This is a genomic window from Mycobacterium pseudoshottsii JCM 15466 (assembly GCF_003584745.1).
GTDB lineage: Bacteria > Actinomycetota > Actinomycetes > Mycobacteriales > Mycobacteriaceae > Mycobacterium > Mycobacterium marinum.
Genome location: NZ_AP018410.1, coordinates 3,226,824 through 3,688,196, shown reverse-complemented (window position 1 = coordinate 3,688,196; position 461,373 = coordinate 3,226,824). Strand labels below are relative to the sequence as shown.

Sequence of the window (461,373 nt, the reverse complement as noted above, 5' to 3'; positions counted from 1 at the left end):
CTCGACATCCTCATCGCCGGGAAACCATGGCTCCAACTCGGTGGGGATGGTGTTGACGTAATCCGTTGAGGTCAATGACGGGATGGCGACGCGTTGTTCGCCCGCCCGCTCGAGCAGTCGCAGCATCAAATAGCGCGCCCGCGCCGGTCCGGAGTGCTCCAAGAGTGCGTCGAATGACTCCAGCCATTCCGAAGTTTCCTCGGGGTCAATATCGGGCAGGTAGGACGCCACGCCTTCGCGAATGACCCGAACGCGGTCGGGTTCGCTTGCGCTGCTTGAGGTTTTGGCAAGATCGTGGCGGACGAACTCGGTGGTCAAACTTCCGCTCCTGTAGTCGGCGGGCTATCGGGTGGGGTGATCGTCTTCCTATCGTGCCGCACCGACGTTTCGAGTAGATAGCCGCCGTCCGGTCGATGCCGTGAGATGGCTCCGATGGCCGCTGTGACAACGAATTGGATGCGTTGAAGCCAGTCCGAGCCCCGACCCGGTAACGTCACTAGCCGTGCTCATCGGATGGCGTGCCGTTCCTCGCCGGCACGGGGGGGCTTTCTCTGGTTCGCGCGCCCGGCGAGGTGCCCAGGCACTCGGTTGCATCGCGGTGCTGCTGATGGGCATCGTGGGATGCACCAGCGTCACCGACGGCACGGCCACCCCGGACACCAAGGTGGCTCCGGCCTACCGCTCATCGGTATCGCTGTCGATTTCGGCCTCCGCGGCGACTTCGAGCGTGCGCGAGTCCCAGCGGCAACAGTCGCTGACCACCAAGGCGATTCGCACCTCGTGCGAAACCCTCGCCACCACCAGCAAGGAAGCCATCGACAAGGTGAACGAGTTCGTCGGCGCGTTCAATGCCGGACGCAGCACCGGCCCGACCGAAGGCCCGGCCATCGAAGCGCTCAACAACAGCGCTTCTTCGGTTTCCAGCGCACTCAACGAGGCGCTGTCACCGGATATGCGCGACGCGTTCAACGCCTACACGGACGCGGCGCGTTCGGTGGCCAACGCGATCGGCACGCATGCGCCGACGGGGGAGTTCAACAGAAGAGTCGATCAGCTCAACGGCACTAAGACCAAGGCTTTGAAGCTTTGCATGGCTTCCTACTGAGGTAGCCGTATTGGTTCGATCATGTTTGTGCGACGATAGTGCGAATCGCACTTTGTGTGAAGGAAAAGGGAGGTTCCACGGTGGTCGCGGCGGATCACGCCCCGAGCTACGCTCGCAAACTGGACATCCAACGAGACCAAGTCGTCCAGGAGTGGGGCTGGGACGAAGATACCGACGATGAGATCCGCGCTGCCGTCGAGGAAGCCTGCGGCAGCGAAATGCTCGATGAAGACACCGATGAGGTGGTCGACGTCGTGCTGCTGTGGTGGCGAGACAGCGACGGGGATCTGGTCGACACTCTGATGGACGCAATCAGCCCGCTTGCCGAGGATGGCGTGATCTGGGTGCTGACACCCAAGACCGGCCAGCCCGGCCACGTGCTGCCGGCCGACATCGCGGAGGCGGCCCCCACCGCGGGGCTGATGCCGACGTCGTCGGTCAACCTGGGTAACTGGGCTGCCAGTCGGCTGGTCCAGCCCAAGTCGCGGGCCGGGAAGCGCTGATGCTTGAAGTCGGAGCCACCGCTCCGGACTTCACGCTGCGCGACCAGAATCAGCAGCCGGTCACGCTCAGCGACTACCGCGGCGCCAAGAACGTGCTGCTGGTGTTCTTCCCGCTGGCCTTCACCGGGATCTGTCAGGGCGAGTTGGACCAGATACGTGACCATCTGCCGCAGTTCGAGAACGACGACACCGCGGCGGTCGCGATTTCGGTGGGGCCACCACCCACCCACAAGATCTGGGCCACCCAAAGCGGATTCACCTTCCCGGTGCTGTCGGATTTCTGGCCGCACGGCGCGGTCAGCCAGGCCTACGGTGTGTTCAACGACACAGCCGGCATCTCCAACCGCGGGACTTTCGTGGTCGACCGGGCGGGGATCATTCGGTTCGCCGAGATGAAGCAGCCCGGTGAGGCCCGCGATCAGCGGCTGTGGACGGATGCGTTGGCGGCATTACAGGCCTGAGCGGGCCAAGATTTTTGGGTGTTGACGTCTCGGGCGTGTAGCCTGCGGCGTGCATAGGGCGCGTAGCTCAGTGGTAGAGCTCTGGTTTTACACACCAGCGGTCGGCGGTTCGATACCGTCCGCGCCCACCAAGTTCGTTCAGCGGGGGATCGCACCGGGTTTGGCCGTTGGCCGGCCCGTCGTACCCGTGGGTGCACCATCGGCCACCGGATTCCTCGGCGCGCCAACCTCGGCGGCCAGGGCACTCAGTTCGGCCGCCAGTTCGTCGGCGAGGTGCCAGACGTCGGGCAGCAATTCGCGATCGGCGGTGAGCCCGAAGTCAAGCCGGTCCTGGTAGCTGAGCAGGGTGATGCTCAGGCCCATCCCGTCGAGCAGGACGTTCACCGGGTGTTGGGACACCACCCGGGCTCCCGCGCAGTACAGCGGGTCCGGCGATCCCGGGATGTTCGAGATCGTCACGTTGAATGGCGGCCTTATCCAACCCGAGCCGGTGGTCATCGAGATCACCCGGGCGGCCCGGGTCAGCAGCGCCGGGGGAACGGTGTGGTTCGCCTCGGTGAGCAGCTTGGCGGGGATGGCGCGGTGCCGTTCCTTGGCCGCCCGCATGACCTGGTGGGCGGAGATCAGTCGGGCGCGGGCATCGGCCTGGTCGGTGGGAATCGGCACGATCATCGAGGAGATCTGGTTGCCGTACTGTCGCTCGCCGGTGCGCACCGACACCGGCACCATGGCAACCAGGGGAGTCGCTACGTCGTCGCCCCGAGCGATCATGCGTCGCCGTAAGGCCCCGGCGCACACGGCGACCACGACATCGTTGACGGTTGCGCCGGGCACGGCGAACTTGGCGGCCTTGATCTGGTCTAGCGGCAACGACCCGAATGCGAATCGCCGTTGTGCCGAAATCCTGCCGCCGAAGGAGACTTTCGGGGCAGCGGCCCGAGGGTGCTGCAGATTGCGACCGTCTTTGTTGCGGGTGGCGAGCCGTTCGGCGCGGTCGGCGACTTTGGCGATCACGGCGGCACCGGGCAGGTGGCGCATGGTGGGGAGTTGATCGATATGGCGCAGCATGGGCGGCAGACCCCGCACCATTCGCGCGGGCTGAACGGGCAACGAGGCGAGCGCGCGCGCCAGCAGCCCGGCGTCACTGGGTGCGTCGCCGATCGCGGTGCCGGTCGGGGGTTTTTCGAGCTCCGGCCCGGCGTCCGGGAAGGGAACGGTGTCCAGCAGCGCGCCCAGCAACTCCATGCCCGAGACCCCGTCGATCACGCTGTGGTGCAACTTGGTCACCAGCGCGACGCGGTCGCCGGCCAGGCCGTGGATCACGTGGAGTTCCCACAGCGGTCGAGCCCGATCCAGCGGCCTCGACGCGATATCGGCGACGGCCCGGCCGAGTTGTTCGTCATCCCCGGGTGCGGGGAGCGCGCTTTCCCAGAGATGCGAATCCAGATCGAATGTGTCGTCCTGCACCAGCACGGGATAGTCGATGCCGAACGGGACCTCACGCACCCGCCAGCGCAACGGCGGCATCAGGTCGATGCGCTGGGCCAACAGGCCGCGGATCCGCTGCCCGTCCAGTCGCAGGCCATCCGTGGTGGTGGCCTCGACGATGGTGAGCTGACAGACGTGAGAATGGTTGCGGCCGTCCTCCATCGCGAAGAATTGGGCATCAACGCTGCTGAGCCGTCTCATTTGCGGCCTCCTCGGGGCTTGCGCACGCTCTGCTCGAGCACAGCGAGTTCCGCGCCGAACGCATCGGCGAGGCGGTCCAGGTCCTTGACCAGATAGCGGTCACCCACCAAGCCGATTTCCAAACGATCGGTGTAGCTGAAGACCGTGACGTTCAGGCCTAGGCTGTCGCTGATCGTGGACACCGGGTAGTGCTCGCAAACCCGTCGGCCCGCGCAGTAGAGCGGCGACCGGGGGCCCGGCACATTGGAGATGACGAGGTTGGCGACCGGAGAGAGCGCGTCGCTGGCCGCGACGGCCGTCATCGCGTGCATCGCCGGCCCGAACAGCACCGGCGGGACCAGATCATTGGCATCGCGCATCAACGAGGCCGGCACCGCCTCATTGCGGCGTTTGGCCGCACGCAGCTCCTTGCGGCACCGCTGCAGGCGAATCGCCGGATCGGTCACGTCGGTCGGCAATGCCGCCAGCATGGTGCCCACCTTGTTGCCATACGTTCCGAACTCGGCTTCGGCGCGAACCGACACCGGGATCGCCGCCACCAGCGGCTGTTCGGGAAGTTCACCGCGATCGGCGAGCCAGCGGCGCAGGGCACCGGCGCACAGGGTGACGACGACATCGTTGACCGTCGCCTCGAAGTGGGTCTTGATCTCCTTGACGTCCTCGAGCGGCAAGCTGGTCAGCGCCACCCGCCGATGCGGGGAGATCTTGCCGTTGAAACCCAGTCTGGGCGCGGTCACCGTCGCGGGGCTGGGTGCCGATGGCCCCCTGCGGATGGGTGCTTGGGCTCGTCGCATCGCGCTCCCCACCGCCGCCACGCCGGGTATCGAGCGCAGGGTTGCGATCTGATCCAAATGGGTCAGCGTGCGCCGAGCCGCGCCCGCGGACTGCCATTGGCGGCGTGGCATGCCCACGATGGTGCGCGCCAACATCCCGAGTTGGCCGGGCTCTTTCTCAGGTCGGTACCGCGGGGCCGGTGGCAGCACCCGCCCCTGCGGCGTGGTGTCGAACATTACGTTGAGCACCTCCCCGCCCGACATCCCGTCCACCGCGGCATGGTGCAGCTTGGTCAGCAGTGCGACCTTGTCGTCTTGCAGACCCTGGATCAGATACACCTCCCACAGCGGGCGGGAGCGGTCCATCGGATGGGCCGACAGCCGAGCGACCAACGTCTCGAGTGCGGCCCGGTTGCCCGGGGCCACCACCGCCGTCTCGCGGACGTGGAAGTCGAGGTCCACCTCGCCTTCCACCCACCACGGGTGGCCCAGATCGAGCGGAACGGTGGCCAGCCGCCAGCGCAGCGGGGGCAGTAGGTGCAGGCGGTCGGCCAACAGTTCGGCGATGTCCGCCCGGGTGAGTTCCTTACCGGACTCATCGGTGCGGTCCATGACCGCCAGGCTGGACACATTGGTGACGGTTCGACCATCTTCGGCGGCAAGAAACATGCTGTCGAGACTGGTGAGGGCGCGCATTTTGTCGGAGCTTTCTCGGGAGAGGGGACGGGGTGTTCAGCGCGTCGGGTCGAGCAGGATCTTCGCGTCGTGCGGGTTGTTCCGGAGCCGCTCGAAGGCGTCGGCGACGCCTTCTAACGCGACGGTCCCGGTCAGCAGCGGGGCCACGTCGAAATCGCCGACGGCCAGGTGTGCGAAGGTCTGCGCGAACTCGTCGAGCGTGTAGTACAGCGAGAAGCAGATGTCGAGTTCCTTGGCGATGCATTGGGCGGGCTCGAAGTGATCCGAGCTCATGTTGATGCCCGCCACGCCGATCCGGGTGCCGGGCGGGACACCGGCGATGAGCTGCTGGATCAGGCCGGGGACGCCGACGCATTCGAACGCGACGGTGGGACGAAGCGGCAACTGTCCGAACACGGTGTGCGCGGGTGCCATTCGTGCCGGGTCGTCGGTGACTGCGGCCGCCATGAAGGCCTCGAACGGGGAGTTCTCGTTCGGGTCGAGGACCACGTCGGCACCGAGTTGTGCTGCCAGGGACCGCCTTTCGGGAGAGAAGTCCGACGCGACGATGGGGCCGACGCCTTTCATCTTGAGCACCGCGATGACGGCGAGCCCGATCGGTCCGCGCCCGACCACCAGGGCGACGTCGTCGGTGGTGGTGTCGACGCGGGCCACCGTGCGGTAGGCCACCGCCAGTGGTTCGGTCAGTGCGGCGACCTCGGTCGGCACGTGATCGGGCACCTCGATCAGCAGTGGTTCGGACAGCAGCATGCGCTCGCTGTAGCCGCCGGGTGCCTCAGGGCCGGCGAAGCCCAGGGTCACCTTCTGCTCGCGGAGCAGAAACGGTGCCGAGACCACGCGGCGGCCGACCGGGATGCGTTGGTCGGTGTCGGGTCCGTAGGCCGCAATGCGGCCTACGAACTCGTGTCCGAATACCACCGGACGGCTGAGATCCATCATGTCGAATCCACCCGCGGCCTGGGTGGCCGCGTTGAATTCCGGGCCGTGGGCCGCGCAGTGCGGGTCCGATCCGCAGATGCCACAGGCCAGCACATCGACCAGCACCTCGCCGGGGTCGGGCACCGGCTCGGGCACCTCGGCGACCTGCAGCTGGGAGTCCTGCATCAAAACCGCACGCATCACGCACCACCCGCGGTGATGCCGGCGGCGCCGCCACCGATGTAGGTGATCGGACCGAGCCCCTGCGCCTCGGCGAGTTGACCGGTCAAGTGCGCAATCAGGGCCGCGTCCAGGATGGAGTGGAACTGGCCGTCGTCGGTGAAGTTGACGTTGGCGCCGCTGACCCGGAACAGGACCACGGTGTCTTCGGTGTTGGTTGCCGGGCAGGCGAGCGTGTGCACCGAGGAGCCGGGCTCGAACAGGTAGGAGCCGGCGGTCTGCGGCTGGTCGGCGTATTCCATGTAGTGCCAGGAGCCGCTGATGGTCCAGGCGTCGACGGTGCCGGTGTGGTAGTGCAGCTGGATCCGCGCACCGGGCGCGAACGTCGCCAGCACCACCCACTCGCCGTTCTCGATGTCCAGGCGCAGCGGCTTGAAGTGCACGCCGTCACCGAGGGCATCCCGAACCAGCGGAATGTCGTTGGCGTTGACGGTGAGCAGCTCACCCTGGGGCAGAGCTACCAGCGGCAGCGGTGCGCCGGTGGCGGTGGCAGCCGGAGCGGGGGCGGTCATGAGGGTCATGGTGGAGCCTTTCGGGAGTGTTGGGCTTGATGACTCCAACTGTGCCCGCCAGGAGACCCCAAATCTTGACGCCAGGGGACAAGTGCTTGACAGCAAGGGACATATCGGTGATCCGGGGCACATCCGCCCGGCAGCCTGATCAGCGTGGGTTCGCGCGCCGATCGAGATTGGGGTTGCTAGCCCAGCCCGTCGTTTCCGTCTGCGCCGAGCAGAATTCCGCCGGTGCCGCCGGCGCCGGGGCTGCCGGCGGGTGCGCCGGTGTCATCGGTGCCGCCGTTGCCGCCGTTGCCGCCGTTGCCGATCAGCACGGCGTCGCCGCCGGCCCCGCCGTCACCGCCGGTGCCTGTGCCGGTGCCGCCGACGTTGCCTTGGCCGCCTTGGCCGCCGGCGCCGCCGCCACCCGACAGCTGTCCGGCGGCGCCGCCCGCCCCGCCGGCGCCGCCGTCATCGCGCTGGGCAATTCCGCCGGTGCCCCCGGCGCCGCCATCGCCTAGCCAGCCGGCGTCACCGCCACGCCCGCCGGCACCGCCGGGGCCGCTCACGCCGAACCCGCCGGCGCCACCGGCTCCGGCGCCCGAGAGCAGCAGCCCGGCGCTTCCACCGTGACCTCCGTCCCCGGCGCTGGCGCTCCCAAATCCGCCCGTGCCGCCGATGCCGCCGCTGCCGAACAGCAATCCGGCATTCCCACCGGCCCCACCCGCTCCGCCGTGAGCTTGGCTATAAGGGCCAGGCCCGCCGGTGCCGCCGGCCCCACCCGGCCCGCCGAGCAGCCCGGCATCGCCACCGGCCCCACCGGCACCACCAGCCTCAGAATTACCTATTGTCATTCCGCCGGCGCCGCCGTGGCCCCCGCCGGCGCCGACCAGCCCGGACAACAGCCCACCGCTCCCGCCTGTGCCGCCGGCCCCGCCGAACGCAGAACCTAGGTAAGTGCCGACACCGCCGGCGCCGCCGTTCCCTCCGGCCCCGAACAGCCCGCCGGCACCACCTGTCCCACCGGCCCCGCCCGCGGCCCCAATTGCGGTGCTGTGGCCGCCGATACCGCCGGCACCGCCGTCACCGGAGAACCAGCCACCGGCTCCACCGGCTCCGCCATCACCTCCGGTGCCGCCGGTGCCCCAGAGCCCGGCGGCCCCACCAGCCCCGCCGTCCCCGCCGGCCAGGCCGGAGCCGCCGGCTCCGCCGTCACCGAGCAGCCATCCGCCGGGCGTGCCGTCGGCGCCGCTGCCGGTGGCGCCGGGGGTGCCGTTGCCGATCAGGGGGCGTCCGGTCAGTGCTTGGGCGGGTGTGTTGATCGCGGCCAGTGCCTGCTGCTGGGCGACGTGGATGGGTGAGGTGCTGGTGGGGGCGTTGTAGCCGTCCAAGCCCAGTAGCAGTCCGCTCATGCCGCCCGCGCCGGTGGCGCCGACGGTGGCGCCGGTACCACCCATGCCGCCGTTGCCGCCGTTGCCGATCAGCACCGCGTTACCACCGGTCCCGCCGGCACCGCCGCCGGTGGCGCCTTGTGCGCCGGTGCCGCCGGCGCCGCCGTTGCCGATCAGCAGCCCGGCGGTGCTGCCGTCGCCACCGTCACCTCCGCGACCGACCATGCTGCTTCCGCCGGTGCCGCCGGTGCCGCCGGTGCCGCCGGTGCCGCCGTTACCCAGCCAGCCGCCGGTACCGCCGGTACCGCCGGTCCCGCCGTCAGCTCCGGGACCGGACCTGCTGAATCCGCCGGTGCCGCCGGTACCGCCGTTGGAGAACAGCAGCCCCGCATCGCCGCCAGCCCCACCCGCACCCCCTATGGAGCCGGACCCGCCGTCGCCGCCGGCGCCCCCGCTGCCGAACAACCACCCGCCAGCACCACCGGGCCCACCCGCGCCCCCGGTGCCAAGGGCGTTGGTTCCGCCGTCGCCGCCGGCCCCGCCCGGCCCGCCCAGCAACCCGGCATGACCACCGGCCCCACCTGCGCCTCCGGCGCCGCCGCCAGACCCGCCGGTGCCGCCATGGCCGCCACCGGCACCGACCAGCCCGGACAACAATCCACCCGCTCCACCGGCCCCACCGGCACCCCCGGTGGAAACTGAATGTGTCGTCCCGCCGGCGCCGCCGACCCCCCGCCCCCCAGAAGTCCGCCGGTCCCGCCGGCCCCCCGACCCCACCCGTTCCGGGGGCTAAAATCCCGCTGAATCCGCCGGCTCCGCCGGCGCCACCGGTGCCCAGCAGCCAGCCGCCGGCCCCGCCCGCACCCCCGGCCCCAGCAACTCCGCTGCTGGTACTGCCGCCGGCCCCGCCGGCGCCGCCGGAGCCCCACAACCCGGCCGCCCCACCGGCCCCGCCGGCCTTACCGGGCGCACCCGAGCCGCCCGCACCACCGTCGCCGAGCAGCCAGCCGCCCGGGGCGCCGGCGGCCCCGGTGCCCGGTGCGCCGTTGCCGATCAACGGGCGCCCGGTAAGCGCCAGCACGGGTGCGTTGATCGCCCCTAGCAGATCCTGGGGCACCACTTGGGCCGGGTTGGCCAACGCCGCTGCGGCGGCGGACTCGGCGCCTGCATACGAGGTCGCCCCGGCGGCCAGGGCCCGTGCGAATTGCCGTTGAAAAACCTGGGCTTGGGCACTGGCGGCCTGGTAGGCCTGGGCATGCCCGGAGAACACCGCCGCGATCGCCGCCGACACCTCGTCCTCTGCGGCGGCCAGGATGTTCACGGTTGGGGCTGCCGCGCCCGCGGTGGCCTGACCCAGTGCCGAGCCGATTCCGGCCAGCTCGGTTGCCGCAGCCTCCACCAGTTCGGGTACTGCGATCACCAACGACATTCGAAACCTCCAGAAGATCATCACAATCCGGTGTGCGCTTCGACGACCACCATGAGCCGGGCACCGTCACCGTAACTTCAGGCGATATACCGCGTCGCGGTTATGGCCAAAGTTCTTTGCTTACTTGCTGATTGCGTGTGGTGACGCGCCTGGTGGATGACCATTTCGTGCACTGCCGGCCGGTGATCATGTGCATCGGATATGCAGATGCTATGTGGTTAAACCTGTTTGGCACGCCGCTAGGGTCGTGCGGACAGGCCCGGCGTGAATTGTCCTGATCTGCATTGAGATTGCTCGAATTCGTAACGTGAGCACCGAGCGGTGATCGTGGCCGGACCGCCCACGGTGAATCCCGGCGCGGCTCGAGTGGCTCGGCCGCGCCGGGATCTACGGTTCGGGTCTGGCGGGAGAACTGCTGGGTGTCAGGCCTCCTTGGTGGTGTGGCCGGCGGCGCCGCCGCCGATGTAGTTGATCGGTCCGAGGTTTTGCTCTTCGGCCTTCAGTTGGGTCACGTGGGCGATCAGGGCGGCGTCGAGGATGGAGTCGAACTGGCCGTCGTCGGTGAAGTTGATGTTGGCGCCTTGCACGCGGACCAGGAAGACGGTGTCTTCGGTGTTGGTGGTGGGGGTGACGAAGGTGTGCACCGACGAGCCCGGCTCGTAGAGGTAGGAGCCGGCGGTTTGCAGCTGGTCGGGGTACTCGAGGTAGTGCCAGCAGCCGGAGAGCGTGTAGACCTCGGCGGTGCCGGTGTGGTAGTGCAGCGGCACGGTGGCGCCGGGTTCGAAGGTGGCCAGTACCAGCCATTCGCCGTTCTCGATGTCCAGGCGCAGGGGTTTGAAGTGCACGCCGGGGCCGAGGGCGTCGTGCAACAGGGGTACGTCGTGTTCGTTGACGGTCAGCAGTTCGCCCTGCGGCAGGGCCACCAGGGGCAACGGGGCGCCAGTTGCGGTGGTCGCCGGTGCGGGTGCGGTCGCCAGGGTCATGGTGGGGTCCTTTCGGGATATGGCGGGGCTGTCGACTCCAACCGTGCCTGCGGCGCTCCCTGATGTCTTGACGGTAAGGGACAAACGCTTGACCGTAAGGGACGTTCGGCGATCGGAAGCCCGCGGCGGAACCCGCACGCCTGGCCTAGGGGTGGGGTGTTTGCGGCCGCCGGGCATCGCCGTGGTGCCGGTGGTGATCCGCGGGTTTTCGATGGCCGTGCTCGGCGCCTCATCGCTGGGTGGCAGGTGCCTCGATCGCATGTGCGTCCCCTCGGGTCAAGTAGGTGTCCCTTGCTGTCAATACATCGACGGCCCGGACGGGCAGGCTAAGGGCTAACAACAACGTCCACAGCGAATGGAAACCCATCGTGAGCACCGACCAATCTGCGCGTCCCGCACCGTTTTTCGCCCAGCGCAAGATCTTCATCACCGGAGCCAACGGCTTCATCGGCGCAAACCTCGCGGCCCGGCTACGCCAGCTCGGCGCGAGGGTGACCGGCGTCGACCTGGTCGCAGATCCCGCCAACGGAATCATCGCCGGCAGCACTGCCGACCCGGCCGCTTGGGCATCGGCACTGGACGGCGTCGACGCGGTCGTGCACCTGGCGGCGTTGGTGAGCACCGTGGTTGCGGTCGAAACCGCTTGGGACGTCAACGTGCTCGGGACCAAGAAGGTCATCGACGCTGCGGTCGACGCGGGGGTGCGCCGGTTCGTGCACCTGAGCTCGATCGCCGCGTACGGGTGGGATTTTCCCGACCACGTGACCGAGGATTACCCGACCAGGGTGACCGCCGGCCTGAGCACTTACGTCGACACCAAGACCAACTCCGAGTTGGTCGCGCTCGCCAACGCCAACCGCGGCATGGAGATGGTGGTCGTGCGTCCCGCCGACGTCTACGGCCCCGGCTCGGTGTGGATCCGCGAGCCGATCGCGATGGCCAAGGCCAACCAGCTGATTTTGCCGGAACGGGGCTCCGGCGTGTTCGACGTGATCTACATCGACAACTTCGTCGACGCCATGGTGCTGGTCCTGGCCACCGAGGGCATCGCCGGGGAGGTTTTCAACCTCGGCGAGGAGCTGGCGGTTAGCTGCCAGGAGTACTTCGGCGAGGTCGCGTCCTGGACCGGCGCAAAGGTCCGCTCGGTGCCGATCCGGATCGGTGCACCGGCTCTGGGAGCCATCGGCCGCATCCAGCGTCGACTCGGTATGAGCAGCGAACTCGGCCCGGCCCTGCTGCACATGCTCAACCGCCGCTATGTCGTCTCCAACGACAAGGCCCGTGACCGCTTGGGATTCAAGCCGGTCGTCTCCTATCACGAGGGGATGGCCCGATCCAAAGAATGGGCCCGCCATGAGGGCCTCATTTGAGATCCGAGCCTAGGCACCAACGGATTCCACGAAAGACACGAAAGAAAGGAACGCGCAGAATGAGCCCCATCGACGCCGCCCGCGTCTACCGGATGATGGTGCGGATGCGTCTGGCCGAAGAGGCCCTGGTCGAGGCGTGGCAGGAGGGGCTGGTTCCCGGCGAATACCACTCCGCCATCGGCGAAGAGGGCATCGTCGCCGGCATCCTCACCCAGCTATTCGAATTCGACACCCTGGCGTTGGACCACCGCAACACCGCGCCGTTGGTGGGTCGGGGCATCGACCTGCAGGCCCTGATGCTCGAAGTGCTGGGCTCCGGCCAGGGCATCGCCAGCGGCATGGCGGGGCACATGCACATCTTCGACCCCGATCTGCGCGCCGGAGCTGACGGCATCGTCGGTGCCGCCGGCCCGCTGGCTGTCGGACATGCGATCGCGCACACCCGGCTGCACCCGGGCAGCGTCGCGATCGCCTTCCACGGGGAGGCCGCGATGAGCCAGGGAATGCTGATGGTGGCCTACAACATGGCCGTGGCGTGGAACCTGCCCGTGGTGTTCGTCTGCAAAGACAACAAATGGGGCATCACGACCTACTCCAAGGACCAGACCGGTGCCGACCCGATCAGCCGAGCACGCGGCTTTGGACTCGAGGTCGCCAGCGCCGCCGGACACAAGGTCGCCGACGTGCATGCAGCGGCGGGGCGGCTCATCGAGCGTGCCCGCTCCGGCAACGGATCCGGCTTCCTCTACGTCACCTGCCACCGGCCCGGCGGCCACTTCGAAGGCGATCCGCTGGTCGGCCTGCTGCGTGCCCCCCGCAAGCAGCTGTCGGTCTGGGTGCCGGAGCTGCGTTCCGGGCTGACCGCCACCGAAAGCGGTTCGCGCACAGACAAACTGCGCGCCATGGCCGGCATCGGCAAGCGCGCCGCGCGGTTCGCCTACGACGTGGGCCGCACTGCCGGCAAGGATCCCGTCCGCCGGGGCCGGTCCTTGATCAGCGCGGACGCCGCAACCGCCATCGAAGCCCAGGAGCGAGCCGAGGTGCTCGCCGCCATGACCGAAGCACGCGCCCGCGTCGGCAAGCGGGCCGGCTTCGGCATCAAGACAGGAGCAGACCGATGACCATCATGCGCTACGACGAGGCCGTCGACCACGCACTCGGGCAGGCGATGGCCGCCGATCCGCGGGTGCTCACCTGGGGCGAAGACGTCCAGATCCTGCGCCGGGTGCTGCTGAGTCGATTCGGACCCGACCGGGTGCGCGACACCCCGATCTCCGAACAGGCGTTCATGTACGCCGGAGTCGGTGCGGCGATGGCAGGGCTGCGTCCGGTCGTCGAGCTGTACATGATCGACTTCGGCACCGTCGGCTGGTCCGCGATCATCAACGCGGGCTCGAAGTTCAAGGACTTCTCCGGTGGCCGCTGGAACGTGCCCATGGTGCTACGGGCCGGGGTCGGCGGCTGGTACGCCGACGGCGGCGAGCACGAGCAGACGCTGTGGGGCACCCTGGCGTCCTACCCGTCGACCGAGGTCGTCGTGCCCTCCACGCCGGCCGACGCGGCGGGCCTGATGCTGTCGGCCGTGCGCAGCGACGAGTTCACCGTTTTCCTCACCCCCAAGCTGCTCGATCAGCAGATCCTGGACTACCTCGGTGGTGACCAGCGGTCCACGGTCGACCTGACCGACGTGCAGCCCGCAGCCGGTGTCCGCGGCGAGGTGCCCGACCGGGTCGAGCCGATTCCGTTCGGCCAGGCGGCAATTCGACGCGACGGGTCAGACCTGACGCTGGTGTCGGTGGGCGTCGGCGTGCATCGCTGCCTCGAGGCGGCCGAGCGACTGTCCGCCGACGGCATCGAGGCCACCGTGCTGGACCTGCGCACCCTGGCCCCACTGGACAAGGAGGCCATCGTCGAGCACGTGAGCCGGACCGGCCGGGTGGTCGTCGCCGACGAGGACTACGTTCGCGGCGGGCTCACCGGCGAGGTCGCCGCGCTGCTGCTGGAAGCCGGGACCAGCGCCCGTTACGCGCGGGTGGCGGTCGAGCAGACCATCCCATTCGCGCCACACCTGGAGTACGCCGTCCTGCCCAACGCGGAACGGATCATCGCCGCCGCCAAGTCATTAGCCTGAGGACCCCGAGATGACCACCACCCTTCCCCTTGTCCAGATCGCGCTCAGCGTTCGCGACATCCAGCACTCCCAGCGCTGGTACCGCGACATCTTCGGCCTCACCGAGGCCGGCGGTACCCACATGTTCATCCCGGCGCTGGGCTCCGAGGACGTCCAGGGCGTGCCGGGCGCCACCAGCGTGTGCTGGTGGCTGCTGGACGGCAAACCCGGCTTCCAGCTGGAGCTGTTCGAGTTTTCCAAGCCGCACCCGCGTCCGATTCCGCAGGACTGGCGCCCGTGCGACATCGGCTACACGATGCTCGGCTTCCACGTCACCGACTTCGACGCGACGCTGGGGAATCTCACTCGCCGCCGCGTGCCCCCGCTCACCGAGCCCATGGGGGAGCCCGGTTCTCGCCGGGTCTGTGTCAAGGATCCCGATGGAACCCTGCTGGAGATCCTGGAGGCGGACCCTGTGGTTGCCGGCATGGCGGCGCGCCCCACCGGATCGCCGGCGGTCGCCCGCTTCGCCACCCTGTCGGTGCCGGACCTGGCCGAGGCGCGGCGAACCTGGGTGGACGTGATGGGGCTGCCCGAAGTCGACTACCGGCTGCACTACCCCGAGCACGAGCAGCTGTGGGGCTTGGCCGGGGCAGATCGCGAATCCTTCGTGGTGCGCGCCGGTGACAGCCTGCTCGAGGTGGTGCAGTACCTCGACCCGGTCGGCAAGCCATGGCCGGCCGGCTACCACATCAGCGACATCGGCATCCTCAACGTCGCGCTGGGACCTCAGGACCGGGCGAGCCTCGACGCGCTCGTCGCCAAGGGGCAGCACCACGGGATACACCCGAACAGCACCAAGTCCACCCTGCTGGACCGCTGGTGGCATGCCAGCTATGTCAATGATCCGATGGGCTTCTCGATCGAGCTGCTGTTTCATGGGAGCAAGGGGCATCGGCACCGCGCCGACCCGTTCAACCTGATCGAACTCGGCTTCACCGAAAAAGAACCACCCGTTACCCGGGCCCGCGCGGTCGCCCGCTGTGCGGCGTCGCCCGAACAGGTGTGGACGGTGTTGGCCGACCACGAGCCCATGGCCCAGTGGACTCCGTTCCAGCGCTCCGAGGTGCTCAGCACCGGCGATACCGACGGTGTCGGCCTGGTCCGGCGGCTCAGCGGCGGCCCGGCCGGGATGTCGGTGGTCGAGCGGGTGGTCGCCGCCGAGGCGCCTTACCGCTTCGAATACCGCGCCAAGGGGGCGCCCGGTCTGAACCGCTACCACGCGTTCGTCACCGTCGAGCCGGACTCCTCCGGAGGCTGCACGATCACCTGGGAGGCGCAGTACCGTTCCCAGCTGCCCGGCTCGACGTTGATCACCACCAGGATGCTGCGCATTCTGGTCCGCGGGCTGGCCCGCCGGGCCGAGCGGACCGGTGCCCGGATAACCGCGTAGTCGATTTCGCGGTCGATCCGCTGGGGCCATCGGGCCTTGACGGCGGGGAACGGATGCTTGACTGTAAAGGACGTGTCGGTGATCCGTGGCACCGCGTTGACCGGTTATCCGGCGCTGGTGAGCGAACTCGGGGCGGATCCCGAGGCGCTGCTCGCCCGCGCTGGCGTGAAGCGGTCCGATGTCGGCCGATTCGACGCATTTATCACCTATCTGGCGCTGATCCACGCGGTCGAATCCGCTGCGGCAGTGACGAAAACACCTGACTTCGGCCGTCGGCTGGCCGAACGCCAAGGCATCGAGATCCTGGGGCCGGTCGGGGTGGCGGCGCGGACCTCGAAATCGGTTGCCGAGGCACTCGACACTTTCGAGCACTACCTCGCCGCCTACAGCCCCGCGATCGCCGCGACGATGAGCCGCGAGCCCGGCGGTGAAGCCTCATTCCTGGAGTTCAAGATCCTGATCGCGCACCCGCCGGCGCACCCACAGACCACCGAGTTGTCGCTGGGAGTCATGTTGCGGGTGCTGCGCTTTCTGCTGGGTGCTGGGTATGCGCCCACCGTGGTCGACCTTCCGCACCCGGCGCTGACCCCGCGGGAAGACTACCTGCGCTACTTCGCGTGCACACCTCGCTTCGGGTCGCACAGGGGCGGATTCCGGTTGCCGAGCGAGGACCTGCAGCGCCCCCTGGTCAGAGACGAGCTGGCGCATCGTGTCGTGCTCGAATATCTCGACACCGTCATCGACCGGCAACGGCCGACAATGGCCTCCTCGATTCGAGAACTGATCCGCCAGCTGTTGCCGACCGGCGCGGCGACGGTTCCGGTGATTGCCGACCAGTTTCGGCTGCACCCCAAGGCATTACGGCGCCGACTCGCCGCCGAGGGGACGAACTTCAACGCGGTTGTCGACGACGTTCGGCGGGAGGTGACCGAACGCTACTTGCGCGACAGCGACATGACGCTCACGCATCTGGCCCGGCAACTGGGTTATGCGGAGCAAAGCGTGCTCTCCCGGTCGTGTCAACGGTGGTTCGGTGCGAGCCAGGCGTCGCTGAGGGCGCAGTGGCAACGGACCGCATCGCCGATCACGCTGCAGTCCACCCGCTGATCGTCCGTTGCGGTCAAAGTCATGTCCTTTGCTGTCAAGACACCGGTGAATTCGGTGAGCATGCTGGTTTGAGACGACCACACCCACAACGAATGGAATCGCAATGAGCGAACACGAATTCGACCGTCCCGCGCCCTCGCTGTCCGGTCGCACGATCTTCATCACCGGAGCCAACGGCTTCATCGGCCGCGCCATGGCGGCCCGGTTCCGCGCCCTCGGCGCCGTGGTACGCGGTGTCGATCTGGCGGCCGATCCGGCAGGGGACGTGGTCGCAGGTGACATCACGCGTCCCGAGACCTGGGCGGCGGGGCCGACGGGGCTGGAGGGGGCGGACACCGTGATCCACACCGCCGCGCTGCTGGGGGCGGCGTTCCCGCTGAAACAGGCCTGGCACGTCAACGTCCTGGGCACCAGCCGGGTGCTGCGCGCGGCGATCGACGCCGGGGTCCGCCGGTTCGTGCACTTTTCCTCGGTGGCGGCCTACGGCTTCGAGTTCCCCGACGGTGCGGATGAGACCTATCCCGTGCATGTCAACGGCGACGTCTACACCGACACCAAGGTGAACTCCGAGGCGGTCGTGCTGGCCGCGCACGGCGCCGGCGAGATTGATGTCACCGTGATCCGGCCTGGCGATGTCTGGGGTCCCGGCTCGGTGTGGGTCCGTTCGCCGATCGCCGAGATGCGCAAGAGGACCGGCTTTCCGCTGCCCAACGGCGGAAACGGCATCTTCTCCCCGGTGTACATCGACAACTTCGTCGACGGCATGGTGCTCGCCGTGTCATCCGATGACGCGGTGGGCCAGATTTTCAACATCACCGACGGCAAAGGTGTGCGGTGCGCCGATTTCTTCGGCCGGATGGCGAGCATGAGTGACGGCACGATCCACACGCTGCCGATCCGGGTGGCCGCACCGGCCGCCGAACTCCTCGGCTCGCTGCTGCGCCGTTTGGGCCAGAAAACCGATCTGTCGGCCGGAACGATGTGGCTGGTCAATCGGCCCGGCGCCTATTCGATCGAGAAGGCCCAGAAGATGCTGGGCTACCAACCGCGGGTTTCGATCGAGGAGGGGATGGCCCGCGTCCACGAGTGGGCACGGGCCGAACGTCTCATCTGAGCGCCGGCGCCAGCACCGCGCAACGGACCCCAATGCCTCCGATGGTCCCCGTGACAAGGCAATACGGTGACTGACAGCACACTCGGGGTGGGTTTCGTTGTCGCTGGCGAGCCGGTTGTGGCAGTCTCTGGGGCGTGGATGAGCGACCTGGGACTCAGAGCGACAGCGCGTCGGCGGGAAAGACGGCGCCGCCTGTGCGGCCGCTCTCGTCAGACCAGCAGCCGGCGACCAAGGCAGACTTGTACGCCGCGGTCGATGCGATGCGCGCCGATATGCGTGAACTGCTAGAACAGATCAGCACCCTGATCAAGGAAGCAAATCAGAAATAGGCCGCCCGGCCAGGCGGCATGATGAACGGGTGAGGCCGTTTCGCATCGATGTTCCCGAAGACGTTATCGATGACCTGAAAGCCCGTCTGGCGCGCACCCGTTGGCCGGAGGCCGAGTGTGCCGACGATTGGAGCCAGGGCATCCCGCTGAGCTACACGCGGGACTTGGCCGCCTACTGGGCCAACGAGTACGACTGGCGGGCGCGCGAGGCCGCGCTGAACCGCTTCGACCAGTTCATCACCGAAATCGATGGCCTGGATCTGCATTTCATCCATCAACGCTCCCCGCACGAGGACGCGTTTCCGCTGCTGATCACCCATGGCTGGCCCGGCTCGGTGGTGGAGTTCCACAAGGTGATCGAGCCGCTGGCCAACCCCACCGCCCATGGCGGGCGCGCCGAAGACGCCTTCCACGTCGTCTGCCCGTCCCTTCCCGGATACGGATTTTCCGGCAAGCCGAGCAGCACAGGCTGGGGAGTGGACAGGATCGCGCGGGCCTGGGAAACGCTGATGCAGAACCTGGGCTATCAGCGATACGGCGCCCAGGGCGGCGACTGGGGCGCCGCGGTCACCACCCAGATCGGCCGAAACGGCGGGCGCTGTGTGGCCATTCATCTCAATATGCCGATCGCCATGCCCACGCGTACAGCGCTGACCAACCCGACCGCGGCAGAACAAGAGGTGCTGGCAGCGTTGGCGTACCACCGGAAATGGGGAACCGGCTACTTCAAACAACAGTCCACCCGACCCCAGACCGTGGGCTACGGCCTGACCGATTCCCCGGTGGGACAACTGGCTTGGATCGTGGAGAAGTTCTGGGCATGGATGGACTGCGCGGGAAACCCGGAGAACATCCTCACCCGCGACGAGCTACTGGACAACGTCATGATGTATTGGGTAAACGCCGCCGCGGCGTCGTCGGCCCGCTTCTACTGGGAGAGTTTCAAGGTCTGGGGGCAGACCGAGCGGGTCGAACTGCCCACCGGTGTGGCGTCGTTTCCCAAGGAGGTGCTGCGTGCACCGCGCGCCTGGTGTGAACCGAACTACAACATCACCCACTGGACGACGATGCCGCGCGGTGGTCACTTCGCCGCGTTCGAACAGCCGGAATTGTTCGTCGGAGACGTCCGTGCGTTCTTCGCCACGGTGCGCTGACGCGACCGCGGCACAACCGGGCCGGCTGCGTGAAAAAGTTGTGCGCTAGCCGGGCAGGTTGCACCGGGGGCGTGGCAGGCTAGGGGACATGCATCTGGTTGACGGTCAGCGGGATCCGGCCGCAAGCTTTCCCTTGGCCCTTGGCCCTTGGCCCTTGGCCCTTGGCCCTTGGCCCTTGGCCCTTGGCCCTTGGCCCTTGGCCCTTGGCCCTTGGCCCTTGGCCCTTGGCCCTTGGCCCTTGGCCCTTGGCCCTTGGCCCTTGGCCCAGGCCGTCGACGACCAAGCCGAACGCCGGCGGGCCAATCGTGCGGTCGCCGTCAGCGCGGCCGGGCTGGGGTTGACAGGTCTGATCGAACTGGCGATAGCCCTGGTGTCCGGCTCGGTGGCCTTGCTCGGCGACGCACTGCACAACCTGTCCGATGTCTCCACGAGTCTGGTTGTGTTCGTTGGGTTTCGGAGCTCGCGCAAGTCGGCGAGCGAGCGCTACCCGTACGGTTTGGAGCGGGCCGAGGATCTCGCCGGGATTGGTGTGGCGCTGGTGATCTGGGCCAGCGCCGCGGTTGCCGGGACCGAAAGCGTCGGCAAGTTGTTGCGGCACGGCTCAACCCAGCATGTGGGCTGGGGGATCGCCGCCGCGGCGGTTGGCATTGTCGGCAATCAGCTGGTGGCCCGTTACAAGCTCGTTGTCGGGCGCCGGATTCAGTCATCAACGATGATCGCCGATGCGAAGCATTCCTGGCTGGACGCGCTGTCCTCGGCGGGCGCGCTGCTGGGATTGTGTGGTGTCGCGATGGGGTGGGGATGGGCCGACGGGGTTGCCGGGCTTGCGGTGACGGGATTCATCTGCCATGTGGGTTGGGAGGTGAGCTCCGAGATCGGGCATCGCCTGCTCGATGGGGTAGACCCGGGCGTGGTGGACACCGCCGAAGCGGTCGCCGCCGCCATACCGGGAGTCGTTCACGCGCACGCGCGGGCCCGCTGGACCGGACGCACGCTACGCGTGGAGGTCGAGGGCTGGGTGGACCCCGCCATGTCGGTGGCCGACGCGGACGACATCGGCCGGCGGGTCGCCGACCAGCTTGGGGCCAGGTTGCCGCAGATGCGCAGTTTCAGCTGGGCCGCACGCGGTGTGCCGCTCGGCTAGCACCGCCGGTCGGCCTCGATCTAGACGACGCGCCACCCGCGGCGGGCGCGAAACCGCATATCCCACAGGTAAAGCTGATAGATCAAGATCCACGCCCGATGGGGGATGAGCCGGTCGGCCAGCCGTAGGGCGGCCAACAGCCACTCGAATCGGCTCTGCTGGGATTGCGACCAGTCCAACCGCATCATCGCGCGAAACTCCGGCGCCAAGAACCCCGTCGTCGCGAACAGGTTGAACGGCCCCGCCAGCGCCCGCAGCGGCCACGGCAGAAACGCCATCGAAGCCACCCCTCGGAGGTGTTCGCGCACCGGTGGGTCGATGTGCAGCTCATCGAGTGAGCGCTTCCAGTACTCGTCGAAGGCGATCCGGTCCGGCGGCCACATGCGCTCCGGCACTTGAAGGGTGGTGCCCAGCCGTTTGGCGTCGAGGTAGACCGAGTCGGCGGCGCCGTCATCGAGCGGTCCGTGCAGGAATTCGTGTTGCTCGACGAAGTAGCGGTACAAGCAGGCGGCCACCCACAGCTGCAATTTGGGATCGAAGGCGTTATAGGACACCGGACTCGACGAGGTGGACCGGACTTGCCGGTGTACCGAGTCCACCGCAGCGCGGATCAACGCGCGGTCGGACTCCGACCCGATGGTGGCAACCGCCAGGTAGGTGCCGGTGGTGCGGGCGCGCTTGAACGGATGCTTGTAGACGTTGCCGCTGTCCACCGGACTCTCCAGCACGCCATACCCGACGCCGGGCAACGACAGCTGCATGATCACGTTGGCGGCGGGCAGCAACAGCGCGGCCGGGTTCAACAGGTCGGCGACCCGGGTCGCGGGACGCTTCATCGGGATTCCTGACCCATGAGGATGAGTAGACCACGCGCCGGGGGGTGCCGTCATGGACTAGCCGAACGCGCGGGCCCGGTGGCCACCGGACGGCCATGTGAGACGCTGCCTGAGTGGTTGCGTCGGCACGGCAGGCCCGGACGGTCGGTGTCCTGGTGGGCTATCTGGCCGACCTGGTGCTGGGCGACCCACAGCGAGGTCATCCGGTCGCGGTGTTCGGGCGGCTGGCCGCGGGGTTGGAGCGGGCCAGCTATCGCGATACCAGGGCCGCCGGCGCGGTGTACGTTGGCGTGCTGGTTGGCGGGGTGGGCCTGCTGGGTGCGGTCTTGGGGCGCCCGGCCGGCAGGCCGTGGTCGGTCGCGGCGACGGCGATGGCGACCTGGGTATCGCTGGGCGGAACCTCGCTGGTGCGCACTGGCCGGGAAATGGCCGAGCTGTTGGACCGCGGCGACCTCGATGCCGCCCGGCGGTTGCTGCCGTCGCTGTGTGGTCGCGATCCGGCCCAGCTGGACGTGCCGGATTTGACCCGCGCGGCCCTGGAATCGGTTGCCGAGAACACTTCCGACGCGCAGGTGGCGCCGCTGCTGTGGGCGGCGGTCGGCGGCGTGCCGGCGGTACTGGTATATCGCGCCGTCAACACCCTGGATGCGATGATCGGCTACCGCTCGCCGCGCTACCTGCGATTCGGTTGGGCCGCAGCGCGGCTGGATGATCTGGCCAACTACTTCGGGGCCCGCGTGACCGCGGGGCTGGTGGTGCTGTGCGCGCCGCTGGTCGGTGGGTCAGCGCTGGGCGCGGTGCGGGCCTGGCGGCGCGACGCGGCGCGGCACCCCAGCCCCAACGCCGGGGTGGTCGAGGCCGCTTTTGCCGGGGCGCTCCGGGTGCGTCTGGGCGGGCCCACCCGGTACCACTTTGAGCTGCAGATTCGCCCCACCCTCGGGGACGGCGGTCAACCCACGGTCGATGACCTGCGCCGCGCCGTGACGTTGTCGCGGGCCGTGCAGGCCGCCGCGGCAGTGGGCGCCGGGCTCTTTGTCTACCGCCGGCGGCCGTAGCGGTCGGCGAGCTTTTGCTCGATGGTCATCGGTGTGTCCGCGGGCGGCGCATCCTCGCGGGCGCGTGTTTCGCGCCGGCGGGCCCGCAGTTCGGCGTAGGCGAAGTAGCCGAGTCCGATTGGCGCCAGAATGCCGAAGGCGATCCACTGGATGCCGTATGACAAGAACGGTCCGGAATCCAGATGCGGCAAGCCGATCAGACCGAGCCCGCCTGGTTGGTTTTCGACCAACTGCAGATAGGAGCCGGCCAACGGCACTCCGGTCAACGTGGAGATCTGCTTGGCGTTGATCGAGTACACCTGCTCGAAGCCGTCTCGGGAGAACGGCTCCTTGCCCGCCATGGTGGGCTCGAAGTCGCGCAGCCGTGCCGTGATGGTCAGGGTCTGGTCCGGGGCGCGGGGGATAGGCGGCACGTGCGAGCCCGGTTCGGGGCGGACGTACCCGCGGTCGACGAGGACGGTGGGTCCGCCGTCGACGGCGAACGGGGTCAGTACCTCAAACGCCTGGTCTCCGTCGACCACCCGCAGCCGGGCCAGCACCTGCACATCGGACAGATAGTGTCCGGTCGCCGTCACGCTGCGCCACTGCGCCTCGGGAGCTGACGAATCTTGCTGTGGCAGTAATGTTTTGACCGGAACCGCCGGCGAACTCAGGGCATGGTTGATCTGGCGGTTCTCCCGCGACGTCTTGGTGTTCTTTCCCAGCTGCCACGGCGCGAGCACCGTGAAGCACAGGTAGGTGAACGCGATGACCACCAGGGCCAGCGCTATCCACCCGGGCCGCAGCAGAAACGCCAGGCGTCGCATCACACCTTGCCGTCCTGCGCCAACTGTTCGTCCACCCAATCGTGCAAACCGGGCAGGGCGGCCTCGATGACGACGAGGACCTCCTCGAAGTCGTCATGGCCCCCGTAGTAGGGGTCCTCGACATCGAGAACGTAGGCCCCCGACTGTGGGTCAAACGAACGCAACATCCGCAGCCTGCTCTCCTCCACGCCGAGCTGACGCAACTGCCGGGCGTGGTTGCGCCCCAGCGCGATGACCAGATCCGCCTCCAGGTGGTCCGTGCCGACCTGGGCGGCGCAGTGATCGGTGGGGTAGCCGTGGGAGTGCAGCACCTGCCTTGCCCGTTCGTCGGCCCGATTGCCGACGTGCCAGTTGCCGGTGCCGGCGCTGGTCACCCGCACCGCCTCGCCCAGCCCGCGTTCCCGCAGCTGGTGGGCGAACATCTTCTCGGCCATCGGCGAGCGACAGATGTTGCCGGTACACACGAAAGTGACGTGCAGCGTTGAGTCAGACACCTAACGCCTCCCGCAATTCGTCGACCGTGCCGGCATGCAGGGCGGCGCCGCTGTGGGTACCGGCGGCGAAGTCGGCCTTTCCGTAACCCCAGCCAACCACGACCGTGTCGATGCCATGGGCGGCCGCGCCCTCCACATCGTGGCTGCGGTCACCGACCATGAGCACCCGTTCGGGCAGCGGGTGCAGCTGGGCCAGCGCGTGGGCGAGCACCTCGGTCTTGCTGCGGCGTGCGCCGTCGCCGGTCGCGCCGGCGATCACCTCGAAATGCGCGTCGAGCCCGAAATGGGCGAGTACCCGCCGCGCCGTTGGCTCCAGCTTGCAGGTGGCCACCGCCAGCCGAACCCCGGCGGCACGCAGGTCGGCCAGCAACGGCGCGATCCCGTCGAACAGGGTGTTCATCGCCCAACCACGGGCACCGTATTCGGCCCGGAAGGCGGCGATCGCGTCCTCGACGCGGTCGCCGAGCTCCATGGCGTGAAAGGTGTCGTCCATCGGCGGGCCGACGATCTGGGCGACCAGGTCGCCGTCGGGAACGGCGGCACCGATGTGGTTGAGTGCGTGGCGGAAGCTGGCCACAATCCCGTGGGCCGAGTCGGTCAAGGTGCCGTCGAGATCGAAGATCACCAGCTGCGGCGTCCTCTCCGGGCACCGGGTGTCCTGCGGTGTGGCGCCGGGGTCAGCCGGTGAATCGGCTGCAATCGAACCTGTCACCACTCCATTGTCGTTGATGCGGCGGTCGGCGGGGTCGGCAGGAGCTGGCGAGACCGGCTTGAGCAGCCGAGTTTGGTCGGACCCGGCCGGTGCCCGGGACTCGCGGCCGCGCGGGTAGCCGTGTGCCAGGCAGGGGCGTAGTGCTCCGGATGCCTGGTTCTGTCACCGGCGCACTAGTGTTTTCTAGGTGGCGAGTCTGGACACGAGCCCGCTGGCGGCGGCGCGTTATCACGGGGATCAGGCCGCCACGCCCGGCATGCTGGATTTCGCCGTGAATGTCCGCCACCCGCACCCGCCGCACTGGCTGGTCGAACTGCTGGCGCAGCGGCTGACCACGCTGGCACGCTATCCCAGCATCGAGGACACCCAGCGCGCGCAGGATGCGGCGGCGCTGCGTCACCGCCGAACCCGCGCGGAGGTGCTGCCGCTGGCCGGGGCCGCCGAGGGTTTTGCCCTGTTGAGTAACCTGCGTCCGGTTCGGGCAGCAATCATCGCGCCGTCATTCACCGAGCCGGCCGCGGCCCTGAGCGCCGCGGGGATCCCGGTGCACCATGTGGTGCTGGCGCCGCCGTTCCGCCTGGATGAAGCCGCGGTCCCCGACGATGCCGACCTGGTCGTCGTCGGCAATCCGACCAACCCGACCTCGGTGTTGCACAGTCGCGAGCAGCTGCTGGCATTGCGCAGGCCGGGCCGGATCCTGGTGGTCGACGAGGCGTTCGCGGACGCTGTTCCCGGCGAGCCGCAGTCGCTGGCCGGCGACTGCCTGCCCGACGTGCTGGTGCTGCGCAGCCTGACCAAGACGTGGTCACTGGCGGGTCTGCGGGTGGGGTACGCCCTTGGCACGCCGGACCTGCTGGACCGGCTGACCCGGATGCGGGCCCACTGGCCGGTGGGCACCCTGCCGTTGACGGCCATCGCGGCCTGCTGCACGCCCGAAGCGGTGGCCGAGGCCGCCGCCGATGCTCGACTGCTGCTGGCAGCGCGGGCCGAGATGGTCAGCGGCCTCGGTTCGGTTGGTGCCAGCGTGGTCGATGGCTGCGCACCGTTTGTCTTGTTCAGCGTCCCCGATGCCGATGAGCTCCGCAAACGGCTGCATCAGCGCGGAATCGCGATCCGCCGCTGCGACACCTTCGTCGGCTTGGACGACGGGTATCTGCGCGCGGCGGTGCGGCCCGAATGGCCGCAGCTGGTCGATGCCATCGCCGAAGTCAGGCAGGCCGGCCGCAGCGGGAGGCGACGATGAGCGTTCGGCTCGCTGACGTTATCGAAGTGCTCGACGGCGCATATCCGCCGCGTCTTGCCGAGTCCTGGGACTCGGTCGGCCTGGTGTGTGGAGATCCCGGGGAGCCGGTGGAATCGGTGACGGTCGCGGTGGACGCCACACCGGCGGTTGTCGATGAGGTTCCGGAGCGCGGGTTGCTGCTGGCCCATCACCCGTTGCTGTTGCGCGGGGTCGATACGGTGGCCGCCAATACCGCCAAGGGTGCGCTAATCCACCGTTTGATCCGGACGGGTCGCTCGCTGTTCACCGCGCACACCAACGCCGACTCGGCATCGCCGGGGATGTCCGACGCGCTGGCCCAAGCGCTGGGACTGACCGTCGAATCCGTGCTCGCCCGGTCGCCAAGCGTGGCCGAGCTGGACAAGTGGGTTATCTACGTGCCGCGCGAGCACACAGAACCCGTGCAGGCGGCGATCTTTGACGCTGGCGCCGGACATATCGGTGACTACTCGCATTGCAGCTGGAGCGTTACGGGCATCGGGCAGTTCCTCCCGCTGGACGGCGCGTCACCGGCGATCGGCAGCGTCGGCACCGTCGAACGAGTCACCGAGGACCGGGTCGAGGTCATCGCACCCGCGCGCGCCCGTGCCGCCGTGCTGTCGGCCATGCGAGCCGCGCACCCGTACGAAGAGCCGGCATTCGACATTCTTGCGCTGGTGACACCACCGGCCGACGTCGGGTTGGGGCGCATCGGCACGCTGGACCGGCCGCAAACCTTGCGCGACTTCGTCTCTCGCGTCGGCGCCGTGCTACCGCAGACGTCCTGGGGAGTGCGCGCGGCGGGGGACCCCGAGATGCTGGTGACGCGGGTGGCGGTGTGCGGTGGCGCCGGCGATTCACTACTGGGCGCGGCGGCCGCGGCGGACGTCCAGGCCTACCTCACCGCAGATCTGCGCCACCATCCTGCCGACGAACATCGCCGCGCCTCCGCGGTCGCGTTGATCGACGTCGCGCATTGGGCAAGCGAGTTCCCTTGGTGCGGCCAGGCGGCCGAGGTACTGCGGTCCCATTTCGGTGAGGCGCTGCCGGTGCGGGTATGCCCGTTGCGTACCGACCCGTGGAACGTTGCAGCAAGCCGCGAGAACGACAGCTGAGAATAGGACCGGGAGATCAGACATGAAGGCCGAAGCGGCACAGCAGCGTTCGCTATTGGAGTTGGCGAAGCTCGATACTGAGCTGTCACGGATCGCCCATCGGTCCACCCATCTGCCCGAGGGGTCCGCTTTCGAGCAGGTTCGGGTTCAGCACGAGGCGGTCAGTGACCGACTCGCTGCGGTGCGAATCGCGTTGGAGGACTTGGACGCCCAGGTTTCACGCCTAGAAGACGAGATCGACGCGGTACGTAAGCGTGAAGACCGGGACCGGTCATTGCTCACCTCGGGGGCTGTGGATGCCAAGCAATTGGCTGACCTGCAGCACGAGCTGGAGACCCTGGAACGCCGCCAGGCCAGTCTGGAAGATTCGCTGTTGGAGGTGATGGAGCGCCGCGAGGAGTTGCAGGCGCAACAGAACACCGAGATTGCGGCGCTCGAAGTCCTGCAAGCCGAACTGACCGCTGCCCAGCAGTCCGTCGATGCCGCCCTGGCCGAACTCGACCAATCCCGTCAAGAACATTCATCGCGACGCGACACGCTGGCCGCATCGTTGAATCCCGATCTTGCCGCGCTCTACGAACGGCGGCGGGCCGGCGGCGGGCCAGGCGCGGGGCAGTTGCAGGGCCACCGTTGCGGTGCCTGCCGTATTGAGATCGGCCGCAGCGAATTGGCTCGTATCTCGGCGGCCGCCGAGGACGAGGTGGTTCGGTGTCCGGAATGCGCCGCGATCCTCTTACGGATCAAGGGACCCGAGCTGTGAAAGTCATCATCGAAGCTGATGGTGGATCGCGTGGTAACCCGGGGCCGGCCGGATACGGCGCAGTGGTGTGGACCGCGGACCGTTCGACCGTGTTGGCGGAGAGCAAACAGGCGATCGGCCGCGCCACCAACAACGTCGCTGAATACCGCGGTCTGATAGCCGGTTTGGACGACGCCGTCAAGCTGGGTGCCACCGAAGTGTCGGTCCTGATGGATTCCAAACTGGTGGTCGAGCAGATGTGCGGGCGCTGGAAGGTCAAGCACCCGGACCTGGTGGAACTGCACGGGCAGGCGCGCGAGCTGGCAGGGCAATTCCGCCGGATCAGCTACGCGTGGATTCCGCGGGCCCGCAATGCGCATGCCGACCGGCTGGCCAACGAAGCGATGGACGCCGCGGTTCGCACCAATCGGCGTGGCGAACCCGGTACCGTGGCGGTGGCCGCCGTCGCCGACCCCGCCAACACGGCGCCTGTCCAAACCCCGGCAGCTCCCGGATGGACCGGTAGACGCGATACGGCCACCAGGCTGCTGCTGCTGCGACATGGTCAGACCGAGCTGTCGGTGCAACGCCGCTATTCCGGGCGCGGCAACCCGGCGCTCAACGAAGTCGGTTGGCGCCAAGCCGGTTTGGCCGCCCGCTACATCGCGCACCGCGGCGGAATTGCTGCGGTGGTGTCCTCGCCTTTGCAGCGTGCCTACGATACGGCGACGACGGCGGCCCGAGCCCTCGGACTGGACGTGACGGTGGACGAAGACCTGGTCGAAACGGACTTCGGGGACTGGGAAGGCATGACTTTCGCGGAGGCCGCCAACCGCGACCCCGACCTGCACCATCGTTGGCTCAACGACACCAGCATCACGCCGCCGGGCGGTGAGAGCTTCGATGAAGTGCTGCGGCGGGTTCGGCGCGGACGCGACCGGATGATCTCCCGGTATGAAGGCACGACCGTGCTGGTGGTCTCACACGTCACGCCCATCAAGATGTTGCTGCGACTCGCGCTCGATGTCGGCTCCGAGGTCCTCTACCGGCTGCATCTTGATCTGGCGTCGCTGAGCATCGCCGAGTTCTATGCCGACGGCGCGTCGTCGGTGCGGCTGGTCAACCAGACCGGCTACCTGTAGCAGCGCCGCCGTCAACGATCGGGCCAGGCGGCTGGGTTCGACGGCGTCTGTTGGCCGCGATTTTGCGTAGCGGGTAGCGTATGTTCCGCGGACGAGTTGGCTGGGCGGCCGCGGCTCGGGTTGGGCTCGTGTTGTCACGAGTTCAGCGCCGAATCGAGGAAAGTCCGGACTTCACAGAGCTGGGTGATTGCTAACAGCAATCCGAGGTGACTCGCGGGAAAGTGCCACAGAAAACAGACCGCCACCCTCGCGGTGGTAAGGGTGAAACGGTGCGGTAAGAGCGCACCAGCACCCCGGGTGACCGGGGTGGCTAGGCAAACCCCACCCGAAGCAAGGTCAAGAAGGCCGTACCGTAGGTGCGGCCGCGCAGGCGTTTGAGGGCTGCTCGCCCGAGTCTGCGGGTAGGCCGCTCGAGGTACCCGGCAACGGTGTGCCCAGATGGATGGTCGCCGCCGCGCCGCCGCTGGTTCAGCCGCGGCGGTGTGGAACAGAATCCGGCTTACAGGCCAACTCGTCCGCCTTACGTTTACGACCTGCATATTCAGCTAGCCGGAGCCGCCTCCGTCCGCAGCAGATCCGAGTACCGAATGAATTGCGTCCCGCGTCCGGTTGTCGGAATCGGGCCGCAGGCGGCTGTAGGCGGGACTGTGGGACGGAGTTTGCTGATCCGGCGATGTGCACCGCTGGTCGCCAAGAAGGTCGGCGGCGACGACGGGCGCCGGTGCCTTGGGGGGCAAGCTTCGGTGGGTTGCCTTTCGCTGGTTTGCCGTTGGTTAATTAGCCTCACGAGTTAGTGACTTAGGTCCTTAAGAGCATGGGGCTTCTGTCACCGGACCGTGGATTTGCTGCGATCATCGGAATGGGCGGGCGTAGCGTCTCGGAAAAGTCGGAGAAGGCCGAAAATTGTTTCCTTCGGACTTGGGCCGCCCGGTCGTGATGGGGATTGACGAGTGTCAGCTTTTGTTTATGCCGCACCCGAGGAGTTAGCTGCAGCGTCTTCCAGCTTGAGCAGCCTGGGGTCGTCGATCAGGGAGGCGCATGCGGCGTCGGCGGGCTTGACGACATCGATTGCGGCGGCGGCTGAGGATGAAGTGTCGGCGGCGGTCGCAAAGTTGTTTGGTGGTTACGCCCAGCAGTTTCAGGCGCTGGGCGCGCAGGCGTCGCTGTTTCATGACCAGTTCGTGCAGGCGCTGAATGGCGGTGGGTTCTTGTACAGGGCTCCGGCGTTGTTGATTAGCAGGCTTGTGAGCTGGGGAATTGTGGATTGAGGAGGTCTAGGCGGCGGTTGGCGGTCAAAGCGGTGATCCGGCAGGCTTCGGCGATGTTGTCGGCGCCGTTGAGGCGGTGCAGATTGATCGCGGTGTTGCGTAGCGTTGCTAGGACCTGTGCGCCGTTTCCGGTATGTGCCCTTTGACGGTCTTCGTCGAAGGTGACGTCGCGTATCCAGTGCAGGCTGTTCTCGATTCCCCAGTGTTGACGCATCCAGGTCATGATCGCGGTAGGGCGGGCGTGCTCGAACGGCAGGCTGCAGATGGCATAGACTACCTCCACGCTGCGCTGGTCGGTGGCGGTGATCAAGCGTTCACGAGTGATCCGGATGATTTGTTTTGCGTAGGGGAAGCCGATTCCTCGTGCAGCGGTGATGATTTGCAGGGTGCGGGTCTCGACACGGCCGTGGCCGCGGGAGTCGTCGGTAGCGGCTGTGGGCACCTCGGCCCAGGGCAGCGCGGTGATACGCGCAAGTATTTTGGCTTGGTTGGACTTGACGATCATCAGGTAGTGCGACTTCAAGGTGGCGCAGATCAACTTCGCGGTGACGACCTGGGTATGCATCGCATCCACGGTGACCAGCCACCGCAAGCTACCCGGCAGCAGCGTGAGCAGGGCGCGTACGCAGGGAATTTCATTGCTTTTCTCGGCGACAGCGAGTTGACCGAGCACCAATCGGGCACGGTGGGCGAACACCGACACGAGATGCGTGGCTGTCGCTTTGGCGCGTAAAGCACCACGCAGCATCTTGCCGTCCAACGCGATCGGCACCAATCCACTGGGGTCGCTGCTGGCCACGTGTGCAGTGAAGTAACTGCCCATCCTGGCGTTGAGGTCGGCGGGGTCTAGCCGAGACAAAACAGCGCGGAAGGTCTTCTCACTGGGCCGCCGGAACCGGACCCCTAATTGGGCCAACACATCATCGGGAGCGGTGGCCGCCCATGTGGCAAAACCAGCATAGCCGCGCATCCCCGCGGCAGTGGCCAGAACCGCGATCGCCAACAAAGCCATCAGCGAATACCTCCGACCGCGTGGGCCCCTCGGGTCTGGCACCGAGGCCAACACATCGAGAAACTCCGATCCGATGAGCTCGCTGCGCTCACCAGGACTCCAGCGGTCGAACACCTCTGGAACCGACGACACACGCAATACTGAAACGGTAGGCACGGGCAACTCCAGACCAACGACGAACAGTAACCAACTCGATCGTTCTCCAGATAGCCCGTGCCTACACTCCGGCCCCAATAGCGCGGCACCAAAGATCATCAACCCAGCTCACAAGCCTGCTAATCAACAACGCCGGAGCCCTGGGTTCTTGTATGCGGCCACCGAGGCCACCAGCGCGTCGCCGCTGCAAGCGGCAGCCGCTGCGGCCGTGGGGGTGCAAGACGCCATCAATGCGCCGTTCCTGCAGTTCACCGGGCGCCCGTTGGTTGGGCCGGGTACCGATGGGGCGCCGGGCACCGGGCAGGCCGGTGGGCCCGGTGGATGGTTGTGGGGCGATGGCGGCGATGGCGGATCGGGCACGCCGGGTACGGCCACCAGCCCGGCCGGTGGCGCGGGCGGGGCCGGTGGGTCGGCGTTCCTGTTCGGCTCCGGCGGTCACGGTGGATCCGGCGGGACCGCCTATGCGGGCAGCGGCGCGGTCGGCGGGACCGGAGGCAACGGTGGTGCCGGTGGGCTGATTTTCGGCGGCGGCGGGGCCGGCGGTGTCGGCGGGCTGGGTGCGGCCGGTTCAGCCACCGCGGCGCCCGGCATGGGTGGTCACGGCGGGGCCGGTGGGGCCGGCGGCACCAACCACGCCAGCGGCGGCCGCGGAGGCGACGCCACCATCAGCACCAGCGGGGGCGGCACCATCACCGGCGGCACGGCGACCGGCGGCGTCGGGGGTGCGGGCACCACCGGCGGCAGCGGCGGCGGCGGCGGTAGCGGCGCCCTATTTGCCAACGGTGCCGGCAGCTCCGCCAGCGGCAGCGCCATCGGAGGCTATGGGGGCGTGGGCACCACCGGCGGCCTCGGCGGCGTTGGCGGCTACGCCCAGGTCAGTGCTTCTAACGGCGGCACCGCCACGGGCACGGTCAGCGGCGGCTACGGGGGTGCGGGCACCACCGGCGGCCACGGCGGAGGCGGCGGCAACGCCTTCCTCCGGGCTTACGGCGCGGGCAGCTCCGCCAGCGGCATCTCCATCGGCGGCGCCGGGGGCGCGGGCACCGCCGGCGGCTACGGCGGCAGCGGAAACTACGCCTCGATCAGAGGTTATAGCGGCGCCACCGTCACTGACGGCACGGCCACCGGCGGCGGCGGTGGCGCGGGCACCGGCGGCCGCGGCGGCTTAGGAGGCAGCGCCACCCTGTTTGCCAACGGGGCGGGCAGCTCCGTCGCCACTGGCGCCGCCACCGGCGGGGTCGGCGGGGCCGGCTCCACCGGCGGCATCGGCGGCGCCGGAAACATCGCCCGAATCACGGCCATCGGGGGCGGCACCGTCACTAGCAGCGCCACCAACGGCGGGGCCGGCGGTGACGGCATCACCGACGGCATCGGCGGCAACGGCGGGGGATCCACCTTCACCGCAAACACCGGCGGCACCATCGACACCCGCACCGGCACTGGCGGCAACGGCGGTAGCGGCACCGGCCTGGGCAACACCGGCGGCAACGGCGGGGCCGCCGACCTCACAGCTCCCCCCGACTGGATGGGAGTGGACCTTTTCGGTACGCCCGGCGCGAATGTGCCGTGACAGTTCGCCGCTGATCGAAACGCCACCACGGCCTGGTCGAGATGGCTGGGAGAGAGCAAACCTCACACGACCGTCAGCCCGGCCGGAATCCTCTCCGGGTCGCGCCAGAAGGCGTCGTGGGTGAAGCGGTTGAACAGATCCGGCGGTAGCAACGTGTCGCGCGGTTCGGCCGTGACCGTGGGGCGCACGGTGTGCAACCCCGGTGTCCCGGCGCGCTCGTCGAACTCGGTGACGTCGTACTCGACATGGCCGAAATCGTGCTCGAACACCGGCTCACCCAGAAACGCGTAGATGGCCTGCATCGCCTTGGCCGGGTCGGTGCTCAGGGTTTCGTACTGCAGCAACAGAAGTCGATCTCGTTGCGCGCCGTAGCACGCCTGCCGCAGGGCATCGTAGGGACCGCCGACCATGCCGTCGGGCGCCACCACACTTGTGGCGCGGCTAAACACCGTGCCGCCGGCGCTGTAGTTGAAAATCGACGACGGGCTAAAGACGTTGTGTTGAATCAACCGCTCGATGCTGTCCACCACCCACTGCAGTTCACGCACGCAGGCAATCACTTTCGCATCGGGAAACAGCCGCGCAATCGCGGGCATCCACGCACACCAGCCGCGGTTGGTGTCAAAGATCACCTCGGCGGTGCAGTCCGCATAGAAGTCGTTGAACAACCCGCGCAGGATGCGCTCGCGCTTGGCGTCATCGATGAACACCGAAAACTCGTTGCGCCCACTCATTTAGTCGAGCAGGGCGCCGAACAGGCCGGCCAGCGGACCCGACATTCCGGCCTGGAACCGCGGGTTTTGCCGCAGCAACGCGGCCAGCAACGTCGAACCCGAACGCGGCAGACCGGAGATGAAATGAATGGCTTTCACGGAACACCCCCGACTTGGCTTCCGCACCATGACCTGCCCTGCGGACGTCTACCTCGTGTGATGCCGTCATGCTAACCGATCGCAAATTCCTTTCGTTGGATGATCGCGCATGAACGCGGCCGCCCGCCATGAGCCAGGCTCATCAAGATCGGTCTGCGGGAACACGGGGGCTGGGCCGGCGGAGGTTCTGGCTTCGGTGGGTGATGTTGCGCCGTCGCGGTGATGGTTGCGGTGGTGCTGGCCGCGGATTCAGAACCCGTGCCGCACGATTCAGTACCGCACCGACGTAATCCCCATCGCGCAGCCCGGCTTCGCCGGTCGCGATGCCCATCGGTGCCGGCAGCTCCAGCGCCCGCTGGGCAGCCACCGCCGACGTGATCGAGACGCCGGGATTGTCGGCCGACTCTGCGACAGCCGCGCGCGAGCTGGCGCTGATCCGTGGCGGTGCCACACCCGGCAGCTTCACCGTGACGCGGCCAGCTGTGCCCGCCTGATGACCAACGTGTTGGGCCTGCTCGCACTACTGGCCTTCGCTTTGTTCGTCGGAGCCCTGATGCTGCGCGTGGGATGGCGTTTGACTTGCCCACCCGCGCTCAGCGTCGGGTCTTGCGTACCGACTTGTCGAGCCGGTGCAGGGCGGCGTCGAGCCGCTGCCGGCAACCCTCGGCCAGATCGCTCTCCCGCTGATACAGCAGACCGTAGGTAAAGGTGTCCTGGCCCGCGGCGTGCGCCGCATCGGTCTCGTGGAGCAGGTGCTCTCGGCTGACCACGCTGTCCTGGTGATCGCCGAGCAGCGTCTGGATGGCCTTGGCCTGGCTGGAGACCTGGACGGCTCCGGTGGCCGCGGCGGTGTAGCGCAGCCTCTTGGCGCGCTTGCGGATTCGGTGCAGCGCCTCGTTGGGGCCGAGGTGGGCACCCGCGTCCACGGCGGCAGACTCGGCCGGCGAACTTGGCGCCTTGGCGGCCGCCTTGGCGAGTTTGGCGGCCTTGCGGACCCGTCGGTAGGCCGCCTCGATACTCGGGGGTGGGGCCGGCTCAGCCCCCGCGGCGGCGGTGTCGGCCGGATACGCGGCCGCGATGGCGTCGAGGGCATCGAGCAGGCGGAAGTAGCGCTTGGACCGCATGGCCACCAGCGACCGCCGCAGCCCGGCGTGGTAGCGGTGCCGGGCCCCGTCGACCAGACGCTCGTAGACGGGTCCGCGCACCAGCGTCGGGTCTAGCCTCTCCAGGGCATGCTGGTAGCGCTGGCCAAGCACCTCGGCATCACGGGCCACCCCCAGCACGGCGGCGAGTTCGCGCAGCTCGTCGAGAACCCACGCCTTGTCGGCCAATCCGAACGAATCCTGCGAATCCGCGAGCAGGCTGCGAATCTTGCGCGTGGTTACCCGCATCTGATGGACGGAATCGTCGACGTCGGCGCGCACGGCGCGATCCCACACCAGCAGCTCCGCAACGTAGCGGGCCACCGCGCGGTGCACCGGATCCGCCGGTTCGGGCCGGCCCGCCCACGGCGAGGTCGAACCCAGCACCCGAGCCAGCTTGGAGCCGTGCCCAGCCGGTGCCGCTCCGGTGTCAAGCAGCCGGTTGCTCAGCCGGTCCAGCAGTTCGCGACTGACGCTCTGGCTCGGGTCCGAAAGCTCCAGCTCCCACTCGCGCCACTGTTGTTGCGCCGGTTCGGCATCCGGACCGGCACCAGCCGACCAGGCGGTGACGTGGTCATCGCAGAACTCCGCGAGCGGTGCTCCGTCAACGCCGTATAAGAACTGGCTCGCGCGCTGTGTGCTGATGCGCGCGACCGGCTGCAGCGGGCGATCACGCACGATCGCCAACACCACATCGAGCAGCTCCGCCGGAACGCGGTGTTGGGTCGGCGCCCCCAAGGACCCGGATGTGTCCGGCTCCGTGATCGGCGCATGCAGCTCGGTGCGGGCGTCACCACCGGCCGGCAGCTTGAGATGCCAGCCGGCGTCGGAGCCACCGGTGCGCCGCCGCAGGGTGATCCGATTGCTCGCGAGGTCCTGGTCTGCGGTGTCGAAATACACCGCATCCAGCGCCTGGACCGGCTTCCTTTCCACACGAGCCACCGCCGCAATGCCTTCGAACGAGGGCGATACCGTCGACTCGACGACGTCGAACTTGCGCTCGACCTCCAAGTGACGCGCCGTCTTCGGCGCCTTTACAGGCATTTTCGCCTCCGGTCAGGCCACAGATCCGCGGACATGAAATCGTGGATAGGCATCATAGAGTGCCACACCGAGGTGACGCGTGAGCCTCAAGGTTCGGTTGCCGACGCCACACACCATTCGGTTCCTGCGCCGGCCCGAAAGCACCTATCGTGTGCGATGCGGGCCGTCCCGGCGGCCTTCGGTTACTTGATGAAGGAGTCGTTCATGGTGTTGTTCGGTGCTGCCAGATCGCGCCTGGTCGCCGGTGGGATCGTTGCCGGCGCGATGTTCCTGGGCGCAGCCGGCTTCGCGTCCGCGGTCGCCGGGGCAGATCCGGATGATCCCGCTCCCGTTCCCGCACCGGCACCGCCGAACTGCACGGCGGCGGACCTGGCCGGGGTGTCTGCCGGGGTTGCCGCAGCGACTTCGGTGTACCTGTTCAGCCATCCCGAGGTCAACGACTACTTCACCGGTCTGCGAGGTCAGCCTCGCGACGACATCCGTGACCAACTGCAGCAGTACATGGACGCCAACCCCGGCGTACACGCCGAGCTACAGGGCATTCGCCAGCCGCTGACCGACTTTCGGGATCGGTGTCAGCAGTAGGGGAGAATCAGAAGCAGTGCTCCTCGGCGGGAAATACGCCACCGGCCACGTCTTGCGCGTATTGCACCGCGGCGCGGCGTAATTCGCCGCCGACATCCGCGTAGCGCTTGACGAATCGGGGGGCCTTGCCGCTGCTGAGGCCGGCCATGTCCTGCCAAACCAGGACCTGGCCGTCGCAGCTCGGGCCGGCGCCGATTCCGATGGTCGGGATGGTGAGCTTGCCGGTGATCTGGGTGGCCAATTCCGCGGGCACCATTTCCATCACCACCGAGAATGCCCCGGCTTCGGCGACGGCGATCGCGTCGGCGATCGTTTGTTCCGCGGCGTCACCGCGGCCCTGCACCCGGAACCCGCCCAAGGTGTTTACGCTCTGTGGGGTGAAGCCGATGTGGGCCATCACCGGGATGCCCGCCGCGGTCAGGCACGCGATCTGCTCGGCCACCCGCTCGCCGCCCTCGAGCTTGACGGCATGGGCACCGGCTTCCTTCATGAATCGGGTGGCCGCCGCCAGCGCGGCCGAAGGTCCGGACTCGTAGCTGCCGAACGGCAGGTCGGCGACGACCAACGCGTGCGGGGCGCCGCGCACCACACCGCGCACGAGGGGAATCAGCTCATCAATCGAGATCGGCACCGTGGTGTCGTAGCCGTACACGACGTTGGCGGCGGAGTCGCCGACCAATAGAACCGGGATGCCTGCGTCGTCGAAGGCCCGCGCGGTCGAGTAGTCATAGACCGTGAGCATGGCCCACTTGTGGCCTTCGGCTTTCCATTTCTGCAGGTGGTGGGTTCGCACCTTGGTCCGCGGCGCGCTGGCCGCGGAAGGCGACGACTCACCGGCGGGCACCGGCGGGCACGCGCCATAGACATTTTGCTCAGACTGCTCAGAGATCTGCTCAGACATCATTGCCCCTAGCTGTTGGTCGGGTAGATCCTCGTGGCCCTCAGCACAAGCTGATATCCGGGTCCCCGGGTTCATCTGACCTGGCTAGTCTGCCATTTCTTACGCACGGATGCACTGTGAGCCCGCGCACGGCCTACCCATTGGCGGAATGCAGCGGCTTAGTGGCCTCGACGCCAGCTTCTTGTACCTGGAAACCTCGAATCAGCCGATGCACGTCTGCTCGATCATGGAGCTGGACACGTCGACGATGCCCGGCGGCTACACGTTCGACCGGCTGCAGGACGCGTTGGCACTGCGGATCAAGGCGATGCCGGAATTCCGCGAAAAGCTGGCCAACAGCGCACTGAACCTCGATCACCCGGTATGGGTGGACGACGAGGACTTCCAGCTGCATCGGCATCTGCACCGTATCGGCCTGCCCCCACCGGGGGGCCGGGCCGAGCTCTCCCAAATCTGCGGTCACATCGCCTCACTGCCGTTGGACCGCAGCCGCCCGCTCTGGGAGATGTGGGTGATCGAAGGAGTGGCAGGCACCGACTGCCACCACGACGGGCGCCTGGCGGTCCTGACCAAGGTGCACCATGCCGCGGTCGACGGCGTGACCGGTGCCAACCTGATGTCGCAGCTGTGCACCACCGAAGCCGACGCTCCCGCCCCGGATCCGGTCGACGGGGTCGGCGGTGCCACCGATTGGCAGATCGCCGCCGGGGGCCTGCTCAGGTTCGCCACCCGGCCGTTGCAGCTGGCCAATGTGGTGCCCGAAACGGTGTCCTCGGTGGTGTCCACCCTGCTGCGGGCGCGCGAAGGCCTGACCATGGCGCGTCCATTCACCGCGCCGCGCACGGTGTTCAACGCCCGCGTCAGCGGCCGGCGCGCCGTTGCCTACGCGGAGCTGGATCTCGAGGACATCAAGGCGCTGAAGAATCACTTCGGCGTCAAGGTCAACGACGTGGTGATGGGGCTGGTCTCCGGCGTGCTGCGCAATTACCTGGCGGACCGGGACGCACTGCCCACGTCGTCGTTGGTGGTGCCGGTGCCGGTGTCGGTGCACGGCAAGTCCGACCGTCCCGGCCGTAACCAGGTATCGGCGATGTTTTCCAGCCTGCACACCGAGATCGCCGATCCGGCCGAGCGGCTGAACGCCATCGCGCACGGCAATACGGTTGCCAAGGGCCACAGTTCGGCGATCGGCGCCACGCTGCTTCAGGACTGGTCGCAATTTGCCGCGCCGGCGGTCTTCGGCGCCGCCATGCGTGTCTATGCAAGCAGCCGGCTGACCGAAAGCCTGCCCGTGCACAACCTGGTGGTCTCCAATGTGCCGGGCCCGCAGCTGCCCCTGTACATGCTGGGATGTGAGGTCAAGGCGATGTACCCGCTGGGGCCCATCTTCCACGGTTCGGGCCTCAACGTCACGGTGATGTCGCTGAACGGCAAACTCGACGTCGGGCTGGTGGCCTGCCCGGAGCTGCTTCCGGATTTGTGGCAAATGGCCGACGAATTCGCCACCGTAATGGAAGAACTGCTGGCCGAGACCGGATGACGGGCGCGGTGACGGTGGTTAACCAGCATTTACCGTGTTCTCTGGCACCATAGGTTGCCATGTTCCTGTCTCGCCGCGACAAGCTCGCGCGAATGCTGCTGATATGGACCGCGATCGCCAGCGTGGCGCTCGTCCTGACCGGCTGCATCCGCGTCGTTGGCGGGCACGCCCGCATGGCCGAGCCGAAGCTCGGCCAGCCGATCCAGTGGTCACCGTGCCGCAGCTCCAATCCGAACGTGAAGATTCCCGGCGGAGCGCTGTGCGGCAAACTCGCCGTGCCGGTCGACTACCGCCAACCCCGCGGCGATGTCGCGGCGCTGGCGTTGATTCGCTTTCCGGCCACGGGCGACAAAATCGGTTCCTTGGTGATCAACCCCGGCGGGCCCGGTGAATCCGGCATCGAGGCAGCGCTCGGCGTCTTCCAGACGTTGCCCAAGCGCGTCCACGAGCGCTTCGACCTGGTTGGATTCGACCCACGCGGAGTGGCGTCCTCGCGTCCCGCGTTGTGGTGCAACTCCGACGCGGACAACGACCGATTGCGCGCGGAGCCGCAGGTCGACTACAGCGAGGCCGGCGTCGCGCGGATGGAGGAGGAAACCAAGCAGTTCGTTGCCCGCTGTGTCGGCAAGATGGGCAAGAACTTCCTGGAAAACGTCGGCACGGTCAACGTGGCACGGGACCTCGATGCCATCCGCGCGGCGCTCGGCGATGACAAGCTGACCTACCTCGGCTACTCCTACGGCACCCGGATCGGTTCGGCGTATGCCGAGGCCTACCCGCACCGGTTGCGGGCGATGATCCTCGACGGTGCGGTCGACCCGAATGCCGATCCCATAGAGGCGGACCTGCGGCAGGCCAAGGGGTTTCAGGAAGCGTTCAACGACTATGCCGCCGACTGCGCCGAGAACGACAGCTGCCCATTGGGCACCGACCCGGCCAAGGCCGTCGCCGTCTACCACAGCCTGGTCGACAAGCTCGTCGACCCGAACAACCTGCAGGTGAGCAGGCCGGCTCGGACCAAGGACCCGCGCGGGCTCAGCTACAGCGACGCCATCGTGGGCTCCATCATGGCGCTGTATTCGCCCAACCTGTGGCAGCACCTGACCGACGGTCTCACCGAGCTGACCGAGGATCGTGGTGACACCCTGCTGGCCCTGGCCGACATGTACATGCGTCGCGACTCGCACGGCCACTACACCAACGCCACCGACGCGCGTGTGGCGATCAACTGTGTTGACCAGCCACCCATCACCGATCGCGCCAAGATCGTGGACGAAGACCGCCGCTCGCGCGAGATCGCGCCGTTCATGAGCTACGGGAAGTTCACTGGCCACGCCCCCCTTGGCACCTGCGCGTTCTGGCCGGTCCCTCCGACCAGCAAGCCCCACGCGGTGTCGGTGCCGGGCTTGGTGCCGACCGTGATCGTGTCCACCACCCACGACCCGGCCACGCCGTACAAGGCCGGGGTGGATCTGGCGAACCAGCTGCATGGTTCGTTGCTCACTTTCGCCGGAACCCAGCACACGGTGGTGTTCCAGGGCGACAGCTGCATCGACGACTACGTCACGGCTTATCTGATCGGCGGCACCACGCCACCGCGCGGCGCGAAGTGCTAGGCGTGCGATAACACCGGGTAACCAGCTCCGCGCCGGACGCCGCGGTTAGGGACTATTGGCCCTAGGGCGGTGCAGCGCCGGCCCGGAATACTTGGGCGGCTTGTCCAAAGCTATTCGGTCACCGTTGCCTTTGGAGCTGATCAATGACCACCGAAGCGCCGCCTGCCCACGATCTCGAAGCCCGCCGGCCATTTCCGCCGCGAATGGGGCCCAAAGGCAGCCTGATCTACAAGATCATCACCACCACCGACCACAAGATGATCGGCATCATGTACATGGTCGCCTGCTTCATCTTCTTCTTCATCGGCGGCTTGATGGCGTTGCTGATGCGCGCGGAGCTCGCCACACCGGGGCTACAGTTCCTGTCCAACGAGCAGTACAACCAGCTGTTCACCATGCACGGCACCGCCAGCTGCTGTTCTACGCGACCCCGGTGGTGTTCGGATTCGCCAATCTGGTTCTGCCCTTGCAGATCGGCGCACCCGACGTAGCCTTCCCGCGGCTCAACGCATTGTCGTTCTGGCTCTTTGTCTTTGGCGCGTTGATCGCCTTGAGCGGATTCATCGTGCCCGGAGGCGCCGCCGACTTCGGGTGGACCGCTTACACGCCACTGTCCAACGCCGCTCACAGTCCCGGTGTGGGGCCGGACCTTTGGATTCTGGGCCTGGCGGTCGGTGGACTGGGCACCATCCTCGGGGGAGTCAACATGCTGACCACCGTGGTGTGCCTGCGTGCTCCGGGAATGACGATGTTCCGGATGCCGATCTTCACCTGGAACATCATGGTCACGAGCTTGCTTGTGCTGATGATCTTCCCGCTGTTGACCGCGGCGCTGTTCGGTTTGGCCGCCGACCGTCACCTCGGCGCCCACATCTACGACCCCGCCAACGGTGGGGTCATTCTGTTTCAGCACCTGTTCTGGTTCTTCGGGCACCCCGAGGTGTATGTCATCGCACTGCCGTTCTTCGGGATCGTGTCCGAGGTGATCCCGGTGTTCAGTCGCAAGCCGATCTTCGGTTATACGACGCTGGTCTACGCGACACTGTCGATTGCGGCACTGCCCGTGGCGGTTTGGGCCCACCACATGTTCGCCACCGGGGCCGTGCTGCTGCCCTTCTTTTCGTTCATGACGTTTCTGATCGCGGTGCCGACCGGTCTGAAATTCTTCAACTGGATCGGCACCATGTGGCGGGGTCAGCTGACGTTCGAATCACCGATGCTGTTCTCGCTGGGATTCCTGGTCACCTTCCTGGCCGGCGGGCTGACCGGCGTGTTGCTGGCCAGCCCGCCGCTGGACTTTCACGTCAGCGACACCTATTTCGTGGTTGCCCATTTCCATTACGCGCTGTTCGGCACCATCGTGTTCGCCACCTATGCGGGCATCTATTTCTGGTTCCCCAAGATGACCGGGCGCCTGCTCGACGAGCGGCTGGCCAAGTTTCACTTCTGGCTGACCTTCCTCGGGTTCCACGCCACCTTCTTGGTCCAGCACTGGCTGGGCAATTCGGGGATGCCGCGTCGGTATGCGGACTACCTGCCCACCGACGGCTTCCAGACGCTCAACGTCATCTCCACGATCGGAGCATTCACCCTCGGTGTCTCGGTGCTGCCGTTTGTATGGAATGTGTTCAAGAGCTGGCGCTTTGGCGAACCGGTGCTGCTCGACGATCCGTGGGGACACGGCAACTCGCTGGAATGGGCCACCAGTTGCCCTCCGCCTCGGCACAATTTCACCGAGCTGCCCCGAATTCGTTCGGAGCGACCGGCGTTCGAGCTGCACTACCCGCACATGGTGAAACGTCTTCGGGCCGAGGCCCACGTCGGTCGTCACGAAATCGAGACCGACACTTCAGAACTGGCGGGTAGTCCGACGTAGTGAGATACGAGACCAAGGCGTAACCATTTCGCGGCGCCACGGGTATCCGTGGGTGAGACGATGTCCGCCATGTTGCGCCTGAGAACGCTGAGCTCGGCGCTGCTGTCTTTTGGGCTGGTGCTCTGCGGCGCGTTGCCGACCACGCTGGCTGTGGCGGGCGCGATACCGGAACCCGATGTCGGTCAGACCCAGAGCCCGGGCATACCTATAGCAGCGCCGCAGCAGAACTGGGGCTCCTGTGGGCCGTTCATCGATAACGTCAGTGAGATTCCAACCGCACGGTGCACCACCGTAGGGGTCCCGATCGACTACGACAAACCCGGTGGGGCACAGGCCAAACTGGCCGTGATCCGGGTTCCCGCGACGGGCCAGCGAATCGGTGCGCTGCTGATCAACCCCGGCGGGCCCGGAGCGTCCGCGGTCGACATGGTCGCCGGTATGGCACCCGAGCTGAGGGGCACCGAGATCGCCCGCCATTTCGACCTGGTGGGATTCGACCCTAGGGGAGTGGGCCACTCCACTCCCGCGCTGCGGTGTCGCACTGACGCCGAATTCGACGTGTTCCGGCGTGACCCGATGGTGGACTACAGCCAGGCCGGCGTGGCTCACATCGAGCAGGTGTACCGAGAGTTGGCCCAACACTGTGCTGACCGGATGGGCCTGGGCTTCTTGGCCAACGTCGGCACCGCGGCCACCGCACGCGACATGGACATGATCCGCCGGGCGCTGGGCGACGATCAGCTCAACTACCTGGGCTACAGCTACGGTACCGAGTTAGGCACCGCCTACCTCGAACGGTTCGGTTCCCACGTCCGGGCGATGGTGCTCGACGGCGCCATCGATCCGATGGCCGGGCCGATCGACGAAAACGCCAAACAGTTGGCGGGATTCCAGACCGCCTTCAATGACTACGCCGCCGACTGTGCTCGCTCACCGGCGTGCCCGCTGGGCACCGACCCGGCCCAATGGGTCAACCGGTACCACGCTCTGGTCTATCCACTGGTCAGCCAGCCGGCAAAGACCTCAGACCCGCGCGGCCTCAGCTACGCCGACGCCACCACGGGCACGATCAATGCGCTCTATGCGCCGCAGCGCTGGAAGTATCTGACCAGCGGTTTGCTCGGCCTGCAGCGGGGTACCGACGCCGGTGACCTGCTGTTGCTGGCCGACGACTACGACGGCCGTGACCGCGCGGGGCGCTACAACAACGGCCAGGACGCGTTCAACGCGATCCGCTGCGTGGACGCGCCGACACCGACGGATGCCGCTTCGTGGGTCTCGGCCGACCAACAGTTCCGTCAGGCCGCTCCCTTCCTCAGTTACGGGCAGTTCACCGGGTTGGCCCCGCGTGATCTGTGTGCGTTGTGGCCGGTGCCGGCGACGTCGGTGCCACATGCGGCCTCGCCCGCGGCGCCGGGCAAGGCTGTCGTGGTGTCCACCACCCATGACCCGGCCACGCCATATCAGGCCGGCGTTGACCTGGCCCGGCAGTTGGGTGCTCCGCTGATCACTTACGACGGGACTCAGCACACCGCCGTATTCGACGGCAACGACTGTGTTGACGGCGCGGTGGTGCGGTATTTGCTCAACTTGACGCCGCCGCCGGCCAATTTGCGCTGCGGGTCCTAGCCGGTCGCGCGCTCGCCCGGGCACTCCGCAACGTGCCTGGCCGGGCATCGGTAACACGCATTTAACACATCTTGCATACTGTTCGAGTCATGGATCGGCAGAAGGAATTCGTCCTCCGCACACTGGAAGAGCGTGACATCCGCTTCGTCCGGCTTTGGTTCACCGACGTGCTTGGTTTTCTCAAGTCGGTTGCGATCGCACCTGCCGAACTCGAAGGCGCCTTTGAGGAAGGCATCGGCTTCGACGGATCGTCGATCGAGGGCTTTGCCCGGGTCTCGGAATCCGACACAGTGGCGCACCCGGATCCGTCCACCTTCCAGGTGCTGCCCTGGGTCACCGACGCCGGCCATCACCATTCGGCTCGGATCTTCTGCGACATCACCATGCCGGACGGCTCGCCGTCGTGGGCCGATCCGCGCCACGTGCTGCGGCGTCAGCTGACCAAGGCCAACGAACTCGGCTTCTCCTGCTACGTACATCCCGAGATCGAATTCTTCTTGCTCAACCCCGGCCCCGAGGACGGGACGGAACCGGTGCCGATCGACAACGCCGGCTATTTCGACCAGGCGGTGCATGTATCGGCGTCGAAGTTCCGCCGGCACGCGATCGACGCCCTGGAGTTCATGGGAATCTCGGTGGAATTCAGCCATCACGAAGGCGCGCCGGGCCAGCAGGAAATCGATCTGCGGTTCGCTGACGCGCTCTCGATGGCCGACAACGTGATGACCTTCCGCTACGTCATCAAGGAAGTGGCGCTGGAAGAGGGCGTGCGCGCCACGTTCATGCCCAAGCCGTTTGGCCAGCACGCCGGTTCGGCGATGCACACCCACATGAGCCTGTTCGAGGGTGACGTCAACGCGTTCCACAGCCCCGACGATCCGCTGCAGCTGTCGGAGGTGGGCAAGTCGTTCATCGCCGGGATCCTCGAGCACGCCTCTGAGATCAGCGCGGTGACCAACCAATGGGTCAACTCCTACAAGCGGCTCATCCTGGGCGGTGAAGCGCCGACCGCCGCCTCCTGGGGGGCGGCCAACCGCTCCGCGCTGGTGCGCGTGCCGATGTACACGCCGCACAAGACCTCGTCGCGGCGGATCGAGGTGCGCAGCCCCGACTCCGCGTGCAATCCGTATCTCGCGTTCGCCGTGCTGCTGGCCGCCGGGCTGCGCGGGGTGGAGAAGGGCTACGTGCTAGGCCCGCAGGCCGAGGACAACGTGTGGGACCTGACGCCCGAAGAGCGCCGCACCATGGGCTACCGCGAGCTGCCGACGAGCCTGGACAGCGCGCTGCGCGCGATGGAATCCTCCGAGCTGGTCGCGGAGGCATTGGGGGAGCATGTTTTTGACTTCTTCCTGCGCAACAAGCGTCGTGAATGGGCCACCTACCGCAGTCACGTCACCCCATACGAACTGAGCACATACCTGTCGCTGTAGCCGCGGGGCGCGGTGAAATCAATCTGATGGACCAGACGGTCCGATCAGTGGTCGGCTTGCGCTACCGTCATGAACGTGACGAAGCCCGCGACGCAGCGACCAAAGCTGCCCAGCGTCGGCCGTCTGGGATTGGTGGATGCTCTGGCCGGGGCGCGCCTGGCGGAGCTGGGTTGGACCGAACACGATGACCAGGCGCATGTGGATCTGCTCTGGTCGTTATCACGCGCACCGGACGCCGACGCTGCCCTGAAGGTCTTGGTACGGCTCGCCGAGAACCCCGACACCGGATGGGACGAGCTGAACGCGGCGCTGCTCAACGAACGCAGCCTGCGCGGGCGACTGTTCGCCGTGCTGGGTTCCTCGCTGTCGCTGGGGGACCACCTGGTCGCCAATCCGCAGTCGTGGAAGTTGCTCAGGGGCAAGGTCGCACTGCCATCACACGCGGCGCTGCTCGAGTCGTTCGTGGATCTGGCCGAGGAGGTGGCCGCGGCGCCGGCCTCGGCCGTACATCGATTGCGCGCCCTGCACCGTGACCACGTTCTGGTGCTGGCCGGGCTGGACCTGGCGGCGACGGTCGAAGACGAACCGGTGCTGCCGTTCACCGTGGTGGCCGCGCACCTGGCCGATATCGCCGACGCCGCGCTGGCGGCGGCTTTGCGGCTGGCCGAAAAGACGGTGTGCCGCGACCGCACACCACCGCGACTGGCGGTCATCGCGATGGGCAAATGCGGCGCCCGCGAACTGAATTACGTCAGCGATGTCGACGTCATCTTTGTGGCCGAGCGCGCCGACCCGATCAGCATCCGCGTCGCCGGCGAGATGATGCGGGTGGCGTCATCGACGTTCTTCGAAGTGGATGCCGGACTGCGCCCGGAGGGCCGCAGCGGCGAGTTGGTCCGCACCGTCGAATCGCACATCGCCTACTACCAGCGTTGGGCCAAGACCTGGGAGTTCCAGGCACTGCTGAAAGCCCGGGCGGCGGTCGGCGACGCGGAACTGGGCCAGCGCTACCTGGCCGCGCTGATGCCGATGGTGTGGACCGCCTGTGAACGTGACGACTTCGTGGCCGAGGTGCAGGCCATGCGCCGCCGGGTGGAACAGCTGGTGCCCGCCGATATCCGCGGGCGCGAGCTCAAGCTGGGGACCGGCGGGCTGCGCGACGTGGAATTCGTCGCGCAACTGCTGCAGCTCGTGCATGGCCGCAGCGACGAGTCGCTGCATGTCGCCTCTACCGTGGACGCGCTGTCGGCGCTCGGCGAAGGCGGCTACATCGGGCGCGAGGACGCGGCGAACATGATCGCCTCCTACGAATTCCTGCGCCTGCTCGAGCATCGCCTGCAGCTGCAGCGACTCAAACGCACCCACCTGCTCCCCGAATTCGACGACGAAGAGGCGGTGCGCTGGCTGGCGCGGGCGGCTCACATCCGGCCCGACGGCCGTCACGACGCGGCCGGGATGCTGCGCGAGGAACTCAAGCATCAGAACGTGCGAGTGTCGCGGCTGCACGCGAAGCTCTTCTATCAGCCGCTGCTGGAGTCGATTGCCCCGGCCGGGCTGGAAATCGCCGGGCGGGGCATGACGTCGGAGGCGGCTGAGCGCCAGCTGGCGGCGCTGGGCTACGAGGGCCCGCAGACCGCGTTGAAGCATATGGCGGCGCTGGTCAATCACAGCGGCCGGCGCGCGCGCGTGCAGTCGGTGCTGTTGCCCAGGCTGTTGGACTGGCTGTCCTATGCCCCAGACCCCGACGGCGGGCTGTTGGCCTACCGCCGGCTCAGCGAGGCGCTGGCCCCGCAAAGCTGGTATCTGTCGACCCTGCGCGACAAGCCGACCGTGGGTAGGCGGCTGATGCACGTGCTGGGCACCTCGGCTTTCGTGCCAGATCTTTTGATGCGCGCACCCGAGGTGATTCAGAACTACGGTGACGGCCGGACCGGACCCAAGCTGCTCGAGACGGAGCCCGCGGCGGTTGCCCGGGCACTGATCGCCTCGGCGGGCCGATACTCCGATCCGTTGCGCGCCATCGCCGCCGCCCGCACGCTACGACGCCGCGAGCTCGCCCGCATCGGTTCCGCGGACCTGCTGGGCCTGCTCGAAGTCGCCGAGGTGTGCCGTGCGCTGACCTCGGTGTGGGTGGCGGTCCTGCAATCCGCGCTGGAGGCGATGATCCGGGCCAACACCCCCGAGGGGGGACGGCCCCTGGCCCGCATCGCGGTCATCGGCATGGGCAGACTGGGCGGCTCCGAACTGAGCTACGGATCAGATGCCGATGTCATGTACGTCTGTGAACCGGCCAGCGGTGTGACCGATGCGCAGGCGGTGAAATGGTCCACCGCGGTGGCCGAGCAGGTTCGAGCAAAACTGGGCACCCCCAGCGTCGATCCACCGCTGGAGGTGGATGCCAACCTTCGGCCGGAAGGCCGCAACGGTCCACTGGTTCGCACGTTGGCGTCCTATGAGGCCTACTACGCACAGTGGGCGCAGGCCTGGGAGATTCAGGCGTTACTGCGCGCGCACGCGGTCGCCGGCGATGCGGAGCTGGGCCAGCGGTTCTTGCTGCTGGTAGACCACACCCGCTATCCGCCCGACGGCGTCTCCGCCGAGGCGGTGCATGAAATCCGCCGCATCAAGGCGCGGGTCGAGTCCGAACGGCTGCCGCGCGGCGCCGACCCCAATACGCACACCAAGCTGGGCCGCGGCGGGCTGGTCGACATCGAATGGACCGTGCAGCTGCTGCAACTGCAAAACGCGCACGAGATCGAGGCCTTGCACAACACCTCGACGCTGGAATCACTGGATGCGATAGCCGAGGCGAAACTGGTCGCCGAGGACGAGGTGAAGCTGCTGCGGCAGGCTTGGTTGACTGCGACCCGGGCGCGCAACGCCTTGGTGCTGGTGCGTGGCAAGCCCACCGACCAGCTGCCGGGACCGGGACGTCAGCTCAACGCGGTGGCGGTGGCCGCCGGCTGGCACAACGACGACGGTGGCGAGTTCCTGGACAACTATCTGCGGGTAACCCGGCGCGCGAAAGCCGTCGTGCGCAAGGTGTTCGGAAGTTAGGGGCTGGTCCGGGTTGGGCGCCGCGTTCGAGGGCTCGAGCGACGACGCTGAGCTGGATCGGGTCGAGGCGACCTACGCACCCCTGGCCGAGGCCGTGCGCGATCTCATCGACGCCACCATCCAAACCCGGGCAGACGAAGAGGGGATCCTGCAAGCGAGGGCCGTGATCGAGGCGGTGACACAATCGCTGCGCCGCGAGCAGAGCCGGCCCTGCGAGGTCAGCTACCGCGGTGACGCGCGCCCGATTCCGCTGGCAAATGCGGTAATCGGCCAGTGCAATCCGATAGCACCGCCGGTGGTTGTCCATCACGATCCCGACGCCGCAGACGGCCGGTGCTGGGCCGAGTTCGTGCTGGGCGCGGCCTACGAGGGTCCGCCCGGCCTGGTGCACGGCGGGGTGTGCGCACTGGTGCTGGATCATCTGCTTGGCGAGGCGGCCAGCCAGGGACGGACCCAGCCCCTGTTCACCGGCACCATCACGGTGAAATACCTGCGCGGCACCCCACTGGGGCCGCTGCGCTGCGAAGCCTGGGTGGACCGGACCGAAGGGGTCAAAGCCTTTGCGCGCGGATTTCTGTCCGACGCCGAGGGAGTCACGGCGCAGGCCGAGGGGGTCTTCATCAAACCGGCTTGGGCGCGGGAGGTCCCGTGAAGTTCTACGTCAGCAGCGCCTTCCTCAACACCCCGGAGATCATCGAGATCGCCAAGGCCGCCGACGAGCTGGGCTATGACGGCATCGGGATCCCGGACCACGTGGTCAACCTGGAGACCTTGCAGACCCCCTACCCCTATACCAAGGACGGGCAGCGGCGATGGCAGCCGTTCACCGACTGGCCCGACCCCTGGGTCCTCGTGGGTGCGCTTGCGCAGGTGACGCGGCGGCTGAAGTTCGTCACCACCGTGTACATTCCCGCGATGCGCAACCCCTATTCGGCGGCGAAAGCCATTGGCACTGCCGCACTTCTGGCGTCGGGACGGGTCGAGCTGGGCGTCGGCGTCGGCTGGTGCGCCGAGGAATTCGCTCTGATGGGGGAGCAGTTCGCGGCCCGCGGCAAACGTACCGACGAAATGCTCGCCCTGATGAAGCGGCTGTGGGAACCGGGCTGGACGGAATTCGAGGGTCGGTTCTACCAAACTCCGCGCCTGGAGATGCAGCCAACTCCGCCGCCCATTCCGATCTACGTCGGGGGGCTCAGCGACATCGCATTGCGCCGCGCCGCCCGCTACGACGGCTGGATCGGAGACTTGATCAAGACCGAACGGGCCATCGAGGCGGTGGGCAGGTTACGCGAACTGCGTGCCGAAAACGGCTTGCCGGTAGATGATTTCACCATCCTGACGCCGCTGACCGATGCCTTCACCCCCGCCGACTACCAGCGTGCCGAGGATGCCGGCATCACCGGGATCATCACCATGCCGTGGATGTTCTACACCGGGCCGGACGCCGGGTTGGACGCGAAGATCGACGGCATGGCGCGATTCCGCAAGGACCTTTCGCTCGACGGCTAGCCCTGGCGCGGACGGCCAATCCGGCTTTTTGGGTCGGTCGCCGGTCAGGGCAGCCCAGCCACCCCATCCGAGCCGAACACCGCGCCGCCGGCGCCACCCGTGCCGCCGGCGGCCGGCGTCGCGCTGAATCCGCCGTTGCCGCCGTTCCCACCACTGCCGACCAGCCGGGCGTCGCCGCCGCCGGCGCCACCGCTTCCGCCGTCACCGATCAAAGCCGCGTTGCCGCCGTTGCCGCCATTGCCACCGTCGCCGGTGTTGCCGCCCAGGCCGCCCTGGCCCCCCGCGCCGCCGGCCCCCAGCAGCAACCCGGCGCCGCCACCGTCGCCGCCGGCCCCGCCGTTGTTGCCGTCGGCGCTGACGATTAGCCCGCCCTGGCCACCGTCGCCGCCGGCCCCGCCATTGCCGACCAGCCCGGCGCTGCCGCCATTGCCGCCGGCCCCGCCGTTGCTGCTAACGATTACGGTATCGAGAAAGCTGGTTCCGTCGGCCCCGCCGCTGCCACCGGCTCCGGCATCTCCGAACAGACGCCCGCCGTTGCCGCCGGCCCCACCGGAGCCGCCGTCGTTGATGGCGCCGGCCCCGCCGCCGCCGGAGCCGCCGCTGCCGAACAGCCAGGCGTCGCCGCCGGCCCCGCCGGAGCCGCCTCGTCCACCAGCGCCGAACCCGCCGTTGCCGCTGTCACCGGCCGCGCCGAAGAGCAACCCGCCGGTACCGCCGATGCCGCCGGTACCGCCGCTGGCGAACCCGCTGGCCCCGCCAGCGCCGCCCGCTCCACCGTCACCGAGCAGTTCGGCGGAGCCCCCGGTCCCGCCGGTGCCACCGGCCCCGCCGGCGGTGATGGGGCCACTGAACCCGCCGTTACCCCCGACCCCGCCGTTGCCGTAGAGCCTGCCGCCCTGGCCACCGGCGCCGCCGTGGCCACCGACCCCAGAGTTCCCGACGGCGTTGCCACCGGTGCCGCCGCTGCCACCATTGCCGATCAGCCCGGCCCCGCCGCCGTCGCCGCCGGCCCCGCCTTCGCCGAACCCGCCCACACCGCCCTGGCCCCCGACGCCGCCGGTTCCGGAGATCAGGCCCGCGTTGCCGGCGGCGCCACCGGCCCCGCCGACCCCAAAGAAGCCGGTGCCGCCCAGACCGCCGTCGCCGCCGACACCGAACAGTCCGGCGTTGCCGCCGTCACCGCCTTGCCCGCCCAGGGGGCCATCGCCGAATCCGCCGGTGCCGCCGGTTCCGCCGGTGCCGATCAGCCAGCCGCCGGCCCCGCCGGCCCCGCCGGCCCCACCGATACCGTCGTTGTCCACGCCCATGCCGGTGCCAGTACCGCCGGCTCCGCCGCCACCACCGTGCCCGTAGAGTCCGGCGTTTCCGCCGGCACCACCTGCACCGCCGAAACCGGACAACCCGGTTCCGCCATTGCCACCGGCCCCGCCGGCGGAAATCGACAGGGCACCGGCGCTACCGCCGTCCCCGCCCAAACCACCGATACCGGAGGTCCCCGATCCACCCGCCCCGCCGGCACCGCCGGCCCCGAACAACAACCCGCCGACCCCGCCGGCACCACCGGCACCCCCGTTGAGGCCACCGGAGCCGCCCGGACCGCCGGCGCCACCGTTGCCGAAGAGCCCGGCCCGCCCACCGGCTCCACCGTCTTGACCGCCAGCGCCGGACCCACCGGCTCCGCCGCTGCCGAACAATATTCCGCCGTCGCCGCCGGGTGCCCCGGTTCCTGGAGCGCCATTGCTGCCGTTGCCGATCAGCGGCCGCCCAAACAACGCCTGCGCGGGTGCGTTGACTGCGGCAGGCATGCTCTTGAGCAGGGACGCAGCGGTGAGATCGGTAGTTGTGTAGCTGGCCGCAGCCGCGTTGACGGTCTGCACAAACCGGTCATGAAACGCCGTCGTCTGCTGGCTGATCGACTGATATCCCAAGCCGTGCGAATTGATCAGTGCGGTGATCGCAGCCGACACCGCATCGGCGCCGGGCTGGATGACTTCGGTGGTCGCGAGGATCGCATTGGCGTTGGCGGCGTTGATCGTCACGCCGATATTCGCCAAATTCCTTGCCGCCGAGGCAAACTCTTCTGGTGCCGCAATGACATACGACATGTGCCCCCCCGGTTCGGTTAGGAACAGTCAGAATTCAGCAAGCCAGAGTCGACGAGCCGTGCTGAGCAGAGCCTAATCGATGGCGTGGATCCGCAAGCGCGATTGCCGGCTGTCGCCGGCCCTTGCGACGCACGTCTCGCGAGGGTGGCACCGCGCGACTCCGGCGCGAAAAACAGACAACCCGCTTGGCGACCGGTGAGGGCCGCCAAGCGGGTTGCTGTACCCGGTGTGTGTTACACGACTTGGAAGCGCGCTAGACGTCTCTAGCAGTCGTAGTAGAGCGCGAACTCGTACGGGTGCGGCCGCAGGTTGACCGGCTCGATCTCGTTCTCGCGCTTGAAGCTGATCCACGTCTCGATCAGGTCGGGGGTGAATACGCCACCCTCCGTGAGGTATTCGTGGTCAGCCTCGAGCCGGTCGATCACCGCAGCCAGCTGGGTCGGGGCCTGCGGGATGTTTGCGGCTTCCTCCGGCGGCAGCTCGTAGAGGTCCTTGTCGACCGGCGCCTGCGGCTCGATCTTGTTCTTGATGCCGTCCAGGCCGGCCATCAACATCGCCGCGAACGCCAGGTACGGGTTGCCCGACGAGTCGGGGCAGCGGAACTCGAGGCGCTTGGCCTTCGGGTTGCTGCCGGTGATCGGGATACGCACACAGGCCGAGCGGTTGCGCTGGCTGTAGACCAGGTTGATCGGGGCCTCGTAGCCGGGCACCAGCCGCTTGTAGGAGTTCACCGTGGGGTTGGTGAAGGCCAGCAGCGAAGGCGCGTGGTGCAACAGGCCACCGATGTAGTGGCGAGCCGTGTCCGACAGGCCGGCGTACCCGGTCTCGTCGTACATCATCGGGGTGCCGTCCTTCCACAGCGACTGGTGGGTGTGCATACCCGATCCGTTGTCACCGAAGAGCGGCTTGGGCATGAAGGTCACGGTCTTGCCGGCCTGCCATGCGGTCTGCTTGACGATGTACTTGTAGAGCTGCATGTCGTCCGCGGCGTGCAGCAGCGTGTTGAACTTGTAGTTGATCTCGGCCTGCCCGCCGGTGCCCACCTCGTGGTGACCCTTTTCCAGGCTGAAGCCGGCGTTGATCAGGTTGGTCAGCATCTTGTCGCGCAGGTCGACGTAGTGGTCGACCGGCGCCACCGGGAAGTACCCGCCCTTGGGGCGGACCTTGTAGCCGAGGTTGGGGCCGCCGTCGGCTTCGTTGGCTGCGCCGGTGTTCCACCACCCGGAGATGGCGTCCACCTCGTAGAACGACCCGTTGGTGCGCGAGTCGAAGGCCACCGAGTCGAAAATGTAGAACTCGGCCTCGGCGCCGAAGTAGGCGGTGTCGGCGATGCCGGTGCTGATCAGGTAGTTCTCGGCCTTGCGGGCGACGTTGCGCGGGTCGCGGGAGTAGGGCTCAAGGGTGAACGGGTCATGCACAAAGAAGTTCAGGTTCAGCGTCTTGGCTTCGCGGAACTGGTCGATGATCGCGGTATCGGGGTCCGGGAGCAGGAGCATGTCGGACTCGTGGATCGACTGGAATCCGCGGATCGAGGAGCCGTCGAAGGCCAGGCCCTCCTCGAAAACGGCCTCATCGAAGAAGGAGATCGGAATCGTGAAGTGCTGCATGACACCGGGCAGATCGCAGAACCGCACATCGACAAACTCGACGCCGTCGTCTTTGGCGAGTTTGAAGACGTCGTCGGGCGTCTTATCCGTCACTGAGTGCTCCTTTGCTTAGGTGATTCGCGGCCGACGCTATGGAGGTGTTGTTGCCCGCCAGTCAACCCCGTGTTGCGCGGACGTTACGCGACCATCAGCCCCGGCAACAGCCCCCGGCTTCTGGCCGAGTCCTATTGTGAAGCCATGGCCCGCAAGATCGTAACTGGTCTGTCGATGACAATATCCCCGCCAGCCGTCGGCCGGCTCGCTGGGAAGCACAACCATGCGAGCGGACCGGGCCGATGACCACAGAATCGTCCACCAGCTATCCGGGTAAGACGCTCGGGTTCCCGAGAACCGGGCCGGGATCGCTTGCTGGAACGGGGCGCCGGCTGGCGGCGCTGTGCGTCGACTGGCTGCTGGCCTACGGTCTGGCCCTGCTGGGCGTGGGAGTCGGTGCCTGGCCCCAGGCGATGTTGTCGACGGTGGTCCTGGTGATCTGGCTGTTGATGGGTGTATTGGCGGTACGCCTGTTCGGATTCACGCCAGGCCAGTTGATGCTCGGTCTGGCGGTGGTGAGGCTGGATGGGCGGATGCCCGTCGGGGTCGGCCGTCTGGCCGGACGCGGACTGCTGATCGCCCTGGTGGTCCCGCCGCTGTTCACCGATGCCGATGGGCGCGGGATCCACGACCGGCTGACGGCCACGGCGGTGGTGCGGCGCTGAGACCGCGCCCCGGTCCGTGGCGGTCTGGCCCGGGCAGAGCGTGTGCGCAGCTACCTGCGGCGCACCGAGCGCTGGACACCGCGCATCTTGCCGGCGTTGGGCAACGGCCCCTTCGGCAGCGCGCCGGCGCCGGCCCGTGACCCCAGCGCGGCCAGTCGCGACTCCAGCGAGTCCAGCTGCTTGACCGTGATGTTGGCCGGAAGGCGGGTGAGGTGGCGTTCCAACTTGGCCAACGGAATTTCGCCGTCGCCGTTGCCCACGATGATGTCGTAGATCGGTACCTCGCCGACCAGGCGAGCGGTGCGCTTCTTCTCCTGTGCCAGCAGCGGTTTGACCCGGGCCGCGGATCCCTCGCCGACCAGAATCACGCCGGGCCGGCCCAGCACCCGATGTACGGCGTCAAAGTGGCCGGTCGCGGCGACCCCGGGGCTCACGCGCCACTTGCCGCGCAGGTTCTCCAACGCCCAGGCGGCCGCACCGGTCTGGCCTTCAGCTTTGCTGTAGACCGCCCGTTGAGCGCGGCGGCCGAAAATGATGAACGCCACCAGACCGCCCAGCAGCAAGCCGAACGGGATCATCGTGATCATGGTGAGCCCGCCGGCCCACACCCCGACCGCCACCGAGATGCCCACGATCAGGACGAAAGCCCCGATGATGTAGGGCAGCAGTCGCTTGTCTTCCTTGCGCTGCAGGTTGAACGCCTGCCAAAGCTGGGTGCGGCGTTCCCGGGCGGCGGCCTTACGGGCCGCCTTTGCCTCGGCCTTGGCGGCCTTGTTTTCAGCGGAATTTCGGGATCTGGCCATAGTTGTCAAGAATACGTAGGCACTGGCTAGCCTGAGTTCGAGGCTCCCGAGGTGTTGCGGGACCGGGCCTGCTCGTAGAGCCGGCCCGCCCGGTAGGACGAGCGCACCAGCGGACCGGCCAACACCCCGGCGAAGCCCAGCCCCTCGGCGTACTGGGCGAACTCGACGAACTCCTCGGGCCGTACCCAGCGCTCGACCGGGTGGTGGCGCGGCGACGGGCGCAGATATTGGGTGATGGTGATGATGTCGCAGCCGGCATCATGCAGATCGACCAGCGCGGTGCGCACCTCCTCAGGGGTTTCCCCCATACCAAGAATGAGGTTGCTCTTGGTCACCAGGCCGAACTGGCGGGCCGCGGTAAGCACGTCCAGGCTGCGCTGATAGGTGAAGGCGGGCCGGATCCGTTTGAAAACCCGTGGCACGGTTTCGACGTTGTGCGCCAATACCTCCGGGCGGGCCTCGAAGACTTCGCCAAGCTGATCAGCTTTGCCGTTGAAGTCCGGGATCAGCAGCTCGACGCCGGTGGACGGGTTGAGCTCCTTGATGGCGCGCACGGTCTCCGCGTAGAGCCAGGCGCCGCCGTCGGGCAGGTCGTCGCGCGCCACGCCGGTGACGGTGGCGTAGCGCAAGCCCATGGTGTGCACACTCTCGGCGACGCGGCGCGGCTCGTCGCGATCCAGCGGGGCCGGTTTTCCGGTGTCGATCTGGCAGAAGTCACAACGTCGGGTGCACTGGTCCCCGCCGATCAAAAACGTGGCTTCCCGGTCTTCCCAGCATTCGAAGATGTTCGGGCAGCCGGCCTCTTCACACACCGTGTGCAGGCCCTCGCGCCGAACCAGGTTTTTCAGCTCGGTGTATTCGGGCCCCATGCGGGCGCGGGTGCGGATCCACGGGGGTTTGCGTTCGATAGGGGTCTGCGCGTTGCGCACTTCCAGGCGCAGCAGCTTGCGGCCCTGCGGAGCCGCAGCGCCGGCGGCACCGGGCTCCGGAGCGACATTCACGTTGATGATGCTACGCGGGCGCCCGGGTGGTCGCGGACCGGCAGGGCTCCGTCCAACGCATTGCAGACGGCGTCGGCGACCGCGCCGCGGACCTCCTCGACGCCAACGGTGCGGCCAAGCTCGGCCGACAGCGAGGTCACCCCGGCATCGGAGATGCCACACGGCACGATCGCGGTGAACGCGGCCAAGTCGCAATCGCAGTTCAGCGCGAAGCCGTGCAGCGTTGTCGCCCGTGACACCCGGACACCGATGGCGGCGATCTTGCGCTCCGGGCGCCCGGATCCGGCCGGTATCCACACCCCGGACCTGCCCTCGACCCGTCTGGTCTCCAAACCCAAGTCGAGACACGCCTTGATCAGCGATTCTTCGAGGCGCCGAACGTAATTGACCACGTCGAGTGGCTGGGCCAAACCGATGATCGGATAGCCGACCAGCTGGCCTGGGCCATGCCAGGTGATCTTTCCGCCGCGGTCTGTGTCTACGACATCTATCGCCTCGTCCCCGGCAGCGCCCGCAAAGACGGGGCCGGGCCGTTCGTGCGGCTCGGTCCGTCGTCCGGCGGTGTAGACCGCGGGGTGTTGCAGCAGCAGCAACGTGTCGGGGCCGCCGGCGACGCGGGCGTCGGCCAGGTCGCGTTGCATCTGCCAGGCGGTCTGGTAATCGACGCTGCCAAGTTGGCGCACGTCGATTCCAGCCGTGCTGGAGCGGATTGACCCGGTCACAGATGCGACGTTACCCGTAGCAGCCGGTCACCCGCGGGCGTGGTGTGCCAGGTCCCGGCCCTGGCTGTCGACCGTCTTGAGAATCCTTTCAGAATCCGCCAGGGCGCGCCGCTGACGCTGTGGTTGACCGCACCACTGGATGCATCGGAAGGACGCCGCAGTGATCGCTGCCCAACCCGGACCGGGCGTGCCAGCCAGCGATACGGCGCTGCGGCGCCTGGTCAGCCACGCCGCGCGGCGCAGTTCTACCGCGACCACCGCGCTGAGGCTGGTGCGGCGGTGCGTCGCTGGTAATCCCCGCCTTTTGGCGGCGGTCACCGCGGTGCAGCTGGTCGGCACCCTGGCGGCGTTGTACTTGCCGGCCGTCGACGCCAGGATCATCGACCGCGGCATCGCCCAGGGGGACACCGCCACAATCATCAGGCTGGGGGCGGTGATGCTGGCCGCCGGCGGAATTCAGCTGCTCTGCTCGGTGGCCGCGGTCTACCTCGGCTCGCTGGTCAGCATGGGGTTCGGGCGTGCCCTGCGCCGGGAGCTGTTTGACCGGGTGACCGGTTGGTCGATGCTCGAGGTGTCCAGGTTCGGAGCCTCCTCGCTGCTGACGCGCACCACCACCGACGTACAAACGATCGAGTCGACGCTGCAGCAGTACATCACGACGCTGATCGCAACCGTGATAACCGGCATCGGCGGGGTCGTGATGGCGGCGCACGAAGACGCCGCCCTGTCCTGGGTGCTGTTGGTGGCGGTTCCGGTGTTGGCGGCGCTCACCTCATGGATCATGTCGCACCTGATCGCCCACGAGCGCGGCCTGCAGAAACTCTTCGATCGAATGAACCAGGTTGTACGCGAACAGCTTTCGGGCATCCGGGTGGTCCGCGCCTGCGCTCGCGACGGGTTCGAACGGGGCCGGTTCGGCCAAGTCAGCGCCAGCTACTCGCGGACCGCGCTGGCCGCCGATCGGTGGCAGGCCCTGCTGGCGCCGGTTGCCACCCTGGTGATCAGCTTGTCCAGCGTTGCGCTGGTCTGGTTCGGCGCGACGGCCATCGACGCCGGCCAGATGCGGGTGGGGCAGCTACTCGCTTTCATGCTGTATGCGATGCAGATCTTGGCCGCGGCGTCGATGCTGTCGAAAATACTGGCCAACATGCCGGCGGCGGCCGCCAGTTTTGAGCGGATCAATGAGGTGCTATCGACCGACGCCGGCCTGGCCTCGACACCGGCCCGAGCCGACCATGGTGGGGGCGCGCCCGCCCGCAATGATGCCGTCATCGGATTGCACAACGTGAGTTTCGGCTATCCCGACGCGGACCGGGCCGTGCTGCGTGACGTGTCGTTCACCGCCGCGCCGGGCAGTGTGACGGCGATTGTCGGCGCCACCGGTTCGGGCAAGTCGACGATGATCTCACTGCTCACCGGGCTCTATGACGTTACCGGTGGATCGGTACGGGTGAACGGAGTCGACGTGCGCGACTGCGATCCCGAACAGCTGCGCTCGATCGCGGTGGTCCCTCAGGGCGGATACTTGTTCGCCGGGTCGGTTGCCGACAATCTGCGCTACGGCAAGCCCGACGCCACGAACGCCGAGATGTGGGAGGCGTTACGCATCGCGGCCGCCGACGGATTCGTGGCCGCCCACCCCGACGGCCTGCAGATGCCGGTTGCGCAGGGCGGTGTCAATCTCTCCGGTGGCCAGCGACAGCGGCTGGCCATCGCCCGCGCCGTCATCCGCCGGCCCTCGGTGTATCTGCTCGACGATGCCTTCTCGGCGCTGGATGTGCGCACTCAGCGCGATGTGTGGGCCGCACTGCGCGCCAGTTGCCCCGACGCGGCGGTCATCACGGTGTCGCAGCGAGTTGACGCGGCGGCCGAAGCGGACCAGGTGATTTTCCTGCACGGCGGCTCGGCCACCGGCTCACGCGCCCCAATGGACGCCCACGAGTCGCTGCTGGCCGATTGCCCGCGCTACGCCGAGTTCGTCGCGGCCCAGGCCCCGGCATAACCCGGACACGTCCCTGAACCGTCTTGAACCGGCCTGAACCGGTGTCGAGCCGGTCCAAGGGGATCTGCCACGCGAAACCCGGCGTCTCAAGAATGCATGCAGAAGCCGACAAGGGACACGTTCGACGCTGGTGGCGGCGATAAGCGAATTCGGTCATCGAGCTGGGGAGGGACGTGACAGTGATCGGCCACCAACATTGGCCCCGGTTCCGGCGGGGGTGTGCCGCCGTACCGGCACGGCGCGCCGGGACCGCCGCACTTCTGTGCAAACGGCTGCTGGCCAGTCGGGGCCTGATGGCCGCCGTCGTCGTGCTGGCCATCGCGGGCGCCGCGATCGATGTGATTGCGCCACGGCTGCTCGGGCACGCCACCGATCTGCTGTTCGCCGGGATGATGGGTCGTCAGCTGCCCGCCGGCACGACCAAGGAGCAGGCGGTGTCGGCGGCATACGCGCGGGGCGACGGCACCGTCGCGCACCTGTTGTCCACGATGGACGTGGTGCCGGGCGTGGGTATCGACTTCACCGCCATCGCCCACACCCTGCTGGTGGCCGCGGCCCTGTTCTGCGTTTCCGCATTGCTGGTCTCGGTCCAAGCCCAGCTGCTGAAGATCGCAATCCAGAAAATGATGGAGCGCCTGCGCACCGAGCTCGAGGAGAAGCTGCACCGGCTCCCACTGTCCTATGTCGACGCGCACCGGCACGGCGAGCTGCTCAGCCGGGTCACCAACGACATCGATACCGTTCAGATGGCTCTGAAGCAGACCGCGAGCGCGCTGCCCACCACGGTGCTGACCGTGCTGGCGGTACTGGTGATGATGGTGACCATTTCCCCGCTCCTGGCGGTGCTCACGATGGTCACCGTGCCGATATCGGTGCTGGCGAGTCGCTTCCTCCTGCAGCGCTCCAAGCAACTACGGGTGGCCCGGGCCGCCGATATCGGTCGGCTCAACGCGGCGGTCGAAGAGATCTACAGCGGGCTTGCCGTGGTCCAGGCTTTCGGCCATCAGACACCCGTGCGCGAACAATTTGCGCAGATCAACGACGATGTCTACCGCACCAGCTCGGGTGCGCAGTTCATCTCGGGGCTGATCTCTCCGGCCACCACGTTCGTCGGCAATCTGGGCTACCTGGTGGTGGCGGTGGTGGGCGCACTGTAGGTGACGTCGGGCAGCCTCAGCCTCGGCACCATCGAGGCATTCATCCAGTACGTGCGCCAGTTCAACCAGCCGGTGACCGACGTCGCGACCAGGTACGACGTGTTGCAGGCCGGGTTTGCTTCCGCGGAAAGGGTTTTCGAGCTGCTCGATGCGCCTGAACAGCAAGACGACCCGGGCCTCGAGTTGCCCGCAGTCGGTGCTGGGGGTGGCCGGGTCGAATTCGACCAGGTCAACTTTGGCTACCAGCCGGGCAGGCCGGTGCTCGAGGATCTGTCCCTGGTGGCCGAGGCGGGCAAGACGGTCGCGATCGTTGGGCCCACCGGGGCGGGCAAGAGCACGCTGGTGAATCTGTTGATGCGGTTCCACGAGGTGGACTCCGGACGGATCCTGATCGATGGAGTGGACATCGGCACCGTCGACCGCGATTCGCTGCGCTCTCGGATCGGCATGGTCCTGCAGGACACCTGGCTGCTGGCCGGCACCATCGCCGAAAACATCGGCTACGGACGTCCCGAAGCCAGCCGCGAGGAGATCATCGCGGCGGCCAAGGCGGCACATCTGGACGAGTTCGTCTGTGGCATGCGTGACGGCTACGACACCTGGGTGAGCGAGGACGGCGGCAACCTCAGCGCCGGCGAAAAGCAGCTGATCACCATCGCTCGGGCATTTCTGGCGGGTCCGCAATTTCTCATCCTCGACGAGGCCACCAGTTCGGTCGACCCGGGCACCGAGGCCCTGATTCAGCAAGCGATGATCGAACTTCGGCGTGGCCGAACCTGTTTCGTTATCGCCCACCGTCTGTCGACGATCCGCGACGCCGACGCGATCCTCGTCATGGAGGCAGGGCGGGTCGTCGAACAGGGGACTCACCGACAGCTGGTGGCCCGGCGCGGCAGCTACTTTCAGATGATGCAGGCCGCCGGCATGTGCGTGGCGCCTCGGCCGGGACGGGCCGACGATGGCGGTGCACCGTGTTGCGACGGTGGGCGTCGGCACCCCCGGTCCCAGGTGAGCGAGGCGCATCACCGGCCGGTGAACATACCCCGGACCGCCCTGGGCCCCGGATTGCGTCGCGCACCAAGACGTCACATGTTCTGATCGGCGATTCCGTCAGGTGCCGAACGTGATTCGGCGCGGCAGGAATTCGGCGGACCGCGTGGGTAGTTGATGTGCTGTCACAACACCGGGCTACAGCGATACCCTGCGTGTAATGAGCTTCATCGAAACTGTCAGTCGGATAGGCATGGCCATCGACGGCATGGGCGTCGCGGTGATCATGCTGGGCGCGGTGGTCTCATCGGGGCTCTTCGTCGCCCACCTGCCGCGCAGGCCGGACCGCGCCTATCGGGAGTTCCGGCAAAATCTCGGGCGATCCATCCTGATCGGCCTGGAGCTGCTGGTGGCCGGCGACATCATCAACACGATCCTGGTGACTCCCAACGGGGAAAGCGTTGCCGCGCTAGCCGGTGTCGTGGCGATCAGGACCTTTCTGAGCATCTCGCTCACCGTCGAGATGACGGGTCGATGGCCCTGGCGGCAGCCGACGGTGTCACCGGAGACCACCGCCGCTGGGGGCCAACTCGACGCGGCTGCCGACAGCTAGCCAGCACGCCGGCGTGGCTGCCCGCTATCGTTGGCTGCCGGCCAGCAGCTTTTCGCAGTCCACCGAACGCATCTCCATCATCAGCGCCATGTTCTGCTGTGGGTCCACCGGCGCATCGATGATGTGGACACCGCCGGCCGCGGCGGCCTGATCGAGCACCTCGCGGAACCGGGCTGGATCATCCAACCGGTGACCCGTCGCCCCGTAACTGTGGGCGAAGCCGACAAAATCCGGATTGGTGAAGTCCACCCCGTACCTGCCGAAGCCATCGGACATCTGCTTGAGGGCGATCATGCCCAGACCATTGTCGTTGAACACGACGATGATCAGATCCAGCCCGAGGCGAACCGCCGTTTCCAGGTCTTGACTGTTCATGGCGAATCCGCCGTCACCGGTCACCACCACCACCTTGCGATCGGGATGAACCAGCTTGGCGGCGATCGCGGCGGGCAGGCTGATGCCCATGGACCCCAGCGCATGGTCGATCAGCATCGTGTTGGGCTGGCGCGCGTTGAAGTTGCGGGTCGCCCACATCATGTGGATGCCGTTGTCGAGCGACAGAATGTCATCGTCGGCCATGAAGTCACGCAGCGTGGCGATCAGGTACCCCTGTTTGGCCGGGAAAGACGTGTCGGTCGAGGCGCGTTTGATGCTGTCCTGCATCGCCTTTGCGAGTCGGTGGAAGCCAACGTGGTCCCACGCCGGATTGGGGCAGAGTTGCTCGGTCAGCCGGTGCAGCGCGTCTGCCATGTCGCCGACGACCTGCGCCTGTGGGAAGTAGCTGTTGTCGCCCTGGGCGGCGAACGGATTGAGGTGGATGACCGTGCGCCCGTCGTAGGGTTGCATGAAGAAGGTCGGCTTCTCCAGGACGTCGTGACCAACGTTGAGAATGACATCCGCCGTCGTGATGGCGCAGTTGGGATAGTCACCCGGCATGATCGAACAACTGAGATAGCGTGGATCGTCCTCGTTGGCGACGCCCTTGCCCATCATGGTTGCCACGAAGGGGATCTGGGTCTTCTCGATGAGCGCGCGCACCGCCGCCGCCACCGCGGGCCGATTGGCGCGGGTGCCGCCGCCGACCATGATCAGCGGCCGGCGGGCGTCACGGATCAACCGGGCCGCGGTCTCAATGCTGTCCTGCGTGGCTACCGGAATGTCGCCGTGCCAGCATGGGACCAGTGGCCCGAGTTCGGTTTCTCTGGCCACGTCGTCGGGAAGTTCCAGGTGCGCGGGCCCCTGACGCTCACCCAGCGCCGACATCATCGCCTGGCGCAGCAACGATCCGGCCATTGGTCCGGACGGGATCTTGGCGGCGAACTTGGTGATGGGCCGCATCACATCGACGACGTCGACAATTTGATACTGCCCCATGCGGTTGTCGCGCGCCGCCTTTTGGCCGGTGATGACGAGCATGGGCATGGCCGTCAGATAGGCGTGGGCCACCGGGGTGGTCAGGTTCATCGCGCCCGCGCCAAGTGTTGACATCGCGACAGCCAGCTTGCCGGTGAGGCGCCCATAGGCGGCGGCCGCAAAGCCCGCCGCCTGCTCGTGGCGGAACAGGATGAACTTGATCCGCCCGTCGTTGCGCAGCGCCTCCATGAAATGCAGGTTCTCATCGCCCGGGATCCCGAACACGTACTCCACGCCCTCGGCCGCAAGCGCCGCGACGATCTGTTCGCTGGTGTTCGACGGCGCCATCAGAGTTCACCGCTGCCCTGACGCAGCACCGTCTCGGGATCTTCGGATTTCAGGCTTTCCTTGACCTGGTCCATCTTCTTCATGATGTTGTGTGTCTTGGTCAGGATTGCCTCGGCCTGATCGCCGGGGATCACCACGGCCGTCGAACCCTTGGCGAAGATCACATCGCCGGGAACCACGGTGACGCCGCCGATCGCTACCGGAACGTCGGCCAGGTAGGGCTGGATCTCGTTACCGCCCCCGCGCGCCGTTTCCCCGTGACAGTAGGTCGCGAAGTTGTAGGTGCTCAGCTCCTCGAAATCACGCAGCATGCCGTCAGCGAGAATGCCTGCCATGCCGAGGTTTTCGACCCGACTGAGCTTGGTGCCGCCGCCGAGTGAAGTCTGGTGGTAGCCGTTGGATGCCATCACCAGCACGGCGCCGGCAGGGTCATGTTTGGCGACGGCACGGTAGATCGCCGGACCGAGGCTGTGCTTCTCCGGGTCCATCAGGTCCTTGCGTACCGGCAGAAAGGAAATGGTGACCGCGGGGCCGACGAGCACTCGGTCCGGGTCTGGGCTGTCAAGTTCGATGATGTGGGCGCGATGCGCATAGGTCATCATCATGGCGTCGACGACGTCGGCGACCCCGAGGCCATCCACCAGTTCGGTCAGCTGCATGACTTCGTCCTACCCTTCTATTCGAAAGCGGCTATTCGGTGGGCATCATGTTCAGCAATAGGCTCACCACCGGAATCATCCGCCCCATCGCGTTGGGGACCAGGTTTTCCAGCGAATCCTTCACTGCTGCCGCGATTTCGGGGTCAGGCGGCTCGGTCGGCCCGAGTGCACCACTGACCGTGACCCCCCGGCGTCGGCCGTCGGCGAGCACCGCGTCGATCGCCGTCAGCAGTGACCCGTCATCGTGCAGCGGGCGCAACGCGGCGTAGTAGAGCACCAAGAAGCCTGGCCAGTGCGCCAGGTTTCGCGGCAGGCTGACCTGCACGTCTTTGGCCTTGCCGCGGGCGCCGATCAAGTTGACCGTGCGCACCATCTCGGCCACGTGTGAGGGCATCTGATCGAAATTCAACCTCGTCGGGGCGGGCGTGCCGGCGCCGTGCCGCGGCGGTTGCTGGGCCGGGGGAGCGGCCGGTTGGCCTTGTCCGTCCAATCGCGCCATGATGGCCGAAAAGGAAACGATGTTGAGCGGATTGCCGCGGTCGTAGCCGATCAGCGCGGCACGGATCGCCGACTCACCCTCAGCGTTGATGCCCACCGACCGCAGGGCGGCCCGGCTGAACCGGGGGACTGTCGGCAGATCCTGCGCCTCGCGCAAGGCGTCCGCCTGCCCGTACACCGCGCCGTTGGTGTAGAGCGGTTTCATCGTTTCCCAGGTTCAGCGCAACCCACCCGGAATGGACGCGATGTTGCGCCAGATCAGATTGACGAATGACATTCCAAGCGTCTCGCGGATGTCCGCGTAGAGCTCGGCAATTTCACCCGTCGCCTCGGCCTCGCCGACGCTTGGAACCGGATCTCCGGACGGCTGCATGGCAAATTCCCTTATCTCCCAGGGATAGAAGATCAGTCCGGCATGTTCGCACGCATGTAGTCGATCGCAAGCTTCATCGCAGCTATCTTGACCTTGTTGCGTTCCATCATCTGTGCGTTCAGCTGCGCGATGTTGACGGAATATGGGTTCTCCCGCAACAGCTTTGCCGCGAGAAGCAGATTGGTGGCGGTCAGCTCGGCATTGCGGCGCACATAGGGCGACAGCTCGCCGCCGGCCTCGATATAGCTCGCGCCCGGACCTGCGTCACCGACCCAATACAGATCGGTGTTGGGTGGCACCGTCGCCCCGAAGTGCAGCAGGTTACCGAAAGTGTTGGCCACACAATCGTGGCTGCCGTCCTCATTGCCCGTCACCACGATGCCGGCCACCGACCCGTAGAGCGGGAACTGCCCGGTTTTTTCGCACATCACCGTCTTCGTGGTGCCGTCGAGGCGCTCGATCACTCGCTGCATGACCGACGATCGCACACCCATCCAGATCGGCATGGCGGGCACGATGATGTTGGCACGCTTGACCTTTTCCAGGATCAGCGGCCACTCGTCGCCGTCCCCCTCGTCATTGCCGACTCCCGGCTTGACGTCGTAGTCGACGACTCGGACTATCTCGGTCTCGATGTCGGGCTCGTGGGCCTTGAGCCGGTCGATAAGCAGATTGCACAATGCTTCGGTATTCGATACTTCCGGGCCCTTTTTCAGGGTGCAGTTCAGAAAGAGCGCGTAGAGCGGCCCTTCCTTTTTCATCTCGTGGAAAATCGAGGATGCCACGCGCGTCTCCGTTTGTTCATTTAGCTGGCCACAGGGATGCGTACCGAGAGCGAAGATTACACGATTTGGGGCGTTGCAGGGCCGTCGTCAACCAATTAAATTTTTGGCGCACCGCAACGATGATGCCCCGTGGTCCACCGGGAAGTGAGGCCCCCGGCGGGCGGGTGCGGACCAACTCCATCTGGGTCGGCCGCGCGCCGCGGCGCTGCCGGTCGCAGCAGTCAAAGCCGTTGGACCATAGCGTGATTAGAACTCCGTTCTGGAGCACATCCATCAGTGGATGCTCGGCGCTGCGGCGTGATCGCCCGGCCGGCGAACCGCTCACCGATGCCAGCGCACTTTGGAGATGGCGAACGGTCCGCCCCTCGGTGGTCCGGACAAATCCCGCCCAGGCTGGATCCCCCGCACCGAGGCGGCTGGATTGAACGACGTTTCACCGTCAGTTGACGGCCGGGACCACAATCGCGGGGTGACCGTGGCAGTCGGCGAGATCCGCGAACCCGGTCACCGCACAGCGGGGGCCACGCTACAACGTTGAATCCCGACCGAGGCGGTCGAACTCGGCCAGCAACGCGTCGAAGTTGGCCGGCCGCACCTCTACCGACTCATCTCGCGTGGTTGCGGCGATTCGGATAGTGCGCCGGATCTGGTCCACATAGACGCGGCACGCCTGGCACCCTCTGGTGTGCTGTTCGAACCGGTCCAGGTCAGACTCGTCGAGCGCATCCTCGAGATAGTCGGTCACCAGAGCCACCGCGTCCGAGCAGGTAATACGTAGTTCGTTGGAGATGAAGTCGCCATCAGTGGTCATGGAAATACTCCTCCAGTATTGCGCGCAGGGCGGTGCGGCCACGGTGCAGCAGGACCCGCTGATTGACCGCTGAAATGCCCAATGCCTCAAAGGTTTCCTCGCTCGACCACCCCTCGAGATCGCGCATCGCTACCACCTCGCGTTGAGCGCCGGGCAGCTTCTGCAGCGCTTCGACTACCACGGAGCGAACCTCTGCCGACAACAGTCTCTGCTCGGGCAGTAGGTCCCATCGGACCGGCACATCACGCCAATGGTTGGGTCCTAGTTCGGGATCGATCAGCCGCTCGGGATCGACGGATGGACGTGGGTCGACCTCGGGTCCGGCGTTCGCGAAGGGCACCGTATTGGCTTCCTTACGGGCCAGCGTGTGCACCTGGTTGAGCACGACCCGGAACATCCAGGTTCGAATGCTGGCCCGACCTTCGAACTTGCCGATGGAGCGCACCGCCGAGACCCACGCGTTCTGGACCGCGTCCTCGGCTGTCGCCCGCGATACATAGATGCTGGCCAGCCTGACCAGCGGTGCGTGAAGTGTTTCGACCAGGGCGCGAAACGATTGCCCGTCGCCGGCCTGCAAAGCAGCGATCAGATCGCTTTCGGTTGCCCATCGATCATCGACGATGGTTCGTTTGGGTACCGTCACTGGTGTCGAATCCTCACTCCGCCGACAGAACCTTGCGCCTGCGGTGTAACGCCGCAGGGGTTGTCGGTGTCCAAGCAGTACCCGTCGTGCTTGCGGCGGCGGGCCGGAAACAAATCGACACCTATGGAGGAATAGTGAGCACTCTGCCCCTCGTGACTGAGGCCGACGCAACACCCGAACAGGCGACAGCGCTTGCGGCGGTGAAGCAAGCGTTGGGTTCGGTCCCCAATCTGACTCGCGCGATGGCCAATAGCCCCGCACTTCTGCATGGCTATCTCGGGCTTGCCGGAAGCCTCGATGGCGGCACTTTGCCCAGGTCCACCCGTGAGCGCCTGGCAATTGCCATCGCCCAGTCCAATACCTGCTCGTACTGCTTGTCGGCGCATACCTACACCGGACAGAGACTGGCGGGTCTGGGCGCCGAGCAGGCGGCGGCAGCACGCAAGGGCGACGCGGACGACCCAAAGGTGGCGGCCATTCTCGCGTTCGCCGTGGCGGTCAATGAGCAGCGCGGCCGGATCGATGAGTCCGAGCTTGCCGCGGTGCGTCATGCTGGAGTCAGCGACGCCGAGATCGCCGAGGTCCTCGGTCATGTGGCGCTTAACGTGTTGACCAACTACTTCAACAACGTTGCGGGCACCGAGATCGATTTTCCGCGGGTGTTGGCGTAGTTGATTGGGCGGCTTGGCGGTAGCCCGCCCTGTTGGTGGGTTCCGCCGAGCGTGCTCGCGGTGTTCGGAGTTGTGCTAGATCTGGTCGCGGTGGGCTGTGGCGTGGCTCAACGCTTCACCAATTATGTTGTGGTGGAACTGATGACGACGTCGACATCGGCGAGTGCGTCACGATCGAACTCGCCGCTCTCGGGGCTCCAGTGCAGCTCTTCGGAATTGGCTGGTGCTCGGTGGACGATCCGAAGCACGCGGTGATCGGCCACGCGTAGTGCCGCTGCCAACGCCGAGCCGATCAAGCCGGACGAACCCGTAATGGCGGCAACGGCTTTGCCCACGCTCTCGGAGCCCCAGGTTGGCCTCGAAAGCTCCCTTTGGCAGGCGGTGCTGTCCTTGGACCGAAGCCGATGAGGAGTTGTCTCGTCGACGATCTCCGCCTCGGGCAGTGTCGCCAGTCAGGTCACGCGCAGCGACGGGAGCGAGCATCGTGATGTGTTCGGTGATTTCGGTTTTGAGGCCAGCAATCTCGGTGGTCAGCATCCGCTACGGGTGGCCGATGAGTCGGGCTGACATCGTCGCTGGCCCGGGGCCGGACACCGGCAGAAACGGATACGCTTTGATCCCATCGGCGGGCGGCTTGGAAGTTTGGTAACGAGGATTCTTTGGCGAATCCGTAGTATCATAAAACTCCTGAATGCACTGCCATAGTAGACACCGGATAATCGAGTTGTCTGATTAGCGTTGTGGCAACGTATTCATTAGTTGCCGGAAATTGTCGGATTAAGCGATGGCGTGGAAGCCGGGCTTGATGATGGAGGACGCGTCGATTGCCACGCAAGCGTAGCGCGGCAATCGATCGAAGATTTGAGTTGTGTTGGATTTGTCGGTGCGACGCTGGGCGTTGGTGGCTTGTCCGCGGCCAGTGCTATCGGAATGGTCGCCTCGGCAACGATGATTGGGGCGGGATTGTCTAATATCGACAGTGGTGAATTGGACGAGCGGCAGCTCGCAGATTGGTTGATTGGAAAAGTCGGCCTGTACCTCAACATGTCTCCGGGCTCGGTTGACGTTGATCTTCCGTTGCCTGAATGTGGAATTGACTCGGCTATGAGTCTGTCTTTATGTGCTGATCTTCAGCGTGAGCACGGTATCGAGGCAGATGCGACCATCGTCTGAGACTATCCGACGATCCGTGCGATGGCTGCGCATCTGATATCCGGCGAATTTTGACACAGATCGCGAGGTGCGTGGACGCATCCTAGGCCCGCTGAAGAAATCGTGGCTACTCCGAGGTTCAGGGCCGTTACTAAGAGTGAATATTTGGGAAAGTTGTTGTGCGGGCAAGCCGTGCTGGGTTTTGTCGCGGGAGAGTGAAGTTGCGCTCGTATGGTTTGTTGCGATTGCGGGTGTGTGAGTGTCGGGTTCTGAATGGTGGTGTCGCTTTCGGGAGTGTAGTGGTGTTTCTGTTGCTCGTTAGATTGGGCTGGCCGGTGTTGCGTCCACCGATCGGATCCGCCGGGTAAGCGGTGGGGTGGGGAATCGCGCGTTATGTGGCGATGCGGCCTGTGTCGATAACGTTTGCCGAGTAAAGGAGTTTTTGTCTTGAGTAGTAGGTTGGTCCGTGAAATTGGTGCCGCTGCCGAGTCTTCCCCGAACGCTCTTTATGTCGGTTCGGTCGATGCTCCCCGAGAGATAACTTTGCGTGCGGTTGAGGAACAGGCCCATGGCATGTCAAACAGTTTGGCAGCCAGGGGGATTGGTTGTGGCGACACCGTCGCGGTGCTGGCGGCGGAGGCCTGCGATGTGGCGCCGCTGGCTCAGGCACTGTGGCTTCGTGGTGCCGCACTGACAATGCTGCAGCAGCCGACTCCGCGGAGTGATCTCGCGGTGTGGATCGCCGATACCGTACGTGCATGCCGGATGCTAGGTGCCGCGCTGGTGGTCGTGGGTGATCCGTTTGAGATGGCCGCGGATGCTCTGGCCGCGGAGGGACTCCTTGTCTGCGCTGTGGGCTCCTTGCGTGGCACGGGTCCAGCCGCTGTTGTGGATACCAACGACAACGACATCGCGATGCGCCAACTCACCTCGGGATCGACCGGGATCCCGAAGGCGGTGGAAATCAGCCACGGCAATCTTGTCGCGAACATCGACGCGTCATGTCAGGCAGTCGGTATCACCGTCGATACGGTGATGGCCAGCTGGCTACCGCTGTGTCACGACATGGGGATGGTCGGGTTCATCTGCATACCGATGAAAACGGGAAACACGGTGGTGGTGATCCGAACTGACGAGTTCCTGCGCAGACCCATCGTCTGGGCCGAGATGCTGAGCAAGTTCCGGGCCAATGTCACCGCCGGGCCCAACTTCGCGTATTCGGTGTTGGCGCGCGTGCTCGAACGGGCCGACCCAGAATCGATCAATCTGTCGGCCCTTCGCGTGGCGGTCAACGGAGCTGAGCCGATCGATCACCGTGATCTGGAGAACTTGGCGACCGTGGGGGCGCGGTTCGGTATGGGTTCGGGCGTGCCAACGCCATTCTATGGGCTAGCGGAAGCCGCGCTAACGGTTTCGGCTGGTGCATTCGGCGCGCCGGCCGTCGTGGATTACGTTTCCCGGCAGCGTCTTTCGGAAGATCATTTCGCAAAACCTGTCGCCGCAGATGCCCAGGGCGCGCAACCTGTGGTTTGCGTTGGGCTGCCCATTCCCGACATGCAAATCCGCATCACCAGAGATGGGCAGCTGCAAGACGCCAGAAAGGTAGGCGTCATCGAACTCTGCAGTCCCTCGATCGGTAAGCGCTACGTCACCGTGGACGGCACCATACCGTTGGTCGACGACGCGGGCTGGTTTGATACGGGAGATCTCGGCTATCTCGATGAGCTGGGACGGCTTTATGTCTGCGGTCGTGCCAAGGACATGATCGTGCTGGCTGGCCGAAATCTCTATCCCCACGACATCGAACGTGCCGCCGCAAGTGTCGAGGGCGTACGCAAAGGATGCGTAGCGGCCCTGCGGCTGGACACCGATCGCGAAGGTTTCGCGGTACTGGCCGAAGTCTACGATCGGTTCGACGAATCTGAGCTGACCCAACTGCGACGAGCGATCGCAGCGCGCGTCAGCAGTCACGTCGGTCATGCGCCGCGTGAGGTGCGGTTGCTGGCTCCGGGTAGCTTGCCGAAGACGACGTCGGGCAAGCTGCGTCGGGAAGGCGCGCGCGCACTGATGTAACGGCAGCTGTCGCGGCTGGTGCCGCCAGGTGTATGCGCACAACGGCGCGTGGGCATCACGTCCGGATGCGTCGGTAGTGAGGGGCGGCCGGTGGCTCGGCAAGCTTGCCGGGGCAGACCGGCTCCGCTGAACTCTTCTTGGGTGATTTGTGTGTGTCAGTGGAGGAAGTTTTTGAGGTGGTTGGTGTAGGTGGGGGTGTGGTTGGGGTGGAGGACAGGGCTCCGGCGTTGTTGATTAGCAGGCTTGTGAGCTGGGGAATTGTGGATTGAGGAGGTCTAGGCGGCGGTTGGCGGTCAAAGCGGTGATCCGGCAGGCTTCGGCGATGTTGTCGGCGCCGTTGAGGCGGTGCAGATTGATCGCGGTGTTGCGTAGCGTTGCTAGGACCTGTGCGCCGTTTCCGGTATGTGCCCTTTGACGGTCTTCGTCGAAGGTGACGTCGCGTATCCAGTGCAGGCTGTTCTCGATTCCCCAGTGTTGACGCATCCAGGTCATGATCGCGGTAGGGCGGGCGTGCTCGAACGGCAGGCTGCAGATGGCATAGACCACCTCCACGCTGCGCTGGTCGGTGGCGGTGATCAAGCGTTCACGAGTGATCCGGATGATTTGTTTTGCGTAGGGGAAGCCGATTCCTCGTGCAGCGGTGATGATTTGCAGGGTGCGGGTCTCGACACGGCCGTGGCCGCGGGAGTCGTCGGTAGCGGCTGCGGGCACCTCGGCCCAGGGCAGCGCGGTGATACGCGCAAATATTTTGGCTTGGTTGGACTTGACGATCATCAGGTAGTGCGACTTCAAGGTGGCGCAGATCAACTTCGCGGTGACAACCTGGGTATGCATCGCATCCACGGTGACCAGCCACCGCAAGCTACCCGGCAGCAGCGTGAGCAGGGCACGTACGCAGGGAATTTCATTGCTTTTCTCGGCGACAGCGAGTTGACCGAGCACCAATCGGGCACGGTGGGCGAACACCGACACGAGATGCGTGGCTGTCGCTTTGGCGCGTAAAGCACCACGCAGCATCTTGCCGTCCAACGCGATCGGCACCAATCCACTGGGGTCGCTGCTAGCCACGTGTGCAGTGAAGTAACTGCCCATCCTGGCGTTGAGGTCGGCGGGGTCTAGCCGAGACAAAACAGCGCGGAAGGTCTTCTCACTGGGCCGCCGGAACCGGACCCCTAATTGGGCCAACACATCATCGGGAGCGGTGGCCGCCCATGTGGCAAAACCAGCATAGCCGCGCATCCCCGCGGCAGTGGCCAGAACCGCGATCGCCAACAAAGCCACCAGCGAATACCTCCGACCGCGTGGGCCCCTCGGGTCTGGCACCGAGGCCAACACATCGAGAAACTCCGATCCGATGAGCTCGCTGCGCTCACCAGGACTCCAGCGGTCGAACACCTCTGGAACCGACGACACACGCAATACTGAAACGGTAGGCACGGGCAACTCCAGACCAACGACGAACAGTAACCAACTCGATCGTTCTCCAGATAGCCCGTGCCTACACTCCGGCCCCAATAGCGCGGCACCAAAGATCATCAACCCAGCTCACAAGCCTGCTAATCAACAACGCCGGAGCCCTGCCGGGTATCCAGGCGCAGGCGATAGTAGCGACAATAATACTTGTGGGGGCGGCGATCTCTGCGGATGTCGAAAATGACGTCTTTATCAGATTCCGTTCGCTTCCAATATCTAATTCCGCGCCGTTGATCGCGCGCGGCCTGGTCTCGCTGCTCTACGCGGCGATCGTATACATTCTGATCGGTATTAGTGGCATGCTCATTGGGTGGCGGATGCACGGCAGCCTGGCCGATGCTGTGCTGGCTTTCGTGCTGGTACTAGTTTTCGGTGTCGGGTTTATGTGGCTGGGCATGGTGGTTGGCTTGATGGTCAGGACTGTGGAGGTAGTTGGTGCTGCGGTGTTCTTGATAACGCTGCCAATTATTTCCATATCGGGCTGCTTTGTGCCAACACAGCCTATGCCGCACGCGCTGCGCGTGATTGCCGAATGGAATCCGCTCTCATCCTTGGCGCTGGCATTGCGCAAGCTCACCATCGATGAGCCAATGGCGCCGCCAAGCGCGCAATTGCCACTGCATCATCCGGCATTGTCCACGCTGATCTATTCGATAGTTCTGACCGCACTATTGGCCCCTATCGCCATTCGCGCCTATATCCGCCGCACTTCCCTTTAGCCCTGCTGTTGAGCTGGTTGTGTGTCTTCGGCATGACGCGCAGGGGCCGATCGGTCCGTTTGCGCAGTAGTCGGTGGGGCGACTTGGCGCCTGGCCCGCCCTGGTGGCGGGTTCCGCCGAGCATGCTCGCGGTGTCCGGAGTTGTGCTAGATCTGGTCGCGGCGTGCTGTGGCGTAACTCAACGCTTCACCAATTGTGTTGTGGTGAAACTGGAAACCGGCTTGCTCGAGTGCGGTGGGGATGGCGCGTTGGCCTATCAGCAGGCCTTCGTCGGCGAACTCGCCGAGGGCGGCGCGCGCCGCGAAACCGGGCAGCATCAACGGGGTTGGGCGGTTTAACGCGCGTCCGAAGGCGGTGGTGAATTCGGCATTGGTTACCGGCGCGGGCCCAGCCATGTTGACCGGGCCTGACAACGTCGGGTTGGAGATGGCGAACAGCAGCGCGCGCACCTCGTCTTCGAGGCTGATCCATGCCATGTACTGGCGGCCGTTGCCCAGCCGGGCGCCGAGTCCCACTGAGAACGCCGGGCGCAACGGGCGTAGGGTGCCTCCCGTCGGGGCCAGCACCAGGCCGGTGCGCGCCAATACGACCCGGGTGCCGGCGTATTGGGCGGGTAGCGTGGCGGCTTCCCAGTCCACGCACAGCTGGGCGAGAAATCCCATTCCGGCTGGGTCGTTTTCGTCGACCACCCGGTCGCGGGTGTCCCCGTAGTAGCCCACCGCGCTGGCGTTGATCAAGGTGGGCACGCCGGCGTCGGCGACGGCGCTGGAGAGCACTTCGGTGGGTGTGATCCGGCTATCGCGCAGGCTCTGTTTGAAGGCGCCTGACCAGCGGCGGCGGCCGATGCCGACGCCACACAGGTTGATGACGACGTCGACATCGGTGAGTGCGTCGGGATCGAACTCGCCGCTTTCGGGGTTCCAGTGCAGCTCTTCGGAATTGGCCGGAGTTCGGCGCACGATCCGAAGCACGCGGTGATCGGCCGCGCGTAGTGCCGCTGCCAACGCCGAGCCGATCAATCCAGACGAACCCGCTATGGCGACAACGGCTTTGCCCACGCTCTCAGAGCCCCAGGTCGGCCTCGAAAGCTCCCTCTTCGAGGCGGTGCTTGATGGTGGTGAGGAAACGTCCCGCATCAGCACCATCGACCAGGCGGTGATCGTAGGTCAGCGGGTGGTAGCACACGGAGCGGACGCCGATCGATTCGTTGCCGGTGTCGTCGACGACCACTCGCGGTCGTTTCACGATCGCCCCGGTACCCAACATGGCGGCCTGCGGCGGCACTAGAATCGGGGTATCGAACAAGGCGCCCTGGCTGCCGATGTTGGTGATGGTAAAGGTGCCGCCGGACAACTCGTCGGGCTTGAGGTTGCCCGATCGAGCGCGGGCGGCGATGTCGGCGATCGCCCGTGCCAGCCCGGCCAACGACAGATCGCCGGCGTTGTGGATCACGGGGGAGAGCAGGCCCTGGTCGGTGTCGACGGCGAACCCGAGGTGCTCGGCGTCGTAGTAGGTGATCTCCTTGGTTTCCTCGTTGTAGCTGGCGTTGATGTTCGGGTGGATCTTGAGGGCGTCGATCACGGCACGGGCGATGAACGGCAAGAAGGTCAGGTTCACACCCTCCCGCTCGGCAAAGGACCCCTTGGCCCGGGCCCGCAGCGCCACGATCCTGGTCATGTCGACCTCATGGGTCTGAGTGAGCTGCGCGGTTGCCTGCAGGGATTCGCGGGTCTTGATCGCGGTGATCTGCCGAATCCGGCTGGCCTTCTGCTTGGTGCCCCGCAGGTGTGCCAGCGCCGCGGCCGCAGCCGGGGCTGCCGCCTTCGAAGGCGAGGCGGGAGCCGAAGCCTGAGCAGCCGCTGGCTTGGCCTCTAGTCGCTCTTTCTTCTTCTCGGCAGCGGCCAATACGTCTTGCTTGCGGATGCGATCGCCGACACCGGTGCCGGTCACCGAGTCGAGGTCGATGTTGTTCTCCTCGGCCAGTTTTCGGACCAGGGGAGTCACGTAGGGGGTGCCGTCGCCCGCACTTGGTGCCGGGGCGGCCGCGGGCTGCGGCGTTGCCGCGGGCGCAGGCTTGGGCTCGGGAGCTGCCTTGGGCTCGGGAGCCGCCTTGGGCTCGGGAGCCGCCTTGGGCTCGGGCGCGGCCTTGGGCTCAGGAGCGGCCTTGGTTTCGGGGGCCGCCTCGGGGGCGGGGGCCGGCTTGGACTCGGGCGGTGCGGCGGCCGCAGATCCGGAGCCGATCCGTGCCAACTCGCCGCCGACCTGGACGACGTCGTCCTCCTCGGCGGTGATGCTGAGCAGGACGCCGGCCACCGGTGACGGGATCTCGGTGTCCACCTTGTCGGTAGACACCTCCACCAGCGCTTCATCGACCTGAACCGAATCCCCGACCTTCTTCAGCCAGCGAGTTACGGTGCCCTCCGCCACCGACTCGCCCAGTTCGGGCATTAGCACCGGGGTCGCGTCGCCACCAGCAGCCGACGAGCCTCCGGATTGGGGTTTGGCTTCGGGTTGCGGCTCGGGCTCGGCCTCCGGTTCGGGCTGAGCCGCCGCGGCGGGCTCGGCCTCGGGCTCCGGTTGGGACGGCGCATCGCCGCCGCCACTCTCGGCCGCATCGCCGATGATGGCGAGCTCACCGCCGACCTCGACCGTGTCGTCCTCCTTGGCGACGATCTTGGTCAGCACGCCGGCGGCCGGCGAGGGAATTTCGGTGTCGACCTTGTCGGTAGAAACCTCAACCAGTGGCTCGTCGATCTCGACGGTGTCGCCCTCCTGCTTGAGCCACCGGGTGACGGTTCCCTCGGTGACGCTCTCACCGAGTGCCGGCATCTGGACTGAGAAGGCCATCGTTTTTGACTCCTAGATCGGTCGTCGGTAGGCATAGGCCGACCTCTGGCTTACCACACAGTCGTGCACCAGGTACGGAACCCAAGTTGATCTCGAAACCTATCCTGTCACTGTCGCTTGGTCGGCTCGCACCCAGGGCGTGGCGCTTGGCCCGCGGGGCTTGTGTATGGCGCTTGCTACGGTGTGGCGACTGATTGGCATAACAAGTCGCAGGTGGGCGGAGGTCCGATGCCGGCAACAAAACAAGCACCCCAGCAGTTCGTCGACAGCGCTGGTGGCGTGCGGATCGCTGTCTATGAAGAGGGCAACCCCGACGGCCCGACGGTGGTGCTCGTGCACGGTTTTCCCGACTCTCACGTGTTGTGGGACGGGGTCGTTCCGCGTTTGGCCGAACGGTTCCGGATTCTGCGCTATGACAATCGCGGTGTCGGCCTGTCGTCGGCCCCCAAGGCCGTTTCTGCCTACACCACAGCGTGTTTGGCCGACGACTTCGCCGCCGTCATCGAAGCGCTCAGCCCCGGCCAGCCGGTACACGTACTGGGTCACGACTGGGGTTCGGTGGCGATTTGGGACTACTTGACCCGCTCCGGCGCGGCCGATCGGGTCGCGTCGTTCACGTCGGTGTCCGGCCCGAGCCAGGACCAGCTGGTCAACTACATATTCGGCGGTCTGCGCCAGCCGTGGCGGCCAAAAACCTTTGCTCGCGCACTCACCCAGGCGCTGCGGTTGAGCTACATGGCGCTGTTCTCGGTGCCGGTGTTGGCCCCGCTGGTGTTGCGGGCGACGCTGTCGCGTGCCTCGGTTCGGCGCAACATGGTCGACAACCTTCCCCTCGACCAGATTCACCATTCCGACAACTTGGCCAGCGATGCCGCCAACTCGGTGAAGACCTATCCGGCTAACTACTTTCGGGCCTTTTCTCGGCAGTCGCGCACACGCGGCGTGCCGGTCATCGACGTGCCGGTGCAACTCATCGTCAACACCAAGGACCCCTACGTGCGGCCCTACGGGTACGACGAAACCGCGCGCTGGGTGCCGCGGTTGTGGCGCCGCGACATCAAAGCAGGTCATTTTTCGCCGATGTCGCATCCGCAGGTGATGGCGGCAGCGGTGCACGACTTCGCCGACCTGGTTGACGGCAAGCCGCCGAGCCGCGCTCTGCTGCGGGCCCAGGTTGGCCGTCCCCGCAAGTACTTCGGTGACACCCTGGTGGCGGTCACCGGGGCGGGCAGCGGAATTGGCCGGGAAACCGCCCTCGCGTTCGCGCGCGAGGGCGCCGAAGTTGTGCTCAGCGACATCGACGAGGCCACCGTGAAGGACACCGCCGCCGAAATCGCCGCGCGCGGTGGTGTTGCCCACCCCTATGTGCTCGATGTATCCGACACCGAGGCGGTCGAGGCGTTCGCGGATCAGGTCAGCGCCACGCACGGGCTGCCCGATATCGTCGTCAACAACGCCGGCGTCGGCCAGGCGGGGAGGTTCTTGGACACTCCCGCAGAGCAGTTCGACCGGGTGCTCGACGTCAACCTGGGTGGTGTGGTCAACGGCTGCCGAGCCTTTGGTCAGCGTCTGGTTGAGCGCGGTACCGGAGGCCACATCGTCAATGTGTCGTCGATGGCCGCATACGCCCCGCTGCAGTCATTGAGCGCCTACTGCACCTCAAAGGCGGCGACGTTCATGTTCTCGGACTGTCTGCGTGCCGAACTCGATGCGGCCGATGTCGGCCTGACCACCATCTGTCCCGGCGTCATCAACACCAATATCGTCAACACCACCCGCTTCGACGCGCCGCCCGGCAAAGGCGGCGACCAACTGGACGGCCGGCGTGGACAGATCGACAAGATGTTTGCGCTACGCAGCTATGGGCCGGACAAGGTCGCCAAAGCGATTGTGTCCGCCGTCAAGAAGAACAAGCCGATCCGGCCGGTAGCTCCGGAGGCCTACGCGCTCTACGGCATCTCCCGAGTGCTGCCCCCGGCGCTGCGAAGCACCGCACGCATGCGGGTCATCTGACGCGTCAGACGCTCGCCGCTGCACCTTCGGACCGCCGCGCGAGCACCGCGCCGGCTATTCCGCCGGCCCCGATGACCGCCAGCGGTATCGCCCACATGCCCCTGCTGGACACCGCCGACTGACATTGCGCGACGACGTCGGTGTGCGGGATGACCTGGTTGGGGATCGGTATGTTGGCGCCATTGCTGTTGTTTGCGTCCCCGCTGCGGACAGGTCAGCCACCAGGCCGCTGCCGCAAGACACGGAGCCGCCGTCGCCCTTGGATGCCGTCACCGGCACCAACAGCCCAATCGCGCCAGCCACCAAGAGCACGGCGGCTACGGCGATGATCAACCGTCGCACAGTCACAGTCCGGCCATGGGCCGCAGTATCGCCGTCGGTGACCGGACTAACCGCTGTGCTCCTTGGCTAAACCGGCGGTATTTGCGGTGGCAGGAGTTTCGCGATCTTCGCGCTGCGGGTTCAGCCGTTAGCCGCGATGTCCTCGAGCACCGCGAACATGGTGCGGGTCGGCACGCCGGTGGCTCCCTTGGGCGTGTAGCCCCAGGCGCTACCGGTGTTGTACGCCGGGCCGGCCACATCGATATGTGCCCAGTCCACCGCATCGGCGACGAACTCCCGCAAGAACACCCCAGCGACCAACATGCCGGCAAAGCGCTGCCCACTGACATTGGCCAGGTCGGCCACCGTGGATTTCAGGTCGTCCTTGAGTTCGTCCGGCAGCGGCATGGGCCAACCGTTCTCACCCACCTGTTGGGAGATCGCCGCGACCCGGTCGCGGAACTCGTCGCTGCCCATGACTCCGGGGATACGCGCACCCAAGGCCACGGTCTGGGCTCCGGTCAACGTCGAGGTCTCGATCAGATAGTCCGGGTTGTCCTCACACGCCCGAACGATGGCATCGGCCAGGATCAGCCGGCCCTCCGCGTCGGTGTTGAGCACCTCGACCGTGGTTCCGCCGTACTGCGTCAGCACGTCGCCGGGCCGCTGTGCCGTGGCCGAAGGCATGTTTTCGGCGATCGGCACCGTGGCGATCACGTCGATCGGCAACTCCAGCTGGGCCGCCAGCGCGACGGTCGCGATCACCGCGGCCGCGCCACCCATGTCCGAGGTCATGTAATGCATCGACGCGGCCGGCTTGATCGAGATCCCGCCGGTATCAAAGGTCACTCCCTTGCCGACCAGGGCGACCTTCTTGGCCCGTCTGGGGTTCTTGGCCAGCCGCGATCCCCGGTGGGTCAACCGCACCAGCCGCGGCGGGCGGGACGAGCCCTGACCGACACCGACCAGCCCGCCGTATCCGGCTTTTTGCAGTGCCTTCTCGTCGAGCACTTGGACTTCGAGTCCGACCGACTCGCCCAGAACTTTGGCCCGTCGCGCCAACTCGGCGGGATAGAGGTGGCTGGGCGGCGTGTTCACCAGGTCGCGGGCGGTGGCGACGGCGGTTGCCACGGCTGCACCGTGCGCGCAGTGCTTCCGGGCGTCTTTGGCCGTCGTCAGCACGGTGATCTTGTGCAGCCCGGCATCTTTGGGTGCCGTCTTGGCGCTACGGAAGGCGCTGAACCGATAGCTGCCCAGGATCAGACCCTCGACGGCCGCGGCGCAGACACCGTCGCCGGGCAAGTCCGCCAACGTGGTCACCACTGCCTTCGCAGTGCCGAGCGCACGCGCGGCAGCGCCGGCGGCACGACGCACCGCGTCCGGTGTCCACTCATAGCGGGGTTTGCCCAGGCCCACCGTCAGCACGCTGCTCACCGGAAGCGACGACACCACGAGCCGGTGCACCTGGTCACTGGCGCCGGTAGCGTCCAGGGCCCGCAGGCCCGCCTCGATCTCGGCGATCGCATCCGCGCTCAGGAATGGCTCCGCGGAGGCGACGACGGCGCCTGGCCGCTCGCCGGACTGCTCATCGTCGCCGGTCGAGACGACCGGCACGATCAGCACGGATGAACTCACACCACGCTTCGGCAACGAGGTGGCGACATGGACGGTGGGGATTTGGTCACCCGATTCGGCGGTCACGGGCAATCACCCTAGTCGCCGCAGCGCGGGCCTGCTTGCCCACCGTCTGGTCGATCGGCGCTGCCTTGCAGTTCGAATGCATTCACCGGGTCGTCAAATCCCTTGAGCGTCAATGGGCCCTGGGGGATCGTGGGCCAATCCGGCAGTTGGTCATGCAACGCCGCATCGGCGAGGACTTGTCCCGGCGCCGCGGCCGCCACCAGACGCGCGGCCAAGTTGACCGGCGTGCCGAAGTAGTCCCCGTTGATGGCCAGTGCGGTGCCGTAGGCAAGTCCGGCCCGCACCTGCAATCCTTCTTCGCGTGCTCTGGGGTGGTGGACCAGGTCGACCGCCGCCTGCGCGAGCCGTTGTGGTGTCGAACTAACCCACATCACCGCGTCACCGATGAACTTCACCACCCGGCCCCCGTCGGCGTGCACCACGTCGGCTACGGCCGCGCCAAACTCGTTGAGCAGGCCCTGTAGCTCCGTCGGCGTCAGCGTTTGGGTCAATACCGTGAAGCTCGACAGATCGGCAAAACCGATGCCGCACACCACGCTGGCCGATGCATCACGAGTGACGCCTTCGAAGTGAGTCCGGGCGCTGGTCAGGTGATGGCGGTGCACGATGTCGGTCAGGGTGCCGATGCGGGGGACAAACTCGGCGACCGCGCGGTAGGCCTGCGCCGTGGCCAGTTCGTCATTGGTGTACGTCATTTGGATGTCCGGTGTCCCCGCGCGGATCATCGTCGATTCGGCCTAGGCCAGCCGGGCCATGGCCGCGCCGAGCACCCGCAACAGCCCGAACGCGCCGTCCTCACCCACCACCGATTTCACGGCGAGCCAGGTTGCCAGCGCATCGACGTCGGCCTGGCTCAGGGTGGGTACGTCGGGACCGGCGACGGTGAGACCTAGCAGGGCCCAGATGTGAGCGATGTCGTCGGCAGATAGCCCGAGTTGCTCGCCGGCGGCCGTCAGGGTGTAGATCGGGGGGCCTGGCCATTGCAGGACATCGCCGGCGAGGCCGAATAGCCGTCCCCGCCGTTCGGCCTCGGCCATTTCCTCGAGGGTGAAGCCAAGGTCATCGAGGTACTTGATCAGATCGGCCCGCTCCCGGGGGTTAGCGATTCCGGCAGCTTCGAGCGCCTCGAAGTCGAGGGGGTCGGGAGAACCGGACACCTGCCCAAGTGTGCCAGCAGCCGGACCGATTAGGGTGAGACGCCGTGAGTGACGCGCCAGAGTTGATGCAGGGACCGTTGGAAGACCGCCACCGCGCGCTGGGCGCAAGCTTCGTCGAATTCGGCGGCTGGCTGATGCCGGTGTCCTACGCCGGGACGGTCAGCGAGCACAATGCCACCCGCAACGCCGCCGGCTTGTTCGACGTCAGCCACCTCGGTAAGGCACTGGTTCGCGGGCCGGGTGCGGCGGAGTTCGTCAACTCCGCGCTTACCAACGATCTACGCCGCATCGGGCCGGGCAAGGCGCAATACACCTTGTGCTGCAACGAATCCGGTGGCGTGATTGACGACTTGATCGCCTACTACGTTGCCGACGACGAAATCTTCCTGGTGCCCAACGCCGCCAACACCGCCGCGGTGGTCGCAGCCTTGCAGGCGGCGGCGCCGAGCGGTTTGACCATCACCGACCTGCATCGCTCCTACGCGGTGCTGGCGGTGCAGGGGCCGCGTTCGACCGAGGTGCTGGCCGCGCTCGGCCTGCCCACTGAGATGGATTACATGGGCTATGCCGACTCGTCGTACAACGGGGTATCGGTTCGGGTCTGCCGCACCGGGTACACCGGCGAGCACGGCTATGAGCTGCTACCGCCGTGGGAGTCCGCCGGCGTGGTCTTCGACGCCCTGGCGGCCGCCGTTTCCGAAGTGGGCGGCGAGCCGGCCGGCCTGGGCGCGCGCGACACGCTGCGCACCGAAATGGGCTACCCCCTGCACGGGCATGAACTGTCGCTCGACATTTCGCCGTTGCAGGCCCGATGTGGGTGGGCGATCGGCTGGAAGAAGGACGCGTTCTTTGGCCGGGAAGCGTTGTTGGCGGAGAAAGCGGCCGGCCCGCGCCGCTTGCTCCGGGGGTTGCGTATGGTCGGCCGCGGTGTGTTGCGTCCGGGCCTGACGGTGCTCAACGGCTCCACCCCGGTCGGGGTCACCACATCGGGGACATTCTCGCCAACCTTGCAGATCGGTATCGCGCTTGCGCTGATTGACACCGACGCGGGTGTGGAAGACGGCCAGCAAATCACCGTCGACGTGCGAGGCCGTGCCGTCGAGTGCGAAGTGGCGCGTCCGCCCTTCGTCGAGGCCAAGACGCGGTAGGGCGCCCAATCACGTGGCAAAAACCAGTTGGCACAGCGATATACAATCGTGGCCATGACCAGGGGGTCCCAACAGTTCACCGTGACGCGCGCGACAACTCCGGCCACCGAGGCTGAGCGCGTATCAATTCTGGCTGACCCCGGCTTCGGCCGCTATCACACCGACCACATGGTGTCGATCGATTTCGACGAGGGTGTGGGCTGGCACAATCCGCGGGTCATCGGCTACGGCCCGATCGAGTTGGACCCGTCGGCGATCGTGTTGCACTACGCGCAGGAAGTTTTCGAAGGTCTCAAGGCCTATCGCTGGGCGGACGGCTCGATTGTGTCGTTTCGGGCCTGGGCCAATGCGGCGCGCTTGCGCTCCTCGGCCCGGCGGATGGCGATTCCCGAGCTGCCCGAAGAGCTGTTCATCGAATCGCTGACCCAACTCATCGCCGTCGATAACGTCTGGGTGTCGCCGGCCGGTGGCGAGGAGGCGCTCTACCTGCGGCCATTCATCATCGCCACCGAGCCGGGACTCGGGGTGCGCCCGGCCAAGCAGTACCGGTACCTGTTGATCGCCTCGCCGGCCGGCGCGTACTTCAAGGGCGGTATCAATCCGGTCAGTGTCTGGGTGTCGACCGACTACGTGCGTGCTTGCCCCGGAGGAACCGGCGCCGCCAAGTTCGGCGGCAACTACGCCGCGTCGCTGCTGGCTCAGGCCGAAGCCACCGAGAACGGTTGCGACCAGGTGGTGTGGCTGGATTCCGTGGAACGGCGCTACGTCGAGGAGATGGGTGGGATGAACATCTTCTTCGTGCTCGGCAAGGGGGGGTCGGCCAGACTGGTAACCCCAGAGCTATCCGGCTCGCTGCTGCCCGGCATCACCCGGGATTCGTTGCTGCAGTTGGCGCTTGACGCCGGATTCGCGGTGGAGGAGCGCAAGATCGACATCGCCGAGTGGCAGAAGAAGGCGGCGGCAGGCGAGATCACCGAGGTTTTCGCGTGCGGTACCGCAGCCGTGATCACCCCGGTCTCGCGGGTGAAGTACGGCGACGGCGAGTTCACCATCGCCGACGGTCAACCTGGCGAGGTGACGATGGCGTTGCGTGACACGTTGACCGGGATCCAGCGGGGTACTTTTGCCGACACCCACGGCTGGATGTCGCGGCTAAGTTAGAACTGTTGCGAGGTTGCCGGGCTCGGGCCGGTGCGCGCTGGCGTGGCAGCCCGGCCGGATCGGGGATGGCGCGGGCCGGCGATGTGCCCGGCGCAGGCTTGGGTACCGGCCGCGGCGGTCTGCCGCCGTGTGGCGGGTCAGTGCCAGACCCAGCCCCGGAGCGGTGCCGGTGACCAAGCGGTGTGCACCCCGCCTGGCCCGACTCAGCCGGCGCATCGGGGCCTTCTCGACGAGCTGACTCTGCGCTTCGATCGTTTGGCTTAGTCCCGGGGCGCGCAGGCTGGCGACGGCGGCGATGATGGCCAAGGTCAGCGAGACGAGGACTGGGCCGATGGTTGCGTGCCGCTGCGCGAGTTCACCCAGTACGGCTCCCAGCAGCGTGGACACCACCGCGGCCAAGGTCGCTCCAAAGCAGATCAGCGTCGCGCGGTGTTGTTCGGGAGCAAACATGCTGATCCACGAAATGGAGGCCGCGACCACGGTTTGGGCAGCGACGGTCGCCAGGAGGAACGCCGTGCCGTATGCCCACATCTGGGTCCACTGGCCGCACAGCTCGGCGACGATGCACACCAACGCGGCGGCGATGCTGAACAGTGAGCTACCCAACAGCATGCCGCGCACGCCGAACCGGCGGTTCACCGCTCGCCACAGCAGCGAACCGATAACCAACGCGATGCTCGAAAGGATCACCAGGACGTGCAGGCTGCCGCTCGACTGGGCGGCGCGCAGGCTGAAGAACGTGGTACCCAGGCTGATGGGAGCGAACAACAGATAGGTGGTCGCATACCGACGGAACCATGGCTCGCGGCGGGCGATCTCGAAGCCCTGACGGTAGATATCGCGCAGCGGCAACCGGACGGTGGGTGCGCTGGACGCTGACCGCATCGGACCGACGAACAGCGCCGCAACGCCGGCGACAATCATGCTCGCGGCACCCAGCCAGAGCAGATCGTGGTAGCGCGCCATCTCGTCACCGTGGGCCAGTCTCGGCACAATCACCAACGTGACGCCGGTGGCCAACAGCGATCCGAAGGCCCCTTGGGTGAGCAGTAGCTCGCCGCGGCGCAACACGGACAACTTGTTGGAGATCATGTCGGTGTAGGCGACACCGGAAACCCCGGCGACGACACCGCTGGCGGTCGCGGTCACGAAGAAAACCGCGGCGACCAGCGCGCCGGTCCAGGGAACTGCGGCGTTGGCCAGGATCAGGGTTGCGGCACTCGCCGATATCGCGGCCATCAGCAAGTGCCGGTACTGGCCGAAGCGCTGCAAAATCAACGGGGAGACCGAGTTGCCCAGAATCGCGCCGATGCTGAATGCCGGAAACAACAGCCCGGCCACCCAAGTAAGTCCCTGATGCGCACAAATGACCGGCAGAACCACGGCGCCGCTGCCCATCTGCATCCCCGCCGAGTAGAAGCTACCCTGGGTTACCAGTCGTCCGAACGGGGTTCTGGGGTTCGAGCCGACCAGCCGTGATGCGGTCATGTCAAGAGGCTTTACGTCCGCGTGATCCAAAATAGGGTCCACTAATCGGACATTAATCAGATATTGCCGGTGCAATCCCGTGTCCACCGATCGGAGGAATCTCCATTAGTCCTGCGGACCGGCTCAAAAAATGCTGGTTGGTCGGAATCTGACCAACCCAACTTGGCACCAATCTAGCGTTTTCAGCTTCTACAAACGTACCAGAGCCGCCAACACCACGGCAGTCACCGTGGTGGCTAGCTCAATCGCGCAACCCAGCACGTCGCCGGTGATGCCGCCGAACCGTCGGACACAATGCCTGATCAGCAGGGTGCCGGCGCAGACCGCGGCCACCACCGCGGCAGGGCCCTGCCATGGCCGCGGAGCCGCGGCCAGCGAAGCGAACAGCAGCACAGCAAGCCACGCCACCAGCACCGATATGGGCTGGGTGCCGGCGACCCGAGAGCCCAAGCTACTGCCCGCGGCCGCCGGTACCGACCGCCGGCAGCCCAGTACCGCGGTGACCCGGCCGGCAAAGACCGCCACGGCGATGCCCGCGATTCCGCGGCTGCCTGCCGCGCTCAGTGTCGAAAACGCCGACCCCTGCACGGCAATGACCAACACGACCGCGGCCACCCCGAACGGTCCGGTCGAACCGTCGCGCATGACGGCCAAGGCCCGTTGTGGTGGCCCGTAGCAGCCGAGCCCGTCAGCCGTGTCGGCGACGGCGTCGATGTGCAGACCGCGGGTGGCCAGCAGTAGCACCGCCACCGCGAGCAGTCCGGGCAGCGGGCTGACCGGGCCGAACACCAGCGATGCGGACCACGTGACGCCGGCGGCAAGTCCGCCCAGCACGACGCCGACAACCGGCAGTGCCGTCATCGCCCCGCGCCCCATCGGTGCGGCGACCGAGGCAGGGACGGGTATGACCGTGCCAAAGGAGAGAGCTGTTGCCAGCGAACGAATCACGATTCAGGTGGCTCGGTGGCGCCGGCGTCGTCGCACGCCGTGGACACCCCGGCTTCGGCGAAGGTCGCCATCGATGACAGCGCTGCCACGGCGGCGCGCAGCACCGGTAGGGCAACGGTGGCGCCGGTGCCTTCGCCCAACCGCATTCGCAGATCCACCACTGGGTCCAGCGCCAGCGCCGTCAGTGCCAGCTGATGGCCGGGTTCGGTGGAGCGGTGGCCGGCTTGCCACCATTGCCGGGCGCCGGGGGCCAGGCGTTCGGCGACCAGCGCTGCCGCGGTGACTGCCATGCCGTCGAGCAGCAGCGGGGTACGCCGGACCGCGGCCTGCGCGCAGAAGCCCGCCATGGCGGCCAGGTCCGCGCCGCCGCAGCAGCGCAGCAACGCGACGGGGTCAGGCAACACTCGCGCGGACCGAAACAGCGCATCGCGTACCGCTGCGGTCTTGCGTGACCAGGTCGCATCGTCGACTCCGGTTCCGAAGCCGACCACGGCAACCGGCTCGGTGTTGGTCAGCGCCGCCACCAGGACCGCGGCCGGGGTGGTGTTACCGATTCCCATGTCACCGGCGATCAGCAGGTCGGCGCCAGCGTCGACCTCGGCATCGGCGATCTGCTGACCGGCCGCGATCGCGGCGGCGGTCTGGTCGTCGGTCAATGCGTCCTCGGTGGCGATATCACCACTGCCGCGCCGCACCTTGTGGGCGCCGATCTGCTCCGAGAGCGCTTCCGCGTCGACAGCCAGATCCACCACCCGTACCGTGGCGCCCGCGACGTCGGCAAGCGCGTTGATGGCGGCTCCGCCACCGTCGATATTGGCGACCATCTGGGCGGTGACATCCGGGGGATAGGCCGACACCCCGGACCGGGTGACACCGTGGTCACCGGCGAATACCACCACGCGGGCGCGCTGGAACTGCCGCGGCGGGCACTGGCCCTGGCACGAGGCGACCCACGCAGACAGGTCCTCGAGCCGCCCCAGCGCACCCCGCGGCTTGGTCAGCGCGTCCTGGCGAGCCCGCGCTGCCGCCTCGGCGAGGGCGTCGGGTGCTGAGATCGGTGCGAACCCGATCATGCGCGCGACGGTTTGATCGGGACGGCTTGGCCGGCCACCACCAGCACCACGCGGTCACACAGTGCCGCCATTCGCTGGTTGAGGGTGCCCAACTCGTCGGCGAACCGGCGCCCGGATGCGGTCGCCGGCACCACGGTCAGCCCCACTTCCGGGCTGACCAGGACCAGCGTCGATCCGAATTCGCCGACGGCGGCCAGCATGTCGTCGATGGTGTCTTGCAGGGCGGCCGGTGGGGAGCCGCCCTCCCAGGCGCGGTGGCTGTCCATGGCGCTGGTCAACCACGTACCGAGATCGTCGACGAGAGTGGGCGTGTCCGGCACTTGCCGCAATTGGGTCGTGATGTCGTCAGTTTCGACCGTTGACCAGTGTCCGGGCCGGCGATCGCGGTGCCTGGCGACGCGCTGATCCCAGTCCTGCGATGCGGCTGAGTCGGAGTCGGTGGCCGGTCCGGAGGCCAGATAACGGACCGGCTGTTCGGGCGTAAGCGAGTCCGCAATGGTCTCCTCTGCCCAGCGGGACTTGCCCGACCTGATCCCACCGAGAACCAGTGTGCGCATGAGTGGTCAAACAGCTTTCCGGTGAGTACTAATCGACACTGGCGCCGCGCTCGACCTTGGGCCGGGGCGCCCGCATCCTGCGCATTTGAGACGCGCGGCCGGCCGCGTACAGGCCCAGCTTCCAACGGCCTTCGGTGTTGTTCGGGAACTTGACGTCGACCAGGTTGCTGACTTTGCGGGCCAAAATGATGCCGTCAATGGTCATCAGCGCCATCAGCACCAGCATTGCCGGCGACATGTAAAGCTGCAGCTGCGGGACGGCGAACATGGCGAAGAGCAGCGCCAGCGCAGACGGCATGAACAGACCGAGCAGGTTGCGCCGGGCATCCACCACATCGCGGACGTACCGGCGTACCGGCCCTTGATCGCGGGGCAACAGGTATGCCTCGTCGCCGGCCATCATGCGCTCCCGGCGTTCGGCCATCCGGGCCCGGCCGGCCGCCTTTTCCGCCTTGCGCTCCTCGCGACTGAGTTTGGGCCGGGCCAGCTTCTTACGCCGGGCCCGCGCCTCTGCGCTGGTCATAGGCGCCGGAACGACCGGGCCCTTCTTGGATCGCGTGGCGTCGTTGCGTTTCGGTGTGGGCCGGCCCTTGGGGCCGGTCGTCTTCGGTCCGCGAGAAGTTGCCGATGATGAGGTATCCCCGGAGTTCGCCGCCGACTCGTCGGCGTGGTCGGATGCGACCGAAATGTCGGCGCCTTCGTCATGGTCTTTCTTGCGGCCCAGCAGCTTCACAACCGACAGGTTACTTCGCGAGAGCCCAGTCCCCGGAATTGTGCCGGTGTTACCCAGCGCCGGTGTAGCGGTTGGCCCTACTCTTGCTTGTGATGAACGGCTCCCTCGCCTCGGATGCTGCCGCCGATGGCCTCGGGCCCGGCCGGATCCAGCTGCCCGCGATGCGGGTCCTGGTGGCCCCGGACTGCTATGGCGAAAGCCTGTCGGCTGTTGAAGCCGCGGCGGTCATTGCCACCGGCTGGACCCGCTCACGACCCAATGACTCCTTTATCGTGGCCCCACAATCCGACGGTGGTCCGGGGTTCATCGATGTGCTGCGCAGCCGGCTGGGTGGCGTCCGGAAGCTGCAGGTGTCCGGGCCACTGGACACCGCGGTCAGTGCGGAGTGGGTGTTTGAGCGATCTTCGGCGACCGCCTACCTGGAATGCGCCCAAGCCTGTGGTCTCTCGTTGCTGGGTGGTCCGCCGTCGCCCGAAACCGCGTTGGCGGCCCACAGCCGCGGAGTGGGCCAGCTCATTGATGCGGCGCTGGCCGCGGGAGCGCGGCGCATCGTGGTGGGGTTGGGCGGCAGCGCGTGCACCGACGGTGGCCACGGCATGATTACCGAGCTCGGCGGCCTGGATGCGGCCCGTGATCGGCTGGTCGGAATAGAGCTGATTGCCGCCTCTGACGCCGAGTACCCGCTGTTGGGCCCGTGGGGTTCGGCAAGGGTGTTCTCGCCGCAGAAGGGTGCTGACGCGGCCACCATCAGCGTGCTGGAGGGGCGCCTGGCGGCATGGGCGGTTGAGCTGGACGCGGCGGCCGGACGCGCGGTCAGTGCCGAGCCAGGGGCCGGGGCCGCCGGAGGAATCGGGGCGGGGCTACTTGCACTGCGGGGTCGATGCGAGTCCGGAGCCGCGATCATCGCTGAGCTAACGCATCTTGCCGACGACCTCGCCGACGCCGAGCTCATCGTCACCGGGGAGGGGCGGTTTGACGAACAATCGCTGCACGGAAAGGTGGTCGGTGAGATTGCTGCCGCGGCGCGGCCGCTGGGCATTCCGGTGATCGTGCTGGCGGGACAGGTGGACCTGGACAAATCCACGATCCGCCTGGCCGGGATCATGTCCGCGTTGTCCATCGCCGACTATGCGGGTTCGGTACGCCTGGCACTGGCTGACGCGGCGAACCAGCTGATGGGTTTGTCATCTGAGGTTGCCGCACGACTCGGGAATCGGGGACCTGCGGGGTACCGTTAATAGGACTGGGCTTCCCCCTGTGGCAGACCCCGGTTGGATTTCAGCCGGGCGGGCCCACCCAACGACGAAGCATGTAGGAGAAGCAATGACCGTGCAGAACGAGTCGGACGCAAAGACCCACGGCGTAATCCTGACCGAGGCTGCCGCCGCCAAGGCAAAATCCCTGCTCGACCAGGAGGGACGTGACGACCTGTCGCTGCGGATCGCGGTGCAGCCGGGCGGGTGCGCGGGCTTGCGCTACAACCTTTTCTTCGATGATCGGGCCCTCGACGGCGACCTGACCGCGGAGTTCGGTGGCGTGACCTTGACGGTGGACCGGATGAGCGCGCCCTACGTCGAAGGTGCGTTGATCGACTTCGTGGACACCATCGAGAAGCAGGGCTTCACCATCGACAACCCCAACGCCACCGGGTCCTGCGCCTGCGGGGATTCCTTTAACTGAGCAGCTAGTCGCACCTGACCGGGCCGCCGCTGCGGCCCGGTCAGTACTGCCCGGCAGTGCGCAGCACGTACGAGCACACCATGATCTGGCCACGCTGAAAGAGCAGCTGTGCGATGCCTTGTACCTGGCCCTTGGGCGGGCCACCGGTGGCCGGCGTCACCTGCATCGTGAACAGCACCTGTGCCTGATACTGCGACCAATAGACGATCTTGTCGATCGACGTCACGTCGGCCTGGGAGAACTGCTTGCGAAAGGCGTCACTGCTGAGTTTGGCCAGCGCCTGATCGGAGCGCTTGTCCTTGACCCCGTTGTAGATCCCGCACAAGGCGTTACGGACGATGACATCAACGTCGCGGTGTTCGAGGGCGTTCAGGTAGCCCTGAATCGCGGTCTTGGCTGCGCCTTCGGACAACGTGCCGCTGCTGTTGGTCCCGTTGGTGCGAACCCCGTAGACAATCGTCGCGGTGAGCGCACCCACCAGCGCCAGCGCCAGCAACGTGCCGATCAGCAGCCGTTTGGGACGTCGATTCCGGTATCCGCCCGGCGCCGGGGGCAGGCCTGGGTAGCTAACCGGCAGTCGCGGCGGGCCATCGGCTGGCGGAACACCGAATGCCGGTTCGGCGCCGCCCAGGTCATGGGGGTACTCAAGGGGCTCGTTGGGCCCGTTCTCCGGGTATGGCATCGGTCCCTCCGTGCTGACGGCGGGGTTCGACGGGTGCGGACCGGCCATCGTGGTTCTCCTACGGTGGTGGACGGGACGACAGGCGGGGCTGCCGCGAGCGCGGGATTCCGGCAAAGCCGATGAGCTCCCTAGGCAGGCTAGCGCAATACTTGCCGACGGCTTTCGACGCGACGGGGCGGGTCCCGACGCCGATAATTGTGAGAGGCTAGACGACCTCGCGTGAATAGGACGGAGATTTTGTGACGATTGCGGTAACCGGTTCGATTGCGACCGACCATCTGATGCGGTTCCCAGGCCATTTTTCCGAACAGCTGCTGCCCGAGCATCTGCACAAGGTGTCACTCAGCTTCCTCGTCGACGACCTTGTCGTGCACCGCGGCGGGGTGGCCGGAAATATGGCTTTTGCCATCGGTGTGCTCGGAGGTGACGTGGCGCTGGTCGGCGCCGCAGGCGCCGACTTCGCCGATTATCGCGATTGGCTCAAAGCCCACGGCGTCAACTGCGACCATGTGCCGATCTCGCAGACCGCGCACACGGCCCGATTTACCTGCACCACCGATGTCGACATGGCGCAGATCGCGTCGTTCTACCCGGGCGCCATGTCTGAGGCGCGCAACATCAAGCTCGCCGACGTGGTATCGGCCGTCGGTACCCCGGAGCTGGTGATTGTTGGCGCCAACGACCCCGAGGCGATGTTCTTGCACACCGAGGAATGCCGCCAGCTAGGACTGGCATTCGCCGCCGACCCCTCGCAGCAGCTGGCACGGCTGTCGGGCGATGAGATCAAACGGCTCATCAACGGTGCCACCTATTTGTTCACCAACGACTACGAGTGGGACCTGCTGTTGTCCAAGACCGGCTGGTCCGAGGCCGACGTGATGGCCCAGATCGGCTTGCGAGTGACGACACTGGGCCCCAAGGGCGTGGATCTGGTGGAGCCCGACGGCACCAGCATTCACGTTGGCGTCGTCCCCGAAACCAGCCAGACCGACCCCACCGGCGTCGGTGACGCGTTCCGCGCGGGCTTCTTGACCGGCCGCAGCGCGGGTTTGAACCTGGAGCGCGCCGCGCAGTTGGGTTCGCTGGTGGCCGTTCTGGTGCTGGAATCCACCGGCACCCAGGAATGGCAGTGGGACCGCCAGGTCGCGACCGCCCGGCTGGCCGAGGCCTACGGTGACGACGCCGCCAACGAGATCACTGCTGTCCTGGCTTAGCGCCGCGAGGAGCTAGAGCTCGACCGGATACTGGGGCTCGCTGATCTGTGGTGTGATGCTGCGCTCGATGAAGATCGCGTGCCACAGCATGAAGATCAGCAGGGTCCACAGCCGGCGGCTGTGATCGCTGGCGCCGGTGCGGTGCTCGTCGAGCATCCGGTTGACCGCTGCCAGGTCGATCAGGTGACCCGCCTGCGACGTGGCCACCATCGCATAGGCCCACTCCAACAGTTCGCCGGCGCGCAACCAGTGCCGGATCGGGACTGGGAACCCGAGCTTGGGTCGGTGCAGCACATGTGCCGGGACAATCGGCTCCAATGCGCGCCGTAGCGCGTACTTGGTGGTGGTGCGGGTGATTTTGGCCTGCAGCGGCAATCGGGCGGCGACGGCGAACACCTCGGGATCCAGGAATGGCACCCGCAGTTCGAGCGAATTGGCCATCGTCATCTTGTCGGCCTTCACCAGAATGTCGCCGCGTAGCCAAGTGAACAGATCGATGTGCTGCATTCTGGCTACCGGGTCCCAGCCCGCTGACCCGGCGTAGACCGCAGCGGTCACATCGGTGTGTGTCCACTGCGGCCGGAATCCGGGCAGCACGTCTTGCAGTTGGGCGTCGGAGAAGCTTCGGGCGTTGCCGTAGTAGCGCTCCTCGAGCGTCAGCGAGCCGCGATGGAGCAGGCTTTTTCCGCGCATACCCTCGGGCAGGGGTTTGGAGACCTTACCCATCGACCGTCGCAGCGGTCGGGGTAGATAGTCGAAGGGTTTCAGCGAGAGCGGCTCGCGGTAGATCGTGTATCCGCCAAACAGCTCGTCGGCGCCCTCCCCGGAGAGCACCACCTTGACGTGCTTGCGGGCCTCGCGGGCTACGAAGAACAGTGGTACCAGCGCCGGGTCGGCGACCGGCTCGTCGAGATACCAGACAATTTCGGGCAATGCGGCCACAAATTCCTCCGCGCTGACCACCTTGGCGATGTGGCGGGCGCCGATGGCTTCGGCCGAGGCCACCGCCACGTCGAGCTCGGAAAAACCCTCGCGTTCGAAGCCGGTGGTAAAGGTGATCAGCCGCGGATTGTGCCGGATGGCCAGCGCCGCGATGGCCGTGGAGTCGATCCCGCCTGACAGAAACGAACCGACAGTGACGTCGGCGCGCATGTGTTTGGCCACCGAGTCCTCTAGCACCGCGGTGATCTCGTCGTAGCGCGCCCGCTCGGTGGCGCTGGTGATCGGTGTGGCGGCAAACCGCGGCACAAAGTAACGGGTGACTACGGGGTTGCACCCGGGCCGGATGCGCGCGTAGCAGCCCGATTCGAGCCGTCGGACTCCGCGATGCAGTGTCTCGGGTTCGGGGACGTACTGCAGGACTGTGTAGTGCTGTAGCGCCCGGTGGTCGATTTCAGTGTCGAATCCCACCAAGTCGACCAGGCCCAGTAGACACTTCTTCTCACTAGCCAGCGCGGTGCCGCCCGGTCCGGTCGCCATGAACAGCGGTTTGATGCCGAACGGATCGCGGGCACAGAACAGTTCGCGGGTGACCGTGTCCCACAGCGCGAAGGCGAACATGCCGCGGAGTCGCCGCAGCACGTCGGCACCCCAGTGGTGGTAACCGGCGACGATGGCCTCACCATCACCATCGGTGGCGAAGGTGGCGCCGTGCTCGGCACGCAGTTCCTCGCGTAGTTCGAGGTAGTTGTAGATCTCGCCGTTGAACACCAAGACATAGCGGTCAGGAGCTTCGGGTGGCCCCCATCGCAGCGGTTGGTGCGAATGCTCGATGTCGATGATGGACAACCGGTTGAATCCGAAGACCACCGAACCGTCGGCATCGGGGTCTGCCCAGGTGCCGGGCTCGTCGGGGCCGCGGTGGCGCATCAGGTGCGACGCGCCCGCGATTGCGCTGTCGGCTCGCGCGGCCAGCGCGGCTTGGTCGGCCTGGGCGAGTTGAGTATCGGTGCCTTGCGTCTCGGCAGCGCCGGCCGGGGCCGCAACGAAGGCCAGCAGTCCACACACGGCGCCCCAGTATGCCGCAATTGGCGAAGCTTGTGGGGGTCGAGCCCGGCGGGTCGCCATCTGCGGGTGGCGGGCCCGGATGGTTGCCGCCCATTCACGGTGCCCGACGCGCACCCACGCGGGCGGTCTCGCGTGGAGTCCTCGCTCGGCCACCGGTGCCGCGCGCCGGGGCCGGTGGCGTCGGCCACTCGCCGCGCCCATGCGCGTCCACCGTGGCAAACACAGGTTTCGACCCGGTTGGAGCACAGCGCGCCGGACGAGTTTTGGCCCGCATCGTCGCCCGCGCGAGCGGCGTGGTCTACGCTGCGTAGTATTCGAATCCGAGTGAGCCGACGAATTCCGCCAGACGCGGCGTCCAGCACCGGTCGGCCCAGCTTGTGATACAGGAGGCGCAACGTGACACCTCGCGAGCCAGGTCGTTCGCAAAGCTTGTCGCCGTGCAATTCTCAGAGCAATTCCGTTGGTCGCAGCGGTGCCGCGCGGCGGATCGCTCGGCTAGCGGGGCTGGCCGGCGCGCTGGGTTTGCTGGCCGTCACCCTGAGCGGTTGCAGCTGGTCTGAAGCGCTGGCCCTGGGCTGGCCTGAGGGCATCACACCGGAGGCACACGTCAACCGGGAGCTGTGGGTCGGCGCGGTGATCGCCTCCCTGGTGGTCGGTGTCATTGTGTGGGGCCTGATCTTCTGGTCGGCCACCTTCCACCGGAAGAAGAAGACCGACACCGACTTCCCGCGCCAGTTCGGCTACAACATGCCGCTGGAGCTGGTTCTCACGGTCACGCCGTTCCTCATCATCTCGGTGCTGTTCTACTTCACCGTTGTGGTGCAGGAAAAGATGCTGCACCACAACGGTGACCCCGAGGTTGTTGTCGACGTCACGGCGTTCCAGTGGAACTGGAAGTTCGGCTACCAAAAGGTCGACTTCCACGACCACACCCTGACCTACGACGGTGCCGATGAGGCGCGTAATCGTGCCATGGAATCCAAGCCGGAAGGCAAGGACGAGCACGGCGAGGAACTGGTCGGGCCGGTGGCCGGACGTAACACCGAGGACCGCACCTACCTGAACTTCGACAAGGTCGAAACGCTGGGAACCACGTCCGAGATTCCGGTTCTGGTGTTGCCCGCCGGCAAGCGGATCGAATTCCAGCTCAACTCGGCCGACGTGATCCACGCTTTCTGGGTGCCGGAATTCCTGTTCAAGCGCGACGTGATGCCCAACCCGGCCGCCAATAATTCGGTCAACAGGTTCCAGGTCGAGCAGATCACCAAGACCGGAGCGTTCGTCGGGCACTGCGCCGAAATGTGTGGCACCTACCACTCGATGATGAATTTCGAAGTCCGCGTTGTGGCCGCTAACGATTTCAAGGCCTACTTGCAGCAGCGTATTGCCGGAAAGACCAATGCCGAGGCGCTGCAGGCGATCAACCAGCCACCGCTGGCGATTACCACCCACCCGTTCGAGACCCGGCGCGGCCAACAGGCCCCGATGCCCGTAGGTTAGGACACTCAATGCACATTGAAGCCAGGCTGTTTGAGTTCGTTGCCGCGTTCTTCGTCGTCACGGCGGTGCTGTACGGTGTCGTGACCTCCATATTCGCTACCGGTGGGGTCGAGTGGGCCGGCACCACGGCGCTGGCGCTGACCGGTGGAATGGCCTTGATCGTGGCCACCTTCTTCCGCTTCGTGGCTCGCCGGCTCGATACCCGGCCTGAGGACTACGAGGGCGCTGAAATCAGCGATGGGGCAGGGGAATTGGGTTTCTTCAGCCCGCACAGCTGGTGGCCGATCATGGTGGCTTTGTCCGGTTCGGTGGCCGCAACCGGCATCGCATTGTGGCTTCCGTGGCTGATCGTCGCCGGCGTGGTGTTCATCCTGGGATCGGCGGCCGGTCTGGTCTTCGAGTACTACGTGGGTCCTGAGAAGCACTGACTCGAGCCGGGAAGGTCACAATCAGAGCATCAGTTGATCAGTGGCCAGTTAGCCAAGACTTCTGTGAGCTACCCGGTTGGGTAGGGTTTTGATGCACAGTGAGAATGCACCGAGCGGGCGTGCACAGATGCAGCTGCGGAGCACCGCGCTTTGGTGAGTCAGTTTGGACAGGGTAGGCAAACATGAGCGGGCCGAATCCGCCGGGATGGGAACCTGACGAACCCGACCCAGCTGGCGATTCCAGCGCTGAACTGGAACCCTTTGGCGACACCGACGATGAGCCAGACGACGCTCTTGCAGGCGGCGAACTCGAACCCGTCAGCGAGAGCGGCCAGATTGAGCCGGTAGACTCCGCGCAGGAATCGGAAGCGTATTCACGGGCCTATTCGGCGCCGGAGTCCGAGCAATTCATCAGCGGGGCCTACCTGCCGGCAGATCTCAGTCTTTACGACTATGACGGCTACGACGACTCGCTCGACGAAGAGGATGAGCCAAGCACGCCACGCTGGCCCTGGGTGGTTGGGGTGGCGGCGATAATGGCCGCCATAGCGCTGGTGGCATCGGTGTCGCTGCTGGTGACGCGCACCGATTCCACGAAGCTCGCCAATCCCGCAACCACGTCATCGGTACCGCCGGTACAGGACGAAATCACGACGACCAAGCCGCCGCCCCCTCCGCCTCCTCCGCCGCCACCGCCTAGTACCGAGATTCCGACAGCGACGGAGACGCAGACAGTGACGGTGACACCTCCACCCCCGCCGCCTCCGCCTCCGGAGACCTCTGCGGCGCCGCCACCGGCGGCTACTACTCCGACGACACCGGCGGCTGCGCCGCCCCCCACCACGACGACTCCTGCGGGGCCGCGGCAAGTTACCTATTCGGTGACCGGTACCAAGGCACCCGGTGACATCATTTCGGTGACTTATGTGGACGCTTCAGGCCGGCGAAGGACCCAGCACAACGTGTATATCCCCTGGTCGATGACCGTCACTCCGATTTCGCAGTCCGATGTGGGCTCTGTGGAGGCCTCCAGCCTGTTCCGGGTGAGCAGGCTCAACTGCTCGATCACCACCAGTGACGGGACGGTGCTGTCGTCCAACAGCAACGACGGACCGCAGACGAGCTGCTGATGCTCGGTAAATACTCCGCGTACCGGCGTGGACCGGAAGGCGTTGTCGCTCCCGAAGTCGTCGACCGAATTCTCATCGGGGCGTGTGCGGCGGTCTGGCTGGCGCTGGTGGGCGTAGGTGTGGCCGCCGTGGTCGCGTTGGCCGATCTTGGCCGGGGCGTACAGAAGATATCGAAGGACTCGCACAGCAGTTGGGTGTTGTACGCGGTCATCGTAGTCTCGGCATTGATCATCGTCGGGGCGGTCCCGATGCTGTTGCGGGCGCGACGGATGGCCGAGACTGGACCGCTGGTGACCTCGGTGCCATTGCGTAGAACGGGCGGGCAGCCGTTGCGGACGGCCAACGCCACGATGCGAGCCGCCGACCGTAGCGCGCGTCGGGATCACGCAAATGGGCGCCCGGAGGGCACGGAGTGGTCTAGCGAGGCGGTGGACCGCGTTTGGTTGCGTGGCACCGTGGCCCTGGTCGGGACGATAGGGATTGCTTTGATTGCCGTTGGCGCAGCGACCAATCTGATGGCGGTCGGTCACGACGGTGCGTCCTGGGTCGCCTACGGGCTGGCTGGGATCGTGACCGCAGGAATGCCGGCGATCGAGTGGTTCTACGTGCGCCAGTTGCGTCGCGTCTCGGTCAAATAGATCTCGGCCGGATAGGTCTCGGTCAGGCACCAGCCGGCGACTTCCCCGGCGTTCGTCCCTATGGCTGTCGTGGTTCAGACGCCTGAGATGCCTCGGATGCCGGGTGGGGGAGGGGAGAGGTGTTGGCTATCTCGACCGGTGCTGGTGTAGCGCAGTCGGGGACCGGCTGAGGGCACGAATTCCCCACGGACGAGCGATGGTTGGCGGATGGCCTACTCGCGGTCCGGGCCAGCGAGTGCCGGTGGCCATGATGGGGTCATTGGGTTCAATCGGTTCTGTGGGTTTATTGGGAAACCCACTTGGCGCCGCCCCAACGGCCACCTAGCGCGACGCCATAGAACCAAGTAGCAGGGCCCAAAGACGCCAATAGGCCGGCTCCCGAAAGCGGGTCGAGGTGACTCCGCTTGGGGGACCGGGCCTGGCCAGTGGTTGCTACCCGTCGAGGCTAGTGATCGCCCTCGCCGTTGGACGTCTCGTTGAGGCTGTCCTGGTATTCGCGCAACGCTGTCAGAGCACGGTGTTCGGCGGCGTGACCCGCCTCGCGCAGTGCCGCGTCCTCCGATGCCGGATCGGCGGTCAGGAAGCTACCGCTACCCGGCGATCCCGCCGAGCCCAGCTTGTTCATTCGCTTGGGCAATGGAGCGCCCTGGTAGTCCAGCGGAAGCGGATGACCATGCTCGTCGACCGGACCGAGCGGCTGGTGCAGTTCGATGTAGGCACCGTGCGGCAGTCGCTTGATGATGCCGGTCTCAATACCGTGCTCGAGCACCGCACGGTCGCTGCGCTGCAGTCCGATGGACCACCGGTAGCTGATGAAGTAGACGAACGGCGGAAGAATCACCATGCCGATACGTCCGATCCACGTCGTTGCGTTCAACGAGATGTGGAACTTCAGCGCGATGATGTCGTTCATCGCCGCCAGCGTGAGCAGCATGTAGAACGAGATCGCCATCGCTCCGACTGCGGTACGAACCGGAGCGTCACGCGGCCGCTGCAGCAGGTTGTGGTGCGCGTAGTCGCCGGTAAACCGCTTCTCCAGGAAGGGGTAGACGATCAGGAGCATGAAAATGAGACCCATGATCAGAGCGACCCACACCGGTGCCGGAATGGTGTGGTGCCAGAAGTAGAACTCCCATGGCGGCCAGATACGGGCCAGGCCTTCGGTCCACATCATGTAGAAGTCGGGCTGCGACCCTGCCGAGACGTGGGCCGGCTTGTAGGGGCCCAGATTCCAGATCGGGTTGATCTGCAGCAGACCGCCCATCAAACCCAGCACACCGGTGATGGCCGCGAAGAACGCACCAGACTTGACCGCGAACACGGGCATCACTCGGACACCGACGACGTTGTGCTCGGTGCGGCCCGGGCCGGGGAACTGGGTGTGCTTCTGGAACCACACCAAGGCCATGTGCATCCCGATCAGCGCCAGGATGATTCCCGGCAGCAACAGGATGTGCAGGGGGTACATGCGCGGGATGATGTAGCCCGCCGCGGTGCAGTCGTCGCCCACACCACCGCAGGGGAAATCGCCGCCGAACAACGCCCAGTGCAGCCAGGTGCCGATCACCGGCATCCCCAGCGTGATCGAGGAGAGCGCGGCCCGCAAACCGATGCCGGAGAGCAAGTCGTCAGGCAGTGAGTAGCCGAAGTATCCCTCGAACATGGCCAGGATCAGCAGCAACGAACCGATGATCCAGTTGGCCTCACGTGGCCGCCGGAATGCGCCCGTGAAGAAAATACGTGCCAAGTGCACCATGATCGCCGCGGCGAACATCAGTGCCGCCCAGTGGTGTACCTGGCGGACGAACAAGCCGCCACGCACCTCGAAGGAGATGTCGAGTGTCGACGCGTAGGCCTTCGACATCTCCACGCCGCGCAACGGCTGGTAGACGCCGTTGTAGGTGACGTCCATCATGGACGGATCGAAGAACAGCGTCAGGTACACGCCGGTGATCAGCAGCACGATGAAGCTGTACAGCGCGACCTCGCCGAGCAGGAACGACCAGTGCGTCGGGAAGACTTTGTTGAACTGTCTGCGCAGCGCTGCAGCGGGGTGGTAGCGCGTATCAATGTCCTCGGCCTGGCGGGCTAGGACATCACCGATCTTCGGCGGACTGAGTTTCGGGCTCATGATGTTGTGCGCTCCCAGAATGCCGGTCCAACGGGGTCGATGAAGTCGCCGTTGGCGACCAAATATCCCTCGGTGTCGATTGTGATAGGCAACTGTGCCAGCGCACGCGCGGCCGGGCCGAATATCGGCTTGGCGAAATGCAGCGCGTCGAACTGGGATTGGTGACACGGGCACAGAATTCGGTAGGACTGCTGCTCATACAGCGAAGACGGGCAGCCCAGGTGAGAGCAGACCTTGGTGAAGGCGAAGAGTTCTCCGAAGTTGAAGCTTTCTTGGCCTTGGCGCTTCACCACGCGGTGCATGTCGGTGGGCTTGATCCGAATCAGCATCACGGGGTTGCGGACGCCCATTGAGATCCGTTGCAGCTTTTCGTGGGATTCGACGGTGGTGCCGTCGCCGTCGGACTCCCGCCAGGGAAACACCGTCTCCATCCCGCCGGCGTCCAAGTCCTCGGGGCGCACCTTGGTGTACGGAGGCCCGTCACCGAGTCCGGTGGCTCGCGCCAGATAGATCGTCTCGCCGTGGAAACGCGGGGTCCAGCCCGAGGTCCACAGCACGGCCTTCTTGCCGTCAGCGGTGGGGACCACCGGCTTCCACGGGTTCTTGATGAGGCCGCCGGCAAACGCAACCAAGGTGCCGAGCCCGAACGCGCCCAGACCCACGCCCAACGACGCGCCGACCATCTTGCGCCGTCCGATCGTGGAGGCTTCGAAGGCGTCGGCGAGGTTGGCCACCACCGTCTTGCGGTCTACCTCGCGGGAGGCGCCGTCATGGCGATCTTGGATGGTGATCTCTTCGGGGATAAAGCGTTTCTGGAAAAGCACCGCGCCGATCGCGATCGCCAGTACGGACATCCCGAAGGTCAACCCGTACAGCGGGGTGGCAAGGGAGTAGAGCAGGTTGCCCTTGTCTCCGCTCGGCTTGTACTCCCACGGCCAGAAGAGGAAGACCAGCAGCAGCGCCAGGCCGAAGAACCCACCCAGCAAAAGCCAGAGGGCCACGCCGCGCTCCGCGCGCTTCTCCGCCTTGGTGCCCTCTACCGGCCAGCGAGGTTCCTTGTGGGCGATGCGCACGCCGTCGATGCTGCCGCCCAGCTCCAGCAGTTCTTGCTGGGACATTTCGGCCAGCGCGGCCTCGTCGGGCTCGCGCGAGACGCCGGTTTCCGTTGAGCCGTCGCTCATGATCGCGCCCCAATCCACAGTGCCAGCCCAATGGCGGCGACCATACCGATGATCCATATCGCCATGCCCTCAGGTGCGGGACCGAATCCACCGAGTCCGTAGCCGCCGGGCTGCCGCTCCTCGGCGGCGTTGCGAACGTAGGCGATGATGTCCTTCTTCGCGTCGAATGACAGCTGACGGTCGGAGAACTTCGGCATGTTCTGCGGACCCGTCAGCATCGCGGTGAGGATCTGCTGCTCGTTGGCGGGCCCCAGATCCGGCGCGAACTTGCCGGAGGACAGCGCCCCGCCCTTGCCCGTGAAGTTGTGGCAGGAGGTGCAGTTGAGGCGGAACAGATCACCGCCGCGGCCCAGATCATCTCCGCGCAGCGACTTCATCGCGAGGCTGCCGTCGGGGTTGCGCACCACGGTGGGGCCACCGCCGTTGGCTTGCACGAACGCGCCAAGAGCGTCGGTTTGTGCCTCATCGAAAATCGGCTCTTTGCGCTGTGCCTGCGCTTCGCCGCGCATGGCTGGCATCCGGCCCGTCGATACCTGGAAGTAGACGGCGGCCTCGCCGACTCCGATCAAGCTGGGGCCGTGGTCGGGCACGCCTTGCAGGTTGGCGCCGTGGCAAGACACACATGAGGTGTCGAACAACTGCTTGCCGGTGCGAAGCAGTGCGGCGGAAGACTCGTCGGCGACGGCTACCTGCGGGGCGGGTGTGAGTACGGCCGCCACGCCGCCAGCGATGGTCAGGGCTATCAACAGCAGCAGCCCACCCGATAACCGGCGATGAAGACGCCGTCGTGCGCGACTAGTTCGCTGTTCTGATCGGTGACTACGCGGGCCGCGCAGCGCCCCGACGAGTCGCCGGGCAACCGGCTCACTGCCACCGGATCGGGTGAATCCCAGTTTCTTCAACTGAGCTCTCCTGTTCGTTTCCTGATCGTGCCTGTTTGGGGGCTGCCAGCTGTTATCGAATGAAATAGATAACGGTGAACAGCGCGATCCACACGATGTCGACGAAGTGCCAGTAGTAGGAGACGACGATGCTGGCGGTTGCCTGGGCCGGGGTGAACTTACTCATCCCGGTCCGCACCAGCAGGAATATGAACGCGATCAGACCGCCCGTGACGTGTAGCCCGTGGAAGCCAGTGGCCAGATAGAACACGCTTCCGTAGGCGCTGCCGGGGATGGTCGTCCCATGAGTCACCAGGTGGTAGTACTCGTAGCCCTGGCCCAGGACAAAGAACAGACCCATCAGGAAGGTGATCACATACCAGCGGCGTAGCCCAAACACGTCGCCGCGCTCGGCCGCGAACACCCCCATCTGGCAGGTGAACGACGACGCGATTAGCACCAACGTCACCGGCACGGCCTGATAGAGATTCAGCTCCGTGGGCGGTGGCGGCCACTTCCCGCCGGCTTGCGAGCGCGCGGTGAAGTACATAGCGAACAACCCAGCAAAGAACATCAGCTCGCTGGAAAGCCACACTATGGTGCCGACACTGACCATGTTGGGTCGGTTCAGCGAATGCACGCGCGACGTGATGGCAGTACCCGAGGTCCCTACAGCACTCGTCACATCCGCAAGTATGACGCTTTGTAGTTGTCGAACTCTACCCGGGGCTGAAATTCGCTTCCGAGAGTCGCGTCGGCGCTGCGTTTGCGCCGGTCGCGGCCAACCGGTGGGCGGGCGATAGGAGGTAGTCGGACGCATGGGACTATCGGGCGCGTGGTGCTGTCATCCGAAGCTTCATCCGCGGCCGACCACTCGGCGGCCGCACCCATACCGACGTCCTCGTGGCCGCAGCTGCTCGGCCGGCTAACGGAGGGCAAGCATTTGGAGCCGGGTCAGGCGGGCTGGGCCATGGAGCAGATCATGAGCGGCAACGCGCGGCCCGCCCAGGTCGCCGCTTTCGCCGTCGCCATGAAGATGAAGGTTCCCACCGCGGGCGAGGTCGGCGAGCTGGCCGACGTGATGCTCGCCTACGCGCGTCCGATGCCGGCCGACTTGATCCGCGACGACACCGTCGACATCGTCGGCACCGGTGGCGACGGGGTCAACACGGTGAACCTGTCCACTATGGCGTCCATCGTGGTCGCCGCCGCGGGTGTGCCGGTGGTCAAGCATGGCAACCGAGCCGCCTCGTCGTTGGCCGGCGGCGCGGACACCCTGGAGGCCCTTGGGGTGCGCATAGACCTGGGGCCCGATCAGGTCGCGCGCAGCCTCAACGAGATCGGGATCGGGTTCTGTTTCGCGCCGCAGTTTCATCCGTCCTATCGGCAAGCATCGGTGGTTCGCCGTGAAATCGGGGTGCCCACCGTGTTCAATCTCCTTGGCCCGCTGACTAATCCGGCGCGGCCGCGGGCCGGATTGATTGGCTGTGCTTTCGCCGATCTCGCCGAGATCATGGCCGGTGTGTTCGCCACGCGTGGGTCCAGTGTGCTGGTGGTGCATGGCGACGACGGGCTCGACGAGCTGACTACGACTACGACGAGCACGATCTGGCGTGTCCAGGCGGGAACGGTCGACAAGTTGACTTTCGACCCGGGAGATTTCGGGTTCGCGCGTGCTGAACTGAGCCAGCTACTCGGCGGAGACCCGCAGGCCAACGCGGCCGAGGCGCGCGCTGTCTTGGGCGGTGCAGCCGGGCCTGTCCGGGACGCGGTGGTGCTCAATGCGGCTGGTGCGATCGTTGCTCATGCCGGGCTATCCAGCCGCGCTGAATGGCTGCCCGCCTGGCAGGACGGGCTGCAACGCGCCGCGGTGGCTATCGACAGCGGTGCGGCCGAGCAATTGCTCGCGCGATGGGTGCGGTTCAGCCAGCACGTCTGATTGCCGGCCGCCATCCGGGCGACCACGCGGATTTCCTTGGCTAACCTGCTCTGCGGCCAGCCGCGCCGAACGCGCCGCAGCCGCCCATGCCGCCCACGGTCCGGCTGATCTCAGCGGCGAAGTCCAGCCGGCGGACTCCGCACGGTCGGCGGTGTGCTCAGCGCCGGTGACTCGCACGATCCGCACTCCCGGGGTCGCCAGCCAGCGGGCAATCAGCGCGGTCTCTTCTACCAGCGCGCCGCCGAGTGGCGCCGGTGCCGGCAAGATCGTTTGCGCTCCGGCGTGGAGGGCGTCGACCACCGGCATCGGCGGTGTCCCACGTCGGGAATTACCGGCGGCGGCGAGCTGGCCGTGGCGGATCACCGCGAACTGGTAGCCGCCGCAGCCATCGGGAGCGGCCGCGACCAGCTCGGGCAGGGCTACCAGCGCGCGCAGTCGTTGGCCACGCCAGAGCACTTCGACAGCTGTGGCGATGTGGTCGCGCAGCCGTGCCGCGCTCTCATAGCGGTGCCGCTCGGCCAGGTCGCTGACTTGGTGCACGGCCGCGGTCAGTGCGGTGTTATCCACTCCCTCGATCAAGTCGGCCGCACGCTTGGCCGCGTCGGCGTACCCCTCGGCGGTGACGTTGCGCGCGGCGGGGCAGGCCGACACCTCCAACTCTGGGCAAGCCGGACCATGCAGTGCCGAGCGGGCCAGCCGCTTGGTGCAGGTTCTGACACCGGTGAAGCGCGCCAGCAGGGCCGCCGTTTCTGTCGCGTCGGTGCGCGACCGAAACGGGCCGACAACGCGGTCATGCCGGGGAGCACGAACTACCGATAGGCGGGGAAACGCCTCGTCGGTGAGCGTCACCCACCACCAACGGTGCGGGAACCTCGATCGACGGTTGTACGGCGGTGCATGCGCGGCAAGCATCCGCAGTTCACGGACTCCGGCCTCGAGGGCATGTGCGCGCTCGACATGGTCGACGGCGCCGGCCAGGGCGACCATCTCCTTCATCCGGCCCCGAGAATCGGCGCCGTTGAAGTACTGACTGACCCGGCGGCGCAAGTCGACGGCGGTGCCCACATAGAGGACTTCGCCCGATGGCCCTCGGAACAGATAGATCCCCGGGCGGTGCGGCAGCCGGTCGGCGAGCACTCGCTTGCGACGCTGTGCCGGCGTCACGCCCGGTAGGTATGCACGCAGCTCGGCGTAGGAATGCACGCCCTGGTTGCCCACCCGCTCAATCAGGGCATGCAACACCTCGACAGTGGCGCGCGCGTCGTCGAGGGCGCGGTGTGTGGGTTGGGTGGCGACGGAAAACAAGCGCGCCAAAGCGGCCAACCGCACGCTGGGTGCTTCTTCGCGGCTGAGCACTCGGCGAGCCAGCCGGACCGTGCACACCACCTTCGATCCCGGCCGCGCGATGTCGCAGCGCCCTGCGGCCGCCCGCAGGAACCCGATATCGAACCCGGCGTTGTGGGCGACCAGGACCGAGTTGCCGACGAACTCGAAGAACATCGGCAAGACGGGGTCGATCGTCGGGGCATCACACAGCATGGCCGTGGTGATTCCGGTCAATCGCACGATCTGGGGTGGGATGCTGCGTTGCGGGTCGACCAGGGTCGCGAATTCGCCCAGGATCACGCCACCACGTACCTTGACGGCCCCGATCTCGGTGATGGCGTCCGGCGGCGATGCTTCAGTGCCCGTCGCTCGTCCGCCGGTGGTCTCCAGGTCCACGACCACGAAGGTGGTTTCGCGCAGCGACACGTCGTCTGCCTGGGCGGCCGCCGGGTCAGTGAGGTCGGTGCCCGGTAAGGCGATGTCCGCAAAGGCGGCCGGATCGAGCCCGGTGAGACTCAGCTGAGTTCCACCCGTCGCACCCATGGCCGTGACGTTAGGCACTCGCACCGACATTCGCCGGTTCCCACGCGGCGCGCGCAGACACTCGCACCGGCTGTCAGGGAGTGCTGCCGGATCTCGGCAGGACCAGATCTGTCGGTGGCGCCGGTTAGCGTTCGGCTCAGTTGACAGTGAGCGCAAGACACTACCGAGAGGACCGACCCCAAATGGCACACACCAGCGGAACCGACAGCAAAAGCGGTGCGGGGGCCGAACCGGGCGATCCGGTGGTGATTGATTGTGATGACTGCGCGGTCCGCGGGCCCGCGTGCCGCGACTGTGTAGTCAGCGTCTTGCTCGGGGTCCCCGACGAGTTGATGTACGACGAACGCGTGGCGCTGGAAGCCCTCGCGGATGCCGGGCTGGCGCCAAGGTTACGGCTGGTCCCAATCCGCCGTAACCGAGCGACTGGCGTCGCGTAGAAGTTATGTATGGTGGTGATCGCGCAAAGACGCGCTCCCACATGAAAACTACAGAAATCTTGCTATTTTCTTAACTCTCCCGTTTGGACAAACGCCGATATCATTTCGTAACCTATTTGAGACCTAAACCGGCTCGACGGCACATCGCAGATGGCAGTTTAAGGAAGCAAAATCTTGAGGCTCGACTGTAGGCAATTGACTGCGCGCGTTATCCGGCGGTCCGCCATCGGTTCGTTAGCGAGCTTCACCGCGTTGTCCGGCTTCGTCGCCGCGGGTGCGATGGCGGACCAGGCTGAGGACGCGCTGGCAAAGCTAAACGAGCTATCTCGGCAGGCGGAACAAACCACCGAAGCGATGCACAGCGCAGAGCTCGACTTGGGCGCGAAGCTGGCGGCTCAGCAGGCCGCTGAAAACAAGCTCACTGACGACCAGGCCGCGCTGGACGCCGCCAAGGGGCAGCTGGCCTCGTTCCAGACCGCGGTCAACAAGGTCGCCGCGGCCGCTTACATGGGTGGTCGCGCCAACGGTATGGACACGATTCTGACGGCTCCGTCCCCGCAGCTGCTGATCGACGGCCTGTCGATGCAGCGCGTGATGGCGCACCAGATGGCCACCCAGATGTCGGGTTTCCGGACCGCCAGGGAGCAGGCCGCCAAGGCTGAGCAGGCCTCCGAGAAGTCGGCCGCCGATGCCAAGTCCGCCGCCGAACAAGCTGCGGCCGTGCGGGCAAATCTGCAGCACAAGCAGAGCCAGCTGCAGGTCCAGATCGCGGTCGTCAAGTCGCAGTACCTGGCATTGACTCCGGACCAGCGCACCGCGCTCGCCGATCCAGGACAGGTTCCCGCCGGATTGCCAGGTGCCCCCGGGCCGGCGCCGGAGGGCACACCGCCAGGTGGACCGCCGCCAGCGGGCGCACCGGTGCCGGGTGAGGCCCCGCCGCCCGGTGGAGTGTCCGCGATGCCGTTCACGCCGCCAGACGGTGCCGGCGGCGACCGCGCGGCCGTGGTGCAGGCGGCGCTAACCCAAGTTGGGACGCCCTACGCGTGGGGCGGTGCCGCTCCAGGTGGGTTCGACTGCTCCGGGTTGGTCATGTGGGCCTTCCAGCAAGCCGGCATCGCGCTACCTCACTCCAGCCAGGCGCTGGCCCATGGAGGTCAACCGGTATCGCTGTCGGACCTGCAGCCAGGCGACGTCCTGACCTTCTACTCCGACGCGTCACATGCCGGCATCTACATCGGTGACGGACTGATGGTCCATTCGTCCACCTACGGTGTACCGGTGCGGGTGGTGCCGATGAATTCCTCGGGACCGATCTACGACGCGCGCCGCTACTGACGGCTCTGCCACGGTGCTGCGGCATCGATCCCGATGGTTTTCGATTGCGCTGGCGTGCATATTTGTCATCGAGTTGGTAACGGCTGCCGCCGTAACGCGTCATCCGGATAGTGCGCCACAGCGGTCACTAGCGTCTGCTGAGGATCCTGGCCCGCCGACGGTTGTCATCGGAGATCGGACCGTGCGGCTGATCAACCTCGGCGGCGCGAACTCCGACCTACTGTTGTCGCGCGTCGGGGCGGACATCCGCGGCGCGGTCAATGCGGTGGTGGCCTTCTGGGGCACCGACTGGGCCCGCGAAATCTCGGTGGTGGCCGCCGGTTCAGACGAACAATTCCGAACGGCGGCGGGCGGCGGTACGGCGTCCCAATGGGCTGACATCGCGGCGGTGACTGGGCCGAGCGCTTCGATCCTGGCAGCCGGGCGGTGGCTGGCCAACGAATTGTGTTCGCACCAGGCGCGGTCAAGATGAGCGCCACGGCGCTGCGAATAGTGCTGACCCACGAGCTTTTTCACTACGCGGCCCGCGTTGACACGGCACTTGACGCGCCGCGGTGGTTGACCGAGGGGGTGGCCGATTTCGTCGCGCGGCCGACCACTTCCCAGCCGGCTGAGGCCCCACCCGCAGCTCTGCCGTCAGACGACGACCTCGACATTCCCGGGCCGGCGCGCTCGCGAGCGTATGACCGAGCATGGTGGTTTACCCGATTTGTGGCCGACACCTATGGCACCACCAAGTTGCGCGACCTCTACCTGGCCGCCTGCGGTCCAGGGCATTCGGACTTGCCGCGAGCCGCGCTCGAGGTGCTCGGCACGGATGCTGTCGGGCTGCTCGCCGGCTGGCAGCAATGGATGAGCGTCTCGTCCTGATTCGAGCACGATCCAACGCGTGGCAAAGACCGCTGGATAGTCCACATCGTGGCCAGGCTAGATTGGCCCTGGTGAGTCGGGTCCTGCTGGTAACTAACGACTTTCCGCCCCGTCGCGGCGGCATCCAGTCATATCTGAGCGAGTTCGTCGGTCGCCTCGTTGAGGCCGGGTCGCATTCCATAACGGTCTATGCACCGCAATGGAAGGGTGCGCAGGGGTATGACGACGTGGCCCGGGCCGCGGGCTATCGGGTGGTACGCCATCCCAGCACGCTGATGCTGCCCGTTCCGACAGTCGACAGCCGGATGCGCCGGCTGATCGCCCAGCACGACATCGATACCGTGTGGTTCGGTGCGGCCGCACCGTTGGCTCTGCTGGCGCCGCGTGCGAGGCAGGCTGGTGCGACCCGGGTGCTGGCCAGCACGCATGGTCACGAGGTGGGTTGGTCGATGCTTCCCGTCGCGCGGTCGGTACTGCGTCGAATCGGGGACACCACTGACATTGTGACCTTCGTCAGTCGCTACACGCGCTCGCGATTCGCGCCGGCCTTCGGGCCCGCGGCTTCATCGGAATACTTGCCGCCCGGAGTCGACACCGACCGGTTTCGGCCGGACCCGGCCGCCCGCGCCGAACTTCGCAAGCGCTACCAGCTGGGGGAGCGGCCCACCGTGGTGTGTGTGTCGCGGCTGGTGCCGCGCAAGGGCCAGGACACCCTGATCAAGGCGCTACCCGCGATCCGCCGGAGGGTCGACGGGGCGGCGCTGGTAATCGTCGGAGGCGGCCCCTATCTGGAGACGTTGCGCAAGCTGGCGCGGGACTGCGAGGTGGATGAGCATGTGACGTTCATCGGCGGCGTGCCGGGCGAGGAGCTGCCGACCCATCACGCGATGGCCGACGTGTTCGCGATGCCGTGCCGCACTCGGGGCTCTGGTATGGACGTTGAGGGCTTGGGCATCGTCTTTCTCGAGGCGTCCGCCAGCGGCGTGCCGGTCATTGCGGGTGAATCTGGTGGAGCGCCGGAAACGGTGCAGTACAACAAGACCGGGCTGGTGGTCGACGGCAACTCGGTGGACAAGGTCGCCGGCGCGGTCATCGAGGTGTTGGCCGATCGCGACCGGGCGGCCCGGATGGGTGACGCCGGCCGGCAGTGGGTGACGTCTCAGTGGCGCTGGGACACGTTGGCGGCCCGCCTCGCCGAGCTTCTGCGCGGCGACGATGCCGGCCGGTGAGGCCGGAGGAGGAGTCGGGCGATTGGGGTGGTGCGCGGCGACGATGCCGGCCGGTGAGGCCGGAGGAGGAGTCGGGCGATTGGGGTGGTGCGCGGCGACGATGCCGGCCGGTGAGGCCGGAGGAGGAGTCGGGCGATCCGCTCATGCGCGCCGCCGGCGGAGCCGCCGGCGGCGCGTTGGACTAATCCTTGGTGTAGATCGCCTCGATCTCGACGGAGAACTTTTCGGCGACCACGTTGCGCTTGACCTTCATCGTTGGCGTCAACTCGCCGGTGTCCTCGGTGAAATCGACGTGCAGAATTCGGAATTTGCGGATCGATTCGGCGTGGGACACCGCCAAGTTGGCCTCCTTGACGGCCGCATCCACCTCCGCAACCAGGTCGGGGTCCTCGGCCAGGTCGCGCACCGCCGCATGGTCGGCCTTGCTGTTGCGTTGCTTCCAACCGCCGAACGCCTCGGGATCGATGGTGATCAGTGCGCCGATGAACGGCTTGGCGTCCCCGACCACCATCGCCTGGCTGATCAGCGGGTGCGCCCGTAGCTGATCCTCTAGCACCGCGGGGGCGACGTTCTTACCGCCCGCGGTGACGATGAGCTCCTTCTTGCGGCCGGTGATGCTCAGGAAGCCGTCGTCGTCAATTGCGCCGAGGTCGCCGGTCCGGAACCAGCCGTCGGTGAATGCCTCGTCGGTGGCCTGTTCGTTGCGCCAGTAGCCGCTGAACACCACGCCGCCGCGTACCAATAACTCGCCGTCGTCGGCGATTCGCAAACTGTTGCCGGGCACCAGTTTTCCGACCGTCCCGATTTTGAGAGCGTCAATCTGGTTGACCGTGACGGCCGCGCTGGTCTCGGTCAGTCCGTAGCCCTCGTAGATGGTTAGGCCGACCCCGCGATAGAAGTGACCAAGTCGTGCGCCCAACGGTGCCCCACCGGAGACCGCCGCGTGGCAGTCGCCGCCAAGCGCCGCGCGCAGCTTGTGGTACACGAGCCGGTCGAACAGCGCATGCTTGGCGCGCAACAGCAACCCCGGGCGGCCGTCATCCCAGGCTCGACTCCAATCGACCGCCGTCTGCGCGGCGAGCTTGAAGATCGCCCCCTTGCCGTCGTTGGAGGCATTCTGTTCCGCGGTGTTGTAGACCTTCTCGAAAACCCGCGGTACCGAAACCACAACGGTGGGTTTGAACACCGCAAACAGTGGCAGCAGATTCTTGATGTCGCTGGTGAATCCGACGGTCACCTTGCTGGCGAAGGCCGACAAGGTAAGCGCCCGGGCCAGCACGTGGGCCAGTGGCAAGAAGACCAGCAGCCGTTGCCCGGGGGTCAGCAGCGTGGGTAGGCACTCCTGCGTGCCGCGAATCTCGTGAAGCAGGTTGGAGTGGGTGAGTTGGCAGCCCTTCGGCCGCCCGGTGGTGCCCGAGGTGTAGATCAGGGTTGCCGGATCCGAGGAGCGCAGCGCATCGAGTCGCGCCGTCAGCTCTGCCCGGTCAACCGACCCGCCCTCCTCGGCGAGCTGCTCGAGCGCCTTGGGACCCGAACCGTTGATAACCAGGACGCGGCGCAGGGCGGGCAGGTCACCGGTCAGCTCTGCGATCATTGCGGCATGCGCGTCAGTCTCAGCGAACGCCAGCACGGCTTCTGAATTCTGCAGCACCCAGCGCACCTGCTCGGCAGACGATGTCTCGTAGATGGGCACGGTGACAGCGCCCACCGCCAGGATCGCCAGATCCAGGATCGCCCACTCGTAGCAAGTGGCCGAGAAAATGGACACCCGGTCACCGGCCTGGACTCCGAGTGCGATCAAACCCAATGCTGCAGAACGAATGTGCCGGGCCGCCTCGGCGCAGGTGATATCGGTCCAGATATCGTCGATCTGGCGCTGATAGATGATGTGGTCGGGATCATCGCGCTCGTGCTCGAAAACTATGGCCGCGACGTTGTCGCGCTCGTCGACGGAAAAACGGGCGGGGACACTGTACTGACGCACTTCGTTTCGACCTCGCTACACCTGTTGTGGCGTTGATTGCCATTTTGCGGGCGGACTGCCTGCTCACAGCCTAATCGCAGCATTCGCGCAGCATGGAGGCGCCTGGTTGGCACCTGGTTCGGATTCTCACTGCGATTGCCCGCGCGCGGGTTCCGCACCTGCGGGGTGGTGCCAGCCCCCCTCAGGTGGGTGTGTGAAGCTGTGGCCATGAACAGCATCCAGATCGCGGATGAGACGTATATCGCCGCGGATGGCGCACGGGTCGGAGCCGCGGTCGCGGATCGATCAAGCTGGAGCCGGTGGTGGCCCGATCTGTGGCTGCAAGTCACCGAGGACCGCGCCGACAAGGGAATCAGGTGGGCGGTTACCGGGGCCTTGACCGGCACGATGGAGATCTGGCTCGAGCCGTCGTTGGACGGGGTCGTGCTGCACTATTTCCTGCATGCTGAACCCACTGGAGTGACGGCTTGGGAGTTGGCCCGGATGAAGCTGGCGAAAATGACGCATCAGCGCCGGGTGGCGGGCAAGAAGATGGCGTTCGAGGTGAAAACGACGTTGGAGCAGACACGCCCGATCGGAGTTTCTCCGGTAATTTAGCCGGGTCAAGGTAGCGCTTCGGGGAGTACCGTTTCTGCCGGAAGGCCGTGTCCCCGGGAAAAAACATCGAGTGCGGGGGCAGAGAAAGGTGGTCAGGTGGCGGACAAGACGACGCAGACGATTTACATCGATGCGGAGCCGGGTGAGGTGATGAAAGCGATCGCTGACATCGAGGCCTACCCCGAATGGATCTCCGAGTACAAGGAAGTCGAAATCCTCGAGGCCGATGACGACGGCTATCCGATGTTGGCCCGGATGTTGATGGACGCCACCATCTTCAAGGACACCCTGATCATGGCCTATGAGTGGCCGGCAGACCGTCAATCGCTTAGCTGGACCCTGCAGTCCAGCTCGCTGCTGAAGGCCCTTGAAGGTTCGTATCACTTGGCGCCCAAAGGCTCTGGTACTGACGTTACCTACGAGTTGTCGGTTGATCTGGCCATTCCGATGATCGGAATGCTCAAGCGCAAGGCTGAGCGCAGGCTGATCGACGGAGCCCTGAAAGATCTGAAGAAACGAGTTGAGGGCTGAGTGATCCTGTTGCGCCCACCCCGGCTCAGATCAGTCTCTTCGTAGGCAAAGGCGGGGTAGGAAAATCCACTTTGGCGGCCGCCACCGCGGTTTGTGACGCCACTGCTGGTCAGCGGGTGTTGGTGGTATCCACCGATCAGGCGCACTCGCTGGGTGATGTGCTGGGCATTGCGGTTGCGCCGACGGGCTCCGGCGAGCCGGTTCGTGTTTTTGCTGATCTCGAGACCGGTCAGGTCGACACCGGCGGGGGGTTCTTGGACGCCCTAGCGCTGGACACCCTGGCGTTGCTCGAAGACCGCTGGCGAGACGTTGTCGATGCCCTCAATGGGCGATTTCCGGATTCGGAGTTGGGCAGCATTGCTCCCGAGGAGCTCTCCGCGCTGCCCGGAGTCCAGGAAGTGCTCGGTCTGCACGCGGTCGGTGAGCTCGCGGCCAGTGGACGTTGGGACCGCATCGTGGTCGACTGCGCCTCGACCGCGGACGCCCTGCGGATGTTGACCCTCCCCGCCACCTTCTCCCTGTACGTCGAGCGCGCGTGGCCGCGGCATCGCCGGCTCAGTCTCGCTATCGAAGATGGCCGCTCGGCCGCGCTGGTGGAGCTGCTGGAGCGAACCAGTGCCAGCGTCGATCGACTCAGCACTTTGCTGACGGATGGTTCTCTGGTCGGCGCGCATCTGGTGCTGACTCCTGAGCGGGTGGTCGCAGCGGAGGCGACGCGCACGCTGGGATCGTTGGCCCTGATGGGCGTCCGCGTCGAGGAATTACTCGTCAATCAGGTTCTGGTGCGGGACGAGGCATACGAGTACCGCAGTCTGCCCGACCACCCCGCCTTCTACTGGTATGCCGAACGCATCTCCGAGCAGCGTGCCGTTCTCGAGGAACTCGACGCCACCATTGGCGATGTGGCGCTGGTGCTGGTTGCGCATGCGGCCGGCGAGCCGATCGGACCCAAGGCCCTCGGTGGGCTGCTTGATGGCGCCCGCCGGCGCCGCGGAAGCGCGCCGCCGGGGCCGCTGCGTCCGATTGTTGACCTCGAGTCCGGGTCCGGCCTTGGGTCGGTATATCGTCTGCGGCTAGCGTTGCCCCAGCTCGATCCCGGTTCGTTGACACTGGGCCGAGCTGATGACGACCTGATCATCAGTGCCGGCGGCATGCGGCGCAGGGTGCGGTTGGCCTCCGTATTGCGGAGGTGCATCGTGCTGGACGCGCGCCTGTCTGGCGGTGAGCTGACCGTTCGATTTCGACCAGATCCGGAGGTGTGGCCGACGTGACTGGGCCCCATACCGAAGTTGGTCCTGAACTGCGCAAACTCGCCCAGGCGATCCTCGATGGCGTAGATCCTGCACTGCGCGCCGCGGCCGCCATGGCATCGGGCGGAGCGACCGGCAAGTGCCAACAGGTGTGGTGCCCGCTGTGTGCGCTCGCTGCGCTGGTCAATGGTGAGCAGCACCCGTTGACGACGGTTATCGCCGAACACAGTGTGGCGTTGCTCAACGTGATTCGCGCCATAGTCGACGACATCGACCGATCGGCGAAACCGCCGCCGGATGGTCCGCCCGGCGGGGGCCTCAGCAGTGAGAGCGCCCCCGAAAACGGGTCGGCGAACGCCGATGCGAAGACGCGCTACCAGGCGATCCCGATTACTCTGCAAGAGTAAGCGACCAACCTACGGAGGTGGTCGTACCTATCGCCGATGGGTACAGTTGGCGCAGACATCATTCCGATGCGGGTGAGAGGGAGGGCCATGTGGTACTACCTATTCAAGTACATCTTCATGGGCTGGCTCTTCACCCTGCTGGGGCGGCCGAAAGTCGAAGGGCTGGAACACATCCCGAGCTCCGGGCCGGCTATTCTCGCCAGTAATCACCTCGCTGTGGCCGACAGTTTCTACCTGCCATTGGTCGTGCGTCGTCGGATCACCTTCCTGGCGAAGGCCGAATACTTCACCGGTACCGGCGTGAAAGGCTGGATCAACCGCTGGTTCTACAGCGTCTCCGGGCAGGTGCCGATCGACCGCACCAATTCCGACGCGGCACAGGCCGCACTCGAAACCGCCGCAGGACTGCTGCGCCAGGGCAAGCTGCTGGGCATGTACCCAGAAGGCACCCGCTCGCCCGACGGTCGCCTCTACAAAGGCAAGACGGGCCTGGCTCGGCTGGCGCTGCACACCGGAGTTCCGGTCATCCCGGTGGCGATGATCGGCACCAATGTCGTCAACCCGCCGGGACGCAAGATGTTGCGCTTCGGCCGCGTCATCGTTCGTTTCGGTAAGCCGATGGATTTCTCGCGGTTCGAGGGTCTGGCCGGCAACCACTTCATCGAGCGGGCCGTCACCGACGAGGTGATGTACGAGCTGATGGGGCTCTCGGGCCAGGAGTACGTCGACATCTACGCCGCCAGCATCAAGAACGGCGGCAAGGGGGATGACGACGGGTCCGGCGACGCGGTACGGATTCCCGAAACCGCCGCCGGATAATCAGCGCGCGGCCGGGGCCGGGGTTCGGTCCGGCTCCGCCGGACGCTGCATTGTCATCCGGGTGGTGACCGTCAGTCCGGCCACGACGATCACGGCCAACGCCCACCACACGTAGGACATGCCGGCCAGCTGACGCCACCAGGCCGCGGTGGCCTCGCGGTGTTTGGGCAGCAAATCGATCGGTGACCAGCGCATCAGCGCCAATCCGGCAATGGTGACCACCGCCAGCGCGACGTTGCGCCGCCGCCAGGCCAGCACCCCGGTCACGACCACCGCCGGCAACATCCAAACCCAATGATGCGACCACGACACTGGGGAAACCACCAGGCCGAACAAGGCGACACAGATCACCGCAAGGCTTGGCTCTTCGGCCCGCAGGACCCGCCGCATCGCCCAGACGGTCACCGCGAGTACCCCTAAAGACAGCAACACCCACAGCAGGTGGCTCGCATGCTCGCCGATCGGTAGGCGGGCGAGTGCGCCCGCAATGTTCTGGTCGGTGTTGAGCGCCGCGGAACCGATCCGGTCGGTGTGCAGCAAGGTGTCGGTCCAGTACTCCCATGAGTCGTGCCAGGCCAGCGCGAAACCGGCCAGCGTGGCGACCACGAAAGACGCCACCGCCGTCAGCGCCGCCCGGTTGTCGCGGCGCAGCAGGAAGTAGAGCAGGAACACGGCCGGAGTCAGCTTCAGGGCGATCCCCAAGCCGAGCAACAGCCCCCGGGGCCGCGGTGTGCGACGCGGGAAGCAGTCGAGTATCACCAAGGTCATCAGCACGGCATTGATCTGGCCAAAAGCGAAGTTGGAACTGATCGGCTCCAGCCAGAGCGAGGCCGGGGCCACGATGATGACCGCCAACCACAACCGGCGCAGCCACGCGGGTCCGGGCAGCTGCTCCGAGTTGGGCCACACATCCAGAGCGGTAAGCACCACCACCGTCGACGCGCTCAGCACCACCAACGTCAAGAATGTGATCGCCACACTGGCCGCCGGCATGTGTAACCAGGCAAACGGGCTGAACACCACCGCCGACAGCGGAGGGTAGGTGAACGGCAGGTCCAGTCCGATTGGTGTGTGGAACTTCACGTCGCCGCTGTAGAGCGGGCGCCCGTCCAACCAGGCCTGACCGCCCATCTGATAGATGTCGATGTCGATGCGGTATGGGATGTGCCCGAACAACCGCCAGACCACGCATCCCAGTGCCGCGGCCGCTACCAGCCACAGCAGGTACCAAACCGAGACCCGCCCGAGTCGACTGCCCACGTCGGGCGACCTCAATGTACTCATTTCCCCGACAGCCTAATCGTTACCGGACGGCCGGACACCGCTGCAGCGAGGCTGCCGACCTGCATTCGTCGGTGGGCGTAACTTTTTTGTGGTGTTCTATTGGCTGCAGCATGACATTGTCGACCGCGGCCGATTGCCGCTTTTGTGCTGCCTGGTTGCCTTCATCCTGACGTTTTTTGTGACCCGCACCTTCGTGCGCGTCATCCGCGGGCGCCCAGACGATGGCCCGCTGCCCAGGTGGTGGCAGCCCCGCAATGTGCACCTCGGGTCGGTGCATGTCCACCATGTGACATTCGGGGTGGTGCTGGTGATGATCTCGGGGCTGACCTTGGTGACGCTGGCTGTCAACGGACGCGAGCCCGAACTCAGCGTGGCGGCAACTTTTTTTTGGGATCGGCGCGGCACTGGTGCTCGACGAGTATGCGTTGATCCTGCATCTGTCCGACGTCTATTGGGAGGAAGACGGCCGTACCTCGGTGGACGCGGTTTTTGCGGCGGTAGCGGTGGCGGGTCTGCTGACCCTGGGTTTGCATCCCCTGATGTTCTTCCCGACGATCTGGTCCGGTAGCGATTCGGTGCTCCCGCGTGCGGTGGTGGTCGGCGGATTGGTGCTCACGCTGCCGCTGGCAACGGTGGTGCTGATCAAGGGCAAGGTGTGGACCGGGTTGCTCGGCATGTTCATCGTGGTGTTGCTGGTCATCGGTGCAATCCGGCTGTCGCGGCCGCATGCCCCTTGGGCCCGGTGGCGCTATACCGCGAAACCGGACAAGATGCGGCGAGCGTTGCAGCGCGAGCGCACCTTGCGCCGCCCGGTGGTGCGGGCCAAGCTCTGGTTGCAGTGTGCGATCGCCGGCACCCCTCGGCTGCCCGACGAGCGCGCCGTCGAGGCGCAGTTGGATCGCGACGTTCACCCCGCGCCGCCACCCGAGGGCACCGAGCCGATATTGACCTCCGTATAGGCTGCGGCGATGCGGTACTTCTATGACACCGAGTTCATCGAGGATGGCCGCACCATCGAACTGGTCTCGATCGGCGTGGTCGCCGAGGACGGCCGTGAGTACTACGCCGTTTCCACGGAATTCGATCCGGAACGGGCTGGAAGTTGGGTTCGTGCCCATGTTCTGACCAAACTGCCGTCACCCGCCTCGCAGGTGTGGCGTTCGCGCCGCCAGATCCGCCTGGACCTGGAGGAGTTCCTCGGTGTGGACAGCGGCGAGCAGATCGAACTATGGGCCTGGGTCGGGGCCTACGATCATGTCGCGCTGTGTCAGTTGTGGGGTCCGATGCCGGGCCTGCCGAAGGCGATACCGCGTTTCACCCGGGAATTGCGGCAGCTGTGGGAGGATCGCGGCAGCCCGCGGCTACCCCCGCGGTCCCGAGATGCCCACGACGCGCTGGTCGATGCCCGTGATCAATTGCGAAGGTTTTTGATCATCACCGACCGCTAGCAACGTTCGGCCCATCAGCCCGCAACAATGCCCAGTTACCATGTACCGATGAACTGGACCGTCGATATTCCGATTGACCAGCTGCCGTCGTTGCCGCCGTTGTCTGATGAGTTGCGGGCACGGTTGGATGCTGCGTTGGCTAAGCCAGCTGCTCAGCAGCCCAGCTGGCCGGTCGATCAGGCGACGGCGATGCGTAAGGTGCTCGAGAGTGTGCCGCCGGTGACGGTGCCTTCGGAGATCATCCGGTTGCAGGAGCAGCTGGCGCAGGTCGCTTGTGGTGAGGCGTTTTTGCTGCAGGGTGGGGATTGCGCGGAGACGTTTACCGATAACACCGAGCCGCATATCAGGGGCAATGTGCGCACGCTGTTGCAGATGGCGGTGGTGCTGACCTATGGCTCGAGCATGCCGGTGGTCAAGGTTGCTCGGATTGCGGGGCAGTACGCCAAGCCGCGCTCGGCCGATACTGATGCGTTGGGGTTGAAGTCCTACCGCGGTGACATGATCAATGGTTTTCCGCCCGATGCTGCTGCCCGCGAGCATGATCCGTCGCGGCTGGTGCGTGCCTACGCCAATGCCAGTGCGGCGATGAACTTGGTGCGGGCGTTGACGTCGTCGGGGTTGGCGTCGCTGCATTTGGTTCATGATTGGAACCGCGAGTTTGTGCGGACCTCGCCGGCGGGGGCGCGCTATGAGGCGCTGGCCAACGAGATCGATCGGGGCCTGCGGTTTATGAGTGCCTGTGGGGTGGCCGACCGTAATCTGCAGACCGCTGAGATCTACGCCAGTCATGAGGCTTTGGTGCTCGATTATGAGCGGGCGATGTTGCGGTTGGGTGAGGGGGAAAACGGTGAGCCGCAGTTGTATGACTTGTCCGCCCATACCGTGTGGATCGGTGAGCGGACCCGTCAACTCGATGGCGCCCACGTTGCTTTTGCGGAGGTGATCGCCAATCCGATCGGGGTCAAGATCGGCCCGACGATGACTCCGGAGCTGGCTGTCGAGTATGTCGAGCGGCTGGATCCGCATAACAAGGCGGGCCGGCTGACGCTGGTGAGTCGGTTGGGGAACAACAAGGTCCGTGATCTGCTGCCGCCGATCGTGGAGAAGGTCCAGGCCGCCGGTCACCAGGTGATCTGGCAGTGCGATCCGATGCACGGCAACACCCACGAGTCATCCACCGGCTACAAAACCCGCCACTTTGACCGCATCGTCGATGAGGTACAGGGATTCTTCGAGGTCCATCGCGGCCTGGGAACCCACCCGGGTGGTATCCACGTCGAGATCACCGGCGAGAACGTCACCGAATGCCTGGGCGGCGCGCAAGACATCTCCCACTCCGACCTATCCGGGCGCTACGAGACCGCCTGCGACCCACGACTGAACACCCAACAATCACTGGAACTGGCCTTCCTGGTCGCCGAAATGCTGCGCGACTAACCGCCGTTGGCGGTGGGCTTTCCGATGGGATGACCGCTGCTGACCGTCCGAATTTCGGACGGTCAGCCCGCGGCGCTGGGGTCGGTTACCCGGGTCCGGCCCGCGCCTGTTCGTGACCAGGCGCGGGCAGGATTGCGACGCTCCCGGATCGTCGCCCCGGTCGGGGGCGGTCCGGTGGTGGCGCAGCGCGTGCTACTTGTGAGCGCCCACATCACCCGCGCTGCCCGACGCCGCGGCCAGCAGCGTGATACCGGCGGCCATTCCCCCACCGAAACCGATGCACAGGATATTGCCGTGCAGCTCGGGGTACGCGTGGTGCAGGGTGATGGGGATCGATGCCGAACCGGTGTTGCCGAATCGGTCGATGGTTTGGTGGCATGTGGCGTTACGCAGGTCCAGTAGCGAGTAGATCTCATCGAGCATGCGTCCATTGGCTTGGTGCATCACCACGTGGTCGATGTCCTCCACAGCGAGGTGGTGTCGCGCCAAGAATTTGCGGACTTGCTCCGGGACCGTGGTGGTGACGAAGTCGCGGACGCCTCGACCGTCCATGTGGAAGTAGTGCTGTCCCGCGTCGAGAGTGGCCGTGGTCAGGGGCTGGCGGCTGCCGCCGCCGGGCACCCCGATCAGGTTGATGTGCTGGGTGAAGGTGTGCAGTTCGGTGTCGACGATGCGCAGGTGCCTCGAGCTGGCTGTGGCGGGTCCGACCACCACAGCACCGGCGCCGTCGCCGAACAGGCAGACCGTTTTTCGGTCGGTGGGGTCAAGGATGCGTGAGTAGACGTCTGCTCCGATGACCAGCACGTGGATGCTGTCACGTTGGGCCAGCGCGTGTGCGGTGTTGATGGCGAACAGGAACCCGCTACACACCGCATTGGTGTCGAAGGCGTATGCGCTGTTGGCGTGCAGCGCATTTTGGACAAAGGCGGCCGTGGGTGGCTGGGGTTGGTCGGGTGTGGAGGTCGAGACGATGATCGCTCCGAGCTGCCCGGCGTTGATTGCGGTGTTGGCGAGGGCCTGTTCGGCGGCCTGGACGGCCAGATCCGAGGTGGCCTGCTCCGGGTCGGCCCAGCGTCGGGTCCGGATCGCAGTTCGGGCGAATATCCAGGCATCGTCGATGCCGGCGCTGGCACCTGCCTGGTTGTTGGTGACGACGCGCGGCGGTACGAATGCGGCGGTGCCTAGTATGCCCACTGTGGGCGGTAAGGGCACAGATTCCTCTGGGGGAGAGGGCATTTGCGCGAGCGCGCAACCACAGCAGCATTCGGGACGGTGCTCCATGATCTCCTCCAGGAAATTGTTGTGGAAGTTATTGCGAGATCAGTGTCGAATGGGTGACCGTTGACAGCGTGTGGATGGCGCTGGCCCGGTCACCGTGGATGCAGTTGTGGTCGAGTTGAAGTGGCGGTCTTGGATTTTGGTGTTGTCCTGCTGACGACCGCGGCCAAGACGCCGGCCGTGAACTACCTGGCTGAACCAACGGTCGCCAGTTTCTTTTCGCTCACGGCCGCGCCTTGTCGTGTGCTGATGTTCGCCGCAGCCCCTGGGCGCTGATGCGAGTCCTAGGTTCGCAAGTCCCCGAATACTTCCTTTTCGCGCTCCATGTCGATGGCGCGCGATGCGTAGCGTGCGGTCTCCAATGACCACGCCACGTTGCCGGTTATCCAGTTGCTGCAGGTATCCAGCATGGAGATCACGCCTTGTTGATCTTCGGTTGGCAAGCGTGGGATGAGGCGGGTGTGGATGAGCTGTTTGGTTTGATCGAAGCGCGCGATCTCCTCGTGCAGGTACTGACTGACCCGGTCGGCTGCTTGCGCAGTCGTGAGATCATCCTGAGACTGCAGGACGGCGACGTAGTTGCACAGGTCGCCCAGACTGAGCTCTTTGGGCGCGGAGTAGAGGTCGTTGCTCCAGGACACGATGTTGTTGGCGGCTTCGCGAGCGGCCCGTATGTATGGGTGCACCAACAGCGACTCCGATAGGGCACGTCTAGCGGCGGCTTCGCCGAGGTCGAGCGTGATGAATACTGCGCTGGAGATCAGCCGGTGGGCTCGATATGACTGTTCGTCGAGCGCAATGCGTGATGCGTTGATCAGGGCATGGCTTCGGTAGGAGTTGACGTAATCGACCATGTCGTTGGCCAGTCGTCTGCACCAGTACGCCGGCATGCCCTGGGTAGTCCGCTCCCAAAGATCCTCCAACGCCACCACATAGGGCCTGACTACTGGGCTCGGGGGTGCTGAGGGCAGCCCGGTGTAGACGGTGTTGGTGGCCGCCGCCGTCGCAATGGCAAAGTCCTGATCGCAGCCGTCTATCGATTCATCGAAAACGTCGTCGAAGGCAAAGAGCCAACCGATCCAGTCCGCCATCAGATCAAGCTGCGCACCGGTTGCCGCCGGATAGGTCCATGCCGCCAGGCGATGCTGCGCGAGTGCATCGAAGGCGTCACCGTTGGGGCCGTCGAGGACGATGCCTGTGGCACGAGACCATGTCTTCAGGTGTTCCCCTGCTTTGTCGACATCGGGGCTGATTGTCGCCTCGGTACCCAAGTCGACCTGGGGGAAGTCAATAACGTTCACTTGGAGTCCATTTCCGTTGCGCTACTGGGAATTTCCGCCGCTGATTGAACAGGCTCGTCCTCAATGGATTCTCAACGGATCTTGAACCGTGGCGGAGTGTCTCGCCGCGAAAGGAGTGTGATCAAGCTGGGCAGCTTGATGTTTCGGCGTCGCAAGGTGTGATGTGAATGGAGAGCCCGTCGGGCGTGTGTGATCGGGGCCGGGCGAGCGGCAGAGCGGAGTTAAGTCCCTGCAAGAGCGACATCTTCACGAAGTCTCGCACTCTCATCGCCGCCCGCGTCGCATCCTGAATATGGGTACCAAAACGCACTTGCCTGCGGGTTCCGCCCCGCGGCCGCGATGGCCGCATCTGGGGCGGCTGGCATGCGTCCCGGGGGAGGCGAGCGGCGCCGCGCGTCGGTCTCAAGCGACTCACCCAGACATCTATTACGTACACGTTAAATCCAGATCGCACTTGGATATTCGGTTGATCCCTACCGGATCGACATGCTTCTGCGGCCCAACGAGCGCCGCAGGTCAGCTCATTGAGAAGTTGTTGAGGCCGGTACCGGACACTGCCCGTCACCGCTTGTGGTTCGCGGACAGGTTTCTTCTGATGTGAGGAGTTGGTCGATGTCGTTGGGCATGGTCAATGTTGCCAATGCGACCCCGAACGCAGCTCGGGCGCTGCTGAAAAATGCTCGGCAACAGTGCGATCCGGTCTTGCGGACAGCAGTGGGGTGGTTGAGTGAGCCGTTGGCCAAGATGGCCGGATATCACCTCGGCTGGTGGGACGTCAATGGGGTGCCGGTAGATGGTTCGTCTGGCAAGTCGATTCGGGCGGCGTTGGCGTTTGGGGCGGCGTCGGCGTGTGGTGATGCGCGTGCCGCAGCTCCTGTGGCGGCGGCGGTGGAGTTGATGCACAACTTCTCGTTGGTTCATGACGACGTGATGGATCGCGATGCCACTCGCCGGGGTAGGGCGACGGTATGGGCGGTGTGGGGTGAGACCAATGCGATTGTTCTCGGAGATGCGTTGCACGCGTTGGCCGGCCGTGTGTTGGTTGAGATGTTGGAGCCTGAGGTTGCGGCGAACGCCGTTATGAGGTTGGAATCCTCGTGTGTGATTTTGTGCGATGGCCAGTTCGAAGATTGTGACTTTGAGACACGCGAGTCGGTGAGCGTTGATGGCTATCTGGAAATGGCGGCCGGCAAGACGGCGGGATTGATGGGTTGTGCCTGTGCGTTGGGGGCGTTGGCCGCGAATGCGGATCCTGCCACGGTGACGGCGATGCATCAGTTCGGTTTCCAACTGGGCTTGGCGTTCCAGATCGTCGATGATGTGATGGGTCTCTGGGGAGATCCGAATGTCACCGGTAAGCCGGTCGGTAGTGATCTGGCCCGCCGCAAGAAGACTTTTCCGGTGGTCGCCGCCTTGGGCTCTGGTACGGAGGCGGCGGCTAGCTTGGCGCAGCTTTATGGGGCTGAAGAGCCGATGTCAGCCGATGAAGTGCGGCAGGCGATCGACTTGGTGGAGACCGCGGGGGGCCGCAAGGCCGCCGAGCGGCAGGCCGATGAATGCATCGGTGCCGCGCTGGCGGCACTACCTGACTCCGCGCGATCAGAAGATCTGATTGCGTTGACGCAATTGGTCATTGCCCGCGACCGGTGACTTCTTACACCGAGCCGAAATGAAATCAGAACGGCCCGAGAGGCCCCCTTGCTGCACTTCTTGGTTGTCGGGTAAGCGGCCAACAGTTCAGTAGCGGTTGACGATTTGGTAGGCCGCGACGATGCGGTGATGGGGAACTGCTTCCGGGGATTTGCCGGACCACGCTGAAAGGACTGCTTGAAATGCCGGAGATCATGTTGGAGTTGGTTGATGCCGGTGGCGTCACGCAGGGTGTGGCGGAGAAGATCGCTGCGCATGAAGCGCCGGGGCTGCTACATCGCGCGTTCTCGGTGTTCCTATTTGATGACTCCGGGCGAATGGCACTGCAGCGCCGTGCCGTGGGCAAGTATCACTGGCCAGGAGTCCTGTCGAACGCGTGTTGCGGACACCCGTTTCCTGGGGAGAGCCCGCGGGTGGCCGCGCAGCGCCGAGTGCGCGAAGAGCTCGGGCTCGACGTCGAACTCGTACCGGCAGGGACGGTGACGTATCGCCACGCCGATGCGCAGACGGGTCTGGTCGAGCATGAGTTCAACCACCTGTACGTGGGGCGAATCTCGGGTCCGCCACAACCGGACCCCGACGAGGTCTCGGAAGTGCGCATGGTGACCGCGGCCGAACTGGCCCAGCTGCTCGAAGCGGATAGTTTCTCCGGTTGGTTCCTCACCGTATTAGGCGCCGCCCGAGTCGCTTTCGCCCAGTTCACGCAAGAGATCTACTAGCGATAGGGCAACAAGTGAGTCATCCCGCGATGAAGGCACGTTCGAGATCGGGTGTGGGAACGGCGACCGGGAAAGCGATCGTCCTAGGCGAGCACCTGGTGGTGCATGGGGCGGCCGCACTGGCCATTCCGATCCCAATATTGGTCGAGACGGCCACCGCACACCGGGGCCCGGCACCAACCCCGGTCCGGCAGCCAACGGTGGGGTCGATGGGTCTGGACATGGCGTCGCTGATCTCAGACTTCGCTGAACGGTTCGACGTGCCAGCCGCAGTCGCGTCGGGCGTGGTTGTCGAGGTGTCGCACGTCGTGCCATGCGGGCGTAGGTTGGGGTCGAGCGCGGCGGTGGTGCGAGCGGTGGTGCTGGCGCTTGCGGACCTGTTTGAGTGTGAGCCGTCTGCGGCGCAGGTTTATGAGCTGGTTCAGTCCAGGGGGCGAACCGCGCACGGCACACCCAGTGGGGTGGATGCGGCCGCTACCGGCGCTGACGGGCCCATTGTGTTCCACCGGGGGGCTGTCCGACCGGTGAGCCCGGCGCCGGTAGGGGTGTTTGTGGTGGCTGACAGCGGCGAGATCAGCGCGACCAAAGACTCCGTCGCTGAGGTCGCGGCAATCTTGACTGCCGACAGAGACGGCTTGGCTCGTCGGGACTGGCTCGTCGAGCAACTCGATGCTCTGGTCGGTCGCGCGGCCATCGACATGCAGCAAGGCGATCTCACCGCACTCGGGGCAGCGATGGCTCGCAACCACGACCTGCTCCGCGGGCTGAACCTGTCAACGCCGCGGCTGGAGGGTCTCATCGAGGCGGCCAACACCAGTGGCGCAATGGGCGCCAAACTCACTGGCAGCGGTCGCGGCGGATGCGCGCTCGCACTTGCCCGCGATTGGGTCCACGCGCAAGTCATCGGTGAGGCAATGCTCAAGGCCGGCGCGGTGGCTACCTGGGCTGTCGCGCTCGACTCCTTCGCCGGACGGCTCACCGCGAGCGCATCGGGTCGCGAGGTTGCGCCGTGAGCACAGCAGCGGCGACCGCGGTCGCTCATCCCAACATCGCGCTGATCAAGTACTGGGGCAAGCGCGACGAAGAGTTCATGCTTCCGATGACCTCGAGCCTGTCGATGACCCTGGATATCTTCCCGACTACGACCACCGTCGAGGTCGGGCCCACCGGCGGTGGAGTTGGTCCGGATATCGTGATGATGGCCTGGAAGCCGGCGCCGGAGGCTTTTTCGACCCGAGTTACCGAATTCTTGGATCTGCTCCGAGTGCGGGTGAAGTCGCGGGCCCCGGCGATCGTTGATACCCACAATGCGGGGCCCACCGGAGCTGGGTTGGCCTCATCGGCGAGTGGCTTCGCCGCGCTGGCCGCCGCTGCGTGTGCGGCCTACGGGTTGGACACCGATGTCCGGGAACTGTCCCGGCTAGCGCGTCGTGGTTCAGGCTCGGCGAGTCGTTCGGTGTTCGGCGGGTTCTCGGTGTGGCACGCCGGTGCCGCGATTGGAGCCGACGGTGATGCCCAATCCTATGCCGAGCCAATCGATGTCGCGCTTGATCTAGCGCTGGTGGTCGTTGCGGTCGAGGCCGGGGCCAAGCAGATCTCGAGCCGGGCGGCAATGAGCCAGACCGTCAAGACTTCTCCGCTGTATCGAGCCTGGGCTGACGCCAGCGGTGATGACCTGCACGCGATGCAGGCCGCGCTTGCCGCCGGCGACTTGCACGGCGCCGGTGCGATCGCCGAGGCCAACGCGATGGGCATGCACGCCACCATGCTGGCCGCCCGGCCCGCTGTTCGATACATCAGTGCGGCCTCGCTACAGGTAATCGACCGGGTCGTCGCGATGCGCGGCGACGGCATCGCGGCCTACCTGACGATGGACGCCGGTCCCAACGTGAAGGTGCTCTGCTCGCGCGATGATGCGGCACTTATCGCGGCCTCACTGAAGGAGCTGAGTCAGGTCCAGACGGTGGTGGTGGCCCATCCGGGGCCCGGGGTGGCTCTTGTAGAGAAGGCCACGCGGTGAACAGCATCCGAAAAGCACCGGGCAAACTGGTCATTTTGGGCGAGTTCGCGGTCGTCGAGCCTGGCTGTGGCGCGCTGGTCGCTGCGATGGACCGCTATGTCACTGTCCAGGCCGCGGATCTGGGCATCGGTGGCGGGGTCGCCGTCAGTAGCGAGCTGATAGCTGGCACTGTGGATTTGGATTCTGACCGGTCCGTCGCGGCCCGGCAGCTGCCGCATATCGCATCCGCGGTGGCCATCGCGCGCCAGTGGCTGGACTGCCCGGACCGCGGCGTCGGACTGACGATCACCTCGCAGCTGCATGAGCGTGGCGTGAAGCTGGGCCTAGGTTCCAGTGGGGCTGTCACCGTGGCGGTTGTCGATGCGGTTACCGCCGCATGGGGCGCCCCGGTAGACCGGACGACCTTATTCCGGCTTGCGTTGATCGCGACCGCGCGCCTGACGACCTCTGGCTCCGGTGTTGACGTGGCTGCGGCGGTGTTCGGCGGCTGGCTGTCCTACCGCTCCCCGGATCGCCAAGCCATCGTCGAACTCGCCGCCGCGGACCTGCATTCGGCGGTTCACGCCGAATGGCCCGGCCACGTCATCGCCGCGGTCGCGCCGCCGCCTGAACGTCTGCTCGTCGGGTGGACGGGCGCTCCCGCGGCCACCACGGCCCAGATCGGCAGGCTGGCATCCGGCGACCGAACCCGCGACGAGATTGTGCGCCGGTTCCGCGAGTCTTCCGAAGAATGTGTCGACGCCGCCATTGGCCTGCTGACACCTGCGACGGCCTCCTGCTGCGGGTCTGCGCCCGCTGGCGCGGGACTCGGCGAGCATGTGCGTCAGTTCCGGAATCTGCTGTGCGAGTTGGACCGCGCTACTGCAATGGGCATCTTTACCGAGCGGCTCAACGCGCTGTGCGCCGCAGCAGAAACCAGCGGCGCGGCCGCTAAACCCTCCGGTGCTGGAGGTGGCGACTGCGGGATTGCATTGGCAGGAAGCTCCGTCGATGTGGCCGGGCTTGGCCGTAGCTGGCTGCACGCGGGCATCCGCCCCCTCGACGTCGACGTAGCCCCACCAACGGTGAACGCCGCCGATATTGCTCTTCCAACAACAACATCCTTCTAACAGCCCGAAAGAGGTAACCACAAATGACCACACAACAGGAGCAGCTCTCGGTGCATGTGTCCCCCTACGCTGGGTGGGGCCCATCAAGATCTCGGGCAGCGAAGGGCAATTCAGCGCCCATGCACCGTTGGCCACCTATGAATCACCGGTATGGCCGTCCGTTGGCCGCGGGGCCAAACTGTCCCGTCTGACCGAAAACGGCATTGTCACAACCCTGATCGACGAGAAGATGACCAGGTCGATCCTGCTGATCGCCCCCGATGCCGCCGTCGCAAACAACACCGCGCGCCAACTGCAGACCGAATTCGCAGAGCTAGCAGCGGTTGTCGGACAAACAAGCCGCTTCGCCGAGTTGATCGGGATGCACCCGCAGATCACCGCGAACCTACTGTTCATTCGATTCGAGTTCCGCACCGGCGACGCCAGCGGCCACAACATGGCCACACTAGCGGCCGATCACCTGATCGCACATATCCTGACCCGCTATCCGCAGATGGAATACGGATCGATCTCGGGCAATTGTGCTGCGACAAAAAGCCGACCGCGATCAACGGCATCCTAGGCCGCGGAAAAAAACGTGGTCACCGAGATCGTGATTCCCCGCGACCTCGTCGAACAGCACCTGCACACCAGCGCGGCAGCGATCACCGCGCTCAACATCCGCAAGAAACTCATCGGCACCCTGCAAGCCGGTACCATCCGATCGGCCAACGCGCACTACGCCAACATGCTGCTGGCCTTCTACCTCGCCACCGGCCAAGACGCCGCCAACATCATCGCAGGCTCCCAAGGTGTAACACACGCCGAGGACCGCGACGGCGATCTGTACTTCTCCTGCACCATTCCCAACCTGATCGCCGGCACCGTAGGCAACGGTAAAGACCTGGACTTCGTCACCGACAACCTCGCCCAGCTGGGATGCCGCGAACAACGGCCCCCCGGCGCCAACGCACGCCGGCTCGCCGTAATCTGCGCGGCCACCGTGCTGTGCGGCGAACTGTCACTCATGGCCGCCCAAACCAACCCAGGCGAACTCATGCGCGCGCACACCACATACGAACGCAAACCATCGACGGCCTAACAACAGACAACCCCAAAACCGCAACACCGGAAAGGAACATCCATCATGGTCTCGATCGGAATTCACGACCTATCAATAGCCACTGCGCATTACGTACTCGACCACGCAACCCTGGCCGAACACCACGGCGTGGACGTGAACAAATACCTCATCGGTCTGGGCCAACAGCAGATGAGCATCGTCGCACCAGATGAGGACATCGTCACTTTGGCCGCCGCGGCCGCCGACCCGATCATCAAACGGCATGGCAGCCAAAAGATCCGGACAATAGTCATCGGTACCGAGACCGGCGTCGATCAGTCCAAATCGGCGGGAATCTGGGTGAGCTCCCTGCTCGGCCTACCCTCGAGCGCCCGCGTACTCGAAGTCAAGCAAGCTTGCTACGGGGCGACGGGTGCTCTGCAACTCGCGCTGGCACTCGTACACCGCGACCCGACCCAGCAGGTGTTGGTCATCGCAGCCGATGTGGCCCGCTACGACCTCGACAGCCCGGGCGAGCCCACTCAGGGCGCAGCGGCCGCGGCGATGCTGGTTTCGACAGACCCCGCGCTGCTGCGGCTGGAGGAGCCCACCGGAATCTATACCGCCGACATCATGGACTTCTGGAGACCGAACTATCGCAGCACCGCGTTGGTCGACGGAAAGGCCTCGGTCACCGCATATATGGAGGCGGCATCGGGCGCGTGGAAAGACTACACCGAACGCGGCGGTAGACCCTTCGGCGAATTCGCGGCTTTCTGCTACCACCAACCGTTCACGAAAATGGCGTACAAGGCACACAAACAACTGGCCGCAGAAGCCGGTGAAGATGCCAGCGACGCCGCGGTCCAGGCGGCGGTCGGCAACACCGTCGAGTACAACCGGCGGATCGGCAACAGCTACACCGCATCGTTGTATCTGGCCCTCGCGGCGCTGCTGGATCAAGCGGACGACCTCTCAGATCAGCCGATAGCGATGCTGAGCTACGGATCAGGTTGTGTAGCCGAACTATTCGCCGGAACCGTCACTCCCGGATATCAGCAACATCTACGCACCGATCAGCACCGCGCAGCGCTGGAAACGCGAATCCCGCTGAGCTATGAGCACTATCGCAGACTGCACAACCTCACGCTGCCCACCAACGGCAACCACCACAGCCTGCCGGTGGAAACCTCCCGCCCGTTCCGGCTGACAGCGATCTCCGAGCACAAACGGATGTACGGCGCAGTCTGATGTGAGGAGGTGGTCGATGTCGCTCGGCATGGCCGATGTTCCAGATGCGCCACCGGATGCGGGTCGGATACTGCTGGCGCGGGCTCGGCGCGAGTGCGATCCGGTAATGCGGGTAGCCGTGGGCTGGTTGGCTGAGCCGTTGGCAACCATGGCCGGGTATCACTTGGGCTGGTGGGATGTCAACGGATCCGGGACGGGTGGTTGGTCAGGGCGGGCGACGCGGGCCGCTTTGGTGGTCGGGGCAGCCGCCGCTTGCGGTGACGCGAGTGCGGCGGCTCCGGTGGCGGCGGCGGTGGAGTTGATGCACAATTTCTCGCTGGTTCACGACGACGTGATGGATCGCGATGTCACTCGCCGCGGCAGGGCGACGGTATGGACGGTCTGGGGAGAAACCAGCGCGATCATGTTCGGAGATGCGCTACACGTCTTGTGTAGTCGCGTATTGGCCGAGATGTTGGCGCCCGAGGTTGCCATGACCGCGATCGCGACGTTGGAGTCGTCGTTTCTGGGTTTGCGTGTCGGCCAGGTCGATGATGGTGACTTCGAGACGCCCAAGCGGGTAACGGTCGACGGGTACTTGCGGATGGCAGCCGGGAAGACCGCGGGATTGATGGGGTGTGCCTGTGAGCTGGGGGCGCTGACCGCGGGTGCGGATCCGTTGACGGTATTGGCGATGCGGTAGTTAGGCTACCACCTGGGCCTGGCCTTTCAGATCCTCGACGACATCGTCGGCATTTGGGGAGATCCATCTGTCACCGGCAAGCCGGTCGGCAGCGATCTGGCCCGCCGCAAGAAGACTCTGCCGGTGATTGCGGCGTTGGAGTCCGGCTCCTCGGCGGCGCTCAAACTGGCTGAGCTGTATCGGTCTACGGAGCCGATGACGGCCAATGATGTGGCGTGGGCGAGTGAACTGATCGAAGCCGCAGGGGGGGCAAGGCAGCTCGGCGGCATGCCGATGAACTCATGGATGCCGCCCTTGCCGCGTTGCCTGACCAGCTAGGCTCGGCTGATCTGATCTGATCTGATCTGATCTGATCTGATCGGCTTGGCGCAACTGGTGATCGGTCGCGATAGGTGATCAGGCGGTGCTGGGTGGTCAGCGGATCGCCGGCGTAGGAAACTCGCTCAGTGGTGTTGCGCGACTACAGCAGTCCGCTCAAGTTGCTGCCGATCGTCCACGCCGCGGCCGCAACCATCCCGGTGATTGCCAGCACCACCGCTACCCAGATCAGCACGGTGCGACGGGCATGCTGTCGTGCCCAGGCAAATTCGTTCAGGGAGATTCCGGCGAACTGCCCTGACACCGGCTCGTATTCATACTCGTCGGATTCGTCATCGAAGTCGGAGCCGGGGGGCTCGTTGTGATTCTCGGGTTCTCGGGGGAGCTCGCGCGTCGGCTGGCGGCCGTGCGGAGAGGCCGAGACTTGCTCGGAGGCCTCGAAGGGCCGGTGTTGGTTGACTCGGCTGTGCTGCAGCGCCGCCGACCGGTGCTGTGCCGAGTTGCGCGGTGCCGGCACCCGGAATTCGGGCAGCGCCAGCTCCTCCACGATTGCGTCCAGATCGGCCGCCATCTCGATCGCGTCGGCGTACCGTTCACTCGGGTCACGGGCGGTAGCGCACGCCACAAATTCATCGAACTGTGTTGGAACGCCCGTGATCACAGCGCTGGCGGGCGGCACGTCATGATCGAGTCGTTGATACGCGATGGACAACGCCGTGTCACCGGTGAACGGCGTAGCGCCGGTGAGCAGTTCGTAGGTGAGGATGCCGGCGGAGTAGACGTCACTACGGGGGCCGGCGTTGCCGTCGCGGACCTGCTCCGGGGACAGATAGGCTGCGGTGCCCAAAATGACGCTGGTGGAGGTGATCCCAGCCGCTGCGACGGCACGGACCAGCCCGAAGTCCGCGATTTTCACGTCACCGTCATCGGAGATCAGGATGTTCTCCGGCTTGACGTCGCGGTGGACCAAGCCGGCTCGGTGCGCGGTCGCCAGTCCACCAAGCACCGGGCGCAGCACCGCCGCGACGGCATGGGGCGGCATCGGGCCACGTTCGCTCAGCAGCTCCCGCAGGGTGCCGCCTTCGATGAGCTCCATCACCAGAAATGGATGCCGCGCATCTAAGCCCTGGTCGTAGACGGCGATCAAGCCGGGGTTCTTCAGCCGGGCGACCGTGCGGGCCTCGAGCTGAAAGCGGGTGAGGAATTGCTGATCGCCCGCATAGCGGGAGTCCATCACCTTCAGTGCGACCGGGCGATCGAGGCGAACGTCCAGGCCGCGGTAGACCGTCGAGGTTCCGCCGCTGGCGATCCTGGCCCCGACCAGGTAACGGCCATCCAACAGCGCGCCGTCCAATTGGTCCCCAATCCCGGCTTCAATTCGGCCCCGATGCGGGCCGACACGGTCTGCGAAGGAGCCGGGGAATTCAGCTCGAGCCACTGAGCCATCCTAGGTTGCGCCGCGAATCGCAGGGCGCAACGTAGCCGCAACGCGCACACCCGCCAGCTTGCCAGGTTCTACACTGGCGCGGTGGGCAGTATTCCGGCCGGCGACGACGTCCTGGACCCCGACGAACCAACCTATGACCTGTCTCGGGTCGCCGAACTTCTCGGCGTTCCGGTCAGCAAGGTGCATCAGCAGTTGCGCGAAGGCCACCTTGTCGCGGTGCGGCGCGAGGGGGGTGTGGTCGTGCCGCAGGTCTTTTTCACCAGCTCAGGTCAGGTGGTCAAGAGCTTGCCAGGGTTGTTGACGATCCTGCATGACGGCGGATACCACGACACCGAGATCATCCGGTGGTTGTTTACGCCGGACCCGTCGTTGACCGTCACACGCGACGGCTCACGCGACGCGGTGAGCAACGCGCGCCCCGTCGACGCGCTCCATGCTCACCAGGCTCGTGAAGTCGTCCGCCGCGCGCAGGCCATGGCCTACTAAGAAGGCTCGATCCAGGCCGTCTGAGGCTCGCTGAGCCCTACTGAGGGTCCTTGGTGCCCATATCGAGGGGCGCCGCGGGCTCGTCGGCCGGTGTCTCGCCAGGCCGGGTGCGCAGGTCGGGCGCGCGGTAGAGCGCGTACCACGCGGCCAGTGCGCAGCCTGTGGCGATCCAGAAGTGCAGCCAGGAGTACATCCCGTGTGATCCGTCGGGCTTAAAGATCACCATGATCCAGGTCGAAATCCCGGCGATGGCCGCCATCGATCGCCGGGACTGCGCCAGCGGCGCCGCGACGGCCAGTGGCCAGGAGTAATACCAAGGCAGGGCGGCTGGTACGAACAGCACCACGATGAGCATCGACCACGCGATGCCGGTCAATGCGGCCCGGTCGTCGCGCCGGAACCGCCACCACAGCAGCGGGAGCGATACGGCGATGATCGCGATTCCGATGAGTCGGGTGACGTGCAGCAAGGTGTAGAAGTCGAGCGTGAAGAAGTTCCTGCCCAGGGCATGGATCAGGTTGGCCGCCCCGGTCGGCAGGGTCAGCCAGTTGATGATCTTGACCGAACCGGCCAGCGCAGTGAGCCACCCGAGCCCCACCCGGGCCACCGCGGACAACACCGAGAACACGGCAAGAAAAACCAGTAGCGAGGCGGCGGCGGCCACCAGGAAGGCATGAGCCGGCCGATACCCCCGGCGCTCGTGTAGATGGCGCATCCATACCCAGAACAGGAAGGGCAGTGCCAGCCCGGCCGTCGCCTTGACCGCGACGGCGACCGTGATCAGCGCGATACCCGCAACATGGTGGCGTTGCAGGGTTAATGCGATACCGGCGGCCATCAGGCCCACCATCAGCATCTCGTTGTGCACCCCGCCCATCAGATGAATCAGGACCAATGGGTTGAGAACACAGATCCACATTGCGGTTGGGCTGTCGGCCCCGAGATGGTGAGCCAGGCGCGGGGTCGCCCAGATCAGTAGGGCCAACCCGGGCAGCATGCACAAACGCAGCAGCATGGTTCCTGCGACAACGTTGTTGCCGACGATCATGGTGACGACCTTTGCCACAAGGATGAATGCCGGACCGTACGGTGCGGTCGTGATCGTCCAGATCGGACTCACGTCGTTGAGCAGCGAATTCGCGTTGGCAACCGGGCCGACGGCGTAGGGGTCCAGGCCGTCGCGGAGCAGTGCCCCCTGGGCGAGGTAGGAGTAGGTGTCCCGGCTGAAGATGGGCACCGAAAGCAACAGGGGCGCCAACCAGAACGCCGTGGTGGCCCGAATGGTGAACTCGCTGGCTTGGCCGGCGAGGACCCCTCGCCCCAATCGCAGCCAGGCGATCAGCATGAGACCAACGCCCAGCCACAAAACGATCGATGACAGCACCAGCCCGTGACCGAAGCGCAGCCAGGACATGTGGATGGATTCCAGCAGTGGATCGTGCTGGCGGATGCTGCCCGCTCCCAGCCCGCCGACGGTGATCAGCACCGCACCCAGCAGCCCCAGCCGCGCAGGCCCGGCCTGGGGGGAGGACGCAAACTCTCGAATCCGCGAAAGGCGTTGCCTAACAGACATTTTTGTCACAGAGAGGGCTTCCGGAGTGGGTGTTGGACTTGTCATTGGTTCAGGCCGACCGGTCCGTGGCCGTCCGGGCCAGCGCGGACAAGCCGGCTTTGGCGCTGGCATTGATGGGTATGGACTCGAGTGTGGCAAGTGCGCGCCGGGTGAGCCCGGCGATCCGGTTCTCGGCGGCCGCAAGGGCCCCGACCCGCACGATCACCTCGCGCAGCTCGCCCACCTGCGAGTCGGTGAGCTCACTGCCGACCGCGGACCGCAACAAGTTGGCGGCCTTCGGGTCCGACCTGTCCGCCAGCGCGGCCGCCTCGGCGATCAACACCGTGCGCTTTCCCGACCTCAGGTCGTCGCCGGATGGCTTTCCCGTCACTGCCGGGTCGCCGAACACCCCCAGCACGTCGTCGCGCAGCTGAAACGCGACTCCGAGATCGGTTCCGAACTGGTGGAACGCCTCCTGGACATCGGGCCGGTCGGCGGCCGCGGCCGCCCCCAGCTGCAACGGCCTCGAGACCGTGTAGCAGGCGGTTTTGAAGGTTGCGACAGTCATTGCCGACGTAATGGAATCGGCCGCGCTGGCTTCGGCCACGATGTCAAGGTATTGCCCGCCCAGCACCTCGGTGCGGATATCCGACCAGACGCGCTGGACCCGCCGTTGCGCGTCGGGTGACAGGCTTGACTGGGAAACCCGCGAAATGATGTCGTCGGCCCAGGCCTGTGCCACATCGCCGATCAGGATCGCTGCCGAGATCCCGAATTGCTGTGCTGGGCCGAGCCAGTTCCGGTCCCGGTGTAGCGCCGCGAAGTGTATGTGGGCCGTTGGCCGGCCGCGCCGCGTTGACGAGGCGTCGATGACGTCGTCATGTATCAACGCCCAGGCATGTAGCAGCTCCAGCGCAGAAAACAACAACAGTAGATCCGGGTCGGGATCTTCGGTTGTCACGGCCTGCCAGCCCCGATAAGCGAAAATCGGCCTTAGCCGCTTGCCCCCGGAGAGCACGAACTCTTCCAGCCATGCGGTCAAGGCGCCGTAGTCGTCGCCGATGTAGGCCGCCTGGCTGCGACGATCACGCAAGTACAGTCGCAGTTGGTCGGTGATGGCGCCGGCCAGCTCTTCGGTTGCCGATGCGTCGACGCTCAGCGCGGCGCCCCTTTCTGCTCGGCTTGTCTCTGGCCCGACAGTGTATTAGGCCACAGCGCAGGCGGCGGGTGTTGGTCTTTTAGGGTTGCGGCGCGGGTTGACCCCACAAGTTGCTTCGCCTAACTGACTAACCCACACCTATGCTGTTGGAAGTGACCTGGGTTTTGCGGCTCCGCGCGACCCGGATCCCCTGTGCGCGGTGTGGCGCCGCCTGGCAACGGGCAGAGAATAATCGTCAAAACAAAGGGGAGCTGTGTGACCCTACGCACGATCGCGCTTGAGCTGGTGCCGCCCAATGTCGATGGCGGCAAGGAACGGGCATTGGAAGATGCGCGCAAAGTGGTGCAGTACTCGGCGGACTTCGGGCTGGACGGCCGTCTGCGGCACGTGATGATCCCCGGGATGATCGCCGAAGACGACGATCGGCCGGTGCCGATGCAGCAGAAGCTCGACGTGCTCGACTTCTGGCAGATCATCAAACCCGAAATGCCGGGGATCAACGGCTTGTGTACGCAAGTAACCGCGTTTACCGACGAAGCGGCCCTGCGTCGCCGGCTGGTGGATTTGTCTGACGCCGGTATGGAGGGCGTGGTCTTTGTCGGCGTGCCGCGCACCATGAACGACGGGGAAGGCTCCGGGGTTGCACCCACCGACGCGTTGTCGATTTATCGTGACTTGCTGCCCAACCGCGGTGTGATCGTGATTCCCACCCGAGACGGCGAACAGGGCCGGCTCAATTTCAAGTGCAACCAGGGCGCCACCTACGGCATGACCCAGCTGCTGTATTCGGACGCCATCGTCAAGTTCCTCACCGAATTTGCCGACAGCACCGACCACCGGCCCGAGCTGCTGCTCTCGTTTGGCTTCATCCCGAAAGTCGAAAGCCGCGTCGGCCTGATCAACTGGCTGATCCAGGATCCCGGCAACCCTGCGGTGGCCGCGGAACAGGAGTTCGTCAAGCGCCTGGCCGCGAGCGAACCTGCTCAGAAGCGCCAGCTCATGGTCGACCTGTACAAGCGGATAATGGACGGCGTCGTCGGTCTGGGCTTCCCGCTCAGCATCCATTTCGAGGCGACCTACGGGGTGTCTCCGGCCGCTTTCCAGACCTTCGCGGAAATGCTCGCCTACTGGGCGCCCGACACACACGGCTAGCCCGTTCGGCGGCACCGGGCCCCGGCGGCGTCGAGTCGAGCGCGCTTAGCTTGGCGGCTGATCGCCGGGGGCTGTGAATCGCGGGGAGCGGTCCCGGCTGACCCAAGCCAGCGCCGCCACCACCCCGGCGGCGGCGAACGACGCGATGGCGAGCCAGATGCCTGCCGCGGTGAAGGACCGGGTGTTGGGATCGGTGTAGCGCGCCTGAGCGTTCATGGTGCTGACCACACCCGGCTTGAGTTTCCACTGCACCACTTCGGGCTCGATGCGATCGCCGTTGGTGGACGTCACGGTGCCAGGGAACGCAACGGTCAGCTCGACCTCGGCATCGGCATCGGTCACCGACGTCAGATCGACGCGGCCCTCGAGAATCACCATGTTGCCGTTGCGGCGCAGCGACAGGTTCACTCCGGCGGCGTCGGGATTCATGTTGGCCAGCTGAGGCAGTTCGGCGAAGGTGAGATCGGAGAACACCGCCTGCGATCCCACGTAGCCGTCGCTGTCGTAGTTGGAGACCGCGACCTTCTGGCTGAACGCGACGTTGTCGCTGTCCAGCTGGGGCCCGGTGTCCTTGTTGTTCTTCGGTTTTGCCGCCGCGATGATCTCCCCGGACACCAGGTCCTCGGGCGAGATGGTGATCGACGCTCGGACCCGCAGGCACCCGGTGGCAAGCGGCACCAGCATCAATAGCATTGCGATTGCCAGCAACCGCCGTCGTCGGGCGCGCAACGCTGGGGCAGCTGGGGCTGAAAGTGTCGGAGAGCTGGCACGCACCTGGTCATCGTGCCAGACCCGGTGGGTTGGTACGGCAACCTGTCCGCCGGTTCGGGTGCCGCCGGGGCCTACAGGGGAAGCGCGCGGCCCAGGATTGCGAATGCGCGCGGATCGCCGGCGAAGTAATAGCCGCGGAGGATGTCGGTGAATCCCAGCCGCCGATACAGCCGCCACGCTCGATTGTCCTCGCCATTGCTTTCCGGAGTGGAGAGCAAGACGCTCTCCTCGCCGCGGCCGGCCAGAAGCCGACGGGTGAGCGCCTCTCCGATGCCCCGGCCTTGGGCGTTCGGATGGATATGCAACTCCGTTAGCTCGAAGTAGCTGCTCATCACCCGAGCGATCGCGTGCATCGGAAAACCGCGGCGTTGCAGGCCCAAAACGACCTGCTGTTGCCACCATTGACCGGGTGCTCCGGGATAGCCGTAGGCCACCCCGACCATCGGAGCGTTGGCCAGATCTGCGGCCGGCAACTCGTGGTTGGGATCGGCGCCAATGATGTCGGGGAGCTGCGTTGATGGCTGTGTTTGCGGTACGTCAACCGCGGCCACCGCCTTCCAGCCGCTGCGTCGGACGTGTTCCAGCCACATGGCAGCGCGCTGGTTTTCGGTGCCTCTGGGGTAACGCATCGCGTCGACGTAGACCGTCAAGGCCTCCCTGAGGCGGCGCTCCATCTCGTCCGGCGGCAGATCAATGACGAAGATCGTCAACGCGGGCTGCCCTCCTCGTGGTTGTTTGGTGCGATGCTTCAGCACCAGTATCTGACCACGCGCCAGTAGCTCAGCGAGCGGTTGGATGGTGATCGACCCGGAGTCGACGGGGCAATTGTGATGGGTTGCATCGCAGCGGTACTCCCACCCATTCGTGCGCATTGATGACGCCAGGATAGAATCGCCGGCGAACCAGTGGTACCGCACGGATTCAGCTCGTATCATCTGAGTTAGTTGCCCGCACAACGGGCATTTGCTATCGGTAGTTACGTGACAGCTGTCGGCAAGGAGGGACGAATGCCACTCTCCGATCATGAGCAGCGGATGCTCGAGCAGATCGAGAGCGCTCTCTACGCCGAAGACCCCAAATTCGCCTCGAGCGTCCGTGGCGGGGGTTTCCGTGCACCGACAGCGCGCCGGCGGTTACAGGGCGCGGCGTTGTTCGTCATCGGTCTGGCGATGCTGGTCTCCGGTGTGGCGTTCAAGGCCACGATGATCGGAAGCTTCCCGATTTTGAGTGTGTTCGGCTTCGTCGTCATGTTTGGCGGCGTGGTGTTCGCCATTTCTGGCCCGCGGTTGTCGGGTCGGGTGGATCACTCCCGGCCGGCGTCTGGCACATCGCGTCAGCGCCGCGGCAAGGGGTCGGGCGGCTCGTTCACCAGTCGTATGGAGGATCGGTTCCGCCGCCGTTTCGACGAGTAGGCGAATATCTGAACAAGGCGGGGCGGCCCACGGCCGCCCCTTTTTTGTGCCGCGGTGCGCTGGGCTGCCCGGTGCGGGTTTGCCCTTTTCCCCGTGCGCACCCACGAACTGGGCAATTACGGCGGATAGTCCGTACCGATCCCCATCTGTGACCGATCGGCGTGTCGCATATGCCCCACTTGGCCCCACTTGGCGCCCATTCTCGGCCTGGATGCCTCTGAAATGCGGCTTTGTCACTCCTTAGACCCTCTACATGGGGGGTGGTGGCGGTAGGGCTTCATCCCGAAGTGGCAGATCAGTGGAAAAACATGGGCGCGAAACCCTGGCAATGGGGCGAAGTGGGGGATTGTGGGGTATGGTGGCTGAAGTGTTTGGGTGAGCAGAGTGACTCTGGCTGGAGGTGGCCTAGTGTTTCTCGGCACCTACACGCCCAAACTCGATGACAAGGGGCGGCTAACGCTGCCGGCCAAGTTTCGCGACGCATTGGCAGGGGGGTTGATGGTCACCAAGAGCCAAGATCACAGCCTTGCTGTCTACCCCCGGTCGGAGTTCGAGCAATTGGCTCGCCGGGCCAGCAAGGCGCCGCGCAGCAACCCCGAAGCGCGAGCCTTCCTGCGTAACCTCGCCGCCGGCACCGATGAACAGCATCCCGACAGCCAGGGCCGCATCACGTTGTCGGCCGACCACCGCCGCTATGCGGGCCTCACCAAGGACTGCGTGGTGATCGGAGCGGTTGACTATCTCGAAATCTGGGATGCGCAGGCCTGGCACGAGTACCAGCAACTCCATGAAGAGAACTTCTCCGCGGCCAGCGATGAAGCACTCGGCGACATTTTCTGAGGTGCATGTCCGTGCACCGTGGTCTCTGCCCGAACCGACCCTGGCGTACTTCCCCAACGCCAGGTTCGTGCCTTCGGACAGGGACCTCGGCGCAGGGGCATTGCGCCTGGTAGGCGAGGATTGCCCGGCCCCAACCAGGGGAGGTGTCGCGGTGGCTGACGGCCCGACGGAACCCGGCTTCAATGACTTTCACCATGTGCCCGTGCTGGCGCAACGCTGCGTCGAACTGCTCAGGCCCGCGCTGACTCGCCACCACGCGGACGGGTCGGAGGCGGTTCTGGTCGACGCCACTATCGGCGCGGGTGGACACGCGGAGCGGTTCTTGACGGAGCTGCCGGGTTTGCGACTGATCGGGCTCGACCGTGATCCCAGTGCCCTCGAGATCGTCCGGACTCGATTGGCGCGCTTCGCCGACCGGGTCACGCTGGTGCACACGCGCTACGACGGTCTGGCCTCGGCGTTGACCGAACTGGGTTATGGCGCAGCGCAATCGATCGACGGCGCGCTATTCGACCTGGGCGTCTCGTCGATGCAGCTCGACCAGGCCGAACGAGGCTTCGCCTATTCCAAGGACGCCCCGCTGGACATGCGAATGAATCCGCAGTCAGCGCTGTCGGCGGCCGACATCATCAATACCTACGACGAGGCGGCACTGGCCGATATCCTGCACCGCTACGGCGAGGAGCGGTTCGCGCGCCGCATCGCGGCCCGCATCATCCGCAGGCGCGCCGACAGGCCGTTCACCACCACCGCGGAACTCGTTGCTCTTCTCTACGAGGCGATTCCGGCTGCGGCGCGGCGTACCGGCGGACATCCGGCCAAGCGCACGTTCCAGGCGCTGCGAATTGCGGTCAACGACGAGCTGGGCTCCTTGCGTAGTGCCGTCCCCGCCGCAATGGACGCGCTTGCTGTTGGCGGGCGGATTGTCGTCATGGCCTACCAATCTCTGGAGGACCGGATCGTCAAGCGGGTGTTCGCCGACGCGGTCGCCTCGCGCACACCGGTGGACCTTCCGGTTGAACTTCCCGGCCATGGGCCGCGATTCCGCTCGTTGACCCACGGCGCCGAACGCGCGGATGCGGCCGAGGTGGAACACAACCCGCGCAGCGCGCCCGTGCGATTGCGGGCGTTGCAACGGCTTGAGCTCGAGGCACTACCGCGACAAGGAACCGGGAAGGGCGAGTCATGAAGGCGAAGCGCGAGGCTCGGGTGCCTGGAAAACGCCAAAGCGGCGATCGTGGCGGCGGACGCGACGGTTCGGTCGCCCGTACCACCAGGCGCACACCGGCTGACGCGTCGCGCCGTGGTCGGGCCGGAAAGAAGAAGGCGCCCAACCGGGAGGCGCGGATCCCGATGTCGGGACCGCAGACCACACCCATGCCGCGGCCCGCGGAGCGCCCGGCGCGGCCGAAGAACACCGGGCAAGCCGAAGCGCGGGCCAAGGCTCGGAAAGCCAAGGCACCCAAGGTCGTCCGGCCCAAGCTGACGGAGCGGATGGCGGTCCGGCTGGCCTCGATGGACCTGCGTCCCCACGCACTGCTCAGCAGGGTTCCGTTTGTGGTGTTGGTGATCGGCTCGCTCGGGGTGGGGCTGGGGCTCACCTTGTGGCTGTCCACCGACGCGGCCGAGCGTTCGTATCAGCTCAGCCATGCTCGGGAGCGAACCCGGATGCTGCAGCAGCAGAAGGAATCGCTGGAACGCGATGTGCGCGAGGCGGAATCCGCGCCCGCGTTGGCTGAAGCGGCCCGCAAACAGGGCATGATCCCCACCCGGGACACCGCCCATCTGGTTCAGGCTCCGGACGGAAACTGGGTGGTGGTGGGTACCCCGAAGCCGGCTGATGGTGTACCCCCGCCACCGCTGAACAGCAAGCTGTCCGAAGAAGGTCCTCCGGCGCCTCCGAAGCCGGCCGCGTTGCCGCCCGAGGTTCCGGTGCGGGTGATGCCGGGTCCCGACGATCCGGCGTTGCTGCCCAGAACGGGACCGCAACTGTTGCCGCGCACTCCAGACGGTTCGTCGACCCTTGGCGCCGGCACCAACCACCTACCGGGCCAGCCCCCGATCGAGATTCCGGGGCAGGTACCCGGGGCGCCGGGGCCGGTGCCGCTTCCCGGCCAGTTGCCTGGCGTTGCGGGTCCGGTCACCGGGCCGGGCCAGTTGCCAGGACCGGCGGCCGGGGCGGTCCAAGTTCCCCCGGCTCCGGTCGTGTTGCCCGCACCAGTGCCCGCTCAGGTGCCCGCTGAGGTGCCGGTACCGGTGCCAGCGGTCACGGCGCCGCCCGTCGCGGTCGTCCCCGTGGCCCCGCAGACCCCACTGGCTGCGCCGGCGCCGGGGACGGCCGGGCTTCCGGTGGCTCCTCAGGCGGCGGTACCGGCGCCGGTGCCAGCGCTTCCGGCTCCGGCTAGCGGTATACAGCCCGGTCCAGCCGCTGCTGCGGCGCCAGGGGTGTCACGGTGAGCCGCGGCGAATCGCGGCAGGCTCGTCCGTCGCAGTCCTCGCGGTCACGGCGGGTCTCGGGCAAGGCGCATAGCGCCCACGAACCGCGCCAGCCCAGGTCGTCCGGTAAGACGCGGGCCGACCGCTCGCCCAAGCAGGTTCGTGAACCGAAGCGACTGCCCCAAGCCAAACAGGCCAAGAAGACCCGTCCGGCGGCGCGCACTGAGGTCGGCCCGCCCGGCCGGTCGGCACGGGAGCGGCGCACCCGCCAGGCGGTGGAAGTTGCCAGCCGCGGTGCTTCATTCGTGTTTCGGCACCGAGCCGGAAACGCGGTGATCTTGGTGCTGATGCTGGTGGCGGCGACCCAGCTGTTCGTTCTGCAGGTATCAAATGCCGAGGACCTGCGTGCGCAGGCGGCTGGTCAGCTGAAGGTCACCGACGTCGAAGCCGCGTTGCGCGGCTCCATCGTCGACCGGCACAACGATCGGCTCGCCTTCACCATCGAGGCACGTGCGCTGACATTCCAGCCGAAGCGGATTCGCAAGCAGCTGGAGGAGGCCAAGCTGAAGTCTCCGGCTGCGCCCGACCCCCAGCAGCGGCTGAAGGACATCGCGAAGGACGTTGCGGGCAAGCTGAACAACAAGCCCGATGCGCCCACCCTGCTCAAGAAGCTGCAGAGCAACGAGTCGTTCGTGTACCTGGCACGCGCCGTCGATCCGGTTATCGCCAGCGCGATCACCGACAAGTATCCCGAAGTCGGTTCGGAGCGCCAGGATCTGCGCCAATACCCGGGTGGATCGTTGGCGGCCAATATCGTGGGCGGCATCGACTGGGACGGCCATGGTTTGCTCGGCCTGGAGGACTCGCTTGACGCGGTGCTGGCCGGCACCGACGGGTCGGTGACCTACGACCGGGGATCGGACGGCGTCGTCATCCCCGGCAGCTATCGCAACCGGCACAAAGCGGTGCACGGGTCCACCGTCCAGCTGACCCTGGACAACGACATCCAGTTCTACGTGCAGCAACAGGTGCAGCAGGCGAAGAACTTGTCCGGAGCCCGCAACGCCTCGGCGGTGGTCCTGGACGCCCAGACCGGCGAAGTCCTTGCCATGGCCAACGACAACACCTTCGACCCGTCTCAAGACATCGGCCGCCAGGGCGACCGCCAACTCGGCAATCTGGTGGTGTCATCGCCTTTTGAGCCGGGTTCGGTAAACAAGATCATCGCCGCGGCCTCGGTCATCGAGTACGGGCTGAGCACCCCCGACGAAGTGCTACAGGTGCCCGGCACGATCCAAATGGGCGGCGTTACCGTGCACGACGCCTGGGGCCACGGTGTCATGCCCTACACCACGACCGGGGTGTTCGGGAAGTCTTCGAACGTGGGCACCCTGATGCTCGCGCAGCGGGTCGGCCCGGAACGTTTTTACGACATGGTCGGCAAGTTCGGTCTGGGCCAGCGCACCGGTGTCGGATTGCCCGGCGAAAGCGCCGGCCTGGTGCCGCCGCTCGACCAGTGGTCGGGCAGCACGTTCGCGAACCTGCCGATCGGCCAAGGGCTTTCGATGACACTGCTGCAAATGGCCGGCATGTACCAGGCGATTGCCAACGACGGGGCGCGGATACCGCCGCGGATCATCAAGGCGACCATCGCCGCCGACGGAACGCGTACCGAAGAGCCACGGCCCGAGGGCATCAGGGTGGTGTCGGCGCAGACCGCTCAAACCGTGCGCGAGATGCTGCGCGCGGTCGTCCAGCGCGACCCGATGGGCTATCAGCAGGGCACCGGAACCGCCGCCGCGGTGCCGGGCTACCAGATGGCGGGCAAGACCGGAACCGCGCAGCAGATCAACCCGGCATGTGGTTGCTATTTCGACAACGTGTACTGGATCACCTTCGCGGGACTGGCCACCGTCGACAATCCTCGCTACGTCATCGGCCTGATGCTGGACAACCCGGAACGCAACTCCGATGGAACCGCCGGTCACTCGTCGGCGCCGCTGTTCCACAACATCGCTGCGTGGCTGATGCAGCGCGAGAACGTGCCGCTGTCCGCGGACCCGGGGCCGCCCCTGCTGCTGCAGGCCACCTAGGAACCTGCTGCCGAGACCCACCACTGAACCAGCGCAACGCCTAGGTGCGCCGGCTCGTGTCGCGACCGCTAGGGAGAATGCTGGCCGCCATGCCTCACTGGAATCAGTCAAATATCTGAAACTGCGGTTTACATTCGGCATTGAATGTAAAGTTTTGGCAATCGGGAATTGCGTGATGTCAGAACTCGGTCGACCTGTCCATCCGGGTCGCCCGCTAACCGGCATCGGACTTGCGTGAGGGGATTTAGCGATGTCTTTCGTGTCGGTAACTCAGGAGGCACTGGCCGCGGCTGCGTCGGATGTTGGGGTGATCGGGTCGAGCCTGCAGGCGGCCAATATGTCGGTGGCGGCCCCGACGGCCGGGGTGTTGGCAGCGGGTGCTGATGAGGTGTTGGTGGCGATGGCGGCGTTGTTTTCCGGTCATGGACAGGCTTATCAGACGCTCAGCGCTCAGGCGAATGCGTTTCATGCCCGGTTTTTGCAGGCGTTGACCAATGCGGGGGGCGCGTATGCGGCCGCGGAGGTGGCCAACCTATCGCCGTTGCAGGGTGTTGAGCAGGGTGTGTTGGGGGTGGTCAATGCGCCCGCGGAAGCGTTGTTGGGGCGCCCACTGATCGGTGATGGGGCGGCGGGAACCGCGGCCAGCCCTAATGGTGGGGCTGGGGGGTTGTTGTACGGCAATGGTGGGGCCGGCTACAGCTACACCAGCGGCGCCACCGCTGAGGCAGGTGGTAACGGGGGCGCGGCGGGGTTGATCGGCAATGGCGGGGCTGGAGGCAGTGGCTGGGCCGGAGGAGCTGGGGGTGCCGGGGGCAACGGTGGATGGCTCTACGGCAACGGTGGGGCCGGCGGGCTAGGCGGGGCCGCCGCTGGGGACTACACAGCGGGCGGGGTTGGTGGTGCGGGTGGCAACGCTGGGCTGTGGGGTGACGGCGGAGCCGGCGGCAACGGCGGCGCTACCTATGATTACGATCAGAATTTCTCTCGACTGGGGGCACTCGAGGGGGCCGGTGGTAACGGCGGGCATGGTGGGCTGCTTTTCGGCAATGGCGGCGGCGGTGGCGACGCCGGGGCAAATAATAAATTCGTTACGGCTCAGGCCACGCCGAACGGCGCTGCCGGAGGGTACGGGGGAAATGCCGGGCTGTGGGGCAATGGCGGGGCCGGCGGCGACGGTGGCTTCGGCGGTACCGCAACAGTAATCGGGGACGGCGGGACCGGCGGAAACGGCGGGGCCGGCGGAAACGGCGGGTTGTTGTCCGGCGACGGCGGGGCCGGTGGGGTCGGCGGCACCGGGGGCATCCAGATCTACAGCGGCGGCGGCATCGGCGGAAAAGGTGGCGGCGGCGGGGCAGCCGGGTTGATCGGCGATGGCGGGGCCGGCGGGGCGGGCGGCAACGGAGGGGACGGTACTGGCGCTGGTGGCCTGGGCGGCAACGGTGCCAGCGCCGATTGGATCGGTAACGGCGGGTCCGGCGGCGCCGGCGGGTCCGGCGGACTCGGTGCACATGCCGGTGCCGGCGGGAATGGCGGGTCGTTGTACGGCAATGGCGGGTCCGGAGGGGCTGGCGGAACCGGCGCTAGCGGTGCCGGCGGCAACGGTGGTGGCGGCGGAGCAGCCGGGATGATGGGTGATGGCGGGGCCGGCGGCGACGGTGGCAACGCCGATTGGCTCGGTAACGGCGGGGCCGGCGGAACCGGCGGGTTCGGCCTACCGCCAGCGACCGGCGGTTTCGGCGGGCGAGGCGGTCGACTATTCGGCTCGCCCGGCGCCCAGGGCTGACGTGCGCTGATGTGCCTGTCGGCGGCTTGCCGGTGCTGATTGCGCCGCCGCCGTCTGCTGCTGGTTGGCTTTCATGTGGCCTAGCCGCTGTTTATCGGGGTGTCGTGCGCCTCAGTAGGTAGCGCCCAGGAACCGGCGTGAGCGCGATTGTCGGCCCCGCCCCGCCGGGTTGCGGCCGATCACGAGCTGTTCGTCGCGGTGCTTGACCTAGGCTCGGGCTCCGGCGGTCGGGAACGGCGGGCCAGATGTCCGCTGTGAGCTGGGCTGTCACTGCGGGTCAACCCAGAGTTGGGCAGCCGGCGCGGCGCCGGGTGGGTACGGCACCGCGTCGTTACCGGGCGCGACTGGGTAGGGTGTCATGGCCGACCGGTTTCTCCCGGTGTCGGCCGTCGGACGGAGGTGGTGAGCGAGGTGGAGTCGGTGTTGCGCCCCAGCGCCGGCCCAGGTGTGCCGCTGGCTGAGCTGGCAGTTCAAGTCGGAGCGGTGCTCGCCGATGGCCCACATCGAGCCGCGGCCGTCCCGGACACGCTGATCACGGGCATGACGCTGCGCGCTCAGGCGGTGCAGCCAGGCGATCTGTTCGCGGCGCTGGCAGGATCTGCCACCCACGGGGCACGCCATGCCGCCGACGCGATCGAGCGCGGTGCCGTCGCGGTGCTCACCGACCCTGCCGGGGTGACGGCGATATCCGCGCTGGGTTGTGTGCCCGGCACCGTGCCGGTACTCGTCCATCCCGCGCCCCGCGGCGTACTGGGTGAGGCCGCCGCGCTGGTGTACGGACACCCGTCCGACCGGCTGACCGTTGTCGGTATCACCGGAACGTCGGGTAAGACCACCACGACCTATCTGGTGGAGGCCGGTTTACGGGCCGCCGGGCGGGTCGCCGGCCTGATCGGCACCATCGGCATCCGCATCGATGGCGCCGACATACCCAGCACCCTGACCACCCCCGAAGCGCCCGCCCTGCAGGCAATGCTGGCGGCGATGGTCGAACGCGGGGTGGACACGGTGGTAATGGAGGTGTCCAGTCACGCGCTGACCCTGGGCCGGGTGGATGGCATCCGGTTCGCGGTCGGCGGCTTCACCAATCTGTCGCGCGATCATCTCGATTTTCACCCCACGATGGCTGACTACTTCGAAGCCAAGGCATTGCTGTTCGATCCTGCCTCGGCGCTGCGTGGCCACAGCGTGGTCGTCTGCATTGATGACGAGGCCGGTCGTGCGATGGCCGATAGAGCCGGTGTCGCCATCACCGTCAGCGCCACAGGTCAGCCGGCGCACTGGCGCGCAACCGATGTGGCCCCGGTGGGGGCCGGAGGGCAAGAATTCACCGCGCTCGATCCTGCCGGCGTGGGGCATCGGGTGCGCATTGGGTTGCCCGGACACTACAACGTGTCCAATTGCCTACTGGCGCTGGCGATTCTGGATGCTGTCGGGGTCTCGCCGGAGCAGGCTGCGCCAGGGTTGCGGGAAACCCGGGTGCCTGGGCGCCTGGAACAGGTGGACCGCGGTCAGGACTTCCTGGCGCTGGTGGACTACGCGCACAAACCCGGCGCGCTGCGGGAGGTGCTGAGCACCCTGCGGAATCCGCAGCGCCGGCTGGCGGTGGTCTTCGGGGCAGGCGGTGATCGTGACCCTGGCAAGCGTGGACCGATGGGGCGCATCGCCGCGGAGCTGGCCGATTTGGTCGTTGTGACCGACGACAATCCTCGTGGTGAGGATCCCGGGGCAATTCGACGCACGATTGTGGCCGGGGCGGCCGAAAGCGGCGGGGCGGCGCAGGTGGTTGAGATTGCCGACCGAGGTGAGGCGATTGGCTACGCGGTCGACTGGGCGCGCACCGGTGACGTGGTGCTGATTGCGGGTAAGGGGCATGAAACCGGGCAGCGTGGCGGCGCAGAAGTGCGTCCGTTCGACGACCGGGTGGAGCTGGCCCGAGCCTTAGAGGCGCTGGAGTCCTGCACATGATCGACTACACCGTCGCCGAGATCGCCGAGATTGTCGGGGGGACGCTGGTCGACATCTCGCCGCAAGAGGCTGAGCAACGGCGGGTCACCGGGACCGTGGAGTTCGATTCGCGGGCGGTCGGCCCGGGCGGATTGTTTCTGGCTCTGCCCGGCGCGCGTGCCGACGGACACGATCACGCGGCGGCGGCGGTCGCGGCCGGTGCCGTCGCCGTGCTCGCCGCCCGCCCCGTCGGGGTCCCGGCGATCGTGGTTTCACCCGAACCGGACTCGACCGCCGACGCGTTGACCGGGGTGCTCGAGCACGACGCCGACGGGTCGGGTGCGGCCGTGCTGGCCGCCCTGGCCAAGTTGGCCAAGGCGGTGGCCGCGGAGCTGGTGGCCGGCGGACTGACCATCATCGGGATCACCGGGTCGTCGGGCAAGACATCGACCAAGGATCTGGTGGCCGCGGTGCTCAAACCTTTGGGCGAGGTCGTCGCACCACCCGGGTCCTTCAACAACGAACTCGGGCATCCCTGGACCGTGCTGCGTGCCACCCGCAGCACCGACTACCTGATTCTGGAGATGTCGGCACGCCATCCCGGCAATATCGCCGCGCTGGCACGGGTGGCACCACCGGCCATTGGGGTGGTGCTCAACGTCGGCACCGCACACCTGGGGGAGTTCGGTTCACGCGAGATCATTGCCCAAACCAAATCTGAGCTGCCGCAAGCCGTCCCGGCATCCGGGGTGGTCATCCTCAACGCGGATGACCCGGCTGTGGCGGCCATGGCCGAGGTGACTGCCGCCCGGGTGGTTCGGGTGGGTAGAGCCACCGCCACCGGAGCCGGCTGGGCCGGTCCCGGTGATGTCTGGGCGGGACCGGTCTCGCTGGATCGGCTGGCCCGGCCGCAGTTCACCATGCACGCCGGTGACGCCGCGGCCCAGGTACGACTCGGGGTGTACGGGGACCACCAGGTCTCCAACGCGTTGTGCGCCGGCGCGGTGGCCCTCGAATGCGGCGCGAGCGTGTCGCAGGTGGCGGCCGCACTCGCCGAGGCGGGGCCCGTGTCGCGGCACCGGATGCAGGTGAGCACCCGGCCGGACGGGGTGACGGTGATCGATGACGCTTACAACGCCAACCCGGATTCCATGCGCGCCGGGCTGCAGGCGCTGGCGTGGATCGCCCGCGGTGAGGCGGAGTCGACCGCCGCGAGTCAGCCTGGTGTCCGGCCTCAAAGTCGGCGCAGTTGGGCAGTGCTGGGCGAGATGGCTGAGCTCGGCGCGGACGCGATAACCGAGCACGATCACATCGGCAGGCTCGCCGTGCGCTTAGATGTGTCTCGACTCGTTGTCGTGGGAACTGGGAGGTCGATGAGCGCCATGTACCACGGAGCGGTCATGGAGGGTTCGTGGGGCACGGAGGCGGTCAGCGTCCCGGACCGCGACGCTGCCCTGGCATTGTTGCGCGCGGAGATCCAACCCGGAGATGTCGTCCTGATCAAGGCCTCGAACTCGGCCGGCCTGGGTGAGCTGGCCGACGCGCTGGCTTGCGCAGACGCAGGCTGTCAAGACCGCGGGAGTGCGCACTCATGAGACAGATCATGATCGCCGTCGCCATCGCGGTGGCGGTTTCCATCCTGCTGACACCGGCCTTGATCCGGCTGTTCACCAAGCAGGGATTTGGTCACCAGATCCGTGAGGACGGCCCACCGAGCCACCACAGCAAACGCGGAACACCGTCGATGGGTGGAGTCGCGATTCTGGCCGGCATCTGGGCGGGCTACTTCGGTACCCACCTCGCCGGCCTGGCTTTTGACGGCGAAGGAATCACCGCATCGGGTCTGCTGGTGCTGGGCCTGGCGACATCGCTGGGCGGCGTCGGATTCCTCGACGACATGATCAAACTCCGCAGGTCGCGCAACCTGGGGCTGAACAAGACGGCCAAGACGGTGGGGCAGATCACCTCCGCCGTGCTGTTCGCGGTGCTGGTGTTGCAGTTCCGCAATCCGGCCGGGTTGGCGCCGGCCAGCGCCGAACTGTCCTATGTGCGCGAGATCGCCACCGTCACCTTGACGCCGGCGTTGTTCGTGCTGTTCTGTGTGCTCGTTGTCAGCGCCTGGTCGAATGCGGTCAACTTCACCGACGGGCTCGATGGGCTGGCTGCTGGGTGCATGGCGATGGTCACCGGCGCCTACGTGTTGATCACCTTCTGGCAAGACCACAACGCCTGTGTCACGGCACCCGGGCTGGGCTGCTACAACGTGCGTGATCCGCTGGACCTGACGCTCATTGCCGCCGCGACCGCCGGTGCCTGCATCGGCTTTCTGTGGTGGAATGCCGCTCCCGCCAAGATCTTCATGGGCGATACCGGATCCCTCGCGCTGGGCGGCATCATCGCCGGACTCTCGGTAACCAGCCGCACCGAGATCCTGGCGGTGGTGTTGGGGGCGCTGTTCGTCGCAGAAATCACATCGGTGGTGCTGCAGATCCTGACCTTCCGCACCACCGGGCGCCGAGTATTCCGAATGGCGCCGTTCCACCATCACTTCGAGCTGGCCGGGTGGGCCGAAACCACGGTGATCATTCGTTTCTGGCTGCTCACCGCCATCACCTGTGGTCTGGGCGTGGCCCTGTTCTACGGTGAATGGCTGGCCGCGATCGGTGCCTGACATGCTGGACCCGCTGGTGCCGGGCGCACCGGTGCTGGTCGCCGGCGCCCGGGTGACCGGCCGCGCGGTGCTGGCCGCACTGACCCGCTTCGGTGCGATACCAACGATGTGTGATGACGATCCGGCGATGCTGCGTCCCTTCGCCGAGAGCGGGGTCGCCACCGTGGACCCGTCGGTCGCCGTGCAGCAGCTGGCGCAGCCCGAACCCAGCCCGGAATCAAGATATGCCCTGGTAGTTACCAGTCCCGGTTTCCAGCCGAGCACGCCCGTGCTGGCCGCGGCGGCGGCCGCCGGCGTGCCCATCTGGGGCGATGTGGAGCTGGCCTGGAGATTGGATGCCGCGGGCTGCTACGGACCGCCGCGTCGCTGGCTGGTGGTGACCGGGACAAACGGCAAGACCACTACGACCTCGATGCTGCACGCCATGCTGGTGGCCGGCCAACACCGCAGCGTTCTGTGCGGAAACATCGGCAGCCCGGTGCTGGACGTGCTCGAGGAGCCCGCGGACCTGTTGGCCGTGGAGTTGTCGAGCTTCCAGTTGCGTTGGGCGCCATCGCTGCGGCCCGAGGCCGGCGTGGTCCTCAACATCGCCGAAGATCACCTCGACTGGCACGGCACGATGGCGGCCTACACCGAAGCCAAGGCGCGGGTGCTTACCGGTCGGGTGGCGGTGGTAGGGCTCGACGACAGCCGCGCGGCCGCGCTGCGCGACACCGCGCCGGCTCCGGTACGCGTCGGCTTCCGAATCGGTACGCCGGCGGTCGGAGAGTTGGGCCTGCGCGACGGGCATCTCGTCGACCGGGCTTTCTCCGACGATCTGGTGCTGTTGCCGGCCTCCTCTATCCCGGTGCCGGGACCGGTGGGAGTCCTCGACACCCTGGCCGCGGCCGCATTGGCTCGCGCGGTCGGGGTGTCGGCCGATGCGATCGCCGACGCGGTCGCCTCGTTTCAGGTTGGCCGGCACCGCAGCGAAGTTGTGGAGGTCGTTGACGGCATCACCTACGTCGACGACTCCAAGGCCACCAACCCGCACGCTGCCGAGGCATCGGTACTGGCCTATCCACGGGTGGTGTGGGTGGCTGGCGGACTGCTCAAGGGCGCATCCGTGGACGCGGAGGTGGCCCGGATGGCGTCGCGGCTGGTCGGGGCGGTGCTCATCGGCCAAGATCGCGCAGAGGTTGCCGAGGCGTTATCACGACACGCGCCCGATGTCCCCGTTGTCCAGGTTGTGACAAGCGAGGATGCTGATATGGGTGAGGCGTGTGGTGCTTCTGTTACAAAAGTTGACGATGTTGGGGGTTCCCTCGGCGCTCGCGTGATGCGTGCCGCGGTGGCGGCGGCTCGCAATATGGCCAGGTCCGGCGACACGGTGCTGCTGGCACCGGCCGGCGCCTCATTTGACCAGTTCACCAGCTATGGCGATCGCGGCGACGCCTTCGCGGCGGCCGTGCGCGCCGCGGTCCGGTAGGCGGGAGTGGCCAGCGCTCTGACCCGGCTGTTACGCCGGGGCAAGACCGATACCGAGAATGCCGACCTGCAGGTCGACACGGACCCGGAGGTAGCGGATTCGGCTGACTCCGCTGCCGAGCAGCCGGTAGCCGCTGACGCGAGCGACAAGGCCGCGAAGGGGCAAACCAACTCCGAGGAGCGGGGTCCGCGCACCCGTTTCGGTGCCTGGCTGGGTCGGCCTATGACGTCGTTTCACCTGATCATCGCCGTTGCTGCATTGCTGACCACCCTCGGACTGATCATGGTGCTGTCGGCCTCGGGGGTGCGGTCCTATGACGACGACGGATCGGCATGGGTGATCTTCGGCAAGCAGGTCCTGTGGACGGGGGTAGGCCTGGTCGGTTGCTACGTCGGTCTGCGCATGTCGGTGAGCTTTTTGCGGCGCATCGCGTTCTCCGGCTTTGCCTTCACCATCGTGCTGTTGGTGCTGGTGCTGATCCCGGGAATCGGCAAGGAAGCCAACGGCTCTCGGGGATGGTTCGTGGTGGCCGGCTTCTCGATGCAGCCCTCTGAGCTGACCAAGATGGCATTCGCCGTCTGGGGTGCGCACCTGCTGGCGACCCGCCGCATGGAGCGGGCATCCCTGCGCGAGATGCTGATTCCGCTGGTCCCGGCAGCGGTGATCGCGCTGGCCCTGATCGTGGCTCAGCCCGACCTCGGGCAGACGGTATCGATGGGCATCATCTTGCTGGGCCTGCTCTGGTACGCGGGCTTGCCGCTGCGCGTTTTCATGAGCTCATTTGCGGCCGTTGTTGTCTCGGCGGGGGTGCTAGCGATGACCGCGGGTTATCGGTCGGACCGAGTGCGCTCCTGGCTCGACCCCGACAACGATCCCCAAGACTCGGGCTACCAGGCGCGGCAGGCGAAGTTTGCGCTGGCCCACGGCGGCATCTTCGGTGACGGTCTGGGCCAGGGCGTGGCCAAATGGAACTACCTGCCCAACGCCCACAACGACTTCATCTTCGCGATCATCGGCGAGGAGCTGGGCCTGGTCGGAGCGCTGGGACTGCTCGGCCTGTTCGGGCTGTTCGCCTATACCGGAATGCGGATAGCACGCCGCTCGGCCGATCCGTTTCTGCGGTTGTTGACCGCCACCGTGACGCTGTGGGTGTTGGGCCAGGCGTTCATCAACATCGGCTACGTGATCGGCCTGTTGCCGGTCACCGGGTTGCAGCTGCCGCTGATTTCGGCCGGCGGGACATCGACGGCCACCACCCTTGCGATGATCGGCATCATCGCCAACGCGGCACGACACGAGCCGGAGGCGGTTGCCGCGTTACGGGCGGGCCGCGACGATAGAGTGAATCGGATGCTGCGGCTCCCGCTACCCAAGCCGTATGCGCCCACCCGCCTCGAGGTGTTCCGCGACCGTAAGCGCGTGCAGCCACCAGCTGCCCGGCCACCGGCCAAGCAGGCGGCGGCGCGGAAGGCTCCCAAGGCGGCGACTCGGCTCGCCGAGGAGCCGCTGCGGCCAGCGTTGCCCCGCAGACCAGATCGGTCGGGCGCTCGGTCCGGGCAGCAGGGGGCTGTGCAGCGCTACGCCGGTCAGCGTCATAGTGGGCGGGTTCGTGCATTGGAAGGTCAGCGTTACGGGTGAATGACACGGTCAGGGAGCCGGCTGGCGGGCTCGGGGTAAATCACGGTCCTGCGTTGTCGGTTGTGCTCGCCGGTGGCGGCACCGCGGGCCATGTGGAGCCCGCGATGGCCGTGGCCGATGCGCTCAGCGTCCTGGAACCGAATGTCAGAATCACCGCTTTGGGAACATCGCGCGGTCTGGAAACCAGGTTGGTGCCCGCGCGCGGTTATCACCTCGAGCTGATTACGCCAGTGCCGCTGCCGCGCAAACCCAGCGGCGACCTGGCCCGGCTTCCTCCCCGGGTGTGGCGAGCCGTCCGGGAGACCAGGGCGGTGCTCGACTTGGTCGATGCCGACGTCGTCATCGGATTCGGTGGCTACGTCGCGCTGCCCGCTTACCTGGCCGCCCGCGGCATCCCCGGGTTACGGCGCCGGATCCCGGTCGTGATTCATGAAGCCAACGCCAGGGCAGGGCTGGCCAACCGGGTCGGTCTACGGACCGCGGACCGGGTGCTCTCGGCGGTCCCGGATTCGGGGCTACGGGGTGCCGAGGTAGTCGGGGTGCCGGTCCGGGCAGCGATCACCGCCCTTGACCGCATGGCTCTGCGAGCGGAAGCGCGGGCTCACTTCGGCTTCGCCGACGACGCCCGGGTGTTGCTGGTGTTCGGCGGATCGCAGGGCGCGGTGTCACTCAACAAGGCGGTTTCTGCCGCTGCCGCCGAGCTGGCCGCGTCGGATGTTTCGGTGCTGCACGCGCACGGGCCAAAAAACGTCCTAGAGCTCCTAGCGCCACGTACCCCCGGCCAAGATGACCCGCCTTACGTCGCGGTGCCCTATCTGGACCGGATGGACCTCGCCTACGCCGCTGCTGACCTGGTGATATGCCGTTCCGGTGCGATGACGGTAGCCGAGGTATCGGCCGTCGGACTGCCGGCGATCTACGTTCCGCTGCCGATCGGCAACGGCGAGCAGCGGCTCAATGCGCTCCCGGTGGTCAACGCCGGCGGCGGCATGGTGGTTGCCGATGCCGATCTCACGCCGGCGCTGGTAGCTCGCGAAGTGACCGGCCTGCTCACCGACCCGCCGCGACTGGCGGCGATGACGGCGGCCGCCGCGCAGGTCGGACACCGCGACGCGGCGGCGCAGGTGGCTCAGGCGGCATTGGACATCGCGCGTCTGGCTCCGTCACGGCGACGAGCTGTCGGAGGGCGACGATGACCGCCGAGCAATTGCCGCCCGAACTGCAACGGGTGCACATGGTCGGCATCGGGGGAGCGGGGATGTCGGGCATCGCCCGCATCCTGCTCGACCGCGGTGGTTTGGTGTCGGGCTCTGACGCCAAGGAATCGCGGGGTGTGCACGCGTTGCGGGCACGCGGCGCGCTGATCCGGATCGGGCACGACGCGTCCGCACTGGACTTGCTGCCGGGTGGTGTTACGTCGGTCATCACCACCCACGCCGCCATCCCCAAGACCAATCCGGAGCTGGTCGAAGCCCGCCGCCGCGGCGTACCGGTAATGCTGCGACCGGTTGTGTTGGCCAAGCTGATGGACGGGCGCACCACCGTGATGGTGACCGGCACACACGGCAAGACCACCACGACCTCGATGGTCATCGTTGCGTTGCAGCATTGTGGCCGCGACCCCTCCTTCGCGGTGGGCGGTGAACTCGGTGAGGCCGGCACCAACGCCCACCACGGCAGCGGCGACTACTTTGTCGCCGAAGCCGACGAAAGTGACGGCTCGCTGTTGGAATACACCCCCCACGTCGCCGTGGTGACCAACATCGAGGCCGATCACCTGGACTTCTATGGCAGCACCGAGGCTTATGTCGGGGTGTTCGACGCTTTCGTGGAGCGACTCGCCCCCGGCGGAGCGCTGGTGGTCTGTGCCGATGACCCGGGCTCGGCGGCGCTGGCCGAACGCTCCGCCGAGCTGGGCATTCGGGTGCTGCGCTACGGATCGGCCGGACATGCCGGGGCCGCGTTGGCCGCGACGTTGGTGTCGTGGGAACAGCGGGGCACCGGAGCGGTTGCGCAGATCCAGCTGGCAGGCGAGGCAGACCCACGCTCGATGCGGCTTTCGGTGCCCGGGCGGCACATGGCGCTCAATGCCCTGGGTGCGCTGCTGGCAGCGATCGAGGTCGGCGCCCCGGTCGGCGAGGTGCTCGACGGCCTGGCCGGTTTCGAGGGGGTGCGTCGGCGATTCGAACTGGTCGGGACGGCGGAATCGGTGCGGGTTTTCGACGACTACGCGCACCATCCGACCGAGGTCAGGGCGACCCTGGAGGCGGTCCGCTCGGTGGTTCGCCAAAGTGGCAGCGGGCGTCTACTGGTGGTATTTCAGCCACATCTATATTCCCGGACAAAGGCTTTCGCCGCCGAGTTCGGCAGCGCTCTGGATGCCGCTGATGAGGTGTTCGTGCTCGACGTCTACGCCGCGCGCGAGCAACCGCTGACTGGGATCAGCGGAGCCAGTGTCGCCGAGCATGTCACCGTGCCGGTCCGCTATCTGCGTGACTTTTCTGCGGTGGCGGAGGTGGTGGCCGCGGCCGCGGGACCGGGCGACGTCGTTGTCACCATGGGTGCCGGAGATGTCACCCTGCTCGGACCGGAGATCGTGGCCGCGCTGCGGATGCGAGCCGATCGCAGTGAACCCGGACGGCCAGGAGTGTTGCAGTGACCGAAGCTAGCGACGGCCGATCGACCGACGTGGTCGCCGACGACCTGGACGACGAGCGCGAACCGGCCACCGTACCGATCGCCATCGATTCTCAGGAGCCGCAGGAGGCCGCGGACCAAGCCGAGGATCAGGACGAATTCGAGGGACCACGCCGTCGCGCCCGTCGTGAACGCGCCGAACGCCGTGCCGCCGAGGCTCGCGCGATCGCGATCGAGGAGGCTCGGCGCGACGCCAAGCGGCGCGCTCGCGGCCACGTCGCCAAGGAACCTCAGCCGGTCGCTCGTGGCGTCGTTCGCGGCTTGAAAATGCTGCTGGCCACCGTGGCCTTGGTGGTGGTGGGTGTGGGGTTGGGGCTGGTGCTCTACTTCACCCCGGCGATGTCGGCTCGCGATGTCGTTGTCACGGGGGTCGGCACGGTGACCCGCGAGGAAGTGCTCGGCGCGGCGAGTGTGCCGACCGGGACCCCGTTACTGCAGATCAACACCAAAGATGTCGCCGACCGAGTAGCGACGATCCGTCGGGTGGCCAGTGCGCGGGTGCAGCGCCAATACCCATCGGCGCTCCGGATCACCATTGTGGAGCGGGTGCCGCTGGTGGTGAAGGATTTCCCGGACGGCCCGCACCTGTTCGACCGCGACGGGGTGGATTTTGCGACCGGTCCGCCGCCACCCGCGCTGCCCTACCTCGACGTCGATGATCCGGGGCCGACCGATCCCGCCACGCTGGCTGCGTTGGAGGTATTGACCGCGCTGCGTCCCGAGGTCGCCGGCCAAGTGGGCCGGATCGCTGCTCCGTCTGTGTCATCGATCACTCTGACGCTCGCCGACGGGCGAGTGGTGATCTGGGGGGCCACCGATCGTGCCGAGGAGAAGGCGGAGAAGCTAGCGGCGTTATTGACGCAGCCAGGGCGGACCTACGACGTGTCCAGCCCCGATCTGCCGACCGTGAAGTAGTCCGCAACCCGCCGCGAGAGCCCGACCCGATTCGCATTCGGCGCCCGACCTGACGCCGCGCTCAGCGGTAGGGCACAAAAAAATGCGCATGACGCGTCGGCGCGCCTGCACGGCTAGTTCCCGTCGTACCCATACGGTTCTGGTTACGCGGAACTACTTGACATAACTCTAACTCTATGGTTGAGGTTGAGGGTTTTGCAAGCAGACACACCGCAGGAGAACTGAGCCCGTCAGGGAGGAAGACGAATGATGACCCCCCCGCATAACTACTTGGCTGTCATCAAGGTCGTTGGTATCGGTGGTGGCGGCGTCAACGCTGTCAACCGCATGATCGAACAGGGCCTCAAAGGCGTGGAGTTCATCGCGATCAACACCGACGCGCAGGCGTTGTTGATGAGCGATGCCGATGTCAAGCTCGACGTCGGCCGTGACTCGACCCGGGGACTCGGCGCCGGTGCCGACCCAGAGGTCGGACGCCGAGCCGCCGAAGACGCCAAGGATGAAATCGAGGAGCTGCTACGCGGCGCCGACATGGTGTTCGTCACCGCCGGCGAAGGTGGTGGCACCGGCACCGGCGGTGCGCCCGTGGTGGCCAGCATCGCGCGCAAGCTTGGTGCTTTGACCGTAGGCGTGGTGACCCGGCCGTTCTCCTTCGAGGGCAAGCGCCGCAGCAACCAGGCGGAGAACGGTATAGCGGCTTTGCGGGAAAGCTGCGACACCCTCATCGTGATCCCCAATGACCGGCTGCTGCAGATGGGTGACGCCGCCGTATCCCTGATGGACGCGTTCCGTAGCGCCGACGAGGTGCTGCTCAACGGTGTGCAGGGCATCACCGACCTGATCACCACGCCAGGCCTGATCAACGTCGACTTCGCCGACGTCAAGGGCATCATGTCTGGTGCCGGTACCGCACTGATGGGCATCGGGTCGGCCCGCGGCGATGGTCGATCACTCAAAGCCGCCGAAATTGCCATCAATTCGCCGCTGTTGGAAGCGTCGATGGAGGGCGCCCAGGGCGTGCTGATGTCGATTGCCGGTGGCAGCGACCTGGGCCTGTTCGAGATCAACGAGGCGGCGTCATTGGTACAGGATGCCGCCCACCCAGACGCCAACATCATCTTCGGAACCGTCATCGACGATTCGCTGGGCGACGAGGTGCGGGTGACCGTGATCGCAGCGGGCTTCGACGCCAGTGGACCGGGCCGCAAGCCCGTGGCGGGCGCGACCGGCGCCGCACCCGGGGAGACCGGGGGCGCGCATCGGATCGAGTCGGCCAAGGCGGGCAAGCTCAGCTCGACGTTGTTCGAGCCGGTCGACGCGGTCAGCGTGCCGCTGCATACCAATGGTGCGACGTTGAGCATTGGCGGCGATGACGACGACGTCGATGTGCCACCCTTCATGCGCCGTTGAGGGTCTCAATTTGCTTGCCAGAACGCGACAAACCGGCCGCGGCCGGACCGCGCCGCAACCTGGTCGGCAGTCGAATCCGGATACTGGTGGGGTGAGCGTTCGAATCCGCCGGGTGACTACCACTCGGAAGGGCGGTGTGTCCAAGCCGCCTTTCGACTCCTTCAACCTCGGTGACCACGTCGGTGATGACCCGGCCTCCGTGGCGGCCAACCGAGCCCGGCTGGCCGCCACCATCGGTATGCCCACCGAACGAGTGGTGTGGATGAACCAGGTCCACGGTGACCGGGTTGAGGTGGTCGACGCGCCGCGCGACAACGCTTTCGATGACACCGACGCGTTGGTGACCAAGGTTCCCGGCCTGGCGTTGGCGGTGCTGACCGCCGACTGCGTGCCGGTGTTGATGGCCGACGCGCGGGCGGGCGTCACCGCGGCCGTCCATGCCGGCCGGGTGGGCGCACAGCGCGGCATCGTGGCGCGCACGGTGGAGGCCATGCAGGCGCTGGGCGCGCAGCCCGGTGACATTTCGGCATTCCTGGGTCCGGCGGCCAGCGGGCGCAACTACGAAGTTCCCGCGGCGATGGCCGACGAGGTCGAGGCGGCGTTGCCGGGCAGCCGGACCACCAGTGCCGCCGGGACGGCCGCGCTGGACCTGCGCGCCGGAATTGCCCGCCAGCTGGGGGACTTGGGTGTGAAGTCCATCGATGTCGACCCCCGTTGCACGGTGGCGGACCCGACCCTTTTCAGCCATCGACGCGGTGCGCCCACGGGGCGGCTGGCGTCGCTGGTGTGGATGGAATGACCGCGATGGTCGTGGACATTTCAGCGCAAGGGGAGCGTCAGTCAGAACTGACGCACGCGTTGGCGGTGGTGCGGTCGCGACTCGCCGCGGCCGCCGAGGCGGCGGGGCGCAAGGTCAGTGAAATCGAGCTGCTGCCGATTACCAAGTTCTTCCCGGCGACCGATGTTGCCATCTTGGCGCGACTGGGTTGCCGAGCCGTGGGGGAGTCGAGGGACCAGGAGGCTTCGGCAAAGGTCGCCGAGCTGGCCCGGATGTTTTCCGCTCCCATGCGGTCGGGATCGCGGGGGATTCAGTGGCACATGGTGGGCCAGATTCAGCGGAACAAGGTGCGTTCGCTAGCAAACTGGGCACACACCGCACACTCGATCGACACCCCCCAACTGGTGACAGCGCTGGACCGAGCGATAACCACGGCGATAGCCGATCGTCGGCGCGGCAATCCGTTGCGCGTGTATGTCCAAGTGAGCCTTGACGGCGACGTCTCCCGCGGCGGTGTCGACATGACCGACCCCGGTGCGGTGGACCGGATCTGCGCCCAGGTCAGCGATTCGCAGAGCCTCGAGCTGATCGGTTTGATGGGTGTTCCGCCCCGCGATTGGGGCCAGGAAAAGGCCTTTGAGCGGCTGCAATCCGAACACAGTCGAGTGCTCGAGTCGTTCCCTACGGCGGTGCGACTTTCCGCCGGTATGTCCGATGACCTCGAGATCGCCGTGAAACATGGATCGACGTGTGTGCGTGTCGGTACCGCGCTATTGGGTTCGCGGCGGTTACGGTCACCGTGAAAAGTCACTGTAGTCACACCTTCATCACAGACAACAAATATCCCAGGGCTAGAAGGGGTCAGCGATGAGCACTCTGCACAAGGTCAAGGCCTACTTCGGTATGGCTCCGATGGAGGATTACGACGACGAGTATTACGACGACCGCGGGCCTTCCCGCGGCTATTCGCGTCCTCGAGTCGAGGATGATTACGGTCGTTATGAAGGGCGCGATTTCGAAGACCCGCGCCGCGATCCTCGTGCCGGTATGCGCGCCGATTTGCGAGGCGAGCCGGCCGACTATCCACCGCCGGGCGGCTATCGGGGTGGATACCCTGATGAAGCGCGATTCCAGCCGCGCGAGTTCGACCGGGCCGATATGGCCCGGCCGCGCTTCGGGTCGTGGTTGCGCAACCCCACCCGCGGCTCGCTGGCGATGGACCCGCGCCGGATGGCGATGATGTTCGAGGAAGGTCATCCGTTGTCGAAGATCACCACACTGCGCCCCAAGGATTACAGCGAGGCACGCACCATCGGTGAGCGGTTCCGCGACGGCACGCCGGTGATCATGGACTTGGTGTCGATGGACAACGCCGACGCCAAGCGGCTGGTCGACTTCGCGGCCGGTTTGGCCTTCGCGCTGCGCGGATCGTTCGACAAGGTTGCCACCAAGGTCTTCCTGCTCTCGCCCGCAGACGTGGACGTAACCCCGGAGGAGCGTCGTCGGATCGCCGAAACCGGCTTCTACGCTTACCAATAGACAAATCTGCTGCTGTTCAGCCCGGCAGGTCGCAGCTCGGCCTGACGGGCTGTCCGCTCGTCGGGGCCGGCTGCGGTGAACCTATGCGATGTGTGCCGTTGGGCTGGTCGGTAGGCTTGCGCTTGCCGACCGCACGGGCGGCGTCCTCGTATCCGAATCGGTAAGGTCAGGCTCTCGTTGGTGCTGTTTTTCCAGATTCTCGGGTTTGCGCTGTTCATCTTCTGGCTGCTGCTCATCGCTCGGGTTGTCGTCGAGTTCATTCGTTCGTTCAGTCGTGACTGGCGCCCCACCGGTTTCACGGTGGTGATCCTCGAGATCATCATGTCGATCACCGATCCTCCGGTGAAGCTGCTGCGCCGGCTGATCCCGCAACTGACCATCGGCGCGGTGCGCTTCGATCTCTCCATCATGGTGCTGCTGCTGGTGGCCTTCATCGGGATGCAGCTGGCATTCGGTGCCGCCGCCTGAGTGGCCCCGCCGCCATTTGGACTTAGTTGAGAGACGGTTCGGCCACGATTTGGCGACAAGTTTGGCCGGCATGATTTTCAAATCTAAGGAATGTGATTTATTTGCCTGAGAGTTTGAAATTGGTCCTTATTTATTAGTCCAATCGGCAACCGCCGAGTCTGGTGTGACAGGATGGACGGCAGTTGAGCGACTGCTGCCAGTTCGTTCTACACTATCCAGATCGTTTGACCGTCCAGGAACTTGAGGGGACAAACAATGCCGCTTACACCTGCCGACGTCCACAATGTGGCGTTCAGTAAGCCGCCTATCGGCAAGCGCGGGTACAACGAAGATGAGGTCGACGCCTTCCTTGACCTGGTGGAGAACGAGCTCACTCGACTGATCGAAGAGAATTCGGATCTGCGTCAACGGATCGCTGAGCTGGACCAGGAGCTGGCCGCGGGTGCTGGCGGCGGGGCTGCTGTGACCGCTCAGCCCACCCAAGCCATGCCCGTGTACGAGCCGGAGCCCGAGCCGGCAAAGCCCGCTGCGCCTGTGGCCTCGGCGGCAACCAACGAGGAACAGGCCATGAAGGCGGCCCGGGTGCTGAGCCTGGCGCAAGACACCGCCGACCGCCTCACCAGCACAGCTAAGGCCGAATCGGACAAGATGCTGTCCGACGCCCGCGCCAACGCCGACCAAATCCTCAGCGAGGCCCGGCACACGGCCGAGACAACGGTCACCGAAGCCCGGCAGCGCGCCGATGGGATGCTCGCGGATGCGCAGGCCCGGTCGGAGAGCCAGTTGCGGCAGGCCCAGGAGAAGGCGGACGCCCTGCAGGCCGATGCCGAGCGCAAGCACTCCGAGATCATGGGCGCCATCAACCAGCAGCGCACCGTGCTGGAAGGCCGCCTCGAGCAACTGCGGACATTCGAACGCGAATACCGGACCCGTCTCAAGACCTACCTGGAGTCCCAGCTCGAGGAACTCGGTCAGCGCGGATCGGCCGCGCCGGTCGATTCGAGCGCGGACGCCGGCGGGTTCGAGCAATTCAACCGGGGCAACAACTAGCCGGGACACGGGCCGGGCTGGCCGGCTGGCGCGCAAACCCTGGTAGGTTTTGGCAGTCGCTGCCCGCCGGCCGGAGGATGACCGATGCTGATCATTGCCCTCGTTTTAGCCCTCATTGGGCTCGTTGCGCTGGTGTTCGCGGTGGTCACCAGCAATCAGCTGGTGGCGTGGGTGTGCATCGGCGCCAGTGCACTGGGTGTGGTTTTGCTGATCGTTGACGCCCTCAGGGAGCGTCAGCAACGTGAGGCGGCCAGCAAAGACCAGGATGAGGCCGAACAGCCAGCCGATGCCGACGGCGAGGCCGACTACGTCGAATACCCTGACGATGACGCCGAGGCGGAACCGGCCGCCGAAGATGTCGAGGACGTCGAAGAGGGCTCCGAGGACACCGAGGGCCAAGAGCACGCAGAGGGCACAGACGCGGGCTCCGATACTGCGGAAGAATCGACGGTGTCCGCCGACGCTAAGCGTGACGACAGCGCCGAATAGCGCGCCATGCCGTGGCTCGAGCCCGATCTTGTTGGCTAGCGCGGCTTATTGGCTCGGATTGAGCCTGTCCGACTACCTCGAGAAGCTGATGCTGTTGTCGCGAACCTGAACTGCGACACGGGTCGAGACCTGGCGGATCGGTACCTGATCGTCGTCCGTGCTGGGGTTGACTCACTCCGATATCGGGGCGGTGGGCTAGGGGTCGAGTTGGGCGGGGGCTACTCGGCACCTGGCGGCTTTGGCTCCGGTGTGCAGGCGTCGGTCCCATGCGGCGATGATCAGGCCTGGGGCGGGGACAGGGGGATTTAACCGACGTAGTGGCCGCTGAGCCGACAGACATTTTGGTGTCGCGGCGGCATTTGTGGAACAAACGTATTCGTGACCGGTGAGCCCGAAACGATTGTCAATTCACTGAGGAGTCAGATTGCAGCGGACGGTCCTTGGAGGGAAGATTCATCGCGCCACCGTCACACAGGCCGACTTAAACTACGTTGGATCGATCACTCTCGACGCCGACCTCATGGCGGCATCCGGGATTGTTGAAGGCGAACAGGTCCACGTCCTCGACATCACCAACGGAGCGCGACTGGTCACCTACGCGATCGCGGGTCCTGGGGGTTCCGGTGTCGTCGGAATAAATGGCGCGACAGCACATCTTATTGCGCCGGGCGATCTGGTCATCATCATGTCGTACCTCATCGTTGGCGAAGAGGAGCGTTGTGGCCATTCGGCGAAGGTGGTGCACGTCGACGCGGTCAACAGCATTGTTGGACTGAGGTCCGATCCGGCGCAGCCCGTCCCCGGCGCTCAGGGCTCCGGCGTTGTTGATTAGCAGGCTTGTGAGCTGGGGAATTGTGGATTGAGGAGGTCTAGGCGGCGGTTGGCGGTCAAAGCGGTGATCCGGCAGGCTTCGGCGATGTTGTCGGCGCCGTTGAGGCGGTGCAGATTGATCGCGGTGTTGCGTAGCGTTGCTAGGACCTGTGCGCCGTTTCCGGTATGTGCCCCAGGGCTCCGGCGTTGTTGATTAGCAGGCTTGTGAGCTGGGTTGATGATCTTTGGTGCCGCGCTATTGGGGCCGGAGTGTAGGCACGGGCTATCTGGAGAACGATCGAGTTGGTTACTGTTCGTCGTTGGTCTGGAGTTGCCCGTGCCTACCGTTTCAGTATTGCGTGTGTCGTCGGTTCCAGAGGTGTTCGACCGCTGGAGTCCTGGTGAGCGCAGCGAGCTCATCGGATCGGAGTTTCTCGATGTGTTGGCCTCGGTGCCAGACCCGAGGGGCCCACGCGGTCGGAGGTATTCGCTGGTGGCTTTGTTGGCGATTGCGGTTCTGGCCACTGCCGCGGGGATGCGCGGCTATGCTGGTTTTGCCACATGGGCGGCCACCGCTCCCGATGATGTGTTGGCCCAATTAGGGGTCCGGTTCCGGCGGCCCAGTGAGAAGACCTTCCGCGCTGTTTTGTCTCGGCTAGACCCCGCCGACCTCAACGCCAGGATGGGCAGTTACTTCACTGCACACGTGGCCAGCAGCGACCCCAGTGGATTGGTGCCGATCGCGTTGGACGGCAAGATGCTGCGTGGTGCTTTACGCGCCAAAGCGACAGCCACGCATCTCGTGTCGGTGTTCGCCCACCGTGCCCGATTGGTGCTCGGTCAACTCGCTGTCGCCGAGAAAAGCAATGAAATTCCCTGCGTACGCGCCCTGCTCACGCTGCTGCCGGGTAGCTTGCGGTGGCTGGTCACCGTGGATGCGATGCATACCCAGGTCGTCACCGCGAAGTTGATCTGCGCCACCTTGAAGTCGCACTACCTGATGATCGTCAAGTCCAACCAAGCCAAAATATTTGCGCGTATCACCGCGCTGCCCTGGGCCGAGGTGCCCGCAGCCGCTACCGACGACTCCCGCGGCCACGGCCGTGTCGAGACCCGCACCCTGCAAATCATCACCGCTGCACGAGGAATCGGCTTCCCCTACGCAAAACAAATCATCCGGATCACTCGTGAACGCTTGATCACCGCCACCGACCAGCGCAGCGTGGAGGTGGTCTATGCCATCTGCAGCCTGCCGTTCGAGCACGCCCGCCCTACCGCGATCATGACCTGGATGCGTCAACACTGGGGAATCGAGAACAGCCTGCACTGGATACGCGACGTCACCTTCGACGAAGACCGTCAAAGGGCACATACCCAGGGCTCCGGCGTTGTTGATTAGCAGGCTTGTGAGCTGGGTTGATGATCTTTGGTGCCGCGCTATTGGGGCCGGAGTGTAGGCACGGGCTATCTGGAGAACGATCGAGTTGGTTACTGTTCGTCGTTGGTCTGGAGTTGCCCGTGCCTACCGTTTCAGTATTGCGTGTGTCGTCGGTTCCAGAGGTGTTCGACCGCTGGAGTCCTGGTGAGCGCAGCGAGCTCATCGGATCGGAGTTTCTCGATGTGTTGGCCTCGGTGCCAGACCCGAGGGGCCCACGCGGTCGGAGGTATTCGCTGGTGGCTTTGTTGGCGATCGCGGTTCTGGCCACTGCCGCGGGGATGCGCGGCTATGCTGGTTTTGCCACATGGGCGGCCACCGCTCCCGATGATGTGTTGGCCCAATTAGGGGTCCGGTTCCGGCGGCCCAGTGAGAAGACCTTCCGCGCTGTTTTGTCTCGGCTAGACCCCGCCGACCTCAACGCCAGGATGGGCAGTTACTTCACTGCACACGTGGCCAGCAGCGACCCCAGTGGATTGGTGCCGATCGCGTTGGACGGCAAGATGCTGCGTGGTGCTTTACGCGCCAAAGCGACAGCCACGCATCTCGTGTCGGTGTTCGCCCACCGTGCCCGATTGGTGCTCGGTCAACTCGCTGTCGCCGAGAAAAGCAATGAAATTCCCTGCGTACGTGCCCTGCTCACGCTGCTGCCGGGTAGCTTGCGGTGGCTGGTCACCGTGGATGCGATGCATACCCAGGTCGTCACCGCGAAGTTGATCTGCGCCACCTTGAAGTCGCACTACCTGATGATCGTCAAGTCCAACCAAGCCAAAATATTTGCGCGTATCACCGCGCTGCCCTGGGCCGAGGTGCCCGCAGCCGCTACCGACGACTCCCGCGGCCACGGCCGTGTCGAGACCCGCACCCTGCAAATCATCACCGCTGCACGAGGAATCGGCTTCCCCTACGCAAAACAAATCATCCGGATCACTCGTGAACGCTTGATCACCGCCACCGACCAGCGCAGCGTGGAGGTGGTCTATGCCATCTGCAGCCTGCCGTTCGAGCACGCCCGCCCTACCGCGATCATGACCTGGATGCGTCAACACTGGGGAATCGAGAACAGCCTGCACTGGATACGCGACGTCACCTTCGACGAAGACCGTCAAAGGGCACATACCGGAAACGGCGCACAGGTCCTAGCAACGCTACGCAACACCGCGATCAATCTGCACCGCCTCAACGGCGCCGACAACATCGCCGAAGCCTGCCGGATCACCGCTTTGACCGCCAACCGCCGCCTAGACCTCCTCAATCCACAATTCCCCAGCTCACAAGCCTGCTAATCAACAACGCAGGAGCCCTGGGGGGTGTACTGAGATCGTCACCGTTCTGAAACGAGCGTGGTTGCCGCTGGTGCTGGCGGTGGTGTTTGCCGTCGGTGGTTTCGCGGTGTCGCGGGTTCGCGGGATGTTCGGCTCGCAGCAGCTGCCGACCTACGCTGATAGCACGCCCGCGGGTAGCGTCAGCAGCTCGGGCCCCAAGCGCGTGCGATACGAGATCTTCGGCGCACCAGGCACCATCGCCGACATCAACTACATGGACCCGGCCGGCGAAGCTCAGCAGCTCAACGACGTCGCACTGCCCTGGTCGATTGAGGTCGAAACGGACGCACCGTCGATGGTGGCCAACATCATCGCGCAGGGAAACAGCGATTTCCTCGGCTGCCGTATCTCGTCTGACGGCGAGGTCAAGGATGAACGGACCTCCAGCGCCGTGAGTGCATACGTGTATTGCATTGCGAAGTCCGCGTGACCACCCGGGTGTTTCGCCCATCGTCGCGAGAGGTGCGCACCGAGCCCGCATTGCTGGCGCGCTGGATCCGTCGCCTGGCGATCCCGATCATGTTGGGTTGGCTGGCGATCATCGTCCTCATCAACATCCTGGTTCCTTCGCTTCAACAAGTCGCGGCCGATAACTCGGTGTCGATGAATCCCGCCGGCGCCCCGTCACTGCAGGCGATAAAGGAGATGGGCCGGGTGTTCGGCGAGTCCAGGTCCGACAGCGTCGCGCTGATCCTCCTGGAGGGTCGACAACCGCTGGGGGCCGATGCTCACGAGTACGACGACGACCTGGTGACGCGACTGCGGGCCGATACCGCCCACGTCCAAAATGTCCAGGACTTCTGGGGTGATCCGCTGACCGAAGGCAGCGCTCAGAGCCCGGACGGCAAGGCCGCCTACCTTCAGCTGTACCTCTCCGGGAACATCGGCGACACACTGGCCAACGAGTCGGTCGGGGCGGTGTGGGCGGCTGTGGATGCGCGCCCGCCGCCGCCCGGTGTGAAGGTGTATGTCACCGGTCCGGCGGCACTGCAGGCGGACCTGATCCACTCTGCTGAACGCACGGTCAGAACGATCAAGATTGCTACGTTCACGGTGATCATCGTGCTGATGTTGTTCTTCTTCCGTTCGGCCCCAACCGTTCTGGTGCTGCTCGGTGTGGTCGGTATTCAGCTGTCGGCGGCGACCGGTGTCGCCGCCGTGATCGGCTATCTCGGGGTCGTCGAGCTGTCAACGTTTGCGGTCAACCTCGTGGTCGCCATGGCTATCGCGACCGGGACCGACTACGCGATCTTTTTGATCGGCCGCTACCAGGAAGCGCGCGCCGCGGGGGTCGACCGCGAATCGGCGTACTACGAGATGTGGCACGGCACTGCGCACGTTGTGTTGGCTTCGGGGCTGACGATCGCCGGCGCCGCGTTGTGTATGAGCCTGACCCGAATGCCGTATTTGCAGAGCCTCGGCGTGCCGACCGCAGTAGCCATGCTGGTGGCCTTGAGTGTTGCGTTGACCCTGGGCCCGGCTGCGGTCACCGTCGCCAGTCGGTTCGGCCTGCTGGAGCCCAAGCGTGCCATACGAATTCGCTTCTGGCGTCGCATCGGAACCGCGGTGGTGCGGTGGCCCGCACCGATTCTGCTCGCGTCACTGGCGGCGGCCCTGGTCGGACTGATAGCACTGCCGTTCTACCAACCCAGCTACAACGATCGCCGATACATCCCCGGCGACATCGAGGCCAATGCGGGCTATGCGGCCGCCGAGCAGCACTTCTCGGCGGCCCGGATGAATCCTGAGGTTCTGCTGGTTGAGGCCGACCACGACCTGCGCAACCCGGCTGACTTCTTGGTGATCGACAAGCTCGCCAAAGCCATTTTCCGCGTGCCAGGTGTTGCGCGGGTGCAGGCGATCACCCGGCCGGATGGTGCACCGATCCAGCACACCTCGATACCCTTCATGATGAGTATGCAGGGCGTCGGTGTACAACAGAACATGAAGTTGATGTTTGACCGCATCGACGATATGAAAGCTCAGGCCGAGTCGTTGGGCAACACGGTGGCGATCATGAAGCGGATGCAGGCTTCGATGTCCCGAATGGCCGGAGTGGGCGACGGTCTCGTCGTCGACATGGATGACATGCAGACCGCCGTTCGCGACGCGCGGGACAGTTTGGCGGATTTCGAGGATTTCTTCCGACCGATCCGCAACTACTTCCACTGGGAGCCGCACTGCTTCGACATCCCGGTGTGCTGGGCTCTGCGGTCGGTGTCCGATTCCGTCGACGGGATCGACGCGATGACCGACCAGATGGATCGGATGATCAAGGGTATGACCGACTTGAACGCCCTGATACCGGAGATGATCGCGCAGTTCCCCCCCCCATGATCGCAACCATGGAGAGCATGCAGCAGATGATGCTGACGATGCACAGCACCATGTCCGGCATGTACCGCCAGATGGACAAATTGAGCCACGGCGCAGCCGAAATGGGTAAGGCTTTCGACGCGGCGCGCAACGACGACTCCTTCTACCTGCCGTCTGAGGTCTTCGACAATCCCGACTTCCGGCGCGCGATGGATCTGTTCATCTCGCCGGACGGCAAGTCGTTGCGGATGATCATCTCGCACCGCGGTGATCCGGCGTCGGCAGAAGGGATATCGCGGGTGGATCCGATCAAATTGGCGGCGATCGAGGCGCTCAAGGGAACCCCGCTGGAGAATGCCAAGGTGTCACTGGGCGGAACTGCCTCGGTCTACCACGACCTGTCGGAAGGTACTCGATACGATCTTGTAATCGCGGTGATCGCCACGGTCTGCCTGATTTTCGCGATCATGCTGTTGATCACGAGGAGTCTGGTCGCCGCGATGGTGATCGTGGGCACGGTGCTGCTATCGCTGGGCGCATCCGTTGGACTCTCGGTTCTACTGTGGCAGTACATCGTGGGTCTGCCGCTGCAGTGGATGGTGATGTCGATGGCTGTCATCATCCTGTTGGCGGTCGGCGCGGACTACAACCTGATGATGGTGGCCAGGTTCAAAGAGGAGATTCCGGCCGGGCTGAAGACGGGGATCATCCGCGCGATGGGTGGAGCAGGCAGTGTAGTGACGGCGGCAGGTCTGGTATTCGCCTTTACGATGACTTCGATGGTGGTCAGTGATCTGCGCACCATCGGTCAGATCGGGACGTTCATCGGGCTCGGCCTGCTGTTTGACACGCTGATCGTGCGGTCGTTCATGGTGCCCTCCATCGCGGCGCTGCTCGGCCGGTGGTTCTGGTGGCCGATCAATGTACGGACCCGACCCGCTCGGGCACGGCCGGTGCGGCCGCAAGCCTGATCCGATAATGGAGGCCGAATCATATGGCGGACTGGCTAGTTCGATAATCGGCCCATACGTGCGCCGCACCCCGATTGATCCCTCTGTGCGAACGCGTAGTGGTGTCCATGTCGTCAGGGACTACCGGAAAAAGCTCGGTGAAGTACCGAACACGGATACAATGTGCTGCGGAAGCTTGCATAACGCCAACTACGACACGCACATCAGCCGAGCCGGACCGGCCACTCGGCGCTGGCTGGTCTGAACGCAATTTTCGAGTTGAAGTAGCGAGAAATGGGGGATGGAAGCACCGTGAGCGTCAATCCATTCGACGACGAGAACGGCACCTTCTTCGTCGTGGTTAACGACGAGGAACAACACAGCCTGTGGCCAGTCTTCGCTGAGGTGCCGGCGGGCTGGCGGGTGGTCTTCGGTGAGGCAGCGCGCGCTGCGTGTCTGGACTACGTGGAACAGAACTGGCCCGATATCCGGCCGAAGAGTCTGCGCGAGCGGTTAGCTCAGGACCGGCCCGTTGAAGCGTAAGTCATCGGGTCCGCGCCGGTCGGATGGATATTGGTGAGCGCGCCCTTCCGCTGACGCGGGGCGGCTGGATATTTGGCTTGCGCATCTACACGACGATCGTTGACCCGCGGCGCGTGCGCCTTGGCCGCGCCCGCCGCGGTCAGCACCTCGCGCTCCTGGTGATAGCCGTTGCGCACCACCAGGCGGTGGCCGTCTCGTCGAGTTGGTCGGCGAACCGGGCTGCGTAGGCGGCGACCTCGGCCTGCAGTACGGCGGTCAGCATCGGCCGAGCACCGTCGCGGACGATCTCATCGAGCAACGACCGATGATCGGCGGCCATGTCGTTGGCCTCCGCGGCATCGTGATCTGTGGTGAGCACGGGCGTAACTTCCCAACCAGCGCGCCAACGTCGTTCTTGATCAGAGTTTCTGGACTTTCAGATCATCCACGGGAGGGTGCGCCCACTTTCACGCCCCCTCACCAAAGCTCATGTCGGGTAGTCCTGGCGCATTGGTGCGCCGGGGCTGGCCAGGTCCTCCCACCCGGTTTCCCATCCCGTCTGCCCGAGCTTCAAATAACCAGGTGTCATCAAGGGGGGCACTCACGTTCGCCCGTCCGGCCCTCCCCTCCTGGTCGCTCCTCCGGATGGAAACGGAGGCCCTTAGGTTCCTTCCCTGAGCTTCGCACCAGGCAGGACCAGTCGACGCACGTCAGAGCGGGGATCGGTCACGAACACCAACCGAGAACTACGCGACCGGCACCACCGACCTCCTACTCGCGAGTTCACTCACACACACGACATCGCTTCGCACGCACAGGTTCTGATCATTGCTCATGGCATCGCCCAGGACGACCATTGCTGATTTCTGTAGGCATGTTGAAGCGCGAATGCCGGAATTACTGCGACATCAGCGGTTTCCGGCGCGCGCTGTCGAAAACAGCTGGCCTGACCCCGATTGGGATCCATGGCTTATGAGAGCCTTGCAGCAGCCCACGCTGTGGGCAGGAAGGTTCGACAAGATCATGGCAACGAGGAAGCGGCATAGCACCGGCGATGACCTCATCGACGAACTCGACCGCATCGCCGCCCAGCGCGGCACCTACCCGGCCGTACTCTGATGCGACAACGGACCCGAATTAGCCTGTGCAGCAATGGCCGACTGGGCCAACGAACATGTCGGCCTGCACTTCATCCCACCCGGTGAGCCCTGGCGAAACGGCTACGTCGAATCATTCAACTCCCGCATCCGTGACGAATGCCTCAACATCAATAACTTCTGGTCCCTGCCCTAGGCCCGCGTGGTCATCAGCGACTGGAAACACGACTAGAACCGACACCGCCGCCGCTCAGCCCTGGGATACCAAGCCCCCGCCGACTACGCTGCCACCTGTACACACCAATGAACGACTCTCGTTCTCCGTGGACCAATTCATGGGGTCCGGTCACAGCGCTTACCGCGGCGACCCGGCGCGGCAGAACCGAGTGGTTCTCAATTTCCGCACGTCGGCATTCGATCGAGACTTTGATCGGCGCTTCGGAATCGGCGGCTTTTACCACCTCCGGCCTCGCAGGCCGGTTTGGGATGTATTCGAGCGTTTTCATGTCTGGTGTCTGCCATACTTTCTGCCTATGGCCTTCAGTCCCGCCCACCGCCTCCTCGCCCGCTTGGGAAGCACCTCGATCTACAAGAGAGTTTGGCGGTACTGGTACCCGTTGATGACGCGCGGGCTCGGTGCCGACAAAATTGCATTCCTCAATTGGGCCTATGAGGAAGATCCGCCGATAGACCTGACGTTGGAGGTATCCGACGAGCCCAACCGAGACCACATCAACATGTACCACCGCACGGCCACCCACGTGGAGCTGAGCGGCAAACGGGTCTTGGAGGTCAGTTGCGGCCACGGCGGCGGAGCCTCCTACCTCACGCGCACCCTGCATCCGGCCTCCTACACGGGGCTGGACTTGAACCGGGCCGGCATCAAGCTGTGCCAGCGACGACACAACCTCCCTGGTTTGGATTTCGTGCGGGGCGACGCCGAAAACCTGCCCTTCGAGGACGAATCCTTCGACGTGGTACTCAATGTCGAAGCCTCGCATTGCTACCCGCACTTTAGTCGTTTCCTCGCCGAGGTAGTGCGCGTCCTGCGCCCGGGAGGATATCCCCTGTACACCGACCTGCGCCCTAGCAATGAGATCGCCGAATGGGAGGCTGACCTGGCCGGCAGCCCGCTGCGGCAACTCTCGCAACGGGAAATCAATGCGGAGGTGGTGCGCGGTATAGAGAAGGATTCACACACGTCACGGGTGCTGGTCGATCGCAATCTGCCAGCCTTCCTGCGTTTCGCGGACCGCGCGGTAGGTAGGCAGCTGTCCCGCTACCTGGAAGGCGGGGAACTCTCGTACCGGATGTACTGCTTCACTAAGGATTTCGCGGCGTCCCGATGAACCCAGCTGAGCGCGAGTTCGGCATTGTCGTATACGGCGCCACCGGCTTCTCCGGTACGTTGACCGCCGAACGCCTCGCCCAGAGCGGGTCGGCGCACGGATGTCCCGGCCGGCCGCTCTAGTGAACGGCTGCGGGCTACGCGAGAGACGTTGTGCTCGATTTCGGCTCTGCCGATGGCGATGAGCTGGTGGCGTGGGAGTTTGACCATGCCGGCCCCACCAGCCCCGGCGACCGCACCCTCATTTACGCCGCTGCCCTGCAACGCATCCATACCCGCCGCGTAGGCCTGGTGGAAGCCCGTCGCCAAAGCCCCAGCCAACAGACAGATCCGCCCAACGGCGGCGATGGCTGACAATTCCCGAGCAGCGGGTGCTAGCACCGATTGTGACAGTCGAATCGACGCATCGGCCGTGTCGAACGGAGGTGTTGAAATGGTTGTACCCGAGAACTATTGCCTTCCGCAGGACGCCGACCGTGCGCTGATGCAGGTCATACTGGCTGTACGGGACCGGATGCTTGGATCAGCGAGGGGAGTGGCGTGAGTCGGAGGTTCGCCTTCTACGGCCGAGTGAGCACGGAGGACGCTCAAGCCCCAGAGGCGAGTCGAATCTGGCAGAAACGGCGGGCCATCGACCTGATCACTCCGCATGGCGGGGTCCTCATCGGTGATTACTTCGATGTGGGACAAAGCCGTTCGCTGCCGTGGAAGCGGAGGCCCGAAGCGTCGTGTCTCCAAGTTGTCGTGATCCGGGAGGTTGTTAACGGCGTGCTGCTTGAAAGTGGGAGGGCCTCCTGACGGGGTGGATGTGTCTGCATGCACCCGTAGGAGGTCCTTGTGTCTCACGCTAACGCTCGTACCAATGTGTTCGCTGGTCAGTTGATCGTTCGTGAAGACGAGGTGACTGCGCGACTTGATGAATGGATCGCCACCTTGGCCAATCCGGAAGACCTCGCCGCGGGCAGGACGTCGACCCGGCAGCCGGTACTGGCTACGCCGGCATGCAACGCCAGCTTCGCGAGGCGAATGCCCAGGTTGCTGCTTTGGTTACCGCCGTGGAGTCTGGCGTGGCCGTGGAGGACTTGACCGCCGCATTGCATCGCCGCACCGCCGAGCGTGACGAGCTGAAGGCCCGTCTTGAGCAAGTGGAGCGGCCCCGTGTCATGTCCGCCGCACAGATCAGCGAATTAGTCGAGGAACTGGGTGGGCTGTCAGCCGTGCTCGGTGCCGCGACCGGGGCGGAACGCGCATAGGTGTAGGCAAGCCTAGGTTTGCGTCTTTGACTACGACCCCTACCTGGGGCGGGTCAAGGCGACGGCCGACTTGAGTCGTGTCGTCGGATGTGTCCGAGGGGGGACTTGAACCCCCACGCCCATTAGTAGGGCACTAGCACCTCAAGCTAGCGCGTCTGCCATTCCGCCACTCGGACAAACCAACCGCATCGGTCGGCAGCTAAGGCTATCGGATGGGTGCGGCTGGACCCAACTTGGCCGGACGTCGGCCCGTTGGTGGGGTTGCGGCAACCTGAATGTGCGGGCGGCGTCAGCGGCTGGGCCGAGGGTGGTAGGAAAGGTGACTGTGACCCAAAAGAATGGGGAGACCGGGACTTCAACCGACTCGCGCGATGACGTTGCCGAGGTTGTCAGCAGATTGATTCGGTTCGACACCACCAACACCGGCGAACCTGAGACCACCAAGGGCGAGGCGGAGTGCGCCCGCTGGGTAGCCGAACAACTCGCAGAGGTCGGGTACCAGACCGAATACGTGGAGTCCGGTGCACCGGGCCGGGGCAACGTGTTCGCTCGCCTTCGGGGCGCGGACAGCTCCCGGGGCGCCTTGCTGATCCACGGCCATCTGGACGTGGTGCCGGCCGAGGCCGCCGATTGGAGCGTGCACCCGTTTTCCGGCGCGATCGAAGACGGTTATGTCTGGGGCCGCGGCGCGGTCGACATGAAGGACATGGTCGGGATGATGATCGTGGTTGCCCGGCACTTCCGCCGAGCCGGGATCGTGCCACCTCGCGACCTGGTTTTTGCCTTCCTCGCCGACGAGGAGCACGGTGGCCACTTCGGTGCGCACTGGCTCGTCGATAACCGCCCAGATCTATTCGACGGTGTCACCGAGGCGGTCGGCGAGGTTGGCGGCTTTTCCCTGACCGTCCCGCGCCGGGACGGGGGTGAACGCCGGCTGTACCTGGTCGAGACCGCCGAAAAGGGAATCCTGTGGATGCGCTTGACGGCCCAGGGGAGGGCGGGCCACGGCTCCATGGTGCACGACCACAACGCAGTCACCACGGTCGCCGAGGCGGTAGCCCGGCTGGGCCGTCACCAGTTTCCGCTCGTGATCACCGACACCGTCGCCCAGTTTCTCCACGCGGTGAGCGAGGAGACCGGGCTCGAACTCGATCCCGACTCACCGGACCTGGAAGGGACTCTGGACAAACTCGGCCCGATCGCTCGCATGCTCAAGGCGGTGCTGCGCGATACCGCGAATCCGACCATGCTCAAAGCCGGGTACAAGGCGAACGTCATCCCGGCGACGGCGGAGGCGGTGGTGGACTGTCGCGTCCTGCCAGGCCGTCAGGCGGCATTCGAGGCCGAAGTCGACGAGCTGATCGGCCCCGATGTGAGCCGGGAGTGGATAAGCGAGTTGGCGTCTTATGAGACCAGCTTTGACGGGGACCTTGTCGATGCCATGAATGCCGCGGTGCTGTCGGTCGATCCCGACGGCCGAACGGTTCCCTACATGCTGTCCGGTGGGACCGATGCGAAAGCCTTCGCTCGCTTGGATATTCGCTGCTTTGGCTTCAGCCCGCTGCGGTTGCCGCCGGAACTGGATTTCGCCGCGCTGTTCCACGGTGTCGATGAGCGGGTGCCCATCGACGCGCTCAGGTTCGGCACCGAGGTACTGACACACTTCCTGACACACTGCTAGTCGGAAAGCGCAGGAGAGGACTGACCATGACATCGCCAGACCCGTACGACGCGCTACCCAAACTGCCTTCATTCAGCCTGACCTCGGCTTCGATCACCGACGGGCAGCCGCTTGCCACACCACAAGTCAGCGGAATCATGGGAGCGGGCGGGGAGGATGTCAGCCCGCAACTGAGCTGGTCGGGATTCCCCGAAGGGACGCGCAGCTTCGCGGTCACCGTCTATGACCCCGATGCCCCCACCCTGTCCGGGTTCTGGCATTGGGCGGTGGCCAACCTGCCCGCCGACGTCACCGAATTGCCTGCCGGGGCCGGCGACGGCCGCGAACTACCGGGGGGTGCGCTCGCCCTGGTCAACGACGCGGGCATGCGGCGCTACATCGGCGCCGCGCCGCCAGCCGGGCACGGTGTGCACCGCTACTACGTCGCGGTGCATGCGGTCGACGTCGACAAGCTCGAACTCAGCGAGGACGCCAGCCCTGCTTTCCTGGGGTTCAACCTGTTCCAGCACGCAATCGCGCGCGCGGTCATCCACGGGACCTACGAACAGACATAGCCGTCACGGCCCGCGCGGGCACGGCGGTTTCGGGTCGGGTAGACCACGCCGTCCTTGATCCGGCCGCCTGATCGGCATGAATGCCGGTGTGGCAGTTCTGTCGGTGTGCGCCGATAGTATTCGAACATGCATTCGAATGGATGTTCGGATCGGGAGTCGGTGGTCGCGACGCTGGACCGGCTCGGTCGTGCGGTCGATGCGTTGGTTGAGGTGTCGTTCGAGGCGTTGACCACTCCGGAGCGGTTGCGGGTGTTGGAGCGGTTGGAGGTGGTGGCGCGTCGGTTGCCGGCGGCCCAGTATGCGTTGCTCAACCAGCTTGATGAGCAGGCTGGTGAGGCGGAGTTGGGTGGGCGACTGGCGGCGGTGGTGGCCAGTCGGTTGCGGATCACCCGCAGCGAGGCGGGTCGCCGGGTGGCTGAGGCTGCCGAGGTGGGGCCGCGGCGCGCGTTGAGCGGTCAGCCGGTGGGGCCGGTGTTGACGGCCACGGCCGTGGCTTTGCGGCAGGGGGTCGTGGGGGAGGGTCACGTCCGGGTGATTCGTGACTTCTTTCGGCAGCTACCTGCTGGCGTCGACGTGGGGACCCGGGACAGGGCCGAGGCTCATCTGGCGAAGCTGGCTACCCAGTTTCGTCCTGATCAGTTGGCCAGGTTGGCCGGGCGGTTGATGGATTGCCTCAATCCTGATGGTCGCCATAGCGATGAGGACCGGGCGCGGCGGCGTGGTCTGAGCCTGGGTAGGCAGGGGTTGGACGGGATGTCGCGCATTAGCGGGTGGCTGACCCCGGAGGCGCGCGCTGGGTTGGAGGCGGTGTGGGCCAAGCTGGCCGCACCGGGGATGTGTAACCCCGAGGACGAGGCCGCGGTGGTGGATGGGCCGGTGTCGCGCGACGCCGCTGATCGTGACAGTCGCAGTGTGAGTCAACGTCAACATGACGGGTTCAATGCGGCGTTGCGGGCGGTGTTGGCGTCGGGAGAGCTGGGGCAGCATAACGGGTTGCCGGCGTCGATCATCGTGTCGACCACGCTGAAGGAGTTGGAGGCCGCCGCGGGCAGGGGGCTGACCGGTGGGGGCACGTTGCTGCCGATGTCGGATGTGATCCGGTTGGCTCGTCACGCGCATCACTATCTGGCGGTGTTTGATCGGGGTGAGGCGATCGGGCTCTATCACGCCAAACGGTTGGCCACACCGGGGCAGCGGATCGTTCTTTACGCCAAAGATCGCGGTTGCACCCGCCCGGGCTGTGACGTGGCGGGCTATCAGTGCGAGGTGCATCATGTCGCCGCATGGGCCATCAGCGGGCGCACCGATATCAACCAACTCACCCTGGCCTGCGGCCCGGATCACAAATTGCTCGAGCAAGGCTGGCGCACCCGCAAGAACGCTCACGGCGATACCGAATGGCTCCCACCGCCGCACCTCGACCACGGACAGCCAAGAACCAACAGCTACCACCACCCGGAAAAACTGCTCCGCGACAGCGCCGACGATGACGACGAGGGTCACGGGGCGGCGTAAGCCTGTCGCTCCTAACTGGGCGGACGTCCCCGCTCGGCGGCGTTGGAGCCGACCGCTTCGTGCAGTGAGCCGAAACCGCCCTGGTGCAGCCGGCGGGCGATGCCGTCGTGAATGTGCTTGGACCACAGGCCCCCGCCGTAGATGAAGCCGGTATAGCCCTGCAGCAACGATGCACCGGCGGTAATTCGGTCCCAGGCATCCTCGGCGGTTTCGATGCCGCCCACACTGATCAGGGTCAGTCGATCGCCGACGCGCTGATAGAGCCGGCGCAACACCTCGAGTGAGCGCTCTGCCACCGGCGGCCCGGAAATGCCGCCCGCGCCGAGTTGGCCGACGCCAGGGGTCAGCAACCCATCGCGCGACACGGTGGTGTTGGTCGCAACGATGCCGGCCAGGCCAAGCTCGACGGCCAAGTCGGCGACCTCGTCGACGTCGGAATCGGAGAGGTCGGGCGCAATCTTCACCAGTACCGGTGTCGACGTTTCGGCCAGCACGGCGGCCAGGATGGGCCGTAGTGACTCCACCGCCTGCAAATCCCGCAATCCCGGTGTGTTCGGGGAGCTGACGTTGACCACCAGGTAGGACGCCAGCGGGCCGACCAGTCTGGCGCTGGCCCGGTAATCGTCAACCGCCTGGTCGGCCGGGGTGGTCTTGGTCTTGCCGATGTTGACCCCGACGGGTACTTCGGGATGGTGGCGGGCCAGCCGGATTGCGAGTGCGCCCGCGCCGTGGTTGTTGAATCCCATCCGGTTGAGCAGCGCTAGGTCCTCGGGCAACCGGAACAGCCGTGGGGCCGGGTTACCGGGCTGCGGGTGCGCGGTGACCGTGCCGACTTCGGCATAGCCGAAGCCCATCGCGGCCCAGGTGTCCAGTCCGGTGCCGTCCTTGTCGAACCCCGCGGCCAGTCCGAGCGGGCCGGGAAATCGCACCCCAAACACGGTAGAAGCCAGCACCGGGTCGGTCGGGCCCAGCCATCGCGTCAACATCCGCCGTACCGGTGTGGCCGCGGTGGCACCGCGCAGCACGGCAAAAACCAACTTGTGCACCCGCTCGGGCGGCAGCAGGAACAGCAGCCTACGCAGCAAGCAGTACATTCGAGACCCGTCCTGGTGCGGGTTGGCCACCGTCACAGTTCCGACTGGTCGGGCATCGGGCTATCCAGACGAGACTTCTTGCGACGCAACAACACACGTCTGCTGCCGTCGGTGTAGAGGCGCACCAGGGTCAGCTCCCAGCCGCGATACTCGGCCTCGATGGACAGCCGGGTGGATGCGCTGAGCCTGGTCACTTCCGGCGGCAGGCGCAGTGGCGCCCACTCATACTCGTCCGACATGTCGGTGGCCCAGCCGGCGGGCAACTGGCCCCGCCGCGACACGGAACTGCTGGTCAAGGGACACCTGCCGCATGCTCGATGACCTGTACCCCAGCGCCTGACCCGGACACGACGAATAAGGTGCCTGACGCTTCGTCAAAGGCCAACGAGTTGGGTTGCTGCACGGTTGGGTAACGCACCTTTTCCACGGGTATTCCGGTGCTGAGATCGTAACCAATAACGAGGTTCGCCGCGGTCTGGGACACCCAGGCCAGTTGATTCGACCCCGCTAGCCCGTACGGGTCCTGTGGCACCGGGTAGGCCTGGCGCAGGATCAGCGGGTCAACGCCATACACCAGCAATTGGCCGCCACGGGTATCTGCGACCAGCACTCGCCCCAGCGAGTCGGCGGCCATGGTGGTCGCCCCCTCACCGGCGCGTAGTGCCTGTTCGGCGCGCCCGTCGGCGTCGATCGTCGTCACCGAAGTCTGTCCGCGGTCCAACACGACGGCTGTGTTTCCTTGCGTAACGACCGCATCGACGCGGGCGAAGATCTTGATCAGGCTGAGGACCTGGGCGGTGCCGGCGGAGGCGGGGGTTTGCGGTGAGGCCAGGGTGTACAGGGCGCCGTCGGCGGTGCCCAAAACCAGCTTCCCGTCCATCCGGCGTGCGATCGCGGTGAATTCGGTGTCTGCCGAATCGGCCACGTTGACCTGCGATACGCCCCCACTGGGCAGGTCCACCACGAAGTAGCCGCCACGGGCAGACGCGTAGGCCTTGCCGTGGCCGTCACCGGTCAACCCGGTTGCGGGCCCGGGAAGTGTGATTGGTCGAGCTGGGGTTTGCTCCTGAGCGAACACGCTGATGCTGGCCGGCGCCGATGCGTCCGAACCCGGGCTCAGAACGGCCAACCTGCCGGAGTCGACGTCATACACCGCCGCCTGCGGATGCCCGCCCAGCGGCCGAACCACACCTGCCGGAGGCTGAGAAATCGGCGGAGACACGGCCGGCCGCGCGGGCTCGATCGTGGGCGGCGCCGATTGCGGCGGGCCCGAAGAACAGCCCGTCAACAGGGTCAGCAGGGTCAGCAAAATGACTGGTGCGTAAAAATAGCGCTGAAGTGGTTTTCTATGATTTCGCAGCAACGTCTACCCTCTGAATGTCGGCCATGGACTCGAAAATTTAAGGAACGTTGTCGCATCCAATCTCGTCATGTTGCCCACGGAAAGTATTTCTGACGAGGTATTGTCTGGGCATGACCGTCGCTGCTGACCGGCATACCGCAGACAAAGGGTTTGCGATCGAAGACATGTTGACGGGCATTTTCGCCAGTGGGTACGGGCAAGTCGGAGATGGCCACAGTTTCTCCTTCCGCATCGAACACCGCTCGCTCGTTGTCGAAATTTACCGACCCCGTCTGACCGGGCCGGTTCCGCAGGCCGAAGACGTCGTCGCACGGTCGGTCCGCGGCTTGGTCGATATCGACCTCACCGACGAGCGCAGCCTGGCGGCGGCGGTGCGTGATTCTGTCACGCATGCCCTGCCTGCGTCGCACTAGTCACATCTCATAACGGGCTCTCGCACCAGGTACGGTCGTCGTCGTGTCTGCAGTTGCGGCGATGTCCTGGTGGCAAGTCATCTCGTTGGCTGTCGTGCAGGGTCTGACCGAATTCTTGCCGGTTTCCTCATCGGGACACCTGGCAGTGGTGTCGCGGGTTTTCTTCAGCGACGATGCCGGTGCTTCTTTCACTGCGGTCACCCAGCTGGGCACCGAAGCCGCCGTACTGGTCTACTTCGCCCGCGACATCGTGCGCATCCTGCGGGCCTGGTTCGACGGTCTGGTGGTTAAGTCGCATCGCAACGCGGACTATCGCCTTGGCTGGTACGTCATCATCGGAACCATCCCAATCTGTGTGTTGGGGCTGCTGTTCAAGGACGAGATTCGGTCGGGCGTGCGAAACCTGTGGGTGGTGGCCACGGCGCTGGTGGTGTTCTCTGGGGTAATCGCGCTTGCCGAATACCTGGGCCGCCAGAGCCGTCACGTCGAACAGCTCACCTGGCGCGATGGCCTGGTGGTCGGGGTTGCCCAGACCCTGGCGCTGGTTCCTGGGTTTTCTCGGTCCGGCTCGACCATCAGCGCCGGCCTGTTTCTAGGGCTAGACCGTGAGTTGGCCGCCCGGTTCGGCTTCCTGCTCGCCATACCGGCGGTGTTCGCGTCCGGGTTGTTCTCCCTGCCCGATGCCTTCCACCCCGCGACGGAGGGCATGAGCGCTACCGGTCCGCAGCTATTGGTGGCCACCCTCATCGCTTTTGTGGTCGGCCTCGCCGCGGTGTCATGGTTCTTGCGGTTTCTGCTGCGCCACAGCATGTATTGGTTCGTCGGCTACCGGGTGGCGGTTGGCGTGGTAGTGCTGATTCTGCTGGCTACCGGTACGGTCGCGGCGACATGACCGTCATCCTGTTGCGCCACGGCCGGTCCACTTCGAACACCGCAGGCATTCTGGCCGGTCGTTCCGAGGGGGTCGACCTTGACGACAAAGGGCGCCAGCAGGCCTCGGGGCTGATCGACCGGATCGGCGATCTGCCGGTCCGTGCGGTGGTGTCCTCCCCGCTACTGAGGTGCCGCACCACCGTCGAGCCGCTGGCCGATGCGCTGTGTCTGGAGCCGCTGGTCGAAGAGCGACTCGCCGAAGTGGACTACGGGGACTGGACCGGCCGCAAGATCGCTGAGCTGGTCAACGAGCCGCTGTGGCGAGTGGTCCAGGCGCACCCCAGTGCCGCGGTGTTCCCGGGCGGCGAGGGTTTGGCGCAGGTGCAGGCGCGGGCGGTGGCCGCCGTTCGCGAACACGATCGACGGCTGGCCGAGAAGTATGGGGGCGATGCGCTCTGGCTGGCGTGTACCCATGGCGACGTCATCAAAGCGGTGGTGGCCGATGCCTACGGTATGCACCTGGATAGCTTCCAGCGAGTGACCGCCGACCCCGCATCGGCGAGCGTGATCCGCTACACCCAGCTGCGGCCGTTCGTGCTGCATGTCAACCACACCGGTGCGCGGCTGTCCGCAGGACTGCGCGCGGGCCTTCCCCCGAAGGCGGCGCCGGACAAGCCAGACGAAGAGCCCGACAAGGTTCAGACTGAGTCAGTCGGTGGCGTGCCGTCCGGAGACGCGGTGGTCGGCGGCTCGACCGACTAGGGGAGCGGTCCCCACCGCTGTGGTTTAGCGGTGCGGACCCCCTGCGAATCCCACGACAACGCCATCTGCACGGTATTTTGGAGGTGCCATGGCCCGCGCAATTCACGTATTCCGTACACCCGACCGATTCGTGGCCGGGACTGTTGGTCAGCCCGGAAATCGCACGTTCTACATCCAGGCGGTGCACGACAAACGAGTCGTGTCGGTGATCTTGGAGAAGCAGCAGGTCGCGGTCCTCGCCGAGCGCATCGGCGCGTTGTTGCTCGAGGTCAACCGCAGGTTCGGCACACCGGTTCCCCCGGAACCCGCCGAGGTTGACGATCTAAATCCGCTGATCATGCCGGTGGACGCCGAATTTCGGGTCGGGACCATGGGGTTGGGCTGGGACTCGGAAGCCCAGACCGTGGTCGTCGAATTGTTGGCGGTCACCGACGCGGAGTTCGACGCTTCGGTGGTGCTCGATGACACCGACGAGGGTCCCGACGCGGTGCGGGTCTTCCTGACGCCGGAGTCGGCGCGGCAGTTCGCCACCCGGTCCAACCGGGTCATCTCGGCGGGGCGCCCGCCGTGTCCGCTCTGCGACGAGCCGCTGGACCCCGAGGGACATATTTGTGCGCGCACCAATGGCTATCGGCGCGACGTGTTGCTCGGGTCCAGCGATGACCCCGAGGAATGACGAACGCGAGGTAGTGCGGGACGGCGAGCTGACGGTCCTCGGACGTATTCGTTCGGCCAGCAACGCCACTTTCCTGTGCGAATCCACCCTCGGCGACAACACCGTGCACTGCGTCTACAAGCCGGTTTCGGGTGAACAGCCGCTATGGGACTTTCCCGATGGCACCCTGGCCGGCCGCGAACTCAGCGCATATCACGTTTCGGCCCAGTTGGGCTGGAACATCGTGCCCTACACCGTGATTCGAGACGGACCCGCCGGGCCCGGGATGCTGCAGCTGCGGGTACAGCAACCCGGTGACGCGGTAGGCACCGATCCCCGGCCCGGGCCCGACCTGGTCGACCTGTTTCCCTGCGGCAAGCCGCAACCGGGTTACCTGCCGGTCCTTCGCGCGTACGACTACTCCGGCGACGAGGTCATCCTGATGCACGCCGACGATGTCCGGTTGCGGCGGATGGCGGTGTTCGACGTCCTGATCAACAATGCCGACCGCAAAGGCGGGCACATCCTCTGTGGCGTCGACGACCGGGTGTACGGGGTCGACCACGGCGTGAGCATGCATGTCCAGGACAAGCTACGGACAGTGCTGTGGGGCTGGGCGGGCAAGCCGATCGACGATCAGACCCTGCAGAAGGTTGCCGGGCTCATCGATGATCTGCGTGGGAAGCTGGGCGAGACGCTGGCGGGCTTGATCACCCATGCCGAGATTGTCGCTCTGGGCAGGCGGGCGGAGATGTTGCTGGACAATCCCGTGATGCCTGGACCGGACCGCCACCGCCCAATACCGTGGCCGGCCTTCTAGAAGGTTGTCGCGAGTCCGATCCGGCGCGTTTGACCGTTCCTGATCGCCGTTGTGGGTGCGACGTGTTTGGTCCGGCATGAGCGCGCGTGCCAACTCGGCGATACTTGTGCGGTGAGCCACCCGCCCGCGCGCCACCTGACCGATGCGGAGCTGGCTGCCGACCTCGCGGTGGACGCTGGGAAATTGCTGCTGGCCGTGCGGGAAGAGGTTGGTTTCGACCATCCATGGGCGCTTGGTGACGCCGGTGACTTCCAGGCGAACTCCCTGCTGCTACGGCGGCTACGGGCGGAGCGGCCCGGTGACGCGGTGCTCAGTGAGGAAGCTCACGACGACCTGGTGCGGCTGAAGTCTGATCGGGTGTGGATCATCGATCCGCTGGACGGCACCCGCGAGTTCTCCACGCGTGGCCGGGACGACTGGGCGGTTCATGTCGCGTTGTGGCAGCGTCGCGCCAACGGCAGGCCCGAGATCACCGATGCTGCCGTGTCACTGCCGGCCCGCGGCAACATCGTTTTCCGCGGCGACACGGTGACCGCCGACGCCGCACCGGTCGGGGTGCCGGATGTCATTCGGGTGGCGGTCAGCACCACCCGTCCGCCGGCAATCCTCTATCATGTCAGTCGGACGCTGGCCATCCAACCAGTCGCCATTGGTTCGGCCGGTGCCAAGGCGATGGCCCTCATCGAGGGCAAAGCCGATGCCTATCTGCACGCCGGAGGCCAATGGGAATGGGACTCGGCGGCGCCGGCCGGCGTGGTGATGGCCGCCGGCATGCACGCATCCCGATTGGATGGGTCGCCGCTTCGGTACAACCAGCTGGACCCCTACCTGCCCGATTTCGTGATGTGTCGCCCCGAGCTGGCGCCTGTGCTGCTCGATGCCATCCGGCAGGTGTGGCGGTAAAACCGCTACCGGTTGGATCGGCCCCGTCCTACCGACCTAGTCGACGCCGCCAGTCTCTGGCCGACAGCATTCTGACCACCTTCTCCGCGAAGCTGCCCTTCTTGCGGCTATAGGGGTACCAGAGCAACTCCTTTTTCATCGCGACCCGCTCAGCGACGATGCTCTTGGGGTGGCAGTACTTGCGGATGCCTTCGGCGCCGCCGGAGCGGGTGCCCAACCCCGACTCCTTCCAGCCGGCCATCGGAACCCCAATTTGAAAGATGCCGGTGATCACATTGTTGATGTTCACGGTGCCGGTATTCAGGCGCCGGGCAATGTCAATTGCCTTTGCTTTGTCGCGTGTCCAGACGCTGCCGGACAACCCGAATCGGCAATCGTTGGCTTTCTCGATCGCCTCCGCAACGTCGCGCACCTTCATCACCGGCAAGGTCGGGCCGAATGTCTCCTCACGCATGCAGTCCATGTCATGGTCGACATCGACCAGCACCGTCGGTTCGTAGAACAACCCTTCCCCGCCGGGATCACGCGTTTTGCCGCCGATGAGAACCTTCGCGCCCTTGCAGACCGCGTCGTCGACGTGTCGAGACACGATCTCGAGTTGTTGCGCGGTAGTCATCGAGCCTATTTCGCACGAATAGTCATGCCCGGCATCCATGCCCTGACGCAGCTGCGCTGTCCTGGCCACCAATTTGCTCACGAACGTGTCAAATACCGGGGCCTCGACATAGCTCCGTTCCACCGAAATGCAGACTTGGCCGGTGTAGGCGAATCCGCCCCAAACCGCGCCGTCGACCGCCCTGTCGATGTCGGCGTCCGCGCAGACGATCATCGCGTCTTTGCCGCCAAGTTCCAGCCCGCACGGGATCAACCGTTCGGCCGCGGCGACGGCGATCCGGCGCCCGGTGCCCACCGAACCGGTGAACATCACGTAATCAACGACGTCGACGAGGGCCGCACCGGTTTCTCCGAAACCGAAGACCACGTCGAGCACGTCCGGTGCACCGATCTGCTTCCACCCCTCCACCGCGTGCTGCCAGGCCAATGGTGTGAATTCCGAGGGCTTGGACAGCACGGCGCATCCGGCCAACAGGGCGGCGGGAACGTCGAGCAGCGGTACCGACAACGGACCGTTCCACGGGGTGATGACGCCGACCAGGGGATAAGGCTCGTAGACAATGGTCAGCTTCTTGGCCGCGTTGGCTGCGCCGTATGGGCGCACCGGCTGGTCGGCCAAAAACTCTGCGGCGTTGTCGATCCAGTAGTTGATGACCTGCACGGTGGCGATCTCGATACCCGCGTCACCCCAGGACTTGCCCGTTTCCAGCTGCAGCGGCGTCAGCAGATCATCGCGGTGGTCGAGCATCCAGTCGCGCCATCTGCCCAGCCAGCACGCGCGGCCGGACACACCCAATCGCTGCCACTCGGGTTGTGCGGCCCGTAGCCGTGCCGCCGCCGCCGCAACGCCATCGACCGTTGTGACTGGGACGGTTCCGACGATCTCGCCGGTGGCCGGACATTTGACCACCACTTCATCGCGGGTGTCGGCTTCGGCCGGGTTTGCCTGATTTGTCGTATCCATCATCACTGCCACCGCCTTTGCCGCCGGCGCCAACCGGAGCTGTTCGTACGGTACCCAGGGCTCCGGCGTTGTTGATTAGCAGGCTTGTGAGCTGGGTTGATGATCTTTGGTGCCGCGCTATTGGGGCCGGAGTGTAGGCACGGGCTATCTGGAGAACGATCGAGTTGGTTACTGTTCGTCGTTGGTCTGGAGTTGCCCGTGCCTACCGTTTCAGTATTGCGTGTGTCGTCGGTTCCAGAGGTGTTCGACCGCTGGAGTCCTGGTGAGCGCAGCGAGCTCATCGGATCGGAGTTTCTCGATGTGTTGGCCTCGGTGCCAGACCCGAGGGGCCCACGCGGTCGGAGGTATTCGCTGGTGGCTTTGTTGGCGATCGCGGTTCTGGCCACTGCCGCGGGGATGCGCGGCTATGCTGGTTTTGCCACATGGGCGGCCACCGCTCCCGATGATGTGTTGGCCCAATTAGGGGTCCGGTTCCGGCGGCCCAGTGAGAAGACCTTCCGCGCTGTTTTGTCTCGGCTAGACCCCGCCGACCTCAACGCCAGGATGGGCAGTTACTTCACTGCACACGTGGCCAGCAGCGACCCCAGTGGATTGGTGCCGATCGCGTTGGACGGCAAGATGCTGCGTGGTGCTTTACGCGCCAAAGCGACAGCCACGCATCTCGTGTCGGTGTTCGCCCACCGTGCCCGATTGGTGCTCGGTCAACTCGCTGTCGCCGAGAAAAGCAATGAAATTCCCTGCGTACGTGCCCTGCTCACGCTGCTGCCGGGTAGCTTGCGGTGGCTGGTCACCGTGGATGCGATGCATACCCAGGTCGTCACCGCGAAGTTGATCTGCGCCACCTTGAAGTCGCACTACCTGATGATCGTCAAGTCCAACCAAGCCAAAATATTTGCGCGTATCACCGCGCTGCCCTGGGCCGAGGTGCCCACAGCCGCTACCGACGACTCCCGCGGCCACGGCCGTGTCGAGACCCGCACCCCGCAAATCATCACCGCTGCACGAGGAATCGGCTTCCCCTACGCAAAACAAATCATCCGGATCACTCGTGAACGCTTGATCACCGCCACCGACCAGCGCAGCGTGGAGGTGGTCTATGCCATCTGCAGCCTGCCGTTCGAGCACGCCCGCCCTACCGCGATCATGACCTGGATGCGTCAACACTGGGGAATCGAGAACAGCCTGCACTGGATACGCGACGTCACCTTCGACGAAGACCGTCAAAGGGCACATACCGGAAACGGCGCACAGGTCCTAGCAACGCTACGCAACACCGCGATCAATCTGCACCGCCTCAACGGCGCCGACAACATCGCCGAAGCCTGCCGGATCACCGCTTTGACCGCCAACCGCCGCCTAGACCTCCTCAATCCACAATTCCCCAGCTCACAAGCCTGCTAATCAACAACGCCGGAGCCCTGCCCCTACAGTGGCGTGAAAAACCCGGTCGACCAAGCCGACAATCTATCACCAACTATCGGACAAATTCGCCCGCATCTCCACTCGAGGAATAAATAAACAAAGGATGAATTTCTACCTTTCCAACGAACCCGTCACCCCAGCGAGAAATTCATCACCGGGTTAATTGATCCTTGGGCCACTTCGGATTTAGGCTGCGTCTTTGACGCCGTTTTGATACTGTCGACTGGCTGGCGGATCGTCATCGATTTCACGCGCGAACCGCGCGAACCCGATGCAGCCAGGGCGTGGGAAATCGTTGCCTTTTGAGAAGTATTTTCGCGGATAAGACAACTCTCAGTGAATTTACCAGAGCATGAATAACAATTTTCGAACTGATCGGGGCTGCGAAAGCAACCCGTGCCGTACAAGGTGTCTCGCGATGGAGCCCTGCGGGGCCGATGCACGCGCCACTGCGACGCAGCTGGGCCCGACTCAAGACAACTATCCCGACCGGCTCGACTGGCCGACCATCCGAATTGCGGGCGTGTGCCTGATAGCCGCGATCATGGCGAACCTCGACATCAGCATCGTCACCGTCGCGCAACGCACCTTCACCGTGGCATTCCATTCCACCCAGGCCACTGTCGCCTGGACTGTGGCCGGCTACATGCTTGGAATGGCCACCGCTACGCCAATGACAGGGTGGGCGGCCGACCGATTGGGCGCCAAACGGCTGTTCATGGGCGCGGTTGCGACGTTCACGCTCGGCTCAATGCTGTGTGCGAGCGCCCCGAACATTGGGCTACTGATCATATTTCGCGTGGTGCAGGGTATCGGTGGGGGCGTGCTGGGGCCGCTGGTCCTTGCCATCGTGACCCACCAGGCGGGACCAAGGCGGCTCGGCCGCCTGCTCGCGGTAGGGGCCATTCCCATGCTGACTGCCCCGATGTTGGGACCGATTCTGGGTGGTTGGCTGATCGACTCGTACGGCTGGCAATGGATTTTTCTGATCAACGTGCCGGCCGGCCTGTTGGCATTCGGCCTTGTCGCGATCCTCGTCCCGGAGGATCCACCGAAACCATCCGAACGCTTCGACTTCATCGGCGTGCTACTGCTGTTGCCCGGCATCGCGATGCTCTTGTTGGGAGTATCAGCAATCCCAGGGTCGGGCACGGTAACCGATCACCGCGTGTGGGTACCGGCGATCAGCGGTGCGGTGTTGATTACCGCGTTCGCCCTGCACGCCTGGTATCGAACGGATCACCCGCTAATCGATCTGCGGTTGTTTACCGACCGAGTGGTCCGGCTGGCCAACCTGGCGCTGCTGTTGTACGTCGCCGGGGCGGCGGATGCCAGCCTGTTACTGCCGAGCTACTTTCAGCAACTGCTACACCAGACTCCAATGCGGTCCGGGCTGATGATGGTCCCTATCGGATTCGGAGCCATGCTGACCATGCCGCTTACCGGCGCCTTCATGGACAGCCGCGGTCCACGCAAGGTGGTGCTGATCGGACTCACTCTGATTGCCACCGGAACGGGCACATTCGTCTTCGGAGTCGCCAACGAGGCAGATTATCTGCCCACGCTGCTGGCCGGCCTGACCGTCGCCGGTATGGGCTTGGGCTGCACCGGACTGCTGCTCGCCGCGTCGGTAATGCGAGTCCTGGCCCCGCATCAGATCGCCCGCGGATCGGCGCTGATCAGCGTCAATCAGCAGATATCCGGCTCGATAGGTGCGGCACTGATGTCGATGATCCTGACCAACCAGTTCTGCCGGAGCCACACCATCTCGACAGCAAACAACATGGCGGTGTTGCGCGAGAACGCCGAGCGCCACGTCGTGCCGATTGCCCCCTCGGCGGTACCGGCGCGAGCGGTTGGCCCCGATTTTTTGGTCGAGTTGCAGCATGACCTTTCGCATGCCTACACGCTGACGTTCGCGGTGGCGGCCGTCCTGGGGGCGCTGGCGTATTTTCCCGCAGCGTTCCTACCGGCAAAGCCAACAACGATTGCGCCAGGAGAGGTCGATGTCCCGGGGTGAAACCCGCTGTGCCCCATCCCGCTGCGCTGATGATCGCCGCTAGACCAGCGGCGCCATCTCCTGCAACATCGCGGGAACGAGTTCGCTGACCGTGGGGTGGATATGCATCGTTCGTGACAACGTGGTGTAGGGCGCTTTGGCCGACATCACGTCGAGGATCGCGTGAATGGCTTCGTCACCGCCCACGCCAAAGATCGTCGCTCCCAGGATCTCGTCGGTGTCCGCGTCGACGACCACCTTCATGAAGCCTTGCGTCTCACCCTTTTCCACGGCCCTACCGACCCTGGTCATCGGCCGCTTTCCGACCAGCAGCTTGCGCCCGGTCGCCTGGGCCTGAGCAACACTCATCCCGGCCCGCCCCAGCGGCGGGTCGATGTAGAGGGCGTAGGTGGTGATGCGATCGCTGACCCGGCGTGGGTCGTCATCGAGCAGATTGGCCGCAACGATCTCGAAATCGTTGTACGACGTGTGAGTGAAGGCGCCCTTGCCGTTGCAGTCGCCCATCGCCCAGATGTGGTCGACGCTGGTCTTGAGCTGGTCGTCCACCACGATGTAGCCGCGGGCGTCGGTCTGCACCCCGGCGGCCTCCAGCCCCAGGTCATCGGTGTTGGGCCGACGCCCCACCGCCAGCAATAGATGGCTGCCCGCAATGGGGGCCGCGCCCGCGCAGGGAGTCAGCTCGAAGCCGCCAACGCTACTGTCGCGCTTAGTGATTCGCACGTCGTCGGCACCAACGACAACGTTGACGCCTTCGGCCTCCAGGATCTCTCGGATGGTGGCCGAGACGTCCTCGTCCTCGCGGGAAGCCAGCCTCGGTCCCCGCTCGACGACGGTGACCGGAGCACCGAAACGACGGTACATCTGGGCGAACTCCAGCGCGATATAGCTGCCGCCGACGATGACCAAATGCTCTGGCAGCGTGTCGAGTTCGAGGATGGACACGTTGGTCAGGAAATCGATGTCGGCAAGCCCCGGGATGTTCGGAGCCACCGCGCGGCCACCGACGTTGAGGAATATCCGGTCCGCACTCAACAGGTCGTCACCGACCCGCAGGGTGTGCGGATCCTCGAATCTGGCGTGCCCGCGGAACACGGTGCAGCCGTTCATGCCGTCCAGCCAATGCTCGACACCCTTACGGTCGGCGAGCATGATGCCGTCTTTGCGTGCCTTGACTTTGGCCATGTCCACGCTGATGGGGCCGGGCCGGTACCGACACCGTATTCGGCGCCACGGCGGGCCAATTGCGCGGCGTGCGCACTGGCGACCAGCGTCTTGGTCGGGATACACCCGGAGTTCACGCAGGTACCGCCGACATGCTTGCGCTCCACGATCGCAACGCGCTCGCCCGCGGCGGTCAGCCGACCCACTAATGGCGGGCCGGCCTGGCCTGCACCGACGACTATCGCGTCGTAATGCTGTGTCACAGGGCGGCCACTGTCGCAACGATGGCAAAACCACCCAGGACAGCGATCGAATCCTCCAGCAGTGCGATGGGCAGATCGTGGCCGCCGCGCGCGGCCACCAACTTGGTGCACGCCTGGTAGCCACCCAGGGTGCCCAGGACGGCGCCGATGATTCCTGCCCCGAGCCCGCCCCACCGATAACCCCACGCCGTGCCGATGACTGCACCGGCGAAGGCACCCAAGATGATTCGAACCGCGAACACCGGTGGCGCGGTGCGCGGTGGGGTCTTGGGGAGCTTGTCGTTGACCAGCTCGCCAACCGCGAGGACCGACAGGATGACGACCGTGATGAGGTTGCCCACCCAGGACGCCCATGTTCCATGAAGATTGATCCAGCTCAAGAACGCGGCCCAGGAGACCACGGCTGGAGCCGTCATCGACCTCAGGCCAGCGACAACGCCGATGAGCAGAGCCAGCAGCAGAACAACAAAGTGCGTCACAACGATCCCTCCTGGGACAGACGAACAGCCTGGCGACGTGAAGGGGAATGCCCATGCAACTAGCGGGCAATCGGCCCTAGCGGGACGCTAACACAGCAACGCCCCATAGCACATGCTCAGAACCGACAGAACCTGATATCGGAAGCCAGAATGGCTTTGGCCCCGATGGCGGCAAGTTCGTCCATGGTGCCGTTGACATCGCGGCGCGGCACCAATGCCCGCACTGCAACCCATTCCGGGTCGGCGAGTGGGGCGATGGTCGGCGACTCCAGGCCAGGGGTGATCAAGGTGGCCTTGTCCAGCACCGCGCGCGGGCAGTCGTAGTCCAGCATCAGGTATTGCTGGCCGAAGACCACGCCTTGCACCCTGGCGACCAGCTGATCGCGGGCCTCGACCTGGGCGGCGCCGTCGCGGCCGTTCCCCTCGATCAGCACCGCCTCCGAGTCACACAGCGGCTCACCGAATGCGACGAGATTGTGCAACCGCAGGGTGCGGCCCGAGCCCACCACATCGGCAATGGCATCGGCCACACCCAGCTGCACGGAGATTTCCACCGCCCCGTCGAGTCTGATCACCGTTGCTTCAATACCCTTGGCGGCCAGATCCTTTCTGACCAGATTCGGATACGCGGTGGCGATCCGCTTGCCAGCGAGATCGGCCATCGTCCAATCTCGCTGGGCGGGGCCGGCGTAGCGGAAACTCGACGACCCGAATCCCAGCGCCAAGCGCTCGCGCACCTGCGCATCGGAATCGTGGACCAGATCACGTCCGGTGATCCCGAAGTCGAGCTGTCCCGAGCCGACGTAGATGGCGATGTCTTTGGGTCGCAGGAAGAAGAACTCGACGTTATTCGCCGGGTCGATGACCGTCAGGTCTTTTGGATCGGTGCGCCGCCGGTAGCCGGCTTCCGCCAGAATCTCCGTGGCCGGTTCGCTCAGGGCGCCCTTGTTGGGAACCGCCACCCGCAACATGCTCACAGCTTCCGGTACACCTCGTCGAGAGACACTCCGCGCGAAATCATCAACACCTGGGCCCAGTACAGCAACTGGCTGATCTCCTCGGCCAGCGCCTCGTTGGATTCATGCTCGGCGGCCAGCCAGACTTCGCCGGCTTCCTCCAGAACCTTCTTACCCAAGGTATGCACCCCGGCATCCAGCGCCGCCACCGTGGCGCTGCCGGGCGGCCGCGTGCGGGCGCGGTCACCGAGTTCGGCGAACAGATCCTCGAAGGTCTTCACGGCCAGCGATTGTTTCATGCCTCACCAGGCAAAGTCACGGCGGTTTCACCTGGCGGCCGAGTTACCCCATCAGTGGCATGCCCACCGTCGGCCACTTTGACCACCTGGTGCTGCCGCAGCCCAGCCGCCGGCTTGCTCAGACAACACCCGGCGCGCCGCCACCACCGCCGGTACCGCCGCCGCCGCCGGTCTGGCCGGTCGGGGGATCGCCGTCGTCACCATCGCCGCCGACGCCGCCTGGGGCGCCGCCAGTGCTGGTCGAGCTGGCGCCGCCGCCACCGCCGTCAGCACCGCCGCCACCCTTACCGCCGATGCCGCCGAAGCTGTCGATGGCATCGCCACCTGCGCCGCCTTGACCACCGCCGCCGCCCATACCGCCGGTCCCGACGACTCCGTCACCGCCGCCGCCCATACCGCCCTCGCCGCCGGCGCCGCCGGCGCTGGGCTCGGCGTTTTCGGTGTCGTCCCCGCCGGTGATGCCCTGGCCGCCGGCACCCCCTTGTCCGCCGTTGCCGCCGACGCCACCGCCGCCGCCGAGCGAGTGGCCGACGGGCTCGGTATTGCCGTCACCGCCGGATCCGTCATTACCGCCGGCACCGCCGTCACCGCCGGGCCCGAGCGTGCCGATGCCACCGTCGCCTCCGGCGCCGCCGTCACCGCCATCACCCGCGTCGTTGGTCTGAGCTGCGGCACCCCCTGTCCCGCCTTTGCCGGCGGATCCACCGTTACCGCCGTCGCCACCGGTGGTGCCCTGCCCGCCCTTACCGCCGGCACCGCCGTCACCGCCGCGGCTCCCGACTGCACCATTTGCGGCGTCGCTGCTGCCGGCATTGCCGCCCATCCCGCCGTGACCGCCGGCCCCCCGACGCCGTTTGTACCGTTGCCGCCGTCCCCACCGACACCGCCGGCTCCACCGGTCCCGCCTCCCCGCCCTGAATTGGCCACAGCATTCCTGCCCTCGCCCCCGTCGCCACCGTTGCCGGCAGCACCACCGGTGTCCCCGTCACCCCCGTCGCCCCCGCGACCACCGGCCCCGCCGCCGCCACCAGCTTTGCCGTCGCCGTAGGCGCCGTGACCGCCGTCCCCGCCGTCGCCACCCGGACCACCGGCACCGCCAGCCCCGCCGCTGCCGCCCAAGTAACCCGACTCACAGTCGAGCACCCCATCCGCACCCCGAATACCATCACCGCCACGACCACCGTTACCGCCACCGCCGCCGACGCCATCAGAACCCGACAAGATCCCGGTGCCGCCCACGCCACCAGCACCACCTGCACCGCCGTTGCCGCCCGCGGTGCCCGACTCACCATCGCCGACCCCGTCGGCGCCACGAGCTCCGTTGCCGCCGATCCCGCCGTGGCCGCCATCGCCGCCCACCGCGAACAGTCCGCCGCAGCCACCCGATCCCCCGGTCCCACCGGCGCCGCCGTCTAGCGCGGCCGGGCTACCCACGACACCATCGCCGCCCGTCCCGCCGCTCCCGCCGAAACCGCCGCGCCCGAACAGTCCCGCACTGCCGCCGCCGCCGGTGCCGCCGGATCCGCCTGGCGTTCCCTCGCCGCCGTGCCCACCGTCGCCACCGCTTCCGACCAGTGACAGCGTCCCTGCGCCACCCCCCTGGCCGCCCACTGCACCCAGTCCACCGGCCCCACTGGACCCGCCGTTGCCGAACAGCAGCCCGCCGGTCCCGCCTGCGCCTCCCGCCGCGAGTGCCCCACCGGCACCACCGATGCCACCGTTACCGACCAATCCGGCAGATCCGCCGGCACCGCCGGCAACCCCGGCGCTTGCGCTGTTGTCGTAGCCGTTGCCCCCGTTGCCGTAGAGCAATCCCCCGGCACCTCCGTTGGGGGCCGATGCGGTGCCGTCAGCGCCGTCACCGATCAGCGGGCGGCCGAGCAGCGTCTGGCTGGGCAGGTTGATCAGGTCAAGCAGCTGCTCCAGCGGTGACGCGCTGGCGGCCTCGGCGAGCGAATAAGACGCACCACCGGCGGCGAGGGCTCGAACGAATTGGTCGTGATACGCCGCCACCTGGACGCTGAGCGATTGATATTGCTGGGCGTGGCTGGAAAACAGCGCCGCTATGGCGGCCGAGACCTCATCGGCAGCGGCGGGCCAAAGCGCGGTGGTCGGAACCGCGGCAGCCGCATTGACCGTGCTGACAATCGAGCCGACGCCGCGCAGTTCCGTTGCCGCCGCCGCCAACTCGTCCGGGCCACCGATAAGTACCACATCGCTACGTCACCCACTCATCGCGCAACATTTGTCGAGCACTCGGCAAACTAACCACTCACACGGTCGTCTACGACTACCATTTCCATCGGCAACTTTTAGAGCTTTCCCTGGCGCTCATAGAACTTTCAAATATGTCCCACAAATATTTCCGCAAGCGGCAATATTCAACCGCGGTCGAATACCCGGGCAGCGCCCCCTTGGAGAGGGGACTTCAGCCAACCCGACCCGAGGCGCGCGGCGACCCCGCCCAAACCGGGCAAGCCAACTGACCCCCCCTCGACCGGGGCGCGCCAACGCCGACCACACCCCAACCCGCGCCAGCCCCCCTGGCCACATTAGGCCAACCTAGGATAGGTTAGCCTAACTTTATTCTGTGATGGAGGAGGCGGCTCATGACCTTCCCGATCTGGTTCGCGCTTCCCCCTGAGGTGCATTCGACCCTGCTCTCCACCGGCCCGGGCCCCAGCGCACTGTGGTCCGCGGCGGCAGCATGGCGGGCCCTCGCCACGCAATACACCGACATTTCGGACGAACTCACCCAGCTGCTCGCGGCCGTGCGGGCCGGTTCCTGGGACGGGCCGACGGCCGAGCGATTTGTTGCGGCGCACCAACCGTTTCTCGACTGGCTGGCCCAGGCCGCCGCGGTAGCCAACGCAGCGGCCACCGCCCACGAATCCGCGGCCGCCGGATACACCTCGGCCTTGGCGGCCATGCCCACCCTCGCCGAGCTGGCCACCAACCATGCGGTGCACGGCGCATTGGTGGCCACCAACTTCTTCGGGATCAACACCATCCCGATCGCGTTCAACGAATCCGACTACATGCGGATGTGGGTCCAGGCCGCCATCACCATGACCGGCTATCAGGCTGTCAGCCAACATAGCGTGACGGCGACGCCCCGGACTTCGCCCGCACCCCAGATCATGACGGCCGATGCCGCCCCCGCCGCGACTAGCTCCATGCCCGATCCCGTGAAAATCATCCTCCAAGCGCTTCAGGGCTTCCTGAATTTCCTGCGCAACCTGGCAGCCGAGACGCTCTCGGGGCCGTTGGAGAAATTCGTTGTCCACGTTCTGGACTCATTCATCTCGTTCGCGTCCGGGTCGGTTTTCAAGTTCGTCGCATACGCGGTGCTAGACCCGATGATCTACTTCGGCCCTTTCACCCCGGCAATCAGTCCGCTCGGGCTACCGGCCGTGACTGTAGGGCTGGCCGGGCTTGCCGGCATCAGCACCCCACCACAAACGGCGCCGCCCCTGCCCGACGTTGCACAGTCCGCACCCCCGAACCATCAGATCTCACCCGCGACCACCGGCGTCGCCGTTGCCGGCGTTAGCAGCGGCGCTACCGTTGCCGGGTCGACTCCCACTGCGCACGCGGCCGCCGCACCATCGGGCCCCTCCTCCGCTGGACCCGTTGCCGCCCAGAGCTTTTACGCCGTCCTCGGCCCCGACGGCGGCGGCCACACTCCGACGACAAACGGCAAAGCGCTTGCCGGTGCCACCGCCGACGCCGTGGCACCGGCCGCCAGACTGCCCGGCGACCAGGCCCGAGCCGCCTCCCGCAGAGCCCGGACGGCACAAAACGCCTACGCCAGTACCGCTATGAATTCCTTGACGCCGACGGATACCCGACCACAGTGGACCCACCAGCAGCGGAGCCAAGCGCCGTCAGCGAACACGGCGCGAATGCGTCTGAATTTTCCCGAGAAATCTCCAAAACAATTGCTGGACAACCGGATAGGCTCACCGCGGGCAGGGAAACCAGATTCGCCGAAACCACAACGCTACCCATGCTGCCACGCACCTGGACCGACGCCGACCCCTGCTAGACATTGAAGTACTTCGCATCATGGTGGTACAGCACAAAGGCGTCCGTCGACTGCTCGGGGTGCAACTGCAGTTCTTCGGACAAGGTCACGCCGATGCGTTCGGGCTCCAGCAGCTTCATCATCTTGGCGCGATCCTCCGGATCGGGGCAGGCGCCGTAGCCGAAGGCGAAGCGGGCACCTCGATAGCCGAGCTTGAAGTTGTCCTCGCCGTGCCTTTCTCCGAGAGGTCCCTGATCTCGTCGGCGATGTCGTAGTCGCCGAGGTTGGACAGGTTGCAGCTGAAGGTGTTGGTCTCTACCGCGTCGGCACCGGACTCGAATTAGTTCCGGTGGATGGTTTCCAGCACGTCAGGGCGGGTTTCGTTGAGGATCTCGCTGCAGCACGAGGAGATCAGTGTCGCAAGGGGGCCTGCCAGCGGCAGTCACACACAGCAAACATAGTGGCGCTATGCAATTCCCTCAGCCGTTGACAGCGACCGACCGATTGCGCCCGCGATATCCGGCCGGTCAGGAGGCATGCGCTCAGCTAACCCACTCGAGGCCTTAGGCTGACCAGATGACCCCGTCCGATGCCAGCCGAGAGCTGCCTGAACTACACAAGACCGTGGTTGTGGCGGCGTTTGAGGGCTGGAACGACGCGGGCGACGCCGCCAGCGACGCGGTCGGACACCTTGCCGCCATCTGGAACGCGACTCCCATCGTGGAGATCGACGACGAGGCCTACTACGACTATCAGGTGAATCGGCCGGTCATCCGACAGATCGACGGGGTTACCCGGGAGCTGGAGTGGCCAGCGATGCGGATCTCGCACTGCCGCCCACCCGACAGTGACCGCGATGTCGTATTGATGTGCGGGTTGGAACCCAACATGCGCTGGCGCACATTTTGTGCGGAGCTGCTGGCGATCATCGAGAAACTCAACGTCGACACCGTCGTGATCCTCGGGGCCTTGCTGGCCGATACGCCGCATGCCCGCCCGGTCCCGGTATCGGGCGCGGCCTACTCGGCCGAGTCGGCGCGGGTCTTCGGTCTGGAAGAAACGCGCTACGAGGGCCCCACCGGCATTGCGGGAGTGTTTCAGTACGCGTGTGTGGCGGCCGGGATCCCGGCGGTGACGTTCTGGGCGGCGGTGCCGCACTACGTATCGCACCCGCCGAACCCCAAGGCCACGGTGGCGCTGTTACGCCGCGTCGAGGACGTGCTCGACATCGAGGTACCGCTGTCGAGCCTGCCCGCCCAAGCCGAGGTGTGGGAGCAAGAGATCACCGAGATGACCTCTGATGACGACGAGCTGGCCGAGTACGTGCAGACGCTGGAGAAGCACGGCGATGAAGCGGTCGAAATGAACGACGCGCTGGGCAAGATCGACGGGGACGCACTGGCCGCCGAATTCGAGCGCTATCTGCGGCGCCGCCGGCCAGGTTTTGGACTCTAGCCCGCCGAGCTCTCGCCGGTCTGTCCCAGGCAGCGCCGCTGCGGCAAACCTAGTTGGACGCAATCGGGCTGTCGGAGTCTGACATCCCTTGGCGCAGCATGGCTATGACGGCGGTGGGCTCACCGGCCAAAGTTGTCTCAACGAATCGGTTGATCAGCGGGCGCCAGGTGAAGCGCAGCCCGGCGCGGCGAATCGAGAGCTGTGAGGACGACGGCGACAGCATCCAGCCGGAGACCGCGCGCGCGCTTTCCTGCTTCTCCTCGACCGTCGGACGCCAAAGCCGCTCGTAGAAGTCCAGCGCGCGCTCCACCGATGACGTTCTGCGCAGCTGCTCGGACAGCACGTATGCGCCGGCCAGCGCCAGCGAGGCACCCGGCCCGGTCAGCGGCGAGACCGCCGAGCACGCGTCGCCGACCAGGACCACACGGTTGGTGCTCCAGCGCGGCATCTCGACCTGTGCAACCTGCCCGAAGTAGATGTCCCCCGATGGCGGACATCTCTCGAGCACCTCGGGCACCAGCCAGCCCATGCCCGCAAATCGGTCCCGTAGCGCCGCACGGGCGTCGGGAGGCGGTTCGGGATCGGCAGCGCGATAGGCCGCAAAGACCGCCGTCTGGCCATTGCGCAGGGCGTAGAGACCCAGTTGCCGGTCGACGGTGTCGGTGATGACGACGTGATCGCCGGCCTTGTCGTCCATGTCAGAGGCGTCGAAGACGAAGGCCGCGAAATGAAAGCCCAGGTAGCGCAGATATTGCGCTTCGGCGCCGAACGCCAGTGCCCGCACCGTGGAGTGGATCCCGTCGGCGCCGACCAGTAGATCGACATCGAGGCGCGCACCGTCGTCCAGGGTCACCACCGCGCGATCGTCGCCGTGCGTCACCTCCGACACCGAGGTACCGAACCGCAGGTCGACATTGGTCGGAAGGTTGTCCAGGAGGACCTTGTGCAGATCGGTTCGGGTTATCCGGCACAGCCTGTCTTCGAGTGCCTTGGCGATGCGCCCGTAGGGCAGACCGGCCCGACGTCGGCCCAGCTCATCGACCAGGCCGGTGTCACCGATGGGATAGGAGACGTCTCGAATCGCGTCCAGGATGCCAATCGCATCGGCCGCCTCGTATCCAGCTCCGAACAGGTCGATCATGGCGCCCTGATTCGGCGGACCGGGTGAGCGCTCCACGAGCACGACCTCGGCACCCAGCGCCGACATCCGCTCCGCCAGTGCCAGCCCCGCGATGCCGGCGCCGCAAACAGCCACCCTCAGGGCGTCACCGACTTCCTTCTGCGCAGCCCGCGGCTACGGCTTTTCCAAGCCCTGGTTGTAGGCACTGGTGGAGCGCCCGAGCGCCGCCACCTCAGCGTCCATCTTGGGCAGTAGCTCGGCTGTGGCCTTACGGACGGGCAGTTCACCCAGCGGCGTGGAGAGCGCTGGCTTGAGCCAGCGGAACAGTCCCACCCAATCCGGGCAGTAGATACGGGTCTTGCGACCTTCGATGCCCTTGATGAAGGCGGCCGCGCACTTGTTCACCGAGGTGGTCTTGTTCAATGGCCAGGGCAGCCTGGACAGCAGCTCAGCAAACGCGGGCAGGTCGCCCTTGGTGTCACGAACCAAAGCGGTGTCGATCCACGACATGTGCGCCGACCCGACGCTGACGCCACGGTCTGCGACTTCCAGTCGAAGCGCGTTGGCGAAGATCTCGACCGCGGCCTTCGACGCGTTGTAAGGCGCCAGCCCGGGAGATGCCGCGTAGGCGGCCAGCGAAGAGACGATCAGCACGTAGCCGCGGCGTTCGATGACCGCCGGCAAGGTGGCACGCACGGTGTGAAAGACACCCATAACGTTGACGTCGAGCACCCGCTTGAACGCCTCCGGATCCACCTGCAGCACCGAACCGTAGCTGGCGATGCCGGCGTTGGCCATCACGATGTCGATGCCGCCGAATTTCTCGACGGCCTGATCGGCGGCCGCCCCCATGGCGGGCAGATCGCGTACGTCGGCAACCACGGTGAGCACTCGGTCGTCTCCACCGAGTTCGGCCGCAATCGTCGCCAGCTCGGCCTCGCTCAGATCCGTCAGCACCAGTTTGGCGCCCATGTTGTGGAGGCGACGGGCGACCTCTGCCCCAATGCCGCGAGCACCGCCCGTGATGAAGACGACTTTGTCCTGCACCGATGTCATGGCCGAAAACGTACCACCGTGGGCTACAGGTCTACCCCCAGCAACGCATCGATGGTGCTGGCCACCAACCTTGGCGCTACCTCGTCATGGCCTCCGTAGTCGAGCGCATCGGTCGCCCAACCATCGAGTGCCGCAATCGCTTTGGGCGTGTTCAGATCGTCGGCCAGATACTGGCGCACCCGGGCCACAACCGCCGCCGCGTCTGGACCGGCCGGCAATGTCGTCGCGGCGCGCCAGCGCTGCAATCGACCGACCGCCTCATCGAGCACCTGCTGGGACCAGTACCGGTCGGCCCGGTAGTGCCCGGCCAGCAGCCCCAGCCGGACCGCCGCCGGGTTGACTCCCTCGGCGCGCAACCCCGATACCAGCACCAGGTTGCCGCGGCTCTTGGACATCTTGTGTCCGTCCCAGCCAATCATGCCGGCGTGTACGTAGTGCCGCGCGAATCGCCGCTCACCCGTGACGCATTCGGCGTGCGCGGCGGTGAATTCGTGGTGCGGGAAGATCAGGTCGCTGCCGCCGCCCTGAACGTCCAGACCGCTGCCCACGCGGCTGAGCGCAATGGCCGCGCATTCGATGTGCCAGCCCGGCCGGCCGGGGCCGAACGGTGACGGCCAACTGGGCTCCCCGGGTCTCGCCGCGCGCCAGAGCAGAGCGTCGAGCGCATCGTTCTTGCCTGGTCTGCCCGGATCACCGCCACGCTGCTCGAACAGGCCGAGCATGGTGTCGCGGTCGTAGCCGGACTCGTAGCCGAATTGCAGTGTGGCATCGGAGCGGTAGTAGACGTCGGGATGTTCGCCGTCCAGGACATAGGCGGCGCCGGAAGCGAGCAGTTTCTCAACGAGCTCGATGATTTCGGCAACCGCCTCGGTAGCCCCGACGTAGTCGTGGGGCGAGAGGACCCGCAGCGCCGCCATGTCCTCGCGGAAGAGCGCTACCTCCTGGGCGGCCAGGTCACGCCAGTCGACGCCGTCACGGTCGGCTCGCTCGAACAACGGATCGTCGACGTCGGTGACGTTCTGCACGTAGCGCACCTCATGGCCGAGATCCAGCCACAGACGATGGATCAAGTCGAACGCCAGATAAGTCGCGGCGTGGCCCAGATGCGTCGCGTCATAGGGCGTGATCCCGCAGACGTACATGGTGGCCGTGTTTCCCGGCGCCACCGGACGCACTTGCCGGTCAGCGGTGTCGTAGAGCCGGAGTTCCGGCCCACGCCCCGGCACGATGGGAACCGGTGCAGACGACCAAGATTGCATGCCTCGACTCTAGGCTGGGCGACGATGCGGCCCGCGGTGCGGGCCGAGGAGGAGCCCGGCCATCGGGCTCACGCGGGCGACCCAAACCCACCCGCGGCCCGCGGTGCGGGCCCAGGGCTCCGGCGTTGTTGATTAGCAGGCTTGTGAGCTGGGGAATTGTGGATTGAGGAGGTCTAGGCGGCGGTTGGCGGTCAAAGCGGTGATCCGGCAGGCTTCGGCGATGTTGTCGGCGCCGTTGAGGCGGTGCAGATTGATCGCGGTGTTGCGTAGCGTTGCTAGGGCCTGTGCGCCGTTTCCGGTATGTGCCCTTTGACGGTCTTCGTCGAAGGTGACGTCGCGTATCCAGTGCAGGCTGTTCTCGATTCCTCAGTGTTGACGCATCCAGGTCATGATCGCGGTAGGGCGGGCGTGCTCGAACGGCAGGCTGCAGATGGCATAGACCACCTCCACGCTGCGCTGGTCGGTGGCGGTGATCAAGCGTTCACGAGTGATCCGGATGATTTGTTTTGCGTAGGGGAAGCCGATTCCTCGTGCAGCGGTGATGATTTGCGGGGTGCGGGTCTCGACACGGCCGTGGCCGCGGGAGTCGTCGGTAGCGGCTGTGGGCACCTCGGCCCAGGGCAGCGCGGTGATACGCGCAAGTATTTTGGCTTGGTTGGGCTTGACGATCATCAGGTAGTGCGACTTCAAGGTGGCGCAGATCAACTTCGCGGTGACGACCTGGGTATGCATCGCATCCACGGTGACCAGCCACCGCAAGCTACCCGGCAGCAGCGTGAGCAGGGCGCGTACGCAGGGAATTTCATTGCTTTTCTCGGCGACAGCGAGTTGACCGAGCACCAATCGGGCACGGTGGGCGAACACCGACACGAGATGCGTGGCTGTCGCTTTGGCGCGTAAAGCACCACGCAGCATCTTGCCGTCCAACGCGATCGGCACCAATCCACTGGGGTCGCGGCTGGCCACGTGTGCAGTGAAGTAACTGCCTATCCTGGCGTTGAGGTCGGCGGGGTCTAGCCGAGACAAAACAGCGCGGAAGGTCTTCTCACTGGGCCGCCGGAACCGGACCCCTAATTGGGCCAACACATCATCGGGAGCGGTGGCCGCCCATGTGGCAAAACCAGCATAGCCGCGCATCCCCGCGGCAGTGGCCAGAACCGCGATCGCCAACAAAGCCATCAGCGAATACCTCCGACCGCGTGGGCCCCTCGGGTCTGGCATCGAGGCCAACACATCGAGAAACTCCGATCCGATGAGCTCGCTGCGCTCACCAGGACTCCAGCGGTCGAACACCTCTGGAACCGACGACACAGGCAATACTGAAACGGTAGGCACGGGCAACTCCAGACCAACGACGAACAGTAACCAACTCGATCGTTCTCCAGATAGCCCGTGCCTACACTCCGGCCCCAATAGCGCGGCACCAAAGATCATCAACCCAGCTCACAAGCCTGCTAATCAACAACGCCGGAGCCCTGACTGTAGGGGGCGATCATGTCATTGATATTGGACCGGGTTCGGGAACTGGGAACGCAAATCCCAGACGCCGCTGCCCTCTCTTTTGTGAATGATCGAGGCCTGGTCACCGAATCGATGAGTCGCGCCGGTGTGGTGACCGAAATGAATAAGGTTGCCCAGTTCGTGCGGCAGGATTGCGGCTTGGCGCCCGGAGATCGGGCGGTCTTGGTGTATCCGCCCGGTCTGGACTTCGTGTGTGGATTGCTGGGGTGCATGGCGGCCGGGGTAATCGCGGTGCCGGTGTTCCCCCCGGACCCGATCAACCCACAAAAGTCCGGCGAAGCCTTCCGGCGGGTGGCACTCGACTGCGGCGCAACAGCGGTCCTGACCAGCCACCACTATGCCGACGCTCGGCAGCTAGACGTGGCCGCTCCGGTGGGGACCGCCTTCGATGAGGACTGGCCGAATGCCCTTCCCTGGCACGTGACATCGCGGGGGGCCAGTGGGCGCGGAAAGAGCGCCCCGCGGGCCGTGAGTGAGGCGATCTCAGAGTGGGCCCCCAGCCCGCAGACGCCTGCCCTACTGCAGTACACCTCGGGTTCAACATCGGACCCCAAGGGTGTGGTCATCACCCATGGCAACGTGGTGCATCAGGCCGAGTTCAACCGCCGCTTCATCGGACTCGGCCCGGGCCATCGGGCTGTCTTCTGGGTGCCGCCGTACCACGACTTCGGCCTCATCAGCGGCATTCTGAGCGCGTTGGCCGGCAATTTCGACCTCACCATGATGTCGCCGATGAGCTTTATCCAGCGCCCTGCCTTGTGGTTTGAGGTCATGGACCGAGTTCGCGCCACCGTCACTGTCGCGCCCAACTTCGGATTCGAGTTGGCGATGCGCAAGACCACTGCCGAGCAGCGCGCTGGCTGGGATCTGAGCCCGTTGCAGGTGATAGTGAGTGCCGCGGAACCGGTGCGCGAGGACACTACCCGCCGCTTCTTTGAAGCCTTTGCCGCCTCATGGATCCGCCGGGAAGCCTTCTGTCCGTGCTACGGGCTTGCGGAACACACCGTCGGCATCACCGTGTCCGGGCGCTCGAGCCTGCGGGTGGATCGCTGCCAGCTGGAAACGCGGCAGCTAGCGGTTCCTAGCGACGCTCCCGATGCCCAGGTCCTGATGGGCTGCGGGCAGCCAACCGATGACGTGGATGTGCGCATCGTGGACCCCGAGCTATGTGTTCCACTCGGCGACGGACAGGTGGGGGAGATCTGGGCGGACTCGCCGAGCAAAGCCGCCGGCTACTGGGGATTGTCAGCGAAAAGCCGTGCCACGTTTCAGGCTGCGTTAGCCGGGGTCGAGGGTGGCCGCGGCTACCTGCGAACGGGGGATTTGGGCGTTCTGCACGACGGTGAGCTGTATGTGTGTGGGCGAATCAAGGATCTGCTGATCCTGGCGGGGCGCAACATCTATCCGCAAGACATTGAGGACAGCCTGCGAGATTGCCACCCCGCGATCAGGCCGGGCGGGTTCGCGGCTTTCGCCGTAGCGGACGGCAACAGCGAGACGCTGGCGGTGCTGGTCGAGGTGCGCACCGACGGGTCGCCCGACCTGCTCGCAGGGGTAGTGGCAGCGATCCGGGCGGCGGTGTTGAAAGACCACCAGCTGTGCTGTGGGGTGGTAGTGCTGGGGCCGCCGGGGAGCGTGAGCAAGACGACCAGCGGCAAAGTGCAGCGCTCGCGGTGCCGCGCCCGCTTTCTCGACGGCACCCTGCAAGCCCAAGCGCTGCTGGTGGACCGCCGCACAGACGATGAACCCGTTGGCGCTGCGCCCACGACCGAGCAGCTGCTATCGGTGGTGTGCGGGCAGGCGGCCGAGGTCTTGGGTATCGGCGCGGCCAGTGTGGATATCGATCGATCGCTGGGGGATCAGGGCCTCAACTCGATCGGAGTCACCGAGTTGGCGTCGCGGCTAACTCAGGTGCTGGGCCAAGACGTGCAACCCGTAGACATCTTCAACCATCCCACGGTTGGAGATCTGGTCCAGATCCTGAGCCTCGGTGAAAAGACACGTCACCAGCGTGGAGTGCGAGAACGGTTGGGGCATCATGCGGCGAGTGACGCTGGCGCAGTGGCGCTTCCGGCAGACCCGGTGGCCATCGTCGGTATCGGGTGCCGGTTTCCGGGTGGGGTGGATTCGGCGGACTCCTTGTGGGACATGGTGGTGTCGGCCCGGGATGTGATTTCGGATTTTCCGGGTGATCGGGGCTGGGATGCGGGGAGGTTGTTTGATCCGGATCCGGATGCACTGGGTAGGACGTATTGCCAGGTGGGCGGGTTCTTGGAGGATGCGGCCGGCTTTGATGCCGGGTTCTTCGGGATCGCCCCGCGCGAGGCGCTGGCGATGGATCCCCAACAGCGGGTCTTGCTAGAGGTGTCGTGGGAGGCATTGGAAGACGCCGGGATTGACCCAAAGGCGCTGCGGGGAAGCGCTACCGGGGTATTCGTGGGCACCTGGGCTCAGCCCTATGGGGATGGCGGTTCAGACAGCGCGGATGGATATGCCATGACTGGCACCGCCACCAGTGTGGCTTCGGGGCGGGTGGCGTATGTGTTGGGGTTGGAGGGGCCGGCGGTGTCGGTGGATACCGCGTGTTCTTCGTCGTTGGTGGCGGTGCATCAGGCTGTGCAGTCGTTGCGGTTGGGGGAGTGTGATCTGGCGTTGGCTGGTGGGGTGACGGTGATGGCGACGCCGTCGGTGTTTGTGGGGTTTTCTCGGCAGCGGGGGTTGGCTCCGGATGGGCGGTGTAAGGCGTTTGCGGAGGCTGCGGATGGGGTGGGGTGGGGTGGGGTGAGGGTGCGGGAGTGCTTGTCTTGCAGCGGCTCTCGGATGCGCGTCGGCAGGGTCGTGTGGTGTTGGGGGTGGTGCGTGGGTCTGCGGTGAATCAGGATGGGGCTTCTCATGGGTTGACGGCTCCGAATGGGCCGGCGCAGCAGCGGGTGATTCGGGCGGCGTTGGCAGGTGCGGGGTTGGGGCCTGCGGATGTGGATGTGGTTGAGGCTCATGGGACGGGTACCAGGTTGGGGGATCCGATTGAGGCTCAGGCGTTGTTGGCGGTTTATGGGCAAGATCGTGAGCCGGGTCGGCCGTTGTGGGTGGGTTCGATCAAGTCGAATATGGGTCATGCTCAGGCGGCGGCGGGGGTGGCCGGGGTGATCAAGATGGTGCAGGCGATGCGTCATGGGTTGCTGCCTGAGACGTTGCATGTTGATGAGCCCTCGGGGCAGGTGGGTTGGTCGGCGGGGGCGGTTGAGGTGTTGAGTCGGGCGAGGTCGTGGCCGGGTGTGCCGGGGCGTCCGCGTCGGGCTGGGGTGTCTTCGTTTGGGATTAGTGGCACTAATGCGCATGTCATTGTTGAGCAGGCGTTGCCTGAGGTGGCCGAAAGTGGCGGTGTGTCAGGGGTTTGCGGGCAGGGTGTGGGCTCGGTCGAGTCGGTGGTGCGGGCGTCTGTGGTGCCGTGGGTGTTGTCGGCTCAGTCGAGGCAGGCGTTGGTGGCTCAGGCGAGTCGGTTGTTGGGTCGTGTCGGTGGTGATGATGGCCTCGATCCCGTTGATGTGGGGTTGTCGCTGGCGTAGCGTTGCGTCTTTGAGCATCGCGCGGTGGTCGTTGGTCGGGATCGGGAGGCGTTGCTGGCTGGGTTGACCGGGCTGGCGCGCGGTGAGCCGGGTGCTGGTGTGGTGGTGGGTCAGGCCGCCGCGGTGGGCAAAACGGTGCTGGTGTTCCCCGGCCAAGGCGCCCAGTGGACCGGGATGGGCCGCCAGTTACTTGACGAATCACCGGTGTTCGCCGAGCGGATGCGCCGCTGCGATGAGGCGCTAGCGGAGTTTGTCTCGTGGTCGCTATTGGATGTGGTAGCCGGGGTAGCCGGGGTAGCCGGGGTAGCCGGGGTAGCCGGGGTAGCCGGGGTAGCCGGGGTAGCCGGGGTAGCCGGGGTAGCGGGGGCGCCGGGGCTGGATCGAGTCGATGTGGTGCAGCCGCTGTCGTGGGCGATCATGGTGTCACTGGCCGAGTTGTGGCGTTCGGTGGGGGTGACACCGGATGCGGTGATCGGTCATTCGCAGGGGGAGATCGCGGCGGCATGTGTGGCCGGGGCGTTGTCGCTGCGAGATGGCGCGGCGGTGGTGGCACTGCGTAGCCGGCTGTTGGTGGATTTGGCCGGTGCCGGGGCGATGGCGTCGCTGGCCTGTGGGGTGGCGCGGGCAGAGCAGTTGCTGGCCGGCTTCGGTGATCGGCTCGACCTTGCCGCCATCAATGGAGTTTCTGCGGTGGTGATCTCGGGTCGGGTCGATGCGGTGTTGGAGCTGATGGACCTCGCTGAGACCCAGGGTGTTCGGGCTCGCCGCATCGAGGTCGACTATGCGTCGCATTCGGCTCAGGTCGATGCGATCGCTGGGCCTTTGATGGAGGCATTGGCAGGCATCGAGCCGCGGCCGAGTTCGACGTCGTTCTTCTCGACGGTCACCGGCGGGTTGATGGGTACCGTGGAACTGGATGGCGGGTTGGGGCGGTTTTGGATGTCTGCCGGCCAGGCCCATGTTGCTGGGGTGGGGATGGACTGGCGGGCGGTGTACGCCGGCTGGGGTGCGCGGTTGGTGGAACTGCCAACCTATGCGTTCCAGCGGCAGCGGTTCTGGTTGCCGCCGGCCCCAACAGGATCGGTCGATCCTGCGGGCTTGGGGTTGGGTGAGGCTGGGCACGGTTTGTTGTGCGCCGCAGTCGAGCATCCCGATTCGGGGGAGGTGATTCTCACCGGACGCCTATCGCTGAGCGCTCAACCTTGGCTGGCCGACCATGCGGTGCTGGGGGTGATGTTGTTCCCAGGCACAGGGTTTTTGGAGTTGGTGATCCGTGCCGGTGACGTGGTGGGCTGCACGTTGGTGCGGGAGTTGACGATGGTTGCTCCGTTGGTGTTGAGCCGCGACGTACCGGTACAGGTGCAGGTGGTGGTCGCCCCCGACGGTGGTGACGGGAGCCGCTCGGTGACGGTGTATTCGCATGCCGATCGCCCCGATTCCGGGTGGCTGCTCAATGCCCAGGGTGTGCTGGACGTTGACGTCGTGCAGCCGCCGGCGGAGGTGTCGGAGTGGCCTCCGGTCGGTGCCGTGAGGGTGGAAATCTCCGATGCATATGAGCAGCTCGCGGCGCGTGGCTTTGAGTATGGTCAGGCGTTTCGCGGGTGCACCGCGTTGTGGCGGCGCGACCAGGAGCTGTTCGCGGAAGTCGCCCTTCCCGAGCAAGTCAGCGCTCAAGCGGGCCGGTTCGGGATTCATCCGGCTTTGTTGGATGCGGCGCTGCACGCGGGGTTGTATGGCGCCTTGGATTTCGGCGGGTCGCGCGCCGGCAACGCTGAAGCGGTGTTGCCGTATTCCTGGCAGCGCGTGTCTTTGTATGCGGGTGGTGCCGAGCGGTTGCGGGTGCGGATCACTCCCAGCGCCTCTGGGACGGTCTCGATAGAGCTTGCCGATAGCGCGGGAGGCCCGGTGCTATCGGCAGGCTCGTTGGCAGTGCGCCCGGTCGGCACCGCGGAACTACGTGCCGCGTTGAGCGCGGCAGCGCGCGAGACCGATCAAGGGTTGTTGGAGCTGGCGTGGTCACCGATCACGGTGGAGTCCACGAGCGGTGGTCATCGACCGGTGGTGTTGGAGTGGGCGGACTATGTGGCGGCCGATGATGATCACGCCGCCGGTCAAGCCGATGTGGTGCTGTGGCGTTGCGAGCCGGCCGGCGGAAGGGTGCTCGATCAGGCTTATCGCGCCACCCACGCCGCGCTCGAGGTGTTACAGCGCTGGCTGGCCCGGGATCGGTCGGCGACGCTGGTGATCGCGACTCATGGCGCCGTGGGATCGGCGGAACACGACATCACCGATCTGGCCGGAGCGGCCGTCTGGGGTTTGGTCCGTTCAGCACAAACCGAACACCCCGGCCGGATCGTCCTGATCGACACCGATACTGCCGTGGTCGACCTGGCGGGGTTGCTGGCCACCAAAGAACCCCAACTCATGGTGCGTGCCGGACGGGTGCACGCGGCGCGTCTTGCCGCGGTGGAGGAAACCCTCGTCCTCCCCACCCACCAGCAGTGGCGGCTGGCCGCAGGCGGCGAAGGCACACTCGCCGGCGTGGTGATGGAGCCGAACCCACAGGCGCAGGCGCCGCTCGGGCCGGGGCAGGTGCGGGTGGCGGTGGCCGCGGCGGGGGTCAATTTCCGGGATGTACTCGTGGTGTTGGGGATGTACCCCGGGCAGGCCCCGCCGCTGGGCGGGGAGGGCGCGGGCGTGGTGGTCGAGGTCGGCCACCACGTGCGCAGGTTGAGTGTTGGTGACCAGGTGATGGGACTGGTAGGGGTGGCCGGGCCTGAGGCCGTCGTCGATCAGCGCCTACTGGTCAAGTTGCCGAGCGGGTGGTCGTTGGCGCAAGCCGCAGGAGTGCCGGTGGCGTTCTTGACGGCTTGGTACGGGTTGTCGGATCTGGCGGGTGTGCGGTCTGGGGAGTCGGTATTGGTGCATGCCGCGACCGGCGGGGTGGGCATGGCCGCGGTGCAGCTGGCCCGGCATTGGGGACTGGAAGTGTTTGTCACGGCCAGCCGCGGTAAGTGGGACATCCTGCGGCGCATGGGGTTTGACGATGACCACATCGGTGATTCGCGCACGGTGGACTTCGCAGACAAGTTCTTGGCGGTCACCGACGGCCGCGGGGTCGACGTGGTGCTCAACTCGCTGGCCGGGGAGTTCATCGATGCCTCGTTGCGGTTGCTGGCCCGTGGCGGACGCTTTATCGAGATGGGCAAAACTGATATCCGGGACCCACACACGATTGCCCAGAACCATCCCCGTGTGACCTATCGCGCGTTTGACTTGCTGGAGTCTGGCCCCGCGCGTATCCAGGCGATGTTGGGTGCGCTGCTGGAGTTGTTTCAGGCTCGGGCGTTGCATCCGCTGCCGATCAAGACCTGGGATGTGCGCTGCACTCCGGCCGCGTACCGGTTTGTCAGCCAGGCGCGTCATATCGGCAAGGTGATATTGACCATGCCCACCTTGTTGCCCGATGCGCTGGCGGCGGGCACGGTTTTGATCACCGGGGGGACTGGGATGGTCGCAGCGGCTTTGGCTCGCCATCTGGTCAGCAGCCATGGGGTGAGGCATCTGGTGTTGGTGAGCCGGCGCGGTGATGCGGCCGCGGGGGCCAGCAAGTTGGTCGACGAACTGACCGCGGCGGGGGCCACGGTGCGGGTGGTCGCTTGTGATGTCGCAGATCCAGCCGCGGTGTCACGGCTGATGAATCAGCTACCCGAGCAGTGTCCGCCGCTGAGCGCGGTGATACACGCCGCAGGGACACTCGACGACGCGTTGATCACTTCGCTGACGCCGCAGCGGGTGGATGCGGTGTTGCGGGCCAAGGTGGATGGCGCTTGGAATCTGCACGAGGCCACCCGTGATTTGGGGCTGTCGGCTTTTGTGTTGTGCTCGTCGATCGCGGCGACCCTGGGGGCCCCAGGACAGGCCAACTATGCCGCTGGCAACGCATTCCTCGATGCGCTGGCAGCGCATCGGCACGCTACCGGGCTGGCCGGCATCTCGCTGGCATGGGGGTTGTGGGAACAATCCAGCACGATGACCGCGCATTTGCGTGGTCGCGATGTGGACCGGATGACCCGTATCGGGATGCGGGCGATCTCGGCGGAGCAGGCCATCGAACTCTTCGATGCCGCACTAGTTCTTGATCACCCCACCGTGGTGACCTCCCGACTCGACGAGGCCGCGTTGGCCAACCCCACCATCAGTTCCCAGCTGCCGCCGCTGTTCAACGATCTGATTCGCCGTCCAGTGCGGCGCCGCGTCGACAACGACACCATGGCCGCCAAATCGATTTTGGCCCAACGCCTCAACGACCTGGCCCCGGAGCGCCACAGAGTTGCGTTCATCGAGATGGTCTGTGAGCAGGCGGCCGCGGTGTTGGGTCGCCCCAACGGGGACGACGTCGACCCCGAGCACACGTTCCGGGACCTGGGACTGGACTCACTGACGGATCTGGAGTTGCGCAACAGACTCAAGATCATCTCTGGGCTGGCGTTGCCACCCACCTTGATCGTCGACTATCCCACTCCCCAGCTACTAGCGGGGTATCTGAGCCAGCGACTGGGCGAAAACAATGGTGTCCCAACAGATGGCGGATCGAGGCCGTCACCTGCTGATCCCGACGACGAACTGCGAAATACTCTAGAAACCATTCCGATCGCTGATCTTCGAGACGCGGGCCTGTCTTGCCCGCCGATGGGTATGTCGGGTTTGTCGGCAGCCGAATTAGCCGAGCTATCCGACATTCTGGCGAGAACCGGTGATCAGCGCGATAGAGACCAGGCAGCCGGTGGGCTGGTCGGCGTCGAGGACGTGATGGCGCTGACTCCGCTGCAGCAGGGGCTGTTCGCGCTGGCCATGTTCAGCGAGTCCCCGGTCGATGACCCGTACACGATCGCGACAACCTTTGATGTGCTCGGGCAGCTGGACACCGTATTGCTTCGCAACTGCGCTACAGCGATGTTGTATCGCCATCCGAATCTGCGAGCCCGATTCATATACGGTGACTTGCCGCATCCGGTGCAGGTTGTGCCCAGTGACGTGGATCTGTCGTGGCGGCAGGTGGTCGCGATGCCCGAAGAGGTGGCCTCGCTGGAGGCCGATGAGCAACGGTCGGGATTCGATCTCGAACGTGGCCTGACGATGCGGTTTCTGCTTGTCGAGTTGCCAAACGAGCGTTGGCGATTCGTCATCACCGCCCATCACATTGTGATCGATGGTTGGTCGCTGGCGGTGTTTGTCAACGAGCTCTTCGCTTTGTATCGGGCGGGTGGGGCCATCGATGTGCTTGCGGCGCCGCCGCGGCCATTTCGCGACTACCTCGGCTGGCTGGACGGCTGGGATTCGCAGTCGGGTGAACAGTTTTGGCGTGACTACCTGGCTGGGCTGTCGGCGCCCACCATGTTGTCGCGGGCGCTGGCCGGTGGCCAGGGTGGGCAGGTGGCCGAGGAGCCCCAGCGTATTGAGTTATGTCTGGGTGCGGAAGTGACGGCTCGGCTGGTTGATGGTGCTCGCAGTCGTGGCGTCACCGTGAATTCGCTGGTGCAGGTGGCGTGGGCGTTGGTGTTAGGGGCGCTGACCGGTCGTGACGATGTGGTTTTCGGGATTGCGGTGTCGGGGCGGCCTTCTGAGCTGGCCGGCGTGCAGTCAATGGTCGGTCTGTTTATCAACACCGTGCCGTTGCGCGTCCGACTCGATCCGCAAGCAGTCATCGCCGACGTGTGCGCGGCGGTGCGGCGAGATACCGCACTGGTGCGTGAATATGCCTACTTCAGTCATGCGTGGCTGCGTCAGGCGGCTGGTGTCGGTGAGATGTTCGACACGTTGCTGGTATTCGAAAACTTCCCGACCGGTGGCTTGGCCGTCGGCAAGGATGTTCCCGTCGGGGCGGCGACCTTCCGCCGGGTGGCTGCGCACAGTCCGACGCATTTCCCGGTGACCGTGACCGCCGAATTTGCGAGGGACCAGCTGACGCTGATGATCGCGGCCACGGGCGACGCGCTCAGCGTGCTCACTCCCGAGACGGGCCTTGGGGTCGCCGACCTCGTGCAGCGGTTGGGTCGGGTGTTGGTGGCGATGACTGGTGATGTGGGGGTGCGGGTTTCGTCGTTGGATGTGTTGGATTCGGTGGAGCGTGTTCGGTTGGATGGGTGGGGTAATCGGTCGGTGTTGGGTGCGTCGGTGCCGGTGGGGGTGTCGATTCCGGCGTTGTTTGATGCTCAGGTTGTCCGTGGTCGGGATGCGGTGGCGCTCAGTTTTGAGGGTCAGAGCCTGACTTATGGCGAGCTTGATGAGGCCTCGAATCGGTTGGCGCGTTTTTTGGTGGGTTTGGGTGCGGGTCCGGGGCAGCGGGTGGCGTTGGTGTTTGGTCGTTGTGCTCAGGCGGTGACCGCGATTTTGGCGGTGTTAAAGACGGGGGCGGCGTATGTGCCGATTGATCCGGGGTTGCCGGCGGCGCGGGTGCAGTTCATGGTTGCTGATGCTGGGCCGGTGGCGGTGGTGACTACCGGTGGGTGGGGTGCGGGGTTGGATGGGTGCGGTTGTGTGGTGGTCGATGTTGCTGATGCGGGTGTTGAGGCTTGTGCGGGTACGGGTTTGGTGGCACCGGCTGCTGATGACATCGCGTATCTGATCTATACCTCCGGGACCACCGGCATTCCTAAGGGTGTGGCGGTTAGTCATCGCAATGTGGTCGCGTTGGTGGAGTCGTTGGCCTCGAGTGTGCCGGTGGCGGGGGTGTGGTCGCAGTGGCATTCGTATGCCTTTGATGTTTCGGTGTGTGAGATTTGGGGGGCGTTGTTAAGTGGTGGGCGGTTGGTGGTGGTGCCCGAGCAGGTGGTGGGTTCGCCTGAGGATTTCCTCGCGTTGTTGGTGGCTGAGCGGGTCAGTGTGTTGAGTCAGACGCCGTCGGCGTTTTATGCGTTGCAGGGTGCTGTTACGGTCCGGTCTGGTTTGGGGCGTGAGTTGCGGGTTGAGGCGGTGCTTTTGGCGGGGGAGGCGTTTGAGCCTCAGTGTGCGGGGGTGTGGTTGGCGCGGCGTTCGGGGTTGGCGCGGTTGATCAATTTGTATGGCACGACTGAGACGACGGTGCATGCCTCGGTGCGTGAGATTGTTGGCGCTGACGTTGAGAGTGCGGTGAGTCCGATTGGGGTGCCGTTGGGGCATCTGGGCTTTTTTGTGCTGGATGGGTGGTTGCGGCCGGTGCCGGTGGGTGTGGTGGGGGAGTTGTATGTGGCTGGTGTTGGGGTGGGTGTGGGGTATTGGGGGCGGGGGTCGTTGACGGGGTCGCGGTTTGTGGCGTGTCCGTTTGGGGGTGTTGGTGAGCGGATGTATCGGACGGGGGATTTGGTGTGTTGGGGTCGGGATGGGCAGTTGCAGTATCGGGGGCGTGTTGATGATCAGGTGAAGGTTCGTGGGTATCGGATTGAGTTGGGTGAGGTTCAGGCGGCGTTGGGTGCTGTTGATGGGGTGGGTCAGGCGGTGGTGGTTGTTCGTGAGGATCGTGGTGGTGATCGGCGGTTGGTGGGGTATGTGACGGGGGCGGTGGATCCGGTGGTGGTGCGTGGGGTGTTGGGGCAGCGGTTGCCGGGGTATATGGTGCCGGCCGCGGTGGTGGTGGTGGCGGGGTTGCCGTTGACGGTTAATGGGAAGTTGGATAGGCGGGCTTTGCCGGCGCCGGAGTATGGCGATGGTGATCGTTATCGGGCTCCGGTGGGTCCGGTGCAGGAGATTTTGGCGGGTATTTATGCCGAGGTGTTGGGGTTGGAGCGGGTGGGGGTTGAGGACTCGTTTTCTGAACTGGGTGGAGACTCACTCTCTGCGCTGCGGGTGATCGCCAAGGTCAACAAAGCCCTCGGTCTTGAACTTCCGGCGCGCACCTTGCGCGACGCGCCCTCAGTGAGAATCTTGAGTCAGCGACTGCACACAAGTGACAACGGAATGGAAGTAGTCCCAGGGCTCCGGCGTTGTTGATTAGCAGGCTTGTGAGCTGGGTTGATGATCTTTGGTGCCGCGCTATTGGGGCCGGAGTGTAGGCACGGGCTATCTGGAGAACGATCGAGTTGGTTACTGTTCGTCGTTGGTCTGGAGTTGCCCGTGCCTACCGTTTCAGTATTGCGTGTGTCGTCGGTTCCAGAGGTGTTCGACCGCTGGAGTCCTGGTGAGCGCAGCGAGCTCATCGGATCGGAGTTTCTCGATGTGTTGGCCTCGGTGCCAGACCCGAGGGGCCCACGCGGTCGGAGGTATTCGCTGATGGCTTTGTTGGCGATCGCGGTTCTGGCCACTGCCGCGGGGATGCGCGGCTATGCTGGTTTTGCCACATGGGCGGCCACCGCTCCCGATGATGTGTTGGCCCAATTAGGGGTCCGGTTCCGGCGGCCCAGTGAGAAGACCTTCCGCGCTGTTTTGTCTCGGCTAGACCCCGCCGACCTCAACGCCAGGATGGGCAGTTACTTCACTGCACACGTGGCCAGCCGCGACCCCAGTGGATTGGTGCCGATCGCGTTGGACGGCAAGATGCTGCGTGGTGCTTTACGCGCCAAAGCGACAGCCACGCATCTCGTGTCGGTGTTCGCCCACCGTGCCCGATTGGTGCTCGGTCAACTCGCTGTCGCCGAGAAAAGCAATGAAATTCCCTGCGTACGTGCCCTGCTCACGCTGCTGCCGGGTAGCTTGCGGTGGCTGGTCACCGTGGATGCGATGCATACCCAGGTCGTCACCGCGAAGTTGATCTGCGCCACCTTGAAGTCGCACTACCTGATGATCGTCAAGTCCAACCAAGCCAAAATATTTGCGCGTATCACCGCGCTGCCCTGGGCCGAGGTGCCCGCAGCCGCTACCGACGACTCCCGCGGCCACGGCCGTGTCGAGACCCGCACCCTGCAAATCATCGCCGCTGCACGAGGAATCGGCTTCCCCTACGCAAAACAAATCATCCGGATCACTCGTGAACGCTTGATCACCGCCACCGACCAGCGCAGCGTGGAGGTGGTCTATGCCATTTGCAGCCTGCCGTTCGAGCACGCCCGCCCTACCGCGATCATGACCTGGATGCGTCAACACTGGGGAATCGAGAACAGCCTGCACTGGATACGCGACGTCACCTTCGACGAAGACCGTCAAAGGGCACATACCGGAAACGGCGCACAGGTCCTAGCAACGCTACGCAACACCGCGATCAATCTGCACCGCCTCAACGGCGCCGACAACATCGCCGAAGCCTGCCGGATCACCGCTTTGACCGCCAACCGCCGCCTAGACCTCCTCAATCCACAATCCCCCAGCTCACAAGCCTGCTAATCAACAACGCCGGAGCCCTGGAAGTAGTCCCTGTCGAGATCCTGAAGGAGGACGCGGGTGTTCCGTTGTGCTGTATACATGATGGCCTCGGGCTCAGCTGGTCATATCGGGCTCTGGGAAATTATTTGGACTGCCCGATAATCGGCATCAACCAAATCGCGGAAAATGGCGAAGCTGAACCCGAATCGATTCGCAGCATGGCGGCAAACTACGCGGACAGGCTTCAAGCGGCCTACCCGGCCGGACCCTATAACCTCCTCGGCTGGTCTTTTGGTGGCGTCGTGGCTCACGAGCTTGCCATCGAACTTCACCGACGCGGATGTGTGGTGCAACGGTTGATCCTGTTGGATCCGCCACAACTGCCCGGCAGCACATTGAGAAGCCTTGGGGTTGAAGAAGATCAGATCGTGGACGGCGGCTCGCGGCCTAACCACGCGGCTATTCGAGAGCAAGCGGAGCAGCTGATTAACCAACTGCGAGAAGTGGTGGACTTTACCGCTCTACCCATTGGAATCTTTGACTTCGCAGCCCGAAATGCCAAGGCGGTCCAGTCGTATCTTCTGGAACACAAGGCCGACGTGTTCGACGGAGATATGACCATATTTCTCGCTGGGCGAAGTGGACAAATGAGTGATTCGTCCCAACTGCAAAATTGGCGAAAGTATATTGCCGGCGACATTACAACGTACTCCGTCGACTGCACACACCATGAGATGCTGACCGCCGAATCGCTCAGCATGTACGGCGAACAACTCAAGAAACTATTAGAAGCTTGAGCCGACGTTGCGCCGCCGGACTACCGGCGCCGCACCAGCAGCGTCTGCGCCGACGTCCCCACAAATCCGGTCGTATCGAAAATCTCAGCCGTCGTCACTCCCAGGCCATCTGGCCCGACGGAGGCGCGAGCGCGCAACGCGAAATCGGTGCCGGTCGGAAGTCGGTGCAGATGAACGACCGTATCGGTGTTCATGAAGAGAAACCGGTTGGGATCCAGGATCGCGCCGACGCCGTTGGCGCAGTCGACCACGGCGGCCAGCTGTTGCAGCGGTGACGCCGGATCGGTGTCGACGATGTGAGCCGTCGGCCTGAACCAGGACACCGCGGCGGGTTGTCCTTCAGTGTCCTGCGGGCGCCAGCTGAGTGCGTCGAAGTAGCCACCGACCCCGGCAAAAGCGGCTGGACGGGGTTGCGCCGGTCCCTCCACCAGCGGGGGATACCGATCGGATGCGACGTCGGTGGTGTCGCTGACCGCCAGTAGCCACGCGGTCACCCGGGCCAGCACGCGATCGGCCACCATCTCCGCAACCATCATGGCGACCCGCGACCCCGGGCGCTGCACCCAAGCCCGGGCCCGGACCGGAGCCACCGGAATGGCCCCGAGGATGTCCAGGCTGAGCCGGCCGATCCGCAAACCCGATCCTGCCGACAGTTCTTCGATCAGTTTGGTCAGCAGCGCCAACGGGGGAGATCCGTGCTGAATGTCGGGATCCCAATTGCTGCGGGTGAAGTCGGTCGAGTCGAACATCTGGTAATCGCCGTCGGCCCCGGGCAGGCGGCGGTAGTAGCAACCGTTCATGCCGTCGGCTCGATTGCGGAGCACGAAACCGCTTCGGCGGGCGGCCGATCCGGCCACCCGGGATACGGCGGTGGTGTCCCGCCATAAGCCGGACAGTGCTGCTGGTGCGGGCACCAATTGCATAGCCGCGATGCATTGGGGCGGAAGTCGCCCGACTGTCCCGCCGATTGGATGGCACGCCAGATGGCCATCAGGGTCTTCTCAAAGCGAAGCAGCTCGTCACGATCCGGCGAATAGTCCAGCACCTGCCCGTCAGCCAGATAGATCAGCCGCAATCGGGAGGGCAACACGCCCCGCGACCGAAACAGCGCTACTCCGTAGAACTTCATCTGGAACATGGCTTTGAACTCCGCCAGCGCCCGGGCGGCGGGCGGGGCCTTGCCCGTCTTGTAGTCGACCACCCGTAACTCACCGGTAGCGGCGACGTCGATCCGGTCGATATAGCCGCGCAACAGCGTGCCGTCTGCCAGCTCCACCTCGACGCGCTGCTCGCAGCTCTGCGGGTCGAATCGCCTCGGATCTTCCAGCCGGTAGTAGCCCGACAACAGTGCACGGGCATCCTCGAGCAATTGGGCTTGCTGGTCGGCTGCCAGCTCTCCGGCCAGGTCTAGCTCACCGGCGATCACCTGCTCCCAGGCGGATTCCACCAGTGACCGGGCGGTGTCCGGTCCGCGTTGCACCGCGGGTAGAGCGTAGAGCTGCTCGAGGGCGGCATGTACCACAGAGCCTCGCAGCTGCGCCGTTGACGGTTTCTCGGGCAATCGATCGATCGCCCGAAACCGGTACAGCAGTGGGCACTGTTTGAAATCGGCGGCCCGTGACGGCGACAGCGCCGGTCGGATATACACGCCCGCCACGGAGCCCGGCTGGTCCGTCATATTCGCAGCCTATGACTGGGCACCGACAACCCCGGACACCGGCTACGGCGCGTCAGCTGGCACCCTAGACGACGTGTCAGCGACCGGTCCGTTTCACGTCGGCGAACGTGTTCAGCTCACCGACGCCAAGGGGCGTCACTACACCATCACCCTCACTCCGGGCGCGGAGTTCCACACCCATCGCGGCCGCATCGCGCACGACGTGATCATCGGCCTGGAGCAAGGCAGCGTGGTCAAGTCCAGCAATGGCGCGCTGTTTCTGGTGCTGCGCCCGTTGTTGGTCGACTATGTGATGTCGATGCCCCGCGGGCCCCAGGTGATCTACCCCAAGGACGCCGCGCAGATCGTGCATGAGGGCGACATCTTTCCCGGTGCCCGGGTGCTCGAGGCGGGCGCCGGATCCGGGGCACTCACCCTGTCACTACTGCGAGCGGTCGGGCCGCAGGGGCAGGTGATCTCCTATGAGCAGCGCGCCGATCATGCCGAGCATGCTCGTCGCAACGTGACCAACTTCTACGGCGAGGCGCCCGAAAACTGGCAATTGATCATCAGCGATATCGCCGACTCGGAGCTGCCCGACGGCTCGATCGACCGGGTAGTGCTGGACATGTTGGCGCCGTGGGAGGTGCTCGACTCGGTCTCCAGGCTGGTGGTCGCCGGTGGCGTGTTGATGATCTACGTGGCCACGGTGACCCAGCTGTCCAAGGTTGTCGAGGCCGTGCGGACCCAGCAGTGCTGGACAGAGCCGAGATCGTGGGAGACCCTGCAGCGGGGCTGGAACGTTGTCGGGCTGGCCGTACGGCCGCAGCATTCCATGCGCGGACACACCGCGTTTCTGGTCGCCGCACGCCGGCTGGCGCCGGGTGCGGTAGCCCCCGCGCCACTGGGGCGCAAACGCGAGGGGCGCGATGGCTAGCCGGGAACAGGCCTAACCGAGCCAGTCCTCGCTGCGGTGCAGGACGCGGTGCGCCGACAACAGTTCGAACTCGGGGTGCGCGGCTACCAGGCGTTCGGCCGCGTCGAGGACATCAACGGCATGGCTGCGCTCGCTGGAAACCACGGCCACCCCAATTCCGGCCCGTCGGTGCAGCTCGAGTGATCCGGTCTCGGCGGCCGACACGGCGAACTTGCGCCTGAGCTCGGCGACAACCGGGCGAACCACCGACCGCTTTTGTTTGAGTGATCGCACGTCGCCCAGCAACACATCGAACTCCAGCCAGCCGATCCACATCCGCAGACTCAGCCGGGAGGACCCGAAGACGGGGCGACAGACCCAGTCGCTGGTGGGCTTTCTTCGGGGGCCGGCTCGACCGGGGCAGGTTCCGGGTTGGGGGCAGGGCCAGGACTGGGCTCTGGCGTAGCCGTCTGGGATCCCCGGGAATTGCCGAGAGCCAACAGCATCTCCGAGGTTCGCTGGGATAGCTGCCAGCCGCCGTGGATCGGCGTGAACTCCATCGGGAACGTGAACTCGCGATTCTCCGGTTGGGCGGTGGTGACGACGACGGTGGCCACCACATCGGACGGATTGGTCGCCGACCACGCGAGGTCGTTGGCAGCGAAGTTCATCGGCAGGTACCCGCCATCTCGGGCGGCGGTGGTGAACCGGTCCAGGGCCGCAGCGGTGTCAGGGGTTGACCCCTCAACCAGGTCCAGTTTCTTGTCTCCCGGAATGTTCGGATCGGCGAGCCGGGACAGCGCATCGACTAGGGCTTCGGGGGGTGGCAGGGGAGCGGACGGTGGGACCGGCAGGGCACTGGGTGCGGCCGGTGGCGCGGGTGCGACGGCCGACGTCGAGCTCTCGGCGTTGTCCGGTGACGGTGAACACCCCGCGACCCCCAACGTCGCCACGGCGGTGATGGCGGTGATGGCGGTGATGGCCAAGCGGCGGTTTCGGTGCATCCAGCGGCGGGGTCGGCTATCGGCGTTTCAGGGAAGTTCGCGAAGACGACACTCGCGAAGATGGAGTGCAAATCACACCCTCGGGCGCGGCGCCCATCGGCATCAGGACCGCGGCGGCTGTGGCTAGGGATTTCACGTCGCGGCGCTCCTTTCTGTCGGCCCAAGTGGTAGCCGAGATTACCAGTGGACTTCAACTTGTAACTTTTCAACGGCATTTGGTTCCGCACATGAAGCCGCGATCGCCGGTAGCGTTGGGGTATCCGCTGCACCATTCCTGGTGTGGGAAAGGAGCGCAACATGGCTGATTCAGAGCGTTCCGAAGCATTCGGGACACCCGACGACACCCCCTTGTCCAGCAAAGATGCTGCCGAATTAGAACAGCTGCGGCGTGAAGCCGCGGTGCTGCGTGAGCAACTCGAGAGCGCAGTTGGGCCGCAAGGCACGGCGCGGTCTGCCCGCGATGTGCATCAGCTCGAAGCCCGCATCGACTCGCTTGCCGCCCGCAACTCCAAATTAATGGAAACTCTTAAAGAAGCCCGGCAGCAGTTGCTGGCGCTGCGCGAAGAGGTCGACCGGTTGGGTCAACCGCCCAGCGGTTATGGCGTTCTGCTGTCGACGCACGACGACGACACGGTCGACGTGTTCACCTCCGGCCGCAAGATGCGCCTGACCTGCTCGCCCAACATCGAAATCTCGTTGCTGCGGAAGGGCCAGACGGTTCGGCTCAATGAGGCCCTGACCGTCGTAGAGGCCGGCACGTTCGAATCGGTCGGCGAGATCTCCACCTTGCGAGAGGTGCTCGCTGATGGTCATCGGGCGCTGGTCGTCGGCCACGCGGACGAGGAACGCATCGTCTGGTTGGCTGAGCCGCTGGTTGCCGAGGACCTGCCGGATGGTTTTCCCGACGCGCTCAACGACGACACGAAGCCACGCAAGCTGCGTCCGGGTGACTCACTTCTCGTCGACACCAAGGCGGGCTACGCCTTTGAGCGCATCCCCAAGGCCGAGGTCGAGGATCTGGTGCTCGAAGAGGTGCCCGACGTCAGCTACGAGGACATTGGTGGCCTGACGCGCCAGATCGAACAGATTCGTGACGCGGTCGAGCTGCCGTTCCTGCACAAGGAGTTGTACCGGGAGTACGCGCTGCGCCCGCCGAAAGGCGTGCTGCTCTACGGCCCGCCTGGTTGCGGCAAGACACTGATCGCCAAGGCCGTGGCGAACTCGCTGGCCAAGAAGATGGCCGAGGTCCGCGGTGATGACTCTCGCGAGGCGAAGTCGTACTTCCTCAACATCAAAGGCCCCGAGCTGCTGAACAAGTTCGTCGGTGAAACCGAGCGTCACATCCGGCTGATCTTCCAGCGGGCCAGGGAGAAGGCCTCCGAGGGCACACCGGTGATCGTGTTCTTCGACGAGATGGACTCGATCTTCCGTACTCGCGGCACCGGGGTTTCCTCCGATGTCGAGACCACGGTGGTTCCGCAGCTACTCAGTGAGATCGACGGGGTGGAGGGACTCGAGAACGTCATCGTCATCGGTGCTTCCAACCGCGAGGACATGATCGATCCGGCCATTCTGCGGCCAGGGCGACTGGACGTGAAGATCAAGATCGAGCGGCCCGACGCCGAAGCGGCACAGGACATCTACTCGAAGTACCTCACCGAGACGCTGCCTGTTCACGCCGACGACCTTGCCGAGTTCGAGGGCGAACGTCCGGCGTGCATCAAGGCGATGATCGAAAAGGTCGTCGATCGGATGTACGCCGAGATCGACGACAACCGGTTCCTGGAGGTCACCTACGCCAACGGTGACAAGGAAGTCATGTACTTCAAGGACTTCAACTCCGGGGCGATGATCCAGAACGTTGTCGACCGAGCCAAGAAGAATGCGATCAAGTCGGTGCTCGAGACCGGCCAGCCAGGCCTGCGCATTCAGCATTTGCTCGACTCGATCGTCGACGAGTTCGCCGAGAACGAGGACCTGCCCAACACCACCAACCCCGATGACTGGGCACGGATCTCGGGCAAGAAGGGCGAGCGGATCGTCTACATCCGCACCCTGGTGACCGGCAAGTCGTCGAGTGCCAGCCGGGCGATCGACACCGAGTCCAACCTCGGCCAGTACCTGTAAGGGGCGCTACCTGGAAGAGGGTCAGTCGACCTCGAGCGAGTAGCTGTTGGACAGGTCGTCCTGCGTCACGTGAGCGGGGCGGTCGGTGGTGTCGACGCGCAGCGTCTCGGCCAGCACGCGTGGCTCATAGGACCATCCTTCCGGCAGGTCCAGTCGTGCGGCCAGGCCGGGTAGGTCGGCGCGGGCAAGGTTGGGGTCCACCACCTGGCTCCAGGTCTGCATCACCCAGCGTTGTCCACCCGGGTCGATGAGTTCGTAGATCTCTGCGCCGGCGTTGAAGACAAACACCGTGTGACGGTTCACCCGATTGACGGTGTAGGGGGCGGGGCTCATCGACGACATCTGCACGGTTGCCTGCTTGAGCATTTCGATTCCGCCGAATGACTTGCTCTCCGGCGGCCCCTGGGGCTCCTTCTCAATGCTGTTCATCAGCCAGTAGCGGGGCCCGTTGAGCAGGGCTGCGGCCACCCCGTTTTCGGCGGCCAGGGCTTGCGCGTCCAGCGCGGACCACAGTTCCGCGGGGCAATCGTTGAGCGGAAAGCTGTTGTAGACGGTGGCTTGTGGACCGGATTCACCGATTTCGACGAGAAGCACCTCGCCGTAGCGTTTCCCGGATAAGTCTTCTACCTGCTCGGGTACGGACACCAGCGTGAAGTTAATCACCGCCGGGACTGGCGTCAACATCGGTGTCATCGATGTTGGCGCGGTAGCGGCCGCGTGCGATCAAGGTGATGTGCAGGTTCTCGATGAGCGGGTCGACGAATGTTGCACGGTATGCGGCGTCACCAACTGCGCGGGCGCTGATGTACATGAAGGTCAACGCGCCAATGAACAGACAGAGATGGATCAACGAATCCGGCACCGGCACGGTCAGCCCGAGCACGGTCGCGTTGCTGGACACGTTGTGGCTCCATTCCTGGAGCAGGGCTGGGCTGAGCACGATCAGCCCGAGGATGACGTAGATGGTGGCGGTCAGCATCGCCACCACCATGATCTGCACCAACTGGTGGGCGGTGAGCACGAAGACCACATTGGCCCGCTCGGCTCGGGTTAGCGGCCGGCTGCTCGGCGGATCCGGCATCGCCGCAAACGGGGTGTCGGCCAGTTCCTGGCAGTTCTTGGGCTGCACGGTCGGTGCCTGCAGCATGGGTTTGACTCGCTCCGCGGTGGTGGAGATGACGAATACGCTCGCGATACCGACCAAAAATGCGATGGCCAGGGCCAGCCGCTCCGCGCTGATTGTGGAGGCCATCAGCCAGATGTTGCTGTTGAAGAAGACCAACGTGGTCAGCAGAACGACGGGCAAGGCTCGAACCGCCAGGGCGCCGATCGTCGCCAGGTGCGACAGCGTCATTCGGACCGACCACCCGGTGACCGATCCGATACCGCTACCGGTGAGCAACAGCACCATCACCGCGGCCAGGGCCGCGTCCGGCAGATGAGACACCGAGGTCTCAACGATCAGGACGATTGCCACCAGGCTGACCGCCACGGTCGCCGCCACCGAACGCTTCCGGCTGTCGGACAGTCGCGACACCAGCCAGCCGACGAACGTGATCAAGACCGGTGCGATCGCGACCAGGGTCACCAGCACCCATTCGCGGGGTGTCGGTTGCCCATCGATGACGACCTCGTCGCCGTGGGTGATCAGCAGAATCGGGAGTGTCCAACAGTGCAGTGTCGCGTACGCGGCCAGCACCGGGGCAGACCGTGACCACAGCCGCCGCCAACGGGCCCGCCTGGTCAGCACCGCGGGCAAGCCCCGTTCCAGAAACCAGCTTTCCGCCGCGGCACTCGACGGGTCTCGGCGTGCCGGAGCGCGGTGCGGGGAAGGGTTCATGCCGGCTCAACCCTAGCGGCGGCCCACCGTTGCTGCTGTGCTAGTTCAACGTGCTGATGATGTGTCTTTCGGTTTCATTCCCGTCGATCGTGCCGCCACTGCGTTTGTGCTTGTAATCAAAGACGGTGGACTACGCGACCACTACCACCTGCCCGGGGTGCAGAGGGGTGCAGACCGGCGATGTTGAACGGTTTGTTGGCCAGCGGTCCCGTGATCTCGTCGCCGTTCCACGTAACTACGTCCACCCACATGTACTCCCGGGTGCCGTCCGGGCCCTCAAAAGCGGCCTTGACTTGCATAAATTCGCCGGGCGGCAGCCCTTCGTTGAACGCGGCGCGCAGCGCGGGCAGCTTGGCTCGCGCGGATCGGCTGGCGGCTGCCAATGCGTCGTTGTGGGCAGCGGGAACGATCGAAGCTCCGGAGTCGAACGCGGCGCAGAGAATCGCGTGCCGACGGGCCCCAGCGTCCTGGCCCGGTCCTCGGTCGAAGGTGATCTCGAGTAGCCGGTTCATCGGATCGCCGTCGTGGTGCTCGCCCATTCTCACGGTGAGCGGCGCGGCCCCGGTCGCGTTGGGCCTCAAACGCCGGTAATCCAGATCGAATTCTCCGGAACGATCGACAACGGGCCGATCAGCGATCGCCTGGCAGAACGCGCTCACGAGCTGTCCGACGTTGCTGCATACCGACCGCGGCACCTGGTTCACGACTACGTCGGGCAGCCCAAACTTCGCCATTCCCAGCGTGACGACTCGCATCTGGCCATTGATCTCGTAGGCGTGAATGATCGTATGGTCGTCAACATCTGGGGTTGGTCTGGTCCATCGATCGACCCTGATTTCCTGCCAGGCGCCCGGCGTGAATATCTGCCGAGTCTCGGCATCCCAAATCAGTCCGCCAGTGGCGGCGGTGAGGCTACCCGTCAGCTGCTGCGCGGCACGAAGACGATCCCAAGCCTGCTCAATCGGGCAGCTGAAGTTGAGGATGAACGCGGCCTGGGTGGACTGTAGAGCGACGGCCAGCTGCGGGCTGACGCCGTAGTTGAAGAGTTCAACAAATTCCGGATCCGGCGGGGGATAGTCGTTTCGCGGATCGATGTTGGCGAAGGCACATACCGTCGGCTCCGTCTCGTCACCGTTGATGGACTCCACCTGGTGAAATCCGGCGGATGTGTTCGCCAGCAGTTCATCCAGGGTGTCGAAGGGGTCTGCGGCAGGCATGGGCAGGTAATAGATCGCGAATGTGAAGGCAATCCCGCCGTCGAGCAGCGGCCCGGCCGGAATCAGGTCGGTGACGTCCTGCCCTTGCTGAAAAGGGTTCGGGCTCACCGTTGGCCGCCCCGGGTAGCCGTGCCGGCGGTGCGAGGAGAAGTTGGCAAACTCATCGGAAATAGCAACGGCTGCAAGATTTTTAACGTCAACGTAGATTCCCCGAGGGGCTCGATGCGACGGTCAGCCGAGACCGTATCAACCCCGCGCGGTCCGCACCACTAGGCGTGCGGGCAACTTGTATCGCGAATTGCGGAGGTTGCTGTCCCAGCGCGGCATGCCAGCCTGGGGACGCCCACCTCGCCCGCGGCACGGGCCGCTGAGATGTTCTGGGTCGGCGGGCCTAGGCTCTAGGCATGCAACGGATTATCGGAACGGAGGTCGAGTACGGCATCTCGTCGCCGTCGGACCCGACAGCCAACCCGATCCTCACTTCGACGCAGGCGGTACTGGCCTATGCCGCGGCCGCCGGCATCCAGCGCGCCAAACGGACCCGGTGGGATTACGAGGTGGAATCACCGCTGCGCGACGCTCGGGGTTTCGACCTGAGCCGCTCCGCGGGTCCACCGCCGGTGGTGGATGCTGACGAGGTCGGCGCGGCAAACATGATCCTGACCAACGGGGCGCGGCTGTACGTCGACCATGCACACCCCGAGTACTCCGCACCCGAATGCACCGATCCGCTCGACGCGGTGATCTGGGACAAAGCCGGGGAGCGGGTGATGGAGGCCGCGGCCCGCCATGTCGCCAGCGTCCCCGGTGCCGCGAAGCTGCAGCTGTACAAGAACAACGTCGACGGCAAGGGCGCGTCCTACGGATCGCACGAGAACTACCTGATGAGCCGGCAAACCCCGTTTTCGGCCATCATTGCCGGTCTGACGCCCTTTCTGGTGTCTCGGCAGGTGGTCACGGGCTCCGGCCGTGTCGGCATCGGGCCCTCCGGTGATGAGCCGGGCTTCCAGCTGTCCCAGCGATCCGACTACATCGAGGTCGAGGTCGGCTTGGAGACCACGCTCAAGCGCGGCATCATCAACACCCGCGACGAACCGCACGCCGACGCCGATAGGTACCGCCGGCTGCACGTCATCATCGGCGACGCCAACCTGTCTGAGACGTCGACCTACCTGAAGCTCGGCACCACTGCGCTGGTGCTCGACCTGATCGAGGAAGGTCCGGCGCACGGCATCGACCTGACCGACTTGGCGCTGGCCCGCCCGGTACACGCGGTGCACGCCATCAGTCGTGATCCCTCGCTGCGGACGGCAGTGGCGCTTCTCGACGGCCGTGAACTGACCGGTCTTGCATTGCAACGGATTTACCTCGAACGGGTGGCGAAACTGGTCGATGGCCGTGACCCCGATCCCCGGGCTTCACACGTCGTGGAAACCTGGGCAGACGTGCTCGACCGGCTCGAGCGTGACCCGATGGATTGTGCCGAGGTCTTGGACTGGCCGGCCAAACTGCGATTGCTCGAAGGTTTCCGGCAGCGGGAGAACTTGAACTGGTCGGCGCCCCGCCTGCACCTGGTCGATCTGCAGTATTCCGATGTCCGGCTGGACAAGGGGCTCTACAACCGGCTGGTGGCGCGCGGATCGATGAAGCGGTTGGTCAGCGAACACCAGGTGCTCGAGGCCGTGGAGAACCCGCCCACCGACACCCGCGCGTACTTCCGCGGCGAATGCCTGCGCCGGTTTGGCGCCGACATCGCCGCGGCGAGCTGGGATTCAGTGATCTTCGATCTGGGTGGGGATTCGCTGGTGCGTATTCCCACGCTCGAACCGCTGCGCGGCAGCAAGGCCCATGTCGGAGCGCTGCTGGATTCGGTGGACAGCGCGGTCGAACTGGTGGAACAACTCACCAGCTGAGGGCCCTTGATGGGGCAGGCGCGTGAGGCGAGATGGTGACGGCATAGCCCGACAAATGGGGCTTCAGCCGGGAAACGTCGGGGCTGGCCGGTACTGTTAGGGAAAGACCGGCGGGGGCGTGAGTCACGACCCCCCGGCATCTAATCGGCCATGACGAAGCAGGAGGCGGCGATGGCTCAGGAACAGACCAAACGTGGCGGTGGTGGCGGCGATGACGAAGACGTCACCGGCACCACCGCCGCGGGCCAGGAGCGCCGCGAGAAGTTAGCTCAAGACACCGACGATCTGCTTGACGAGATCGACGACGTCCTTGAGGAGAATGCCGAGGACTTCGTTCGCGCGTACGTCCAAAAGGGCGGCCAGTGACCTGGCCGTTGCCTGATCGCCTGTCCATAAATTCGACCATTTCCGGATCCGCTGTAGACCTATCATCGTTCGCTGAATTCCTCCGCCGCCAGGCGCCGGAGTTATTACCTGCGAGCATCAAACACGGTGGGGGTGCCGTGGGTGACCAGTTGCCGCACGCCACCACCATCGTCGCCTTGAAGTATCCCGGTGGTGTCCTGATCGCCGGGGACCGGCGTTCGACGCAGGGCAACATGATCGCCGGGCGCGATGTGCGCAAGGTCTACATCACCGACGACTACACCGCCACCGGCATCGCCGGCACCGCCGCGATCGCCGTTGAGTTCGCGCGTCTTTACGCCGTGGAACTCGAACACTACGAAAAGCTCGAGGGCGTGCCGCTGACATTCGCCGGCAAGGTCAACCGGCTGGCCATCATGGTGCGTGGCAACCTGGCGGCCGCAATGCAGGGATTAGTGGCCCTGCCGCTGCTGGCAAGCTATGACATCCACGCGTCTGACCCGAGGTCCGCTGGTCGCATCGTCTCGTTCGACGCTGCCGGCGGCTGGAACATCGAGGAAGAGGGCTACCAAGCGGTGGGTTCGGGATCGATCTTCGCCAAATCGTCGATCAAGAAGTTGTACGCGCAAGTCACCGACGCCGATTCCGCGCTGCGGGTGGCCGTCGAAGCGCTCTACGACGCAGCCGACGACGATTCGGCCACCGGCGGCCCGGATCTGGTCCGCGGGATATACCCGACAGCGGTCACCATCAATGCCGACGGTGCGGTTGACGTACCCGAGGTCCGCATCGCCGAACTGGCTCGTGAAGTCATCGGAAGTCGTTCACGCGCTGACACTTTCGGCCCTGACGGTGGTGAGAAGTGAGCTTCCCTTACTTCATCTCGCCGGAACAGGCGATGCGCGAGCGCAGCGAGCTCGCGCGAAAGGGTATTGCGCGCGGCAAGAGCGTGGTGGCGCTGGCCTTCGCCGGCGGTGTGCTGTTCGTTGCCGAGAATCCGTCGCGGTCGCTGCAGAAGATCAGCGAACTCTACGACCGGGTGGGTTTTGCGGCCGCCGGCAAGTTCAACGAATTCGACAACTTGCGCCGGGGCGGGATTCAGTTCGCCGACACCCGCGGTTATGCCTACGACCGTCGTGACGTCACGGGACGCCAGTTGGCCAACGTGTATGCACAGACGCTGGGCACCATCTTCACCGAGCAGGCCAAGCCCTACGAGGTCGAGCTATGCGTCGCTGAGGTGGCGCACTACGGGGAAACGAAGGCGCCCGAGCTCTACCGAATCACCTACGACGGGTCGATCGCCGATGAGCCGCATTTCGTGGTGATGGGCGGGACCACCGAGCCGATCACGACGGCGCTCAAGAACACCTACACCGAAAACGCCGATTTGCCGGACGCGCTGGATATCGCGGTGGAGGCGCTACGCGCCGGTAGCGCGGAGAATTCCAGCAATGACCAGCCCGTACTCGGTGTGGCCAGCCTCGAAGCCGCCATCCTGGACGCCAACAAGCCGCGGCGCGCGTTTCGCCGGCTGACTCGCTCGACCCTCGAAACACTGCTGCAGGAGCGGGATTCCAAGGAATCTGCCGAGTCAGAAGAGCCCATAGAGTCCGAAGAGGGCAAGAAAACGGGCAAAAAATCCGACGCCGATTCGTCTGATTAGCGCCCCGCCGGTGCGGCTGCGCACCGCTGCGACAACCAGTACGCTCGATTACGTGCAGCGACGAATCATGGGCATCGAGACAGAGTTCGGTGTCACCTGCACCTTCCACGGTCATCGCCGGCTGAGCCCTGACGAGGTTGCCCGGTACCTGTTCCGCAGGGTGGTGTCCTGGGGGCGCAGCTCCAACGTATTCCTGCGCAATGGCGCGCGTCTCTACCTCGACGTGGGCAGCCATCCGGAATACGCCACCGCCGAATGCGACAGCCTGGTGCAGCTGGTTACCCACGACCGGGCTGGCGAATGGGTGCTCGAAGACCTGCTGGTCGACGCCGAGCAGCGGTTGGCCGACGAGGGCATCGGCGGCGACATCTACCTGTTCAAGAACAACACCGACTCGGCCGGCAACTCCTACGGTTGCCACGAGAACTACCTGATCGTGCGGGCCGGCGAGTTTTCCCGGATCTCCGACGTGTTGCTGCCGTTCCTGGTCACTCGTCAGCTGATCTGTGGGGCGGGAAAAGTGTTGCAGACCCCCAAGGCCGCAACATTTTGTCTGTCCCAACGCGCCGAACATATCTGGGAGGGCGTCTCGAGCGCGACCACCCGCTCACGTCCGATCATCAACACCCGCGACGAGCCGCACGCCGACGCGGAGAAGTACCGGCGTCTGCACGTGATCGTCGGCGACTCCAACATGTGCGAGACGACCACCATGCTCAAGGTGGGCACCGCGTCGCTGGTGCTGGAGATGATCGAAGCGGGAGTGCCGTTCCGCGACTTCTCGCTGGACAACCCCATCCGTGCGATCCGTGAAGTCAGCCACGACGTCACCGGTCGGCGTCCGGTTCGGCTGGCCGGCGGGCGTCAGGCCAGTGCGCTCGACATTCAGCGGGAGTACTACTCCCGCGCCGTCGAGCATCTGCAAACCCGGGAGCCCAACGCACAGGTCGAGCAGGTCGTTGATCTGTGGGGCCGCCAGCTTGACGCCGTCGAAAGTCAGGATTTCGCGAAGGTCGACACCGAGATCGACTGGGTGATCAAGCGCAAGCTGTTCCAGCGTTACCAGGACCGCTACAACACGGAGCTGTCGGACCCCAAGATCGCCCAGCTCGATCTGGCCTACCACGACATCAAGCGCGGGCGCGGCGTCTTCGATCTGCTACAGCGCAAGGGCCTGGCGACACGCGTCACCACCGACGAGGAAATCGCCGACGCCGTCGACAACCCACCACAAACCACCCGCGCCAGGCTGCGCGGTGAGTTCATCAGCGCCGCACAGGCGGCCGGTCGTGATTTCACCGTCGACTGGGTGCACCTCAAGCTCAATGACCAGGCGCAGCGCACGGTGCTCTGCAAGGACCCATTCCGGGCGGTCGACGAGCGGGTCAAGCGGCTGATCGCGAGCATGTAGCCGAGCCCGCGCGCGGGTGATCGGTGAAGCTGGGCAAATCTAGGTTGGTGTAAATGGCGACTTCCAAAGTCGAGCGGATGGTGAATCTGGTCATCGCTTTGCTGTCCACTCGTGGCTACATCACCGCTGAGAAGGTCAGGTCTAGCGTGGCGGGCTATTCGGACAGCCCGACCGCTGAGGCGTTTTCGCGGATGTTCGAGCGCGACAAGAACGAGCTGCGTGACCTGGGTATCCCGCTCGAGGTTGGCAGGGTATCGAGTACCGATCCCACCGAGGGCTACCGGATCAACCGCGACGCGTACGCGCTGCCGCCGGTCGAGTTGACTCCCGATGAAACGGCGGCTGTCGCGGTGGCCACCCAACTGTGGGAGTCCCCTGAGCTGATCACCGCCACCCAGGGCGCGCTGCTCAAGCTGCGGGCCGCCGGGGTCGACGTCGATCCCGACGCGCCGGTGGCCATTGCCTCGCCGGCCGGGGTGCCGGGTTTGCGCGGCTCCGAGGACGTCCTCGGAATTTTGTTGGCGGCCATTGACTCCGGTCAGGCGGTGCGGTTCCCGCACCGGGCGTCCCGCCACGAGCCCTACGTCACCCGCACCGTCGAGCCTTGGGGGGTAGTGACCGAGAAGGGGCGCTGGTATCTCGTGGGCCACGACCGCGACCGGGGAGCGACCCGCACGTTCCGGCTGTCGCGGATCGGCGCCGACGTCGCACCGGTCGGTGCGCCCGGGGAATCGAAGGTACCCGAGGACGTGGATCTGCGACAGATTGTCGCCCGGACCGTCGCTGAGTCACCGACCGGCATGCAGGCCACGGTATGGGTCGCCGACGGGCGTGCCACCGCACTGCGGCGTGCCGGACGGTCGATGGGGCCACGGCGACTGGCCGGCCGCGACGGCGAAGTCATAGAACTCGAAATCGGATCCAGCGATCGGCTGGCCCGCGACATCACCGGTCACGGTGCCGACGCCATCGTGCTCGAGCCGCCCGCGCTGCGCGAGGATGTGCTGGCCCGGCTGCGGGCGCTGGCCGGGGTCGAAGAGGCGCTTGCGTGAACCCCGCCGACGACGATGCGCGGCGAAGCGATGAGAAGGAGCGGCGCTGATGAGTCCCGTATCCACTCGGCTGGTGCGGCTGCTCAACATGGTGCCGTACTTCCAAGCCAACCCGCGGATCACCCGCGTTGAGGCCGCCGCCGAGCTAGGCGTGTCGGCCAAACAGCTGGAGGAGGACCTCAACCAGCTGTGGATGTGTGGCCTGCCCGGCTATTTCCCTGGAGATCTGATCGATTTCGAGTTCTCCGGCGACACCATCGAGGTGACGTTCTCGGCCGGCATCGACCGTCCACTCAAACTCACGTCACCGGAGGCCACCGGCCTGCTCGTGGCGCTGCGGGCGCTGGCGGACATCCCAGGCGTGGTCGACCCGCAGGCCGCGCGCAGCGCGATCGCCAAGATCGCGGCGGCGGCCGGCGCGGCCGGGCATAGCAGCACCCTGTCGGCGGTCGACGAGCCCGCTCCGTTGGAGAGCCCCGCCGCTGCCGCGGTGCGCTCCGCCGTGCTCGACAAGCGCGCGTTGACCATCGACTACTACTCCGCATCGCACGACACGTTGACCACCCGGACCGTCGATCCCATCCGAGTGTTGTTGATCGGCGGCCACAGCTATCTGGAGGCCTGGTCACGCGAGTCCGAAGGGGTCAGACTGTTTCGTTTCGACCGGATCGTGGACGCCGTCGAACTCGGTGAACCCGCGATGCCGCCGGAGCCCGCGGTGCAGGCGCCCCCCGACACGTCGCTGTTCGACGGCGACCCGGCACTGCCGTCGGCGACGCTGCGGGTGGCGCCCTCGGCGTCGTGGATGTTCGAGTACTACCCGATCCGGGAGCTGCGCCAGCTCGCCGATGGATCCTGCGAGGTTGCCATGACCTACGCCTCTGAGGATTGGATGACCCGTCTGATGCTGGGCTTCGGGTCGACGGTGCAAGTGCTGGAGCCCGAGTCGCTAGCGCAGCGTGTGCGGGCCGCCGCGGCGACTGCCCTAAACGCGTATCAGGCCGCCGAGCTGGCCTAAGGCCGAATTCAAGCCGTCGATGTGCGGCCCGTACCCGCGGCGCGCGGCACGGAGTGTTGTTTGCCTAGCCGGGCGAGCAGCCCCTACTGCGGTAGCATCGGGGGTTGACGTCTGGAGGTAATCAAAGTGGGCAGTCTTAGTCCGTGGCATTGGGCGATCCTCGCTGTTGTGGTGATCGTGCTGTTCGGTGCCAAGAAGCTTCCCGATGCGGCGCGCTCGTTGGGCAAGTCGATGCGAATCTTCAAGTCGGAGATGCGGGAAATGCAGAGCGAGACCAAAGCGGAACCCTCTGCTATCGAGACCAACACGGCAAACCCCACGCCGGTGCAGTCGCAGCGGATCGACCCTGCAGCGGCCACAGGTCAGGACCAGACCGAGGCGCGGCCTGCCTAGGCCGGCAGCACCGTCGGGTTGCCTGAGCTTTACTGACCTACCGTGGTGAACGGTTTCCGGGCCTCAGCACGCGCCGGGGCTCTCTTCAAACGACTCAATCCTCGGATGCGGCGTAGCCGCGTCAATCCTGACGGCACGATGTCGCTGGTCGGTCATCTGACCGAGCTGCGTACCCGGTTGCTGATCTCGTTGGCCGCGATCCTGCTCACGACGATTTTCGGGTACATCTGGTACTCGCATTCGGTCTTCGGACTAGAAAGTCTGGGCGAGTGGCTGCGTCAGCCTTACTGCTCGTTGCCGCAGTCGGCGCGAGCGGACATCAGCGCGGACGGGCAGTGCCGGTTGTTGGCCACTGCGCCGTTCGACCAGTTCATGTTGCGGCTCAAGGTCGGGATGGCGGCCGGGATTGTGCTGGCGTGCCCGATCTGGTTCTACGAGCTGTGGGCGTTCATCACCCCTGGGCTCTACCAGAAGGAACGCCGGTTCGCGGTGGCGTTCGTCATCCCCGCGGCGCTGCTGTTTGTGGCCGGCGCCGTGCTGGCCTACCTGGTGCTGTCCAAAGCGTTGAGCTTCCTGCTCACCGTCGGTAGCGACGTGCAGGTGACGGCGCTGTCTGGCGACCGATATTTCGGCTTCTTGATCAATCTGCTGGTGGTGTTCGGGGTCAGCTTCGAATTCCCCCTGCTGATCGTCATGCTCAACATGGCTGGTCTGTTGACCTACCAGCGGCTCAAGTCCTGGCGGCGCGGTCTGATCTTTGCCATGTTCGTGTTCGCGGCGGTGTTCACGCCCGGGTCGGATCCGTTCTCGATGACGGCACTGGGCGTGGCCCTGACGGTGCTGCTCGAGTTCGCCATCCAGATCGCCCGGCTGCACGACAAGCGCAAAGCCAAGCGCGAGGTGTTGCTTGCCGATGACGAAGCATCGTCAATCGAGGAGCCCGAGCCGATACCGACGCCGTCGGCCCCCGGCGGATCCCATGACGACATCACCTAGGCCACTTCGCCGCGAGCGTGCGTGTCGCGACAGCGACACGCCGCACTGGCCGTGCAACTGCGCACCCTCGCGCCCTCGGGCGGCCGCGTGACAGAGCTGGTCGAGCTAGCCTGGTTCACCGCCGACTTACCCTTCGCGCTCGATGACTTCCAACGGCGCGCCTGTGCTGCCCTGGAAGGTGGGCACGGCGTGCTGGTGTGTGCCCCGACGGGCGCGGGAAAGACGGTGGTCGGCGAATTCGCGGTGCACCTGGCGCTGGCTTCGGGAGGCAAGTGCTTTTACACCACGCCGCTCAAGGCGCTGAGCAACCAGAAACACACCGATCTGACGGCGCGCTACGGCCGCGACAAGATCGGGTTGTTGACCGGTGATCTGGCGGTCAACGCAAACGCGCCCGTGGTCGTGATGACCACCGAGGTGCTGCGCAACATGCTTTACGCGGATTCTCCCGCGCTACCGGGGCTGTCCTATGTGGTGATGGACGAGGTGCATTTTCTCGCCGACCGGATGAGGGGCCCGGTGTGGGAGGAGGTGATCCTGCATCTGCCCGACGAGGTGCGGGTGGTCAGCCTGTCCGCGACCGTGAGCAACGCCGAGGAGTTCGGCGGTTGGATCCAAACCGTTCGGGGCGACACGGCCGTGGTGGTCGATGAGCATCGGCCGGTACCGCTGTGGCAGCACGTTTTGGTGGGCAAGCGCCTGTTCGACCTGTTCGACTACCAGGCTGACAAACCGGCGGGTTCGAGCCGTCAGGCGCGCGTCAACCCGGACCTGTTGCGTCACATCGCGCATCGCCGCGAGGCGGATCGGATGTCGGACTGGGAGCCGCGTCGGTCTGGACGCGGCGAATACGGCAGAGGGGGCCGGCCGCGGTTTTACCGCCCGCCGCCACGTCCGGACGTCATCGCGACCCTGGATTCGGCGGGTTTGTTGCCGGCGATCACTTTCGTATTCTCCCGGGCTGGTTGTGATGCGGCGGTCCAGCAGTGCCTGCGTTCACCGCTGCGGTTGACCAGCGAGGAGGAACGCGCCCAAATCGCCGAGGTGATCGATCACCGGTGCGGCGATCTTGAGGACGACGACCTGGCGGTACTGGGCTACTACGAGTGGCGCGAGGGGCTGCTGCGCGGCCTGGCCGCCCACCATGCCGGGATGCTGCCGGCGTTTCGGCACACCGTTGAGGAACTGTTCACCGCCGGCTTGGTCAAAGCCGTTTTCGCCACCGAGACCTTGGCGCTGGGCATCAATATGCCCGCGCGCACCGTGGTGCTGGAACGGTTGGTGAAGTTCAACGGTGAGCAGCACGTCCCGCTGACGCCGGGGGAGTACACGCAGCTGACCGGGCGCGCCGGTCGTCGCGGTATCGATGTCGAGGGCCACGCCGTCGTGCTCTGGCATCCCACCGACGAAAACGCCGATCCGTCGGCGGTGGCCGGGCTGGCCTCGACCCGCACCTTCCCGCTGCGCAGTTCGTTTGCCCCGTCGTACAACATGACGATCAACCTGGTGCAGCACATGGGCCCGGAGCAGGCGCATCGGCTGTTGGAACAATCGTTCGCGCAGTACCAGGCCGACCGATCCGTGGTGGGCCTGGTCCGCGGCATTGAGCGGGGCAGGGAGATGCTCGACGAGCTGGCCGCCGAGCTCGGTGGGCCCGACGCGCCGATCCTGGACTATGCCCGGATGCGTGCGCGGGTGACCGAGATGGAGCGATCCCAGGCCCGTGCATCCCGGCTGCAGCGTCGGCAGGAGGCCAGCGAAGCGCTGGCCGCGCTGCGCAAGGGAGACATCATCACCATCACGCACGGACGCCGTGGCGGGCTGGCAGTGGTGCTGGAATCCGCCCGCGACAGCTCCGACCCGAGGCCGTTGGTGCTGACCGAAAACCGGTGGGCTGGGCGGATTTCGTCGGCCGACTACACCGGCGAGTCGCCGCCGGTCGGATCGATGACACTGCCCAAGCGTGTCGAACATCGCCAGCCGCGGGTCCGCCGCGATCTGGCCTCGGCACTGCGGTCGGCCGCCGCGGGTATGACGGCGCCAGCGGCCCGCCGCGAGAAGACGCGAGCGCCGCACGATCCCGATCTGGCGTCGCTCCGCGAAAAACTGCGCCGGCATCCCTGCCACAACGCGCCCGGAGTCGAAAGCCGGATCCGTCAAGCCGAGCGCTACCTGCGCATCGAACGGGACAACGCGCAGCTGGAGAACAAGGTCGCCGCCGCCACCAATTCGTTGGCTCGCACGTTCGACCGGATCGTCGGCCTGCTCACCGAGCGTGAGTACATCCACGGCCCAGCCGATGATCCTCGGGTCACCGATGATGGCCGCTTGTTGGCGCGGATCTACAGCGAGAGTGATCTGTTGGTGGCCGAGTGCTTGCGCACCGGCGCGTGGGCGGGGTTGAAGCCGCCGGAGCTGGCGGCGGTGGTGTCCTGCGTGCTCTACGAAACGCGCGGCAGTGACGGTGGCGGTGGCCGTCCCGGGGTCGAGGCGCCGACGCCGCGGTTGCGTCAGGCGCTCATCCAGACGTCGCGGCTGTCGGTGGCGCTGCGTGCCGACGAACAAGCGCACCGGATCGGCCAAAGCCGCGAACCCGACGATGGTTTTGTTAACGTCGTTTATCGCTGGGCGCGCACCGGGGACCTGTCGGCGGCATTGGCCGCCGCGGACATCGAGGGCCCCGGTTCTCCCTTGTCAGCGGGGGATTTCGTGCGCTGGTGCCGCCAGGTGCTCGACCTGCTTGACCAGGTGCGCAACGCCGCCCCGGACCCCGAAGTGCGGGCCGCCGCAAAGCGCGCGATCAATGACATCCGGCGCGGCGTCGTCGCAGTTGACGCCGGGTAGGCTGGGCCGCAGCTACGGTTAGATCCGGAAATGTGATCGCAGGACCACCAGAGGACACTTGGGGCCAGTTCGTGGCCAGGACAGACGAACGAACTGAGGAGAAACAATGAGCGGACCGCAGGGACCAGATCCTAGACAGTCGTGGCAACCACCCGGCCAGGGCGGTGACCATTCCTCAGACCCGACCATGGCTGCCGGATCGCCTTGGCAGCAGCCAGGCCAGGAAGGGTCGTGGCAACCGCCGTCGTATCCGGCCGCTGACTACCAGCAGTACCAGCAACCTGTCGAGCCGGCTTATCCGCAGCAGTACCCGGCCGCACCCGGCTATGGGCAGTCCGACTTCGGTTCCCAGCCCACCCAGTTCGGGGCGCCTCCACAGTTCGGCCAGCCCGGCCAATATGGCCAGCCCGGTCAATACGGCCAGCCCGGCCAATATGGCCAGCCGGGGCAGCCAGGGCAACCGGGGCAATACGGTCAGCCGGGTCAGTACCCGGGCCAATTCAGCCCGTACGACCAGTCGGGTCAGGGATCCAAGCGCTCGATGGCGCTCATCGGCGGGGTGGTCGGCGGAATTGCGCTGCTCTTCGTGGTCGTCATTCTGGTGCTCGGGTTCTGGGTGCCGGGATTCTTCGTGACTACCAAGCTCGACGTCAGCAAGGCCAATGCCGGTGTGCAGCAGGTTCTGACCGATGAGGCCAATGGCTACGGCGCCAAGAACGTCAAAGACGTCAAGTGCAACGACGGCACCGACCCCACCGTCAAGAAGGGTGCCACCTTCGATTGCACCGTCAGCATCGACGGCGCATCTAAGCACGTGACCGTGACTTTCCAGGACAACAAGGGCACCTACGAGGTTGGCCGACCGCAATAGCGGTCGGAAGCGTCACGAAGGCAACGCGTCCAGAGCCTTCTGTAGTCGCGCGATCGACGATCCGACGCCATATTCGGTAGCCAGCTCGGCGGTGCGCTGAGGGTCGGCGGCAACCAGCGGCAGCGCGTCGGTGGGCGTCGTGAAGGTGACCGGCGCATCGGTGGCCACCCGTACTACCGAGCGGGCGGCATCGATATAGGCCGAGGCCGCAAGCAGTTTCGTCCGCACACCCTTGGCCATCGTGGACTTGGGGTCGTGCGCGGCGGCCACGATCCGATCCAGTGAGCCGTGCTGGGCCAGCAAGGTAGCCGCGGTCTTTTCACCGACCCCGGGCACCCCGGGCAGGCCATCGGAGGGGTCGCCGCGCAGCAAGGCCAGCTCGGCATAGGCCGCCCCGGCCCGCTCCGCGGGCAACCCGTACCGTTCGGCGACCTCGGAGGGCCCGAACAGCGTGGCTTTGGGCAGCCCGCGGCCCAGGTAGAGCACCCGAACCGGGACCGGGTCGTCGGCCACGACCTGCAGTAAGTCGCGGTCCCCGCTGACCACGACCACCGGGTCCCGCTGTTCCTGGGCTGCCAGCGTTCCCAGCACATCGTCGGCTTCAAAACCTGCTGCGCCCGCGACCGGGATTCCGAAGGCGTCAAGCAGTTCCATGATCATGTCGACCTGCGGAGTCAGCTCGTCTGGCACTTCCTCGACGTCGGGCTGTCCGGCGGGCTCGGGCTCGGCGACCCGGTGCGCCTTGTAGGACGGGATGAGGTCCACCCGGAATTGCGGGCGCCAATCCAGGTCCAGGCAGACCGCCAGCCGGCTGGGCCGATGCTGGGTGATCACCACCGCCATCGAGTCGATGAATCCGCGGACGGCGTTGATCGGCCGGCCATCCGGAGCGGTGATCGACGAAGGAACGCCGAAGTAGGAGCGGAACCACATGCTGGCTCCATCCAGCAACAGCAGGGGTGCAGGCATGCGGGCTATCCTGCCAGCGCCGGTGCGGGGGCGGTCACCCTGGCGACGATGTGGGCGCGCAGCGGGTGAAGAGGAGCCGGGCAACCGCGCATCCGCCAGTCGCCGGGCATTAGCCTGGCTGGCATGGATTCTGGGCGATTCGACACCGCGGTGTACGCGCGACGTTTGGCCGCGGCGGCGGCCGCGACCGAGCAGGCCGGCCTTGCCGGTCTGGTCATCACTCCGGGCTATGACCTGCGCTATCTCATCGGCTCGCGCGCCGATACGTTCGAGCGGCTCACCGCGCTGGTGCTGCCCGCTTCTGGGGTGCCGACCATCGTCTTGCCGCGCTTGGAGCTCGCGTCGCTCAAGGAGTCGGCCGCATCGGATTTGGGAGTGTGCGTGCGCGATTGGGTCGACGGCGATGACCCGTACCAGCTGGTGGCCGAGGCGTTGGGGGGTGCGCCCGCAGCTACCGCGGTTACCGATTCGATGCCGGCCCTGCACTTGTTGCCGCTGGCCGATGCGCTGGGGGTGCTGCCGGTATTGGCTACCGATGTGCCGCGTCAGCTGCGGATGGTCAAGGAGGCGGCCGAGGTGGACGCGCTGGCCAAGGCCGGAGCCGCCATTGATCGGGTGCATGCCCGGGTACCGGCGTTTCTGGTGCCCGGCCGCACCGAGGCGCAGGTTGCCGCCGACATTGCCGAAGCGATTGTTGCCGAGGGGCATTCGGCAGTGGCATTCGTCATCGTCGGATCCGGTCCACATGGCGCCGATCCGCACCACGGATATTCGGACCGAAAGTTGCAGGTCGGCGACATCGTCGTGGTCGATATCGGGGGGACATACGAGCCCGGATACTACTCGGACTCGACCCGAACCTACAGCATCGGCGATCCTAGTCCTGATGTGGCACAACAGTATTCGGCCCTGCAGCGGGCTCAGCGTGCGGCCGTTGATGCGGTCCGTCCGGGGGTTACGGCGGCACAGGTCGACGCTGCCGCCCGTGACGTGCTGGCCGACGCCGGATTGGCCGAGTACTTTGTGCACCGCACCGGACACGGTATCGGGCTGTGTGTGCATGAGGAGCCCTATATCGTCGCCGGCAACGAGTTGCCGCTGGTCGCGGGCATGGCGTTCTCGGTCGAGCCGGGCATCTACTTTCCGGGCCGGTGGGGAGCCCGCATCGAGGACATTGTGGTGGTTACCGAAAACGGTGCGTTATCGGTCAACAATCGGCCGCACGAGCTGATGGTGGTGCCGGTGTCTTAGCGTCCAGATGTCGGCTGCGCCAAGTAGGTTGGCGGGGTGTCATTGGTGGATCTAGCGCTGCTTCCTTTTCGTATCGCGCGTAGCGTTGCCGAGGCCGTGGTGCCCGTGGGGCAACGTTCGCCGACACCCCCGGCCGAACTCATCGTGGTCGACGGGATGCCCGAGGGGGTGCCACCGGCCGCGCGACGGCCTGAGCCGACGCTTCCGGTACCGGCGGGATGGCCGTTCGGCGAGGAATTCCCGCGTACGTGTGGCGCCGCTCGCCTGGCCGGCGGGGCGCTGTTTTGGACCGACTTCATCTACGACGATCATGGCGCGACGGGTCTGCCGGTCGGCGATCTGAAGATCCAGGCGCCGCCGCGGGGCACTTACGTCTATCCCGATGGTCCCGCGGCCGGCAACGGCGCCGACATCTTTCGCGTGGCGATCGGGCTCACCGAGACGCACACCTGGTGGCGCGTCGACTGGAACACGCTGCAGGACGCCACCGTGCCAATCGCGCTGTTCACCTTCGACACCGATCGCAGCCGTAGCGCGTCAGCGGACTGGCCGGCTGGGGCCGGTGTGCGCTCGGAGGGCATCGACATGGCGCTGCTGATCTCGGGGCGCAGCGCCCGGCTGATCGATCTGGTCACGCACGTGCAGACTCCCGTCGAACACAGCGTCGACCTGCCGGCACGGTCGTTTCTGGCGCGGGTGCCGCGGTCGGTAGTGGAGCCGTCAGGGACTTGGACCGTTCGGCTGGCCGCCGGATTGGCCAACTCGGCGGGGGACGGGTTCGCCGACATGCCCGCCGAACGGGGTGCCCTGCCGGGCCAGCCCAACGTCTACAACGTGGCGTTTCGCACCCACAATCAGGAGCAGCCGCATCTGAACTTCTGGTCTGACGAGGCCCAAGCCGCCGCGCTGACCAGCGGTGACGTTTCGGAATTCGCGGTAGCCGTGGCGTGGGACCAGTTGGCAGGCCGAGAAACCGCACCCGAACCGGTGATCACCGGTCCCTCGACGCGCTGGTATGTGTCCTCGGTGGAGCTCGGGCAGGGTGTGGCTGCGGGAAACGTTCTGGACACCGATCCGCAGTTTCTGGGCCGGGTGCAGCCGTACTCGGTGTGCTTGCCCTCAACCTATGCTCCCGGCCGCGCGATGCCGCTTACCTTGCTGCTGCATTCGCTTGCGCTGGGGCAAAACCAGTTCGCTTCGATCGATCCGCGCCTGCTGCACGAGGTTTGCGAAACCCGAGGCTCGGTGGTGGTCACCCCGCTGGCGCGTGGTCCGTCTACTTGGTACTTCGGCGCCGGTGAACTCGACGCGTGGGAGGTCTGGGCGCGGGTGGCCGAGCAGTTGGGGACCGATCCCAACCGCACGGTGGTTTGTGGCTATTCGATGGGCGGCTACGGCGCTTACAAGCTGGGCTTGACCTATCCCGAGGTGTTTGCCCAGGCAGTTGTGCTGGCCGGGCCGCCGACGTGTGGGGTGCGCCTGGTGCCCAACGTCGACATCCCGGCCGATTTCAACCTGGACTCGCCCTGCGCCCGGGAGGGCGATAGCTGGGAGCTACTGGGCAACGCGCGCTGGCTGCCGCTTGTGATCGCCCATGGCCTGCTCGACGAGCTGGTGCCGTTCCCGTCGGTGGCCGAGCAGGTGCTCGAGCTGGACCGCCTCGGCTACCGGCACCGATTTACAGTCTATCCGTTCGAAGACCACATCGCCTGGATCCTGCAGGACAAGTTCAACGATCCGATCGCGCACATGGGAACCGGCCTGCGCCAAGCGGATCCGGGGCACATCACCTTTGCGTGGTATCCGCAGTTGGTGCGGGCCGATTTGGGGATCGGGCCGCACCAGGTGTGGTGGTTGTCGGAGCTGACCGCCGACCCCGCGGTGACGGCGCGCCGCGGGGCCACCGCCGAGGTCGATGCCCGTTCCTATGCCCGACCTGACCCGATGCACAGCATTCGGCGCCATCGCGGTTTCGTTCCGCATTTCGATCCCACACCCGGGCTCTACACCGAGCTGGATTGGCAGGTGGGAGGGCCCGTGGACGAGCTGCCGTATCTAACCCTGCGGCTCACCGGGGTGGCCAGCCTGACCGTCGACGTCAAGCGCGCGGGGTTGGCCTCGCTGCCGTCATCGACGATTCAGGTGGCTACCGACACCGCCGCACAGATCACGCTTGGCGCGTTGCCCGCCGGGGTGGAGGTGAAGCTGGATGATCAGCCAGTAGGTACGACGGTGTCGGTTCCTATTGGGCGGCACAGTATTACGTTGACGCGTAGCTGACGCGTCGCGGCCGGTGATGGGTCGGCTAGCCGCCGGCGCAGCGGGCCTTCATTGTGGCGTCCTTGGCGTTGACGTCATCGGCCACGCGTTGTCTGCGCACCCCTTGCTAGGGGCTGTGGACTGGTGGCTGGTGCTCCCCACCAGTCGTCGCTAGATTTAGCGCGCAAAAACAGGGTGAATACCGCGACGCGGCGCTTTGGGCAAAAATCCGGGCGTGGCTCCGTTGTCGGTTGATCCCGAGGCGCTGTCGGGTGCCGGCAGTGCCGTGACCGCCGCGGGCGATGCCTTGGCGGCGGCATTGAGCTCGCTGACCACGGGCTTTTCGGCCAACACCGGTCAGGATACGGCCGGCGAGGTGTTCGGGCTGGCTTATCAGGACGCGGCGGAGTCGTTGGTGAAAGCGGCGGGGGCCGGGATCAACGCTTTGCGCCACAACGGCGCCAAGATTCAGCTCTCCGCGTCGAACTACTCGGCTGCCGAGGCGGCCTCGACGCTGGGCGGGGGAGCCGGCGTCTTGCCTGCGCCGTCGGAACCGGCGCAGTTCACGGCTCCCGGAGCGCCGGGGACGCTAGGTTCCGGGGTGCTTGCTCCGGCGTTGTGGTCGGTGGTCGAGGCCTTCGTCGGTGACCTGTGGCCCAACGGGGATGTCGCGGGCTTGCACGCGGCCGCGGGGCACTGGCGCGACTTCGCGGCGGCCCTCAACGGCGTGCAGGGCGCACTGAACTCTCCGAAATCGGTGGTGGCCGGACAAGACATTCCCGAAGGCGTACAGATTCAGCAGGTCCTATCGGCAATCGGCTCCGATCTGGCCGGCGTGGGGGCACAGTGCCGGAAACTGGCCGGTGCACTCGACGACTTCGCCGATGAGGTGGCCGACACCCAGGACGCGATCCGGGATCTGTTGGATCGATTCGGGTCCGTCTCGGGGCTGTGGAATCAGGTGGTGGCCATTTTCGAGGGTGATGCGCTCGACGAGATCAAAGAGATCGCCGAGGACATCCGGGCCGTGCTGAGCAACCTGGGGCGTCAGGCCCGCGCTCAACAGCAGCTGATGCAGCAAGGGATGCAGGCCATCGACGGCTTGGTGGTGGGAATGCAGCGCTACGTGCGCGGTCAGCTCACCCAGTTCCTCGGTCAAGATGTCGGCAATCCACTGGCGACCGTGTTCGACGCCTACACCAATACGCAGGAAGGAGTTTTCAAAGCCGCTGTCGGGATGGTGGAAGGCATCGAGCAGCTCAACCCGCAACGTTTCCTGATCGACCCGCAGGGGGCGGCGGAAACCTGGAAAGCCATGACCAAGACGGGATTGATCAACCACTTGCTCAACCCCGAGGAGGCAGTCGCCGCGGACAAAGAGATGGTCAAAGGGCCTCTGCACCTTGAGGATTGGCGCCGCGATCGGCCGGGACTGGGTTTCGGGGGAAACCTGTTCGACGTCGCGACACTATTTGTTCCGGGAGCCGGGGGAGCCGGCGCGGGTGCCAAGGGCGCTGCGGGAGCCGCGCGGGCAGCCGAGGTTGGTGGCGAGGCGGCCGATGCCGCTGCGGCAGCCGGTCGGGGTGGTCGACTGGCCGGTGAGGTTGGTGACCTCGCGGGCGCCGGCCGCACACTGGGCGACATCGGCAAGACCGGTCGTGGTCTGACCGAGGATCTGGCAAATCTGGGCGGTGATCTACCCAAGGCTGATCCCCCCGTCGGCGGTCGCCCGGTGGCCCTGCCGCCCCCGAAGCCGGCAGGTGCCCCGATCGAGCCGACGCCGCGTCCAGTGGAATCGGTGCCACCCGGCAAGCCGGCCCTCGAGGCGCCTTCCGGGGCGCCCGGTTCGGTCGTCCCTGGCAGGTCCGAACCTGCGTTCGGCCCGCATGACCCGGCATCGGCGCCAGTGGCCGGATCTCATCCAGCAGCAACGGCGGTGACGCCGGGTGAGCGGGTGTCGCCGGTCACCCCGCACGTGGGTGAACCGGCACGAGCGCCGGGTGTTCCCGTCGGCGCTGCCGCTGGGCCGGTACCTGCTGGCGCGCATTCGGCACCGGCCGCAATACCGGCCGCGCCCGGGGCCCACGTGATGACCGGCGCGGGTCGCCCGGCTGAGCTATCAGCGCCGCACGGCGGTGTTCCACACGGGCTTGGCGACGCCGGTCCGTCCGGGGGACATCCGCACGGATTGCCCCCGCACGGCGGTGGTCCACATGGACCGGGCGACGCGTCCCACGGCGCTCGCCACGCTGAACCACCGCGCGACGGCACGGCTCATGGGACTGCAGATGGAGGTGATGCCCACGGGGACGATGTGTCAGGTCACGGATTGAGCGCGGAGAAGCGTGACGAAATCATCGCGATGCCAAAGGGGAGTCGCCCCGACCCATCCGAGTACTTATCACCCGAATATATTCAGGGTCATCTTGACAGATTCACTGACGGCGCGACCCGCTTTATGCCGGAAAGCAATCTCGATAAATATGGGATCGCGCAACGCGACGGCACCTCATTTGTAATGCCAAAAAGCGAAGCCGACGTTATGATCGCGGGCACGGGCGGTGACTTGCGTCTTATGGAGGAAGAATTGGGCTTGCCCGAGGGATTTCTCGACTCAAACCAGATTGTCAGGATCGACATCGAGGATCCTCGGCAATTTAACCTCCGGATTCCTTCCGGTAATGAAGCGGGTGCCAACGAACAATGGATTCCGGGAGGGCGCCTGCCCACTGGCGCCTCAGAGGCGGTTGTGGACGGCGGAAAAATCCCCCAGGGTGACTACACTGTGACGGATGTCTTCGAGGAGAAATGAGATCGAATGAAGTTTGATGACACATATTTTTCACGAGAAGACAGATACTCGATTGGCATCGAATCCACTTCGAGCCGGTACTACGCATCGATACCGGTCAGCAACGGGATCGTTGACTACGAGGAGTATTACGAGCTTACTCGAGACCAATACGACAATTTCTTGCGCGACAGCTCGGCGGCAATTGCCTTCATCGAGGCTTGCCGTCGCCGTGAACACGATGACTTGCTCCTGCAGCGGCCTGGCAGCAACAGGGGGACGCCGGTGTGATGTGGCGCCTTCCGGGTCATGGTCGGACCCGGATTGAAGTGATGAGCGGATCAATTCGTTGACATTAGGATGGTTTCGACAACCCATTTGCCGTGATATTCGTTTAAAGGATATTTTAGCGCATTGCGATAGCGGCGCGAGAAGGGCCTCTGTGGACATTCGGTCGTGCCCTTCTGATGGGTTGAATATGGGATAAATGATGTGCGCCATTGACTTTGGTAGCTGTTGGCGAATTTTGCGGTGGAGGTCGTTGCCATCGGGGTGGCCGATGAGCTACCGAATTACCTTGATATCGGCGTCGAGGCCAGGGCTCCGGCGTTGTTGATTAGCAGGCTTGTGAGCTGGGGAATTGTGGATTGAGGAGGTCTAGGCGGCGGTTGGCGGTCAAAGCGGTGATCCGGCAGGCTTCGGCGATGTTGTCGGCGCCGTTGAGGCGGTGCAGATTGATCGCGGTGTTGCGTAGCGTTGCTAGGACCTGTGCGCCGTTTCCGGTATGTGCCCTTTGACGGTCTTCGTCGAAGGTGACGTCGCGTATCCAGTGCAGGCTGTTCTCGATTCCCCAGTGTTGACGCATCCAGGTCATGATCGCGGTAGGGCGGGCGTGCTCGAACGGCAGGCTGCAGATGGCATAGACCCAGGCAATACTGAAACGGTAGGCACGGGCAACTCCAGACCAACGACGAACAGTAACCAACTCGATCGTTCTCCAGATAGCCCGTGCCTACACTCCGGCCCCAATAGCGCGGCACCAAAGATCATCAACCCAGCTCACAAGCCTGCTAATCAACAACGCCGGAGCCCTGGCGCCGAGGCAAAGCGTGCTGCGTTCCTGGCCCCCGACGCCTGCGCCGGCGCCACCTAACCCGCCGTCCAACAACACGGGTCCATCTCTGTTGCCATCGATCAACGCGCGCCGCCGGGCATGCCGGGAGGTTCGTCACGGTGACGCTCAGCTGGTGTGCCGACGAACGCCGGGCTTGGTGTGCGCTGGCGTGCACACCCCGAAAGCACCACAGGCCTCACAATCCACAGAAGCACCACAAGTTCGCCGAGTCGGCGCAAGCCTTGGGAGAGCGAACATTCCGCTGACGTCGGTAAACATGCGCGGTGACGAAAATCCCGCCCGACACGGACTGGGCCGACACCAGAGATGTCGCCGTCTTGCCCTATGTTGAGGCGTCCGACCAACTACAGATCGAGGACGCAGATGCACGACGACAACGCGGGACTGTCGGCGACCGAGCTGCTCGATCTCAATCGCGACTTGCAGGGCTCTCGCGCCATTCGCCTGCTCGCCACCACCAACCTCAGCCTTTACGCGACGCTCATGGAGCGCCACCTCAGCGACGGGGCGCTGCCTGAGACCGAGCTCGTCGTACAGCTCGAGCGCGACCTCGAAGACGTCAACGATCCGCAGCCCGGGCTCGCCCTGATCAAGTCCTGGGCCGCGCAGGGCTGGCTGCACCGCATCGTCGACGAGCGCCACGGCCAGAATGTCTGCTATCTGACCCAGGACGCTCGCCGGGCGCTGGACTTTCTCCGCGGCTTGCGTCGCCAGGACACCATCGCCACCGGCGGCTCGATTACGGGCATCGCCGCGCGCCTCAAGCAAGTGGCCGTCAAAGTGGATAACGACCCCGCCCGGATCCGCAAACACATCGAAGCCGAAATCGCCGCGCTCCACGAGGAGCTTGACCAGCTCGATGCTGGCCAGCGTCCCCAAACCGATGTCACCGACTGCTACGACGAGGCCCGCGCGATCGCCCTGCAGATGGAACGCCTGATCACCGATATCGGCCAGTACGGCACGATGATCGAGCGGGCTACCTCCGCCCTCGATGAACCCATCGATTCCAACGCCGAGTACCGCGACCGCCAACGCCAGATGTACAGCGACTACCAGGCCGCATGGGACTCCCAGGGCCGCGACTCCCACCGCGCCTTCCTGCGCATGATCAACGACCCCGACCAACGCGCCGAGTTCGAGGCCGACGTCGCCGCCGTCGCCGAAGCCCTGCCCAGCCTCGACCCGGCCCTGCGCAAGGTCATGGCCGGCTTCTTCGAGCTCGTGGGCCATCAGATCGACGAAGTCGAGCGCATCCAGCAGCGCTGCGCCCAGCGCGTCAAACGCTTCACCGCGTTCGGCACCATGGAACAGAGCCGCGGTGTCGCCCGCCAACTCAACGAAGCCATCGCCGCAGCCCGCGCCCTGCTCAAGTCGTCGTTCACCGACTCACGCCTGGACATCGAGGTCCCGCTGGCGCGGCACGCGATCAGTTCCGTCGGTGCCCTCGGCTTCCGGATCGGCGACCTGTCCAACCCCAAGCCCGCCAAACCCGGCGACACCGAGGTCGACCTCACCAGCTTCGCCGCCTTCACCACCCAGGTCGACGCGCCCGCGATGTCCGACATGCTCAACCACGCGATCACCGCGGGGCCTGTCGCGCTACCCGACGCCGTCGCCATGCTCGACACCGCCTACCTGGGCCACGTCATCGTGCTGTGGTCCTGGGCCCTCAAACAGCCCAACCCCGACACCGCCGAGTCGACCGCCGTCCGCTTCCGCTCCCTGGACGGCCGTGACCTCGAAATCGCGGTACCTCGTTTGACATTTACCGAGCCCATCAACACCATCGCCGGAGCCAGCACGTGACCCTCCAAGACGATGAAGTCGACATCGACTTCTCCTCACTCCCTCAGGTCGACCAGAATGCCCGCCCACCGGTTCAGCGCCGGCCGCGCTTCGACGGCGATGTCTCCGAACTGCCCGACCGGGCCTGTTGGGCCCTGCAGCACCTGCTTACCCGCCGCTACATCAGCGCCGAAGCCGACGCCGACGTCTACAGTTGGGTGCTCGAATACCGCAAGGACCTGGCCGTCCGGCTCTCCGAACTCGACTTGCTGCTGCGCATCGTCGACGCCGCCGATGTCGCTTTTGTCGAACAGGCCCGCTACGAGTCTGCGAGGGGAATCAAGCTTTTACGCCGCGAGCCGCTCGGCACCTACGACTCGATCCTTGCCCTGCACCTGGCCCAGATGATGCGTGCCTCCGGTGGGCAGACCGTCCTGATCAGCCGTGAGGAGATGCACGGCCTATTCTCCGGGGTGCTCAACGACACCGACCGCGACGCGGTCTCGTTCGCCGGCCGCATCGACGGCGCCATCGCCCGGCTGACCGGCCTAGAGATCCTGCGCAAGACCCGCGACGACGAGGACAGCTACACGATCAGCCCCGTCATCACCGCCGTGATGACTGCCTCGGTGATCACCGAGCTGCAGCAGCAGTTCGAGCAGCTGCTCAACGGCGGTGCGCCAGCAGAGGAAGAAGAACCCGAAGGTGACTGAACAGTTCCACCTGTCTCGGCTGCAGGTCATCAACTGGGGCGTGTTCGACGGCTACCACTCGATCCCGTTCAGCGTAGGCGGCGCACTCATCGCCGGAGCCTCCGGCAGCGGCAAATCGTCACTGCTGGATGCGATTTCGCTGGGATTCCTGCCGTTCAACCGCCGCAACTTCAACGCGTCCGGAGACAACACCGCCGCCGGGTCCAGCGCCGGGCGCCGCACTGTCGACAAGTACGTCCGCGGCGCCTGGGGCCAGCGCAGCGACGGCGGCACCAGCCGGGTGATGTATCTGCGCGGCGACGGCACCGCCTGGTCGGCCGTGGCCGTCACCTACGCCAGTGACTCCGGCCGCACCGTCACCGGCCTGGTGCTCAAATGGCTGACAGGCGAGTCCCGCAACGACTCGTCGAGCCGCTTCGTACTCGGTGACGGTGACCTCGACATCGAGGAAGTCTGCAACCGCTGGGCCTCCGGCCGTTTCGACGCAGGAGTCTTCAAAGAAGACTGGCGGTTTTCCACCAAGGTCGAATCGCAGTACCTCGCCCAGCTCTACGCGGCGATCGGCATTCGCGCGTCCGACGCCGCCCAGCAGCTGCTCGGTAAGGCCAAGTCGCTGAAAAGCGTTGGTGGGCTAGAGCAATTCGTCCGCGAATTCATGCTCGACGAACCCGACAGCCTGGCCCGGCTGCCCGAGGCGCTCAAGCAGATCGACCCCCTGGTCGAGGCTCGCGAACTGCTGGCCGTTGCGCAGAAGAAACGCAAGATCCTGGGCGACATCGAACAGATCCAGCAGCGCTACGCCTCGGAGTCCTCCGACCTCGGCATCATCGACCTCGTCGACGCGCCGATGGTGCGCGCCTACACCGACCACGCCCGGCTTGCGCAATGTCCCGCCCAGATCGCCACGCTCGACGGCACCGTCGACCAGCTCGAAAACGAATACGAGGACGTTACCCGCAGCCTCAATCTGGCCAAGGCCGAGGCGGATTCGCTCAACGCGCAGATCAGCGGTTCCAGCGCGAACATCGCTCCGCTGCAATCGCAGGTCACCGCCGCCGAGACCCAGGCCGAGCAGGTGGAGCGCCGCCGAACGACCTACGAGGACATGCTGGCCGCCCAGGGTATCGAAATACCCGACACCGCAGACGAGTTCTGGAACCTTCGCGAGGAACTGCTCGCGCAGGCCACCGAACTGCTCGCCAAGGTCGAACGAAACCGAGAGGCATCCACCGACGCCGAGTACGCGCAGAAGGCTGCCCGCATCGCCCGCGACGATGTCGCCAAGGAGCTCAAGCGCGTCGAACACGTCGGTTCGGCGCTGCCGGAGTTCGCGCTCGCGATGCGCGACCACATCTGCGCTGCAATCAAAGTCGACGCCGCCGAGCTGCCCTACATCGCCGAACTGCTGGATCTCAGGCCCGGCCAGACCCGCTGGCGCCTCGCTGTCGAGAAGGTGCTGCGCGGGGTGGGCTTGCGGCTACTGGTGCCCGACCAGCATTGGGAGAAGGTGCTGCGGTTCGTCAACGAGACCGACATGCGGGGCCGACTGCAGCTGCACCACGTGCGGGCGAAGTTCCTCGGCGCCGAACCTGCTGAGCCCGAGCCGAACACGTTGGCGGGCAAGCTTTTCCCCGTCGATCCGAAGCATCTTTGTGCCGCCGAAGCTGTCGACGTCATCACCGGAGCCGGCGACCATGTGTGCGTCGATACTCCCGACGTATTCTCGCGGTTCCGCCGCGCGGTCACCGACACGGGGCTGTACAAGGACTCCGACCGGTTGGCCGTCAAGGATGACCGGCGACCGGTCAAGCTGTCCGAGTACCTCTACCAGGGCGACGTCACCGCGAAGATCAACGCGCTGACCGTCGAGCTGGCGGCCGCCGAGGAGGCCTATCAGAAGGCCCGCCGCACCGCCGACGACATCGCCGCCCAGCGCCAGCAGTGGCGCGACCGGACGGCGGCGTGCAAGGCGATCTGCGAGCAATACCCGCAGTGGAGTCAGATCGACACCGAGACCGCCGACGGGCATGCCGAGCGGCTGCGCGAGCAGTACGAACTGCTGATGGCCGACAATCCCGACATCGCGGCGCTCAACGCCCGCGCCGACGAATGCTGGTCGCAGATTCAGAAACTGATGACGCGCCGCGGCGCGATCCAGACGCGCCGCGACAGCCTCGACGAGCGGCGCACCCGGCTGCTGGAGCTCCAGGAGCGGCTGTCCCCGGCGTTCGTGTCCGAGCCGTTGACAGAGCTGCTGCAGCGCTACGCCGCGCAGCTGCCCGTCGCGCTAGAGCTGCTTGACCCGGAACCTCACCGCGATGCGCTGTTCGCCGCGATCAAGAAGGAACGTGAACAACTGCGTGAAAGCCGCCGTCGTTCCTATGACGAATTGGCCCGCATCCTGAACACGTTCGACACGTCGTTTCCCGATGCGATTCCGAATGACTCCGACGATTTTGACGAGCGTGTGCACGATTACGTCGCGCTGTGCCGCCACATTGACGAACGCGAACTTCCCGAAGCCTACGAGCGGATGATGCGGCTGGTCACCGAGCAGGCGCCCGATGCGATCCTCACGCTGCACCGTGTCGCCGAGCAGGAGGCGCGACGGATCAGCGGCCAGATCGACCGCGTCAACACGGGTTTGGCGGCGGTGGAGTTCAACCGTGGCACCAGGCTGACGTTGCGGGCGACCCCGCGGCACCTGGTAGCGGTGGATGAGCTGACCCAGATCGTGCGGTCCATCTCGCGGCGCATCGCCGAGGTCGGGCTGGGCGACAAGCAGGCGATCCTCGACCAGTACGCCGAGATCCTCCGACTACGCAACCGGCTGGCCTCCACGGCGCCGGAGGACAAGGCGTGGACGCGCGACGCGCTCGACGTGCGCAACCGGTTCACGTTCGACTGCGCCGAATGGGACGTCGACACCGAGGAACTGATCCGCACGCACAGCAACGCCGGCGACAACTCCGGTGGCGAGCAGGAGAAGTTGATGGCGTTCTGCCTCGCCGGCGCGCTGAGCTTCAACCTGGCCAGCCCCGAAAGTGACAACAACAAGCCGGTTTTCGCGCAGCTGATGCTCGACGAGGCGTTCTCGAAGTCCGACCCCCAATTCGCGCAGCAGGCGCTGCACGCATTCCGCAAGTTCGGCTTCCAGCTGGTGATCGTCGCGACGGTGCAGAACGCCACCACCATCGAGCCCTACATCGACAGCGTGGTGATGGTGTCCAAAACCGAACCCACCGGCGGCAACGCGCGACCGGTGGCGTCGGTGGCGACCAGGACGATCTCGGAGTTCACGTCGCTGCGACAAGAGATGCGCAAGACGGCGGAACGAGTACCAGCCGGGGTGTGAGGCACACCGGACTGGTTCGGTGGCTGGTTGTGGCGCTCCGCGGATCTTCACGCATCGGTCTGCGCGCAAACCGGGTCGAACGCTGACGCCGCGTCGTTACTCGTTGCCGTCCGTCTTCTCATCGGAGATATTGCGTCCGATTTCGTTGCGATCAGGGAGCAGGATTCGCCGCGTCGATCGGGTGACCACGGGTGGTTTGCCGTCGACGGATTTGACCGGGACGCTCGGCGGAACCGTCAAGCGGCCTTTGACCGGCTGGCCATTGGGCACGCCCGGGGCGGTCACCCGCTTTTCGGCCGGCTTTTCCTTGCTGCCCCCGGTGCCGCCGGCACCCATTGCACCCGGCGGCATCATGGGCATGCCGGTCGCCCCCATCGGTGTGGAGCTCGACGGTGTGCCACTCGTGGACATCATTGATGCGGGCTTGGTCGGCGCCCCGGCAGGAGTAGTGGGCGGCGATGACGTCGGCACCGGCGGCGGGCCCAGATAGCCCGTCGGGATGGTGCCACCGCCACCGCCTCCGCCGCCTGTGCCGAGCTCACCAGCTCCGCCGCCGCCAAGACCGGGTTCGCTTTCAAGACTGTCGACCAGCCTGGCCCCGTCCGCGGCCTCCAAGCCCTCAACGCCGGCGGATTGCTGAAGCGCGCCCATCAGCGGCTGCAGCGCGCCCTGCCCGGCCTGCAGCGCCTGCTGGGGTATTTGCGTCAGCGGGCCGAGCACACCGCCGAGCGCACCGCTGAGCGCACCGCCGATACCCGATGCCATCTGCGGGATCATTTGGGCCATTCCGTCGGCGCCCACGCCTTGGAACTGTTGGGCGGCATCGGCCTCATTCGCCGGGAACTTCGCCGCGGCATCGGCCGCGTGGGCTCGGCGATCGGCATCATCGGCGGCGATCTCGCCGTTTACGGGTCCCAGATCGGCGTTGGTGGCCATGCCAAATCCCGCCATCGCAGCATCAACCGGTGACGTTCCGCCAGGGTGGACAGGTCCGGGTGCCAGCGGTATCGGCGCCGGCATGCCTGTCGCGTGGCCATAGCTTTCCGGAACGGAGTTGATGGTCATGTGGGTCTCCTCATTGACATCGCCGCCATTGCCCAGGCTAGGTGATAGTTCGCTGCCGTGCGGTTGCCGTCGATCAGGGCGTCAATGGCTGCCAGCAGCATCCAATCGGTGGCCTCGGCCAAATCATGGTGCGGGTATGCCGCAAGAACCGAACGGTGAATGTCGCTGGCCCTGTCGCGCAGCAACTCCGCCTCGTTGTCCGGCACCCCGTAATTGCGTGCGGCGGCCACCGCCACCACCTGCGCAACCCGGGGCAAGCCGTCGCGGCGACGCACGTGCTCGGCCAGCGTTGGCCCGAGTTCGTCGATCTCGGGAGCGATCCGCGCCGCGCGGTCCCCGGCCAGTTTCGGCGCGTCTCTTCCCGGCTCGCCAATGTAGCCGTGCGGTTGGTGCACTGCCGAGATGGTGACCGCACCCAGCAAGTCGGCCGCGCCGATATCACTGCGCCGCGTGGCCGGTTCCAGCAGGGTCACGTGCGAGGGCAGCCGAACATGGGGTGGAATCCAGCCGCCAGCAAGGTCGGTGACCAGCAGCGTGGTTCGTCCGTCGTCGCGTAGTCCGGCGGCCCACGATAGTCCCGGTTCTTGACGGGCCACCGCATCGACGATGCGACGCAAGCGTTGCTGCTCGGCAGATCGTTTCGCTGAGTCGCCAGTCACCGCCCCGGTGGTGGCAGCGGCTGTCGCGCCGGCCATCGACGTCGGCCCGCTCGTAGTTTGAGCCTGGGCGGCATCGTGGGCGGCGGATTTTGCGACCGGTGACACCATCGACCCACCGGCGGACGGTGACGATGAGGGTGAGGCCACCGGCGCGCCTGACACTGGGCCGGTCGGTGCTGAAGGGACGGCTGGCGGCGCAACGGTCGGTGGACGCAGATCAGAGCCGTAGGCGGGCAGCGGCCCCGCGGGCGCCCCGACCGCCGGTGCTACCGATCCAGTGACAGGGCCGCCGGCCATCATCGGGGCTACGGTCGTCACGCCGCCGGTCATGTCGCTGGTCGGTGGTGCCACAGGCGGAGGGCTTGTGGGGGCCGCACCAAGGCCTGCGTCTGGAACATGGGTGAAACCCGCACCAGTGGCTGGGACGGTCGAGGGGGGTATGAGCGGCGCCGCCGGAGGAGCGGTCGTCGGGGGCGGGGGCTCAGTGGCCGCGGTCATTGCGCCGGCAGATATGGAGTTCGCACCGGCTGCCGCCGGGGCGCCCGTCGACATTCCATTCGTAAAAGACTGAGCCAGGGACTGTGGCGATAAGGGGGGAGCAGACGCTGCAGGTGTCGAGACGCCGGGGATTGATGGGCCTCCGACGCCGACTGCGGGGGCACCGGGCTGGAGGGGCGAGGGGGCGGGGGTGAAGCCAGTCGGCGACGCTGGTGCGCCTGGCAGTCCCCGAATAGCTCCACCAAACGTTGTGTCTCCTGGTGAAGGCGTAGGCGCTACCACAGCAGAAGTCGAAGAACCGTGGGACGCAAGGGCTCCGCCGACAGTTGACGATGGCGGTGGCTCTGGCGCAATCTCGTTAGGGGCCGATGCGTCCTGCAGAGCCAAACCTAACGTTGATGATTCGGGCGGGGTGTGCGGTGGGGAATCCAGGTCGTTTTGGGTGATTGGGAGTGTCGGTGGTGGGCCGTCGATGTCCGCGCCAAGCTGACTCAGCCAGGTTCGCGCATTGCCGCCGATGGTTGCATCGAGTACCCGCTGCGTCGCGTCTATGATGTTGGACATCGTCGTTGCTGCCGCGTTGGCGGCTTCGCTGTTTCTCTCAGCGATAACGGCGTTCACCGCAGCAACTTTTGCTTCTGTTGGCCCTTTGCCGGACAGAATTCGGTCAGTCTCATCATTGCCCGAATGAGCGATGTCGCGCAGCCGATCACGCAGGTTGTTGACTGCATCGACTACACGGCCGCTCTGGACACTCTTAGTATCGCACTGGTCGCCGATAGCGGTGAGACGTTGTTCGCCCCGCCAGTAACGGTCCATTAGGTCGTCGGCGGTGCGGCCCTGATTTACTGCTAATTGCGATCGTTCGTTCTGGAGATCGCGCGCCTCGTTATGCTTGATTGCCCCCGCCCCGCGCCAGTAAGTAGCACCGGTCGCGGGTGCGTCTGGCAATGCGGGCCACCAAGCGCCGACCAGCCATGCAGACCACTTGCCGGGTGGTAGGTCAGCCCCCACCACAGGTCGCCCTCATTTCCGCATCCTTGGCGATGACGTCGTCGGCCGCTGCCCGCCATGCAGGATCGCCACGTCCAGTCGAAAAGCTCGCTACGGCATTTGCATTGGTGTAGGCCTCGGCCAGTGCAAAGGAGGCGTCGCGCTCGTCGGGAGCCAGCGCTGGGGCCGTACGCAGTGCTTGCTCCAACATCACCGCGCCATTCACACCAGTTACGCGGGCGAGCGCTGGATCGCCGCCATTGGTGTCAATCTGCACAGAACGCGCAGCCAGCTTGTACACCTCACACAACTTCTGATGCGCTGCGGCGATCTCCTCAGCTGTATATGTCGGCGAGGCTGTCGTTGTTGGGGCCGCGGCGGATCCTGCGTTCCCTGGGCGCGTGAGTGCCACAACTAGTGCTGCGGCCCCGAGCACAACACCCACTATGGCGATGATGGCCAGGGCGACGAGTGGCCACGTGCGCGGGCTTGCTACCGGCTGGGGAGGATAGTTCGGTACCCATTGCGCGGCGGGTGGGGGGGTTAGTAGTCACGCCACAAGGCTATTCGTTGCCGTAAATGTGTTGCCGTGAGTGGAGCATGGGTCATCGTTGATGACCTTCGCGAGGATGCGTCGGCGGTGGTGGTAGCCAGAATCGAGCTGATATGTCGTCAGCCATGATATGAGCCTCCCGTCGCTGGCGCTGACCTTGCGGTCCAATCGTGGATTGGATAGGCGCATCGGGCAACTCGCATGCCCGTGTGGAGATATCGGCGGGTGGGTCTGCCGCACTGATAGGCGACAGTTTCGGCTACGCGGCCTGGGTGGCGCGACTGATCATGATTGCTTCGAATCTGACGGGGGCAACCGGCCAAGAGCGACTTGCCGACGGCGGCGGTCGTAGGTGCGTTTCGGTCCAGGTAGCGATCGCGATGCGCAGGTGCTCGCGGGTTTCCCAGCGGCGGCGACCGAGCACGTTCTTTCGCAGGAGGCTGAAAAACGACGCCATAGCGGCGTTGTCGCCGGCGGCCTGGACGCGACCCATGGCGCCGACCGTGCCGACCATGTCGTGGCGGGCCAGAGCGTGGACGAATGTATTGCTGCGATGGTGGCTACCCCCGTGGATCGGTTGATTGTGCTGGCAACGCGGCCGTGGCGCCCCTTTTGTCGCCGTTTGAGACCGGGGGGAATACCGGTTCTAGCGCCGCACGTGAGAATTCCGCGCGTTGCTCCGCTGACGGTGAATCCAGAGGGACGCCGAGTAAGACGGCAACGGCCGACAGGGCACCTTCCGGCCATGTCTCGGAGCGAGGTGGGGCCTGCCGTTCGGGTAGTGGGTGGTCGTCGTGGCCTGGGTGAGGCCATTCCTGTCGCGGCCGATTCCCACTCTCGTGGCTGTTGGGCTGGCGACGATGTCGAGGACAGATGTGGTTGCCACACCTCCAGGAGTGCGCGAGGGGGGCCGATGCTTCCGCAGTCCCTTCTCCGGAGTGCAGGAGCATCGAGTGAATGGCGACAACTCATGCCGTAAGGCAGAATTCGCGCGTGGCTCCTTCGGCGTCGACTCCGTAGGATGTCCACCGCGGGTGGCCCGGGTGGCTGCCGAAGAGTCGTCATCAGCGGCGCTACGAGGCAGGAGCCGGTACGTTTTCGCCGATATGGATGACCCAAAACCCCGGAGGGTGCAGTGCAGCTTCGCTACATAAGTATCCCTCTGCTGATCGCCGAAGCCGGTGGTGATCCGTGGGCGATAGATCAAAGCCTCCAAGCGGGTCGCCCGGCGCAGATTTCGGACCTGGGGGGGCGTTTCATGCTGCCGGCCGGTGCACCGCGGAGGCGGACGCCGCGTTTGATCAGGCCCGGCGCCGCTTCGAGGAAGCCTGGAATCGGCAGAACGGCGAGCACCCGATCAACGACTCCGCTGAGGTGCAGCGAGTTGCCCAGTCGCTGGGCGCCCAGTCCCTGGAATTACCCAAGATCGGGGTGGATCTGGAAAACATCGCCGCCGCTTTGGCCGAGGTGCAGCGATCCTCGAGTGGGAAGATCGCTGGACTCGAGGGTCAGCTGCGGCAACTCGATGATGAGATCGGCCAGGCAGTGATGCTTGAGAGAAACCACCAGCTCACCGCTGAGGACAAGGCAGCACTGGATGCTTTCATGCACGCGTGCGAAGACGACGCGATTCGCGACACCCAGGCTGCCCTGGCTGAGCTGAATTCGATCCGCGACGGGTATTCAAATTTCCTGAGAACCGCGGAGAAAAGTCTGGCTGTCGACGGGTTCGACCCCGCTCGGATTTGGGGCGCCGACAATCACGAGCCGGAGTCGGCTGAACAAGCTGAACAAGACGTCCATGATGCACTCGCTGGTGACCAGGGTGCGGCTGGACGAGTCAATGCTGTACTGGGTTCTATCACCCCCGATCAGTTGGCGGGCAAGGTTCCGTTGACCGCCGAGCAGGCCTCGGTGTTGAGCCAGTTGCAAGCTCAAGAACACGGCATGTCCGTTGAGGCGCTCGCGGCCGCAGAGCAGCGCCTGGGCGCACAAAGGGGCATGATCGCCGATTCTTGGCAGCTGATGAGCAACCCGAATATGAGCTTCCCCAAGACTCCGCTGACCGTCGGGGCCAAGCAGGGTTCCGACACGGTAAAAGGTGGTGTTACGCAATTGCCTGAAAGCGTCCAGCAGGCGTTGAATTCGCCGGGAGCACTCTTCACACATCAAATGAACGACATCGCCGGTATCGTCAAGGACGGGGACAAGGGCTTTCAGACGAATACCGAGCTGGATCGCGCAATGATTCACAAGGCATCGGTCATGATGGACACGCCGATCTGGCATGCCGACCCTGCCAGCCAAGGCCAAGACGTCGAACGCGATCCCGTTCTAGACCCGGCGGTCTCCAATGCCCTCTCGGCGGTCTCGCCGGATCACCAGGTGGTGCATGACACCATCACCGGAGCCGACCACGACAAGTTCCTGGAAAACATCACCCACCATTACTGGAAGGACAACGGCCAAGGTGTTGGGTCGCTGTTTTCCTGGACGGGAGACCCTGCGGTGGTGCAAGGTCCGCAGGAAGGGATCGCCGCCGACACCGCCCACGCCTACAGTTCATACATCGGCAACAACCAGCAGGAGTTGCTGCACCTTCCGGGGAACCACACCCTTGGCCAGGTGAACCCGAACCTGGTCCGCGATATGGCCCACGGGCTGGGGCCCTACGTCAACAACATCGCCGAGACATCTGGGGGATTACCGGGATTCGGTGATCCGCTGGACGGCAAAACCCTGTCTGGTGCGCTGCCGGTGGCCAAGGGTGTCTTCTCGGTGCTGAGCAGCGACAACGAGGCGGCCCAGTACTTCAACGGCCAGGCATACGCGCAGGCCGTGCTTCACGAGGGCGCCTTTGCCGCTGATCCCACGCATTCGGGTTACAACCAGCATCTGTACGACGCCGCGACGTTGCGGGCGCTGGTCGACGTCGGGGCCCACAACGGGTTTCAAGCCAACGAGGACAATGGCTATCACCAGGATGTCTCGGAATACCAGTCCAAGAAATCGGCATATGAAACGGGCTTACAAGGTCTCACCGCAGCTGGTGGCTTTGTCCCCGGGGTCGGCCGCATCGCTGGTCCTACCATCGGCGTCCTGGGCCAGAACCTGGAAAATGGCATCCTCGGGCCAGCACCGACCGCGCCGACCGAAAATCCGATACAGCCCATGTCTTTGGGCATGGCCGACCAGGAGATCCTCAACGCCATGCTCGGAACGGGACATACCGTCACCGGGTTGCCGCCCGGTTACATCGTCTACGACGACCACCCCAACGGGCGCATCGCGACGCTGGAAGAACTTGAGCCGCAAGGCGTTACCCCCGGTCAATACAGCAACGTCATTGGTCCCGCTTTGTCGCAGTCGCTCGAACCCAGGCCGCCCAGCGAGAGCTTGTCCCCGGATGCGGCGTTGGTCAGCCGCTACGACGATATCGTTGGTGTCCCGCACCCCGATCAGGGCAGGAAGTGATGCGAATCCGACCCGAGTTGCGAACCATCGCAGCGTTTTTGGCGGTTGCTGTGCTGTTGGTCGGCGGATGCGGTTCGGGTGGGCGCTCGGGTGAGGGTCCGGCCAGTACGTCTGCGGTGGCGCCGGCGGGCTGGCCTGCGGCGCTGGACGATTTCACTATGGTGTGGACGGCCGAACCCGGTATCGACGTGACCGCGTGGCCCGCGGTGGTGGTGCGTGCCTACACCGAGTCGTTCCTGCTGGCCTCCATCACCCGTGATGACAAGTATCTTTATCCGGGTTTTGCGCAGTCGGTTGATCCCAACAAATCCATCCACGATCCGATCAGCACACAGTTTCTGTGGCCCAAGACCGACGACCCGCGGGAGCCTCGGTGGGTTGGCACCCAGCGCGATCACATTCTGTCGGTGACGACATCCGGCCGCGACGTGACGGTAATAGTCTGCGAATACACGTTCGGCGTCGCCAGTGAAAGCTATTTGCGTGGAGGATGGTGGCGCGCGCATGTTGTAGGGCCAGAACCGTATTCAGGTATCGATAAGATGCGGATCACCATGACCGCTCCTGTCAAGCCTGTTGCGCCGCTGCCCGCCCAGCAGGGACCGGCGCGCGCGCCGTCGATCGATGTTTTCGCCGGTTGGAGGATCACCAGCCGCCAGGGTGGGTGGTTCGTCGCAGCTGGAGTGGGGTCGGACTGGCCGGGTGCTGCCGAAGACAGAGACACCTGTCTCGCGAAGGCGCCCCCGCACCCCGACCTTGTGCCCGGCGAGGAATATGACCGGTCGTTGTTTCCGACCCTGCCGGCGTCTCCCGGCTGGCCGTCAACGAGCGCGAATGCATGAGAAGGTCAAGCCTCGCAGCGTTTTTGGGGTGAAGGTTCGACGAGTACGCCTGCGGCGCCGCCGCGGGTTGGCCTGCGGCGCTGGACGATTTCACCCTGGTGTGGACGGCTGAACCCGGTATCGACGTGACCGCTTGGCCCGCTGTGGTGGCGTGCGTGTGCACCGATGAGTCCGGTTCGGTTGAGGTAGGGCCACTGAGCTGAGACGACGGGACGGTGGCGCCCAAGGCGGAGAAGACAGTTCCGGGACTACCGAGGTCGGCTCAGAACTCCGCTTACACCTTCCAACCGTCCTTGCAACACTTCGACAACATCTCTCGATGTCGGCGCGCTGGCGTGTCAAGGTAGCGCATGCCCGGCAGCCGATGGATGAAGGGCGCCGTCGTCATCGGCGTGTTCGGGGTGGTGTTGACGACCATCCCGCCGGTGGCCGCCGACACCTCCGGGGTGGTGGCTCCGCCCTCGCCAACCGCGCCGTGCGACGCCATCAGCCCCATCGCGGTCCCGTGTGTTGCGCTCGGCAAGGCCACCGATGCGTTCGGCGCTGAATGCCGCCGGGTCGGCATAGCCGACGCGCACTGTGTTCTGCCATTGGCGCACAAGGTAACTCAGGCTGCGCGGGACGCCTACCTGCAATCTTGGGTCCACCGCGTGGCGCAGTTCCAGTACGCGCTGCAGGACGAGTTGCCGCTACGGCAGGCCCAGTGGCTGGGCACCCACAACTCGTTCAACAGCCTCAGCGAGTCTTTCACGCCCTCGCATGCCGACTCGAACCAACAGCTTTCGCTGGCCCAGCAGCTCGATATCGACGTCCGTGCGCTGGAGTTGGACCTGCACTACATCCGGCGGCTCGACCTCGTCGGCGGACGTGGGGTGACGGTGTGTCACGGGCTCGGACCGGACAAGGCCAACCTGGGCTGCACCACCGAACCGGCCTTTGGCAACGTGCTACCCGAAATCGCCAACTGGCTCGGCACGCCGGCACATTCCGATCAGGTCATCCTGCTCTACCTCGAAGACGAGTTGAAGGACGCGCGCGCGTACGCCTCGGCGGTTGGCACCCTTGACGGTGTCTTGCGTCGTCCGGACGGCAGCAGCCTCATCTACCGACCCAACCCGGCCCAGCGCGCCGCAGACGGCTGCGTGCGGCTGCCGCTTAACCTGTCGCGCAATGACGTTCGCGCATCTGGTGCACAGGTTGTGGTGGTCGGCTCGTGTGCATCCGGGTGGGCGTCGGATGTTTTCAACTGGGACGGTGTCGAGGTGGAGAAGGGCTCCACCTCCGGCTACCGGGCCTACCCGGCTTGCGACGCCACCTACGGCGCGGGCACCTACGCCTCCAGACTGGTCCGCTACTACGAGGACTCCACTTTGGTCTCCGCCCTGGTCAAACCGACCCGGCCGCCGACGGATCCGGAAGCACTCGCACCGGCGAAAGCCAAAGCCATGATCGACTGCGGCGTCAATCTGTTTGGCTTCGACCAGCTGCTGCCAGAGGACGGACGGATCCAGGCGTCGCTGTGGAGTTGGGCACCAGATGAACCTCGCGCCGGCGCCGGCGAGTGCACCTTGCAGGACCGGGACGGACGTTGGGTGTCGGCGCCGTGTACCGACGCGCACCCCGCGGCCTGCGTGACCGCGGCGGGAACATGGGCGGTGACCTCGACGGGCCGTCACGTTCGCGGGTGCTCCGTTGGCCTGCACCGCCGCTGGGGCCGATTTTGCACTGCCCCGATCCGGTGATCAGAACTCCCGGTTGCACGCCGTGTCCAGCTTGGTCGGGGGTGCGTGGGTGCGATACACCCTCTCGCCGGGAACCTGACGCGCGCAGGGTGGTCAGCGGCCCTAACGGCCAAAGAATCCCGATTGCTCCGTGCGGGTGTTGATGGCGCCGGAATCGTACTTGCCGGAGTTCATGAAACCGGAGTTGTAGCCACCGCTACCCGAGTTGAAGAAGCCAACGTTGGAACCGCCGCCGCCAGCGCCCACGCCGGACCCCGCCACGCCGCCGACACCAGGTTCGCGATCGATGAGCGGAAAGACTGCGCCGCCGCGCCCAATTCATCGGACAACCCAGCCCAGGCCGCCGACGCCTGCAACATCGGTCCCGAACCCGCGCCGGAATAGATCAACAATGAATTGATCTCAGGCGCCCGCATAACGTAATTCATTCCCAGTGAAGCCTTCCCCCGTGCACACCGATGCGAGTCGCCAATTCGGCGATCACGAAAGTCCATTTGCCGCAGGGGCAGAAACTTGGTTTCCGAAATCCGGGCTGATCCGCTCACGAACTGCGTCTGACAGCCGCCGGTGGTTTCTGAGTGACCCCCGCGTCATGACGACGTCGCCGGGGGAGCGGGCTAGTCGCCGCGGTCAAGTAGCGACGAGGACCCCAGCACCCGCTGGATCTCGACTTCGATGACCACCCGTCGCGGGTTGGGCCGGGGGGTGCGATAGCGCTGTGCGTAACGCAATTCCGCGTCACGCACGGCGTCGAGGTCGTTGTTCACCAGGGCATTGCCTTCCAGTGACAGCCACCGCGCACCATCCACTTGGCTGAGCACCGCGATCCCGCCCCGGTCGGCGTTGACCGCCTTCTGGGAACCGCCGGTGGTGATGACGCGTGCGATGTGGGTGTGGGGATCGAAGGTGAACCCCACCGCCACCACGTGAGGTGAGTTGTCGGCCCGTAGCGTGGTCAACATGGCCAAATGGCGCTCGGAGAGAAACGCCAGCGCGTCATTGGTAAGCCGGGTAGTCGTCTTGGCCATCGCTACCCACGCTAGCGCAGGCGATAATCGCAGCCGTGGACGACACGAGCGCAGGTCCGGTGGTAATTTTCGGCGGTCGCAGCGAGATCGGCAGTGAACTCGCGCGTCGGCTGGCTCCGGGGGCGACGGTGATACTGGCGGCGCGGGGCGGCGACCAGCTTGACGTGCAGGTCGCCGCCCTGAAGACCGCCGGCGCGGCGGCGGTGCACACCCGCGAGTTCGACGCCGACGACGTGGCCGGCCACGGCCCGTTGGTTGCCTCGATCGTCGCCGATCACGGGCCGATCGGTACCGCGGTGCTGGCTTTCGGGATCCTGGGCGACCAGGCCCGTGCGGAGCGCGACGCCGAGCATGCCATCGCCATTGTGCACACCGACTACGTCGCTCAGATCAGTCTGCTCACCCACCTGGCGGCGGCGATGCGCACCGCCGGCCGCGGGGCGCTGGTGGTGTTCTCCTCGGTGGCCGGGGCGCGGGTACGTCGCGCCAACTATGTCTACGGATCGGCCAAGGCCGGCCTGGACGGCTTCGCCAGCGGATTGGCCGACGCGCTGCACGGCACCGGGGTGCGGTTGCTGATCGTGCGGCCCGGTTTCGTCATCGGGCGGATGACCGAGGGCATGGCCCCCGCACCCCTATCGAGCACCCCGGGCCAGGTGGCCGCCGCCACCACGCGGGCACTGGCCAAAGGGTGGCGCACCGTCTGGATTCCGTGGGCACTGCGGCCGATGTTCTTCGTGCTGCGGCTACTGCCGCAATTCCTGTGGCGAAAGATGCCGCGATGATTGTCGTGGTCGGTATCGGCGCCGACGGCATACCCGGGCTATCCGATGCGTCGCGCTGCGAACTGCAAAGAGCCACAATAATTTACGGCTCCAAACGGCAGCTTGACCTGCTCGATGAGACGGTCACCGCCAGTCGTCGTGAGTGGCCGTCGCCGATGCTGCCGGCGCTGCAACAACTGCCCGCCGATGGACCCGACATCCACGTTGTCGCCAGCGGCGATCCACTGATGCACGGCATCGGCGGCACCCTCATCCGGCTGTTCGGCCCCGAACACGTCAGGGTCGTGCCGCACGTTTCCGCGGTGACGCTCGCGTGCGCCCGAATGGGCTGGAACGTGCATGACACCGAGGTGATCAGCCTGGTCACCGCGCCGCCGCACACCGCGCTACGCCGCGGCGGGCAGGCGATCATCTTGTCCAACAGCAAGGCCACGCCCTCGCAGCTGGCGGCGCTCCTGCATGCGCACGGCAGCGGTGACTCCGAATTCAGCGTGCTCGAACAGCTCGGCGGTCCGGTCGAGCGCCACCGCCACGGCACCGCCAGAAAGTGGGCCGCCGAGGCCCCCGTCGACGTCGACGACCTCAACGTCATCGCCATCCGCTATCTGCCCGAGGCGCGGGTACTGGCGCCGCCCGACGACGCCTTCGCTCACGACGGCCAGATCACCAAACACGGCATCCGCGCGCTGACCGTGGCGGCCCTGGCGCCGCGGCCGGGTGAGCGACTATGGGACGTCGGCTCGGGCTCGGGCAGCATCGCCGTCCAGTGGTGCCGCAGCTGGCCGGGCTGCACCGCGGTGGCTTTCGAGCGTGACGAGCGGCGCCGGGCCAACATCGAATCCAACGCGGTGTCCTTCGGGGTAAGCGTCGATGCGCGCGGCGAAGCGCCGCTGGCGTTCGAGGGCACCGCCGAACCATCGGCGATCTTCCTCGGCGGTGGCCTGACCCAGCCCGGTTTGCTCGACAGCTGCCTGGGCCATCTGCCCACGGGCGGGCGCCTGGTCGCCAACGTGGTCACCGCGGAGTCGGAAGCCGCGTTGGTGCACGCGCACTCGCGCCTCGGCGGCCAGCTGCGACGATTCCAGCACTATCAGGGCGAGCCGCTGGGGGGCTTCACCGGCTGGCGCCCGCAGATGCCGGTCACCCAATGGGCGGTGACCAAGCGATGACGGTCTATTTCATCGGCGCCGGGCCGGGGGCAGCGGATCTGATCACGCTGCGCGGTCAACGGCTGCTCCAAAGCTGCCCGGTGTGCCTGTACACAGGCTCGATCATGCCCGATGACCTACTCGCTTACTGTCCGGTTGAGGCGAAAGTCGTCGACACCGGTCCGCTCACCCTCGAGCAGATCATCACCGAACTCGCCGCCGCTCACGCCGCCGGCCACGACGTGGCCCGGCTGCACTCGGGTGACCCGTCGCTGTACAGCGCGCTGGCCGAGCAGTGCCGCCGACTCGACGCGCTGGGCATCGGCTACGAAATCGTTCCGGGCGTACCGGCGTTCGCCGCTGCCGCGGCCGCACTCAAGCGCGAGTTCACCGTGCCCGGGGTGTCGCAGACCGTCACGTTGACCAGGATTTCCACCCTGTCCACGCCGATGCCGCCGGGGGAGGACCTGGCTGCCCTGGCCAAGCCCGGCGCCACGCTGGTGCTACACCTGGCCGCCGCGCAGATCGATGCCATCATCCCGCAACTGCTGGCCGGAGGCTACCGACCCGAAACACCCGCCGCGGTAGTCGCTTTCGCCAGTTGGCCGCAACAGGCCGTGCTGCGCGGCACGCTGTCCGACATCGCCGCACAGATGCACAACGCCAACATCACCAAGACCGCGGTCATCGTCGTGGGCGACGTGCTGGCGGCCGACGGCTTCACCGACAGCTACCTGTACTCGGTGGCCCGCCGGGGGGCGCATTGACGCGGCTATTGCTGCTCGGCGGCACCAGCGAGGGGCGCGCCCTGGCCGCCCGGCTACATCCGCAGGTCGACCTGGTCAGCTCGCTGGCCGGGCGGGTGCCCGACCCCGCGCTGCCGGTTGGCCCGGTGCGCATCGGCGGGTTCGGCGGTGTCGACGGGCTGCGACGCTGGCTCGTTGACGAGCGCATCGACGCCGTGGTGGACGCCACCCATCCGTTCGCGGCGACCATGACCGCCCACGCCGCCCAAGTCTGTGCCGAACTGGCCTTACCCCACATCGTCTTGGCTCGCCCACCATGGGATCCGGGGGCGGCCCTGGTGGTGAGATCCGACATCGAAGCGGCGGAATCGGTAGCACAACAACGGTTCTCGCGGATATTTCTGACCACCGGCCGATCCGGCACGGCGGCCTTCATCGACAGCGACGCATGGTTTCTGATTCGCGCGGTCACCGCGCCTGACGGCGCCTCGTTGCCGCGTCGTCACCAGCTGGTGCTCTCCCGGGGGCCATACCACTACGACGACGAGGTGAGGCTGCTGCGCGAACACCGGATCGACGCACTGGTCACCAAGAACAGCGGCGGCGCCATGACCCGCGCCAAACTGGATGCCGCTGGCGCACTCGATGTCCCGGTGGTGATGGTGGCGCGACCGCGGCTACCGGCGGGCGTGAGCAGTGTGGGCACGGTCGAGGAGGCCGCCGCTTGGGTCGCGCGCCTGCGCTAGCTACGTCAGCCGGTTAGATCGTCGCGCTCGTTGTCGGCGAGCAGCGCGTCGCGCGCCCGGGCGACACGGGACCGGATGGTCCCCACCGGGCAGCCGCACACGGCGGCGGCGTCGGTGTAGGACAGGCCCAGCAGCTGGGTCAACAGCAGCGCCTCCCGCTGATCGGAGGTCAGCTGGGCGATCATCGTGGTCACTTCCACCAGGTCTTCGAAGCCGCGAGCGCGCCGTCCACGGTCAAGGAGCAGCTCGGGGTCCACCCCGTGTGCGGCGCGCGGCCGTGCTTGCAGGTGGCGGATGTGATCGGCCACCACCCGCCGTGCGATCGCCAGTAGCCAGGTTCGAGCACTGGACCGCCCGCCGAACCGCCGGATGGCGCCGATGGCGCGCAGGAAGGTCTCCTGGGTCAGATCGTCGGCGCTGCCCGCGTCCGACAGGTAGGCCACAAAACGCCACACGTCTTGCTGGGTGGCTTTGATGAACGCTTCGAATGCCCGCGCGTCACCATCCGCGGCCGCCAGAGCCAATGCTGTGACGGCCTCGTCGTCCGGTGACGTGGTCATGGGCAAATACCTTAACCGGGCAGGTGCGGCGCCCTACGACCGGCCGTCGTAGAGCGCCGCGGCGGGGCCGCCCCACGCCGCAGCGCCGGGGAAGCGACACGCTGAAACCGGGATCGTGGGACACTCGTTCGCGATATGCGTCCCTCAAACCCGCGGTCGGCGGTAAACCGGCGTCAGTTGCTAGCGGCGATGGCTGCGTTGGTCCCGCTTTCGGCATGCGCCAAAGCGGCCAGTGATCAACACTTGGCCTCGACGATGGCGGTGCCCAGCCCGGACCTCGAAAGCCGCTTTGCTGAACTCGAGCAGAAGTACGAGGCACGACTGGGGGTGTACGTGCCGGGAACCGACGCGACGGCGGCGGTCGAGCATCGCGGCGATGAACGATTCGCCTTCTGCTCCACGTTCAAGGGGTTGCTCGGTGCCGCGGTCCTGCACCGGTATTCGATTGCCCATCTCGGCACGGTGATCACCTACAACAGTGCCGATATCCGGTCGACGTCGCCGATCACCGAGCAGCATCTGGCGACCGGGATGAGCATCGGCGGGCTGTGCGATGCGACGATTCGCTACAGCGACGGCACCGCGGCCAATCTGTTGCTCCAGGACATCGGCGGTATCGCGGCCTTCAACGAGTACCTGCGGAGCCTGGGTGACTCGGTAAGCCGGCTTGATCAGATGGAACCAGAGCTGAACCGCAATCCGCCCGGAGACGTGCGCGACACCACCACCCCCCCATGCCATCGCTATGGACTATCAACAGGTGGTTCTCGGTGACGCGTTGCTCCCCGAGAAGCGCGACAAGCTGATCGACTGGTTGGGGCGCAGCACCACCGGCGCCAAGCGAATCAGGGCCGGATTCCCGGCTGACTGGCGGGTGATCGACAAGACCGGCTCGGGCGAATACGGACGGGCCAATGACGTTGCGGTGGTGTGGTCACCGGGTGGCACGCCCTACGTGGTGGCGATCATGACCGATCGAGTCGGCGGCGGCCCCGAGGCCCCCTGGTGTGATCCGCTGGTAGCCGACGCGGCCAAGTGCGTGGCCGACGTTCTCGCACAGTGGTCTGCCTGAGCCTGCATTTGCCTGAATTGGCCGGCGGCGTGCGCTAGCCACATGTATCGGCATCGTCTTGGTTCGCTCCGCCAGCCTTCCTATATACCCTACGGGGTATGGTATAAATGGTCGTCGGGAGGATGTCGTGAGCGAAGGAGGGGACGGGTGAGTTGGCGCATGTCAGCAACTGGTCGTCCCGTGTCGTGCCGGCATGCGTGGGGCGGTGAAAGTGGTGTTGACGTGGTCAGGGCGGGGCGTTCTTTGGGCCTGATGACCACCGCTCGCAGGGGCAAATGGCCCTATTCCACGCGACAGCGGGCGCGCCAGACTAATTCGGTGGCTAGGGGCCATGAGCGAAGGGAAACGTAAGTGTTCACCTTTCTGAAGCGGGCGTGGGTGCCGATCGTTGTTGTTATCGCGGTCGCCATCGGGGGCACAGCGGTCGATCGTCTTCGGGGTGTGTTCGGCTCCGACGAGATCTTCTCGTCGACCGGCAGCAGCGTGGAGACCATCGTGCCGTTCAACCCAAAACAAGTGACCTACGAGGTTTTTGGGCCAAGTGGTACGGCCGGCAGCGTGAGTTATCTGAACAAGAACGCCGAGCCCGAGGAAGCGGATTTCAGCACCCTGCCCTGGACCCGCACGATCACGACGACAATCCCGGCGATCATCGCCAACATTGTGGCGCAGGGCAACAGCGACAGCATTGGTTGTCGCATCACCGTCAACGGTGACGTCAAGGACGAGCAATCCGCGCAGGGACACCACGCCCAGACCTTCTGCTTGGTGAAAGCAGCATGAGCGGCAAGAGCGGCAACGACCGCCCCCGATTCATGCGGATGGTGCGCGCGTTCGCGATACCGATCATCCTGATCTGGCTGTTGCTGACCATCGCGGTCAATGTCTTCGTGCCGCAAATCGAGTTTGTCGCAAGGGATAACGCGGTGACGATGTCGCCGCAAGATGCGCCCGCGATGATCGCCGCCAAGCGCATCGGCAAGACGTTCCACGAGTCCGACTCGGACAGCATCGTGATGATCGTTCTCGAGAGCGACAAGGAACTCGGCGACGCCGCACACCGCTACTACGACGGCCTGGTGCAAAAGCTGGAGGCCGACACCGAACACGTCCAGCACGTCCACAACCTGTGGGCGGACCGAATCACGGCCGCGGGTGTTCAAAGTGGCGACGGCAAAGCCGCCTACGTGCAACTGAACATCGCGGGAAACCAAGGCAGCACCCTGGGTAACGAGTCTGTCGACGCGGTGCGCGCCATCGTGGACCGGTCACCGCCACCTGACGGAATGCGGGTCTACATCACCGGTCCGGGGGCTTTGACCACCGACATGAACGAGGCCGCCGACAAGAGCATGTTCAAGATGATGGGCGTGACCGGCGTGGTCATCATGATCATGCTGTTCATCGTCTATCGCTCGGTCAGCACGGTGCTGCTGGTGTTGGCGATGGTCGGTTTCGAGATGGGCACCGCCAGGGGAGTCATCGCCCTGCTCGGGCACCACCATTTGCTGGGGTTCTCGACGTTCGTCGTGGCCATGTTGTCATCGCTGGCAATCGCGGCGGGCACCGACTACGCGATATTTCTCATCGGCCGTTACCAAGAGGCACGCCAGGCCGGTGAAGATCGCGAGACGGCCTACTATTCGATGTTCCGCGGCACCTATCACGTCATCTTGGGCTCGGGGCTGACGATCGCCGGCGCAACGTTCTGTCTGCACTTGGCTCGGCTGTCCTACTTCAAGGCACTGGGCATCCCCTCTGCGTTGGGGTTGTTGGTTGTCATTGCCGGTGCGCTGACGGCGGCGCCGGCCATCGTCGCGGTGGCCACCCGGTTCGGCCTGCTCGATCCGCGACGGATGATCAAGGTCCGCGGCTGGCGGCGCATCGGTACCGCGACCGTCCGCTGGCCTGGGCCGGTGTTCGTGGCGTCACTGCTGATTGCCCTGGTCGGGATGATGGTCGTGCCGGGCATGAAGATCAGCTAAAACGATCGCTACTACATCCCGCGTAACTTGCCGTCCAACGTTGGGTACGTCGCCGCGGAGCAGCATTTCAGTGCGGCGAGACTGAACCCCGACATCCTCATGATCGAGGGCGATCATGACATGCGTAATTCCTCGGACATGATTCTGCTGGACCGGATCGCTAAGGAGGTGTTCCGGGCACCGGGTATCGCGCGGGTGCAAAGCATCACCAGGCCCCTGGGCAGCCCCATCGAGCACTCGTCGATTCCGTTCCAGGTCAGCATGCAAGCGCTGCCGATACAACAGAATCTGAAGTTCATGAAAGAGCGCACGGCCGACATGCTCAAGATGAGCGACGACCTGGGCGCCATGATCGCCTCGATGGAGCGCATGCAGGGTCTGCTGGGTCAGATGAGCGGCACGACGCACCGGATGGTCGGCGACATGGGCGAAATGCGGGTCACGCTCAACGAAATGCGGGATCATCTGGCCGATTTCGATGATTTCGCGCGACCGTTCCGCGGCTACCTGTACTGGGAACAGCACTGCTTCAACATCCCGGTCTGTTGGGCGTCGCGATCGGTCTTTGACGCCATCGACGGCGTCTACAAGTTCAGCGAGAACATGGACGCGCTGATCGGCGACATGAACGACGTCGACTCGATACTGCCCCGGATGCAGGCCGAGTTCCCGTCGATGATCGCGGTGGCAACCTCCATGCGAGGCACGCTGCTCACCCTGCACAGCAGCTTCTCGGGGCTTGTCACACAGATGTCGCGGATGACCGACACCGCTAGCGCGATGGGCCAGGCGTTTGACGCTTCCAAGGCCGACGACTACTTCTATCTGCCGCCGGAAGCGTTCGACAACCCTGACTTCCAGCGGGGTCTGAAACTGTTCTTGTCATCGGACGGTAAGGCCGCGCGCTTCATCATCACCCACGACTCCGACCCCGCAACTCCGAAAGGTATCGCGGCGGTCAAGCCGGGACTCAATGCCGCGCGCCAAGCGGTGAAGGGGACGCCGCTGGCCGACGCCAAGTTCTATCTCACCGGGACAGCGGCGATCTACAACGACATCCAAACCGGTTCCAAGTACGACATCCTGATCGTGGGAATCGCGGCGCTGACGTTGATCTTCGTGGTCATGGTGATCATCACCCGGGCCTTGGTGGCTTCACTGGTGATCGTCGGAACGGTGTTGCTGTCGTTGGGCGCCGCATTCGGGCTGTCCGTGTTGGTCTGGCAGCACATCCTGGGCCTGGACTTGAACTGGATCGCGCCGGTGTTCGGGGTGATCATTCTGTTGGCGGTCGGATCCGACTACAACCTGCTGCTCGTTTCGCGCTTCCAGGAAGAGATCGGCGCAGGACTGAAGACCGGCATCATTCGCTCGATGGGTGAAACGGGCGGTGTGGTGACCGCGGCCGGACTGGTGTTCGCCTTCACCATGTTGTCCATGGTTGCCAGCGACCTGCGCTCGATTGGCCAGGCCGGCAGCACGATTGGTCTCGGCCTGTTGTTCGACACCCTGATCGTGCGCTCGCTGATGACGCCATCGGTGGCCGCGCTGCTCGGACGCTGGTTCTGGTGGCCGCTGCGAGTGCGGCCGCGCCCGGCCAGCTACATGCTGGGCCCCTTCGAGCCGCGCCGGCTGGTTCGTTCCCTGCTGCTGGGCGAGCCCACAGATGTGGCGACTTCCCAGCCGGCTGGATACGGTGGTTCGCCTGAACGTTCTAACGGCGATCCGGCCACTGTCCCAGCAGCTGCTCCGGCGCCGGAGACGGGCGGTGCTGACGGGAGCGCTCGTTAGCTGGCCCGACAACCGAAGGAGCCAGCGCCGAAGTGAACGACGATCCGCGTGCCGACATCGTCTCTCGTCAGTACCAGCGGTGGGTCTACCCGCATCCCATCGAGGATTTGCCGGCATGGACCTCAGCCAACTGGGAGTGGTTCGATCCGGTGTATTCCCACCGGATTCTGTGGCCGGACCGGGCATACCAGCCCGATCTCGATATCTTGATCGCCGGCTGCGGAACCAACCAGGCAGCGATTTTCGCGTTCACGAATCGATCGGCGAAGGTCGTCTCCGTCGATGTCAGTCAGACTTCACTGGATCATCAGCAGTATCTGAAAGACAAGTACGGGCTGACCAACCTCGAGTTGCATTTGCTGCCAATCGAAGACCTGCACACGCTGGGGCGTGACTTCGATCTCGTGGTATCCAGCGGCGTCCTGCACCACATGGCAGATCCGCTGACCGGAATGAAGGCGCTGGCCGGTTGCCTGCGCCCCGATGGCGTGGTCGCGGCGATGCTGTACGGCAAGTACGGTCGCATCGGCGTCGATCTGCTGGATTCGGTTTTCCGCGACCTGGGTCTGGGCCAGGACGACGTTTCGGTGACGATGGTCAAGGAAGCCATCGCTCTGATGCCGCCCTACCATCCGGTTCAGAACTATCTGAAAAAGGCTCGGGACCTGACCTCCGATGCCGCCTTGGTCGATACCTTTCTGCACGGCCGCCAACGCAGCTACACCGTGGAGGAGTGCGTCGACCTCGTCGCGGACGCCGGATTGGTATTCCAGGGTTGGTTTCAGAAGACACCGTACTATCCGCACGATTTCTTCGTGCCCAACAGCAAGTTCTATGCGGCGGTGAACGCGTTGCCGGAGCCGAAACTGTGGTCGGTGATGGAGCGCGTGGAAACATTGAACGGCGTCCATCTGTTCATGGCCTGTCACCCGGATCGGCCCAAAGAGTCTTACACGATTGACTTTTCGGCCGCAGACGCGTTGGACTACGTTCCGGTGCTGCGGACGCGCTGTGTGGTGTCGGGCAACGAAATGATCTGGCCCGGTTTCCAGATGACGCCCAAGCCAGAGCAGCTGGCCTTCTTACGCAAGGTCGACGGCCGTCGCACCATTGGAGAAATCGCGGCCGGTGTCGCGCAAAGCGGCGAGGGCCCCGGGGGCGGCATCGCCGAACTCGAGGAGTTCGGCCGCCACCTCTTCAAGTCGCTGTGGCGGCTGGATTTCATTGCGGTGGCGCTCAATACCGGCCCAGCCGGCTAGGGGTAGTGGCGGGGCGTGAACACCCGGTCGGTCGAATCAACGGCATACCACTGGGTTTGGGACGAGCCGATGATCAGCAGGCAGCGCATGTCGACGTCGGCTGGGTTCAGGTCGGCCAGGCGCACCACGCGGACATCCTCATCGGGTCCGGACACATTGCGGCCGATCACCACCGGAGTGCCTGGGTCCCGGTGTTGCAGCAGCAGCTCTCGCATCGCGCCGACCTGCCACGTCCGAGTCTTCGACGCCGGGTTGTAGATCGCCAGCACCAGGTCCGCCGCGGCGGCAGCGCCAAGGCGTGCCGCGATCACCTCCCACGGCTTGAGCCGGTCCGACAGCGAGATCACCGCGTAGTCATGTCCCAGCGGGGCGCCGACCCGACTGGCCACGGCCTGGGCCGCCGTCATCGCGGGAATGACCCGAACCGGCACCCCGGGCCACTGTTTGGCCTCCTCGAGCACGGCAGTGGCCATTGCGAACACGCCCGGGTCGCCAGAAGACACCACCGCCACCGCGCGCCCCTGCTCGGCCAGCGAGCAGGCCAGCCGGGCTCGGGCGGGTTCGTCGGTGTTGTCGCTGGGATGACGCCGCTGGCCGTCACGGACCGAAATCCGGTCCAGGTAGGGGCCATAGCCGATCAGGTCGGTCGCCCGTGCCAGCTCCCGGCGGCTCTGTGGCGTCATCCAGTCCGTGTCGCCGGGGCCCAATCCGACCACGGCAACGGTGCCGGCGACCACCGTGCTCCGACGGCCGCCAGGCAGCATGGCCAGCGAAAAATAGGGCACGCTGGCTTCGTCGACGTCGGCGGCTGGCAACACGCGCTGCCCCGGCGTGCTGGCTCGCTCCACGTAGAACGTGTCATCGAGCTGGCCGGAAGTCGAAAGTGCTTCGCGGACATTGTGATACGAACGTCCCAGCTTGAGCACCACGGCCGCGTCGACGTCGGCGAGGCGACGGGTCAGCTCGGCAACCGGCAGGGTGCCGGGCAGCACCGACAGCACCTCGTCGCCGGCCACCAGCGGGGTGGCGATGGCCGCGGAGGCGGCGCTCACCGAGGTCACCCCCGGCACGATGACGGCGTCGAACCGCTGGGTCAACCGGGTGTGCAGGTGCATGTATGAGCTGTAGAACAGCGGGTCTCCCTCGGCGAGCAGCGCCACGTTGCGCCCGGCATCGAGGTGCGCGGCAATGCGCTCGGTGGCCTGCTCATAGAAGTCCTCGAGCGCGCCGGCGTAACCGCCGGGATGATCGGTGGTTTCGGTGGTCACCGGATAGATCAGATGCTCCTCGATCTGGCCGGGCCGCAGATACCGTTCCGCGATGCCGCGGGCAATGCTGCGGCCGTGCCGGGCGCTGTGGTAAGCCACCACATCCGCCTCGCCGATCACCCGGGCGGCCTTGACCGTCACCAGCTCTGGATCACCGGGCCCCAGCCCGACACCCCACAGTGTGCCCCGATCGGTCATTCGCTGTCGTTCGCAATCGCGTTGACGGCGGCCGCGGCCATGGCGCTACCGCCGCGGCGGCCACCTACCACCAGATAGGACATGCCGCGCGGTCTGTCGATGAGTTCCTGCTTGGACTGGGCCGAGCCGACGAAGCCCACCGGACCGCCCAGCACCGCGGCTGGTGCTGGCGCCCCCTCGTCGATCAACTCGAGTAGCCGGAACAGGGCGGTGGGTGCGTTGCCGATCGCCAGCACCGCGCCGGCCAGCCGATCCGCCCACAGCTCCACCCCGGCCGCCGAGCGGGTCGTCTCGCGTCGCGCGGCCAGCCCGGCCGCCCTGGGATCGGCGACCAGCGACACCACCTGATTGTCGGCGGGAAGCCGTGCGACGGTTATCCCGGCCGCCACCATCGAGGAATCACACAACACCGGGGCACCATCGCGTAGCGCGGTCCCGGCCCGGGTGACCACATCAGCGGTGTAGGCCACGTGCTCGGCGACATCGACCTGTCCGCAGGTATGGATCAGCCGTACCACCACCCGTGCGATATCGGCGGGAAACCGACTCAGATCGGCCTCGGCGCGGATGGTCGCGAACGACTGTCGATAGATCTCCACGGCGTCACGGATGTAGTCGAGCACTCGCTCACCCTAAGACGTCAGGCTTTTCGCAGCAGCCGGTAGCCCTGCGCGGTGGCTACCAATACCTCACCCGCCAGCGGGCTCCCACACGCCCGCTCACAGCCGACGAAGTGCCGGTGCACCCCGGAAGCTGCGGCTTCGGTACGCACCGACAGCGCCGCATCCGCCCGAACATCGGCGGCCGAGCTGGCGCAGCCGGGGCTGCCGGTGCACGCGCTGACGTTGAGCCAGGGAGAGTTCTCGTCGAACACCAACCCCAGCGGTGCGAGCACCCGCAGTGCGGTGTCGGCGATGGCTTCATCGAGATCAAATACCAGCACCGATCGCCACGGGGTGATCGCTATCGGAGCCTCGATCGCGGCGAGGAACTCCGCGACGCGGGCGGGCAGAATCCCCAGCGGCACCGCAGCGCCCAGCGTGACGCGGCCGTCCCGTTGCGGTATCCAGCCCACCGGAGCCTTGGTGACGGCCGGAAATCGCGAGCCCGGCGCGGCGCCGGGAACCAGGACGCTCGGATCGATCAATTCGTTTACCCGCCAGAAGTTTCCGCGCATCTGGGTGAATCTCACGGCCAGCTCCGTGAGGGTTGGCACCACGTCGTCGGGGGCCAGCCGGACACCGGTGTCACGCCCGTCCAGCAGCACCGCGCATCCGTCTGCCAACACGTGCACACCCACATCGGCACCCAGCCCGGACACATCGGCGCGCCCGTCGTCGATGCTGAACCAGAACCGGCCGCCCAATTGCGCCAGCAGGGGTTCGGCGCAAATCGCGGCATCCAGCTCGCCGACCCACGACTGCAGGTCGGCCAGCCCGCCGACGCGGCCAGACAGTGGCGAGGCCACGATATTGCGGACCCGCTCATGGGTGGGTGACGGCAACAGCCCGGCATTGGCAATGGCGTCGGCCACCGCCATCACGTCGGTGATCGCGCGCAGTTGCAGGTTGCCGCGGGCGGTCAGCTCCAGCGTTGCCGATGCCAACTCGTTGGAGGCGCGGGCAAGCGCCGCCAACTGGTCGGCGGTGAGCCGGCCGCCGGGCAACCGAACCCGCACCAGAGCGCCGTCGGCGGCCTGATGCACTTGCAGCGCACCCGGACAGGCGTCGGCATCACGCGCACGGGTCACCTGCTCACGGTACGGGACGCAGCAAGCGCGCCGTATCAACCGACTCCGGGTGCGGCCCCGAAAGTGGGGTGACCCACGCAGCGGCTCAGGCCAGCATGCGGCGAGCACGCGCGAGTTCGGGCAGCGGGCTATCGGTGGGCATCCGGTTGAAAGCTTCCACGAGCGCCTGGCGGGCGGGCCCCCCGCGTAGTTCGAAATCATCAAGTGCGGCGCGCAATTCGTAGAGCGGGGTGCCCTGTCGGCGGGCAAGGTCCAGGGCGGCGGCCAGCTCCGAACTACGGGTGGCGGGGTCGTCCTGGGTATGTGCGCGCAGCCGCAACAATTCGGCTTCGTAGAAGCACATTTCGGTGCTACGGCCCAACGCGATCGCCTCTTCCAAGCGGGCGCGGGCCTGCTCGCGATGCAGCAGCGGCGGCCAGCGCCTGCCCGAGGGCACCCTCGAACAGGGTGACGTACACCGTTAAACCGGCCGCGCGAACGGTCTGCACCAGTTCGGTTGCGCGCGCGATGCTCGCGCCGATCACGGCCGGGTCATCCGACCCAATCGATGCCAGCGCGTCGACCGTGGCCCGCAGCGCCGTACCCCACAGTGCCCACACCTCGAACCCGTGCCGCTGGGCGTGGTCGATCAGGCCGGAGGCCGCCGCCGCGGCGTGGTCGAACCGGTGGGCTTAGACGTCCACCCAAATCTCGAAGAACCGCGCAAAGCCGACGCTGAAGGGACCGTGCGGGAAGCTGAGTCCGTCGGCCCGCCGGGCGGCCTGAGCAACCTGGGCCTGTGCCGCGCGCAGATCGCCGTGGGCGATCCGATCGAGAGCCAGCACACCGTGTGCCATGGTCAGCGGATCTGTCGGCGCGAACCACATGGCCTCGATTGTGTGCTGGTCTGCGGCCAGCAACTCCTCGACGGCGCACTGTATCTGCGGGCCCGCGGTGGCAAACGCACCGCGCAGCCACGCTGCGATGCCGAGACAGATCCTGATCAACAACCCGAAGAACTCCCGCCCGTCGGTGAGGCCAGCGCGTAACGCCTCGAATACTCCGGTAGAGCGGGCCAGGTCGCCCACCGCGAAGTAATACCCGGCCAGGGCGAGCAACGTCTCGAAGACCTCGTCATCACGGACCTCGGCCCCGCCCAACCGCAGGCAGCACTCGAAGTCGGTCGCGGTGGCGCGATTGAGCGGGCCCTCGGCAACGCTGGCGAGAAACCCCCGTTCCAGCCGCACCGCCATCTCCCGCAGATCGCGGGCGCGCTCGGCCCCCTGTCGATCGATCTGCGTGAGTGCGTTTGTCAGGTAGCCGCGGGCCTCGCCGACGGCGCCGCGGCGTCTGGCGGCGGTGGATGCCCGCTGGTACGCCGATACGGCCTCGCCGTGGTTCTCGGCCCGCTCGTAGTGTGCGGCCACCAGCTGCCAGTCGGGTTCGCCGCCCGCCCCGCCGATCAAGGCGTTGGCCACCTTGGAATGCAGTTCGCGGCGGACGCTGGGCGGTGCCAACTCCGCGGCTACCTCGCGAAGCAACTCGTGGCGGAATCGCCAGCCGTTGGTACCCCACGGCTCGAACACCTGCGCATCCTCGAGTTCGCCCAGGACATCGTCGAGCGCGTCGTCACTCAGGTCGACCACCGAGGTCAACAAGCCACGATCCAGGTGGCGGCCGATGAGCGCGGCGGCCTCCACGACCGGGACGACGTTGGCGCTCGCGCGCAGCCGGGCCAGCAGGGGCTCGTAGAGGCCCTCCGGAACTCCGCTGGTGCGCAGGCCGGTGACGACCTGCTCGATGTAGAACGGCACGCCGTCGCAACGGCCAGCTATCGCCGCGCGATCGTCCGAGGACAGGCCGGGATCCAGAGCGTCGATCAGGGTATCGGTCTGTTCCTGGGTCAACGGCTTCAACTCGATCACTTCGACCGGCCACTGCCGCGGAAGCCAGTCGCCGGGGCGTCCGGTGATTACCGGCAGTAGTCGACCGGTTCCGTTGGCCAGCAATGAGCCGAGCATCTCGATGGTCGACGGGTCGAACCAGTGCGCGTCTTCGGTTCACGCCGATGCGGGTAGGTGACACGATATTGACGTGAGCGAGGGTCAGCCGCGCCCCGAGCAACCCAACCGCGCCGCTGGGTCGCTCGACGAGCTGCTGGACCGCGCCGTGCTGGCCCTCAACCGGGGCGACCGTGGTGTGGCTGATGCTCTCGCGCAGCAGGTGCTGGCGGTCGAACAGGGAAACATCGAGGCCCGGGGCGTGCTGGCGGCGGCCCCGGGCGACGGGGGCAAGATCCGGCGCTTGACGATCGTGTTCGCCGACCTGGTCGACGCCACCATTCTTTCGACCCGACTGGAGCCCTGTAGCTACGGGCTGTTGGTGGGCCGCTATCGAGACCTGGTGCTGGAGATCGCGAACCGGTTTGGCGGCCACATCGGCTCGCCGAAGGGCGAGGGGCTGCTGGTGGTTTTCGGGCATCGGGCGGGGCAGCACAACGACGCGCACCGTGCCGTGCGGGCGAGCTTGGAGATCACCCGAGAGGTCAGCAAGCTCAGCGACTACGCGCAACGCCGATTCGGCGTGGGGATCGCCGTGCGAGCCGGGGTGCATCGCGGGCTGGTGTCTTCCGACATCACTCGAGACGACGTTTACGGGCTGGCCGCCAACGTTGCTACCCGGGTGTCCGGCCAGGCGCCGCCGGGCGCCGCGGTGGTCTCGCACACCGTTGCGGCCCTGGTACGTGACCATTTCGACTTGGAGGGGTGCGCAGCTGTGGCCATGGCGGAAATCGATGCGCCGATCACCCACTTTCGAGTGCTGGGGGAGCGGACCGGGTAAATCGGAACTACCGAGCCCAGATCGGCAACTAGCGGTTGTCGCGGGCGGTCAGTCCCCGCGAAGCACGGTGCTGTGCTGCCCCCGGCTAGAACCGGCGTGGAATGCGGCCCAGCTCACGAAGCCAGCTCCGGCGCGCGGTGTCGTGCCACTTCAGCGACGCGGGCACGGTGCGCCAACCCTGTTTGATGGTGGTCCGCAACGCGCGATAGCTTGCCTCGTCGACGCCGGACCACCCAATCCCGAAGCGCTCCCGCACAACCGGAGGCAGACCGCCAAAGATGACCAGGCGCATCGGCGTTGCCAGCGCGGTGCGAACCGGCATCGTGGGCAGCAGGGCGTCCATGATCGGGCGCAGCAGCGGAGTGCTCGGATAATCCGGCGAGGTGCTCATGTCGGGGATCGCCGTGCGCTGGATGAACTCGATCAGAAAATCCGAAGCAGCGTTGGGCTGCAGCACTTCGGTGCAGTAGCGCTCGTATTCCCGGTTGAAATCAGCCAACGTCGGGGGCAGCACCGAGTCGGTCATGCCGTATCGCCGGTACCATTCGCGGCCCTCGAGGTAAAGGCGTTCGCGTTCGCGATCGGTCAACCGGTGGACATCCCAGTGCTCGGCGAGCCGGTGCACCATCATCTGGAAGGTGGCGTGTGCCCACCAGTACGTCTCGGGTTTGAGTGTGTGGTAGCGCTGCCCGTCGGGCAGTTGGCCCTTGATGTCGCGGTGGAAGTCGCGCACCCTGATCCCGGTCGCGTCCGCATCGGGTCCGTCGTAGATGGTGCCGAGAATGCCGGGCAGTGAACGGAATACCCGGTCTACCGGATCGTCGAAAAAGTTCGAGTGGTCGATGAGCCCTTGGCCGATCGCGGGATGCATCGTCTGCATCAAACCCGCCGTACCGCCCTCGAAAGCGATTCGCATGTCGCCCGCCCAGCGCCAGAGCAGCGACTCGGGCCCCAGGTCGACGCGAGTGTTCACCGGGGTCACGAAATGCCGGTCCGCCGGGTGTAGACGTCGTGCTGGTCGCGTCGCAGATCGGTGGTGAAAACGCGCCCGGACCCCAGCGCGCGGCCAAGCGCCTCCGCCAGGCCCAACGGCATCAGACGCTGCGCCCACAGCGTCACACCCAGCGAACGAGGCACGGCCACATGGGGTTCCGGCTTCGCAATCACGCCGACGACCGCCCGCGCGACGTCTTCCGGCTCGGCATTCTTGAAGCCCTTCGCATGTCCGACACCGGCGACCATTTCGGTATTGGTCAGCGTCGGCATGATCACCGAAAAATGGACTCCCTTGCCGCGGGTTTCCATTCGGACCGCGTCGGTGTAGCCGAGCACGGCATGCTTGGTGGCGCAGTAGGTTGCGATGCCTTCGGTGGGCAGCATGCTGCCCACCGAGCCGATGTTGATGACGTGCCCGCGGCGTCGGGGCAGCATCCGCTGCGTGGCCAATTTGGTGCCGAGGATGACGCCGTGGACGTTCACGTCGAACAGGCGGTGAGTGGCATCGTCAGGCTCATCGACCGCGCTGCCCACCGAGATCAAACCGGCGTTGTTCACCAGGACATCCAGTGGCCCCAACTTGTCCTCGACGGTGTCGAGGAAAGCGGTGAACGACTGCCGGTTTGTCACATCCAATCCGCAGGCCAGCGGCAGCCCGAGCCGGTCGCCGGATGATTTGGCCGTGGACTCATCGATGTCGCCGATCGCGACTTTGGTGCCCAAGCCGTGTAGCGCCGTGGCGATAGCCAGACCGATTCCGCGAGCCCCACCGGTGATGGCGACGACTTTTCCGGCAACCGAAGATGTCATCGCTACACGGTACGACTTGGCGACTGTCCCCAGGAACCCACACCAACGGAGGGATCCGCACCGGCGCCGCCAGTGGCCGACGCAACCGTGCCGAATGCGCTGGTTTGCTTGTGCGGCGGAACTTTTGCGCTGGCAGAGAGCGGCGCGAGTAGAGTCGCTGGGATGGCGGGGCCCTCGGCGAACGAGTGGATGCTTGCCGGGGTTGCCGCTGCGTCCGTCGCGCTCGGTGTCGCCCAGGTGGTCAGCATCCCGTTTGGGACGCGCGCCGACGCACGCACGGCGGTCGGCTCTGCGGTCATCGATATCACCCCGGGGCCGATCAAAGAGTGGGTGATCCAGGCCCTCGGTCCATTGGACAAACCCTTCCTAGCCATCGTGGTGCTCGTAGTGATCGCGACATTGGCGGCGCTGGCCGGGACCCTCGAGACCCAGCGCCGCCCGCTCGGCAGCGCCGTGATCGCCGCGGCGGGTGTTCTCGGCTGCGCCGCCGTGCTGTCGCGCCAGGGTGGGACCCTCCTGGACACGATTCCCACCATCGCGGGCGCCGCCTGCGGTGTGCTGCTGCTGCGCGTGCTGATGCGCCGGTTCTGGCCCGACGCAGAGGATCCGAACGGCAGCGGCGACCAGTCGGACGCCGGCCGGCGCAGGTTGATCATGTTGGGCTTGCTGGGATTCGGAGTCGTAACCGGGGTAACGGGTGCGGTCCTCGTGCGCCTGGCGCATTCGGTGGCGGCCGACCGCAAGGCATTCACCCTTCCCCAGCCAGGAACAACGGCGCCGCCAATACCGGCCGATGTGCAACCGAAAGGTGTTGCGCTCCTGGACTTCATCACACCTAGCGCCGACTTCTACCGGATCGACACCGCACTTGTTGTGCCGCAACTCAGCCGCGGTGACTGGCGGCTGCGCATTCACGGCATGGTGGACCGCGAAATCAGCTACACGTTCGACGACCTCACCCAATTCGACGTGGTCGAAACGGTGGCCACACTGACCTGCGTATCCAATCCGGTTGGTGGAAACCTCATTTCAACGGGCATCTGGACGGGATACCGGGTCGCGGATCTGTTGTCGGCCGCCGGTGTGCACAAAGACGCCGATATGGTGCTCTCGACTTCAATCGACGGGTTCACCGCCGGTACTCCGGTGCAGGCCCTCGCCGACGGCCGTGAAGCGCTGCTAGCGCTGGGCCTCAACGGCCAGCCCCTGCCGGTCGAGCATGGCTACCCCGCCCGCCTGGTGGTGCCCGGACTTTACGGCTACGTGTCGGCAACCAAATGGGTGGTCGAGCTGGAGCTGACCCGGTTCGACAGGGCCAAGGCGTACTGGACGCGGCAGGGCTGGGCCGCGCGGGCGCCGATCAAGACCGAGTCGCGGATCGATGTGCCGAAAAGAGGTCAGAAGGTGCCGGTGGGGCCCGTGGTGTTCGGCGGTGTCGCGCATGGGCGCAGAATCGTGGCGTGCGGGCCGTGGAGGTCCGTATCGGGGACGGCGGGTGGCAGCGCGCTGAACTGGGCGCGAGTTATTCCAATGCGACGTGGCGGTTGTGGAGTTTGCCTTGGCAGGCCAAAAGCCCCGGGACTCACACCATTACTGTGCGGGCCATCGACAACACCGGGGCGGTGCAAACCGAAGATCGGGCCGATCCGGTTCCCGATGGCGCTACCGGCTGGCACACGGTGACCTTCACCGTGGTGGACAAGTGAGGTCTATTTAGACGACATCCTGCGCCAACTGATCACCGCGATCACTATGCCGACCAGCGCAGTGATCGGCCCGATGACAGACCAGGTGGTGGTGTTGCTCATCGGGCTGCCGCCGAGCACTCCGAATCCCTGCAGCGCCCAGATCGACCCGAATAGCGCGATGATCAGCCCGACCGCGAAGGTAACGACGAAACCCCTGCTCATATGGGAACCCTACGTGCCGATTCGTCGCCATGAGGGCGCTGCGGTACGAATGACTGGTGGCTGAGCCGACCATCCTGCTGTTGTCGACGTCGGATACCGACCTGATCTGTGCCCGATCCAGCGGCAGGGCCTATCGGTGGGCCAACCCGGCGCGGCTGTCCGATCTGGAGCTGGCGGACCTGCTAACCGACGCCGCGATCGTGGTGGTGCGGATTCTCGGCGGCTACCGGGCCTGGGAGGACGGCATCGAGGCCGTGTTGGCCGCCGGCGTCCCCGCGGTCATGGTCAGCGGCGAGCAGGCCGCTGACGCGGAGTTGATGGACCGTTCCTCGGTCCCGGCGGGTATCGCGCTGCAGGCTCACATCTACCTGGCGCAGGGGGGCGTGGACAACTTGCGCCAGTTGCACTCGTTCCTTTGCGACACCGTGCTGATGACGGGCGTTGGTTTCGGTCCGCCGGTTGCCATCCCGTCCTGGGGGGTGCTGCGGCGACCGGATGCCGGCAGCGCCGGTCCCACCATTGCCGTGCTGTACTACCGCGCGCAACACTTGGCCGGCAACACCGCCTATGTGGAGGCGTTGTGCGCGGCGATCGAAGCCGCGGGCGGACGTGCGCTTCCGGCGTACTGCGCCTCGTTGCGCACCGCCGAGCCGGAACTGCTGACAACGCTGGGTAGTGCCGATGCCATGGTGGTCACCGTGCTGGCCGCCGGTGGGGTCAAGCCGGCAACCGCATCCGCCGGCGGTGATGACGACAGCTGGAACGTGGAACACCTCGCGGCCCTGGATATTCCGATTCTTCAGGGGCTGTGCCTGACCAGCCCGCGGGCGCAATGGTGCGCCAACGACGACGGACTGTCCCCGCTCGACGTCGCGACTCAGGTCGCGGTACCGGAGTTCGACGGCCGCATCATCACAGTTCCGTTCTCGTTCAAGGAGATCGACGACGACGGCCTGATCGCCTATGTCGCCGATCCGGAGCGCTGCGACCGGGTCGCGGGCCTGGCGCTGCGGCACGCGCGACTGCGCGGCGTTGACCCCGCCGGCAAACGGGTGGCGTTGGTGTTCTCGGCTTACCCGACCAAGCATGCGCGCATCGGCAACGCGGTCGGCTTGGACACCCCCGCCACTGCGGTGGCGCTGCTGCGGGCCATGGGCGAACGTGGGTACCAGGTGGGCGAGCTGCCCGGTGTCGAAGCGGCCGATGGCGACGCGCTGATCCACGCGCTGATCGAGCGCGGCGGCCAGGATCCGGACTGGCTCACCGAAGGTCAGCTTTCCGGTAACCCGATCCGGGTATCCGCCAAGGACTATCGGCGCTGGTTTGCCACGCTCCCATCCGGGCTGACCGATGCGGTGACCCAGCATTGGGGTCCGCCGCCGGGGGAGCTGTTCGTCGACCGCAGCAATGATCCGGATGGCGAAATCGTCATCGCCGCGATGCAGTCGGGCAACCTGGTGTTGATGGTGCAGCCGCCACGCGGCTTCGGGGAAAACCCGGTGGCGATCTACCACGACCCGGACCTGCCGCCGAGTCATCACTATCTGGCCGCCTACCACTGGCTGGATGCGGGCTTCGGGGCTCATGCGGTGGTGCACCTGGGCAAGCACGGCAATCTGGAATGGTTGCCGGGCAAGACGCTGGGCATGTCGGCGGCGTGTGGATCCGATGCCGCGCTGGGCAATCTGCCGTTGATCTATCCGTTCCTGGTCAACGACCCCGGTGAGGGGACCCAGGCAAAACGGCGGGCACACGCGGTTCTGGTCGATCACCTCATCCCGCCGATGGCCCGCGCCGAAACCTACGGTGACATCGCCCGGCTGGAGCAGTTGCTCGATGAGCACGCCAACGTCGCGGCGCTGGACCCGGCCAAGCTGCCGGCCATCCGTCAGCAGATCTGGACGCTGATCCGGGCCGCCAAGATGGACCACGACCTAGGGCTGACCGAGCGCCCGGAAGAGGACTGCTTCGATGACATGCTGCTGCATGTCGATGGTTGGCTCTGCGAGATCAAGGATGTCCAGATCCGCGACGGCCTGCACATCCTCGGGCAAAAGCCAACGGGGGAGACCGAACTCGATCTAGTGCTGGCCATTCTGCGGGCCCGCCAGCTGTTCGCCGGTGCGCAGGCGCTACCCGGTTTGCGCCAGGCACTCGGCCTGGCCGAGGACGGCACGGACGAGCGTGCGGCAGTGGACCGGATCGAGGCGGCCGCCCGTGGCCTGGTGGCCGCGCTGCAGGCCGCGGACTGGGATTGCGCTGCCGTCGAACAGATCACCGACAATCCCGAGGCGGCGGCGGTGCTGCGGTTCGCCGCTACCGAAGTGGTGCCGCGGCTGGCCGGGACGGAAGCCGAGATCGACCAGGTGCTACGTGCCCTGGACGGACACTTCATTGCCGCGGGTCCGTCGGGGTCGCCGTTGCGCGGTCTGGTCAACGTCTTGCCGACCGGACGTAACTTCTACTCGGTGGACCCCAAGGCCGTACCATCCCGGCTAGCCTGGGAAGCCGGTGCGGCGCTAGCGGATTCACTGTTGACTCGATACCGCAATGACCACGGGCGGTGGCCGCAGTCGGTGGGGCTGTCGGTGTGGGGCACTTCGGCGATGCGCACCGCCGGTGACGACATCGCCGAAGTGCTCGCGCTGCTGGGCGTTCGGCCGGTGTGGGATGAGGCGTCCCGGCGCGTGGTGGACCTGACTCCCATTGCACTGGCCGAGCTGGGCCGGCCGCGCATCGACGTGACGGTCCGGATCTCCGGGTTCTTCCGCGACGCGTTCCCGCACGTGGTGACGATGCTCGACGATGCCGTGCGGCTGGTGGCCGAACTCGATGAGCCGGCCGAAGACAATTACGTACGCGCGCACGCCCAGGCCGACCTGGCTCAGCACGGCGACCAACGGCGAGCCACCACAAGGATTTTCGGCTCCAAACCGGGAACCTATGGCGCCGGGCTGTTGCAGCTGATCGACAGCCGCAACTGGCGCGACGACGCCGACTTGGCGCAGGTGTACACCGCCTGGGGCGGATTCGCGTACGGACGCGACCTGGAGGGCCGCGAAGCGGTCGACGACATGAACCGCCAATACCGGCGCATCGCCGTGGCCGCCAAGAACACCGACACCCGAGAACATGACATCGCCGATTCCGACGATTACTTCCAGTATCACGGCGGCATGGTGGCCACCGTGCGTGCCCTGACCGGCCAAGCGCCGGCCGCCTACATCGGCGACAACACTCGCCCCGACGCGATCCGCACCCGAACACTGTCGGAGGAGACCACCCGGGTGTTCCGGGCGCGGGTGGTCAATCCCCGCTGGATGGCCGCCATGCGCCGGCATGGCTACAAGGGCGCCTTCGAGATGGCGGCGACGGTCGATTACCTGTTCGGCTACGACGCGACCGCCGGGGTGATGGCCGACTGGATGTATGAGCAGCTCACCGAGCGCTATGTGCTGGACCCGGAGAACCGCAAGTTCATGACGGAGTCCAACCCCTGGGCGCTGCACGGCATGGCCGAGCGACTGCTGGAGGCGGCCGGGCGCGGGATGTGGGCTCAGCCGCAGCCCGAGACGCTCGACGGTCTGCGCCAGGCGCTGCTGGAAACCGAGGGTGATCTGGAGGGGTAGCCCCCCCTAGCTCGCGAGCAGACACAGAATCGCACTCGGATAGCCCTCCGAGTGCGATTCTGTGTCTGCTCGCGAGCTAGGGGAACCGGCCCGCGGTAGGTTGACAGCGTGACACCCACGTTCGCTGACCTGGCCAAGGCGCAATACATCCTGCTCACCACCTTCACCAAGGACGGCCGGCCCAAGCCGGTGCCGGTCTGGGCCGCTTTGGACGGTGACCACGGTGACCGCCTGCTGTTGATCACCGAGGGAAAGTCGTGGAAGGTCAAGCGGATCCGCAACACACCGCGTGTCACGCTGGCCATCCGCAACACACCGCGTGTCACGCTGGCCATCTGCGACATGCGCGGTCGTCCGAAGAGCGAGGCCGTCGAAGGCACCGCCGCCATCCTGGACAAGTCGCAAACGGCGGCCGTGTACGACGCGATCGGCAAGCGCTACGGCATCGTGGGCAAGGTCTTCAACCTATTCAGCAAACTGCGCGGCGGCATGGACAAGAACGTCGGACTCGAGCTCAGGGTGGCCTAGGGCCGACCGCATGGGCACCGTCCTGATTCCGATCCCGGACCGTGATTTCGACCCCACCGAGGTTGCGGTCAGCTGACGCGTGCTGACCCAAGACGGCCATCGGGTCATTTTTGCCACCGAAAGCGGTGCTACGGGGATCGCCGACGACATCATGGTGAGCGGCCGAGGTTTGGACATCTGGTCGGCGCTTCCCGTCTTGGGTTCCGTCTCGCTCATCGGTCGGATGCTTCGAGCCAACAAAGACGGTCGCCGCTGCTATGCACTGATGCGGCAGTCGGTCGAGTTCCAGCACCCCCTCAGCTGGGCACAAGCCACTCTGGCCGGGGTCGACGCACTGCTGCTTCCGGGCGGGCACCGGGCCCGCGGAATGCGCAGCTACATCGACAGCCAGACACTGCAGGGGCTGGTGGTAGAGGCCTTTGCGGGTGGGCTGATCGTGGCCGCGATCTGTCATGGCGTCTTGCTCGCCGCTCGTAGCATCGATCCGGCTACCGGCAGATCGGTGCTCTACGGGCGCCGGACGACCGCACTGACCTGGGCGTTGGAGCGGCGGGCGTGGCAGCTCACCCGCCGCACCCGCCGCTGGGATCCCGATTACTACCGCACCTATACCGAGGAGCCGGGCCAGGCCCGCGGATACATGTCGGTGCAGGCGGAAGTCACCCGAGCGCTTGAAGATCCCACCGACTTCTGTGATGTTGCTCGCACTGCCCCGCACCGATGGCTCAAGACTTCCGGCATGGTGCGTGACACCGCGACCGACTCGCGGCCGGCGTTTGTGGTCGACGACGGCGGCTACGTGTCAGCGCGCTGGCCAGGTGATACGCACACGTTTGCGCAGGTGTTGTCGTGGAAATTGAGCTCGCGGCATCCCGATGCGGGGTCTTGACCTGCGCTAGCGCGGCGGACTCGAGCTATCGACGGCCACCATGGGCGGGCTGGCTCCGCTGACGGTCGTGGCGGTTGTGCTCGCGGTCCGAGGTTCACCCTCAAAAATCAGTATCCTGCCTGGGGTGCAGGATCGATTGGATGGCGTGGCCGGCTCGCGGCGCGGGCTGCGGATCGCGCTGCGCGGACGGCGCGACCCAGTGCCCGTCGCCGGACAGCGCAGCCGGACCTCGAGCGGTATGGGTGATCAGCACGTCCGCAAGGTTTTGGACCTCACCATTCGACTAGCCGAGGTGATGTTGTCCTCCGGCTCGGGTACCGCCGACGTCGTCGCCACCGCCAACGACGTGGCTCAGGCGTATCAGATCACCGACTGCGTCGTCGACATCACGGTCACCACGATCATCGTGTCGGCCCTGCCGACCGCGGAGAGTGCGCCGGTCACCATCGTGCGCTCGGTGCGGACCCGCTCCACCAACTTCACCCGGCTGGCCGAACTGGACCGGCTGGTCCAGGAGATCACCGCCGGTGGGGTCACCGTCGATGAGGCACACGAAGCCATGGACGAGTTGACCCAACGGCCGCATCCATACCCGCGCTGGCTGGCGACCGTCTGCTGGGCGGGCTTTTCCCTCGGCATCGCCATGATGCTGGGAGCCAACTGGCGGACCTGCGCCATCGCCGCGCTGACCGCCGCGACGATCGATCGACTGGGCCGGGTGCTGAACCGGATCGGGACCCCGTACTTCTTCCAGCGGGTGACCGGAGCGGCCGTCGCGACCTTGGTCGCGGTGGCGGCCTATCTGTTCACCGGTGAGGGGCTGGCGGCCCTGGTGGCCACCGGGATCGTGATGCTGCTATCCGGATTGACGCTGGTCGGTGCGATGCAGGACGCGATAACCGGCTATATGGTCACCGCGGTTGCCCGGATCGGCGAGGCATTGTTCCTGACGTCGGGAATCGTCGTCGGCATCCTTGCCGGCCTGCAGATCGCCAAGACCGCGGGCGTCGAGATCGAGCTGCGTGTCCATGGGAGTGGCGGGTTCGTTGTTCCGCAGGGGCCGCTGCCGATCCTGCTCACGGTGCTCGGAGCCATGCTGGCCGGGGCATGCCTGACCGTGGCGAGTTACGCGCCGCTGCGGTCGGCCGTCACCGCCGGGTTCGCGGCCGGACTCGCCGACCTGGTCTTGATCGGTCTTGGCACCGCCGGTTTCGGTCAGGTGATCGCCACCGGGATCGCTGCGGTCGGGGTCGGTTTTCTGGCGACCCTGATCTCCATTCGCCGTCAAGCCCTCGCGCTGGTGACCGCCACAGCGGGCATCGTGCCGATGCTGCCCGGTCTGGCGGTTTTCCGCGCTGTCTTCTACTTCGCTGCCGACTCGCATTTCGATGAGGCGCAAAGCCAGTTGTTGTCGGCGGCGGCGACCGCGCTCGCCTTGGGCAGTGGGGTGGTGCTGGGTGAGTTCGTCGGCTCACCACTGCGGTATCGCGCCGGACGGATCGGTCATTTGTTGCGGATCGAGGGTCCGCCCGGACTACGTCGGGCCGTCGGCCGAGTGGTGCGCCTGGAACCGACCAAGAACGCGCAGTCGACCAACACCCGAGGCCAACAATCGCGAAGTGTCGCGCTCGAGCCGGCGTCGACCGACCACTCCGACGCCGCCGAGGACAACGACCGAACCGGGGGGCACGGCGGTCACGGCGGTCACGGTGGTCACCGGGACGAGTCCTAGCCGTCCTCGCCGGCCGTCTCGGTCAGCGCGTCGAGGTGGACACCTTTGCGGGCGTCGGTTCGGGCTCTGGTGCCGGAGCCGGCGTGGGTTCGGGGGTGGGCGTGGCGACGACCAGCACGCCGCCGGAAATCCATTGGATGGTGATGGTGGACTGCGGCAGGGCGGTCTGCAGGTCGGCTTCCAGCGAGTCGACTTCCGGTTGGGTTTGGCCGATCAGGGTGATGGTGATGGCGCTGGCGGTGCCATTGGTGCTCAACACCGCGACGTCCGGTCTCTTGGCGGCCCAGGCGGTCGCGGTTGTGCGCGCGGTATCCAGCGCGGCCTGAGTGCCATCGGACTTGGCTGGGCCTGAGGTGCGAGTCCAGGCCAGGCTGACCGGGATGCGGTAGTTGAACCGCGAGTCGATCAGCGACGTCAGCTCCTCGGCCCGTTTCGGTGGAAATGGCCCGGCGGTGGAAACCACCAGCGTCCCCGACTCGTAGCTGAGCCCTTGCAGGGTCAACGACTGAGCACCCAGCCAGCTTCGGATCACCGGGCCCAGTTCGTTCAGCGGTGGCTGGGGTGTGTCCCAGGGCTCCGGCGTTGTTGATTAGCAGGCTTGTGAGCTGGGTTGATGATCTTTGGTGCCGCGCTATTGGGGCCGGAGTGTAGGCACGGGCTATCTGGAGAACGATCGAGTTGGTTACTGTTCGTCGTTGGTCTGGAGTTGCCCGTGCCTACCGTTTCAGTATTGCCTGTGTCGTCGGTTCCAGAGGTGTTCGACCGCTGGAGTCCTGGTGAGCGCAGCGAGCTCATCGGATCGGAGTTTCTCGATGTGTTGGCCTCGGTGCCAGACCCGAGGGACCCACGCGGTCGGAGGTATTCGCTGATGGCTTTGTTGGCGATCGCGGTTCTGGCCACTGCCGCGGGGATGCGCGGCTATGCTGGTTTTGCCACATGGGCGGCCACCGCTCCCGATGATGTGTTGGCCCAATTAGGGGTCCGGTTCCGGCGGCCCAGTGAGAAGACCTTCCGCGCTGTTTTGTCTCGGCTAGACCCCGCCGACCTCAACGCCAGGATGGGCAGTTACTTCACTGCACACGTGGCCAGCAGCGACCCCAGTGGATTGGTGCCGATCGCGTTGGACGGCAAGATGCTGCGTGGTGCTTTACGCGCCAAAGCGACAGCCACGCATCTCGTGTCGGTGTTCGCCCACCGTGCCCGATTGGTGCTCGGTCAACTCGCTGTCGCCGAGAAAAGCAATGAAATTCCCTGCGTACGCGCCCTGCTCACGCTGCTGCCGGGTAGCTTGCGGTGGCTGGTCACCGTGGATGCGATGCATACCCAGGTCGTCACCGCGAAGTTGATCTGCGCCACCTTGAAGTCGCACTACCTGATGATCGTCAAGTCCAACCAAGCCAAAATACTTGCGCGTATCACCGCGCTGCCCTGGGCCGAGGTGCCCACAGCCGCTACCGACGACTCCCGCGGCCACGGCCGTGTCGAGACCCGCACCCCGCAAATCATCACCGCTGCACGAGGAATCGGCTTCCCCTACGCAAAACAAATCATCCGGATCACTCGTGAACGCTTGATCACCGCCACCGACCAGCGCAGCGTGGAGGTGGTCTATGCCATCTGCAGCCTGCCGTTCGAGCACGCCCGCCCTACCGCGATCATGACCTGGATGCGTCAACACTGGGGAATCGAGAACAGCCTGCACTGGATACGCGACGTCACCTTCGACGAAGACCGTCAAAGGGCACATACCGGAAACGGCGCACAGGTCCTAGCAACGCTACGCAACACCGCGATCAATCTGCACCGCCTCAACGGCGCCGACAACATCGCCGAAGCCTGCCGGATCACCGCTTTGACCGCCAACCGCCGCCTAGACCTCCTCAATCCACAATTCCCCAGCTCACAAGCCTGCTAATCAACAACGCCGGAGCCCTGGGGTGTGTCCGGGCGACTGTGCTCGGGATCGCGCACCGGAATCCAGCTCAACTCCACGGTGACCGGGTGCCCCAGGGCCCGGCTGAGACTGGCGGCCACGGTCTGCACCGGTGGGGGCGAGGTGGGGCTGGTGATGTCGGCTCGGACCGTGCTGCCCGTGGCGGTGATGTGGCTGAGCACGCTGCCCGGACTGAGCATGTCGGTCAGCGTTTGGGTGGCGATCTCGAGATCACGGGCATGGCCGGTAAGCGCGATGAACCGCGGGGTGAGGATCATGGCAACCGCCACGGCGCTGACCGCCGCCAAACCCAGCGACGCGACGATCTGGCGGCGGTGGGTGCGGAACTTGCGGAGCGGGACCAGTCCGCTCAGCAGGAAGACCACCGCCGCCATCACCACGATGCCGACGAGGTTCGTCGAAAACAGGATGACGGCACCGCGGGCCAACTGTGGCTGTCCGCGCCCGAGCAGGACGCCGGCCGCGCCCAGCGGGGGGAACGACCGCGACGGCGACCGCGACGCCCGGCAGGGCCGCAGAGATCTTCTTGTGCACCGTGGCCAGCGCTCCGACCGCGCCGGCACCCATCGCGACCAGAAGGTCGCGGATGTCCGGGCTGGAGCGGGCGACAACCTCGCTGGGCAGACCGGTGCCGGTCGCGGGCAGCAACGTGGCGGTGATCCATCCGACCCCGACGGCAACCATGGCCGATACCGCTACCAGCGCCAGTCCACGCAGCAGCCGGTGTCCCCATCCCATGATCAGGCAGGCGGCTATCCCCATGATCGGGGCCATCAAGGGGGCGATCATCATCGCACCGATGACGACGGCCGCGGAATTCTGTAGCAGGCCGATCGAGGCGACCATGCTGGACAGGACCATCAGGGCCGCGAAGCGCCACAGCGCCCCGCCGGACAGCGTCACCATCAGCGTGTCCATGATCGAGCGACGGTCCTCGACCGGCAATAACTTTGGTCGCCAGGGAACCGCCCTGCCCTTGGGGTCGGTTGGGTCGGTTGTGGCCCGGTCATCGGACTCGCCCACGGCGCTGCGGCCGGGAATTTCGGTCAGCATCGGTTTGGGGGGCAGCTCCACCGTCATCAGTCGGGTCGCCTATCGCGGTCGGGGTGCGGATCTCACTCTGCACCAGCCACTTTGCTGGCGGTGATCGTCTGTTGAGGGACGAAACATACCGGCAGTGTGACAATTTGCCGGCTTTTCGGGCAGCGACACGCCGCGGCGTTTGCCGTAATGCAACCTCGCGCTGGCGATTTCGCACCGACGTCCGCGGGCCGAACGCCAACCGCTCTGGCGGTGCTCAGCTACCCGAAGTCCCGGCGGCCAGGTGCTCGCCGAAGAACGCGAAGACCCGGCCCCACGCGTCTTCGGTCGCGGCTTCGTTGTAGCCGAAGCCGGTGATGCGCAGCAGCGGTTGTCGGGGAAGCTTGTTGGCGAAGCTGTGCCCGGCACCCGGATAGCCCTTGATGTCGGCGGGGATCTGTTTGGCCTGGGTCACTTCGCCTAACCGGCTGGGTGCGCCCAGGCCCAGCGGGTCGCGGTTGCCAAAGCTCGCCACGATCGGACACGCGCCGTCGAGCGTCTCGCTGAGGTGGCGCGGCAGCGGGGTGCCATAAAACGGTGCCGATGCGCCAAAGCCTCTGGGTGACAGGATCAAGGCGAATTGACCGCCCATACAGAAGCCCGCGATGCCGACCTGGCCGGAGCATTCGGCCATGGCCAATAGGTGGTCGCGGGCGGCCAAGATGTCATCGAGCGCGCGGCCCCGCTTGGTCAAGAGCTCGCGGAAGACGCGGGTAATGCAACGAGCGCGCCCGCCGCGCGCATACATGTTGGGAGTCAGCGCGAGGTAGCCTACCGCGGCGATGCGCTCGGAAATCGCCTCGTTGTCGGGGGCATAACCGATCGCGTCGTGGACCACGACCACCCCCGGCCACGGACCTTCTCCGGTGGGAACGCCCAGCAGTGCGTCGATTGGTCCGGCGGGGGTGTCGATATCAATCGTCGTCATAGCGTCATCTAACTGCAGCCGTGTTGCGACCGTACGCGGAACTCGGGCGCAGTTCCCATACGTTGGCGTCACATGGTAGGTTGGCTAATTCTCATCTACGCCGTTGTCGAACTCATGGCACTGATTGGGCTTACGGCAGCGATCGGGTTCGCCTGGGCAGTTCTGGTGCTGTTGGCCAGCTTCGTCCTGGGGTTGGTGCTCTGGGCCCCAATGGGCGGCTGGCAGCTGAGCCGTCAGCTCGGGCAGTTGCGCTCCGGCCTGCAGGAACCGCGAAGCGTGCTCAGCGACGGCGCGCTGGTTGCTGTGGCCACCGGGCTCGTGCTGGTTCCCGGCCTGGTCACCACCGTGTTCGGGTTGTTGCTGCTGGCCCCGCCGATCCGGGCCGCAGCCCGTCCCGGCCTGACCGCTATCGCTGTGCGAGGTTTGCTGCGACGGGTGCCGCTGACCGGCGCCGCGGCGGCGAGCATGGCTGATGCGTTCAACCGCCGCAACGCCCGTGAGCAGCGCGACTTCATCGACGGCGAGGTTATCGACGTCATCGATGGTGAGCCGCCGACCTTGCCGCAGGCGGTGGTCGAGGTCGACGAATTGGACGAATTCGATGATTTCGATGGTTTCGATCGATTCAACGGCTTTACTCGCTTCGACAGTTTCGGAAACGTGCGTACCTCGACGCGCCACCGCTCGGCGCCGGGTGCCAGGTAGCTGGCCGGCCCGCCCACGTAGTTTTGCGGTGTGACGCGGATTTCCACCAAGCTGCTGGTCAACGGCCGGGTTTACAGCCCGACGCATCCTGACGCCACCGCCATGGCGGTGCGCGGCGATACCGTTGCCTGGCTGGGCAGCGACGACGTCGGCCGCAACCAGTTCCCCGATGCGCAGGTAGAGGATCTCGACGGCGGATTGGTTGCGCCGGGGTTCGTGGACAGCCACATCCACCTGACCGCGACCGGTCTGACGATCAGTGGGCTGGACCTGCGGCCCGCGAGCTCACTGGGGGGGTGCCTGCAGTTGGCTGCCGACCACGCCGCGGCGCACCCGGGCCAGCCGCTGTGGGGCCATGGCTGGGATGAGTCGGCATGGCCGCAGCACATCGCCCCCAGCACCGCTCAACTCGACGCGGTGCTCGGTGAACGGCCCGCATACCTGGCTCGAGTCGACGTCCATTCCGCGCTGGCCTCCTCGGGCCTGCGCCGGCTGGTCCCGCACCTGTCGGAGGCCGCCGGGTTCACCGAGCAGGGGCCCCTGACCGGCGAAGCCCACCACCTGGTCCGCGCCCGCGCCCGCGATCTGCTGACTCAACCACAGCTCGCCGAGGCGCGGACCGCGGCGCTGGGGTCGCTGGCGGCCGCCGGCATCGTCGCGGTGCATGAGTGCGGCGGCCCCGAAATCGGTGGCCTCGACGACTGGCTGCAGCTCTCCGCCCTGCCGCACGGTGTCGAGGTGATCGGCTACTGGGGTGAGGCGGTTACCACTGCCGCCCAGGCGCGCACGCTGATGGCCGAAACGGGCGCGCGCGGCCTGGCCGGTGATCTCTTCGTGGACGGGGCGCTCGGGTCGCGTACCGCCTGGCTGCATGAGCCCTATGCCGATCAGCCCGGCTGCGTCGGAACCTGCCACCTGGGCGGGCCAGCGGTGGAAGCACACGCGCGAGCCTGCACCGAGGCGGAAGTCACCGCGGGATTTCACGTCATCGGTGATGCCGCCGTCGCGACAGTGGTCGACGCGTTCGAGCGGGTCGTGGCCGACCTCGGGGTGGTCGCCGTGGCTCGTTGCGGCCACCGCCTGGAACACGCCGAGATGGTCACCGCTGAACAGGCGGCGAAGCTGGGCGCGTGGGGCATCATCGCCAGCGTGCAGCCAAACTTTGACGCGCTGTGGGGAGGCGCTGAGGGCATGTACGCCCGGCGCCTTGGTCCGAAGCGAGCGCGCCTGCTCAATCCGCTTGCGCTGTTAGCATCCCAAGGCGTGCCCCTCGCGTTTGGTTCCGACGCACCCGTCACCGGGTTTGACCCCTGGGCGAGCGTGCGTGCGGCGGTCAACCACCACACCGCGGGCAGCGCGGTGTCAGCGCGGGCGGCGTTCGCGGCAGCAACGCGCGGCGGCTGGCGGGCCGCGGGCGTGCGGGACGGAAAGACCGGAACCCTGGTTCCCGGGGCGCCCGCTTCGTATGCCGTGTGGGACGCCGGCGCTCTGACCGTCAGCGCACCCCGCGATGCCGTCCAGCGTTGGTCTACCGACCCGCGGTCGCGCGTGCCCGCGCTGCCGCGGCTGGATCCGGCGGATCCGCTGCCGCGGTGTCGTCAAACCGTGCATCGAGGTGCGGTCATTTATGGCTAGGGACTGGCTCGGTCGCGAAAGGCTGCCTGTGGATGCTCAAGAGGACAATCCGGAGGTTGTGCAACCTGAGCCCGGCGTTGACCAAACAGGTCCGCTTGGCGATGAACGAGAGCCCGACGCGGATACCGCTGACCCGGGCGATGACGCCGCGATCGCCGATGATCTCGCCGACGAGCAGGACGAGGCGCAGGACGAGGCGCAGGATTCCGAGACCGAGGCCGAGACCACGCAGGTGAGCGCCGGGCCGAGCGCTGCCGTTCGGCTCGGAACTGCCGCGCGCCAGGGGCTGGTGGCATTTGGCGCCGGAGCGGCGGCTCGACTGCCCGGCCTGTGGGCCGCAACTCGCCCGCGGCTGGTGCGGTTGGTGGTGTCGCTTGTCGCCGGATTCCTGATGTATGCCAGCTTCCCGCCCACCAACTGGTGGTGGGCTGCCATCGTCTCGGTGGCGCTGCTGACCTGGGTGCTGATGCACCCAGCCAGCACCCCTGTGGGCGGGCTGGGCTATGGATTCGTGTTCGGGTTGGCCTGTTTCGTGCCGCTGTTGCCGTGGATCGGGACGTTGGTGGGGCCGGTGCCCTGGCTGGTGCTGGCCACCACCTCGGCGCTGTTCCCGGGTTTGTTCGGCCTGTCGGCGGTCGTGGTGCGCCGATTGCCGGGCTGGCCGATCTGGTTCGCGGTGCTGTGGGGCGCACAAGAATGGCTGAAGTCGATCGTTCCGTTCGGCGGTTTCCCCTGGGGATCGGTGGCGTTCGGCCAGGTTGACGGGCCGCTGCTGCCGTTGGCGCAGCTCGGCGGTGTGCCGCTGTTGTCCACCGGGGTAGTGCTGGTGGGCTCCAGCTTTGCCGCTATCGCCCTGGAGATCGAGAAGTGGTGGCGCACCGGCAGCCCGGCCGCTCCGCAGGCCGACCCCGAGGCGGCCCAGCCGGTTGAGCCGGCCAAGCCCCCCGCGGTCCTGCTGCCGGGTATCACCGTCTGTCTGGTGTTGTTCGCCGCGGTCATTGTGTGGCCGCAGGTGCGCCACGCCGGTGCGGGATCCGGCGGAGAACCCACCATCACCGTCGCGGTGGTGCAGGGCAACGTGCCCCGGCTGGGTCTGGACTTCAATGCGCAGCGTCGCGCGGTCCTGGACAACCACGTCCGCGAGACACTCGAGCTGGCCGAGGACGTCCGAGCCGGCCTAGCTCCGCAGCCGCAGTTCGTCATCTGGCCGGAGGACTCTTCGGACATCGATCCACTGATCAACCCCGACGCTGCGCAGCAGATCTCGAAGGCCGCCGTGGCGATCGGAGCGCCGATCCTGGTCGGTACGGTGCTCGACGCTCCGGGCAGCAGCCAGAAGAACCTGGAGAACGCGGAGTACACCAACACCGTGCTGGTCTGGAATCCCACCACCGGACCGGGCGACCGCCACGACAAGGAAATCGTGCAGCCATTCGGCGAATATCTGCCCATGCCGTGGCTGTTCCGGCATCTTTCCGGGTATGCCGACCGGGCCGGGCACTTCGTACCCCGGCCGGGTTCGGATGTGGTGAACATCGCAGGCGTACCGGTGGGCGTGTCGACCTGTTGGGAAGTGATCTTTGACAGGGCTCCGCGAAAGGCCGTCCGAAACGGGGCCCAACTGCTGGCCGTGCCCAGCAACAACGCCACGTTCAACAAGACGATGAGCGAGCAGCAGCTGGCCTTTGCGAAGGTGAGGGCCGTCGAACACGACCGATATGTGGTGGTCGCCGGCACCACCGGAATCAGCGCGGTGATAGCGCCAGACGGCCGCGAGCTGGTTCGGGCCGATTTCTTCGAGCCCGCGTATCTGGACATACAGGTCCGTCTCAAGACCAGACTCACCCCGGCAACACGCTGGGCTCCGATCCTGCAATGGCTGATGGTGGGGGCGGCTGGCGTGCTGATTCTGGTCGCGATGCGGCACAATGGGTGGTTCCCGCGTCCGACGCGTCGGCGGTCCGGGCCCGCGGGCGAAGCTGATCAGTCCGATGCGCCCCAGGACGAAGCTGACGACTCGGGCGCGGCGTCCCGGAACGAATCCGAGGACGACCTGCAGACAGCAACCGGCACCCCGCCTGAGGCGGGCGGCCACCACTCAACCTGATTTCGGGCGACATATAAGGAGCTACATGACCACCGGCCAACCTGCGCCCCAGAGCCCGGGACCTCGTCCCAGCGAGCGCACCCTGGTGATCATTCCCACCTACAACGAGCGGGAGAACCTGCCCCTGATCCATCGGCGGGTGGTCGACGCGTGCCCGCACGTACACGTGCTGATCGTCGATGACAACAGCCCCGACGGCACCGGGCGGCTTGCCGACGAGCTGGTCGCCGCCGATCCCGATCGCATTCATGTCCTGCATCGCACGGCCAAGAACGGCCTGGGTGCTGCCTACCTGGAAGGGTTCGCCTGGGGCTTGAGCCGGGGGTACTCGGTGCTGGTCGAGATGGACGCCGACGGCAGCCACGCGCCCGAACAGCTACACCGCCTGCTGGACGCCGTCGACGCCGGTGCGGACCTGTCCATCGGTTCGCGCTATGTCCCCGGGGGCACGGTACGAAACTGGCCGTGGCGGCGCCTGGCCTTGTCCAAGACGGCCAACACCTATTCGCGGCTCGCGCTCGGTATTGGGGTGCACGACATCACCGCCGGCTACCGGGCTTACCGCCGTGAGGTGCTGGAGAAGATCGACCTCGCCAGCGTCGACTCCAAGGGCTACTGCTTCCAGATCGAGATGACCTGGCGCAGCGTGAACAGCGGCTTCGTCGTCGCCGAGGTTCCCATTACCTTCACCGAACGCGAGATCGGCGTATCGAAGATGAGCGGGTCCAACATCCGCGAGGCGCTGTTCAAAGTCGCCCGGTGGGGCGTCAAGGGCAGGTTCGCGGGTTCTGAGGGTGGGGGCGACCGCGCCCACACCCACGACCACAGCTAGCCGGCGGTCCGGCCGCGGCATCAGCCGCGGCGACGCGACCGGATCAGGTCAAGACGTTCCTTGAGCAGCTCTTCGAGTTCTTCGACCGAGCGACGCTCGAGCAGCATGTCCCAGTGCGTGCGCGGCGGCTTGACCTTCTTCGGCTCCGGCAGATCACCCTCGATCAGGGTGCCTTCCATGCCGTTCTTGCACAGCCAGGTGCCGGGAATCTCGGCATCGTCGGCGAACGGCACCTGGAACTCTTCGCCGTTCTCGGTGCGGTATCGAGCAATCTGACGCGGGGCGAGGTCGTGGTTGCGGTCGGTTTCGTAACTTACGGCCCCCAATCGACTGCCTCTAAGGACACGATCAGCCATCGCCGCTACTCCTCCGGATCATCGAGCTGGTGGGCTCCGTACTGGTGATTCTTTCCGATTGCCAAACGTCGCGACCGGCTACATAGTTCCCGGGCGCACGACGCGACCATTAATGATACTGAGTGCGTCGAGCGAGGCCGACTAAAGTCGGCAGGCGTGAGTCGTCGTCCTCGCCCTCAACCATGCCGCTGGTGCGGCCGTGACGTCACCGACGCGGGTATGGGCCGTCGTCGTCAGTACTGCCGGCAGTCATGCCGGCAGCGGGCCTACGAGCAACGGGCCATGATGACCCGGGGCGATGCGGGGGCCGCATTGGCGCTGCCGGCCGATGCTGTGGTGTTGTCGGCGGACGAGGCGGCCGACCTGTCGGATCGCGTTTACCAGGTGCGATGCGCAGCCGAGGACGTCGCCACCGCGCTTGACGAGGGAGCCGGCGTCGACGAGCTGCGTGAGTTGTGCGACGAGCTGCTGCGGGCCGCCAGGGCCGCCGACGGCTGGCGCCGAGTGGGTGTCTGACCGTTTGGCCTCGGCGCGCCGGGTAAAGTCGCGCCATGGACGGCGGGCCTGGTGTACGCAGGGGTATACGGGACCACAGTGCAACGGAAATCCAGCCCACGGGTTATCCGGCCGCATTGGCGCCCGCCCGTTTCGCAAATAGCTGGGAGTATTGGACGTTTTGAAATCTTGCCGGAGTTGGCGATACTCACCAGCGACATTCTTCGGTCGGAACGCAGCACGACGGTGGTCGAAAATGCAGCGACATCGCTTCGTGCAGCAACTTCCGTGATCCGGCGAGGGCCGGCGGTCGACGACCAATTGCTAGATGAGGGTTAGGCGAGGTCAGTAATGGTTGATCAACTTCAGCATGCGACCGAAGCGTTGCGCAAAGCGCTGGTCCAGGTTGAGCGCCTCAAGCGCACCAATCGTGCGCTGCTGGAGCGGTCGAGTGAGCCGATCGCGATCGTCGGAATGTCATGCTGTTTCCCGGGCGGGGTGGATTCCCCCGAAGGCCTGTGGCAGATGGTGGCCGAGGGCCGCGACGTGATGTCGGACTTTCCCGCCGACCGAGGCTGGGATCTGGCCGACCTATTCGACCCGGATCCGGACACGCCGCACAAGTCCTACGCGAGCACCGGCGGCTTCGTCGACGGCGTGGCCGACTTCGATCCCGGCTTTTTCGGTATCGCCCCCAGCGAGGCGCTGGCGATGGACCCGCAGCACCGGATGCTGCTGGAGCTGTCCTGGGAGGCACTGGAGCGCTCCGGCATCGATCCGACCGGCTTGCGCGGCAGCGCCACCGGTGTGTTCGCCGGACTGATCGTCCAGGGCTACGGCATGTTCGCCGAGGAGATCGAGGGCTACCGCCTGACGGGCATGACCTCCAGCGTGGCTTCGGGTCGGGTGGCTTATGTGCTGGGGTTGGAGGGCCCGGCGGTGTCGGTGGATACGGCGTGTTCGTCGTCGTTGGTGGCGTTGCATATGGCGGTGCAGTCGCTGCGGTCCGGTGAGTGTGATCTGGCGCTGGCCGGCGGTGCCACCGTCAATGCCACCCCGACCGTCTTCGTGGAGTTCAGCCGGCATCGTGGGCTGGCGCCGGACGGGCGCAGCAAAGCCTATGCGGGCGCGGCCGACGGGGTCGGCTGGTCCGAGGGCGGCGGCATGTTGGTGGTGGAGCGGCTTTCGGATGCGCAGCGGTTGGGGCATCCGGTGTTGGCGTTGGTGCGTGGTTCGGCGGTGAATCAGGATGGGGCCTCCAATGGGTTGACGTCTCCCAATGGTCCGTCGCAGCAGCGGGTGGTGCGTGCGGCGTTGGCCAATGCGGGGTTGAGTGCGGCTGAGGTTGATGTGGTCGAGGGTCATGGGACTGGGACCACGTTGGGTGATCCGATTGAGGCGCAGGCGTTGTTGGCGACCTATGGGCAGGATCGTGGGTCGGCTGGGGCGGCTGGAAAAGCGTTGTGGTTGGGGTCGATCAAATCGAATATGGGTCATACTCAGGCCGCGGCGGGGGTTGCGGGTGTGATCAAGATGGTGCAGGCGATGCGCCATGAGGTGTTGCCTGCGACGTTGCATGTGGATGTGCCGTCTCCGCATGTGGATTGGTCGGCGGGTGCGGTGGAGTTGTTGACCGAGGCGCAGCCGTGGCCGGCTGAGTCGGCGGGGGATCGGGTTCGGCGTGCGGGGGTGTCGTCGTTTGGGATCAGTGGCACTAATGCGCATGTGATTGTGGAGGCTGCTCCTCGGGTTGAGGTTGGTGGGTCCTCTGGTGGTGCGGTGCCGGTGGTGCCGTGGGTGGTGTCGGCGAAGTCGGGTTCGGCGTTGGGGGCGCAGGCGGCGCGGTTGGCGGCGCATGTGCGGTCTCACGATGAGCTTGATGTTGCTGATGTGGGGTGGTCGTTGGCGGGTCGGTCGACCTTTGAGCATCGTGCGGTGGTGCTGGGGGCTGATCGGGATGGGTTGCTGGCCGGGCTGGATGAGTTGGCCGGTGACGAGTTCGGTGGGGCTTCGGTGATTCGGGGTGTGGCTGGTGCCGCGGGTAAGACGGTGTTCGTCTTCCCCGGCCAAGGCTCCCAGTGGATCGGCATGGGTATCGAATTGCTCGACACCGCACCGGTATTCGCGCGCCACATCGAGTCATGCGGTCAGGCCTTCGCGGAATTCGTCGACTGGTCGCTGCTCGACGTGCTCCGCGGCGCTGCGGGGGCACCCGGGCTTGACCGGGTCGACGTCGTGCAGCCGGTACTGTTTGCGGTGATGGTGTCGCTGGCCGAACTGTGGAAGTCGGTCGGGGTGCGCCCGGATGCCGTCATCGGGCACTCTCAGGGCGAGATCGCTGCCGCATATGTGGCCGGTGCGCTGTCGTTGCGCGATGCCGCCAAGGTGGTCACCCTGCGCAGCAAGCTGCTTGTCGGACTGGCCGGACCGGGCGGCATGGTGTCGGTGGCCTGTGGCGAGCAACAGGCGCGGGAGTTGTTGGAGCCCTTTGGCGATCGGGTCAGCATCGCCGCCATCAACGGCCCTTCTGCCGTAGTGGTCTCCGGCGAGGTGGCAGCGCTCGAGGAGCTGATCGCGCAGTGCGCGGACCGGGAGCTGCGTACCCGTCGCATCGATGTGGACTATGCGTCGCACTCGGTCGAGGTGGAGGCGATCGAAGGCCAGCTGACCGAAGTTCTGGCTGGGATCGAGCCGCTTTCGTCGCGGACCGCGTTCTTCTCGTCGGTGACCGGAAGTCGTTTGGACACAGCAGAGTTGGATGCCGAGTACTGGTACCGCAACATCCGGCAGACGGTGCAGTTCGACCAGGCCGTGCGCAGCGCGTGTGGCCACGGATACCGCACCTTCATCGAATCCAGCCCGCACCCCGCGCTGATCGCCGGTATCGAGGACACCTATCGCAACTGCGCGGCCGATTCCGGTGCCGACCCCATCGTCGTGCCCACCTTGGGTCGGGAAGACGGTGGGCTGCAGCGATTCCTGGCGTCGGCCGCCGCGGCCTTCGTTGCCGGCGTGAATGTGGACTGGCGCGGCCCGCTCGACGGTGCCGGCCTGGTCGAGCTTCCCACGTATGCCTTTGAGAAGCGGCGCTTTTGGCTCTCCGGAGAGGGCGTCAGCGTCGACGCATCCGGACTGGGGTTGAGCGCCGGCGGGCATGCGCTGCTGGGCGCTGTCGTGGAGCTTCCGGAATCGGGCGGTGTCGTGTTGACCGGCCGCTTGGCGCTCGGCGCGCACGGCTGGCTGGCCGATCACGCGGTGTCGGGGGTAGTGGTGTTTCCCGGCACCGGGTTTGTCGAGCTGGCAATCCGGGCCGGCGACGAAGTCGGCTGCTCGGTGGTCAACGAACTCACACTGCGCACGCCGCTGGTACTCCCGGCATCGGGTTCGGTTGCGGTACAGGTGGTCGTCGGTGCCGCCGCCGATTCGGCGGAGCGCAGCGTGTCGATCTACTCCCGCACCGACACCGACACCGACGCCGGCTCGGTGTGGGTCTGCCACGCCGAGGGAACCCTGGGCGCCGACTCCGCCCAGCCCGCGGCCGACCTGTCGGCCTGGCCTCCCGCTGGAGCCATCGCGGTCGACGTGGCTGACGGGTACGAGCGGCTGGATGCACGTGGGTACGGGTATGGGCCCGCGTTCCGTAGACTGACTGCGATGTGGGCGCGTGGCGAGGAGCTGTTCGCCGAAGCCCGGTTGCCCGAGGCGGCCGGATCTACCAGCGGTTTCGGCGTGCACCCGGCGCTGCTGGATGCCGCGCTGCACACCGCGGTGATCGCCAATCCCGACGCGGACCTGGTGTTGCCGTTCTCCTGGCAGGGCGTGTCTCTGCACGCGGCGGGGGCCGCGTCGGTGCGGGTACGGATCGCGCCGGTTGGCCCCTCGTCGGTCTCGGTGGAACTCGCCGACGACCTTGGTCTGCCGGTGCTTTCGGTCAAGGCGATGGTGGCCCGCCCGGTAAGCGAGCAGCAGATGCGCGCCGTGGTGTCCGCATCCGGTCCAGACCGGCTGTTCGAGGTGGTCTGGACGCCGATGACGGTTGCCGCCACCGATGCGGCACCCGCCTATGAACTCTTTGAATCCGTTGCGGCTGACGGCGATCCGCTCAGCGGGACCTATCAGCGCACCCATCAGGCGCTGGCGGCTGTGCAGTCGTGGCTGACCGAACATGATTCGGGCGTGCTGGTGGTGGCCACCCGGGGCGCCATGGCGCTGGCCGGCGAGGACGTCACCGATCTGGCCGGCGCGGCGGTATGGGGATTGGTGCGCTCGGCGCAGACCGAGAACCCAGGCCGGCTGGTCCTGGTTGATTCCGACGCTGCGGTCGACGCTGCGGCGGTAGCGACGGCCCTGGCGGTCGGTGAGCCACAAGTAGTGCTGCGCAACGGGCAGCACTACACGGCGCGGGTGCACGCCAGCCGCGCCGCAGACGGCATCCTGGTGCCGCCTGTCGACGGGCCGTGGCGGTTGGGGCTGAGCAGCGCGGGCACCTTCGAGAATCTGCAGCTGGAGCCGGTTCCCAACGCCGGCGCGCCGCTGGGCCCGGGCCAGGTGCGGGTGGCCATGCGCGCCATCGCCGCCAACTTCCGCGACATCATGATCACGCTGGGCATGTTCACCCACGACGCCTTGATCGGCGGCGAAGGTGCCGGCTTTGTCGTCGAAATCGGCCCGGAAGTAACCGAATTCGCGGTCGGCGATGCGGTATACGGATTCTTCCCGGACGGCAGCGGCACGTTGGTGGCCGGCGACGTCAGGCTGTTGCTGCCCAAGCCCGCCGACTGGTCCTACGCCGAAGCGGCCGCAATCTCAGCCGTTTTCACCACCGCTTACTACGCGTTCGTGCACCTGGCCAATGTCCAGCCAGGCCAACGGGTACTGGTCCACGCCGCCACCGGCGGGGTGGGCATGGCGGCCGTGCAGTTGGCCCGGAACCTGGGTCTGGAGGTGTACGCCACCGCCAGCAAGGGCAAATGGGACATCTTGCGGGCCATGGGCTTTGACGAAGACCACATCTCGGATTCGCGCAGCCTGGAATTCGAGGAGAAATTCCGCGAGGTCACCGGTGGCCGTGGCGTCGATGTGGTGCTGGACTCGCTGGCCGGCGAATTCGTGGATGCTTCGTTGCGCCTGCTGGGCCCTGGCGGGGTGTTCCTGGAGATGGGCAAGACCGACATCCGCGACCCCGGCGTCATCGCCCAGGAATATCCGGGTGTGCGCTATCGCGCATTCGACCTGTTCGAACCCGGCCGCCCGCGCATGCACCAGTACATGCTCGACCTGGCCGGGCTGTTTGACGCCGGCGTGCTGCGGCCACTGCCGGTCACGGCCTTCGACGTGCGGCGCGCGCCGGCGGCGTTGCGCTACCTGAGCCAGGCCCGCCATGTCGGCAAGGTCGTGATGACCATGCCTGCCGACCAAGGTGGTGCGCTTGGTGGCGGAACGGTATTTATCACCGGTGGAACCGGCATGGCGGGTTCGGCGCTCGCGCGGCACCTGGTGGCCCACCACGGCGTGGCCCATCTGGTGCTCATCAGCCGGCGGGGCCCCGCCGCACCGGGGGCTACCGAGCTGGTAGCCGAGTTGAGCGCTGCCGGAGCACAGGTCGAGGCGGTGGCCTGTGACGCGGCCGACCGTCCGGCGCTGGCCAAGGTGATCGCCGAAATTCCCGCTCAGCGGCCGCTGTCCGCCGTGGTCCACGCCGGTGGTGTGCTTGATGACGCGGTGATTTCCTCGCTGACCCCCGAACGTGTCGACACGGTGCTGCGGGCCAAAGTCGATGCCGCGTGGAACCTGCACGAGTTGACTCGTGATCTGGATCTTTCTGCGTTCGTGATGTTTTCGTCAATGGCCGGCGTGGTCGGATCCTCGGGCCAGGCCAACTATGCGGCGGCCAACACGTTCGTCGACGGCCTGGCCGCACACCGACGGGCGCACGGCTTGCCGGCCATTTCGCTGGGCTGGGGCCTGTGGGATCAGGCCAGCGACATGACCGGTGGAATGGATGCCGCCGACCGGGCCCGGCTGGGTCGTGAGGGTGTCTTGGCGCTGTCCTCCGATGAGGCAATGGAACTGTTCGACACCGCCCTCATCGTCAACCAGGCGTTCCTGGCTCCGGCCCGGATAGATCTGGCCGCACTGCGCGCTCACGCGGTGGCGGTACCGCCGATGTTCAGTGATCTGGTCAGCGCTCCGACCCGGCGTCAGGTCGACGACGCATTGGCCGCGGCGAAATCGAAATCCGCTCTGGCACATCGCCTGCACGGACTGCCGGAGCCCGAGCAGCACGCCGTGGTGCTGGACTTGGTGCGGTCGCACATCGCCACCGTGCTGGGCACCATCACGCCCGAGGCCATCGACCCGGACAAGGCGTTCCAGGAGCTGGGCTTTGACTCGCTGACCGCCGTCGAAATGCGTAACCGGATCAAAACGGTTACCGGACTTTCGCTTTCGCCAACGTTGATCTTCGACTACCCAACCCCCAACGGTTTGGCCAACTACATTCGTGCCGAACTCGCTGGTGCCCCGCAAGAGGTCAAGCACACCCCGGCCGTACGCGTCACCGGTGACGATCCGATCGCGATCGTCGGCATGTCATGCCGCTACCCCGGTGGCATCGAGTCGCCGGACGACCTGTGGGACATGCTGATGGCCCGTCGCGACGTGCTGTCTGACTTCCCGGCCGACCGAGGCTGGGATCTGGCCGGCCTGTTCAACCCGGATCCTGACGTGCCCGGCGCTTGCTACACCCGCACCGGCGGTTTCGTAGACCGAGTCGGTGATTTCGAACCCGCCTTCTTCGGTGTTGGGCCCAGTGAGGCGCTGGCGATGGACCCGCAACAGCGGATGTTCCTGGAGCTGTCTTGGGAAGCCTTGGAGCGCGCCGGGATTGAGCCGGGCGGTTTGCGTGGCAGCGCCACCGGTGTGTTCGCCGGGGTGATGACGCAGGGCTACGGCATGTTCGCTGCCGAACCCGTCGAAGGCTTCCGTCTGACCGGGCAGCTCTCCAGCGTGGCTTCGGGTCGGGTGGCTTATGTGCTGGGGTTGGAGGGCCCGGCGGTGTCGGTGGATACGGCGTGTTCGTCGTCGTTGGTGGCGTTGCATATGGCGGTGCAGTCGCTGCGGTCCGGTGAGTGTGATCTGGCGCTGGCCGGCGGCGTCACCATCAATGCCACCCCAGACATCTTCGTTGAATTCAGTCGTTGGCGTGGATTGTCAGCGGATGGACGCTGCAAAGCCTTCGCGGGCGCGGCCGACGGCACCGGGTTCTCCGAGGGCGGCGGCATGTTGGTGGTGGAGCGGCTTTCGGATGCGCAGCGGTTGGGGCATCCGGTGTTGGCGTTGGTGCGTGGTTCGGCGGTGAATCAGGATGGGGCCTCCAATGGGTTGACGTCTCCCAATGGTCCGTCGCAGCAGCGGGTGGTGCGTGCGGCGTTGGCCAATGCGGGGTTGAGTGCGGCTGAGGTTGATGTGGTCGAGGGTCATGGGACTGGGACCACGTTGGGTGATCCGATTGAGGCGCAGGCGTTGTTGGCGACCTATGGGCAGGATCGTGGGTCGGCTGGGGCGGCTGGAAAAGCGTTGTGGTTGGGGTCGATCAAATCGAATATGGGTCATACTCAGGCCGCGGCGGGGGTTGCGGGTGTGATCAAGATGGTGCAGGCGATGCGCCATGAGGTGTTGCCTGCGACGTTGCATGTGGATGTGCCGTCTCCGCATGTGGATTGGTCGGCGGGTGCGGTGGAGTTGTTGACCGAGGCGCAGCCGTGGCCGGCTGAGTCGGCGGGGGATCGGGTTCGGCGTGCGGGGGTGTCGTCGTTTGGGATCAGTGGCACTAATGCGCATGTGATTGTGGAGGCTGCTCCTCGGGTTGAGGTTGGTGGGTCCTCTGGTGGTGCGGTGCCGGTGGTGCCGTGGGTGGTGTCGGCGAAGTCGGGTTCGGCGTTGGGGGCGCAGGCGGCGCGGTTGGCGGCGCATGTGCGGTCTCACGATGAGCTTGATGTTGCTGATGTGGGGTGGTCGTTGGCGGGTCGGTCGACCTTTGAGCATCGTGCGGTGGTGCTGGGGGCTGATCGGGATGGGTTGCTGGCCGGGCTGGATGAGTTGGCCGGTGACGAGTTCGGTGGGGCTTCGGTGATTCGGGGTGTGGCTGGTGCCGCGGGTAAGACGGTGTTCGTCTTCCCCGGCCAAGGCTCCCAGCTGCTGGGAATGGGCATGGGACTGCACGCCGGATACCCGGTCTTCGCCGAGGCGTTCAACACCGTTGTCGGTGAGCTGGACCGCCATCTGTTGCGCCCACTGCGTGAGGTCATCTGGGGCCACGACGAAAATCTGCTCAACACAACGGAGTTCGCCCAGCCGGCGCTGTTCGCCGTGGAAGTCGCGTTGTACCGGCTGCTGGAGTCCTGGGGTGTGCGACCCGATTTCGTGATGGGGCACTCGGTCGGTGAATTGTCGGCCGCCCACGTCGCCGGTGTCTTGTCGCTGGAGAATGCGGCGGTGCTGGTAGCCGCGCGCGGCCGGCTCATGCAGGCGCTGCCCGACGGTGGCGCGATGATTGCCGTGCAGGCAACCGAACAGGAAGTGCTGCCCCTACTCGGTGCCCAGGTCAGCATCGCGGCCATCAACGGACCGGCGTCGGTGGTGATTTCGGGCGCCCAGGACGCGGTGAGCGCCGTGGCCGAGCAGCTTCGAGCCGACGGCCGCAGGGTGCACCGGCTAGCCGTCTCGCATGCCTTCCACTCGCCGCTGATGGATCCGATGATCGACGAATTCGCAACGGTGGCCGGTGAACTCACGGTCAATGCGCCCACCATCGGGATCATTTCCAACCTGACCGGGCAGCTGGCCGGAGAGGACTTCGGCTCGGCGGCCTACTGGAAGCGTCACGTCCGGGATGCGGTGCGATTCGCCGACAGCATCCGCTTCGCGCAGTCAGCCGGTGCCGCCCGATTCCTGGAAGTGGGCCCCAGCAGCGGTCTTACCGCATCGATCGAAGAGGTGTTCTCCGATGCTGCGGTGACCAACCCGGTGGCCACGGCCTCCGCGCTGCGCAAGGACCGACCGGAGCCGGTGAGCCTGGTGAGCGCCGTGGCAGGGGTATTTGTCGCCGGCACCGCCGTAGACTGGCGAGCCGTGGTGGGGCAGTCCCGCTTTGTGGAGTTGCCGACCTATGCCTTCGAGCGGCGACGGTTCTGGCTCTCGGGGGATGCAGTTGCCGCCGACGCGGCCGGCTTGGGGCTGCAGGCCGGCGAACACGCACTGCTGGGCGCGGTGGTGGAGCTCCCCGCATCGGGCGGAGTGGTGCTCACCGGCCGCTTGTCGCTTGCGGCGCAGGGCTGGCTGGCCGACCACGCCGTCGGCGGTGTGGTGATGTTCCCGGGTGCCGGCTTCGTCGAGCTGGCCATTCGCGCCGGCGACGAGGTGGGCTGTCGAGTGGTCGACGAACTGACGCTGGCCGCACCGCTGGTACTGCCGTCCGGGGGCTCGGTCGCGGTACAGGTGGTAGTCGGTAGCCCCGATGACTCCGGTGCCCGCGCGGTGTCGGTGTACTCGCGTGGCGACGCCGGCTCGGACTGGGTACTGCACGCCGAGGGCTCGCTGGGTTCTGGTTCGCCGGAGCCGGCCACCGATCTGTCGACGTGGCCGCCGGTCGGCGCCGTCGAGGTGGAAAACGCCGACGGATACCAGCAGTTGGCCGAACGCGGGTACGGCTACGGCCCGGCGTTCCGTGGCCTGAATGCGATGTGGCGTCGCGGCGACGAAGTGTTCGCCGAGGTTGCCTTGCCCGCCGACGCCGGGGTATCGGTGTCCGGCTTCGGTATTCATCCGGTGATGCTGGACGCCGCGTTGCACGCCGTGATACTGGCTTCCGATGGCGCCGACGATTTCGGGGTCCCCGAGGGTTCGGTCCTGGTTCCGTTCGCCTGGCAGGGCGTGACGCTGCATGCCGCGGGAGCCTCGGCGGTTCGGGCGCGCATTGCGCCCGCGGGGCCATCCGCGGTCTCGATCGAATTGTCCGATGGGCTAGGACTACCGGTGCTCTCGGTTGCGTCGATGCTGGCAAGGCCAGTGACCGATCAGCAGCTGCGGGCTGCGGTATCAGGGGCCGGACCCGATCGCCTGTTCGGGGTGGATTGGACGGCGCAGCCCTCGGCCGAATTGCAGCCTGTGCCGGTACGTATCTGGGGCGCAGTGGAGTCCGAAGGCGATGACGACCCCGGGGCCTCGGTGGTGTTCGAGTCCGTGCCTCAGGCCGGTGAGGTGGTGGCGGGTGTGTATGCGGCCACCGCCGCCGTGCTCGAGGTGCTGCGATCCTGGCTGTCCCGTGATGGGGTAGGGCAATTGGTCATCACCACGCGCGGCGCGGTGGCGCTGCCGGACGAGGATGTCACCGATCTGGCAGGCTCGGCGGTATGGGGATTGGTGCGCTCGGCACAGACCGAGCACCCCGGTCGAATCGTGTTGGTCGACACCGATGCGCAACTTGACGAACATGCTGTAGCGGCGGTGTTGGCCGCCGGCGAGCCGCAGGTGCTGTGGCGCAACGGCGAGGTGTACACCGCGCGGGTACACGGCAGCCGCGCGGTTGCCGGCCTGCTGGTGCCACCGGGTGATGGCCCGTGGCGCTTGGGTATGAGCACCGCGGGCACGTTCGAAAACCTGCGCCTGGAAACGATTCCCGATGCTGATGCCGCGCTGCAACCGGGGCACGTTCGGGTCGCCTTGTCGGCGATGGCCGCAAACTTCCGCGACGTCATGATCGCGCTGGGTCTCTACCCCGACCCGGACGCGGCGATGGGCGTGGAAGGCGCCGGCGTCGTCGTCGAAACCGCCTCGCCAGACGGGCGTTTCGCGGTGGGCGACCGGGTCGTGGGTCTGTTCCCGGAGGGCACCGGGACAATCGCCATTACCGACCACCGACTGCTGGTCAAGATCCCCGCGGGTTGGTCTGACACCGCGGCCGCCACCACCTCGGTCGTGTTCGCCACCGCCTTCTACGCGCTGCGGGACTTGGCCTCGGTGCAGCCCGGACAGCGGATCCTGGTGCACGCGGCCACCGGTGGCGTCGGCATGGCGGCCGTGCAGCTGGCCCGGCACTGGGGTCTCGAGGTATTCGCCACGGCCAGCAAGGGCAAGTGGGACACGTTGCGGGCCATGGGCTTTGACGAGGACCACATCGGTGACTCACGCAGCCTGGAATTCGAGGACAAGTTCCGGGCGGCCACCGGCGGGCGCGGCATGGACGTGGTGCTCGACTCGTTGGCGGGCGAATTCGTCGACGCGTCGCTACGGCTGGTTGCCCCCGGCGGTGTCTTCTTGGAGATGGGCAAGACCGACATCCGCGAGGCCGCGGTGGTCGCCCAGCAGCACACCGGTGTGCGATACCGGGCCTTCGACCTCTTCGAGGCGGGGCCGGATCACATCGCGCAGATCCTCGCCGAGCTCGCCGCGCTGTTCAGCGAGGATGTGCTGCGGCCTCTTCCGGTGACGACTTTTGACGTGCGGCGCGCGCCGGCGGCCTTGCGCTACCTGAGCCAGGCCCGCCATGTCGGCAAGGTCGTGTTGACCATGCCCGACGCGTGGGCGGCAGGCACGGTACTCATCACCGGTGGCACCGGGATGGCCGGCTCGGCGCTGGCCCGCCATGTGGTGGCTCACCACGGGGTGCGTCAGTTGGTCCTGGTCAGTCGGCGTGGTCCGGACGCTCCGGGGGCCGCAGAGCTGGCCGAGGAGTTGAGCGCCTTTGGCGCCCAAGTCCAGGTGGTCGCCTGTGACGCCGCCGACCGGGCGGCGCTGGCTAAGCTGATTGCCGATATTCCGGTGCAGCACCCGCTGTCCGCCGTGATTCACACCGCTGGGGCGCTGGATGACGCGGTGGTCACCTCGCTGACGCCCGAGCGCATGGAAATGGTGCTGCGGGCAAAGGTGGATGCGGCGTGGAACCTGCATGAGCTCACCCGCGACATGGATTTGTCCGCGTTTGTGATGTTTTCGTCGATGGCCGGCCTGGTGGGTTCGTCGGGCCAGGGCAACTACGCGGCCGCCAACTCGTTCCTGGATGGGCTGGCCGTACACCGGCAAGCGCACGGCCTGCCGGCGATTTCGCTGGGGTGGGGTCTGTGGGATCAGGCCAGCAACATGACCGGCGGATTGGCAGCGGTCGACTTCAAGCGGTTCGTCCGAGACGGCATCGTGGCCATGTCCTCCGATGAAGCGCTCGGATTGCTCGACACCGCAATGGTCCTCGGCGAACCATTCATGTTGCCCGCCCACATCGACTTTGCCGCATTGCGGGTGAAGTTCGACGGCGGGACCCTGCCGCCGATGTTCGTTGATCTGATCAACGCGCCCACTCGACGTCAGGTCGATGATTCCCTGGCCGCGGCGAAGTCGAAATCGGCTCTGCTGCAACGCCTCGAAGGACTGCCCGAAGATGAGCAGCACGCCATCTTGCTGAACTTGGTGCGCTCCCACATCGCGACAGTGCTGGGCAACTCCAGCCCGGACGCGATCGACCCGGACCGTGCCTTCCAGGAACTTGGCTTCGATTCGCTGACCGCGGTCGAGATGCGCAACCGACTCAAGTCGGCGACGGGGCTGGCGCTTTCGCCCACGCTCATCTTCGACTACCCCAACTCCGCCGCGTTGGCCGGTTACATGCACCGGGAACTGGTCGGCGCGTCGCCGCAAAGCGACACCACGGCCGAGGCACCCGGGGAAGCCGAACTGCAGCGGGTGGTCGCCTCGATTCCGGTCAAGCGCCTGCGCCAAGCCGGGGTGCTGGAACTGTTGCTCGCGTTGGCAAATGAGACCGGCGGCAATGGGCAGGCCGCGGTGACCGCGGAGACCAGCGAGGAAGATCTAGCGGACATGGACCTCGACGCCCTGGTCAACGCGGCGTTCATGAACGACGACGAGTAGACATGAGCCGCACCCGCAGGGGTGCAGAGTAAAGCAATGAGGAGGAGCGGTGCTCACTAGCGAGGAAACTCAGTGAGGGTCGCGGTCACCGGGGCCGGTAGGGTGCTGGGCCGTGGCCTGGCCTCCCGATTGCTCAGCCAGGGCCACGAAGTCGTCGGGATGTCGCGCCGGCGGCCCGACAGCTGGCCGAGTCAGGCCGACTTCGTTGCCGGCGATATCCGCGACGCGGCCGCGGTCCGGCGCGCAATCACGGGCGCGGACGTGGTCGCCCACTGCGCATGGGCCCGGAACCCGGGTCCGGACGGCCGGATCAGCCAGCAGATCAACATCGACGGAACCCGCAACGTCTTGGATGCGATGGCAGCCTGCGGTACCGGCCGCATCGTGTCCCCCAGCTCCCCCCACGTCTACCGGCCGGGTCTGCCGATGCCGGCCACCGAACACGGTGCGGTGGCGCCAGCTTCGGCCGAGGGGCGGCACAAGGCGGGCGTCGAGCAGATGCTGCAGGAGTCCGGCGCGCAATGGGTTGCCGTGCGTTCGGCGCTCATCGTAGGGCGCAACATCGACAACTGGGTGCGCCGGTTGTTTGCTCTGCCGGCGTTCCCCGACGGTTCGGCAGATGACGTACTGCAGGTGGTGCACCTCGACGACGTACTTCGGCTGCTGACGCGCGCGGTATCGGACGTCGGTGCGGGCACCGGTCCGGTCAATCTCGCCGCCCCGGGGCTACCCACGTTGCGCGAGATCGCCACGGCACTGCGACGCCCCATCCTGCCGGTCGGCGCGGCGCTTCGCCGTATTGGGTCGGTCGCCGAATTCCAATTGGTGCAAGGCGTTCCCGTGATGGACACCGCGCGGTTGCACGATGAATGGAAGTTCCAGCCGGCCTTCACCGCCGAGGAGTCTGTCGAGGACTTCGCGCTGGCCGTGCGTGGCCGAGTCTCGTTGGGCAGACGGGTGGTATCGCTGCCCTGGCGACTCGCCAACATCCAGGACCTGCCCGCCGTTGACGCTCCCGCGCAAGACGGTGTGGTTCCCCGGCTGGCAGGCCCGGAAGGTGTCAACGGGGAGTTCGACACACCTATCGATCCGCGTTTCCCGACGTTTCTGGCCACCAATCTGTCCGAAGCGTTGCCCGGTCCGTTCTCGCCTTCATCGGCATCGGTCACCGTGCGTGGCCTGCGTGCGGGCGGCGTCGGTATTGCCGAACGGTTGCGGCCAGGTGGAGTGATTCAGCGCGAGATCGCAATGCGCACCGTCGCGGTGTTCGCCCATCGGCTTTACGGGGCCATCACATCGGCGCACTTCATGGCCGAGACAGTGCCATTCGCCAAGCCGGCGATGATCGTCAGCAACAGCGGGTTCTTCGGCCCGAGCATGGGCTCGCTGCCCATTTTCGGCGAGGAACGCCCACCGGCAGAATCCAGCTTCGTGCGCCGGCAACTGCGCACCGTTCGCAATATCGGCGTATTCGGCGTCAACCTGGTCGGCCTGAGCGCCGGTTCGGCCTTGGACACCAACGATTTCATCGCCGATGTCGACCGCCTGGAGCAGCTTGCCGGGGGCGATGTCACCACGCTTGACGATCGGCGCCTGCTGAGCCTGATTCTGCTGGCCCGCGACCACGTGGTGCACGGCTGGGTGCTGGCTTCGGGTTCCTTCATGCTCTGTGCCGCATTCAACGTGCTGTTGCGCGCCGTGAGCGGCCGCGACACCGCCCCGGCCGCGGGGCCCGAACTGGTCAGCGCCCGTTCGGTGGAAGCGGTACAGCGCCTGGTGGACGCGGCGCGCCACGACGAAGCCGTGATTCGGCTGCTGTCCGAACCCGGGGACCGCCTCGGCAAGCTGGCGGTGGCGGCGCCGCACTTCTACGATGCAGTGCGCCAAGAGCTTTCGCTGATTGGGCACCGTGGGCCGGCGGAAGTCGAGATGATGTCGACCAGCTACGCCGACAACCCGGAATTGTTGGTCGGCATGGTGGCCAAGACATTGAGCACCTCCTCGGTGCCGCAACCGCCGCAGCCGTCGATACCATTGCAGGCCAAGCCGATCGCGGTGCTGGCCGCACGCCAACTGCGTGACCGGGAAGCGCGCCGAGACAAGATGGTTCGCGCGATCTGGGTGCTGCGCGCCCTGCTGCGCGAGCATGGGCGCCGGCTGGCCGAAGCCGGCGTGCTGCACGCCTCCGACGATGTCTTCTACCTCTTGGTCGACGAACTCGACGCACTGCCCGCGGACGTGGCCGAGTTGGTGGCCCGGCGCCGCGCAGAACAACGCAGGCTGACCGCCGTCGTCCCACCCACGGTGTTCAGTGGGAAGTGGGAGCCGTCGACCGCCTCGGCGGCGGCGCTAACGGCCGGGGGCACCTTGCGCGGAGTCGGCGTCTGCGGCGGGCGGGTGCGTGGCCGGGTGCGGATCGTGCGTCCGGAGACCATCGATGAACTAGAGCCGGGCGAAATTCTGGTCGCCGAGGTCACCGACGTCGGCTACACGGCTGCCTTCTGCTACGCGGCGGCCGTCGTCACCGAACTGGGTGGCCCCATGTCGCATGCGGCTGTGGTGGCCCGCGAGTTCGGGTTCCCCTGTGTGGTGGACGCCCAGGGCGCCACCCGGTTCTTGCCGCCGGGCGCGCTCATCGAGGTCGACGGCACCACCGGGGAGATCCAAGTGCTCGAGCTGGCGGCCGAAGGCGATTCATCGGTTACGCAGAGCGATCCCGCTGATTTGGCCTAGTCGGCGAGTTAGTAGCCACAGAAATCACCCGGGCGCTAACCCGTAGCCCCTCCTCGCGCCCGAGCTGGCGGATGCGCTCGTTGTTGACCTGCCAGCGGGCCCGGCGGGCCATGCGTTGAAGCCCCTCGGGCACGCGAGCTGCTAGATGCCCGCCTGGGCGTAGACGTTCTTGTGGATGGTTTCGCAGATGTCCTCGAGCGGGAGGTCGTTCGCGTCATTCGCGAAGGGGCTTTCGATCTCGACGGCGATTTCCTCGATGCCGAAGAATGTGTAGGCGATGATGAGGACGTCGACAATGGTCGTCCAGCCGAAGGTCTCGACCATGGCGAAGGGGAGGGTGAAGCAATAGAGTACAAGCGCCCGGCGCAGGTGCACGGCGTAGGCGAAGGGCATCGGCGTCTTGCGAATTCGTTCGCAGCCGCCGAGGTAGTCGACCAGGAGCTGAATGTTCTGGTCCATCGAGGTGAGCATGATGTCGGAGATCAGGCCCCGCTCGCGCGCCTCCCGGAGGCAATCGGACATGTTGCCGGCGACAGCGAGAGGCGGATGCTGGGCGTCGATCACCTCCTGCGCCTCGGCGGGCGGAAGTTCGGCGATTTGTGGCCCGAGGCCTTTGGTACCGCGCAGGCTGTGCATGGCCGCCCAGGGAAAGACGGCTGTCCATCGGGTAAGTCGGGCCACCAGCGCGGGATCTCCGGTGATGTATACGCTGGCGCTCCGGACGAGGTTGCGTGTTTCATTCACGATGCCTCCCCATAGCTTGCGCCCCTCCCAGAAACGGTCGTAGCTGGAGTTGGTGCGGAAAACCAGAAGGAGACCGAGAGCGAGGCCCATCAGGGTGTGCAGCTGGAACGGCATGCCGACCGGCGCGACATAGTTGTGAAAGGTGACAACCGCCGCCGACCACGCGACGCATAGGGAGACGCGACCGCTGATCTCCCGGACCAGCGAGCCGCGGATGTCAAAAAAGTGGTCCAGCCATTTGTGCGAGTCGTATTCGATCATGATCTACTTCGCGTAGTTGGGATAGACGGGCTCTGCAGGCGCGGGCGCTGGGTTCTTGGTGAGGGCTTCCATGGCGACGGTTGCGGCGCGCTCCAACTGCGGATCATGCCCCTGCCGCACCGCCGCCGGATGCTTCCAGATTTCAATGTCTGGCGCAACACTTTGCTTCCAGGTCAGCGGCGCCGGACGTGTTGCGCAAGGCGAGATTGGCAGCGGTGAGCGAACCGCCATCCTTAGCAGCGGAAATCCGAGGATGCCCACCAGCCTGCCCCGGGTGCGGGTGCCGACCAACGGCGCCAGCTTGTGGAATGTAACGCCCATGACGGGCGTGATGGTGTCATGGCCATGGCGGGTGCGTCAGTAGTTCATCCACCGGCGGCAGCCGAAGTCGAGTACCTGAGCGGCTGCCTGCCCGCCGCCGGTGAAGCATCCTCGATAATCACGCCCCGGCACCCGGACTGCGCAAAGTAGCTGACGACGTCAACCGTAGCTGGCCGATGCGGGCCAGACCGCGAGGTGAAATCTGTTGACATCTCTACAAACCCGCCACAGTCGGGCAAGTCATCGGCCCCACCGCGTGGCCCGCCAAAGGGGGGGCTGCCTTCCCATTGCACTGGATATCACCGAGGCATAGCAGCCGACGGGCACGCCTCAGCAGCTGAACGCGGCGCCCACACCGTCGGGCGGCGGTACCGACCGCAGGCAGCCGAACGGCTCGACGCCGGCGCTGCTGAGCCCAATGGCGGACTGATGGGCGTAGTTGACGCAAAAAACGCCGGCCTGATCGGCTCGGCAACGGTAGTCGCCGAACGACAGCGAGTCGCCGTTGGCCAACTCGGGCCCGTTGCCGTTGGTGAACGGTCCCGGGTCGCCTCGGGAGGCCCCGACCCGCAAGTTGGTGCCGTCAAAATCGACCCAGCCGCCCTTCCATTCGCCGTAGGCGGTGGGGGGTGGGGGAGACGGGTTGGTCAGGCTGACCAGGCAGGCCATCGCGTCACCGGTGTGCTTGGTGTCGGTCAGGCAGGACACTTTGCCGCCTTGGGCGCTGAATGCGATATCGTCGCCGAGCTCGGTGGTGACATCCTCTCGCGTCACACTGTGATAGCGCGCCGGATCAGCGGCGTGACCAGCCTCTATCCAGGCAATGACCTCGGAGATCGGCGCCCCGGCCGACGGCACCTTCGAGGCTGTGGGAAGTTTGCTTGTCGAGGAAGAAACGCTACTGCTCGGCGTCGCCGGGGTGCTGGTCTGCGAACGACCCGAGTCGCTGTCGACGTCATGTGCGCACCCGGCAACCAGCAACGGTACTGCGACTAGCGCGGCGATTCGCATCCCGTCAGGCTAGCCGCCCTGAGGGGATTTCAAGTGGTACGCACGCCGTGTGCGTTTCGGGTCCGCTAACGTCGGGTTATGCATGAGCGCACCGTCCGCGCCCGCACGGCCACCGGCGTCGTTGAAGGCTTCACTCGCGACGGCGTGCACCGCTGGCGGTCCATCCCCTACGCGCGGGCTCCGATCGGCCCGCTCCGGTTCCGCGCGCCGCGGCCCCCGCAGCCCTGGTCGGGTGTCCGCCACTGTCATGGGTTCACTCACTGCTCGCCTCAGCAGCGCCGCTACACCATGCTCGGCCTGGGCAAATACCAGCCGATGAGCGAAGACTGCCTGACCCTCAACGTCGTCGCACCCGAAGCCCCCACGCATCGACCGCTGCCGGTCATGGTCTTCATCCACGGTGGGGGCTACATCCTGGGCAGCTCGGCGACTCCGATATATGACGGCGCGGCACTGGCGAGGCGAGGCTGCGTCTATGTTTCGGTCAACTATCGGCTGGGCGCGCTCGGGTGTCTGGATCTGTCTTCGCTGTCGACACCGGACATCGCCATCGACGGCAACCTGTACCTGCGCGACCTGGTGATGGCATTGCAGTGGATCCAGGACAACATCGCGGAGTTCGGTGGTGATCCGGACAACGTCACCATCTTCGGGGAAAGCGCGGGCGCGCATATCACCGCCACGCTGCTGGCGGTTCCGGCGGCCAAAGGTCTTTTCGCCCGCGCGATCTCGGAGAGTCCGGCCGCCGGTATGGTGCGTCCGCGGGAAATCGCGGCCGAATTCGCGACACGCTTTGCCCGACTGCTCGGTGCGCGCAAGCACGACGCCGCCAGCGCGCTGATGCGGGCAACCGCGGCTCAACTGGTGCAAACCCAGCACCGGCTGATCGATCAGGGCATGCAGAAACGCTTGGGCGCCTTCCCAATCGGCCCAACCTTCGGTGATGACTGCCTGCCGCTGGACCCCGTCGAGGCCATGCGCGCCGGGCAATCACACAAAGTGCCGCTCATCGTCGGCACCAACGCCGACGAGGGCCGCCTGTTCACCCGGTTCCTCAAAATGCTGCCGACCAACAAGGCGATGATCGACGAGTTGCTCGCCGACACCGAACCGGCTACCCGTGAACGCATCACCGCGGCCTACCCGAACTATCCGGAGTCCGCTGCCTGCATACAGCTGGGCGGTGATTTCGCATTCAACGCCGCGGCCTGGCAGATCGCCGAAGCCCAAGGAGCGCACGCTCCCACGTACCTCTATCGCTATGACTACGCGCCACGGACATTGCGCTGGTCCGGGTTCGGGGCCACGCATGCGACCGAGTTGTTCGCCGTCTTCGACATCTATCGAACCAGGTTCGGCGCGCTTCTGACCGCCGCCGCCGACCGCAGACACGCGTTGCGGGTCAGCGACGAGGTGATCCGGCGCTGGCGCTCGTTCAGCCAGACCGGTACGCCCGGCGAGGACTGGCCGGCTTACACGCACACCCGCCGTGCTGTCATGGTGATCGACCGCAAGAGTCGCGTCGAGATCGATCCGCACCAGCACCGCAGGCTGGCGTGGGACGGCTTCTCGCTGGCGCGGTGAACGTCATGAACGACGAGGGCGACCAGAACGCGGGCATCATCGAAGAACCCGGCGACCTCACCGCGTCGTGGCTGACCGAAAAGATCGGCGCCGGGGACGTCACCGAATTCACCGTCGAGCGGATCGGCACCGGCCAGATGAGCGAGTGCTACCGCGTCCAGCTCACCTACGCGATGCCCGGCGGTCCGTCGTCGGTGGTGCTCAAGGTCGCGGCCACCGATCCGATGAGCCGCCAGACCGGCCAGGCGCTGGGGCTCTACGAACGCGAAGTTCGCTTCTACGCCGAAGTGGTGCCGCGTCTGGGTGGGCCGATAGCGCCGTGCTATCACGCCGCCGTCGACGCCCAAACGGGCGCATTCGACCTGTTGCTCGGTGATGCGGGGCCAGCGCTGGTCGGCGACGATATTGCCGGTGCCACGGTCGCACAGGCACAGCTCGCGGTCAGTCAGCTGGGGCGGCTGCACGGTCCGCTGCTCGGTGACGCGGCACTGGCCGAAGCGCCATGGCTCAACCGTGATTCGCCGCTGAACCAAGCCATGGTCAGCGGGCTGTACGCGGGGTTCCTCGACCGCTACGGCGAGCAGATCGACCCACGCAGTCGCATGGTGTGTGAACGGTTGGTGGCGGCGTTCGACGGCTACCTGGCTCAGGAGTCCTCCCGAGGCGCAATCCAGGGCTTGGTGCACGGTGACTACCGTTTGGACAACCTGCTTTTCGGTGCCGCCGGTGCCGAGCGGCCGTTGACAGTGGTGGACTGGCAGACCGTATCTTGGGGCCCGGCTCTGACAGATCTGGCCTACTTCCTGGGCTGTGCCCTGCAACCGAATGAGCGGCGCGCGCACTACGACGACCTGCTGCGGACCTATCACGATGCGTTGGGCCCGGAAGCGCCGATCACGCTCGAGCAAGTCGCCGACGAGGTACGGCGGCAGAGCTTTTTCGGCGTGATGATGGCGATCGTGTCATCGATGCTGGTGGAACGGACCGACCGGGGCGATCGGCTGTTAATGACGATGCTGCACCGCCACTGCGAACACGTTCTGGACACCGACGCCCTGGCCACGCTGCCGGATGCGGCACCGCCGGAACCGTTGTGCCCGGGTGAGCAAGACGAAATGGCGCACGAGCCCACCGATGAGCCGCTCTGGAGTGAAAGCTGGTACGCCGATTTCGTCGATGCCGCACAGGGTTTGGGCGGCTGGTTTCGTCTCGGCCGAATAGCGAACCAGCAGAAGGCGTGGGTACACGCGTTGCTGTGCGGGCCCGACATGGCGACCGTGGCGGTTGCCGACATCGAGGTCGCGCTACCCGATGACCCGTGGGCGGTGCGAACCGGTGATATTGAGCTGCGCCACCATGCCACGGCACCGCTGCAGACCTATGCGGTGGAGTTGCGGGCGCGAAGCCAGGCATACGAGGACCCGTCAGCGTTGCTGCGCGGGGAGCCCGGGGATCCGGTCGAGGTAACGATGAACCTGGTCTGGACAACCAACGGAGTCCCCTACCAATACCGGCTGACGTCGCGTTACGAGATCCCTTGCACGGTAGCGGGTACCGTGACCGTCGACGGGACGCACTATCGCGTCGATGCGGTCCCCGGACAGCGTGACCATTCCTGGGGTGTGCGCGACTGGTGGAGCATGGACTGGATGTGGAGTGCGCTGCATCTCGACGACGGAACCCACCTGCACGGGGTGAACATCCAGCTGCCGGGCACTCCCGCCTTCAGCGTTGGCTACGTTCAGGATTCCGGCGGGAACCTCACCGAGCTGCAGGCCGTGAACTTTCGGGAAGCGTTCGGCGGCAACGGCTTACCGCAGAACACGACGTTGAGTCTGAAACCGGGTGATATCACGGCGAAAGTCGACGTACGTGCCCACGCGCCGGTACGCCTGAGTGCCTCCGACGGGCGCGTGAGCCATTTCCCGCGCGCGTGGGTCGCTGTGGCCACCACGGATGGTCGCAGCGGCGTCGGATGGATGGAATGGAACCGCAACCAGGTGTGAGCGTCCACCGGTCGCCGAAACCGTCACCGATCGTGGTGATGGGTGTTTGCGGGGCAGGCAAGTCGACGGTAGGGGCGGCGCTGGCACAGCGTTTGGGGGTGCCGTTCACGGAGGCTGACACGCTGCATTCGCAGGCCAACGTCACGAAGATGGCCGCCGGCAAGCCCCTTGACGACGATGATCGCCGCCCCTGGTTGCGGCGGGTCGGGCGGTGGTTGGCCGACCATCCCGGCGGGGGCGTGATCAGCTGTTCGGCGCTGGCGCGCCGGTACCGCGACGCGTTGCGGGAGAACTGTCCGCAGGTTGAGTTTCTCCATCTGAGCGGCTCCGCAGAACTGATCGGCCGCCGTTTGGCCGCCAGGTCGGATCACTTCATGCCGGCCACCCTGCTGCGCTCCCAACTGGACACATTGGAGCCGCTCGGTGACGACGAGCGAGGTGTAACCGTGGACATCGACGGTGTGGGCGGCGATGTCGATTCGATCGTCGAGGCGTTCCTGGCTAGTGGCTAGTGCCGACGGCCCCTAACCGGGGCCTCGACCCGCGCACGCGCGGTGTCGGCGAGCTGGGTGCCTTGGTGGCGTGCGGTCTCGGCAAGTTCAGCCCCGCGAACGCGGGCGCTGTGGGCTAGGCGCTCGCCCCGCCTGCGTGCCGCCTCGGCCAGCGGGGCACCTTTCTCCGCTGCGGTGCTTGCCAGCTCCCTGCCGCGTTCCAGCGCGGCTTCCGCATAGGGGGCGCTCTTCTCCGCTGCGGTGCTGGCCAGCTCGCGGCCGCGCTCGGCTCCCGCCTGTATGCCATGCACGATCTTGTCGCCCAACTCGGACTCCAGCCGCATGTCGTCGGATCCCGGCAGAGCCGAAGACACCGCGCCGGACAACTTCTCGGCGGCCCGCCGGCCCCGCCAGGCCAATGACGGCTTGCCCGCGGTGTCGGCGGACGCGATGATCAGTCCGCCGAGCAGGCTTACGTCAGTGAGGAATTCCCGTCGCTTCTGGGCTTTGCGGTCCGGGTCTGGCTCGTTCCAAAACAAGTGGGCGCCAAGGTTTCCCGGTACCACCGTCAAGGCCAGCGCAGCGGAGGCCAGGCGCGGCAACCGGCCCGTGGCCAGGAGCAGGCCACCGCCGATCTGAACGGCGGCGTTGATCTGGGCGACGGTTTCGGGATCCGCCGGGACGCGGCTGCCCATCGGTTCCGGCAGGGTGCGCAAACCCGCCACCGCGGGTGCGGCGGCCTGCGCCGCCGGCTTGGGGTTCAGCAGCGACTCGACGCCCTGGCCGATGAACGCCGCCGACAGCATGGGTCGTGCGATTCTGCGGATCAACATGATTCTCGTATTACCCGCTGTGCCGGCGAACAAACCCACGGCCGGTTTGTCCCGCCGCACGGTGACCACGTCCCGCTGGCGATATGGTGGACGCTGTGCGAGCGTTGATCATCGTCGATCTGCAGAACGATTTCTGCGCCGGCGGCGCGCTGCCAGTGCAAAACGCTGACCTCGTGGCACGCGCGATCAACGACTATCTGGCTGGTAGCCCCGGATATGACCGCGTGGTGGCCACCCAGGACTTTCACATCGATCCTGGTGCTCACTTCTCGGATTGCCCGGATTACTCGTCGTCATGGCCGCCGCACTGTCGTGCCGGCAGTACCGGCGCCCAGTTCTGTCCGGATCTGGACGTCGCCCCGATTGAGGCGGTGTTCCGAAAGGGCGCCTACTGCGCTGCCTACAGCGGATTCGAGGGTGTGGATCACCACGGCACGACGCCGGAGGACTGGCTGCGACAGCGAAGTATCGATGCGGTCGACGTGGTTGGTGTTGCCACCGACCACTGCGTGCGTCAGACCGCCGAAGGCGCGGCTCGGGCCGGCTTCGCTACCCGGGTGCTGCTGGACCTGACCGCGGGCATTTCGGCCGAGACAACCGAGGTGGCGCTGGCCGGGATGCGCACCGCCGGGGTCGCGTTGGTCGGGAGCCGGTAATGGCCCTACCCAAGCGCGACGATCTCCTGGCCGCCGTCGAGCGGTCGCCACGGGCCGCCGCGGCCCACGATCGCGCCGGCTGGGTGAGTCTGTTCACCAGCGACGGCCGCGTCGAAGACCCAGTGGGGTCGATGCCACACGTGGGGCATGAACAGATCGGCCGGTTCTTCGACACGTTCATCGGTCCACGAGACATCAAGTTCCACCGGGACCTCGACATCGTCTGCGGCACGGTGGTACTGCGCGATTTCGAACTCGAGGTGGCAATGGCTGCGGGCGTCACGATGTTCGTCCCCGCCTTTCTTCGCTACGACCTGCGAAAGGCCAGCGACGAATGGAAGATCGCCGTGCTGCGGGCGTATTGGGACCTGCCGGCGATGATGCTGCAGTTCCTGCGCGGGGGAGCGCAGGTAGCCAAGCCCGCACTCATGCTCTCCCGGGGTTTACTGGGCAATCAGGGGTTGCGCGGGACCGCGGGTTTCATGACCGGATTCCGGCGGTCGGGTGCGCGTCACCAAGCGCTGGTGTCGACCTTCCTCGACGCCGTCGTTCGTGGCGACAGCCAGGCCGCAACGCGGACCCTCTCGGACACGGCCACAATAACTTTGGGCGACGACGATGTGCTGGAGCTGGCTGAACTCATCGAGCAGCTTCGTCGGGCCACCTGGTCGAAGATGATCGGATCCGGGTCCACCGTCACGGTGTCAGTTGTCACTGATCACGGGCGGGGCATCATGTTCGCCGAGTTGCCCTGGCGAGGCAATGAAATCCACCGAGTCCGCTACTTCCCGAGCTGATCGCGGCCAATCCGGCGCAACGCGGGTACTAAGGACCTAGATACCGTCGGCGTTGGAGCCGGGGCCACCATCGGGAGCGAAATGTTCGACAAGCCGCTGCGGCGCCGGGAGCTGCTGCGGGGTGCTGGACTACTCACCGCGGCGGCCCTGGCACCGGTGGCGGCCGGTTGCGCTTCCGACGATGACGCCCTGACGTTCTTTTTCGCGGCGAATCCTGAGGAAGCGGACGCCCGGATCCGGGTTGTCGAGGCGTTCGGGCGCAGTCATCCCGACATCAAGGTGCGGACGTTGTTGTCAGGTCCGGGGGCCTTGCAGCAGATATCGACGTTTTGTGCCGGCGGCAAGTGTCCAGATGTATTGATGGCGTGGGAATTGAGTTACGCCGAACTGGCCGATCGAGGCGTGTTCCTGGATCTGAACACCATGCTGGCGCGGGACCAGAAGTTCGCCGACGAGCTGGCCGCGGACAGCATCGGGGCACTGTATGACACCTTCGCCTACAACGGGGGCCAGTACGCGTTTCCCGAGCAGTGGTCGGGAAACTTCCTGTTCTACAACAGAGGGCTCTTCGCGGACGGCGGTGTGCCACCTCCGCCGACCAGCTGGGACCAGCCCTGGAGCTTCGCCGAGTTTCTGGACACGGCCCGCGCGCTCACCAAGCGCGACGGCGCGGGCCGGGTCACACAGTGGGGATTTGTCGACACGTTTGTGCCGCCGCTTTCGGCCGGGCTGTTCGCGTTGAACAACGGCGTACCGCGGTCGACTCCGCGGATGAATCCGACCCACCTCAATTTTGACGACGACGCCTTCATCCAGGCCGTGCAGTTCTACGCGGACCTGTCCGCCAAGCACCAGGTGGCCCCCACCGCATCGGAGCTGCAGTCGATAGCCACCACCGACCTCTTCTCGTTGGGCAAGGCGGCGATGGCACTGGGCGGCCATTGGCGATACCAGACCTTCGACCGCGCCGACGGGTTGGAGTTCGACGTCACCGCGTTGCCGTTGGGTCCCAACGGGCGCGCTGCGTGCTCCAACATCGGCGCCACCGGTCTGGCGATTGCGGCCAGCAGTGCACGCAAAGAACAAGCCTGGGAGTTCGTCAAGTTCGCCACCGGTCCGGCCGGGCAGGCGTTGATCGGCGAGACCGATCTGTTCGTCCCTGTGCTGGGGTCCGCGCTCAACTCGGCCGGGTTCGCCAAAGCCCACCGCAGGGTTGACAATCTGGCTGTGCTCACCGCGGGGCCGGGCCACTCACAGGGGCTACCGATCACACCGGCGTGGCCGAAGGTCCACGCCTTGATGGATCGCAACTTCGGCCCGGTTCTGCGCGGATCTCGGCCCGCGACATCGTTGATCGGCATGTCGCGGGCCCTTGACGAAGTGCTGCGCAGCCCATGACGTCCATCGACACGCGCAGCACGCCAGAACCTGGCGCCGAAACGGGCCGGTCGCGCCGCTGGCAACGCCGCTCGTGGGCCGGCCGCATGTTCGTGGCTCCAAATCTCGCCGCCGTTGCGGTGTTCCTGTTGTTCCCGCTGGGATTCTCGCTCTACATGAGCTTTCAGAACTGGGATCTGTTCCGCGCCCCCACCTTTGTCGGTTTGCAGAACTTTGCCAAGCTGTTCACGTCTGACCCGTTGTTTCTGATCGCCCTGCGGAACTCGGTGGTCTACACCGCTGGAACCGTCGTGCCGACCGTTCTGATCAGCCTCGTGGTGGCTGCTGTGCTGAACCGAAAAGTGCCCGGAATCGGTGTCTTTCGGACAATCGTCTTCCTGCCGTTGGCCATCTCGTCCGTGGTGATGGCGGTCGTGTGGCAGTTCGTCTTCGATACCAACAACGGGCTACTCAACATCATCCTCGGCTGGATCGGAGTCGGTCCCGTCCCGTGGTTGATCGAGCCCAGATGGGCCATGGTCTCGCTGTGTCTGGTCAGCGTGTGGCGAAGTGTCCCGTTCGCCACCGTCGTCTTGCTGGCCGCGATGCAGGGCGTCCCCGAGACCGTTTACGAGGCCGCCAAAATCGATGGCGCGGGCGAGATCAGGCAGTTTGTGTCCATCACGGTCCCGCTGATTCGTGGCGCAATGTCGTTCGTCGTTGTCATCTCGATCATTCACGCCTTCCAGGCGTTCGACCTCGTCTACGTCCTCACCGGTCCCAACGGCGGACCGGAAACGGGAACCTATGTGCTGGGCATCATGCTCTTTCAGCACGCCTTTTCGTTCCTGGAGTTCGGATATGCGTCCGCGCTGGCCTGGGTGATCTTTGCCATCTTGCTGGTGTTGACCGTGCTGCAGCTCCGGATCACCCGGCGACGGTCGTGGGAGGCGTCCAGTGGGCTCAGCTGACCGGGTGGTGCAGCGCAACATTGTGCGTGCTGTCGCCCTCTATGCGGCGCTGATCGCGATCGCCTGGTGTGCTCTGTTTCCGATTCTGTGGGCCCTGTCCGGCTCACTGAGGAAGGGCGGTGAGGTCAGCGAACCGAGATTGTTGCCGTCGGACCCACAGTGGTCCAACTACGCTGAGGTATTCACCTTGATGCCCTTCTGGCGAATGTTCTTCAACACCGTGCTCTATGCCGGTTGCGTCACCGCCGGGCAGATCTTCTTCTGCTCACTGGCCGGATATGCGTTTGCGCGACTCGAGTTTCGAGGCCGCGACACACTTTTCGTCCTCTACCTGGGCACTTTGATGGTGCCGCTCACCGTGACGGTGATTCCGCAGTTCATCCTGATGCGAACGGTGGGCTTGGTGGACACGCCCTGGGCGATGATCGTGCCGGGACTGTTTGGTAGCGCGTTCGGGACCTATCTGATGCGCCAGTTCTTCCGGACGCTGCCCAGCGACTTGGAGGAGGCCGCGACTCTCGATGGTTGCTCGCCGTGGCAGATCTACTGGCGAATCCTGCTGCCGCACGCGCGGCCAGCGGTGATGGTGCTCGGTGTGCTCACCTGGGTCAATGTGTGGAACGACTTCCTATGGCCCCTGTTGATGGTCCAGCGCGACAGCATCGCCACGTTAACCCTCGGTCTGGTGCGGATGCAGGGAGAGTACGTGGCTCGGTGGCCGGTACTGATGGCAACATCGATGCTGATTCTGTTGCCACTGGTGGCCGTCTACGCCGTCGCGCAGCGCGCCTTCATCCGTGGTATCGCCGTGACTGGACTGGGCGGGTGACCCGGATGGCTTCGGTGAGTTTCGAGGGGGCAACACGTCGATACCCGGGTGCGGACCGTCCGGCCGTCGACAGCCTTGATCTCGTGGTCGACGACGGCGAATTCGTGGTGCTGGTCGGTCCGTCCGGCTGCGGCAAGACGACGTCGCTGCGGATGCTGGCCGGATTGGAAAAGGTAGATGCAGGGCGGATCCGGATCGCTGAACGCGACGTCACCAATGTCGATCCGAAGAGTCGCGACGTGGCGATGGTGTTCCAGAACTATGCCCTGTACCCGCACATGACCGTGGCACAAAACATGGGATTTGCACTGAAGGTCGCCAAGACCCCCAAGGCTGAGATCCGCGACCGGGTCCTTCAGGCAGCCAAACTGCTCGATCTCGAGGCTTATCTCGATCGCAAGCCCAAAGACCTCTCGGGCGGCCAGCGCCAGCGAGTAACGATGGGGCGCGCTATCGTGCGCCGCCCCCAGGTGTTCCTGATGGACGAGCCGCTATCGAATCTTGATGCCAAGCTGCGGGTGCAAACCCGCAACCAGATCGCCGGACTGCAACGGCAGTTGGGTACCACCACCGTCTACGTGACCCACGATCAGGTAGAGGCCATGACCATGGGCGATCGTGTTGCGGTGCTGTGCGACGGCGTACTACAACAATGCGCGGCCCCGCGTGAACTCTACCGCCGGCCCGACAATGTGTTTGTCGCCGGATTCATCGGATCGCCGGCCATGAACATGTTCATCCTGCCGATCGTCGATTCCTCAGTGTTGCTGGGGGATTGGTTGATTCAGCTACCCAGGGAGGTGACCGTGCCGGCACCCGAGGTCGTTGTCGGAGTCCGGCCCGAGCACTTCGAAGTGGGCAACCTCGGAGTCGAAATGGAAATTGACGTGGTCGAAGAGCTCGGCGCCGACGCCTACCTTTACGGTCGGATCAGCAACGGCGGCACGATGATCGACCAATCCGTTGTGGCTAGAGCGGATGGCAGCAACCCGCCCGAGCGGGGTAGTCGGGTGCGGCTGTATCCACAACCGGCGCAATTGCACTTCTTCACCGTCGACGGCCGCCGTATCGCTTGAGCCGCAGCGTTCCGATCGGGTTCATGCCCCGGCGCCGGAACCCTCCGTCGTCCGGCGCGCCGCCTACCGGCAAATCGACTCGATCGTGCTACCCTGGCGCCAGTGAGCGCAGCGCGTGTCGATCTGGTGTGCGAAGGAGGCGGGGTCCGCGGCATCGGGTTGGTCGGTGCGGTGGATGCCTTGGCCGAGGCTGGTTACGAGTTTCCGCGTGTCGCGGGCAGCAGTGCGGGTGCCATTGTCGCTGCGATGGTCGCCGCTTTGCAGACCGCCGGTGAACCGCTGTCGCGGCTCGCGGAGATCATGCGCACCCTCGATTACCGGAAGTTCCTTGACCGTAACCTGATCGGGCATATCCCGTTGATCGGTGGCGGGCTCTCGCTGCTGGTGTCCGACGGGGTCTATCGAGGCGCGTACCTCGAACAGCTGCTCGCCGGCTTACTCGCCGATCTTGGCGTGCACACTTTTGGCGATCTGCGCACCGGCGAGCAGCCCGAGCAGTTCGCCTGGTCGCTGGTGGTCACCGCCAGTGATCTGTCCCGGCGCCGGCTGGTCCGCATCCCGTGGGATCTGGACTCCTATGGCCTTGACCCGGACGAATTTTCGGTGGCGCGGGCGGTGCACGCCTCCTCGGCCATCCCCTTCGTCTTCGAACCCGTTCGGGTGCGCGGAGCTACCTGGGTTGACGGTGGTTTGCTGTCCAATTTTCCGGTGGCACTGTTCGATCGTGCCGACGGCGAACCGCGGTGGCCGACCTTCGGAATCCGGCTGTCGGCGCGCCCGGGAATTCCTCTCACCCGTCCGGTGCACGGTCCAGTGTCACTGGGAATCGCCGCGATTGAGACGCTGGTGAGCAATCAGGACAACGCCTACATTGACGATCCATGTACCGTGCAACGCACCATCTTCGTACCGGCTGACGGCGTGAGCCCGATCGACTTCGACATCACGTCCGAACAACGGGATGCGCTCTACCGGCGCGGATTACAGGCGGGCCGCAAGTTTTTGCAGAGTTGGAATTACGCCGACTACCTGACTGAGTGCGGGAGTCCTGCCGCGCCCTCGCCCTAGCGTCTTGCCCCGGCGCGCTTGGCCAAGAGGGCTCAGCGGATATCGGCGGAGTGATTTTGGTCAATGCCGCCCAACTTGCCTCGGACGAACGTACCATTTGCACCAATTCCGAGTGTGTCGTGGATCACTTTGTCGCGACCGGCGGCGAAGAGTCACTGGGAGGTGTCGATCTTGCAGGTCACCGTGGTGCCCGCGGTAGTTGAGATGGCGGCCAACGATCTGGCAACTATTGGTTCGACGATCAGCCAGGCCAATGCGGCCGCGTTGGCTCCGATAACGGGGCTACTGCCGGCGGGCACCGACGAAGTTTCGGCGGGCATTGCGGCGTTGTTCGAAGCGCACGGGAACGCATATCAGACGCTCGGCGCTCAGACGCTGGCATTGCACGAGCAGTTCGTCAAGCTGATGGGTGGTGGGGCCGCGCAATATGCCGCCGCTGAGGCGGCCAACGCGTCACCGTTGCAGACGGTCGAGCAAGCTGTGCTCGACCTGATCAATTCCCCCGCGGTGGCGCTGACCGGGCGTCCACTGATTGGCAATGGCGCCGACGGGGCGGCGGGGACCGGCGAAAACGGCGGCGATGGCGGCTGGCTCATCGGCAACGGGGGCAACGGCGGGTCCGGAGGGGTCGGCCAGAATGGCGTTAGCGGCGGTTCGGCCGGGCTGTGGGGCCGCGGTGGCAACGGCGGCCTGGGCGGCACCGGTGCCGACGGCGCGAGCGGTCAAGCCGGCAGCGCGGGCGGTGCCGGCGGCAACGGCGGCGCCGGTGGATGGATCTATGGCCACGGTGGAGACGGTGGCATCGGCGGTGCCGGGGGCAACGCCACGGCATCGGGATCGGTCGCTGCGGGCCTGGGCGGCGGCGCCGGCGGTGCCGGGGGTTCGGGCGGTCACGCCGGGCTCTTGTTCGGTAACGGCGGTAGCGGGGGCCTCGGCGGCGTGGGTGGACAAGCGACCGGCGCCACAACAAGCTCGGATTTGGGCGGTGTCGGAGGCGCTGGCGGCAATGGCGGCTCCGGTGCCCACGGTGGCTGGCTGATCGGTAACGCCGGAAATGGCGGGGACAGTGGCAGCGGTGGCGGCAGCGACGAAACCCAAACCGGTGTCATGAACGGTGCCACCGGTGGCAGTGCCGGACTCGCCAGTGGGGGCGGCGACGCGGGGGTCATCGGCAACGGCGGAGCCGGCGGTAGCGGCGGAAAGGGAGCCGCCGGGTCCACGCTAGGGGGTGCAAGCATCTTCGGCGGTAGCGGCGGCAATGGCGGCTTCGCGGGGGATGGCGGTGCGGGTGGTTTGGTATTGGGCAATGGTGGCGCTGGTGGTAATGGAGGTCAGGGCGGCGACGCCGGCGCCAACGGTTTCGCGGGCTTCGGCGGCCTTGGCGGCGAGGGCGGCTGGGTTGGCAACATAACGCTCGGACCGATCGGCGTCGATGGCGTGGGGTTGATCGGTCACGGCGGCGACGGTGGCAACGCCGGCGACGTAGGGGCCGGTAGCCTCAGCGTTCAGTTTGGCGAAACAGGCGGTTCCGGTGGTCAAGGCGGGCTGCTCTATGGCAACGGTGGCAATGCCGGCAGCGGCGGAACCAGCGGCTTCGAAGGCGTGGCGGGCCAGGGCGGAGCCGCGATGCTGATCGGTAACGGCGGGGCTGGTGGGAACGGGGCCACCGGTGGGACCGGCTTCGGCAACGTCCTTCAGGAATCCGGGGGTGCCGGCAGCGACGGCGGCATCGGCGGTAGCGGCGGCCTGCTGTTCGGCAACGGTGGCGCCGGCGGCAACGCCGGGGACGGCGGCGTCGGTGGAACCGGCTTCGACGGTGGTGACGGTGGTGTCGGCGGCCAGGGCGGGTCAAGCGGACTGTTATTCGGCAACGGCGGTGACGGTGGCGACGGCGGGGCCGGCGGAACCGGCGGCAGTGCGGGCACCGGCGGTGCCGGCGGCAACGGTGGCAATGCCGCGCTCCTGATCGGTACGGGCGGCAACGGCGGAGCCGGTGTCCCGCCGGCGTCCGGCGGCTCCGGTGGCAGGGGAGGACTGATCGGCTCGGCCGGGCAGAACGGGTAGGGGTAGGCGACTGCGGGTGCGCTGCCTCAAACCGGTTGTGCCCGGACCAGCGGCCACCGGCGCGGATCCCGTTTTTCCAGGAGCTAGCTTGCGCGCCCGTCATCAGCTGTCCGACATCGTGCAAAATGTTTCCAGCGCAGTGATTTTCGAGGTCTAACCGGCGCGCCGCAGCGACGATCGCCCGTCCGGTTTCCTACTATTGCCGCGTGGTGGATCGCTATGGAACCGATGTGCTGGCCGCGGGAGCGCGCCGCAAACCCCGATCCGTTGAGCACCCGGTGGAGCTCGGCATGGTGGTCGAGGACGCACAGTCGGGCTACGTGGGGGCGGTGGTCCGCGTCGAATACGGCCGCATCGATCTCGAAGACCGGCACGGCAAGACCCGCGGATTTCCACTCGGCCCGGGCTATCTGATTGACGGTCGCCCGGTGATTCTCACCGCGCCGAAGCGGCCCGCTCCGTCCGGTCCGGGCCGGACGCGATCGGGCTCCGTCGCGGTCGTGGGGACGCGTGCCCGAGTTGCCCGCGCGAGCCGGATCTATGTCGAGGGCCGCCACGATTCCGAACTGATATCCCAGGTTTGGGGCGAAGACTTGCGCATCGAAGGCGTCGTCGTCGAGTATCTCGGCGGCGTTGACGACCTGGTCCAAATCGTTGCCGACTTCAGACCCGGTCCGGACTGTCGGCTGGGTGTTCTGGTGGACCACCTGGTGGCCGGCTCGAAAGAGGCACGGATAGCCGAGGCGGTACGCCAGGGACCGGGTGGTTGCGACACCCTGGTCGTTGGTCATCCCTATGTCGATATCTGGCAAGCCGTGAAGCCGCAGCGGCTCGGTCTGAAGCAGTGGCCGAATGTGCCGCGACACATCGAGTGGAAGCACGGCATCTGTGAGGCGCTCGGCTGGCCGCATGCCGATCAGGCGGACATCGCCCGCGCCTGGCAGCGCATCCGCTCCAAGGTGCGGGACTGGAACGATCTGGAACCGGCGTTGATCGGTCGGGTGGAAGAACTCATCGACTTCGTGACCGCGCCTGGCGTGTGACCACCGCCCACCGCGGCGCCATTGTCCGTCACGCCGAGGACGGACCGGGTGCGTGCCGCGGAGCTGGTGGCACGAGCTGGCCATCCTCTGGCAGCTCGCGCATTGATGGCACGCCGCGGGAAAAATGATCGCCGTGATTTCATTTCGCGCTCCGGTGCGAGGGCAGGCTGCGCATTCGTGCTCGAGCCGTTGGGTCTGGCCCAGCATCCGGCCGGTGACGGTCCGTCACGCACGATGGCAAAACCGCAGCGCGACGCCGGCGATCTCGCACGCTGGCTCCCGCTAGATCCGCCCGCAGCGGATTCCACCGGCATTGTGTTCTGCGCCACAGTCTTTAGGGAAGCGATTAGCAAACCTAAGCAGCTATCGACGGCGAGATCGGGCTGGGGGGTGCGTTGCTGCTCGTGGGCGCAGGCATGCGCAGCCGCCAACATCCAACACACCCCTGCGCTGTCGGGCGTGGTGATGCTCGTGTCTATGGTGTAGATCACTGCGGAGTGGCGTCACGTATGGCTGCGCGCCATGCGCCAGATGCCTGTGGCCGCATATTTGTCCGCCGTGCCGGAAGGAGTGAGTGCATGACCGGCTTGCTTTTAGTCGAGTCTTTCCACGTGAGGCGGGTGCGTGATGTGGCGCCCGGCGCGGGTGTGCGCGCATGACGGCGGCTATTTGGATGGCTGCACCGCCTGAGGTGCATGCGGCTTCGTTGAGTACGGGGCCGGGACCGGGGCTGTTGCAGAACGCTGCGGCCGCGTGGGCGTCGTTGAGTGCTGAGTACGCGTCGGTGGCCGAGGAGCTCGCTGGTGTTCTTGGCGGGGTGCAGGCTCAGGCGTGGCAGGGGCCGAGCGCGGCCAGCTATGTGGCGGCTCATCTGCCTTATGCGGCGTGGCTGACCAAGGCCAGTGCCGACTATGCGGTGATGGCTGCTGAGCATGAGGCGGCGGCTGCGGAATATGTTGCGGCACTGGCGGCGATGCCTACCTTGGCGGAGCTGGCCATCAACCATGCCGCTCACGCGGTGTTGCTTGGGACGAACTTCTTCGGGATCAACACCATTCCGATTGCGCTTAATGAGGCCGACTATGCGCGGATGTGGGTCCAGGCGGCCACGGTGATGAGTGTTTATGAGGCGGGCTCGACTGCGGCGCTGGCTGCCGCGCCGCGCGGCGTGCCGGCCCCGGTGGTGCTCAAAGCCGGTGCGGCGGAGGGTGTTTCTGCGGCCGCTCTGCCCGCCGCGGCGGCGGAATTGCCGATCATCATTGTGATTTTGATCCAGATCATTCTGGTATTGCTCGAGATCCTGTATGCGATCGTCGCCTACACGATCATCTTGAGCATCATCTTGCCGATTATCGTCGTCGTAGGGGCGTTTGTCCTGTCGGTCGTGGCGGTTATCTTGGGCACTCCGATTCTGTTGGTCTCGTCGCCATTCCTGTTGACTGGTTCTCCTTGATCGGGTTGACGGCTGGGGTGCCGGTGTAGTTGGCGACGGCACTGCCGATTGGCATTCCCGCGTACCTGGCCGACCAGTCGCGCAGGGACGAGTTGAACGACACCGACCAGGAGCACGTGGTGTTCGTGGGCGCGCGCGCGGGGATGGCGCCATTGCTGACTGCGTCAACCGCACCGGCGCCGGCAGCGGGACTGGCCTCGGCTGGATCGGCGGTGCCGGCGAGCAACTCGGTCTCAACGGTGGCTTCTGAGCGGGGTGCCGACATGTCGAGCTTTGCCGGCACCTCCACCAAAGGGTCCGTTGGGCAGCCAGCGGGCCTGACCGCGTTTGGCGGCAGCGAGTTTGAGGGCGGATCGCGGGAGCCGATGCTGCCGGCGACGTGGGGGTCGGCGTTGGTGGGCGTGGCCAACTGACACGTTGTGTCGGGTGATGTGTCTCCCTGATTCTGGGGACGGTCAACGCACCCGCGAGGGCAATACCGCGGCGTCAACAACGTGTCTGGGCAATATCTAGCATCCCGCTGCCGGCTGCTCGGGGGGCGTCCGCTGCCAGCCTGCCCGATACCATTCACGACGGCCCGTGCGCTGGCCGTAATGGGCCGCCGATTATTGCCGAACGTCACCTAGTCGCACTTGGTCGTCCAGGCCGCGCTGATCCGGCTCACAATTTGTGGCGCGCGCCACAAGTGCCCAAAACCGTTGGAGAACATCTCATTTGTCCTCGGCTCACAATGCGCCTCACTGACATTTCGGGCATATGACGTTCATGTCGATCGTGTAAATCGCTGCCCAATGGCGTCACGTGTGGCTGCGCGCCAAGCACTAAAGGCGTGTGACCGCATATTTGTTCGCTGTGCCTGAAGGAGTGAGTGCATGACGGCGGCTTTTTGGATGGCTGTACCGCCTAAGGTGCATTCGGCTTTGTTGAGTGCGGGCCGGGACCGGGGCTGTTGCAGAACGCTGCGGCCGCGTGGGCGTCGTTGAGTGTTGAGTATGCGTCGGTGGCCGAGGACCTTGCTGGTGTTCTTGGCGGGGTGCAGGCTCAGGCGTGGCAGGGGCCGAGCGCGGCCAGCTATGTGGCGGCTCATCTGCCTTATGCGGCGTGGCTGACCAAGGCCAGTGCCGACTATGCGGTGATGGCTGCTGAGCAAGAGGTGGTTGCTGCGGAATATGTTGCGGCACTGGCGGCGATGCCTACCTTGGCGGAGCTGGCCATCAACCATGCCGCTCACGCGGTGTTGCTTGGGACGAACTTCTTCGGGATCAACACCATTCCGATTGCGCTTAATGAGGCCGACTATGCGCGGATGTGGGTCCAGGCGGCCACGGTGATGAGTGTCTATCAGGCGGGCTCGACTGCGGCGCTGGCTGCCGCGCCGCGCGGCGTGCCGGCCCCGGTGGTGCTCAAAGCCGGTGCGGCGGAGGGTGTTTCTGCGGCCGCTCTGCCCGCCGCGCCGGCCGACGGCCCGTCCATCCTGTGGATCCTGGTTCAGATCATTCTGATATTGCTCGAGATCCTGTATGCCATCGTCGCCTACACGATCATCTTGGCCTTTGTCCTGCCTTTTCTGATCCTTGTGGAGGCGTTTGTCTTCACGATTCTGGGGCTCATGTTCTCGATCTTCGTGGGGTTCCTGGGGCTGCTATTCGGGCCCCCGCTTCTTACGATCGCCGCGCCATTGCTCCTCAACGGCGCTGTGATCGGGTTGTCGACGGGGGTGCCGGTCTCATTGGCGACGGCATTGCCGATTGGCATTCCCGCGTACCTGGCGGACCAGTCGCGCAGGGGTGAGTTGGGCGATGCCGGCCAGGACCAGGTGGTGTTCGTGGGCGCGCGCGGGGGGATGGCGCCGTCGTTGGCGGAGTCAACCGCGCCGGCGCCGGCGGCGGGACTGGCCTCGGCTGGATCGGCGGTGCCGGCAAGCAACCCGGCTTCGGCGGTGGCTTCTGAGCGGGGTGCCGACATGTCGAATTTTGCCGGCACCTCCGCCAAAGGGTCTACTGTGCGCCCGGCGGGGTTGATGATGTTGGGCGGCAGCGAGTTTGAGGGCGGCTTGCGGGAGCCGATGCTGCCGGCGACCTGGTAACCAGGCGTAACGCGACTCTCACGTGGGCGTGGCCTGTGGGGTACGCAACACGCCGAAGTCCTGAAAAGTCAAAACAATGTCTTGGAATGTCAAGAGACGGTCGCCGTGTTGCGGCACCGTAGGTGGCGTGGGCATCCGCCGTCACGGCGCTGTCCTGACGATGACCGGTCGTGGTGTCGCTGTGGCGGCACCACGGGCACGGCTGAACTGGCTACGACGGGCTGATGCCTCGCTACGGGCCGAGGAATGCGAGGAGTGGATGGTGCAGGCGAGGCCGCCGGGCGGCGCATTGTTGCTCTCGGCGGAGTCACGACGGCGGAATGTATGGAATGCACTGTGCTGTAGGTCTATTGAAGTTCAGTTTCTTGGGCTCGCATTCCGTGCGAGACGCGGTGGAAAGCAATCGAATTTCGTTGATGAGTCAGAAGGGGGAAGGTAGTGGTATTGCGGGTAGTTCCTGAAGGTCTGGTCGCGATCAGCGCGGCCGTGGAGGCGTTGACCGCTCGGCTGGCAGCTGCCAATGCTGCATTGGCGCCGCTGATTACTGCGGTGGTACCGCCGGCGGCTGATCCGGTGTCGCTGGAGGCGGCGATCGGGTTCAGCGCGCACGGTGTCGAGCATGTCGCCGTCACTACGGAAGGCATTGAGGAACTAGGCCGTTCCGGTGTTGGTGTGGGTGAATCGGGTCTGAGCTATGCCAGTGGTGACGCCGCTGCAGCGTTGACCTATGGGTTGTTCATGTGAGCTACTCGAGATGACGTCGCCCATTTGGATGGCTGCTCCGCCTGAAGTGCATTCAGCGTTGCTGAGCAGCGGCCCCGGGCTCGGACCGCTGCAGGCGGCCGCGGCCGCCTGGGCGGGCCTCGGCGAGAAGTTCGCGCTGGCGGCGGTTGACATCAGCTTTGTGCTTGGTGAAGTCAGCTGGCAATGGGAAGGCGCAGGCGCGGAAAGCTATGTAGCCGAAAACATTCGGTATAAGGCATGGCTGGCCGAGGCGGCCCTGGTGTGTGCCGAAGCTGCCGCAGCTCTTGAGGCCGCCGCAGCGGCATACAGCGGCGCGTTGGCCGAGATGCCAACGTTGACGGAGTTGGCCGAAAACCACACCGTGCACGAGGTGTTGGTCGCAATGAACTTCTTTGGCGTCAACGTGGCTCCCATCGCTCTAAACGAAGCCGACTATGTGCGGATGTGGATTCAGGCCGCTAGCGTGATGGGCGTGTATCAGGCCTGCTCGACCGCTGCGTTGGCGGCAGTGCCGCCAGCGGCTCCGGCGCCGGTGCTGGTGAATCCCGGTATCGACGCGCCAGCCGTCGCGGTCAGCCACTTGGACATGCTTGCTGACAACGACGACTCGGGACACGCCGGATTCGGAAGCTTCATCGACACGGCATCCGTGCTCTCGGACGCCTCCTACTCAACCGCTTTCGGATCCATGTTCGATCAATCGAGCATCGGTGTGGATTGCGTTACCGTTGATGCCCATCACATCGGTGCTGCGTACTACGTCCACTATTGGCAGTACCAGTTTCTGCCGCAGTTCGGTGCTCTGCTCAACGAAAACCCCTCCCTAGCGGTCGGTCTCCTGTCCATGGTTCAGGCCGCCGCGGCCGGTGCTGTGGCGCCGGCCACCATCTCGCTGGCGGTGGGAGCCGGGGCTTCGTTGTCGGCCAGTTTGCCGCTGGCAATCACCCAGCATCTCGGAGACGTGCCGATTTCCGTTGGGGATCAAGGGTCTTACCGTGATGTGCTGCGCGGGCCGGATGAGGTGTCGGGGGTGGGCCAGGCTGCGCGGCCTTCATCGGTACACGACACTTCCGGCGTAGAGCCGATGCCGCTCGAGACCGGCAGCCAGCACGCGGGCACGTCGGGCTTTGCCGGAACTACTGTCAGCAAGGCGGTGGTGCAACCGGCCGGGCTGGCGCTCTTCGGCGGTGATGAATACGGGCGCGGTGCAGCCAGTCCGCTGTTGCCCAGTCTCTGGCAAACAAACTGTTTCGCCCCGGTGGGCGAGAACAGGATGGTGGAGCTGGCGTTGTCATAGGTAGTACGCCGAAACATATCGATAGAAAGGACATTTATGAGTCTGTTGGATGCCCACATCGGCCAGTTGGTGGCCTCGCAGTCGGCGTTTGCCAGCAAAGTCGGGCTGATGCGTCACACCATCGGTCAGGCGGAGCAATCGGCGCTGTCGGCGCAGGCCTTCCACATCGGCGAGTCCGCGACGGCCTTTCAGGCCGCGCATGCCCGCTTTGTGGAGGCCGCCGGAAAAGTCAACACCCTGCTGGACGTGGCGCAGGCAAACCTCGGGGATGCCGCGGGCACGTATGTGGCTACCGATGCCGCCGCATCGAGCTATCCCGGCTTCTGAGTTTCCCAACACGTTGCCTCGAGGAAAGGATCCATATGTCACAGATCATGTACAACTACCCGGCGATGCCGGCTCATGCCGGCGACATGTCGGGCTATGCCGGCTCGCTGCACGGCCTGGGTGCTGATATCGCCGCCGAGCAGGCCGCGCTGTCCAATGCCTGGCAGGGCGATACCGGTGTGACCTACCAGGGTTGGCAGACCCAGTGGAATCAGGCCATGGAGGACTTGGTGCGCGCCTATCAGTCGATGGCAAGCACCCATGAATCCAATACCCTGGCCATGAGCGCTCGTGACCAAGCCGAAGCGGCTAAATGGGGCGCCTAGTGCGCTCGTCGGTAAAGTTCGCCGGCCTAGGCCGGCACGTACGTCGGAATATGCTCTAGCAGTTAGTGATTGCCGGACGGTCGGCAGCATCGATCACCAGCGCGGTGGTTTCGCGGCCAGCGCGCTGTGGATGGTGCTGTCGGGACCGGCTCAGCTTGGCCTTTGGGTTACTTGCGTTGTGAGACGCCCTCCCAAAACTGTTGGTGAACAGAGCTTCTCTCGCCTTGACGGCGCTGTCTCGGTGCAATGCCCGACATCGAACAGGACAACGTCTGGAATGTTTCAGGGATGTGATCGGCGGTTCGGATACGTAGATCACAGTGCATTTTCGTCACGTTTCGCTTCTCGCCAAGCACTAAACGGCTGCAACCCAGAAATATTCGCCTTGCGAGAAGGAGAATCCGAATGACCGACGTGCTTGCGATCGACGCCGAGGGGCTCGACCGGCTGTCCTGTGGCGCCAAGGCGGACCCCAGCGCGGGTAAGAAGACGCTCAAGGCCAAGACAGTGTGTGAAGCCGGCTTTCGCAACATGACCTACGTGCGGGACCTGGCGCCGGTGCTCGTCGGCGAACCGCCGTCGCTGCTCGGCTATGACTCGGCACCAAACCCCTCCGAGACCACGCTGGCCGCCTTGGGGTCATGTATCTCGGTGGGCCGGCTGGCCAACGCGACCCACCGTGGCGTCGCCTTGACCAAAATCGAGGTCGAGATGGAAGCCGACATCGACATCTCCGCCGTGTGGGGCGTAGGTGACACCCCGGCCGACAAGCTCCTTGGTTTCACTGCGGTACGGTGCAAAGTCAGCCTCGCCGGCGATGCCGACGAAGCGACGCTCAACGAGATCCACGACAACGCGATCGCGTGGTCGCCCGTGGTGAATACCTTCCGCCGGCCGGCAACTGTCTACTCGACACTGAAGATCGGCTAGGCGGTTCGTCATGAGCCATAACGCGAGCAGGTCGTGCCCGGCCGCGGAACTATTCCACCCCGGCTCCGTACGGGTCGAGCATCGTCGCGGGCCCCTCGGTGATCGGGTGATCTTTCGCGGCAGGTTTTTTCTCGGCTACCCCTGCAACAGCACTGAACAGGAGGTCCCGCTGTGACCGCAACCGTGGATGCCGCGACTGATTTGCTGCATTCGGAGCTGCTAGCTGAAATTCGCGCTCATGCCAGTGCGTTGGACCGCGGGGACGGAACCGCACGTCGGAGCTTTCCGGGCCTTGGCGCTGTCGGAGTGCTCGGGCTGGGCGCACCGGGTAACTCCGACGGGTGCCTGCCCCAGATGGCGGAGGCGATCTCCGTCATCTCGGGGGAGTGTATGAGCACCGGATTTAGTGTCTGGGCCAGTCGCATGGCTGTTGAGTACCTGCTCACCGCCGCAACGGAATACAGCCTCGCCGTCGTCGGCCCCCTGCTAGCCGGCGCTGCACTGGGGATTAGCGGCATGGCAGCAGCATTCAAAGAGGCGGCCGGTTGTGGCGACCTGGAGCTGACCGCCAGACCGGTCACGGGCGGCTACCAGCTCAGTGGGTCGATCCGGTGGGCCAGCAACCTCTACCAGGACTCTGTGTTGGTGACGGCGGCACGCACCGAGCGAGGCGAGAAGCTGATCGTGGCTCTGCCGTTGGCCACCCCAGGCGTTGCCGTCGGGGATCACTTCGAGCTGTTGGCGATGGGCAGCACGGCGTCGTCGCAGCTGGAACTTCAGGATGTGTACGTCGCGTCGGAACAAGTTCTGTCCACCGACTGCGGGGGATTCCTCGACGCGGTCCGCCCGACATTCTTGGTGCTGCAGTCGGCCATGTGCATCGGCCTGGCCAGAACCGCATTGGCGCAGAGCAGGATCGCTCTGGCCGGGGTGAACTCGGTCTATGCTCCCGATCTCGACCTCATCGCGGAACGGCTTGCCCTGGCCGAGTCCACGTTGTCCGGTGCGGCCGCGTCGGTCGGCACACAGCGGCCTGCGGGCCGGCGCGAGTTGCTCTCGCTGCGACTCAGTTCCGCGAAGATCGCCTGTGCTAGTGCTGACCTGGAGATACGAGTGGCCGGAGGCAAAGGCTATGCGAGTAGGACGCCGACGAACCGCCGCTACCGTGAGGCTGCCTTCCTTCCGGTGCAGTCGCCATCTGAGGCCCAGCTGCGCTGGGAACTGGATAGATGCCGTTGAGTGACCGTGTGGGTCAACGATGACCCCGACCGCGGTACCCCCCGAGCCCACATCCGGGCACATGGTCGGCGGCATCCCGCTGGCCAGCTTGGTTCGGGACTACCACAGGCAGATGGTGAATTTCGCTCGCACCATGGTGAGTTCGCCGACGATAGCCGAAGAAGCGGTACAGGAAGCGTGGGTGCAGGTCATCCAGTCTTCGGACTCCTTCGAGGGGCGATCGTCGGTGGCAACCTGGCTATTCGGCATCGTTAAGAACACCGCATCGCGGTACCGGCGCCGCGACTCACGGATCCGTGCGCACGAGGTGCTGGCCACCGAAGAAATCGATCCGCTCTCTGGGCGCATGCATCCCGCCGGCCATCCGGATGCCGGGCACTGGAGCGTGCCGCCGTCGAGGCGGTTCATCCCAGAAGATCAAACTGTGGCGGAGGAAACCGTCGGTTTCGTAAGGGCGGCGCTGGATGCGCTGCCACCACGCCAGCGACGACTGGTCATCCTGCGCGATCTGTTAGGGATATCTGCCGAGGAGGCAGCCCATACTCTTGAGCTGTCCGCCGAAGCGCAACGCGCTTTGCTTTACCGGGGGCGAGGAAACCTTCGCGCCGAACTGGAGAAGCGCTACCAACGATGACCGTCTACGACAACACAGTTCCTGCGATTGACTGCGTCGAGTTCGTCCACCTCGTTGATGACCTGGTTGATGCGGATCCGCAGCAGTGGGGAGCGATCGTGGAAAAACACCTGCAGGACTGTCCTCCGTGTCTGGTCTACCTGCAACAAATGCTCGATCTGAAGATCCTGCTCAACGTCGCCTTCGACGGGGAGAAGCTCAGCAACGAGCAGATCGCGGGGGTCATCAACGCGATCAACGCGTTTCGCGCCAGCGAGCAGTGAGGTGTTCGCGGGTCAGCCTGGGCGGCGATGTGGGGTCCATGGACTCTGCTGCTCAACGCGGTCTGTCGTATACGGTCAGGTCGGGACTCAAACCAGGGCGATCTGGTGCCGGGATCCCGGTTGGCCTATCGCTCGCCAGGTACCTGGGCCCGACGCGAGGAGTATGGAATGTCGAGTGGTGCAAAGAAAGATGGAATCTTGGTCGCTGTTGACGGCTCCGCGCAGTCGGATGCCGCGGTAGCCTGGGCCGCCCGCGAGGCGGGTCTTCATCGCACACCCATCACCTTGATGCACGGGGTGGCCCCCGTGGTCGTCGGTTGGCCTGTTGGCCAGCTGTATGCGGAAATGCCTGATTGGCAGCGGGACGAAGCCAACAGCGTGATGGAGCGGGCCCGTAAGGTCCTCTCGGAGGCGCTGGGTGATTCGGAGTCGCCAGACGTGCGCACAGAGGTCGTCTATTCCAATGTGGTGGCCGCGCTTATCGAAGCCTCAACGCAGGCCTCGATGGTGGTAGTGGGCAGCCAGGGGATGGGCGCACTGGGCCGCATGCTGTTGGGCTCGGTCTGCTCGGCGCTGCTTCACCATGCCCATTGTCCGGTCGCGGTGGTTCACTCCGATAGCGGCGCGGCTCCGGACCCAGGCGCGGCCGTGGTCGTGGGTATCGATGGATCACCGGCCGCGGAAGCCGCCACCGCTATGGCGTTCGAAGAGGCGTCCCGCCGGGGCGTGGACTTGGTAGCCCTGCATGCATGGAGCGACGTTGGCGTGTTTCCCATCCTCGGTATGGATTGGCGCGAGCGTGAGAGTCAAGGAGAGGAGATCCTGGCTGAGCGCCTGGCGGGCTGGCAGGAGCAGTACCCCGATGTGCACGTCAAGCGTTCGTTGGTCTGCGACAAGCCCGCGCATTGGCTGCTCGAGGAAGCTCAGCACGCACAGTTGGTGATCGTGGGAAATCGGGGCCGCGGAGGGTTCCCCGGCATGCTCCTGGGTTCGGTCAGCTCGACGGTGGCCCACTCGGCGAAAGTTCCGGTGATCGTCGTTCGTCCCGCCTAGTGGCAGCCGCCCGACAAAGGTCTTTGGTCCCTGCTCGTCAGGCCTTTCGATAGACGCGGGTATCGCCAGGCGTTTAGTAACTTGTGGCCATGACCTATGTGATCGACCGAGAATGCGTGGACGTCGCCGAAAAGTCGTGTACTCAGGAATGCCCTGTTGATTGCATCTATGAGGGCGCTCGCACGATGTACATCAACCCCGATGAGTGCGTTGATTGTGGTGCCTGCAAGACGACCTGCCGGGTGGGCGCGATCTACTGGGAAGAGGACCTTCCGGACGAGCAGCGACAACACCTCGCCGACAATGCGGCTTTTTTCCGCGAGATCCTGCCGGGCCGCGACGCACCGCTCGGCTCGCCGGGCGGTGCGGATACAGTGGGGCGCATCGGTGTCGACACACCTTTGATCGCTGCCATGCCGCCAAGCGGCTTGTAATCGGAGGAGCACGGACATGTCCACACTCGGAAAGCGTCTCGGCGTTGTCGTTGGAGTCGACGGTTCACCGGCATCGAATGCCGCCGTTTGCTGGGCAGCCCGGGACGCGGCGATGCGGAATCTGCTACTGACCGTGGTCCACGTGGTCAACACCGATGTGGCGACGTGGCCGCCGATGCCTTATCCCGATACCTGGGCCGTGTGGCAGGAAGACGAGGGGCGCAAGGTCATTGCCGGTGCGGTCAAGATCGCCGAGGAGTCGGTGGCGGGGGACCGCGAGCTCACCATCAAAAGTGAGATCGTCTTCTCCTTGCCGGTACCGACCATGGTCGAGATGTCCGCCGAGGCAGAACTGATGGTCGTGGGCAGCTCTGGGCACGGAGCGCTGGCCCGGGTGCTACTGGGTTCGGTCAGCTCGAGCCTGGTGCGACGTGCCAGCTGTCCAGTGGCGGTCATTCGCGACGAAGATCCGATGATCCCGGATCCGCTGCATGCGCCGGTCCTGGTGGGGATCGACGGCTCCCCGGCTTCGGAGCTGGCTACCGCGGTCGCGTTCGATGAGGCATCACGCCGCGGCGTCGAGCTGATCGCGGTGCACGCGTGGAGTGACCAGGATGTGGTCGAACTACCGGGCCTGAACTGGTCGACGATGGAAGCCGAAGCCCGGCTGAGCCTCGCTGAGCGGCTGGCAGGCTGGGAGGAACGCTATCCCGATGTGACCGTCCGGCGGGTGGTCGTATGCGACAAACCCGCTCATCAGCTGGTCGAAATGTCGCAAACCGTTCAACTGGTGGTTGTCGGCAGTCACGGCCGTGGCGGCATCACCGGTGTGCTGCTCGGCTCGGTGAGCAACGCGGTCGTGCATGCCGTGCGGATGCCGGTGATAGTGGCGCGGTCATCGTGATTCGGTTTCGCTACATCCGATGACGGCGCCGATTTCAGCGGGCTCCGCCGTGCAGGCGATGAATCAACGCCATTTCATGATCTGACCAAATACCTTTTCGCGCTTCGGTAGTCGCTTCGGCGGCCGGATCGCGTACCCCGCGCAGTCGCATGCAATCGTGTCTGGCGGTGATGATGCACATGGCTCCGGAGGGGTTGAGCCTGCGCATTATTCCGTCCACCGCTTGCTGTCCGATGCGCTCTTGTACCTGCAGCCGTGCGGCGTAACCGTCCACCAGCCGGGCCAGTTTGGACAAGCCGACGATGCGCTGGCCCGGATGCGGGCGGTAGGCGATCGTGGCGGTGCCGGTGAACGGCAAGAGATGGTGTGCGCAGGTGGAGGAGAACGAAATGCCGTGCATGACGATCAGTCCCGGGTCATCGGGAGCGGGAAAGTCGGTAGCGAGCTGGTCCTCCGGTACCTCGTGATATCCCCACAACATCTCTCGCCACGCTCGTGCGACGCGCGCGGGCGTCCCGGCGGTGTGCTCTCCGTCGTCCACGCCCAGTGCGTCGAGTAACTGCTGGACGGCGCATTCGACGGCCAGGTCTGGGTTGTTGTCGTACCACGCCGGTGAATTCATCGGGCGCCGGCCCGAATGCGGGTAGCCCGAATTCGGGTGGTAGGACGCCGCCCCGTACGCGACGCCGTCATTTGTCATTTGTCATTTGCCAGGCGCTGGGCCGCAACGGCGGCATCTGGTAGCGCCCCTGGTGGGGTGCCGATGGCATGGCGCTTATCCCACCGCCCGAATCATCTGGCAGGCGGCGATGGTCACGATGTTCACGTTGGAACCCTCTTGCTTGCGGGGGTGTCAGCCAAGAGCGCGCGACTTGGTCACTGCTCCACTGTCATGGTGCCGCCGCGGCGCGCCGTTGTCTGTCGGCTGATCAGTCATGAATGGGGGTGAAAGAGATGTCCCCCGATTGAGGGAAGCGGGCCAGGTACTCGCGGATACCTTCCAGATGCTTGCCGCCAAGCGATACGCCGACAGCCCCGTGTCATCAGCTAAAACCCAAAGCGTGCAAGTAATTTGGCGACTAAGCGCTGCTGTTGTGTGGCGTCCAACTGCGGATGTGTCTGGGCGAAGCGCGGCTGTTGTCAACTCCGGCAAGGTTTAGCGTCCGGCGGGACGGCCGCGCTTCGCCCAGTAGTGGATCAGGCTTCTATCACCTCAGGATGCGCATCGTTTTCGCTGATGGTTTTGTCGCCAGCACCTCTGGTGATCGAAATCTTACGCGGCTTGGCCTTTTCGGCCACCGGGATCTGCAGCTTCAGCACACCTTCCGTGTAGGAGGCCGCGATCCTGGCGGTGTCGAGGTTCTCGCCAAGTACTAGCTGGCGGCTGAATACTCCACGGGGTCGTTCGCTGGCCAGCATCTCTCGATTCGGGTCCACGGCCGGCCGTTCGGCGCGAACGGTCACCACATTGCGTTCGATGTCGATGTCCAGGGAGTCGGCGTCTATGCCCGGCAGATCGAACTCGACGACGAATTTGTCACCCTCTCGCCACGCGTCCATCGGCATTACCGCTGGTCGGGCCGACGTGCCAAGCACTTGCTGGGCGAAGCGGTCCAGGTCGCGGAACGGGTCGGTACGCATCAACATTGCGGCCACCTCTCACTCCAATCCTGTAATTGGTAGTCCAATTTATCTATGTCAGACGACATAGATAAATGTATAACACTATCGGTAGCACAGCGCAAGTGTGATAGACAGGTTTTCTGCGCGAGGGGTAGTCGAGGAGGTGGCCATGGCCGATCGTCTCGGCCACGCCGGAGGGCCGGCCCCCGATGTCGGCGTGTACGGCATCTCGGTGACGGCGGAGCTTTCGGGTATCGCGGTGCAGTCGCTTCGTCTGTATGAGCGCCATGGGCTGGTGACCCCCGCGCGTAGCGAAGGTGGTACCCGCCGTTACAGTGCCGATGATCTGGTCCGGCTGCAGCGCGTCAGCGTCCTCATCGAGGCCGGCATCAATCTGGCCGGAATCTCACGCATTCTCAACCTCGAAGACGACAATGCCGCTCTGGCTGCGGCGAATTGCGACCTGCTGGCCAGCAATCGCTCCCTGCGCGATGCCGCGAGGGCGGCCGTGAGATTGATGAACCATGGGCGGTCCGCCGAGAACGGTGAGGGCGGCGACACTTCTTGACAGGTCCGCGCAATGCGGTCGAAAACCGTTTAGCTGCAGTCCATTACCTAGACTCGCGCGCTGTGGGGCCGGTACCGTGACCCGTTTGCAAGCCGATGGGCCCAGTCCGCCATTCGGACTGAGCCCATCGGAGGGTGCTGACTACTGATTGGCCTTCTGGCGCTCTTCGGCGACGTCGGCGCCGCGGCGAGCAGCTTCTGCCTCGGCTTCCTTCTTGGCCGCGTCACGCTGAGCGTCGGCCTTGTCCTGCTGGGCCTGACCCTCGCGCTTGACGTCATCGCGACCGGTCACGGCTCCAAAGACTTCCTTTGCCTTGCCCTTGGCGCCTTCAACGACGCCCTCGACAGCTTCTTGGGGGCCACTCTTGTCCGCCATGGATTCCTCCTTGATGCTTGTTGTCAAACGGCTACCGCGCAGTTCGATCGGTGCGCTCAGCCAGCAGAGTCCGGAGCACTAGCGCGTCTTCTTCACGTCTGGATCCGGAATTCCCCTGCACGAAGAGGGGTTTCCAGAAGGCATCAGGCTCAAACGTGTGGCCTGAGTCACCTCGAGCGGCCCAGGCAGTCACCCGCGGCTGGTTGGGCCGCGGTCAGCTGGGGCGCGGTGGAGCCGACCCGCGCCGCAGATGCAGGAGCGGAAACGGCCGCCCGTCGCCATCGGTTTCCGAGCGCCCGAACGTCACGAAACCGTGGCGATGATAGAAGCCGACGGCTTGCGGATTCTGCTCGTTCACATCGACCAACAGGTCCGGAATTGCGGCCAACGCAGCGCGCAGCAAGGCAGAACCGGCGCCGCGTCCGCGAAACTGCTGATCAATAAACAGCATTTCCAACTTCCCGTCGGCGATTCCGGAGAACCCCACCGGTAAATTCTCGGCGACCGCGACCGTCAGCGCAACCAGTCCCAGGTACTCATTGGCCAGCTTCGTCTCGTAGAAGTCGATATCGTCGGCGGTCAAGAAGTGGTGAGTCGCCTCGACCGCGCCGCGCCAGATTTGCACCAGCGCAGGCCATTCAGCCTGCCCACGACACGGCCACAGCAAAAACTCGTTGGGCGCATTCATCCGACCAGGCTAGGTCAGCCGCGGCTCGTGCCTAACAGCGCGGGTCCGGCGGTGGACATCGGCACTAACTGGCTTGCAGCGCCCGGTCGGCCCATGAGCACGGGGCGACCGTGTCACGTGCTGCCCGCATCACCGTCCGGTCCGGCCGCACCAGCACCGCCTTGACTCCGCCGCGGCGCAGCCAATCGGCAAGGCTACTCGCGGGCGGGGTGACCACCACCAACACATCGCGCCGGCGCAAGAGCAGTTTCTGGGCCTCGCCCAGTGACGTCGAGGTGATGACGGCAAACCGCGTCCCGATCACAGCGTCGAGTCGTTGGCCTTCGGGCAGTAGTGGATTAGGGCATAGCGAGCCGGCGAGCTGTCGTGATCGGCCGAGCCGATGTGTCTTGTGCACCAACGCCGAAGCATGCAGTGCGGGCGTGGTCGAGTCGCTGATCTTGTCGCGCAGGCCGGGAACGAAACGGACTCGGGGTAGTAGGGCGCGGCGAACAACGTTGCCCAACCGGCCGCCGCCGGTCATGAACTGACCGATGGCCAGCGCCAGTCGGATCAGCTGGCGGGTGTGCGGTTTGCGTTCCTGCTGGTAGGTGTCAAGGGCATCTGCGGTCAGAGTGCCGCATCGGACGGCGGCAATCTTCCAACTGAGGTTCATCGCGTCGCGCAGTCCGGCTCCGATGCCCTGGCCGATGAACGGGGGAGTGAGGTGCGCTGCGTCCCCCAGGATGAAGATTTTGCCGCGGCGCCACTGGTCGGCGATTTGAGCGCGGAACGTGTATTCGGCGACGCGCAACAGGGTGAGGTCTCCCTCCGCGATGTCGGTAGTCCACGGTGCGATCAGCGGACGCAACGCGCTTATCGAGTTGAAATCCTCGGTACGTTCACCCGGGCGTAGCTGAAACTCCCACCGATAGCGAGATTGCCCGATGCGCATGTAGGTGGCGGCGCGAAACGGATCGCACACTTGGTACACGCCGTCCCACTGCGCCAGGTCGCACTCGGTGGCCACATCCACGACCAGCCAGCGTTGCTGGAAGTTCAGATCCGCCATCGTGGATCCGATGTGGCTGCGGACCATGCTGTTGGCGCCGTCGCAGCCCAGTACGTATTCGGCGTCGACATGGTGGACCCTGCCGTCGGATCGATCGGTAAACGTAACGCGCAGCAGTTCGTTGGTATCGCAGATCTCGATGACCTCCGCGCCGCCACGCAATTGCGCGTGTGCGTAGCGCTTGAGGTTTGCCCGCAGCAAGGTCTCCAACTCCGGCTGGTCGAACATGTTGGCTTGCGGGAAGCCATGGAGGCTGCGTGCGGGGTTGCGATGGAATTCGGTGAGCACGTTGAATCGGTTGTCGAGCAGCCGCAAACCCTGCGTCGGCCGAGAGATTGCCGCAAATTCGTCGGCGATGCCCAGACGAGCGATCACCCGGTAGATTTCGTCGTCGAGGTGTACGGCCCGGGGCTGTGGGTACACGTCGGTCCAACGTTCCAGAACCATGGATTCGACGCCGTATTGGGCCAGTAAGGTCGCGGCGGTGATGCCGGTTGGCCCGGCGCCGACGATGACGACAGGTACCTGCCGGATCGTCTGGAATGGCTTGTCACTCACGCGTATCGCACAGCGGTGTGTTGGGTTCCGAGGTCGATGAGACCATCGTCGGTGCGCACCGAGGCTTCGACGATGTCACCGTCTTGAACGTATTTCGGGTTGCTGGCCTGACGCTTGAAGAACGCTTTCCATTTGAGGGCCGGCGGCAACAGGTTTCCGATGATCTCGACCGGCTTGGGCGGCGCGCTGAGTGCGGTGCCCACCGGCGTGCCGGTGAGCACCAAGTCGCTGGGCGCGAGTTCCTGAAACTGGTTGAGTGATTGCAGGGCCTGCAGGGGCCGGTACAGCATGTCGCCCTCGACAAGGCTGTTCTGTCGCTCGTCACCATTCAGTCGCAGTCGCAGTCGCAGTCGCAGTCGCAGTCGCAGTCGCAGTCGCAGTCGCAGTCGCAGTCGCAGTCGCAGCTCGCCGAAGCGCCGGAGTTCGTCGGCGTCGAGCAACACAAGCTGCGGTCCGATTGGTGTGAAGGTCGGGTAGGACTTGGCTTCATAGAATTGTGTCTGCGGAAGCTGAATGTCGCGTGCCGACACATCGTTGGCGACGACCAAGCCGGCGATGAAGTCGGCCAGATTCGCATCGGAGAGATTGGTTCCCAAGGGAATTGCCCGACCGATCACCAGCCCTATCTCCACCTCATAGTCGAGGAGTTGGACGTGTGCGGGCTTGACGATGTCGTCAAACGGGCCGGTGATCGATGCCGACGCTTTGCGGAAGAAGGTCAACGGAACCGCGGTCGGGTCCATCCCCGCATCCTTGACGTGCGATTCGAAATTGGTCATCTGAGCCACGACCCGGCAGGGTCGGGTCACCGGTGAGATCAGCTGGAGGCCGTCGATGGGTGTACGGTCGCCGCTGTTTGCAGCCAGGTCGATCGCGGCCCGGTCGGTAAGCAACTCGGCGGTGGTAACCGCGGCGGTGGCCACCTGCGCGGCTCCACTCGCGGTCTTTACCCACCAGCCGTCGGCGGTGTGCAGTACGGATATGGTCATAGGGAGGGAACTTTCAGTAGGCCGATGAGGCGGTTGAAGTCGAACTCATTGGTTGCCCGCAATGCGGTGATCATCGAAACTAGCTCGTGGCGAGCGGATTTCGGGCCGGTTCCGAGAAAGTCTTTGGTCGCCGGCGGCCCCCACTGGGCCATGCCTGAAGCGGTCAACGGGGCCCAGCCGGGTTCGAGGCTGTTGTCGAACATGTCGCCATCGGTGAAGTGTTCGACAAGGAAGCCGTCGGGATCGCGCCAGTAGTCGAAGATCTGACTGCCTTGAATATGTCTGCCGATGCCCCACGAGCGAAAGTAGCCGCGCTCCTTGAGGTATTCGCCACCGGCGGCGAGGGCGTCGAGGTCACTTACCTGATAGGCCGAGTGCAGGTAGCGGTTGGCCGGACCCAGTGCCATCGCCAAGGTGTGGTGATCTGCCGGTGTCGAGCCGCGATCGCAGCGGATGAAGCTCATGGTGGGGCCGCGGTCGCGCTGACCGGGGAAGAACTGGAAGTCGCTGACGATCATCCCCAAGTGGTCCAGGTACCAGTTCAGCGCTTCGGCGTACCTGGTGGACTGCACCACCACATGGCCTAGCCGCTGTATCCGGGCGGGTACCCGCGGGGGGCGCTGGGGAAGGTTGGCGCGTGACAGATCATGTCCGAAATTCAGAACGCTTGGTTGCTGCGTTGGAAGCGTGGGCAGTTCATCCATGCCCGCAACCACGCGTACCGCCATTCCACTGGGGTCGACCAGATCGACCGTAAGCCCGCCGATGGTCTCCGGCAGCGGTCGTGCGGTTGCCCCACATTTATCGGCAAGACGCAGGACGTCGACCTCATCGCAGGCCCGGTAGGCCACGCCGGCGAATCGGGTCCGTGGCGCACGGCGCACGATCACACAGGCCGCGCCCGCATCGGTGCCACGCAACCGAAGCTCGTCGGGGCTGCGCCATGCGGCCTGTAGGCCGAAGGCGCGCGCGAACGCCTCGGTACGAACCAGATCCGGCTTCTCGAACTCGAGCCACGCCAGGTCGACAACTTTGATGATCGGATTACCGGACCTGCCGGGGTGTTCGTCAGGCCGGGCGCCCTGTTCGCTGTGCATGTCCTGATGTACGCCCTTCTTCAGGTCACCGCCGATGTCGACCATCGCGTCCACCGCCACTTCCTTGGTCACTAACTGACGAAATCGTCACATACGAGGCGCCACTCGGTCAACATTTCTGACGAAATCATCACAAGTGATGCATACTGCTTTGGTGACGACATCGGATCGGGGCGCGCCCGCCCAGGCGAACCGCTCGGAGCGGCGTAAGCGGCGCACCCGCACGGCCCTTCTCAGGGCTGCGCAACGATTGATCGCCGAAGGCAAACTCAATGTGCCGGTGCTGGAAATCACCCAAGCTGCCGACGTCGGCATGGGCTCGTTCTACAACCACTTCGATAGCAAGGAGCAGTTGTTCGAGGCCGCTGTCGCCGATGTGCTGGACGCACACGGGGCGCTGCTGGACCGGTGTACCGCGTCGATCGAAGACCCCGCCGAAACGTTTGCTGCCAGTTTTCGGCTGACTGGCAGACTCTTCCGGCGCCGCCCGCAAGAGAGCGAGATCCTGTTGGCCAATGGCGCGGCCCTGCTGTCCTCGGACCGGGGACTGGCTCCTCGGGCCCTGCGTGACATCAAGGCCGCTTCCGATGCGGGTCGGTTTCGGGTAGAGGACCCGGAACTAGCGCTGGCCATGGCCGGCGGGGCGCTGCTGGGCCTGGGCACCTTGTTGCGGGCCGACCCGCAACGGGACGGCTGTGCGGCCGCCGACGCGGTGACCGAAGACCTATTGCGCTTATTCGGACTCGATGCCGAGCAGGCTCGCGCCATCTGTCGACGCCCACTGCCGGACCTGGACGGCTGGGATCAACCCGACTCGGCCGCGTGATGACCGCCCTGGGGCGGCGTGTTTGCCGCTTTTCGCGCAGGTAGCCCTAGTGTTGGCCGACGGCGTGGGTCCGCGGACGATTTCGCGTATCCGTCGACCACAGGGCCGCACAACTCGGGCACTGCAGGTGCAACTCGGTCGCGCGATTGCTCAGTAGATATTGCCAATGGGTGCCGCAGTTGCGGCCGCTACGGCAGTCCTGGTATGTGTCGCGGCCCCACGGGCAGCGTGGGCACGGTAGCCAAGCCCGTCGGGAGGCATCGGCGTGTGGATCGATGGGCAGCATGGGCGTGCAACCAGCCTTTCTGTCGCTGGAAGTTAGGGTAGGCTACCCATATGACCAGCGCAACCCGAATGGCTTGCCGGCCGCCTGGCCGGTGGCTTGGTTCTCGTCAGAGTCGCTGTCGCACAGCGCTTTACGGGCAGAGTTAGCCGGGCGTCGGCGGCGATCGTCGCGCAATCATGACCGGAACATGGGTCAGTAGCACCACCGCGGCGCTGACCGAACCGAACAGCATTGCGGCAAATCCGCCGCTGCCATGGCTGCCGATCACCACCAGCTGGGCTTCCGTCGAGCTGTCGACAAGCTCAGGTGCGGCGTTGTTGCGCGCGATGATGCGGTGAACGGCGACGTCGGGGTACCTCTCGGTCCAGCCGGCCAGTCGCTCGGCCACGATCTGGTCCTCTCGGGAACGCAGCGTCCGCCAGCCCGGACCGGGAAAGCCGACGATCGGATCAAACACATTCGGCGGTTGCCACGTGTGCACCACGGTCAGATCGACCTTGCGACGTGAGGCCTCGTCGAATGCGAGCGCGATCGCCAGTTCCGAAGTCGGGGAGCCATCGATGCCGACCAGTACCGTGGACCGCTCCCTGTCGGGATTCAAGTCGACGTCATCGTGGATGACGACCACGGGACAGTGCGAGTGATAGATGAGGCCGGCGCTCACCGAGCCCAGGTGGCGTCCCCGCAGGGTGCCGGTACCGAGGTATCCGACCACCAGCAAGTCGGCGTTTTTGGACATGTCGACCAACGCAGACACCGCCGTCCCGCTGGGCATTTCCAGGTTGATCTGGTTCGGGCCGCGCTGACAGCTTTCGTTGGCGATCTGCAGGGCCTCGTCGAGCAGTTGTTGGCCGCGTTCTCGCAGTTTGCCGGTGTGTTGCGGAGCTAACGAGGAACTCAGCCGGGTCCCCGCGGTGGTGGGCAGCACATGAGCCAAAGTCAGTGCAACGTTGCGCAACTCGGCGTCGCGCGCAGCCCAGCGGATCGCGATCTTGGAACCGGGCGAACCGTCGACGCCGACCACAATCCCGGGATGTTTGCCGAACCTGGACATTGGTTTGCCTCGTTCCCCCTGCCCTTGGATGCTATCGGTGCGCCGTGGGGTTGGCGGGCGAATCAGTGACTGTGGTTGCCGTCGCGGGTTTCCGGCACGGCCGGTCCTTTTCGGTGCGCGGCCGGCCCTCGCCCGTCAGGTGTTGGCGTCGCGGTGTGGGGGAGTTCACTCGGCCCTAGCCGGGCGGCAGGCCACTAGCGCCAACCCGAAGGCGAAAACGATCGCGGCTACCCATGGAAATCTGCCGGACGGTGCGAAGCCCTCGGTGGCGATGAACCACAGGAAGTACGCTGACATGGCGGCGCCGGTCAGCATGACCGACTCGGCCCACCGCGCCGGCAGCGCCACACCGACCGTGGGCAGCGGAGCCTCGAAGAGGCGCCGAAGCCACCACAGCATCACCATCTCGACCGCGGTGACCAGCATCAGCACCACCTCCCACTCCAGGCGGGCCAACCACCAAGCCGTTGTTCCGAGCTCCGGTTGCGGCAACAGCCCAGCCGGATAGGCGACGACGGCCACGATCACGACCGGCACCATGTGCCACAGATAGAGCGCCATCACGTTGTTGTTGGCGAACGACAGCACCCGATGAACCCGTCCGGATCGCAGTGCGCGATTGAGCGCAGGCGCGGCCATCACCGCGACTCCGGCTTGCAGGCATCCGAACGCCAGCATGGCAGCCGTGGGCGGTGTGGTGTTCTGTACGGCTTGGCCGGGAACGCCGATCATGCTGATCGGATAGTGGCCGATCCAAATCAACAGGGTCAGCGCAATCGCTGACACGGCAGCTAGCACCGCGGGTCGGCTGCCCGTCAACAGCCCCGTTTGCCAAGCGATTCCGAGCTGGTAGAGCATGCCCCAGCAGAACAAGTAGTTCAGCCAGCCCAGCTGGGGGAGATGGCCCCCCAGGGAAACCGCGTCTACCGCCACCACGGCCGCCGCCAGTGCCAGCGGTACGACCAAGCCCCAGCGATCATGTGCGGCAATGGCAATGGGGGTGAGGGCCGCGAGCACCACATAGACGGCGAGAAACCACAGGTGCATCGCCACCGCCCAACCCGCATAATCCAGCACCGAGCCGGGCACGCCGAAACCGCGCAGCGCGACCACTATTGCCGAGATCAGCCCGACATACACCGCCGTGGGGCCGAGCACTCGGGCCAGCCGATGCCGCACCCAAGCCTCGCGCGAGGCACGGTCGCCGTCGTAATGGTGTCGCCACGACACCGCACCGGCATAGCCGGCGACCAGAAAAAACACCGGCACCGCCTGGAATGGCCAGGTCAGCCACTGCGTCCAGGGCAACTCCACCAGTGGGTTCTGCCGACCGAACCGCCCATCGTGATAGGTGACGGATACGGCCAGCCAATGCCCTGCGACGATGAGCACCACACCGGAGACGCGGTAGTAGTCCACCGCAAGGTCGCGCACCGGTTTCTTGGCGCCTGTGTTGGGCCGCGTTTCGGTTGGCGTTGCCTGATGATCGACCTGGCGGGCTCGGTCGCCCCTTCGCTTGCCGATTACGTCACCCACTCCGGCTGAGCCGCGACATCGACGGCACTGAAGTCCTTGTGCGCGAGGCCGGCCACGGTGCCGCCGTCGACCACGAATTCCGCGCCAGTCGAGTAACGCGACTCGTCGCTGGCCAGGTAGACGACCAGATTGGAGACTTCCATGGGTTCGGCGGCACGGCCCAGTGCGGTCTGGAACAGGTCCTCGGGGACCCACTCGGTCATTGGCGTCTTGACCAGCCCGGGGTGGATCGAGTTCACTCGAATGCCGCTGGGCCCCAACTCGAGTGCGGTGGATTTCGTCAGCCCGCGCACAGCGAACTTGCTGACCGTGTAGCCGTGGCTGGCGATGGTGCCGGCCAGCCCTTCGATCGATGAGATGTTGATGATCGATCCGCGGCCGGCCTCCTTCATGGGCTTGACCGCGGCGCGGATCCCCAAAAAGACACCGGTGACGTTGATGTCGAGGACTATGCGCTGCCATTCCGACAGCGCATAGTCCTCGATGGTCCCGATGTTCAGGATGCCGGCGTTGTTGACCAGAACATGCAGTCCACCGAACTCGTTGACCGCGGTGTCCACCGCGGCCGTCCACTGCTCGGGCTGGGTGACGTCGAGGTGGACGTAGCGGGCCGCGTCGCCCAGTTCGGCGGCGACGGCCCTGCCCTCGTCGTCGAGGATGTCGCCGAGGACCACGTGAGCGCCTTCGGCCACCAGCGCCCGAACATGCGATGCGCCCATGCCGCGTGCGCCGCCACTGACCAATGCGACCTTTCCGGTCAACCGCCCAGCCATAGCCTCTCCTCGTCGCTTCGTTGCGTTGCCGAACCTAGGTTCATATTGGTCGGGATTCCGCCGATTCGTCCACCTCCGGTGGCGCCAGTGCGGCCGCGGGCTCGATGTGCTTGCACCGTCCGACGAGCTCAGCGAGGCTGGCGTCGTCCTCGGCATCGCCCGGAACCGACAAGCTGATCCCCGAGCACACGCCCGAATACCACTCGGCCAGGATATGGGGGATCTCCGGGTAGCTGCCCTGGGGCACAACGAGATCCATTACTTCGTCGGTGAGGTGGCCGGCGAGATCCGTCCAGTCCGCCCGATGGGCCATCTCGGAGAGGGCCAGCCCGACATCTTCGAGGCCGAAGTACTCCAGCTGTCGGCGATACGCGGGGGTGCTGTACAGGAACGCCAACTCGGCGCGACGGGGCTCGCGGAGGCGTTCGACGCCATCGTGGGTCGCGGCCATCATGGGCTGGGGATTGGTCACCACGGCGGGACCGCCGTCGGCTCGCTGGGCGGTCGCGGCCCCCTGCGCCAGAGCGGGAAGCGTGCTCGCCCGCAGCACGCGCGGGTGTGAGTTGGTGGGGTGACACACGAAGCCGTCCGACAACTCGCCGGCCAGGTTGCACATGCGCCGGTTCACCCCACCGGTCCAGATCCGCGGCGCCCGATGAGCTATCGGGCCCGGGTTGAAGTAGGGCTGCAGCCGCTCGAATCGGTAGTGCGGTCCGCTGTGATGCAGGGGCGCGCCGGTCTGGAACGAATCGAAAATCGCGCGTAGCGAATTCACGTAGTCGCCCAGGCGCGACACCGGGTCCGACCACTCGGTGGAGAATCGGCCGACGATGTTGCCGCGCACCTGCGAGGCGATCCCGAGCTCAAAGCGGCCATCGGAATACTTCGCCAGATCCCATGCGGCGTAGGCGGTAAGCATCGGACTGCGCGGAAAGGCCACGATCATGCTGGTGCGGACGATGATTCGCTGGGTATGAGTCAGCGCCAGCGTTGCCACGGTGAACGCGTCATGAATGGTTTCCGGAACATGGATCACGTCGAAGCCCAGCCGCTCCACCCGCTGTGCCCAAGCGGCGACGTCCTTGAGGTCCATTCGTGGCGGCCAGGACGCGATCATCTGCATGGCGCGCCGCGTTGACTCGCTCACCGGGCCAGCCCGCCCAACAGCAGTGTGGTGGTGTGGTCCATCCAAGCGGCATCGAGATCGCGTTCGTTTGCCAGGGCCATCATCACGGTTCCGCCGATCATGTCCAGCAAGATCCGGGCGTCGACGTCGGGGGGGGCTTGCCCGCTGGCCGCGGCGTGGTCGAGGAAGCGCTGCAGTTGACCGTAGCTGCTGCTCTGTAGCCGGCTGAGTAGCCGGGCCGAAAGGCCGGGCTCGGAGGGCAATTCGGCCATCAGCCCGGACAACGCGGAATGCACCGCCGGTCTGCTGAACAGATCGATGGCGGCACGCAGTAGTGCGCGGATGCCCGATTCGAGTCCATCGGTCAACGGCAGCTCGGTACTGGTCGGGTTGGGAAAGACCGCCTCGTATACCAACTCGATCTTGGTGGGGAACCGGCGGTAGACGGCCGGGGGAGTGGCGCCGGCCCGCGCCGCGACCAGGGGAATGGTGAGCCGGGCATACCCGATCTCCTCGAGGAGCTCGGTCGTCGCACGCAACACCGCGGCATCGATGCGGGCATCCCTCGGTCGTCCCTGCGATCGAACTCGAGGTTCGGGCTGGTCAGTCCATGCCGTTGACTCCATTACGATCGGATCGTAATGTAATTCACACCGCGAGACAATGGTGCGGCACTGTCGAGAGGCAGAACGGCGGCCCGGACCCATTTACCCCGACTCGTGGATGCGGCCGTCCGATGCCGACGTTCGTCCGGACTCCGAACATGCGCGATCCGCACCCTGCGCTGTCGCTATGGTCGAATGGGCTGCTCGTCCTTGATATCCGTCCCCCCCAGATCTTTTGATCCGCATCTTTCATCGTGCTTGGACAGCGGCGACCTAGATACCACCGGAATCAAGCGCGAATGATTAGTGCGCAGGACGTCTCCGGCTAAAACGCCGGCCGGGTAGCGCCAACATTCTCCGTGGCGGGGCACCCCGGAGTTGTTGCCGGCTTTTCCGCTCCCACCGGCGACGCCGGCGGGATGTTCTTGATTGTCCGGACGCTGATGCGCGCGCCGCGGCTTGGTATCAAGGTGACGTACTTTAGCGTCGGCGTCTCATCGGCCGCCGTTGTGGTTATCAATTCGGCCCGCCGCAGGACCTCACGTAAGACAACTCTCATTTCGACGAGGGCGAAGGTGGCCCCGAGGCAGCGGCGAGCGCCGCCTCCGAACGGTAGCCAGGTGGTCGGCCCCGGAGATACGCCTATCATCCGATCTGGGTCGAATCGGTCGGGATCGGGATAGAGCGCGGCGCTGGCATGCACCAGCCCGATTCCTGGCAGCGCCCATGCCCCAGCCGGTAGCTGGTAGCCGGCCACCTCGACGGGCGCTGCAAGCACCCGGCCCACCGCGAATGCCAGCGGGCGGATCCGCAACGTTTCCTTTACTACCGCGTCGAGGTATTCGTCGCCGGCGGCATCGCCTGCCGCGCTGGCGTGGGCCGCCGCCACCGCCCTCGTCAAGATCGTTGGGTGGCGGGTCAGGCGCTCTAGCGCCCAGGCCAAGCCTGTCGCGCTGGTGTCATACCCGGCCACTAGCAACGTGACGAGTTGGTCACGTAGTTCGCGGTCCGTCATTGCATTGTCGTTGCCTTCAGTGCGGATCAGCATCGCCAGCACATCGGCGCGTTTGCCTAGTTCAGCGTCGTTGCGACGGTCGGTGATCTCCGCGTACAGGAGGTTATCCACATCGGCAATTCGCTTTCGCAGCCCTCGCCACGGACGGCGGCTGAGAAGCTTCGGATTGGCGAGCGCCAAGGTGCCCCAAGGGCCCATGCTCAGCAGCCGCGGCACGGCCGTGCGCAGCGCCGCGAGGCGAGCCGGGTCGGTGGCGCCGATTACCGTCCGCAGGATCACTTCCAAAGTGATCTCAGACATCCTCACGGTGACCGGGAACGTTCTTCCCGCCGGCCACCCAGCGACATTGTCCGCGGCGATCTCAGCCATCAGCCCGGCTTGGCGGGCAACGGCGTCGCGGTGGAAGGGGGCCAGCATGGTGCGTCGCCGGCATCGATGCGCTTCTTCATCCAGCACCATCAACGAGCTGTCCCCGATCAAGCCGCTCAACAGCGCATTCGCGTCGCCCGCGTGGAAGATGTGGGTATCGCCGGTAAACACCGTCTTGATGTCGCCAGGATCGGCCAGGTATACCTGCGTGCCCATCCTCGCGATCCGCAGTGTGAATACGTCGCCGTACCGGCGCCGGCAGGCGGCCAGAAATTGCGGCCCGCGCAGCAACATCAATGCGGCTTGTAGTGACCGAGAAAGTGGTGGCCCTGGCGGCAGAACGCCAGAATTATTATGGGGCACTGGCAAATCCTATGGCTCGTGCTTTTATAAAAGTCGACTATGCGGTCAATTGCCGTTATTTTGGCGTAGATGCCATTGGTTTCAATGCTTCAAACATCGAAACCTTAACGCTACGTTGGCACTACCTGCGAAGACTGTTGCGGCTGAAGACTCATGCAAATTCTGCCGTCTGCAAATCGGACAATTTTTCTGACGCCGTCGGTGTCAAATTACCAAAGCTCGCGACACCGTGCAACCAATACTGGATTCATGACTAGAATGCGTAACTAGAATTCACAATTGGAATTTAGAACTAGAATTCATCAATAGAATTAGCGCAAGGATATTTGGGGGGTCCACAAGTATCCGGGTGGACGATCTCGATCGGCGTTTCGGTCCAGAGCGGCCGATCGCCGCTGGGGATCGGGCACGGGAGATAACCGCGCTAAAGCTTGCGCAACAGGGCCGCCGCGCGAACGTCGTCACCGACGGTGAACTGGAGGTGTGTCACCCCGTCGCGTTGCTCGGAGCGGATGGTGACCGTTTCGCCAAACTTGATCGGGCTGCGGTACTCGAGCACGGCGCGGTAGGGGGCCGTCAAGGTCGTCTGTTGGCTGAGTATCTCGTGTATGCCGTGCCAGTAGATGGTGTTGTTGACATGCTCAAACGGATCAATATCTGTGCGACGCAACGGAAAAGGTGTGTCCACACCGGCCGTGATCGGCTCGGTGAGCCAAGGCCGCCACTTGAGCCGGTGGTCGTCGGTGGTGCTGCCGAAGCGGGTCAGGAAAGCATCGGTGAGTCGTGACGGAGTCAAGGTGTCCTTGTTGACGCACAGCCAGAAGCCTTCGGTTTCGATCCGTCCACCGTGCGAGCCCTCCAACTGAACGCGCATGTTGCACCATCTGGTGGAAAGGGCTGCGCACCAACGGCGGAAGGTGATCTCGCTGGGTAGCTCGATCGGCTCGATAACGTCGATCACGGTGCGCAGGACGATCCAATGGGGGTGGACCTCGGCCAATTCGGCATCGGCGAGATGCTCGGCGCCGACTTCTTGGATGTAGCGCGCGACACCATCGAGGCGTAGCCGCATGTGTTCGTCGATATCGGTGGTGGCCAGTCGCCAGCTTGTTCGGTATACGTATCCAGCACCGGGGAGGGCGCAGGGCTCCGGCGTTGTTGATTAGCAGGCTTGTGAGCTGGGTTGATGATCTTTGGTGCCGCGCTATTGGGGCCGGAGTGTAGGCACGGGCTATCTGGAGAACGATCGAGTTGGTTACTGTTCGTCGTTGGTCTGGAGTTGCCCGTGCCTACCGTTTCAGTATTGCGTGTGTCGTCGGTTCCAGAGGTGTTCGACTGCTGGAGTCCTGGTGAGCGCAGCGAGCTCATCGGATCGGAGTTTCTCGATGTGTTGGCCTCGGTGCCAGACCCGAGGGGCCCACGCGGTCGGAGGTATTCGCTGGTGGCTTTGTTGGCGATCGCGGTTCTGGCCACTGCCGCGGGGATGCGCGGCTATGCTGGTTTTGCCGCATGGGCGGCCACCGCTCCCGATGATGTGTTGGCCCAATTAGGGGTCCGGTTCCGGCGGCCCAGTGAGAAGACCTTCCGCGCTGTTTTGTCTCGGCTAGACCCCGCCGACCTCAACGCCAGGATGGGCAGTTACTTCACTGCACACGTGGCCAGCAGCGACCCCAGTGGATTGGTGCCGATCGCGTTGGACGGCAAGATGCTGCGTGGTGCTTTACGCGCCAAAGCGACAGCCACGCATCTCGTGTCGGTGTTCGCCCACCGTGCCCGATTGGTGCTCGGTCAACTCGCTGTCGCCGAGAAAAGCAATGAAATTCCCTGCGTACGTGCCCTGCTCACGCTGCTGCCGGGTAGCTTGCGGTGGCTGGTCACCGTGGATGCGATGCATACCCAGGTCGTCACCGCGAAGTTGATCTGCGCCACCTTGAAGTCGCACTACCTGATGATCGTCAAGTCCAACCAAGCCAAAATACTTGCGCGTATCACCGCGCTGCCCTGGGCCGAGGTGCCCACAGCCGCTACCGACGACTCCCGCGGCCACGGCCGTGTCGAGACCCGCACCCTGCAAATCATCACCGCTGCACGAGGAATCGGCTTCCCCTACGCAAAACAAATCATCCGGATCACTCGTGAACGCTTGATCACCGCCACCGACCAGCGCAGCGTGGAGGTGGTCTATGCCATCTGCAGCCTGCCGTTCGAGCACGCCCGCCCTACCGCGATCATGACCTGGATGCGTCAACACTGGGGAATCGAGAACAGCCTGCACTGGATACGCGACGTCACCTTCGACGAAGACCGTCAAAGGGCACATACCGGAAACGGCGCACAGGTCCTAGCAACGCTACGCAACACCGCGATCAATCTGCACCGCCTCAACGGCGCCGACAACATCGCCGAAGCCTGCCGGATCACCGCTTTGACCGCCAACCGCCGCCTAGACCTCCTCAATCCACAATTCCCCAGCTCACAAGCCTGCTAATCAACAACGCCGGAGCCCTGGGGGAGGGCGACCAACGGCGCTTGGGCGTCAGTGTTGTCCGGCACGTCCTGTCCTCACTGTTGTTGACTTGCGCCGTCGTGACCATGATCGCTGAGCAGCTTCTCCAGCTGCTCGCTGGCGATGTTCAACTTCGATCGGAACATCGATACCACCCGGTCGCGCACCCTCGGCTTGTGCTACAGGGGCGGGAGCAAGTCGGCTAGCAGGTTCAACCGCGCCGAACTCAGCCAGTCGGTGAGCTCGACATCGTCGAGCCAGCGCTGAAAGTTTCGAAGGTCGGAGTGTGTCAGCCGCATCCAGTCCAGATCGGAATCCGGATGTGGAATCGGGGTACAGAGCTCGTTTTTCACCCAGGGCTCCGGCGTTGTTGATTAGCAGGCTTGTGAGCTGGGTTGATGATCTTTGGTGCCGCGCTATTGGGGCCGGAGTGTAGGCACGGGCTATCTGGAGAACGATCGAGTTGGTTACTGTTCGTCGTTGGTCTGGAGTTGCCCGTGCCTACCGTTTCAGTATTGCCTGTGTCGTCGGTTCCAGAGGTGTTCGACCGCTGGAGTCCTGGTGAGCGCAGCGAGCTCATCGGATCGGAGTTTCTCGATGTGTTGGCCTCGGTGCCAGACCCGAGGGGCCCACGCGGTCGGAGGTATTCGCTGATGGCTTTGTTGGCGATCGCGGTTCTGGCCACTGCCGCGGGGATGCGCGGCTATGCTGGTTTTGCCACATGGGCGGCCACCGCTCCCGATGATGTGTTGGCCCAATTAGGGGTCCGGTTCCGGCGGCCCAGTGAGAAGACCTTCCGCGCTGTTTTGTCTCGGCTAGACCCCGCCGACCTCAACGCCAGGATGGGCAGTTACTTCACTGCACACGTGGCCAGCAGCGACCCCAGTGGATTGGTGCCGATCGCGTTGGACGGCAAGATGCTGCGTGGTGCTTTACGCGCCAAAGCGACAGCCACGCATCTCGTGTCGGTGTTCGCCCACCGTGCCCGATTGGTGCTCGGTCAACTCGCTGTCGCCGAGAAAAGCAATGAAATTCCCTGCGTACGTGCCCTGCTCACGCTGCTGCCGGGTAGCTTGCGGTGGCTGGTCACCGTGGATGCGATGCATACCCAGGTCGTCACCGCGAAGTTGATCTGCGCCACCTTGAAGTCGCACTACCTGATGATCGTCAAGTCCAACCAAGCCAAAATACTTGCGCGTATCACCGCGCTGCCCTGGGCCGAGGTGCCCACAGCCGCTACCGACGACTCCCGCGGCCACGGCCGTGTCGAGACCCGCACCCTGCAAATCATCACCGCTGCACGAGGAATCGGCTTCCCCTACGCAAAACAAATCATCCGGATCACTCGTGAACGCTTGATCACCGCCACCGACCAGCGCAGCGTGGAGGTGGTCTATGCCATCTGCAGCCTGCCCTTCGAGCACGCCCGCCCTACCGCGATCATGACCTGGATGCGTCAACACTGGGGAATCGAGAACAGCCTGCACTGGATACGCGACGTCACCTTCGACGAAGACCGTCAAAGGGCACATACCGGAAACGGCGCACAGGTCCTAGCAACGCTACGCAACACCGCGATCAATCTGCACCGCCTCAACGGCGCCGACAACATCGCCGAAGCCTGCCGGATCACCGCTTTGACCGCCAACCGCCGCCTAGACCTCCTCAATCCACAATTCCCCAGCTCACAAGCCTGCTAATCAACAACGCCGGAGCCCTGGTTTTTCACCTCGTCCCCGTCGTAGGCGAGTTCAACGTGCGCGGTAAAGGCGGCACTGAATACCTGCTGGCATCCGCGTACCGCCTGCAGGGTGAGGTGATCGCCGTCGAAGACGGGTTTGGCCGGGCGCTGCGGTGCGCCGTCGGCGGTGCAGTCGACATAGAGGCCCGACGCTGAGCAGGGGACCGATCCGCCGTCGAGCACGATCTCGGTGGAGTCGATGCGCTGGACGTGGCCCATCCTCACCACGTCCTCGATGCGGCGCAGTTGGTCGAATTCGGGCTGTGACACCGTCGCGCACCGATACATGGTTGGCCGTACCGCAGGGTCGAGCCGAAGCAATGTTCCGGCCTTTTCGAGCCGGTCAAACAGATCCCGGATCGATGTTGCTCTACCGATTGCCTCGAGAGTGATGCCGTAACTATCGCGGAACTGCTTGATGAATGTCGGCCCGGGCTGCAGCGTGGCGCGGTCGATCAGCCACGCGTCTCGGGGCTTGATCCAGGTCAGCTGGCCGGGATCGACGCTATTGCGTAGCAACCAAAGGCAGACATCCATGGCGGTCTTGCCCGCGCCGACGATCACGTACCGATCTTTTCCGGTGAACTTGGGCAGATCGTTGGGCGCAATGCAGTCGATCCCGGGCGCCACCGGGTAAGGCGTCGGCCGCATGGACGGCACGACGGCACGCAGGTAGGTGGCATCGACGATGCGACGGCTGACGGTGACCTGGTGTTCTGCTCCACCCAGGGTCCGGAACCGGCCATCACCGAGGTATTCGCTCATCGGGAAGTACTCGACCCGGCCGGTGGGAAGAAACTGCTGCTGCATGACGGCGTCGAAGTAGGCGCAGATCTCGCCGACGGGTGCGAGTTCGTTCAGCCCCTGGTTCCAGCCGACGGCGTCAATGGTGTTGTTGCCCAATGGCCGTGAGTTGACGCCGTAGTACGCCGACGGTTGATGCAGCCGTACGAAGGGGTAAGCCGTGGTCCAGTGCCCACCCGGCGCATGCGCGCGGTCGACGATAACCACCCGCGCATCGGATTCGGTGATGAGCGTGTCGGTGAACGCCATTCCCATTGCACCGGCTCCCACCACGAGGTAATCGGCTTCAATGGCTTTTGCTGGCGCCTGCACATGCTCTCCTTCGCGCATCGGTATGGGGCGACACTGAAGCCGCTGACGGTACGCGACCCACCGTCGCCCTGGCGAAGCGCTCCTTTGCTACCGCCGCGCCGAATGGAGTCTAAGCCCGCGCGCCACTGGACCGACCGTGGATGGGCCGCGGCAAGCGACGCGCGGGAGCCCGCAGGGGTGTCTGCGGAGCACCTCCGGGTGTATGACTGGTTGGGCTGCATGTTTGAGGAGGCCCCATGACGGACCCGAACACCCGAGAACGCACCTATCGATCAGGCTCGGGCGGCGGGTAGCCGGGTGTGGCGCGGGGGTGAGCGGAATTCGGGCCTGCGGGGCTTTCTGCAGGCTCTCACCCAGCGTCGAGTCGCGATCGCCGAAGGCCTGCGCAGCCGATTGTGGCCAACGCCGGCACTGGGCGTAGTGATGGCGATCGCGGTTGGGCTGGCGCTACCCGAAGTCGACAGCGCCGTCGATCCGCACATGCCGCCCGCGCTGACCAGCTACATATTCGGTGGTGGCGCCGATGCGGCGCGGGAACTGCTGAGCGCGATCGCGACCTCGTTGGTGACGGTGACGTCGTTGACGTTCTCGTTGACCCTGATCACCCTGCAGCTGGCCAGCAGTCAGTACACGCCCAGACTGCTCCGCACCTTCGCCGCCGATCATTTCGTTCAGCGCACGCTGGCGGTGTTCCTCGCCACGTTCGCCTATGCGCTGACGGTCCTGCGCAGCGTCCGCAACAAGCGCGGTGAAGGCGCCGAGTTCGTTCCCCAGATCGCGGTAACGCTGTCCTATCTGTTGGCCATGGTGAGTGTGCTGGCCCTGGTCTTGTTTCTGGGCCATCTGGTGCGTCAGATCCGGATCGAGATGATGCTCGGCCACGTCTCGGCTGAGGCGACCGCGACCGCCCACCGCGTGCTGGATCCGCTCGATGACGACGAGCCCGACGACCGCATTCCATCACCTCCGACGGCGCATTCGATGATCGTGACCCAAGCGTCGGGTTTCCTGGTGGAAGTCGATGAGCGCGCCGTCCTGGCCGCAGCGGTGGACGCCGACGCCGTCGTCTGGCTCGACCGTCAAGTCGGATCTTCGCTGATCGCGGGCGTGCCGGCCGCATTCTGCTGGTCGGCGGATCCGTCGTGTCCGCTTGATGCGGAAAGACTGGCGTCGCTGCGCAAACGCGTCTGCGCTGCGATGCGCACCGGTATGGAGCGCACCAGCACCCAAGACATCAGCTACGGGCTGCGACAGCTCACCGATGTCGTGATCCGGGCACTTTCCCCGGGCATCAACGACCCGACCACCGCGGTGCACGGCTTGAGTTCTTGTGCGGCCGTTTTGTGTGACCTCGTCAACTACCGGCTGGGCTATCGGGTGCTGCGCGACGACGACGGGGCGCCCCGGGTAGTCGTCGCCGCGCCGGACCTGGCCGCGCTACTTGATGTCGTGTGCACGCAGGTGCAGCAGTATGGCTCCAGAGATCCGGTGGTGCTGGCCAGACTGCTGTCGCTGCTTCGCGAACTAGCCTGGACGGCGCGGCTGCCGGTGCATCGACGTGCCGTCGCCGGCCGGCTCGTCCGCGTTCAGCAGGCCATCGCCGAACAGGGCTTCGATGCCAGCGTGAGCGCTCAGCTCGATGCACTCGCCGGCGAAGTTCGTGCGGCGATGGATCGGCGGTGGTCACCGGCGATCGGTACCTCGACATGACCGATCTCACCGTGAGCGTCACCGACGGCATCGCGATATTGACCCTGAACCGTCCGCAGCGCCGCAACGCCTACACCGCCGAGATGGGACTGTCGCTCAGCTCGGCCTACCGGCAGTGCGATGACGATGATGCGGTGCGCGCGATCGTGGTCACCGGAGCCGGTGATGCGTTTTGCGCCGGCGCCGATTTCTCCGGGGACACAAATCCTTTTGACGCGCCCGACGGTGGCGGCGGGTTTACCGCAGCACCGATAGATCCCGCGGCATTCGAGTTGCGCACGCCCGTCATCGCCGCAGTCAACGGCCACGCCATCGGGATCGGTCTGACCATCGCCTTGCAAGCCGACATCCGGATCATGGCGGAGTTCGCCAAATACGCGGTCGTGCAGGTCCGTCGCGGAGTCATTGCCGACTGCATGTCGCATTGGACCCTGCCGCATCTGGTGGGCAGTGCGGCGGCAGCGGACATCCTGTTGACCGGGCGCACGTTCGACGGCGCGGAGGCATTGGCCATGGGAATCGCCACCCGAACACTGCCGGGTCCGCACGTGCTCGGACACGCAATGGCCGTGGCGCGCGACATCGCGGCCAACACCGCACCGATGTCGGTCGCGCTGAGCAAGCGGCTGCTGTGGGACACCCTGATCAACGGCTACACACCGCGTCAGGTCGCCGAGCTGGAGACACAACTGCATCGGCGGGTCATGGGCAGTGCCGATGCACGCGAGGGAGTCGAGGCGTTCCTGCAGCACCGCGCCCCACGTTGGAGCGCGTCGGTGTCATCGGCGTGGAAACCGTTGCCCGCACCCGATCATCGGGAGCAACCGTGACAACCGCGGCTACCCCGTGCCGACAGATGTCGGTGAAGGGCGGCAGCTTGGACGGCTAGGCGGGAGTGATCGCCGTCGCTAATTCTTGTGGCACAGAGGTCAATAGCGTGCTAACGATGCCGCCAACGGTGGGACCCGAGACAACCTCCTGAAAATACGGCAGGAACCAGGTCACGGTCGCTGTGGTGGCATGTGGAGCAACGAGAATCCCGTCGAACGGGACATCGAGGACCACGAATCCCAGACCGATCGGCAGCAACAACGGCAGCGTCACCCCACCATTGAGGAAGCCGTTGGCCAAGACAGCAGGAGCATCGACGAGGGCGCCCAATGCCCCCGCAATGTCCCCGCTCTGCACCGCGGTGGTGAAGGCGTTCAAGCTAATTCCGAACCCCTGCAGTGTGCTGAGCGCGGGACCTGCTGCCACGAACGCCACCGCGGGTGCCACGTCGGTGAGTGCTGTGCCACCGAGATTGATGAGGTTTTGCTGGATCTGTCCCCCAATGGCCGAGATCGGGGATAGGTCAGCCAACGCCCGATTCAGCGCCGACGGGTCATACAGCACGGCACCGAGGTCCTGGGCTGCGTTCTGCAGCGACGTGGCGATCGTTTGCCCGTAACCCAGCTGGTTGGCGAGGATCTGACTCAAGAAGGGCGCCGGATTGGCGGCCCACGTGCTGCCCAGGCTTTGCAGGTTGGCGGCCGTGTTCTCGATCAGTTCCTGGTACGGGGCGGCAATGTCCACCGTCGCCTGTGCCGCCGGTGCCGCGGTGGAGCCGAGCAGCGACAGCGACGCGAGCGAGGCAGGCAACGATGCGGAAACGGATTCCACGCTGGCCGCGACGTGCCCGGGAAGGAGCGTGGCCGCGCTGGCGACCCGGGTGGCCGAGGCGGCAACCACGGACTCGGCCGCAGTGACCCGGCCAAGTGTGGCGTTCGCGCCGCTACGCACCGCAGTCGCTACGGCATCGACGGTTCGCAGGCCTGCGGTCCCGATGACGCCAGTGCCGGGGCCAGCGGTTGCGGAACCATCGGTGGGGATCAACGGGTGCCCGAGCAATGCTCGAGCGGGCGCGTTCACCGTCTTGATCAGATTCTGCTCGGCGTTGGCGACTTCGGCGCTTAGGTATGCGGCCCCGCTGCCTTTCAACACGCTCACGAACTCGTCATGAAATGCTGCCGCCCGGGCGCTGAGGGTTTGGTACTCCTGAGCGTAGGAGCCGAATAGCGTTGCAATGGCGGTGGATACCTCATCGGAGGCTGCGGCTGCTATCCCCGTCGTGGGGACCGCGGCCGCCGCGTTCGCCACCCCCAGCGTCGAACAAACATCCACCAGATTTTCCGCGGACGTGGCCACCATGTCCGGCAGCACGGTGAGAAATGACATGTCTACCTCCTGCCCGGTCATCATCGACCCATTGGCATGGCAGAAACGATCGCAGCACCTTGCCAGCTCCACTAGGGACTTTCGTCGTTACCTGGTCGGGGCCCGCGTTCACATTCGCAGCTGTCCGGTTTCGGCCGGCTTGCGGTCACTCACCTACCAGGTGCCGGTCGACGGGATTGATGCGATTGACGACCAGGGGGTCAGTCCGGGTGAACGGGAAGTCCGGCAGGTCGTCGATGTGGGTGTTGAAGGTGGCGGCCAGCACCTCGCGCGAGTAGGCGCTCACCGAAGCGCGGTAGCCGATGTCGCCGGGTGTGGGTTGGTCGAAAAAGATGGTGAAGTGCCACTCGTCGCAGTCGATCACCTCGATGTGGTGCGGATAGGCGCGCGGGATGAAGTAGACGTCTCCCGCGTTCAGGTGCCAAGTGTCCAGGGTGCCATCGGGGTCCATGACTGTCATCCGGGCCGAACCCTTTTGTACATAACCCATTTCGGCCGTGACGGGGTGCCAATGCGGTTCGCGCATGCCATCCTCCTTGATCCGCAGTGAGTACATCGACAAGTCCTTCAACGCCGGCCAGTACTGCACCCGCGCGAGCCGCGCCGAACCGACCGCGACGCTGATGGGCGGTTGCTGAGCCTCCACCGCAAACTTGTGCGGGTCGTTGTACCAGGCAGTGCCGGGGGCCACCGCAGGGCCGGATCGGGCCGCCAGCGCTCGGTGGGAGGCGCGACGACGGATCGTGCCGAACGCGGCGGCGTCCAGGTCGTAGGTGTTGCCCAGCACGGCATCGGTCATCGCGCCAAACGCAGCGCCCAAGCCGAAGTCTTCGGGGCGTTCGTGGCGGAAGGCGATGATGAACTCGGCGACGTCCTCGCCGATGTTCTCGATGTGGTGCAGCGACCCCGAGTCGATGTGGAACATCTCGCCGGCGCTGACGGTGAATGACGAGAACTGGCTTCCGCTGTCGAGCACTGACACCAGTGAGGTTCCGGACACGCAGTAGGTCAGCTCGTTGGCGTTGGCATGCCAGTGGGGGGTACGCATCGCGCCCGGGTTGATCAGCACTCGCTTGATCGACATGCCTCGCAGGATCGGGAAGGTGTCAGCGGTGACTCGGCGGATCGAACCCAGGTCGCTTTCCTCAACGATTTCGCCATCCCACAGGGAGATGGCGTGGGTGGTGAGGCGGTCGGACGTCGTGGTCATTGAAGGTTCCTCTCCGGTAGCGGCAACCGGCTTGGGTCGATGCCTTTGCCATACCTCGGATCGTCGCAGCGCCGGCGAGTGACCGTCCAAGACTGATCTCGAATGGTTCAACAATCGGCGCCTATCAATGCGAAACGGGGCCTTGATCGCAGGCCCAGGCCTGTCGGGTAGTTCGTATCGGTGGCATCGTGGAGGTCACCCTGGTGGGGAGGATTCTGATACTCGAGTGGCATTGCACAATTCGGGGTAAGGCGGCGTTCGTAGCGGCAGTCGTAATCGGGCAAACGGAGGCAGCAATGACCGAGACGCACAAGGTCGACTTCAGCGATGTGCGGTGGGGGTCGGTGGAGTGGACAAATCTCTGCACGCTGTACTTGCGGGCATGCGAGAGCCGCTCGCCGGCGCCAATTCTGGGCGACACGGCGGCAGCGGAGGCGGTGCAGCGCATCGAATACGACTGGGGCCGCATGGACCGCACCATGTGGCCCGCAACCAGCCAATACATGGTCACCATGCGGGCCAAGCAGTTCGATGACTGGTGTACGGACTTTCTGGGGCGCCATCGCAACGCCGTGGTTCTGCACCTGGGGTGCGGCATGGATACCCGAGCCTTCCGGCTGCACCCGCCACAGAGCGCGCAATGGTACGACGTCGATCAACCGGATGTGATCGCGTTGCGGCGCAAGCTCTACGACGACTGCGTCGGCTACCGGATGATCGGGTCGTCGGTGACCGATGAGGCGTGGCTGGACGAGATACCCACCGATCGCCCAACGCTGCTGGTCGCAGAGGGCCTGCTCATGTATCTCACCGAGCCGGAGGTCCGGATGTTGCTGCAGCGTGTGACGGATCGGTTTGGTGCCGGGGAGCTTGCCTTTGACACAACGTCGCCGTTGGGGCCGCGGCTGTCCAAGGCCTTTACCAAGGGCATCACCAAGTGGGGTATCAGTGACGTGCGGGACCTCCAGCAATGGAACCCGCGGCTGCGCTTCCTCGAGCAGACCCATGTTGGGGCGCTTTGTGCACGCATACCCTCGGCGCCGATACGACTGCTATGGCGGCTGGTCTATGCCACACCGGTGCGAAACTTCGACGTGCTCAACCGGTTTGCGTTCTAGTTCAGGCCACAACTCGGGGCCTCGCTCGGCCCCCGTCTAGTTAGGTGCCGTCGCTAGCCGCTCGTTGGATGCCTGCCAATGCCAAACAGTATGTATGGCATTGGAAAACTATTCGGTGCAAATGGTGTGATTGAACGGGAAATGTTGCCTAGCAATGCATTTCGTCAGTTCGGAGAGGGCGATTTCGGTGCAGGGCGGCAGGCGTTGCGCAGGCGGGGCTAGCTGGCCGTGAATTGGCCCAGCTCGTAGATGCCGAGGGCTTTCTCGACATCGGCGACCTGGTCGACCACCCCTTGAAAACCGGCCTGGCCGAACTGCCGGTGCTCCTCGTCTTCGAACCCTCGGCCAGGTCGCGGAACTCTCCGGCCGGCATCACGTCCCGCAACGCCGGAAAGATGACGGTGTCTTCGCGTGCCTCGTGCGGCTCGTACATTCGGATGAACGCCGTCATATCCCGGACCAGGGCGTCTCGCCCTGGCTGGCCGGGCGCGCTACCCGCTGCGGCGGTAGCGGCGAGAATCCGGTCGGTGACTCCCCGGCCTCGTTGGTGCTGGGTGCGCAGTACGGAAGTGGTGTCGGTGAATTTTCCGGCCTGCTCCAGCATGGGAAAGACATATCGTTCTTCGAGGGCTTCGTGATAGTTCTCGACGAACGCTCGGATTATCTGAGCGCTGGCGTTGAGTTCTTGTGTGGGAGCCGGATCGCCAACTTGCAGGCGGTGGATCCCTTCTCGGTAGATCAGCAAGATTCGTTTGAGGACCCCGTGCTCGCGCATCAGGTCTTCGGGAGCGGTGACGGTCACCTGCTCGGATGAGGATGCGCCCGCGTCGGCTGGCTTGCGCGGTGAACCGGTGCAAGCCGACAGGGCGATCGCACCGGTTACGGGCATCGCGATTCCGAAGAGGCGACGGCGGCTCAGGGGCCGGTGTGGCTCATCGATCACGATCGCACCTCTCGTGACCAGCCGCCTCAGCGGGAGGAGGCGGCCAGGTCCAATAGTTCGTCTACCGACCACTGATCGTCGGCGTGGTTTCCATATTTGGTGGCCAGCACCCGGCCGTCTGAACCGATGAGGAAGTCGGCCGGAAGTCCCAAGTGTCCCTCACCGATCCCCGCGGCGCCGCGCCACGATTGGCCCTTCATTCCCCGGCTCGCGGCCATCCAGGCCCGTGGGCTTAGCACGGCTTTCGGCGAGGACTCGACACCGAACTCGCGGTAGAGCTCTTTGGCGGGGTCGGCGATCGTCGCGAAGGGCAGTTCCGCCTGATACTCACGCATCGCCGAAGCGCTGGAGTGAAACACCGCGACCTCTCGGATTCCGGCGGCGACGATCTCATCGTGTCGTCCGCTGATCGACCGGAGATGAAGGTTGCAGATCGGGCAGCCGGCGAAGCGGCGGAACTGTAGATGTACCAGGTGATCCGGGTCGGGCACTGGCACCGTCTGGTCATGGATGTCGCTGAGTTGATGCGCGGCGAGAACGTCACCGACTTCGATTCTTCGCATGCAACCAGCCAACCACGAGCTTCCGACACCGGGTACCCAGTGCGCTGCATGATTCAGCCATCCGGCCCGAACGGCGTCAGGTCGTTCGATGAGCTGTTGCGGCCGGCGCCGGGCCGGGTGTCTTCTGGTGGCGACTGCCGGCCATGGGGTGCAGCGTCGGGTTCGGGCGTGCGCTCGAGCGACGACGTTTGGCTCAGTGCGGTCAGCGCCGACCATTTCGGCAAGAAAGCCAACGGTATGAAGGCCAACACCGCCAGGACGACTGCCACCACAAACACCACGCTGTACGCGCGCGAAAGTTCGTGCAACACGGGCTGGTCAAGGGGGACGCCGGGTCGGTGCTCACGCAAGATCTCGGCCTTGCTGGCGCCGGAGGCATTTTCGCCATTGTTGAGCTGGCTGGTCAGGATCACCGACATTAGCGCGGTGCCTACCGCGGCTGCCATCTGCTGATTGACTTTGATCAGCGTTGAACCCCTCGCGATCTGGTTGGGGGCCAGGCTCTGCATTGCCACCGCGACAAGCGGCATCCTGGTGCAGCCCATGCCCATGCCCAGGATCGTCAGACCGATCAACAGCATCGGAAGGTAGTCGCGCTGGGTGGCGACCCCGAAGGCGAAGACGCCCATACCGGTGGCAATCAGCGTGACGCCGATGACGAGTACCCCGCGAGCACCGCGTCTGTCCACCAACGCTCCCGCCAACGGCACTGCCAGCGCGGCGCCGATTCCGCGGGGCAGCAAGCTCATCCCGGCTTGCAGCGGGGTGTGGTCGAGCAGCTGTTGGAAGTAGCTGGGAAAGAGCACCCCGGCGCCGAAAGTCGAGACGATGTAGAGAAACATCGCCACGTTGGCCAAGGTGAGCGCGCGGTTGGTGAGCAGGCGCAGATCGATGAGGGGCTTGTCCGCGCGGTAGAGGGCATGAAACACAAACCCGACTATCAAGGCGATACCGATTCCCGCCGGTACCCACACGTGGCGATCGGCCACGGTGCCATAGATGGGGATTTCCGACATCCCGTACAAAAACGCCGGCAGGCCCGGCGACAGCAGCAGCATCCCGACGACGTCGAAGGTTTCCGACGGTGCGGGCGTATCTCGAGGGAACACGACCGCGGCCAGACCCACCGCGACCACCCCGACCGGCAAGTTGACCCAGAAGATCCACTGCCAGCTATAGCTGTCGATGAGCCAGCCGCCCAAGGCGGGACCAAAAGCCGGAGCGAGCACACCCGGAATCCCCAGCACGGCCATCACACGGCCAACCCGTTTGGGGCCCGCCTCGCGGTTGACGATGGTCAGGGCCAGCGGCGCCAGCATGCCGCCACCGAGACCCTGCACCACTCGAGAAGCGATCAGCAGGGCGATGTTTGGCGCAATCGCGCACAGAAGTGAGCTCAGGGTGAACACCAATATCGAACCCATGAACATTCGTTTGGTACCGAATCGGTCGGCCGCCCAGCCTGCCAGGGGGACCACAGCAGCCAACGCAAGCGTGTAGCCGGTGATCGTCCAGGCAACGACGGCCTGGGTCGAACCGAAGGTGTCGACGAATGTGCGCTGTGCGACGGTGACGACGCTGGTGTCCACCATGGTCATGATCGAGCCCAGAACGCACACGCCGGCAATCCGCCACAGTCCGGCGTCCAGCCCGGTCCGGATAGCTGTGTTGGTCTCGGTTGTCCGGATGAGTGTCCGGTGATCTCGGTCGGCGCGGGGTGCCCGCGCGGCGCATCACCATAGGATCCGGAACCCTTGGGCCACGCCGGAAGTTGGGGTCGGGGACGCGTCCGCCGCTGGAGCTAGAGCCGGCCGTTGGCGCCGACTGGGGGTGATGGAATTTGTCACGGGGAGCGCGACGCCCCAACTTGGCGTTCCGCGCGGTCCACACCGCTGTCCTTCACGCGGACCGCAGGAGTGAGCTCTTCGATGGCGCGCAGAGCCGTCGACGTCCTTTCGTCCCAGTCGCCATTGACCACCACGAACGGGCGTCTGGCCGTCTTCAGGGCGTGTTGGCAGCGCGCGAAGAACTCGCCGCGATCGCCGGGCCGGCCACCCCTCTGGTTTGCGTTGCAGGGCAGATCGGGTTTGGTGAGCAGCGTGAGATCGTAAGGACGCCGGGCACAACAGTCGAGTTCGCGCGGGCTGTGCCCAAGCAGGAACTCGGCCCATACGGTGGTCGCGAGGGGGCCGGTGTCGCAAATCAGGATGCGATCGGCATTGCGGGCCAGCGCCTCTTCCGACGCGATTTGTCCGCGAACGATCTCGGTCCAATCCTCTAGCGAGTCGGGATTGAGCCCCCGCGGTGTCCTTGCCCACTCCGGCACCCACGTCGTTCCGAGCCTTTCTGCGAGGGCTCGTGCGAGGGTGGTCTTACCGGTGGATGCGGGGCCGATGATGCTGATGCGCTTCGCGAAGGCAGGCCGCACGCACCGTGGGATGTAGCGCCAGTAGGCAAGCGGGTCCGCTCTGATGCGCGTTCCGCTCACCGGAACGATGTTGCGGGCTTGATCGACCGCCACGAAACGCGCTCCGAGAACCTTGGCGAGGTCCTCGCCGTAAGGCTCGGAAGCAAAGACGAAGTCGGGGCGCCGGGGGAGTACCCGCTCGAGGCGCTGCTTCCAGATGTCCCAGTACGACGGATGCTCCGGCGGATGCTGTGGGTTTTCCACGGCAACGGTAACCACGTGGTCGAAGGGAAACAGCTCACGCATCCAGGCAAATCGTTGGGTACCCGAAATCGGGTCTTCGTCCTGTACCGAGATCACGATGGTCAGATCATCCACCCATCGGCTTGCGAACTCGCCGAGATAGACGTGTCCGGCATGGGGTGGCAGGAACCTCCCGAGCACCATGCCGTGAGTCACGAGGGTGCTCCCGCGGTGACGGGGCTTCCGGGCCTACCGCTGGGCCGATCGGATCCAACCGTCGGCGCCTCCCCGACGGTGCGCCCGAGCAACTGCCGTGTGACGCCTCTCATCCGCGGGTAGCCGCCGAAGATCTGCGTCATCGCCGCACTATCTCGTCGCCCAGCGCCTGCGCGCAGTCTCGCGTAGCCCGTAGGACACCACCGTGGGGTAAAACATGATGGTCACCAGGATAAACGCCGATCTCTGACGGTGCGGCAAGTTTCTGCGCAGCATTCAAAAGATTGGGCGGGCGTCGAAAACGGGGGACCACTCAGTTTGCTGGCGGTGCCACCGGCGGTGGGTGGTTCACGCCCAACCCCGCTGGCGTCCTGGTGCGTCAGGCAGGGGGGATTTGTTGGCGGCCTGTCGGTTCACGGGAACACCAGCTTCATGATCTGCGGCAGCGCTTGGCGAGCAGCCATCCGTCCCGCCTCACGGGCGCGGTCGATCTGGTGGAACTCGAGAAACCCAATGCCGCTGGGATTGGGCTGAATCACCACGTCGGCGTGCGCTAGTACCTCGGAGGAGGTCATCGCGCTGCCAATCGTCAACGCGCGCAACAGGGTATCGGTGATCCCTGGCACCTGTAGCCGCTTACCATGCCGACTGTCTGGAGCGCTGTCCCGATTGCCGCCGGCCACGTTCACCGCAATCACCGGGCCTTCCGGCCCGGCGAGCGCGGTCACGGGCACGTTGTCGAGGATGCCGCCGTCGACGTGCAGGGACCCCGCATGGGCCATCGGCGGGTACATCACCGGCAGCCGCATCGAGCAGCTGATCACGTCGGTGAGTAGACCGCTGCGGTGCACGACCGACTGGCGGGCCAGTAGATCGACACTGACGCAGCGGAACTGCTTCGGCAACTCCTCGACCAGCCGGTCCCCGAAGGCACTGCGCAGGGCGACCTCGGTGCGCTTCCCCCGCAGGAATCCCTTACTCGGGAGGGTGAAGTCGCTGTGGTTCTTGCGCACGAAGTACTCGTAGATGTAGGCGTCCACTCCGGCCGCGTCCACGCCGTCGGCGGCCAGCGCCGCCATGAGCGCGCCCATACTGGTGCCGGCGTAGCGGTCGACGGTGATCCCGGCCGCCTCCAGCTCCTCCAACACGCCTAGGTGGGCACACGCCAACGCACCGCCGCCGCCAAGGACCAGCCCGACCGAACGGCCGGCGATGCGCGCGGCCAGAGGGCGCAGGTCGTCGGCAATCGTTGCGGGGTGAACCGTATGCACCGACCGCGGGGTGATCAACTCCTCCCACTCCCGCCGGTACACGGGAGCCGCCGAGGGGCCGGTGAGGACCAGGTCGACGCCCGGTGCTTTGGCCGTTAGTCGCCGAGGAGGCGCCAAGAAGTCCCGGGCCACCAGCACCACCCGATCGGCGACGCGCACGCAGAAGTCCAGCCACGGTCCGTCACCGACCGTCGCCTGCAACACCACCCGGTCGGCGGACCGCTCGGCACGCTCCAGCCCGTCGGCGTTGACCCGGCCGGGGGCCACCGCCCGCAGCCGCTGGGACAGGGCGGCGCACAGTTCGGTGGCCACCACCGTCGCGGGCGCGCCGGCGTCGACACCGATGACCGCGACGACGACCTCTCGTGCCGGCGGCCGGCTAGCCGTGCGCGATGTCGGCACCTGACGATTGGCCAGTACCGAGGCCAACACACCGAGCAGCCGCGCGTCGGCGATCTTGGCGAATTCGGACTTGGGCACGCGCAGCAGGGACGAGTCGCGCACCGCCAGGACCGACGCGCTGCGGGGCGCGTCGCGCAGCACCCCGACTTCGCCCACCAGCTGGCCGCGACCCAGTTCGGCCACCAAGCCGTGTTCGTCGATCACCTGCAGGCGCCCGCTGCGCACCACGTAGAGCGAGTCCGATACGTCGCCGGCCCGGAACAGGTACGAACCCGCTTGCAGCTCAACGTGTTCGGCGTGGCGATGCAGGTCGGGCACGGCCTGCAGCACGTTGATATCGGGGGAAGTCGACACAACCGGGGCCACGCTCGGCTGCGGTAGGGGCGTCTGCGCCGGCGGTACGGATTCGGGCGTGACGGCCTCTGCGGGGGCAGGGCGGATGCGGCCCAGCCAAACCGCGCCGAGCGCGACGGCGACGAAGCAGATCGCCGCCATCGTCCAGCCGCGGCGCAGAGACTCTTCAGCCGCACCAGGCGCCGGTGTACCCACCAGAATCACCAGCAGCGCGACGCCGATTACGGCCCCGACCTGGCGGATGGTTCCGGTCACCGCCGAAGCGGTGGCATAGCTGCTGCCCGAGGCCAGCCCGGCCAGGGCGGCGCTGCCCAACAGCGGGAACGCGGCGCCCACACCGATGCCCTGCAATATCTGGCCGGGAAGCCATTCGCCGAGGAAGTTGGGGGTGGTCCCGACGCAGGTCAGGTACCACAGCAGGCTGCCGGCCCAGATCAGCGCGCCGACGCCGATGATGACGCGGTAGCCGTGCCGGTCGGCAACCCGGCCCAGCAGCCCCGCGGTGACGGCCGCGATGATCGCGGCCGGACACACCGCCAGGCCGGCCTGTAGCAGCGTGTAACCCCACACGTAACTCAGGAACAGGACATGGGTAAGCAGATAGGCGTAGAAGCCGGCGCTCGCGATGGCGGTGAGTGCGCTGCCGGCCACGAACGAGCGGATGCGCAACAGCGCCGGCTCCACCAGCGGCGTCGGGTGGTTTCGCGAGCTCACGACAAATCCGATCATCGCCAGCGCCGCGGCCACCAAGGACCCGATTGCGGGCAGGCTGGACCAGCCCCAGTCCGGGCCCTTGATCAAGCCCAGGGTCAGCAGTCCCAGCGCAGTGGCCAGCATCGCCGCGCTCCGAACGTCGGGCACCCGTCGACGCCCGCAAGCCCGGCTCTCCACCAGCGCCCGGCGCGCGGCCAGCACTGCCACGATGCCCAGCGGCAGATTCACCAAGAAGACCCAGCGCCAGTTCAGCGCCTCGACGAGCGCGCCCCCAATGGGTGGGCCGAGACCGGCCGCGATCGCCCCGGCGGCACCCCACAGGTTCACCCCGTGGGCTCGCCGCTCGGCGGGAAAGCTCTCCACGACGAGCCCGAGTGACCCGCGGGTGGCGGTCTTCGGGGGTACGGGTTCGATCGGGCTCTACTGCGTTGACGCCGCGGTGCACTGTGCTGGTGCGCACACGGTCTACTACGACGACGACCCGGTGCGGATGGCGGTCGCTGAGCAACTTGGAGCCGAAGTCGCCGACATCAACGGCAAGCGGGAGAAAAACTTCGATCTTGCGGTGGATGCCTCTGCCGATCCCGAACGGCTCAAGATGGCGCTGCGGTCGGTGGTGCCGGAAGGACATGTCAACAGTGTGGGCATCTACTTCCAGGATGTCGCGTTGCCGATGCTGCAGCTATATATGCGTGGAGTCCATTTTCACAACGGCAAAGGTCACGCTCGGCCCAGCATGACGCCGACACTCGACGCGGTTGCCGCGAATGTGCTGCATCCCCAATTGGTCACCTCCGGGATCTACGGATGGGACGAGATGCCGGAGGTGCTCACCTCAAAGCAGGCCGGGCATAAGCCGATCTTCGTACTCGACGCGTCTGGCCATTGAGCTCGGGGATCTCGCCCATCGATTGCCATTACGTCACGTGACGTAACTGTGCTGCGCTAGGCCTCGATCTGGGGCTCGGGTGCGGGCTCTTTGGGTGGTGGGGGTACGCACGGGGGGTAGATCCGCGGATGGTCAAAGCGGGGTCATGCAATCGGGTCGGTCCCGTGTGTTGTGTGGATCCGCGGCCGGTCCGTTCGGGATGACTCGTCGCGATGATCGCCTCGATAGTTTGTGGAGATGCGCTCGTTGGCTATTGTCACGTGACGAAAACGTGTACGCATGGCGCGGGGAAGGTCGGGCGAGCACATCGCCGTCGATGTCGTCGTGGCGGTGTTGGCAGGCGACGTCGGAGACCTGGCTGTGTCAACAAGCGACGGTCACCAAGACGTGTGTGGCGATCCCTATATATGCCACCCAATGTGCCGATAAGCGACATTATGTCAAGTTAACCACTGCATATTGCATCAGATGAATCAACGCCTGACCTGTTTCTCACCACCGCTCCTCCCGTCGTTTCGGCTGTGTTGCAGGACTTTTCGCCCGCCATACCGGTGGTGAGCGGCCGTCACCCGCCGCGTCGGCCAAAAGGCCTCGCATCCATTGGCTATAGAGAGGCTGCCGGATACTCATAGATCGAGGACGATGCGCAGTGCCGCATCAACGCGGCGCATCTCATCGAAGTTCCATCTTTGGTCAAGACCTCCAGCGCCTTCGTTGTGTCTTCGTCGGGCCTGAAGGTGATGGTGTTAGCCATCGCAACAGTGTACGACATTTTGTAAGACGATCGTTGGGGGCCACATGAGCGGTTTCTCTCCCCGGCCGCGGCAACGATGAATCCATTCGGCTCTACCTGGGGGCCATTGAGGGCCGCGAACTCCGATCGGTCACGTCCGCTGCAACGGAGACGAGGACACCGTTGAGACAGTCGCGCTACGACCATGTCTCTGAAGATGGCATTCTGCAGTTGCCGGTTGACAAGACGGATACCGGACAGCCGTACCCCGCTCTCGGCGGATAGGGCTGTCTTCGCGTGACACCAGAACACGCATGAGATGGAGGACCGATGCCGCAATGAGCCCGGTCGCCGAATTCGACTTCATCATCGTAGGAGCAGGCAGTGCGGGCTGCCTGCTCGCCAACCGGCTCAGCGCCAACCCTGATCACCGTGTGCTCTTGATCGAGGCCGGCGGCAAGGACAACTGGTTCTGAATCAAGGTGCCGGTGGGCTACCTGTACACAATTGCCAACCCCCGCACCGACTGGTGCTTCACGACCGAGGCTGACCCGGGTCTGGCCGGCCGCAGCATTCACTACGCACGGGGCCGCGTGATCGGCGGCTGCTCATCGATCAACGCCATGATCCACATGCGCGGACAGGCCAGCGATTACGACCTATGGGCGCAGGCCACCGGCGACCAGCGATGGCTTTGGGGCGGCCCGGACAGCTCCGGCGAGACACTGGCGATCTACAAGAAGTTGGAAAACTACTTCGGCGGAGCCGACGACTGGCACGGCGCCGGTGGCGAGATTCGCGTTGAGCGGCCAAGGGTGCATTGGAAGATCCTCGACGCCTGGCAGGCCGCCGCTGCCCAGGTGGGCATTGCTCCGATCGACGAGTTCAACCGGGGAGACAACGCCGGTAGTGCGTACTTTCATGTCAACCAACGGCGTGGCCTGCGCTGGTCGATGGCCGATGCTTTCCTGCATCCCGTCGCCCACCGGCCTAATCTCACCATCTACACCCAGACCCAGGCCTTAAAGCTACTGGTGGACAACCGGGTTCACGACGATCAGCGTCGCGGTGCCTGGACCACAGCTCAGCACCGCGCCACCGGCGTGCGGCTGCTCAAAGATGGCCAAATCGTCGACGTCCAAGCCCGTCGAGAGGTGATCCTGAGCGCCGGAGCGATCGGGTCGCCGCAGCTGATGCAGGCCTCGGGTCTGGGCCCGGCCGGGCTGCTTGCCGAGCATCAAGTGCCGGTGGCCGTCGACCTGCCGGGAGTGGGTGAAAACCTCCAGGACCACCTGCAGCTGCGAACGATCTACCGGGTCCGGGGCGCCCGGACCGTCAACACGCTGTACCGGAATTGGATCAGCCGGGCAGGCATGGGACTTCAGTACCTACTGCTGCGATCGGGGCCCTTGACCATGCCGCCCTCCACGCTGGGCGCCTTCGCCAGAAGCGACCCCGCGCTGGCCAGTCCCGATTTGGAGTGGCATGTGCAGCCCTTGTCGTTGCCGAAATTCGGCGAACCCCTGCACCGTTTCGGAGCGATCACTCCCTCGGTGTGCAATCTGCGACCCAGCTCGCGTGGCCACGTGCGCATAACCAGTGGAGATCCGCTGACCAAGCCAAAGATCCTCTGCAATTACCTGTCCACCGACCAGGATCGTCAACTAGCCGTGCGCGGCCTCCGGATGACCCGGCAGATCATGGCGGCACCGTCGCTGGCTCGCTACTGCCCAGAAGAGTTGCTTCCCGGCCCGCAACTGGTGAGCGACGAAGACCTGCAGAAGGCGGCCCGCGAACTCGGCACAACTATCTTTCATCCGGTGGGCACCTGCGCGATGGGAGCCTTTGACGCACGCGGTAGGCCGAGGTCGGCCGCCACGGTGCTCGACACCGACTGTCGCGTGTACCGCGTCGCCGGTCTTCGAGTGGCCGATGCATCGGCGATGCCCACCATCACTTCCGGGAACACCAACGCGCCAGTCATGCTGGTCGCAGAGCGCGCAGCGCGGGCGATCCTGGGATGAGTCGGTCAATACCGAGTGGTCCCCAACCGCCACGCCCAAGCATTACTTGGCAGCTCGGAGTCGCGGGCGTTGGACACACTTTGGACGCACACTCGAGACTGTTCGGACACTTGGGCCGAATGACTATGCAGAGAACCGAAGATGGCGGGTTACCAGTAGCCGCCACCTGAAGCGTACGTCGACGGCCCCACCAACGACACGCCGAGGCGTTCTCATTCGGCGTGGCCATTGCCGAACGGTCACCGCTTGGTATCCATTTGGGAACGCACCCGCGTTTCGGCTGGCGCAGGTCTATCGGCAACAGCAGTCACATCGTTAACATCGCGCGATGCACAATTTGCCCCTGCCGCCCAGCGCTGTTCGATCGCGAGCGATTTCCCGGCGCGACGCGCTGCGCTACACGACTGCGTTGGCCGGGCTCGGTGCCGCATCGGCGGCCTGCGGCATGCCCACCGCGGCCGCCGCCGCTCCCCCTCGACTGATCGACTTCGCCGCGCATCAGATTCCGGCGCAGCAGATCCGAGCTGCCGGCTACAGCGGTGTGGTCAACTACGTTTCGCTGCCGCGTCCCGGCTCATCGTTTGGCGCTAAGCCGATTACCCGGCGCTACGCTGATTCACTGACGGCCGCGGGCTTGGTGATAGTCAGTAACTACCAATACGGCAAACCGGGTGGGTCAGCGCCGTCGGACTTCACGCGGGGCTATGCCGGCGGCGTCGCGGATGCGCGCACCGCCTGGCAGCTGCACACCGCCGCGGGCGGCGGCCAAGGTGCGCCGGTCTTCTTCACGGTCGATGAGGACATCAATCGCGATACCTGGAACCGTGTTGCGCTGCAATGGTTTCGCGGAATCAACTCGGTTCTTGGGGTTCAACGTACCGGGGTTTACGGAGGAATCGATGTGTGTCAGTGGGCCGCGGCCGATGGTGTTATCGGATCTTCGGGCACGCCCGGCCGCCGGTGGGCCTGGCAAACTCGAGCCTGGTCCGGCCATCGGATCTACCCGGCCGCCGTTCTCTACCAGCGCGTCGTGAGCACCAAGTCCAGTCCTGGCCCGCGGGTCGGCGGATTCGAAGTCGACGTCAACGACGTTCTGGCACCGGACTGCGGACAGTGGAACCTCCATCAAGGGCATCGGAATGGCGATGCGCGATAGCCGCTGCTGGCGTTCGCTGAGCTCGGCATCATCGCGTGCGACATACAGACCCCAAGAGCCTCACCGGTGTTATTGCGCCAACCACCGATTCGTCAGGGCTGCACGTTCGGGGGCGTACTAGCGGGTCGACCCAACAGGTCGCGTTCCAGGAAGCCTTGGAAGACTCGCGCGAGATTGGTCGCGATGGTGTCGTGGCAATCACCGAGCCGCGTGCCGCCTTGGAAAGCCTCATTTATGACGGCACGCCTCGGCACCTCGGCGCGGACTTCGTCGCCAAACTCGCGGTACGCCTTTTCCCGGATCGACCGCTCGATGCCGATCCGACTGTCGAAGGCGGACAAGACAACACCGCACCATCTGAGTGGATGTGTTCGTTGGACACTTTCCACCCTGTTCCGCGCCTCCTTGGCCTTCCGTACCGCATCGAGGGTTGGGGTGATCGGCGCGTATGCCACATCACCTAGATGCATTGCCAGCGCTTCCAAAGAGCCGGTGCGACCGCCGGTGTCGATCAGCAGAAGTTCATAGCGGTCGAATATCCCCGCAACTGTAAAGATGCGTCGCAACAACCCGGTGTCCGATACGCCTATGCCCGCGACGCGGCCTAACGAAGCGCCGGCGGGCACCAAATCCACCGAGGGCCATGCGGTTTCAATAATCTCTTCGGGTATCCGCTTGGCGCCCTGGTCGGGCTTGCCTCAAAAGTCGATTCCGGCATCTTCTAGGACGGAACCCAAGCCGGTTGAATGCTGCGACACCCCAAAGTGATTAGACAGATTCCGCTCTGGGTCTGCGTCGACCAGCAAGGTCGAGATCCCGGCTCGCGACGCTTCCCCTGCCAGCATTATCTGCCAAAGCGTTTTCGCTGTTCCGCCCTTGCCGGAAAGCACCAGCGCCGACACGGCTACCACTGCGTGCCTCCGCCGAGTGCCTGACTCACCTGCGCTACATCCCTCCGTCACGTTCGCGCTATGGCCAGACATCGCGCGCGGTAGTTAGCCTATAGGTTGCCGGAATTCTGCACAGCCGATCATCGAGCTCAACTTGGCGACTCCTGTCGGACGCCCAGGCAGGACATGGCACATCCAGCGCCGATGCTGCACCGGCGCATCGCGAGGGCTGATGACTTCTGGACCTCGGAGTGCTCCTAGGAGCAACGATATTGTCGGTTGAGCATGCAATTGGTCGGTGGCGAGTACGTGCCGAGCAACACTCCTCGGAATCCACCGGTAGCTGAACCGCCAGGTGCAATGACGCGATTCCAGTTCGCGGGGCTCACAACATAGTGCGTGCCGGATTGCGCGACGGTGCTATTCCACGCGTGCGAGATGGATTCTCCCGCCGGCAAGTCGAATTCAAGCCGCCAGTCGCTCATCGGTACCAGGCTCGCATTGGTGATCGCGAAGCGCGCGATGAAGCCGGTCTGCCACGTATGTTCCACCGTCAACGTTGCCGTGGCCGCGGCTGCGTGAGCCTCGGGGCTAATGGCGAGTCCGGGGATGGCGACCATCAACGCCAACAGAGTGACGTGAAGCGCTGTACGCCAGCGCTTCACGAAGCTGTCCAGTCTGGCCATGACAGCCAACGCTAGAGACACCAAAGCGATATTGGCCGTTGCGTCGCGGGTGGGCTGCAGTACCTTTGCGCAACCGAAACCGTCATGAGATGTTGGCATCGCCGCACTCGTCGGGCCCCGGGGTGCCCCGCATTGGCCCCGCACTGTCGCGCAACTGACCGTCGGCACAGTCAAAGCGCCCGGCAGACGATCTCAGGGTTCGAGGATCAGTTTCCCGGTCATGCGGCTGGTCTGGCTGAGCCGGTGGGCCTCCTCGGCGCTGGTGAGTGGGAGCTTCTGGGCGATGCTCACCCGCAGCTTGCCGGCGGCCACAGCATTCACCAGCGGTTCCAGCCGCGCGCCGTTGGGTCTGCCCAGGATTGCCTTGGATTTGAACGGGGGCACCACCACTTGCACGGCGGAGCTGGGCTCGTCACCGGCCACCATGATGTGGCGACCGCGCGAAGACAGCAGTGCCCGACACCCGGCGCCGGAGTAGCTGCCCACGCAGTCGATCACGACGTGAAATGGGGCATGCGGCTTGGCCTGCGCCAGTGCGTCGCCCTGGTTGTAGTCCAGAACGAGGTCGGCCCCTAGGTCCTTGACCATCTCGACGTTTTTTGTCGAGCACACGCCGACCACGAAGGCCTCCTGCAGCTTGGCGATCTGCACGGTCAGCTGGCCCACGCCCCCGGAGGCACCCAGCACCAGCACGCGCCGGTCGGCGGGCGGCACTTGCCGGATTCGGCCCAGCTCCACGACCGCCATCCAGGCGGTGACACCGCCCACGGGCAAGGCGGCGGCCACTGCGATGTCGACCGTGTCCGGGACGCGGCAGAGCTGGTCCTCGCGCACCAGCACGGTGTCGGCGTATGAACCCCGCTGACCACGGGAGAAGTTGGTGCCGCCCACCACCCAGTCTCCCGGGGCGGCGCGCGTCACGCCCGGACCGACCGCCTCGACCACTCCGGCGAAGTCCACCCCCACCACCACCGGTGGCTTTGGTCCGATCAGGCGTGCCGCCAGCCGCAGGGGGCCCGAGCTGCGCATCTTCCAGTCGACCGGGTTGACCCCGATCGCCTGGACCTGTACCCGGACTTCGCCGGCTTTCGGTTCGGGCGTGGGTAGCTCGATGAGTTCTAGCGGTTTTGCCGGATTCCACGTTCGCTGCGCCATGGCCTTCATGCCCCAGAGGCTAGTGAAACGGGTTCCCTACCTGTGACACCGGACCGGTCCCCGGGTCTCGGGTCGGTCAGGCGCCGGCGGGACTTACGGCATGGAAGATCGCCGTGCGATATGCATCGATTTCCTCGGTACCATTGATGGCGCTAGAGAAAGAAGGATTATTTCGATGAGGTTGACGACGTTTTCTGGTGCCCGCCGTGGCTTTGGAAAAGTATTGGCAATAGGCGCTTTTTGCGCCGCATCTGCCCTCATTGCTGCCGCCCCCGCCGGCGCGGACCCGGTCAACCCGTTTGACCCTGCGGATTGCATGGCGAATGCGGATGCCCTATGCAACCTCGGCCCGTATGGGCCCAGGGCTCCGGCGTTGTTGATTAGCAGGCTTGTGAGCTGGGGAATTGTGGATTGAGGAGGTCTAGGCGGCGGTTGGCGGTCAAAGCGGTGATCCGGCAGGCTTCGGCGATGTTGTCGGCGCCGTTGAGGCGGTGCAGATTGATCGCGGTGTTGCGTAGCGTTGCTAGGACCTGTGCGCCGTTTCCGGTATGTGCCCTTTGACGGTCTTCGTCGAAGGTGACGTCGCGTATCCAGTGCAGGCTGTTCTCGATTCCCCAGTGTTGACGCATCCAGGTCATGATCGCGGTAGGGCGGGCGTGCTCGAACGGCAGGCTGCAGATGGCATAGACCACCTCCACGCTGCGCTGGTCGGTGGCGGTGATCAAGCGTTCACGAGTGATCCGGATGATTTGTTTTGCGTAGGGGAAGCCGATTCCTCGTGCAGCGGTGATGATTTGCAGGGTGCGGGTCTCGACACGGCCGTGGCCGCGGGAGTCGTCGGTAGCGGCTGTGGGCACCTCGGCCCAGGGCAGCGCGGTGATACGCGCAAGTATTTTGGCTTGGTTGGACTTGACGATCATCAGGTAGTGCGACTTCAAGGTGGCGCAGATCAACTTCGCGGTGACGACCTGGGTATGCATCGCATCCACGGTGACCAGCCACCGCAAGCTACCCGGCAGCAGCGCGAGCAGGGCACGTACGCAGGGAATTTCATTGCTTTTCTCGGCGACAGCGAGTTGACCGAGCACCAATCGGGCACGGTGGGCGAACACCGACACGAGATGCGTGGCTGTCGCTTTGGCGCGTAAAGCGGGCCGAACAGTCCTCTCAACCCCGCGAGCCCGATGGATCCGGTAAACCCGATGAACCCGGCAAATCCGGCAAATCCGATGAACCCGGCAAATCCGATGAGCCCGATGAACCCCGCTAATCCCAGCCATTTCTGAGCGGTTCCAAAGGGCACAGCTCAATGCGCCGCGTGGCGCCGCCGCTTCGCCTGGTCGGCTACGGCAGGGCTACCAATTGGGGCGGTGACCAGTGGCTGTAGCCTGAGCGCCGTGAAGTCCTTCCGGGTTTATTCCTCCGCTGTACTTGCCGCCTGCGTCGCGGCAATCGGGGTTCCGCTCGCCGCATCGGGAACGGCAACCGCCGCCGCTTCGTGTCCAACCGCGGCGCCGTCCAGTGGCACGACGCCGGAGTGGACGCTCAACGGGGCCACCGGCAGCGTTGCCGTCACCGGATCCACCGAGACGGCGGCTCCAGTCGTGAAGGTGTCGACCCCGTTCAGCGTGAATCAAACCCAGGTGCACACGCTGCAAGCCGGCGACGGCCCCGTGGTCCCGGGTACGGCGAGGGTTTCCGTCTGCTACATGGGCGTCAATGGGCGCGACGGGTCGGTCTTCGACAGCAGCTACGAACGGGGCGCCCCGGTCGTCTTCCCGCTCAATGGGGTGGTGCCGGGCTTCCAAAAGGCCATCGCGGGACAAAAAGTCGGCTCCACGGTTGCCGTCGCAATGACCTCCGCCGATGGTTACGCCGACGGCCAGCCCAGCGCTGGCATCCGTCCGGGCGACACACTGGTCTTCGCGATCAAGGTCCTCAGCGCCTCGAACTGATTCGCGGCCTGCGGGCCGTGCGACCTGAGTTGGCGGTCCCCGTCGTTTGGTTGCCTCGACTAGGGCGAGCCGTTGAGCCCTTCGTCGCCCAGCAGGACCCCACCTGACCCACCGGCGCCGGGGGTGCCGGTTCCAACGTTGCCGCCGTTGCCGCCGTCGCCGATCAGCACGGCGTTGCCGCCAGTGCCGCCGTCGCCTCCAACGCCGCTCGATAGCGACTGTCCGCCGGCCCCGCCGGCCCCGCCGATTCCCAACAATTGACCGCCGGCACCGCCGTTGCCGCCCGAGCCCCCGTCGCCTGCACCGACCACGCCACCGAACCCGCCGGCTCCACCGGCCCCACCGAAGCCCAGCCACCCGGCTGCCCCGCCCATCCCGCCGTCACCAGCGGTTTTCGTGCTGGAACCGCCAAATCCTCCAGATCCCGCACTGGAGAACAACAGGCCGGCGTTGCCGCCGTCCCCGCCGTGCCCACCCACGACACCCAGGCCAAATCCACCGTCACCGCCGGCCCCGCCGCTGCCGAACAGCATCCCGGCATTGCCGCCGGTGCCACCAATCCCCCCAGCCACATCGCCAAATCCGCCGCTCCCGCCCGCACCGCCGGGCCCGCCGAACGCTCCGGCATCGCCCCCGGCCCCGCCGGCGCCACCGTTTGCCGACTCGCTGGCTCCCCCGCCCCGCCGTCGCCGCCACCGGCGCCGACCAGCCCACCCAGTAGGCCGCCGGCCCCGCCGCTCCCGCCGCCACCACCGTCTCCGTTGACGCCAGCCCCGCCGGCACCGTCCAGCCCGGCCGCACCCAACAGCCCGCCGGCCCCGCCGCTCCCGCCGCCACCACCGTCTCCGTTGACGCCAGCCCCGCCGGCACCGTCCAGCCCGGCCGCACCCAACAGCCCGCCGGCCCCGCCGGCACCGCCGCTCCCGCCGGTACCGCCGGTCAGTGAGAATCCGCCGACCCCGTCGACCCCGCCGACCCCGCCGACCCCGCCGGCACCGGATAGCCACCCGCCCGCCCCACCGGAGCCGCCGCCGCCGCCGTCATCGGAGGCCGAGCCAGCGCCGGCGCCGCCGGTGCCGCCGGTACCGATGAGCCCGGCTGCCCCGCCGTCACCACCGGCGATACCCGAGCCGGCAGCTCCGGAGCCGCCGGCCCCGCCGTCACCAAGCAACCAACCCCCGGGCGACCCACTCGCGCCGCTGCCGGTAGCCCCCGGGGCTCCATTGCCGATCAGCGGGCGCCCGGTGGCCGCCTGAATGGGGGCATTGACCGCGGTCAGCGCTTGTTGCTGCAAACTGTGCAGCGGTGAGCTGCTCGCCGGGGCGTCGAATCCGTCGGCTCCCAGCAGCACACCACCGGTACCGCCGACACCATTGCCACCGTTGCTCGGACCCGCTCCGCCGGTACCGGCGTTGCCACCGTTACCGATCAGCACTCCGTTGCCGCGGTTACCGCCGTCGCCTCCAGCCGCCGTACCTTCGCCACCCGCGCCACCGGCGCCTGCGTTGCCGATCAGCAGGCCCGCCCGGCCTCCCGTTCCCCCCTGGCCCCCAACACCGCCGGTGCTGGAGCCACCGACTCCGCCGACGCCGCCGTCGGAGAACAGCAATCCGCCGGCCCCGCCGCCCCCACCCGGGCCGGCGGTCGCGCCGGCACCGCCTTCCCCGCCGGCCCCGCCGCTGGAGAAGAACAACCCACCGTCACCGCCGGTCCCCCCGGTCCCCCGGCCGCCCCGGATGTACTGCCGAATCCTCCGGTCCCGCCCGCCCCACCGGTGCCGAATAGCCCCCGCACGCCGAACATCCCGCCGGCGTCACCGCCGGAACCACCGCCGCCGCCTGTCACACCGCCGTATCCGCCGGTGCCGCCGGCCCCGCCTGGGCCACCGAGCACCCCAGCGCTGCCACCCGTCCCGCCGGCTCCGCCATTGTGTTGTCCCATCCCGCCGATGCCGCCATCGCCTCCGCCCGCACCGACCAGTCCGGCCCACGGCCCCCGGCTCCCCCGGCTCCTCCGGCCCCACCGGTCGCGCCACTCCCGAGACGGCCCGCTCCGCCTGCCCCGCCGGTTCCGCCGGCACCCAGCAGACCCCGGCCCCGCCGGCCCCGCCGACCGCGCCAACGTCGCTGGTCGCCCCACCTGCCCCGCCGACTCCGCCACTACCCGACAACCAGCCCCCGGTCCCCCCAACCCCTCCGGCACCACCGTTACCGACCGTGGAGCCGCCCCCGCCCCCGGCCCCGCCCGCACCTCCCGATCCCAGCAGCCCGGCCGCCCCGCCGTTACCTCCCACTTGGCCGGTGGCGCCCGACCCGCCGGCGCCGCCATCGCCGAGCAGCCAGCCGCCATCGCCACCATTGGCGCCGGTGCCCGGCGCACCGTTGGCGCCATTGCCGATCAGCGGCCGCCCGGTCAACGCTTGTACCGGCGAATTGATCGCCTCCAGCAGCTGCTGAAGCGGTCCGGTGTTGGCGGCCTCCGCAGCTGCGTAGGCGCCTCCGGCGCTGCTCAGCGCCCGCACAAACTGCTCGTGAAAAGTTATCGCCTGCGCGCTCAACTGCTGATAGGTCTGACCGTGAACAGAAAACAGCGCCGCGATCGCCGCTGATACTTCGTCTTGGGCCGCGGCGACGATGGTTGTGGTCTGCGTCGTCGCCATGGCGTTGGCGGTGTTGACCGAAGAACCTATGTCCCTTAGCTCGGTGGCCGCGTGTACCACGATTTCCGGAACCGCCGTCAGCGCGGTCATGTCGAACCTCCATAAAGCTCACAACCAGCCGGGGGGTTCCCGGCTGGTTTCGACGAGCTCGGGTCAGCAACAGCCTATTGTGATGCGGGCCACTTTCGCTTCGGATTCCGGCGCGAACTCAGCGCTCCGTGTCGCTGTGGTGCACGGCGTCGATCGCCCGGTAGATCCGCTGTTCACTGACCGGACGCGGGGTGCCGAGCTGCTGGGCCCACAGGCTCACCCGCAACTCCTCGATTTGGCGGCCGATGTCGCGGACGTCGGCGGCGCTGGCCCGTGCCAGCGGCAGCGCGTGCACAAGTTCGTCGTAGGCCTCCACAACGGCTTGTACCCACTCCATCCGGTCCCGGTCGGCCGCAACGGCATGCGGCAACCGGTCAAGGCGTCGACGGATCGCGATCAGGTAGCGGGCGAGGTCGCCGAGATGTGCCCGCCCGGTTGCGGCCACGAAGCCCGGTGGAACCAACCGGTCCAGCTGGGCGCGGATATCGGCGATCGCGTCGGTCTGCGCCGACGGTGGCTTCGCGGGCAAGGCGAGCTGCACCTCCTGCGCGGCGGCGAGCACCTTCGCGACGCGCCCCACGATGTCGATGGTCATCGGGACCAGCGCTTTCGCCACGTCGGCGCACAAGGCGACGAACTCGGCCCGCGTCCATACCGGCCCCGGTGTCAGTGCGTCGGTCGCCGCGTCGGCGCAGTCGTCGAGCAGCGCGGTCAGCGAACCATCCGGGTTGGTCCCGAGCAGCAGGCGGGTGCGTGGGTCCAGCTGGCGTTCGACGGCTTTCAGCGGTGCGGCCACACCGAGCCGCACCAGCCGCCGGGTGCCGGGTGCCATCGCATGGTCACGTTCGGCTGATGTCGCGAACACCCGCAAGTCCACGTGCGAGCCTTGATCGACGAACCCCGGGAACCCTCGCACGGCCCGCCCGCCGACGCTGCGCTCGACGACGCGCGCCAGTTCGTCCACGTCATCGGGCCAGGCGCGCAACCCTTTTCGTTCCAGATCGCCGGCAACCGCGTCGGCGACCGCCCGCTGGGCGGGGGCCGCCAGCTCGGCGTGCAGCGCCTTGAGGTCCTTGCCGCGGGCGACCTCGGTGCCATCGGCGGATTCCACGGCGAAATTCACCCGCAGGTGCGGTGGCAGCTTGGTCAGGTCGAAGGCATCGATGGGTACCAAGACGCCGCTGCGACGCCGTAGTTCGCGCTGCAACGCCTGCATTAGCGGCTCTTTGGCCGGGTCGATCCCGGCCAACACCGCCCGGACGGCATCGGGGGCCGGAACGAAGTTGCGGCGCAAGTCTTTCGGGAGTGAGCGGATGAGCTCGGTGACCAGTTCTTCGCGAAACGCCGGCACCTGCCAGGCGAACTGGTCGTCCCCCAAGCGGGCAAGCACGTCGACCGGCACGTGCACCGTGACGCCGTGATCGGCGGCGCCGGGCTCGAACCGGTAGGTCAGGGGCAGTGCCGCGTCGTCGGTCTGCCAGGCGTCCGGCCGATCGGTGTCGGCAGGATCATCGCTGCGCAGCAGCTCATTTCGGGTAAAGGTGAGCAGATCCGGCGTCTGGTGGCGCTGCTTTTTCCACCACGTGTCGAAGTGCCGTGCGGAGACGACCTCGGCGGGGCTGCGGGCGTCGTAGAGCTCATAGACGTCATCGTCATCGACCAGCAGGCCGCGTCGGCGGGCCCGCTCCTCCAGTTCTTCGAGTTGCGTGCGCAACCGCGCGTTGTCGGCAAAGAAGTGATGACGGGTCTGCCAGTCGCCCTCCACGAGCGCATGGCGGATGAACAGCTGCCGTGCCACCGTGGGCTCGACCCGCGAGTACCCCACGCGTCGGCGCGCGGCCAGCGGCAAACCGTACAGCGTCACCCGTTCGTAGGCCATCACCTCGCCGCGCTTGGCGTCCCAGTGCGGTTCGCTGTAGCTGCGTTGGGCCAACTCCCCCGCAACTCGCTCGACCACTTCCGGCTGGATGCGGGCGGCGATGCGCCCGTAGAGGCGACTGGTCTCGACCAGCTCGGCCACCACGACCCAGCGTGGCGGTCGCTTGGTGAGCACCGATCCGGGCGCCAGAACGAACCTCGAGTTGCGCGCACCCAGATACTCCCGGCCGTCTTCACGGCGCATCCCAACATGCGAGAGCAGCCCGGCCAGCAGCGCCGCGTGCACCCGGGCGGGCTCGGCCGGATCATCCGATTGCGGTCCTGACTCGGCTAGGCCGAGGTCGCGACAGATGCTGCGCAGCTGTCCGACCAAGTCCTGCCACTCCCGGATGCGCAGGTAGTGCAGGAACTCGTTGCGGCACATCCGCCGGAAAGCGCTGCGTGACAGAGCCCTTCGCTGCTCGCCGAGGTACCTCCAGAGGTTGAGGTAGGACATGAAGTCCGAGTCCTCGTCGGCGAATCGGGCATGCTTTTGGCGGGCTGCCTCTTCGCGGTCGGTTGGTCTTTCCCGCGGATCAGGGATCGTCAGCGCCGCGGCTAGGACCAGGACCTCACGCAGACACCCCTCCACCCCGGCCTGCAGAATCATCCGGCCCAGCCTGGGGTCAACCGGCAGCCTCGCCAAGCGACGGCCGAGATCGGTGATCGCGCCGGTTGGGTCGAAGGCGCCGAGTTCCTGCAACAGCTGTACGCCGTCGCGAACGCTGCGCCGATCCGGCGGGTCGAGAAATCCGAAGTTCTCGATCTCGCCCAGCTGCAGCGCCGCCATCTGCAGGATCACCGCGGCCAGGTTGGTCCGCAGTATCTCCGGGTCGGTGTATTGCGGTCGGGCGGCGAAGTCGTCCTCGGAGTAGAGGCGGATGCAGATGCCGGGGGCAACCCGACCACATCGGCCGGCCCGCTGCGCGGCGGACGCCTGGGAGATCGGTTCGATCGGTAGCCGTTGCACCTTGAGGCGGCGGCTGTAGCGCGAGATGCGGGCATTGCCCGGGTCGACGACGTAGCGGATGCCCGGCACGGTCAGCGATGTCTCGGCCACGTTGGTTGCCAGCACGACGCGGCGCCCGGTGTGCGGCGCGAACACCTTCTGCTGCTCGGCGGTCGGCAGCCGGGCATACAGCGGAAGCACCTCGGTGTGTTCGAGGCCGCTGAGTGCCTCGGCCGTATCGCGGATCTCACGCTCCCCGGACAGGAAAACCAGGACGTCTCCGGGGGCTTCGTTTTGCAGTTCGTGGACCGCGTCGACGATCGCCTCCACCTCGTCGCGGGTCTCGGTGCGGACGATTTCGTGGTCCGGGTCGTCCGGGTCGCTGGAGTCTTCCGGGGACCCCGTCGAAACGGGAACCTCCAACGGCCGGTACCGAATCGCGACCGGGTAGGTCCGTCCGGACACCTCGATGATCGGCGCCCCACCGAAGTGGGCGGCGAAGCGTTGCGGCTCGATCGTCGCCGACGTCACGATCAGCTTCAGGTCCGGGCGGCGCGGCAGCAGCTCGCGCAGGTATCCGAGCAAGAAATCGATGTTGAGGCTGCGCTCGTGGGCCTCATCCAGAATCAGCGTGTCGTAGCGCAGCAAGCGTCGATCGCGCTGGATCTCGGCGAGCAGAATCCCGTCGGTCATCAACTTGACCAGGGTGCGCTCGCTGACCTGGTCGGTGAACCGGACGGCGTATCCGACCGCGTCGCCCAGCGGGGTTTGCAGCTCGTCGGCGATGCGTTGCGCGACCGTGCGGGCGGCTAGCCGCCGAGGTTGGGTGTGTCCGATCGTCCCGCGGACCCCGCGGCCGATGTCCAGGCAGATTTTCGGTAGCTGGGTGGTCTTGCCCGACCCGGTCTCCCCCGCGACGACGACCACCTGGTTCGCCCGTATCGCCTCGGCGATCTCCTGGCGACGCTCGCTGACCGGCAGGTCGGGGTAGGTGATCGTCGGAACGGCGGCTTGTCGCGTCGCAATCAGCGCCTCGGCCGCAGAAATCTGGACAGCGATCTGCTCGGTCAGCTGCTGCAGCCTCTCCGGCTTGGCGCCGCGAAGCCCCCTTCAAGCGCCTGCCCAGACGCACGGCGTCACGGGTGCTCAGACCGTCGAGACGGCTGCGCAGCTGCGCAACGGACAGATCGGCCACTCCGGTCAGGATAGGCGGTGCCGCGTTGCCCCTCGATAGCGCGGTCCGCGGATCTGACCGGGCACCGAAAATACGTTGCCAGCTACCTGATTTGGAGCCATCATGCTAAGGGCTTGCAGCCGGGCCTTGGCGAGAGCCGGCGCTTGGGGTGACGAACTGAGGAGCAGGGATTGTGAAGCTGGCAGAGGCGTTATCGCTGCGCGCGAACGCGGCGCGGCGGGTCGAGCAGCTGCGCACGCGCATCGTGGGCAACGCCCGCTATCAAGAAGGCGAGGAACCGGCCGAGGATGCCGCGGCTCTGCTCGCCGAAGCCGGCGAGACGCTGGATGAGTACGAGACGCTGATCCGGCGCATCAACCGCACCAACGCCGCCACGGCGATCGGCGCGGACGGCACGCTGACCGACGCGCTGGCCCGCCGAGACGCCCTGCGTCTGCGTCACTACGTGCTCACCGCCGCCGCGGACGCGGCCGCCGGTAGCAACCAGCCCACCTACTCGCGCCAACTGCGGTCCGAGCTCAAGATGCTGCCGGCCCTGCCCGTTGCCGAACTGCGCGCCCAGGCCGACGAGCTCGCCCGCGAACTTCGTGAGCTCGATGTTCGGATCCAACAGTCCAACTGGGAGGTCGAGCTGCTGGATTAGCGGGCCGAGGTGGAGCAGGTAGTTGTCGCGGAGGCGTGCACAAGCCCAAGATCGGCGGGCAAAGTCCGGTCTCTGCTGGCGCGCGGAGGGCAGCGCAGAGGGTTCGATTCCCTCCTTGACATCGCAGCCCAGCATTGCGCACCGGTGATAGGGCACAGCACACAGCACATCACCACGTGCAGATCCGTGATGGCGAGGGCGGGTAAGGGGCACCCACCTTGGCGTAGCAGTGCGGGCGGCACCGGGGTGCAACACGGCACCCCGGTGCGCGCTACCGCGGCCCGTTGGTGTGCAGGTAGAGCGTCGGTCCCACTGGCAGCCGGCCGCTGGTGGTCAGGTCGAGCAGGGCGGCCATCGCTTTGGCCGTGTAGACGGGTTCGAGATCGAGATGCTCGGATTCGCGCGCGAGTTTCAGTGCCAGAGTCCCCTGGCTGGTCGGGTGGCCGTAACCGGGCCCCAGCCAGTCGCGCAGCAGGGTCAGCCGTTCGGCAGGCAGGTCGATGGACGGTAGCTTGGCGCCGCGATCTTGCAGCAGACGTGCGGCCCGTCGAGCCAGCGATGTGATCGATCGATGGTCGAGTCGGAGCTTGTCGTTGACAACGACGCCGATCACCTGAATATCGGTCAGGCCGGCGAGCGTGAGGCCCAGGTGCAGGCCGGCCACCGTACCCCCAGACCCGACCGCGGTGACGATCGACGATGGCGTCGGCAGCGCACCGTCTCTAAGCTGCGCGGCGAGTTCGAATGCTGCCTCGACATAGCCGATGACTCCCAGGGGTGAGGACCCGCCGGCCGGTAGCAGGTAGGGACGTCGGTGGCGCAGGTATAGGTACGGGGCGGCGGCCACCGTTCGTGCCTTGGAGCGCGTCAGATAGATGTCGGCACCGGATGCCCGAAGGCGGTCGAGCTGGGCTTCGACATGCTCGTCTACCGGCTGGTCGATGAGTGCCAGAGCGGTGTGAATGCCCAGCTCGGCGGCGTAGAGCGTGGCCGCGAGTCCCCAGTTGGTGCCCAGCCCACCGAAGGTCAGGATCGTGCTTCGCCGTTGGCGCCTTACTTCGGGCAGCAGCCATTCCAGTTTGCGGACTTTGTTGCCGCCCCAGCCCCCGTTGCCGTAGGCGCCGTCGTCTTTGATCCAGATCGACGGGCAAGCGCTGATCAGATGGGACAGGGGGCGCACGGGTGTGGGACCGTCGCCGAGGGTGACGCGCTCGAGGGTGGTGCGCAGCTCGGGGAATCGCTGATGCAGGTAGGCGTTCACGCGGCTACCGGGCCTAGGGAGCCTCGCATCCGTGACCTCGCGAACAGCCACCTCTGGGCCGGTCGAGCATCAGCATCATTGGACGTCCACACTTCGGCCATTATCACCGATGCCAGCGCGGCGGCGGCGAATATGAAGCCCGGTCACGGCAGTTGTGACCCAACCTCAGCAAACTCGTCGCCAACATGGCTGTTCCAGCCGCTCCCCCTCGAACGGATTTGATGCTGCCGCCGAGGGGGGCACCCCAGGGCTCCGGCGTTGATGATTAGCAGGCTTGTGAGCTGGGGAATTGTGGATTGAGGAGGTCTAGGCGGCGGTTGGCGGTCAAAGCGGTGATCCGGCAGGCTTCGGCGATGTTGTCGGCGCCGTTGAGGCGGTGCAGATTGATCGCGGTGTTGCGTAGCGTTGCTAGGACCTGTGCGCCGTTTCCGGTATGTGCCCTTTGACGGTCTTCGTCGAAGGTGACGTCGCGTATCCAGTGCAGGCTGTTCTCGATTCCCCAGTGTTGACGCATCCAGGTCATGATCGCGGTAGGGCGGGCGTGCTCGAACGGCAGGCCGCAAATGGCATAGACCACCTCCACGCTGCGCTGGTCGGTGGCGGTGATCAAGCGTTCACGAGTGATCCGGATGATTTGTTTTGCGTAGGGGAAGCCGATTCCTCGTGCAGCGGCGATGATTTGCAGGGTGCGGGTCTCGACACGGCCGTGGCCGCGGGAGTCGTCGGTAGCGGCTGCGGGCACCTCGGCCCAGGGCAGCGCGGTGATACGCGCAAATATTTTGGCTTGGTTGGACTTGACGATCATCAGGTAGTGCGACTTCAAGGTGGCGCAGATCAACTTCGCGGTGACAACCTGGGTATGCATCGCATCCACGGTGACCAGCCACCGCAAGCTACCCGGCAGCAGCGTGAGCAGGGCGCGTACGCAGGGAATTTCATTGCTTTTCTCGGCGACAGCGAGTTGACCGAGCACCAATCGGGCACGGTGGGCGAACACCGACACGAGATGCGTGGCTGTCGCTTTGGCGCGTAAAGCACCACGCAGCATCTTGCCGTCCAACGCGATCGGCACCAATCCACTGGGGTCGCTGCTAGCCGCGTGTGCAGTGAAGTAACTGCCCATCCTGGCGTTGAGGTCGGCGGGGTCTAGCCGAGACAAAACAGCGCGGAAGGTCTTCTCACTGGGCCGCCGGAACCGGACCCCTAATTGGGCCAACACATCATCGGGAGCGGTGGCCGCCCATGTGGCAAAACCAGCATAGCCGCGCATCCCCGCGGCAGTGGCCAGAACCGCGATCGCCAACAAAGCCACCAGCGAATACCTCCGACCGCGTGGGCCCCTCGGGTCTGGCACCGAGGCCAACACATCGAGAAACTCCGATCCGATGAGCTCGCTGCGCTCACCAGGACTCCAGCGGTCGAACACCTCTGGAACCGACGACACACGCAATACTGAAACGGTAGGCACGGGCAACTCCAGACCAACGACGAACAGTAACCAACTCGATCGTTCTCCAGATAGCCCGTGCCTACACTCCGGCCCCAATAGCGCGGCACCAAAGATCATCAACCCAGCTCACAAGCCTGCCAATCAACAACGCCGGAGCCCTGGGGGGCACCCCACCTACATTTGGATCTCAATCCGCAACAGCGTCGCCTATCCGCCTGGCTTCCCGCTGTGATTTAGGTGTGAGCGTTGGGCCCAAAGCGTGCGCGTCGAGTAATCTAAGCCGCGCAGCTGGTTTGCTGGCGGCATTCTGAGTGTTGTCGGCATCAAGCGGCGGAGGCTTTCGCAGCTTCGTCGTGAGAGGGAACCCGGTGGGAATCCGGGACTGTCCCGCAGCGGTATGCAGGAACGAACACCGTCATCGGCACTGGCCCCACAGCCTGGGACTGGGAAGCGACGGTTAGTAGGAGCACCATCGTCGGTGCGGGCCTGCGAGTCCGAAGACCTGCCAGTTGCGCCGGGCACGTTGTGTTCGGCGCGCGTCGCCTCGTGGATTGGGCGGATGGTCGTAGGTATGCAGACACGGTGCCGGGCAGACGGCGCCATTCATCGGCTCTAGCGGCTAACACGGTTCACCAGGCGCGGGCATCCCGTCGTACCGGAGGACTATTGATGGCCCCACGTGCCCACACCGTCAGGATGTCGGCCGCGCCTCACATCGGTGAGCATCGGTTCGCTGGTGGTGATCGATGACCGCGCCGATCTGGATGGCGGCGCCGCCAGAGGTGCATTCGGCCCTGTTGAGCAGCGGCCCGGGCCCCGGTTCGTTGCTAGTGGCCGCGGGCGAGTGGACTTCGCTGAGCATCACCTACGCCGAGGCGGCGGAGGAACTTGCCGCTCTGCTAGCCGCCGTACAGGCCGGAGCGTGGGACGGTCTGACCGCCGAAATCTACGTGGCGGCCCACGTGCCATATCTGATGTGGCTGATATAGGCCAGCGCCAACAGCGCTGCAATGGCCGGTCAGCAGCAAACCGCTGCCGCCGCCTACACCGCCGCCCTGGCGGCGATGCCGACATTGGCGGAGCTGGGGGCCAACCACACGATCCATACGGGGCTGGTAGTCACAAATTTTTTCGGCATCAACACCATCCCAATCGCGGTCAACGAAGCGGATTACGTGCGGATGTGGATTCAGGCCGCCGCGGTCATGGGCGGCTACCAGGACGTCTCGGCCACGGCGGTGGCTGCCGCGCCGCAGCCCGCCCCGGCCCCGCCGATCATGAACGCCGCCGCGCCGGCGGCTGCCGCCGCACAGGCAGCGGAGCTACCTCCCGACCGGCAAAGCCAGTTTCTGCAATGGCTCAAGGACATCGGGTATGTCGACCTCTACAACAAGCTGATCAAGCGTTCGTCGATTGGCTGGCGAACATCCCCTTCCTGCAGGCGCTGTTCTCCGGATTTGACCCGTATCTGCTCACCCTCGGCAATCCGCTCACCTACCTCAGCCCGCTCAACATCGCCTTCGCCCTCGGCTACCCGATGGACTTTGCTACGTATGTCACCCTCCTGTCACAAACGTTCGCATTCATCGGTGCCGACCTTGCCGCCGCGTTCGCGTCGGGCAATCCCATGACCATTGGCCTCACCATCTTGTTCACCAGCGTGGAAGCCATTGGCACGATCATCACCGATACGATCGCGCTGCTGAAGACCCTGCTGGAGCAGACCGCTGTGCTTCTCGCGGCCCTGGCACCGATGTTGGCCGCTCCGCTGGTGCCGTTGGCGGCCGGCGCGGTGCTGGTGCCGCTTGGTGCCAAGGGGTTGGCGGCGCTGGTCGCCGTGCCGCCACCGGCGCTACCGGTCGCCGCGCCCGCCGCTCCGCCGGTCGCGCTAACCCCCAACGTCCCGCCCACTCCCCCGGCGCCAGCACCCGGGGACGCGAGCACCCTTACCCTCACGCAGGCTCCGCCGCCACCGCCGTCGACCGCACCACCGCCGGTAAGCGGTGCTGGTCTGGGAGTGGGGATGGAGAATTTCGGCTACATGGTGGGTGGCCTGGGCGCGGATGCCAAGAGCGCCGCACGTGCCAGCGCCCGCAAGAAGGCCCCGCGGCCCGATGGTGCCGAGGTGCCGGTCGTCGCGCCGGCCCCATCGGAGCCGGCTCGCTCGCAGCGCCGCCGGCGCACGAAGGTCGGCCAGCTCGGCCGCGGCTTTGAGTACATGGATTTGGAATCGGAGACGGCTCCCGACTCGATGACGGGCAGCGAGCGAATCACCACCGCGTCCGGCTTGGCAGGTAGTGCGGGGACTTTCGGGTTCTCCGGTGTCGCCGGCAAATCCGGCGACCGCACCGCAGCCGGGTTGATCAAGTTGGCCGGTGACGGGTACGACGACGGCCCGCGAACACCTGCGATGCCGAGCACCTGGGATGGCGACCCGGCGCCCTCGCCGGACTAGCCCGCAGACCTGGGTCGATGACCGCCTACGCCTACTGGTTCCGGTCGATCCACTGGGTGAGCGCATCCTCGAGCGCGGCCCCGACGCTCACCCCGGCAGCGGCGGCTGCCTGCTCGAAACGTTCGACCACTTCCGTCGGCGCCGAGGCATTCAGCGGTGAGCGTTCGGGTTTTGGCTTCGGCGGCTGGGCTACCGGCACATGCCGAGCGGTGGTGGCCTCCATGGTCTCGCGCAGTGCGGGAATCTCATCAAGCAGGCGGGCGAGATCGTCGCGGCCGATTCGCAATACCTCGGCCGGGCCGGTTGTCGTTACTGTCGCAGACCGCAGTTTCCCACGGCGAAGCGCAGATTCACCGATCACTTCGCCGGGCCTTAGTACGGCGATGCGGTCCCGGCCGACGTAAACGCCGGCCTCCCCTCTGAGCAGGATGTAGCAGGCATCTGATGGAGTCTGTTCGCGGATCAAAGGCCACGGCACGGACTGCGAAATGCGCTGTGCCGCCTCCACGACACGCTCCAGCTCAGCATCGGAGAAGGCGTCGAAAGCGGAGAATTCGCGTAGCCGACGGGCATCTTCGGCGTTGCTCTCGATGTCGACATCCATGCTGCGCCCCTGACCTGCGATGTGTCCTTGACATCGTGGAGCCTACGCGGGTTTTGCCCCGAGACGAGGACGAATTTTTGCAGGTGGCATGCCGACGATCCCGGCCCGCTCCGGTGCGCGACGGATCCGTTCGTTGTTGGACCGCCTACACCGCGGTTGGGGACTGCGACTGCCCGCCAAGCCCGTGACCGTTGACAGCGGGACCAGCGGGGGGCGGTCCGTCGGGTCCGCCCGGGCCGCCGGGTCCGCCCGGTCCGGCTGGATCAGGGGGCCCGCCCGGTCCGCCGGGACCGAATCCGCCAATACCGGGACCGCCGGGTCCGCCCGGTCCGGCTGGATCAGGGGGGCCACCCGGTCCACCCGGTCCGCCGGGGCCGCCGGGGCCACCGGGCCCAAGCTCGCCCATGCCGGGTCCGCCGGGTCCGCCGGGTCCGCCGGGTCCGCCGGGTCCGCCGGGTCCGCCCGGACCGCCTGGCCAACCTGGGCCGGGGTCGCGCGGGTTGGGTCCTTGGGGACCGAACTCCGCAAGACCGGACAGTTCAATTTTCGGGCTGTCTTGGGCGATGGCTGCCCCGGCTTGGGTAGCGGTGGCCATACCCGAACCGACTACCCTGAAGCCGGCGATTACTAGGGCAGTCGTTGCGGTGAAGTGCGCGAATCCTGTCATATGTGTGTTGATACAGAGGCGATCTGAAACCAACCTGAAGACTGCAACTGTCGTCGGTGCTGCGCCCGGCGGACGAGGCCGAGTAGCGCCGGTCAGCTCTCAACCGTCCTGCCGGCGGGCGCTCATCGGCGAGATAGCCATGGCGGGTCCGCCATGGGCGAGAGTGCTGGATTAGCGTGCGCGCAGCGTGATGTCGGAGATCGCGGTACGGCTCTCCCCCTTGGTTGTGCCCAGCTTGCTGATCCACACCAGCACATTGGCCGTTTTCGTCGTGCTGTCCACCCGGATGCGGTTGTGCCCCGGATGAAGTGCCACGTTGGGCGTCAGCGCAGTGGTGTCGGACAGGCTGGCCGGAGTCGCGCTGCCGGCCGCACGGATCTGCACTTCGGTCCCGGTGCTGGGCACGTCGATGGTCACCTCGCTCAGCGCGGTCGGCTTGGCAAGCCGCAGTATCAGACCCACCCCCTGCTTGAAGGCGGGGAACGGGGTCGCATCGACATAGGTGTCGGTTGGCCACGCCGAGTTCGGGTCGCCGTCGATGGCGAGGCCGGCCTGCCCGGGATGATCGGGTGTACCACCCGGAGAGAACACGGTGGCCTGCTGCGCTTTCACCACCGGGCCCGGTTCGCTGGTCGACCACAACCCGAACCCGTGGGTTAAGACAGCGGCCACCGCAATCGCCGCGAGCGCCAGCAGCGCCGCGACGATTGCGAAGGCCCGGCCTTTGCGTGACTTCGAACCGGGGGGTCTGGCCGGTGCGCTGGCCTCGTCCTCTTTCAGGCCCCCCTCGACCTTCAATGCCGACGATCGCCGTCGGCCCCGATTTGCGGCGGTGTAGTTGACGACCGCATCGGCGAACAGCGTGCTGCCATCCCAGATTCCGCTGACCCCGACCGCGTCGCCGTTGGCGAGTTGCCCGGTGATTGACGTGCCGCGCAATTCGACCGGAATGACGGTGTGTGGTTCGCCGGTCGACTCGTAGCGCTGCACGCAGAACAACCAGACTTCTTCATCCTGCTCGGGTCCGGCCGGTCGCTTCTGGACCGAGACGGCGGTGCCGTCCACCGTCATGCGCTCCAGCCGCTTGGTGTGACGCGCCTTGCCGGCACCGGGCTGGTCGGCAGCACCGAGTGAAGCGGTGGACACGCCTGCCTCTGACGGGTGTGGCTGAGCTTGCGCCGACGGGGCCGTGCCGGACGGACGTGCGGGTTCTAACGCTTCGGCCGACATCTCCGCGTTGACGTCGAACGGCTCGGTGGATGTGGCGCCGCGGCGGGCCTGGTGCTCGGCGATGCTGCCGGGCCCCGCGGCAAGAGCCTTGGCGAAATCGATGCACCGGGGATACCGATCATCGGGATCCTTGGCCAGCGCCTTGGCGAACGCGGCATCAAGGTGCGCGAGTTTGGGGTGGTGCTTGGAGATCCGGGGCGGAGGCATGTTGAGGTGTTGGCCGACCACCACGGCGCGATTCGAGTGATCGAAGGGTGGCACACCGGCCAGCAGGTGGAAGGCCGTCGCCGCCAGCGCGTATTGGTCGGCGCGACCGTCAAGCGGCTTACCGGTAAGCTGTTCGGGTGCTGCGTAGGCCACGGTGCCGATGGCGATTTGGGCCTCGGTCAGACGGTGCTTGTCATCGATTTCGCGGGCGATACCGAAATCGGTCAGCAGTACCCGGCGCCGGGCGCTCTCGGATGGCTCTGTGACCAGGATATTCGCCGGTTTGACGTCTCGGTGCAGCAGGCGACGCTCATGCGCAAAGTCCAGCGCTTCGGCCACCGCGGTCACGATCTCGATGACGTCTTCCAGCGGCATTCCGGACCGGTAGCGCTGTTCCACCAGGTGGCGGGCGTCGGTACCGTCCACATAGTCCATCGAGATCCACAGCCGGCCGTCGAACTCGCCGCGGTCATGCACGCCGACGATGTGCGGATGCCACAGTGTGGCCGCGAGCTCGGCTTCACGGGTGAATCTGGCGCGGAACTCGTCGTCGTCGGTGGCGTCGAGGGACAGGATCTTGAGGGCGTCCAGACGGGGCAGACGGGGATGCTGGGCGAGGTAGACCTCACCCATGCCGCCGGTGCCGAGCAGCCGCTGAATGACGTATCCGGCGAAAATGTCACCTTCGTTCAGCGGCATATTCGAAAGCCTAGCCGGGTGGCTGCCGCGGCCCGTGGTCTGTCATTGGCCCGCGGGCAGGTCCGGTGCGACATCGACGGACGGCCCAATCTCGACCGCCGGGGTGGGGTTCTCCGTGCGGCGGGCCCCGCGCGGAGCGCTCAGACGTCGATCACCCGGGTATCGGGGTGAACGTACTTCCAGGAAAACCAGTACTCGTCGGAGACCGCGATGGGCGTGAGGTTCGCATTGAGCCGACCGCGAACACGGTGTCCGGTGAGGTCCCAGGTTGTTGCGCTGGTCTTGTCGTGCAGCAGCAGGTCCGCACCGAGGCTCAGAGCGACGTCGTGTCCATCGACGCGGGCCCGGAAACCGTTGACGGCACCGTGCACCGCGACTAGGTAGCAGCCCGTCTCCGGGTCCTTCACCACGCCATGCTCGAGCAGCTTGTCCTTGACATAGACCGGGCTCGGGCGGCCTGCGGACTCCAGAACGCCGACGACCCGGGTGCGGGCTGGCATCGACTGATCGCGGTCCTCGCGCCGCAATCCCGGTGTGGCCTGGCTGGCGAGGATCCGCCGCCACACTCCGTGGATGGGCAGCTCGAACGGCCGCAGATCCTTCTCGGTGACGTCGACAACCTGTGGGAGCGGCTCGAGCTGTTTCACATCGGCCCAGGAAAGGATCTGAAACGAAATCATGTTCAGCGTGTGCGGATGCAGCGGGCCGACGATCGAGCTGAAGGTGCCCTGTTGGAAGAACGTCTTGGTGCGCCGGTCCGCGACGATCATGTTGGCGTTCTTGAAGGAGCCGACGAACAGCGGTCCGATGTCGGTGACGTCGAACGGAATGATGCTGCGACACATGGCGCAGTACGTCAGCGAAACGGTGGCCTCGCCGAAGCGGTCGTTGACGATGTGGTGGTGGATCACATAGTCGAGCGGGTACGCCTTGCTGACTCCCTGGTACTCGATCAGGGCCAGTTGCATGTCGTCGTGCAGGGGCAGCCGCAGCGCATCCGGTGCCATCGGCGGGAAGTCCACCGCGGGGAACACCACCTCCTGGTGCAGGCGGTAGGTGAACACCGTTGCCAGCGCCAATAGCAGCAGAGGCCACAGCGCGGCGAGTGGAAACGTCCCCTGCCGAAGGGCCGCCCACCCGACGACGAGAACGCCCACGGCGAACAAAGTCCACACCGCAGGCTTACGCACCCGGTAGTGGTAGTAGACCCAGGGGGCGGGAAAAGCCGGGATGAGCGTCAGATAGAACGCGCCGGTGCTGACGACGAGTGCGACCAGGGCCAGAACGTAGAGCAGCGCGAGCATCATGCATCCCTTTCGTCGAGCAGGACTTCACCGAATCGGTCCAGCAGGCCCATCGCGGCGCGCAGAGTGTCCCGTTCGGCCGGCGTGAACTCCCCCATCGCCGCGGCTAACCGCCCAAAATGGTCGGGCGCGATTTCTGCGACGAGCCGGCGCCCCCGCTCGGTCAGTTCCACCAGCTGATTGCGCCGGCTTGTCGGATCGGCGCTCCTGCGCACCAGTCCGGCGCTTTCCAATCCGTTCACGATCCCGGTCACGGTGGGTCGTCGTACGGCGATGCGTTCGGCGATCGCCGAGGGCGTATGGCGGCCCTCTGGCGCCGCGCCCAATGTGATGAGCACCGCGAACCGGCCGGACGACAGGCCGTACCGCTGCAGGTGGCTTTCGACGGTCCGCACCAGCCGAACCGAACCGGCAAACAACGCGGTGCCCAGTTCCGCGTCGTCGACGGCGAGTCCGGGTGCGGACGCGGCGACCCATTTCAGCGTCTCTTGCCTGGTGGTCTCGATCGGCTGCGGCAGCTGAGGAACCTTGCGCGTCCCGGACATAGTTAGGAGCCTAATCATTATTGGGCGCGGCGTCGAGACCGCACCCAATCGCTCCGGCATGCTCGGCTACCGGGGCTTGGTTGTGCTGGAATCGGGGTTATGACGCAGGCAGAGCCTTTGACCATGCCGCTGGAAGACGCGATGCGCACACAACGGTCGATTCGACGGCTCAAGAGCGACCCGGTAGACAACTCGCTGGTACTGCATCTACTGGAGCTGGCCATGAAGGCGCCGACCGGTTCCAACGCGCAGAATTGGGAGTTCATCGTCGTCAAGGACCGCGAGGTGGTCGCCAAACTGGGCCGCCTCAATCGCCGCGCCATGCAACTGTTCGGCCCGATCTACCGGCGTTCCATCGCGCGCCGAGGCGACGAGAAGATGCTGCGGCTGCAGAAGGCCGTGCAATGGCAGGCGGACCACTTCGAAGAAATCCCGGTTGTCGTGGTGGCCTGCCTCAGGGGCGTCATCGCGCCCTGGCCGCGGATATCGACCAGCAGCGCCTACGGTTCCATCTATCCCGCCGTGCAGAACCTCTTACTGGCCGCGCGTGCGGCGGGACTGGGCGCGGGGCTGATCACCGTGCCGCTGTGGAGCACGGTGCTGGCGCGGCGTGCGTTGGGCCTTCCGTGGAACGTGACGCCATGCGCGGTGGTGCCGCTTGGATGGCCGATCGGTAAGTACGGGCCCACCACGCGCCGGCCCGTCGCAGAGATCGTTTCGCTGGACAGATACGGCAATCGAGCGTTCCGGTAGGAACCGGTCGCCGGACCCGAATTGCGACCATCCGCCGGGCATCGGATCCGTGAACCCGCGGCGCGGCAACCCTGTGGCGCGCTACGCCCTTGGCCCTACGCTGGCGGACATGGCTATCGAATCCACCATGCTTGCCCTGGGCACCCCCGCACCGCACTTCTCACTGCCCAACCCGGCCACCGGAGCCACGGTCAGTCTCGAGGAGCTGACCGGTCCTGCGCTTGTCGTCACCTTCATCTGCAACCACTGCCCCTATGTCCAGCACGTCGCCGCCGGGCTCGCGCAGCTCGGTCGTGATCTGGCGGATCAGGGTGTGCCGATGGTCGGCATCTCCAGCAACGACGCGGTCACCTACCCCCAGGACGGGCCGGACCAGATGGCCGCCGAGGCTCGCCGGCACGGGTGGACGTTTCCCTACCTCTACGACGAAAGCCAGGACGTCGCCCGCGCCTTCTCCGCGGCCTGCACACCCGACACCTTCGTGTTCGATGGCGAGCGCCGACTCGTCTACCGTGGCCAACTCGATGACTCACGCCCACGCAACGACCTGCCGGTGACGGCCGCCGACATCCGGGCCGCCGTCGATGCCATCTTGGCGGGGCGTGCGGTGCAGCCCGATCAGCGGCCGTCGATCGGCTGCGGCATCAAGTGGCGCTGAGCACGGCGCCATTTGCCGGTTCGCCCCGGCGCTCGCCGCTCAAGCCAGGCCGAGAAGCTGCAGGTTCGCTGGCGTACTTGGCGATGATCGCCGGGCCGACATGGGGAATGTCGTTGTCGCGGCCGATTTTCGCCTGCCGTACCGCACCGCGAAACCGTGGTGCGGGCGCGATGCCGCCCCGGATCGGCTCGGCGGGTTCTCGATAGTTCTGCAGCAGCGGAAGCAGTGAATGACGACGCTTGCGATCCGGCAGCGCGTGCAGCGCCGTCTCGAATCGACTCAGCCACTCGCCATAGTCGGGAATGCGCCGGATGGGGCAACCGGCATCGACTAGCCAGTCGACGTACTCGTCCAACCCAACGCCGTCGTGGTGCGGATTCGCCACATGGTGGACTTGGAACCCGTCGTGGCGCCGCGCCCCCAGGGTGGCCACCGCCTCGGCGATGAATTCGACGGGCAATCCGTCGAAGTGGGCGGGCTGGCGTTTGCCGTCGGGGCCCAGCCGGTAGAACGAGGCGGGCGCGATCCCGGTGGCCGCCACACTGAGCATCAGCCGGGTGAAGGTATCGGCGAGGTTGAGCTGGCCGGCGTAGCTGGTGTCCGCCAGGATCATGTCGCAACGAAAGACCGTGACCGGCAGTCCGCACAGATCGTGAGCCTCACGTAACAACACCTCGCTGGCCCACTTGCTGGTGGTGTAGCCGTTGGCATAGCTGTCATCGATGGTTCGGGTGCGGCTGATCTCCCGGATGTCGGCGTCTTCGGTGAATGCGGACGGTTCGATCTGGTTGGCCACGCTGACGGTCGAGACGTAGGCATAGGGCTTGCGTTTGGTGGTGAGTGCGAGGCGGAGCAACTCGGCGGTGCCCGCCACGTTGGAGGCGAACAGCTGCCGGTACGACAGCACGTGGTTGACCAGCGTGGCGGGGTCGACGATCAGGTCGACCGTGTCGGCCAGTCGCTGCCAGGTTGGGCCGTCCAGACCGAGACCTGGTTCGCTCTTATCGCCGGCGATGACCTCCAGGCGGTCGACAGCGAGCTGCCGAAAGTGCTCGGGCAGCCGCGGATCGCCGCTATCGAAGGCCGTATCCAGCCGAACCCGGGCTTGTTCGTCGGACGCGGCTCGCACCAGACAGATCAGCTTGCCGCCGACGGCCCGCAACCGGCGCAGCCATTCCAGCACCAGGTAGCGTCCCAGGAATCCGGTTGCGCCGGTGAGTAGTACCGTCCGCGCCCGGGCATCGGCAGCGGGCAGGCTCGTGGCAGCTGCGAGCGTCTTGGTGTCCAGGAACTTGGCCAGTTTCAGGTCGCCGGCGTGTACCGAGGTCGCCCGCGGCGCGTGCACCGACGCGAAGCTGGGCCCCGACCATCCGGCACCGCGCCGGCTCTCGACGTGGCTGGCCGGCGCCCGCAAATCGGTTGCCGGGCCGAGGATCACACCGACCGGAACATCGAAACCGTAGATGTCGTATAGCAGGTTGGAGAACGTCACCGCCGATACCGAATCCCCGCCCAGATCTTTGAAGTGGGCCTCGGGCCGCGGCTCGGTGGTCGCCGTGCCCAACAGCGCCCCGGCGGCACGCCTGATGGTCTCGAGCGCCGGCAGCCGCCCACCGGTTTGGCGCAATCGGTGCAGCCGGCGGGTCTGGCTGTCGGCCAGCTCGGCGTACAGCAGCTCCAGACGTGCGCCATAGCGCTGCGTGAGGTGCGGCCGGGCCAGCTTGTGGATTGCGGTGAGCAGGCCGTTCTGCGGTGTGAAGGGGGTTGTCTCGACAATGAAGTCGCGTGGGATCTCGTAGGGTGCCAGACCGGCCGACATGGCAACGCGGTGCAGCGATGTATGGAGCTCGGCCTTGAGTTCGGCGCGACCGTGGCGCGACTGTGCGTCCTCGGTGGGCACGACTACCGCCAGTGGGTAGGCGCGAGCACCGTTGGCATAGACGAAGATCTGCCGGACCAACGGGCTATTGGCAAATATTGCTTCTAGTCGCGAGACCGCGACGAACTCCCCCTGCGACAGCTTCAGCACGTTGTTGCGCCGGTCGAGGTAGGCGAGCCGATCGGGGCCGACTTGGGCCATGATGTCACCGGTCCGGTAGAAGCCGTCCGGGTCGAAGACCTGGGCGCCGTCTTCGGGGTCCCGGTAGTAGCCGGAAAACAGTGTCCGCGTTTTGACCAGCAGTTCGCCTCGCGGATATGGCCGGTCGGTAAGGAAATAGCCCAGTTCCGCAACGTCGACCAGCTTGTAGTCGATCACCTGGGGACGCTGAACCTCGTTGTTGATGATGACCGTTCCGGCTTCCGTGGAGCCATAGCCCTCCATGACGTCCAGATCGAGCAGGGATTCGACGGATGCTTTCATCTGCTCGGAGATTGGCGCGGAGCCCATCATCGCCAGCGCATACCGTCCGCCGAGCAGCACCTGGCGTAGGTCGGCCGCCACGCGAGCCTTCAGCGCGCCCGGGTCGGCGCCCTCGGCTGTGCCGTCCCCGAGCCGACGGTCGACTTCGCGCCCAAACCTCTCCAACAGCATGTCCCAAATGCGCGGTGGAAAGCCCAATTCGGTGGGCCGGACCAACGCGAGATCATCGAAGAGCGTCGAGAGGTCGCTGCGGGCCGTGAAATACGCGGTGCCGCCGTTGGACAGCGTCCCGTAGAGCACCTGGCGGCCGTTCGCGTGGCTCATCGGCATGAAGTTGAGGGTGATCGAAGGAGCGGTTCGTTGTTCGGTCGGTTCGACCTCGGCTTTCGAGGTACGCCAGAAGTCCGCCACCCGGTTGCGGGTGTAGACGACGCCCTTGGGTGCCCCGGTGCTTCCGGAGGTATAGATCAAAAGCGCCGGTGCATCAGCGGACTGGGCGCCGCAATCGGCCTCGGCCGGCCGCACCGTTCGACCGCGCGCGATGATGGCGGTGAGCTTTTCGACGGTCACCGGGATGGCGGCCAGGCGCGCGCGAGCGGCTTCGAGGGCTTCGCGGTGTGCGTCGAGTTCGGGGCGGTAGTCGAACACCACCACCCGGTGTGGTGCGCCGTGCGACAGCACTAAAGAGATTGCATCGGGCAGGTTTTCGGTACTCGAGGCGATCAGGCTGGGCTGGGTCTCGGAGACGATATGGCACAGCTGGGCGCGGGCCGCATTCGTCGGCAACGGAACCGATACCGCGCCGAGCAACGTCAGCGCCAAGTCGATGGTGGCGTAGTCGATGCTCGCGAATCCCAGCACACAGACCCGCTGACCGCGATCCGCAAGTGCCTCGGCGGCGAATGCGTTGGTCAATGCATTGGTGCGGTTCCACAACTCCCGGTAGGTGATGGTCTCGAACTCCGCCAACAGCTGCGCCGAGCTACGCCCGGTATTCGGATCGGTAACAACGCGCGTCGCCCGCTGCCCAAGTGCCGGACGTTGCGGGTATCCGTCCATCACCGTTTGAATGATCTGTCGTAATCCCAACCCGGACTTGCTGATTGCGATACCGACCGTCGTACTGGGCCGGGCGGCGGCGAATTGCGCATCGGTGGAGTAAAGTTGCTCGATGCGACGAGCGCTCCGCTGTGCACGGGTATCCACACAGGTAATTGACAACAAACTTCACCTCCCGTGGAGGTTGACCCGGATAAGTGGCAGGCCCTACCCCTACCCTAGGGGGGTATGGTATACACCGAAGGGAGATTGATGATGAGGATGAAAGTTCGGCCAACCCGATCGCCTTGGCTCCGGCCCGTAGATGACGCGGAGGCGAAGCTGACGCCGGCTGAGCAGGCCGTGCTGAAGTTGCTGTGCACCTAAGTTTCAAAGCGCGTACCGCGCCTTTCCAGGCGGAATTTCAGGGGCTCGCACACCTGGGCCCGGAAAGGCGCCTCCCTTCGGAGGTCGGAGATCTCCTGTGAACACGATGCATTGGGGCAAGACAAGTGTTGACCATCGCAGCTAGCGCGGCCAACGTCCGACACCAGCACGGTGAGCGACAGCTACCGCTTACCGAGTCCGAGGCCCACGGGATGGGTTTGCTCGAAGAGCTAGGCCTGACGGCGCAGTTCCGCTACTACGGGGGTGACCCCACCGCGTGGCACTGCGAGTTGTTCGACACCAATAGCCAAGCCCGGCAGGGCATCGGGTTCGGCAAGGGCCAAGTCGCCGAAGCGCGCGTCGGTGCCCTCTACGAAGCGCTCGAGCACTACCTGATCCATCGAGAGAGCTTGACCCCGTTCAATATCGAGTTACTGCCCTGCGGGCAAATCGCGCACTCGGCGCTATCCGGCGAAGCGTACGCGGCCATCCTCGCCGACCAGCCCGACAACCACATCGCCTGCCGGCGATATCAAACCATCGACGGCAGCGACACTTTGGCCATACCGCAGTTCCTGTCCAATCCATGGTGGGCGGAGGCGGCCACCGCCGAACGGCGTGCCGAGGTGGGCGACACCGCGGACTACACAGCGGTGGCGCGCTATTCGTCCAACAACGGTTCGGCGATCGGCACGAGCCGCACCGAAGCCACCGTGCACGCGATAAACGAGGCCATCGAGCGCGACGCATTGTCGTTGTTTCTGGCCAAAACGTTTCTTGCCGAGGAACCCGATGCGCCGGTCGCGCTGGCAACCGAAACTTTGCCGAACGAGCTGCTGGAGCTGCTGCGCCGGGTTCAAAACCGAATCGGCCGCCAGGTCTGGCTCATCGACATCACCACCGACTTGGGAGTACCCAGCACCTTGGCGTACTCCCCCGGTTCCCGAGGCCGGTATTTGCTGGGCAGCGGAGCCTCGCTGTCGCGGCACTATTCGGTCTATCGGGCCCTAACCGAGCTGGTTCAAGTCCAGCTCGAACAAGAGCGGGCCGGAGCCGGCCAGGCCGCCAAACGTGTGCTGGCGATAAGTCAACTGGCTGACTATCCGGGGTTACAGGCCGCCATGGCGCTCGATCTCAGCAGGTTCGCCACCTCCATGTCCGCGACGGGATTTATCGACACCCTCGTGGCGTCCACCCCAGACGAGCACCTACAGCAGTTGCTGCAGATGTTGCACTCGCGCGGCTTCACTGCCTACTTCCGGCACCTACACACCAGCTCCAACGGGGTCACCGCAGTCCACACCCATATCCCCGGCCTGGAACACTTCCACCTGATCACCGACGCGGCCGTGGTCCCCGGCCAACGGGGCCTGGCCGCCATCGGACTGCGCTGACAACGCATTGACGGCGCTGGCATCAGCACCGGCAGTTAGGGCCCTGACGTGCGGAAGCTCCGACCCCACCGGCACCCCCGCCGCCGATATGTAAGCATTTGGGAATGATCGCACGCAGTTTTGCTCGCATCCTTGGTGCCGCGGTGGTGGCTTTGGGAGTGCTGAGCGCACCCATCTACAGTCCGTCCGCCACTGCCGACCCGTGCTCCGACGTCGCGGTGGTTTTCGCCCGGGGCACCCACCAGGAACCCGGTCTCGGCAACATCGGGCAGGCTTTCGTCGATTCGCTGACCTCGCAGGTCGGCGGGCGCTCAGTGGACGTGTACGCGGTCAACTACCCGGCCAACGACGACTACCACACCAGCGCGTCGCTCGGTTCCGACGATGCCAGCGCGCACATCCAGGGCACCGTCGCCAACTGCCCGAACACCAAGATCGTGCTCGGCGGGTACTCGCAGGGGGCGACGGTAATCGATCTGGCCAGCACCGCGATGCCGTCGACGGTGGCCGATAACGTCGCGGCGGTCGCCCTGTTCGGTGAGCCGTCGAGTGGATTCTCGAGCATGTTGTGGGGCGGTCAACCGCTGCCGACGATCAACCCGCTCTATGGCGCCAAGACGATCAACTTGTGTGCCGCCGATGACCCGATCTGTACCGGCGGCGGCAACATCATGGCGCACGTCTCCTACATTCAGGCCGGGATGACCGACCAAGCGGCCTCATTCGCGGCCGGCAAGCTCAACTGAACTTGCCGCCGCGGCACGGGGCCGCGTTGATCGTCTGAGGCCACTACGGGTTGTTGAAGACCGTCGTCCCGGTACCGGCCGGGCTGTAGTCGATATACACCGGCTGCATCCAGAAGGGCAGGAACCCGGTGTTCATCAGGCCCGACGAAATCACCGTCGGCTGGTAGTCGTTCGTGCTGTAGTGGTAGACCTCGTTGGTCATCGTGGAGTCGGTATAGACGGTGATGTTGGTGTTGGCGGGCAGGGTCGAGCAGCCGATCACCGAGGATGGGATGGTTCCCATCACGCCGCCGGAATCGATGATCGAGGGAACCGCGACCGGCGCGCCGCCATTGACCGACACCCACAGGGTGGATATCGGCGCTCCGCTCACCGAGAAATTGGGTGTCAGCGGGTTGGGGCCGAACACGAGCTCGCCGCCCTGCATGTCGATGAGCAACCCCTGACCCAGGCCTCCGCCCAGCGCCTGAGTCGGGATGCTGGGGCCCGGGCCCACCGCGTTGGGGCCGACCCCGAGCACGCCGTCGACACCGGCGGACTGGAAGTATGCGTCGAATGGGGTGGTCAACGGATTGCTCCACAAGGCGTTGAGCCAAGTCGTCAAGGCGTACGGCGACGTCGGGATGGAGAACAGGACAACGTCGACACCGGTGGTCGAGGTGACGATTCCATTGCCGAAATCCACCGTGGTGGGGTACGTGGCGAATAGGTAGGTCAGTCCCCCGCTGTAGGCGCTCATGCTGATTCCGCTGGGTAGCCCCATGCGCAGTAGCCCCAGTGGGCCGCCGACATCCTTGACTTGCATCACCAGTCCGGCGGATCCGGTGTCAATCAGAACCGGGGTGCTGTGTCCGCCGTTGACGTTGACGTTGACCACCGGTTCAGTGACGTTGACAACCTCCAGCGGCACGGTACGACCGTCACCGCCCGCACCGCTGACCCCGTAGTCACCCAGCAAGAAGCCACCGGTGCCGCCCGCACCGCCCGTTCCGAGATCCCCGCTGATGCCGAGGCCGCCGGCGCCGCCGTTGCCGCCCCCACCGAACAGGCCCGCCGAGCCGCCGAGTCCACCTGTCCCACCGGTGCCCCCGGCGTTGGCGCCACCCGTCCCGCCGATTCCACCGCTACCGAAGAGCCATCCGCCGTTGCCGCCGGCACCACCGGTCGCGCCGGCACCGCCGGTGCCCCCAGCGCCACCGTTGCCGATCAGCCCGGCCGAACCACCGGCCCCGCCGACTATCCCCGACCCAGTCTGGGAGTAGCCAATGCCGCCGTTGCCGAAGAGCAGCCCGCCGGCTTCCCCGTTGGGGCTGGTGGCGGTCCCATTCGCTCCGTTGCCGATCAGGGGACGCCCGAGCAACGCTTCGGTGGGCGCATTGATTGCCCCGAACACGTCGCGTCCCAGCGTGTCCAGTACCGACACGGACTGGGCCTCGGCGGCCGCGTATGACCCGGCCGATGAGTTCAGGGTCAGGGCAAACTGCTGTTGAAATGCGCTGAGCTGCGTGCTGATCGCCTGGTATTCCTGGCCGAATCCGGCAAACAACGTCGCGACCGCGGTCGATACCTCGTCGGCCGCTGCGGCGGCCAGGCCCGTGGCCGGAACGGCGGCTGCCGCATTCGCCGCGTTCAGCGCCGATTCGATGCTCTGCAATTCTGCAGCCGCTGATGTCAGCCACTCGGGCGCCACCACCAGAAGCGACACGCCGCTCCCCTCCGCATCAACCCTTGATGTTGTTGCGAGTAAGACTATCCAGATACCCGCTTCCCCACCCCGGTTTTACGCACAGGTCACACCGCGATTCGCCTTCCCGCACCGGTCTGGGGCCGCGATCGACTCGCTCCGGCCACCCGCTTGTGCGAGGTAAAGCGGACCGATCGCGATTATTTCTGCGCTTGTTGGCCGCGACGCAGTAGTCTCTGCGCGCGAGGGCACCAGGCGGCGGAGACGACGGGTCGGGATATGCGATTGGTGGTCGATCTCAACAAGTGCCAGGGCTACGCCCAGTGCGTCCCGCTGGCGCCCGAGGTATTCAAGCTGGTCGGCGAGGAAGCGCTGGCATATGACCCCAACCCCGACGACTCCCAGCGGCAGCGGGTGTTACGTGCGGCGGCGTCGTGTCCGGTGCAGGCGATCATCCTCGAGGTGGACCCGCCGGCAGATCGGGACACCAAATGAACCCGGGGTCGTTGGTCGGCCAACTCGTCGACACCTTCAAAGCCCAGGGACGCGTGGTCATCGTGGGCGCTTCGCTGGCTGGCCTGCGCGCTGCGGAAGCATTGCGGGACAGGGGTTTTGCGGGGCATCTCACTATCATCGGAGACGAGCAATACGAACCCTACGACCGGCCTCCGCTGTCCAAGCAGGTGCTCAAGGGTTGGGTGCCGGCACACCACACGAAGCTGCCCCGGCTGCGTCCGGTTGACGCGCAGTGGCGGTTGGGCGTGGCGGCGGTGGGTCTGGACCGGTCCACCCGCCAGGTGCTGTTGGCCAACGGTGAACGGGTGGAGTACGACCGGTTGCTGATCGCTACCGGAACCCGGGCGCGCCCCTGGTTCAACCCGCGGGAGGCTGCGCTCGAGGGTCTGTTCACGGTGCGCACTTGCGATGACGCCGAGAAGCTGGCCGCGGCCTTGAAACGGCGGCCACGCCGGGTGCTCATCGTCGGCTCGGGTTTTGTCGGGTCGGAGATCGCTTCGGTGTGCCGGGATCTCGATCTCCCGGTGACGGTGGCCGAGCGTGGCAAGGCGCCACTGGTCGGTGCGCTTGGCGGCGTGATCGGCGATATCGCGGCAAAGATGCAGTTGGAAGCCGGAGTCGACCTGCGGACCGGCGTGGCCGTAGAAGGCCTCGAGGGCGACGCGGAAGGACACGTCCGGGCGGCCCGCCTTTCCGATGGAACCGTGCTCGACGTGGACGTGGTGGTCGCCTCGCTGGGCTCGATCCGCAACGTCGAATGGCTCGAAGGCGCGCAACTGGCAAGCGGGTTCTGGGGGGGCCTGCGATGCGGGCTGCCGCGCATTCGACATCAACGGAGTGGTGACCGACAACATCTTCGTCGCCGGAGACGTAGCGCGGGCCCCGCATGTGCTCTACGAGTACGAATTCATGTCTCAAGAGCATTGGGACAACGCTGTTTTCGGTGCCGAGGTGGCAGCCAACAACATGATCAGCCTGGAAATGGGTCGGCGCCCGCACCTGCCGCTGCCCTCTTTCTGGTCGGGGCAGTTCGGCGTCAACGTCAAGAGTGTCGGCGTGTGCTCATTCGGCGACGAGATCGTATTCACCCAGGGATCGATCGAACAACGTCGCTTCGCGGCCGCATACGGCTACCGCGGCCGCATCGTCGGCGCGGTCACGTTCGATCACGGCAAGTGGCTGCCCTACTACGCGAGCCTGATCGAGCAGTCTGCCCCCCTTCCCGCCGCCCCCGCCGGGCTATGACTGCCCCGTCAGTTGCGAGCCGATGCCGGCCCGGTTCCCGGACCCACGCGAACCGACCGCAATGCCCGATGTGGTGCTGACCGGACACGATCCGACCTCGCGGGGTGCCGAATTCCGGCCCCGCCGAGGCTGACTTGCTGCGCAACTGGTGACATGAGGATGTGAGGAGATGGCGATGAATGCCGAAACCGCTTGGGCCGAGGCGATGAAGTTCGAGAACCGCCCCAACCCCTATCCCTATTTCGACGAGTTGCGCAAGACGCCGGTGGCCAAGGTTGCCGAGAAGACCTATGTCGTCACGGGCTACCGCGAACTGCTCGCCCTGGCTCATGACCCGCGGATCAGCTCCGACATCACCCGAAGCCCTTCGGGTTTCGGTGGTGAAGCCCCCCAGCCCGAACCGGGCAGCGAACACGTGCAGGCCTACGGACAAGATGCCAGCATCATCGTCTCCGACCCGCCCGATCATGACCGGGCCCGCCGGCAGGTGATGCGTCATTTCGCCCCGCCCCACTCCCCCGATCTGATTCCAAGCATGGAGCCGTTCGTGGTGCGGCTGGCCAACGACCTCCTGGGCCAGGCCAGCGCGCGCGGTAGCACCCGCCTAGACGTCGTCGAGGACTTTGCGTACCCCATACCCGTCGCCGTGATCTGCAAAATCCTCGGCGTGCCGATCGAGGACGAGCCGAAATTCCACGCCTGGATCTTCGATTTCATGGCGGGCGCCGACCTCGGCCCCGAGGGGGACACCGAGGAGGGACAGGTGCTGGCCGAGAAAGGCCGGGTCAGCACCGCGGCATTGACGGACTATTTGGGCGACCTGGTGCGCAGCTATGCAAAGACCCCCGGCGAGGGCTTGTTGTCCAAGCTCCTGCACGACGACGGACCCGATGGTCCGATGTCGGTGCCAGAGACAACCGCCAACGCCCTGCTGTTGCTGGTCGCCGGCCATGACTCGACGGTCAACACCATCACCAACTGTGTGATGACGCTGCTGCGAAACCCCGGCTCGTGGGATCTGGTGCGCCAGCGCCCGGAGTTGATTCCGCGCACCATCGAAGAGGTGCAGCGACTGCAGTCGGCGGTGCAGTTCTTCCCCAGCCGCAGCGCCACCGATGAAATCGAGATCGGCGGAACGGTGATTCCCGCGGGTTCGGCGGTGCATCTGATTTACGCCGCGGCCAACCGGGATCCGCGGCGATTCGACAAACCGAATCGGTTCGACCCGCTGCGCGAGGACAACGAGCATTTCGGTTGGGGCAGCGGGATCCACACGTGCATGGGTGGCCCGCTAGCTCGGTTGGAGGTCAACCTCGCCTTGGAGATCTTCCTGCGGCGGGTGCAGTCCCCCAAGCTGGTGGTCGACCCGCCTCCGTATCGGCACAATCAGATATTTCGCGGGCCCCGCCACTTGTGGGTGGATTTCGCAGCGATCACCGAATAAATTGCACGACTCAGTGAGCGGTTGCGCGCCTCGAGGGAGCCGGGGCGTGCCAGGAAAAAGGATAACTAGGTTATTTGTATCTTACGGCCACAGTTGGCGGTGGCCGCAATTTGCTAATCCGAGCAATACGTTGATTCCGCGGCGCTAACCATGGATGTCACGTCCGCGAACGTAATGCCTTTTTCGCCCAAGGTCGTGTGAATGTCCTGGGCTATCGCGTCCGGCGTCTTGCCGCTCATGCGGTCAGCGCAGATCTGGTGACCCATGGAGACGATGTCGGAATCGTCGCCCGCTGGCCAGGTAAATCCCAGCTTGTGCATCTGGGCGAGGAACGCGTCATCGGTCGCGTCGGCCGTGGCGACAGCGGTGCCGAATACTAGCGCGGCACCAACCGCGACAGGGGCAGTGCAGGCGGCTAGCCAGTGACGTGCAGACATGTCATGCCCGTCCTTTCTTTCTGGGATAAAGATCCGATGTGGAGTCAGCGAGTGTGCACAGTACGTGAAACAGATTAAGCCCGCCGGCTTAGCCGCGCTAGATCCAAAAATATTGCCCATTAATACTTATCCAAATTTCCAGGGTTAACCTGGGATATATTTCGCCACTGCATTGTTCTATTGCTGGTCCAGAACGCGGCGGGCGCTCGAAAATTGCATATTTCGGCGCGGGGAAATGCCGGCCATTTACCCGAACTTCCTGCGGTTCGTTCTCGGCCGCTGCGACCTGCAATCATGCTGGGCTGCAAGAGGTTTCGGCGCAGCGATCAACACCGGCTTTCGGCTTGCCGGGATCAGTGTGGCAACAGGCGTTGCTTCTGCTCGGTGAACTCCTCCTCGGTGAGGATTCCCGAATCGCGCAGGGCCGCCAGCTCACGTAGCTCAGCGGCAATGCTGGTGATCGGCCCGGTTGGCGCACCGGTCTGCGGCGCTGCCTGATCACGGGTGGTAGCGCCGCCGGGCCGGTCTCGCCGTCCCAGGCCGCCGGTGCCGGCGATCGCCCGGCCCGCGACACTGGCCAATGCCATCTGTCCCAATAGGCCGCCGCTGGAGGCTTCGGCGGCGGCCGCGACGCTGGTGCCGGGCAATTCCAGGGCAAGCGTGCGTATTGCCGGCGCCGACACGGTCCAGGCTGACGGTACCGAGAGCCCACTGATGGAATTCGCCTCACCCAAACCCGCCGATATCGCCGACCCGCCCAGGTTGGTGATCGCTGCCGGGAATGGGGTTGGTGGCACCGAAGCCAGCCCCGGCCAGGTCTCGAGCCCAGCCCACCCACTGACGATGTCGTCGGTGTGTACACCGATCAGATAGCCGACGATGTCGTAAGGCAGGGCCGTGATCCCGACAAATGAGTCGACACCAAGTCCCGCTGCGCCAATTTCCGGGTCGATGAACAGCCCGCTGAGGTCAGACAACAGATCCAGCAGCTCCAGCGGCGTCAGCGTTGGGAGCGCCGCCGGTGCGGCCAGGCTGTTGAGCGTATTGGGGACGGCGGCCAACGCCTGCGGCGTGCGCGCCACGGTGGACTGCACGTTGCCCGCCGACGTCTCGGCGACTTGGGCGACTGCCGCCGCTTGCGTCGCTAGCCCACTGGGAGCGGTGTCCGACGGCGGTGAGTCGAAAGGCGTCAACTGCGTCGCGGACGCCGACGAGCCGGCGTAGCCATACATCGCCGCGGAATCCTGGGCCCACATTTCGGCGTACTGCGCCTCGGTACTGGCGATTGCCGGGGTGTTCTGACCGAAGAGGTTGGTTGCCACCAACATCATCAGCAGAGCGCGGTTGGCCGCCACCTCTGGCGGTGGCACCGTCTCCGCGAACGCTGCCTCATAGGCGGCCACTGCCGCCGCGGCCTGACTGGCCGCCTGTTCGGCTTGGGTGGCAGTGATTCTGGTCCATGCCACGTACGAGGCGGCGGCAGCAGCCATCGACACTGATGACGGACCGACCCAAGGGTCGGTAGTCAACCCCGCGACCACCAACTGATACGAGCTTGCTGTCGAATGCAATTCGGCCGCCAACCCGTCCCACGCCGCCGCGGCGGCCAGCATCGGCCCGGACCCGGGACCGGCATACATCCGGGCAGAGTTGATCTCTGGCGGTAGTAGTGCGAAATCCATCTCGTGTCACTCCGATCGGTCTAGCGAACGCCAGCGTGTTGGCGGCGTCGGTGACGGCATCCTAGGTTGCTCGGCCACTACCAAGTCGGCTAACGGCCGCCCTCCCAGGAACATGACACGTCCTTGAAACACGACAGGTCGGTCAACCCCGGGGTCCGGTGCGCTTTCCGAATGGCCTGGATCCGCGGTGCTTTGTCATCGCGGTATAGACCGGGTAGACAAGGGTGATGCGGCTGGACCACATCGTTTTGTGGACGACAGATCCCCGTGCCTCCGTGGATTTCTACACCCAAGTAGTGGGGCTTGCGCCGGTACGGGTCAGCGAGTTCGAGGCTGGAGACGCACCGTTTCCGAGTGTGCGGGTTTCTGCCGACTCCATCATCGACCTGCTGCCGCCGGATAGCGTTGCCGACACCGAAACCCTCACCGGAGGCCCGGGCAGCGCCGGCCATCGGGTCAACCACGTCTGCCTGGCTATGACGAAAGCCGAATACGACGCGCTCGATCAGCGCTTGCAGGCGGCCGGTGTGGACACCAGTGCGCGGCTTAACCGCAGCTATGGCGCCCGGGGATGGGCGCCGCAGGGATATTACTTCGCAGACCCGGACGGCAATGTGGTCGAAGCCCGGTACTACGAGTGACCAATTGGCCTCGCGCGCAGCGTGCCGGACTGCCGTCGGAGGCGAAAACGCGGGCACTGAAAGTTTTTTCAGTGCCAGCCGTATTCGTTGCCAGGTCGTCGGCACCTGGGTGAGGCGGGTGTCGCCCGACTGACAAACATCGACAGTCGTGGTTGATTGGGAGTGTGCGTTGCACCGATGTTGGGGTTGTCGGGGCCGGGATCGTCGGTCTGGCTACCGCCTACGCCCTGTCCCTGGGCGGCATCTCGGTGACCGTCTACGAGCGTGGGGTGCCCGGTCACGGGCAATCAGGCGGTGAGTCGCGCATCTTTCGGCATGCCCACGACGATGCCCGCATGGTTGCCCTCGCCAAAAGGAGCCGGCTGATCTGGGACGAATGGGGGCGGCGCCTGGGTGTGGAACTGCTCTGCAGTGATGGAGTAGTGGCTATTGGCCCGGTGGCCGAGCGTCGGTTGGGTGTGCTCGAGGCTGTCGGCGACTGCCCTGCGCGGCGGATCGGCACCGACGAACTGCACCGTCGGCTACCGATCTACGCGGACTTCGACGGCGTCGCGGTGCTCGACGAGCGCGGTGGGGCGATTCGCACCACGCGGGCGATCTCGGCACTCACGGCCGCGCTGGCTGACCGGTTGGTCACCGACGAGGTCCTGCTGGTCCGCACCACCTCCGCCGGCACGGTCGAAGTTCGCACCGGCGGCGCGGTTGCCGAGCATGGCCGCCTGGTCGTGTGCGCCGGGCGCGGGACCGCTGCGCTGGCTCGCGGTGTCGGTCTAGCGCTGCCCGTGCGCGAGGGTGCCCACGTGCGTCTCACCTATCGCGTTCGCGGCGAGCCGCCACCTGGGCTGGCGTGCCTGCAGGACGGTGCCACCGGTTTCGGTGAGACCGGCATCTATGCGGCCGCGGAGGCTGGCAACCGGCGCTACGCCGTCGGACTCAACGAATACGTTGACGCTCCCGGCGGTGGCCTGCTGGCGCCCGCAGCGCTTGCCCGGCTAGGCGAGCGGGCCAATGCCTACGTTGAGCGCGCTTTGCCGGGGCTTGATCCCGCTCCCGTCGACATCCGGCATTGCTGGGTCACCGAGCTACCGTGGGGTTCCGACGGCGTGGGGGTCTGGCAGTGCGACGGGATCTTCTTCATCGCCGGGCACAACCTCTTCAAGCACGCACGGGCGCTGGGCAGCGAGCTGGCCGCGGCCGCCGGTGGTGACCACCTGTTCGACGACTTGCGGCCCGAGGCACAGCTGGGTTCGCGAAGCCCGCAGTAGCGGCCGGCGGGCATGAGCCAGCGTCTGCACGCGTTGCGTCGATTAGTTCATCGAACTATAGTCTGGACAAATGTCCAGTTTGCTGTCGCGGCGTCCGAGGCTTCGTTGACCGCCCTGGGCTTGGCGCGCTTCCCTGGCCGCTCACCAGTGGAGAAGAGTTAAGTATGCGAATTGCCCTGTTGTCCTATCGCAGTAAGACTCATTGTGGCGGACAGGGTGTCTATGTGCGTCATCTCAGCCGCGGGTTGGTGGACCTCGGCCATGACGTCGAAGTTTTTTCCGGGCAGCCCTATCCGGAGCTGCTTGATCCGCGGGTGCGGCTGACCGAAGTGCCAAGTCTTGATCTCTACCGCGAGCCGGATCCGTTTCGGGTCCCGCATCCGAGCGAGATCCGCGATTCAATAGACCTGCTGGAACTCTTCACCATGTGGACAGCGGGCTTTCCCGAGCCGCGAACCTTCTCGCTGCGCGTCGCCCGACTGCTGGCCGATCGCATTGGCGACTTCGACCTCGTGCACGACAATCAGAGCCTGGGAACCGGCCTGCTGCGCATCGCCGCCATGGGGCTACCGGTGGTGGCCACCGTCCACCACCCCATCACGCGGGACAGAGTGCTTGATCTCGCGGCCGCGCGATGGTGGCGAAAACCGTTGGTGCACCGCTGGTATGGATTCTCTGCCATGCAGAAGCAGGTGGCGCGCCAGCTGCCGCACCTGCTGACCGTCTCCTCGTCATCGGCCGCGGACATCGTCACTGATTTCGGAGTTTCGCCCGATCAGCTAAATGTGGTGCCACTCGGCGTCGACACCGAATTGTTCGAGCCCGGAGTCGGCCCACGGAAACCGGGCCGCGTCATGGCGATCGCAAGTGCCGATACGCCCCTCAAAGGGGTCAGCACACTGCTTCACGCAGTCGCCAAGCTACGGGTGAACCGCGAGATTGAGTTACGGCTGGTGGCGAAGGTGGAACCCAATGGCCCCACCGAAAAACTCATCGCCGAACTGGGGGTCTCCGACATCGTTCACATCAGCAACGGGCTCTCGGATGCGCAGCTAGCGGCCTTGTTCGCTTCGGCTGAGGTCGCCTGCATTCCTTCTCTCTACGAGGGATTTTCGCTTCCCGCGGTAGAAGCGATGGCGAGCGGAACTCCGATAGTCGCCAGCCGGGTAGGAGCATTGCCCGAAGTGTTGGGCACTGACGGTGCCTGCGCGCAGCTGGTTCCGGCCGCCGATGTCGGCGCGCTGACCCACGCGCTGGGCGAGCTTCTCGATTCTCCGGACAAGCGTCGCAGCCTCGGCGAAGCCGGGCGGCAGCGGGCCCTCGGTGTGTTCAGCTGGGAAGCGGTGGCCGCGCAAACCGTGCGAGTCTATGCCGCTGCGATCGAGCGAACAACGACCGCACCTGAAAGCAATGCTCAATGCTGACAGTTGATTTCGACCGCCTAGGTATCGGTCCTGGCGCCACGGTCATCGACGTGGGCTGCGGTGCTGGCCGGCACGCGTTCGAAGCGTACCGACGCGGTGCCGATGTCGTCGCCTTCGACCGGGATGCGGCAGAACTGCGTGCGGTGGACACCATGTTGGCTGCAATGGCGCAGACGGGTGAGGCGCCGGCCGCGGCATCGGCGAAAGTGGTTCTCGGTGACGCGCTTGCGTTGCCGTATCCGGACGAAACATTCGACTGCGTCATCGCGTCCGAGATTCTGGAGCATGTGCCACAAGACGACGCAGCAATCGCTGAACTGGTCAGGGTGCTCAAAGTCGGTGGCACCCTTGCGGTTAGCGTGCCGCGATGGCTTCCCGAGCGAGTGTGCTGGCTGCTCTCGGACGAGTACCACAGCAACGAAGGTGGCCACGTGCGGGTCTACCGGGCCAGCGAGTTGCGCGAAAAGATCACTCGCCACCCAATGGCCTTGACCCACGCCCATCACGCCCATGCGCTGCACTCGCCATTCTGGTGGCTGAAATGCGCTGTCGGTGTGTCGAATGCGGACCACCCCTTGGTGGCCGCGTATCACAAGCTGCTGGTGTGGGATCTGATGCGGCGGCCCAGGGTAGCGCGGATGGCCGAGTCGGTTCTCAATCCGCTGGTGGGTAAGAGTGTCGCGATGTATTTCGACAAGCGGGAATCGGCGCAAAGCCCAGCAGATTTGGGACATTCAGTTGCATCGGCCTAGTCCGCCGGCGGTGCCGGGTGCCCTGACTCGCGATCAATGTCGGCAGACGGCCCAATCCATTGCTTCCGCACAAGAACCCTCGGGCGCCATCCCGTGGTTTGTGGGTGGCCACACCGACCCGTGGGATCATGTGGAGTGTGCGATGGCGCTCACCGCTGCCGGACTTCTCGAGCAGGCGCGCGCCGCATTCGACTGGAGTCGCCGCGCGCAGCGGGCCGACGGGTCATGGCCGATTCAAATCCGCACGGGCACTGTCGAAGATGAAAACAGTGACAGTAACTTCTGTGCCTACATCGCGACCGGAATCTGGCACCATGTGCTCGTGACCGGCGACAAGTCATTCGCCGTCACGATGTGGCCGGTGGTGCGCAAGGCGATCGACTTCGTCATCGACCTGCAGGTGGGTAATGGCGAAATATGTTGGGCTCGAAGTGAGTCCGGGCCACTGACGGAGGCCCTGATGACCGGGTGCGCCAGCATCTTTCACGCCATGAGGTGTGCGCTGGCGCTGGCGGATTTTGTCGGGGAGCCCCAGCCGGAGTGGGAACTGGCGCTCGGTCGGCTTGGCCACGCCATCGTCGCGCACCCGGAGGCGTTCGCTGAAAAGGAGCGCTACTCGATGGACTGGTACTACTCCATCCTCGGCGGTGCGCTACGCGGGCCGGCAGCGGCCGCCAGAATTGACCACCGCTGGAATGACTTTGTTGTCGGCGGCCTCGGTATTCGCTGCGTCGACGACCGGCCGTGGGTGACGGGAGCCGAAACATGCGAATTGGTGCTGGCGCTCGACGCCATCGGTCACCGCGCCGCGGCGCATGAACAGTTCGCGGCGATGCAGCACCTGCGCGAAGACGACGGGTCCTACTGGACGGGATTGGTCTTCGCAGACGGGAAGCGTTGGCCCGAGGAACGCACCACCTGGACCGCTGCGGCGATGATCCTCGCCGCGGATGCGCTATCGAATACCACTCGGGGTGCCGGCATCTTCCGTGGGCATGCGCTGCCCACGGGCCTGCAAACCGACTTCGATTGCGAGTGCGTCGTCAGCAGGCCCGGCCGCTAACCTCGATCTGGTCGCCGGGGCCCCCGCTAGTGCGCTCGAGAAGCCGTAGTGACCCGGTCGCCGAAATCTCCTGAAATTGACTGGAATCGATGGGACGGCGGTAGATGTGGTACGGCGCCCTGCCGCCGTCTGCGGGGTTGGGGAACACATCGTGGATGATGAGCGCTCCCCCTGGGCTCACCCATCTGGCCCAGCCCTCGAAGTCCTGCGCGGCGGCAGCCTCGGTGTGACCTCCATCGATGAACAGCAACTGCAGCGGTGATCGCCACCCCCGGGCCACGATCGGCGATTTGCCCACGACGGTCACCACATGGTCGTCCAGGCCGGAAGAGTCCAGCGTGCGCCGGAAGGTTGGAAGGGTGTCGAACAGTCCAGTGATCTCATCGACCAGTGAATCGTCGTGGTATTCCGAACCGGGCTGGTGTTCCTCAGAGCCGTGATGATGGTCGACGGTGTAGAGGACGCTGGAGCATTGTTGCGCCGCGGCGCCGAGCAACAGGGTGGACTTGCCGCAGTAGGTCCCGATTTCCACACCGAGCCCGCCATTGAAGTACCGCAGCGCGGCGTTGAACAGGGCCTCCCCCTCATCGGCCGGCATGAATCCAGGCACCTGGTCGGCCAGCGCGAAGATTCGCTGCACCGCACTGGGGATGTCGCTGCTCATCACCAAAATCTAGCGTCACGCCAATTCTGGTGACACCGTGGTCCCGCAGGTTGCTGGGTGATAGCCAATACGTCCCGTCCTGGACAGGCGTCCGGCGAAGATGGTGCTAGCCGTGTGGCGCTTCGGAGATCTTGGTGTCGGGCTTGCCCAACGCTTGGCAGTAAGTCATTGCGGACAGACGAGTGGCCGAGATCTCGAGGTTCGTCGGGTCTTTGCCGCTCTTGTCCTTGAGCATCTTGCCGACTTCTTCGCTCTGTTTCTTCTCGTCTTGCGTGGTGAAGTCCTTGCACTTGGTGTCACCGCCGGTGTTGACGATCTCGGAGGCAGAGCATCCGGTGAACAGCAGCGCTGCGGTCGCTACGGTGGTTGGCACAATGAGCCGCATTGTCGCCCTTCCTCAATTCGGGGTATGCGTTATATATAGACCAAACGCCGCAGTCGCAAACGCTCGGTTCGACTAATCCCTAGCAAGCTACTGGCGTCGGCGCCGCGGTGCGGGTTCGGAGACTGCCTCAGCTGACCAGTTGAGAAGGATCTAGCGGTGCATGCACGTCCCGGACAATGGTGCAAGAGTGGGTCAGCGCCGGTCGATACGTGGTAGCGCCGCATTCGCATTCCCAGCAGGTGTGCCGACCACACGAGCATCGGATGACCGCAACGATCATGTGCCCCGGAAGCAGCCAGTGGCCACGCTTACACCGCCGGGGCGGGGCGTCCATCCACTGGGTGCGGGAGCCGTGCTCGAAACGGCCGACGTCAACACTCACCGCAACACCGTCGCACCCGTGGTCAGGCGATGCCAGTGCGGTGTGCAAATCGTGATGAATTGTGGCCGTTCGTTGACCGTGTCGTTGTAGTCCAAGCTGCGATGGCGCGCCGACCTCGAGAAGATGCAGCGCCCGGAACGCCGATCGCGGGCTAGTTCTGCAGGGTGAACTGATTGACGTCAATGTGACCGCGGCGGAAGGCATCTGCGCAGCCGGTCAGGTATTTCAGGTAGCGCTCATAGACTTCTTCGGATTGAATCTCGATGGCCTCGTCCCGGTAGGCGTACAGGGCTTGGGCCCACAGAGCCAGGGTTCTGGCATAGTGCGGCTGCAGCGACTGGCGACGGGTCAGCGTGAAGCCCGCCCTGCCCGCGTGCTGCTGCACCATGTCGATCGACGGCAACCGGCCGCCCGGGAAGATCTCGGTCACAATGAATTTGACGAATCGGATCATGTCAATCGAGATCGGTATTCCCCGATCGCTGATCTGCTCTCGGGTTAAGCCGGTGATCGTGTGCAGCAGCATCACCCCGCCGCGCGGTAAGACCCGATGCGCCATCGCAAAGAAGTCGTCGTAGCGGTCGTGACCGAAGTGTTCGAACGCGCCGATCGAGACGATGCGGTCGACGGGCTCGTCGAACTGCTCCCAGCCCTTCAGCAGCACCCGCCGGGTGCGTGCGGTGTCCAGCTGGTCGAACGATTTCTGCACGTGGGCGGCCTGGTTGTTGGACAGGGTGAGGCCGACGACGTTGACGTCGTGTTTCTCGATCGCGCGGCGCATGGTGGCGCCCCAGCCGCAGCCGATATCGAGCAGTGTCATGCCGGGCTCCAAGCCCAGTTTGCCCAGCGCCAGGTCGATCTTGGCGATCTGTGCCTCTTCCAGTGTCATGTCGTCGCGCTCGAAGTAGGCGCAGCTGTAGGTCTGGGTGGGGTCCAGAAATAGCCGGAAGAAATCGTCGGATAGGTCGTAATGCGCCTGGACGTCGTCGAAATGCGGTACCAGCCGTTGAGCCATGGTTGTGTGCCTTTCCGGGCCCACCGGCCCCCCAAGATTTCCCGTCCCCCAACCCCTGCAGGGTTTCCCGCCAGCCGAGAACGGCAAACACTGCCACCTCCGATGCGGTGCTGGCCTGCACTTATCCGTCAGAACCGCGCGGTGAAAGGCCACCGTAGGGGCATCGACGGCCCTGGCGCGATGACTTCCGGCCGCCGCGGCGGTCATAACAAGTGATCACCAAACATCGACCTCAAAGGCGGATTCCATGGCAAAGGCCCTGCCAGCAAGCCTTGATCACCTGACCTGGCGCGCCGCGCTCGGCGAGCTGCGCGAGCGCGAGAAGGCTGCCACTCGCGAACTGGATGCGATTGCCGCGCAGCGGCGCCAGTTGCCGATGGTGCGGCTGGCCGACTACACGCTGATCGGTGCGGACGGGCCGGTCCGGCTGGTCGATGTGTTCGATGGCCGCGCGCAGCTGATCGTCTACCACCACATGTGGACCGATGGCGCCGAGTGGCAGTGCGGCGGGTGTACCGGCTTCACGTCGCAGTTCACCCGGCTGGAGTTCCTGGCTCACTATGACGCGCGTTTTGTGATCGTCACGACCGGGCCGATCAACGACGCGCTCGCCTACAAGCACAAGGTGGGCAACAGGATGCCGTGGTATTCGTCCTCGGAGAGCTCGTTCGCCGCTGACCTGGATGCGCCGGCCGGCGGAGGCTTTGCGGTCAATGTGTTACTGCGTGATGGTGACACCGTCTACCGCACTTGGCATACGACCGGTCGAGGCGCCGAGCAACTCAGCTACATGTTTGGGCTGATCGACCTGCTGCCGTGGGGGCGCCAGGAGCAATGGCAGGATTCGCCCGCCGGATGGCCGTCCCGACCGACCTACTCGGGCTGGCTGGGCTCACGCGAGATCGCCTTGGCCTACGGCCCCGGCGACACTGCTGGCCCCTAGCCACTGGTCGCGGGGCCGGGAAAGGCCGTCGCGGTGCGTTCGTCGCACCGGCGACGGGTACTCGGGAGGTATCCGTAGGCTCATCGGTGCGTGTCGCCAGCTCGCAGAAGACTCCTGAAGAAGAGGTGGACAGGTGCAGGCTAGAGGGCAGGTGCTGATCTCTGTGGCTGAGTTGACCGACCACATCCGGGCCGGCTTGCCGGTGACGATATTGGACGTGCGATGGCAGCTCGGCGAACCCGACGGGCACCCGTCCTACCTGCGCGGCCACCTACCGGGAGCGGTGTATGTGTCGCTCGAGGCGGAACTCAGCGACCACACCGTCGCCGGGCGCGGCCGGCACCCGCTACCGTCGGGGCGCAATCTCGAGATCGCCGCGCGCCGATGGGGAGTGCAGCAGGACGAATTGGTCGTGGTCTACGACGACTGGAACCGGACCGGTTCGGCCCGAGCATGGTGGCTGTTGACCACGGCAGGGGTAGCGAATGTGCGCATCCTGGATGGAGGTCTGGGCGCGTGGCGCCGCGCCGGTGGGCACTTGCAGACGGGAGCCGTTCACCCCCGCGCCGGCAATGTGTCTGTGCTGCATGAGGATTTGTACGTCGGAAGCCGTCCGACATTGACGGCGAGCCAAGTTGGCGCAGGAGTCACGACACTGCTCGATGCCCGCGCGCCCGAGCGCTTCCGTGGTGATGTCGAGCCGATCGACCCGGTCGGCGGCCACATTCCCGGCGCGAAGAACCTTCCCAGCGGCGCCGTCCTGACCGCGGACGGAACGTTTGTGGACACCGGCGCGCTCGACGAACTCCTGTCCGGATGTGGCATTGATCGGGACGGCGCCATGGGCGCCTACTGCGGCTCGGGCATCACCGCCGCAGTCACCGTGGCGGCCTTGGTCGCCGCGGGCGGCGACGCGGCGCTGTACCCGGGTTCATGGTCGGAGTGGTGTTCGGATCCCAATCGTCCCGTGGAACGCAGCACCGAATGAACCCACGGCCACCCCGCAGGTTCCGCTAGCCGATCACCGCGCCAGATCCCACTGCCCGAAGTCGGCGGCGAGGACCTCGTTCACGTCCACACGTATCTCGCCTAACAGCGGACTTGGGTGTGTGGGACTGTTGACGACCTCTTGATACAGCACCGCGGCGGGCTCGCGCTGACCATGCGACCAGGACCTGGTCTGCCATGCCCACCGATGCTCCGGCGTGGTCGAGCTTCCGATCACCCCGTCTCTGACCGCCCACGCGCAGGCCCGGGAATGTCCATAGATACCGGTGCGCTCGACGCCGAGTACCGAGTTGATTCCCCGGAACCACTCCACGGCAGCGGTGTCCCAGGTGTGCGGGTCGATGTCTTCATCGACACTGAAGAAGATCGGGGCCGACGCTGTGCCCCCTGCCGCGCTGTGCAGGCGTAGGGCAGTCTGGGCGTCTTGCACACCACCGGAACGGCCGCGGGTGAAATCCGACGGCGCTGAGCCACCGGGCTTGCCGTACTGGTAGTTGCTGACGATGTGCAGGTCCGCCGCTCGCAATTCGTCGGCGTATTCGCGGGTGATGGGTTTTGCTTGGAAGTTCGCTCCCGGGCGCGATTCGGATACGTAGTTCACGACGCCGTCATAGCTTGCCGACTTGATCAGCTCTGGTGAGATGCGCTGCTTGGCAAAGTCGATCAACCTCACGCTGGTGGCGCCGGCCCGGGGTGCGTCGACGCTTTCGGCGAGTGTCCCGAGGCCGAACAAAGCCGGTGCCAAGGCAAACTTGCAGACCTTGAGGACGTCGCGCCGGGACACCGATTGCGCTCCGATGCGGCTACTCGGTGCAGCCGGCTTGTGCACCGCGCGATGGTACCAAATTCCGGTTCCCTCGGTGTCGTGCCGCGGCGACCGCATTCCGTTCGGGTGCATTTGCCGGGGCAGTCGAACTGGATCGAAAGGTTAATCAGTCCAGAATATTTCGTACGGGAAGCGAGACTCGCTGCGCGGACTTCCGGGCGGATCTTGGTCGACATCGCCCGAAGCCGGCACCACGGTGGCGGCGACGAGGCTCGTGGATCGGGCTAGTTCTGCGCGGTGGGGTCGAGCCGGAAGACGGCGCACTGCCCGGCCAGTGCGGCAAACTCTTCGGCCGTTCCTTGCCGCACCAAGCCGGAGCGCTTGAAGAAGCCGACGCCCCGAGGAACTTTGTGCGGAAACGCGGCCAGCACGGGAACCGCCTGGGCTGCGGTGAGTTCGGTGAAGACCACCTGTTGCTTCTTGCGTCCCCGGGTAACGGTTCCGCTGCCGGCCGCGCGAGCGTTGCGCACCCAGTCCGCACCTGGATATCCGCCGACCACATACACGCAGTCATCGAGTACGAACGGGGTTGCCGGGGTGCTGCGCGGCAGCCCCGTCTTGCGGCCGGTCACGGTGAGTACCCGTACCGGGCCCGCGACGACGCCGATCTTCTGCAGGGTCACCATGGCTTTGTTCATCGGCTTGAGCCAAGCCGGTGGCTTCGGATTGGACATTTCAGATCCCATCTCTGAACATTGCGGCCCCAGCTATATCAGGGTGTCTGATATCAATCTACCTGATAGATGGCCGGTGTTCGGAGTGGCTTGACGGTGTTGTCGTCAACCCTGCCGGCGCGCGACCGCGTGGCGGCACCGGTGTCTGAGTGTGCTTGTTGTGCAATCGTTTTCAACTGGCAAACGGCCGCGGGCGCGACCGTCGCAGGGCGCGATGTGATGCGGGCCCGAAGGTGTCGGAGCAAGGGGCTGAGCGCGCCGGCCCAATTGTGCGTTGATGGCGAGCGGAAACTCTTGACCGATTCAAGATAGCGAGTCATAGTGGCGAAGTGGGGTCAACGGCGGACTACACAGAGAAGCTGCGTATGGCCGATCTGCGCGTCACCCGGCCGAGGCTTGCTGTGCTCGAGGCCGTGGGCGATCACCCACACGCCGACACCGAAACGATCTACTCGGCGGTTCGCGAAATCCTGCCCGACGTGTCCCGGCAGGCCGTATATGACGTGCTCGGCGCACTTACCTCGGTGGGCCTGGTCCGTCGCATCCAGCCGTCGGGATCGGTCGCCCGCTATGAATCCCGCGTCGGCGATAACCACCACCATGTCGTCTGCCGATCCTGCGGAGCGATTGCCGACATCGATTGTGCCGTCGGTGAGGCTCCGTGTCTGGCCCCCTCGGACGACAGCAATGTGCTGGATGGCTTCGTTGTCGACGAGGCCGAAGTCATTTTTTGGGGCATGTGCCCCGATTGTTCAACCGCAATGCCCCGGTCACAGCCGTGATCGCAGCCCGATTCACCCACCCCTGGAAGGAATGCTGTGTCATCCGATAGCCGCCCACCTCAACCCGACACCTCGACCCAGAGCAATAGCGAAAGCGAAAGCCCCGCAATCTCCTCCCCCACCCCGCAGGATCACGCGCCGATGACCAACCGGGACTGGTGGCCCAACCAGATCGACGTGTCGATGCTGCACCCGCACCCGTCTCAGGCCAGCCCGCTCGGTGCTGATTTCGACTACCCGAAAGAGTTCGCCAAGCTCGACGTCGATGCGCTCAAGGCCGACGTCATGTCGGTGATGACCACCTCGCAGGACTGGTGGCCCGCGGACTATGGCCACTACGGTGGCCTGTTCATCCGGATGAGCTGGCACGCCGCCGGTACCTACCGCATCCAAGATGGTCGCGGCGGCGGTGGCCAGGGCATGCAGCGATTCGCTCCGCTCAACAGCTGGCCGGACAACGTCAGCCTGGACAAGGCACGCCGACTGCTGTGGCCGGTCAAGCAGAAGTACGGCAGCAAGATCTCCTGGGCGGACCTGATTATCTTCGCCGGGAACTGTGCCTTGGATTCGATGGGATTCAAGACCTTCGGCTTTGGGTTCGGTCGTGAGGACGTCTGGCAGCCCGAAGAGGTCATGTGGGGCGAAGAGGACGTCTGGCTGGGCACCGATAAGCGCTACTCGGGCAAGCGCGACCTCGCCCAACCCTACGGCGCGACCACCATGGGTTTGATCTACGTCAACCCCGAGGGGCCCGAGGGCAAGCCCGATCCGGTTGCCGCCGCGCACGACATTCGGGAAACCTTCGCCCGCATGGCGATGAACGACGAGGAGACCGCCGCACTGATCGTCGGCGGCCACAGCTTCGGCAAGACCCACGGTGCCGGCGACGCCGACCTGGTCGGTCCCGAGCCGGAGGCCGCCCCGATCGAACAGCAGGGGTTTGGCTGGAAGAGCTCGTTTGGTAGCGGCAAGGGCAAGGACGCGATCACCAGCGGTCTCGAAGTGGTCTGGACCCCGACCCCCACCCAGTGGGGTAACGGATTCCTGGAGCTGCTCTACGGCTACGAGTGGGAGCTCACCAAGAGTCCGGCCGGCGCGTGGCAGTTCACGGCCAAGGATGGTGCCGGCGCAGGCACGATCCCCGATCCGTTCGGCGGGCCGGGGCGCGCCCCGACGATGCTGGTCACCGACATATCGATGCGCGAGGACCCGATCTATCGGCGGATCACCCAGCGCTGGCTGGAACATCCGGAGGAGCTGACCGAGGCGTTCGCCAAGGCCTGGTACAAGCTGTTGCACCGGGACATGGGACCGGTCAGCCGCTACCTCGGACCCTGGGTTGCCGAGCCGCAGCTCTGGCAAGACCCGGTGCCCGACGTTGACCACGAGCTGGTTGACGCCAAGGACGTTGCGGCGCTGAAGAGCAAGGTGCTCGCGTCCGGCCTGACGGTTGCGCAGCTGGTCAAGACGGCATGGTCGGCGGCGAGCAGCTTCCGGCGCACCGACAAGCGCGGCGGTGCCAATGGAGGGCGGTTGCGTCTGGAACCGCAGAAGAGCTGGGAATCCAACGAGCCCGCAGACCTCGACCAGGTGCTGTCTGTGCTGGAGGGAATCCAGCAGGACTTCAACAGCTCGGCGGCCGGCGGCAAGAAGATTTCGCTTGCCGACCTGATCGTGTTGGCTGGCTCGGCAGCGGTCGAGAAGGCGGCCAAGGATGGCGGTCACGAGGTCTCGGTGCCGTTCTCCCCCGGGCGCACCGACGCATCGCAGGAGAACACCGACGTGGAGTCGTTCGCGGTGCTCGAACCGCGCGCGGACGGATTCCGCAACTATGTCCGGGTCGGTGAGAAGGCTCCGCTGGAGCACCTGCTGATCGAACGGGCGTATCGGCTCGGGGTGACGGCTCCGGAGATGACGGTGCTGGTTGGTGGGTTGCGTGCGCTGGGCGCCAATCACGGCGGCTCCAAGCATGGCGTGTTCACCGACAAGCCGGGCGTGCTGTCCAATGATTTCTTCGTGAACCTGCTCGATATGGGCACGGAGTGGAAGGCCTCGGACGCGGCGGAGAACGTCTACGAAGGGTGCGACCGCTCCTCGGGGCAGCTCAAGTGGACGGCCACCGCCAACGATCTGGTGTTCGGTTCGAACTCGGTGCTGCGCGCACTGGCCGAGGTCTATGCCCAAAGCGACGCCAAGCAGAAGTTCGCTGAGGACTTCGCCGCGGCGTGGGCCAAGGTCATGAACAACGACCGGTTCGATCTCGAGTAGTCCGGTATCGATTGCTGACTCGTAGTGACCCCCGTGAACCAATAGCTCGCGGGGGCCACTGCGAGGGGCGGCGTCGGCCGGTTGGCTTCGCGGCCTACGCCGACGATGTTGGATTTCTTTGGCCGTCTTGCTCGCTGGTGTCAAACATGTGCCCGCCCAACGGATCTGGTGGAGTTATGACGGTTAGCGCGCCGGTGTCGGGGTGCACGCTGCAGGTACCGCTATCGACGTCGCGAACCGCGATAAGCCCGGCCAGGGTCGCGGAGATGTCGCGGCGCTGCCGGTTGCCGTCCGATACCACGTCGGGCACGGTGACATGCAGCAGCCTGGGCGTGGTGAGTAGATCGAAGCGGAACGCTTTTAGCATGGCGTAACACGCCACCACCATGACGATGGAGAACGGCAGGGCGGTGGCAATGGAAGCGGTCTGCAACGCGGTCAGCGACCCGGAGCCGCCAACCAGCAGCAATATCGCGGCGGCGGTCCCCTCGAGCACCGCCCAGTACACCCGGGTCAGCTTGGGCGGATCCAGCTCGCCACCCGCGGACAAGATGTCGATCACGAGCGAACCCGAGTCCGACGACGTGATGAAGAAGAACACGATCACTAGCACCGCAAGAACGCTGGTGATGACGCCGATGGGCAGATCGCCGAGCAATCGGAACAGCGACGTGTTGGTGTCCACGGCGCCGTTGACCAGCATGTCGCCGTCGTTTCGCTGGCGCAACAGCGCGGCGTCACCAAAGATGGTGAACCACAGCGAGGCAATCACGGTGGGTACCAGCAGCACCGCCCCAATGAACTCTCGGATCGTGCGCCCGCGCGATATCCGCGCGATGAACATCCCGACAAACGGCGCCCAGCTGATCCACCAGCCCCAGTAGAAAATGGTCCAGTTGCCGAGCCAGCTGTCGTGCGAGAACGGCGCGGTGCGCAGCATGAACTGTGGCAGGGACTGAGCGTAGCCGCCCAAGTTCTGCACCCACGACTGCAGCAAGAAAAGTGTCGGTCCGAGTAACAGCACGAACAGGGCCAATAGGGCCGCCAATGCCATGTTGATGTTTGACAGCCACTTCAAACCCTTGCTGACACCGCTGACCACCGATGCCGTCGCGGCGGCGGTGATCGCGCCGATCATGGCGATGATCCACCAGTTGTTCGTCTTGATCCAGCCGAGATACTCCAGGCCGGAGGCAATCTGGGTGATGCCAAAGCCCAGTGATGTGGCGACACCGAACAGTGTTCCCACGATGGCAACGACATCGACCGCGTGTCCCAGCACGCCTTCGACTCGGCGCCGCCCCAAGACCGGCTCCAGCAGCCACCGCACCGACAAGGGGCGTCCCCGCCGATAGGTCATGTAGGCCATGCCGAGGCCAACCACCACGTAGATCGCCCACGCGTGCAGACCCCAGTGGAACAGGGTCAGTGCCATCGCCTGGTTGGCCGCCGCATCGGTGAGTGCGGGCACGCCGCGGGACTGAGGTGGATGGGCGTAGTGGCTGAGCGGCTCGGCCACACCGTAGAACACCAAACCGATGCCCATACCCGCGCTGAACAGCATCGCCAGCCATGCCCAAAAGCCGTACTCGGGTACCTCGTCGTCGCTGCCGAGCCGGATGGTGCCGATCTGCGAGATACCGCAGTAGAGCGCGAACACGACAAAAGCCGTGGCGACCAGGATGTACCACCACCCGACCCCAGCGGTGATTGCGGCGTTGAGCTTCACGAATGCATTGGCGGCGGTCTGCGCGTAGACGACTGAAACAACGATCATGGTCACGATCACCAATGACGCCGGAACGAAGACCGAGGGTTTGATACTTCGCCAAGCCTCGGCAACCACATTCGGGCGACCCGGATCGCTATCGGGCAGGTCGGGCAACGCCATCACACTCCCTTCTAGGCACGTCCTGGTCACCGACGTCGCTTCGCGGCTAACGCGAACGACCGTGACGAACGTGCGTGTCGAGTGGCCTCCGGCCGGAGCTCGCGAGCCTGATCTGTCACCGCCGTTCGAGCGGCCACGCGAGTAAGGAGACCCTCTTGGTGAACCTTCAGAGTTTGAACTCTGCCGGGCTGATATTACCGAGATGGCCGGAGGTTGTCGGGTGCAGGTGAAATTACCGATGCGGTTATCACACCCCCGAGTGGTTTTGCAACGCAATCGATACTGCCGGTGTCGCCGCGCGATATCACCTGGTCGTCGCAACGAAAGGGCAGGTGATACGGGACGGGGCCGAACGGTATTAGGCCAGGGCCTCGGTGAGGACCGACAGTATTTGCTGCCATATGCGTCTATGGAAGTACATGTGGCCGGCACCTTTGAGAACGGTCAGATGAGCGTTCGGCAGGGAGTTGGCCAGGATCTGTATATTCCCGACGTTCGACGCCAACTGGTCCTTTTCGCCGTAAATGAAGTGTATCGGGATTTCGAGTTCGCTTAGCTCGGTCCAGGTGTCGTCGATGCCCACCTGAACCTTGGTGTGATTATATGCTGGCTCGATGACTTCCGTTTCATAGAGGCGCTTGGTGTATTCATCGGCTAAGTCGGTGTCCAATTCAAAGCTGCCGTTGAGGTATCGCCAGACTTTGAAAAATTCTTCTTTGCCACGTTTGTAATCTGGGTACATCTTGTTGGACATCAGCACTTGCCACATGGCGGCGAGCGTCTCGCTATCCGTCTCGGCGTATATGTTGTTACCCGTGGCGATTATCGGCGATGACATCAAGAACAGCTTCTCGACCCGTTCCGGGTATTTGACCGCGAACAGTTGAGCCACGGTGCTGCCGAGTGAATGTCCGATGAGTACAACGGTATTCAGATCATGGTCGGCTAGTATGGCTCGAACATCGTCAACCATTTCATCGATGGTGTATGGCGGATCAGCGTCGACATCTCTTGCCGGGGGGAAATGCGTTGAATCACCGATGTCACGGCTGTCGAAGCGTAAGACAAAATATCCTAGATCGGCGAGACGCTCGCAGAAGTTGCTGTTCCAGAAGATAGCTGGAGCCATCGCGCCGGATATGAGAAGGATTGCCCTGTCGGCACGGCTCCCAAAACTCTGCGTCCAGATTCTGACGCCCAGATTTTCAACGTACCGCCCCATAGGAACATCCTATGTCGACGGGTAATGGAGGTAGGCCTGACGTGTGTTCTGCCGTACGGGGATAACCAATCCCGCTGAATTGAGGTCGCGCTAGGGCGGGTGTCACATCCCGGGATTGGTGCCCAAGCGCCGGCGTCGAGCGCTCGGGCGGGCTAGCAGCCGCGCAGTTGTTTGAGGGCGCGCGTCGGCGCTTCCCAAAACCCCAGCGGGGCAACATGTTTCGCTACCTGTATGGAAATGGAATTGCGTCGGCGCCGCAAGCTGCGCCGGGCGCGGCGGACAACAACCAGCGCAATGACCGTGAACGCCATGCCAGCCAGTGCCGTCCTGCGCCTGCGCCTGATCCGGCCCGAGCGGGTTGAGCCGGCCCGGCGGCCGCATAGGTAGCCGATGCAAAGTGCCGCCATGATCAGCACTGAGGTGACGGCAAGCGCTGGCATGAACTGAGCATCGTTGTCCGCCGTCGCGGCGAGATCACGGGGCAGATACGCCTTGGCCACCATGTGAACGCGGTGGTCCCCGGCGTGGGCGGACCCCCGAAGGCGATCAGCGCTCGACGCGGAAGCGCTTCAACCGCGACGTGGCCCCCGCCACCAATTCAACTCGGCTTCTCGGCAGTTGAAGGTGGGCGGCGAGCAACCGGGCTGCGGCTTCGTTGGCCTTACCGTCGACCGCCCGCTCGCGTACGTAGATGGTTAGCTCGGCATCGGAACCCGTCTCGACCAGGGGGCCTTTGCGACTACCCGGCTTGACCCGGACGACGACGATGTCGGTCATGCTTGGTGAGGCTACCGACCGGCCAACCGCTGATGCGTCATCCGCGCCCGAAGGCCATGCTGGTCAACCGAGGGCGGCGCACCGTTCGAGCAGGCCTAGCGATGGTGGCTGCCGGAACGCCAGGACCATGTGTTCGCAGCCAAGCCTGCTGAACTCGGGTAACAGGGCAAGTTGGCGGTCAACCTGGTTCTCGACTGCCGGGTGCCTCGTGCCACCCGGCGCCGATGCCGACGTGCAGTCGACCGACGCAGATGTGGTCGACGGTCACTGCCATTTTCGCCAGGATCGCCGGATGGCCAAAGATCACACCGGTTACCAGAGGGTCGATCCTCGTCCGTTGGGTAACAGCTGCCATGGCGGCCGGCGTCGTCCAGCCCTCGAACGTCGGCTCGGCGAGTTCCGCCGGCCCACAAGAGTGGTCCCAGTCCCAAATCCCTTCGAAGCCAGGGCGATCCGCGGCCTGCCGCAACTGCTGCAGTGCGGAGTATTCGAAGCTCAGGTGGAACTCGACCGATATCCGCATGCGGCGCTATTTAGGCCGTTGCGGTGTGTGTGCGGCGCGGTCATTGAGTATCAAAGTGCAGTGCGGTGCATGGCGTGGGGGCCAATTCTTCAAAGCCTGCCAACAGGTGCCGAAGTGGTTAACATCTTCCTGTGCGCGCTTTGTTTGCCCGTAGGTCGGTCCAATTTGGAGTTGGGGCGGTCGCGGTAGCCGCGGCCCTAACGATCGCCGCAGCGGTGCTGCCGCCGGGAACGCCCGGTGCGGCGCCGTCAACCGATGCGGCGAACTGCCCTCAGGTGCAGGGCTCCGGCGTTGTTGATTAGCAGGCTTGTGAGCTGGGTTGATGATCTTTGGTGCCGCGCTATTGGGGCCGGAGTGTAGGCACGGGCTATCTGGAGAACGATCGAGTTGGTTACTGTTCGTCGTTGGTCTGGAGTTGCCCGTGCCTACCGTTTCAGTATTGCGTGTGTCGTCGGTTCCAGAGGTGTTCGACCGCTGGAGTCCTGGTGAGCGCAGCGAGCTCATCGGATCGGAGTTTCTCGATGTGTTGGCCTCGGTGCCAGACCCGAGGGACCCACGCGGTCGGAGGTATTCGCTGATGGCTTTGTTGGCGATCGCGGTTCTGGCCACTGCCGCGGGGATGCGCGGCTATGCTGGTTTTGCCACATGGGCGGCCACCGCTCCCGATGATGTGTTGGCCCAATTAGGGGTCCGGTTCCGGCGGCCCAGTGAGAAGACCTTCCGCGCTGTTTTGTCTCGGCTAGACCCCAGGGCTCCGGCGTTGTTGATTAGCAGGCTTGTGAGCTGGGTTGATGATCTTTGGTGCCGCGCTATTGGGGCCGGAGTGTAGGCACGGGCTATCTGGAGAACGATCGAGTTGGTTACTGTTCGTCGTTGGTCTGGAGTTGCCCGTGCCTACCGTTTCAGTATTGCCTGTGTCGTCGGTTCCAGAGGTGTTCGACCGCTGGAGTCCTGGTGAGCGCAGCGAGCTCATCGGATCGGAGTTTCTCGATGTGTTGGCCTCGGTGCCAGACCCGAGGGACCCACGCGGTCGGAGGTATTCGCTGATGGCTTTGTTGGCGATCGCGGTTCTGGCCACTGCCGCGGGGATGCGCGGCTATGCTGGTTTTGCCACATGGGCGGCCACCGCTCCCGATGATGTGTTGGCCCAATTAGGGGTCCGGTTCCGGCGGCCCAGTGAGAAGACCTTCCGCGCTGTTTTGTCTCGGCTAGACCCCGCCGACCTCAACGCCAGGATGGGCAGTTACTTCACTGCACACGTGGCCAGCAGCGACCCCAGTGGATTGGTGCCGATCGCGTTGGACGGCAAGATGCTGCGTGGTGCTTTACGCGCCAAAGCGACAGCCACGCATCTCGTGTCGGTGTTCGCCCACCGTGCCCGATTGGTGCTCGGTCAACTCGCTGTCGCCGAGAAAAGCAATGAAATTCCCTGCGTACGTGCCCTGCTCACGCTGCTGCCGGGTAGCTTGCGGTGGCTGGTCACCGTGGATGCGATGCATACCCAGGTCGTCACCGCGAAGTTGATCTGCGCCACCTTGAAGTCGCACTACCTGATGATCGTCAAGTCCAACCAAGCCAAAATATTTGCGCGTATCACCGCGCTGCCCTGGGCCGAGGTGCCCACAGCCGCTACCGACGACTCCCGCGGCCACGGCCGTGTCGAGACCCGCACCCCGCAAATCATCACCGCTGCACGAGGAATCGGCTTCCCCTACGCAAAACAAATCATCCGGATCACTCGTGAACGCTTGATCACCGCCACCGACCAGCGCAGCGTGGAGGTGGTCTATGCCATCTGCAGCCTGCCGTTCGAGCACGCCCGCCCTACCGCGATCATGACCTGGATGCGTCAACACTGGGGAATCGAGAACAGCCTGCACTGGATACGCGACGTCACCTTCGACGAAGACCGTCAAAGGGCACATACCGGAAACGGCGCACAGGTCCTAGCAACGCTACGCAACACCGCGATCAATCTGCACCGCCTCAACGGCGCCGACAACATCGCCGAAGCCTGCCGGATCACCGCTTTGACCGCCAACCGCCGCCTAGACCTCCTCAATCCACAATCCCCCAGCTCACAAGCCTGCTAATCAACAACGCCGGAGCCCTGGGCTAGACCCCGCCGACCTCAACGCCAGGATGGGCAGTTACTTCACTGCACACGTGGCCAGCAGCGACCCCAGTGGATTGGTGCCGATCGCGTTGGACGGCAAGATGCTGCGTGGTGCTTTACGCGCCAAAGCGACAGCCACGCATCTCGTGTCGGTGTTCGCCCACCGTGCCCGATTGGTGCTCGGTCAACTCGCTGTCGCCGAGAAAAGCAATGAAATTCCCTGCGTACGTGCCCTGCTCACGCTGCTGCCGGGTAGCTTGCGGTGGCTGGTCACCGTGGATGCGATGCATACCCAGGTCGTCACCGCGAAGTTGATCTGCGCCACCTTGAAGTCGCACTACCTGATGATCGTCAAGTCCAACCAAGCCAAAATATTTGCGCGTATCACCGCGCTGCCCTGGGCCGAGGTGCCCACAGCCGCTACCGACGACTCCCGCGGCCACGGCCGTGTCGAGACCCGCACCCCGCAAATCATCACCGCTGCACGAGGAATCGGCTTCCCCTACGCAAAACAAATCATCCGGATCACTCGTGAACGCTTGATCACCGCCACCGACCAGCGCAGCGTGGAGGTGGTCTATGCCATCTGCAGCCTGCCGTTCGAGCACGCCCGCCCTACCGCGATCATGACCTGGATGCGTCAACACTGGGGAATCGAGAACAGCCTGCACTGGATACGCGACGTCACCTTCGACGAAGACCGTCAAAGGGCACATACCGGAAACGGCGCACAGGTCCTAGCAACGCTACGCAACACCGCGATCAATCTGCACCGCCTCAACGGCGCCGACAACATCGCCGAAGCCTGCCGGATCACCGCTTTGACCGCCAACCGCCGCCTAGACCTCCTCAATCCACAATCCCCCAGCTCACAAGCCTGCTAATCAACAACGCCGGAGCCCTGGGCTAGACCCCGCCGACCTCAACGCCAGGATGGGCAGTTACTTCACTGCACACGTGGCCAGCAGCGACCCCAGTGGATTGGTGCCGATCGCGTTGGACGGCAAGATGCTGCGTGGTGCTTTACGCGTCAAAGCGACAGCCACGCATCTCGTGTCGGTGTTCGCCCACCGTGCCCGATTGGTGCTCGGTCAACTCGCTGTCGCCGAGAAAAGCAATGAAATTCCCTGCGTACGTGCCCTGCTCACGCTGCTGCCGGGTAGCTTGCGGTGGCTGGTCACCGTGGATGCGATGCATACCCAGGTCGTCACCGCGAAGTTGATCTGCGCCACCTTGAAGTCGCACTACCTGATGATCGTCAAGTCCAACCAAGCCAAAATACTTGCGCGTATCACCGCGCTGCCCTGGGCCGAGGTGCCCACAGCCGCTACCGACGACTCCCGCGGCCACGGCCGTGTCGAGACCCGCACCCCGCAAATCATCACCGCTGCACGAGGAATCGGCTTCCCCTACGCAAAACAAATCATCCGGATCACTCGTGAACGCTTGATCACCGCCACCGACCAGCGCAGCGTGGAGGTGGTCTATGCCATCTGCAGCCTGCCGTTCGAGCACGCCCGCCCTACCGCGATCATGACCTGGATGCGTCAACACTGGGGAATCGAGAACAGCCTGCACTGGATACGCGACGTCACCTTCGACGAAGACCGTCAAAGGGCACATACCGGAAACGGCGCACAGGTCCTAGCAACGCTACGCAACACCGCGATCAATCTGCACCGCCTCAACGGCGCCGACAACATCGCCGAAGCCTGCCGGATCACCGCTTTGACCGCCAACCGCCGCCTAGACCTCCTCAATCCACAATTCCCCAGCTCACAAGCCTGCTAATCAACAACGCCGGAGCCCTGCCCTCAGGTGGAGGTTGTCTTCGCCCGGGGCAGATTCGAGTCGCCGGGGCCCGGGGTGCTGGGCAACGCGTTCATCAGCTCGCTGAGCTCCAAGGTCGGCGGCAGAAGCATGGGGTCCTACGCCGTGAAGTATCCGGCCGACACCGAGGTCGACATCGGTGCCAACGACATGAGCGGGCACATCCAGTACATGGTCAACAGCTGCCCGGACACCCGACTGGTGCTAGGCGGATATTCTCTCGGCGCGGCGGTCACCGACGTGGTGCTTGCGGTGCCGATGTCGGCGTTCGGATTCGAGGATCCGCTGCCGCCGGGCACCGATCAGCACATCGCCGCGGTCGCGCTGTTCGGCAACGGCAGCCAGTGGGTGGGGCCCATCACGAACTTCAGTCCGCTCTACAACGACAGAACCATCGAGTTGTGCCATGGCTCCGACCCGGTCTGCAGCCCCGCTGACCCCAATACGTGGAAGCAGAACTGGCCACAGCACCTCGCCAGTGCCTACATCCAGGACGGCATGGTCAACGAGGCCGCCGACTTCGTCGCAGGCAAGCTCTAGTCCCGCTGCGGCATGGACGTCGGGCCGCTGATCACGCGCTATGCCCGCCGCTTCTGTCGGGTGCATGCGGGTCTGCACTCGGTCGCGTCACCGCTGGGTGCGTGGTTGCTCCTGGCGCTGGTGGCGCCGATCGCCCGAGGTGCCGCTCGCGAGCAGCTCGAAGAGGCCCTCGGTACTGACGCTAAGCATGCGCGCCGGGCGCTGGAGGACCTGATGGTCGCGCCACCCGAGGTGATCAACGCGGCGTTGGCCCTGTGGGGCCCAGCGGACTTGGCGGGGTTGTGGTCAGGCCGCATGCCCTCCGAAGTGGAGATCGGGCCGATCCCCAGCCAGGCCCAAGCCGACACGTGGGCACGCAACCACACCGATGGCATGATCGAGCGCTTCCCCGCCGACTTGTCGGGCATGGCGGCCGTGTTGGCCAGCGCGCTGGCCACGCGGATCAGCTGGTTGCGGCCCTTCGGCGTCACCGATGCCGGCCAGCTGCGCTCGCCCTGGAGCAAACAGGTTTGCGATGCGCTCACGGTCGCCGGGCACAGCGCCTACCTCGCCGATGCTGAGGGTGTGGGAACTGTCGGCGTGCATACCGCGGTCGGTACCGGCGAATTGCACGTCACCTCGGTTATCGCGAGTCGAGGTGCATCGTTTCAGGCCGTGTTGGCGGCGGCGCACGACATCGCCTGCCGGGAAGTGACCGGCTCCCGGGTGCGTCGCCGTGAGCTCTGCGACCTGCCGCTCGGCGACGGCGAATTCTGGACGATCACCGAGGGGGCCCGTGGCCGCGAGGACGACGTGCGGGTGGTGATGCCGGCTTGGCAGGTGTCGTCGGATCACGACCTCACCGCTGATCCGGCGTTGGGTTTCGGTGCGGCCGGGCAAGCCCTGGCGGTGGCGCTGAAGGGGACTGCGGATACGCGGGCCCGGCAGTCCGCGGTGGCCCGCTACGGCCGGTATGGCTTCGAGGCCGCGGCCGTCACCGCGATCGCTGTGCGTGGCGCGATGGTTTCGCGGCTGCCGTCGCGGTCAGCGACGCTGCGCTTCGGTCATCCCTATGCGGTGGTGGCAGTGGTAGGTGGCGGGCGGCGACGCGATCCGTGGGCCGGTGTGCCGGTCTTCGCCGCCTGGGTCAGCGAACCCACCGAAGTCGGATCCGTCCAAACCGGGTAGCCGGATCCGCTATTTCGGGTTGTGCCGCCACTCGTTGATCTTGCGGCCCAACGAATCGGCCGCGCTGGTGGCGGCCCGGCCCACGCCGTCCACGATGCCGCCCAGACCGTCGCGTATGCCCTTGATCAGCGGGTCGTCGGACTGGTCGAACCCGTCCTTGTAGTGGCGGGCGGCCTCGCCGAGGTCATCGGCGATCGAGGATTGGCCATCGTCGACGCGCAGCGGATAACTGCCCGACATCACCTTTCCATAGCCGCCGGCGTCCACCCACTTGGTCAATTCGGCGACCCGCAGCACCGAGAACGGGTGGGTCTGAAGTTCGAGGTTGAGCAGCTTGAGCAGCCCGTCGCGCATGTCCCCAGATCGCTCGTACTCCGCGGCCTGGGCCAAGAACGCTTCGGAGTCCAGCTTGTCCAACCGGCTTCCGCCGGCCAGCTTCATCTCCACCCGAATCGCGGTGTCCAAGTCCTGGCAGCAGAGCAGTCCCGCCCGGTCCCCGGACAGCTCGGACTTGCGTTGCCATTCCAGCAGCGCCGCCACGATCGCGCGTAACGCCCAGCCGCCGATCGGGAGAAAGCCCAGGGAACCCGCCAGCCGCATCAGGTGCATCAGCATCGTGCGGTAGGTGGCGTGACCCGATAGCGCGTGACCGAGCTCGTGACCCACGACAAAGCGCAGCTCGTCATGGGTCATCAGGTCGTAGAGCCCGGAGGTGATCACGATGAACGGGGCGTCCATCCCGATGGTGTAAGCATTCACCACCGGCGACTGCGTGACGTAGACCTCGGGTTTGGTCGGCGCGTCCAGGACATCCACGCATTCATCGAGCAGTGCGTCGAGGTCTGCGAACTGGCGTGGGCCGACTCGTGCCGCGCTGGCCAGATACAGCAGCCGGTGTTGGCGCTCCCGCAGCATTCCGGAGAGCAGTTTCAGGATCTGGTCGAAGCCTTTGAGATGGCGCAGTGCCGATAAAGCGGTTCGGTCGGCCGGATGCTCCCACGCCCTGGAGCTGATACCGCCAAGAGTGGTGCGGGTGGTGGCCAGGGCTCCGGCGTTGTTGATTAGCAGGCTTGTGAGCTGGGTTGATGATCTTTGGTGCCGCGCTATTGGGGCCGGAGTGTAGGCACGGGCTATCTGGAGAACGATCGAGTTGGTTACTGTTCGTCGTTGGTCTGGAGTTGCCCGTGCCTACCGTTTCAGTATTGCCTGTGTCGTCGGTTCCAGAGGTGTTCGACTGCTGGAGTCCTGGTGAGCGCAGCGAGCTCATCGGATCGGAGTTTCTCGATGTGTTGGCCTCGGTGCCAGACCCGAGGGGCCCACGCGGTCGGAGGTATTCGCTGGTGGCTTTGTTGGCGATCGCGGTTCTGGCCACTGCCGCGGGGATGCGCGGCTATGCTGGTTTTGCCGCATGGGCGGCCACCGCTCCCGATGATGTGTTGGCCCAATTAGGGGTCCGGTTCCGGCGGCCCAGTGAGAAGACCTTCCGCGCTGTTTTGTCTCGGCTAGACCCCGCCGACCTCAACGCCAGGATGGGCAGTTACTTCACTGCACACGTGGCCAGCAGCGACCCCAGTGGATTGGTGCCGATCGCGTTGGACGGCAAGATGCTGCGTGGTGCTTTACGCGCCAAAGCGACAGCCACGCATCTCGTGTCGGTGTTCGCCCACCGTGCCCGATTGGTGCTCGGTCAACTCGCTGTCGCCGAGAAAAGCAATGAAATTCCCTGCGTACGTGCCCTGCTCACGCTGCTGCCGGGTAGCTTGCGGTGGCTGGTCACCGTGGATGCGATGCATACCCAGGTCGTCACCGCGAAGTTGATCTGCGCCACCTTGAAGTCGCACTACCTGATGATCGTCAAGTCCAACCAAGCCAAAATATTTGCGCGTATCACCGCGCTGCCCTGGGCCGAGGTGCCCGCAGCCGCTACCGACGACTCCCGCGGCCACGGCCGTGTCGAGACCCGCACCCTGCAAATCATCGCCGCTGCACGAGGAATCGGCTTCCCCTACGCAAAACAAATCATCCGGATCACTCGTGAACGCTTGATCACCGCCACCGACCAGCGCAGCGTGGAGGTGGTCTATGCCATCTGCAGCCTGCCGTTCGAGCACGCCCGCCCTACCGCGATCATGACCTGGATGCGTCAACACTGGGGAATCGAGAACAGCCTGCACTGGATACGCGACGTCACCTTCGACGAAGACCGTCAAAGGGCACATACCGGAAACGGCGCACAGGTCCTAGCAGCGCTACGCAACACCGCGATCAATCTGCACCGCCTCAACGGCGCCGACAACATCGCCGAAGCCTGCCGGATCACCGCTTTGACCGCCAACCGCCGCCTAGACCTCCTCAATCCACAATTCCCCAGCTCACAAGCCTGCTAATCAACAACGCCGGAGCCCTGGGGTGGTGGCCGGTGTCTGAGACATGACGCGAACTCCTCGGTAGTCCGTATCAGAATACGGACGCCGTGCCACCGCGATTTCGCAGTAAAGGAATTCCCAGACCGCGCCGAAGAGGGGCGCGAGAGGTCAGGCCGGCGAATCCGCGCTGGGCCATGCCAGGGCGGCGCTACCCATGCTGCTGACGTCGACTCCCATCGCGGCAGCACGCTGACGGCCCAGGTAGGCGGGGTGTCGGCGCATCTCTTCACGGCGCTGATTTTCGCGCTGCCGAGCTGCAAGCCACATCGGATGTGACTGCAGATAAATGACCTCCGCCTCTGGCACATTCGTCACTGCTCGTCAACTCCTCTCGTTCAACCCGAGTTCGGTACATACGCCGCGAACACCTGTCCGTTAAGGATTGACAGCAAACCTGTGATCAAACCGTGTCTTAATGTAAGAATTAGCCGTGAATTCCACGCATTCCTGACGGTTCCGTCAAACCGCCGGGGCCTGGGCGAGCGCCCGAAATTCTCTGGAAAACCCGAATGACCTGCTTGTTTAGGGTCGGGTAACGGTTCGGGCCGGGCAGCGGCGGATCACTGCGAAATGCACGCAGGCGTTAATTGACAGTTCTCCGAACTCAACGAGTCTCTCAGGTACTCATTGAGTAAGGAGCGTAACCGCGCTCCAGGGCCTGCGGCCCGGATGGCGCGGATTCGGCTGCGGAAGCCACCCGAGTGAGCGCATTGATATCGGCAGGCGGCGGAACCGCTGCGCGGCCGTAAACAGGGATTCCGCCTCTGCTACGTGCCAACCCAGTCCTTCAAAGAAGGCCAAACCGTTGTCGGGTGCAAACTTGAACGGCGCGTTCTGCAGCATGCCGGCCATCTTCTTGTTCATCATTTTCTTGAGGGCAGGGCCGGCTAAATCAAGCATCCACCAACCCACTTGGGGTTGTCGTATCGCCTCAGAGAGGGCAATCACATCCGGTTCGTCGAGGTACATCAGCAGGCCCTCGGTCAGGACAAGTGCCTTGGCGGCACCGGCCAGTGCCTCGGTGAAGAAGGCATCGCGAGCGGCTGGATCGGCTAGATCCACGGCGCTGCGGGTCAGCTGGCATCGCGGGGTTTCGCCGCTGAGCAGCTGTGTTTTTTCCGCCAACAGCAGCGGTAGATCCGCTTCGATCCAGGTCAATTCGGCGGGCAGATCCAGCCGGTACGGCCGGGTATCCAGGCCGGCAGCCAAGTTCAAAACCCGGTCACAACCGTTGGCGATCGCGCGGGCAATGGCGTCGTCAATGATTTTCGTCCGCGCGACGAGCCACCAACCGTTACGGGTGGTGCGCGGAACTGTGGCGACGATAGCGCGGCCATGCTCTCCGGCAAGCCGATTGGCGAGGGGGTCGCTGAACAATGCATCCGGACGCGCCGATTCGGTGGCCCGATATAGGGCCGTCCATCGGGCCGTATCGGAGACGTGGGTAATCACTTGCCCTTCGCCGGAATCCAAGCCTGCCATGTATGCGTTATAGCACCGGCAGACGAAACCACCCACCGCCCCAATCGGAATGGTGCCGATCGCGATGTCGCACTATCGGTCTGGGGTAGCGTGCGCTCATGCCCGATCGAAACCGCCGATTCCTTCTTCGCGAACGTCCCACTGGGCGCATCGGTCCGAATACTTTCGAGCTCAGCGAAGCCCCGATCCCCGAAATCGGCGATGGCGAGGCGCTGGTACGCGTCACCTGGATATCCCTGGATCCGACCAACCGCGGCTGGATCAACGACATGCCGTCGTATCTGCCCCGGTTGGCATTGGCGAGGTCATGCGCGCGGCCGGGCTCGGCGAGGTTGTCGAGTCGAGGAATCCGAATTATCCGGTGGGTTTGACCGTGCAAGGTCTGGTCGGTTGGCAGGACTACGCGGTGGTCTCGGACACGACGCCGCTCTTTCCGGTCGAGGTCGCCGACGGCGTCTCCCCCAGCGCCTACCTCGGCGCACTCGGGATGACCGGGCTCACGGCATGGATCGGGATGCGCGAGATCGCCAAACCACGGCCCGGCGAAACAGTCGTCGTATCCGCCGCGGCCGGCGCCGTCGGTTCGGTGGCGGGCCAGCTCGCCAAGGCGGATGGTGCGCGGGTAGTCGGGATCGCCGGTGGGCCGCAAAAGTGCGCTTTGCTCACTGAGCAGCTCGGTTTCGACGCGGCCGTCGACCATCGGGCCGACGACTGGGCAGCTCAGCTTGTCGCCGCGACACCCAACGGCATCGACGTCGACTTCGAGAACGTCGGTGGCGACATCATGGACGCGATCTTCGCGCGGCTCAACGTCCGCGCGCGGGTAGCGCTGTGCGGCCTGATTTCGGGATACAACTCCGCCGATCCGCCACCCGGACCGCGAGCGTTCGGAAACCTGCTGGTCCAACGCGCCACACTGCAGGGCTTCATCATTCTTGATCACCTGGGCCGCGCGGCCGAGGCGACCGCGGAGATCGCCGGTCTGATCGCGCAGGGCAAGCTCACGCCGCTGGAAACGGTGGTGACCGGCTTCGAACAATTGCCCACGGCGATCAACATGCTCTTCGACGGCACCAACGTGGGCAAGCTCGTCGTGCGGACCTCCGAGTAGTCGGCTGAGCGGTTGACGCCGTTCGTGCTTTAGCGCAGCAGGTGCCGGGCTGCTATCGTCGCTGGCTTATGCCCGAGATGGACCGTCGTCGGATGATGCTGATGACCGGATTTGGTGTGCTCGGGGCGGCACTGCCCGTCCCGGCGGCCAGCGCCGACTCGTCTCGACGGGACATGCCTCTGGCGCCGGCGCCCAATGGCCAATCGGGCCCCTACCTGTTTCACGACGAATTCGATGGTCCGGCCGGCTCTGCCCCCGACTCGTCGAAGTGGACGGTGGCGCGAGCCCGCGAGGAGATGAAGGACCCGACGTACTGGGAACGGCCCGAGAACGTCGGCCAGTACCGCGACGACCGGCAGAACGTCTTCCTGGACGGTAAGTCGAATCTGGTCATCCGAGCCGCGAAGGACGGCGGCACCTACTACGCCGGCAAGATCCAAAGTCCGTGGCGGGGCGGCATCGGCCATACCTGGGAAGCCCGTATCAAATTCGACTGTCTGACCGCCGGCTGCTGGCCGGCCTGGTGGCTGGGTAACCAGGATCGCGGCGAAATCGACATCATCGAGTGGTACGGCAACGGGAGCTGGCCGTCGGCCACCACTGTCCACGCGAAAGCAAACGGTTCGGAGTGGAAGACCCGCAACGTCGCGTTGGACAGCGGGTGGCACACCTGGCGATGCCAATGGGACGAGACCGGTATGCGGTTCTGGCAGGACTACGCCGAGGGGGCGCAGCCCTACTTCACCGTCGCGGCGCATTCGCTACCCGACTGGCCGTTCAACGATCCCGGCTACACCGTGTTCCCCGTCCTCAACCTCGCGGTTGCCGGATCCGGCGGCGGGGATCCCAGACCGGGCAGCTATCCGGCACAGATGCTGGTCGATTGGGTACGCGTCTGGTGACCGCGCCGGGAACCTGAGTATCTTCGGGAGCCTAAAGCGGCGCGACGATCAGGACCTTGGAATGGTCCGTGGGGTCAACCCGGACCGGTAGGTCCAGACCAACCCTGAGGTGTGGAGCGCTCGACAGTTCGAGCGCGATGCGCCGAATGGCGCGGTATGGGTCCTGCTGCGGCAGTGTCACGTCCAATTCGAGCTCGTGCCAAGAACCCAACGTCGTGCTCGCGACATTGCGCCGAATGCTGACGATGGTTGCTACGCCTTCCAGCCCCTCGCGCAGCAGTCGCTCGCGCTCGGTGGTGAGTGCGCTGAGTTCGGCGGCCGCGTTATGAGCCGCGGCCTTGTCCGCGCGCGTCACCCGTTGTCCGACGCTGGCTCTGCGCACTCGCTGCAGCCAACCCATGCGGGTCAGCGTACGGCGGCCAGCCGACACCCGTCGATGGCGTCGGGCGGGTAGCGTGCCGCACATGTTTCGCATGACTGTTCAGGACGTGTTCTTCATCCGGGGGCGGGGCATCGTGGCTACCGGGCGCGTGGAACACGGCGAGTTGCGGGTCGGCGACGAGGTACGAATCAACGATGGTTCAGGCGTGCGAGTCGACGCCATCGAGGCATTCCGCAAGAAGCTGGACACGGCGAAAGCCGGGGACAACGTCGGCCTGCTGTTCAAGAAGCTCACCAAGAGCGATCTGGCCGCGGGAGACGTCATCACCGCGGCGGATGCATTCCTGGCCTAGCGCCGAACCTGCGCTGCTGGGCAGCCCCGCCCCGCTCCCCTGGCCTGGGGCGATGCCCTCGCGGGCCGACGTTGTTGGGATCGGTAGCTACCCCGTCGATCTGTACTTGTGCCAACGACGACGCCACCGAGGCGGCGCCCCACGGAAGGAATAGCGCAGATGAACATCGTCCCCGCCAGCATCGAGGAGAAGATCAGCCGGGTCGATCGGCAACGAAGCCTGGCGATCGGAATCAGCTGTGGAGTCTTGGCGGCGTGGTCCTTCTTCCGGTTGGTATGGCTGCTCTACGTGTCGATGACGTTTGGTTGGTTCATGGGGGCGGTGGCCTTCCAGTTCGTGCTGTGGGCAGTCGTCGGCTCCGTGGCCACCATCGCCGCAGCCGGGTTCTTGGCCCGCTACTTCAAGGACTCTGACCCGGATCTCTGACAGCCGGGTTGGGCGAATCGTTTCGGACCGGGTTCACGCCCGTCCGGAACGCTTCCCCATTTCGGGGGCGCTGATTTTCGGGGGGTGCCGCACGCCGAGGGATTCGGCGAGTCAACGGTTTGTGATTCGTTGCAGTGTGGCCTCGAAGATCGAGTCGAAAGGTTGTTGGTGGCCAGTACTGGCCATACCGGTCAGGATCAACCCCGATGTGCGGGCGTAGGAGTAGTAGTCGGTCCGCGTCGTGCCGGTGGGCTCGCCGGGGATCGTGGTGGTGACCGAATACCGGAAGCGCTGGGGTGCCCCGGCGGGGTGGGTGTTCTGCAGAATGTTGACCGCATAGGAACCGGCAGCGGCGCTGCTGAACCGCGGGCAACGCGACACCAGGGCCATGAATTTGTCGAATCCCGACGGGTCGAACTCCCGGCCCACCATGACGCGGATGTCTCTGCGGTCGGCGACCTCCGCTGGATCGGTGGGGTCGTGGTCGAACACCTCAGCGGCATCGAAGGCCCCGGTAGAAGCCACGCCCACCACCGCGAAACATTCGACGGGATCAAAGCCGAGGCCCTCGTCGTACAACTGATATCGGAAATAGCCGAAGGTACCGGAGAGCTCCTTGATGTCACTGACCGTCCACGAAGGCGGAAACTCTGCCTGCGTGGGCAGCAGCTCGGCCAGTTTCTGGTCGCTCAGACCGGCCAGTCCCGGGGCCAGTGCCTCGGGCCCGGAGCCCCGATTACCGGGCCAGGCCCGGTCCACAACTGGGGCGGTGATCACCACCCCCACGACCGCAAGCGCACCCAGCGCCGCCGCGATCGCCCATGGTCTCCGGCGTGACAAGTTGGTCATGACGCCCGTAAGTTTCGCAGCGTCTGGTCGGCGAGCCGCTGCACCAGATCCCGCTCGGCGCCCTCCATGTAGATGGTGCATTCCAGCAGCACACCCCGCACCGCGTAGTAGCTGACCTGGTAGGTCGATGCGGGGTCGCGACTGCCGATCGTGGCGAACGTCCTGGTGACAGTGACGGCGGCGTCGGCATCACGTGCTGCATGGGACTGGATCTGGGTGCTAACGGTGCGACGGTCTTTGACCTGGCCGTCGACGTAGTAGTTGGTGACCCGATAGGAGCCGCAGCGGTCCAGCCAGTGCTGGTAATTCCCAACCTGCTCCGCCGCGTCCGAGTTGACCCAGAGCGCGAAACGGGCGTTGGGCCCGTGCTCCCGTCCCTCTCCGGTCGCCGCGAAATCGGATGCGGGGGCATCCTGCACAAACAGTTGGGCGTATCGGTCGACTTGGACGTAGGCAGCCAAACTATCCCCCGAGTGATTGAGGATCTTGGGTATCGCGCCACACATGTCCGGTTCGTAGGTCGCCGCGGGCCCCGCATCGGGCTGGACACTCAGCGTCGCCGGATCGCTGGCAGCGGCACGCTGCAACCGTCCGGTCAGTGAATATCCCCAATCTGGCGGGAAGTCTGTGCTGGTTGGTAAGGCGGTCGCCAGGACCCAATCGCTGTGCGATGCCAAATCCGTGGTGTCCGACAGCGATGGCACCGCCAGCAGCATCACGCCGCAGGCACCGAGGACGGCTAGGGCGAGGGCACCCACCACCCGCGGCCAGGGCCGGCCGGGTGAAGCGACGGGCTCTGCGGCCACCGATCCCATCCGTGCTCCTCCCCGCGGGCCGGTCTGCGCGGCCTTCGCATCACCACCGGGGTTGCCGGTGTAACACTATCGCGGCAGCACGGGGGTCAAGCCGACCGACACAGCGGCACCCTTCGACCGCGATCTTCGGTGGCCCCGGGGTGGCTCCGGCGGCGGGCACTATTGCTGCCGCACGCGGTTCACAGCCCGGGTGCCTCCGGATGGAACTTGGCTACCAGCCGCCGCATTCCGTCGTGCCAGTCGACGGCGGTGTTGCCGATGAGCTCGTGCATCCGGGTGACGTCAACCGGATTTGGGCGCAATGCGCTGTCGCTCTCCTGGAAAACGGGCTCTTTGCCGATCAGTGTCCCTAGGTAGCCGCACCAGTCCTGCAGGCTGACGATCTGGTCGCCGGCCCAGTTGACCGTGGTCGCCGGAACCGACGCCGCCGCGAACAGCTTCGGGATGGTCGCGATGATGTCGTCTTCGTGAATCGGGTTGTAGCGTGCCGGCCCGCCCGGCGGAACCGGGATTGGAATTCCGGCCAGCATCATCTCCATGTGGAAGAACGGCCACCCACCGTTGTCGCCGTAGGGGACGTTGAGGCGCGCGATGGTGGCGGGTAGTTCGAGAACGCGCGCCATCGACCGAACGACCACCTCGCCGGCAATCTTGGATATCGAATAGGTGGGGAACAGGAACTTGTGGTTGTCGCCGAGAGCGGCGTTTTCGGTGCGCAGTTCATTGTCGGGCGGGTCGTACACGGCCGCGGATGAGCAGTGCAGAAAGGCCTTCGCGGCGCGGCAATGCGCCATCAGCAGTCCGACCGATTCGGCGTTTGCTGCCAGGTCCTTGTCCCAGTTGCCGCTCTTGGCCACCGCAAAGTTGAGGACGTAATCGAAGTCGGAGGGAATTTCGGTGAAGTCACCAGCGGCCAGGTTGACCGCTTGACAGCGAATGCCCACTTGCTCGAGGTCCGCCCGCGCGGTGGCATCGGTAAAGCGCGCGATGCCCCAGACCTCGTTAGCTCCCGCCAGGGCCCGGGCAACGGGACTGGCGACCTGTCCGGTCACGCCGGTGATCAGTATTTTCGAGTCGCGCATGAGGGTGATGCTAGGGCCCGCACGGGCGGCCGACGCAAGGCGCCGCGGCCGGCGGGCGTTAAGGGTCGATGGTCCCTACCGGTGCGGCTATCGGCGCGACATCATCGAAGAGATGAGCGATCCGTCGCAACCCGCATCAGGCGCGACTGAACAACCTGATCGACCCAGCCGCGTTGTTCAAGCCGCGGCTTGGGTGGGCATCGTTGCCGGCATCGTGTTCATCGTCGCCGTGGTTTTCTTCTCCGGATTCTTCGTGGCGTGGTCCACCGGTTACGGCGGTGGCGGCGATCAGGACACCGGCTCCACAGGTCAGAGCGCTCCGGGCCCGATGATGAACAAGTGCCCCATGATGGGCGGTGAAGGCGGACGCGGCCCTGGCCCGTCACCAGCAACCAGCGCGCCCGGTCCGTCGCGGCCGTAGCCCCCCGGTGGTTGGGAAATGGTGATTGGGAAATGTGGTGCGGCCGATAAACGAATCCTCGCGGCCCACTAGACCTTTATTGTCGGTGGTTGATCTCGTCGCGCGCGGATTCTGATTGCTTTGGTTCGGTACCCCCGTGGACACCCGCCCTTAGCGGGTCACACAGGATGTGGTGCCCAGGTGGCCGGCAGCATCGGCACACGTGGATCGCCATCGCACTGATCGCCAGCCAGGGTGATCAACCCGCCAGGTCGCGGGAGTGTTTCCTGGCCGGCGGTCCCGGAAAATCCCATCGACTCCGCTCCCCTGTCGCTCACCTCTACGGCGGCCGGCGACAGTGCATGCACTTCCCGGACCAGTGAAGATGCGACCGACCGCCGGGCCGGTTCGCCATCGGATGCCTTCTTGGCCTCCTCCGCCAGCCGCGCGTCATGAACCACCCGATCAACACCAAGTGGCACGCTGACCGGGACGGCGATGGCGGTCGCCACTTCGGGCGCCAGCGCCGGAGGAAGGGCGAATAGTGCCAGCAGGCCGGCCGGCACCAGGGCTCCGGCGTTGTTGATTAGCAGGCTTGTGAGCTGGGGGATTGTGGATTGAGGAGGTCTAGGCGGCGGTTGGCGGTCAAAGCGGTGATCCGGCAGGCTTCGGCGATGTTGTCGGCGCCGTTGAGGCGGTGCAGATTGATCGCGGTGTTGCGTAGCGTTGCTAGGACCTGTGCGCCGTTTCCGGTATGTGCCCTTTGACGGTCTTCGTCGAAGGTGACGTCGCGTATCCAGTGCAGGCTGTTCTCGATTCCCCAGTGTTGACGCATCCAGGCCATGATCGCGGTAGGGCGGGCGTGCTCGAACGGCAGGCTGCAGATGGCATAGACCACCTCCACGCTGCGCTGGTCGGTGGCGGTGATCAAGCGTTCACGAGTGATCCGGATGATTTGTTTTGCGTAGGGGAAGCCGATTCCTCGTGCAGCGGTGATGATTTGCAGGGTGCGGGTCTCGACACGGCCGTGGCCGCGGGAGTCGTCGGTAGCGGCTGCGGGCACCTCGGCCCAGGGCAGCGCGGTGATACGCGCAAATATTTTGGCTTGGTTGGACTTGACGATCATCAGGTAGTGCGACTTCAAGGTGGCGCAGATCAACTTCGCGGTGACGACCTGGGTATGCATCGCATCCACGGTGACCAGCCACCGCAAGCTACCCGGCAGCAGCGTGAGCAGGGCACGTACGCAGGGAATTTCATTGCTTTTCTCGGCGACAGCGAGTTGACCGAGCACCAATCGGGCACGGTGGGCGAACACCGACACGAGATGCGTGGCTGTCGCTTTGGCGCGTAAAGCACCACGCAGCATCTTGCCGTCCAACGCGATCGGCACCAATCCACTGGGGTCGCTGCTGGCCACGTGTGCAGTGAAGTAACTGCCCATCCTGGCGTTGAGGTCGGCGGGGTCTAGCCGAGACAAAACAGCGCGGAAGGTCTTCTCACTGGGCCGCCGGAACCGGACCCCTAATTGGGCCAACACATCATCGGGAGCGGTGGCCGCCCATGTGGCAAAACCAGCATAGCCGCGCATCCCCGCGGCAGTGGCCAGAACCGCGATCGCCAACAAAGCCATCAGCGAATACCTCCGACCGCGTGGGCCCCTCGGGTCTGGCACCGAGGCCAACACATCGAGAAACTCCGATCCGATGAACTCGCTGCGCTCACCAGGACTCCAGCGGTCGAACACCTCTGGAACCGACGACACACGCAATACTGAAACGGTAGGCACGGGCAACTCCAGACCAACGACGAACAGTAACCAACTCGATCGTTCTCCAGATAGCCCGTGCCTACACTCCGGCCCCAATAGCGCGGCACCAAAGATCATCAACCCAGCTCACAAGCCTGCTAATCAACAACGCCGGAGCCCTGCGGCCGGCACGAGCCACGGATTTGCGATGATAAAACCAATAAAGCTGAAGAAAGCGATGAACACTTCGACGTAAATGGCGAATAGCGCTACCTGGATTGCAAGTATGATTCCAGAAAGGCTTAAGGAAAACGCTGCAATAACGATGCTGATAATCGCCTCGATAATGCGCCAAACGATGTTGAACAGCGCGGTGAGCAAGACGGTGAGTATGCCCCCCAGCGTGCCGACGGCCGCCGCTTCGGCGCCGCCGACTGCGGCGGCGGCTTCGCCGGCGCCGGGGGCCAGCAGCATCGGTGCGGGGGTGTTGGGTGGTGCCGAGAGCACCGCCGCGTCACAGGCCGCGCCGTAAGCGATCATCGCGAGCGCGGTCCGGATCCACTGCGCGGCATACCAGGCCTCATTGACGGCGATCGGGATTGTGTTGATCCCGAAGAAGTTTGTCGCGATCAGTACGCCGCGAAGAGTGCGGTTGGCGATCAGCTCGGCCGAGGTGGGCGTGGTGGCCAAGGTGAGTTCATAGGCCGCAACGGCACTTTCGTATGCGACGGCTGTTTGCGCGCAGTCGGCGCTGGTCTTTTCCAGCCACGCCACATACGGCAGGTGCGCGGCTTGATACCGCCCTGCGCTTGGGCCCTGCCAGGTGTCGGCCTGCACCTGGGCCAAGAGGGCGGTCAGTTCCGTGGCCGCGGCGGCGTGTTCTGCGCTCAACGCGGTGTAGGCCCCGGCGGCGGCGAGCATCGGGCTAGGGCCCACACCGCTTTCCAGTTGCAATCGGTGCAACTCCGGCGGCAAGGCCATCGCATAAAGCGCTGTCACCGACATCTGGCTGCCCCCGATCCACATCGAGCCGTCGTCTCCAAGAGGACGGCAAGCCCCAACCGCAACGTCACTTCGCAATCCCCCTCTGTGGCTCAGCTGCTACGCCATCGAAAACTTGCTGTCCCGACTCGTTGCCCATCGGGCATCCTCGGCAGAAGGCTAATATACAGTACGGTAGCGTTCCTTCGGGTCGCATTTGCTGCGGCGCGTCTCCGGCGAGGGGAATTCGGGACGCAAAGGCGTGTCCCGGTTGGCGTGGCGGTAGCGATACGCACCGTTAGCGCGTCAGGCGGGAGGTGCGGCCCGGCTCGCCGGAAGCATCGGCATATTTGGATCGCCATCGTGGTTGGCGGCCACCGCGACCAACCCGCCGGGATGGGCGAGATCCGCCCCGTCGGCAATGCCGGTGAGCCCCATCGTCCCGGCACCCCTATCGCTCACCCCGGCCGACGCCGGCCGGGTTGTGGGCACTTGTCGAACCGTCGGAGATCCAACCGATCGCCGGGCCGGCGTGTCTTTGGACGCCTTTGGATCTTCGTCCGTGCGCGACACGGCGGCCGCGTCCTGGATTACGCGCTCTTGGTCGCCGACCCCATCGGAACGGAGTGAATGTACACGACAGGAGGGGTTCTCCTGGGGGCTGTCTTGTCACCCCGTAGCACCGCTCTGAACAGTCGGTTTGCCTCGCTTGCGAATCTGACCGGCGATGCTCGCAACCGGTGGCGTGACTGTCGGGCTGCGCTACGGCACCGGCAGATCGCCCGGGCAAGAACCTGTCGGGATCAACGACCAAACACCTCGGTGGGCCGTCGAATTGTGTCCGTGATCGCCACGACTATTTGCGCCCGTTGATTTTCCCGGAGGATTCCGCGGGTGCCGGTGAAGTGAACCCAGTCGTGGCCGGTTCCGATTACCGGAAAAGGCCGGGAACCCGTTATCGGAAAGCGGGTGAATGGGCCATTGCCCAGGGTTCCGGCGTTGTTGATTAGCAGGCTTGTGAGCTGGGTTGATGATCTTTGGTGCCGCGCTATTGGGGCCGGAGTGTAGGCACGGGCTATCTGGAGAACGATCGAGTTGGTTACTGTTCGTCGTTGGTCTGGAGTTGCCCGTGCCTACCGTTTCAGTATTGCGTGTGTCGTCGGTTCCAGAGGTGTTCGACCGCTGGAGTCCTGGTGAGCGCAGCGAGTTCATCGGATCGGAGTTTCTCGATGTGTTGGCCTCGGTGCCAGACCCGAGGGGCCCACGCGGTCGGAGGTATTCGCTGATGGCTTTGTTGGCGATCGCGGTTCTGGCCACTGCCGCGGGGATGCGCGGCTATGCTGGTTTTGCCACATGGGCGGCCACCGCTCCCGATGATGTGTTGGCCCAATTAGGGGTCCGGTTCCGGCGGCCCAGTGAGAAGACCTTCCGCGCTGTTTTGTCTCGGCTAGACCCCGCCGACCTCAACGCCAGGATGGGCAGTTACTTCACTGCACACGTGGCCAGCAGCGACCCCAGTGGATTGGTGCCGATCGCGTTGGACGGCAAGATGCTGCGTGGTGCTTTACGCGCCAAAGCGACAGCCACGCATCTCGTGTCGGTGTTCGCCCACCGTGCCCGATTGGTGCTCGGTCAACTCGCTGTCGCCGAGAAAAGCAATGAAATTCCCTGCGTACGTGCCCTGCTCACGCTGCTGCCGGGTAGCTTGCGGTGGCTGGTCACCGTGGATGCGATGCATACCCAGGTCGTCACCGCGAAGTTGATCTGCGCCACCTTGAAGTCGCACTACCTGATGATCGTCAAGTCCAACCAAGCCAAAATATTTGCGCGTATCACCGCGCTGCCCTGGGCCGAGGTGCCCGCAGCCGCTACCGACGACTCCCGCGGCCACGGCCGTGTCGAGACCCGCACCCTGCAAATCATCGCCGCTGCACGAGGAATCGGCTTCCCCTACGCAAAACAAATCATCCGGATCACTCGTGAACGCTTGATCACCGCCACCGACCAGCGCAGCGTGGAGGTGGTCTATGCCATCTGAAGCCTGCCGTTCGAGCACGCCCGCCCTACCGCGATCATGGCCTGGATGCGTCAACACTGGGGAATCGAGAACAGCCTGCACTGGATACGCGACGTCACCTTCGACGAAGACCGTCAAAGGGCACATACCGGAAACGGCGCACAGGTCCTAGCAGCGCTACGCAACACCGCGATCAATCTGCACCGCCTCAACGGCGCCGACAACATCGCCGAAGCCTGCCGGATCACCGCTTTGACCGCCAACCGCCGCCTAGACCTCCTCAATCCACAATCCCCCAGCTCACAAGCCTGCTAATCAACAACGCCGGAGCCCTGCACCGACCAGCGCAGCGTGGAGGTGGTCTATGCCATCTGCAGCCTGCCGTTCGAGCACGCCCGCCCTACCGCGATCATGACCTGGATGCGTCAACACTGGGGAATCGAGAACAGCCTGCACTGGATACGCGACGTCACCTTCGACGAAGACCGTCAAAGGGCACATACCGGAAACGGCGCACAGGTCCTAGCAACGCTACGCAACACCGCGATCAATCTGCACCGCCTCAACGGCGCCGACAACATCGCCGAAGCCTGCCGGATCACCGCTTTGACCGCCAACCGCCGCCTAGACCTCCTCAATCCACAATTCCCCAGCTCACAAGCCTGCTAATCAACAACGCCGGAGCCCTGGGCCATTGCCGACGGCGAGCTGGTCGGATTCGGGGCACCCGCGGGCGATGCGTGCAACGGCCATTGAGCTGGCCGCACGCTGGTCGGCAGCCGGTACCGTCCGCGCGACGTCCGCAAAGCCGGACGAGCGCAAGGCCGGTGCGACGATTTCGTCCCGGGCCGGGCGGAATGACCGCCATCGTCTCTACCACGCGAAGCCGGCATTTGATATGGGAGAGAAACTTGCAGGTTGCGAGGTTCTTGGTGGGGTCTTGGGCCACCACATATGGTTCGGTCGCACACCCGCAGCGCCTGTGAGTGGATAGTCGGAGTAAGCAGTGGCTTCCTGGTTCTGTGCGTTGCGCTCACCCGCGAACTCGCCGGTGCCGGCGGCGCCGATCGTCCTCGTTGGCGAGGGCGGGCACTCGGCGGTGATTTACACGACAATTCGCCCGTAATTGCGGGAGCGGTCACACTTGGCGCAGTGAATTTCCTGCATGTTCTCAGGTGTTGGCCCTGGTAATCGTCCTGATCCAGAAAACCTGCTGGCTAGTGGTCCAGTCCGTCGTAGAATTGAGCAATCGTCCAGCAAAGCTGGGACGGTGTGTGCGGCGACAGTCGCGCGACGGATCAGTTGGTCGTTGGACTGCAAGGGCGCGAACGATTCGTGCAGCGCACAATTACACAGGAGCGTGCAAATGGATCCCATGTCACACGACCCGGCCGCAGGCGACATTGGCTCTCAGCTGGTCGACATCGGTACCCAGGGCATCAGTGCTGGTACCACGGCAGCGATGACTGTGCTGACCGGTTTGATCCCGGCGGGAGCTGAAGAAGTCTCGGCGCAGGCCGTCCTGGCCTTTGCTCAGGAGGCGGCCACGATGTTGGCGTCCAATGTGGCGGCTCAAGAAGAGTTGATGAGGACCGGCACGGCGCTCAGCGACATCGCGCGCATGTACGGTGACGCCGATGATGTTGCCGCGGACGCGTTGACCTTCCGTGGCGCGGCAATGTCGAACCCCGCTGCCGCGGGCAGCTCTGGTTTTGCGACTGGTGCGGGCCTGCGCGCCGGCGCGTTTGCCACCGAAGCGGGACCCGCGGCCCAGCCGCTGGTGTCCCAACTGATTGGGTCGCAGTCCTCGCCGATGGCGGCCGCGGCCGCCAACGCGGGATCATCGGCGATGAGTGGTGCCGCGCCGATGGGAAGCGGGATGGGCGCGGGCTCGTCGGCAGGCGGCGCATCCAAGCCAGGGCTGGTATCAGCCACCGGGCCCGCCGATGAGGAAGAACGTAAGGACTCCGCGGCTGCGGGCGAACAAAACGGGCTGGCGGACGTGGGCCAGCGAGAGGACGCGAGCGGCTCTCACCCGGTCGAACGCTTGATGTAGCGGGCCTTCGGCAACCAGCGCGGGGCCGGCGCACTGTTGTGCGCTGCGGTGGTGGGTTCAAGACCGTCGCCAAGCCGTCGAGAATGCTGCGCTGGCCCACAGACACTTCGGGGCGCCGGTCTCCTACGCTTGCGCTGTGACGTGCTAGTCCCGGAAGCGAAAGAGAGGCTGTTGTGACCGACCCCGACATGGCCACAGTCCTGCGGAACATGAAAGTCCCGGTGCGGATGACCGGCAGCCAGGCGCTTCGTGACTTCTTGCTCATCTACGTCGACGATGAAGAGTCGCTGGCGACCCCAGAACGGCTCAAGCAGTTGAACGGCCTGCTGATCCTGTCCCACCTCGAGGTCGTCAATGCCCTCGGTGCGATGGAAGCGGCGGCCACCGAGCAGCATGTTGAGCGATTCCGCAACGAGATCAACAGGAAGTTCCGCAAACGCAGATGGGGGTAACGGGCTCGGCGCCGCCGCGAGATCGCTAGGCGAGGATTCGGCGGACGCGTCCCACGCTCGTCGTCGTACGGTGAAGTGTG

The 461,373-nt window shown here is 65.6% G+C and carries 347 protein-coding genes, 2 tRNA genes, 1 other RNA gene, 56 pseudogenes and 1 riboswitch (2 of these 407 running past the window's edge); of the genes and pseudogenes, 236 read left to right on the top strand and 170 right to left on the bottom strand.

Annotated features, from left to right (window positions below; translation table 11 throughout):
- A protein-coding gene (aceE, locus tag MPSD_RS16775) for a pyruvate dehydrogenase (acetyl-transferring), homodimeric type (protein WP_086085330.1) crosses the window boundary here: on the bottom strand, nucleotides 1–318 show its 5' end (the start). It extends 2,472 nt beyond the left edge of the window; only the first 318 of its 2,790 coding nucleotides appear in the window; the start codon lies at nucleotides 316–318; the stop codon falls past the left edge of the window.
- Between the two features lie 184 nt (nucleotides 319–502).
- Here aceE and MPSD_RS16770 point away from each other — a divergent pair, with 184 nt between their 5' ends.
- From MPSD_RS16770 to MPSD_RS16755, 4 genes are all read left to right on the top strand, one after another.
- Nucleotides 503–1,105 (top strand): hypothetical protein, encoded by a 603-nt coding sequence (locus tag MPSD_RS16770; RefSeq protein WP_086085331.1) that lies wholly within the window; start codon nucleotides 503–505, stop codon nucleotides 1,103–1,105.
- Nucleotides 1,106–1,185: 80 nt separating this feature from the next.
- On the top strand, nucleotides 1,186–1,608 hold the full coding sequence (locus MPSD_RS16765) for a DUF3052 domain-containing protein (protein WP_015356256.1): 423 nt from the start codon (nucleotides 1,186–1,188) through the stop codon (nucleotides 1,606–1,608).
- Nucleotides 1,608–2,069, top strand: coding sequence for a peroxiredoxin (locus MPSD_RS16760; RefSeq protein ID WP_011739492.1), 462 nt, complete (start codon nucleotides 1,608–1,610; stop codon nucleotides 2,067–2,069). The genes MPSD_RS16765 and MPSD_RS16760 overlap by 1 nt, the downstream gene beginning before the upstream one ends.
- A 56-nt stretch (nucleotides 2,070–2,125) precedes the next feature.
- Nucleotides 2,126–2,200: transfer RNA gene (locus MPSD_RS16755), tRNA-Val, on the top strand.
- A gap of 7 nt (nucleotides 2,201–2,207) precedes the next feature.
- Here MPSD_RS16755 and MPSD_RS16750 read toward each other — a convergent pair.
- The 6 genes and pseudogenes from MPSD_RS16750 to MPSD_RS16725 form a co-directional block, all read right to left on the bottom strand.
- Complete coding sequence (locus tag MPSD_RS16750) at nucleotides 2,208–3,758, bottom strand: WS/DGAT/MGAT family O-acyltransferase (RefSeq protein WP_015356226.1); 1,551 nt, start codon at nucleotides 3,756–3,758, stop codon at nucleotides 2,208–2,210.
- Nucleotides 3,755–5,227, bottom strand: coding sequence for a WS/DGAT/MGAT family O-acyltransferase (locus MPSD_RS16745; RefSeq protein WP_086085332.1), 1,473 nt, complete (start codon nucleotides 5,225–5,227; stop codon nucleotides 3,755–3,757). Before MPSD_RS16745 ends, MPSD_RS16750 begins: the two co-directional genes overlap by 4 nt.
- 36 nt (nucleotides 5,228–5,263) lie before the next feature.
- Nucleotides 5,264–6,271: a zinc-binding dehydrogenase gene (locus tag MPSD_RS16740; RefSeq protein ID WP_232022556.1), complete on the bottom strand. Its 1,008-nt coding sequence runs from the start codon at nucleotides 6,269–6,271 to the stop codon at nucleotides 5,264–5,266.
- 74 nt (nucleotides 6,272–6,345) lie between these two features.
- Nucleotides 6,346–6,906, bottom strand: a complete 561-nt coding sequence (locus tag MPSD_RS16735; RefSeq protein ID WP_012394980.1) for a 2,4'-dihydroxyacetophenone dioxygenase family protein — start codon at nucleotides 6,904–6,906, stop codon at nucleotides 6,346–6,348.
- Nucleotides 6,907–7,082: 176 nt separating this feature from the next.
- Nucleotides 7,083–9,699, bottom strand: a pseudogene (locus MPSD_RS16730) (PE family protein).
- 422 nt (nucleotides 9,700–10,121) lie between these two features.
- Nucleotides 10,122–10,682: a 2,4'-dihydroxyacetophenone dioxygenase family protein gene (locus MPSD_RS16725; protein ID WP_036426493.1), complete on the bottom strand. Its 561-nt coding sequence runs from the start codon at nucleotides 10,680–10,682 to the stop codon at nucleotides 10,122–10,124.
- Between the two features lie 368 nt (nucleotides 10,683–11,050).
- Between MPSD_RS16725 and MPSD_RS16720 the strand changes: the two genes are divergently transcribed.
- The 9 genes from MPSD_RS16720 (at nucleotide 11,051) to MPSD_RS16680 (ending at nucleotide 20,463) form a co-directional block, all read left to right on the top strand.
- Nucleotides 11,051–12,052 (top strand): NAD-dependent epimerase/dehydratase family protein, encoded by a 1,002-nt coding sequence (locus MPSD_RS16720; RefSeq protein ID WP_015356221.1) that lies wholly within the window; start codon nucleotides 11,051–11,053, stop codon nucleotides 12,050–12,052.
- Between the two features lie 59 nt (nucleotides 12,053–12,111).
- Nucleotides 12,112–13,173: a thiamine pyrophosphate-dependent enzyme gene (locus MPSD_RS16715; protein ID WP_086085333.1), complete on the top strand. Its 1,062-nt coding sequence runs from the start codon at nucleotides 12,112–12,114 to the stop codon at nucleotides 13,171–13,173.
- Nucleotides 13,170–14,183, top strand: coding sequence for an alpha-ketoacid dehydrogenase subunit beta (locus tag MPSD_RS16710; protein ID WP_020787042.1), 1,014 nt, complete (start codon nucleotides 13,170–13,172; stop codon nucleotides 14,181–14,183). Before MPSD_RS16715 ends, MPSD_RS16710 begins: the two co-directional genes overlap by 4 nt.
- A 10-nt stretch (nucleotides 14,184–14,193) precedes the next feature.
- Nucleotides 14,194–15,615 carry an SRPBCC family protein gene (locus MPSD_RS16705; protein WP_086085334.1) on the top strand — a complete coding sequence of 474 codons (1,422 nt, stop codon included), beginning with the start codon at nucleotides 14,194–14,196 and terminating at the stop codon, nucleotides 15,613–15,615.
- 72 nt (nucleotides 15,616–15,687) lie between these two features.
- A complete protein-coding gene (locus MPSD_RS16700) occupies nucleotides 15,688–16,722 on the top strand; it encodes an AraC family transcriptional regulator (protein ID WP_020787043.1) in 1,035 nt (344 codons plus the stop codon).
- A 103-nt stretch (nucleotides 16,723–16,825) separates the two neighbouring features.
- Nucleotides 16,826–17,836, top strand: a complete 1,011-nt coding sequence (locus MPSD_RS16695) for an NAD-dependent epimerase/dehydratase family protein (RefSeq protein WP_020787044.1) — start codon at nucleotides 16,826–16,828, stop codon at nucleotides 17,834–17,836.
- Nucleotides 17,837–17,970: 134 nt separating this feature from the next.
- Nucleotides 17,971–18,165 (top strand): hypothetical protein, encoded by a 195-nt coding sequence (locus tag MPSD_RS16690; protein ID WP_012394971.1) that lies wholly within the window; start codon nucleotides 17,971–17,973, stop codon nucleotides 18,163–18,165.
- A 29-nt stretch (nucleotides 18,166–18,194) separates the two neighbouring features.
- Entirely contained in the window at nucleotides 18,195–19,319 is a 1,125-nt protein-coding gene (locus tag MPSD_RS16685) for an epoxide hydrolase family protein (protein WP_086085335.1), read from the top strand.
- Between the two features lie 259 nt (nucleotides 19,320–19,578).
- The gene (locus tag MPSD_RS16680; protein WP_020787046.1) at nucleotides 19,579–20,463 is read left to right on the top strand and encodes a cation diffusion facilitator family transporter; all 885 of its coding nucleotides are present in this window, start codon (nucleotides 19,579–19,581) and stop codon (nucleotides 20,461–20,463) included.
- Between the two features lie 20 nt (nucleotides 20,464–20,483).
- Here the strand turns inward: MPSD_RS16680 and MPSD_RS16675 are convergent, their stop codons facing one another.
- On the bottom strand, nucleotides 20,484–21,299 hold the full coding sequence (locus tag MPSD_RS16675; protein ID WP_011739495.1) for an oxygenase MpaB family protein: 816 nt from the start codon (nucleotides 21,297–21,299) through the stop codon (nucleotides 20,484–20,486).
- Between the two features lie 113 nt (nucleotides 21,300–21,412).
- On the opposite strand from MPSD_RS16675, the gene MPSD_RS16670 reads away from it, so the two are divergent.
- Nucleotides 21,413–22,354, top strand: a complete 942-nt coding sequence (locus tag MPSD_RS16670) for a cobalamin biosynthesis protein (protein ID WP_020787047.1) — start codon at nucleotides 21,413–21,415, stop codon at nucleotides 22,352–22,354.
- Here the strand turns inward: MPSD_RS16670 and MPSD_RS16665 are convergent.
- The 3 genes from MPSD_RS16665 to MPSD_RS16655 are packed head-to-tail and all read right to left on the bottom strand — an operon-like array spanning nucleotide 22,336 to nucleotide 24,366.
- Entirely contained in the window at nucleotides 22,336–23,160 is an 825-nt protein-coding gene (locus MPSD_RS16665) for an SURF1 family cytochrome oxidase biogenesis protein (protein WP_086085338.1), read from the bottom strand. The genes MPSD_RS16670 and MPSD_RS16665 overlap by 19 nt on opposite strands.
- Nucleotides 23,160–23,594 (bottom strand): low molecular weight protein-tyrosine-phosphatase, encoded by a 435-nt coding sequence (locus tag MPSD_RS16660; RefSeq protein ID WP_223161731.1) that lies wholly within the window; start codon nucleotides 23,592–23,594, stop codon nucleotides 23,160–23,162. The genes MPSD_RS16665 and MPSD_RS16660 overlap by 1 nt, the downstream gene beginning before the upstream one ends.
- Nucleotides 23,595–23,646: 52 nt before the next feature.
- Entirely contained in the window at nucleotides 23,647–24,366 is a 720-nt protein-coding gene (locus tag MPSD_RS16655; protein ID WP_167470903.1) for an HAD-IA family hydrolase, read from the bottom strand.
- Between the two features lie 187 nt (nucleotides 24,367–24,553).
- Here MPSD_RS16655 and cobC point away from each other — a divergent pair, with 187 nt between their 5' ends.
- The 6 genes from cobC to MPSD_RS16625 all read left to right on the top strand — a co-directional run bounded on the left by cobC (nucleotide 24,554) and on the right by MPSD_RS16625 (nucleotide 29,891).
- Nucleotides 24,554–25,609, top strand: coding sequence for an Rv2231c family histidinol phosphate aminotransferase CobC (gene cobC, locus MPSD_RS16650; RefSeq protein ID WP_086085339.1), 1,056 nt, complete (start codon nucleotides 24,554–24,556; stop codon nucleotides 25,607–25,609).
- Nucleotides 25,606–26,742 (top strand): Nif3-like dinuclear metal center hexameric protein, encoded by a 1,137-nt coding sequence (locus tag MPSD_RS16645; RefSeq protein WP_086085340.1) that lies wholly within the window; start codon nucleotides 25,606–25,608, stop codon nucleotides 26,740–26,742. Before cobC ends, MPSD_RS16645 begins: the two co-directional genes overlap by 4 nt.
- A 22-nt stretch (nucleotides 26,743–26,764) precedes the next feature.
- Entirely contained in the window at nucleotides 26,765–27,502 is a 738-nt protein-coding gene (locus tag MPSD_RS16640) for a zinc ribbon domain-containing protein (protein ID WP_086085341.1), read from the top strand.
- A complete protein-coding gene (locus tag MPSD_RS16635) occupies nucleotides 27,499–28,623 on the top strand; it encodes a bifunctional RNase H/acid phosphatase (RefSeq protein WP_012394957.1) in 1,125 nt (374 codons plus the stop codon). Before MPSD_RS16640 ends, MPSD_RS16635 begins: the two co-directional genes overlap by 4 nt.
- A 92-nt stretch (nucleotides 28,624–28,715) precedes the next feature.
- Nucleotides 28,716–29,141, top strand: an RNA gene (gene rnpB, locus MPSD_RS16630) — RNase P RNA component class A.
- Between the two features lie 432 nt (nucleotides 29,142–29,573).
- Nucleotides 29,574–29,891 carry a PE family protein gene (locus MPSD_RS16625; RefSeq protein WP_086085342.1) on the top strand — a complete coding sequence of 106 codons (318 nt, stop codon included), beginning with the start codon at nucleotides 29,574–29,576 and terminating at the stop codon, nucleotides 29,889–29,891.
- On the opposite strand, the gene MPSD_RS16620 is transcribed toward MPSD_RS16625, so the two are convergent.
- Nucleotides 29,857–31,059: an ISAs1-like element IS2404/ISMul1 family transposase gene (locus MPSD_RS16620; RefSeq protein ID WP_420811934.1), complete on the bottom strand. Its 1,203-nt coding sequence runs from the start codon at nucleotides 31,057–31,059 to the stop codon at nucleotides 29,857–29,859. The two genes, MPSD_RS16625 and MPSD_RS16620, sit on opposite strands and share 35 nt — an antisense overlap.
- A gap of 148 nt (nucleotides 31,060–31,207) precedes the next feature.
- Between MPSD_RS16620 and MPSD_RS28185 the strand changes: the two genes are divergently transcribed.
- Nucleotides 31,208–32,629: a hypothetical protein gene (locus MPSD_RS28185; protein ID WP_165601472.1), complete on the top strand. Its 1,422-nt coding sequence runs from the start codon at nucleotides 31,208–31,210 to the stop codon at nucleotides 32,627–32,629.
- A gap of 62 nt (nucleotides 32,630–32,691) precedes the next feature.
- Here the strand turns inward: MPSD_RS28185 and MPSD_RS16605 are convergent, their stop codons facing one another.
- Nucleotides 32,692–33,363, bottom strand: a complete 672-nt coding sequence (locus MPSD_RS16605; protein ID WP_020787054.1) for a sulfotransferase — start codon at nucleotides 33,361–33,363, stop codon at nucleotides 32,692–32,694.
- Nucleotides 33,364–33,501 (bottom strand): sulfotransferase, encoded by a 138-nt coding sequence (locus MPSD_RS29515; protein ID WP_020787055.1) that lies wholly within the window; start codon nucleotides 33,499–33,501, stop codon nucleotides 33,364–33,366.
- A gap of 323 nt (nucleotides 33,502–33,824) precedes the next feature.
- On the opposite strand from MPSD_RS29515, the gene MPSD_RS28440 reads away from it, so the two are divergent.
- A complete protein-coding gene (locus tag MPSD_RS28440; RefSeq protein ID WP_015356207.1) occupies nucleotides 33,825–33,995 on the top strand; it encodes a hypothetical protein in 171 nt (56 codons plus the stop codon).
- Nucleotides 33,996–34,094: 99 nt separating this feature from the next.
- Here MPSD_RS28440 and MPSD_RS16595 read toward each other — a convergent pair whose 3' ends face one another.
- Nucleotides 34,095–35,687 (bottom strand): CYTH and CHAD domain-containing protein, encoded by a 1,593-nt coding sequence (locus tag MPSD_RS16595; protein WP_036426495.1) that lies wholly within the window; start codon nucleotides 35,685–35,687, stop codon nucleotides 34,095–34,097.
- Nucleotides 35,688–35,843: 156 nt separating this feature from the next.
- Between MPSD_RS16595 and MPSD_RS16590 the strand changes: the two genes are divergently transcribed.
- A complete protein-coding gene (locus MPSD_RS16590) occupies nucleotides 35,844–36,272 on the top strand; it encodes a heme-binding protein (protein WP_020787057.1) in 429 nt (142 codons plus the stop codon).
- Between the two features lie 7 nt (nucleotides 36,273–36,279).
- On the opposite strand, the gene panB is transcribed toward MPSD_RS16590, so the two are convergent.
- Nucleotides 36,280–37,173, bottom strand: coding sequence for a 3-methyl-2-oxobutanoate hydroxymethyltransferase (gene panB / locus MPSD_RS16585; protein ID WP_011739506.1), 894 nt, complete (start codon nucleotides 37,171–37,173; stop codon nucleotides 36,280–36,282).
- A 148-nt stretch (nucleotides 37,174–37,321) separates the two neighbouring features.
- Here panB and MPSD_RS16580 point away from each other — a divergent pair, with 148 nt between their 5' ends.
- The 8 genes and pseudogenes from MPSD_RS16580 (at nucleotide 37,322) to MPSD_RS16545 (ending at nucleotide 49,830) form a co-directional block, all read left to right on the top strand.
- Complete coding sequence (locus MPSD_RS16580; RefSeq protein ID WP_020787059.1) at nucleotides 37,322–38,713, top strand: WS/DGAT/MGAT family O-acyltransferase; 1,392 nt, start codon at nucleotides 37,322–37,324, stop codon at nucleotides 38,711–38,713.
- A gap of 59 nt (nucleotides 38,714–38,772) precedes the next feature.
- Complete coding sequence (locus tag MPSD_RS16575) at nucleotides 38,773–40,329, top strand: alpha/beta hydrolase (RefSeq protein WP_086085420.1); 1,557 nt, start codon at nucleotides 38,773–38,775, stop codon at nucleotides 40,327–40,329.
- Nucleotides 40,330–40,472: 143 nt separating this feature from the next.
- A pseudogene (gene ctaD / locus MPSD_RS16570) lies at nucleotides 40,473–42,205 on the top strand (aa3-type cytochrome oxidase subunit I).
- Nucleotides 42,206–42,265: 60 nt separating this feature from the next.
- On the top strand, nucleotides 42,266–43,834 hold the full coding sequence (locus MPSD_RS16565) for an alpha/beta hydrolase (protein ID WP_020787063.1): 1,569 nt from the start codon (nucleotides 42,266–42,268) through the stop codon (nucleotides 43,832–43,834).
- Between the two features lie 89 nt (nucleotides 43,835–43,923).
- Complete coding sequence (gene glnA, locus MPSD_RS16560; RefSeq protein ID WP_012394948.1) at nucleotides 43,924–45,264, top strand: type I glutamate--ammonia ligase; 1,341 nt, start codon at nucleotides 43,924–43,926, stop codon at nucleotides 45,262–45,264.
- 69 nt (nucleotides 45,265–45,333) lie between these two features.
- Entirely contained in the window at nucleotides 45,334–48,321 is a 2,988-nt protein-coding gene (locus MPSD_RS16555; protein WP_020787064.1) for a bifunctional [glutamine synthetase] adenylyltransferase/[glutamine synthetase]-adenylyl-L-tyrosine phosphorylase, read from the top strand.
- A gap of 13 nt (nucleotides 48,322–48,334) precedes the next feature.
- Nucleotides 48,335–48,973, top strand: a complete 639-nt coding sequence (locus MPSD_RS16550; protein ID WP_015356200.1) for a PaaI family thioesterase — start codon at nucleotides 48,335–48,337, stop codon at nucleotides 48,971–48,973.
- Nucleotides 48,970–49,830, top strand: coding sequence for a TIGR03619 family F420-dependent LLM class oxidoreductase (locus tag MPSD_RS16545; RefSeq protein ID WP_020787065.1), 861 nt, complete (start codon nucleotides 48,970–48,972; stop codon nucleotides 49,828–49,830). Before MPSD_RS16550 ends, MPSD_RS16545 begins: the two co-directional genes overlap by 4 nt.
- A gap of 44 nt (nucleotides 49,831–49,874) precedes the next feature.
- Here the strand turns inward: MPSD_RS16545 and MPSD_RS16540 are convergent, their stop codons facing one another.
- Both MPSD_RS16540 and glnA (MPSD_RS16535) read right to left on the bottom strand, forming a co-directional pair.
- Nucleotides 49,875–51,935 (bottom strand): PE family protein, encoded by a 2,061-nt coding sequence (locus MPSD_RS16540; RefSeq protein ID WP_086085419.1) that lies wholly within the window; start codon nucleotides 51,933–51,935, stop codon nucleotides 49,875–49,877.
- A 263-nt stretch (nucleotides 51,936–52,198) separates the two neighbouring features.
- Nucleotides 52,199–53,635: a type I glutamate--ammonia ligase gene (gene glnA, locus MPSD_RS16535; protein ID WP_020787068.1), complete on the bottom strand. Its 1,437-nt coding sequence runs from the start codon at nucleotides 53,633–53,635 to the stop codon at nucleotides 52,199–52,201.
- A gap of 242 nt (nucleotides 53,636–53,877) precedes the next feature.
- On the opposite strand from glnA (MPSD_RS16535), the gene MPSD_RS16530 reads away from it, so the two are divergent.
- Nucleotides 53,878–54,300 carry an RDD family protein gene (locus MPSD_RS16530; RefSeq protein WP_012394942.1) on the top strand — a complete coding sequence of 141 codons (423 nt, stop codon included), beginning with the start codon at nucleotides 53,878–53,880 and terminating at the stop codon, nucleotides 54,298–54,300.
- A 50-nt stretch (nucleotides 54,301–54,350) separates the two neighbouring features.
- Here MPSD_RS16530 and MPSD_RS16525 read toward each other — a convergent pair whose 3' ends face one another.
- From MPSD_RS16525 to lipB, 3 genes are read right to left on the bottom strand one after another with little or no spacing between them, the layout of a single operon-like run.
- Nucleotides 54,351–55,103, bottom strand: a complete 753-nt coding sequence (locus tag MPSD_RS16525; RefSeq protein WP_086085418.1) for a DUF4191 domain-containing protein — start codon at nucleotides 55,101–55,103, stop codon at nucleotides 54,351–54,353.
- A gap of 26 nt (nucleotides 55,104–55,129) precedes the next feature.
- Nucleotides 55,130–56,104 carry a lipoyl synthase gene (lipA, locus tag MPSD_RS16520; RefSeq protein ID WP_011739517.1) on the bottom strand — a complete coding sequence of 325 codons (975 nt, stop codon included), beginning with the start codon at nucleotides 56,102–56,104 and terminating at the stop codon, nucleotides 55,130–55,132.
- Nucleotides 56,101–56,826, bottom strand: a complete 726-nt coding sequence (lipB, locus tag MPSD_RS16515) for a lipoyl(octanoyl) transferase LipB (protein WP_020787071.1) — start codon at nucleotides 56,824–56,826, stop codon at nucleotides 56,101–56,103. The genes lipA and lipB overlap by 4 nt, the downstream gene beginning before the upstream one ends.
- Nucleotides 56,827–56,986: 160 nt before the next feature.
- On the opposite strand from lipB, the gene MPSD_RS16510 reads away from it, so the two are divergent.
- The 3 genes and pseudogenes from MPSD_RS16510 (at nucleotide 56,987) to MPSD_RS16500 (ending at nucleotide 61,588) form a co-directional block, all read left to right on the top strand.
- On the top strand, nucleotides 56,987–58,828 hold the full coding sequence (locus MPSD_RS16510; RefSeq protein ID WP_020787072.1) for an ABC transporter ATP-binding protein: 1,842 nt from the start codon (nucleotides 56,987–56,989) through the stop codon (nucleotides 58,826–58,828).
- A 179-nt stretch (nucleotides 58,829–59,007) separates the two neighbouring features.
- Nucleotides 59,008–61,083, top strand: a pseudogene (locus tag MPSD_RS16505) (ABC transporter ATP-binding protein).
- Between the two features lie 112 nt (nucleotides 61,084–61,195).
- Nucleotides 61,196–61,588, top strand: coding sequence for a DUF1622 domain-containing protein (locus MPSD_RS16500; RefSeq protein ID WP_012394938.1), 393 nt, complete (start codon nucleotides 61,196–61,198; stop codon nucleotides 61,586–61,588).
- Nucleotides 61,589–61,612: 24 nt separating this feature from the next.
- On the opposite strand, the gene MPSD_RS16495 is transcribed toward MPSD_RS16500, so the two are convergent.
- The 7 genes from MPSD_RS16495 to MPSD_RS16470 all read right to left on the bottom strand — a co-directional run bounded on the left by MPSD_RS16495 (nucleotide 61,613) and on the right by MPSD_RS16470 (nucleotide 67,058).
- A complete protein-coding gene (locus tag MPSD_RS16495) occupies nucleotides 61,613–63,289 on the bottom strand; it encodes an acetolactate synthase large subunit (RefSeq protein WP_020787075.1) in 1,677 nt (558 codons plus the stop codon).
- Nucleotides 63,289–63,948 carry an RraA family protein gene (locus MPSD_RS16490; protein WP_086085417.1) on the bottom strand — a complete coding sequence of 220 codons (660 nt, stop codon included), beginning with the start codon at nucleotides 63,946–63,948 and terminating at the stop codon, nucleotides 63,289–63,291. Before MPSD_RS16490 ends, MPSD_RS16495 begins: the two co-directional genes overlap by 1 nt.
- Nucleotides 63,949–63,979: 31 nt before the next feature.
- Nucleotides 63,980–64,651, bottom strand: coding sequence for a hypothetical protein (locus MPSD_RS16485; protein ID WP_020787077.1), 672 nt, complete (start codon nucleotides 64,649–64,651; stop codon nucleotides 63,980–63,982).
- Nucleotides 64,652–64,663: 12 nt separating this feature from the next.
- Nucleotides 64,664–64,819 (bottom strand): hypothetical protein, encoded by a 156-nt coding sequence (locus MPSD_RS29510; RefSeq protein WP_020787078.1) that lies wholly within the window; start codon nucleotides 64,817–64,819, stop codon nucleotides 64,664–64,666.
- A 32-nt stretch (nucleotides 64,820–64,851) separates the two neighbouring features.
- Nucleotides 64,852–65,604 carry a flavodoxin family protein gene (locus MPSD_RS16480; protein WP_086085416.1) on the bottom strand — a complete coding sequence of 251 codons (753 nt, stop codon included), beginning with the start codon at nucleotides 65,602–65,604 and terminating at the stop codon, nucleotides 64,852–64,854.
- 526 nt (nucleotides 65,605–66,130) lie between these two features.
- Nucleotides 66,131–66,415: a zf-HC2 domain-containing protein gene (locus MPSD_RS16475; protein ID WP_015356190.1), complete on the bottom strand. Its 285-nt coding sequence runs from the start codon at nucleotides 66,413–66,415 to the stop codon at nucleotides 66,131–66,133.
- Nucleotides 66,405–67,058, bottom strand: coding sequence for an RNA polymerase sigma factor (locus tag MPSD_RS16470; RefSeq protein WP_086085415.1), 654 nt, complete (start codon nucleotides 67,056–67,058; stop codon nucleotides 66,405–66,407). The genes MPSD_RS16475 and MPSD_RS16470 overlap by 11 nt, the downstream gene beginning before the upstream one ends.
- 134 nt (nucleotides 67,059–67,192) lie before the next feature.
- On the opposite strand from MPSD_RS16470, the gene MPSD_RS16465 reads away from it, so the two are divergent.
- A complete protein-coding gene (locus MPSD_RS16465) occupies nucleotides 67,193–67,729 on the top strand; it encodes a carboxymuconolactone decarboxylase family protein (protein WP_036426496.1) in 537 nt (178 codons plus the stop codon).
- Between the two features lie 137 nt (nucleotides 67,730–67,866).
- On the opposite strand, the pseudogene MPSD_RS16460 reads toward MPSD_RS16465, so the two are convergent.
- Nucleotides 67,867–68,064 (bottom strand): annotated as a pseudogene (locus MPSD_RS16460) (NAD-dependent epimerase/dehydratase family protein); the annotation flags it as partial.
- A gap of 424 nt (nucleotides 68,065–68,488) precedes the next feature.
- Between MPSD_RS16460 and MPSD_RS16455 the strand changes: the two are divergent.
- Nucleotides 68,489–68,902, top strand: coding sequence for an acyl carrier protein (locus MPSD_RS16455; protein ID WP_223161185.1), 414 nt, complete (start codon nucleotides 68,489–68,491; stop codon nucleotides 68,900–68,902).
- Nucleotides 68,903–69,304: 402 nt separating this feature from the next.
- Nucleotides 69,305–70,954 carry a fatty acyl-AMP ligase gene (locus MPSD_RS16450; RefSeq protein ID WP_317742335.1) on the top strand — a complete coding sequence of 550 codons (1,650 nt, stop codon included), beginning with the start codon at nucleotides 69,305–69,307 and terminating at the stop codon, nucleotides 70,952–70,954.
- 234 nt (nucleotides 70,955–71,188) lie between these two features.
- On the opposite strand, the gene MPSD_RS16445 is transcribed toward MPSD_RS16450, so the two are convergent.
- Nucleotides 71,189–72,391 (bottom strand): ISAs1-like element IS2404/ISMul1 family transposase, encoded by a 1,203-nt coding sequence (locus tag MPSD_RS16445; RefSeq protein ID WP_420811932.1) that lies wholly within the window; start codon nucleotides 72,389–72,391, stop codon nucleotides 71,189–71,191.
- Between the two features lie 185 nt (nucleotides 72,392–72,576).
- On the opposite strand from MPSD_RS16445, the gene MPSD_RS16435 reads away from it, so the two are divergent.
- A complete protein-coding gene (locus MPSD_RS16435) occupies nucleotides 72,577–73,146 on the top strand; it encodes an ABC transporter permease (RefSeq protein ID WP_232022554.1) in 570 nt (189 codons plus the stop codon).
- A 146-nt stretch (nucleotides 73,147–73,292) separates the two neighbouring features.
- On the opposite strand, the gene MPSD_RS16430 is transcribed toward MPSD_RS16435, so the two are convergent.
- Together MPSD_RS16430 and sucB are read right to left on the bottom strand one after the other, a co-directional pair.
- Nucleotides 73,293–74,204, bottom strand: a complete 912-nt coding sequence (locus MPSD_RS16430; protein ID WP_020787088.1) for a TIGR01777 family oxidoreductase — start codon at nucleotides 74,202–74,204, stop codon at nucleotides 73,293–73,295.
- A gap of 4 nt (nucleotides 74,205–74,208) precedes the next feature.
- On the bottom strand, nucleotides 74,209–75,993 hold the full coding sequence (gene sucB / locus MPSD_RS16425; RefSeq protein ID WP_086085314.1) for a 2-oxoglutarate dehydrogenase, E2 component, dihydrolipoamide succinyltransferase: 1,785 nt from the start codon (nucleotides 75,991–75,993) through the stop codon (nucleotides 74,209–74,211).
- 228 nt (nucleotides 75,994–76,221) lie between these two features.
- Here sucB and MPSD_RS16420 point away from each other — a divergent pair, with 228 nt between their 5' ends.
- Nucleotides 76,222–78,006 carry an SDR family oxidoreductase gene (locus MPSD_RS16420; protein WP_020787090.1) on the top strand — a complete coding sequence of 595 codons (1,785 nt, stop codon included), beginning with the start codon at nucleotides 76,222–76,224 and terminating at the stop codon, nucleotides 78,004–78,006.
- 4 nt (nucleotides 78,007–78,010) lie between these two features.
- Here the strand turns inward: MPSD_RS16420 and MPSD_RS29505 are convergent.
- From MPSD_RS29505 to MPSD_RS16405, 3 genes and pseudogenes are all read right to left on the bottom strand, one after another.
- Nucleotides 78,011–78,354, bottom strand: a pseudogene (locus MPSD_RS29505) (aminopeptidase).
- Between the two features lie 114 nt (nucleotides 78,355–78,468).
- Nucleotides 78,469–80,028 carry a leucyl aminopeptidase gene (locus tag MPSD_RS16410; protein ID WP_015356181.1) on the bottom strand — a complete coding sequence of 520 codons (1,560 nt, stop codon included), beginning with the start codon at nucleotides 80,026–80,028 and terminating at the stop codon, nucleotides 78,469–78,471.
- Nucleotides 80,029–80,039: 11 nt separating this feature from the next.
- Nucleotides 80,040–81,185: pseudogene (locus MPSD_RS16405) on the bottom strand (adenylate/guanylate cyclase domain-containing protein).
- 44 nt (nucleotides 81,186–81,229) lie between these two features.
- Between MPSD_RS16405 and gcvT the strand changes: the two are divergent.
- The gene (gene gcvT, locus MPSD_RS16400; protein WP_086085315.1) at nucleotides 81,230–82,333 is read left to right on the top strand and encodes a glycine cleavage system aminomethyltransferase GcvT; all 1,104 of its coding nucleotides are present in this window, start codon (nucleotides 81,230–81,232) and stop codon (nucleotides 82,331–82,333) included.
- A 54-nt stretch (nucleotides 82,334–82,387) separates the two neighbouring features.
- Complete coding sequence (locus tag MPSD_RS16395) at nucleotides 82,388–83,494, top strand: branched-chain amino acid aminotransferase (RefSeq protein ID WP_036426498.1); 1,107 nt, start codon at nucleotides 82,388–82,390, stop codon at nucleotides 83,492–83,494.
- On the opposite strand, the gene MPSD_RS16390 is transcribed toward MPSD_RS16395, so the two are convergent.
- The 5 genes from MPSD_RS16390 to MPSD_RS16370 form a co-directional block, all read right to left on the bottom strand.
- On the bottom strand, nucleotides 83,486–84,982 hold the full coding sequence (locus MPSD_RS16390; protein ID WP_020787095.1) for an MFS transporter: 1,497 nt from the start codon (nucleotides 84,980–84,982) through the stop codon (nucleotides 83,486–83,488). The two genes, MPSD_RS16395 and MPSD_RS16390, sit on opposite strands and share 9 nt — an antisense overlap.
- A gap of 189 nt (nucleotides 84,983–85,171) precedes the next feature.
- Entirely contained in the window at nucleotides 85,172–85,930 is a 759-nt protein-coding gene (locus MPSD_RS16385) for an adenosylcobinamide-GDP ribazoletransferase (RefSeq protein WP_011741318.1), read from the bottom strand.
- Complete coding sequence (gene cobT, locus MPSD_RS16380; protein ID WP_012394910.1) at nucleotides 85,927–87,003, bottom strand: nicotinate-nucleotide--dimethylbenzimidazole phosphoribosyltransferase; 1,077 nt, start codon at nucleotides 87,001–87,003, stop codon at nucleotides 85,927–85,929. Before cobT ends, MPSD_RS16385 begins: the two co-directional genes overlap by 4 nt.
- Entirely contained in the window at nucleotides 87,000–87,560 is a 561-nt protein-coding gene (locus tag MPSD_RS16375) for a bifunctional adenosylcobinamide kinase/adenosylcobinamide-phosphate guanylyltransferase (RefSeq protein ID WP_012394909.1), read from the bottom strand. The genes cobT and MPSD_RS16375 overlap by 4 nt, the downstream gene beginning before the upstream one ends.
- 28 nt (nucleotides 87,561–87,588) lie before the next feature.
- The gene (locus tag MPSD_RS16370) at nucleotides 87,589–88,248 is read right to left on the bottom strand and encodes a DUF3043 domain-containing protein (RefSeq protein WP_369797353.1); all 660 of its coding nucleotides are present in this window, start codon (nucleotides 88,246–88,248) and stop codon (nucleotides 87,589–87,591) included.
- Nucleotides 88,249–88,454: 206 nt separating this feature from the next.
- Here MPSD_RS16370 and MPSD_RS16365 point away from each other — a divergent pair, with 206 nt between their 5' ends.
- Together MPSD_RS16365 and MPSD_RS16360 are read left to right on the top strand one after the other, a co-directional pair.
- A complete protein-coding gene (locus MPSD_RS16365; RefSeq protein WP_085981928.1) occupies nucleotides 88,455–89,531 on the top strand; it encodes a glycerate kinase family protein in 1,077 nt (358 codons plus the stop codon).
- Between the two features lie 85 nt (nucleotides 89,532–89,616).
- Nucleotides 89,617–89,973 carry an iron-sulfur cluster assembly accessory protein gene (locus MPSD_RS16360; RefSeq protein ID WP_011741313.1) on the top strand — a complete coding sequence of 119 codons (357 nt, stop codon included), beginning with the start codon at nucleotides 89,617–89,619 and terminating at the stop codon, nucleotides 89,971–89,973.
- A gap of 40 nt (nucleotides 89,974–90,013) precedes the next feature.
- On the opposite strand, the gene MPSD_RS16355 is transcribed toward MPSD_RS16360, so the two are convergent.
- Nucleotides 90,014–90,703, bottom strand: a complete 690-nt coding sequence (locus MPSD_RS16355; protein WP_015356175.1) for an Rv0361 family membrane protein — start codon at nucleotides 90,701–90,703, stop codon at nucleotides 90,014–90,016.
- Nucleotides 90,704–90,894: 191 nt separating this feature from the next.
- On the opposite strand from MPSD_RS16355, the gene MPSD_RS16350 reads away from it, so the two are divergent.
- Nucleotides 90,895–91,869, top strand: a complete 975-nt coding sequence (locus MPSD_RS16350; protein ID WP_020787101.1) for a carbohydrate kinase family protein — start codon at nucleotides 90,895–90,897, stop codon at nucleotides 91,867–91,869.
- 12 nt (nucleotides 91,870–91,881) lie between these two features.
- Here MPSD_RS16350 and asnB read toward each other — a convergent pair whose 3' ends face one another.
- A complete protein-coding gene (asnB, locus tag MPSD_RS16345; RefSeq protein WP_020787102.1) occupies nucleotides 91,882–93,876 on the bottom strand; it encodes an asparagine synthase (glutamine-hydrolyzing) in 1,995 nt (664 codons plus the stop codon).
- A 396-nt stretch (nucleotides 93,877–94,272) separates the two neighbouring features.
- On the opposite strand from asnB, the gene ctaC reads away from it, so the two are divergent.
- The 4 genes from ctaC to MPSD_RS16325 all read left to right on the top strand — a co-directional run bounded on the left by ctaC (nucleotide 94,273) and on the right by MPSD_RS16325 (nucleotide 97,572).
- Entirely contained in the window at nucleotides 94,273–95,376 is a 1,104-nt protein-coding gene (gene ctaC, locus MPSD_RS16340; protein ID WP_086085316.1) for an aa3-type cytochrome oxidase subunit II, read from the top strand.
- Between the two features lie 8 nt (nucleotides 95,377–95,384).
- Entirely contained in the window at nucleotides 95,385–95,804 is a 420-nt protein-coding gene (locus MPSD_RS16335) for a cytochrome c oxidase subunit 4 (protein WP_011741308.1), read from the top strand.
- Between the two features lie 182 nt (nucleotides 95,805–95,986).
- Nucleotides 95,987–96,934: an MmpS family transport accessory protein gene (locus MPSD_RS16330; protein WP_086085317.1), complete on the top strand. Its 948-nt coding sequence runs from the start codon at nucleotides 95,987–95,989 to the stop codon at nucleotides 96,932–96,934.
- Nucleotides 96,934–97,572, top strand: coding sequence for a DUF2561 family protein (locus tag MPSD_RS16325; protein ID WP_020787105.1), 639 nt, complete (start codon nucleotides 96,934–96,936; stop codon nucleotides 97,570–97,572). The genes MPSD_RS16330 and MPSD_RS16325 overlap by 1 nt, the downstream gene beginning before the upstream one ends.
- A gap of 445 nt (nucleotides 97,573–98,017) precedes the next feature.
- Here the strand turns inward: MPSD_RS16325 and qcrB are convergent, their stop codons facing one another.
- From qcrB to ctaE, 4 genes are all read right to left on the bottom strand, one after another.
- Nucleotides 98,018–99,703 carry a cytochrome bc1 complex cytochrome b subunit gene (gene qcrB / locus MPSD_RS16320; RefSeq protein WP_086085318.1) on the bottom strand — a complete coding sequence of 562 codons (1,686 nt, stop codon included), beginning with the start codon at nucleotides 99,701–99,703 and terminating at the stop codon, nucleotides 98,018–98,020.
- Nucleotides 99,700–100,884: a cytochrome bc1 complex Rieske iron-sulfur subunit gene (gene qcrA / locus MPSD_RS16315; protein ID WP_020787106.1), complete on the bottom strand. Its 1,185-nt coding sequence runs from the start codon at nucleotides 100,882–100,884 to the stop codon at nucleotides 99,700–99,702. The genes qcrB and qcrA overlap by 4 nt, the downstream gene beginning before the upstream one ends.
- On the bottom strand, nucleotides 100,881–101,720 hold the full coding sequence (qcrC, locus tag MPSD_RS16310) for a cytochrome bc1 complex diheme cytochrome c subunit (protein ID WP_036427271.1): 840 nt from the start codon (nucleotides 101,718–101,720) through the stop codon (nucleotides 100,881–100,883). The genes qcrA and qcrC overlap by 4 nt, the downstream gene beginning before the upstream one ends.
- Nucleotides 101,721–101,838: 118 nt before the next feature.
- Nucleotides 101,839–102,450 (bottom strand): aa3-type cytochrome oxidase subunit III, encoded by a 612-nt coding sequence (gene ctaE, locus MPSD_RS16305; protein WP_011741302.1) that lies wholly within the window; start codon nucleotides 102,448–102,450, stop codon nucleotides 101,839–101,841.
- 150 nt (nucleotides 102,451–102,600) lie between these two features.
- On the opposite strand from ctaE, the gene trpD reads away from it, so the two are divergent.
- Nucleotides 102,601–103,704 carry an anthranilate phosphoribosyltransferase gene (trpD, locus tag MPSD_RS16300; protein ID WP_012394897.1) on the top strand — a complete coding sequence of 368 codons (1,104 nt, stop codon included), beginning with the start codon at nucleotides 102,601–102,603 and terminating at the stop codon, nucleotides 103,702–103,704.
- Here trpD and MPSD_RS16295 read toward each other — a convergent pair.
- Nucleotides 103,642–105,573: pseudogene (locus tag MPSD_RS16295) on the bottom strand (DEDD exonuclease domain-containing protein); the annotation flags it as partial. The gene trpD and the pseudogene MPSD_RS16295 overlap by 63 nt on opposite strands.
- A gap of 182 nt (nucleotides 105,574–105,755) precedes the next feature.
- Here MPSD_RS16295 and MPSD_RS16290 point away from each other — a divergent pair.
- The 4 genes and pseudogenes from MPSD_RS16290 (at nucleotide 105,756) to pimB (ending at nucleotide 109,444) form a co-directional block, all read left to right on the top strand.
- Entirely contained in the window at nucleotides 105,756–106,010 is a 255-nt protein-coding gene (locus MPSD_RS16290; RefSeq protein WP_012394895.1) for a hypothetical protein, read from the top strand.
- Nucleotides 106,011–106,184: 174 nt separating this feature from the next.
- Nucleotides 106,185–107,345 (top strand): peptidoglycan hydrolase RipC, encoded by a 1,161-nt coding sequence (gene ripC, locus MPSD_RS16285; RefSeq protein ID WP_015356166.1) that lies wholly within the window; start codon nucleotides 106,185–106,187, stop codon nucleotides 107,343–107,345.
- A gap of 58 nt (nucleotides 107,346–107,403) precedes the next feature.
- Nucleotides 107,404–108,215, top strand: a pseudogene (locus tag MPSD_RS16280) (hypothetical protein).
- A gap of 71 nt (nucleotides 108,216–108,286) precedes the next feature.
- Complete coding sequence (pimB, locus tag MPSD_RS16275; RefSeq protein ID WP_086085319.1) at nucleotides 108,287–109,444, top strand: GDP-mannose-dependent alpha-(1-6)-phosphatidylinositol monomannoside mannosyltransferase; 1,158 nt, start codon at nucleotides 108,287–108,289, stop codon at nucleotides 109,442–109,444.
- Between the two features lie 181 nt (nucleotides 109,445–109,625).
- Here pimB and MPSD_RS16270 read toward each other — a convergent pair whose 3' ends face one another.
- Entirely contained in the window at nucleotides 109,626–111,428 is a 1,803-nt protein-coding gene (locus MPSD_RS16270; RefSeq protein ID WP_020787112.1) for an AMP-dependent synthetase/ligase, read from the bottom strand.
- 207 nt (nucleotides 111,429–111,635) lie between these two features.
- On the opposite strand from MPSD_RS16270, the gene MPSD_RS16265 reads away from it, so the two are divergent.
- From MPSD_RS16265 to MPSD_RS16245, 5 genes are all read left to right on the top strand, one after another.
- On the top strand, nucleotides 111,636–112,025 hold the full coding sequence (locus tag MPSD_RS16265; protein ID WP_011741296.1) for a hypothetical protein: 390 nt from the start codon (nucleotides 111,636–111,638) through the stop codon (nucleotides 112,023–112,025).
- A 96-nt stretch (nucleotides 112,026–112,121) separates the two neighbouring features.
- Nucleotides 112,122–112,556, top strand: a complete 435-nt coding sequence (locus MPSD_RS16260) for an SRPBCC family protein (RefSeq protein WP_011741295.1) — start codon at nucleotides 112,122–112,124, stop codon at nucleotides 112,554–112,556.
- Entirely contained in the window at nucleotides 112,553–113,827 is a 1,275-nt protein-coding gene (locus tag MPSD_RS16255) for an ArsA family ATPase (RefSeq protein ID WP_188069513.1), read from the top strand. Before MPSD_RS16260 ends, MPSD_RS16255 begins: the two co-directional genes overlap by 4 nt.
- Nucleotides 113,824–114,213, top strand: a complete 390-nt coding sequence (locus MPSD_RS16250; protein ID WP_015356162.1) for a hypothetical protein — start codon at nucleotides 113,824–113,826, stop codon at nucleotides 114,211–114,213. Before MPSD_RS16255 ends, MPSD_RS16250 begins: the two co-directional genes overlap by 4 nt.
- A gap of 87 nt (nucleotides 114,214–114,300) precedes the next feature.
- On the top strand, nucleotides 114,301–115,032 hold the full coding sequence (locus MPSD_RS16245; RefSeq protein ID WP_011741292.1) for a lysophospholipid acyltransferase family protein: 732 nt from the start codon (nucleotides 114,301–114,303) through the stop codon (nucleotides 115,030–115,032).
- Here MPSD_RS16245 and MPSD_RS16240 read toward each other — a convergent pair whose 3' ends face one another.
- Entirely contained in the window at nucleotides 115,033–116,316 is a 1,284-nt protein-coding gene (locus tag MPSD_RS16240) for a glycosyltransferase 87 family protein (RefSeq protein WP_036426500.1), read from the bottom strand.
- 91 nt (nucleotides 116,317–116,407) lie between these two features.
- Here MPSD_RS16240 and MPSD_RS16235 point away from each other — a divergent pair.
- The 3 genes and pseudogenes from MPSD_RS16235 (at nucleotide 116,408) to MPSD_RS16225 (ending at nucleotide 119,201) form a co-directional block, all read left to right on the top strand.
- Nucleotides 116,408–117,275 (top strand): annotated as a pseudogene (locus MPSD_RS16235) (hypothetical protein).
- A 9-nt stretch (nucleotides 117,276–117,284) separates the two neighbouring features.
- Nucleotides 117,285–117,764 carry a polyadenylate-specific 3'-exoribonuclease AS gene (locus MPSD_RS16230; protein WP_012394886.1) on the top strand — a complete coding sequence of 160 codons (480 nt, stop codon included), beginning with the start codon at nucleotides 117,285–117,287 and terminating at the stop codon, nucleotides 117,762–117,764.
- Nucleotides 117,765–117,812: 48 nt separating this feature from the next.
- Nucleotides 117,813–119,201: a class II 3-deoxy-7-phosphoheptulonate synthase gene (locus tag MPSD_RS16225; protein ID WP_119571736.1), complete on the top strand. Its 1,389-nt coding sequence runs from the start codon at nucleotides 117,813–117,815 to the stop codon at nucleotides 119,199–119,201.
- A gap of 192 nt (nucleotides 119,202–119,393) precedes the next feature.
- On the opposite strand, the gene MPSD_RS16220 is transcribed toward MPSD_RS16225, so the two are convergent.
- Nucleotides 119,394–120,395 carry a 3-oxoacyl-ACP synthase III family protein gene (locus MPSD_RS16220; protein ID WP_086085352.1) on the bottom strand — a complete coding sequence of 334 codons (1,002 nt, stop codon included), beginning with the start codon at nucleotides 120,393–120,395 and terminating at the stop codon, nucleotides 119,394–119,396.
- A gap of 216 nt (nucleotides 120,396–120,611) precedes the next feature.
- On the opposite strand from MPSD_RS16220, the gene MPSD_RS28180 reads away from it, so the two are divergent.
- Nucleotides 120,612–120,755: a hypothetical protein gene (locus tag MPSD_RS28180; RefSeq protein WP_020725618.1), complete on the top strand. Its 144-nt coding sequence runs from the start codon at nucleotides 120,612–120,614 to the stop codon at nucleotides 120,753–120,755.
- 8 nt (nucleotides 120,756–120,763) lie between these two features.
- On the opposite strand, the gene MPSD_RS16215 is transcribed toward MPSD_RS28180, so the two are convergent.
- Nucleotides 120,764–121,780 (bottom strand): terpene synthase family protein, encoded by a 1,017-nt coding sequence (locus MPSD_RS16215; protein WP_086085353.1) that lies wholly within the window; start codon nucleotides 121,778–121,780, stop codon nucleotides 120,764–120,766.
- A 612-nt stretch (nucleotides 121,781–122,392) separates the two neighbouring features.
- On the opposite strand from MPSD_RS16215, the gene idsB (MPSD_RS16210) reads away from it, so the two are divergent.
- The 8 genes and pseudogenes from idsB (MPSD_RS16210) (at nucleotide 122,393) to idsB (MPSD_RS16175) (ending at nucleotide 130,591) form a co-directional block, all read left to right on the top strand.
- Complete coding sequence (gene idsB, locus MPSD_RS16210; RefSeq protein ID WP_086085354.1) at nucleotides 122,393–123,430, top strand: geranylgeranyl diphosphate synthase IdsB; 1,038 nt, start codon at nucleotides 122,393–122,395, stop codon at nucleotides 123,428–123,430.
- A 182-nt stretch (nucleotides 123,431–123,612) separates the two neighbouring features.
- Nucleotides 123,613–124,149 carry an isopentenyl-diphosphate Delta-isomerase gene (idi, locus tag MPSD_RS16205; protein ID WP_086085355.1) on the top strand — a complete coding sequence of 179 codons (537 nt, stop codon included), beginning with the start codon at nucleotides 123,613–123,615 and terminating at the stop codon, nucleotides 124,147–124,149.
- A 29-nt stretch (nucleotides 124,150–124,178) separates the two neighbouring features.
- Complete coding sequence (gene mvk, locus MPSD_RS16200) at nucleotides 124,179–125,162, top strand: mevalonate kinase (RefSeq protein WP_223162046.1); 984 nt, start codon at nucleotides 124,179–124,181, stop codon at nucleotides 125,160–125,162.
- Nucleotides 125,159–126,169, top strand: a complete 1,011-nt coding sequence (gene mvaD, locus MPSD_RS16195; protein WP_020787121.1) for a diphosphomevalonate decarboxylase — start codon at nucleotides 125,159–125,161, stop codon at nucleotides 126,167–126,169. Before mvk ends, mvaD begins: the two co-directional genes overlap by 4 nt.
- Complete coding sequence (locus MPSD_RS16190; protein WP_015356152.1) at nucleotides 126,166–127,278, top strand: phosphomevalonate kinase; 1,113 nt, start codon at nucleotides 126,166–126,168, stop codon at nucleotides 127,276–127,278. Before mvaD ends, MPSD_RS16190 begins: the two co-directional genes overlap by 4 nt.
- 73 nt (nucleotides 127,279–127,351) lie before the next feature.
- A pseudogene (locus MPSD_RS16185) lies at nucleotides 127,352–128,359 on the top strand (hydroxymethylglutaryl-CoA reductase).
- Nucleotides 128,360–128,404: 45 nt separating this feature from the next.
- A complete protein-coding gene (locus tag MPSD_RS16180) occupies nucleotides 128,405–129,571 on the top strand; it encodes a hydroxymethylglutaryl-CoA synthase (RefSeq protein WP_020787124.1) in 1,167 nt (388 codons plus the stop codon).
- 16 nt (nucleotides 129,572–129,587) lie between these two features.
- A pseudogene (gene idsB, locus MPSD_RS16175) lies at nucleotides 129,588–130,591 on the top strand (geranylgeranyl diphosphate synthase IdsB).
- A gap of 122 nt (nucleotides 130,592–130,713) precedes the next feature.
- Here the strand turns inward: idsB (MPSD_RS16175) and MPSD_RS16170 are convergent.
- Nucleotides 130,714–131,949 (bottom strand): protein kinase domain-containing protein, encoded by a 1,236-nt coding sequence (locus MPSD_RS16170; protein WP_174524096.1) that lies wholly within the window; start codon nucleotides 131,947–131,949, stop codon nucleotides 130,714–130,716.
- A gap of 150 nt (nucleotides 131,950–132,099) precedes the next feature.
- On the opposite strand from MPSD_RS16170, the gene MPSD_RS16165 reads away from it, so the two are divergent.
- A complete protein-coding gene (locus tag MPSD_RS16165) occupies nucleotides 132,100–132,504 on the top strand; it encodes an Rv2175c family DNA-binding protein (RefSeq protein WP_011741279.1) in 405 nt (134 codons plus the stop codon).
- A gap of 37 nt (nucleotides 132,505–132,541) precedes the next feature.
- Here the strand turns inward: MPSD_RS16165 and MPSD_RS16160 are convergent, their stop codons facing one another.
- Nucleotides 132,542–134,122, bottom strand: coding sequence for an alpha-(1->6)-mannopyranosyltransferase A (locus MPSD_RS16160; protein ID WP_036426502.1), 1,581 nt, complete (start codon nucleotides 134,120–134,122; stop codon nucleotides 132,542–132,544).
- Nucleotides 134,123–134,126: 4 nt separating this feature from the next.
- A complete protein-coding gene (gene idsA2 / locus MPSD_RS16155) occupies nucleotides 134,127–135,185 on the bottom strand; it encodes a bifunctional (2E,6E)-farnesyl/geranyl diphosphate synthase (protein WP_036426503.1) in 1,059 nt (352 codons plus the stop codon).
- Nucleotides 135,186–135,470: 285 nt separating this feature from the next.
- Here idsA2 and MPSD_RS16150 point away from each other — a divergent pair, with 285 nt between their 5' ends.
- Nucleotides 135,471–136,367, top strand: a complete 897-nt coding sequence (locus MPSD_RS16150; RefSeq protein ID WP_012394871.1) for a mycobacterial-type methylenetetrahydrofolate reductase — start codon at nucleotides 135,471–135,473, stop codon at nucleotides 136,365–136,367.
- 45 nt (nucleotides 136,368–136,412) lie between these two features.
- On the opposite strand, the gene lppM is transcribed toward MPSD_RS16150, so the two are convergent.
- Both lppM and MPSD_RS16140 read right to left on the bottom strand, forming a co-directional pair.
- A complete protein-coding gene (gene lppM / locus MPSD_RS16145) occupies nucleotides 136,413–137,060 on the bottom strand; it encodes a lipoprotein LppM (protein WP_015356146.1) in 648 nt (215 codons plus the stop codon).
- A 149-nt stretch (nucleotides 137,061–137,209) separates the two neighbouring features.
- Entirely contained in the window at nucleotides 137,210–137,848 is a 639-nt protein-coding gene (locus tag MPSD_RS16140) for a GNAT family N-acetyltransferase (protein ID WP_011741274.1), read from the bottom strand.
- A gap of 297 nt (nucleotides 137,849–138,145) precedes the next feature.
- Here MPSD_RS16140 and MPSD_RS16135 point away from each other — a divergent pair, with 297 nt between their 5' ends.
- From MPSD_RS16135 to MPSD_RS16035, 21 genes are all read left to right on the top strand, one after another.
- Nucleotides 138,146–138,550 (top strand): DUF3040 domain-containing protein, encoded by a 405-nt coding sequence (locus tag MPSD_RS16135; RefSeq protein ID WP_011741273.1) that lies wholly within the window; start codon nucleotides 138,146–138,148, stop codon nucleotides 138,548–138,550.
- A 408-nt stretch (nucleotides 138,551–138,958) separates the two neighbouring features.
- Nucleotides 138,959–139,390, top strand: a complete 432-nt coding sequence (gene mraZ, locus MPSD_RS16130; RefSeq protein ID WP_011741272.1) for a division/cell wall cluster transcriptional repressor MraZ — start codon at nucleotides 138,959–138,961, stop codon at nucleotides 139,388–139,390.
- 1 nt (nucleotide 139,391) lies between these two features.
- A complete protein-coding gene (gene rsmH, locus MPSD_RS16125; protein ID WP_086085356.1) occupies nucleotides 139,392–140,579 on the top strand; it encodes a 16S rRNA (cytosine(1402)-N(4))-methyltransferase RsmH in 1,188 nt (395 codons plus the stop codon).
- Entirely contained in the window at nucleotides 140,576–141,847 is a 1,272-nt protein-coding gene (ftsL, locus tag MPSD_RS16120; RefSeq protein WP_086085357.1) for a cell division protein FtsL, read from the top strand. The genes rsmH and ftsL overlap by 4 nt, the downstream gene beginning before the upstream one ends.
- A complete protein-coding gene (locus MPSD_RS16115) occupies nucleotides 141,844–143,919 on the top strand; it encodes a peptidoglycan D,D-transpeptidase FtsI family protein (RefSeq protein ID WP_020787134.1) in 2,076 nt (691 codons plus the stop codon). Before ftsL ends, MPSD_RS16115 begins: the two co-directional genes overlap by 4 nt.
- 250 nt (nucleotides 143,920–144,169) lie before the next feature.
- On the top strand, nucleotides 144,170–145,702 hold the full coding sequence (locus tag MPSD_RS16110; RefSeq protein ID WP_086085358.1) for a PE family protein: 1,533 nt from the start codon (nucleotides 144,170–144,172) through the stop codon (nucleotides 145,700–145,702).
- Between the two features lie 399 nt (nucleotides 145,703–146,101).
- Nucleotides 146,102–147,670: a UDP-N-acetylmuramoyl-L-alanyl-D-glutamate--2,6-diaminopimelate ligase gene (locus MPSD_RS16105; protein ID WP_051153676.1), complete on the top strand. Its 1,569-nt coding sequence runs from the start codon at nucleotides 146,102–146,104 to the stop codon at nucleotides 147,668–147,670.
- A complete protein-coding gene (locus MPSD_RS16100) occupies nucleotides 147,667–149,244 on the top strand; it encodes a UDP-N-acetylmuramoyl-tripeptide--D-alanyl-D-alanine ligase (RefSeq protein ID WP_020787137.1) in 1,578 nt (525 codons plus the stop codon). Before MPSD_RS16105 ends, MPSD_RS16100 begins: the two co-directional genes overlap by 4 nt.
- Complete coding sequence (mraY, locus tag MPSD_RS16095) at nucleotides 149,241–150,320, top strand: phospho-N-acetylmuramoyl-pentapeptide-transferase (RefSeq protein ID WP_020787138.1); 1,080 nt, start codon at nucleotides 149,241–149,243, stop codon at nucleotides 150,318–150,320. The genes MPSD_RS16100 and mraY overlap by 4 nt, the downstream gene beginning before the upstream one ends.
- 1 nt (nucleotide 150,321) lies before the next feature.
- Complete coding sequence (gene murD / locus MPSD_RS16090) at nucleotides 150,322–151,788, top strand: UDP-N-acetylmuramoyl-L-alanine--D-glutamate ligase (protein WP_020787139.1); 1,467 nt, start codon at nucleotides 150,322–150,324, stop codon at nucleotides 151,786–151,788.
- 6 nt (nucleotides 151,789–151,794) lie between these two features.
- A complete protein-coding gene (ftsW, locus tag MPSD_RS16085; RefSeq protein WP_020787140.1) occupies nucleotides 151,795–153,426 on the top strand; it encodes a putative lipid II flippase FtsW in 1,632 nt (543 codons plus the stop codon).
- Between the two features lie 104 nt (nucleotides 153,427–153,530).
- Nucleotides 153,531–154,622 carry an undecaprenyldiphospho-muramoylpentapeptide beta-N-acetylglucosaminyltransferase gene (gene murG / locus MPSD_RS16080; protein ID WP_420811933.1) on the top strand — a complete coding sequence of 364 codons (1,092 nt, stop codon included), beginning with the start codon at nucleotides 153,531–153,533 and terminating at the stop codon, nucleotides 154,620–154,622.
- Complete coding sequence (gene murC, locus MPSD_RS16075) at nucleotides 154,619–156,085, top strand: UDP-N-acetylmuramate--L-alanine ligase (RefSeq protein WP_020725597.1); 1,467 nt, start codon at nucleotides 154,619–154,621, stop codon at nucleotides 156,083–156,085. The genes murG and murC overlap by 4 nt, the downstream gene beginning before the upstream one ends.
- Nucleotides 156,082–157,038 (top strand): cell division protein FtsQ/DivIB, encoded by a 957-nt coding sequence (locus MPSD_RS16070; RefSeq protein WP_020787143.1) that lies wholly within the window; start codon nucleotides 156,082–156,084, stop codon nucleotides 157,036–157,038. Before murC ends, MPSD_RS16070 begins: the two co-directional genes overlap by 4 nt.
- A gap of 249 nt (nucleotides 157,039–157,287) precedes the next feature.
- Nucleotides 157,288–158,448 carry a cell division protein FtsZ gene (gene ftsZ, locus MPSD_RS16065; RefSeq protein WP_012394856.1) on the top strand — a complete coding sequence of 387 codons (1,161 nt, stop codon included), beginning with the start codon at nucleotides 157,288–157,290 and terminating at the stop codon, nucleotides 158,446–158,448.
- A gap of 91 nt (nucleotides 158,449–158,539) precedes the next feature.
- Nucleotides 158,540–159,247, top strand: a complete 708-nt coding sequence (gene pgeF, locus MPSD_RS16060) for a peptidoglycan editing factor PgeF (protein ID WP_036426505.1) — start codon at nucleotides 158,540–158,542, stop codon at nucleotides 159,245–159,247.
- On the top strand, nucleotides 159,244–160,029 hold the full coding sequence (locus tag MPSD_RS16055; RefSeq protein WP_232022553.1) for a YggS family pyridoxal phosphate enzyme: 786 nt from the start codon (nucleotides 159,244–159,246) through the stop codon (nucleotides 160,027–160,029). Before pgeF ends, MPSD_RS16055 begins: the two co-directional genes overlap by 4 nt.
- Before the next feature lie 64 nt (nucleotides 160,030–160,093).
- A complete protein-coding gene (locus MPSD_RS16050; protein WP_015356129.1) occupies nucleotides 160,094–160,765 on the top strand; it encodes a cell division protein SepF in 672 nt (223 codons plus the stop codon).
- Nucleotides 160,766–160,942: 177 nt separating this feature from the next.
- On the top strand, nucleotides 160,943–161,233 hold the full coding sequence (locus MPSD_RS16045) for a YggT family protein (RefSeq protein WP_020725593.1): 291 nt from the start codon (nucleotides 160,943–160,945) through the stop codon (nucleotides 161,231–161,233).
- A 255-nt stretch (nucleotides 161,234–161,488) separates the two neighbouring features.
- A complete protein-coding gene (gene wag31, locus MPSD_RS16040; RefSeq protein WP_086085361.1) occupies nucleotides 161,489–162,283 on the top strand; it encodes a DivIVA-like cell division protein Wag31 in 795 nt (264 codons plus the stop codon).
- An 84-nt stretch (nucleotides 162,284–162,367) separates the two neighbouring features.
- Complete coding sequence (locus MPSD_RS16035) at nucleotides 162,368–162,772, top strand: hypothetical protein (protein ID WP_020787146.1); 405 nt, start codon at nucleotides 162,368–162,370, stop codon at nucleotides 162,770–162,772.
- 195 nt (nucleotides 162,773–162,967) lie between these two features.
- On the opposite strand, the pseudogene MPSD_RS28595 reads toward MPSD_RS16035, so the two are convergent.
- Nucleotides 162,968–163,060, bottom strand: a pseudogene (locus MPSD_RS28595) (type II toxin-antitoxin system VapC family toxin); the annotation flags it as partial.
- Between the two features lie 136 nt (nucleotides 163,061–163,196).
- On the opposite strand from MPSD_RS28595, the gene panD reads away from it, so the two are divergent.
- Nucleotides 163,197–163,604 (top strand): aspartate 1-decarboxylase, encoded by a 408-nt coding sequence (gene panD, locus MPSD_RS16030; protein WP_020787147.1) that lies wholly within the window; start codon nucleotides 163,197–163,199, stop codon nucleotides 163,602–163,604.
- On the opposite strand, the pseudogene MPSD_RS16025 reads toward panD, so the two are convergent.
- Nucleotides 163,601–163,774, bottom strand: a pseudogene (locus MPSD_RS16025) (ISAs1-like element ISMul1 family transposase); the annotation flags it as partial. The gene panD and the pseudogene MPSD_RS16025 overlap by 4 nt on opposite strands.
- Nucleotides 163,775–163,919: 145 nt before the next feature.
- Between MPSD_RS16025 and MPSD_RS16020 the strand changes: the two are divergent.
- From MPSD_RS16020 to MPSD_RS15995, 5 genes and pseudogenes are all read left to right on the top strand, one after another.
- A pseudogene (locus MPSD_RS16020) lies at nucleotides 163,920–164,969 on the top strand (ISAs1 family transposase); the annotation flags it as partial.
- Nucleotides 164,970–165,100: 131 nt separating this feature from the next.
- Nucleotides 165,101–166,303 carry an ISAs1-like element IS2404/ISMul1 family transposase gene (locus MPSD_RS16010; protein WP_420811932.1) on the top strand — a complete coding sequence of 401 codons (1,203 nt, stop codon included), beginning with the start codon at nucleotides 165,101–165,103 and terminating at the stop codon, nucleotides 166,301–166,303.
- Between the two features lie 61 nt (nucleotides 166,304–166,364).
- Nucleotides 166,365–166,772 carry an MmpS family transport accessory protein gene (locus tag MPSD_RS16005; RefSeq protein ID WP_086085736.1) on the top strand — a complete coding sequence of 136 codons (408 nt, stop codon included), beginning with the start codon at nucleotides 166,365–166,367 and terminating at the stop codon, nucleotides 166,770–166,772.
- Nucleotides 166,769–169,629 (top strand): annotated as a pseudogene (locus MPSD_RS16000) (MMPL/RND family transporter). Before MPSD_RS16005 ends, MPSD_RS16000 begins: the two are co-directional and overlap by 4 nt.
- 291 nt (nucleotides 169,630–169,920) lie before the next feature.
- Nucleotides 169,921–170,151, top strand: a complete 231-nt coding sequence (locus tag MPSD_RS15995; RefSeq protein WP_020725582.1) for an MbtH family protein — start codon at nucleotides 169,921–169,923, stop codon at nucleotides 170,149–170,151.
- 80 nt (nucleotides 170,152–170,231) lie between these two features.
- Here the strand turns inward: MPSD_RS15995 and MPSD_RS15990 are convergent.
- Nucleotides 170,232–170,509, bottom strand: a pseudogene (locus MPSD_RS15990) (IS256 family transposase); the annotation flags it as partial.
- Between the two features lie 656 nt (nucleotides 170,510–171,165).
- Between MPSD_RS15990 and MPSD_RS28620 the strand changes: the two are divergent.
- The 4 genes and pseudogenes from MPSD_RS28620 to MPSD_RS15960 all read left to right on the top strand — a co-directional run.
- Nucleotides 171,166–171,534: pseudogene (locus tag MPSD_RS28620) on the top strand (integrase core domain-containing protein); the annotation flags it as partial.
- A 226-nt stretch (nucleotides 171,535–171,760) separates the two neighbouring features.
- Nucleotides 171,761–172,576, top strand: coding sequence for a phthiotriol/phenolphthiotriol dimycocerosates methyltransferase (locus MPSD_RS15980; protein WP_036427280.1), 816 nt, complete (start codon nucleotides 171,761–171,763; stop codon nucleotides 172,574–172,576).
- 170 nt (nucleotides 172,577–172,746) lie between these two features.
- A pseudogene (locus tag MPSD_RS15970) lies at nucleotides 172,747–172,929 on the top strand (replication initiator); the annotation flags it as partial.
- Nucleotides 172,930–173,576: 647 nt separating this feature from the next.
- Nucleotides 173,577–173,828, top strand: a complete 252-nt coding sequence (locus MPSD_RS15960; protein ID WP_232022551.1) for a Site-specific recombinase — start codon at nucleotides 173,577–173,579, stop codon at nucleotides 173,826–173,828.
- Between the two features lie 90 nt (nucleotides 173,829–173,918).
- Here the strand turns inward: MPSD_RS15960 and MPSD_RS15955 are convergent.
- Nucleotides 173,919–174,004: transfer RNA gene (locus MPSD_RS15955), tRNA-Leu, on the bottom strand.
- 149 nt (nucleotides 174,005–174,153) lie between these two features.
- Between MPSD_RS15955 and MPSD_RS15950 the strand changes: the two genes are divergently transcribed.
- The 3 genes from MPSD_RS15950 to MPSD_RS15940 all read left to right on the top strand — a co-directional run bounded on the left by MPSD_RS15950 (nucleotide 174,154) and on the right by MPSD_RS15940 (nucleotide 177,578).
- The gene (locus MPSD_RS15950) at nucleotides 174,154–175,509 is read left to right on the top strand and encodes a M20/M25/M40 family metallo-hydrolase (RefSeq protein WP_086085735.1); all 1,356 of its coding nucleotides are present in this window, start codon (nucleotides 174,154–174,156) and stop codon (nucleotides 175,507–175,509) included.
- 26 nt (nucleotides 175,510–175,535) lie between these two features.
- Nucleotides 175,536–176,063, top strand: coding sequence for a YbhB/YbcL family Raf kinase inhibitor-like protein (locus MPSD_RS15945; RefSeq protein WP_011740352.1), 528 nt, complete (start codon nucleotides 175,536–175,538; stop codon nucleotides 176,061–176,063).
- A 126-nt stretch (nucleotides 176,064–176,189) separates the two neighbouring features.
- A complete protein-coding gene (locus MPSD_RS15940) occupies nucleotides 176,190–177,578 on the top strand; it encodes an HNH endonuclease signature motif containing protein (protein WP_020787159.1) in 1,389 nt (462 codons plus the stop codon).
- 11 nt (nucleotides 177,579–177,589) lie between these two features.
- On the opposite strand, the gene MPSD_RS15935 is transcribed toward MPSD_RS15940, so the two are convergent.
- Genes MPSD_RS15935 through MPSD_RS15925 form a run of 3 tightly spaced genes read right to left on the bottom strand, consistent with a single transcriptional unit; the run spans nucleotide 177,590 to nucleotide 180,035 of the window.
- Entirely contained in the window at nucleotides 177,590–178,672 is a 1,083-nt protein-coding gene (locus MPSD_RS15935; protein ID WP_015356116.1) for a quinone-dependent dihydroorotate dehydrogenase, read from the bottom strand.
- Between the two features lie 32 nt (nucleotides 178,673–178,704).
- Complete coding sequence (locus MPSD_RS15930; RefSeq protein ID WP_036426510.1) at nucleotides 178,705–178,968, bottom strand: DUF5703 family protein; 264 nt, start codon at nucleotides 178,966–178,968, stop codon at nucleotides 178,705–178,707.
- Complete coding sequence (locus MPSD_RS15925; RefSeq protein WP_086085734.1) at nucleotides 178,965–180,035, bottom strand: YncE family protein; 1,071 nt, start codon at nucleotides 180,033–180,035, stop codon at nucleotides 178,965–178,967. The genes MPSD_RS15930 and MPSD_RS15925 overlap by 4 nt, the downstream gene beginning before the upstream one ends.
- Nucleotides 180,036–180,145: 110 nt before the next feature.
- On the opposite strand from MPSD_RS15925, the gene MPSD_RS15920 reads away from it, so the two are divergent.
- From MPSD_RS15920 to MPSD_RS15895, 6 genes are all read left to right on the top strand, one after another.
- Nucleotides 180,146–180,448 (top strand): hypothetical protein, encoded by a 303-nt coding sequence (locus MPSD_RS15920; RefSeq protein WP_015356113.1) that lies wholly within the window; start codon nucleotides 180,146–180,148, stop codon nucleotides 180,446–180,448.
- Between the two features lie 61 nt (nucleotides 180,449–180,509).
- Nucleotides 180,510–181,340, top strand: a complete 831-nt coding sequence (locus tag MPSD_RS15915; protein WP_036426514.1) for an undecaprenyl-diphosphate phosphatase — start codon at nucleotides 180,510–180,512, stop codon at nucleotides 181,338–181,340.
- On the top strand, nucleotides 181,337–182,083 hold the full coding sequence (locus tag MPSD_RS15910) for a histidine phosphatase family protein (protein WP_086085733.1): 747 nt from the start codon (nucleotides 181,337–181,339) through the stop codon (nucleotides 182,081–182,083). Before MPSD_RS15915 ends, MPSD_RS15910 begins: the two co-directional genes overlap by 4 nt.
- 88 nt (nucleotides 182,084–182,171) lie before the next feature.
- Entirely contained in the window at nucleotides 182,172–182,759 is a 588-nt protein-coding gene (locus tag MPSD_RS15905) for a DUF3090 domain-containing protein (protein WP_020787165.1), read from the top strand.
- Nucleotides 182,743–183,558 carry an SCO1664 family protein gene (locus tag MPSD_RS15900; RefSeq protein WP_015356110.1) on the top strand — a complete coding sequence of 272 codons (816 nt, stop codon included), beginning with the start codon at nucleotides 182,743–182,745 and terminating at the stop codon, nucleotides 183,556–183,558. The genes MPSD_RS15905 and MPSD_RS15900 overlap by 17 nt, the downstream gene beginning before the upstream one ends.
- A 111-nt stretch (nucleotides 183,559–183,669) precedes the next feature.
- Nucleotides 183,670–184,461: a 3'(2'),5'-bisphosphate nucleotidase CysQ gene (locus MPSD_RS15895; RefSeq protein ID WP_086085737.1), complete on the top strand. Its 792-nt coding sequence runs from the start codon at nucleotides 183,670–183,672 to the stop codon at nucleotides 184,459–184,461.
- Between the two features lie 28 nt (nucleotides 184,462–184,489).
- Here MPSD_RS15895 and MPSD_RS15890 read toward each other — a convergent pair whose 3' ends face one another.
- Nucleotides 184,490–186,043, bottom strand: coding sequence for an aldehyde dehydrogenase family protein (locus MPSD_RS15890; protein ID WP_232022550.1), 1,554 nt, complete (start codon nucleotides 186,041–186,043; stop codon nucleotides 184,490–184,492).
- 195 nt (nucleotides 186,044–186,238) lie between these two features.
- Here MPSD_RS15890 and MPSD_RS15880 point away from each other — a divergent pair, with 195 nt between their 5' ends.
- Entirely contained in the window at nucleotides 186,239–187,441 is a 1,203-nt protein-coding gene (locus MPSD_RS15880) for an ISAs1-like element IS2404/ISMul1 family transposase (RefSeq protein ID WP_420811931.1), read from the top strand.
- Nucleotides 187,442–187,880: 439 nt separating this feature from the next.
- Nucleotides 187,881–189,482 (top strand): DHA2 family efflux MFS transporter permease subunit, encoded by a 1,602-nt coding sequence (locus MPSD_RS15875; protein WP_086085797.1) that lies wholly within the window; start codon nucleotides 187,881–187,883, stop codon nucleotides 189,480–189,482.
- 39 nt (nucleotides 189,483–189,521) lie between these two features.
- Here the strand turns inward: MPSD_RS15875 and MPSD_RS15870 are convergent.
- The 5 genes and pseudogenes from MPSD_RS15870 to MPSD_RS30560 form a co-directional block, all read right to left on the bottom strand.
- Nucleotides 189,522–190,906: pseudogene (locus tag MPSD_RS15870) on the bottom strand (FAD-containing oxidoreductase).
- Complete coding sequence (locus MPSD_RS15865) at nucleotides 190,903–191,385, bottom strand: glycine zipper 2TM domain-containing protein (RefSeq protein ID WP_020787171.1); 483 nt, start codon at nucleotides 191,383–191,385, stop codon at nucleotides 190,903–190,905. The pseudogene MPSD_RS15870 and the gene MPSD_RS15865 overlap by 4 nt, the downstream one beginning before the upstream one ends.
- 116 nt (nucleotides 191,386–191,501) lie before the next feature.
- On the bottom strand, nucleotides 191,502–192,356 hold the full coding sequence (hisG, locus tag MPSD_RS15860; RefSeq protein ID WP_015356102.1) for an ATP phosphoribosyltransferase: 855 nt from the start codon (nucleotides 192,354–192,356) through the stop codon (nucleotides 191,502–191,504).
- Nucleotides 192,357–192,358: 2 nt separating this feature from the next.
- A complete protein-coding gene (locus tag MPSD_RS15855) occupies nucleotides 192,359–192,640 on the bottom strand; it encodes a phosphoribosyl-ATP diphosphatase (RefSeq protein ID WP_086085798.1) in 282 nt (93 codons plus the stop codon).
- Nucleotides 192,641–192,691: 51 nt separating this feature from the next.
- Nucleotides 192,692–194,854 carry a PE family protein gene (locus tag MPSD_RS30560; RefSeq protein ID WP_338042264.1) on the bottom strand — a complete coding sequence of 721 codons (2,163 nt, stop codon included), beginning with the start codon at nucleotides 194,852–194,854 and terminating at the stop codon, nucleotides 192,692–192,694.
- A gap of 395 nt (nucleotides 194,855–195,249) precedes the next feature.
- On the opposite strand from MPSD_RS30560, the gene MPSD_RS15845 reads away from it, so the two are divergent.
- Entirely contained in the window at nucleotides 195,250–196,695 is a 1,446-nt protein-coding gene (locus tag MPSD_RS15845; protein WP_020787173.1) for a PPE family protein, read from the top strand.
- On the opposite strand, the pseudogene MPSD_RS15840 reads toward MPSD_RS15845, so the two are convergent.
- Nucleotides 196,685–196,894: pseudogene (locus tag MPSD_RS15840) on the bottom strand (vitamin B12 dependent-methionine synthase activation domain-containing protein); the annotation flags it as partial. The gene MPSD_RS15845 and the pseudogene MPSD_RS15840 sit on opposite strands and share 11 nt — an antisense overlap.
- Nucleotides 196,895–197,243: 349 nt before the next feature.
- Between MPSD_RS15840 and MPSD_RS15835 the strand changes: the two are divergent.
- Nucleotides 197,244–198,122, top strand: coding sequence for a PAC2 family protein (locus tag MPSD_RS15835; RefSeq protein WP_086085799.1), 879 nt, complete (start codon nucleotides 197,244–197,246; stop codon nucleotides 198,120–198,122).
- A 49-nt stretch (nucleotides 198,123–198,171) separates the two neighbouring features.
- On the opposite strand, the gene MPSD_RS15830 is transcribed toward MPSD_RS15835, so the two are convergent.
- The 4 genes and pseudogenes from MPSD_RS15830 to MPSD_RS15815 all read right to left on the bottom strand — a co-directional run bounded on the left by MPSD_RS15830 (nucleotide 198,172) and on the right by MPSD_RS15815 (nucleotide 202,892).
- Nucleotides 198,172–199,377, bottom strand: coding sequence for an FAD-dependent monooxygenase (locus tag MPSD_RS15830; RefSeq protein ID WP_020787175.1), 1,206 nt, complete (start codon nucleotides 199,375–199,377; stop codon nucleotides 198,172–198,174).
- Nucleotides 199,378–199,416: 39 nt separating this feature from the next.
- Nucleotides 199,417–200,298, bottom strand: a complete 882-nt coding sequence (locus MPSD_RS15825; RefSeq protein ID WP_020787176.1) for an SDR family oxidoreductase — start codon at nucleotides 200,296–200,298, stop codon at nucleotides 199,417–199,419.
- 23 nt (nucleotides 200,299–200,321) lie between these two features.
- On the bottom strand, nucleotides 200,322–201,557 hold the full coding sequence (gene mshC / locus MPSD_RS15820) for a cysteine--1-D-myo-inosityl 2-amino-2-deoxy-alpha-D-glucopyranoside ligase (RefSeq protein WP_086085800.1): 1,236 nt from the start codon (nucleotides 201,555–201,557) through the stop codon (nucleotides 200,322–200,324).
- Nucleotides 201,558–201,689: 132 nt separating this feature from the next.
- Nucleotides 201,690–202,892 (bottom strand): annotated as a pseudogene (locus MPSD_RS15815) (ISAs1 family transposase).
- A gap of 159 nt (nucleotides 202,893–203,051) precedes the next feature.
- On the opposite strand from MPSD_RS15815, the pseudogene MPSD_RS28430 reads away from it, so the two are divergent.
- The 3 genes and pseudogenes from MPSD_RS28430 to MPSD_RS15780 form a co-directional block, all read left to right on the top strand.
- Nucleotides 203,052–214,555, top strand: a pseudogene (locus MPSD_RS28430) (amino acid adenylation domain-containing protein); the annotation flags it as partial.
- A gap of 180 nt (nucleotides 214,556–214,735) precedes the next feature.
- The gene (locus tag MPSD_RS15785; protein WP_420811930.1) at nucleotides 214,736–215,938 is read left to right on the top strand and encodes an ISAs1-like element IS2404/ISMul1 family transposase; all 1,203 of its coding nucleotides are present in this window, start codon (nucleotides 214,736–214,738) and stop codon (nucleotides 215,936–215,938) included.
- A 65-nt stretch (nucleotides 215,939–216,003) separates the two neighbouring features.
- The gene (locus MPSD_RS15780; protein ID WP_167470899.1) at nucleotides 216,004–216,714 is read left to right on the top strand and encodes a thioesterase domain-containing protein; all 711 of its coding nucleotides are present in this window, start codon (nucleotides 216,004–216,006) and stop codon (nucleotides 216,712–216,714) included.
- Between the two features lie 20 nt (nucleotides 216,715–216,734).
- Here the strand turns inward: MPSD_RS15780 and MPSD_RS15775 are convergent, their stop codons facing one another.
- Complete coding sequence (locus tag MPSD_RS15775; protein WP_015355661.1) at nucleotides 216,735–217,514, bottom strand: thioesterase family protein; 780 nt, start codon at nucleotides 217,512–217,514, stop codon at nucleotides 216,735–216,737.
- Complete coding sequence (locus MPSD_RS15770) at nucleotides 217,511–218,392, bottom strand: RecB family exonuclease (protein ID WP_119571732.1); 882 nt, start codon at nucleotides 218,390–218,392, stop codon at nucleotides 217,511–217,513. Before MPSD_RS15770 ends, MPSD_RS15775 begins: the two co-directional genes overlap by 4 nt.
- Before the next feature lie 73 nt (nucleotides 218,393–218,465).
- On the opposite strand from MPSD_RS15770, the gene trmI reads away from it, so the two are divergent.
- Nucleotides 218,466–219,308 carry a tRNA (adenine(58)-N(1))-methyltransferase TrmI gene (gene trmI / locus MPSD_RS15765; protein WP_041300280.1) on the top strand — a complete coding sequence of 281 codons (843 nt, stop codon included), beginning with the start codon at nucleotides 218,466–218,468 and terminating at the stop codon, nucleotides 219,306–219,308.
- A 12-nt stretch (nucleotides 219,309–219,320) separates the two neighbouring features.
- Here trmI and MPSD_RS15760 read toward each other — a convergent pair whose 3' ends face one another.
- Both MPSD_RS15760 and lppK read right to left on the bottom strand, forming a co-directional pair.
- Nucleotides 219,321–219,623, bottom strand: coding sequence for a DUF503 domain-containing protein (locus tag MPSD_RS15760; RefSeq protein ID WP_012394777.1), 303 nt, complete (start codon nucleotides 219,621–219,623; stop codon nucleotides 219,321–219,323).
- A gap of 8 nt (nucleotides 219,624–219,631) precedes the next feature.
- Nucleotides 219,632–220,291, bottom strand: coding sequence for a lipoprotein LppK (gene lppK / locus MPSD_RS15755; protein ID WP_036426519.1), 660 nt, complete (start codon nucleotides 220,289–220,291; stop codon nucleotides 219,632–219,634).
- A 297-nt stretch (nucleotides 220,292–220,588) separates the two neighbouring features.
- On the opposite strand from lppK, the gene arc reads away from it, so the two are divergent.
- Nucleotides 220,589–222,418 (top strand): proteasome ATPase, encoded by a 1,830-nt coding sequence (arc, locus tag MPSD_RS15750; protein ID WP_020787185.1) that lies wholly within the window; start codon nucleotides 220,589–220,591, stop codon nucleotides 222,416–222,418.
- Nucleotides 222,419–222,439: 21 nt separating this feature from the next.
- Here arc and MPSD_RS15745 read toward each other — a convergent pair whose 3' ends face one another.
- The 3 genes from MPSD_RS15745 to MPSD_RS15735 form a co-directional block, all read right to left on the bottom strand.
- The gene (locus MPSD_RS15745) at nucleotides 222,440–223,063 is read right to left on the bottom strand and encodes a hypothetical protein (protein ID WP_020787186.1); all 624 of its coding nucleotides are present in this window, start codon (nucleotides 223,061–223,063) and stop codon (nucleotides 222,440–222,442) included.
- Between the two features lie 10 nt (nucleotides 223,064–223,073).
- Complete coding sequence (locus tag MPSD_RS15740) at nucleotides 223,074–224,258, bottom strand: SH3 domain-containing protein (RefSeq protein WP_179953016.1); 1,185 nt, start codon at nucleotides 224,256–224,258, stop codon at nucleotides 223,074–223,076.
- Between the two features lie 116 nt (nucleotides 224,259–224,374).
- On the bottom strand, nucleotides 224,375–225,583 hold the full coding sequence (locus tag MPSD_RS15735) for a DUF2314 domain-containing protein (protein ID WP_020787188.1): 1,209 nt from the start codon (nucleotides 225,581–225,583) through the stop codon (nucleotides 224,375–224,377).
- Between the two features lie 296 nt (nucleotides 225,584–225,879).
- Here MPSD_RS15735 and dop point away from each other — a divergent pair, with 296 nt between their 5' ends.
- The 11 genes from dop (at nucleotide 225,880) to MPSD_RS15680 (ending at nucleotide 238,005) form a co-directional block, all read left to right on the top strand.
- On the top strand, nucleotides 225,880–227,388 hold the full coding sequence (gene dop / locus MPSD_RS15730; RefSeq protein WP_012394771.1) for a pup deamidase/depupylase: 1,509 nt from the start codon (nucleotides 225,880–225,882) through the stop codon (nucleotides 227,386–227,388).
- A gap of 171 nt (nucleotides 227,389–227,559) precedes the next feature.
- Entirely contained in the window at nucleotides 227,560–227,754 is a 195-nt protein-coding gene (locus MPSD_RS15725) for a ubiquitin-like protein Pup (protein ID WP_012394770.1), read from the top strand.
- Entirely contained in the window at nucleotides 227,751–228,620 is an 870-nt protein-coding gene (gene prcB, locus MPSD_RS15720; RefSeq protein WP_086084996.1) for a proteasome subunit beta, read from the top strand. The genes MPSD_RS15725 and prcB overlap by 4 nt, the downstream gene beginning before the upstream one ends.
- The gene (prcA, locus tag MPSD_RS15715; RefSeq protein ID WP_011740317.1) at nucleotides 228,617–229,420 is read left to right on the top strand and encodes a proteasome subunit alpha; all 804 of its coding nucleotides are present in this window, start codon (nucleotides 228,617–228,619) and stop codon (nucleotides 229,418–229,420) included. The genes prcB and prcA overlap by 4 nt, the downstream gene beginning before the upstream one ends.
- A 52-nt stretch (nucleotides 229,421–229,472) precedes the next feature.
- Nucleotides 229,473–230,831: a Pup--protein ligase gene (gene pafA / locus MPSD_RS15710; protein WP_085981849.1), complete on the top strand. Its 1,359-nt coding sequence runs from the start codon at nucleotides 229,473–229,475 to the stop codon at nucleotides 230,829–230,831.
- Between the two features lie 53 nt (nucleotides 230,832–230,884).
- Nucleotides 230,885–231,883 (top strand): helix-turn-helix transcriptional regulator, encoded by a 999-nt coding sequence (locus MPSD_RS15705; RefSeq protein WP_015355671.1) that lies wholly within the window; start codon nucleotides 230,885–230,887, stop codon nucleotides 231,881–231,883.
- Nucleotides 231,884–231,932: 49 nt separating this feature from the next.
- Nucleotides 231,933–232,901 (top strand): helix-turn-helix transcriptional regulator, encoded by a 969-nt coding sequence (locus MPSD_RS15700; protein WP_012394767.1) that lies wholly within the window; start codon nucleotides 231,933–231,935, stop codon nucleotides 232,899–232,901.
- Nucleotides 232,902–233,027: 126 nt separating this feature from the next.
- On the top strand, nucleotides 233,028–233,294 hold the full coding sequence (gene tatA, locus MPSD_RS15695) for a Sec-independent protein translocase subunit TatA (protein ID WP_011740313.1): 267 nt from the start codon (nucleotides 233,028–233,030) through the stop codon (nucleotides 233,292–233,294).
- Nucleotides 233,295–233,399: 105 nt separating this feature from the next.
- Complete coding sequence (tatC, locus tag MPSD_RS15690) at nucleotides 233,400–234,290, top strand: twin-arginine translocase subunit TatC (protein WP_086084997.1); 891 nt, start codon at nucleotides 233,400–233,402, stop codon at nucleotides 234,288–234,290.
- A gap of 87 nt (nucleotides 234,291–234,377) precedes the next feature.
- The gene (locus MPSD_RS15685) at nucleotides 234,378–237,134 is read left to right on the top strand and encodes a DEAD/DEAH box helicase (protein ID WP_036427283.1); all 2,757 of its coding nucleotides are present in this window, start codon (nucleotides 234,378–234,380) and stop codon (nucleotides 237,132–237,134) included.
- 106 nt (nucleotides 237,135–237,240) lie between these two features.
- Nucleotides 237,241–238,005, top strand: a complete 765-nt coding sequence (locus MPSD_RS15680; protein ID WP_020787193.1) for a DUF4333 domain-containing protein — start codon at nucleotides 237,241–237,243, stop codon at nucleotides 238,003–238,005.
- A 12-nt stretch (nucleotides 238,006–238,017) separates the two neighbouring features.
- Here MPSD_RS15680 and MPSD_RS15675 read toward each other — a convergent pair whose 3' ends face one another.
- Nucleotides 238,018–238,974, bottom strand: coding sequence for a 5'-3' exonuclease (locus tag MPSD_RS15675; protein ID WP_015355675.1), 957 nt, complete (start codon nucleotides 238,972–238,974; stop codon nucleotides 238,018–238,020).
- A gap of 123 nt (nucleotides 238,975–239,097) precedes the next feature.
- On the opposite strand from MPSD_RS15675, the gene MPSD_RS15670 reads away from it, so the two are divergent.
- From MPSD_RS15670 to MPSD_RS15655, 4 genes are all read left to right on the top strand, one after another.
- A complete protein-coding gene (locus tag MPSD_RS15670) occupies nucleotides 239,098–240,225 on the top strand; it encodes a M24 family metallopeptidase (protein ID WP_086084998.1) in 1,128 nt (375 codons plus the stop codon).
- A 36-nt stretch (nucleotides 240,226–240,261) separates the two neighbouring features.
- Nucleotides 240,262–242,505 carry an alpha/beta hydrolase-fold protein gene (locus MPSD_RS15665; RefSeq protein ID WP_086084999.1) on the top strand — a complete coding sequence of 748 codons (2,244 nt, stop codon included), beginning with the start codon at nucleotides 240,262–240,264 and terminating at the stop codon, nucleotides 242,503–242,505.
- Between the two features lie 214 nt (nucleotides 242,506–242,719).
- Nucleotides 242,720–245,296: a WXG100-like domain-containing protein gene (locus MPSD_RS15660; protein ID WP_020787196.1), complete on the top strand. Its 2,577-nt coding sequence runs from the start codon at nucleotides 242,720–242,722 to the stop codon at nucleotides 245,294–245,296.
- A gap of 6 nt (nucleotides 245,297–245,302) precedes the next feature.
- A complete protein-coding gene (locus MPSD_RS15655) occupies nucleotides 245,303–245,566 on the top strand; it encodes a hypothetical protein (RefSeq protein ID WP_011740305.1) in 264 nt (87 codons plus the stop codon).
- 325 nt (nucleotides 245,567–245,891) lie between these two features.
- Here MPSD_RS15655 and MPSD_RS15650 read toward each other — a convergent pair.
- Nucleotides 245,892–246,272: pseudogene (locus MPSD_RS15650) on the bottom strand (transposase); the annotation flags it as partial.
- Between the two features lie 501 nt (nucleotides 246,273–246,773).
- Here MPSD_RS15650 and MPSD_RS15640 point away from each other — a divergent pair.
- From MPSD_RS15640 to MPSD_RS15630, 3 genes are read left to right on the top strand one after another with little or no spacing between them, the layout of a single operon-like run.
- A complete protein-coding gene (locus MPSD_RS15640) occupies nucleotides 246,774–248,219 on the top strand; it encodes a DUF3375 domain-containing protein (protein WP_020787197.1) in 1,446 nt (481 codons plus the stop codon).
- The gene (locus tag MPSD_RS15635; RefSeq protein ID WP_015355679.1) at nucleotides 248,216–248,911 is read left to right on the top strand and encodes a DUF4194 domain-containing protein; all 696 of its coding nucleotides are present in this window, start codon (nucleotides 248,216–248,218) and stop codon (nucleotides 248,909–248,911) included. Before MPSD_RS15640 ends, MPSD_RS15635 begins: the two co-directional genes overlap by 4 nt.
- On the top strand, nucleotides 248,904–252,266 hold the full coding sequence (locus tag MPSD_RS15630) for an ATP-binding protein (RefSeq protein ID WP_086085000.1): 3,363 nt from the start codon (nucleotides 248,904–248,906) through the stop codon (nucleotides 252,264–252,266). Before MPSD_RS15635 ends, MPSD_RS15630 begins: the two co-directional genes overlap by 8 nt.
- A gap of 780 nt (nucleotides 252,267–253,046) precedes the next feature.
- Here MPSD_RS15630 and MPSD_RS30870 read toward each other — a convergent pair.
- From MPSD_RS30870 to MPSD_RS29475, 4 genes and pseudogenes are all read right to left on the bottom strand, one after another.
- A pseudogene (locus tag MPSD_RS30870) lies at nucleotides 253,047–253,151 on the bottom strand (hypothetical protein); the annotation flags it as partial.
- A 176-nt stretch (nucleotides 253,152–253,327) separates the two neighbouring features.
- On the bottom strand, nucleotides 253,328–255,502 hold the full coding sequence (locus MPSD_RS28175) for a DUF5631 domain-containing protein (RefSeq protein ID WP_158420144.1): 2,175 nt from the start codon (nucleotides 255,500–255,502) through the stop codon (nucleotides 253,328–253,330).
- Nucleotides 255,492–255,782 (bottom strand): hypothetical protein, encoded by a 291-nt coding sequence (locus MPSD_RS29485; RefSeq protein WP_232022546.1) that lies wholly within the window; start codon nucleotides 255,780–255,782, stop codon nucleotides 255,492–255,494. Before MPSD_RS29485 ends, MPSD_RS28175 begins: the two co-directional genes overlap by 11 nt.
- Before the next feature lie 537 nt (nucleotides 255,783–256,319).
- Nucleotides 256,320–256,599: pseudogene (locus MPSD_RS29475) on the bottom strand (integrase core domain-containing protein); the annotation flags it as partial.
- Between the two features lie 570 nt (nucleotides 256,600–257,169).
- On the opposite strand from MPSD_RS29475, the pseudogene MPSD_RS15595 reads away from it, so the two are divergent.
- From MPSD_RS15595 to MPSD_RS15585, 3 genes and pseudogenes are all read left to right on the top strand, one after another.
- Nucleotides 257,170–259,508, top strand: a pseudogene (locus tag MPSD_RS15595) (putative alpha/beta hydrolase).
- On the top strand, nucleotides 259,508–260,350 hold the full coding sequence (locus MPSD_RS15590; RefSeq protein ID WP_015355684.1) for a hypothetical protein: 843 nt from the start codon (nucleotides 259,508–259,510) through the stop codon (nucleotides 260,348–260,350). The pseudogene MPSD_RS15595 and the gene MPSD_RS15590 overlap by 1 nt, the downstream one beginning before the upstream one ends.
- A gap of 350 nt (nucleotides 260,351–260,700) precedes the next feature.
- Nucleotides 260,701–262,171 (top strand): annotated as a pseudogene (locus MPSD_RS15585) (phosphoinositide-specific phospholipase C-related protein).
- Between the two features lie 23 nt (nucleotides 262,172–262,194).
- On the opposite strand, the gene MPSD_RS29470 reads toward MPSD_RS15585, so the two are convergent.
- From MPSD_RS29470 to MPSD_RS15575, 3 genes and pseudogenes are all read right to left on the bottom strand, one after another.
- The gene (locus MPSD_RS29470) at nucleotides 262,195–262,353 is read right to left on the bottom strand and encodes a hypothetical protein (RefSeq protein ID WP_231507077.1); all 159 of its coding nucleotides are present in this window, start codon (nucleotides 262,351–262,353) and stop codon (nucleotides 262,195–262,197) included.
- A pseudogene (locus MPSD_RS30865) lies at nucleotides 262,341–262,520 on the bottom strand (PPE domain-containing protein); the annotation flags it as partial. The pseudogene MPSD_RS30865 and the gene MPSD_RS29470, both read right to left, overlap by 13 nt.
- A gap of 189 nt (nucleotides 262,521–262,709) precedes the next feature.
- Entirely contained in the window at nucleotides 262,710–263,120 is a 411-nt protein-coding gene (locus tag MPSD_RS15575; RefSeq protein WP_012394745.1) for a F420-dependent biliverdin reductase, read from the bottom strand.
- Nucleotides 263,121–263,155: 35 nt separating this feature from the next.
- On the opposite strand from MPSD_RS15575, the gene MPSD_RS15570 reads away from it, so the two are divergent.
- The 4 genes from MPSD_RS15570 to MPSD_RS15555 are packed head-to-tail and all read left to right on the top strand — an operon-like array spanning nucleotide 263,156 to nucleotide 266,545.
- Nucleotides 263,156–263,905 carry a decaprenylphospho-beta-D-erythro-pentofuranosid-2-ulose 2-reductase gene (locus tag MPSD_RS15570; protein WP_020787207.1) on the top strand — a complete coding sequence of 250 codons (750 nt, stop codon included), beginning with the start codon at nucleotides 263,156–263,158 and terminating at the stop codon, nucleotides 263,903–263,905.
- The gene (locus tag MPSD_RS15565; RefSeq protein ID WP_015355687.1) at nucleotides 263,902–265,074 is read left to right on the top strand and encodes a bifunctional cobalt-precorrin-7 (C(5))-methyltransferase/cobalt-precorrin-6B (C(15))-methyltransferase; all 1,173 of its coding nucleotides are present in this window, start codon (nucleotides 263,902–263,904) and stop codon (nucleotides 265,072–265,074) included. The genes MPSD_RS15570 and MPSD_RS15565 overlap by 4 nt, the downstream gene beginning before the upstream one ends.
- Nucleotides 265,071–265,820 (top strand): precorrin-4 C(11)-methyltransferase, encoded by a 750-nt coding sequence (cobM, locus tag MPSD_RS15560; RefSeq protein ID WP_020787208.1) that lies wholly within the window; start codon nucleotides 265,071–265,073, stop codon nucleotides 265,818–265,820. The genes MPSD_RS15565 and cobM overlap by 4 nt, the downstream gene beginning before the upstream one ends.
- Complete coding sequence (locus MPSD_RS15555) at nucleotides 265,817–266,545, top strand: cobalt-precorrin-6A reductase (RefSeq protein WP_036426527.1); 729 nt, start codon at nucleotides 265,817–265,819, stop codon at nucleotides 266,543–266,545. Before cobM ends, MPSD_RS15555 begins: the two co-directional genes overlap by 4 nt.
- 5 nt (nucleotides 266,546–266,550) lie before the next feature.
- On the opposite strand, the gene sigC is transcribed toward MPSD_RS15555, so the two are convergent.
- Nucleotides 266,551–267,105 carry an RNA polymerase sigma factor SigC gene (gene sigC, locus MPSD_RS15550; RefSeq protein WP_012394740.1) on the bottom strand — a complete coding sequence of 185 codons (555 nt, stop codon included), beginning with the start codon at nucleotides 267,103–267,105 and terminating at the stop codon, nucleotides 266,551–266,553.
- Between the two features lie 135 nt (nucleotides 267,106–267,240).
- Here sigC and bla point away from each other — a divergent pair.
- The 4 genes and pseudogenes from bla (at nucleotide 267,241) to MPSD_RS15530 (ending at nucleotide 273,212) form a co-directional block, all read left to right on the top strand.
- Nucleotides 267,241–268,177, top strand: a pseudogene (gene bla, locus MPSD_RS15545) (class A beta-lactamase).
- 351 nt (nucleotides 268,178–268,528) lie between these two features.
- Entirely contained in the window at nucleotides 268,529–268,960 is a 432-nt protein-coding gene (locus tag MPSD_RS15540; RefSeq protein WP_011740286.1) for an MmpS family transport accessory protein, read from the top strand.
- Between the two features lie 32 nt (nucleotides 268,961–268,992).
- Nucleotides 268,993–271,953 (top strand): annotated as a pseudogene (locus MPSD_RS15535) (MMPL/RND family transporter).
- Nucleotides 271,954–271,985: 32 nt separating this feature from the next.
- On the top strand, nucleotides 271,986–273,212 hold the full coding sequence (locus MPSD_RS15530; RefSeq protein WP_086085002.1) for a class I SAM-dependent methyltransferase: 1,227 nt from the start codon (nucleotides 271,986–271,988) through the stop codon (nucleotides 273,210–273,212).
- Here the strand turns inward: MPSD_RS15530 and MPSD_RS15525 are convergent.
- From MPSD_RS15525 to MPSD_RS15510, 5 genes are all read right to left on the bottom strand, one after another.
- The gene (locus MPSD_RS15525) at nucleotides 273,209–274,678 is read right to left on the bottom strand and encodes a precorrin-2 C(20)-methyltransferase (RefSeq protein WP_020787215.1); all 1,470 of its coding nucleotides are present in this window, start codon (nucleotides 274,676–274,678) and stop codon (nucleotides 273,209–273,211) included. The two genes, MPSD_RS15530 and MPSD_RS15525, sit on opposite strands and share 4 nt — an antisense overlap.
- Nucleotides 274,675–275,301 (bottom strand): precorrin-8X methylmutase, encoded by a 627-nt coding sequence (locus MPSD_RS15520; RefSeq protein ID WP_020787216.1) that lies wholly within the window; start codon nucleotides 275,299–275,301, stop codon nucleotides 274,675–274,677. Before MPSD_RS15520 ends, MPSD_RS15525 begins: the two co-directional genes overlap by 4 nt.
- A gap of 17 nt (nucleotides 275,302–275,318) precedes the next feature.
- Nucleotides 275,319–276,428, bottom strand: coding sequence for a precorrin-3B synthase (cobG, locus tag MPSD_RS15515; RefSeq protein ID WP_011740282.1), 1,110 nt, complete (start codon nucleotides 276,426–276,428; stop codon nucleotides 275,319–275,321).
- Between the two features lie 85 nt (nucleotides 276,429–276,513).
- Nucleotides 276,514–276,864, bottom strand: a complete 351-nt coding sequence (locus MPSD_RS29460; protein ID WP_232022543.1) for a hypothetical protein — start codon at nucleotides 276,862–276,864, stop codon at nucleotides 276,514–276,516.
- A 235-nt stretch (nucleotides 276,865–277,099) separates the two neighbouring features.
- Nucleotides 277,100–278,428, bottom strand: coding sequence for an ATP-binding protein (locus tag MPSD_RS15510; protein ID WP_232022542.1), 1,329 nt, complete (start codon nucleotides 278,426–278,428; stop codon nucleotides 277,100–277,102).
- Between the two features lie 73 nt (nucleotides 278,429–278,501).
- Here MPSD_RS15510 and MPSD_RS15505 point away from each other — a divergent pair, with 73 nt between their 5' ends.
- On the top strand, nucleotides 278,502–279,248 hold the full coding sequence (locus MPSD_RS15505) for an adenylate/guanylate cyclase domain-containing protein (RefSeq protein ID WP_086085003.1): 747 nt from the start codon (nucleotides 278,502–278,504) through the stop codon (nucleotides 279,246–279,248).
- An 85-nt stretch (nucleotides 279,249–279,333) separates the two neighbouring features.
- On the opposite strand, the gene MPSD_RS15500 is transcribed toward MPSD_RS15505, so the two are convergent.
- Nucleotides 279,334–280,230 carry an oxygenase MpaB family protein gene (locus MPSD_RS15500; protein WP_086085004.1) on the bottom strand — a complete coding sequence of 299 codons (897 nt, stop codon included), beginning with the start codon at nucleotides 280,228–280,230 and terminating at the stop codon, nucleotides 279,334–279,336.
- Nucleotides 280,227–281,054, bottom strand: a complete 828-nt coding sequence (locus MPSD_RS15495) for an SDR family oxidoreductase (RefSeq protein WP_020725503.1) — start codon at nucleotides 281,052–281,054, stop codon at nucleotides 280,227–280,229. The genes MPSD_RS15500 and MPSD_RS15495 overlap by 4 nt, the downstream gene beginning before the upstream one ends.
- A 162-nt stretch (nucleotides 281,055–281,216) precedes the next feature.
- Here MPSD_RS15495 and MPSD_RS15490 point away from each other — a divergent pair.
- A pseudogene (locus tag MPSD_RS15490) lies at nucleotides 281,217–282,760 on the top strand (molybdopterin-dependent oxidoreductase).
- Between the two features lie 3 nt (nucleotides 282,761–282,763).
- On the opposite strand, the gene MPSD_RS15485 reads toward MPSD_RS15490, so the two are convergent.
- Nucleotides 282,764–282,964 (bottom strand): hypothetical protein, encoded by a 201-nt coding sequence (locus MPSD_RS15485; protein WP_015355697.1) that lies wholly within the window; start codon nucleotides 282,962–282,964, stop codon nucleotides 282,764–282,766.
- Between the two features lie 56 nt (nucleotides 282,965–283,020).
- Here MPSD_RS15485 and cobN point away from each other — a divergent pair, with 56 nt between their 5' ends.
- The 4 genes from cobN (at nucleotide 283,021) to MPSD_RS15465 (ending at nucleotide 289,742) form a co-directional block, all read left to right on the top strand.
- Entirely contained in the window at nucleotides 283,021–286,593 is a 3,573-nt protein-coding gene (cobN, locus tag MPSD_RS15480) for a cobaltochelatase subunit CobN (protein ID WP_119571730.1), read from the top strand.
- A gap of 108 nt (nucleotides 286,594–286,701) precedes the next feature.
- Nucleotides 286,702–287,121 (top strand): PPOX class F420-dependent oxidoreductase, encoded by a 420-nt coding sequence (locus tag MPSD_RS15475; protein WP_020787226.1) that lies wholly within the window; start codon nucleotides 286,702–286,704, stop codon nucleotides 287,119–287,121.
- Nucleotides 287,122–287,200: 79 nt separating this feature from the next.
- Nucleotides 287,201–288,010, top strand: a complete 810-nt coding sequence (locus tag MPSD_RS15470) for a type 1 glutamine amidotransferase domain-containing protein (RefSeq protein ID WP_020787227.1) — start codon at nucleotides 287,201–287,203, stop codon at nucleotides 288,008–288,010.
- Between the two features lie 40 nt (nucleotides 288,011–288,050).
- On the top strand, nucleotides 288,051–289,742 hold the full coding sequence (locus tag MPSD_RS15465; protein ID WP_015355700.1) for a threonine/serine exporter family protein: 1,692 nt from the start codon (nucleotides 288,051–288,053) through the stop codon (nucleotides 289,740–289,742).
- A gap of 22 nt (nucleotides 289,743–289,764) precedes the next feature.
- On the opposite strand, the gene MPSD_RS15460 is transcribed toward MPSD_RS15465, so the two are convergent.
- The gene (locus tag MPSD_RS15460) at nucleotides 289,765–290,274 is read right to left on the bottom strand and encodes a hypothetical protein (RefSeq protein WP_020787229.1); all 510 of its coding nucleotides are present in this window, start codon (nucleotides 290,272–290,274) and stop codon (nucleotides 289,765–289,767) included.
- A 180-nt stretch (nucleotides 290,275–290,454) separates the two neighbouring features.
- Between MPSD_RS15460 and MPSD_RS15450 the strand changes: the two genes are divergently transcribed.
- The gene (locus MPSD_RS15450; protein ID WP_420811919.1) at nucleotides 290,455–291,657 is read left to right on the top strand and encodes an ISAs1-like element IS2404/ISMul1 family transposase; all 1,203 of its coding nucleotides are present in this window, start codon (nucleotides 290,455–290,457) and stop codon (nucleotides 291,655–291,657) included.
- Here MPSD_RS15450 and MPSD_RS29455 read toward each other — a convergent pair.
- From MPSD_RS29455 to MPSD_RS15440, 4 genes and pseudogenes are all read right to left on the bottom strand, one after another.
- Nucleotides 291,654–291,953: a hypothetical protein gene (locus MPSD_RS29455; RefSeq protein ID WP_232022541.1), complete on the bottom strand. Its 300-nt coding sequence runs from the start codon at nucleotides 291,951–291,953 to the stop codon at nucleotides 291,654–291,656. The genes MPSD_RS15450 and MPSD_RS29455 overlap by 4 nt on opposite strands.
- 165 nt (nucleotides 291,954–292,118) lie before the next feature.
- Nucleotides 292,119–292,259 (bottom strand): annotated as a pseudogene (locus MPSD_RS30555) (hypothetical protein); the annotation flags it as partial.
- Nucleotides 292,234–292,434 (bottom strand): annotated as a pseudogene (locus MPSD_RS30550) (DUF389 domain-containing protein); the annotation flags it as partial. The pseudogenes MPSD_RS30555 and MPSD_RS30550, both read right to left, overlap by 26 nt.
- Nucleotides 292,435–292,993: 559 nt before the next feature.
- A complete protein-coding gene (locus MPSD_RS15440; protein ID WP_086085865.1) occupies nucleotides 292,994–293,704 on the bottom strand; it encodes a dienelactone hydrolase family protein in 711 nt (236 codons plus the stop codon).
- 72 nt (nucleotides 293,705–293,776) lie between these two features.
- Between MPSD_RS15440 and MPSD_RS15435 the strand changes: the two are divergent.
- The 3 genes and pseudogenes from MPSD_RS15435 to lnt form a co-directional block, all read left to right on the top strand.
- Nucleotides 293,777–294,265: pseudogene (locus MPSD_RS15435) on the top strand (FxsA family protein); the annotation flags it as partial.
- 174 nt (nucleotides 294,266–294,439) lie between these two features.
- On the top strand, nucleotides 294,440–296,044 hold the full coding sequence (locus tag MPSD_RS15430; RefSeq protein WP_020787232.1) for an amidohydrolase: 1,605 nt from the start codon (nucleotides 294,440–294,442) through the stop codon (nucleotides 296,042–296,044).
- 289 nt (nucleotides 296,045–296,333) lie between these two features.
- Nucleotides 296,334–299,021 (top strand): annotated as a pseudogene (gene lnt / locus MPSD_RS15425) (apolipoprotein N-acyltransferase); the annotation flags it as partial.
- Here the strand turns inward: lnt and rbpA are convergent.
- Entirely contained in the window at nucleotides 299,004–299,339 is a 336-nt protein-coding gene (gene rbpA / locus MPSD_RS15415; protein ID WP_011740265.1) for an RNA polymerase-binding protein RbpA, read from the bottom strand. The pseudogene lnt and the gene rbpA overlap by 18 nt on opposite strands.
- A 156-nt stretch (nucleotides 299,340–299,495) precedes the next feature.
- Between rbpA and MPSD_RS15410 the strand changes: the two genes are divergently transcribed.
- From MPSD_RS15410 to MPSD_RS15400, 3 genes are all read left to right on the top strand, one after another.
- Entirely contained in the window at nucleotides 299,496–299,855 is a 360-nt protein-coding gene (locus tag MPSD_RS15410) for a hypothetical protein (RefSeq protein WP_081651020.1), read from the top strand.
- A 330-nt stretch (nucleotides 299,856–300,185) separates the two neighbouring features.
- Nucleotides 300,186–312,755, top strand: a complete 12,570-nt coding sequence (locus tag MPSD_RS15405) for a type I polyketide synthase (protein WP_119571729.1) — start codon at nucleotides 300,186–300,188, stop codon at nucleotides 312,753–312,755.
- A 72-nt stretch (nucleotides 312,756–312,827) separates the two neighbouring features.
- Nucleotides 312,828–315,488, top strand: a complete 2,661-nt coding sequence (locus MPSD_RS15400; RefSeq protein WP_086085266.1) for a sugar epimerase family protein — start codon at nucleotides 312,828–312,830, stop codon at nucleotides 315,486–315,488.
- Between the two features lie 141 nt (nucleotides 315,489–315,629).
- Here MPSD_RS15400 and MPSD_RS15395 read toward each other — a convergent pair whose 3' ends face one another.
- From MPSD_RS15395 to MPSD_RS15385, 3 genes are all read right to left on the bottom strand, one after another.
- A complete protein-coding gene (locus MPSD_RS15395) occupies nucleotides 315,630–316,493 on the bottom strand; it encodes a bestrophin family protein (protein ID WP_015355711.1) in 864 nt (287 codons plus the stop codon).
- Between the two features lie 3 nt (nucleotides 316,494–316,496).
- Nucleotides 316,497–316,784 (bottom strand): peptidase, encoded by a 288-nt coding sequence (locus MPSD_RS15390; protein WP_232022539.1) that lies wholly within the window; start codon nucleotides 316,782–316,784, stop codon nucleotides 316,497–316,499.
- Nucleotides 316,785–317,144: 360 nt separating this feature from the next.
- On the bottom strand, nucleotides 317,145–317,825 hold the full coding sequence (locus MPSD_RS15385) for a hypothetical protein (protein WP_012394711.1): 681 nt from the start codon (nucleotides 317,823–317,825) through the stop codon (nucleotides 317,145–317,147).
- A gap of 78 nt (nucleotides 317,826–317,903) precedes the next feature.
- Here MPSD_RS15385 and MPSD_RS15375 point away from each other — a divergent pair, with 78 nt between their 5' ends.
- The 3 genes from MPSD_RS15375 to MPSD_RS15365 are packed head-to-tail and all read left to right on the top strand — an operon-like array spanning nucleotide 317,904 to nucleotide 321,927.
- On the top strand, nucleotides 317,904–319,409 hold the full coding sequence (locus MPSD_RS15375) for a carboxylesterase/lipase family protein (protein WP_015355713.1): 1,506 nt from the start codon (nucleotides 317,904–317,906) through the stop codon (nucleotides 319,407–319,409).
- 5 nt (nucleotides 319,410–319,414) lie between these two features.
- Nucleotides 319,415–321,415 (top strand): DUF7064 domain-containing protein, encoded by a 2,001-nt coding sequence (locus tag MPSD_RS15370; protein WP_086085269.1) that lies wholly within the window; start codon nucleotides 319,415–319,417, stop codon nucleotides 321,413–321,415.
- Nucleotides 321,412–321,927, top strand: coding sequence for a gluconokinase (locus tag MPSD_RS15365; RefSeq protein WP_020725481.1), 516 nt, complete (start codon nucleotides 321,412–321,414; stop codon nucleotides 321,925–321,927). The genes MPSD_RS15370 and MPSD_RS15365 overlap by 4 nt, the downstream gene beginning before the upstream one ends.
- Here MPSD_RS15365 and MPSD_RS15360 read toward each other — a convergent pair.
- Nucleotides 321,924–322,739, bottom strand: a complete 816-nt coding sequence (locus tag MPSD_RS15360; protein WP_036427287.1) for a DoxX family protein — start codon at nucleotides 322,737–322,739, stop codon at nucleotides 321,924–321,926. The genes MPSD_RS15365 and MPSD_RS15360 overlap by 4 nt on opposite strands.
- Nucleotides 322,740–322,834: 95 nt before the next feature.
- On the opposite strand from MPSD_RS15360, the gene MPSD_RS15355 reads away from it, so the two are divergent.
- From MPSD_RS15355 to MPSD_RS15245, 22 genes and pseudogenes are all read left to right on the top strand, one after another.
- Entirely contained in the window at nucleotides 322,835–323,395 is a 561-nt protein-coding gene (locus MPSD_RS15355; RefSeq protein ID WP_020787243.1) for an isochorismatase family protein, read from the top strand.
- Nucleotides 323,395–324,192 carry a nuclear transport factor 2 family protein gene (locus MPSD_RS15350; protein WP_020787244.1) on the top strand — a complete coding sequence of 266 codons (798 nt, stop codon included), beginning with the start codon at nucleotides 323,395–323,397 and terminating at the stop codon, nucleotides 324,190–324,192. The genes MPSD_RS15355 and MPSD_RS15350 overlap by 1 nt, the downstream gene beginning before the upstream one ends.
- Nucleotides 324,193–324,273: 81 nt before the next feature.
- Nucleotides 324,274–325,590: an ABC transporter substrate-binding protein gene (locus MPSD_RS15345; RefSeq protein WP_086085265.1), complete on the top strand. Its 1,317-nt coding sequence runs from the start codon at nucleotides 324,274–324,276 to the stop codon at nucleotides 325,588–325,590.
- The gene (locus tag MPSD_RS15340) at nucleotides 325,587–326,540 is read left to right on the top strand and encodes a carbohydrate ABC transporter permease (RefSeq protein ID WP_015355720.1); all 954 of its coding nucleotides are present in this window, start codon (nucleotides 325,587–325,589) and stop codon (nucleotides 326,538–326,540) included. Before MPSD_RS15345 ends, MPSD_RS15340 begins: the two co-directional genes overlap by 4 nt.
- Nucleotides 326,527–327,369 carry a carbohydrate ABC transporter permease gene (locus MPSD_RS15335; protein WP_086085264.1) on the top strand — a complete coding sequence of 281 codons (843 nt, stop codon included), beginning with the start codon at nucleotides 326,527–326,529 and terminating at the stop codon, nucleotides 327,367–327,369. Before MPSD_RS15340 ends, MPSD_RS15335 begins: the two co-directional genes overlap by 14 nt.
- Nucleotides 327,370–327,374: 5 nt before the next feature.
- On the top strand, nucleotides 327,375–328,445 hold the full coding sequence (locus tag MPSD_RS15330) for an ABC transporter ATP-binding protein (protein WP_036426534.1): 1,071 nt from the start codon (nucleotides 327,375–327,377) through the stop codon (nucleotides 328,443–328,445).
- 93 nt (nucleotides 328,446–328,538) lie between these two features.
- Nucleotides 328,539–329,513, top strand: coding sequence for a patatin-like phospholipase family protein (locus MPSD_RS15325; protein WP_086085263.1), 975 nt, complete (start codon nucleotides 328,539–328,541; stop codon nucleotides 329,511–329,513).
- A 204-nt stretch (nucleotides 329,514–329,717) separates the two neighbouring features.
- Entirely contained in the window at nucleotides 329,718–331,577 is a 1,860-nt protein-coding gene (locus MPSD_RS15320) for a PE family protein (RefSeq protein ID WP_265339665.1), read from the top strand.
- Nucleotides 331,578–331,783: 206 nt separating this feature from the next.
- Complete coding sequence (locus MPSD_RS15315) at nucleotides 331,784–332,620, top strand: DUF3097 domain-containing protein (RefSeq protein WP_020787250.1); 837 nt, start codon at nucleotides 331,784–331,786, stop codon at nucleotides 332,618–332,620.
- A 655-nt stretch (nucleotides 332,621–333,275) separates the two neighbouring features.
- Nucleotides 333,276–334,486, top strand: a pseudogene (locus MPSD_RS15310) (PPE family protein).
- A 459-nt stretch (nucleotides 334,487–334,945) separates the two neighbouring features.
- Nucleotides 334,946–336,159 (top strand): annotated as a pseudogene (locus tag MPSD_RS15305) (PPE family protein).
- A gap of 438 nt (nucleotides 336,160–336,597) precedes the next feature.
- Nucleotides 336,598–336,903, top strand: a complete 306-nt coding sequence (locus MPSD_RS15300) for a PE family protein (RefSeq protein ID WP_086085261.1) — start codon at nucleotides 336,598–336,600, stop codon at nucleotides 336,901–336,903.
- 10 nt (nucleotides 336,904–336,913) lie between these two features.
- Nucleotides 336,914–338,200 carry a PPE family protein gene (locus tag MPSD_RS15295; RefSeq protein ID WP_020787255.1) on the top strand — a complete coding sequence of 429 codons (1,287 nt, stop codon included), beginning with the start codon at nucleotides 336,914–336,916 and terminating at the stop codon, nucleotides 338,198–338,200.
- Between the two features lie 36 nt (nucleotides 338,201–338,236).
- The gene (locus MPSD_RS15290; RefSeq protein ID WP_086085260.1) at nucleotides 338,237–338,527 is read left to right on the top strand and encodes a WXG100 family type VII secretion target; all 291 of its coding nucleotides are present in this window, start codon (nucleotides 338,237–338,239) and stop codon (nucleotides 338,525–338,527) included.
- Nucleotides 338,528–338,562: 35 nt separating this feature from the next.
- Nucleotides 338,563–338,853 (top strand): WXG100 family type VII secretion target, encoded by a 291-nt coding sequence (locus tag MPSD_RS15285; RefSeq protein WP_015355730.1) that lies wholly within the window; start codon nucleotides 338,563–338,565, stop codon nucleotides 338,851–338,853.
- 405 nt (nucleotides 338,854–339,258) lie between these two features.
- A complete protein-coding gene (locus MPSD_RS15275; protein WP_020787257.1) occupies nucleotides 339,259–339,783 on the top strand; it encodes an OsmC family protein in 525 nt (174 codons plus the stop codon).
- A gap of 171 nt (nucleotides 339,784–339,954) precedes the next feature.
- Complete coding sequence (locus MPSD_RS15270) at nucleotides 339,955–341,022, top strand: acyl-CoA dehydrogenase family protein (RefSeq protein ID WP_020787258.1); 1,068 nt, start codon at nucleotides 339,955–339,957, stop codon at nucleotides 341,020–341,022.
- Between the two features lie 19 nt (nucleotides 341,023–341,041).
- The gene (locus MPSD_RS15265) at nucleotides 341,042–341,656 is read left to right on the top strand and encodes an RNA polymerase sigma factor (protein WP_086085259.1); all 615 of its coding nucleotides are present in this window, start codon (nucleotides 341,042–341,044) and stop codon (nucleotides 341,654–341,656) included.
- Nucleotides 341,653–341,919, top strand: coding sequence for an anti-sigma factor (locus MPSD_RS15260; RefSeq protein WP_015355734.1), 267 nt, complete (start codon nucleotides 341,653–341,655; stop codon nucleotides 341,917–341,919). The genes MPSD_RS15265 and MPSD_RS15260 overlap by 4 nt, the downstream gene beginning before the upstream one ends.
- 168 nt (nucleotides 341,920–342,087) lie before the next feature.
- Nucleotides 342,088–342,972: a universal stress protein gene (locus MPSD_RS15255; RefSeq protein WP_020787259.1), complete on the top strand. Its 885-nt coding sequence runs from the start codon at nucleotides 342,088–342,090 to the stop codon at nucleotides 342,970–342,972.
- A gap of 89 nt (nucleotides 342,973–343,061) precedes the next feature.
- Entirely contained in the window at nucleotides 343,062–343,406 is a 345-nt protein-coding gene (fdxA, locus tag MPSD_RS15250; RefSeq protein ID WP_086085268.1) for a ferredoxin, read from the top strand.
- 16 nt (nucleotides 343,407–343,422) lie between these two features.
- Nucleotides 343,423–344,310: a universal stress protein gene (locus MPSD_RS15245; RefSeq protein WP_015355735.1), complete on the top strand. Its 888-nt coding sequence runs from the start codon at nucleotides 343,423–343,425 to the stop codon at nucleotides 344,308–344,310.
- Between the two features lie 34 nt (nucleotides 344,311–344,344).
- Here the strand turns inward: MPSD_RS15245 and folE are convergent, their stop codons facing one another.
- Nucleotides 344,345–345,010 (bottom strand): GTP cyclohydrolase I, encoded by a 666-nt coding sequence (gene folE / locus MPSD_RS15240; RefSeq protein WP_232022538.1) that lies wholly within the window; start codon nucleotides 345,008–345,010, stop codon nucleotides 344,345–344,347.
- A gap of 497 nt (nucleotides 345,011–345,507) precedes the next feature.
- On the bottom strand, nucleotides 345,508–345,957 hold the full coding sequence (locus tag MPSD_RS15235; RefSeq protein ID WP_036426536.1) for an Hsp20/alpha crystallin family protein: 450 nt from the start codon (nucleotides 345,955–345,957) through the stop codon (nucleotides 345,508–345,510).
- 145 nt (nucleotides 345,958–346,102) lie between these two features.
- Between MPSD_RS15235 and MPSD_RS15230 the strand changes: the two genes are divergently transcribed.
- A complete protein-coding gene (locus MPSD_RS15230; protein WP_020787262.1) occupies nucleotides 346,103–346,501 on the top strand; it encodes a MerR family transcriptional regulator in 399 nt (132 codons plus the stop codon).
- A gap of 141 nt (nucleotides 346,502–346,642) precedes the next feature.
- Here MPSD_RS15230 and mbp1 read toward each other — a convergent pair whose 3' ends face one another.
- The 5 genes from mbp1 to MPSD_RS15205 all read right to left on the bottom strand — a co-directional run bounded on the left by mbp1 (nucleotide 346,643) and on the right by MPSD_RS15205 (nucleotide 351,331).
- Nucleotides 346,643–346,876, bottom strand: coding sequence for a microaggregate-binding protein 1 (mbp1, locus tag MPSD_RS15225; RefSeq protein WP_012394683.1), 234 nt, complete (start codon nucleotides 346,874–346,876; stop codon nucleotides 346,643–346,645).
- A 214-nt stretch (nucleotides 346,877–347,090) separates the two neighbouring features.
- Complete coding sequence (locus tag MPSD_RS15220) at nucleotides 347,091–347,564, bottom strand: acetyltransferase (protein WP_086085258.1); 474 nt, start codon at nucleotides 347,562–347,564, stop codon at nucleotides 347,091–347,093.
- Nucleotides 347,565–347,628: 64 nt separating this feature from the next.
- Nucleotides 347,629–349,173, bottom strand: coding sequence for a bifunctional 3-(3-hydroxy-phenyl)propionate/3-hydroxycinnamic acid hydroxylase MhpA (mhpA, locus tag MPSD_RS15215; RefSeq protein WP_086085257.1), 1,545 nt, complete (start codon nucleotides 349,171–349,173; stop codon nucleotides 347,629–347,631).
- The gene (locus tag MPSD_RS15210; RefSeq protein WP_086085256.1) at nucleotides 349,170–350,162 is read right to left on the bottom strand and encodes a fumarylacetoacetate hydrolase family protein; all 993 of its coding nucleotides are present in this window, start codon (nucleotides 350,160–350,162) and stop codon (nucleotides 349,170–349,172) included. The genes mhpA and MPSD_RS15210 overlap by 4 nt, the downstream gene beginning before the upstream one ends.
- A complete protein-coding gene (locus MPSD_RS15205) occupies nucleotides 350,159–351,331 on the bottom strand; it encodes a VOC family protein (protein ID WP_020787266.1) in 1,173 nt (390 codons plus the stop codon). Before MPSD_RS15205 ends, MPSD_RS15210 begins: the two co-directional genes overlap by 4 nt.
- Nucleotides 351,332–351,398: 67 nt before the next feature.
- On the opposite strand from MPSD_RS15205, the gene MPSD_RS15200 reads away from it, so the two are divergent.
- On the top strand, nucleotides 351,399–352,085 hold the full coding sequence (locus MPSD_RS15200) for a TetR/AcrR family transcriptional regulator (protein ID WP_081435712.1): 687 nt from the start codon (nucleotides 351,399–351,401) through the stop codon (nucleotides 352,083–352,085).
- 428 nt (nucleotides 352,086–352,513) lie between these two features.
- Here MPSD_RS15200 and MPSD_RS15190 read toward each other — a convergent pair whose 3' ends face one another.
- From MPSD_RS15190 to MPSD_RS15165, 6 genes are all read right to left on the bottom strand, one after another.
- Nucleotides 352,514–353,425 (bottom strand): universal stress protein, encoded by a 912-nt coding sequence (locus MPSD_RS15190; protein WP_086085255.1) that lies wholly within the window; start codon nucleotides 353,423–353,425, stop codon nucleotides 352,514–352,516.
- Between the two features lie 165 nt (nucleotides 353,426–353,590).
- Nucleotides 353,591–354,859, bottom strand: coding sequence for an acyltransferase family protein (locus MPSD_RS15185; protein ID WP_232022537.1), 1,269 nt, complete (start codon nucleotides 354,857–354,859; stop codon nucleotides 353,591–353,593).
- An 89-nt stretch (nucleotides 354,860–354,948) separates the two neighbouring features.
- Complete coding sequence (locus MPSD_RS15180; RefSeq protein ID WP_086085254.1) at nucleotides 354,949–355,734, bottom strand: SDR family oxidoreductase; 786 nt, start codon at nucleotides 355,732–355,734, stop codon at nucleotides 354,949–354,951.
- A 40-nt stretch (nucleotides 355,735–355,774) separates the two neighbouring features.
- Nucleotides 355,775–356,857 (bottom strand): LLM class flavin-dependent oxidoreductase, encoded by a 1,083-nt coding sequence (locus tag MPSD_RS15175; protein WP_015355743.1) that lies wholly within the window; start codon nucleotides 356,855–356,857, stop codon nucleotides 355,775–355,777.
- Between the two features lie 20 nt (nucleotides 356,858–356,877).
- Nucleotides 356,878–357,402, bottom strand: a complete 525-nt coding sequence (locus tag MPSD_RS15170; protein ID WP_086085253.1) for a TetR/AcrR family transcriptional regulator — start codon at nucleotides 357,400–357,402, stop codon at nucleotides 356,878–356,880.
- Between the two features lie 388 nt (nucleotides 357,403–357,790).
- A complete protein-coding gene (locus tag MPSD_RS15165) occupies nucleotides 357,791–359,212 on the bottom strand; it encodes a cytochrome P450 (protein WP_015355745.1) in 1,422 nt (473 codons plus the stop codon).
- On the opposite strand from MPSD_RS15165, the gene MPSD_RS27865 reads away from it, so the two are divergent.
- Entirely contained in the window at nucleotides 359,158–359,469 is a 312-nt protein-coding gene (locus MPSD_RS27865; RefSeq protein ID WP_131807378.1) for a hypothetical protein, read from the top strand. The two genes, MPSD_RS15165 and MPSD_RS27865, sit on opposite strands and share 55 nt — an antisense overlap.
- 167 nt (nucleotides 359,470–359,636) lie before the next feature.
- On the opposite strand, the pseudogene MPSD_RS15160 reads toward MPSD_RS27865, so the two are convergent.
- Nucleotides 359,637–360,347 (bottom strand): annotated as a pseudogene (locus MPSD_RS15160) (acyl-[acyl-carrier-protein] thioesterase); the annotation flags it as partial.
- Between the two features lie 150 nt (nucleotides 360,348–360,497).
- Here MPSD_RS15160 and MPSD_RS15150 point away from each other — a divergent pair.
- A complete protein-coding gene (locus MPSD_RS15150) occupies nucleotides 360,498–361,700 on the top strand; it encodes an ISAs1-like element IS2404/ISMul1 family transposase (protein WP_420811929.1) in 1,203 nt (400 codons plus the stop codon).
- A gap of 74 nt (nucleotides 361,701–361,774) precedes the next feature.
- Here MPSD_RS15150 and MPSD_RS15145 read toward each other — a convergent pair.
- Nucleotides 361,775–362,071, bottom strand: a pseudogene (locus MPSD_RS15145) (NAD(P)/FAD-dependent oxidoreductase); the annotation flags it as partial.
- 144 nt (nucleotides 362,072–362,215) lie between these two features.
- Between MPSD_RS15145 and MPSD_RS15135 the strand changes: the two are divergent.
- Nucleotides 362,216–363,418, top strand: coding sequence for an ISAs1-like element IS2404/ISMul1 family transposase (locus MPSD_RS15135; RefSeq protein WP_420811928.1), 1,203 nt, complete (start codon nucleotides 362,216–362,218; stop codon nucleotides 363,416–363,418).
- Between the two features lie 17 nt (nucleotides 363,419–363,435).
- On the opposite strand, the pseudogene MPSD_RS15130 reads toward MPSD_RS15135, so the two are convergent.
- Nucleotides 363,436–364,593, bottom strand: a pseudogene (locus MPSD_RS15130) (NAD(P)-binding protein); the annotation flags it as partial.
- 279 nt (nucleotides 364,594–364,872) lie between these two features.
- On the opposite strand from MPSD_RS15130, the gene MPSD_RS15125 reads away from it, so the two are divergent.
- A complete protein-coding gene (locus MPSD_RS15125) occupies nucleotides 364,873–366,285 on the top strand; it encodes a DUF2254 domain-containing protein (protein WP_086085699.1) in 1,413 nt (470 codons plus the stop codon).
- A complete protein-coding gene (locus tag MPSD_RS15120; protein WP_036427291.1) occupies nucleotides 366,282–367,115 on the top strand; it encodes an enoyl-CoA hydratase-related protein in 834 nt (277 codons plus the stop codon). Before MPSD_RS15125 ends, MPSD_RS15120 begins: the two co-directional genes overlap by 4 nt.
- 55 nt (nucleotides 367,116–367,170) lie before the next feature.
- Here the strand turns inward: MPSD_RS15120 and MPSD_RS15115 are convergent, their stop codons facing one another.
- Together MPSD_RS15115 and MPSD_RS15110 are read right to left on the bottom strand one after the other, a co-directional pair.
- Nucleotides 367,171–368,502 (bottom strand): PE family protein, encoded by a 1,332-nt coding sequence (locus tag MPSD_RS15115; protein ID WP_012394667.1) that lies wholly within the window; start codon nucleotides 368,500–368,502, stop codon nucleotides 367,171–367,173.
- 145 nt (nucleotides 368,503–368,647) lie between these two features.
- Nucleotides 368,648–369,712 (bottom strand): cupin domain-containing protein, encoded by a 1,065-nt coding sequence (locus MPSD_RS15110; protein ID WP_020787275.1) that lies wholly within the window; start codon nucleotides 369,710–369,712, stop codon nucleotides 368,648–368,650.
- Nucleotides 369,713–370,008: 296 nt separating this feature from the next.
- Here MPSD_RS15110 and MPSD_RS15105 point away from each other — a divergent pair, with 296 nt between their 5' ends.
- The gene (locus MPSD_RS15105) at nucleotides 370,009–370,830 is read left to right on the top strand and encodes a class I SAM-dependent methyltransferase (protein WP_020787276.1); all 822 of its coding nucleotides are present in this window, start codon (nucleotides 370,009–370,011) and stop codon (nucleotides 370,828–370,830) included.
- Nucleotides 370,831–371,048: 218 nt separating this feature from the next.
- On the opposite strand, the pseudogene MPSD_RS15100 reads toward MPSD_RS15105, so the two are convergent.
- The 5 genes and pseudogenes from MPSD_RS15100 to MPSD_RS15080 all read right to left on the bottom strand — a co-directional run.
- A pseudogene (locus MPSD_RS15100) lies at nucleotides 371,049–371,773 on the bottom strand (hemerythrin domain-containing protein).
- Between the two features lie 26 nt (nucleotides 371,774–371,799).
- Nucleotides 371,800–372,336, bottom strand: coding sequence for a peroxiredoxin-like family protein (locus tag MPSD_RS15095; protein WP_012394661.1), 537 nt, complete (start codon nucleotides 372,334–372,336; stop codon nucleotides 371,800–371,802).
- A gap of 53 nt (nucleotides 372,337–372,389) precedes the next feature.
- Nucleotides 372,390–374,070, bottom strand: a pseudogene (locus MPSD_RS15090) (DHA2 family efflux MFS transporter permease subunit).
- Nucleotides 374,071–374,179: 109 nt separating this feature from the next.
- Nucleotides 374,180–375,202 carry an AAA family ATPase gene (locus MPSD_RS15085; protein ID WP_020787279.1) on the bottom strand — a complete coding sequence of 341 codons (1,023 nt, stop codon included), beginning with the start codon at nucleotides 375,200–375,202 and terminating at the stop codon, nucleotides 374,180–374,182.
- Nucleotides 375,203–375,615: 413 nt separating this feature from the next.
- Nucleotides 375,616–378,321 (bottom strand): annotated as a pseudogene (locus tag MPSD_RS15080) (MFS transporter); the annotation flags it as partial.
- Nucleotides 378,322–378,328: 7 nt separating this feature from the next.
- Between MPSD_RS15080 and MPSD_RS15075 the strand changes: the two are divergent.
- The 3 genes and pseudogenes from MPSD_RS15075 to MPSD_RS15065 all read left to right on the top strand — a co-directional run bounded on the left by MPSD_RS15075 (nucleotide 378,329) and on the right by MPSD_RS15065 (nucleotide 382,745).
- Complete coding sequence (locus MPSD_RS15075; RefSeq protein WP_020787281.1) at nucleotides 378,329–378,832, top strand: zinc-binding dehydrogenase; 504 nt, start codon at nucleotides 378,329–378,331, stop codon at nucleotides 378,830–378,832.
- 1,071 nt (nucleotides 378,833–379,903) lie between these two features.
- Nucleotides 379,904–381,589, top strand: a pseudogene (locus MPSD_RS15070) (GMC family oxidoreductase).
- Between the two features lie 328 nt (nucleotides 381,590–381,917).
- Nucleotides 381,918–382,745, top strand: a complete 828-nt coding sequence (locus MPSD_RS15065) for a DUF1906 domain-containing protein (RefSeq protein ID WP_086085701.1) — start codon at nucleotides 381,918–381,920, stop codon at nucleotides 382,743–382,745.
- Nucleotides 382,746–382,837: 92 nt separating this feature from the next.
- Here the strand turns inward: MPSD_RS15065 and MPSD_RS15060 are convergent, their stop codons facing one another.
- The 5 genes and pseudogenes from MPSD_RS15060 to MPSD_RS15045 all read right to left on the bottom strand — a co-directional run.
- Nucleotides 382,838–383,371: a ParA family protein gene (locus MPSD_RS15060; RefSeq protein WP_020787285.1), complete on the bottom strand. Its 534-nt coding sequence runs from the start codon at nucleotides 383,369–383,371 to the stop codon at nucleotides 382,838–382,840.
- 72 nt (nucleotides 383,372–383,443) lie between these two features.
- A complete protein-coding gene (locus MPSD_RS29450; protein ID WP_232022534.1) occupies nucleotides 383,444–383,647 on the bottom strand; it encodes a ParA family protein in 204 nt (67 codons plus the stop codon).
- Nucleotides 383,648–383,892: 245 nt separating this feature from the next.
- Complete coding sequence (locus tag MPSD_RS15055; protein WP_012394646.1) at nucleotides 383,893–384,321, bottom strand: cellulose-binding domain-containing protein; 429 nt, start codon at nucleotides 384,319–384,321, stop codon at nucleotides 383,893–383,895.
- A 192-nt stretch (nucleotides 384,322–384,513) separates the two neighbouring features.
- Nucleotides 384,514–385,485, bottom strand: coding sequence for an NAD(P)-dependent alcohol dehydrogenase (locus MPSD_RS15050; protein WP_020787288.1), 972 nt, complete (start codon nucleotides 385,483–385,485; stop codon nucleotides 384,514–384,516).
- Between the two features lie 371 nt (nucleotides 385,486–385,856).
- Nucleotides 385,857–386,642: pseudogene (locus MPSD_RS15045) on the bottom strand (ISAs1 family transposase); the annotation flags it as partial.
- A gap of 222 nt (nucleotides 386,643–386,864) precedes the next feature.
- Between MPSD_RS15045 and MPSD_RS15040 the strand changes: the two are divergent.
- Nucleotides 386,865–387,431 (top strand): FKBP-type peptidyl-prolyl cis-trans isomerase, encoded by a 567-nt coding sequence (locus tag MPSD_RS15040; RefSeq protein WP_223161717.1) that lies wholly within the window; start codon nucleotides 386,865–386,867, stop codon nucleotides 387,429–387,431.
- 59 nt (nucleotides 387,432–387,490) lie between these two features.
- On the opposite strand, the pseudogene MPSD_RS29445 reads toward MPSD_RS15040, so the two are convergent.
- Both MPSD_RS29445 and hrpA read right to left on the bottom strand, forming a co-directional pair.
- Nucleotides 387,491–390,180 (bottom strand): annotated as a pseudogene (locus tag MPSD_RS29445) (PE family protein).
- 118 nt (nucleotides 390,181–390,298) lie between these two features.
- Nucleotides 390,299–394,241: pseudogene (gene hrpA / locus MPSD_RS15030) on the bottom strand (ATP-dependent RNA helicase HrpA).
- Nucleotides 394,242–394,413: 172 nt separating this feature from the next.
- Here hrpA and MPSD_RS15025 point away from each other — a divergent pair.
- Nucleotides 394,414–394,884 carry a DIP1984 family protein gene (locus MPSD_RS15025; RefSeq protein WP_011740221.1) on the top strand — a complete coding sequence of 157 codons (471 nt, stop codon included), beginning with the start codon at nucleotides 394,414–394,416 and terminating at the stop codon, nucleotides 394,882–394,884.
- A gap of 271 nt (nucleotides 394,885–395,155) precedes the next feature.
- Here MPSD_RS15025 and MPSD_RS15020 read toward each other — a convergent pair whose 3' ends face one another.
- A complete protein-coding gene (locus MPSD_RS15020; RefSeq protein ID WP_012394641.1) occupies nucleotides 395,156–396,145 on the bottom strand; it encodes a 1-aminocyclopropane-1-carboxylate deaminase/D-cysteine desulfhydrase in 990 nt (329 codons plus the stop codon).
- Nucleotides 396,146–396,410: 265 nt separating this feature from the next.
- On the bottom strand, nucleotides 396,411–397,613 hold the full coding sequence (locus MPSD_RS15015) for an ISAs1-like element IS2404/ISMul1 family transposase (RefSeq protein ID WP_420811927.1): 1,203 nt from the start codon (nucleotides 397,611–397,613) through the stop codon (nucleotides 396,411–396,413).
- Nucleotides 397,614–397,906: 293 nt separating this feature from the next.
- Nucleotides 397,907–398,119, top strand: a riboswitch (cobalamin riboswitch).
- Nucleotides 398,120–398,341: 222 nt separating this feature from the next.
- On the opposite strand from MPSD_RS15015, the pseudogene MPSD_RS15005 reads away from it, so the two are divergent.
- Nucleotides 398,342–400,050 (top strand): annotated as a pseudogene (locus MPSD_RS15005) (PPE domain-containing protein).
- 31 nt (nucleotides 400,051–400,081) lie between these two features.
- On the opposite strand, the gene MPSD_RS15000 reads toward MPSD_RS15005, so the two are convergent.
- From MPSD_RS15000 to MPSD_RS14980, 4 genes are all read right to left on the bottom strand, one after another.
- Nucleotides 400,082–400,654 carry a cyclic nucleotide-binding domain-containing protein gene (locus tag MPSD_RS15000; RefSeq protein ID WP_011740220.1) on the bottom strand — a complete coding sequence of 191 codons (573 nt, stop codon included), beginning with the start codon at nucleotides 400,652–400,654 and terminating at the stop codon, nucleotides 400,082–400,084.
- An 838-nt stretch (nucleotides 400,655–401,492) separates the two neighbouring features.
- Entirely contained in the window at nucleotides 401,493–403,457 is a 1,965-nt protein-coding gene (locus tag MPSD_RS14990; protein WP_086085406.1) for a serine/threonine-protein kinase, read from the bottom strand.
- Between the two features lie 140 nt (nucleotides 403,458–403,597).
- Nucleotides 403,598–404,761 carry a DUF3179 domain-containing protein gene (locus MPSD_RS14985; protein ID WP_036427294.1) on the bottom strand — a complete coding sequence of 388 codons (1,164 nt, stop codon included), beginning with the start codon at nucleotides 404,759–404,761 and terminating at the stop codon, nucleotides 403,598–403,600.
- Complete coding sequence (locus MPSD_RS14980) at nucleotides 404,761–405,306, bottom strand: MarR family winged helix-turn-helix transcriptional regulator (protein WP_012394635.1); 546 nt, start codon at nucleotides 405,304–405,306, stop codon at nucleotides 404,761–404,763. The genes MPSD_RS14985 and MPSD_RS14980 overlap by 1 nt, the downstream gene beginning before the upstream one ends.
- A 123-nt stretch (nucleotides 405,307–405,429) precedes the next feature.
- Here MPSD_RS14980 and MPSD_RS14975 point away from each other — a divergent pair, with 123 nt between their 5' ends.
- Nucleotides 405,430–406,059 (top strand): nitroreductase family protein, encoded by a 630-nt coding sequence (locus tag MPSD_RS14975; RefSeq protein WP_020787300.1) that lies wholly within the window; start codon nucleotides 405,430–405,432, stop codon nucleotides 406,057–406,059.
- A 109-nt stretch (nucleotides 406,060–406,168) separates the two neighbouring features.
- Nucleotides 406,169–406,717, top strand: coding sequence for a thioredoxin family protein (locus MPSD_RS14970; RefSeq protein ID WP_011740216.1), 549 nt, complete (start codon nucleotides 406,169–406,171; stop codon nucleotides 406,715–406,717).
- 39 nt (nucleotides 406,718–406,756) lie between these two features.
- Here MPSD_RS14970 and car read toward each other — a convergent pair.
- A pseudogene (gene car, locus MPSD_RS14965) lies at nucleotides 406,757–410,285 on the bottom strand (carboxylic acid reductase).
- Between the two features lie 344 nt (nucleotides 410,286–410,629).
- Here car and MPSD_RS14960 point away from each other — a divergent pair.
- The gene (locus MPSD_RS14960; RefSeq protein ID WP_020787304.1) at nucleotides 410,630–411,898 is read left to right on the top strand and encodes a YcaO-like family protein; all 1,269 of its coding nucleotides are present in this window, start codon (nucleotides 410,630–410,632) and stop codon (nucleotides 411,896–411,898) included.
- Nucleotides 411,899–412,002: 104 nt separating this feature from the next.
- Complete coding sequence (locus MPSD_RS14955; RefSeq protein ID WP_086085407.1) at nucleotides 412,003–412,644, top strand: cutinase family protein; 642 nt, start codon at nucleotides 412,003–412,005, stop codon at nucleotides 412,642–412,644.
- 43 nt (nucleotides 412,645–412,687) lie between these two features.
- Here MPSD_RS14955 and MPSD_RS14950 read toward each other — a convergent pair whose 3' ends face one another.
- Nucleotides 412,688–414,349, bottom strand: a complete 1,662-nt coding sequence (locus tag MPSD_RS14950) for a PecA family PE domain-processing aspartic protease (protein WP_086085408.1) — start codon at nucleotides 414,347–414,349, stop codon at nucleotides 412,688–412,690.
- Nucleotides 414,350–414,607: 258 nt separating this feature from the next.
- On the opposite strand from MPSD_RS14950, the gene MPSD_RS14945 reads away from it, so the two are divergent.
- The 3 genes and pseudogenes from MPSD_RS14945 (at nucleotide 414,608) to MPSD_RS14935 (ending at nucleotide 417,533) form a co-directional block, all read left to right on the top strand.
- Nucleotides 414,608–414,823, top strand: coding sequence for a ferredoxin (locus MPSD_RS14945; protein ID WP_015355775.1), 216 nt, complete (start codon nucleotides 414,608–414,610; stop codon nucleotides 414,821–414,823).
- Nucleotides 414,820–416,222, top strand: a pseudogene (locus tag MPSD_RS30860) (NAD(P)/FAD-dependent oxidoreductase). The gene MPSD_RS14945 and the pseudogene MPSD_RS30860 overlap by 4 nt, the downstream one beginning before the upstream one ends.
- A gap of 42 nt (nucleotides 416,223–416,264) precedes the next feature.
- A complete protein-coding gene (locus MPSD_RS14935) occupies nucleotides 416,265–417,533 on the top strand; it encodes a cytochrome P450 (protein ID WP_232022531.1) in 1,269 nt (422 codons plus the stop codon).
- Nucleotides 417,534–417,646: 113 nt separating this feature from the next.
- Here the strand turns inward: MPSD_RS14935 and MPSD_RS14930 are convergent, their stop codons facing one another.
- Nucleotides 417,647–417,970, bottom strand: a complete 324-nt coding sequence (locus MPSD_RS14930; protein ID WP_020725423.1) for a DUF732 domain-containing protein — start codon at nucleotides 417,968–417,970, stop codon at nucleotides 417,647–417,649.
- Nucleotides 417,971–418,323: 353 nt separating this feature from the next.
- Nucleotides 418,324–419,652 carry a PPE family protein, SVP subgroup gene (locus MPSD_RS14925; protein WP_086085409.1) on the bottom strand — a complete coding sequence of 443 codons (1,329 nt, stop codon included), beginning with the start codon at nucleotides 419,650–419,652 and terminating at the stop codon, nucleotides 418,324–418,326.
- A 227-nt stretch (nucleotides 419,653–419,879) separates the two neighbouring features.
- Here MPSD_RS14925 and MPSD_RS14920 point away from each other — a divergent pair, with 227 nt between their 5' ends.
- The 5 genes from MPSD_RS14920 to MPSD_RS14900 all read left to right on the top strand — a co-directional run bounded on the left by MPSD_RS14920 (nucleotide 419,880) and on the right by MPSD_RS14900 (nucleotide 424,797).
- Nucleotides 419,880–420,293 carry a VOC family protein gene (locus MPSD_RS14920; RefSeq protein WP_015355779.1) on the top strand — a complete coding sequence of 138 codons (414 nt, stop codon included), beginning with the start codon at nucleotides 419,880–419,882 and terminating at the stop codon, nucleotides 420,291–420,293.
- 164 nt (nucleotides 420,294–420,457) lie between these two features.
- The gene (locus MPSD_RS14915; RefSeq protein WP_086085410.1) at nucleotides 420,458–421,558 is read left to right on the top strand and encodes an NAD(P)/FAD-dependent oxidoreductase; all 1,101 of its coding nucleotides are present in this window, start codon (nucleotides 420,458–420,460) and stop codon (nucleotides 421,556–421,558) included.
- Between the two features lie 164 nt (nucleotides 421,559–421,722).
- On the top strand, nucleotides 421,723–422,982 hold the full coding sequence (locus MPSD_RS14910) for an MMP alpha-(1->4)-mannosyltransferase (protein WP_015355781.1): 1,260 nt from the start codon (nucleotides 421,723–421,725) through the stop codon (nucleotides 422,980–422,982).
- A complete protein-coding gene (locus MPSD_RS14905; protein WP_020787313.1) occupies nucleotides 422,976–423,734 on the top strand; it encodes a class I SAM-dependent methyltransferase in 759 nt (252 codons plus the stop codon). Before MPSD_RS14910 ends, MPSD_RS14905 begins: the two co-directional genes overlap by 7 nt.
- A complete protein-coding gene (locus MPSD_RS14900; RefSeq protein WP_086085411.1) occupies nucleotides 423,721–424,797 on the top strand; it encodes an MMP endo-(1,4)-3-O-methyl-alpha-D-mannosidase in 1,077 nt (358 codons plus the stop codon). The genes MPSD_RS14905 and MPSD_RS14900 overlap by 14 nt, the downstream gene beginning before the upstream one ends.
- On the opposite strand, the gene MPSD_RS14895 is transcribed toward MPSD_RS14900, so the two are convergent.
- The 3 genes from MPSD_RS14895 to MPSD_RS14880 form a co-directional block, all read right to left on the bottom strand.
- Nucleotides 424,778–425,461, bottom strand: a complete 684-nt coding sequence (locus MPSD_RS14895) for a class I SAM-dependent methyltransferase (RefSeq protein WP_086085412.1) — start codon at nucleotides 425,459–425,461, stop codon at nucleotides 424,778–424,780. The genes MPSD_RS14900 and MPSD_RS14895 overlap by 20 nt on opposite strands.
- Before the next feature lie 106 nt (nucleotides 425,462–425,567).
- The gene (locus MPSD_RS14890; protein WP_020787315.1) at nucleotides 425,568–425,846 is read right to left on the bottom strand and encodes a hypothetical protein; all 279 of its coding nucleotides are present in this window, start codon (nucleotides 425,844–425,846) and stop codon (nucleotides 425,568–425,570) included.
- 533 nt (nucleotides 425,847–426,379) lie between these two features.
- On the bottom strand, nucleotides 426,380–427,243 hold the full coding sequence (locus MPSD_RS14880) for a cyclopropane mycolic acid synthase family methyltransferase (RefSeq protein WP_012394617.1): 864 nt from the start codon (nucleotides 427,241–427,243) through the stop codon (nucleotides 426,380–426,382).
- A gap of 247 nt (nucleotides 427,244–427,490) precedes the next feature.
- Between MPSD_RS14880 and MPSD_RS14875 the strand changes: the two genes are divergently transcribed.
- A complete protein-coding gene (locus tag MPSD_RS14875; protein ID WP_086085413.1) occupies nucleotides 427,491–428,186 on the top strand; it encodes a DUF899 domain-containing protein in 696 nt (231 codons plus the stop codon).
- Between the two features lie 133 nt (nucleotides 428,187–428,319).
- On the top strand, nucleotides 428,320–429,174 hold the full coding sequence (locus MPSD_RS14870; RefSeq protein ID WP_015355787.1) for a sulfurtransferase: 855 nt from the start codon (nucleotides 428,320–428,322) through the stop codon (nucleotides 429,172–429,174).
- 33 nt (nucleotides 429,175–429,207) lie between these two features.
- Here the strand turns inward: MPSD_RS14870 and MPSD_RS14865 are convergent, their stop codons facing one another.
- Together MPSD_RS14865 and MPSD_RS14860 are read right to left on the bottom strand one after the other, a co-directional pair.
- Nucleotides 429,208–430,023 carry a DUF1906 domain-containing protein gene (locus MPSD_RS14865; RefSeq protein WP_051153793.1) on the bottom strand — a complete coding sequence of 272 codons (816 nt, stop codon included), beginning with the start codon at nucleotides 430,021–430,023 and terminating at the stop codon, nucleotides 429,208–429,210.
- A gap of 221 nt (nucleotides 430,024–430,244) precedes the next feature.
- On the bottom strand, nucleotides 430,245–430,694 hold the full coding sequence (locus tag MPSD_RS14860) for a nitroreductase family deazaflavin-dependent oxidoreductase (RefSeq protein WP_011740210.1): 450 nt from the start codon (nucleotides 430,692–430,694) through the stop codon (nucleotides 430,245–430,247).
- Between the two features lie 329 nt (nucleotides 430,695–431,023).
- Here MPSD_RS14860 and MPSD_RS14850 point away from each other — a divergent pair, with 329 nt between their 5' ends.
- A complete protein-coding gene (locus tag MPSD_RS14850) occupies nucleotides 431,024–431,476 on the top strand; it encodes a Fur family transcriptional regulator (RefSeq protein WP_036426550.1) in 453 nt (150 codons plus the stop codon).
- 36 nt (nucleotides 431,477–431,512) lie between these two features.
- Nucleotides 431,513–433,744, top strand: coding sequence for a catalase/peroxidase HPI (gene katG, locus MPSD_RS14845; protein ID WP_036426551.1), 2,232 nt, complete (start codon nucleotides 431,513–431,515; stop codon nucleotides 433,742–433,744).
- 94 nt (nucleotides 433,745–433,838) lie between these two features.
- Here the strand turns inward: katG and MPSD_RS14840 are convergent, their stop codons facing one another.
- From MPSD_RS14840 to MPSD_RS14820, 5 genes are all read right to left on the bottom strand, one after another.
- Nucleotides 433,839–435,635: a BCCT family transporter gene (locus tag MPSD_RS14840; protein ID WP_086085414.1), complete on the bottom strand. Its 1,797-nt coding sequence runs from the start codon at nucleotides 435,633–435,635 to the stop codon at nucleotides 433,839–433,841.
- 358 nt (nucleotides 435,636–435,993) lie between these two features.
- On the bottom strand, nucleotides 435,994–436,857 hold the full coding sequence (locus MPSD_RS14835) for an alpha/beta fold hydrolase (RefSeq protein ID WP_015355793.1): 864 nt from the start codon (nucleotides 436,855–436,857) through the stop codon (nucleotides 435,994–435,996).
- 152 nt (nucleotides 436,858–437,009) lie between these two features.
- Nucleotides 437,010–437,360, bottom strand: a complete 351-nt coding sequence (locus MPSD_RS14830) for a hypothetical protein (protein WP_020787324.1) — start codon at nucleotides 437,358–437,360, stop codon at nucleotides 437,010–437,012.
- Nucleotides 437,361–437,403: 43 nt separating this feature from the next.
- Nucleotides 437,404–437,634 (bottom strand): DUF167 domain-containing protein, encoded by a 231-nt coding sequence (locus MPSD_RS14825; RefSeq protein ID WP_012394608.1) that lies wholly within the window; start codon nucleotides 437,632–437,634, stop codon nucleotides 437,404–437,406.
- Between the two features lie 178 nt (nucleotides 437,635–437,812).
- Nucleotides 437,813–438,157 carry an LLM class flavin-dependent oxidoreductase gene (locus MPSD_RS14820; protein ID WP_020787325.1) on the bottom strand — a complete coding sequence of 115 codons (345 nt, stop codon included), beginning with the start codon at nucleotides 438,155–438,157 and terminating at the stop codon, nucleotides 437,813–437,815.
- A 421-nt stretch (nucleotides 438,158–438,578) separates the two neighbouring features.
- Between MPSD_RS14820 and MPSD_RS30855 the strand changes: the two are divergent.
- From MPSD_RS30855 to MPSD_RS14775, 6 genes and pseudogenes are all read left to right on the top strand, one after another.
- Nucleotides 438,579–438,905: pseudogene (locus MPSD_RS30855) on the top strand (transposase family protein); the annotation flags it as partial.
- A 142-nt stretch (nucleotides 438,906–439,047) separates the two neighbouring features.
- Nucleotides 439,048–440,250, top strand: a complete 1,203-nt coding sequence (locus MPSD_RS14795) for an ISAs1-like element IS2404/ISMul1 family transposase (RefSeq protein ID WP_420811926.1) — start codon at nucleotides 439,048–439,050, stop codon at nucleotides 440,248–440,250.
- 22 nt (nucleotides 440,251–440,272) lie between these two features.
- A pseudogene (locus MPSD_RS14790) lies at nucleotides 440,273–441,157 on the top strand (ISAs1 family transposase); the annotation flags it as partial.
- 22 nt (nucleotides 441,158–441,179) lie between these two features.
- Nucleotides 441,180–442,064, top strand: a pseudogene (locus MPSD_RS14785) (ISAs1-like element IS2404/ISMul1 family transposase); the annotation flags it as partial.
- An 18-nt stretch (nucleotides 442,065–442,082) separates the two neighbouring features.
- Nucleotides 442,083–442,643: pseudogene (locus tag MPSD_RS14780) on the top strand (cutinase family protein); the annotation flags it as partial.
- A 12-nt stretch (nucleotides 442,644–442,655) separates the two neighbouring features.
- The gene (locus MPSD_RS14775) at nucleotides 442,656–443,810 is read left to right on the top strand and encodes a serpin family protein (RefSeq protein WP_020787327.1); all 1,155 of its coding nucleotides are present in this window, start codon (nucleotides 442,656–442,658) and stop codon (nucleotides 443,808–443,810) included.
- Between the two features lie 9 nt (nucleotides 443,811–443,819).
- On the opposite strand, the gene MPSD_RS14770 is transcribed toward MPSD_RS14775, so the two are convergent.
- Nucleotides 443,820–444,854, bottom strand: a complete 1,035-nt coding sequence (locus MPSD_RS14770; RefSeq protein WP_085981848.1) for a M48 family metallopeptidase — start codon at nucleotides 444,852–444,854, stop codon at nucleotides 443,820–443,822.
- A gap of 140 nt (nucleotides 444,855–444,994) precedes the next feature.
- Here MPSD_RS14770 and MPSD_RS14760 point away from each other — a divergent pair, with 140 nt between their 5' ends.
- A complete protein-coding gene (locus MPSD_RS14760) occupies nucleotides 444,995–446,197 on the top strand; it encodes an ISAs1-like element IS2404/ISMul1 family transposase (RefSeq protein ID WP_420811925.1) in 1,203 nt (400 codons plus the stop codon).
- A 147-nt stretch (nucleotides 446,198–446,344) separates the two neighbouring features.
- Here MPSD_RS14760 and MPSD_RS14755 read toward each other — a convergent pair whose 3' ends face one another.
- Nucleotides 446,345–446,551 carry a hypothetical protein gene (locus MPSD_RS14755; RefSeq protein WP_086085872.1) on the bottom strand — a complete coding sequence of 69 codons (207 nt, stop codon included), beginning with the start codon at nucleotides 446,549–446,551 and terminating at the stop codon, nucleotides 446,345–446,347.
- Nucleotides 446,552–446,860: 309 nt separating this feature from the next.
- Complete coding sequence (locus MPSD_RS14750; protein WP_020725403.1) at nucleotides 446,861–447,718, bottom strand: class I SAM-dependent methyltransferase; 858 nt, start codon at nucleotides 447,716–447,718, stop codon at nucleotides 446,861–446,863.
- Nucleotides 447,719–447,816: 98 nt separating this feature from the next.
- Here MPSD_RS14750 and MPSD_RS14745 point away from each other — a divergent pair.
- Nucleotides 447,817–448,829: pseudogene (locus MPSD_RS14745) on the top strand (NADP-dependent oxidoreductase).
- A 68-nt stretch (nucleotides 448,830–448,897) separates the two neighbouring features.
- The gene (locus MPSD_RS14740) at nucleotides 448,898–449,731 is read left to right on the top strand and encodes a glycoside hydrolase family 16 protein (RefSeq protein ID WP_012394601.1); all 834 of its coding nucleotides are present in this window, start codon (nucleotides 448,898–448,900) and stop codon (nucleotides 449,729–449,731) included.
- A gap of 31 nt (nucleotides 449,732–449,762) precedes the next feature.
- On the opposite strand, the gene MPSD_RS14735 is transcribed toward MPSD_RS14740, so the two are convergent.
- Nucleotides 449,763–450,131: a hypothetical protein gene (locus MPSD_RS14735; protein ID WP_020787333.1), complete on the bottom strand. Its 369-nt coding sequence runs from the start codon at nucleotides 450,129–450,131 to the stop codon at nucleotides 449,763–449,765.
- Between the two features lie 64 nt (nucleotides 450,132–450,195).
- Between MPSD_RS14735 and MPSD_RS14730 the strand changes: the two genes are divergently transcribed.
- Complete coding sequence (locus MPSD_RS14730; protein WP_015355637.1) at nucleotides 450,196–450,465, top strand: EF-Tu/IF-2/RF-3 family GTPase; 270 nt, start codon at nucleotides 450,196–450,198, stop codon at nucleotides 450,463–450,465.
- Nucleotides 450,466–450,624: 159 nt separating this feature from the next.
- Nucleotides 450,625–450,891 (top strand): hypothetical protein, encoded by a 267-nt coding sequence (locus MPSD_RS14725; protein WP_015355636.1) that lies wholly within the window; start codon nucleotides 450,625–450,627, stop codon nucleotides 450,889–450,891.
- Between the two features lie 111 nt (nucleotides 450,892–451,002).
- Here the strand turns inward: MPSD_RS14725 and MPSD_RS14720 are convergent, their stop codons facing one another.
- From MPSD_RS14720 to MPSD_RS14710, 3 genes are all read right to left on the bottom strand, one after another.
- Complete coding sequence (locus tag MPSD_RS14720; RefSeq protein WP_036426556.1) at nucleotides 451,003–451,740, bottom strand: hypothetical protein; 738 nt, start codon at nucleotides 451,738–451,740, stop codon at nucleotides 451,003–451,005.
- Nucleotides 451,737–452,555, bottom strand: a complete 819-nt coding sequence (locus MPSD_RS14715; protein WP_012394596.1) for a hypothetical protein — start codon at nucleotides 452,553–452,555, stop codon at nucleotides 451,737–451,739. Before MPSD_RS14715 ends, MPSD_RS14720 begins: the two co-directional genes overlap by 4 nt.
- Nucleotides 452,556–452,734: 179 nt before the next feature.
- On the bottom strand, nucleotides 452,735–453,637 hold the full coding sequence (locus tag MPSD_RS14710) for an NAD-dependent epimerase/dehydratase family protein (RefSeq protein WP_020787336.1): 903 nt from the start codon (nucleotides 453,635–453,637) through the stop codon (nucleotides 452,735–452,737).
- A 193-nt stretch (nucleotides 453,638–453,830) separates the two neighbouring features.
- Here MPSD_RS14710 and MPSD_RS14705 point away from each other — a divergent pair, with 193 nt between their 5' ends.
- Nucleotides 453,831–454,058, top strand: coding sequence for a hypothetical protein (locus MPSD_RS14705; RefSeq protein WP_020725395.1), 228 nt, complete (start codon nucleotides 453,831–453,833; stop codon nucleotides 454,056–454,058).
- A 158-nt stretch (nucleotides 454,059–454,216) separates the two neighbouring features.
- On the opposite strand, the gene MPSD_RS14700 is transcribed toward MPSD_RS14705, so the two are convergent.
- The 4 genes from MPSD_RS14700 to MPSD_RS28160 form a co-directional block, all read right to left on the bottom strand.
- Nucleotides 454,217–454,603, bottom strand: coding sequence for a PPW family C-terminal domain-containing PPE protein (locus MPSD_RS14700; RefSeq protein WP_232022528.1), 387 nt, complete (start codon nucleotides 454,601–454,603; stop codon nucleotides 454,217–454,219).
- 20 nt (nucleotides 454,604–454,623) lie between these two features.
- Complete coding sequence (locus MPSD_RS14695) at nucleotides 454,624–455,826, bottom strand: ISAs1-like element IS2404/ISMul1 family transposase (protein WP_420811924.1); 1,203 nt, start codon at nucleotides 455,824–455,826, stop codon at nucleotides 454,624–454,626.
- A gap of 123 nt (nucleotides 455,827–455,949) precedes the next feature.
- Entirely contained in the window at nucleotides 455,950–456,792 is an 843-nt protein-coding gene (locus MPSD_RS14685; RefSeq protein WP_232022526.1) for a PPE family protein, read from the bottom strand.
- A gap of 282 nt (nucleotides 456,793–457,074) precedes the next feature.
- A complete protein-coding gene (locus MPSD_RS28160) occupies nucleotides 457,075–457,260 on the bottom strand; it encodes a PPW family C-terminal domain-containing PPE protein (RefSeq protein ID WP_096370750.1) in 186 nt (61 codons plus the stop codon).
- 637 nt (nucleotides 457,261–457,897) lie between these two features.
- On the opposite strand from MPSD_RS28160, the pseudogene MPSD_RS14670 reads away from it, so the two are divergent.
- From MPSD_RS14670 to MPSD_RS14650, 5 genes and pseudogenes are all read left to right on the top strand, one after another.
- Nucleotides 457,898–459,100 (top strand): annotated as a pseudogene (locus MPSD_RS14670) (ISAs1 family transposase).
- A gap of 36 nt (nucleotides 459,101–459,136) precedes the next feature.
- Nucleotides 459,137–459,454, top strand: a complete 318-nt coding sequence (locus MPSD_RS14665) for an ISAs1 family transposase (protein ID WP_011741144.1) — start codon at nucleotides 459,137–459,139, stop codon at nucleotides 459,452–459,454.
- A 697-nt stretch (nucleotides 459,455–460,151) separates the two neighbouring features.
- Nucleotides 460,152–460,841, top strand: coding sequence for a type VII secretion system ESX-1 target, MMAR_2894 family (locus MPSD_RS14660; RefSeq protein WP_015355632.1), 690 nt, complete (start codon nucleotides 460,152–460,154; stop codon nucleotides 460,839–460,841).
- Between the two features lie 173 nt (nucleotides 460,842–461,014).
- The gene (locus tag MPSD_RS14655) at nucleotides 461,015–461,293 is read left to right on the top strand and encodes a hypothetical protein (RefSeq protein WP_015355631.1); all 279 of its coding nucleotides are present in this window, start codon (nucleotides 461,015–461,017) and stop codon (nucleotides 461,291–461,293) included.
- 77 nt (nucleotides 461,294–461,370) lie between these two features.
- Nucleotides 461,371–461,373 carry the beginning of an NYN domain-containing protein gene (locus MPSD_RS14650; RefSeq protein ID WP_020725390.1) on the top strand. Its footprint extends 408 nt past the window's final position, so only the first 3 of its 411 coding nucleotides appear in the window; the start codon lies at nucleotides 461,371–461,373; the stop codon falls past the right edge of the window.

Excerpts from the sequence above, each read along its gene's own strand:
- MPSD_RS15385 (WP_012394711.1), bottom strand. The coding sequence starts at position 317,825 with ATGCGAATCGCCGCGCTAGTCGCAGTACCGTTGCTGGTTGCCGGGTGC.
- MPSD_RS15440 (WP_086085865.1), bottom strand. The coding sequence starts at position 293,704 with ATGACGACGATTGATATCGACACCCCCGCCGGACCAATCGACGCACTG.
- MPSD_RS16365 (WP_085981928.1), top strand. The coding sequence starts at position 88,455 with ATGCGGGTCCTGGTGGCCCCGGACTGCTATGGCGAAAGCCTGTCGGCT.
- MPSD_RS15285 (WP_015355730.1), top strand. The coding sequence starts at position 338,563 with ATGTCACAGATCATGTACAACTACCCGGCGATGCCGGCTCATGCCGGC.
- MPSD_RS15875 (WP_086085797.1), top strand. The coding sequence starts at position 187,881 with ATGGAGCCCTGCGGGGCCGATGCACGCGCCACTGCGACGCAGCTGGGC.
- MPSD_RS16500 (WP_012394938.1), top strand. The coding sequence starts at position 61,196 with ATGAGCTTCATCGAAACTGTCAGTCGGATAGGCATGGCCATCGACGGC.
- MPSD_RS15675 (WP_015355675.1), bottom strand. The coding sequence starts at position 238,974 with ATGCCTGCACCCCTGCTGTTGCTGGATGGAGCCAGCATGTGGTTCCGC.
- MPSD_RS15340 (WP_015355720.1), top strand. The coding sequence starts at position 325,587 with ATGACGTCCATCGACACGCGCAGCACGCCAGAACCTGGCGCCGAAACG.
- MPSD_RS14860 (WP_011740210.1), bottom strand. The coding sequence starts at position 430,694 with ATGTCCAATCCGAAGCCACCGGCTTGGCTCAAGCCGATGAACAAAGCC.
- MPSD_RS14660 (WP_015355632.1), top strand. The coding sequence starts at position 460,152 with ATGGATCCCATGTCACACGACCCGGCCGCAGGCGACATTGGCTCTCAG.
- MPSD_RS16725 (WP_036426493.1), bottom strand. The coding sequence starts at position 10,682 with ATGACCCTGGCGACCGCACCCGCACCGGCGACCACCGCAACTGGCGCC.
- MPSD_RS15485 (WP_015355697.1), bottom strand. The coding sequence starts at position 282,964 with ATGAGCAGGGGTTTCGTCGTTACCTTCGCGGTCGGGCTGATCATCGCG.
- MPSD_RS16265 (WP_011741296.1), top strand. The coding sequence starts at position 111,636 with ATGAACAGCATCCAGATCGCGGATGAGACGTATATCGCCGCGGATGGC.
- MPSD_RS15210 (WP_086085256.1), bottom strand. The coding sequence starts at position 350,162 with ATGACCATATCCGTACTGCACACCGCCGACGGCTGGTGGGTAAAGACC.
- MPSD_RS15220 (WP_086085258.1), bottom strand. The coding sequence starts at position 347,564 with ATGAATGCGCCCAACGAGTTTTTGCTGTGGCCGTGTCGTGGGCAGGCT.
- MPSD_RS16645 (WP_086085340.1), top strand. The coding sequence starts at position 25,606 with ATGAGCGTTCGGCTCGCTGACGTTATCGAAGTGCTCGACGGCGCATAT.
- MPSD_RS15770 (WP_119571732.1), bottom strand. The coding sequence starts at position 218,392 with ATGACGGACCAGCCGGGCTCCGTGGCGGGCGTGTATATCCGACCGGCG.
- MPSD_RS14825 (WP_012394608.1), bottom strand. The coding sequence starts at position 437,634 with ATGACCGACATCGTCGTCGTCCGGGTCAAGCCGGGTAGTCGCAAAGGC.
- MPSD_RS14890 (WP_020787315.1), bottom strand. The coding sequence starts at position 425,846 with ATGCGGCTCATTGTGCCAACCACCGTAGCGACCGCAGCGCTGCTGTTC.
- MPSD_RS16495 (WP_020787075.1), bottom strand. The coding sequence starts at position 63,289 with ATGGCGCCGTCGAACACCAGCGAACAGATCGTCGCGGCGCTTGCGGCC.
- MPSD_RS16640 (WP_086085341.1), top strand. The coding sequence starts at position 26,765 with ATGAAGGCCGAAGCGGCACAGCAGCGTTCGCTATTGGAGTTGGCGAAG.
- fdxA (WP_086085268.1), top strand. The coding sequence starts at position 343,062 with ATGACCTATGTGATCGACCGAGAATGCGTGGACGTCGCCGAAAAGTCG.
- cobM (WP_020787208.1), top strand. The coding sequence starts at position 265,071 with ATGACGGTCTATTTCATCGGCGCCGGGCCGGGGGCAGCGGATCTGATC.
- MPSD_RS15320 (WP_265339665.1), top strand. The coding sequence starts at position 329,718 with ATGGCGGCCAACGATCTGGCAACTATTGGTTCGACGATCAGCCAGGCC.
- MPSD_RS14920 (WP_015355779.1), top strand. The coding sequence starts at position 419,880 with ATGCGGCTGGACCACATCGTTTTGTGGACGACAGATCCCCGTGCCTCC.
- MPSD_RS16490 (WP_086085417.1), bottom strand. The coding sequence starts at position 63,948 with ATGCAGCTGACCGAACTGGTGGATGGCCTCGGGGTCGCCGACGTCGTC.
- MPSD_RS15000 (WP_011740220.1), bottom strand. The coding sequence starts at position 400,654 with ATGGATGTCGACATCGAGAGCAACGCCGAAGATGCCCGTCGGCTACGC.
- MPSD_RS15575 (WP_012394745.1), bottom strand. The coding sequence starts at position 263,120 with ATGGCCAAGACGACTACCCGGCTTACCAATGACGCGCTGGCGTTTCTC.
- MPSD_RS14685 (WP_232022526.1), bottom strand. The coding sequence starts at position 456,792 with ATGTCGGTGACAGCGCTTTATGCGATGGCCTTGCCGCCGGAGTTGCAC.
- MPSD_RS15960 (WP_232022551.1), top strand. The coding sequence starts at position 173,577 with ATGCAACGCCAGCTTCGCGAGGCGAATGCCCAGGTTGCTGCTTTGGTT.
- MPSD_RS16735 (WP_012394980.1), bottom strand. The coding sequence starts at position 6,906 with ATGACCCTCATGACCGCCCCCGCTCCGGCTGCCACCGCCACCGGCGCA.
- qcrB (WP_086085318.1), bottom strand. The coding sequence starts at position 99,703 with ATGAGCCCGAAACTCAGTCCGCCGAAGATCGGTGATGTCCTAGCCCGC.
- MPSD_RS16395 (WP_036426498.1), top strand. The coding sequence starts at position 82,388 with ATGACCAGGGGGTCCCAACAGTTCACCGTGACGCGCGCGACAACTCCG.
- MPSD_RS16760 (WP_011739492.1), top strand. The coding sequence starts at position 1,608 with ATGCTTGAAGTCGGAGCCACCGCTCCGGACTTCACGCTGCGCGACCAG.
- glnA (WP_012394948.1), top strand. The coding sequence starts at position 43,924 with ATGGATCGGCAGAAGGAATTCGTCCTCCGCACACTGGAAGAGCGTGAC.
- MPSD_RS14895 (WP_086085412.1), bottom strand. The coding sequence starts at position 425,461 with ATGAGCAGCGACATCCCCAGTGCGGTGCAGCGAATCTTCGCGCTGGCC.
- lppM (WP_015356146.1), bottom strand. The coding sequence starts at position 137,060 with ATGCTATTGATGCTGGTGCCGCTTGCCACCGGGTGCCTGCGGGTCCGA.
- MPSD_RS16715 (WP_086085333.1), top strand. The coding sequence starts at position 12,112 with ATGAGCCCCATCGACGCCGCCCGCGTCTACCGGATGATGGTGCGGATG.
- MPSD_RS15905 (WP_020787165.1), top strand. The coding sequence starts at position 182,172 with ATGGCCCGCGCAATTCACGTATTCCGTACACCCGACCGATTCGTGGCC.
- MPSD_RS15590 (WP_015355684.1), top strand. The coding sequence starts at position 259,508 with ATGCGAATCCGACCCGAGTTGCGAACCATCGCAGCGTTTTTGGCGGTT.
- MPSD_RS16360 (WP_011741313.1), top strand. The coding sequence starts at position 89,617 with ATGACCGTGCAGAACGAGTCGGACGCAAAGACCCACGGCGTAATCCTG.
- MPSD_RS15290 (WP_086085260.1), top strand. The coding sequence starts at position 338,237 with ATGAGTCTGTTGGATGCCCACATCGGCCAGTTGGTGGCCTCGCAGTCG.
- qcrA (WP_020787106.1), bottom strand. The coding sequence starts at position 100,884 with ATGAGCGACGGCTCAACGGAAACCGGCGTCTCGCGCGAGCCCGACGAG.
- MPSD_RS15375 (WP_015355713.1), top strand. The coding sequence starts at position 317,904 with ATGCATGAGCGCACCGTCCGCGCCCGCACGGCCACCGGCGTCGTTGAA.
- MPSD_RS15105 (WP_020787276.1), top strand. The coding sequence starts at position 370,009 with ATGACCGAGACGCACAAGGTCGACTTCAGCGATGTGCGGTGGGGGTCG.
- murC (WP_020725597.1), top strand. The coding sequence starts at position 154,619 with ATGACCGCCGAGCAATTGCCGCCCGAACTGCAACGGGTGCACATGGTC.
- MPSD_RS15260 (WP_015355734.1), top strand. The coding sequence starts at position 341,653 with ATGACCGTCTACGACAACACAGTTCCTGCGATTGACTGCGTCGAGTTC.
- MPSD_RS16590 (WP_020787057.1), top strand. The coding sequence starts at position 35,844 with ATGCGGGCCGTCCCGGCGGCCTTCGGTTACTTGATGAAGGAGTCGTTC.
- MPSD_RS16710 (WP_020787042.1), top strand. The coding sequence starts at position 13,170 with ATGACCATCATGCGCTACGACGAGGCCGTCGACCACGCACTCGGGCAG.
- MPSD_RS14875 (WP_086085413.1), top strand. The coding sequence starts at position 427,491 with ATGGCAAAGGCCCTGCCAGCAAGCCTTGATCACCTGACCTGGCGCGCC.
- MPSD_RS16540 (WP_086085419.1), bottom strand. The coding sequence starts at position 51,935 with ATGTCGTATGTCATTGCGGCACCAGAAGAGTTTGCCTCGGCGGCAAGG.
- MPSD_RS15655 (WP_011740305.1), top strand. The coding sequence starts at position 245,303 with ATGAAGTTTGATGACACATATTTTTCACGAGAAGACAGATACTCGATT.
- MPSD_RS16330 (WP_086085317.1), top strand. The coding sequence starts at position 95,987 with ATGAGCGGGCCGAATCCGCCGGGATGGGAACCTGACGAACCCGACCCA.
- MPSD_RS14775 (WP_020787327.1), top strand. The coding sequence starts at position 442,656 with ATGGACGTCGGGCCGCTGATCACGCGCTATGCCCGCCGCTTCTGTCGG.
- MPSD_RS29510 (WP_020787078.1), bottom strand. The coding sequence starts at position 64,819 with ATGCAGCCGTCCGGAGATCCGGTTCCAAGCGTCGGCGAGGCCGAGGCG.
- MPSD_RS16055 (WP_232022553.1), top strand. The coding sequence starts at position 159,244 with ATGACCGCGATGGTCGTGGACATTTCAGCGCAAGGGGAGCGTCAGTCA.
- MPSD_RS14955 (WP_086085407.1), top strand. The coding sequence starts at position 412,003 with ATGATCGCACGCAGTTTTGCTCGCATCCTTGGTGCCGCGGTGGTGGCT.
- MPSD_RS16355 (WP_015356175.1), bottom strand. The coding sequence starts at position 90,703 with ATGGCCGGTCCGCACCCGTCGAACCCCGCCGTCAGCACGGAGGGACCG.
- MPSD_RS15760 (WP_012394777.1), bottom strand. The coding sequence starts at position 219,623 with ATGTGGATCGGCTGGCTGGAGTTCGATGTGTTGCTGGGCGACGTGCGA.
- MPSD_RS15890 (WP_232022550.1), bottom strand. The coding sequence starts at position 186,043 with ATGATGGATACGACAAATCAGGCAAACCCGGCCGAAGCCGACACCCGC.
- rbpA (WP_011740265.1), bottom strand. The coding sequence starts at position 299,339 with ATGGCTGATCGTGTCCTTAGAGGCAGTCGATTGGGGGCCGTAAGTTAC.
- MPSD_RS15110 (WP_020787275.1), bottom strand. The coding sequence starts at position 369,712 with ATGACCACGACGTCCGACCGCCTCACCACCCACGCCATCTCCCTGTGG.
- ftsL (WP_086085357.1), top strand. The coding sequence starts at position 140,576 with ATGAAGGCGAAGCGCGAGGCTCGGGTGCCTGGAAAACGCCAAAGCGGC.
- MPSD_RS14730 (WP_015355637.1), top strand. The coding sequence starts at position 450,196 with ATGTTTCGCATGACTGTTCAGGACGTGTTCTTCATCCGGGGGCGGGGC.
- MPSD_RS15900 (WP_015356110.1), top strand. The coding sequence starts at position 182,743 with ATGACCCCGAGGAATGACGAACGCGAGGTAGTGCGGGACGGCGAGCTG.
- MPSD_RS29455 (WP_232022541.1), bottom strand. The coding sequence starts at position 291,953 with ATGATCCTCACCCCGCGGTTCATCGCGCTTACCGGCCATGCCCGTGAT.
- MPSD_RS15330 (WP_036426534.1), top strand. The coding sequence starts at position 327,375 with ATGGCTTCGGTGAGTTTCGAGGGGGCAACACGTCGATACCCGGGTGCG.
- MPSD_RS14980 (WP_012394635.1), bottom strand. The coding sequence starts at position 405,306 with ATGTCCGGGACGCGCAAGGTTCCTCAGCTGCCGCAGCCGATCGAGACC.
- MPSD_RS14935 (WP_232022531.1), top strand. The coding sequence starts at position 416,265 with ATGAATGCCGAAACCGCTTGGGCCGAGGCGATGAAGTTCGAGAACCGC.
- murD (WP_020787139.1), top strand. The coding sequence starts at position 150,322 with ATGCTGGACCCGCTGGTGCCGGGCGCACCGGTGCTGGTCGCCGGCGCC.
- MPSD_RS15510 (WP_232022542.1), bottom strand. The coding sequence starts at position 278,428 with ATGCTCGGCTCATTGCTGGCCAACGGAACCGGTCGACTACTGCCGGTA.
- MPSD_RS15295 (WP_020787255.1), top strand. The coding sequence starts at position 336,914 with ATGACGTCGCCCATTTGGATGGCTGCTCCGCCTGAAGTGCATTCAGCG.
- MPSD_RS15120 (WP_036427291.1), top strand. The coding sequence starts at position 366,282 with ATGACCGATCTCACCGTGAGCGTCACCGACGGCATCGCGATATTGACC.
- MPSD_RS16245 (WP_011741292.1), top strand. The coding sequence starts at position 114,301 with ATGTGGTACTACCTATTCAAGTACATCTTCATGGGCTGGCTCTTCACC.
- MPSD_RS14740 (WP_012394601.1), top strand. The coding sequence starts at position 448,898 with ATGCCCGAGATGGACCGTCGTCGGATGATGCTGATGACCGGATTTGGT.
- MPSD_RS15370 (WP_086085269.1), top strand. The coding sequence starts at position 319,415 with ATGAACGACGAGGGCGACCAGAACGCGGGCATCATCGAAGAACCCGGC.
- MPSD_RS16180 (WP_020787124.1), top strand. The coding sequence starts at position 128,405 with ATGGTCTCGATCGGAATTCACGACCTATCAATAGCCACTGCGCATTAC.
- MPSD_RS16595 (WP_036426495.1), bottom strand. The coding sequence starts at position 35,687 with ATGCCTGTAAAGGCGCCGAAGACGGCGCGTCACTTGGAGGTCGAGCGC.
- MPSD_RS14710 (WP_020787336.1), bottom strand. The coding sequence starts at position 453,637 with ATGCGCGACTCGAAAATACTGATCACCGGCGTGACCGGACAGGTCGCC.
- MPSD_RS16390 (WP_020787095.1), bottom strand. The coding sequence starts at position 84,982 with ATGACCGCATCACGGCTGGTCGGCTCGAACCCCAGAACCCCGTTCGGA.
- MPSD_RS16580 (WP_020787059.1), top strand. The coding sequence starts at position 37,322 with ATGCAGCGGCTTAGTGGCCTCGACGCCAGCTTCTTGTACCTGGAAACC.
- MPSD_RS15065 (WP_086085701.1), top strand. The coding sequence starts at position 381,918 with ATGCACAATTTGCCCCTGCCGCCCAGCGCTGTTCGATCGCGAGCGATT.
- sucB (WP_086085314.1), bottom strand. The coding sequence starts at position 75,993 with ATGGCCTTCTCAGTCCAGATGCCGGCACTCGGTGAGAGCGTCACCGAG.
- ftsZ (WP_012394856.1), top strand. The coding sequence starts at position 157,288 with ATGACCCCCCCGCATAACTACTTGGCTGTCATCAAGGTCGTTGGTATC.
- MPSD_RS14750 (WP_020725403.1), bottom strand. The coding sequence starts at position 447,718 with ATGGCAGGCTTGGATTCCGGCGAAGGGCAAGTGATTACCCACGTCTCC.
- MPSD_RS15915 (WP_036426514.1), top strand. The coding sequence starts at position 180,510 with ATGTCCTGGTGGCAAGTCATCTCGTTGGCTGTCGTGCAGGGTCTGACC.
- MPSD_RS14930 (WP_020725423.1), bottom strand. The coding sequence starts at position 417,970 with ATGTCTGCACGTCACTGGCTAGCCGCCTGCACTGCCCCTGTCGCGGTT.
- MPSD_RS15855 (WP_086085798.1), bottom strand. The coding sequence starts at position 192,640 with ATGAAACAATCGCTGGCCGTGAAGACCTTCGAGGATCTGTTCGCCGAA.
- MPSD_RS16160 (WP_036426502.1), bottom strand. The coding sequence starts at position 134,122 with ATGACAAGTCCAACACCCACTCCGGAAGCCCTCTCTGTGACAAAAATG.
- MPSD_RS16335 (WP_011741308.1), top strand. The coding sequence starts at position 95,385 with ATGCACATTGAAGCCAGGCTGTTTGAGTTCGTTGCCGCGTTCTTCGTC.
- MPSD_RS16290 (WP_012394895.1), top strand. The coding sequence starts at position 105,756 with ATGGCACACACCAGCGGAACCGACAGCAAAAGCGGTGCGGGGGCCGAA.
- MPSD_RS16525 (WP_086085418.1), bottom strand. The coding sequence starts at position 55,103 with ATGGCCAGATCCCGAAATTCCGCTGAAAACAAGGCCGCCAAGGCCGAG.
- MPSD_RS15935 (WP_015356116.1), bottom strand. The coding sequence starts at position 178,672 with ATGTACTGCTTGCTGCGTAGGCTGCTGTTCCTGCTGCCGCCCGAGCGG.
- wag31 (WP_086085361.1), top strand. The coding sequence starts at position 161,489 with ATGCCGCTTACACCTGCCGACGTCCACAATGTGGCGTTCAGTAAGCCG.
- MPSD_RS14840 (WP_086085414.1), bottom strand. The coding sequence starts at position 435,635 with ATGGCGTTGCCCGACCTGCCCGATAGCGATCCGGGTCGCCCGAATGTG.
- MPSD_RS16485 (WP_020787077.1), bottom strand. The coding sequence starts at position 64,651 with ATGAAACCGCTCTACACCAACGGCGCGGTGTACGGGCAGGCGGACGCC.
- MPSD_RS16325 (WP_020787105.1), top strand. The coding sequence starts at position 96,934 with ATGCTCGGTAAATACTCCGCGTACCGGCGTGGACCGGAAGGCGTTGTC.
- MPSD_RS16750 (WP_015356226.1), bottom strand. The coding sequence starts at position 3,758 with ATGAGACGGCTCAGCAGCGTTGATGCCCAATTCTTCGCGATGGAGGAC.
- cobT (WP_012394910.1), bottom strand. The coding sequence starts at position 87,003 with ATGATCGGGTTCGCACCGATCTCAGCACCCGACGCCCTCGCCGAGGCG.
- MPSD_RS16705 (WP_086085334.1), top strand. The coding sequence starts at position 14,194 with ATGACCACCACCCTTCCCCTTGTCCAGATCGCGCTCAGCGTTCGCGAC.
- MPSD_RS15465 (WP_015355700.1), top strand. The coding sequence starts at position 288,051 with ATGGGCGGGCTGGCTCCGCTGACGGTCGTGGCGGTTGTGCTCGCGGTC.
- MPSD_RS16475 (WP_015356190.1), bottom strand. The coding sequence starts at position 66,415 with ATGACCACTGATGGCGACTTCATCTCCAACGAACTACGTATTACCTGC.
- MPSD_RS14735 (WP_020787333.1), bottom strand. The coding sequence starts at position 450,131 with ATGGGTTGGCTGCAGCGAGTGCGCAGAGCCAGCGTCGGACAACGGGTG.
- MPSD_RS16575 (WP_086085420.1), top strand. The coding sequence starts at position 38,773 with ATGTTCCTGTCTCGCCGCGACAAGCTCGCGCGAATGCTGCTGATATGG.
- arc (WP_020787185.1), top strand. The coding sequence starts at position 220,589 with ATGGCTGATTCAGAGCGTTCCGAAGCATTCGGGACACCCGACGACACC.
- MPSD_RS15640 (WP_020787197.1), top strand. The coding sequence starts at position 246,774 with ATGCACGACGACAACGCGGGACTGTCGGCGACCGAGCTGCTCGATCTC.
- MPSD_RS16100 (WP_020787137.1), top strand. The coding sequence starts at position 147,667 with ATGATCGACTACACCGTCGCCGAGATCGCCGAGATTGTCGGGGGGACG.
- MPSD_RS16675 (WP_011739495.1), bottom strand. The coding sequence starts at position 21,299 with ATGAAGCGTCCCGCGACCCGGGTCGCCGACCTGTTGAACCCGGCCGCG.
- MPSD_RS15705 (WP_015355671.1), top strand. The coding sequence starts at position 230,885 with ATGGCGACTTCCAAAGTCGAGCGGATGGTGAATCTGGTCATCGCTTTG.
- MPSD_RS15050 (WP_020787288.1), bottom strand. The coding sequence starts at position 385,485 with ATGAAGGCCATGGCGCAGCGAACGTGGAATCCGGCAAAACCGCTAGAA.
- MPSD_RS15980 (WP_036427280.1), top strand. The coding sequence starts at position 171,761 with ATGGCCTTCAGTCCCGCCCACCGCCTCCTCGCCCGCTTGGGAAGCACC.
- MPSD_RS15945 (WP_011740352.1), top strand. The coding sequence starts at position 175,536 with ATGACATCGCCAGACCCGTACGACGCGCTACCCAAACTGCCTTCATTC.
- MPSD_RS15825 (WP_020787176.1), bottom strand. The coding sequence starts at position 200,298 with ATGACATCGGTGCAGGACAAAGTCGTCTTCATCACGGGCGGTGCTCGC.
- MPSD_RS14725 (WP_015355636.1), top strand. The coding sequence starts at position 450,625 with ATGAACATCGTCCCCGCCAGCATCGAGGAGAAGATCAGCCGGGTCGAT.
- MPSD_RS15230 (WP_020787262.1), top strand. The coding sequence starts at position 346,103 with ATGGCCGATCGTCTCGGCCACGCCGGAGGGCCGGCCCCCGATGTCGGC.
- MPSD_RS15235 (WP_036426536.1), bottom strand. The coding sequence starts at position 345,957 with ATGTTGATGCGTACCGACCCGTTCCGCGACCTGGACCGCTTCGCCCAG.
- mshC (WP_086085800.1), bottom strand. The coding sequence starts at position 201,557 with ATGCAATCTTGGTCGTCTGCACCGGTTCCCATCGTGCCGGGGCGTGGG.
- MPSD_RS15275 (WP_020787257.1), top strand. The coding sequence starts at position 339,259 with ATGACCGACGTGCTTGCGATCGACGCCGAGGGGCTCGACCGGCTGTCC.
- MPSD_RS14945 (WP_015355775.1), top strand. The coding sequence starts at position 414,608 with ATGCGATTGGTGGTCGATCTCAACAAGTGCCAGGGCTACGCCCAGTGC.
- MPSD_RS14835 (WP_015355793.1), bottom strand. The coding sequence starts at position 436,857 with ATGGGGCGGTACGTTGAAAATCTGGGCGTCAGAATCTGGACGCAGAGT.
- MPSD_RS14990 (WP_086085406.1), bottom strand. The coding sequence starts at position 403,457 with ATGCCGCTGAACGAAGGTGACATTTTCGCCGGATACGTCATTCAGCGG.
- MPSD_RS14905 (WP_020787313.1), top strand. The coding sequence starts at position 422,976 with ATGCTGACAGTTGATTTCGACCGCCTAGGTATCGGTCCTGGCGCCACG.
- MPSD_RS16660 (WP_223161731.1), bottom strand. The coding sequence starts at position 23,594 with ATGGCCGAGAAGATGTTCGCCCACCAGCTGCGGGAACGCGGGCTGGGC.
- MPSD_RS14830 (WP_020787324.1), bottom strand. The coding sequence starts at position 437,360 with ATGGTGGCCAAGGCGTATCTGCCCCGTGATCTCGCCGCGACGGCGGAC.
- MPSD_RS15265 (WP_086085259.1), top strand. The coding sequence starts at position 341,042 with ATGACCCCGACCGCGGTACCCCCCGAGCCCACATCCGGGCACATGGTC.
- MPSD_RS14925 (WP_086085409.1), bottom strand. The coding sequence starts at position 419,652 with ATGGATTTCGCACTACTACCGCCAGAGATCAACTCTGCCCGGATGTAT.
- MPSD_RS16225 (WP_119571736.1), top strand. The coding sequence starts at position 117,813 with ATGAACTGGACCGTCGATATTCCGATTGACCAGCTGCCGTCGTTGCCG.
- idi (WP_086085355.1), top strand. The coding sequence starts at position 123,613 with ATGCCGGAGATCATGTTGGAGTTGGTTGATGCCGGTGGCGTCACGCAG.
- MPSD_RS16555 (WP_020787064.1), top strand. The coding sequence starts at position 45,334 with ATGAACGTGACGAAGCCCGCGACGCAGCGACCAAAGCTGCCCAGCGTC.
- MPSD_RS15345 (WP_086085265.1), top strand. The coding sequence starts at position 324,274 with ATGTTCGACAAGCCGCTGCGGCGCCGGGAGCTGCTGCGGGGTGCTGGA.
- MPSD_RS15495 (WP_020725503.1), bottom strand. The coding sequence starts at position 281,054 with ATGACATCTTCGGTTGCCGGAAAAGTCGTCGCCATCACCGGTGGGGCT.
- MPSD_RS15700 (WP_012394767.1), top strand. The coding sequence starts at position 231,933 with ATGAGTCCCGTATCCACTCGGCTGGTGCGGCTGCTCAACATGGTGCCG.
- MPSD_RS15255 (WP_020787259.1), top strand. The coding sequence starts at position 342,088 with ATGTCGAGTGGTGCAAAGAAAGATGGAATCTTGGTCGCTGTTGACGGC.
- MPSD_RS14880 (WP_012394617.1), bottom strand. The coding sequence starts at position 427,243 with ATGGCTCAACGGCTGGTACCGCATTTCGACGACGTCCAGGCGCATTAC.
- MPSD_RS16565 (WP_020787063.1), top strand. The coding sequence starts at position 42,266 with ATGTCCGCCATGTTGCGCCTGAGAACGCTGAGCTCGGCGCTGCTGTCT.
- MPSD_RS15680 (WP_020787193.1), top strand. The coding sequence starts at position 237,241 with ATGAGCGGACCGCAGGGACCAGATCCTAGACAGTCGTGGCAACCACCC.
- MPSD_RS16135 (WP_011741273.1), top strand. The coding sequence starts at position 138,146 with ATGCCACTCTCCGATCATGAGCAGCGGATGCTCGAGCAGATCGAGAGC.
- MPSD_RS15180 (WP_086085254.1), bottom strand. The coding sequence starts at position 355,734 with ATGGCTGGGCGGTTGACCGGAAAGGTCGCATTGGTCAGTGGCGGCGCA.
- MPSD_RS15740 (WP_179953016.1), bottom strand. The coding sequence starts at position 224,258 with ATGAACCCTTCCCCGCACCGCGCTCCGGCACGCCGAGACCCGTCGAGT.
- murG (WP_420811933.1), top strand. The coding sequence starts at position 153,531 with ATGGCCGTGGCCGATGCGCTCAGCGTCCTGGAACCGAATGTCAGAATC.
- MPSD_RS15350 (WP_020787244.1), top strand. The coding sequence starts at position 323,395 with ATGGCCCTACCCAAGCGCGACGATCTCCTGGCCGCCGTCGAGCGGTCG.
- MPSD_RS14985 (WP_036427294.1), bottom strand. The coding sequence starts at position 404,761 with ATGCTCGCGCTGCTCTACGTTCTGGCCCTGGTCGCACTCGTCGTCAGC.
- MPSD_RS16530 (WP_012394942.1), top strand. The coding sequence starts at position 53,878 with ATGACCACAGAATCGTCCACCAGCTATCCGGGTAAGACGCTCGGGTTC.
- MPSD_RS15405 (WP_119571729.1), top strand. The coding sequence starts at position 300,186 with ATGGTTGATCAACTTCAGCATGCGACCGAAGCGTTGCGCAAAGCGCTG.
- MPSD_RS14720 (WP_036426556.1), bottom strand. The coding sequence starts at position 451,740 with ATGACCAACTTGTCACGCCGGAGACCATGGGCGATCGCGGCGGCGCTG.
- hisG (WP_015356102.1), bottom strand. The coding sequence starts at position 192,356 with ATGTTGCGGGTGGCGGTTCCCAACAAGGGCGCCCTGAGCGAACCGGCC.
- MPSD_RS15910 (WP_086085733.1), top strand. The coding sequence starts at position 181,337 with ATGACCGTCATCCTGTTGCGCCACGGCCGGTCCACTTCGAACACCGCA.
- MPSD_RS16375 (WP_012394909.1), bottom strand. The coding sequence starts at position 87,560 with ATGCGCACACTGGTTCTCGGTGGGATCAGGTCGGGCAAGTCCCGCTGG.
- MPSD_RS16745 (WP_086085332.1), bottom strand. The coding sequence starts at position 5,227 with ATGCGCGCCCTCACCAGTCTCGACAGCATGTTTCTTGCCGCCGAAGAT.
- MPSD_RS14910 (WP_015355781.1), top strand. The coding sequence starts at position 421,723 with ATGCGAATTGCCCTGTTGTCCTATCGCAGTAAGACTCATTGTGGCGGA.
- MPSD_RS28440 (WP_015356207.1), top strand. The coding sequence starts at position 33,825 with ATGCCCATCGGTGCCGGCAGCTCCAGCGCCCGCTGGGCAGCCACCGCC.
- MPSD_RS15200 (WP_081435712.1), top strand. The coding sequence starts at position 351,399 with ATGCATACTGCTTTGGTGACGACATCGGATCGGGGCGCGCCCGCCCAG.
- MPSD_RS16695 (WP_020787044.1), top strand. The coding sequence starts at position 16,826 with ATGAGCGAACACGAATTCGACCGTCCCGCGCCCTCGCTGTCCGGTCGC.
- mvk (WP_223162046.1), top strand. The coding sequence starts at position 124,179 with ATGAAGGCACGTTCGAGATCGGGTGTGGGAACGGCGACCGGGAAAGCG.
- sigC (WP_012394740.1), bottom strand. The coding sequence starts at position 267,105 with ATGACCACGTCACCGGACGACGAGGCCGTCACAGCATTGGCTCTGGCG.
- MPSD_RS15525 (WP_020787215.1), bottom strand. The coding sequence starts at position 274,678 with ATGACCGATCGGGGCACACTGTGGGGTGTCGGGCTGGGGCCCGGTGAT.
- panB (WP_011739506.1), bottom strand. The coding sequence starts at position 37,173 with ATGTCTGAGCAGATCTCTGAGCAGTCTGAGCAAAATGTCTATGGCGCG.
- MPSD_RS15245 (WP_015355735.1), top strand. The coding sequence starts at position 343,423 with ATGTCCACACTCGGAAAGCGTCTCGGCGTTGTCGTTGGAGTCGACGGT.
- MPSD_RS16050 (WP_015356129.1), top strand. The coding sequence starts at position 160,094 with ATGAGCACTCTGCACAAGGTCAAGGCCTACTTCGGTATGGCTCCGATG.
- MPSD_RS15175 (WP_015355743.1), bottom strand. The coding sequence starts at position 356,857 with ATGCAGATGATCGCGTCCTGGCCGCCACGAATGGACCTCAAGGACGTC.
- MPSD_RS15835 (WP_086085799.1), top strand. The coding sequence starts at position 197,244 with ATGACCCCGTCCGATGCCAGCCGAGAGCTGCCTGAACTACACAAGACC.
- MPSD_RS15395 (WP_015355711.1), bottom strand. The coding sequence starts at position 316,493 with ATGATCGAATACGACTCGCACAAATGGCTGGACCACTTTTTTGACATC.
- mbp1 (WP_012394683.1), bottom strand. The coding sequence starts at position 346,876 with ATGGCGGACAAGAGTGGCCCCCAAGAAGCTGTCGAGGGCGTCGTTGAA.
- lppK (WP_036426519.1), bottom strand. The coding sequence starts at position 220,291 with ATGCACCGAAACCGCCGCTTGGCCATCACCGCCATCACCGCCATCACC.
- MPSD_RS14715 (WP_012394596.1), bottom strand. The coding sequence starts at position 452,555 with ATGGGATCGGTGGCCGCAGAGCCCGTCGCTTCACCCGGCCGGCCCTGG.
- idsB (WP_086085354.1), top strand. The coding sequence starts at position 122,393 with ATGTCGTTGGGCATGGTCAATGTTGCCAATGCGACCCCGAACGCAGCT.
- MPSD_RS16230 (WP_012394886.1), top strand. The coding sequence starts at position 117,285 with ATGCGGTACTTCTATGACACCGAGTTCATCGAGGATGGCCGCACCATC.
- MPSD_RS15115 (WP_012394667.1), bottom strand. The coding sequence starts at position 368,502 with ATGTCATTTCTCACCGTGCTGCCGGACATGGTGGCCACGTCCGCGGAA.
- MPSD_RS14970 (WP_011740216.1), top strand. The coding sequence starts at position 406,169 with ATGGCTATCGAATCCACCATGCTTGCCCTGGGCACCCCCGCACCGCAC.
- MPSD_RS16110 (WP_086085358.1), top strand. The coding sequence starts at position 144,170 with ATGTCTTTCGTGTCGGTAACTCAGGAGGCACTGGCCGCGGCTGCGTCG.
- MPSD_RS15940 (WP_020787159.1), top strand. The coding sequence starts at position 176,190 with ATGCATTCGAATGGATGTTCGGATCGGGAGTCGGTGGTCGCGACGCTG.
- MPSD_RS15190 (WP_086085255.1), bottom strand. The coding sequence starts at position 353,425 with ATGTCCAGGTTCGGCAAACATCCCGGGATTGTGGTCGGCGTCGACGGT.
- mraY (WP_020787138.1), top strand. The coding sequence starts at position 149,241 with ATGAGACAGATCATGATCGCCGTCGCCATCGCGGTGGCGGTTTCCATC.
- tatC (WP_086084997.1), top strand. The coding sequence starts at position 233,400 with ATGCGGCGTAGCCGCGTCAATCCTGACGGCACGATGTCGCTGGTCGGT.
- MPSD_RS16665 (WP_086085338.1), bottom strand. The coding sequence starts at position 23,160 with ATGCGACGCCTGGCGTTTCTGCTGCGGCCCGGGTGGATAGCGCTGGCC.
- MPSD_RS15095 (WP_012394661.1), bottom strand. The coding sequence starts at position 372,336 with ATGCGAAGAATCGAAGTCGGTGACGTTCTCGCCGCGCATCAACTCAGC.
- MPSD_RS15055 (WP_012394646.1), bottom strand. The coding sequence starts at position 384,321 with ATGGCCAGACTGGACAGCTTCGTGAAGCGCTGGCGTACAGCGCTTCAC.
- MPSD_RS16240 (WP_036426500.1), bottom strand. The coding sequence starts at position 116,316 with ATGAGTACATTGAGGTCGCCCGACGTGGGCAGTCGACTCGGGCGGGTC.
- MPSD_RS15725 (WP_012394770.1), top strand. The coding sequence starts at position 227,560 with ATGGCTCAGGAACAGACCAAACGTGGCGGTGGTGGCGGCGATGACGAA.
- folE (WP_232022538.1), bottom strand. The coding sequence starts at position 345,010 with ATGACAAATGACGGCGTCGCGTACGGGGCGGCGTCCTACCACCCGAAT.
- MPSD_RS16605 (WP_020787054.1), bottom strand. The coding sequence starts at position 33,363 with ATGAGTGGGCGCAACGAGTTTTCGGTGTTCATCGATGACGCCAAGCGC.
- MPSD_RS16035 (WP_020787146.1), top strand. The coding sequence starts at position 162,368 with ATGCTGATCATTGCCCTCGTTTTAGCCCTCATTGGGCTCGTTGCGCTG.
- MPSD_RS14820 (WP_020787325.1), bottom strand. The coding sequence starts at position 438,157 with ATGCGGATATCGGTCGAGTTCCACCTGAGCTTCGAATACTCCGCACTG.
- MPSD_RS15845 (WP_020787173.1), top strand. The coding sequence starts at position 195,250 with ATGACCTTCCCGATCTGGTTCGCGCTTCCCCCTGAGGTGCATTCGACC.
- dop (WP_012394771.1), top strand. The coding sequence starts at position 225,880 with ATGCAACGGATTATCGGAACGGAGGTCGAGTACGGCATCTCGTCGCCG.
- MPSD_RS15360 (WP_036427287.1), bottom strand. The coding sequence starts at position 322,739 with ATGTTGATCCGCAGAATCGCACGACCCATGCTGTCGGCGGCGTTCATC.
- MPSD_RS15775 (WP_015355661.1), bottom strand. The coding sequence starts at position 217,514 with ATGAACGGTTGCTACTACCGCCGCCTGCCCGGGGCCGACGGCGATTAC.
- MPSD_RS15565 (WP_015355687.1), top strand. The coding sequence starts at position 263,902 with ATGATTGTCGTGGTCGGTATCGGCGCCGACGGCATACCCGGGCTATCC.
- MPSD_RS15920 (WP_015356113.1), top strand. The coding sequence starts at position 180,146 with ATGACCGTCGCTGCTGACCGGCATACCGCAGACAAAGGGTTTGCGATC.
- MPSD_RS15670 (WP_086084998.1), top strand. The coding sequence starts at position 239,098 with ATGGATTCTGGGCGATTCGACACCGCGGTGTACGCGCGACGTTTGGCC.
- MPSD_RS14975 (WP_020787300.1), top strand. The coding sequence starts at position 405,430 with ATGCCGCTGGAAGACGCGATGCGCACACAACGGTCGATTCGACGGCTC.
- MPSD_RS16420 (WP_020787090.1), top strand. The coding sequence starts at position 76,222 with ATGCCGGCAACAAAACAAGCACCCCAGCAGTTCGTCGACAGCGCTGGT.